Consider the following 391,791-nt stretch of genomic DNA (forward strand, 5'->3'; position numbering starts at 1 on the left):
CGCCGGATTCGGGCGGCCACCTCGCGGGGCAAACCACGAGGCGTCGTTCGCATTCACACAAAATCGGGAGATACACTTAAGGCCGTCGAATGAAAGGCTCATCGGCATATATTGACTAGCATTACTAGAGAGTCGGGAGGACAAAACGGGGAAGCACACGAGGGAATTCCTCGTGAAACTCGTGCCACTGGGAGCAAACGAATCGGACGTGTTTGAGAACAGTAGACAGCGGTCGCCGAGAATCCACGAGTCCGCATGAATATCGACTAACTCACGGGGGACGTCCCTCACAGCGGTAGCTCACGAACAGGTCGGTGTTGTCGACAGTGAGTAAATCTATTGCGCGAGCGGAGGCCAAACCGTCATCCCACGCGTCGTGCGTGTAGTCCGGTCGGATGTGCCTCGCGCACCTTGCTGTTTCGCCGAGACACGCAAAAACCTTTCTGCAGTACGCGCATGCGAAGTACAATATATTACGTACGAATCGGATAAAACGCTCGTTGTTGAATACGTACGACTCACTCGTCCAGGTGCTCGATGCCCTGTTTGGAGACGTTTGCCTCAGTTATTTCGTTGGGCATCCAGTCGGGTTTGTCGTCGGGGGCCTCCTCGTGCCACGCCCAACCCTCGTAGATGTGTACCTTGTCGGTACCCTTTTCCCGAAGCCGAAGTTCGATTCTGTCCGCAGCATCTTCGGAACTACCCGGGTCGAGTCGACGCGCCGCTTTGAGCGCGGCCTGTCGTGGGGTGTTGCCCGAAAAGACACTCGATTCATCTCCGTCCGATTGGCGCAGTGCAAAGTTTCGCTTACCATCGTCTCGTACCATGGTTTTCTCCTCCATGCCAACCCAGCACAGGGGCCATTATAAATATATCGCCGATATGAGCGGTTTTCGCCGATAGACATAAATACGAGAGTTACGCCGTGTCGTGGTTTTGTCGTCGAAAACAGGCCGAGCAAGGTAAGTGGTCTCGGCTCATAGGGCATTTCTAAGGAAAGCGGAGCGGAACAGTACGGTAGAAAACACTTAAGTACATCCTACGGTGAAGGACTGCATAAGATACCGCGATGGTACGGAAAAAGAAGCTCAGCCCGAGTGGCGCGAAAGACGAAGACGGGGAGTACCACAACGTCCACGTCAACCTACACGAAGACGAACTCGCCGTCGCCGGCATGGAAATCGGTGACGAAGTCTTCGTACGAGTTCGGGAAGACAAAATTATCATCCAGAAGGCGGACAAAGACGAGGTCGAGCACGAATTTTAGTCGCTGCGGCCAAACCGCAGACGATTCTCAGAACGATGAAGGGATACGACGTCGTTAGACCGCTTTTATTTCAATTGCCGACGGAACGTGCCCACGGGACGGGACACACGCTGTTGAAAACGGTACAGGGAACGCCTGTCGAGCGATTGCTGGAACTGTATTATCGGGTCGATGACCCGCGACTGACGGTCGAAGCGTTCGGCCAATCGTTCCCGAATCCGGTCGGCGTCGCCGCTGGGTTCGATAAGAACGCAGAGATACCACACGTACTGGCGAGCCTCGGCTTCGGGCACGTCGAGATCGGGGGCGTAACTGCCGAAGCACAACCGGGGAACCCCAAACCGAGGATGTTCCGCCTTCGTGAGGACGAAGGAATCATCAACCGGATGGGATTCAACAACCACGGGGCGGACAGAATCGGGGCACGCATGGCAACGCAGTCGCTCCCCGACGTCCCCGTCGGCGCGAACATCGGAAAGTCGAAATCGACACCGTTGGAGACGGCGGAGGAAGACTACTTGTACAGTTACGAGCGCGTCTCGTCGCACGCGGACTATTTCGTCGTAAACGTCTCCAGTCCGAACACGCCGGGACTCCGCGAACTCCAAAACCGCGAGAACCTCGAACGGATTTTGACGACGTTACAGGACGCGGGTGCGAGTCCGCTGCTCGTGAAACTCTCGCCGGACCTGCCAGAACCGGCGGTCACGGACGCACTGGACCTCGTGACCGAACTCGGATTGGACGGCGTCATCGCCACGAACACGTCCACCGAGCGTCCGGACTCGCTTCGAAGCGAGAACCGTCGCGAGGAGGGCGGTCTGTCGGGGATACCCATCCAAGAGCGCGCGACCGAGATGATCCGCTTCGCCGCCGAACGGGTGGACGTACCGATAGTCGGTGTCGGGGGAATCTTCACCGCCGAAGACGCCTACCGAAAGATTCGCGCGGGAGCGCACGTCGTCCAGTTGTACACCGGGTTTATCTACCGTGGGCCGTCTATCGCCCGCGACATCAATGAAGGACTCCTCGAACTCCTCGACCGGGACGGCTACGACAGTATCGAGGAAGCCATCGGGGCGGACCTCCAGTAGCCATCGAACCGGAGGAGTAAGCGTTCGTTTGAAAGTCGAAAGGGGAACGGTGGAATCGACGTTCGAAAACAACGTCCGGCTTCCGGGATGGAACGGAACACGTACTGAAGGGACGTCCCGTTGTTGTCGGGCTATGACTTCGGTTCCCAGTACGTGGTTTTCGACGTGGGCAGAGATTCATTCGTTCGAGCTCGGACTGCTGTTGAGCACGTTGGTCGTCCTCCTTCGGCGGGAGTACCGACCCGTATCACACGCCCTGCTCTGTGTCACGCTCGCAATTTGGGTCGTACCGCCGAGCCACGCGCTCCGTACGACCGTCGCACGGAAGCCGTGGTACTACCTCTTGGCGGTCACTATGACGGAGACGATGGCGCACAGCCGATACGTTCGGTCTCCATCGACGAGCGACGAGCAATCGGGATACGCACACGACGCGGACTGAGGCTGAACTGCGACGGACGGTTACTCGACGACGTATCGCATTCTCACGAACGGATACTCGCCGCCGTTGGTCGCTTGGAGGAACGTCTCGACACGCTCGAAACCGACTGCCTCGTAGACCGAAATCGCCCGCTCGTTGAACGCCGCAACCGACAAGGAGAACGCCGCTGGGTCGTACTCCTCGCGGGCGAACATCAACCCCGCCTCGACGAACGACTGCCCGTGTCCGTCCCCGGTCAGGTCGGGACGCATGCCGAGTCCGATTTCGAGCGTGTCGGCGTCCACTTCGAAGGAGAAGAATCCCACTCGCTCACCATCCCCGTCGAAAACCGCGTAGTAGCCGTCCCAGTTGGTGGGGTTCGTGAACAGCGCGAGGTCTTCCGGGTCGCTATCCATGTCGTAGAAATCATATGGCGGGTCGTACCGCCACGAGACGATAGCGTCCACGTCGTCAGCGGAAATGGGGGAAAATTCATACATCATATAAAAACGGTCGAAGAGAACGAATTTAGGCGTTGTTCGACTGTGGGACGTGCCCGCGAACGACGAACGTTCGCGGTTACTCCAGCGCGTCCAACCGGAATTCGAATCCCGTTACGGGGACTTCCAAGTCGTGTTCCACGAGCACTTCGGGGTGAATTTCACCGATGACGCCGACAGTCTCGCCGTCGATGACCACGGACGCCGCACGCCCGGTGATGAACGTCGGGTGCTCCGTCGGCGGCGTTTCGAGGCCGACGTCGAAGTTCCGCGCGACGGCTTGCAGACGGGCCTTCGCGTCCTCGTAGGAGGCGTCGTGACGGGCGAGGACGCCAGCGACCGTTCGGTGTTCTGCGACACCGGTGTTCTCGCTCTCGTCCACTCGCGCGGCCAGACCGATTTCCGTGAGGTCCTGCGGATAGGTGCGGTGGGTGTTGTTCTCCAGCACCATCATGAGCGAGGGGAGCGCCCACGTTCGGAGCATGGTGTAATCCTCGCTGTACGGATTCTTGATGGCCGCCGGGGTGCCGCCGCCAACCACGTCGGTCTCGGGTTCCACGCGCATCCGCTCGTAGTTCTCCTCCTCGCTGATCATGTGGAAGTTGAGCAGGTCCTCGAAGCCGAGGCCGACGAGGACTTCGCGGGCGGCGTCTTCGAGTTGCGAGCGCTCGTGTCTCCCGCCGACCGTCCCCACGTCGGGATAGCGCGGCGAGAGGTCGTTGAAGCCGTAGGCGCGACCGATGTCGTCCACGATGTCCACGGGATGAAGCACGTCCACGCGGTAGGGCGGAATTTCGACCTCGTATGTGACGGTTCCGTCCTCCGTTTCCTCGGCATCGCCGGACAGGCCGGAGCGCGCCAGCAGTTCCACCACTTCGTCCGGGGTGAACTCGATGCCGAGCAGCGTCTCGATTCGGTCGTGCGTGACGGTCTTCGTCGTCACCTCGAAGTCCGGTCGCACCAGCGTCCGGTCGTCGTACTCGACCGCGACTTCCTCGATGGTTCCGCCGCGGGCGTCGAGCGCGTAGCAGATGATGGCACACATCTTGTCGATGGTCCACTGGTCCGTGCCGGTGAGTTCGATGAACAGGTCGCGCGACTCCGTTTCGACCTCGGTCCGGCGGCCGTTGATGACCGGCGGGAACGAGAACAGACCGATGTCGTCGTAGATGGCCGGATACCGGTCGTACTCGGACACGAGGTCGGCGTACTTCTCGCCGGTCGGGTGTGCGCGAAGGACTTCCTCGGGCGTCATCTCGGCATCCGAATCGAGCGGGACGAACCGGTCGCCATCGGGGTCAACGCCGACGTACCGGATGGAGTTACTCCCGTCTTCGGAGGCAGGCTGGCTCGCGGCTTCGCCGGAAGCACGTCGCGCTTCCGAGCCTCCGGTCGCTTCGCTCCCGGAGACGCCGCTCGCCCGTTCCGATGCGCTCCGCGCATCGCGTCCTTTCAGCATCGTCAAATCGTGAATCCCGATGGCACCTTTCGCGCGCTTGCGGCCCATCGTCGCGTGGAGCTTCTCCTGCAGTTGGATGAGCGAGTCGAGCGCCTCCTCGTTCAGGTTCACGCCGCGGACGATGGCACCAGTAACGTAGGGTCGCTCGTCGGGAACGCTTTCGTCCACCTCGATGGTCCAATCGGGGTCGTTCGTCTTCGGCACGTAGACGCCGGTGTCGTCGCCGTACTGGTAGCGAAGCGACCGAGCCACGCCTTCGATGGAGAGGCGGTCCAGACGGTCCGGAGCGAACTCCAACTGCATGTCGCCGTCCTCGGTTTCGCCTTCGAACTCCAACCCGAGGCCGAACATATCTTCCTTCAGTTCGTCGTCGCTCTTCTCGTCGTGGCCGGTCAGTTGGCGCAGTTCGTCGGGGTTGACATCGACAGTTGGCATCAGTGAATCACCTCCACGTCGCGGAGCAGTTCGAGGTCACACAGCGTTCCGTGCACGTCGCGGATGTCCTCGAAGCCGTACATCAACATTAGCAGGCGTTCGAGGGCGAGGCCCCACGCCATCACGTCGCACTCGACGCCGAGGGGTTCGAGCACCTCGGGACGGAACATCCCGCTGTTGCCGATTTCGATGAGTTCGCCCGTCTCCGGGTGATTGCCGAACAGCTCGAAACTCGGCTCCGTGTACGGGTTGTAGTGCGGCTTGAACTGGATGTCCGTGATGCCGAACTGGGCGTAGAACTCCTCGAACGTGCCCATCAGGTCGCGGACCGAGAGGTCCTCGGCCATCACCCAGCCCTCGATTTGGAAGAACTCCAGCAGATGGGTCGGGTCGAGGGTGTCGTTACGGTACACCTTCTCGACGCTGAAGAAGCGCTGTGGCGGTTCCAACTCGCCCTGCGCGTAGCCCGAGAGGTAGCGCATCGAGAGCGACGTGGTGTGGCCGCGGAGCGCGATGGCCCGCGCGAAGTCCTCGTCCCACGGCGAGTGATAGCCCTCGCCGTGGTCGCCCACGCCTTCGAGGTGCGCGCTGTGAACGCGGTCCACCAGGTCCTCCGGCAGGTCCCCGATTTCGGTCGGGTTCGACAGCGCGAAGCGGTCCCAGTGGGTCCGCGCCGGGTGGTCTTGGGGCATGAACAGACAGTCGTTTATCCAAAAGTCCGCGTCCGCGTGCGGGCCGTCCATCTCCTCGAAGCCCATCCCGACGAGCACGTCCTTCACGCGGTTCGCCGTCTGGCGGAGGATGTGAACCTTCCCGCCGTCCATCCGCTCCGCGTCGGCCGCGACGTTGTACTCCGCGAACTCGACGTCGCGCCACTCGCCGCTGGTGAGCATCTCCGGCGTCAACTGACCGACCGTCTCGGCCGCCTCGATACCCTCCATCATCGCCGCCACGCCGTCGTCGGTCAGCGTCGCCGAGCGAACCGTCGATTCGGAGCGCTCGACGAGGCCGCGACTCTCCAGCTGGTCGAGAACGTCGGCGTCGGCCACCGATTCACCGGCCGCGAGCGCGGCGAGCGCACTCGCTTCCGCATCATCGTCGGAGTCGGCGTCCGGGTCGGCCGTGATTTCGCCGCTGTCGATGGTCCCGTAGCCCTTTCGGGCGTAGTTCGAGAGGGCGATGTTGACCTGCGGTCCGCCGAGGCCGGACGCGCCGATGGCTTGCCCCATCTGAATCGGCGCGTCGCCCGCACCGGCTTCGACGGCCGCCTCGTACAGTTCGATTTCGGGAAGGCCGCCTTCGGCGTACTCCTCTCCCTCCTCGGTCAGCGAGACGGACTCCTCTGTTCGTTCGGTCACCGACAGCAGGTCCTCGTCTTCGAGTTCGAAGACCGCACCCGTCACCGTCTCCGGTTTCAGGCCGGTCGCTTCGGCGAGGTCCGCTATCGTTCGTTCGTCGGTCGCGCTCGCGGCTTCCAACACCGCGACCTGTGATTCTGGTAGTTTCATGTACACTCGGTAGTCGTTGGTCGTATCTCCCGTTGCGTCGGTTTAGCCCTTCTGAAGCCAGTCGGGCCGCCGCGGCCGGTTTCGCCCCCTCACCGCGAGAGGAGTCCACCGGTCGCTCAGGCCGCGACGAAAAAGTCGAATCCCGTCGGTGGTCGGTGGTCAACGGCGACACAGCCACGATGGGATTCGGATGGCATGGGTAAAGGGTCGCACAGAATCGACAAAAACGTTGCGAACGGACGGATACCCGACTCGGAGAGGTCGATGCGCAACACGGGGCGCGACACGTGACTCGAGAACGGTGTGGACGATTCGGAGGAGTTTATTCCGTGCCCCGCCATGGGAACTCCATGATGGACTGGGAGCGGTTCTACGACAGGGCGAACTACGACCGCTGTGCCTACATCGGCGGCGAGCGGATGGCCGACCTCGTGGAGCGGTTTTTCGAGCGTGAGGGAACGCCCGAGGAGTTCGCATCCGTCGGCTGTGGCCCTGGGGTCGTCCCGTTCCTCCTCGCCGAGCGCCACCCCGACATCGAGGTGTTCGGCTTCGACATCTCCGAGACGGTGGTTCGGGACAATGCGGAGAAAGCGACCGAGGAGAAACTCGACAACCTCCACTTCGCCGTCGATTCACTGCCCGACCTCGACACCGACCGACGGTTCGACGCAGTGTACAGCGTCGCCACGCTCTACTTCGTCGAGGAACCGCGACGGGCTATCGAGAGCCTCTACTCGCACGTCCGCGAGGGGGGCCATCTCATCCTGAACTACCCGAACGAGGAGAGCAGGAAGACGTTCGACAGGGAGTTCGAGGGCAGAAAGCGCGAGTCGTTCGAACTCGTGTTGAACGGCGCGAACATCATCAGTGAAGAGGTCGTTCGGGAAGTGACGGGGGCGGACACTCGGAACTACTGGAAACTAGTCGATGCCGAGGACGAGGCGTTCGTGGACGCCGCCACGCCGTGTGTCGTCGTCGAGAAGTGACCGGGCCGAGGAGGTACTGACGCGTTCCGGTTTCACCCATCGATAGGAGGAGACCGGGAGGACGAACCGCGCTGATAGGCCATCAGAAGGAGTCCGATTCCGACCAGTGCGAGGAGGATGCCGGGAATCAGAAAGATGATGTTCGGGCCGCACTGGCTTTGGACGCCGGTACCGACGGTACACATCTCGTTTCGGAATCCGTACCAAATCGAGAGGCCACCACCGACGACGCCGAACGCGCCGAGTCCTAACAGCAAACGGAGGCGATTCATCTAGATACTACGTTTAAAACCGTCAGCAAAGCGCTTTTCGAAGTGCGAACCGGTTCGAGCTATCGGCGCGAGGACTCCAACTCGATGTCGAGTCCGTCCAGCAGTTCTTCCGCCTCCTCGCGCTTCTCCTGGTGGTCTTCCAAGAACTCGCGCATCAACTGCGCGGCCTGTTCCTTGCAGTCCCCACAGAGACGTTCGCCGCCGACGCACTCGTCGTACACCCGCTTCGTGAACTCGTCGTCGTCCCCCGCGAGCAGGTAGGCGTACAGTTCGTACACCGGACACTCGTCGGCCTTCCCGCCCAACTCGCGCTGTTTTTCCGCGGTCTCGCGCCCGCCCGTCGTCGCGGACTTCACCTTGTCGTAGCCGTCCTCGGGGTCGTCCATCAGACTGATGTGGCTCGCCGGAATCGACGAGGACATCTTGCCGCCCGTCAGGCCGGTCATGAACCGGTGGTAGATGGACGAGGGCATGATGAACCCGTAGCCGCCGTTGTCCATCTCCACCTCGCGGGCCAACGCTTTCGCGTCCTCGCGCGAGTAGTCGAACACGTCGATGTGCTCGTCGAAGACCCGCTTTTCGCCTTCGATGGCGTCGATGAGGGCGTCGTAGGCTTCCTCGGTCGCGTTGCGGTCGAGGAACCGGACGCGGGGACGAAGCGGTTCCATCCCGGCGTTTTCGAGCTTCGAAATCGTCGTCTCGACAGCCGGAACGTCGGGGTCGCCGTTTTCGGCGAGCCACGCCGCCGCGTCCTCACAGCGGGGCATCTCGGGGTCGTCCGCGTACTCATTGCGCGCTTCGTACGCCGCCGCGACGTGCGAGAGTTCCTCCTCGTCCGCCTCGAAGCTCGCGTAGGCCTTCGTCACGCCGAAGTATCGCATCCGAACCGCCAAGTCGCGCGCCAGCCTGACGTGCGGGTCTTGGTCGGGGCCGACGGGGATGACGGTCGGTTTCGGCTCGGAGAGTTGCGGGTAGAGGATGTCGGCCATCTGGGTGACGACGCTCTGGACGTGCGAGACGTTGGTTTCGCCGTCGAAGCCGTAGATGGACTGGAACTCCGAGAAGTTCGCCTTCGACCCGAGTTCGAACGCCAAATCCTGCAGTTCGCGGTTCTCTGACTGGCGATACAGCGTCCCCTCCTCGGGGTCGAATCCGAGCGCGATGAGCGACAGGAGATAGTCGCGCGCGTGCTCGTCGATTTCCTCCCACGACAGGCCGCGAGCGCTGTGGGCTTCGAGGTCGGCGATGAGACCGTAGGTGTCCCCGCCCTGCTGTTGGTGCCAGATGAGTTCGTCGAACACCAGTTTGTGCCCGATGTGCGGGTCTCCGGTCGGCATGAACCCGGACAGCGCGGCGAACGGTTCGTCGTTCCGCATGGCTTCGGTGACGCGGCGGTAACCACGGTCGCCGAAGATGACGCTCCGGCGCATCAGGTAGTGCGGGTCCGGAACGTCGGGGAGCACGTCGTCGAACTCCTCGATGCCGAACTCTTCGAACAGTTTGCGGTAATCGGAGACCGTCGCCGACCCCCACGGGTCGAGGACAACATCGTCCTCTCCCGTCGCGGTGCCGCCGTCAGGGACGGGTTCCCTCCCCGTCTCGGATGAATCGTCTCGTGTCATGGTGTAAGTCGTGTCACCGACAGCCAAGTGTCTATTCGTTCGTTGTCGGTGACGAGTGCAAAAACCATCCGTTTTCGAACCCCGTGAGCCAATCGAACGTCCAGCGCGAGGTCGCGGGGAGAAAACTCGTGGCCGTCCCGGAGCACCCGAATCAGGAACTCGGAGTGGCCGAGGTTCTCCACGGTCTCCACGTCGGCGTAGGTTCGGAAGTCGGCACCGAACTTGAAGCCGGTTTTCGGAACCACGCCCCGCTCTCGGAGGGTTCGGTACACCAGCAACCGCCGGTCGAACCGGTCACCCTCGACCTCCTCGCCGCGCTCGACGATTTTCTCGTAGCCACCGTCGACCGACAGGTTCCCCTCCGCGACGAGGTGTGCAGCCTCGACGAGCGACAACTGCAGGATACCGGTCGCGTCGCGGCCACCCATCTGCTGGCCGTAAAACGACTTCCCGTGGAGTTCGTCCGGGGGATTCCACAGCAACACGCGGTCGGCGATGAGCGACCCCGACAGGTCGGTCGGGACCTCGTGGTCAGTCGTTCCCCGAACGTCCACGCGGTCGGTCTCGAAGTAGGTTATCTCGCTCTCTTCGTCCACGATTGCGAGGACGGTATCGCCCAACTCCGAGACGGGGACCGTCTCGCGCTCGCTTGCGACGCGAATCCGATACAGCACCTCGTCGTCCCACGGGCCGCTTCCGCGGGGATAGACGACGAAATCCGAATCGGTCCGAGCGTCCGACACCCAGCCCTCCCGGTCGGGCGAGAGGTAAAACCCGCGTTCCCGGAGGTCGGCGTAGACGAGAAATCGAGACGCGAACCCGTTGCCCGTCGATTCCTGTAGAAATGCTCGAAAGTCGTTGCCGTCCACCGAATCGAGGTCGCCACGGAGCAACAGGTGGGCGGCCTCGACGCGCGAGAAGGCCACCTCGTTGCCACCGAGCGGGCGACCGTAGCCACGCGAATCGTAGTACCGCTGGCGGGCGTCGCCGCCGACGTGTACCTCGTCGTCGCGTAGGGTTCCATCCATACCTCTTCTGTAGCGTGGGGCATCAAAGGCACTGCGACTTTTCCACGGCCGAGGACTCGCCACTCCCGGGAAACACCGGTGCCGGTCGTGATTTCGCTCGGTCACGCTCGACCGGGGACTCACTTCCCGGACCGCGATTTTTGGAACTCCTCGCAGTTCGTGTTCAGACATCGGCGTCCGGTCCGGGTTCGAAAGACGGGAAGGCCACAGTCGCACGAATCCACGATTCGGCCGTTCGGAACGCCGAAACCGGTGTCACAGTCGGGATAGCGGTCGCATCCGGCGATGATACCGCCGCGGCGTAAAATCCGCATGTCCGCTCCGCATTCGGGACAGTCCCATTCCCTGTCGAACCGCTCCCGAACGGCCTCCAACACCGTCCCGCAGTCGCGGTCGATGCAGAGTTCGAATTCCGCACCTTGTTCGACGCGCATGGTCGGCAGACCACAATCGCACGTGTCGTCGTCCACGCTGGCGTGGCGCGGAATCGGGTACACCCGGCGACAACCGAGACAGGAGACCGTCCCGTTCGCCCGCGTGAGCGTACCGTCGCAGTGCGGGCACGTCCCGACCGGAATCCCGGCCACGGACCCCGGGTAGCGGGAAATGCCGTGACAGGCGTGACAATCGACGCGGACGCGGCGGTCGTCAGTCGCCGCGACGAGGGTGAACGAATCGCCGTCGAGCGAGGCGTGGGCCGTTTCGGCACGGGTGAGCCACTCGACCGGTTGGTAGCCGTCCACGTCGTGGACGAGCAGGGTGTCGTCGGGTTTCAACAGGGCGACCATCTCGCCGCGCCGCCGTTCTTTGGTGTCGCCGTCCGTGGTGATGGTGCAGTCCCCGGCGAACACGCGAATCGTGTCGGTCATGGCCCGGGTTGGTCTCGGGTTCGGATTTAAAGGTTCGGGCGAAGGGTTTTGAGGGAAACGGGAGAACAGAGGAAGATAGAAATGCAGGGATCCAACGCTGTGTTGTTCGACATGGACGGCGTTATCGTGAACTCCGAGGACTTCTGGGTGGAACTCGAAGAGGAGACCATCTTCCCGGAGGTCGGCGTGGAGGACATCGGAGACAACGAGATAACGGGGATGAACTACCGCGAAATCTACGACTATCTGGACGCGGAGTACGGAACGGACGTGACGAAAGAGGAGTTCGTCGCCCTTTACAACGAAATCGCGGAGGATCTCTACGGCGAGCACGTCTCGCTGATGGACGGGTTCCACGACCTGCTCGACGGCCTGCGTGAGGACGGCGTGGAGGTTGCGCTCGTGTCGTCGTCGCCGCACGACTGGATAGAAATCGTCACCGAGCGCTTCGACTTGGAGTTCGAGGAAGTCGTCAGCGCGGACGACATCGACGCGCCGGGAAAGCCGGAACCCGCCATCTACGAGTACGCGGCCGGACTGCTCGACTACCGAGCGGACGAGTGTGCGGCGGTCGAGGACTCGGAACACGGCGTCGAATCGGCGGCTCGGGCGGGGACGTACTGCGTCGGCTACCCGAACGGCGCGAAGGACCTCGACCTCTCGATGGCGGACGTGGTGGTCTCCTCGCCCGCGGAGTTGCGTGAGGAACTGCTCACTCGACCCGCACGGACCGAGCGTCGGTAATCGGTAGAAGGGGGACGTCGGGGAACGCGACGCGGACGGTGAACTCCATCTCGTCGTCGGTGCCGCCGAAGACGCCGACGGGGACGGTCGTTTCCCCGTCGAGGTAGGTCGATTTCGTCGTCATCTCGACCCCGTTGACGGTCACGTCCATCGCGGCCTGCTCGCCGTCGCCGTGATTTCGCACGGTGACTTCGCGCATGTCGTTTTCACCGCGACCGATTCGGGTCGGGAACGACCCCCACTCGACTTCCACGTCGGGGAGTTTCCGCGCGCTCGCTTCGACCTGTTCCGCGACGCCTTCCGAGAGGCCCGCAGCGACCAGTCCATCGACGCCCGCCTCGCACACGTCGGCGGGGGTTTCGAGGCCCTCCGTCGCCAGTTTGCTGGCTCGCCCCGCACCAACGCCGTCGATTGCGGTGAGGCCGACCGAACGCTCGCCGACGCCGTTCTCCACGCGGGCCTCGATTCTGGTGACGAGGTTCGCGGCGAACGGCCTGTCGAGGCGCTTCAGGAACGCCCGGAGCGCCGCGAACAACCGGACCGCGTTCTGCTGGATGACCCACGCGTCGCTCCGGAGGTCGCCCGGCGTCGAACCCGTCATGCTGGAGCGGAGGATGGCGAGTACCTTCCGCCCGCCCGCTTCGAGGTCGCCCGAATCCTGCCCGACGAGGACGGAGTTGATGGCGTCGCGCTCTGACTGGCGGGAACTCACGCTGTCGAACTCCGCCGCACCGGCGACCGTCTCGAGGATTTTCGACGCGTCTATCTCCTCGGTTTCCGCGAGACGGCGGAACCGTTCCGCCGTATCGAGGTCGAGGTAGAACTTCGAGGCGAGCACGGCGAGCGCCGTCCCCTCGATTTTGAGGTCGTCACCTCGCTCGACGAAGCCGCGCGAGACGAGGCGCTGAAGGGTGTTTCTGACGCGTTCGCGGTGGTTCTCGAAATCGTACTCGTCGGGTTTGCTCTGGGCGCGGACGTAGTAGAACGTCGTCCTGAGCCACGACATCACGTCGTCCAAGTCCGATATGGTCCCCATGGCGATTTCGGCGTTGAGGTGCGAGTCCAAGTCCTCCGCCAGTCTGGATTCTATCTCCTTCCCGTCGCGCAGGAGCTTCCGGTATTTGTCCGCATCTTTGAAGTCACAGACGACCCACCCGTAGCCCACGTCGTCGTAGCCGGGACGGCCCGCCCGCCCGAGCATCTGAAGCACGTCGAGCGGACTCATGTCCACCTCGCCTTCGAGCGGGTCGTGCAGTTTGGTGTCGCGCAAGACGACGCACCGGGCGGGGAGGTTGACGCCCCACGCGAGCGTCGAGGTGGAAAAGAGGAGCTGAATCTTCCCCTGCTTGAACCACTCTTCTACCCTGTCGCGGTCGTTTTTCGACAGTCCGGCGTGGTGGAACGCCACCCCGTCGAGGACGGAGTTCCGGAGGGTTTCGTTGCGCAGTTCCTGCGTTTCGGTGTGGAAATCGTAGTCGCCGCGAGCGCCGATGGGGATGTCGCGCTCGGCGATTTCGTCGCGGGCCTTCTTCGCGGCCTGTACGGTGTCCTGTCGGGAGGCGACGAAGACGAGCGCCTGCCCGTCCTCGCGGATGTGCGGCTCCGCGAGGTCGAGGGCACGGTAGAGTCGCCGGTACTTGTCCGCGAAGGAATTGTCCCCGTGGGTGTACGTCTTCACGTCCGCGTGCAAATCGACGGGGCGGTAGTCGTCCCCGAACTCGAAGGTGGTCTCCGGCGGCGCGTCGAGCCAATCGGCCACGTCGCTCACGTTCGGCATCGTCGCGGACAGCGCGACGACGCGGGGGTCACAGAGACGGCGAAGGCGCGAGATGGTGACTTCGAGGACGGCACCGCGCTTTTCCGAATCGAGCAAGTGCACCTCGTCGATGACACAGCAGTCGATGTCGGTGATGAACGAATAGCGGGCCGAATCGTGTTTTCTGGTCGCCGAGTCGGTCTTCTCGGGCGTCATCACGAGGATGTCGGCGCGCTCGGCGCGCCGGGGATTCAAATCGCGCTCACCCGTGACGACGTAGACGGAGTAGCCGAGGTCCTCGAACCGCTCCCAGTCGCTTTCCTTCTCGTTCGTCAGCGCCCGGAGCGGGGCGATGAACAGCGCGGTTCCGCCGTCGCGCAGCGCCTTGCAGATGGCGAGTTCCGCGAGCGCCGTCTTCCCGCTCGCCGTCGGCGCGCTGGCGACGACGTTCTCGTCGCTTTCGAGCAGCGCGGGAAGCATCTCGCGTTGCATCCGGTTGAACTCCTCGAAGGCGAACGCCTCCGCGAACTGTGGAACCGCCTCGGAGACCTGCATCGTTTCGTAGGGGGAGTGGGGAACAGAAAGGCGTTTCTGTACCGGAGCGGTGGGAGGGTCGCAAGCGGAGAGGTGAAAAAACGAAGAGAAGTATTGGACCATCGTTGACGGACTTCGTTTCCGACAACTCTCACTCGAAATTGGGTTAGCGGCGCTGAAGCGGACACAAATCCGCGGATTCGGTTCCCAAACGATAAAGCGTCGCAAAAACTACCGACAACCATGCTAGAGCTCGAAGACGTGCTGGCGGCGCGGGACCGGGTAGCCGAGACGTCCCGCCACACACCGCTCGACTATTCTCACACGTTTACTCGAATGACCGGGGCGGAGGTCCACATGAAACTGGAGACCTTCCAGCGAACGGGGTCGTTCAAGATTCGCGGCGCGACCAACCGCATCATGACGCTCTCGGAGGCAGAAAAGGACGCGGGCGTCGTCACGGCCAGCGCGGGCAACCACGCACAGGGCGTCGCGCTGGCGGCCACTCGGAGCGGGGTCGATTCCAAAATCGTCATGCCGAAACACGCGCCGATTTCGAAGGTCCGCGCGACGGAGAACTACGGCGCGGAGGCGGTGCTCCACGGCGAGGACTACGACGAGGCCGCCGAGCACGCCCACGAAATCGAGGAGATTGAGGGTCGAACCTACGTCCACGCCTTCGACGACGAGAAGGTGATGGCGGGGCAGGGGACCATCGGACTGGAGATAATGGACGACCTTCCCGAGGTGGAAACCGTCGTCGTTCCCATCGGCGGCGGCGGCCTCATCAGCGGCATCGCAACCGCCGTCAAGGGTCGAAACCCGGACGTTCGCGTCGTCGGCGTGCAGGCGGAAGGCGCGTCCAGCGTCGCCGACTCGCTCCAGAAGGGGTCGGTCCAGACCCTCGACAGCGTGGACACCATCGCGGACGGCATCGCCACCCGGAGCGTCGGCCAGCAGACCTTCGACGTCATCGACGCACGCGTGGACGAGGTGGTCACCGTCTCGGATTCGCAAATCGCGGTGGCGCTCGCCTACCTGCTCGAACGGGGCAAGACGCTCGTGGAAGGGGCGGGTGCGACGTCGCTCGCCGCAATCCTCGAAGGCGCGTTCGACTACGAGGACGGGGAGGTCGTCGTTCCCGTCCTCAGCGGCGGCAACATCGACATGAACCTCCTCACGACGGTCATCATGCGCGGACTGGTCGAAACCGGCCGCTACGTGAAACTCAAAACCGTCCTCAAGGACCGACCGGGGTCGCTCCGAACGCTCCTCGACGTCATCGCCGACGCGCAGGCCAACATCTACGCCATCCAGCACGACCGCACCTCGCGCGACATCGGCATGAACGCGACGGAGGTCGAACTCGACCTCGAAACCCGCGGGACGGAGCACGTCGAGGCGCTCCTCGACTCGCTCCGCGAAAACGGATTCGACGTGGAAGTCCTCGTCTGACTTGCAGGTCGTTCGATTTTTCGCACCCTTTTGACGTAGGTTTAAGTTCTAGCGACCGAAGACACCGACATGAAGCGAACTATCAGCACGCAGGACGCCCCGGAAGCAGTGGGAGCGTACAGTCAAGCGACGACGAACGGTGACATCCTCTTTACTGCGGGACAGATTCCGATGACACCCGACGGCGAACTCCTCGACGACGAGGAAATCGCGGTCCAGACGCGCCAGAGTCTGGAGAACGTCAAGGGCATCCTCGAAGAGGAGGGCCTGACCATGCAGGACGTGCTGAAGGTGACGGTGTTCATGGACGACATCGAGGACTTCGACGAGATGAACGAGTCGTATCAGGAGTACTTCCAGGACAACCCACCGGCGCGGAGCGCGGTGGAGGTCGCCAACCTGCCCAAGGGCGTGGGCGTCGAAATCGAGGCTATCGCCAGCACCGAGTAACCGTGAATCCCCGCGTCAAGACGAGTCTGCTGTGGGGCGCAATCGGCGTCCTCTCGTTTCTCGTCCTCCTGCAAGGCTATGAGTTGCTCACCGGCTATCGATATTCGATAGCGGTCAAGGCAGGGGCGACGCTCGTCGTCGCGGTCGGCGCGCCGGTCCTCAGTTACGTCGGCGAAGGGGTACTCAACTAGAACAGAAGGGTTTAAAAGCAACACCGGGTAACGAATTGGTAGGCCGGGATGGCCGAATGGCAAAGCGCACGCCTGGAAAGCGTGTTCCCTTATGGGATTCTGGGTTCAAATCCCAGTCCCGGCGTATTTCTCCGCGAAGCAAGTCCGTAAGCACCGCGTAGCGTGTGCTTACGGCGACTGGAGCGAGAAATCGCCGAGGGATTTGAGCAGACGAGTCGCATGCCCGGAAAGCGAACGAAGTGAGTGACCCGGAACGTCTCGGCGAGTTCAAATCCCAGTCCCGGCGTTTTCGAGTGAACTAACCGATGAGCACCCGCTCTGCGGTGCTCATCGAAGCGGCGAACAAGAAAACGTTATACTGGATTCGAGCAGCCCGGACACGGCCCGCGCAGCCGAACGAATGTGAGGCGAGCAGGAATGTCCGGGCGAGTTCAAATCCCAGTCCCGGGGTTCGGTATCAGTCCACCGACGCCCACTCCCACTCCTCGTCCGGTTCCGTTACCGAATCGTGGAGGTGGCACGCCGCCGGATGTCCGGCACCGGTCGCCCGTTCCTCGGGAGCCCTCCGTTCGCAAATCGTCGAGAACTCCACCCGAAGTCGTTCGTCCGCATCTTCGATGGTCCCCGAAACGACGTCCGAGAGGGCGGCCGACAGCGCCGATTCGGCGTCAGCGTCGGTCAACTCGTCGGGAATGTCGTACTCCTCGCGGAGCGCGGAGCGGAGGTGGGTATCGGTTACTGCCCCTTCGTTCTCGGCGGCACCACGTGCGACTGCAAGTTTTCGAAGCGCGTCGAGGTTCACGTCGTCGTCCGCGACCGCGACGCGGAGGTCCATGACGGACCGCCACTCGTCCTGCTCGAAGTCGTACCGCTCGGGGGGGATGACCGACGGACATCGGGAGTGGAACCGACACCCGGACGGCGGCGAGGCGGCGTCGGGAACGTCGCCGCGGAGGGTAACTCGGTGGGTTGCCGCATCCGGGTCCGGCGTCGGAATCGCCGAGACGAGGGCTCGCGTGTAGGGGTGTTGCGGGTCGCGGAACAGGTCTTCGGTCGAACCGCGTTCGACGATTTCGCCGAGATACATCACCGCCACGCGGTCACAGATTTCCCGGACGACACCCATGTCGTGGCTGATGAGAAGTAACGAGAGGTCGAACTTCGACTGCAAATCCGAAAGCAGGGACAGAATCTCAGCCTGCACCGACACGTCCAGCGCCGAGACGGGTTCGTCCAAGACGAGCAAGTCGGGGTTCAGAATCAACGCCCGTGCCAACGCCGCACGCTGTTTCTGCCCACCGGAGAGTTCGTGCGGGTAGCGGTCGAACTCCTCCGCCGACAGGCCGACGCGACCGAGTAAGTCCTCGGTTATCGTCCGGCGCTGGTCGGCGTCGGTCATGCCGTGAATCGAGAGGGGTTCTGCGACCGACTCGCCGATTTTCATCCGCGGGTCGAACGTCGTCGTCGGGTCCTGAAACACCATCTGGGCGCGACGACGGAACGCCTTGGTTTCGGCGCGGTCGAACGTACCGATGTCGTCACCGTCGAACACGACTGTTCCGTCGGTCGGCGCTTCGAGCGACAACAACGTCGTCGCGGCAGTCGATTTCCCGCTCCCCGACTCGCCGATAAGTCCGACCGTCTCGCTGGGGAACACGTCGAAGGAGATGCCGTCCACCGCGCGGATGCGACCCGTCTCCTTTCGGGTGATTCCCTCCGTGACCGGATACTGCTTTTTCAGGTCGCGGACCGAGAGAAGCGCGGAATCGTGCTCCTCGGTCGGGTCGTCCGTTGCGGCCGTTTCAGTCTGTTCGGCCGTCGTGTCCGTTCCAGTCGGGTCGTTCGCTTCATTCGATTTCATCGCTGTTCCTCCTGTATCGGTTCGGGGTCATCGCCGAGGACGACCGACGAATCGCGGCCCTCGCGGTAGAAGATACACGACGCGTGTTGTGAATCCGTCACGCCCTGCAACGGCGGTTGTCCGCTCCGCTCGCAATCGTCGGTCGCGTGCGGACACCGCGGATGGAACCGGCACCCCGACGGCGGCGATACCGGGTCCGCCATCGACCCGCCGATGGGTTGTAAACTCCCGCCGCGACCGGGGAGACACGCGAGCAACGCTTGCGTGTACGGATGGGCGGGATGGTCGAAGATGTCGTGAACGCTCCCTCGTTCCATCACCTTCCCGGCGTACAGCACGACCACGCGGTCGGCGATTTGGGCGACGACGCCGAGGTCGTGGGTGACGAACAGAATCGCCATGTCGCGTTCGGCCTGCAAGTCCGCGAGCAACTCCAGAATCTGGGCTTCGATGGTCACGTCGAGCGCCGTCGTCGGCTCGTCCGCGATGAGCAGGTCGGGTTCGCCCGCCAGCGCCATGGCGATGACGACCCGTTGGCGCATTCCGCCCGAGAATTCGTGGGGATAGTCGTCCGCTCGAACCTCGGCCTTCGGAATGCCGACGCGGTCGAGGAGTTCGACTGCGCGGCGACGGGCCGCGCTCTTGCTCACGTCCCGATGATAGCGAACCGACTCGGCGACTTGACGTCCGACGCTGTACACCGGGTCGAGCGCGTTCTGTGGGTTTTGAAAGACGTACGCGATGCGGTTGCCTCGAATCCCGCGGAGTTCGCTCGACGAGCAGTCGAGGACGTCCTCGCCGTCGAAGACAATTCGACCGTCCGTGATTTCGCCGGGCGGCGTCGGAATCAGCCGCGTTATCGACTCGCAGGCGACGGTCTTCCCGGAGCCACTTTCACCGACAAGACAGACCGTCTCCCCGCGGTTCACGTCGAACGAAACGCCATCGACCGCCTTGACGGTCCCGCGGCCGGTTTCGAACGTCGTCCGGAGTCCCGACACGGAAAGCAACGGGTCGGTCACAGTCCCTCCCTCGTTCTGGGGTCGAGAATCTCGCGGAGCGCGTCGCCCAAAAAGCTGAACGAGGCGACGGTGAGGACGATGAAGACCACCGGAATCACTTCCGCCCACCAGAGGAACGTCGGGTGGAAGTCGTTGTGGAACGCGGCGTAGATGAGATACCCCCACGAGTTCTGCCCGTCGCCGTGGAGTTTGAAGTAGCCGAGCATTGCCTCGATGAGGACGAGGGTCGGAATCTGGAGCGTCACGGAGACGAGAACGGTGCTCGACACGTTTGGAAGGAGGTGGTCGCGGATGATCCGGAGATGGCCGCTTCCCGCACCTTTCGCGGCGCGGACGAATCCGAGTTCGGTCTTCTGGAGCGCCTCGCTCCGAACGAGTCGAGCGGTGCTTCCCCAACTGAGCAACCCGAACACGGCGATCATGAGCAGGATGCTCCCGCCGTAGAGGGCTTGGAGGAGGAGAAAGACGAACAGCGGCGGAATGGCCTGTTGAAGGTCCACGTAGCGCATCAGCACTTCGTCCACCCTGCCGCCGAAGTAGGCCGCGACGGTTCCGACGGCGGTCGCAAGCGGCGCGATGAGCGTCGCGCTGATGAGGGTCACTTCGAGCGCGACGCGCATGCCTTGGAGGATTTCTATCAGCAGGTCTTCCCCGCTGCCGGTCGTTCCGAGGGGGTGAATGAGATTTCCGTGACACGCGTTGTTCGCTAACTGGCCGACACAGCGCGTGATACCGATGCCGTAGAACGGGACGGTGAACCCGAACGGGGGCTGGTACGGCGTGATATCGTATCGGAACCCGTCCGCGGCCACGATGGCGTCCCGAAGGGGAGAGAGGAACATCGGCGCGACGAGTCCGGTAACGAAGAAGAAGACGAGATAGCCGAGACTGGCGACGGCAACCGGATTCGTTTTGAGTTGCTCCCAGCGACGGCGAGTGAGTTCTCGATTTTGGGCGAGCGGAACGAGGACGTAACAGAAGAAGATGGCGAGCGAAAGAGTAAATATCCAATCCAGCGGGGTCGGGTTCCACTCGAAAACGAGGGAGTCGGTGTCGGGAAGGAAAAAGAGGTCGTAGAAAAACCCGAGAGCTACCGCGAGCGCGACGAGCGAAAACGCCACCGTTCGTCGTGCTATCGACCGCGAATCGGTCGTGTACTCGCTCCATTCTATCGTATCGAACGTGTCGTTTCGTGTAGCCATGGGCGGTCGAATCCTTCTCTCGTGTCTCGTGACGGCGGGAGTCTCACCCGCAGACGAGACAATTCAATGACAGACTAACGCTAACAATGCAACAGGGGTATAAAAAATATAGTCATCGGTAGGCGGGCCGTCCGGTGACGACGCCGACGTGGGGTTTGTAACACAGGAAACATTTATTCGGAAGGGACGAATTGTGGGCATCAATAGCATGGGGACGAGTTCATCGCCGACTCGACGCGGAACGGCACCGATAGCGCCGAGCGAGGACGAAGAATTGCGAGTGGGCGGAGAGCCGTAGCGTGCGTCGATACATCGCCAAACGGGCGCTCTGGACGATATTCGCGGCGTATCTCCTCCTCTCGTCCATCTTTCTCGTATACGCGTACGCGCCCGACCCCAACCAGAGAACCGCGGGACTCTTAGCGGGGATGGGTGGTGGGTCGGTGGAGAAGGCCGAACACGCCTACGGTGCGGCGCGGAACTACGACCAACCGATACTCGACCGATACGTGAATTGGATCGTCGCGTACACGACGTTCGACTGGGGGACGAACATCGGGGGCACGCCGGTAACGAAGCTGTTAGCCGACGCGGTTCCGCTCACGCTCGTCTATCTGATTCCGGCCGTCGTGTTGTCCACCATCCTCGGAACGTACATCGGGCTGTACTCGGCGGTGCATCAGCACGGCTACGTGGACCGCCTCGTCACCGCAGTCACGTACCCCGGATTGGGGATGCCGGGCTTTTGGCTGGCGAGTTGGTCGTCGCTTATCGTCCTCGAACGGGTGAGCATTCAGGCGTCGTACTTCGACGGTCGATACGGACTCTGGACGCCCCAGAACTTCCCGTTCATGCTGCTCCCGATATTCGTCGTCACGATAAACCTGCTTACCGTGCAGATTCGGTACGCGCGGTCCACGTCGCTCGAATACGTTCCCGCCGAGTTCGTGAAGACGCTCCGGGCGAACGGCGCAACCGCGCGGGACGTGGCGCGGCACGTGCTCCGGAACGCCGCGCTACCGCTCGTCTCGCTGTTTTTCACCGAGACGCTCACCATGCTGTTCATCACGCTCCTCGTCGTGGAGATGGTGTTCGGCATCCCCGGATTCGGGTCGCTCGCGTTCCAAGCCATCAAGAGCCGCGATGCGGGTCTGATTCTGGCGACGACGATGATACCCATCCTCATCGGACTGGTCGGGAACTTCGTACAGGACGTGGCCTACGTGCTCGTGGACCCGCGGGTCAGCTACGACTAATTCAAGGGTCACTGCCATCCGCGCGTTCGACTCGAGCCCCCCGGACATTCATCTTCGCCGGGGTCGAAAGGCAGACGAATGCGCTCGCTCGTTCCCGTCGCCCTCGTCCTCCTGACAGTGCTGTTTTTCGGGTCGTACTTCGCGGGCTATCACGTTCCCGGCGAGCGGACGCTGGATTCCGCACAAGGCGCACGAGTCATCGACGTGCCACACGACCGACCGGAACGGCTCACGAACCCGAACACGACGCGGTTCCGTCGCTGGGTCGAGTTCTACGTTCACGTCGCGGTGAACGAGGAGCGGACGAAACACGGACTCGACCCGCTCGAATTCGACGCCGCGTTGCGCGACATCGCGCGAAATCACAGCGCCGATATGGGACGGAAAGGGTATTTCGAACACGTCTCACCGACGGGTGTCGACCCCGGCGACCGCTATCGTCGAGAGGATTACCACTGTCTTCGCGGTGCGGGGGAAAACATCGCGTACACGTACTTCGATTTACGAGTACGAACCGATACCGGAGACGTCGTTCGGTATCGAACCGCGAGAGCGTTGGCTCGCGGACTCGTGACGCAGTGGATGCATTCGCCCGAACACCGAAAAAACATCCTTTCGAAACACTGGGATCGAGAGGGAATCGGCATCACCTACACCGAGAGTGGACGTGTATACGCAACGGAGAACTTCTGCTGAATCCGGGCAAAATATTAAATAGCTTGAGACACCTCTCGAAAACAAACATTCGCGGTCGACGGGTCGACATCTAATGAGTAAACGAGCCGACGGGATGGAGAAGACGCCGCTGTCCAGAGACATTATATTTCAGATACTTAGTAATCGACGCCGACGATACGCGATTCACTACTTACGACGGAACGAAGGACCGGTCGAAATCGGCGAGCTCGCGACGCAAATCGCGGCGTGGGAAAACGACGTCACCGTCGAGGAAGTGACCTCACAACAACGCAAACGGGTGTACAACACGCTGCAACAAGCCCATCTTCCGAAACTCGACGAAACGGGGTTCATCGATTACGATGCGGCACACGGCGACGTCACGCTGACGGAACAGGCGGAACCGCTGAACACGTATCTCGAAATAATCCCCGACAACAACCTCCCGTGGTCCGAGTACTATTTCGTGTTGGGCTGTATCAGTCTCACACTGCTGACCGGAGCGTGGTTCGACGCCGGACCGCTCGGCCTGGTCCCGGACATCGGGTGGGCGGTCGGACTCGCTGCACTGGTGACCGTCTCCGGGGCGACACACATGTACTACTATCGAAACCTCAGGCTCGGCCACACGGAAGTGCCGGAAGACGAGTAATCCGCGACGAGCCACGACGAGGAAAACGAGAGTGGATGAGAAACGGAACGAAGCACTCGCCAGCGAATGCGTCGAGCGAGGAAAGGAGGAAGAAAAGTGGCAATGTTCGAGCGAGGAGCCACCGAGCATCAGAGCATATAAATAGAAGTTTGAGACGAATGTCGAAGAAAAAGAGACGTGTTAACCACCGACACGGATTTCCGCATTTCCGGCCGCCTTACAGTGGTTTCCAACGCTGACAGGATATCGAATACCGTATCCTAACGAACGGCTGGATAAAGATTTATATAGAAGCACAAACATAGTCGCTCTTGTACTATGAGTCAGCGCATGCAAGGTCAGCCGATGATCGTAATGTCCGAAGATTCCCAGCGAGTCAAGGACAAGGACGCGCAGGAACACAACATCACCGCGGCGCGAGCGGTTGCGGACGCGGTACGCTCCACACTCGGCCCGAAAGGGATGGACAAGATGCTCGTCGATTCGATGGGCGACGTCACCATCACGAACGACGGCGTGACCATCCTCAAGGAGATGGACATCGACAACCCGACGGCCGAGATGATCATCGAAGTCGCCGAAACCCAAGAGGACGAAGCGGGTGACGGCACGACGACGGCCGTCGCGGTCACGGGTGAACTCCTCAAGAACGCACAGGACCTCCTCGAACAGGACATCCACCCGACGGCGGTCATCAAAGGGTTCCACCTGGCGAGCGAGAAGGCCCGCGAGGAAGTCGACAACATCGCCGACGAAGTGGATACCGACGACGAGGAACTCCTCCGCAAAGTCGCCGAAACCAGCATGACCGGCAAAGGGGCCGAACTCAACAAGGAAGTCCTGAGCCAGATTATCGTGGACGCCGTGCAGGCGGTCACCGTCGAGGGCACCGTCGACCTCGAATACGTCAACATCGAGACGCAGACCGGCCGCTCCGCGGGCGAGTCCGAACTGCTCGAAGGCGGCGTCATCGACAAGGACCCCGTTCACGACAACATGCCGACCTCGGTCGAGGACGCGAAGGTTCTCCTCCTCAACGAAGCCGTCGAAGTCGAGGAGACCGACGTCGACACCGAAATCTCCATCAACGACCCCGACCAGCTCAAGAACTTCCTCGACCGCGAGGAAGCCCAGCTGAAGGAGAAGGTCGAGCAGATCAAGGACACCGGCGCGAACGTCGTCTTCTGCCAGAAGGGCATCGACGACCTCGCACAGCACTACCTCGCCAAGGAAGGCATCCTCGCCGTCCGCCGCACGAAGAAGAGCGACATCAAGTTCCTCCGCGAGATTCTCAACACGACCATCGTCTCGGACCTCGACAGCGCGAGTGAGGACGACGTGGCGGAAGGAAGCGTCACCCGCGACGAGAGCGACGAGCTGTTCTACGTCAGCGGCGGCGACGACGCACACGGCGTCACGCTCCTCCTCCGCGGCTCCACGGACCACGTGGTTGACGAACTCGAACGCGGCATCACGGACGCGCTCGACGTCGTGGCCCAGACCGTCAGCGACGGCCGAATCGTCTCCGGCGGCGGTGCCATCGAGGTCGAACTCGCCTCCCGACTCCGCGACTACTCCGACAGCGTCGAAGGCCGCGAACAGCTGGCCGTCGAGGCGTTCGCCGACTCGCTCGAACTCGTCCCGCGCGTGCTCGCCGAAAACGCCGGACTGGACTCCATCGACACGCTTGTCGACCTCCGCGCGGCCCACGAGGACGGCGACAAGCGCGCTGGCCTGAACGTCTTCAGCAGCGACGTCGAAGACACGTTCGAGGCGGGCATCGTCGAACCCGCACACGCCAAGGAACAGGCACTCTCCAGTGCCACCGAGGCCGCGAACCTCGTCCTCAAAATCGACGACATCATCTCGGCCGGCGACCTCTCCACCGACAAGGGTGGCGACGAGGGCGCTGGCGGCCCACCGGCAGGCGGCATGGGCGGCATGGGCGGTATGGGCGGCGCAATGTAAATTTCGACGAAAGGAGAAATTTCATTGCACGGCCGAGGTTCCCTCGGCCAAGGCTATGTAAGCGAGGTTTCGAAGAAACCTCGAATGTCGAACGGGCGAAGCCCGTGAGACGGAAATCGGTCAACGGCCGATTTCAGCCCGACCGCACCCGAAGTATCGTCGATTGAACTCGACCCGATTTTTTGGACTCACAACGATTAGCGGCGCGTAGCGGATAGTGTGGACGATGGTCGTTGACGACTGTCGGTTAAGTTAACAGTCATGTTCCGATTTGAGAACGGAAATCATGCACCGCCGCTCGTTTCTCTCCACATCGGCTCCGGTCGCCGTCGCCACCCTCGCGGACTGTTCGAATCCGTGCTCCACCAACGACCCGACGGCGAACGACCTGTCGATAGCCGTCGATGGGATGCCCAACCGGAGTCGAATCTGGCACGCGACGGACTGCCATCACCTCACGATAACGATACGAGAAGACAGCGTGAAATTCGCCGAGAAGACGTGCTGATTCGGGTCGGAATCCGGTTTCGTCGTCGCGGGGCGGTGAACCGTAATCAGGCAGATAGAAAATCGGCCACCGTTCGATTTTCACCCCGATCGAACCGAGGATTCGTCTACTGAACTCGAACTGATTTTTGAACCCACGTCGAATCACGACGTGTTTGCCGGATGTTACTGCAATCAGACCGTCGAATGTGAATCTCCTTCGAGTATTTTCGAGATTAAGAATTCACACGATTCCCGCCGATATGGACCCCAAATCGCCATAGGAGACGGCGATAGTGAGCAAAAATCGGTAAAAGATGGAACTAAGTGGGAACCGCGTATCCCTCCGACTATGGAAACACTCCTGCTCAACCAGGATGCGGTCGACGAGAACACACAGATGCCCGAACTCATCCGGGCCATCGAGGACGCCTTCGCGGCGTACGCGCTCGGCGATGCGCAGATGCCAGCGAAATCGTACATCGACCTGCCCCAGTACAACGGTGACTTCCGGTCGATGCCCGCCTACCTCGACGCGGACGGGTGGGACGCGGCCGGAATCAAGTGGGTCAACGTCCATCCCGACAACCCCGAGGAGTTCGACCTGCCGACGGTCATGGGCACGATGATTTACAGCGACCCCGAGACAGCGTTCCCGCTCGCCATCATGGACGGGACGGAACTCACGATGAAGCGGACGGGCGCGGCCGCCGCCGTGGCGACCGACCACCTCGCCGTCGAAGACGCGACGAGCATGGGACTGGTCGGCGCTGGCGTCCAGTCCTACACCCAGTTGGAAGCCATCTCGAAGATTCGCCCCATCGAGGAAGTCGTCATCAGCGACCTGGACGAGGAAGCGGTCGCGGACTTCATCGACTACTTCGACGACGAGTTCGACGTTCGTGCCGGATCGATTTCGGAAGCCGCGTCCTGTGACATCCTCTCGACCGTGACGCCCGTCGAGACGCCCATCGTCTCCGCCGATGCCGTCGGCGAGCACACCCACATCAACGCGATGGGTGCCGACGCGGAAGGCAAACACGAACTCGCGGACGAACTCCTGTTGGACGCGAAACTCGTCATCGACGACCACGCCCAGACCACCCACTCGGGCGAAATCAACGTCCCGTACAACGAGGGCACCCTCACGGACGACGACATCCACGGCGACATCGGCGACATCGTTATCGGCGACCTCGACGGCCGCACCGAGGATGACGGCGTGACCGTCTTCGACAGCACCGGACTGGCGATTCAGGACGTCGCGGCCGCCCACGTCGTCTACGAGCACGCGAACGAGAACGACAACGGCTACCCGTTCGACCTCCTCGGGCTGTAACGACGCGACCCGAGCCGCGAACACTCGTTTTTAAGTGTTGACGCTCGCGCCGAGCGCGTTGTCCACGACAGAATTTGCGCTCGCGGTGAGCGTCGAATCCTGCGTGACTTCGTAGCCGTATCCGGCGGAGTTACGAACCGTGGAGTGTCGTATCGAGAGCCGCGAGCCGTTCGTGACGGCCACGTTCGCGTGTTCCTTCGCGTTCCAGAACTCGTTTCCGCCGCCCCCGTACTCGACCACGCAGTAGCGGAGTTCGTTTTCGGTGCGGTTCGTATCGTCGAAGTAGATGCCGCGCCAGTAACCCCGCGTCTTCTGCTCGCCCGTGAACGTGATGGGTTCGTCTCCCGTCCCGACCGCGGACAGGATACCACCGTCGTACATCCGAAGGCCGGAGTCCTGCCCGAATTCGAGGGTCGCGCCCGGTTCGATGGTGAGCGCGCCGTACACCGACACCGGGCCGGTGTCGATGAAGTAGGGAACGTCGATGGCGTCCCACGTCACGGCCATCGATTCGCGGATGTCGTCGCGCTGCCAGACGTACACCCGGTCTTCGTCGTTGCCGGTGTAGGTCCCGGTGTCGGAGAGGAAGTGAGCGGTGTCGTCGCGGACGTGGCCCGCACCCTCGGCGTTCGCAGTGACGGTGTTGCGGGTGAACGAATCGACGGACACGTCGTCCGAGAAGTCGAAGCCCCACGCGCCGCTTTCTCGGATGGTACACCCGTCGATTCGCGCCCGGGAGCCGTTCGAAACGGCGACGTTGGCCTTGGTGTCCGCGCTCCAGTACTCGTCGCCACCGCCGCCGTACTCGACCACGCAGTTCCGCAGTTGGTTCTCGGTTCGGTCGGTCTGCTGGAAGTAGATGCCGCGCCAGTAGCCCCGCGTCTTCTGGCCGCCCGTGAACGTTATCGGTTTGGACTCCTCGGTGTCGGGCACGATGCCGACGGCCGTGAGGGTGCCGCCGTCCAGCAGTTTCAGTCCGGCGTCCTGCCCGAATTCGACCGTCGTACCGGGGTCGATGGTGAGGTTGCCGTACGTCTCTATCGCGCCGGTATCGACGAAGTAAGGGACGTCGATGGCGTCCCACGTCACGTCAAGGTCCGTTCCGATGTCGTCGCGCTGCCAGACGTACACCCTGTCCACGTCGTTGCCGGTGTACGTTCCGGTGTCGGAGAGGAACTGCGCGCGGTCGTCGCGGACGTGGCCCGCCCCGGTCGCGTTGCGGGTCACGGTGTTGTTCACGAACGAGTCTATCGTCACTTCCTCGGCGAAGTTGAAACCGTATCCCCCGCTCTCACGGAGCGTCGAGTGAGTGACGCGAGCGCGAGCGCCGCCTCCCACGGCGACGTTCGCGTGCGCGTCGGCGGTCCAGTACTCGTCGCCACCGCCGCCGTACTCGACCACGCAGTTTTCCAGCACGCTCGGAACGCGGTCCGACGTCTCGAAGTAGAGACCGCGCCAGAATCCGCGGGTCTTCTGCTCGCCCGTGAACGTGATCGGTTTGGATTCCTCGGTGTTTGGGTCGATACCCGCGGCCGTCAACTGGGACGACTCCGAGACTTTGAGACCCGCTTCCTGTTCGAACGAGAGCGTCGCTCCGGGCGCGATGGTGAGGTGGGCGTCCTTGCGCAGTTCGACGAGTTTAGCCACGCGATAGCGGGCGTCGAGCGCGTCCCACGTCGCGTCGAAACCGGCCCCGAGTCCGTCGCGGCCCCACACGTGAACGATGTCGTCGTCGTTCCCGGCGTACGTTCCGGAGCCATCGACGTGATGGGCGGAGGCGTCGCGGACGAAGCCCGCACCCGCGGCGTTCGCGGTGACGATGTTCTTCGAGAAGTCGTCCACGTTCACCTCGGGACCGAAGGTGAATCCCCACGCCGCGCTCTCGCGGACGGCGCAGTTCGAGGCCGCGAGTCGGGAACTCCCGCCGACCGCGAGGTTCGCGTTGTCGTCGGCCTGCCAGAACTCGTCCCCGCCGCCAGCGTATTCGACGACGCAATAGGCCATCGCGTTGGGGTTGTCGGAGTCCTCGAAGTAAATGCCGCGCCAGAAACCGCGGGTCCGTTGCCGACCGGTGAACACGACGGGACGCTGGCACGTTCCCTCGGCGACGAGCGTCCCGTCCGCGGCGATTTTGAGTCCGGCGTTCTGCTCGAAGACGAGTTCGGTTCCCGCCGTCACCGTGAGCGTCGCGTCGGTGACGCCGACGGTTCCCTCGACGACGTATCGATTGCAGTCGCCCCCGAGCGTCGTGTCTTCGGTGATGTCGTCGGTGAGCGTCTGCGGTGAACACTCTCCGGGGAGAACGCCGGTACAGTCGCCGAACGCGACCCGTTTTCCGTCCGACGGCGGCGCGTCGGTTCCCGCCGTCGTCCCGTCGGCGGTCGTTTTCGAAGAGGTGGGGGAAGCGGTCGCTTTCGACGTCTCGTTTCCGTCTTCGTTCCCCGTGGAAACCGAACTACACCCCGCGAGACCGCTCGCGAGCGCTCCCGCACCGATGGTCTTCAGCAACCGTCGCCGTTTCATCTCCGCGTCCGTTGGTTCGCATGTCATGAGATATCGTTCCGACCGTCAGTGACGCGATTCGGTGACAGACGTTCGATAGTTCCGCGTCGAATGCGCGTCCTGACGCATACCGGGTGATATCAGTACGGAGTGATATACGCATTGAGTGAAATAATTCCGCGATGTGGAAAAATACGGGTCCGAGGACACCGTTCGGGTCCGTATAGGACTCGTTCGTCCCCGGTCGCTACTCCTCCCCGATAGGTGCCCGTCCGGCGAGTTCGTCGGTCAGTTTCGAGATGACCCACGCGATGATCAAAAACGGCAGGAGCGGAACCAGCAGGACGAGCAGGCCCAGAAACACCGCGACGCCGATGGTGTTCATTTCGCTGTCCGAGTGGCCGCGGGAAGGCGGCGTGACGGTTCGCAGAACTTTCGTGACGGGGTGGTCCCCCGAATCCCCCTGACTCATGTGGAAACCGGCAACGGCCTGAATGATAAGCGTTCGCACAACACAACCGATTTGCTCGTTCGGTGCCGGATGCGATACGATGGGCCGACGGGATGGGTGACGCGGACGATAGAGACGTGACAGGAGAATCGGACGGGGGTAGTTGGGTCGTGAGCTATTCGTCGGCGAGTTGGTTGGCCCGGACGATGATATACAGCAGGATGATACCGGACCCGACGGCGAGGACGAGCTGTGTCAGGAACGTGAACAGGAGTTCGAAGAGGGAAGCCAACCCGAGGATTTCGAACAGGGTGGTTCGCAGGAGTATCGGGATGAACGCGACCACACCGACGGCCACGACGAGTTTGGCGAGGGGGAGCGCTTCGTACAGTATTTGATTCGTATCGAGTTCCTCCTCGGGAGCGGTGAAAAACGGTCTGTCGGACGACATACCCTCACGATGAAAATCGCTACGCAATGAATCTTGTGTAGCCCTCCGACTGGTGGGACGGAGACGGACGAACGCCGTCAGCCTTCCAGATGGATAGCCGGGCGGAGCGGGGCGGCGTGTCGCGCCTTGTCCTCGGGGTCCGGCACGTCCGCACCTTCGCGGTACACCTCGACGTCGGCCTCGAACTCGCGTTCGAAGAAGTCCCGCGCGTCCTCGTACACTTCGACCTCGTTCAGGTCGGCCAGCACCGCGACCTGTTCGTCGGGACGTTCGCGCACGTCCTCGACGAGTTTCTGGACGAGTTGGTTCACCTCGTTCCCCTTCTCGCGCAACTCCTCGTCCTGCATGACCTCGCCCATCACCGCGCCGACGTTCGGACCGTTCTCGACGACGGCCGCGAGGACCTTCCGCTTCCAGTCGGCGGCGACGTACACCCGAATCGTCTCGGGGTCGGTGTCGGTCACGTTCACGATGTCGCGCACGTCGTCGGTCAATCCTTCGACCAGCGACTCCTCGATTTCGGTGACGGTGCTCTCGAAGTCCGAATCCACGTCGGGCCATTCGGCCTCCGCGATGGAGTTCCCCGTCAGGCGCTCGTGCAGTTCCGTCGCCATGAACGGGATGAACGGAGCCAGCAGGCGCAGGCGGGCGTTCAGCACGGTCCGGAGCGTCCAGCGCGCGCCCGGCCGGTCGGTGTCGGTGCGCTTTCGGTACCACTTCAGGTGCTCCTCGAAGCCGTAGAAGGCGTCCTGACTGGCAGTTCGCGTCTCGAACCGGTCCATCGCGTCGGTGACCTCGCGGACGGTTCCCTGCAGTTTCGACAGCAACCAGCGGTCGATGCGTTGCAGGTCGCGTTCGCCCTCGGGGGCCGAGATAATCTCGTTCGCGCGGTTCCAGAACCGCCGCAGTTGGTTCCCCGTGCTCTCGACCTGCTCGCTCCGCCAGTCGTAATCCTGCCACGGTTCCGCGCTGTTCATCAGGAAGAATCGCACGGTGTCGGCACCGTACTTCTCGATGGCGTTCTCGGGCAAAACGACGTGGCCCTTCGAGGAGGACATCTTCTCGCCCTCCAGCAGACCCATGCCCATCACCGTGATTCCCTGCGGCCAGTTCGCCGGGTCGAACAGCTCGGCGTGGTGGAACAGGAAGAAGGTCAGGTGGTTGCTGACCAAATCGTTCGCGGAACAGCGGTAATCGACGGGGTACCAGTAATCCCACTCCTCGCGCAGGGCGAGGGCGGTTTCGTTGGGGTCGTCCACTGCTTCACTCGCTCGCGGTTCATCACCGCGAGCGCTTTCCGAGGCGCGTTGCGCCTCGCTTCCATAAAACAACGTGTCGAAGAACTCCTTGTCCAGTTCCTCCACCGGAACGTCCGAAATCCGGTGGGCGATGGTGTAGTAGGACATGTAGATGGTCGAGTCCGACAGGGGTTCGATGACGAACTCGTCGTCCCACGGCAGGCGCGTGCCCAGTCCGTAGTTGCGGATGCAGGGCCACTCGTTCAACCAGTCGATGGTGTGGTCGTACTGCTCGCGGGTGTTCTCGGGAATCGCGTCCAGTTCGGCGACGACCTCGTGGGCCTTCGCCTTCCACGCCTCGTCGTTGTACCGCAGAAACCACGTGTCCTGTTCGGCGACTTCGACGGCCCCGCCGCAGCGACAGACGACCTCCTCGCTGAACTCGTGCATCGTGTCGAACGACCCCTGTTCCTGAAACTCGGCCTTCAGGTCGTCGCGGACGTCCTCCACGATTTCGCCCGCGTAGTCGTCGTACATCCCGCGCAGTTTCCCGCTGTGGAACTCGCGGTTGTACACCTCTTGGGTGGCGTCCTCCAGCGCGGGGTCCGAGGAGTCCTCGATGCCGTGTTCCACTACGGCGTCCTCCGCCGGAAACCCGCCGTAGCCTTCCACGTCGATGATGGCCTTCGGTTCGATTGCCGCGACTTCCTCGGGGTCGATTCCGTACGCTTCCATTCGGGCGGCGGCGGCGTCTCGCGGGCTCTGCCCGCTCGACTGTTCCGCGGCCCGTCGCGCCGCGCTCTTGGCCTCCTGCAAAGCCACCCAGTCGTCGGGGCTGTGCGCCGGGACGGACATGACGACGCCCGTCGCGTTGTCCGCGTCCACGAAGCTCGCGGGCAGGACCAGCACGTCGTCGCCCGTGACGGGGTTCGTGACGTGCTCGCCGACGAGTCGCTCGCCGCTAAAGTGGTCCCGGATTTCGACGTCGTGTGCCTGCAGTTCCAGTTTCTCCGCCGCGGATTCCGAGACGAGCCACGTCTCGCCATCGACAGCAGCCTCGACGTACTCCGCGTCCGGGTCGATGTAGGCGTTCGTCACGCCGTGGACCGTCTCCGGGCGCAGGGTCGCCATCGGAACGGTGATTTCCGAATCACCTGTTCTCCATCCGAATTTCACGAGGGTGTACTCTTGGAATTCGGCTTCCTCGCCCTCCAGCAGGTCGTGGGTCGTGACGGGGTTTTGCTCGTTCGTGCAGTATTTGACGGGGTGCAGGCCCTTCTCCAACAGACCGCGCTCCTTCAACGTCTCGTACTGCCACGTGATGAACTTCGAGTAGCGCTCGTCGTTCGTCGTGAACTCGCGCCGCCAGTCGATGGAGAGCCCCAACGACTGCATGTTCTTCTTGTAACTATCCTCGATGAAGTGGCGGGCGAACCCCATCGGCGTCTCCATCTCGGACAGGTCCTCGTCCGAGACGTTGTAGGTGTCCTGTAAAACGGACATCTGTTCGGGTTCCCGCTTTTTCAAGCGCTCCACCGCGCCGACGATGGGGGTTCCCGTGACGTGCCACGCGATGGGGAACAGTACGTTGTCGCCCTGCAAACGACGGTATCGCGCCCACACGTCCGGGACGGTGTAGGTTCGCGCGTGGCCGATGTGCATTCCCCCGCTCGGATACGGATACGGTACCGTGACGAAGGTGGCCTCAGACTGGGATGGATCAACCTCATACCGACCATCTTCCGCCCATCGAGACTGCCACTTCGACTCGATTTCCCGTGGCTCGTAGTCGCTCATGTCCTAGCGAAGACGTGCGACGGTAAAAGAAGTGTCTACCTGACAGATAATTGTGAACGGACGGAGCGGGGGTCGAACGGCGCTCACAGATGACAACGTATAGAAGCCGAACGGAACAAATAGTGAACAACCCGGATTCTCGCATGCAAACACGACGACAGTTCGACCACACGGAAATCGAGCATCGCTGGCAGGAGGCGTGGGACGACGCCGACATCTTCCACATCCCGGACGAGGCGACCGACCCGACGTACGTCCTCGGGATGTTCCCCTACACCTCCGGCCAACTCCACATGGGCCACGTCCGTAACTACACGATAACGGACGCCTACGCCCGATACAAGCGCATGGACGGCGAGAACGTCCTCCATCCGATGGGCTGGGACTCGTTCGGTCTCCCCGCCGAGAACGCGGCCATCGAACGCGACACGAACCCGCGCGACTGGACGCTCTCGTGTATCGACACGATGCGCGAGCAGATGGAAGGGATGGGCTTCGGATACGACTGGGAGCGCGAAATCACGACCTGCAAACCCGACTACTACCGCTGGAACCAGTGGCTGTTCACCCAATTCCGCGAGGAAGGACTCGTGGAGCGCGAGGGCGCCGAAATCAACTGGTGTCCGTCGTGCGAGACGGTGCTCGCCGACGAGCAGGTCGAGGGCGACGCGGAACTCTGCTGGCGCTGTGACACCCCGGTCGAACAGCGCGAACTCGACCAGTGGTTCCTGAAGATCACCGAGTACGCCGACGAACTCCTCGACGACTTGGACGACCTCGACGGCTGGCCGTCCAACGTCCGCCAGATGCAGCGAAACTGGATCGGTCGTCAGCACGGTTCCACGGTCGAATTCAGCGTCGAAGGATACGGCCCCGTCGAGGTGTTCACCACCCGACTCGACACGATTTTCGGCGTCACGTTCTTCGCGCTCGCCCCCGGCCATCCCATCGCCGAGGAACTGGCCGCGGAAGACGACGATATCGCACACTTCGTGGAGGAGGTCGCCGACCCGGAGGGAGACGAACCGCAAGGTATCGCCACCGACCTGACCGCGACGAACCCCGCGACGGGGGAGGAGATTCCGGTGTTCGTCGCCGACTTCGTGCTCTCCGACGTGGGAACGGGCGCGCTGATGGGCGTCCCGGGTCACGACTCCCGCGACCACGCCTTCGCGTCGTCGATGGACGTGGACATCGTTCCCGTCGTCGCGCCGAGCGAGGACGACGTGCCGGACGTGAGCGAGGCGGCCTACACGGAGGACGGCGTGCTCGTCAACAGCGGCGACTACGACGGCCTCGACAGCGACGAGGCCCGCGAGCGGTTGGAGGGCGACATCGAGAGCGCCGCCCACGACGTGCAGTATCGCCTCCGCGACTGGGGAATCTCGCGCCAGCGTTACTGGGGAACGCCGATACCCATCATCCACTGCGAGGAGTGTGGCCCCGTCAGCGTCCCGGACGAGGACCTGCCGGTCGAACTGCCGGAGTTCGTGCAGACGACCGGGAATCCGCTGGACGCGGCCGAGGAGTGGAAGCACGTCGAGTGTCCCGAGTGTGGTGCCGATGCGCGGCGCGAAACGGACACGATGGACACGTTCATGGACTCGTCGTGGTACTTCCTGCGGTACGTCTCGCCGCACCTCGACGACGCCCCGTTCGACACCGAACAGGCGGACGACTGGATGCCCGTGGACCGGTACGTCGGCGGCATCGAACACGCCGTCATGCACCTGCTGTACTCGCGGTTCGTGACGAAGGTCATCTCGGACATGGACATGCTCGACCACCGCGAACCGTTCACGAACCTCGTCACGCAGGGGATGGTCCTGCTCGACGGCGACAAGATGTCGAAGAGTAAGGGCAACGTCGTCTCGCCGCAGCGCATCGTCGAGGAGTACGGTGCGGACACGGCGCGCCTGTTCACGATGCAGGCCGCACAACCGGAGAAGGACTTCGACTGGACCGAAGAGGGCGTCAAGTCGAGCTACGAGTTCCTCCAGCGTCTCGCCGGGGCGGTCGAATCGTTCGCCGACTCGACGTTCGACGGCGACCGCGACGAAATCGCCGAATACGTCGAGCGCGAAATCGACGCCACCGTCGCCATCGCAAACGACGAGTTCGAATCGCTGACGTTCAACGGCGCGCTCCGCGAGACGCAGGAACTGACTTCGCTGCTCGCACGCTACCGCGAGGAGACGTCGCCGCACGGCCCGACGCTCGAACGCGGCCTGCGAACCGTCGTCAAACTGCTGGCACCCGTCACCCCGCACATCTGCGAGGAACTGTGGAGCGAACTCGGCGGCGAGGGCTTCGTCGTCGAGGCCGAGTGGCCCGAACCGGAGTCGGACCCAGCCGAACTCGAACTCGCCCGACAGTTGGTCGAGAACACGCAAGAGGACGTCCGGCACATCATCAGCGTCGCGGACATCGACGACCCCGAGCGCATCGATATCGTCGTCGCCGCGCCGTGGCAGTTCCGGGCGCTCGATTTGGCCCGCGAGTCCGACGCCGACAACATCATCGGCGAACTCATGCAGGAAGACGAGATACGAAAGCAGGGCGACGACGCCGCGAAGTACGGACAGGAACTCCAGCAGGAGCGACAGTCGCTCCCGGAAACGCTCTCGCCGGAGCGAGAGCAGGTCGCGCTTCGACGGGCGACGTGGCTGTTCCAGCGCGAGTTCGACGCCGACGTTCGTCTGCTGACGGCCGACGAGGCCGACGGCGACGTGGCGTCGAAGGCCCGCCCGGGTCGCCCCGCGATACACATCGACTGAGAGACCCGTCTATCGACTGCAACGTTTTTAGGGACCCGCTCCGTCGGCCAGCTCGTGGGCGAGTTCGCCGAGACCGTACGCGATTACGTCCGCGATACCCTCGCCGAGCGACTGCCGCGGTTCGACTGGGAGACCGAACATCGCATCCGGCGAACACCCGTCGATGTCGTCGGGCGAACCGACGACCGCTTCGTCGCCGTCGAACTGGAGTGGCGCAGGGCCGACCCCGTGAACAACACGGCGAAACTGTTCTACTACGTCGATTCGGGCGAATTGGACGGATACGACCGAATTTCGGTCGTACAGGTGTTTACGGGGTACTACGACCTGTCGTCGGGCGGCGTCTCCTCGAAGCGCGAAATCGCGGAGTTCGTCGGGACCGTCACGGCCGATTCGTTCGAGCACGTCTCGTTTTCTCCCGTGACGTTCGGACTCGAACCGCCGAAGCGAGGTGGCGAGTGGCCCGACGGGTGGCGGGCCGTCGCGGACGAGACGGTTCGAGAAATCGTTCGAGATATCTGAGTCGGTCGGGGAAAAATCAGCGGCGCTTATTCCAAGGCGACGAGTTCCTCGTCGAGCATCTCCTGCAGGACGTCCCGAGCGTGCCCGTCGGGGTCCACGCCGGGGTAGAACGCCTGCACTTCGCCGTCCGCGACGACGAACGTCGTTCGCGGGGTGAATCCGTTCTCGACTTCGACGCCGAACGCGTCCGCGATATCGCCGCCGGGGTCGGCCAATAGGTCGAAATCGAGGTCGAATTTCTCGGCGAACGCCTCGTGGCTCTCCACGTCGTCAGTGGAGACGCCGTACACGGTCACGCCCGCGTCGTGGTAGGTCTCGAGTTCCGTGTTGAACTGCTTCGCCTCGACGGTGCATCCCGGCGTGTCGTCGCGCGGATAGAAGTACACGACCGTCGGTTCCTCGAAGGACGGGGAAACCGTCTCGCCGTGCTGGTTCTTCGCGGTTACCTCGGGTGCGTCGTCGCCTGCATCGAGCGTCATATACGGCGATTGCGGCCGAATTGACAAGCCGTTTGTGGTCCCGGAATCAGTTGACTTCGATGTCGTGGGACTCGTCGCCGCCGCTCGCCTTCGGAAGCGTCACGGTCAGCACGCCGTTTCGGTACTCCGCCGAGACGCTCGATTCGTCCACCGCTTCGGGGAGCGTCAGCGTTCGACTCACCGACTGCTGGCGTCGCTCGCGTCGGAGGTAATCCTCGTCGCCTTCCTCGGTTTCGGCCCCGCTCTCGGCCGCGATTCGGAGGCGGTCGCCCCGAAGCGAGATGTCGATGTCGTCCTTCTCGAAGCCCGGCAGGTCGGCGGTCACGACGAACTTCTCGTCGTGGTCCGCCACGTCGAGGGACATGCCGCCGGGTTGCCAGCCCATCCCCTTGGAACCGAACTGGTCACCCATGGTCTCGAACTGGCGGCCCATTCGTTCGAACAACTCTTCGATTTCGTCGAAAGGATTTCTGCGTCCGGCCATTGTATCGCCTCGTCGGACGTTCGACGCGCGACGGCTTAAAAATTCACGCCGACCGACATCAGCGACCACAGCGAGCACCACCACAATGTCACAGCGACCGTCACCAGCGACACACAGCGACCGACAGACGGCCGTTAGCCGTCGAGAACGTGTTGGGTATCGTACGAGCCGAGGCGACGCACCCACCCGTTTTCGGCGAGGGATTCGACCTCCGCGAGGGCTTCCTCCGCGCGCTCCTCGTACAGCCCCGCCTCGAAATCGAGGTGGAACACGTAGTCGCCCAGTCGTTCGCCGCTCGGGCGCGACTCGACGCGAGTGAGGTTGATTGCGCGCTCTGCGAACGGTTCGAGGAGCGAGAGCAACAGACCCGGATAGTTCGCGCCGGGATAGACGACCAGCGAGGATTTTCCTCCCGCGCGTGAGCGCTCGTCCGCGGGCGCGACGACGAAGAAACGGGTCGCGTTCGACGTTCGTTCCTGGATGTCTTCCGCCAGAACCTCCAACTCCTCGGCGTTGTCGGGGTGAGCGATGGCGGCGACGGACGAGTCGGCGCGGGCGTGTTCGACGCCGCGGGCGGTGCTCGTCACCGCCTCCCGCTTCGCGTCGGGGTACTCGGTTTCGAGGTAGGACCGACACTGGGCGAGCGCCTGCGCGTGGCTGGCGACCGTATCGAACTCCGCGCTCTGTGCCATCAGGGCGTGGCGGATCGGCGTCACGAGTTCGCGGACGACCGCGACGTCGTTGTCGGCGAGGGCGTCTAGCGTTCCCGTAACGCTCCCTTCGATGCTGTTCTCGATGGGGACGACGCCGCGGGGATAGTCGCCGTCGGCGACCGCCTCGACGATGCCGGTGACGGACTCCAGAAACTCGACGTCCTCCGCGACCGCGCTCGCGGCCCGGTGTGAGTACGTGCCCGCCGGTCCGAGGGTAACTGCTTGCATGCCGGGGAATTTCGGTCGGGTGGTCAAAAGCCCGTCGGGGACGGTAGATTATGCGTGTTCCGCCGCGGTCGTCCGGTCCACCAGCTCGTAGAAGCCGCTCGCCCCGTCTCGGTCCTCCCGGTCTCGATACACGAAGGCGAGTTCTTCGGCCTCGAACTCCCGCAACCATTCGCGCCAACTGATGGTCGATAGCTCGTCGCCGTCCGTGTCCGGGAATTTGATTCGAAGATACCCGACGCTGTGGTCGCACATCTCGGCCGTTGCCGGACTGCCGTCGTGTTTCTCCACCCACTTCGTTATCGTCTCGTGGTTCGTCGTCACCTGCCCGTAAATCGTATCGGTCACATCGCGCGACATGAGTATTCTCGGTTCGACCGTTGATTCGACCGATTTCGGCGTGAGTTCCGTGGTTGCACATTCAGGGACGGTTTATTATCGCTTCCCGACCCCGATATCGAGGGGAACGAGACGCCGACGAAACCCGAGACGGCGGTCGGATTTAAGGCGAAGAACGGAGAAGAGTCAACCATGGTGAGTGATTCAGGAGAGACGCCGGACGAGGATATCGACGTGGAAGAAGTCGAACTCGGACAGCCGGTTCACGACGAGGACGGAAACAAACTCGGTACCATCCGTGGGTTCGACGAGGACGGGTTCTACGTCACGATACGAGAGGGCTACGAAGCACTCTCCATCGGTCACGCACGCGCTGGCCACGATTTCGGTGAAGCGGAACTGATGTGGCGCTGTTCGGACTGCGGCGAGATGGGCGACTTGGACGACAACCTGCCGAACACCTGTCCCAACTGCGGCGCGCCGAAAGAGGACCTCTACTACTGGACGGAAGACTGAGACGACACCGGCAGACGCCCTACTTTTTCACCCACCGCTTCCTCGGTCGAGTATGAACTTCGTCGTGTTCGGTGCGGGAAGCCTCGGAACGCTGGTCGGCGGCCTGCTCGCCCGCGAACACGCGGTGACGCTCGTCGCCCGCGACCCGCACGCGACCGCCGTCCGCGAATCCGGGCTCTCCGTCGCGGGCGAATTCGACTTCCTCGTGGGGGCGGACGCGACCACCGACGGAACCGACCGCCGCGCCGATTGCGCCATCGTGACCGTCAAAGCGTTTCACACCGAAACCGCCGCGCGCGAGTTGGCGACGGGCGAGTTCGACGCCGTGCTGTCGCTCCAGAACGGGATGGGAAACGAGGACCTGCTTGCGGCGCACCTCGACTGCCCCGTTCTCGCCGGAACCGCGACTTACGGTGCGGTCCTGACCGAACCGGGCCGCGTCGAATGTACCGGAATCGGCGAGGTCGTCCTCGGGGCACGCGACGGCGGGCAGTCCGACCCGGCCGACCGCATCGGGACCGCGTTCTCCGCGGCGGGAATCGAGACGACCGTCGCGGACGACATGCCCCGACGGCTGTGGGAAAAGCTCGCCGTGAACGCGGGCATCAACCCGACGACGGCCCTCGCACGGGTGGAAAACGGTACGCTTCGCTCCGGCGACGCAGAGGAAATCGCCGCGACGGCGGCCCGTGAAACGGCCGCTGTCGCCCGATCGGAGGGCGTCGAACTACCCGACGAGGACGCGGTGGCGGCGGTGCGGACGGTCGCCGAGGCGACCGCCGCGAACACCTCCTCGATGCGCCAAGACGTCGAGGCGGGCCGCCGAACCGAAATCGACGCGATAAACGGCTACGTCGTCGCACGCGGGGAAAAGCGGGATATCGACACGCCCGTCAACCGAACGCTCGCCGGACTCGTAAAAGCGTGGGAGCGGGAGAACGGACCGTAGAGAGGACAGAACGTGGGAGTGCAGAACGCGAGAGGTGCGGAACGTAGGGAGTGCGGTGGGTCTTATGAGCGCATGATGACGAACAGCGACGCGATGCCGCCGATGAGGAGGACGAACCAGTAACTCGCCACGCGATAGACGATGGCGGCGGCCACGCCCGAACTCCACGGAATCGCCGGAACGAGCGCGACGATGAGGACGGTCAGCGCCGCCTCGACGCCCGCAAGTCCGCCCGGCGTCGGCGTCAGTCCGGCCAACGTGCTCGCCGGAACGATGAAGAGCACGAGCACCAGCGGGAGCGGCAGGCCGAGCGCCCGCCCCGCGAAGTACAGCGGCAGGGCGAAGAAAATCCAGCCGGTGTACGAGAAGACGAGCGCGAACAGCAGTTCGCGCGGCTCGTTCGCGATTCGTTCGAGGGAATTGTAGAAGCGGTCGATGCGTTTTCGAATCCCCTCGACGGTGATGCGAGACGTGCGAGTCGCAATCGGTGCCGCGAGTCGAATCACGAGGTCCTCGACGCGCTGTCGATACCGCCATCCGACGTACGCAATCGCCGGGACGCCGAACGCCAGCACCACGAGTCCCTGCGCGAGCGTCTTCGCGTTGTCGGGGAGCGACGCGCGGATGAGCAGGTAGCTCAGGCCGAGCGCCGCGAAGTTGAAGAACGGCAGGAGGTTGAGCAGGTCCGCCGTCACGACGCTGGCGAGGCTATCCTCGTAACTCGCCTCCGTGTCCCGCGAGAGGATGTAGGCGATGAACGGTTCGCCGCCAGCCTGCCCTAACGGGGTGACGTAGTTGGCGAACGTCGCCGCGAGGTAGGTGACGACGAGGCGTCGAAACTCGACTTGGATGTCGAGCACCGCGAGGACGATCTGCCACGCCTTTCCCCACGCGGCGAGGCCGAGAAACGTCGAAAGGCACGCCACCCAGACCCACGTGTAGTCCGCGCCCTCCAAGGTGTCGAGTACCCGCCGCCACCCGGAGGCGACGACGAGCAGGTAGATGAGGACGACCGCGACGACGAACCCCAGCAGTAGCTTGCCGGTCCCCAATCGCTCCGACAGTCCTGCGGACAGCGCCTTCCCGCCGTCCGGAGCCGACTCGTCCGTCACGTTAGTCGATGTAACCGAGGTCTTGGAGTCGGTCCTTGGCGTCGTCGCTCATGTCGCCGAGCACGTCGTCGTCGGAGACCTCCTTCCACTCGCCGCCGACCGTCTCCTCGAACGCGGAGAGGGCGGCTTCGAGTTCGACCTCTTCCTCGGTTCCCTCGCCCGTTACGTCGTTCAACTCGCCGGGGTCGTCGTCCAGTTTGTAGAACTCGTCCTCGATGCGCTCGTTGCGGATGTATTTGGCGTCCGGCCGCCGCGCGGCCCGCATCCGCGAGTAGAAGCGCGAGTTTTCGTCCAGCGTGATGTTCGCGCGCTTCGCCTTCTCCTCCAGCTGTTTCAGTTCGACCACCGGACGGTAGTACTCCACGAACGCACACTCGCCGTCGCCCGGCACGTCCTCGGCGAACGAGCGGTAGTCCGCGTTGAGAAGCGACCGCGCCTCGTCGAGCGGTCGGGTCGAGTTCGACCCGGAGACGCCCGTGTGGTCGAGGACGGTGTGGTACAGGTCGATGAGTTCGACCTGTTCGTCGCTCACGCCGGGGTCCATCTCGGGATGCTTGACCATCAGCGGGACGTTGACGAGCGGGTCGTAGATGCAGAATTCGTGGCCGTACAGGTCGTGTTCGCCGTGCAGTTCGCCGTGGTCCGCACAGACGACGACCATCGTGTCGTCCCACTCGTCGTTCTCCTTGAGCCACGAGAAGAGACGCTGGAGTTGGTCGTCGATGTGGCGGATTTCGGCGTCGTAGAGGCCCTGAATCGCACCCCATTCCTTGTCGCTGATGTCGCGCGCGCCGCAGTTGTACTCCTTCGAGTTCTGGCACACCTTCGTCGAATCGACGTTGGGCGCGAACTCCTCACGGTACTCCTTGGGCGGATGGTACGGCAGGTGGGCGTCCATCAGGTTGATGAACGAAAAGTACGGGCCGTCCGAGTCGTCGATGAACTCGATGGTCTGGTCGATGACCTGCGGCGTCTTCGAGTCCGCACCGTCGCCGCTGGCGAGATACTCGTGAGCCACGTTGCCGAGGCTGACGAGTTTGTCGGCGACCTTCCGAAGCGACTCGTTGTCGTTCATCGTCTTCCACGCCTTCGCCATCGGGCCCGAGAGGAAGTCCCCCGGCATCACTTCGAAGAAGTTGTCTTGATCGTCGAAGCCGTCCGTCAGGTGCGTGTACGGCGTAATCCACGCGTTAGAGGAGTAACACGCCGTGTCGTATCCGGCGGCGGAGAGGGTCTGTGCGAGCGTCGTCGCCCCCTCAAGATAGGGATTTTCTTGGCTCGCGCCGTGTTCGCTGGGATACATTCCAGTGAACAGGGAGGCATGCACCGGTAAGGTCCAAGGAGCGGGAGAAACCGCTTGCTCGAAGACGGTCGCTTCCTCCGCGAACCGTTCGAGGCCCGGCGTCGTCGGGCGGTCGTATCCGTAGACGGAGAGGTGGTCCTTACGCACCGTGTCCATCACAACGAATACGACGTTTTGCGCCGCGGCGTCGTCGTTCGTCATACTGTCGCCTGCTACACCGTCCGGTGGGATAAATATCGTGATTCAGCGCCTGGAATCGGCCGAAAGGTAAAAATATCGGGACTAGAAGGGAGCCTGCGGACCTTCGTCGTCCTCGTCGTCCCCGCTCGACTCGCCGGGGAAGGACGGACTCATACCGCCGCCCATTCCGCCATCGCCGCCCATACCGGTTTCCGCGATGACTTTGTTGATTTCGGGAATCTCTTTCACCATGCGGCTCTTGATGGCCTGAATCGTCATCGGGGAGATGCCACAACCACTGCACGCACCGCCCAGCATGATGGTGACTTCACCGGTTTCGCGGTCGATCTGCTGGATTGCAGCACTCCCGCCGTGCATCTGAATCTGCGGGAAGTTACGGCGCAGGAAGTTGCTGACCCGTTCTTCGAGGTCGTCTCCGTCTTCCTGAGTCTCGGTACTCATGTGTCGGAGTATGGTGCCAGCATCCTTAGGCCTTTCCACTGTCTCACGGTCGAAATCCGGCACGAATCGCCGATGAGTCGTGACTTTTCGGCGATTTCAACGAGGTAGAAAACCGCAAGCGTCGTCAGTTTTCGTTCGGGTCGGTCGGGTCGAATCCGAACACACGTGCCAGTTCGTACTCCAACCGCTCGACGTACACCGAAAGCGTCTCTTCGAGTTTCTCGTCCTCCACGACGACGCTCCGCACGCGGTCGGTCGGGTTCTCGGGGAGTTCGATGCGGAACTCGCCGTCCCCCTCGTAGAACGGCTCGCTCTCGTTCAGCACCTCCTGGTCGATGGCGTGGATGAGTTTGGAATCGTACCGCTCGTTCATGTAGTTGAAGGCGTTCTTGTACCCGCGCTGAAGTTCGTTGAAGTAATGGACGTACTTGTCCTCGAACTTCTCGGCATCGAATTCGGCCATGACTGGAACGTGGGGAGGAGGAAGTAAAAATGCGGGCGATTCGAGTGTCACAGTCTCCAAACCGAGAGGGATTATGTCATACGGAACAACGGTCATGGTATGCCGGAAGTCACGCTCATCGACCGCGGCCGCGTTCGCGCCGACACCGCCTACGTCATCGACGGCTATTCGATGGCGAGCGCAGAGAACCCGAACCCCGACCACGAACGCATCGACTTCGTGGTCTGGAACGCCGTCGTCGAGACGGATGCCGGAACGTTCCTCTGGGACACCGGGTGCCCGACGGACGCGGCGGAGTACTGGCCCGACCCGCTGTACGGCGCGTTCGAAGCCTACGACGCCGAGGAGCACCCGCTCGAAGGGGACCTCGCGGACGCTGGCTACGACATAGCGGACATCGATGCCGTCGTGATGAGTCACCTCCACCTCGACCACGCCGGGCAACTCGGGGCGTTCGAGGGCCGCGACGTCCCCGTCTACGTCCACGAGGAGGAACTGAAGTTCGCCTACTACTCCGCGAAGACGGACGACGGGTCGATAGCCTACCTCGCCTTGGATTTCGACCGCGACCTGAACTGGGAAATCGTCCACCGTGATACGCACACCGTGGCCGACGGGTTCGAACTCCTCCACTTACCGGGACACACTCCCGGCGTGCTCGGCGCGCGAATCGAGACGGACGAGGGGACGCTGCTCATCGCGGGTGACGAAGCCTACGTCGATGCGAACTACGCCGACGAAGTTCCGCTCGGTCCCGGCCTCCTCTGGAGCGAACGCGCGTGGCGCGACAGCCTGTACACGCTGAAGGAACTCGAACGTGTCCACGACGCGGACGTGCTTCACGGCCACGACCTCGAACGGTTCGAGGAACTGGCGGCGAAATACTGAACACCGATATCGCGTTCGAAAACCTACCCGAGTTGCTCGCCGACCAGTTCGTCGGCGTGTTCGATGAATTCTTTTTCTTTCCCTTTCGGAACCGTCGCACCCGCCGCGACGTTGTGGCCGCCGCCGTCACCGCCGACGGCTTGAGAGGCCGTTTTCATCACGACCGAGAGGTCCAAACCCTTCCGGGTGAGGGCGGGCGTCCCGCGCGCGGAGACTTTGACCTCCTCGTCGTTCTTCTCGGCAAAGGCGAGAATCGGGACGTTCCGGTCGATGCCGTTCGCGCCGACGGCCATGCCCGCCACGATGCCGACGATGGTTTCGCGCACCCGGTCTTCCGCGTGGAACCACTGGACGTGTTCCTCCTTCGTGACGCCCTCCGATTGGACCCAACTGATGGCCTCCGAGAGGTTTCGTCGGTGGTTTTTCAGCAGCGTCCGCGCCCGCTCCAAGGCGGCCTCGCGGTCGCCGAGACAGACCGCGAGGCCGACGTCCGCCCGGTCGTAGCGCGCCGTCGCGTTGAGCAAAGTGGAAAACTCACTCACGTCGCGGAGTTCGGTCCCCTCCGGTTCCGCGGCGAGCGTGTAGGTGGTGCCGACCAGTCCCTCGATTTTGCTCGCCGAGACGCCCTTCCGCATCGCGCGCTGGACGAGCGCGCTGGCGACGGTCTGGCGTTCGTCGGCCGTCAAATCGACCCAGCGCCGCCAGTCGCCGTCCTCCTTGAGGTCGATGCCGACGCCATCGAGGAACCTGAGGACGCCGTTCTGGTCGTTCGAGATGCCGGGGATGTACACGTCCGTCGCGTACTCCAGCAGTTTCGGTAGCGGACGCGTCTGCTTGCCGTACAGCGCGAGGTCGGTGCCGGTTTCGACGACGCCCGCGTCGATTCCCTCCTCCACGATACCCGTGTTCGCGCCGACGAGTTCGCCGTCCGAAATCTGCATGTCGCCGACAGCGCCGACGACGGCGAGCGCCGCGAGGTCACGGTTGTCTCCCGCTTCGGGTTCGAGCGCTCGGGCGAGAACGTAGCTTGCGCCAGCACCCGAAAGTTCGGACGAGCCGTCGAGACCGAACAGGAGCGGATTGAGATGGAACTCCGTGTCCGCGTCCGCCGGTTGGTGGTGGTCCGCGATGACGGGTTCGAAGTCGCCCGCCGACTCGTGTTCCGCGATGATGTCGAGTTGCCCGCTGCCGAAGTCGGTGAAGAGGACGGTCTCGTGGTCGGTCGCCGCGATTGCCGCGAGCGCCTCGGCGTCGAGCTGTTTGCAGAACACCGTTTCGAACGGAAGTCCCGCGCGTTCGAGGGCGGATGATGCGATGGCCGCGCTCGTCAACCCGTCGGCGTCGATGTGCGAGGCGAGCAGTACGTCGTCCGCGTCGCGTAATCGGTCCGCACAGGCCGCCGCACGCGCGCTCAATTCCGGAACTGGGCCGCTCATAGATAGGTCCTTGTCACGGCTTCCGGTTTAAACTTCAGCCTCGTCGCCACCGTCGGTAATGCGTTCGACCGCTTCGCGCGCCAACCGGTCGAAGGAGGCCGTTTCCGGGACGACATCGACGCGGATGTCCAGTTCGCTGGCGGTATCGTGCGTCGGGTCGCCGATGGCACCGACGGTCGCGTCTTCGAGACCGTCCACGGCCTCCGCTCGGATTCCGCGTTGCTCGGCGGCGTCAAGGAAGTGGTGCACGGTGAGCGAGGACGTGAACAGCGCGCCGTCGAGGTCGCCGTCCGCGGCGATTTCCGCCGAGCGACCCGACCCCTCGGGGCGGACGAGTTCGTACAGCACCGTTTCGTGAACGTCCGCACCGGCGTCCGCGAGACCGTCGGTCAGCACCTCGCTCCCGTGGTCGCTCCGTGCGACCTCGACCGATTTGCCGTCCACGCGGTCGGCGAGGGTTGTAACGAGACCTCGTGAGGAGAACTCATCGGGGACGATATCCACGTCGTAGCCGTACTCGCGGAGCGTCGCGGCGGTGCGCTCGCCGATGGCACAGACGGTCGCATCGCCCGGACTCCATCCGGCCTCGTGTGCGAGTTCGACGCCGGTCTTGCTCGTCAGAACGACGTACTCCGCGTGTTGTGGGGCGTCGTCGGTCGGGCGGACCGCGAGCATCGGGTCGGGAACGGGGTCGGCACCGAGCGATTCGAGTAGGTCCACCGCCTCGTCGAGGCGTTCGTCGTCCGGGCGGAAGACGGCGACCTTCATTCGCTCCCCTCGCGCGCCGCCGCGATGAGGTCGCGGGCACCGCGGTCCGCGAGCTCTTCTGCCACCTTCTTCGCGCCGGTGACGTGCGTTTCGACCGGCACGTCGCGCTTTATCGAGATGACCTCGGAGCCGTCCTGACTGAACACCTGCGCCTCGACGTGGACGTTTTCGCCCTGAATGATGCTGTGAACGCCGATGGGGGCGATACAGCCGCCGTTCAGTTCGCGGAGAATCGTCCGCTCGACGGTCGTTTCGACCCGCGTTCGCGGGTGGTCGAGAACCGTGTGCAGGTCCTGTGCGAGTTCGCCGTCCAACGTCATGACCGCCAGCGCGCCCTGTCCCGGCGCGGGGACGAACTGCTTGGGCGGCAGTCGGTCGTACTCGACGTGATGGGCGAGGCCGCTCCGTTGGAGGCCCGCTTCGGCGAGGACGATGCCGTCGTATTCGGTTTCGATGTCGCGTTCGAGCGCGCGACGCTCGACCTCCGAGAGGTCGTTGAACCACTCGTCGATGGTCTTGTCGTACGGGAACTCGTAGCTGTCTTTCTTCCCGACGTGGCCCTTTCGCTCCTTTTCCTCCTCGGTTCGCTCCTCGTGTTCGGCCTGAAGGACCGGGGCAAGCAGTTTCTCGATTCGCGTATCGACGTTGCCGCGGAGCGGTTTGACGGTGAGGTCGGGGCGGAAGTTCAGCAGTTGGGCCTTCCGTCGAAGGCTGGACGTGCCGACGACGGCACCATCCGGGAGCGCGTCGATGGGCTTTCCGTCCGGCGTCACGAGCACGTCGTTCGCGCTCGCACGCTCGGGGACGGCCGCGACGACCAGTTCGTCCGGGTGGTCGGTCGGCATGTCCTTCATGGAGTGAATCGCGCCGTCCACCTCCTCGTCCAGCACCTCTTGGTCAAGATTACGGACGAATGCGCCCGTTTTCCCGAGTTCCGTGATGAGTGCGTCGTCCAGTTGATCACCCGTCGTCTCCACTTCGACCAGTTCGACCGAGAACCGGCGGTCTTCCAGTGCCGCCTTTACCTCCCCAGACTGTCGGATTGCGAGGTCGGACCCTCGCGTGGCGAGACGAAGTTCCGTTCCGCGATTGCTCATATCCGACACTGAGAACCCGACATTGAAACCACCTTCGCAACCCGTTCAGGCGGATTAGAGAGTGGTCGCGCTCGGAAACGAAGCATCGTTTACTCACATCATCACACTATGTTTATAACAAGGAACCGTGTAGTGGCACATAGTAATGAGTGGAGAGGAATCATCGGCCGATACCGATGATACCGAAGAAATCGTCGAGGTGAGACGGTACGATTGGACCTCCGTGGCACCGAGCATCGCCGTCGCCGAGGTAATCGGCGACGTAAAGAACAGCGATGCAAACGAACTCCCCCCGCTGTACGAGCACATAGACCCGGAAGCACTAGACCGAATCATCGACCCGGAGATAGCGAGCCGGTTCGACACCCTCAATAGGGTTTCGTTCACGTACGACGACTGTCGGGTCACTGTCCGGAGTAACGGGGAAGTGACCGCCCGATGGGACGGGTCGCCGGGGGACGAATGAAATATCGAAGAATATCGACGGCGGTAGCGGAACTATCCCCCCGAGCGCCGTCACCGTTCGTCGGCCATCGGTAGACTACCGGCTGTCCCTAATCCCGTCGCCATCAATCGGCGGGCGATGATCACGATACCGTTGTCGAACCCGCGCCCGAAGACCGCTTTTTCGCTATCGGTTTCGTCGATCGTGATTCCCCGTTCGGAACTGATCAGAATCGTGCGTCCGTCGACGAGCAGGAGCCGACTGATTACCGCATCGTCGTCGGGGTCGACCGGCGACGTGTCCAGCCACTCCAATCCGGAGACGAAGACGGTTGCGTCGGGGAGTTGCTCCTGGATGAACTCGCGTAACGTCTCGTTCGATGTGCCGATGAGAACGTCGATTCCGGACGTGTGAGCCACCCGTAATCGTTCGATGAGGTCGTCGGTGATGGACTTTTCGTGACCGACGATGAGGAGAATCTCGTCCGTGGCCTCCTCGATGAGTTCCTGCGTCCGCGTTCGAATCGGCTCGGTCCCGGCCAGAGCCCAGACTTCGTGCGTCGCGTCCTCCTCGGCGCCCGGTTCCACTGGCTCGATATCGCTCATCGTCTCGACGAGGGTTTCGGTCCGCGATTCGTACTCTTGGCGAAGCGTCTCGGCCGCCTCCTCTACCGAAACCGCTCGAAACTGCTGTGGATTCGAGTGTTGAACCTCGACGAGTCCTTGGGTTTCGAGCGCACGAATCGCGTCGTAGACGCGCGTCCGAGGAACCTCCGAAATTTCGCTTATCTCCTTCGCCGTTCCCTGCGGAATGCGTGTCAACGCGACCAAACATTTCGCCTCGTACTCTTTCAATCCGAGTTGCTGGAGCAATTCGACTGCCTGCTGGTGATTAGATACGTCCTTCATGGGTCCCAACCATGCTACCGGTCGCCGCCGGTGCCGTCTGCGATGTTTTGACGCCGCTCATAAGTCAGTTCCTTTCCTGTCCATTTGACTCGTTTGACAGGTTCGTTTCACCTATTCGTTTAGACCCTTCGTGCGTATGAACGTCACGAATAAAATAACAGATAGTTCGATCCTTACCGTATGGAGGTTCCTCACTTCGAGAAAGAAGCGACAAGTCGGAGTTGCGAGGCAAAAAACCGACACACTGGAAGGACCCCATTCGACGAAAACGGGATTTTCGAAATGGTAAATCATCCCATCATTCACCCGAATAATCACAGTAAGGTTATACCGAGGTAGTTCGAAACGATACTCGGTACGGAGTTCGACAGGGTCCCAACTAACTGTCTCCGTACCACCCTCTTTCCCGTTTCGCTGGCGATAACCGCGGTTGAGGCAACGATTCGTCGAACAGCAGAGTGATAATTGTTTGTGACTGACGTATCGTATGGCGAACGAACGCGAACAGTACGTCGGTCAAATCACGCAGAAAGCCGTCCTCTTCGGCCCGAACGGGAACGTGCTGGTGACGAAAGTAGCGGACCACTGGGAACCCCCGGGAGGCCGATTCGAGTACGGCGAAACGCTCGTCGGCGGACTTCGGCGCGAACTACGGGAGGAACTCGACGTGGACGCCAGAATCGGACCACCGGTCGATGCGACGTACGGCGGATGGGTGGACGCCGAAACCGGAAATCCGATCGTGACGCTCGTCTACCGATGCGAAACGGACGAGACGGAGATAATCCTGAACGATGAGCACGACGGCTACGAGTGGGTTTCGCCCGAAACGGCGGCGGAGCGGCTGAAAGCCATCTTCGGCGGACGAATGGCGCGCGCCGTCGAGCGCGCCGCAACTCTCGACGACGCGGAGCCGTTCGCGGCAGTGACCGACCCTTACGCGGACACGGAGATGACGACGGAAGAAGTGTTGGCGGAGCTCGCCGCCGCGCGTGCCGCGGACCCGCCCGAGACGGGCGATATCTGAGCGCCGCTCCCGGTCACGGAACGCCGAGGTTGTCGTGGCGTTCGCGGAGGTAGTACAGCGCGAAGGGGACGCTCAGGACGAATCCGGCGATGACCGCGGACGAGATATCGCTCGTCAACAGCCAGACGACGACCGCGGCGGCCAGTCCGAGGAGGCCGGTGAGCGCGTAGTTTCCGCTCGGCGGTTCCCAGCCCTGTTCGGCGCGGTGTATCGCCTGCGTGTCCTGAAACACCGCGAACGGAAACACGGCGATGAGGACGGCGAAGGGGATGCCGACCGCGACCAGCGAGACGAGAGCGGCGTGGACGATGGGCGAGTCGTACGTCGAGGGGAGGATGTTCGGTTCCAGCGAGATGGCGAACGCGACCCACGCGACCGTCACGACCCAGAAAACGAACACCACCGGCACCGCCGCAATCCAGTACCACCAGCGCGACTGTACCCGGTCGCCGGAGAGTTTTGGGCGTTGCATCTGTTCGTCACTTGGGACGGAGGGATAAAACGAATGTCGTCTCTCAAACGTCCCCGTCCGGAGAAAGAATCGTCGGAGTCGTCGAGGGTTGTCTGTTAGGTCGGGAGTCTCGTCAGGCAGCGAGTCCGTCGAGTAGAGGGGGTCTCGTCCGGTTCGGCGGCCGTTACAGCGCGTCCTTGTACGCCTCCAGCGTCTGCTCGATGTCCTCCTCGGTGTGAGCGTAGCTGATGAACTGCGATTCGAACTGATTGGCCGTGAGGAAGACCCCTTGGTCGAGCATCGCGGGCCAGAACAGTCGCTCCCAGCGTTCGATTTCGGCGCGGTTCACGTCGCCCTTGTCCTTCGGACAGTACTCGAAGCGAGGACAGTCGGGGTCCTGACTGCATCCGGCCGCACACTGGCCCTCCAAGTCGCGGGGGCCGTCGCGCGTGAAGATGACTTTGAACATGCTGTCCGTGCCGACGACGGTGTACTCCGGCGCGCGGTCTTCGAGGATGTCGGTCAGCCCCGCGCGGAGTTGGTCGCCGAGCGACCGAACGTGGTCGTACACGTCGTTTTTCGCGGCGTAGCGGAGCGTTTCCAGTCCGGCGGTCAGCGAGAGCGGATGGCCGGAGTAGGTGCCCGCCTGAAACACGTCGCCGGTCGGCGCGAACTGCTCGATGATGTCCGCGCGGCCGCCGATGGCACCGACCGGGAACCCGCCGCCGATGACCTTGGCGAGCGTCGTCAGGTCGGGCGTGATGCCGAACTTGCCCTGTGCACACTGCAACCCGCCGATGCGGAACCCGGTCATCACCTCGTCGAAGATGAGCAGGGAGCCGTGGTCCTCCGTCAGCTCGCGGAGGGTCTCCAGATACCCATCGACCGGCGGCACGCTGGCGCAGTTGCCCAGAATCGGCTCGGTGAGGACGCAGGCGATTTCGTCGCCGCGCTCCTCGAAGAGTTCGCGGGCCGCGTCGGCGTCGTTGAACGGGAGCGTGATGGTCTCTTCGGCGAACGCGGGCGGAATCCCGTTCGAACTCGGCTCCGAAGCCATCCCGGCGGTGCCCTGCACGAGCGTCGATTCCTGCGCGCCGTGATAGCCGCCCTGCATGACGACGATTTTGTCGCGTCCGGTGTAGCCGCGGGCGAGGCGCACGGCGGAAGAGGTCGCCTCCGTCCCGCTGTTGACGAACCGAATCATCTCGACGCTCGGGACGTGGCGGGTGACGAATTCGGCGAGTTCCACCTCGACTTCCGTCGGCGCGCCGTACATCGGTCCGTCGGCGAGTTGGGATTGGACGGCCGACTGCACCGGTTGTGGCAGGTCGTGGCCCAACAGAAGCGGCCCGTAGCCCATCACGTAGTCGATGTACTTGTTCCCGTCCGCGTCGATGACGTGTGCGCCGTCGCCGCGTTCGACGAAGAAGGGATACGGTCGGACGGCCCGAACGGGCGAGTTGACGCCGCCCGGCGTCACGGACAGCGCGCGGTCGTACAGGTTTCGAGAGCGCTCGCGGTTCATGTTCGGCCGGTTCGGACTCCCGCGTAAAGTTTGTGTCGAGAAGTGCGCGGGAACGGGGTAGGGGCCGGGTGGAAGCGAGTGGGGTAGAAGCAAGTCGGTCCGGTCCGGACCCATGCTGTACGTTTCCATGCCACCATGTAAGTATCGAATCGGGAGAAAAACGACGCGAGCGGTGAACGAACGTCACGGACGGGAACACAACACCGACCGTCCGATGGCGACCGTCGCTACTGCTGGAAGTGGTTCTGAAGGATTTCGAGGGTCTGTTCCCTGTCGTCCCAGTCCACGAACAGGGCGACGCTGGTCGCGCTGGTGATGAGGTCGTGGATGTTGATGTGCGCTTCCGCGATGGGGTCCACGAGTTCGTGGATGATTCCCGGTTCGTTCGGGAGTTCGCCGCCCGTCACCCGAATCACGGCGATGGGGTCGTCCACCGTCACGCTGGAGAGCGATTCCTCGTCGATGACTTCCTGATGAAGGATGTTCTCGGCGCGTTCGGCCTCCTCCATGTCCACGTAGAACGTGATGCTGTCCATGCCGCTCGCCACCGCGTCGATGTTGATGTTGCCCGTTCCGAGCGCGGTGGAGAGGTCGGCGAGGATGCCGGGGCGGTTTCGAATCGCACGTCCCGCCAAGGTCATGCAGGAAAGCGGCGACTCGCGCATGTCGATGAGGTTCTCGAACTGTCCCGTGACGTTCGTCCCGCCGGCCAGCAGGTCGCCGTGCTGGTAGTGGACGACGCGAACGTGTAGGTTGTCGTCCTTGTACGAGAGCGCCGACGGCGCGACGACCTCCGCTCCGCGGAACGAGAGGTTTCGGAGTTCGTCCACCGTGATTTCGCCGACGTTCCGCGCGCCTTCCACGACGCTCGGGTCGCCGGTCATGACGCCCTCCACGTCGGTGACGATGACCACTTCGTCGGCGTCCATGTAGGTGCCGAGCATCACGGCCGTCGTGTCGCTGCCGCCGCGGCCGAGCGTCGTCACGCCGCCCTCCTCGTTCTCGGCGAGGAATCCGGTGATGACGGGAACGATGCCGTCCAACTCCGACGCGAGTTCGGCGGCGCGTTCCTTCGTCGCCTCGACGTTGACTTCCCCGCGCTTGTCGGTGATGACGGGCCACTGCTCGCTGCCGGGTTCGAGAAACATCGCGTCCACGCCGCGCGCGGACAGGGCGGCCTTGAGCATGCGGACGCTCGTGCGCTCGCCCATGCTGACGATTTCGGCGCGGTCGGGTTCGTCCGCGTCGAAGTGGATTTCGTCGAGGAGTTCGTCGGTCGTGTTGCCCATCGCGCTGGCGACGACGGCGATTTCGTGTCCTGCTTCGACGGCTGCTGCTACTGAATCTGCGGCACGGTTGATGCGGTCACCGCTCCCGAGGCTGGTGCCTCCGAACTTGGCGACTACGCGCACCGAACCACCGTCCGTGGTCGGTAATTCATGGGGTGGCATTGCAACGGCGGCCAGATAACTGCTTGCATGTCAAGAATTTCTGCCAGTTATTCCGCTGACAGTATCGGGGCGGTTCGGAGACCCCGACGCCGACCTCGGCAGGTCGAACGGTCGGTGACGAAGACTCAGTTCGTAGAGAGTCGAACGCTCGCCGTGTCGGTGGCACCGTTCGCATCCGTGACTTTCAGTTCCACCGTCAGCGACCCGCACGTCGGGATGGTAGCCGAGACTACCGAACCGGACTCCTCGTACTGACCGTCACCGTCGATGTCCCACGCGAACTCCAGTTCTCGCCCGGTCGAACAGGAAGCGGCGAGTCGAACGATATCCCCGACATCCAAGGAATCTAAATCGAGATTCGATACGACATCGATACACACGTCGAGCGGCGGGAAGTCGTCCCCTCCGTCGGGGTCATCGGACGGAAGTCGCTCGTCGCCGTCCGGTCGCCGGTCGCACGGCCCGAGGACGAAGAAGTTCGAGTAGTAGGTGTACTTGTAATCGAGCGTCGCGTTGGCTGGATACGTCACGGCGTACAGTTTGCCATCGGTAACGACGGGTTCCCCTGCGGCCGGAGCGTCTTCCGGCGACGTTTCCAAGCCGTCGTTGTCGAGCAGACACGACCACCGCAGGTCGCCGGTCGCGCTATCGACGGCGTGAACGAGTCCGCTACCGACCGCCGGGTTCGACTTCGGCGCGTACCGGGAGCCCAAATATACCGTCTCGTCACCCACGACAGGACTGCTGAGGAACCGTCCCTGTAGTTCCGTCTCCCATTCCGTTTCGCCGGAATCCGCATCGAGCGCTCGAAGAGTCGATTCGGCGTCCAAATCGACGAAAAAGACGTGACTGTCGGTGATGGCAGGACGCCCGTCCCACCTGTTGTCACCTTCGGATTCGTACGTCCACTCGACCTCCCCGGTGTCGGACGACCGAGCTTCTATCTTGACGGTCGTGTCATCGGCGGCGATGTAATCGGTTTGAGTGTAGTACACCATCTCGCCGTTCGTCGCGGGCGTGCCGAGGGTCGCGTCGTCCTGGGACGTACGCCACTTCACCGACCCGTCCGTCGCGTCGAGCGCGTTTCCGTCGCTCACGAAGACCGTTTCGTCAGCGTAACTCAGGGCATCGCCGACGTCCTTCGCGAGTCCGCTGACACCATTGGTCTTCCACACGATTTCGCCGTTTTCGCGGTCAAAGGCGTACGTACCATCGCGGTTCGACGTGAATAGCCGGTCGCCCGCGACGACGGGCGGGGACCACACGTCGTGGTCCGTCCGCTTCCACGTCGTCGCCCCCGACTCGGCGTCCAGCGCATATAACCCGTCCCCGTCGGCTTCCTCCGAGGTGTGTGTGGAAAAATAGAGCCGTTCGCCGTCGGTCGCGGGGGTCTTCGGACTGAAGACATCGGTGCGCTTCCACCGTCTGTCGCCGGTTTCGATATCGTACGCGCCGAGATAGCCGGACCGTTCCCCGGGGGTGTTGTTCGTCGTCGCGGCGAGGTACACGACATCATCGGCGACGACGGGTTCAACGTGGTACATACCGCCGTCCAAGTCCATCTTCCAGTCGAGTGTGGGAAACGGGGCGGGACCGCTATCGCCGGTCGCTCCCGCCCTACCCGGGCCGGACCGAGGTCCGTTCCAGCCGTTTTCCCGTCCACCCGTGCCATCGCCAGCGACGGAGACGGTACTCCCGTAGCTTGCGACACCTATCGTAATACCGACGGTTTTCAGGAACGTTCGTCGGTCAGTGCCCGTTCGCGGTGGTGATTCTCCAGACATTATTCGAGTATAAAAACAACCGTTTTTAGTATTGTTATGACGTCCCTGAATCCAATATTCAATCTTCAGGCAATCCATAACAATAGTGAATCCAGTTTTTGTACGAAGCATGCGCCACGGAGAAATCAGTAACGGAAGCACACAAGCATCCGATATCGTGGACCGAACCCTCGTTGCAACGCGAGAACATTTCATCGGGCGGCGGTCGAAGGAGGGGCGCTGAATGCCGACCTACGATATCGTGGAGGAGGGTGCCGATAATACCGGGGACACGGCGATCGATTCGGTTCTCGACGACCTCGTGGGTAGCGATACGACCATCATCTTCCCGTCGGGAACCTACCGCCTCAACGAACTCGTCGTCCCCTCCGGCATGGACGATCTCGAACTCGTCGCGCCGAACGGCGCGCGACTCGTTCCCGGACGGTCCGGCGACGACGTGCGGTGGTTGGAGGTGTCTTCGAGGGGGTTCGTCTTGGACGGATTCGAACTCGACATGCGGAACACGGAGGTCCCACCGTTCGTTCGGATGAACTCCAACTCGGGGAACTGGGAACTCAAACGGCTCGTGACCCGCGGAAAGGTTCGCGCCGCCACCGACACGAACGTCGGGTCGAACGATTCGAGCGATGCGCGCACGTACTTCCGGTTGTCGGCGGACGCCGGAACCCGCGGACTCGTACAGGATTGTTACTTCCACGAAGGGGCGTGTGAACCCGACGAAGCGAGCAACCGACGGGCGGTGCTGATCGAGTCCGGGAGCGGGAAACTGCTGTTCAACCGCTGTTGGTTCGAGCAGTGGGCCGAGAACACGATATACGCGAAGAAACCCGCGGGAGCGGTGAAGGTGTACAACTGCTTTTTCCGCAACACGCAAAACGGCATGCGTCTCGGCGGAAACTCCGAGGTGAACAACACCGTCTCGATAAAGGACGCACAGCACGCGCGACAAGCGTGGTCGAACGGGTCGCTACAGCGCGGCGTGAACAGCGAGGCGACCGTTCCGACCGACCTCTCGGAGGGAATCGACAGCTACAACGGGACGCTCGTCGTCGTCAACAGCGACTTCTATCACCGATACCCCTCGTCGAGTTGCGGCGGAGCGATCACGGCACCGCACCCGTGTCAGAATATCATCGTATCGAGAGTCCGCATCAGCTACGATTCGACCAAGAACCACGACGCCATCTACACCTACGAGGGGCAGATGAACGACGGGAGTCCGGTGAACCTCGAGTCCCTCCGACTCCAGAACGTCCACGTGCGCAACGACCACGATTCGGAGTACGCGGTGTTCATCGGCGAAGAGCCGGACACGTGGGGAACGGTTTCCGGTGTCCTCGGCGGCACCGGAGCGGCGACCAACTCGTCGTACGTGCAAAACCGGATGACCATCGATGGGGACCCCGACCCACCGGTTACGGAACCCGCACTGCCGAGTCCGCCGCCGCTCGGGGAGGTCCCGATGCAGTCGGCGAAAGTCGTTCGCATCGATAACACGGGTAACAGTTCGGAATCGACCTTCGAAATCGAGGGAGGCGATCTCGTTCTCCCGAGCGGGGATGACGGCGCGACGGTGAACATGGGATGGGCACGGCCGCTGTCGGCGCGACGGGTCCCGAACTCGACGCAGGCCAAGGGAACGATACCGCCCGGTGAAGTGTACGCGTTTTACGTGACGGGCGGTATCGAGTCGACGCAAGGGAGCGGTCCGGCGACGTGGACGGTGGACGGTGAACCGTTCACACCGGGAACGACCCTCGCAACGAAGTCGTTCACCACGAACCAACCGGAGGAGGACACGTGGTGGAATGCCGAGACGGGCGTTCCGGAGACGCGGGTCGTGGTCATGAAACCGCTCTCGTACAACGGGGGTGAACCGTGTCACACCCGTCTGCGGAACGTCGGGGACGGAAGCTTCCAGTACAAACTCGAAGAGTGGGAGTACTTGGGCGGAACACACACGACCGAAACGGCCCACATGCTCGCGGTGCAACCGACCGAACGAGAGGTACCGTTGGGCGACGGGAGCACGTATTCGGTGACAGCCGGAACCGTGACAGTGAACGATAGCTTCAGTACCGTTTCGCTGGGCGATTTCTTCGACGCGCAACCGGTCGTGCTCACGAAATCACAGACGTTCAACGGGTCCAACCCGATAGTCACGCGAGTGAGGGAGGTATCACAGGGGTCGTTCGACGTGCGAGTACAGGAGGAGAGCGGCCTCAACGGACACGTGACCGAAACGGTCGGATACATCGCACTGGAACAAGCGACGGGGCGGCTCGACGGTGAGCCGTTCGAAGTGGGGCGGACCGGGATGTCCGTGACGGACGAGTGGTATCGTATCGACTTCCAGCAACAGTACGACTCGCCGCAGTTCATCGCGGACATGCAGACGTTCCACGGGTTGGATACGGCGGAACTTCGCTACCGGAACCTGACGGGGACCGGCGTCGAAGTCAAAGTCGAAGAAGAACAGAGTGGTGACGAGGAGACGAGTCACGCCACGGAAGCAGTCGGGTACGCAGTCTTCGAAGGAGCCAATTGATGCTCTCCCCGCGCTGAAGGGAGAGGATTCCCGACCGGGGTCACTCGTCCAGATTTGATTCGCCGGACTCCCCGGGGACGTCGGTTTCGTCGGCCGACCCTCCGCCGGAATCGGCGGAGGACCGATTTTCCGACGCTATCTCCGGGGATTCGCCCACGAAGTTACCCGCCTTTTCGAGTTCCTCCATCGGGTCGAACGCGACGAGTCCGTCACCCCCGGTGTACTCGTAGGCGACCCACTCGGGAATCGTGAGGACGCCGTTCATCTTCCGGATGCGAACCCGTTTGATGAGCACGTCCTCGATTATCGATCCGTCCAACTGCAAGTCGATGATTCCGTCGATGACGTAGGCCATGTCGTGGGGAAAGGCGTCCTCTTCCCCGGTGAACGTCGCGCCCGCGAAGACGATGACGAACCGGCCTTTGCAGATGTCCGCTCGGATGTCCTTGACGAAATCGTACGCTCGAACGGGTTGGACGAGGGATCCGAATTCGGTCAGCGAGTCGATGGCGACGACGCCGGTGTCGCTCATAGACAGCGATTCGAGGCAGTTGTCGAGTTTGTTCTGGAGTTCGCTCGTGTCGCTCGGGTCGCGGACCGTCGTCGTCGCGTCCGCGACGATGCGGTGGAGGAACTGGTTCCACTCGTCCATCCGAGTGAACATCCGGTCGCGGTCGCTGACGCGATACGTGAAACAATCGAGGATGTGTAGGAGACCGGATTCGAGGTACGGGAGGACGTTCCACTCCAACGAGAGGAACTGCTCGATGACGGAAATCGGAGGTTCGGTGAAGCTGACGACGATGGCGGGTTCGCCGCGCCGAAGCGTCCGCCAGACGAGTTCCGACTGGATGGCGTTGTCGCGGGTTCCACCCTCACCGGAAAGGAGGACGAACGAGTTCCGCGGCAATCCCTCCGGCAGGTGGTCGTCGAGCGCCGAGACACCCGTGTTTATCTGTCGAAAGCCGTGGTAGGTCGTGAACACGCGGTCGCTTCGGCGCATCTCGTCCCGGCAGGTCCGCGAGCAGAAATCGTAGGTGGTATCGCCGTACTCCAGCGATACCGGAATCTCGGGACACGGCAGACGACAGAAATCACACCGTGCTCGGTCGGCGTTCAGGGAGTCGTCGCTCATAGTCACACGTTAGCATCCGAAGGGAATGAAGCTACTCCCGGCCGCAAACCATCGGTAATCGGTATGTCGGGAACGATTGGGCTGGGCTGAAGAGTTAATGCGAGGGAGCGAGAATAGCCACTCATGCGCGTCCGAGACGCGGTAGAGGCAGACGGGGGACGCCTCGCGGCACTCGCCGACGTACCGACCGAGGTGATGGCCGACGTGGTTCACGACCGGACGGTTCGCGTGGCGGAATCGGATGGAGAAATCGACGCCTTCGTCGGGTTCGAAGCCGACGAGGAGACGGTGCACGTCACGCACCTCTTCGGCGCGGAGGCGGCCTGCGAACACCTCCTCGACGAGCCGATTCGATTCGCGGAGCGGGAGGCGATGCCCGTCGAGATACTGCTGCCCGAACCAGAGACCGATATCGTCGCTGTCGCCGAGAACGTCGGATTCGAAGAGTCCGACCCCGGTCCGTGGTTCGACGGCCACCGAACCCGTCGATTTCGACTGGAGAATCCGACGGCCGAGACGGAATGAGTGCGAGTAACACGGCAGAAACCACCATACGCGACGTTCCTTTCCGAAACGTATTTTAATCTCTCCCGATTACCACGACATGCGTGTCCGGGTTGGGGTAGTGGACTATCCTCCAGCCTTGTGGAGGCTGGGACGCGGGTTCGATTCTCGCACCTGGACCTTTTGCGAACATTTCTTCGTGAGCGGGTAGTTCTCGGAACCATCCGCGAGCGACTCACGCGACGTTCCGAAACGGACTACTTCGGTTTCCAGTCGAGTTTTATCGAGACCGTCTCCCGGTCCCCGCGGAGCACGGAGGACGACTCGCGGATGCCGATTTCGTAGCCGATCTTCTTCCGCGGCGAGAGCGTGACCGTCTTGTTACCGACGTCGATATCGGCGGAACCTTTCCCGCGGAGTTGGGCCGCGATATCTTCGAGGAGGTCCGCCGCTTCGTCGCGCGTTACTTGTGCTTCGTGAAGCGTCTTTTCGGACATGGACGAAGGCGTACTTCACACTGGAAAATAGCTGTTGTGGGCGCGAAGTGGTACCTGTCCGCCGGTGTCCTCGTCGGATTCGTGGCGTTCGTCCCGCTGGTGTTCGTCCTCTAATCGACCAACTCGCCGAGCGTGTCGAGCCACCGCGTCACCTGCTCGAAGACCAGGTAGGTGTCCGTGACGTGGCGCTGGGCGCTGTAGGACCAGTCGTCCCACCGCTCGGGCGACCCGAGCACGTCGTCCAGCGTGCGGGCGACCGATGCCGGGTCGCCCGAATCCGGGACCAACCGTCCGTCCTCGCCGTCGCGGATTTGGGCGCTGATGCCGCCGGTGTCCGCGCCCATCAGGACGGCCCGTTTCCACATCGCCTCCGTCACCGTGAGACCGAATCCCTCCTGAAGCGAGTTCTGGGCGACGACCGAGGAACACCGCTGGAGGGCGTTGATGACGAGCGCGCTGTCGTGCTGGTCCGGCGGCATGACGACGACGGCGACGTCGGACCGTACCTCGGGGTCGAGCGCCAGCCATTCCTCCTCCAGATTTTCGAGCGCCTGGCGTCCCTCCGGGTCGTCCGCCACCGAGGAAGGGTCGGGACCGACGAGGAGGAGACGGGCGTCCTCGATTCGCTGACGGTGAGCGGCGGAGCGCTCCGAATCGGTCGAATCGTCGCCGCCGTTCGCGGCCGTCTTCACGGAGGCGTCCACGTCTTCACGAACGTCGCGTTTGAGTTCGGCGAACCCGCGCAACAGGGGAACGAATCCCTTGAGACCGTCCCAGCGGGAGATCTGACAAATCGTCGGACGGAAGAGCAGGCCGATGTCGTCCGGGTCCGTCGCGGGCGCGAACGTGCCGTCGGCCTGTAATCGCCGCGCCGGTTGGTCGAACCGCTCGACCGGGTGGTCGGTGTCGATGAGGTCCGCCCGCGCCAGAACGGTGGCGGCCTCCTGCGGCTTGAGACGGCGGTTCTTCGCGCTGAACGGGTCGATTGCGGGCGGGATGATGTCGGCCTCGGTTTCCAGAAACGCGGGAACGTACGCGGGGAGCGTGAACACCGTCCGGTCGTAGTCGGCTATCCACGGGCGGAGGAACTCCCACGCGGTTCGGGATTTTTCCGAGTGCTCCTCGGAACCGATGTGACACCGCCAGACGGCGGGAACGTTCAGCGCGTCGGCGACCATCGAACCCGCCGCGAGCGGTTGCGGGTCGTGGACGACGAGCACGTCTTCGGGTGCGATGTGGTCTTCGAGTTCGTCGGCGACCGAGCGACTCGTCGCTTCGTAGATCGACCGCTCGTGGTCCACGAGGTCGGGGTCGCCCGCACCGTGCAGGAGGTTGTGAATCCCCTTCGTGAACTCGAAGAACACCGGTTCGTCCACGTCGATGACCGCCCATTCCGCATCGACACCGAGCGCGCGGAAGAGGCCGACGAGTTTCGGCATCATCTCGGCGACGCCGCCGCCGCTCGCCGTCGAGTTCACCATCCAGACGGTGCGCCCGTCCAGCGCTGCCACGTCGTCGGTGACGGTGTTTTGCATCGTTCGGACCGAATCCCGAAGGACGGTATCGGTCGCGTACTCCTCGATAGTGTGTTCGACCTCGATGTCGATGAGTCGTATCATTGGTACCGCCGCGATGCTATGTGGGATGACAGCACACCGTAAACAGATTGTGTTCGAAAACTGGCAAACGAACGGAGAGCGGCGGACGAATTCGAGTCAGTCGTAGGTACTAAAATATACTGGAAAATACTATTTTATACTGAAAAATACTAAATGGCATCGGATACTACTGAACTCGTTTCTCGACTACTGAACGCTACTCGACCAGTCGGGAACGGGCGATAGACGAACCGTCATCGTTCGCTAACGGTCGTCGAAACGACGGTCCCTTCGTTATCGACGGTCAATCGAAGCGCCTCGGAATCGAGGGGGATGCGGAGACGGAGGCGGGGTGGGTCGTCGTCGAGGACGGTCAGATAGTCACGGTGGAGCGCCCAGTCGAGGTCCCAAAGATACCGCTCGTCGAGTGAGACGCCGCGTTCGGCGTGAAAACCAACGACTCGGGGGTCGTCGCGGACGAGACACCCGACGGGGAGGTTCGCCATCGCCCAGCACGCGGAACAGGAGACGCGGAGTCGGTACGGCACGTTTCCGGTGCCGAGTTCGGGTCGGTAGTCGGTGAGGGTGCCGGACATCCGGGAACCGCATTCGGGACAGGTACCGGCGGCCGCGAGGGCGTTCCAGCGGCGGGTCCACACCTCGAAAGCGTCGAGGAGGTCGTCGCGGCGGGTCGTCGGCGCTGGCGGAAAGGGGTTGTGCAGGAGTTCCTCGCCGCAGGATTCACAAGCGATGTGGACGCGTTCCTCCTCGTAACGGGCGAACAGCGCCGCGTCCCCGCACTCGTAACACGTTCCGGGTGCGTCGAGCGTCGTCCCGTCGGCCTGCTCGGTGAACACGCCCGCCGTCAGCGCGCTCGCCACCTTGCGGCCCGCGTAGGTGAGCGCGTAGCCGTCGGACGATTTTCTGACGAACTGCCCGACGAGGCGCTGGAGGTGATAGTTGAAGTTACCGCTGTCGCGGAGGCCGACCCGTCGTTTGAGGTCGGCGTAGGGGAGCGAGGAGTGACCCTCGCGGAACGCCTGCTGGAGTTCGTAGAGAATCGAGACGCGGCGTTCGTTGCCGATAGCGGCGAGCGCGTCGGCCGGGTCGGGTCGCTCGTCCTCCATGTTCGGTCGTTCGGCGAGGGCGAATAAAACCCCCGTGAAAAATGTCAGCGTTCTATGTGCAATCGAGTGCGCAGAAGGAACTCGGTGCTGTCGCACGGTCGAGTAGGTATGTGGCAGTCGAATCGGAACATCGGCCTCTACTACGCCTACAAGTCCACGAAGGCGGTGGAGTTCTACCGGCCGATAATGTATCTCTACTTCCTCTCGCTCGGGTTGGATTACACCGGAATCGCCATCCTCGAAGGGATTTACAACGTCACGACCCTCGTCTCGGAGATTCCGACGGGATACGTCGGCGACCGGGTCGGCCGACGGAACAGTCTCCTCATCGGGACGACCATCATCACGCTGACGCTCGTGGGCATCGGTTTCGCGGGGAACTTCGCACAACTCGCGGTGCTGTACGCCTGCTGGTCGTTCGGCTACACCTTCCGGTCGGGGAGCAGCGACGCGTGGCTCTACGATACGCTCACCGACGACTTGTCGGAGGACAGGTTCGCCCACGTGCGCGGACGCGGGCAGGCGGTCGCCCTGCTGGTCGGCGTCGTCGGGTCCGTACTCGGCGGCTATCTCGGGAACATCGACCTCGCCTACCCGTTTCTGGTCGCCGCCGGGGTGACTGGAATCGGCGTCCCCGTCCTGCTCGCAATGGACGAACCCACGAGTTACGAGGAGAGCGAATCCGACGAACTCGGCGTCCGGGAGGCCGTCGGCGTGATTCGGGAAACGCTTTCGAATCCGCGGCTTCGGGCCTTCGTCGTCTACTACTTCGTCCTCTTCTCGGCGGTGTCCTACCTCGTGTTCATGTACGTCCAACCGGTGTTGGAGACCGTCCTGCCGCAGGTCGGCGTTCCGAAGGGAAGCGTCGAACCCATTCTCGGTTGGTTCTACGCCGCAATCAGTCTCCTCTCGGCGGGACTGAGCTACTACACCGGCGCGATTCGGGAGCGAATCGGCATTCGAACGTGGTTCCTCGTGATTCCGTTCGTCGTCGGCCTCGGCCTCGTCACGCTTCGGTTCGTCCCGGTACTGGCGATTCCGGCGTTCCTGTTCGCACGCGGTATCGCGGAGACTACCCGCTCGCTGGCGTCCCAATACGTCAACGACCGCATCGAGACGCTCGGACGGGCGACGGTGCTGTCCGCGCTGGCGATGGTGAGTTCGCTGACCGTCATCCCCTTCCAACTCGGGAGCGGACTGCTTTCGGACGCCGCCTCCCCGCTCACGGCGCTGGCGGTCGCGGGCGGCGTTCTCGTCGTCGGGTCGCTCGCCGTCCTCGGCTGGGAGTCGCCGGTGAAATCAGCCACCGGACAGCGCGCTGAGGCGGAGTAGCACCCGTATTCGGAATCTCTTTGAAGGCAGAAACCCCACGCCCCCACATGAAGGTGTTCGGGTCGAGCGGGACGAGAGGGGTCGCCAACGACGAACTAACCCCCGAGTTCGTGCTCAAAATCGCGAAGGCGGCGGGGACGGTCTGGCGCACCGACCGAGTTGCGCTGGCACGGGATACACGGGCTACGGGAGACATGCTCGCGGACGCCGCCGCGAGCGGGTTGGCGAGCGTTGGGTCGGACGTGGACCGACTCGGCGTCGTTCCGACGCCCGGCGCACAGGCGTACGCCGAAAGCGAGGGCGTTCCCGCGTTGATGATAACCGCCTCGCACAACCCGCCGGAGTACAACGGCGTGAAACTCATCGGCGACGACGGTATCGAACTCGCCGTCGGCAGCCTCGAACGAGTCGAAGAGAAGTTCCTCACCGAGAAATTCGAGGAGGTTCGCTGGAGCGAGACGGGTCACAGCCACCTCATCGAGGACGCCCGCGAGCGGTACGTCTCCCAACTGCTCGAATCCATCGACAGGGACCGAATCGCCGACGCGAACCTCACCGTCGCACTCGACCCCGGACACGGTGCAGGGTCGCTCACCTCACCCGAATTCTTCCGCAAACTCGGCTGTACCGTCGTCACGACGAACAGCCAACCCGACGGCCACTTCCCCGGTCGTGACCCCGAACCCGTCCCCGGAAATCTCGCCGACCTCGGCCGGTTGGTCGAAGCAAGCGGCGCGGACGTCGGCATCGCACACGACGGCGACGCCGACCGCGCCATCTTCTACGACGAGAACGGCCAGTACATCGAGGGAGACGCCACGCTCGCCGCGCTCGCCGCCGCACAACTCGAACCCGACGATGCCGTCGTCTCCGCCGTCAACGTCTCACAGCGCCTCGTCGATGTCGCACACGAGACGGGCGCGAGGCTCGAACTGACGCCCATCGGAAGCACCAACATCATCACGCGAATCAGAGAACTGGAGGACCAAGGCGTGTCCGTCCCCGTCGCGGGGGAGGGCAACGGCGGCGTTTTCTTCCCGAACTACCGGTTGAGCCGCGACGGCGCGTACACCGCCGCGAAGTTCCTCGAACTGCTGGCCGACGAGCGCGCGAGCGCCATCGTCGAACCGTACAACGGCTATCACAACGTTCGGACGAACATCTCCTACACGACGGACGCGGAACAGGACGCGCTCCTCGCCGCCGCCGAGCGGGAGGCCGAGGAGTCGAACGCGAAACTCAACACCCGCGACGGGTACCGACTGGACTTCGGCGACGCGTGGGTCCTCGCCCGCCCGAGCGGGACGGAGCCGATGGTTCGAATCTACGCCGAAGCGCGCGAACGCCACCGCGCCGAAGAACTCGCAGAAGAGATGGAAACAGCGCTCCGCGCGGCCAAAGCGAACGTCTGAGCGCGGTTCGTTTTTTCGACCCGAACGACCCTACCGCGAGGGATACTCGTCGAGCGCGTCGGAGAGCGTGTCTTTTCGCTCCCGCGCCCGTTCGAGTTCGTCTGTCACGTCGCCGCGGGCGAGTCGGTCGCGTTCCTCGTCGGAGAGTTCCGAGCGCGCTCGTGCGGCGGTGCGGAGGCGTTCGAAGTCGTCGTCGCGGGTGAGTCGTTCCACCTCGCGGAGCCGCGTGATGGCCTCCGGCGGTGCGAAGCGGTCCGCGACGCGAATCGCCTCGTCGCACCACCAGCGGAGTTCGTTCGCGGCGGCGGGCGGCCAGTCGATGGTGAGCGGTTCGGGACCGAGACGGTCGAGGTACGTCTCGTTCGTGGCGACGGCACGCTTCAGCGCCGCGGGGTCGGCGACGTAGTGTTCGAGTTTCGACCGGGAGTAGTGCGCGTATTCGAGCAGTTCGGGGAGGGTGAGGTCCCCGGCGTCGCTGTCGAGGAGGTACGCACGGAGTTCGTCCGGCGGCGGTTGGAACTCGATGAGAGGGTAGTGTTCGGTCGCGGCAAGGAATTCTATCAGTTCGCGGACGTTCTCGTCGTGAGTGAACGATTCGAACGCCTCGGTGATGGCGTCGTTGGCGGCGTCGATGGGTTCCCGAAGCAGTTCCGTCGGGGCGTCCAAGTCGGCGTCACCGAGTTCTCGGAGTCGTTCGAGGTCCGCGATTCGCTCCTCAAGTTCCGTTACCCGTTGTGAGACGGTGTGCCGGGCGTCCCGGTAGCGCTTGCGGGCCTCGTTTCGCTCGTCCGAGAGGGCGACGATATCTTCGGCGGGCGAAAGGGCGCTCCGTCCGTTTTCGAAATCGCGCTCGCTCAGCCGACGTTTGTCGATGGCGTTTTCAGCCCGTTCGAACGCCTCGCGCGCGGGCAAGTCGTCGGGAAGGTTCTCCACGAAGTCGGCGAACTGCCCTTGGAACTGGACGAACGCCTGGAAGTCGCCGGTTCCGGTCGCCTTCCCCTCGTAGCGGTCGAGGAGGTGCGTGGCGCGGTCGTAGGCGTCGGCGACGGCGCGGATGGACTCCTCGCCGTACTCCGCGACGGCGGCGTTGGCTTCTCGGCACGCCTCGTCCGCGTCGCGGAGTCGGGTCAACGGGTCACTCATAGGCCTCGTCGGGATCGAACACCCGTTCACCGACGACCGTCGTTTCGGCGGTTACGGCGGACGCGTCGGTGGGGTCGGTCGATTCTTTCTCGTCCCGATCCACGGAGTCGAGGGTTTGGTAGAAACAGGACTCGTAGCCCGTGTGGCAGGCACCGCCCTCTTGCTCGACGCGGTAGAGGAACGTGTCGCCGTCGCAATCGACGCGAACGTCCGCGACGCGTTGGACGTGACCGCTTGTGCCGCCCTTCTTCCAGAGTTCGTCCCGACTCCGGGAGTAGTAGTGAGCGAACCCGGTTTCGAGGGTCTTCTCGATTGCTTCGGGGGTGACGTACGCCAGCATCAGCACGTCGCCGGTGTCGGTATCCTGTGCGATTGCGGGGAGTAATTCGGTGTCATCGAACGCGAGGGCGACTTCGGACGACTCGTTCATGAATGAACGAACGAATCGGTGAAGAATATGCTTTTCCGCTCGGGGAAGAAATGATTTTTATCCATCATTTTCGGAGGAGAGGTCAGTCCTCGACCAGTCCCGCGAAATCGGCCATCGGGATGATTTCCATCGTCTGCATGTCCATCCCGTGGCGTTCGACCGCGATACCGGCCTTGAACGCGGTGTCGCGGTCCGGCGCTTCGAAGATGAGCAGGAAATCGTACTCGCCGAGCACGGCAAAGCTTCCATCCAGTTCGACGCCGAACTCCTCGAATTCGAGGCGGATGTCGCCCCACGTCGAAACGAGGTCTTGGGCGTTCTGAACGCTCGTTCGAATGTCTACGAGTGCAACGTACTTCGCCATGAATAACGAATCGAGACGCAACGGGAAAACGGTTGTAGCCACCTTCTTAAAACAGTCGTCCGCGACGGCGGACGGGTCAGTCGCCGAGCATCGCCATCGGCTCACGGTCGCCGCTCCGGACCTCCGCCGCGACCGTGCTCACGTCCGCGAACTCGACGCCCGGTTTCGCCCGCATGTGCCCTATCAACTCCTCCAACCGGGTCGTTCGCGGCGGTTGCCCGATGACTTGCGGGTGCATCGCCAGCGTGAAAATTCCGTTTTCCACGTGTTCGTACATCCAATCGAACTGCGCCCGCCAGAGGTCGAACACCGACCGCTCGTCGGCGAAACCCCACAGAATCGACTGCTCCCAGACGAACATCAGCGCCGGGAAGTCCGCCCGTTTCCACGATATCGGCACCTCCACGATGTCGCTCTTCTCACCGATTTCGTAGGGCTTGTCCTGCGGTGCGCTCCAGTTCTTCCGGAGATAGTACGGCCGGAAGTCGTTGCCCATCTGGCTCGAATCCCACTCGAAGCCCAGTTCGTCGAGGATGTCGAGCGTGTGCGTCGAGAACTCCCACGCGGGGGACCGAAAGCCGACCGGGGGACTACCGGTGATGTCCTCGATGTTCGTCATCGCGCGTTCGTACTCGGCCTTTTCGTCCTCTTTGCTGTCGAACGTGCTCGGGTTGACGTGCCGCCAGCCGTGACACTGGATGTCGTAGCCGCGGTCGTGGACCTCGCCGACGCGCTCGGGGAAGCTCTCGATGGTGTGGCCGGGGACGAACCACGTCGCCGGAATCCCGTGTCTGTCGTGCAGGTCGAGGAGTCGGGGTGCGCCGACCCACGCGCCGTACACTCCCCGTGACAGTTGCGTCGGCGCGTTCCCGACCTCGAAGGTGTGAATCCACACCGACACCGCGTCGAAGTCGTAGGTCAAACAGACGGTCGCGTCACTCATCGAGAACCGTGACGACGGGGAGCGGCTTACCTGTAGCTCATTGGTACAGTTCCGAGAGGTGTTGGATTACGGGTACCCGGCGGGAACCCGTCGAAGCGACGTCCCGCACCCGCATACCATACGTGAACACCACGTCCGTACACCACACCCGCATACCACGTCCGTACACCACACCCGCACACCACGTCCGTACACCACACCCGCACACCACGTCCACACACCACACCCGCACACCACGTCCACACACCACACCCGCACACCACGCCCACGTACCACACCCGCACAAGAGATATATATCGTCCCGCGAGTACGGTTGGATGAGCAACACGATGCTAGGTGACTGCTTTACACGCCGGGTTCTCGCCCGCTAATCTAGTCACCACCATCGTCGTTTTCCCGCCCGCTTCCGACACGGAGAGCCACGCGTATCGAAGGGATAGCAGCGGCGCGAACGGGCGTTCGCGCCGCGCGCGACGGCATCCGGTCGAAGCGGGAGAGCGCTCCATCGAAATCAGAAATCACCAGTCACAACCATGAGCCAGCAATCACAGAACGGAGTAATCGTATCGCTTCCCGACGGGTCGAAACGCAAGTTCGACGGCCCCGTTTCGGTCTCGGACGTCGCCTACGACATCGGGCCGGGACTCGGCGAGGATTGTCTCGCCGGAATCGTGGACGGCAACCTCGTCGCCCCGGAGTATCGAATCGGGTCGAACGCCGACCTCCGAATCGTCACGCCGGGCAGCGAGGACGCCGTGCGCGTCCTCCGCCATTCCGCCGCGCACGTCCTCGCACAGGCCGTCTCGCGGCTGTTCCCGGACGCGAAACTCGCCATCGGCCCGCCGACGGACGAGGGGTTCTACTACGACTTCGACGGCCTCGACATCGACGAAGACGACCTCGCGGACATCGAAGCAGAGATGCGGGACATCGTGTCGGCGGACTACGACATCGTGCGCGAGGAGGTATCCCCCGAGGAGGCGCGCGAGCGCCTCGCCGACCAACCGTACAAACTCGAACTGCTCGACGACATCGCGGCGGACGAACCGGTCACGTTCTACCGACAAGGGGAGTTCGAAGACCTCTGTGCCGGGCCGCACGTCGCATCGACGGGCGAGGTCGGTGCCCTCTCGCTCCTCGAAATAGCGGGGGCCTACTGGCGCGGCGACGAGGACGAGGCGATGCTCACGCGGATGTACGGCACGGCGTTCGAGCGCGAATCCGAACTGGAATCGTTCCTCGAACGGCGGGAAGAGGCCGCGAAGCGCGACCACCGAAAAATCGGGCGCGAGATGAACCTGTTCTCGGTGCCCGACCACTCGCCGGGATGCGTCAACTTCCACCCGAACGGGATGGCGATTCGGCGCGAACTGGAGGAGTACGTCCGCGAGAAGAACGCCGAGCTGGGATACGAGGAGGTAAAGACGCCCGAACTCAACCACACGGAACTCTGGAAGAAGTCGGGCCACTACGACCACTTCAAGGAGGAAGGCGAGATGTTCGCGTGGGAGCAAAACGGACACGAGTACGGCCTAAAACCCATGAACTGTGCGAACCACGCTCACATCTACGACGACCAGCGTCGGTCCTATCGTGACCTGCCGCTTCGGTTCTCGGAGTTCGGCATGTGCTATCGAAACGAGCAGTCCGGCGAACTCTCGGGGATGTTGCGGGTGCGCGGATTCACGCAGGACGACGGCCACGCCTTCGTCCGTCCCGAAGGGATTCGGGAGGAAATCGCCCGCACGCTGTCGGTCATCGACGGCATGTACGAGGCCTTCGGCTTGGACGCCCACCTGGTACTGGAGACGAAACCCGACGACGCCATCGGCGACGACGAACTCTGGGAAAGAGCACACGAGGCGCTCCGGAACGCGCTGGAGGACGAGGGGTTGGAGTACGACGTGGCCGAGGGCGAAGGCGCGTTTTACGGGCCGAAAATCGCCATCAACGTCGAGGACGCCATCGGGCGCGAGTGGACCATCGGAACGGTGCAGTTGGACTTCGTGCAACCCGAGCGCCTCGACATCAGCTACGTCGGCGAGGACAACGAGGAACACCGGCCTGTGATGATTCATCGCGCCCTGCTCGGGTCGATGGAGCGCTTCATGGGCGTGTTCATCGAGCACGTCGCGGGGAAGTTCCCGTTCTGGCTGGCACCGGAGCAGGTCCGAATCCTCCCCATCACGGACGACGAATCGGGCTACGCCGAGGAAATCGCGGACGAACTCGGGTCGTTCCGCGTCGAGGTGGACGACCGGGACTGGACGCTCGGGAAGAAAATCCGCGCGGGCCACGACGACCGCGTACCGTACATGATAATCGTCGGTAGCGACGAAGCCGAATCGGGAACGATTTCGGTGCGCGACCGTGAGGAGAGACAGGAGGGCGGCGTCGAACGCGACGACTTCCGACGCCATCTGGAGGCCGAGTACGGCGAAAAGCGCCTCCACCCGGACTTCCTCGACTGACCCGCGTCACGAACCGAATCCACATAGTTGTGACTAGACGAACCGAATCCAGCATCGAAGTGTTCAAGGTTGCACGATGATGAGTAGCGGGGTATGAACCGAGCAGAGAAGGCCAATCTCCAACTACAGGCCGTCTCCGTCCTTCGAATGCTCAAGGAGACTCGAACCTACGACGAACTCGCCGAGGTGACCGACCTCCCGGCGGGCGACCTGAATCGCTACGTGAACGGACACGTCCTCCCCAGTCCCGACCGCGCGGAAGCGGTCGTGGAAGGGGTCGGACGCGAGCAACTCGCGGAAGAACTGCAGGCCCGGACCCGCCTCGACCCGGAAGGGTACGTGGACAACTCCGGGGTCGTCTTCGACCAGTCGTTCCTCGACCTCGTGGCCCCCGTCGCCGTCGAGACGTTCGACTTCGACCTCCCCGACGTCGTGTTGACCGCCGCGACGGACGGCATCACGCTCGCCGCCGCGATGGCGAGTTACTTCGGCGCGCGCTGTGCCTACGCCAAGAAGTCGAAGGAAACCGCCGTCGAGGAGTTCATCGAGGCCCGCCAGCGACTCGCCTCGGGTATCGAACTCACCTACTACCTGCCCGCCTCGGCCATCGCGCCCGGCGAAACCGTGCTGGTCGTGGACGACCTCATCCGTTCGGGCGAGACGCAGGAACTCCTCTTGGACATCGCCGAGGACGCGGACGCGAACGTCGGCGGCGTCTTCGCCCTCATCGCGGCCGGAACGGAGGGAATCGAACGAGCGAAAGGACGGACGGACGCCCCCGTCGGCGCGCTTGCGTCGTTCGAATAACGTCTCGGTAGCACGCGGTAGTGAGCATCGTCATGTAAATTTTGCTCGAATGTGGGCGAAGGATTCCCCGACATATACATAATTACGTATTGGTGCCTAGATTCGATGAGAACTGTTAAGTAGGTATTCGCGTTTATGCTCACTCGTGAATCATGGGGCTAAAAGACATCAACGGTAATCGGCAGGAATCGGGCGTATCCGGCATGCTAGCTGACTACTTCGGTTTCGAGGAGCACGACACGACCCTCGGGACGGAGATCATGGCAGGGATAACAACGTTCCTGACGATGAGTTACATCGTCGTCGTGAACCCGTCCATCCTCGCGGACAACCCGCAGATACCGATTCAGGACGGTATCAACCTCGCGGGCTACTCGTACAACCAGACGGTGGCGATGCTCGCGGTCGTGACCATCATCGCCGCCGCGGTTGCGACGTTGACGATGGCGTTCTACGCGAACAGACCGTTCGCACAGGCACCGGGTCTGGGCCTGAACGCCTTCTTCGCGTTCACCGTCGTCGGAACGCTCGGCGTCTCGTGGCAGACGGCGCTCGCCGCCGTCGTCGTGGAAGGTGTGCTGTTCATCCTCCTGACCGCTATCGGCGCACGAAAATACATCATTCGCCTGTTCCCCGAACCCGTGAAGTTCGCGGTCGGAACGGGTATCGGACTGTTCCTCGCCATCATCGGACTCGAAGCGATGAACGTCGTCGTCGCCGATTCGGCGACCCTCGTCACGCTCGGCCCGGTCGCCTCCGACCCCACAGCGATCCTCTCCGTTCTCGGTCTCTTCCTCACGTTCGCACTCTACTCCCGCGGAATTCCGGGTTCCATCATCATCGGTATCGCCGCGACCACCATCGCCGGTTACGCCGCCGAGTTCTTCGGTCTCGTCGGCGCGGGAACCCTCACTCCGGCGATGACGGGTGCGACCTACGACATCTCTCCCGTCGCCGGCGCGTTCGTGAGCGGCCTCGGAGCCCACGGACTGACCACGCTCGACGGACTGTTCTCGTTCGGCCTCATCGTGTTCACGTTCTTCTTCGTGGACTTCTTCGACACCGCCGGAACGCTCGTCGGCGTCGGCCAAGTCGGCGGCTTCCTCAACGACGAGGGGAACCTTCCCGAAGTCGAGAAACCGCTGATGGCGGACGCCATCGGTACCACGGTCGGCGGTATGCTCGGCACCTCGACGGTGACGACGTACATCGAATCCGCCTCGGGCGTCGAGGAGGGCGGCCGAACCGGAATGACGGCGCTCGTCATCGGCGTCCTGTTCCTGCTCTCGCTCGTGTTCGTCCCCTTGGCGGCCGCGGTGCCCCAGTACGCCTCGCACATCGCGCTGGTCGTCATCGGCGTCGTCATGCTGGGCAACGTCGTTGACATCGCGTGGGACGACATCACCAACACCGTCCCTGCCGGAATGACCATCCTCGTCATGCCCTTCACCTACTCCATCGCCTACGGCATCGCCGCGGGCATCGTCTCCTACCCCATCGTCAAACTCGCCGCCGGAAAGCGCGATGATATCCGCCTCGGTCACTGGGCGCTCGCCGCGGCGTTCGTCCTCTACTTCTTCGTCCGCACGAGCGGCGTCCTGCAAGGGAACGTCTGAACACCGCCCCACTCCGCTCCGCTGTTCGAAAACCAGCGGGGTTTCTCATCGCCGGACGGATTCCTTTCGTCACTCGAAATCCGGCGGAATTCCTCGCGAACAGCACACTCTTATTTCTCACTTCCCTATGCGCTCGTATGTCGAACATCGAACTGTACGAACTCAGAGGGTGCCCGTTCTGTTCGAAGGTGACGTCCAAGTTGGACGAACTCGGACTGGACTACGAGACGCACTCCGTTCCCCGAAGACGCTCGCAGCGAACCGAAGTGAAAGAAATCAGCGGGCAAACCGGCGTGCCGGTGCTGGTCGATACGGAACACGGCATCGAAGGGATGCCCGAGAGCGACGACATCAACGAGTATCTGGAGACAACGTACGGCGAGTAACGACGCCGAGTCGAAGCGTTCGGTGCGGAATTCCGACGTTCGGTTTCGTCCTCGTGGCGAAAATGAACGGAAAACCGGGCTGACGGGAAAATCGGGCTGACGGGAAAATCGGGGCGACGATTTCAGGCCTCGGCGCGTTCCCGAATCAGCTTTTGCAGTTCGTCCGCGTCGTCGATTCCTTCGATTTCTTCGCGTTCGACCAGCGCGGTTCCGTCGACCGTTTCGCGCCGCGCTTCGTCAACGAAGTACACGGAGCGGGTGCGGGCGACGCGGCTGATGGAACTCATGATTCGAGCGCGCTTCTCGGCGGTTCGGGTGAACGCCGAATGGCTCGTCAGGACGCGATCCTCGCGATCGTCCTCGCTGACCGTCCTGAACGGGGCGCGGTTCGTCGGATGGACGGTGAACCCGACGCGGGTGAGCGCGGAGAACATGTCCTTGTCGTCGGGTTCGGCTTCCGGTTCGTCCGGTTCGTCGGCGTCCGTCAACTCCTCGGCACCGTCGAACACCTCGACCGGACTCGTCAACTCGCGGTCGAAGAGCGCTTCGAGTTCGACCGCAACCTCGACGCTGGCGTTCATGCCGCCCTCGTACTTCGAGACGGTGCGGCGGGAGACGCCGAGTTCGGACGCCAACTGCCCGAGACTCCAGCCTCGGTCTTGGCGCTCATCGCGGAGGATGTCGCCGTCGATGTTGACGTACAGGCCGCCGGGCGCGGCGTACACGAGCGGCGGGACGCCCTCCACGAACAGATCGACCGCCGTATCCGGGCTGAACACCGGGACGCCGTGGCGGAAGTACACCACGCCGGTTTCGAGGTCCTGATTTCGGGTCCGGAGGCCGAGCACCAACGGCGTCGCGTCGAGATACGTGCCGAGACGCCGCATCTCGACGCCCGTCTGGGCGTCGAACGCGTCGATATTGCCGAGGATCTTCAACAGCAGGAGGTCTGGTCCTCGTCGCGCTGCCACGTCGAAACTCTTTGGTCGGATAGCACACCGGTCGCTGACTACGAATCCAGCGTCCTCTAACATCGCAGTCACGTTTCCGACCAGTGCAGACCGGGACATGGTGGCAGGTAAGTGATTCCAGTATAAAGGCGTTTTGGCGCGCCACATCGGCGCTGTCTTGCGATTGTCAAAATTGCCGGCGATAGATTCATATACGTTAGATTTCTTCGAAAGCGGTTAGTTCGCCACGCCGTAACCACCGGACGTGACGGTTATCGGTCTCGACGACACCGACTCCCGGAACAGGGGCATGTGCACGACCTACCTCGCGGCGCGACTCGCCGAACGGATTCGAGACGCCGGGGGGACCGTGGAGCGACTGCTCCTCGTCCGACTCAACCCCGCCGTGAAACACAAGACGCGGGGCAACGCCGCGCTGGCGATTCACACCGATTTCGACGCCGACCGGGCGTTCGAACTCGCCCGCGAAGAGTTGTCCGCCGCCGCCGAGACCGACGACCCGAGGACGAACCCCGGCCTCGTCGTCGCTCCCCACGGCCCCGACGAGGCACCCGACGAAATCGCCGACTTCGCGCGGCGCGCCGTTCGGGAACTGCTCTCCCGCGAGGAGGCCGAACGGCGAATCGAGGCCGCGGGCTATCGCCACGCGGGATGGAAGAACGGCCGCGGGAAAATCGGCGCGGTGGCGGCCGTCGGCGCGCACGCCGCCTTCTCCGAGTGGACCTACGAACACATCTCCTACCGCGAACCCGAGCGGTGGGGCACCCCCCGCGAGGTGAACTTCGACTCGGCCTTCGCCGCCGCCGATTCGGGCTACCCGGACGTGTGGGACACCGTTGATCGCGGCACCAGCGAGGCGGTCTGCGTCCCCCACACGCCCTGCCCTATCCTCCACGGGATTCGCGGCGACGACCCGGAGGCCGTCCGCCGCGTCTCGAAGGGCATCGACGGCGAACCCGTCGCCCGAACCGCGCTGTTCGTGACGAATCAGGGAACCGACGCCCACCTGCAGAACGCCGCCCTGCACGAGGTCGAAGACGACAGCGCCTACCGGGTGACGGGGACCGTCGCCTCGGAACCGGAGACGCGGCGCGGCGGCCACGTCTTCTTCGCCGTGACAGACGGCGAGACCGAACTCCCGTGTGCCGCCTTCGAACCCACGAAGCGCTTCCGCGACCACGTTCGAAACCTCCGCCCCGGCGACCGAATCACGGTCTGCGGCGAGGTGACGAAGAGAACCCTGAAACTGGAGAAGTTCGCGGTGCGGTCGCTCGACGCGACGGAACTCGTGACGCCGAACTGCCCCGACTGCGGCCGCTCGATGAAGAGCGCGGGGGCCGGACAGGGCTACCGCTGTCGGCGGTGCGGAACCGACGCGGCGGGCAAAGTCGAGCGCGAACTCGACCGCGAACTCGAAGTCGGGTGGTACGAAGTCCCGCCGGAAGCGCGACGCCACATCGCAAAACCCCTCGTCCGCGGCGATTTCGACGCCCCGACGCATCCGGAGTGGTGACCGGTTCGAGGCGGGGGATTTCCGCGACTTTTTCTGGTGGGTCGTTCGACCGCCGCAACCTCTCAAACCAATAGAATTAACTCACCAGCGTTTGATATGTCGAGCGAAGCAACAGGGTTTCGCCGAAAGGCAGGTGATAGGCCACCTACCCTGCTTGCTTCGAGGCTATCGAAGCATGTCGAACAACGAACCTTCTTCGGAAAAGCGTATCGCCACCGAACAGACGCTCCTCCGCCTCGGCGGGGTGTCCCCCGAGGACGTGAATCAGGAGCTATTGGTCGATATTCACGACCTGTTCGAGGACCACGGCATTCCCATGCACAGCATTTCGGTCGAACGCTGGCGCACCGGCTACGTCTGTTAGCTGGATAGGGATACCGGGAATTTTTGAGCGGATTCGCTACGACGTGGTGTCGTTGTGAACGACTGAATCGCAACTGCTGAGACGTGGACCTCGAACGCCCCCCGCCTGTTCGCTACGAGTTGGTGGTTTTTCTGTGACTGCAACATGAGTTGGTGGTGCTTCTGTGACTGCAACATGAGTTGGTGGTGCTTCTGTGACTACAACTACAGACGTCACTGAAACCGCACCCGCACAGCACCGCACCACTCCCTCCCCAACCGATTCCGTTCCTCACTTCGTTGCGGTACTCATCCCTCGCGTGATAACCAATCAACCCCTCGGACGGGGCGTCCTCGGGGTTGTTGGTGCACACGCCGGGAGAGTCGATTCAGCTTCACGCTACTGGATTTCCATCGTGGCGCGCGCTGGCGAGGCGACGAGGACAACACGTCCGAGTCGCCTCGGAAAAACGTGCGAGGGATGAGGCTTGCGAGACGCGTCACGTCTCGCTGACCTGCGGCCACGGCCCGCAGGTATCGGAGGTCGATGGCCGAGAAACGCAATCGGTTGGGGAGGGTGTGGCTGATACGGTGCGGGTGCGGTTTCAGTGACGTCTGTAATAGCAATCACAGAAAAACCAACAACTCGTGTTGCAGTCACAGCAAAACCAGCATCACCTCGTAGCGAGCGTGGCGGGGGCTTTCGGGGACTGCCTCGTAGCGAGTGCAATCACACCAAAACCAGAACCCGCTCGTAACAGGAGAATTCGAAAACAGTACGCCAGCGGTTACGACGTCACCGAAGTCACATTTCGACGTCACCAAATCGACAGTACGACATCACGAAAACCGCTATCCGGTCGCCAGTTACGCTTTCAGTCCGCTGCCCGTGAGCGGGACCACCACGTCGGCGTCGTCCGCCAAACTCCCCCGGTCGCGGTACGCCGTCAGACCGGCCGCGGCGACGGCGCTGGTCGGTTCGACGTAGAAGCCGGTTCGATGGAGTTTCTCCAGGGCCGCTTCCGTGGAACCCGCGTCCAGCGCGATGGCGTCGCCGTCCGTCGCGTCGATGGCCTCCACGATCTGGTCGCGGCGGGCGGGATGCGTTATCTGAATCCCGTCCGCGACGTCGTTGCGCGCGTCGACGTGGCCGTCGGCGTGGATGCCGTCCGCGATGGGGGAGACGCCCGCGGCCTGCACGCCGAGGAGTCGCGGCATCGAGTCGGTCCACCCCGCGTCGAGCAGGGCGCGGAAGCCGCGGTACGCGCCGAGGAAGAGCGTTCCGTGCCCGAGCGGCGTCACGACGGCATCCGGGACGTTCCAGTCGCGTTGGGCGGCGAGTTCCAGCGCGAACGTCATCGTCCCCGCGAAGAAGGCCGGGTTCCAGGCGTGGCTGGCGTACCACCCGTCGCCGTTCTCGACGGCTTCGATGCACGCGTCGGTCACGTCCTGCCTGCTCCCCTCGATTCGGACCGGGGTCGCACCGGCACACTCGATGGCTTTTAGTTTCGAAGCCTTCGCGTCCGCCGGGACGTAGATTTCGGCGTCGATACCCGCCCGAGCGGCGTACTGGGCGATGGCCGCGCCCGCGTTGCCCGAGGAGTCTTCGAGCACCGTCTCGACGCCGAGTTCGGCGGCGCGCGAGAGGGTCGTCGTCGCGCCGCGGTCCTTGAAACTGCCCGATGGGAAGACGCAATCCAGCTTGAACTGGGCGTTCCAGTCGTCGGCATCGACGAGCGGCGTGAACCCCTCGCCGAGGGTCGCCACGCGCCGGACGGGGAGAAACTCCTCGAAGGCCCACAGGCCGTCCCGCGTGTCGATGTCGGTGAACTCGGGCGCGGGACCGTCGGGAAGCGGTTGCTCGGAGAAATCCAACGGATGGCCGCACTCACAGCGCCACGGCTCGTCCGCCCCGGCGGCGTATTCGTTCCCGCAAGCCGAACAGGAGAGGGTAGTAACCATGTGTTGGTCAGTAGCGGCTGACGTCGATGCCCACCGAACAGACGTATTCGCCAGTAGCGACTTGCGGCAGGCGACGCGAGCGCCAGAAGATGCCGTTGCGGTCGGCGGTGACTTCGGCTTTCAGTCTGCCGAACACGTCGGTGATGGTGAACAGCGTCTCGCCCGGCGACACGTCGTCGCCGAGGTCCTTCTGGAAGGTGACGAGACCGCCGCTCGGCGCACCGTAACGGTCGAACCCGGTCGCTCGCGTCTGGGTGTTCACCGTCACGTCCTCGTCGAGGAAGCCGTAGTAGCGCAGGACGTTGAACACGCCGTCGACGCCGTACTGGATGCTCTCTTCGTCCCAGCCGACACAGCCGCCGAGTTCCGGGTCGATGGTCGGGACCCCCTCGTCCGGCGCGGCGCGGGCGAGTTGTCCGTCCGGTCCCTTCTGGTCGAGGACGTAGCCGCAGTCGAACACCTTGGCGAGTTCGAGACACTCGTCGTGCAGTCGGTGGCGCGGGCCACAGCGGACGCGAGCCTCGTTTATCATCCGGCTGGTCGAACCCTGGTGCAGGTCGAGCACGAGGTCGGCGCGCATCGCGGCCTCGAAGGTCGCCGCCGCGATTCGCTCGCTCGACGTTCCCGACTCGTTGCCGGGGTACGTCCGGTTCATCTTCGTGTCGTCGATGGGATTCCTGTGTTCCGCCACCTGAAAACCGTGGTAGTTGACGAGACCGGTGATGAGAATCGTTCCCGAGAGTTCCTCGGGGTCGAGTTGCGGGACGACTCGGTTGACGACACCGAGTCCGTTGAGTTCGTCGCCGTCGCTGACGGCCTGGATATAGAGCGTCTTTCCGTCGTCCGCGCCGTTGATAACGGCAACCGGGAGGCCGAACTGGCTCCCGTCGCGAGTTTCACCGACCGGGAGGCGGCCCGTGTCCATCTCCCCAGGGGCCGCGCTCGCCGTTCCGAGCGTTGTCATTACCGAAACACCGTCGCCGAAAACCCTTAGCAGTTCGGTATTCCCGTTGCCAGGTTCGGCACAGCACGTCGTTTCCGGGTGAAAATCGGTCGGCGATGCGAACGGACGATTTTTGATTGGAGGACGGCTGTCCTCTCCATGAACCGAGAAAAGATATCGAGCGGAACCGAGTGGGAAGGACGCGTCGGCTACTCGCGTGCGGTTCGCGTTGGAAACGAAGTCCGGGTCTCCGGGACCACCGCCACCGACGACGATGGGACCATCGTCGGCGAGGGAGACGCGTATCGCCAGACGAAACGGACGCTCGAAAACGTCGAATCCGCGCTCGACGAAGCGGGGGCGAGCCTCGACGACGTGGTTCGAACGCGCATGTACGTCACCGACATCGAGAACTGGGAACCGGTCGGCGAGGCGCACGCCGAATTCTTCGGCGACGTGCGACCCGCCACCAGCATGGTGGAGGTCAGCAGGCTCATCGACTCCGAGATGCTGGTCGAAATCGAAGCCGACGCCATCGTCACGGCGTGACCGACGCACCTTTTATTCGGCCGTTCCAACCACCGAGCGTGCAAGAAGAGATTCCCGAACGCCCGCCGACATCGAACCTCATCGAGGCGCTGAACGTCCGCCGAAACGCCGCGTTCGGCTTCACGATGAGCATCGTGTTCACCGCGCTCGTCTACGTCTATCGAGTCGTCCTCGTCGGGCACGTCAGGGGACAGGCGGGAACGCCGACCGCGTATCTCGCTCTCGGATTCGTGCTGGCGTTCACGCTCGGCGCGCTGTTGACGGCGGCGTTGACGCTCGTTTCGGCGCGGCGGCTCGCGCGCGACCTCGACTGACCGACTTCGGCCCGCTGACCCACCTCACACGCCGCGCGCCACACCACCCACGTCACGCTATCCGCGCCGCGCCATCCGCGCCGCGCCATCCGCACCACACCACCCGCCTCACTCTATCCGTTCCCCACCGGACAGTTGGGTGAGCCGTTCTGCACCCAATCGCGTTCCCTTCGCCAACAGCACGTCGCCCGCGTGAACCTCGGTTTCCGGACCGGGCGAAATCACCCAGTCGTCCGGCGGCCGCCGAACCGCGATGACGCGCATTCCCGTCTCGGTTTCGACCTGTTCCTCGCCGAGCGTCGTGTCGTCGAACGCGCTCCCGTGCGCGACGGTGACGCGAACGATGACCTCGTCGCTCTCCTGTACCGCGTGTTCGACCACCGGATGGGTTCCGAGTCCGCGGAGAACGCCCTCACTGATTTCGACGGCGGCGTCGCTGATGACCTCCGTGCTGTTGGCGAGGTGGACGAGTCCGCGCAAGGAAACGGGGTCGTCCGCGTGCGCCGCCGCCTGCAACGTCCACGCCTCGAAGCGCGACTGAAGCGCGTCCACTTCGGCTTCGAGTTCCACCACCTCTTCGGCCACGTCCGTGCTGTCGAACAGGACGCTCCCGTAGGCCAAATCGACCGCGAGTTCGCTCATGTTCTTCATCAGGACGATGGAATCGACCGCGCGTTCGAGGTCGGTGTCGTCCGCCTCCGGGGGTTCGGGTGGTCGGTACTCCCGACCGGTCGCCTCCTCGTACACGTCGGCGATGCCCTCCTCCGGCCCGCGCAACAGGAGTCGGTCGTCCACCCGGAGGTCGGTGTCGCGGTGGGGGTTCAGAATCCAGTCGCCGCCGCGATGGATGGCGATGACGCGAACTCCGGTCTCGGTTTCGAGATTCAACGCGCCGAGCGTCCCCCCGGCGAGCGGCGACGACTCCGCTATCGTGGCGTGGACGAGCGTCTCTATCGCCTCGGGAAGCGTCGCGCGCATCGCCTGCGGAAGGCCGATGTCCTCCAAGACGACCTTGGCGATGTCGCCCGCCGCGTCGGCGATTTTCTCGGCCGCGCCGACGACGCCGAGGACGGGCGCGAGTTCTTCCGCATCCTCCGGGCTTCTGGCGGCCATGAGCAGGCTCATTCTGGCCTGCATCTGGAGCACGTCCATCTTCCCTTCGAGGGCGATTACCTCCTCGGCGATGTCGTCGCTGCCGTGGAGGACGGCCGAGTACGAGAGGTCGATGAGCAGTTCCGCGGTGTCTTTCATCTCCGCCAAGACCTCCTTCACGCTCCGAGGTTCGTACTCGACGTCGCCGCTCGCGGGTTCCATACGCCGACGTTGGTCACTCTCGCGTAAAAACGTTCGCGGGTCGTTGGGGAACGACCACGAAAGATAATCCTTTTGCGGCTACCCCGTGAATCGTCCGAACATGGCAGACGAGGTTAAAAAAGGCTTAGAGGGCGTTGTAGTCGCGGAGTCGGCACTGAGCCACATCGATGGCGACGAGGGAAAACTCATCTATCGCGGATACACGATAGAAGACCTCGCTCGTGGCGCGAGTTACGAGGAAGTGCTGTACCTCCTCTGGCACGGTGAGCTGCCGAATCGTGACGAACTCGAGGCCTTCAGCGACTCCATGACGGAGGAGCGCGAGGTGGACGATGGCGTCATGGACACCGTGCGCGAACTCGCCGAATCCGATTCCGAACCGATGGCGGCGCTCCGCACCGCCGTCTCCATGCTGGCGACGTACGACCCCGACGACTCCGACACCGACCCCTCGGACCGCGAGGCGAACCTCCGAAAGGGTCGCCGCATCACCGCGAAGATTCCGACCATCCTCGCGGCGTTCACACGCATTCGGAACGGCGACGAACCCGTCGAACCGCGAGCTGACCTCGGTCACGCCGCCAACTTCCTCTACATGCTCAACGACGAGGAACCGGACGACGTGCTCGCGGACGTGTTCGACCAAGCGCTCGTGCTCCACGCGGACCACGGCCTGAACGCCTCGACGTTCTCGGCGATGGTCACGTCGAGCACCCTCGCCGACCTGCACGGCGCAGTGACGAGTGCTATCGGCACGCTCTCCGGGTCGCTGCACGGCGGCGCGAACGCCAACGTCATGCGGATGCTGAAAGAAGTGGACGACAGCGACCAGGACCCCGTGGAGTGGGTGCAGAACGCGCTCGACGAGGGGCGACGCGTCGCTGGCTTCGGCCACCGCGTCTACAACGTGAAGGACCCGCGGGCGAAAATCCTCAGCGAACAGAGCGAGGAACTCGGCGAGGCCGCGGGCGACACGAAGTGGTACGAGATGTCCGTCTCCATCGAGAACTACATGAAAGAGGAGAAGGGTCTCGCGCCCAACGTGGACTTCTACTCCGCCTCGACCTACTACCAGATGGGAATCCCCATCGACATCTACACGCCCATCTTCGCGCTCTCGCGCGTCGGCGGTTGGATAGCGCACGTGCTCGAACAGTACGACGACAACCGCCTCATCCGCCCGCGCGCCAAGTACATCGGCGACGAGGACGTCGAGTTCGTCCCCATCGACGAGCGATAAGAGGATTCGCGTTCGATTTTCGATTCCAATCTTCGATTTTCGTTTTCAAGCGATTACTCCGACAGGAGGTCGTCCACCATTCCATCGACGTGTGCGATTTCTTCCTGCACGACCCCGTGGGCCATCCCCTCGAATATCCGTTCGGTGACCGAGCCGTCCAGTTCCGTCAGGACCGCCTCCGTCTCGTGGACGCGTTCGACGGGGATGTGCGGGTCGCGGTTGCCACACCCGAGGTACACCGGCGTTCCGTCGAGCGACCCCTCGTACTCGCGCGGCGTTCCCTCGGAACCGATGAGACCGCCGCTGAACGCCGCGACGCCGCCGTATTTTCGGGGGTTCCGCGCGACGAATTCGGTCGTCAGACACGCACCCTGTGAGAAGCCGAGCAGGAAAACGCGTTCCGGCGGGATACCGACCGATTCGAGGTCGGAGACGAGCGTTTCGAGGAGCGAGAGCGCGGACGAGAGGTACGGTTGGTTCGCATCGAGCGGCGCGAGAAATGACTGCGGGTACCACGTGTTTCGCACCGCCTGTGGCGCGAGGAAGGCGATTTCCTCGCGTCGAAACTCGTCGGCGAGGTCGAGGATGCTCTGTGCGGTCGCACCGCGGCCGTGCACCAACACCATGGCCGCCGACGCCTCGTCCGGCGACGCGCCGGACGTAACGACGGATTGTCCCGCATGCGGGCCATCGATATCGCTTATCTCGAAGTTCGAGTCGGTCATAACCGAGGAATGGGTCCCGTGTTGCCTACCACTTTCTCTCGCGGGGGAACTCTCCGGCTTTCGGCGCGGGAGGAAATCCCGAAATAGTTAGGTGCCGTCCGAACTCCCGCGCTCTTCCATCATCGCCGCGGCGCGAGTCGCCCAGTTGCCGTGATAGAATCCCGTGCCGACGACGCCCAGCGCCCACACGTAGTAGAGAATGATTCCGGCGTACACGCCCACGATTCCGTACTGGAAGTGAACGCCGACGACCCACGAAAAGCCGACCATGAACACGAACATCCCCGACGTTCGGGCGATAAAGGGCGTCTTGGTGTCGCTTCCGCCCTGCAGCGCTCCGGCGAGAACGACGAAGGAGACGAGGAACGGCGCGGCGAGCCCGTACACGCGGGCGAAGTCCGCGGCGTAACGGAGCGTCGCCGGGTCCGAGGTGAAGATGCGCGCCAAGGGTTCGGCGGCGAGAAAGAGGACGACGCCGATGCCGCCGACAGTCACGAGTCCGAGCGCCGTCGTTGCCCAGCCTTCGAACCGAGCGCGGTCCGGGTCGCCGTCACCGAGCGCCTGCCCGACGACGACGCTGGAGGCGACGCTGTACCCGCGCGAGAGCGGACCCGTCACCTGTTGGTACACCCGTCGGCCGATCTGGAACGCCGCGTTCACGTCGGTGCCGAAGGAGAGCAAAATCGCGTTGAACGGGAACTCCGCGACGGTCGCCGCGAATCCCTCGCCGATTCGCGGGGCGCTGACGGCGAGCAACTGCTTCGTGATGGTTCGATTCCGGGGCCGCGTGAACGACGTTCGCGTCACGCCGAACGCGATAGCCAGCACGAGCACGACCGCGGTGAACAGGTTTCCGACCGCGGTGGCCACGCCGACGCCGACGATTCGCAACTCCGGGAACGGGCCGAGACCGAGCCCCAATCCGACCGTCCCGCCAATGTTGAGCACGTTGGAGACCACGTTGACGTACATCGGCGTTCGCGTGTCCCCCGTCCCCTGCAGGGAGCGAGCGGCCACCAGCGAGACGTGGCGAGCGGGCGCGGTGAGAAAGATGACGGTGAGATACGAGCCGCCCATCCGCGCGACGTTTTCGGGTGCGCCGAGCAGCGCGATTGCGGGTTCGGCGAGCAGCAGACCGAAGAGGACGAACGGAACGCCGGAAACCGCACCGACGAGGATGGCTTGCGTCACCGCCTCGTCGCGGTTGGCCGTCGCACCGCCGCCCGTGTCCTGACTGGAGAGGGCAATCGCGCCGCCGCCGAGTCCGAGTCCAATTCGGAGCGGCAACCGCGCGTAGAGGTCCGCAAGACCGATCGCCGCGACGGCGGCGGGCGAAAACAGCCCGGTGACGATGATGTCGGTCGTCCGCATCATCGTTCGGAGCACCTGTTCGGCCATGACGGGCCACGAAAGCCCGAGGACCCGCCGCCAAACGGCGACGAACCGCGAACGTCCTGTCACGCGACGGAATCGTTTCCGACGGGGTTTGGCTGTATCGGAACGGGCAACCGACGCGCCGGACGTCCCCACCCGGTAGGGCTAACTGGCCGTCGTTCGTGTAGCAGGTCACATGCTGGTGTTCGTCTACGGTACCCTGACCGACCCTGAGCGCGTCGCGTCCGTCGTCGAGACGTTCGAATTCGTCGGCGACGCGACGCTCGTCGGATTGCATCGCGTCGATGGTCGCTATCCGACGCTCGCACCGGGCGGCCACACCGAAGGCAGGTTGCTCGAAACACCCGATATGGGGGCACTCGACTCGTACGAAGGCGTCGAACGGGGGCTCTACAGCAGAGTCCCGATTCCCGGCGACGGCACCTCCGAGGACGAAATCGCGGTGTACGTCGGCGACCCGACCAAACTCGACGCGACGGAATCGATTTCGTGGCCCGGAGACGGACCGCTCGAAAGTCGAATATACCAATATATTGAAAATGGCATGGTTCGGGTTAGAACGAACGATTAATTTATGTATGACATCCGTCTGACCTCGAACGTCTGCCTTCCGTCTGACACCGGTTCTACCCTCCCGCTTGCTATCGATTTTACTTTCACTCCGCCCCCCGTGCGCTTAAGTAGTACGGCGCGCTGGTTCAAAACGCGGTCACACGCTCCGCGCTCCCATTCTTTCCCCCTTTTGCAATATGAGTGATAACAATAGAGGGTAGTCGAACGAGTATCGAAACGAGTACCGGAACGGGTCAGTCGTCAACGGAACTGTTGGCGCTCCGCGACGCGCGCCGGGTCATTCCGTCGCTCACTTGGAAGTAGTAGTAGATACCGAAACCGACGGCAGCCACGCAGTTCGAAAGGGTAACAGACCAGAAGACGGCGTGAACGTCGTATCCGAGCCACAACACACCGACAGCGGCGATTGGGAGTCGAATTCCCCAATATTTCACCATATCCGCGACCATCGTCGTCTTGGTCCGGCTTGCACCGTTGAACCCGGCACCGAGGAGGTACATCACGCCGATTCCCCAGTAACCGTAGGCGAGGATGCGGAGATAATCGACCGTGAGGTCGTACGTAGCCTGCGAAACATTGGGAACGAATAGGTTCGTCAACATGCCGGGAATAAACCACTGAATGACGCCGATGACCGAGAGACCGACTGCCGCGATGGCGACGCCGACCCACGTCGTCCTACTCGCTCGCATCGGATTTTCGGCACCGATGTTCTGCCCGATGACGCTCTGTGCGGCGCTTTGAAGGCCGCTCGCGGGAATGAAAGCGATGCTGGCGACGCTCGCACCGATGGTGTACGCGGAGACGGCAGCAGGGCCGCCAGCGGCCGTCACGACGGCGATAATGAGGACGCGGACGGATTGTGCAGCAGCGCGCTGGCCGAACATCGGCAAGCCGATGTCGAACAGTTCACGGAAATCGCTCAGCCGGAACGTCATCGCCTCCCGCGTGAGGGTAAAGCCGTCCCGACCGCGAATCATCATTCCGAGGCCGAACAGGGACGAACAACCGTACCCGAGTATCGTAGCGAGGGCGGCACCCGCTATGCCGAACCCTTCGAATCCGGGGACACCAAGCCCGAAGATGAGAATCGGGTCGAGAACGATGTTGATACCGACCGCCACGACGTTGATGTAGAGGGCGGCACGCGAGTCACCCCAACCAACGAATCCCATCTCGATTGCATCGCCCATTCCCAAGATGGGAAAGCCGAGTGAGTAGGTAACCAGATAGGTGACGGCGGCAGACGCGACGGCGGATTCGGCACCGAACAGCGCGATGATATCCCGCCCGAAAACAAAGACGAGAACGGTCATCGTTATCCCGAGCGCGAACGCGAGCGACATCCCATGAAACACCGCTCGTCGAGCACGAGATAACTCGTCCGCGCCGACGCGCTGAGAGACGAGAACCTGTGTTCCGGTCACGGTAATCATGAAAACCGAGAAGATGAGCGACGTTAGGGGGATATTGACACCGACTGCGGCAACCGCGGTTTCACCGAGTCGACCGAGCCAGAAGATATCGACGATTTGTTGGGCGACTTGTACGAGATTTTGGGCGACGAGCGGTACAGCGAGAAGGACGAGAGCACGCACTAACGACCCGTTAGTGATTTCGTCCCGTGAGACATCGAGCATGGTTTTTGCCGTTACATGCGTTATAAAATCGTGATAGTATTTATAGATATGGCAATGAAGATGTGAGAAACAAGAACACGGAGATGAGAAGGAATCACTCGGTCCGTCGCGGTTCCGTCTGTTGTGCCGCCTGCTGTCGTGTCTGTCGGCTCGCACGACCGATTTTGTAACTGGTGTAGATGAAGTACAGTCCCGCCAGACCGACGAGAACGTAGATGAGGTCCGTGACTACTTGTGCGACGTTGGGGAGGAACAGGAGTCCCGCCACCTGCCGGACGACGTTGACTCGCCCGCCGGTCAGGTCGGTGATGCCGAGAATCCCCCAGTTGAGCGCACCGATGATGATGAGAAGCATGCTGAACCAGTCCAGTCCGTTCGTCCGAATGCCGTCGGACGACTCCGTGTTACGATTCGTAGCCATGGGACGGAACTAGGGAAACCACCCGTATTGTTATTTGCCAGTTGTACACGGACCGGCGCGAGTATTCGACCGTTTCCATCCCGAAACGGAAATTATGGACGAACGTGGAGCGGAACCGGACGAAGCACTTCGGACAATACCCTATCCTTTTGTCGTGGCGGGCCGAAAGCGTCGGTAATGAGTGGGCGGCGCAAACCCGACTGGTTGAAGATGCGACCCCCGTCGGGACAGGAGTTTACGGGTATCAAGCAGACGCTCCGAGAGCACGACCTCAATACGGTTTGTGAGGAGGCCAACTGTCCGAACCTCGGAGAGTGCTGGAGCGGGAGAGGTGCCGACGGCGGCGGGACGGCCACCTTCATGCTGATGGGACACAAGTGTACGCGAAGCTGTGGCTTTTGCGACGTCGATACCGGCGGCGGCGAACCGCTCGACCCCGACGAACCGGTGAACGTGGCCAGCGCCATCGCCGAAATCGGCCTTGACTACGTGGTGCTCACGTCGGTTGACCGCGACGACCTCGAAGGACAGGGTGCCGAACACTTCGCGCAGACGATTCGGGAGATAAAGAAGCGCCACCCCGGAATTCTCGTGGAAGTATTGATTCCCGACTTCCAAGGCGACGAAACGCTCGTTCGGAAAATAATCGACGCGGACCCGGACGTCATCGCGCACAACGTCGAGACGGTCGAACGCCTCCAAGGGCACGTCCGCGACCCGCGAGCGGGCTACGAACAGAGCCTCGGCGTTCTCGAGCAGGTCACGCGCGAATCGGACATCTACACGAAGACGAGCCTGATGTTGGGCCTCGGCGAGTACGACCACGAGGTGTATCAGGCGCTTTCGGACCTCCGGGAGACGGACGTGGACATCGTGACGCTCGGCCAGTATCTCCAGCCGTCGCGGATGCACCTCGACGTCGAGGAGTACGTCCACCCGGCGAAATACCGAACGTGGCAGGAAGTCGCCGAAGAGGAACTGGGATTCCTCTACTGTGCGAGCGGGCCGATGGTTCGGTCGTCGTACAAGGCGGGCGAGCTGTTCGTCGATGCCATCCTCCGGGATGGGAAGACGGTCGAGCAAGCGAGACGCGAGGCGCGACGCGCCTCGGTCTGAGCGAACGGCGAAGCCGTGAGCCACGAGGCCCGGAGGGTCTCCGTATAGTGATCAGGGAGGAACGACCCGCGAGCCGCGAGCCGCGAGCCGTGAGGCGTCGCGCGCGACACGCTTCGTCATAGCAAACAGGGGGTACGAGCCGCGAGGAGGGAAGTTCGGCAGATTTCTGTTTGAACGAACGGTGAAATGAGCTGAATGATGTACAACTCTGTCCGAACATATATACAATAGAATTACCGGTAAATTTCGACAGTAACCGATACGTCCATCATTCAACTGCTATTCGGCGAATAACTTTACATTGGAAAATTATATCTGATTTTGGATGACGATTCTGTGAAAATCGTGTGAGAGACAATTCCTATGGGAAGTTAATTACGAAAACCCTATAATGCGCGCGAGAGTTTTTTCGTGTATGTCAGGATGGGTTCGATCGTGAGCATCGTACACCAAGACCCCCAGGACCGAGTACAGATACTGGATGAAGACGGGACGGTGCTGGACGGAATGGAAGTGCCGGACCTCTCCGACGAGGAACTGGTGGACATGTACCGCCAGATGCGTCTCGCCCGCCACTTCGACGAGCGAGCGGTGAGCCTCAACCGGCAGGGACGGATGGGGACCTACCCGCCGCTCTCCGGGCAGGAAGGCGCACAAATCGGAAGCGTCTACGCGCTCTCCGACGACGATTGGATGTTCCCGAGCTACCGCGAACACGGTGCGGCACTCGTCCGCGGTCTCTCGCTCAAACGGACCATGCTCTACTGGATGGGCCACGAGGCAGGGAACGACATCCCGGACGACTCGAACATCTTCACCGTCGCGGTCCCGATTGCAACCCAGATTCCGCACGCGACCGGCGCGGCGTGGGCGTCGAAGCTCAAGGGCGAGGACAAGGCGTTCCTCTGCTACTTCGGCGACGGTGCGACGAGCGAGGGCGACTTCCACGAAGGGCTGAACTTCGCGGGCGTCTTCGACACGCCGTCCGTCTTCTTCTGTAACAACAACCAGTGGGCTATTTCGGTGCCGCGCGAGCGCCAGACGGCCAGCGCCACCATCGCCCAGAAGGCACAGGCCTACGGCTTCGAAGGCGTGCAGGTCGATGGGATGGACCCCCTCGCCGTGTATCAGGTGACGAAGGAAGCCGTCGAGAAGGCGAAAGACCCCGCGGAGGACGAGCAGCGTCCGACGCTCATCGAGGCGGTCCAGTACCGCTTCGGTGCACACACCACCGCCGACGACCCGACCGTCTACCGCGACGACGACAAGGTCGCGGAGTGGAAACAGAAGGACCCCATCCCGCGGATGGAGAAGTTCCTCCTGAATACGGGCCGACTGGACGAAGAGGACGTGGAGGAAATCGGCGAAGAGGTCAAAGAGGCCGTCGCCGACGCGATCGATGCCGCCGAGGCCGTCGAACGACCAGACGCCAAGGAAATATTCAACAACGTGTACGCGGAAATGCCGTCACGGCTCCGCGAACAGATGGAATCGTTCGAGCACCTCCGCGAGCAGTACGGTGACGAAACGCTTCTAGAGGAGTAACTATGAGTCAGGCAACTACCGAATCGGAAAATCTCACGCTCGTGCAGGCAGTCCGTGACGGACTGTACACTGAAATGAAACAGGACGAGGACGTCGTCGTGATGGGCGAGGACGTCGGCAAGAACGGTGGCGTGTTCCGCGCCACGGAAGGACTCTACGAGGAGTTCGGCGACGACCGCGTCATCGACACGCCACTCGCGGAGTCGGGCATCATCGGAACGGCCATCGGGATGGCCGCCTACGGACTGAAGCCGGTCCCCGAGATGCAGTTCTCCGGGTTCATGTACCCGGCGTTCGACCAAATCGTCTCGCACGCCGCGCGTCTCCGAACCCGCTCGCGCGGCCGTTTCACCTGCCCGATGGTCGTCCGTGCGCCGTACGGCGGCGGCATCCGGGCGCCGGAACACCACTCCGAGTCGATGGAGGCGTTCTACTCCCACCAGCCCGGTCTGAAGGTCGTCATGCCGAGCACGCCCTACGACACGAAGGGCCTGCTCACCTCGGCTATCCGCGACCCGGACCCGGTCATCTTCCTCGAACCGAAACTCATCTACCGCGCGTTCCGTGACGAAGTTCCGACGGAATCCTACGAGGTTCCGTTGGGCGAGGCCGCGGTGCGCCGCGAGGGGACGGACATCTCCGTGTTCACGTGGGGTGCGATGACGCGACCGACGATGGAAGCCGCCGAGGAACTGGCGGACGAAATCGACGTGGAAGTCGTGGACCTCCGCACCGTCTCGCCGCTCGACACGGACACCATCATCGAGTCGTTCAAGAAGACCGGCCGCGCGGCGGTCGTCCACGAGGCGCCCAAGACGGGCGGCCTCGCCGGAGAAATCGCGGCGACGATTCAGGAGGAGGCGCTCCTCTACCAGGAGGCACCCGTCGAGCGAATCACCGGATTCGACACGCCGTTCCCGCTGTACAGCCTCGAAGACTACTACCTGCCCGAGCCGACCCGCATCAAAGAGGGCATCCGCGACGCGGTGAACTTCTAACATGGTACGCGAATTCAAGCTACCCGACGTCGGCGAAGGCGTCGCCGAGGGTGAACTCGTCAGCTGGCAGGTCGAGGAAGGCGACACCGTCACCGAAGACCAGGCGGTCGCGGAGGTCGAGACGGACAAGGCAATCGTCGAGATTCCCTCGCCGGTCAACGGAACCGTCCGCGAACTGCTCGCCGAGGAGGGCGAAGTCGTCCCGGTCGGCAACGTGCTCCTCACGTTCAACGTGGAAGGTGAGGAAGCGGAACCCGAGGAGGAGACGACCGAGAGCGCCGAAGCCTCGACGGATTCGCAAGAAGCGGCCGCCGAGGAATCGAGCACGTCCGCGGACGCGGAGGAAACCGAGACGCCCGAGGGTCGCGTCTTCGCGGCACCGAGCGCTCGCCGACTCGCGCGCGAACTCGGCGTGGACATCGCGTCCGTCGAGGGCACCGGCCCGAGCGGTCGCGTGAGCGAACACGACGTTCGCGCGGCGGCCGAGAGCGCGACGGAATCGGAAGCCGAGGAAGAATCCGAAGCCGTCGAAAGCGAACCCGCGGACTCCGGACCGGCGACCGAAACCGGAACGGCGGGCGGGACTGGCGCAACCACCGCGGCCGCCCCAGCACAGGTCGAATCGGCCGACCGCGAGCGGACGCTGGCCGCGCCCGCGACGCGCCGTCTCGCCGACGAGCAGGGCATCGACATCAACGCCGTGCCGTCCACCGAAGAGCGCGACGGACAGGCGTTCGTCACGCCCGAAGCGGTTCGTGAGTACGCCGAGGCACAGCAGCAGGCGCAGGCCGCCGACGCCGCCGCGGTTGCGACCGGCGAAACCGGCCCGCGCGAGGAGCGCATTCCGTATCGCGGCATTCGACGCACCATCGGCAAGCAGATGCAGAAGTCGAAGTTCACCGCGCCCCACGTCACTCACCACGATTCCATCGACGTGACGGAACTGGTCGAGACGCGCGCCGAACTCAAGGAAATCGCCGAGGAGCGCGGCATCAAGCTGACCTACATGCCGTTCGTGCTGAAGGCCATCGTGGCCGCGCTGAAGGACTACCCGTACCTCAACAGCGCGCTGGACGAGGAGAACGACGAAATCGTCGTCAAGAACTACTACAACATCGGCATCGCGGTGGCGACCGACGACGGCCTGATGGTTCCCGTCCTGAAGGACGTGGACAAGAAGGACATGCTCCAGATATCCTCGGAGATGAACGAACTGGTCGAGAAGGCCCGCGACCGCACCATCTCGCGCGAGGAGATGCAGGGCGGCACGTTCACCATCACGAACTTCGGTGCCATCGGCGGCGAGTACGCGACGCCGATCATCAACCACCCCGAGGTCGGTATCCTCGGTCTCGGTGAACTCAAGAAGCGGCCGGTCGTCGTGGACGACGAAGTGGAAGCGCGCTACACGCTCCCGATTTCGATGTCCATCGACCACCGCATCATCGACGGTGCGGTCGTGGCATCGTTCGCCAACCAACTGCTCGAATACCTGCACAACCCGCGACTGCTCCTGCTGGAGTAGTCCGACGCGTCGCAGGGTGACTTTTTTCGCGTCGAAACTATCGAATTCGAACAGGAGTCTCTCCCCACAACCAGTCGGTAAGCCACGTCGCGGCACCGATGAGGGCTAGTAGAAACCGGATGAACCCGATGATGTTCACATCGGAGACGGGCTACAACGAGGGGTCCCTGCCGTGTTCGAACGCGATTCCGGAGACGAAGCCGAACCCTGCCAGTCCGTACCCGAGCACCGCCACGCCGAAGTTCGGCGACGGAGCGACGCCGTTCAACAGACTCAGACACCCGAACGTCATAACCCCGGCGAACGCGCCGGTGACCCATTTCGGACCGTCTTTGCTCCGGAGAATCGGCCAATATCGAAGTGCGACCGCCGTCCCGACGCCGTACACGAGTGCGATTCCGAGAAGGAGCTGAAGGGATTCGCCGGTCGGGGATTCGAAGAACGCGATGCCAGCAGTGACGACGCTCGCGACGAGGAGGCCGGTGGCGTACCGCGAAAGACGGTTCATGGTTCTAACAGATGTGGTCGAAGGATAATGGTTTCCACGCACTGTCAGACTGAGTTTGAAATCGTGGCAGTTGTTGACAATCGTCTACTTGTCAGGGCGTAATCCACCTGATTTTTTACCCGGTAGCTACTCTAGTCGCCCAATGGTCGTCGGAGATATCTCGACTGGAACTGAGGTGCTGGTTATCGGCGCGGGACCGGGCGGTTACGTCGCCGCCATCCGCGCGGGGCAACTTGGACTCGACGTAACGCTCGTGGAAAAGGACGCCTACGGCGGCACCTGCCTGAACTACGGCTGCATCCCGTCGAAGGCGATGATTACGGCATCGGATTTGGCCTACGACGCCAGTCACGCCGAGGACATGGGCATCTACACGAAACTCGACGTGAACTACGGCGAGATGGTCGAGTGGAAGGACGGCGTGGTGTCGCAACTGACCGGCGGCGTCGAAAAGCTCTGTAAGGCCAACGGCGTCACGCTGATGGAAGGCCGCGCGGAGTTCGCGGACGAGAACTCGGTTCGCGTCGTCCACGAGGGCGAGGGACAGGGTTCGGAGACGGTCGAATTCGAACAGGCCATCATCTCGACCGGAAGCCGACCCATCGAAATTCCCGGCTTCGAGTTCGACGGCGAACACGTCCTCGACTCGCGGCAGGCACTCGCCATGGAGGACGTCCCGGAGAGCATCGTCATCGTCGGCGCGGGCTACATCGGCATGGAGTTGGCGGGCGTCCTCGCCAAACTCGGCTCCGACGTGACCGTCGTCGAGATGCTCGATTCGGTGCTCCCGGCCTACGAGGACGACCTCGCGCGACCGGTCAAGAAGAAGGCCGACGAACTCGGCATCGACTTCCACTTCGGACAGGCCGCGAAGGAGTGGGAGGAATCCGGCGACGGCATCACCGTCATGACCGAGGACGAGGACGGCGAGGTCTCGGAGTTCGGTGCCGAGAAAGTCCTCGTCGCGGTCGGCCGCCAACCCGTCACGGACACGCTCAACCTCGAAGACGCGGGCATCGAAACCGACGAGATGGGCTTCATCGAGACGGACGACCGTGCGCGGACCGAGAAGGACCACATCTACGCCATCGGTGACGTCGCGGGCGAACCGATGCTGGCCCACAAGGCGAGCAAGGAAGGACAAGTCGCCGCCGAGGTCATCGCCGGGGAACCCTCGGCGCTCGACTATCAGGCCATGCCCGCCGCGGTCTTCACCGACCCCGAAATCGGCACCGTGGGTCTGACCGAGGACGAAGCTGAAGAACAGGGCTTCGAACCCGTCGTGGGTCGATTCCCGTTCCAAGCGAGCGGCCGTGCGCTCACGACGGGCCACGCCGAGGGCTTCGTCCGCATCGTCGCCGACGAACCGAGCGGGTTCGTCCTCGGCGCACAGATCGTCGGCCCCGAGGCCTCGGAACTCGTCGCCGAACTCGGTCTGGCCATCGAGATGGGCGCGACGCTGGAAGACGTGGCCGCCACGGTTCACACCCATCCGACGCTCTCGGAGGCCGTGATGGAGTGTGCTGAAAACGCGCTCGGCCACGCGATTCACACGCTGAACCGGTAACGTAAGCGAGGTCCTACTTTTTCGTCGATATCGGCACGTAAGCGCTCGGAAACGAGGATAGGTTCCGGGGGAAGGTTGCGATGGGGAATTCGTGAGCCGACGTTAGCAGCCGTCCGAGAGCGTGATTTCCGCGTCGTCCACGACGGCCTTTCCGTCCATCGTGTACGGGCCGTCCGTCTCCCCCTCGGACGTGAGGAAGTCGTAGGACCCGTTGTCGTCGCTGTCGAAGTGCGGCATGGCGATGAGCGTGGCGTCTCCCTCCAGCATCGACATCTCGTAGTCGCCGCCAGGGACGCCCTCGTACAGCGAAATCTCGATGTCCTCGTGGGTTCCCGCGTCGAGCGCGCCGGAGACGCCGATAACGCTGTCGAACACTTTGCCGTTGAGGAGGCTCGCGTCGTGGATGGTGACGAAGCCGCCGTCCGAGAGGGTCGCCCTGTTGACCCAGACGCTCTCGCCGTCGGACTTCTGGTCGCGGAAGCAGACGTCCGCGGTCGGTTTCGAGTCCACCTCGATGGAGACCATCGCGTCGTCCACGACGGCTTCCCCGTCCGCCGTGTACGGGCCGTCCGTTTGTCCGTCGGAAGAGACGAATTCGTACTCCTCGTTGCCGTTCGAGTCCACGTGTGGCATGGCGATGAGCGTGGCATCCTCCTCGAGCATCTTCGAGTCGAACTCCGTTCCCTTCACGTCGAACAGTTCGACATCGACGGTTTCGTGTGTGCCCGCATCGAGCGCGTCGGAGACGCCGATGACGCTCTCCAGCGCCTTCCCGTCGAGGAGGCGGTCGTCGTGGATGGCGATGAAACCGCCTTTCGGGAGCGTCGCCGACGCGACGCTGACCGACGTGCCGCCCGTGGTCTGGTCGTCGAACGTGACCGACGCCGACGACTGCATCGCAATCGCGGTGCTACTGAGCGCGAGGGCCGATCCCGTTACAGCGGCACCCGCGAGAAACCGCCGACGGGAAGTCGAGTTCGAATCGCCCGGTTGGGTCGTATCGTCCGAGAGGTCTGGTACAGTCATGATAACCGACGATAGCTATTTCCGAATGTGAACGGAAGTACATTTTCGCAAATCTCACCCAAATTCATCTATATTCTACCAATCCACCGATGGCAGTTTGAGAACGCATCTGTAAGTGCGGAATCGGATTTCGGTGTTTGAAATTCGAGGCACGGCAATTTCAACCGACGAGCCACGTTCGGTTCGAAGTTTTTGGCGAGGTACTCTGGAAATCAACCCCTCCATTTCGACTGGAAAACGGATAGCAGGAGCCGACTTCGACTCAGGCGAACTTTCGAACCGTCACGTCGAGCGTGTCCAAATCGACGATGGGGGCGAATCCGGAGTCGGGGTCGATATTTACGCTCTTCTGGAAATCGGTCTGGGCCTGCCAACAGCCGGAGTTCATGGCGAGGACGTTGTGGTACTTGCCGAAACCGAGTTTGTGAACGTGGCCGGTGTGGAAGATGTCGGGCACCTCGTCGATGACGAGGTAGTCTTTCTCCTCCGGCGCGACGCGGGTGTGGCCCCCGTACTGCGGCGCGACGTGGCGTTTTTTGAGGAGTTGATACATCGCCTTGTGCGGTTCCTCGTAACTCGCCTTCTCCGCGGGCAGTTCGGCGATAACTTCGTCCAGCGAAACGCCGTGGTACATCAGCACCGAGACCCCCTCAATCGTCACCGTGGAGGGGTTGCTCGTGATCTTCGCGTCGTGAACGTCCATGATGGAGCGGAGTTCGTCGTCGAATCCCGGTTGCGGTTCGGCGAGTCGAACCGCGTCGTGGTTGCCGGGAATCATGACGATCTCCAAGTCGCCCGGCACCTCCTTCAGGTACTCCGAGAACTCCTCGTACTGCTCGAAGATGTCGATGATGTCGAGTTCCTCGTCCTGATTCGGGTAAATACCGACGCCCTCGACCATATCGCCGCAGATGAGGAGGTATTCGACGTGTTCGGCCTCCTCCGTGTGAAGCCAGTTGGCGAACCGATGCCACGCGTCGGCCATGAACTCCTGACTGCCGACGTGCACGTCGCTGATGAGCGCGGCCTGCACGTGGCGGTCGGCGGTCGACGGTCGGTAGGTCCGCGGCACGTCGGGGAAGTGAAGCGAGTCCACGAACAGGATGCCTGCGTCGTCGGAGAGCGTTCCCTCGACGGCGATGGTTTCGTCCAACAGGAGCTCGTCAACGATGCTGGCGAACTCTCGGTCCTTCATAATGAGACACGGGAAGGTCCCGTTCGTGTCTTCGAGTTCGACGAGCCAGTGCCCGCTCGCCGTGGAGCGAATGTCGCTTATCATGCCGACGATGGCGGCGTCGCTTCCGCCGGGCATGCTGGCGACGGCGTTCGTCGGACGGGTGTTCACCCGGCCACGAAGTTTGCCCGAAAGGCGCTGGAACCGATCGCGGAACACCGTGACGAAATCGTCGTATTCGCCGGTCCCAGTGCTCGCGCCGGTCATGTCGTTGAGGATGTCCACCGATTGTTCGGTGGGACTTCGTGACACAGACCCCTTCGTTTCAACTGGAGATGAAGTCGCGTCTGCTGTCGATTTCGCGGCAGAAACTCCACCTGAAGCGGAGGGGTCACGCGCCCCGTTCGAGGAATCATTGAGAACCGTTCGCACGTGTTCGACGGAGAGTTTCAGGGCGTCCTCGGGGGCGGATTCGACTGCACGTTCGAGCGCCGTTCCGGGGTCAGGGGCGGACGCGAGGAGCGTCACGGCCTCGCGGTCGGCGTTGTACCCGCGACTCGTGAGTTCTCTGACGATTCGAGCCGGGGTTTCGAGTGGCACATCTCTTCAGAGACGCGGATAGGCAAAAAGGCTAGCGAACCAACCCAGAAGGTTGACAACGCGGGGAAGATTACGTAACCGTAATGAGTCCCCCAGACGAGTCGTCGTCGGACGGTATACGGGACACCGGACCCGATGGCTCCGGTCCGGTCGCGTGGATTCGTTGGTTCCGACACACCGACAACGGGACAGTCGTGTTCGTCCGTGAGATGCTGGAGAGCGCCGCCGTCGTCGTCGCAATCGGTCTCATCCTCTTCGCCGTCAGCGGCGTGTGGCCACCGATGGTGGCCGTCGAGAGCGGGAGCATGCAACCCCAGATGTATCGAGGCGACCTCATCTTCATCATGGACCAGCACCGCTTCCCGCCGGACGCCGCCCACGGCGACACCGGCGTCGTCACCTATCAGGAGGGAAAGGACACCGGCTACAAGAAGTTCAACGATTACGGTGACGTGGTAATCTACCTGCGCTACGGGAGGAGCGACGAAACGCCCGTCATCCACCGTGCTCGCTTCTGGGTAGACGAGGGAGAGAACTGGTACGACAAAGCGAACAAGGATTACATCCTCGGTGCGGAAAACTGCCAGGAGCTACCCAACTGCCCCGCACCGCACGCCGGATTCATCACCAAGGGCGACAACAACGGCGAGTACGACCAAGTGGTCCGTATCAGCGACCCCGTGAAACCGGAGTGGATTCGCGGCACCGCCGAGTTGAAGATACCGTGGCTTGGCCACGTCCGCCTGTTCTTCTCCAAGGCGGCCGTCATCGGTCCGACCGTCACGCAACAGGACGGAACCAGCTATTCGGCCGTCCCGCCGGTACAACAGACACACCCGACAGCGGACACGTCCCGATCCGCGGCCACCGTCTGATTTCCGCGTCGTTTTATGTATTTTGCGTCACATTGAGCCTTCATGAGTGACGAGAGCGACCCCGACCCTTGTGATGACTGTCAGGAACCGGTACAGAACGCGCTGGCCCGGACGATTCGATTGACCGTGGACCGCTCACAGATAGACAGCCAGCGACTCTGCCCGGAGTGTTTCGCCGATTGGATAGACCGATACGACAGCGAGATGAAACCGACCGCCGACGCCGAGAGCACGAGTTCCGAAATCATCGTCGATTGAACCCCCTTCTTTCGAGTAGAAAACGGGACACGGAAGCGGAAGACCCGCCGCTCGACCCGCTACCGAAACCGCCCCCTGAAACGGTATGGAGCCGTCAGTAGCCGAACCGAGACGGCAGACAAAACTCGGTCGCGTTCGATGGCCGAAGGTGACATAGTTCGGATACGAAACCGCTCACCAACCCCTTCGTTTCCAGTGAAAAATCGGCCACAGGCGGCGGAATTTCGGACGAACCGACCCCGGACGAAACGTACCTCCCCACGACAATAGTTGTCGTTGTCCGGCCGTGGCATTCTGGTCCACCGCGTCGTTCGTGGTCCGCGACGATCTCTCGCGTCCTACTCCTCGGTTTCGTCGTCCTCGTCGTCCTCGTTCGCGGACAATCCGTCGTCGCCGCGGTCCAGTGCCTTCGGCACGTCGCGGTGATCGGAGTAGCCGTCGAACCAGCGGACGATACGCTCCAGTCGGTCCACGACGTGTCCCGGTTCGCCGCTCCGGGAGAGTTCGTGGCCTTCGCGGGGATAGCGCACGAGGCGCGTCTCCACGTCGTTTTTCTTGAGGAGAAGGTACAACATCTCGGCGTTGTTCACCGGGACGCGGAAGTCGTTGTCGCTGTGGATGAGCAGCGTCGGCGTCGTCACGTCCTCGACGTACGCGGTCGGCGAGCGCTCCCAGAGGAACTCCGGTTCCTCCCACGGCGTCGTATCGAAGTCCCACTCGATGAGTTTGAACGCGTCCGTCGAGCCGTAAAAGCTGCTGAGTTCGTACACGCCGCGCTGGCTCACCGCGCCCTTGAACCGATCTGTGTGGCCGACGATCCACGCGGTCATGTAGCCGCCGAAGCTCCCACCGGTGACGAACATGTCGTCTTCGTCGATGTAATCGCGCTCCGCAACGAGGTCCACACCCGCCATCACGTCGGTCATGGTCGTATCGCCCCAATCGCGTCCGATGGCGGCCATGTGTTCCTCGCCGTAGCCGGTCGAACCGCGCGGGTTGGACCAGAAGACGACGTAGCCTTCCGCGGCGAGCGTCTGGAACTCGTGCCACATCGTGCCGCTCGTGGACCACATCGCGTGCGGTCCGCCGTGGATTTCGACGACGAGCGGATACTGCTCGTCCGCATCGAAGTCCGGCGGCGTGAGGAGCCACCCCTGAATTTCGACTCCCTCGTCGGATTCGAAGCGGAGTTCTTCCGGTTGTCCCACCGCGCGGTCGTTCAGGTACTCCGCGTTGGCGCGGGTGAGCCGATGCGTTTCGGCTCCCCCGGGCGTCGAAACGAACAGATCGCCCGGATGGTCCCATTCGGATTTCGCGTAGGCGACGGCATCGGCACCGACCGAGAAGTCGGTGATGTGCCCGTCGCCGACGACCCGCTGTAGCTCCTCGCTCCCGTCGCCCCGAGCGCGCCAAATCACTTGGTCGCCTTCGTCGGGTGTGCCGAAGTACACCCGCTCCTCCTCGGGGTCCCACTCCGGAGCGATTGCGACCGTTCTGTCGAGCGTTTCGGTGAGCGTCACCGTCTCGCCCGTGCCCCGGTCGAAGACCTTGAGGTCGGCCTGTCGGAGCGTGGCGTTCTCCTCGGGTGAGTAGATGTAGGCGATTCGGCCGTCCTCCGTCGCCGCTAACGACGCCCCCCACGCACTCGTCTGGAAGAGGGTTTCCTCCTCGTCGGCGTCGATATCGTAGGCGACGACATCGATGGTGATGTTGTCGTCCGGGTCATCCTCGCGTTCGGCACCGAAGTAGAGCGTCGTCTCGTCACCCCAGTCGGGTGCCGCGAAGTCGAAATCGCCATCCGTCAGTCGTTCGACGGAATCGTCGTCCAAATCGACGAGGTAGACGTGGCTCCGTTTCCCGTCGAAATAGCTCGTGCCCGCCCGGTAGATTTTACGGTCGATAACGCGCGGGTCCGGCGTTTCCGGTTCGTACTCCTCCCCGTCGAGCGAGATGTCGCGCTCCTCGTCGCGGTCGTCCTCGGTGCTCGACTGGACGAACGCGATTTTCGTCCCATCGGGAGACCACGCCAACTGTGAGACGCCGCCGGCCACGTCCGTCACCTGTCGTGCCTCGCCGCCCGCCGTGGGCATGACCCACAGTTGCGGTCGGTCGTCGTCCGCTCCTCGAGTGCTCACGAACGCGAGTCGGTCCCCGCTCGGACTCCACCGCGGGCTGCTGTCCACGCCCTCGCTGATGGTGAACTGCTTCGGTTCGTCGCCACCCAGCGGAACGACGTACACCGTCGCCTCGTACTTCTCGTCGTCCTTCGGAACCGAGCGGACGAACGCCACTCGCTCGCCGTCCGGCGAGACTTGCGGATCGGTCACGCTAACGAGGTCGTGATACTCGTTGGCACGTATCGTCTCCATATCCCTTCACTCGAAACGCGAGCCAAATATACTTTCGATTCGAAATATTCCATCGAACCAATTTATCGACAGTTACTGATGAGACATCACTCTCCTGTCACTGTGTTAGAATGAAAGTGCGCCCACGTGGCGCTCGTAGCATGGCACGCGACAAACGGTACGCGGGCGCGAGTAGAACTACGCTTTCAGCACTGTTAGGTCTATCGCCATGGTAGGATGACGATGATTTCAACCGGGTCCCCGCCTCACTCGGAGAGTTTCAAATTGGTCGACAGTTGTCGGGTTTGTGGTCAGAATCGAACAGTGGGGAGAAAGTGGCAATAAAATATAAATTTCGGAGGTCGATTCTGGGACCCGCCTACGTTCAGAAGAACTTCGAAATCGCATCCAAGAGTATCGCGAACGCTCTCGGGCCGAAAATTGCGAGGAGCGTTTCGAACGAGAGCGAACCGAGCGCGGAGAGGATGATGAAGTTTCTGTCCTTCATCTCACCGAAACCGGCCGGGACGGTCAACATCCCGCGAGTGAACGGGAGCGTGTTGCTAAGCGGAATGGCGAGCGGACCCCACCGTTCGAGCCAGTGGTCGAACCGGTCCAGCGACGAGTCGTCGATTCGGAACCACGGTTTTTCGAGGAGGTACTCACGCCCGCCGCGCTTCGCCAGCAGGAACAGCGCGTACTGTCCGGCCGTCGAAGCGATGACGGCGACGACGACGATGACTGCTATCGTCCGATAATCGCTGGGCGACTTCGCTAAGACGGTGACGCCGACCGGGACGACGGTCTCGCTCGGCGCGAAGTACAGCATCATCGCGCCTTCGAGGATGAAGATGAAAAACAGGGCGAACAAGCCGTACTGGTCGAGCCACTGTTTTGCGAGCGTTTCGTCGCCGAACAGGAAGAGGAGAATACCGGCGACGGCCACGAGCGCGACGCTGCCCGCGAGCACGAAAACGCCGTAGTTCGCGACGAACGTTCGAATCGAGCGAGAGTTCGGGGCAAACGACAGAATCGCCAACCCGAAAACTGAGAAGGTGAGGAGGGTCGGTATGGTCGTCTCGACCGCAACGAGCGAGGCGATGTGCATCAGATACGGATATTGACGGGACGGGCTAAATGCGTTGTGACCCATCCCCGGAGCGACGCGGTTTTGGGGATTCCGCGGGTAGCAGTGATATGAACTTCACCGAGCGTCCACGTCGGCTTCGTCGTGACGGAATCAGAGAGTTAGTCAGCGAGACGACCCTCGATGCGACCGACCTCATCGCACCCGTGTTCGTCGATGCCACGACGGACGAACGGGTCGAGATCGAATCGATGCCCGGACACGAGCGCGTTCCGATAGACGAGAGCGTCGCACGTGTGCGGGAAGTGCTGGAAACGGGCGTCGGGGCCGTGATGCTGTTCGGCATCCCCGAATCGAAGGACGAACGAGGCAGTCGGGCGTGGGCCGAAGACGGCGTAGTACAGGAAGCGACGCGTCGAATCACGGCCGAGACGGACGCCACGGTCATCACCGACGTCTGTCTCTGTGAGTACACCGAGCACGGCCACTGCGGAATCGTCGAGGACGAGGCCGCGGACGACCCGCGACTCACGGTGAAAAACGACGAAACGCTCGACCTGCTGCAGAAAATCGCCGTCTCGCACGCCGAGGCAGGTGCGGAGATGGTCGCGCCGAGCAGCATGACGGACGGCATGGTAGAAGCGATTCGCACCGGACTGGACGAAGCGGGCTATTCCGACGTGCCCATCATGAGCTACGCCGCGAAGTACGAATCGGCGTTCTACGGCCCGTTCCGGGACGCGGCGGACGGCGCACCCGCCTTCGGCGACCGACGACACTACCAGATGGACCCGGCCAACGCGCGCGAAGCGATGCACGAAGTCGAACTCGACGTTGAGCAGGGTGCAGACATACTGATGGTCAAACCGGCACTGCCGTACCTCGACATCGTGCGGGACATCCGGGAGGAGTACGACCACCCGATTGCCGCCTACAACGTCTCCGGCGAATACGCGATGTTGCACGCCGCGAGCGAAAAGGGATGGCTCGACCTGCGGGAGACGGCGCTCGAATCCCTGCTGTCCATCAAGCGGGCGGGTGCGGACCTGATCTTGACCTACTTCGCCGAAGACATCGCCGAGGACCTCGCGTAAACCGACGACTCCGTGAGACGGCGACTTCGTGAGATAGAAATTCGTGAGACGGCAAAAGAAAGGCTCTATCGACAACTCGTGCCGTTCTCACGCGCGCCGAATCAGCAGGGAACGTCGCGGACGCCGAGGCGTCACGAAACGTTCGTCCAGAAATGAGTCACTGAAGAGCGGTTTTCCGCCCACATTACAACCTTAAACGGATTGTATCTGATAATAAATCGGATGTTCATACAGTTGTGAGTCGAATAAATGAAAAACATTGACAGGTAGGGTTATATGCGACAGCACTGTTCTGGTTTACCATGGCACAAGATACGGGCACGGACAACTATTCGATATACCTCGACAGCCAACCCGACGACCTCGTGATCGTCCCGACAGAAGGAGACGGCGAGTGAGAAGATAGAGCGGAGCGAGGATAGAACGGAGCGTGGATAGAACGGAGCGTGGATAGAACGGAGCGTGTGTAGTGAGTGGGGATAGAACGGGGCCGGACGGTGTTATTCCGAATTCGAATCAGAACTGGTAGCCGAATCAGAATCCGAGTTCGAATTCGAATCCGAACCCACATCGAGCGAACCGAGCGTCTTTTCGGCCCATTTGATGGCGTAGCCGACGCCGTGGTCGCGGTAGGCCTGCGTGTCGAGTGCAGAAAACGGCGCTGGCGGTTCGATACCGTGTTTGATGGCGCTACAGGCGAACTCGGTGGCGTCGGGGAAGTCGGAAGTTCCGGTCACGACTTCCCGGGTGATGCCGTCCACCCGCGGTTCGATTCGTTGACCCGCATCCCGCCACGCCTCGAACAGCCGAGGATGCGTTCCCTGCCAGTCGGCGAACACCTCGCGTGTGTACAGCCCTTTGTACGCGTCACACAGGGCGACGGCGAGTTGGTACGTGGCCGCGGGTCCGAGCGGAATGACCTCGGCGAACTCCCGGTATCGACCCTCGAAGAATTCGAGGAAGTGTTCGGGAAGGTCGAGTCCGACCTCGACGAGCGCTTCCGCGACCAGAAAGTCGATGAACGACTCGGGCGACCCCTGGACGCGCGCTTTCACGAAGAGGACGGGTGGGTCGGTTTGGTGAGTCCACGCCACGCTACCGTCTCCCGGCATCCCGACAACGAGGTCGGTCCCGGCGAAGCGTCGGAGGAGTTCCGGAGCGTCGCTAGGTAGCCACTCGTCGGGTGCCGAAAACGGGCGGAGTTCGTCCGTCAGGAGTGCGAGGTCGTCGCGCGCCGGAATCGGGAGCGTCTCGAAATCGCGTTCGCAATCCAAGACGAGCGCGTCCGGCGCGTGGTCGTCTCGGACCGCTGCCACGTCGTCCGGCACAGACCGTTGGCGAAACATCAGGCGATGAGCCAAGCGTTCATGATGACTGCAAGTACGGCCACCATCGTCAGTACGACCGTCCCGATGACGATTTTCGTCGGAGTGTTCATACCCATTCGTTCCCACTCGATTGCTTAAAATCTGCCTACTCGGGTCGAAACCCCTTCGTTTCCACTCCAGATTGACCGTTTTTCACCAGTCGGCACGTTTGGCCACCCGGTAGGTACCGACACCGGCGGCATCGAACGTCGAGATGACGAGACGGGCGAAGTCAGAACAGAGGTAGCGAAACCGAAACAAAAGCGGCAAGAACCGAAACGGAATCAGCTATCGGCCGCACCAGTCCACGAATCGGGGACCTGAATGACGTATCGACCGTTCTCACGCATGGCGATGATGTACTCGTCGCGTTCGTACAACTCCATCAGGTTGAGTTCGTACTGCCCAGGTTCGACCACCTTGATGCTCTCGAACTGGCTGTTGAGCTCCTCGCGGAGTTCGTCGAGACTCGGCTGGTCGTCTTCGGGCGGTTTGATAACCGTACCCGTTCCCTCGTTGTCCGGCCGTTCCGGAAGTTCGTCGTTCGGGACGATTTCCGAGCGAGCACTCGCCTGTGCGCGGTCCTCAGTCGATTCGGCGCTGGGTTCCACCGTCGGTTTTCGAGTCGGCTTCGACTGAGCCGACTCGTTCGCCTCTGCCCGCTCGCTCGCTTGTGGTGGTTGTTCGCGGCGGTTTGTCGGTTGGGTAGGCTTCTGCGCGGGTTCGTTACGGTCCGAGTTCGTGGATTCCGATTCCGAACGACCACGCGACCCGACCCATCCTTTGACCGTATTCGCCGCTCGACCTACCGTCCCGGACCCGCCTGCACTGTCAGCGGTCGGTGCAGCGTTCGCGCTCGCACCCGCGGATTCGGTGGCCTTCGTTTCGTCTTGAGATGAACCGGACGGTCGGAATTGAAACTTGTTACCGCCACAGTCGGGACATCCCGAAAGCATCTCCTTCGACCCGTCCGCGAACGTCCGTCCACAGTTCGTACACTCGTGGGGCATTATTTGTGGGAAATGAGGGCGCTGATGAGGTTCTCGTCCTTGTGGAGCGTCTCGATTTGGTTCGCCGGACCGATGACGGTGAGTTTCGAACCGGTGGACTCACGACCCATCAATCGACCGAGGAGACTGCTGTCGGACGTCTTCGAACGGGGATATGTTTCGATTTCGATACCACTGAACTCGTCGGGGCTGATTTCGGTCATCGTCACCTCGATGAGCTTGCTCTCCTCGTCGGGGGACAACCCTTCTTCGAGAATGACGATGTTGCCGTCACGGACACCATCGAGTATCATCCGAATTTTTTCCATGCTGGTCTTCCCAGCCATCCGTTCACCACCGATGAGGTCAACTTGAACGCCGTCGTCTGAATTTTTCACTTCCGGCATTGGAATCACCCGAAGTACTCCGCGATTTTCGTGTACACTTCATCCATGTTGTCACCCTCCAGCGCAGAGAGTGGAATCGTCTCGTGTTGCGGATACGCGTTACGAATCCGCTGGACGCTCGAATCGTCGAGATCGGTTTTGTTCGCGAGGATAAGTACCGGTAGGTCCTGACTCTCGATGATGCCGATGAGCATGGTGTTCACTTGCGTGAACGGGTCGGTCGAGCTATCGAGAACGTAGATGACGCCATCGACGTCTTCACGGAGCCAGTGCATCGCTTCCGCGACACCCTCCGTGGCCTCGCGGGAGCGGCGAACGGCGTCCTCCTTGTCCATATCGTGGTCGAGGAACTCCTCGTAATCGACTTTCGTCGTGACACCCGGCGTGTCAACGATATCGATGGTGACTTTCCGTCCGTCGCGTTCGATTTCGACGTTTTCCTTCCTACGCGCGCGGCGTGTTTCGTGTGGAACGTGGCTCTCTGGACCAACGGCGTCACCCGTCCAATCACGAGCGATGCGATTGGCGAGCGTCGTCTTCCCAGCGTTCGGGGGCCCATAGATGCCGATTCGTTTCGGCTCTTCCGACGAGAAGAGCTTGTCGGTCACACGTGCAATACTTTGCCTGAGACCAGTAAACAATCCCATCCTTTTTCCTCCCAGACCCCAGTGTCGGATAATCACTCTAGACAACCGGTTGTCGAGATGAGCCGGACGTGCGGGGCTGTTGCGCGTACAAATTTACGCCATTCACTTAAACCTATGTCAGACAACTCTTGACGCAATTCCCATGCGGCAGTGGGAAAGAAATAGCGTAAGACTAACTCGAAGAAAACGAGGAACGAACTCGAAGAAAACACGAGCCGGACTCAAAGTGAACACGAGACAGGCTCCAAGAAAACACGAGACGGACCTCAAGAAAGGAACACGAAAAGGACCGGTTCGGACCCCGGTCGATGGTCGAACTGGGAGGTACTTTCGTTGCTCCTGGTCCGTCTTTTTCTCGCCGCATCGAATTTTTGTTCAACGGCCGTGCTCGGGGAACGACTTCCACTGGAAACGAAGGGGTTGTCGGGTTACGTGGGCGAAAACGACCGGACGATTCTCACGCAACGGATGGAAAATAGAGACGTAAATGAAAGGAAAGTGAACGGTAGAGAACTACCGACACCTCGTGTTCTACGGTGTCAGTGAGCACGTGAAGAGATAACACGAGAAGGTGTTGCTCCAACGTTGGACTTGAGATGACTCGTTGGTGGAGACGGGTGGATGTGTTGTTGTTTTTACTCGTTGTGACACACCCCCACCCCTTCGTTTCGGGTGGAAACGGTGAAAGGTGGGGTGTGGGGTGTCGGTTGGAGGTAACTTACAGGACACACCCCACTCTAGAAAAGAAATGACTCTAGTTTGCGGATATTGTTGGCTAGATTGTGTAATAAAGGTTCCTGTCCTAAACTAGCCCCCCCCCCCACCACACTGTTCCCGCGTTCCACCCGAAACGAAGGGGTGGGGGGGTTCAGAGATACGTGGTAACATTCAACATGGCGTCCCTCGCCACCGACTCACCCACCGATTCACCCATCGACTTGCTCATCAGCTTGTCAATTCCGAACGGCGTCATCTCGGATAGACAACATTCCGGCGTATGGTTCCAAATGAACCTCCCTTTCTCCCCTCTGATAATTCCAACTATGGCGATAGTTTGTACGTGTTCCACCCGAAATTGGGGGGTTCGGATCATATCGTCTCGACCCGCGAATCGTCTCGGCCCCTCTTTTTCAATTCCACCCGAAATGCACGGGTTAGATCGGCTTAAACTCGAACGAAACGGACGGTTGAACCAGTCGGCCTCCGTTCCCGGTACCACCGTCTTGAATTCCCTCGCGTGCTTTCAAAATCATCTTTCGACAATTTTGACGACGGCTCTCCAACGGCTCTCGACGGAACCCCTCGAAAATCTCTCGAAAATCGATCCCTCCCAAAATCCGTGTCCAAAATTCGCGTTCAAAATTCGCGTTCAAAACCGCCACTGAATCATCAATTTTTCACAACTTCTCTTCTTTCGTTCGACCCGAAACGGTGCTCTTTCAGCGTGAAACCGGGAAAAAACCGTTTTTCGTCCATCATTCGACCGATGAGAAAGATTTTAGTACTGTGCTGTACCTCTTTTTCATCTGCATCAACTGGACGCGCTGTCGCTTCTTTGGGACGAAAATCGTGACGTTATTCCCGGTTTTCTCCCGTCTCTCTCCGCACGGCGTGCCAACTCCAGTCGAAACGAAGGGGTACCAAGCCGACGTATGTCAGACGAAAATACCGACCCGCCGAACGAACGAACCGGCCACATGAACCGTGGCTTCGAGGGCATCGATTTGGACGATGTCGTCTTGGACGACTCGGACGAGGAGGGCAATCACGGGTTGTTCGACGATCTGCTCAGCGGCGAGCCGATCTTCGAGAACAAGGAAGTGCTTCGTCCCTCGTACACGCCACACGAACTCCCCCACAGGAAGGAGCAGATCAACCGGATGGCGACCATCCTCGTCGCCGCACTGCGCGGCGAAACGCCGTCGAACATCCTCATTTACGGGAAGACGGGGACCGGGAAGACGGCGAGCGCCAAGTTCGTGAGTCAGGAACTCGAACGAACCTCGCTGAAGTACGAAGTCCCGTGCGAGGTCGAGTACATCAACTGCGAGATAACGGACACGCAGTACCGCGTGCTCGCGCAACTCGCCAACAAGTTCATCGAGAACAATTTGTCCGACATCGAAAGTCGAATCGAGGAACTGAAAGACATCCGCGAGGGCGTGACTGCCGAATCCGAACAGTTGGCGAACGTCGATTTTGCCTCCGTTCAGGAGATCGACGAGCGAATCGAGGAACTCGAAGCCGATTCGGAAGAGATAGAACCGGTTCCGATGACCGGGTGGCCGACCGACCGCGTGTACAATACCTTTTTCGAGGCCGTCGATTATCAGGAACGCGTCGTCGTCATCATGCTGGACGAAATCGACAAACTGGTCGAGAAATCCGGCGACGACACGCTCTATAACCTCTCGCGGATGAACTCCGAACTCGACAACTCGCGCGTGTCTATCATGGGCATCAGCAACGACCTGAAGTTCACCGATTTCCTCGACCCCCGCGTCAAGTCCAGTTTGGGAGAAGAGGAAATCGTCTTCCCGCCCTACGACGCGAACCAACTCCGGGACATTCTTCAGCACCGCGCCGAGGTGGCGTTCAAGGAGGACGCCCTTTCCGACGACGTGATTCCGCTGTGTGCCGCCTTCGCTGCACAGGAACACGGTGACGCTCGACGGGCGCTCGACTTGCTTCGGACGGCGGGCGAACTCGCCGAACGCGACCAAGCCGAACGCGTCGAGGAGGGCCACGTCCGAAAGGCACAGGACAAAATCGAACTCGACCGCGTGGTCGAAGTCGTCCGCACGCTCCCCACGCAATCCAAACTCGTCCTGTTTTCGACCATCTCGCTGGAGAAAAACGGCGTCCACAACATCAACACGGGCGAGGTGTACAACGTCTACAAACACCTCTGTGAGGAGATCGACGCGGATATCCTTACCCAACGCCGCGTCACCGACCTCATCAGCGAACTCGACATGCTCGGCATCGTCAACGCCGTCGTCGTCTCGAAGGGCCGCTACGGGCGCACGAAAGAGATCAGCCTCTCGGTACCCATCGAGGAGACCGAGGCAGTCCTCCAATCCGACTCACGGCTCGGCGACATCGACGATATTCAACCGTTCATGCAACAGGCGCGGTTCGACAGTTGAACAACGGATACGATTCGGTAGTTGACCATCGGACACGATTCGGTAGTTGAACAATAGCTACGGTTCGACGTCGGAATCCTTCGACTGCCCATCTGTCCCGTATCCGCCGTACGGTTTCCACTCGAAATATTCCCCCTCGTCGATTCGTCTTCCGAACAATCCGTAGTATTCTGTAATTTTTAGTGCAATACAGTGTAATTCAGTATTCTACAGTATACACTCCAGTACAATACAGTGAGTTCAGCGTAATTCCGATTTATTTCCCGTTAGACTATCTGTTCGCCGTCGTCGTCGTACACTTTAATCGCGTCCACGGGACAGACGCGGGCGGCCATCTCGGCGTCGAACTCTTCCCCTTCGGGAACTTCGCGGACGAAGATTCCCTCCTCGACCTCCTCGCCCTCCAGCAGGTCGGCCTTGCCTTCCTCGCGGTTTTCGACGAATTTCTCCCACTCCGCGGTGCACTGGAACATCCCCGTGCAGGTGTTCCGGTCGTATTCTATCTTCATAGCTACCACTCTGCCGTGTGCCCTCAAATGGATGACGGAGCGAAGTGGCCGATAACCGAACGATGAACCTCACGAAACGTACGTTCGAAGCGCCGCGACCGTCGGGCCCAGCATCGACGGGAGCGAGGACCGTTCGTCCGAATTCGGCACCCAGTCGTCCGCCGTGAGATAGTCGCCGATTTGGTGGACGACACCCGCATCTACGCCGCGATACTCGGCGACAGCCAGCAGAGCAGCTTCCGCCATGCCGAGCGAGAGGACGCCTTCGTTCGCGTAGTGTTCGATTTCGGGTTCCGTCTCGCGGTACATCGCTCCCATCGACCACGTCGGACCGCGGTGCGTGCCGATTCCGGCATCCGAAAGCGCCGATTCAAGATGGTCCGTTACCGCTGGCGTCGATGTCACCGCCTCCTCCGGTGGGAGATAGTGCTGTGAAATTCCGTCGTCGCGGACCGCTCGCGTCGGGAGAATCGCATCCGAGAGCGGGACGTCCGTCTGCAATCCGGCACAGCCACAGAGAACACAAACCACCTCCGCGCCCGCCGCAATCGCGTTCTCCGCGACGATTGCGGTGACGGTCGGTCCGATGCCGAAGTCGCCGATGAAGCCGACCTCCTCGGAGAGCAACCGGACCGTCTGATTTCGAACGTAGTTCACGCTCTCCGTCGCTCGCTCGTCCACCGCTTCGAACAGTTCGTCCTCGAAGCCGAGGATGACCGCTTTCGGCATCTCGGGAAGCGCGCCGCCGTGAGCGCCCACGGCTTCCTCCGGCGAGAACAACGCTGGAGCGTCGTATTTGTCGCCGTACTTTGGAATCGGCATACTCGAACATCACAATCGTCTGAAAAATAGCTTTCCTCGGCGGCCACCCGACAGTTTAAACGGGAAGACGCGCCAAACGAGGGTAATGACCGGAATCGCACCGCGCACGCAAGGTGAGCGTGCGTGAACGTCGCCGACTTGACGGGCTTGCCGGACGGCGTTCCCGAACACTTCCACGCGCAGGGAATCGAGGAACTCTACCCGCCTCAAGCGGAAGCGGTCGAAGCGGGAATCACCGAGGGTGAGAGCGTCGTCGCCAGCATTCCGACGGCGAGCGGAAAGACGTTCATCGCGGAACTCGCAATGCTGTCCAGCGTCGCCCGTGGTGGCAAAGCCCTCTACATCGTCCCCCTCCGGGCGCTCGCCAGCGAGAAGAAAGAGGAGTTCGAGGAGTTCGAACAGTACGGCGTCTCCATCGGCGTCTCGACCGGAAACTACGAGAGCGATGGGGATTGGCTCGCTTCGAGAGACATCATCGTCGCCACGAGCGAGAAGGTGGACTCGCTCGTCCGAAACGGCGCGAAGTGGATCGACGACCTCTCCTGTGTCGTCGCCGACGAAGTTCACCTCGTCAACGACGCGCACCGTGGTCCGACGCTCGAAGTGACGCTCGCCAAACTACGTCGCGTCAACCCGGACCTCCAGACCGTCGCGCTGTCGGCAACTGTCGGAAACGCGGGCGAGATGGCCGACTGGCTCGACGCCACGCTGGTCGATTCGACGTGGCGACCCATCGACCTCAGAAAGGGCGTTCTCTACGGACAGGCACTCCACTTCGACGACGGGACACAGCAGGAACTTGCCCGCGGAAACGAGAAGGAAACCGCGGCGCTCGTCCGCGATACGCTCGAAGACGGCGGGTCGTCGCTCGTGTTTGTCAACTCCCGCCGCAACGCGGAGGCCGCGGCGAAGCGACTCGCGGACGTGACGAAGACACACCTCACGGACGACGAACGCCGGGAACTGCTCGACATCGCCGACCAAATTCGGGACGTGAGTGACACCGAAACGAGCGACGACCTCGCGACGGCCATCGAAAAGGGAGCCGCGTTTCACCACGCGGGTCTCGCCAGTGACCATCGGTCGCTGGTGGAGGACGCCTTCCGCGACAAACTCATCAAAGTCATCAGTGCGACGCCGACGCTCGCAGCGGGCGTGAACACGCCGAGTCGGCGGGTCATCGTCCGCGACTGGCGGCGCTACGACGGCGATATCGGCGGTATGCAACCGCTCGACGTGCTCGAAGTGCACCAGATGTTCGGGCGGGCCGGACGTCCCGGTCTCGACCCGCACGGCGAGGCCGTGCTCATCGCCAAGAGCCACGACGAACTGCAGGAACTGTTCGACCAATACGTCTGGGCCGACCCGGAACCGGTCCACTCGAAACTCGCCGCCGAACCCGCGCTCCGAACGCACATCCTCGCCACCGTCGCGTCCGGGTTCGCGGGGACCGAGGAGGAACTCCTCGACTTCCTCGAACGGACGCTGTACGCGACCCAGACCGACGAAACGGGGCGACTCGAAACCGTCACCCAACACGTCCTCGATTACCTCGACCGGAACGGGTTCCTCGAACGGGACGACCGATTGCGCGCCACCGGTCTCGGCCACCGCGTCTCGCAACTCTACCTCGACCCGATGAGCGCCGCCGAAATCATCGACGGACTGCGCGATGCGGACGGGAAACCGACCGCGCTCGGACTGTACCACCTCGTCTCGCGCACGCCGGACATGTATCAACTCTACCTCCGGTCGGGCGACCGCGAACGATACACGGAGATTGCCTACGAGCGCGAACCCGAGTTCCTCGGTCACATGCCCTCGGAGTTCGAGGACAACGCGTTCGAAGACTGGCTCTCCGCGTTGAAGACCGCCCGCCTGCTCGAAGACTGGGCGAGCGAACTCGACGAAGATCGCATCACCGAACGGTACGCCATCGGCCCCGGCGACATCCGCGGGAAGGTCGAAACGGCACAGTGGTTGCTCAACGCGGCCGAACGGCTCGCAGCCGAACTCCAGCGTGACGACGCCGAGGGAATTCCGTCGGCGACCACCACGGCCGTCCGGGAAGCACGGAAACGGGTCGAGTACGGCGTCGAGGAGGAACTGCTCGACCTCGCGGGCGTTCGGAACGTCGGTCGAAAACGCGCCCGTCGGTTGTACGAAGCCGGTATCGAATCCCGGGCCGACCTCCGCGAAGCCGACAAATCCGTCGTTCTCGGTGCGCTCCGCGGCCGGAAAAAGACGGCCGAAAACATCCTCGAAAACGTCGGGCGGCAGGACCCGTCGCTCGATGACGTCGAGGCGGACGCCGAGACGGCGGCGACGAGCGCCCGAGCGACGAACGACGGGGGACAACAGAGCCTCGGTGATTTCGAATGAAACTGGTCGAAGGAACCGCAACTGTCGCCGACGTGAACGAGTTCGTGGGTCGCCTCGGCAATATCGGCGACGAGTTCGACTGTGCGATACAGGCGTTCGACGCCGACTACGTGGCCGGACGGGAGCATCTCGAATCGGCGGTGGAGCACGCGAACCGGGCGTTCGAGCGCGGCGAAAACGTCGCCCGCGACCGCGCCGTCGAAATCCTCCTGTACGCGGCGGGTCGCCGTCAGATCAATCAGGCGTTGGAGATGGGCGTCTCGGAGGGAGAACGGGATGTCGTCGTCGTCGTGGACGGCGAACGGGAGACCCCCGCGAGCGAAGCCGTCGCCGATGTTCTGACGCCCGGCGGTACGCTCGACACTCCGGACCGCGAATCGGTCTTCGAGTTCTTCTCCGTCTCGGAACGCGAACTGGCGGCGACGACCGCCGACCTCACCGATATCGTCTGTGAACGCGTCGCCTTGCTCGAAGTCGAGAAGTGAGGGATGGTGGTGCGAACCGGCGAGAGTGAGAGAGCGAGATGTGAAGAAATGGTGGTGCGCGGAGAAGACAACGGTGAGACGGCGACCGCTGCCGCTCCGTTCGATGGCCAGTATGAATTTCAGACGGCATCGTGTAACTTGGGACAGAACCATGTCCGACGAGCATCACGACGCCGAACGCGTGCAGGAAAACGCACGGAAACGACAACGTGATCGGGCGGAACGAGTCGAAGACGCGCTCGGCGATGCGGGTCGGATGCTGGGCGAGCACAAGTATCCGACGACGAGCGAGGAGTTGGCGACGGAGTACGGCGACCAGCCACTCGACTTGCCGAACGAAACCGAGACACTGGGAAGCGTCTTCGACCGTCTCGTGGACGAACGCTACGAATCTCCCGAGGAGGCTCGGGAAGCGGTGTACAACGAGATTTCCGGCAAAGCTGGCGGCACGGCCGAGTACAACGACGAGCGGGAAGTGCGCGAGTTAGACGAGGAAGAAACCGACGCCGAGTCGGAGACGAACTGGCAGTAGGCGGTCGAATCTTCCAGTTGAAATGCAGGGGGTCCGAGGGACTGGTGTCTGTAATTCGTCCGTCACGGAACGTTCGCCGTCTTTCGGTCGAAGAGAGCCGTTCGTTTTGCTACCGCGTTTATTAGGACACCGATGCCTCCGTAGCGCCATCTATTTATTGTTATTCTGCCATATGGTCGTATTCGATAACTCGGCCGTACCGAACGCTCCAGCGGTAATTATCTGGAGACGGTAAACTGGGTTGTCGAATGACAACTTCGCGCATGAACCTATAAATCGTGTATCACCACGGTCTTCAGCAATCATTTGCTATAATATTGTATTCTATATGGTAATATTAAGATTCACTCCTACGAATGGTCTCTTCTTCGGAAGAAATATTGTTTGTACACGAATGTTTATATGACATTGTGGTATTCCATAATCTGCATTGAAGAAAAGGAATTCTGCGAAGAATGTCTGCCGATCTGTCTCCTCTCATAGGGGTCGGATAGCGGAGGAGAAGCTCCTCGCAGAACTTCAACTAATCGCGAATCGGCTTGACGGAACTCCGAGTATGCGGGAAATGGAAATTCACGGAGCGTACTCGCCCAGCACGTACCAGTCCCGATTCGGTTCCTGGAACGACGCAATCTGTCAGGCCGGTCTCACCCCTAACTCCCGTACTCGACCCAAGTATTCGGACGCGGAACTCCTCTCGGATATTCAAACGCTTGCAAATTCGCTAGGTCGGACGCCGACGCGAGAGGATATGCGGGAACGTGGTACGCATTCTCCGTCAACGTATCTCGAACGGTTTGGCTCGTGGCAGACGGCGGTGAAAGAGGCCGGATTGACGCCGCGAACACGGGGTGTGAAAGTCTCCGAAGACGAATTGCTTCGAGCCCTCTCGGAGTTGGCGGAATCACTCGACCGAATCCCGACATCGACCGAAATGGCCGAACAAGGTCGGTTTTCTCCATCGACGTACCGACGTCGATTCGGTTCGTGGAACGAAGCGATAGAGAGAGCAGAGCTTTCGGAGACGTTCGACAAGTCCACCCCCCGACGGTTTTCGAATCAGGAAATGCGTGCCGAACTCCGGCGGATGGCCGGGGTTCTCGGCCGCTCACCGACATCGACCGAAATGGACGAGCTCGGTGAATATAGCGCTGCTACCTACCGGCGCCGATTTGGTTCCTGGGTAAACGCTCTCGCCGATGCCGGATTGTGTCAGGACCGTCTCAAACGGAGTGACAGCGCTAGAATCGACGAACGGACGCTTCTGGACGAATTACGCCATCTCGCTACGGAACTGGAACACTCTCCCACCGCCGAAGAAATGTGGAAACGAGGGTCTCACAGCCCGAAGACGTATCTCGATAGATACGGCACTTGGAACGCTGCGCTGGAGGCGGCGGGATTGGAAACCCGTCACTCCCGACGAGATGGAATCGAGAATCGGGAGCTGGTACTCGGATTACGACGGCTCGCGAAGATTCTCAGTCACGTTCCTCAACGAAAGGAAATGGAAGAACAGGGCCCGTTCTCCGGGATGACGTACTACAACCATTTCGGTTCGTGGCAAAACGCCGTCGACGTCGCCGGACTCGACGCCGGTACTGGACGGAACGAGCCGACGATTCGTGCCTACTGTAACGTCTGTTGTCGTGCCCTCTCCCAACCGCTCGCCCGAATCGAGGCGAACGGAAAAATCACCTGCAGTAGCGATTGTGGTGCTATCTGTGGCGAATCGACGATTCGGTTCGACACCGACGTTCTCGGTCGAACGGAATCCCGTGACGACACGTTCAGTCGATTGGCTGCACTGATAGACTCCGACACGATTTCCGTCCCGGACGTGCTATTGTACCTCCGACATTCGATAGATATCGTCCGCTCCGGATTCAATTCGGCTGTGCACGGGAATCACTACGTGACTGTAAACGGCGATTTGATCGAAATCAAATCACAAAACTCATCGAGACGATTCTTGGTGAAAACTGATACCGTCGATGAACTCGTAGACCAAATCGAAACAGTGCAGCGACGGTCGATTGCGGGCTTCGACGGGACGAATCCGACGGAAGACGACCACGCGAACGCGACAAACGGATGATATACGCTGTCCGTTCCGCGACCTGGGCGATTTCTACGAGAGTCAGAAAATTTCTGATAGTCCCACACGGATTACCGAACATACCTTTGTAATCCCCGACCGCGAGACTGTCAGATAGATGGTTGATTTCGACGAAGTACAGGGCTACGGCAGGAAGTTCGAGAACCAATTGGCGAAGCTCCGCGAGGCCTCCATTTCCGATGCAGATCGGGCCGCCATCATCGCCTTCATCCAGCACGAGGAGGCGCAGGGAAAGGTCAACACCGGCACAATGGTCAACCACATCAATCGGCTCCGCCTCGCCGCAGAACGGGCGGACACCCCGCTCACCGAGATGCAGGACAAGAGCGCCGTCGATGGATTGCTGTTTTCGCTGAAGCACGACCACGGCCTCGCGGAAGGGACGCTTCGAAACTACCGGAAAGCCCTCCGGAAGTTCTTCCGCTACCGTGATCGGGACTGGTCTGACGACATCAAAATCGGCGTCAGTCCGGAGCGAACCGTCGATCCAAACGACTTGCTCACCGACGAGGAAATCGAGGACCTGCTCGACGCCGCGAGTCACCCGCGAGACAAGGCGCTCGTCTCGCTCATCGCGGACACCGGCCTCCGAATCGGAGCTATCGCAAGCCTTCGAATCCACGACGTCGACCTGACCAACCGCGCCGGAACGGTCAGCATCAACGAAGAGGCGAACGTGAAGGGCGCAACCGGCACCGTCCCGCTCACTTGGTCGCGGGGCTACGTCGCTAACTGGCTCGACGTCCACCCCCGAAACGACGAGGAGGAAGCCGCGCTGTTCCACAAGGTTCGGTTCGTCGAGGACGGAGAGGATGGCGCGATGTCCTACCAGTACCTCGGTCGACGCATCAAATGGATCGCCGATGAAGCTGGAATCGACCGGGACCGAGTGAACACCCACAATTTCCGAAAAACGGCCATCAGCCGATGGATTCGACGTATCTTGCAGGCGCTCGAACAGCCAGTTTCGACCGCGGTATCGACCTTGACGAACGACACCTATCAGTTCGTGGCACCGGTGGTCGAGTTGTTCGCACCGTACTGGCCGATTGGGAACCGCGTGTACTCCCTGACGACGCCGGACAGTACGACGATGACCGCGACGGACGTTGGGAAGACGATGACGGAAGCAATAGCACAGGCGGCCGTCGACGGCCGTCCGACGAAGCGGGCGACAGTCCAGCGGTTGCGAGAGGCTGGCGTGTCCCCGCTGGTCCTCGTGCTCGACGCGCGGACGCCATACCCGATGGTGCTGGTCGCGGCCGACATCTTCGGCGAGGATAGCGGTGGGACGACGCTTCGGCCACACGATGCAGAACTGGGCGGTTTGGATACGACTGAGGACGTAATCTTCGGCAGTAGAACAAACGGTTTCTCGATGCAATGACTTCTGACTCTCTCAACTCGGAACGGAGCGGTACGGAATCGACGATGATCAACCCCGGAATCCCCTCGAACACGCAACTCGCCGAACGGATGGCGCGGGTCGAGGAGAAGTTAGACCACACGACGGACGTCCTCGAACGGATCGATACGTCGTTGAACGAGGAGATGGACGATATCGAGTCGCGGGTCGAGGAGATCGAGCCGTGGTCGATGCGTTTTCGTTTCCTCTATCGTGGCGGGAAATGGGTGGTGGGGCTACTCGCGGGGAGTAGTGCTGTTGGGAAAGTCTTAGGTTTGTTCTAGCCCCTATTAATTCTGTTACAGAAACTAGTTGGCATGAATTCATCATTCTGTCCTTTTATCCAAAATTGTAGGAGGATGTTGTTCAATATTCCATAACCATAATTTATTTAATATAAATATTATATAAACATAATTATTTAGTAAATTGGAACTTATAGATTAGAGTGTATTTTTAGAGTACATGGTCGAGATTAGCGATGTAGATGCGTTTATGTTCATTGAGTAGCTATTGGCATGGTAATGCCCTTCCAGCGCCGAAATTTCATGAAAACTCTTCTGCCTTTTGGAGCTACTTTTATACTTACTGGATGCTCTCAGACTACACCTAACAACGGGGTCCGTCTAACTCGTATAAGACTAGTAAGCCTAAAAGAATTTGATAACACAGATGTTAGATTGACACTGAAATATGATGGGAATGAGATCATAAATAAAGTATATACCGTAAAGCATGAAGACGGCGTAAAAGCTCAACCAACGGTAATTACAGACCTACCTAAGAAACCAGGTGATTATGAACTCACTATAGAAAATGTAGAGAACGGCAATAAATCTGCAGTAAATGTTGGAAAACTATCTCCTACGAAGTGCTCCTATGTTGATGTTCTCATTCATGACTCCAATGAAACCAGTATTTATGTTGAGAAATGTGGTGAGTGAACTATAGTTCTTCTATCTTTACAGTTGGATTTCTTGCAATGTATACTGGTTCGTCAGGGTCAAGTTCCTGATCAGATAGCATAGCTGCCCTTGATTTTGCTGCAGGAACTTTTTCGACCCCGTATTTTTTCTGCTCAGATGTAGACATATTATTTGGACTTGAATTGATATACATTGACAATCCGAAAGTTTTCACATAATTATCTATCTGATTCATATTGTTATTTTGGGAATTCCTTATTGTTGAATCAAAGTAATCCTTCCCATACTCTTCTCTTGGAGGGACTTTGTGCGTATATTCGACGTAGTGTCCAAGTGAATCGGTCTTGGCACCGCTGGGATCCCAGAAGTTCCAGTAGTTTCCGACGACATCTGCATGTGATCCAGTAGGCTTTGCAGCTTCCTTCCAATAATTGACAATCTGAGCAGCAGTAGCTATTGCTCCTACAGCTGGGCTAAAGTAGGAAATTAGTGCTGTTATGGTATTTTTGGCGGCATTACTCCAATTATTATTGTAGTTATTTGGGGATTTCACACCGAGTCCCCAATCTGCATTTCCAGAAATGGAAGTACTAACCTGTCGAGGATTATCTAATTCTTTTATTGTGAATCCTTCACCACCGGTTATAACTCCCGCTTTTTTAGACTCATCAGTGCTTGGTTTATGATCAATGGAGTATGTAGCGGCACTTGTCCTATAGACAAAATTCCACTTTCCAGCTAAGAAAGTAGAATCAACGAATTCAACGCGTGATCCTGTATCGACAATGCGCTCATCATAATAATAATGGCTTCCTAGGTCACGTGTCTGGTGTGTTGAGTGTGCTTTTGGGTCATCTGGTCCAATTGGTCTAGCTATAGAAATTCCACTTAGCCCTACCACTCCTGTTGAAATCGTTGCTCCCAATGTTCCTGTCTTCTTAAGAAATTGCCTCCTTCCTTCTGCTCTACTGGATGTATTACCTTCCGATTCTGTTTTTTTCTAGGCATACACTCTTCACTCAGGTATAGACATCTTAAATCTTACCCATTGAAAATTTGTCAGAGACGATATTTATAGTACTAATTATTTTATATGTAAACATTATAAATAAATAGATACAGCTACTTCAAGTACCAGTTATGAAAATTAGATCCTATATTTTGAAAGACAACTACTACAAAACTCGCAGGAATTATTGGACGATTATCATTTATTGGTTGCTTTCAAAACTAATAGTGGGTAAAATGTAAGAATGATGAACTTTAATCTTCTTTATTACCTATGTGGTTGTTTTTATATATGACTTAGGTTTCATCTCCAAGAGGACAATTTACGCGAGACTACTCCCTGTTTCACGTCGACGAAAATCGATTCCTCGAATTGCACATCAGAGAGCGAAGGCGATGTGCAAAATTCGTCGGTAGAGAACAGAGTGAGTCGCTGATTACATCCGTGAGAATTCCCGAATCTACTCACCCGTATATACTGACACGGTTTCAGTACCCCCAGCAGAACGTCTTTGTCACCCCGATGTGCAATATCACCTATGCGAATCAAGTCGGATGGAAAGTACGAGTACCGAAAGGATCTCTACGACCAAGCGGGAGAATTGCTCGGTGAATCGACGAGGAGCAAAGGCCTTGACGCGAGTGCGGAGTTTACCCGGCGGATGATGAAGAATCTTGAACGAGCAGCCAACCATCCCGATATGACGGCAGAACTAGCGGAGATTCTGAGTACACCACGGGTAACGCTCGAATACCGGGTCGAATCGAGGGTGCAAGTCAACGAGTGAGTCTATGGTCTGCAATAGACTTTTTGACTACGAAAGATAATCTTCTGTTATGGCAAGCAACCAAGTCACCGACGAGACCACGGTTAATGACGGTCATTCGGTGACCGTGCCGTCCCAGATTCGGGACGCACTGGACATCGAACCCGGCGATAAGCTTCGATGGCGACTCGACGATGAGGAAAACCTGACTGTCGAAGTGGTAAAGCAGCGATTTGGAGCATTCGATGACCTCGAACCGGTAGACATCGGCGAAGAGACGAATGCAGTCGAATTGGAGAAGGAGTTCGGGGCGTTCTAATGCCGGTTGTCGTCGATTCGAATATTCTCATCGGACAGCGATTAGCCCGCGACCAATACCACGAACGAGCAAACGAAATTGTCCGGGCCATCGACCACGGCGACCTTCCGGTGGCTCACGTCACGGACTACGTTCTCGGTGAAGTCTTGAACATTCTCGGACGGCGTGCAGGGCACGATGCCGCTATTGCTACGCTCGACACTCTCATCGAGAGTGCGGGGTTCGAAATCGTTCGCTCGCCAAAAGCGGATTTCACGAGCGGTCAAGCGCTCTACCGACAGTATCCGTCACTCACGTTTGTCGATGCTCTGACGACGGCCTATATGCAACGCGAGGGTATCGAGTACGTCTACAGTTTCGACGACGACTTCGATGTGGTCGAAGACATTCGACGACTCAATACCGCGAGCGACCCGTTTTGAAAATACTACTCGGGAACTGTTGAAATTCGTCGAGCGATTATAACGTTGTAAGAACGCGAGGAACGTCCAGTTATCTCTCGTTCACACCGCAGAAACACCGCAGAAACAACCGCACTCAGCAGTAATCGAGGGATGCTTATAGAGGGTGGCTAGTGGGAATATTGTGACCTGTGGTTGGTGTAGTGCGGCTCACGGGGGGTCCGCCGGGACCCCCCGTATTATGATATCCTAGTCTATCCCTCCCGGTGAGCGCGGACCCAACCACGGAGGTCGGGATGGTTCCACTCGACGCGGATGCTCTTCTCCTCGACCTTCGTCGTCGGGTCGATCTCTGGGTTAGCGAGGTGGCCGTCGACGTAGTGAACGCCCGGCACTCGTTCGTCCATCTCCTCCATCACGCGGTACCCGTCCGTGTTGTACGCACACCCGTAGTGTGTGGCTACCTCGCGGTAATTCAGATACACGACATCCTCACCCGACTCCTGTGCCTTCTCCTCCGCTCGACCGAGGACGTTCAGATACTTCTCCTGAACCGTGGCCGACTCGGGACGCTTCGTCTTGAAGTTCAGCAGTCCGGCGTTCTCCTTCGACCGCTCGATGCAGTCGTACAGCTCTCCGCCGACGTTTGCCGCCTCCGCGACAAGGTTCGGTGAAGTTGCGTCGACGCTGCTTCCGTCCTCTGATGAATATTCGCGGACGTCATTGATGATACGCGAAACAGATGCACGCACGCGTTGGTTCTGCTCTTCCTGTTCGCCGAGTTTCGCACGGAGCTGTTCGTTCTCGTCTTCGAGTTCCTCGACGCGCACTTCGAGGTGGTCGCCTCGTTCTTCCTGCGCTTCGACCTTCGCTTCAAGGTCGGCCACACGTTCCGCGAGCCGTTCGAGCAATTCCTCACCGCCCATTGCCGTCACCTCCTTTCCCAGCGAGATCTGCACCGCACTCCGAACAGCGATAGCAGCACGAGGATAGCTCTCCGCAGGTAGAACAGAGTGTTCCGGACATCACTCCTCACCTCCCTGTAATTGGTCAGGAGCAACGGTACAGCCGCACGGATGGACGCTAGCGGTACTCGGACCGCTCACTATTGTCCATCCTATCTTCTCGCCGCACCGCGGACAGGTGCGACTCATGCAGCACCACCTCCGCGAGAGAAGCCACTATGTTTCGGGAGGATTATTGTAAAATTTCTGATAGTCCCACACGGATTCGAACCGCGGTCGTTGCCCCCAGAAGGCAACAGGATTGGCCACTACCCCATGGGACTGTTATGCTTCAGCGATTCGATTCGCTGAATCTGCATTCAACGGTAGCACAGTTCCGTATTTCAGTGTTTCGAACCCGACCGACCCTTGCATCCCGGTATCACGGTCACGTATTCGGCTGTGAATCTATCCGTTCGGGGTCGAAAGCGCCGATATTAGCTCGATTTCGATGCGTTGTAACTGTTTGCTGACGGTTCCGGGGGCGACCGACAGTTCGTCGGCGATTTCCCGATGCGTCGTCTCGCGGGGAATCTCGTAGTACCCCTTCCGAACTGCCACCGCCAACACCTCCCGTTGGCGGTCGGTGAGCGTCGCAACCGGGTCGGAAATCCGCGACGAATAGTCGCCCATCCGTTCGAGTTCGATTCCGAAGTCGTCCGGAACGTCGCCGAGCGCTTCGCTCAAGGCCCGCTCCGTTCCGAGAAACGTCACTCGAACCCCGCGGCCGGTCGCGGTATCGACGAACTCGACCGGCCATTCGAGAACGATTTCGTGGTCGAAAAGCACCCCGAGCATCTCGTCCATGAGCGGGGCGGATTCGTAGTGGGTGTACGTGATCCCCTCGCTTCCGGACGGAACGTCGTAGTCTAACACCTCCGGTGTCGCCTGTAACACCGCTCGTATCCGAGCTGGCTCCCCACGAATTCGACTCAGTTCGGCGTACGTCCCGTCACGAACCGGATTGATGTAGTACGTCAACTCGATGGAAACGTCCGGTGCGCGCGCCACTGCATCGTCGAGCGGGTGAAGCTCCCCCTCGTCCCAGCGGACTGTGACCGTTGCGTACCTCATGTTTTCGTGACCTCCGTGGCGGACCGACGCCGGAGTGATAATCGATTATCGCAGGCAATCTCTAATAAATACCTGTGGCATGCTAGAGGATAGAGCAACGAATCTCCCTTTTGTACACGCAGCTACGATGACGACTACTATTCGATACGGGAACGATATGCGGATTCTCGTGGTCGGCGGCGGCATCGCCGGGTTGACGCTTGCGGGCCTGCTGGAACAGCGCGGACTCTCACCCGACGTGGTGGAGAAATCGAGCAACTACGGCGGCCTCGGCTACACCCTTAGCCTGTGGCCCGCGGGGTCGAACATCCTGAAGGGACTCGGCAAGTACGACGAACTCCTCGATAACGCGGACCAGTTCGAGGAGTACCACGTTCTCGACCACGACGGAACACACCTACACGGCTACGACATGGGCAGCCTCGCCGACGAGTACGGCGAGACGTATCTCATCTGGCGACCGAATCTCGTCGACGTGTTGCAGGAAACCATCTCCGAGGAGAATCTCCGGATGGGAACGACCGTCACCGAAATCGACCAACACTCGGACGAAGTTGACGTCACCTTCACCGACGGCACGACGGCCACCTACGACCTCGTTGTCGGCGCGGACGGCATCCACTCGAAGGTTCGGGACCTCGTGTTTGGCGAGGTGGAGTTGACGTATCACGACATGACCGGGTGGGCGTTCTGGGTGGACCCTTCGTTGGCGACGTCGGGCGAAGTGCAGGAGCACTGGGGCGCGGGACGGTTCGTCGGTCTGTACCCGACGGAGGACAAGTTGGCGTGTTTCCTCGCCGCGACCGCGCCCGAAGGAACCCCCGACCCCGTGGACGAGCGCCTCGACCGCGTTCGTGAGACGTTCGACGACATGGGTGGGTTGGTCCCGGACATCCTCGACGAGATGGACGACCCGGCGGGGATGTGGCACGACGACTTCTACGACCTGCACATGGACGAGTGGACGAAGGGCCGCGTCGTTCTCATCGGAGACGCCGGACACGCGATACTGCCGACCGGCGGTGTCGGTGCGTCGATGGCGATGGAATCGGCGGCCGTCCTCGCGGACGAACTGACCCGAACCGATTCGAAGTACCTCGAACAGGGGCTCGAACACTACGTGTCCCGTCGACGTGACCGGGTTGATATGGTGCAAAAGAAATCGCGTCGGCTCGGTTCGTTCGTCATGGTCCAAAACCACCTGCTCGCGGAACTCCGCGACAAGAGCGTCAAGTTCTACTCCCAAGAACGGATGGAGGAGTACTTCCGGGACTTCCTTTCGAGCGAAATCTGAGATGACACCGTAACCGTGCACAAACCAGCACGTATTTCAGTCCCAATTACGCATGTTTGTGTATGTACATCGGACGCTTCATCGTCGTCGGTCCAGACGTCGGCGCCTACCGAGTTTCCTCGCGGTCGTTCCCCAACCGAAAAGCGGTCGCTCACGGTGAGACCGTCACCGTCGGCCCGACCGACGACGCACCGGAGACGGACAACCCCTACATCGCGTACAACTGCGCCCGCGTCGTCGGCGACACGGCGGTCATCGGCAACGGCTCGCAAGTGGACCCCATCGCCGAGAAGATAGAACTCGGATACCCCGCGCGTGACGCCCTCGCGGAGAGTCTTCTCGCGCTCGATTACGAAAAGGACGACTACGACACGCCGCGAATCGCGGGAACCGTCGGCGAGGAATCCTACATCGGTATCGTCCGCCGCGACGCCCTGCTCGTGAAGGAGGTCACGGAACCGACGCTCGTGGCGACCTACGAGAAGGACACGCCCGAGGCCTTCGACTTCGATGCCGCGGACGCCGAAACCGCGGCGAGTGCGGCCTACGACCTTGATTTCGAACACCCCGTCTGCGGCGTCGGCGTCGCTCGAAACGACGAGAACGACTTTTCGCTCGCGGTCGAGAACGGGAATTAAGGCTTTCCCGAACGTATCGACCGACATGAAGGTCGGTATCATCTCGGACGTTCACTCGAACCGCGTCGCGCTCGATGCCGTTCTCGACGACATGCCGCCCGTCGAGGAACTCCTCTGTGCGGGCGATGTGGTCGGCTACAACCCGTGGCCGAGCGAGTGCGTCGACAGCCTCCGCGACCGCGTTTCGGCGAGCGTGATGGGAAATCACGACCGGGCGGTCGTCACCGGCACCGCCTTCCGATTCAACAGCATGGCGGCCGCGGGCGTCGAGCACGCCCGCGATGAACTCAACGACCTACAGATCGACTGGCTCTCTCACCGCCCGGATTCGCGTCTCGCGTGCGACGGTCGAGTCAGAATCGTCCACGGCCACCCCGACGACCCCGACCACTACACCTATCCCGAGGAATTTGACCCCGACCTACTGGGTGACGAGGACGTCCTCGTCATGGGTCACACACACGTCCAACACAACGAAACGTACGACGAGGGCGTCGTGATGAATCCCGGAAGCGTCGGTCAACCGCGGGATGGCGACCCTCGCGCCGCCTACGCGATTCTCGACTTCGACGATATGAGCGTCGAGGAGCGACGCGTGGAGTACGACATCGAAGCGGTACAGGAGGCGGTGCGGGAGGCGGGACTGCCGGACAAAATCGGCGCGCGATTGACGAAAGGGCGGTAACGACATCTCTTCTCATTTCGATCGTTACGGTCATCCGCACCGGTAGGATGGTGATTTATATTCTTGGAGGACATACGTTTTCATGTCTGTCGAAGGGGGACCGGTAACGCTGCTACCACATCGATTTTCCGTTGGTAGTTCCGGTTCGTCTTCGCATCTCTAACTCGGACAACTTTCATATTATAGCCGCATCTCATCGATGGCCTTCGAACCATTTGTACACTCCCCGGCAGTGAGGCGCAAACGCCGTGCATGTGCGGCGAGATCGGCAAGTTGTATTCCCGGTGTATTCTTACTGTCGCGATACGAGAACGAAATTTCGGGAGACCACGCTAGCGAATCATAGAGTCCTTCGAGAACGGTACCCGCTCGTCGCCATGTCTCCCCATCCATAACAATGTGATGAGCGGTAATATCGACAGTAGCATGCTGATTGAGACGGAGCATCGGACTTGTTACCGAAGCCAGCGCCATCAGCTGAGCGGTAGAAGACTTGTTCGCACTTTCGCCAGGATACCGTTCGGCGATTTTTCTTCCAGTATCTCCATCAGCGTCGTGGACAGTGAATGCAGCGACACTGTTGGTCTCCTACACATTCGTCGGGACAAGGGAGTCGTCCTGTTCGAATATCTTTTTCATATAAAAGAGACACGAGTCGAGATTGTTCTCTGGCAACTGTTCTCCTTTGAGCTCCCCATCCGTTCGTGCAACGTTGTTTGCGATTCTATCGCGCGTCGGTTTGAACACCTCCGTTGGTCTGTCATACTCCGTTAAGCACCAGATTCCAGCGACAGTGTAGCAGTCTCTAATCGAATGGTTTCCACTCTCATCCAGAAACACGTACGCTCTCGTCACTCATCTGTGACGATTCACTCTACTGTAATAAATGTGGAGAATTATCGGTAGTGGTAACGGAGAATAGCGGCTTTAGCGGTCCGTTACTCTATCTTCTCGTACTGCTCTGCGAGCTTGTCCGCCGCTTCGCCGAGCTGTTCGCGCTCGAACTCGGTGAGGTCCCACTCGACGACTTCTTCGACGCCGTTCGCGCCGAGTTTGACGGGGACGCCGAGCGCGACGCCTTCGTGGCCGTACTCGCCTTCGAGTTTGATGGAACCGGGGAGCACTTCGCCCGTGTCGCGGATGACGGCCTCGACCATGTGGCCGACGCCCGTCGCCGGACCCCACTGGGTCGCGCCCTTCTTCTCGATGACGTTCATCGCGCTCTCTTTGAGCTCGCCGAGGATTTCGTCCTTCTCGTCGTCCGAGAACTCGGGGTCCGCGCCGTCGATGCGGACCTTGGAGAAGACGGGGACCTGCGCGTCGCCGTGCTCGCCCATGATGGTCGCTTCGACGTTCTGGACCGGCGCGTCGAAGCGCTGGCTCAGCACGTAGCGGAACCGGGCGCTGTCGAGGCGGCCACCGAAGCCGATAACTTTCTCCCGTGCGCGGTCACCCGTCTCGTACAGGTGGCGGTTCAGGAGGTCGACTGGGTTGGACGTCGTGATCGTCACGAAGTCACCGTCGTTGTGCTCGGCGATCGAGTCCCCGATGTCCTCCATGATGGGCGCGTTGTCGCCCGCGAGGTCGATACGCGTCTGTCCCGGCTGACGCGGAATCCCGGCCGTGATGACGACGACGTCGGACCCGGCGGTGTCCTCGTAGGTCCCCTGTCGGACGACCGTGTTCGAGTCGTAGGCGGCCCCGTGGTTCACGTCCGCGGCCTGCCCGACCGTCTTGTCTTCCATGTCCGGAATGTCAACGAGAACGAGTTCGTCCGCGACATCACGCAGTGCGATGTTGTAGCCTGCGGCGGCCCCGACAGTGCCTGCCGCGCCAACTACGCTTACTTTCACCATGTCACCTAAAAGACGCCCTGCTGTTTGGTTAAATCCTCCGGTAGCGTGTGCTATTGCCCCGAATCGTCGCTTCGACTGAATCCCCCAGAATCGACAGTTTGTCGGGTCGTTCCACCCGAAACGAAGGGGTTACGGCGCGACGCCGACGGTCAGCAGGGTGCCGAACTCGCGGTAGCGTTCGACCATCGCCTCGCGCGTCTCCCAGTTATCCGTCGGAAACGCGTCTTCCGCGGGTATCTCCGTCTCGCGGTCCGGTACGTTGTCCTGTTCGGCGACGTACAACCCCGCCTCACGGAACGCGTCGCGGTACTCCTCGCGGCTCCAGCGCGTCATCTCGACCGAAATCGAGTCCTGCCACGCGTGGGAGTGGACGTTCTCCTCGTAGTAGTTCACGGCGCAGAAGAACGTGCCGCCGGGACGAAGTATCCGCCGCACCTCCCGAAGCGTCTCGTGGGGGTCGTTCGCGTAGTAGAACGCTTCCATGGTGAACACGTGGTCGATGCTGTCGTCGGCGAACGGTAGGTGGTCGAAGTCGCCGACGAGGTACGAGACGTTCGAGTCGTCGGTGTACCCCCGCGCGTTGCGCGCCATCTCGGGCGAACCGTCGAGTCCGTACACCCGTCCCGCTCCCTTCGTATCGCGCACGGCACGTCCGGCGTATCCGCTTCCGCATCCCAAATCGAGGACCGTGTCGCCGTCTTCGACCGGCATCCGGGCGAGAACGTGTTTCGCCGTGTGCCAGTGTCGCTCTTCCATTCCCTTGTCGCGGCCATCCGCCGCCCAGTCGTCGAACTCCTCGCGGACGCTCATGCACGATGGAACGGCCGTCCCCGACAAAACCCGTTCGGAACGCACAGGGCTTTATTTCTCGGCCCCTTCTCGGGGATATGGTCGGTTCGAGAAAACGATTCGCCCTCGCCGATACGGCCCAGCAGGTGCTCGGCGGCTTCCTCCTCGCTGGTCCGTTCGTCGTCACGCAGGAGGTCTGGGACATCGCGGGAAACATGTCCACCATCCACGCGCTTGCGACCGTCTGTATCGTCTTCGGAATCGGATACGGCGCGCTCTACAAGGCGGACCACGAGCGCGACCCCGACCGCGAGGCGGACGTGGCCGGTGTCCCGACCCGCTTCATCTCGTTGATGGTGGTCTCCTTCGGGTCCGTCGCCATCCTCGCTGTGGTGTTCGCCGCGCCGGAGACGTTCCTTCACGACGGTTTGTTCGACGGCCACACGTCCGGGCAGGCGCTCTTCACGACGGTCAAGGCCGTCAGCGTGGGGTCCGTGTTCAGCGTCGTCGGCGCGGCCACCGCCGACAGCGTGTTCTGACGGAATCCGTCGTTCGGAAGTAAACTCCCGCCCGAATGTGTTAGAATATTATATAAGTAACAAAAATGTTAATAATGGAGAATAGTAACGTCTCCTCGATGGCAAACTCACGACTATCGTTCGGAGCACGGCTGCGCCTCGTTATCGGCGGATTGTTGTTGTTGTTGGTTTTCGGCGCCTTCATGTCGTTCGGTCCGCTGGACTCCCTTCTGTTCGGCGGGTTGACCGCCTTCGCTGGCGTTGCGTTCGTGGTGGTTTCGTACAAGGGCCGAACTATCCAGTCGCACCTTTGAGATAGTCTTCAAACTGACTATTGACCGAACGTATCGTGGCACCAACCGGTGTTTTTGGTGACGAAACGGTCTGGTTCACCGGTTGAACAGCCACGTCTCCCTCGGACGTGTTCGGTGCTAACGCGGTGTTCCGACCCGCATTCCCGTATATTTTAAGTCGCTTCCGCTAGTTACCGGATGATATGGATTACCAACTCGATATAGAGAACACGCCAAATTCGATACCGGGCGGCACTGGCGTCCTCCTTTTACATCCGAGCACGGGAGAAACCGACCGAATCGACACCGACTTTTTGAAAACGGATACCGACCGCTTCCTCGTCATTTCGACACGGACGACGGCCCGCGAGGTAAAACAGAAACTCGACCACTACGACGTAGACGAGAACAAGGCCGACATTCTCGACACGTTGAGCATCGAACGCGGCTACTCCCGCCGAAGCACGAACGACGTTCACTACGTCTCCGCCCCTGACGACCTCGAAGGAATCCTCTCGGTCACCGAACAGTTCCTGACGAAGACCGACGGCAAACGCCGCATCAGCTTCGACTCCATCACCGAGATGGCTTACTACGCGGACGAACAGCGGGTGTACAACACCGTCGAGCAGGTGCTCGAACTGCTCGAAGAACACGATGCCGTCGGACTGTTCCACCTCTCGAAGGGGGTTCACGACGAAGTGCAGATAGAGCGATTCCTCGGTCTGTTCGACGCCGTGGTCGACTTGGACCGGGACGGCAACGTCGATACCGATTTCTCGAAACTGGACTGAAACGTCAGTTGACTTCAGCGACGCCTGTCGAAGGCGTACCGTTTCCACCCGAAACGGTGCCCTTCTCGATAGCGGCAGCGATGCCGACCGTCATCCCGGCGTATCCGATGCCGCTGAGCAACGCGCCGACCACTGACCCGACGAGTTCACCGACTACCCATCGTGTGATGGTGTCCAAACTTTCCGAACCGACCCGCGCGACGAAAACACTACGGGGAGCCAACGCTTTTGCTGACCGACGCCGTACTTACCGAAAATGGGGGGAACGAGTGACTATCGTATCGCTGTGGCGGTGGCCGACCCCGAAAACGCCGCCCAGTTGACCCGAACCGCGGTCGATATCGCACGCGAACGGGACGGTGACGTCCTCGTCTTGCGCGTTCTCGTGACCGAGCGCCAGTCGCCGTTCGCACTCTACACCGACGAGGTGATAATCCGCGAGTTCGGCGGCGAAGAACAGGAAATCCTCGACCGAGTTGTCGAAACCGCACAGGGAGCGGTTCCGGTGAGCGGGCAGTTGCTCGTCTCGTACGACGTCGCCCGCGCGCTCACGAACGCCGTCGTCGAGTTCGACTGTGACGCCCTCGTCGTCGGGTGGCAGGCGCGCGAACACCCGAGCGAAATCGTCCTCGGAAGTAACATCGACCGCATCGTGGCGCGCGCACCGTGTGACGTTCTCGTGGAGAAAATCGGCCCGGCGGAGACGGCGGACACCATTCTCGTCCCCGTCGCCGAGGGTCCCCACGCGGAACTCGCGGCGGACGTCGCGCGCGCGATTGCACTGGCGAACGATTCCGAAATCAACTTGCTCCGGGTGGGGGAGGACGACGCCACCACCGAACGGCTGCTCGCCAGCATCGCGGCTCGCGTTGCTCCCGCGACCGTCGAGCAGGAGGTCAGAAGCGGCTCCGTCACCGAAACCGTCGTCGAGCGAGCGTCGGACCACGACATCACGGTCCTCGGTTCGACCCGACAGGGGATGCTCCGACGACAACTCGTCGGGTCGGTCCCACAGGCGGTCGGACGGCGCGCGGATACGACCGTCATCATCACTCGTCGGGAGGTCGGAATTCGGCCGCGGCTCACCCGATTCGTTCGGGAAACGCTGTGAGCGTGACAATCAGATGGTCGCCAGGCCGAGGACCGACAGCGCCCCCGACAGCAGGTCGCCGTACCCGACCGCGATGACCATCCCGAGGAACATCGGAACGATAAACGGGATTCCCGGCGACACCCACACTTCGTCTTTCGTCACCAGCACGTCCAGTCCCTCGCGGAGCTGTGTCGGCGTCGTCCCGTAGGCACCGTGGTCGATGCTGTCGAGGAACTGTGCGGCCCCCCACGGGTCCTCGTATCCCGTCGATTCCGTCGCCGACCGTTGTGCGACGACCGCTCCGCCGTCCGTCACCATCCCGTCCGTCGGCGAATTCGGCGTTTCGGGCAGGCTCTCCGGGTCGCGCAGGTCGGTTGCCCGCGCTCGAAGTTCGGCCAGTGTCGTCCCTCGCCACCGGAGATACATCCGAAGCGCGTCCAAATCCACGCCGTTGCGGGCCACCCCGTCGGGAGTTTCGAGCAGTCGCCCGTGGGCCGTCGGAACGGCGTCCCAGTCGATGACCCGACCGACGAACATCACCGACGAAATCCGCCCGGTGAGGAGATTCCTCACCAACAGCGCGGCGGGATAGAGCGCGCCGAGCAGGACCGTGTTGGTCAGAATCGTCAGCGAGAACACGCCCAAAACGGTTCCCTGCATCGGCAACGCCCATTCTCCGAGGTGATAGGTCGGATAGGACGGGAACAGGAGAGCGATGACGAGAAACGCCTTCGCGTCCGCGCCGCCGAACGCCCGGAACCACCAGAAGGCGATGACGAGCGGCGCGACGAACCCGAGACTCACCGCGACGTGAAAGAGGAACAACTTGCGTTGCAGCGGCGGTGCCCCCATCGCGGTCACGCCGTCCCAAACGAGCAGAACGACGGCGAGCGCCGCCAGTGGATACCACGTCTTGTTAGGTACTCGCCGAGTCTTCACGTCACGCCACGCGGCCCATCCGAAGACGGGCAGGGCAAGCAGTCGGAGGAGGTCGGGAATCGAAGTATGCACCAAACGGTAGCCCTCGGTGAGATGTTTTAGCTGTTGCGATATATGTGATGGAAATTGGAAGTTTTACATAAATTTTATTTTGACCCTATGTGTTCACAGAAGATATGAGTACGCAGGACGTCGCCCTCGTGAAGATACGAGGCGCTACCTTCATCCCGTCGGCGTGGATTTCGCGTCCCAGCGACGGCGACGGAACGCTCGAATACAAGGGCGATGCCCGCGAGTTTACGCCCCACGCCGTCAACACTGGTCGCTGTCGCGTCGAACAGGAAGCGGTCGTCGATTTCACGGACGACAGTCTCGTCTCCTACGCCGACACGGGTACGTCGGTCGAACGAACCACGCACCCCGACGGAACCGTGAACCTTCGTCGTGGCAAGGCATCGTGTGACGGCATCGTCTGTACCGACCCGCTCTGGCACGACGAATACGTCGAATTCGACATGCACGCGAGCGCGAGCAATCCGCTGTCGTCGCACGCGGACCCGGTTGACTACCACCTCGAAGCCACCGTGTGGCGCGACGGAGCGGTGGATATCCGTGGCCGCCACGATGGGTTCCCGTGTTTCGAGTTCTACGTCCAGACGGATTTCGGTGACTTCCGGCCGCTGTACCGTCACGACTTCCGCGAAACCGGCGACGAACCGCTCGCGTTGGCCGGGCCGATGGACTACGAGTTCGAGCGACGCCTCTGAGCGACTGGCAATTCCACGAGGATTAGTCGGCGAACGCGCCGCTTTTCGGCGTGTGGAAAACCCCTAAAACCCCAGAATCGCTTATATAACGCGGTTCTGCAGGTAGTCGAGGTGCTTGGCGTTGTAGACGATTTTAACTTCGTCCGTCGCCGCGCTACCGATGCAGGTGAGGCGGACGTTCTTGTCTTCCACTTCCTCGTCGCTGAGGATCTGCTGCATGTCCATGTCGATTTCGCCTTCCTTGACGATGGCGGCGCAGTTCGCACAGGCACCCGCGCGGCACGAGAAGGGCCAGTCGTAGCCCTGTGCCTCGGCGGACTCGAGGATGTATTCGCCTTCGTTGACGTCGAGCGAGCCGTAGTCTTCGCTGTCGAGACCGGCGTCTTCGGCCTTCTCGAACAGGTCGTCGTCGTCCATATCCCAGCCCTGGTCGTCCAGCACTTCGTAGTTGAGGTATTCTACGGTAGGCATCACTCGGGGTTTCGTCCGGGGGATGGTTAGTAGTTGTTGTTTCGTCCGCCTATAGTGATAAATCGGGAACGATTTGGCCTGCTGACCGAGATTAACGCCGTCAGGCGGGTGAAAGCGGGACGAAGGCGAACAGGAGATACGACGCGACGGCGGAGATAGAGGGCGTCAGAATCCAGAGAACGATGACCCGGCCGGTCGTGGACGGATCGAACAGGTCCCTCGCTTTCAAGGTCTGTGGCTCTTCCTCACCGATTTTCGCCACTTCCTCTTGCTCCTCCGGAAGGACGTTAACCGCCATTTCCGAATGCTTTTCTCCGTCGTCGCCGCGGACCGCGGCGGCGGCCGCATCGGAGATTCGAACGGTTCGCGTCGCCCGTCCCCAGCCGAGTCCGACGATGCACATCGTCGCACTCACCGCGAGACTGGCGGGGATGCCGATCGCGGAGAGGAACGTGATGAGACTCGCGCTGACGACTTCGACGATGAGCGCCGCCAACAGGGGCAGGTCCGTCAGGTCGTTCCCGACGGTATCGAGCGTTCGGCGGGCGATGGTGAACGCTCCGAGTGCGATAGCGACGCCCGCGAGCAGGACGCCTTCGCTCCCCGTAATCACGTCGCTTCCGACGAGCGGCGCGACCGCGTTGGCGACGTTCGACGCACCCGCCGAGAAGGCCATGTAACAGCCGATGCCGACGACGAGAATGGTGACCAAGACTTCCTTCGCCGACGCGTTCGCGGAGACGGTCGGGTACGGCACCGAACCGACGCGATTGAATTCGAACAGCGGCCCTTCCGACTGTTCGAGATGGAACCACACGTCGAGATACGGGTAGAGATACCGTCCGACGACGGCACAAATCCAGAAGGCGGTGATGGGGGCGAGGAGCCACGCCGAGACGATTCGAAACATGACCGCCTCATCGAGGGTTCCCGTTGCCACTCCGAGTCCCGCGATTGCGCCGACGGCCGTCATCGAGGTGGAGGCGGGCACGCCGAACAGGTTCGAGATGAGCAGCGCTAACCCGACGAAAAAGAGGACGCCGACGCTGGCGGCGAGCGTGAACTGCGAACTCGGGACGATCTCCCCACCCATCGTTTTGATGACGTTCCGACCGACCGTCCACCCGCCGAGGAGCGCAAAGGCCGTCATCAACCCGGCCGCACCGAGTTTGGAGACGGTGTTACTCCCGACCGCGGGACCGAACGCGACGCCGGTCGAAGAACCGCCGATATTGAAACCGACAAACATCGCCACGGCCAGACCGACGAGGAGTAAAATCGCGACCATACACGTACATTCGTCTGAACGTCTTAAACGGTACCGACTCGTTGGGTTTAGACACCACCCCGCCTAAAGCAGAGTATGTTCCCGACGTTCGAAGTCGTCCCGGCGGTGGATATGCAGGATGGCGAAGTCGTTCAACTCGTTCAGGGCGAGAAAGGCACGGAAACGACCTACGGCGACCCCGTGGACGCCGCGGAAAAATGGGTCGAGGGCGGCGCGGAAACCCTCCATCTCGTCGATTTGGACGGCGCGTTCGACGGCGAGCGAAAGAACGCGGCCGCCGTCGATTCGATTTTGGGTGCGGTCGACGTCGAGGTGCAACTCGGCGGCGGCATTCGCACCGCCACCGATGCCACCGACCTCCTGTCGCGCGGCGTCGACCGCGTTATCCTCGGTACCGCCGCGATAGAAAATCCGGATATCGTCGCTGAAATCAGCGAGGAATACCCCGGCTCGGTTATGGTGAGTCTCGACGCCAAAGACGGGGAAGTTCTCGTCTCGGGGTGGACGGAATCGACCGGACTCGACCCGGCCGAGGCCGCGACCAGATACGAGGAACTCGGCGCTGGCGCTATCCTGTTCACCGACGTCGACGTGGAGGGTCGGATGGAGGGGGTTCAGACTGGTCCTGTTCGGCGAGTCGCCGAGGCAGTCGAAATACCGGTCGTGGCGAGCGGTGGTGTCGCGTCCGTGGACGACATTCGGACGCTCCGCGATGCGGGTGCGAGCGCCGTGGTCGTCGGGAGTGCGCTCTATCAGGGCGCGTTCTCGCTGTCGGAGGCAGTGGACGCGCTCGATTAGCGGGTCTGTCCGGCGAGGTGACCAAGCACGTCCGGCGTATCGCCGAGTCGGGGGTCTACGATGGCGTAGGCCCCGAGAGCGGCCATGGGGGCGCCGATGACGAGACCGGGCACCGTCCCGGAGAGGAGGACCCCGATGGCGACCAACAGGACGCTGAGCATATCTCGTTTTAACACATGTTCTCTTTGGAGCTCGAGGTAAATATAACTGCGTCAGACACCTGTCTAGATTCCCGAACGGAACCACCTTGTAGCTCCGGCCGAATTACCCCGGTATGAGCGACCGCACCGCCGCCGTAACCCGCGAGACGGCGGAGACGACCATCGAGGTAACGCTCGACGTGGACGGCGACGGCGAGTCCACCGTCGAGACGGGTATCGGCTTCTTCGACCACATGCTGGACAGCTTCGCCCGCCACGGCCTGTTCGACCTGACCGTCAGGGCCGACGGCGACCTGCACATCGACGACCACCACACCGTCGAGGACGTGGCCATCACCCTCGGCGAGGCGTTCGACGAGGCCCTCGGCGACCGCCGGGCCATCCACCGATTCGCCGACCGAAAGGTCCCGCTGGACGAGGCCGTCGGCGACATCGTGGTGGACGTGAGCGGCCGTCCCCTCTTCCGATTCGACGGCGAGTTCTCACAGGAGCGCGTCGGCGACATGACCAGCCACATGGCGAAACACTTCCTCCGCTCGCTGGCGATGAACGCCGGACTGACGCTTCACGCGGGCGTGGTCGGCGAGAACGCCCACCACGAAATCGAGGCGCTGTTCAAGGCCACCGCGCGGGCGCTGGACGACGCGACGCGAATCGACGACCGGAGGAGCGACGTGGCGAGCACGAAAGAGAGTCTGTAGTTACGGATACGCCCGCCGAAACACGCTCGGATAGTTCAGTACCACGCCGTCGGAATCGACGGGGAGGTCCGCGGTAAATCCGCTTTCCAAACTCTCGTATCGGAACACTCCACCGTCGGAGTCCAGTGGCTCGAGGCAGGTGTATCGCTGTTCGACCGCCGTCGTCGTCATCGCGGGGACGTCGAGGTACACGACGGAAATCCTCGCCGTCTCCCCGGACGCCAAATCGTGTCGGCGAATCGGAACCGTGTTCGTGAACGGCGTGACCGAGATATCCACGTCTCGACATCCCGCGAGGTTTGCCGCGGGAACCCCGTTTTCCGTCCAGTTGCCGTCCCCGTCGTGTTCGAGTTTTATCCCGCCACCGACGCCGAGTGGGTCGATTTCGACCCGCCGAACCGTCCTCGTTTCGTCACACGCCACGCGATAGCGAACCCGGAACGGCGCTGCCGTCCCTTCGTTTTCCGCGGTTCCGACCACCGTTCCGTCGGCGCTGAGTTCCTCTTCGAACTCGACCGTGAGGTGCTCGGTCCCGACTGCCCCCACTGGTTCCCAAACGACGTGTCGTTCCATGGCTTTGGGTCGGCGTGCGGCGTGATGAACCCTCCTGCCTCGACCGAACCCCAACAGGACTAAACCGTCGGGCACGTCTATCCGACAAGGATGTTCGACAGAATCATGCAGAAGTTCGAGGGCAGTCCGAGCCAACAACAGGTCATCAGACTCCTCCTCGAACGCGGGTTCTCGGTGAGTGACGAGGGACGCGTCGTCTCCGGGAGCATCGAGATTCCCAACACGCAGATCGCCCGCGAAATCGGCGTGGACCGGCGGGTGGTCGATTCGACCACGGACGCGATTCTGAAGGACGAGGAACTGCGTCGCATCTTCCAGAACATCTCCTCGATTCCGAGCCTGATGGATTTGGCCCCTGTCCTCGACCTGTCCGTTCTGACCGTCGAAGTGCGCGACGCGGACGTTCCGGGCATCGTGGCGACCGTCACGACACTGTTGGCGGACAACGACATCTCCATCCGTCAAACCATCAGCGAGGACCCGGAGTTCACCGACGACCCGCGGCTCTACCTCGTCACGGACGAGGACGTACCGGGCGACGTGCTCAACGAACTGAAGAACTTGGAGTTCGTTCACCGCATCCAACTCAGCTGAATCTCTTCCCGTTCTCCCGCCGCGGCGAATCCACGCCTTTTCGGTGCTGCCCGTCGAACTCCCGAGCGATGGGTGGCACGACGTATCGAACCGTGGCTGGTCGGGGCGAGTCGGCGTTCGAAGTTCGCGGTTCGGAGTTCATCGGGTACGTCGCGCCTGCAGAGAGCGTCGAAGCGGCCGAGTCGTTCATCGCCGAAATCGAAGACCTACACGCGGATGCGACCCACAACGTGCCCGCCTACCGCGTGCAGGATGGTCGAACTGCCACTTCTGAGGGGAGCGCTGACGTCGGCGGGTTCGTCCGAGAATGGTCGAGCGACGACGGCGAACCGACGAGCAGCGCGGGGAAACCCGCCCTGAACGTCCTCCAACAGCGCGACATCGAGAACGTGGTCGCCGTCGTCACGCGGTACTACGGCGGAACGAACCTCGGCGTCGGCGGCCTCGTCCGGGCGTACTCCCGCGCGGTCAAGGAAGCGGTGGACGAGGCGGGCGTCGTCGAGGAACGGCCGCACCGCCGTCTCGCCATCGCCGTCGAATACGACGACTCGGGGACTGTCAGGGGGATTTTGGAGAGCGAAGGTGTCGAGTTCGACGCCGACTACGGCGAAACCGTCGGCTTTTCGGTTCGCGTACCGGTCGAGGAAACCGACGCGCTGTGCGACCGACTTCGGAGCGCGACGAGCGGTCGGGCCGACATCGAAGACGGGTAAGTCGCGTATTCAGAGCACGGCGTCGACGGCGGTGAAGACGCCGTATCCGACGCCGAGCGCGAGCGCCAACGAGAGCACCCACGCGAGGATGGTGTAAATCATCTTTTTGCCGCTGACGCCGCCACCGCTCGCGGCGTAGCCGCTCCCGATGATGGTGCTCACGATGATTTCGTTGAACGAGACGGGGATACCGAAGAAGACGGCGCTCTGTGCGATGGCGAACGCCGGGATGAGCGCGGCGATGGACCGGCGCGGTCCGAGCGCCGAGTAGTCCTGTGCGAGCGCCTTTATCATCCGCGGCGCACCCGTCCACGACCCGGCGAGCAGGCCGAGGCCGCCGCCGATGAGCACCGGAACCACGGGTATCGAATAGGGGTCCAACAGCGGGAGCAGCGGCCCGATTGCGAGACCGACCTGACTCCCACCGGCCGAGAACGCCACGAGACCGCCGAGCGCGAGCAGAAACCGACGCTGGCCGCGGCTCACGTCGGCGTCGAGTTCCCGCTTGAGTGCGACGGCGACCAGACCGGCCAGAACGAGCGAGGTAACGACGACGCCGAGGTCGAGACCGGCGACGGCGGGAAGCGACAGGTGCTCGCCGACGCTCTGTGCGATGGAGGCGCTCTGATGGGGCGGTCCGAGGAAGACGAACCCGACGTTGGCGATGATGAGGCCGACGAGTCCGGCGAGAAGCGGAATCGAGGTTTCCTCCGCCACGTCGTCGCGCCGGAGCACGCGAGCGGTCGCGTAGGCGATGCCGCCGCCGATGAACGGTGTGAGTATCCAGAGGGAGACTATCTGCTGGTATTTCGGCCACGCGGGGGTTCCACCGAGCGCCAACCCGACGCCGACGATGGCCCCCGTTACGGTGAACGCCGTGGCGATGGGATACCCCGTGAACACGCCGATTGCCACCAGTATCGCCGCCGTGAGGAGTCCCGTGGTCGCGGCGAGGGGCGACAGTTGGACGCCGTGAATCAGTTCCCGTCCCACCGCTTGCGAGACGTTCGCGCCTTGGAGCGCCGCCCCTAAAAATCCGAGAATGCCCACGAGAAACCCCGCACGCATCACCGAGAGGGCGTTCGCACCCACGGCTGGGGCGAACGGAGTTGACCCACTCGACCCCGCGCCGATGGCCCACGCCATGAACAGACTCGCGACCCCGGCGATAATCACCGTCAGCAACCCTCCAGCCATATCTATCCGGTATACCGTCTCACGCCAATAGTGTACCGACTCGAAAGCAAACGACTGGTCACGTCCTGTCGGCTCGCGGACCGCCGCTCCGTTTCGGCGGTTCCACGCCTTCTGCCGCTTCGACCGTCTCGGTTTCCTTCTCCGTCTCGACGTGCCAGCGGTCGATTTCGTCCTCGTAGGACGTGAGCGACTCCGACACTTCTCCTTTCAACTCGTCGTCGTTGACGTTCACCTCGAAAATGAATCCCTCCTCGCCGTCCTCCATCCGACTCGTCTGCTGGATGTTGGCACTAACGAGTTCGTTGTCGAAGTAGTACGGTGCGAGTTGCGTCATCACCTTCTGATACACCGTGTCCTCGACCTTCCTGATGGCCTTCCGCCCCGCCGAGTCGGCGGCCCGAGCGACGTAGTTCACCGAGTCCTGCCACCTGTCTACGGCACCTTCCGTGTCGTCCTCTTCCAGTTTCTCGTACGATTCGGTCAGTTTTTCGCCCGCTGTTCGGAGGTCGTCGTCGGGGGACTCGCCCGCTTGCTCGCCTTTCCCTTCGCTGACGTGGGCCTGTTCCGCGGTCTTCTCAGCCACGTCTTCGCCGAGCCGTTCGTGCGATTTCGGCCGCCACTCGTCCCATTCCTCGAACGCGCTACCCGACACGTTCGCCTCACGGAGCGCTTGCGTGATGCGCTCTCCGTGCTCGACGATATCTCCCCAGCTACCTCGAAGTTTGAAGCCAGAGATGCTCTCTTCCATTCGATTACTCGCTCGTAAGTTCCACAGGGTTTTATCTTTTACCGCTAATGTCCGTGACAGCGGCTCCCATGCGCCTTTTCTCGGGGGTTACCGTTTCGAGCGTAGAATTATTCGTCTCCAATGTTTCCGTACGTTACCCGCTTCGCGAACGCGTTCAGTCGGTCTTTCGCGCGTCCGAGCAGTTCGACGTGTCCGCTCACCGACCGCATCTCGTCCTCGGACACCTCGATTCGGTCGTCGCCGTAGATGTCACGCGTCTCACCGTCACTGGTCGCGTCGACGACGGTCGAAAGACCGCACCGACCACACGCTTCCGTCCGTTTGCCACCCATGTTACGGCGTACGGACGCATCCATGTTATGTGTTACCCCGAAATACTAGCCTTCCACTCTCACCGTGTTTCCTTTCGAAGGACGGCTTTGTAGAATCCCTCTCTCGGCTGAACCTCGGCGACGTGCCACGGCGTTCCGACGGTTACGTCCCGCAGTCGCTCGGGCGAAAAGAGGACGAAGTGGAGGGTTCGTCCGACCTCCCGTTCGCCGTCCCGGTCGTACTCGAAGTGAAACGTTCGGTGGGCGATTCCGCGGCGCGGGTCGGACCTGTAGCCGAGCAAGTCGTCCGGAGCGAGGTCCGTCGGGTCGTAGTTGTCCACGACGGCGACGCCCTCCTCGTCCGTGATTCGAGCGAGTTCCGAGAGGAATCGACGCACCCCGGCGAGGGAGTGTGCGAGTCCGAGTTGGGTCCCGCTCAGGAGGGCGGAACGGAACCTGTCCGGTCGGAAGTCTATCTCGAACATGTCCATCACGCGAACATCCTCGACGCCGCGGTTACGGGTGGCTTCGACTGCGCCCGGACTCACGTCGATGGCGACGACTTCGCCTCGCTCTTGGAGAAATTCGGCGTGCTGTCCCGAGCCACAGCCGATATCGACGACGGGTGGTTCGAGCGACGCGAGGAGGGTTCGCCACTCGTCACGCCAGTCCTCCCGTGAGGCGAAGTAGTGCCCTTCGATATTTCCGTCCCGCGTCTCCGCGCCGTCCCGGCACACACAGTCACCGCGCAGTCCGCCGCGCTGGTAATCGAGTATCGCTCGACCGAGTGGGTCTGGCTCCATTACACTCTGTCACAGTCTATCAAATGTAATAAAATAATAACGAGGCTTGGTACCGACTCCCGTGCCAACAACGGATATTTATCGCTCGCTCACAACCGAATCAGTATGGATAGCGGTATCGAGTCTCACGACTCGGAACGACAATCGAATCCCGTCCCGGACTGGGACGACGAGTACGTAGACCGGGTGAGCGACCGCCTCTTCGTCAACTACGACCTCGAAAAGGAGTACGCCACTCGCGGCGAATCGTTCACGCTCTACGGACGGCTGTTGATAGAGACACAGAAGCAGTTCCTCCACCGCTCCATCAACTACGCCAACCACAGCGCCGAAGAGCACCTGTTCGTCCGGCGCGCGAATTCGGTCCGCGTCAGCGACCTCGAAGCGCTCGTCGACCTCGGCCACGAACTCGCCGACGACTGGATAGAGGCCGACGAGGAACACTTCGGAACGACGTTCACCTTCGTCGTCATCGCCCCCGACGTCCCGACCGAAGTGGACGAGTTCGTCTCCGATTTCAGCGACCGAACGCTCCTCAAATACGGACTGCACGGTCAGTACGAAATCAACCTCGCCGTCGTCGCCCCGGAGAACGAAACGCTCGCAGCCAGCGAGAACGCCGACGTCGGAAAGGCGTTCGCTCTCTGGCGACCGTTGGTGTCCGAAAAATCGGGATTGCTACACCGCGTCGTGCGGCGACTCAAACCTTAGTCGTCCGATTCACCGCCGTCCGTCACCGGTGTGCCACCCGGTTCGCTCCGCGCCGACGTGATATTTTCGTATCCGATACGAACCAGCGAGAGCGCGAGGGCGATGAGTACCAAGGCGATTACCGTCTGTACCCCCGCGGACAGCGCGCTGCCGAGCGCCATATCCCCACCCTTGACGAACTTCTGCCAGACGTTCTGGTAGAGCGCGAGGTACAGCAGGCCGAGGATGGTGACGAACGTCATCAGCGCCATCGGGACGCCCGTGCTGATGAGCTGTTTGCTCTTGTTCCAGTTCGCCAGCCAGACCGTCGCGGTCAGTAGCGCCAGCGCCGCGAGCAGTTGGTTCGCGCCGCCGAACAGCGGCCAGAGGTCCGACCACGTGCCGGACGCGACGAGCGCGTACGCGATTCCGCACTGGACGAACGCGTTGAAATACCGGTTCGACGCGACGCTCTGCACTTGCGTTTCGGGCGTCCCGACGATTTCTTCGAACATGTAGCGACCGAGGCGAAGCGCCGTGTCGGTCGAGGTGAGCAGGAAACTCACCATGACGAGCGCCATGAACGGACCGCCAAAGCCGGGGTCGATACCGAAGCTCGTGAGCATGATGCCGCCACCCTCCGCGAAGTTGGGAAGCGCTTGGCCGACACCGCCGCCAGCCTTGGTGAATCCGACCAGTGCGACGGTCGAGAGTGCGAGCGTTGCGAGAAGGCCCTCACCGAGCATGCCACCGTAGCCGATGACTCGTGCGTCCGATTCCCGGTTGAGCTGTTTCGAAGTCGTCCCGGACGAGACGAGCGAGTGGAAGCCGCTGATGGTACCACACGCGATGGTGATGAACAGCAGCGGGAAGAGGGGTTGGTCGGTGACGCCCATGAATCCGTTGTAGCCGGAAATGTTCACGGTGAGCGGTTCCGCCGGCGTGATCGCGCCGATACCGAGCCAGCCACCGACGGTTCCGACGATGACCGCCAACAGCGCGCCGCCGACGCCCGCGTACAGCAGGAACGACGACAGGTAGTCACGCGGTTGCAGGAGCGTCCACACCGGCAGGACGCTGGCGATGAACGCGTAGACCAAAATGATGGGGACCCACGTTTCCGCCGTAAGCTCGAGCGGATACGCCTGCCCGACGAAGACGCTGGCGAACACGCCGATGACGAAGACGACGGTTCCCGGCCCGAAGGGTAGGTTGAGTTGGTACAGGTACACCCCGAACACGACGGCCAGCGCGATGTACAGGATGCTCGCCGTCGCGGCGCTCGGGTACGCCTCGAACACGACGCCGACGACGAACGCGAATACGCCGACGACGAGGATGATGGTCAGGAACGCGAACCACAGCAACATGTTCTTGCCGCGCTCGCCGACGTACTCCCCGATGATGTACCCGATGGACTTCCCCTCGTGGCGGAGACTGCTCGACAACGCGATGAAGTCGTGCGTCGCGCCGAGCAGCGGATTCCCGATGGCGATCCACAACAACGCCGGAATCCAACCCCAAATCACGCCCGCCGTTATCGGCCCGACGATTGGTGCGCCTCCTGCAATACTGGAATAGTGATGCCCTAACAACACGGGCTTCTTCGCGGGCACGTATTCCTGCCCGTCTTCGTATTTGTGCGCCGGTGTCTCCCGGCTGTCATCCAATTCTACGAACTGTGCGAGATATCGTGAATAGGTTAGATACCCTATGCTGAAAAGTACCAGTACGCCGAGTACTAGCCATATGATTGCAGTCGCCATGGTATTGTGCCTCATAACAAATGGATTGATGATGCACAATAAGTGTTCCTTTACTCTCGGCGGTGTGGTACGCCTCTAATCGTCGTTTTCGGAACGATGTATCGTTGTTTTTGACAGGTGAAATTTCGATTATTCGGCCGCCGCCGCTTCGACCTCGACGTTCAATTCGTCCGCGACCTCTTCCAACAGCGTTCCTTTCACTTCCGACACCCGCGATTCGATAATCGCGACCACCGGTTCGTCGAACGACTCGCGGATGTGTTCGATTCGTTCACGTTCGGTCCGACAGCGGTCGCGGAGATACGTCCCGCCCCGTCCCGTCTCGTCCTCGTCCGGTTCCGGCGTCACCTTGTTGATGACGAGTCCCGACACGGGCAACCCGGATTCCGTCAGTTCCTCGACCGCCCTGCCGGTCTCTCGAATCGACAACTCGTCGGGATTGAGGACGAGGAAGAACGCCGCGTCGTTTCGCAACACCTCGCCCGCGAACTCGAAGTTCTCCTTTCGCTCCTGCAGGCGGGCGATAATGGGGTCGCCCTCCGCCACTCGGCGGGGTTCCCGGTCGCCGATGGCGGCCTTCTCGAACAGGTCGATGCTCCGCCGTCGTTTGTGAAGCAGACGGTCTATCCACCCTTCGAGGAATTCGGGAAGCGAGAGGAGGCGGAGTGTTCCGCCGGTCGGCGAGGTGTCGAAGACCACGCGGTCGTAGTCGTCCGAGTTCCGCATCACGTCGATGAACCGGTCGAATAGCGCCGACTCGTGGGCACCCGGTGTCTGGTGGGCCATCTCGACCTGCCGGTCGATGGCGTTCACCAACCCCGCGCTCACGTGGTCGCCCAGCGAGCGTTTTATCTCCATCAGGTGGTTTTCGACCTCCGTCTCGGGGTCGATTTCCATCGCCCAGAGGTTCTCGATGCCGTCCACGGACCGCGGGTCGTCGTCGAACTGCTGGTCGAACACGTCCGACGTGCTGTGTGCCGGGTCGGTCGAAACGACGAGCGTCCTCAGCCCCGAACGGGCGCATTTCAGGCTGTACGCGCTGGAAACCGTGGTTTTTCCCACGCCGCCTTTGCCGCCGAAAAACACGAACTTTCGCATGTTAGAAGTGGTACTGTTGGCCCTTGCGTTCGACGAGCGATTCGCGGTCCCACATCCGACGCTCCCACGCCTCGAACTCGTCGGTCAAGTAGGGGAGCAGTTCGGCGGTGTAGTACGAAACGGGACTCGGCACCCCGAAGACGTCGGGGAAGCACGCGAGCATGAATTCGTCCTCCAAATCCTCGGCCTCCTTCTCTATCAGTTCGTACGCGGGATGCGAAATCATCCCGTGATAGAGCCCCCGAAGCCACTCCTCGACGGAGCGACGGAACGTCTCGATTTGGTCCGCGAGAGACATACCCACACAGTGACGTCCTCGCTATTTAAGCGGGGCGGTCAGCCCGCGGTTCGATTGTGGCCACTTAACACGCTGGAATGTCTGTGCCACGATAACGAATGAATCAGGGGTCCATTCCGGTCACGATTCTGAGCGGCAACCTCGGTGCGGGCAAGACGACGACGCTCAACCACCTCCTCCGCGAGAGCGACGACATGGACATCGCAGTGCTCGTCAACGACATGGGTGAGATAAACATCGACGCCGAACTCCTCCAGGGCGGGACGGAACTCGTCGCCGACGAGGGCGTCGCGGAGCTCTCGAACGGGTGCATCTGCTGTGAACTACAGGACGACCTCCGAACCGAAGTCACCCGCCTCGCGCGCGAATGGGAGTTCGACACGCTCGTCGTGGAGTCCTCGGGCATCAGCGAACCCGCTCCCATCGCCCGACTGTTTACGACCGAATCCCGCGTCGCGGCGCGCTACGACGTCGATACGACCGTCACCGTCGTCAGCGCGCGGCAGTTCGACGAGTTCTTCGCCGACGGCGCGCCGGTCGAGCGCACGGAAACCGAGGACGGCGATACGCGCCCCCTCTCGGACCTCGTTATCGAACAGATAGAGTTCTGTGACGTGCTGTTGCTCAACAAATGCGACCTCGTGGACGCGGACCGTCTGGACGAAATCGAGGCCACCTTACGCGCACTGCAACCGCGCGCGGAACTGATTCGAACCGAACACGGCCGGGTGTCCCCCGACCGCATCCTCGACCGCGGACTGTTCGACCTCGGCGACGTGACCGACTCCGCCGGATGGAAACGGGCGATGGACCACGAGGAGAAACACGACCACGACGAATCGCATCATCACAACCACCACCACTCTGACCACCACCAATCCGACCACCGTCACCCGCAGGAGGCCTACGGAATTTCTTCCGTCTCGTATCGCGCCACGCGACCCCTTCATCCCGGCCGACTCCACGACTTCTTCGAGTCGCTCCCGAGCGGCATCGTCCGCGCCAAGGGAACGTTCTGGGTCGCCGGACGGGACGACGTGAAACTGGAGTACGGACAGGCCGGGGCCGCCGCCCGCGTGGAAGTCGCGGGGCCGTGGATCGCCAGCCTTCCCGAAATCGACCAGGACCTCTACCGGAGCAACCGCTCTGCGACCTACTGGGACGAGGAGTGGGGCGACCGCCGGACCCAACTCGTTTTCATCGGAAGCGACGTGGACGAGGCGGCCATCACCGCGGCACTCGACGACTGCGTGCTGACCGACGCGGAGATGGACGAGGACTGGGACACGTTCGACAATCCGTTTCCCGAGGACGAGGGCGGACTGTTGATAGTCGGCGAATAGTCGCGTTTCGATGCCCCAGCGAGGCCTGTCACCGCGTCCCGCGGCTTCGCTCGTATCGTTAGCTTATAGCCCCTTCCCGCGCACGAATCGCATATGACTATCGAAAAACGAGGTGACGCCCACCTCATCACGCACGCGATGGCGAAGGACACCCTCTCGAAGATTCGGGACGAGGAGACCGAACAAGTCGGTTTCCGCAAGGGACTCGTAAAACTCGGCCGCATCTGTGGTTACGAAATCATCGACGGCGCGATGGACACCGAGTACGTCTCCATCGATACGCCGCTGACCGAGACGACGGGCGAGCGCGTCAAAGGGTTGGACGACGTGGTTATCATCAACGTGCTCCGCGCCGCGACGCCGTTCGTGGAGGGTCTGCTGAAGGCGTTCCCCCGCGCCAAACAGGGCGTCATCAGCGCCGGACGCGACGAGGAAGCCGGAATGAACGACGACGGCGAGTTTCCCATCACTATCGATTACGTCAAACTCCCCGAAATCACAGAGGAGGATACCGTCATCGTCGCCGACCCGATGCTCGCGACGGGTAGCACCATGTGCGCCGTCCTCGACGAGGTGCTCAACGAGCAACCGAACCCGGAGAACTTCTTCGTCCTCTCGGCCGTCAGCGCACCCGACGGCCTGCTTCACGTCCACGACCAGTTCCCCGAGGCCGACCTCCTGACGGTCAGCATCGACGACCACCTGAACGACGACGGCTTCATCGTCCCCGGTCTGGGCGACGCTGGCGACCGCGCCTTCCGAACGACGTAACGTCCCGGTCGCGTCCTTTTACAGCAGAATTCGAAGCAGCCCGATGGCTAACCCCGCGCCCACGAGGCCCGCCCCCCAGAGCGTCGAACTCCCGGGGGCGACGCCGATGAGAAACGAAACGATACCAGAGACGATGAGCGAGATGCTTGCGTGGCTTCGAAGCGACATGGTATTTCATCGGCGATAGCCGTAAAAAATCGGCTGGCACAACACGAAAGCAATTCAAGTGGCACCCCGAACGCGGCGGACCGTCCGCCCCGAGCCATCACTCGTCGGCGTCGTTCTCGGCGAGGAGGTCGGAGGCCGAAAGCAGCGCCTCCATCTCGACGTCGGCGTCGGCCAGATTCTCGCGGCCGCCCTCCTCTCGGTCCACGACGACGAGGATTTTGTTCACGTCCGCACCCGCGTCGCGGAGGGCCTCCACCGCGTCCACCGCACTCTGTCCGGTCGTCACGATGTCTTCGAGGACGATGACCTCCTCGCCGTCGTCGAGTCGTCCTTCGATGAGGTTCGCCGTCCCGTACTCCTTCTGTTGCTTCCGCGCGATGACGTAGGGCGTCTCGGTCTCGACGCTCGTCACCGCGACGAGGGGAACCGCACCGAGGGCCACGCCCGCTAGCTTCGTCCCGTCCAGTCGCTCCGCGAACGCTTCCGCGATGAGCGACAGACAGTGCGGGTCCGTCTCGAAGAGGTATTTGTCCACGTAGTAGTCGCTCGTCCCGCCGTGGGAGAGTTCGAATTCGCCGTACTGGACGGCATCCGCCGCGCGCAAGGCCTCGATGAGTTCCTGATTCGCCATGTGCGAGTCGCGGTGGCGAGGCGGGTTAAAAGTAGTTCTTTGCCGCCGGTACCGCGGCGTTCTACCACGGTTCGTTCTTGAGTCCGAGGACGTACGCGATGACGTTCGTCACGATGTGCAGGAGGGGCGTCACCACGAGCACGACGACGACGACCGGCAGCTCGAACGTCTCGAGCGTCCACCCCGGCGCGGCGAGCAGGGTGAGCAGGAGCGACATCACGACGAAATCGAGTTGGTCGATGCCGGGAAACGCCGCGCCACGCTCCCGGCCGGTGCGCCGCTTCAGGAACGAGGCGGTCATGTCGCCGAGCATCGCGCCCGCCGGCAGGGTGAAAACCACGATGGCGGGAAACGGGTCGGGAAGCGTGACGCCCAGCGCGCCCGCCGCCGTCGGACGAATCGCGTTCAGTAGCAGGGCCAGTATCGCTCCGGCCAGAATTCCGGCCGCCGTCCCGCGCCACGTCTTCCCGTCACCGAGAATGCGCTTGCCGTTCCACGTCCGTCCGCCGTCTATCGGCGTGCCGCCCCCCGCGAGCACCGCGAAATTGTTCGGGACGTACGCGGGCAACATCGCCCACACCGCGACGGCCACGGTTTCGAACACGTCCGCACCGAGAAGATTCATATGGGGATAGATACCCTCCGGGTCTTAAGACCCAGCGGTCTCGCCCGGAATATATGCCGATGACTGTCACGGGTGCAATATACAATGATAAGACGCGGGAGTGTGAAAGAAGATGCATGATACCACCGATTGCCAGTCGGTTCGTCGCGGGTGAAACCCCGGCGGAAGCGCTCGAGTACACGCGAGATTTGAACCAACGCAACGTCAACGTCATTCTCAACCTTCTCGGCGAGCATTACCACGAGCGAGAACCGGCGGACGAGGACGCCGAGGTGTACCTTCGGTTGCTCGAAGACATCGAGCGCTCCGACCTCTCGGCGTGCGTCTCGATCAAACCCTCGCAGGTCGGCTTGGATGTCGGTACGCACGTCTACCGCGATAACATGGAGCGAATCGCGGACGCGGCCGACGACACTTTCGTCTGGATCGACATGGAGGACCACACGACGACCGACGCGACCCTCGACCTGTTCGAACAACTCGCCCTCGAACACGATGGCGGCGTCGGCGTCTGCGTTCAAGCGAATCTCAAGCGCACGAAGGACGACCTCGAACGACTCGCCGACCTCCCTGGCAAGGTCAGACTGGTCAAAGGTGCCTACGACGAACCCCCGGAACTCGCGTACAAGGAAAAAGAGCGCGTCAACGCGGCCTACCGGGAGTATCTCGAATTTATGTTTCAGGAGTTCGACGACGGTATCGCGGTCGGCAGCCACGACCCGGCGATGATAGAGTACGCGACGGAACTCCACGACGAGTACGGAACCGACTTCGAAATCCAGATGCTGATGGGCGTCCGCGAGGACGCACAGGAGGAACTGGCGGAGGAGTACGAAGTCTGGCAGTACGTCCCCTACGGCGACAAGTGGATGTCGTACTTCTATCGTCGCGTGATGGAGCGCAAGGAGAATCTCCTCTTCGCGGCCCGCGCCGTCCTCGGTAGGTAGCAAAAATATTGCAACTAGTTTATATTCCTGCAACCAGACGCTACACCTAAATGTCTTCGTGGAAACGCGATGCTGGAAGCGGTCTCATCGTTTTGGCCCCTCTACTGGTTACTGCGTACATCATCGCGTGGTTGTTCCTCAAAATCGCCGGGCTGCCGTTCTTGGAGGACCTGCCGAAATACGTCCTCTTCGGCGGACTGATCAAAATCCCCGCCGCCCTCATCCGCGTCGGTATCGTCCTCGCGGTGTTCACCGCGCTCGTCTTCAGCATCGGGTATCTCATGCGGACGACGCTCGGCAGCGTCGTCGAGAACGCTATCGACGGAAGCATGAATCGAGTGCCCGGCCTCCGAATCGTGTACAACGCGTCGAAGATGGCCGCGGAAACCGCCCTCTCCGACACCAACCAACTCCAGAAACCCGTCAAAATCGAGACGTGGAACGGGCTTCGGATGACCGCGTTCAAAACCGGCAAGCAGGCCGAGGACGGCCGCGAACTTCTCTTTTTGCCGACCGCGCCGAACATCACCACCGGATTCGTCATCGAAGTCGAATCGGACGACATAACCGAAACCGACGAGAGCGTCGAAGACGCCTTGACCCGTATCCTCAGCGCCGGGTTCGGTGAGAGCGACCAGGAAGGGATTCCCATCAACGTCACCGACGAGGCGGACGACCGCACGGAAACGCCGCCATCGACCTGAGTTCCCGCCCGCTGCTGACGAAACTATACCATCTTTTTGAGGCTTGCGCCGCTCTACTTTCGTATGGAATGTCCCGAATGCGGCGGCGAACGACTGACGTTCACCGTTCCGTCCGAACTCCGTGCGGACGTCCCGGACCGACCGTCGTCGATTCTCCTCTGCACGCGGTGTCTCGCCTTCGAACCGGTGGAGAACCCGGACGTCGAACCGTCGAACTTCGCCACGATAAGCGACGCGCTCCCGGACGAACCGGACGCCGCCGCCGGGATGGTTCTCGCCACCGCCCTCCTCTCGTCGCTCGCGCTCTATCGGCAACACGTCGATGCGCTGTTCGATCGCGTCGAAGCGGCCGGAGTCGACCCCCTGCTCGTTCTCGATCGATTGGCCGCCGACCCGAACCTCGACCCGAATTTCGACATCGAATCGCGGCGACGGCAACTGCTCCAACTGCGCGATTGATTTCGAAAGTCCCCTCCCCGAACTACCGCGGGACCCTCAACTTTCATCTGGGAGTCGCACGATTACACTGACATGCCGAACGACTGCATCTTCTGTCAAATCGTCGCCGGAGACATCCCGAGCAAAACGGTCTACGAGGACGAAAGCGTCCTCGCCTTCCTCGACGTGAACCCGCTCGCGCCGGGTCACACGCTCGTCATCTCGAAGGACCACCACGAAACGCTGGACGACCTCCCGGACGACGCCGCGGCGGACCTGTTCTCGGTCCTGCACGGCCTCACGCCCGCCGTCGAAACCGCGGTGGATGCCGACGCGAGCAACGTCGCGTTCAACAACGGCGAGGCTGCCGGACAGGAAGTCCCGCACGTTCACGGCCACATCATCCCCCGTTTCGACGGCGACGGCGGCCATCCGATTCACGCCATCGCGGGGGACCGTCCCGACCTCTCGGACGAGGAACTGGACGCGATTGCGGACGACATCCGCGACGGTCGATAACTGTATGTTTTTATACCAGAACGAATCTATTTAGATTCGAACACGTGAAACGAACTGCCGCACTCGTCGGTGCGACCGGCGGGGCCGGAACGACGCGCCTCTGTCTCGAAACCGCCGCCGTGCTCTCTCACGTCGGGCGTGACGTGGCGATTTTGGACGCCGCTTTCGCTACACAGGGGTTGGCGCGCCACGTTCCGGGCCGCATCGACACCGACATCACCGCACTGCTCACCGACGAGGACAGCCTCGCCGACGCTCTCCTCGAACATCCGGTCCCAACCTCCGGACGGCTTTCGCTTTGTCCCGCGTACGCTCCCTTCGAGCGCCTCGCACGGGCGAAAACCGCAACTGCCGCAGAAGCCTTCGAGCGGCTCGTGGAACGAACCGCGGACGAGTTCGACCACGTTCTCATCGACGCGCCGCCCGTCGCCGCGAATCAGGCCGTCGCTGCCGTCCACGCCGCGGACACGGTGACGTTGGTCGCACCGGCCTCCCGTCTCGGTGCCGACGCCGTACAGGGAATGCGCGGCCGCCTCGCCGACCTCGGAACGGACGCGGACACCGTTCTCGCCAATCGCGCGAACGGTGAGCATCCGCTGGAGGACGCGGTACCGATTCCGACGAGCGACGAGACTGCCGTCGAGGACGTCCCGGCGAGCGCACCCGAACTCGACGCGTCGTTTTCTCCCGCCATCGTCGCCGCCGTCGAAACTGTGTTCGACGTTTCGCTCGACGTCGAGTTTCCGGAGGAGCGGTTCTTGGATATCGACCCGGAGGAGTACCTTCCCGACGACTATCTGCCGGAGTCGCTTCGAAGCTGATTTTCCCTGCGTTTCGAAATTCGCTACAATAGGTCGCCCACGTCGCTCATCGTCTCCGCCAGCGCGTCTCGCTTTTCGACGGCAGCGTCCCCGTTCATCGCCAACGCGCTTTCGAGCACTTCGGCCGCACCGTCCAGCGGCTCGTGCGTTTCGATGAACGTCGCCAGCGCGAACTCGATTTCGTTCGCGCCGGACAGCGCGAGCGCTTCGGACCGCGAGCAGTTCGCGGAGAGCCAGTCCTCGATAAGTTCGTGACCGATGGACGAAAGCGGCGAGATACCGCGCACACCCAGCAGGTGGAGCGTCTTCGCGGCCGTCATCGGTGCGACGCCTGCACGGCGGGCGCTTTCGCCGACCGAAGTCCCGGACGCGTGCGTCTCGACTATCGTTACCGCGGCGTCCGTTTCGCAGGGTAACGCGTCGCCGAACGGTGCGAGCCGTTCGCGGAGGTCCCGTCCGGTGTCGTCCACGGTTGCGACACCGTACTCTTGCTGTTCGGCCGTCACCTCCAATCCGGCCGCGATATCCGACAGCGCCATGTGTTCTACTTGTCTTCCCACTGACTTTAATCTTCTAGACAGGTATCATAGTTGGTAATTAGACGACGGCTAGAACGTGCCGGTTACCGGTACGCTCGTCACTCGTAACACCGGCTCGTTTTCCGATTTCGGCGCTCGTTTAAATACCATCTCGGACGAAGTTTCAATTGTAATGAGTGCGATACAAAACTCAACCGAAACGTGTCCCGAATGCCGCGGTCGTGTCCGCACACGCGGCACCGAAGCAGTCTGTACCGAGTGCGGGTTGGTCGTCGCGGAAGACGGCTTGGACCGCGGCCCGGAGTGGCGGTCGTTCAGCGACGACGACACCGACCGTAAGCGAACTGGTGCACCACTGACGCGTTCGCGCCACGACCGCGGGTTGACGACCGAAATCGGCTACAAGAACAGCACCGTTCGACTCACGGGCCGGAAACGACGCCGCGTGATGCGGATGCGCCGCCAACACAACCGCGCTAGACTCTCGTCCAAGGCGGAACGAAATCGCGTGTACGGCTTCACCGAGATTCGCCGTCTCGTCGGCGCGCTTCAACTGCCCGAAAACGTCCGCGACCGGGCGTGCGTGCTGTTCGAATCCGCACAGTCGGAGGACCTCCTTCGCGGACGGTCGATAGAAGGATTCGCCGCGGCGGCGGTGTACGCCACTTGCCGGGCGTCGGCCGTCTCCCGAACGCTCGACGAAATCGTCGAACGCGCTCGCGCCGAGCGCGCCGAACTGACGGCCGCCTACGACGCAGTGAACCGCGAACTCGGCCTTCCCATCGGTCCCATCGACCCGCGGGAGTACCTTCCTCGGTTCGCCAGCCGACTCGACCTCTCGATGGCGACCGAACGACGTGCCAAACGGTTCGTCGAACGGGCGGAGGAGAAAAACCTCGTCAGCGGCCGAAACCCCAGCGGCGTCGCCGCCGCGTGTCTCTACGCGGCGGCCCGCGACTGCGACGAACGCGTCACCCAACGCGCCGCCGCCGAAGTCGCTGACGTCACCCCCGTGACGCTCCGCTCGACGTATCACGACCTGCAGGAGTAAACCGCCCGCCCGAGTTCCGAAAACTGTTCTCTCGCCTCGCTCTCCGGTGCCAGCGTCGCGACTGGACACCCGTTCCGCTGTGCGTCGGCAATCGTCGTCGATTCCGGTAGCGTCGTCACCGGTGCCCCGAGCGTCCGCTCCACGGTTTCGACCGGCGGGTCCTCGCGGACCCGGTTCAGTACCACTCGACACAATCCCGCATCGAGTCGCCGTGCGAGCGCCTTCGTCCGCACCGCGTCCGCAAGCGCGAACGGCCGCGGAATCGTCACGAGGACGTAGCTGTCTGCCGCAACCAGCGGGAGTCCCGCATCGGCCGCCATCCCCGCCGGGCAGTCGATGACCACGTGGTCGTACTCCGACGCAACCCGCGCTATCGCATCGGCGAACTCGGTCACGTCACACGCCCGCGCACCGGCTAACGTGCGGCCGCACGGCAGCATCAGCACGTCTCCGACGCTCGAAACGGCTTCGAGCGCATCCGCTCGTCCGGCGAGTACGTCGTGTAAATCGGGTCCGTGCGACCTCGGCAGGTCCGCCATTGCGAGGTCCGCATCCACGACGACGCCGCCGAGTTCCGCCCCGAGATTGAGCGCAACGGTCGATTTTCCGACGCCACCTTTCCCACCCGTAACGGCCACGATCATTTCGTTCTCCCGACCGCGTTCGATTTCTCCGTCGATTCGACCCGCTCTCGTACTCGTTGCACCCGGTTTGCAACCGCTTCGAGCGTCCGTTCGTCCGCCGCGATTCTCCGTCGCAACTCCTGTTCTTCCGCTTGCTCGGCGACCGTCCGTTTTTCCGGCCTACCGCTTCCCATCTCTTCGCACTTCCTTTCTCCCATCTTTTCTCCTCCCATCTCTCCCCCTCTCGTCTCTTTGTCCCCCGTCTCGTACCGCTCGATTCGCGTCTCGACGGCCGATAGCCACGACTTTACCGCATCGGGTATCTCCACCCGGTCGGGTGTCGGAACCGCGTCCACCGGTGGCCGGGCGTCTCCCAACGCTCGAACGACACCCGCGGTCGTCGGTTCGATGTCGAGTCCGGCGGGAGAATCGTGCCGAGTCGCACCGCCGACCGACGATTCTTCCGTCTCCGGTGCTCGTTCGGTCCAGACGATTTCGGCGGGCGGCGATTCGGTCTCGTCGGCCGCAACCGCATAGCCGAGCGAGCGTCGTTCACCCGCGCCGACGACGCCCTCGAATCCCCCTTCGTCCCATCCCGCTTCCGTGAGTCCGTGCCGCCGCGGTACCCGGAGTTCGCCGTCGAGTCGGTTTCCGACCCGAATCCTGACGGGCATCGCCGCAGAATTTTCGACCACCAGCGCGACCAACGTGACGGTCTCGACCGCCCCCGTCCGTTCGTCCGTCGTCCAGTGCAGTGTCACCATGCCCCGGGTTGGGCTCGTCTTCCGTCTTAAACCTGTAGCACGGGTGCGTTCAAGCAATCGACGGCGGCACCCGGCGTCTCGAATCGCTCACACGCCAGCACGACCGGCGCTCGAACCCGCGCCAAACGAGTGATTGCGAGCGCCGCGCTCGTCGAATCGCCTTCGAACGTCCCCGGTTCCGGGACTCGTCCGCGACCCGGCACCGCCTCGACCGCCGCGACGAACCTCGCGTGCACCTGTCGAGCTAAATAGTCGCGCGCGGTTCGTTCGAGGTTCTCCTTCCGGTCACGCAGTCGTAACCGTCGCTCTCGGTCATTCCTCGCCGACCGTTGGCGTTTTCGCGCCGCTTCCAACGCTTGCTCCGCGGCGATTCGTTCCGTCTCCCTCTCGGCCAACTCCCGCGTTGCGCTCCGTAGTTTCGACTCGGCATCTTCTACGTACCCTCCCGAGTCCCGGATTGCCTGTACCCTGCCACGTAGTGCCGCGACTTCCTCCCGAAGTTCCGTTTCCGACCCGCTCACCTCGGCCACGCGCCGCCGCTCCGAACGAATCGAAACCGCTTCCACGTCGAGCGACCGCAACGATACCTCTAGGTTCGCTATTTCCTCGTCCTGCGGTGCGTCCATCCCGAGCGACCGCGCGGCGGCGGCCACTGCCGCGCGGACACGAACGGACGTCCCCGACTCGATGTATCCCACGTAGTCGTGAACCGGGTGCGGGTCGGCACACTCGATATCGAGCGCGCTCGATTCGGCGTCCGACCGAATCGCTGCGACAACATCTGCCGCCGCAACTGACTCCTCACGCAGGTCGATTGCGCGCCCCCGGAACGTCTTTTCTCGCGTTTTTACCTTCATAAATCCGCGTTTCGCATCGAATCCGGTGCCGGGTGGTTCGTCCCCACGGCGAACTTGTCGTAGGGCGTGCTCGGCCGTTCACGGTTCTCGTACGCTTTTGCGGCCTCCCGAACCGCATCCGGTACGTCACGGAACTCGTTCAGCGGTTCGGTGCGTTCGAGTTGCACGTCTGCTCCGTGTTTCTCGTAGAGACGAAGCGCGAGAAACGCACCCAGTTCCGTCTGCTGCAGCAAGGCGGCCCGTCCGAACCGTCGAACGACACACTCCTCGTGTGTCGTGCAGATGTTCCGAAGCGTCTGTCGGGCACCGCTGGAGTAGGTGATTATCAACAGCACAGACGTTCGTTTGAAACGATGTATTTTAAAATTAATTACCGCGTTTTCACGTTCCACTCGTTCCCGTCGAACTCGGCAACAGCGTCGAACAGCGTTTTGAGGGTGTTGATAGTTTGTGAGTCGTGTGCTTCGGGGTCGAGATGGAAGTGTGCGGTCACGTCGGCGGTAGTAAAGCGTCCGGTGAGGACGTGCAGGAACTTATAGACGGTCTGGACGTCCGAGTATTGGAGTAGCGCGGTCAACGAGTGGAAACACGCGACGGTTCGGTTGCCGTTTCCGTGCCACTTTTGTAACACTTCGCTGATTTTGATTCCGAGCCCCGTCAAATCGCCGGGATTCGAGAGCGTATCGACGACGGCATCCGTCGATGTCTCCTGCATCGGTGCCGATGTCGCCACCGACCGAACCGTCTCACCGACACTGATGAATCGCAAGTTCGCTGGCCGACCGTTCGCATGCGCGAGCCAATCTTGAATACACGCGTCCGGCGACCGCGTAAACGTCACCCATAGTACGTTTTCCTCCGCTGGTGGTGAATCCGTCAACATACCGACGCACGCCTCGTCGGTTTCCGAACTCATAGAAGGCGAGAGAACGAGAACGCTAGATTCGCCGTCGAGAGCCGCCGAAAGACCGCTCATCTCGGTCGTCCCTCGGCGACGTCGCACGTGCTCGCTGTGTCGTCCATCCCGTACCATCCCTCGTGTATCATTTAGCCACCTGCATTATTATGGGCCTGATAAGTCCCGGAGGTTTTGTCGGCTTTGTCGCATTTGATACACCTACGCACGCTGTCGTTATACTTCTACTCTATTCCGGGCATGTTTATCTAGTTTTCCATCTCCAGAATGCTGTCATTTACTGATGTTCTCGACGTGAAATTCTACCGCTTCATCGCCGAGCAATTCGATGACCCGTCCACGCGCGTCCTCCGCCGACTCCGCGACGACGACGATACCTTCCGCCCGCTCATCTCCATATGATCGGTAGGCGAACAAGTCACGCTCGGTTTCGAACTCGGTGGCGTACGTCTGTAGCACCGTCAACACTCGACGTTGTGTCTCTCGTAGCTCGTCCGCTCCCGACTCGAAGTCCGAGAGGGCGTCCTCGATGTTTCTGAGTGCGGAAATTCGGTCCATCTCAGGTGGTTCGAAGATGGTTTGTCGACGGCTCGTACACCTCGCCTTTCTGTTTCAGCTTGTCGATTTCGTGTTCGGCTTTCGAGGGGTCCGTGCCGATCTCGTCCGCTCGGTCGAGGACGACTTCCACGGGCGCACCGTCGTCGTACTCCTCCTCGATGTCCGCGATGAGTTGTTTGATGTTCTTGATGCGGTCTCGTTGGGACTTCGAGGTCCCCGTTTCCACCACGTCGGCGTCGAACTGTCCGGTCTCCGGGTCCACGCCGATGTCCTGTAGACACGACCGAACGATTTCGATAACGCGGTCCGCATCCTTCCGTTCGACCGTATCCGACAGTCGAACGCGAGCGCTCGCTTCGGCGAGACGAACGAGCGCCTCCAGCTTCCGGGCCGTGACCGGAATCGGGGCGTCCTCGTCCGTCCCCTTCGAGCGCAAATCGACGTAGAAATCACGAATCGCCTCGCGGGCTTCCTCGGTCATCGTCGGATAGACGTTCGATTTCGCGTAGGCGATGTACTTCCGGAGGAGTTCGGCGTCTATCGCCGGTGCCACCTCCTCCGTCTGGCTGTTGACCTGTTCTTCCGTGATGTTCGGCGCGTTGATTTCCGTCCGCTGCGTGTTCAACTCGCCCGCGAAGTTGGTCTGGAGGATGTGTTCTGCCAGTTGCGAGTCGTGATCCGGGTCCGGTTTGTCCGTCACGGTGAAAATGAGGTCGAATCGGGAGATCAGCGCGGGTTCGAGGTTGATCTGCTCGCCGATGGACTCGTACTGGTCGAATCGCCCGTACTTCGGGTTCGCCGCGCCGAGGAGCGAACAGCGGGACTTTAGCGTCGCGTTGATTCCCGCTTTGCTCACGCTGATCTTCTGCTGTTCCAGCCCCTCGTGCATGGCGGACCGGTCCTCCGGACTCATCTTGTCCAGTTCGTCCACCGCCGCGATACCCTTGTCCGCGAGCACCAACGCACCCGCTTCGAGCGTCCACTGCTGCCCGTCGCCGAAGTCGTCGCGTACCGCCGCAGCCGTCAGCCCTGCGGAGGAGGACCCTTTCCCGGAGGTGTAGACGGACCGCGGCGCAATATGTTGTATATATGATAGCATCTGGGACTTACCCGTACCCGGATCCCCGATCAGGAGCATGTGCAGGTCGCCGCGAATCCGCGACCCGTCCGGGAGATGTTTCGTCACGCCGGAGAACAACTGCAGAATCATCGCCAGTTTCTCCTGGTCGTAGCCGTAGATGGCCGGGGCGATGGAATCGACCATCTGTTCGTAGATGTTCCCCTCGTTCGAGAGTTCGATAATTTGCTCTTTGTCCTCGTCCGTGATGTCCATGTCCTCGAACTCCTCGTCTTCGATTTCCACGGACACGCCCTCCATGTACACGTCGAAGACGGCGGATTTCTCCTGGCCGCTCCCTTGCTGTTCGAGGTGGAGGACGCCCGTCACGGTCACGTGGTCGCCGGGCGAGACGTGGCCGGTGATGTCGTCCTCGATGTGCACGTCGATACTCTGTGGCGTCTCGCCGCCGCGGAGTCCCTCGGGACTCTCCTGGACGCGGAGCTTCTGTGAGTCGATGAACTCCGACTGGTCGAAGTTGATGCGGAACGGTCCCTGTCGCTCACAGCCCTGACACTCGTGGGGTTCCTGAAAATCCCCGCCCGACTGCGGAATGTAAGTCAAGGTTCCACAGCGCTGGCATTCGAACGCCGCCTCCTGAATCTTCGGTCGCACGCCGGTCGCCTTGCGGATGATCCCCTGCACGCTCACCATCGTGTTGACGTGCCGGGCACGGATCGCGCGGATATCCGTGTGCTCCGGCAGGTTCTGTAGACGGACGTGAGCCTGCCCAAGGCTCACGTCCACGGGGAGGTCGTACAGGCGGAGCGCCTCCTCGGCGTACTCCTGTAACTGCTGTGGTTGCGCGAGATAATCGTCCGCGATGTCCGCGTCGTACTGATACAGGTCGTTCCAGTTGATGTACAGCGACCGCTTTTCGTTCGGGTAGCTTTGGGCGAGCTCCCCGATTTCGTTTCGGTAATAGTTCCGATAGAACTGCTCGAACCTGTCTATCAGTTCCGTGTTTTCCGCGCGAGCCATTCATGGGTCATTGGTTCCCGATCAGGTAAGAACTTTCGCAAAGCGTCCAGACCCTCGCGCCACCGAACGCGATTCCCCGCTGCTTTCGATTTCCACCCACACGGTAGAATAAACGACTTGCACCTGCAACCACATCCCGGACATCCCCGTGAACGCAATACCCACAGGCATGTTCGGACCACTCGGACCACTCACGGTCGGCAAAAAGGCCGCGAAGGTCGGCTACCGGCGCTTCGGCAAAGCCGGGGCCGTCGCGTTCGGCATCGGTGCCGTCGGCGGCTACGTCGTGCTGAGAAAGAAAGTGAAGTCGATGATGGCGGGCGATACCGACGACAGTTCGTCGGATGACGGGACCGCGGAAGGCGACGAAGCGGCGTAAGTCCTCTCCTTCGATTTTTGTTTGCACGCGCTGTGTGCCGCTGACGCGTCGCTCGCGGTGTAGTCGTCCAAGAATGAAATCGCCCGGATTGTGAACCCCGCCGAGACGGTCGCCTCGCGGTTCTCACGGCTTCGCCGTTCGCATCGAGGCGCTTACGTCTCGTCTGATTCAAATTCGAGCTCAGAATAGATTTGCGACTCACGAGGATGTTCGTCGCAAAATCTATGGGATCGCTCGGATTTGAACCGAGGTTATCGGCACCCAAGGCCGAAAGGATACCAAGCTACCCCACGATCCCGTACACTTCAGTAGCGCACTCCCCGTGTAAAACGTTTCGTTTGCTCGGTACCCGTGTCACTCGTCCTCGCCGAACAGTTCGAGGTCCGCGACGATTTCGAACGGGTCCTTGTCCTTCCGGATGCCGTCCAAAATCCGGAACGCCTCGTCCGGCGCGAGGAAGTGACTCGTGACGACGCGCCCGAGGTGCGTCGGCGAGAAGCCGTGGATGAACTCGTATTCGAGCAGTTTGCCGAGCGCGTGTTTCGTCGGCACGTCGCCTATCATCCGGTCGTTCAGGCGCTTCGCGGCTTTCCCACCGACGGTGATGTTCGCCAGCGTCTCCTCGATGGCGGCGCTCTCGTCGTAGAGGGTTCGAACGTCCTCCATCTCGCCTTTGAGGAGTTTGAACGCCACCTCGTCCTCCGACATCTCCATGCTGTTGTGATAGCTGCCGTCGGGTTCGACGAGGACGTACACCTTCCCGCGGTCGTGGTAGTCGGGCCGACCCGCGCGGCCGAGCATCTGGTGGAACTCCTGTACGGTCAGCCACTCGATGCCCATCGCCAGCGAGTCGAAGATGACCTGCGAGGCCGGGAAGTCAACCCCGGCGGCGAGTGCGGCGGTCGTGACGACCGCCGCGAGGTCCTGCTCGGCGAACATGCGTTCGACCTTCTTTCGCCGTCCGTAGTCCAACCCGGCGTGGTACGGCGCGGAGTTGTACTCCAGTTTTCTGGAAATCTCGTGACAGCGCCGCCGCGAGTTGGTGAAGATGATGGTCTGGCCGCGATACCCCTTCGAGGATTCGCGGTCGAACTCGCGTTTGACGAGTTTGTTCTCCGTCACGGGCTTTTCGTGCCCCTCGGCGAAGGTGACGTGGCGCTCCAGTGCGACGGGTCGCTCCTCGAACTCCACGAGATTCGCCTCCAGCGACTGCGCCAAATCCTTCGGATTCCCGACGGTCGCGGAGAGGTACACCCACTGTGCGCCGCCGTACTCGTTCCGCTCTTTGGCGCGCTCCTCGCAGTAGTATTTTAGCCGCGAGATGAGGCCGTCGAGGCGGTGGCCACGCTCCTGTTCTTGCAGGGTGTGAACCTCGTCGATGACGACCGTTCCGATATCGCCCAAATCGCGCCCCGTCCTGAGCGCGTGGTCGATACCCTCGTAGGTCCCGACGATGATGTCCGCGTTCGGGTCGAAGTGATTGCCGTCGTCGCGGACCCGACTCGCACCGACGCGAATGGTGACGTTTGCGAGGTCACCGTACTCTTCCTCGAAGTCCTCGTGTTTCTGGTTCGCCAGCGCCACGAGGGGGACGAGAAAGAGCATCTTCCCCTTCCCGTTCAGCATTCGGTCCAGCCCCGTCATCTCGCCGACGAGCGTCTTCCCGGTCGCCGTCGCGCTGACGACGAGTTGGTCGTCGCCGTCGAGGAGACCGTTTTGTACCGCGAGGCTCTGTACGGGGAGCAGGGTATCGAACCGCGATTCCAGCAGGTTCTGGATTCCGGGGTGGAGGTTCAGCGAATCCACCCGCTCCATCTCGATGTCCTCGACGTTCGCGCTGATTTCGTCGAACTTCGTCAGGTCGGGGTCGAGTCGCCCCTTGAGCAGGTTCGTGATTCGCTTCAAATCCTGTACTTCCAGCAGGAGGTCTTCGAGTCGGTCCTGGGCGGCGCTCGTCAGGTTACCCCTGAACGAGAGTTCCCGCTCCAGTTCCCGCGTCGCACAGTCGGGACAGATGTACTCGTCGCCCGTATCGATGGCCGTGTCGCCGTTGATGGGCGAATACCGTCCCTTGTTAGCGCACAACCGACACGTCCGAACCGTTTTCGCGTCGAGTTGGTAGCCGTCGAGCATCTCCTTCAGCTCTTCGCGCGCCTCGGGCGAGGTCTGCTGCGAGATTCGAATCCGCTTCGCGTTCCGTGCGAGTTCGACGAACTCGTCGGGACTGCGCGGTTTCTCGCTCGACCCGTCCTTCAACAGAAACCGTCCCGGTCGCGGTCCGGCGTCCGTCTCCTTTAATTCGAGGATGGCACGGAACTGCCGCTCACCGCCCCGCTGGGCGGCGACCTGATAGCCCCTGTCCGTTTCGTGGCAGAAGAGCGTCTCCACCTGCTGGGCCTGCTTCGACACGAGACGTGCTACACACCGGAGCTATTTCAGCGATTCGAACGAGACGGTGGTGAATCGCCACTTTTCGACCGTGGTAGGTGATGTCACCGTTCGTGGAAAGCCGACGTTGAAAAACGGAAATCTCGGCCTAACACCTTCGAGCGGTCGTTATTCCGCCACTACCGCTCCGCAACCGGCACATAACAAAGCCGGTTCGACCGCTAGCGGTGGACAGCGCACGGTAGCGCTGCATGGTGGCATAATGAAAGGCACGCAAGAAGAAGACCTTCCACGGCGCTTCGACGACAACGTTATCCTCGAAATCGAGGACGGGTCCGACCGAGACCGACCGCTCGTTCGAATCACCGATACCCGCGAAGACGCGGCGTGGGTTTCCTCGTCCATCGACTCCGTTGTCTCGCTCTCCGAGTGTCGTTAGACGAGCTGAATCTCGTCGTCCCCGTTCGGCACCGCACAGATGAACGCTCCCGGTTCGTCGCTCTCGTTTCGATACCAGTGAACCGTTCCCGCCGGAATCAACAGTGAATCGCCAGCGCTGACTTCGTACTCCTCGTCGCCGATGCCGACGACGTACTCGCCTTCGAGCACGAACTGCTCGTGTTCGACTTCGTTCGTGTGTTCGGGCACCGTCGCGCCGGGGTCGAGCGTGAATCGACGGATGGCGAAGTTCGGCGCGTCCTGTTCGTCGCCGATGAGAACCCCTTTCGCCATGCCGTCAGCCGCTCCGACGGCCTCGTATTCGATGTCGTCCGCGTTTCGTACGATTGGTTCGGACATACGTTTCCATTCGAAGCCGACGTGCTAAGGTTTTCCCACCGCTTCGAGTTCTTCGTTCGGGACGAACTCCCCGTCCGGCGTCACCCGCCCGGAACCGAGCGCGCAGTATTTCGCACCGACGCCCCGCGACGACAGCGGCCCGCGCCGGATACAGCGGAACCCGACGTTCTTCGCCGCGTTGTAATCGTCGTTGGCCTCGCTGCCGCATTTCAGACATTCGAACCGGTTGTTCTCCACGTCCCGATTCTGCGGATGCGTGAACCCACACGACGTACAGCGCTGGCTCGTGTACTCTGGGTTCACCTGTACCACCGTGATATCCCGCTCGGCCGCCCGATACGCGACGAACTCGAACAATCGCTTGAACGCTTGCCCGTGGAACGGGATCGCTTCCGTGAGCATCTCCTGTACGCCTTCGAGTTCGCCGAACGCGATGACGGAACAGCCGTGTCGCTCCGCTTCCGAGACGATTCCACCGGCAACTTCGTGGAGGGTATTGCGGGTGAAATTCTCGATTCGTTCTCCGGCTTGCCGCAGCGTTCGTCGTGCGCTCCGGGTGTTCGTCTCGCGGAGGTCCTCGCGGAGGTCGGCGAACTCGGCGTGTCGGTGGGTGAGCTCCGCGCCGGAGAAAAAGCGGGCCGTGCTCGTCACGGCGAGGTTTTCGACGCCGAGTGAGACGCCGAGGACGGTGGCGTCTTCGGTCGGAAGGTCCACGTCCGGGCGGGGGCGTCGGAATCCGAGATGGAAGTGAAACTCGCCGTCACGGTAGTGCAGCGTGCTCTTCGCTGGCTCCCAGCGGTCGTCGTCCAGATACCGCGATTGGTAGCCGTGGTCGGGAAACACGAGACGACAGCGAACCCGGTCGCCGGTCGTCGTCAGGCTGATGTTCCGATGGTCAAACATCGTTAGCGTGCGACTGTCGTAGACCACGGTCGGACTGGTGAACTCTGGTTTTGCCGCATCGTCGTCCCGTTCCAGGGCACGTTTTATCGCTTCGGCGGCGCGGTGCGTGGCGAGAACGGCGTGCTGGCTTCCGAGGCTGGTACGCTCGCGCAACTTCTCGTACGCCAGTTTTTGCACCTCGTTTCGGGTGTGACAGACACCCCACGCGGCGTTGACCGCGATTTGGCACCCGCGTTTCCACTCGCGTACCATGGACAGCAGCCGCTCGTGGTCCTCGGCCTCCACCGCCAGGCGCGTCACCGCCGTCCGTCTGAAATATTCGGGACCGCTCACGCTATTTTCTCCCCAGAGCGCCCCCTTGAATACTTCGGGACGCCGCTCACCGCGACGGGGTTTAAGGCGGCTCCGATGCTACAGATAACCATGCGAAGCTTCAAAATCGGGAGCGTGCTTGGCATCCCGATAAAACTCGACCTCACTTTCCTGTTCATTCTGCCCGTGTTTGCGTGGCTCATCGGAACGCAGGTCGAACAATGGGTCCAGATAATGAACGATCTCTGGGGTCTCGGGTTAGATGCCGGTCCCCTCTCGTCGGGGATGATGCCGCTCTATCTCGGTGCCGCCGCTGCCATCGGATTGTTCGTCGGTGTCGTCCTCCACGAACTCGGCCACTCCGTCGTTTCGATGCACTTCGGCTTCCCCATCGACTCCATCACGCTGTGGATATTCGGCGGCATCGCTCGCCTCACCGACCAGCCGGAGGAGTGGTCCGAGGAACTCCTCATCGCCGTCGCGGGTCCCGTCGTCAGTATCGTCCTCGGCGTTCTCTCGTTCGCCGTGCTCTTCGTCGTCCCGACGAACCTGCAGGCCGTTCGGTTCGTCTTCGGCTACCTCGCCCTGATGAACCTCGTCCTCGCCGCGTTCAACCTCCTCCCCGGCTTCCCGATGGACGGGGGGCGCGTCCTCCGCGCGCTCCTCGCCCGGACGCGCCCGTTCGCGCAAGCCACCCAGACCGCCGCCGAGGTGGGTAAAGTGTTCGCCATCCTCCTGGGGCTGTTCGGCCTCCTCGGCGGCAACTTGTTGCTCATCGGTATCGCCTTCTTCATCTACATCGGCGCGACCAGCGAGGCCCAACAGTCGGTCCTCTCGGCGACCTTCCGAAACGTCCGCGTCCGGGACGTGATGACCGGTGCCGAGGACTTACACACCGTCTCGTCGGACACGTCCATCGCCGACCTCCTCGAAACCATGTTCCGACAGCGCCACACCGGCTATCCCGTGATCGACGACGGCGAACTCGTCGGCATGATAACGCTGGACGACGCTCGGAGCGTCAGGCAGGTCGAACGCGACGCCTACACCGTCCGGGAAGTGATGTCCACCGACGTCAAGACGATTCCCGCCGACGGCGACGCGATGGACGCGCTCGAAACGATTCAACAACACAACATCGGCCGTCTCCCGGTCATCGATGCCGACGGGAACGTCACGGGCATCATCTCCCGCACCGACCTGATGACGGCGTTCAACATCATCAACAGCAGCGGGCGCACGGAAGACGAACTCGCCCCGCACGAACAGCCGTCGTAAACAGGTCGCAATCCGAAGGTACCTCCGATTTGCTCTGTCGGTACCACCGACTTCCCGGTCGAGACCTCCGATTCCGACCCGTCGAACCCGTTTGCCCTCGCGTTTATTTCTCTTCGTCGCGGAGTATCGAGTATGTGTGGCCGCCTTTCGCTCTTCGCACCGCAGGACGAACTCACCGACCGGTTCGACGCCGAACCGGTCCGTCCGCTTCGTCCGCGGTACAACGTCGCGCCCGGTCAGGAACACCCGGTCGTTCGCAACGACGCGCCCGAGGAGATTCGCTTCCCGACGTGGGGACTCGTCCCCCACTGGGCCGACGAGTTCGGCGGCGGGCACATCAACGCCCGCGCTGAGACGCTGGCCGACAAGCCGAGCTTTCGGGACGCCTACCGCGACCGCCGGTGTCTCGTCCTCGCGGACGGCTTTTACGACTGGAAGAAGACCCCGACGGGCAAACAGCCCTACCGGATGACCAGAACGGACGGCGAGCCGTTCGCCATGGCTGGCCTGTGGGAACCGTGGCAAAACGGGGAGCGGAAAACCTCGTTCACCGTGGTCACCACCGAACCCAACGACGTCGTCGGCGAGATTCACCACCGGATGCCCGTCATCCTCGACCCCGACGAGGAGACGACGTGGCTCACGGGCGACGCGGACGAACGACGGGCCGTGCTCGACCCGTTCCCCGCGAGCGAAATGCGAGCCTATCCGGTTTCGACGAAAGTGAACAGCCCGGACAACGATTCCCCCGAAATCGTCGCGGAAGTCGCCGCCGAAGAGGATACACAAACGGGACTCGGCGACTTCTCGTGAACGACGGCGGTTTTCGACCGGACTTCGGTAGGCGGGAATCCGAACGTTTTCCCCGAGTTGCGTCCTTCACTCGTGTATGACCACCATCGACGAGAAGCGAGTCTACAGCGACCGGGAGGGAACGACGACGGTCTTCGTCGCCACCGAACTGGGCGTCGCTCGCGTCGAAGTCTCCGGTGACATCATCGGCGAGTTCTCGCTGGCCCACCGCTGTGCCGCCCGCGACATCGCCGCGATCGACGGAACCCTCGCCGTTGCGACCGACGAGGACGTGCTCGACGCGGCGTTTTCGCCGCTCGAATTCGGCCCCGCCGTCGCCGTCGGATTCGACGGCGACGACCTCCTCGCGGCGGGGGAGGACGGCCGACTCGCGCGTTACGACGGTGAGTGGCACGAATTGGCGACGCTCGACGCCGTGCGAGCCATCGACGGCAATCTGGTCGCCACCGCCGAGGGCGTCTACCGCGTTTCGTCTGAAGGTGTGCAACACGCCGGGTTGACGGACGTTCGGGACGTCTCCGCATCGGGTGTTCCGCTCGCCGCGACCGCCGACGGTCTCTATCGACTCGGCAACGGCTGGATGGACGTTTTGGCGGGCGATTTCCGCGTCGTGAGCGCGACGGACGGGGATGCGTACGCCGCAACCGCCGACCAAGTGGTTTCCCGAGCGGGCGACGAGTGGACGGACGTTTCGCTTCCGGTCGATGACTCTATCGCGGACATCGCGTTCGGCGACGGCGTGTACGCCGCGACCGAATCCGGGACCGTTCTGGCGACCGTCGGAGACGGCTGGCGGAGTCGCCATCTCGGGTTGACGGGCGTGACGGGGCTTTCCGTCCGCTAGTCCACGTCGAGTTCGTACAGCCCCCGATACCGCCGTCGAACGAGGCCGAGACGGGTGAGTTCGTGGAGCCGATTTTTCACCCATTCTTGCGTCACGTCGAGTTCTTGCGCGAGGTATGCGGGTATCGCTCTGCCTTCGGCGAGCAGATTCAAAATACCCCGCTCGGTCGGCCTGAACTGGTCGTCGTCGAACGGGACGTCGAAGAGAACCACCTCCGTATTTCGATACTTTTCGTGGTCCGTTTCTTCCCCGACCTGTAACTCGTAGAGACCACGGTACGGTTTCCCGACGATATCGACATCGCGGAACCCGTCGAGAACCGACCGCGCCGTGTCCGCTCCGATAGCCAGTTCGCTACCGACGTACGCTGGCGTGCACCGACCTTCCGCGAGGAGATTCAGGACCCCCTTTTCCGCGGGGGTCAACTCGTTTTCGTCTACCGGAAGCGATGTCTCGATGCTCAACCGGGTTACCGAAACCATTGTGTGACACTACCATTTCCTTGTATAAATAAAATAGTATATTGGAATATGGTGAATTCATACGTATATTTAGAATCGTGAACCGTTCTCGACGACTCCCGACCGATGCTTCCGTTTCCTTCCCGCCGCGCCCCAATCATCGGCGAGCGACGTTCGAAATCGGCGTGGTTGACGGGTGACTGTGAGGGCTTGACTGGGCACACGTGCCGACGAGTGAAAACCGGTTTAACCCGGCATATCCAGTGTCCGCGTATGATACTCAGTGGGTCCGCCTCGCAATCTCTGGCGGCCACTCTCGCCGACGAATCGAACGAACCTCTCGGGTTCGTGGAGTACGAATCGTTCCCGGACGGCGAACTGCTCGCAACCGCTCCCGAATTCGAGGGTGGTCGTGCCGTCGTCGTCGCCTCGACCGTCTCCAGCGACGCCCACCTCGAACTGCTCCAACTGCAGGACGCCGCCCGCGAGTGGGGTGCCGAGGAGGTCGTCACCGTCCTCCCCTACATGGGCTACGCACGGCAGGACAGGGCGTTCGACCGCGGCCACCCCATCTCCGCCCGAGCGGTCGCTCGCGCCATCAGCACCGGAACCGACCGCGTGCTCACGGTCAACCCGCACGAGGAGGCCATCTGTGACTTCTTCGACGTTCCCGCCGAATCTATCGACGCCGCGGGTCGTCTCGCGGAACCTCTCCCGGACGACTTGACCGACCCCGTTTTCCTCTCCCCGGACGACGGCGCGCTCGACATCGCCGAAACGGTTCGTGACACGTACGGCGACGGCGTTATCGACTACTTCGAGAAGAAACGCATCTCCGGCTCCGAGGTCGAAATCACGCCCAGCGATACCGACGTCACCGGCCGCGACGTGGTCGTCACAGACGACATCATCGCCACCGGTTCGACCATGAGCGAGGCCGTTTCCCTCCTCCAGGAGCGCGACGTGGGCCGCGTCTTCGTCACCTGTGTCCACCCGATGCTCGCGCGGAACGCACGAACGAAACTCGCACAGGCGGGCGTCGAAGCGGTGTTCGGCACCGACACCATCGAGCGGGCGGTCAGTCAGGTGTCCGTCGCGCCGACGATTGCCGACGCGCTGTAAATCCGCTCGCTCCGAACACACTCTCTAATTACGTCCTCCAATCACGTCCCCTCTTTTATTACGTGTCCGCCGAAGGGACGCGTATGTCAATCGTGAACCGTTCGATGCGAAAACTCGACTGCGGTGATGCGGTCGCCGGTGCGTGGCTTCTGTCGGGGAGCACGCGAGCGGCGGAGGTACTCTCCCGAACGTCGGTCGATTGGGTCGCTATCGACACCGAACACGCACCCCACTCGCCCGAACGCGTGGAAGCGCTCGTTCGAGCGGTCGAACCACACGCCACGCCGCTCGTTCGACTTCCGTCCGTCGAAACAGCCGTTTCGGGCGGCGCGAAACACGCCCTCGACTCCGGCGCGAAAGGCGTCATCGTCCCCGGCGTGGAGACGCCCGAAGACGCGGATTCCGTCGTCCGAGCGACCCACTTCCCACCGGTCGGGGATCGCGGCGTCGCTGGCACTACGCGGGCCAACACGTACGGCGAGGAGTTCGACGACTACGTGACCACGGCGAACGAGGAAACGCTCCTCACCGTCCAAATCGAATCGCCGTCGGCCGTCGAGCGAGTCGAGGAGATACTCGCAGTCGATGGCATCGACGTCGCGTTCATCGGCGAGAACGACTTGTCCGCGGCGTACGGCCATCCGGGCGAGAAGGACCATCCCGACGTGACGACGGCAGTCGAGCGAGTGTTCGAGGCGGCGAAAGCCAACGACGTGTATCCGGGAATTGCGGGACGGACATCGGAAATCAAATCCGAGCGAACCGAGCGCGGATTTCGGTTCTTCCTCCTCGGTGCCGATTTGAGTTTCATGCGCACCGGCGTCGAGGATTTCCTGAACGATTCGTCGGTGTAACTACGTTCGACCTTTTAGGGCACCTCTATCTTTCCGGTCACCTTCGACTTCCGCGGTCGGTTTCCTCTCTTTCGCCGCCGGTAATCGCAGTCCAGCTTTCGCCACCGACGGAGCCGACGTGCCGCGACGATGTGACTACAGTAACTCCGTAACTTCTTCCGCCGACAGTTCGTCGCTCCAGTACAGTTCGCCGTCGATTTCGACCGGTGATCGCTCCATTGCGAAATATTCTTCCAACCGGTCCGGAGTGAACTCGAATGTCCCCACTTTGCCGGCTAAAAGATGATACCGGGATGCATTTTCTGCCGCGGTCTCCAAAATCGCACCTCGATGGGTGTTCCTTGTCGGATGTATATCCACTTCAATTTTAAATATCCCCGAATCGATGTCTTTGACCCGGATAACGGGAGTTACAATACTCTCACTTTGACACAGCGTTTTACTGCTGTCCCCGAGAGCTATATATCTGTACCCTGTCAACTTCACCCGATTTAGCACCGTTAGCGCGGTCTGGAGCTGAAACCCGATGCTCAGCAACTGAACGAGTGACCGACCGATGTCCGTCGCGGTCGTGTTGCTGACCTTGGTGAGGGTGGCGATACCCGCCGTCGAGCCACGCTCGATGAGTGCAGTTCCCTGTCTGTAAGAATTGCACGCGTTGAGCAGAAACGTCGTCGCGTTTACCTCGGAGAGACCCCTTGCATCGAGATAGCCGTCCTCACACTGTATTCCGTCATCCGAAATATGGCCGATGTAGTGGAAAAAGTCGGATTGCTCGGTGAGGTGTTTTTCCAGCTCGGCTTTCGTCGTTCGGTGATGAACGGAGATGTCGAACCGTGGCAGTTCGCGGAGGTCGTAGTAGCGAACGACATCGCTTTCATCCTGCATCGCGGTGTCGTTGCAGACGATAGTGACATCGATAGTTGGGGTAGATGCGTTCTCAGTCGTCTTATTTCGGGTCGCTTCCGCGTGCAGCCCATCGTACGTCAACTTGCTCCACCGAAGCGGGTACCCCGGGCCGACCCATGCACGCTCTATCGTGTCCGGTTCGCCCTTCAACTCGAATATCTCCGGTCGCGTCTTCGATTCTATGTCCGCACTGATGGGTGAGTCCGTGACCCCGGCCCGATAAAATTCGTGCATTAGCTCCGGCGATTTCTCCGTCGCTTCGGATGGCAACCGTGCCGTCCGAACGAATGCGAGCTTGTTGGCCAGAAACGGGAGATACTCGACGTTGTGCTCGGACGGCACCATATCGACGGCGAGATGCCACGGCGAAATCGCGGGTTCGAGCGTCTCGAACGGCACACCGAGATACGCCGGGAGGCGCTCTGCCACCGGTGCGTCGAAGAGCGCATCCAAATCGATGTCGAGTCGCGGTTCGACCACCTCCCGCTCGTGGAGCTGAACCGAATAAAACCCGTTCGTCCGCGTGAGACAATCGAGAAAGAACACCTGCCGAAGGACGCGTTCGACCGTGGCCTCGTAGCCATCGTCACCGTCCAACTCGCACTCGAAGCCATCGGCAACGAGGCGCGGCTGTTTTCCGGGGACGACCGACGAATTGAGATAGTAGGCGAGCGAGGTCGCCGGATAGAGATACTCCCGCTCCGGCGGAAGCACGAGCGTCGTCTCCGTCGCCGATGACGGTATCGAGGACGACACGTGGAACTCCTCGCCGCGTTCGATGAGCGGCGGATGTCCGCGGAGCGTCGGATACGACCGTTCCGGACTCGTGGTTTTCAACGCCGACCCGAACACCGACATCGCTCGCATGATGTCGTCGGCATCGTCGGTCACCGTGATGGTTCCTGGCGGCTTCTGAAACTGTGAGCGAGCGCCGATAACGATACGACGCTCACGCTCGAACGAGAACGTCGACTCCGAATGGTTTCGCTCGAACGATACCGACCCGGAAACTGAAAAGTACACTTTCATCGGCGCGTTGCTGATCTCGACTACGTAGTCGTCGCTCGGCAACTTTGCTCCATCGCTATTTTCGCCGCTCTCGAAACGAAGCCGTCCGTCGAAATCCCGAACGAAGATTCCGCGACTCAACGGTATTTCGATGGCCGATGTCCGAATTTCGACCGCCGTTTCGACGGGGAAGTCGAGGTCGTCGACCGCCACGTCCGCAGGTGACACCCGCGTCGGCGTACGGATCGGGAATCGTGTCTTTTCGACCGGATCCGTGATTTCGATTCCCTTCGAATCCGAAAACGCTTCCAGTATCATGATTGTGAGAACTGTGTTCCGTTCTATAGCTCCGTCTGACGAACGTTGCTACTCACTTCTCGGTAATAGCTTTGGTCACTTCTCACCGTGAAATATCTCGAACGAGAGGTGCATCGAACCGGGGGGCCGTCTGTGCGAATCCCACCGTTCCGCTCCCTCGCCCCGCTCACTCACCGAGGCGGTTCGCGCCTCGCACCGTTCGCGGTTCGGTGTTCTACGCTTCCGCTTCCGCCAACGGAGAGATGGCGATTTCCATCTCCACGCCTTCCACGTCCCACGTCTTGCGGTAGCCGTCCTCGACCTCGCCGACGCTCTCCGCGCGGACCTCCTCTTTCACGAGGTCCATGTGGCGCTCGACCAACTCGGCGACGCGTTCGTCACGCACGTCGAGTTCGAGGTCGATGGTCTCCTCGATGTCGAGGTCCTCTTCCTTTCGCATCTCCTGTACGCGGCGGATGACTTCGCGGGCGTAGCCCTCGCTCTCGATGTCCTCGGTGAGGGCGGTATCGACGTAGACGACGCCGAGGTCCGTCCCTTCGACGTCGAACGTCGCGCCGGACACGTCGTCGGGCGTCTTCGTGACGAACTCGACCATCTCGTCGTCGAGTTCCACGTCCTCGCCGAGCGCATCCGAAACCGCGTCTTCGAGCGCGGACAGGTTCTGTTCCGTGACGCGCGCCTCGTTGAGCGCGTTCATGACCCGCCCCGCGTCGCCGCCGAATGCGGGTCCGAGGACGCTCATGTCCGCCTCGGCGCTGTAGGCGAGTTCGCCCCATCCCTCGTCGGGCGAGACCAACTCGACCTCCCGGGCGTTCAGGCGGTCGGCCAGCAGGTCGCCGTGGTTCTCGACGGCGTGGACGACCGAATCGTCGCGCGCGTCCACGACGATTCGTGAGACGGGCCAGCGGAGCTTTCGCTCGGCCTGCTGGCGGGCGTTCGCACCCGCTTCCTCGACGGCGCGGAGAACGGCAACGTCTTCTTCCAACTGCTCGTCCTGCCAGAACTCGTCGGCTTCGGGCCAGTCGAGCATGTGGACACTCTCCTCGCCCTCGTCGCCCGTGAGGTTCTGGTAGATATCCTCGCTCACGAACGGCGCAAACGGCGCGAGCAGGGCGACCAGTTCCTTCAGGACGTGGTAAAACGTCGCGTAGGCGGCCTGTTTGCTCGCGCTGTCGGCCTCGTCCCACATGCGCTCGCGGACGACCTGGATGTAGAACCGGGAGACGTCCTCGACCACGAAGTCGAGCAGCGTGCGGAGCGCCTTGTCCTGCCGGAAGTCGTCCCAGTCCTCGGTCATCTCGGTCGTCACGGTCTGCAACCGCGACAGCAACCACTCGTCCACGAGTTCTGTCTCGGCATCCTGCACGTCCACCTCATCCGGGTCGAATCCATCGAGGCGCATGTACGGCAGCGGGAACCGGAACACGTTCCAGAGGATGTTCAGGCTCCGTTGCATGTTCTGCATCTCGTCCCACGAGAAGCGCATGTCTTCGCCCTGCGGGTTTTGCGAGAGCAGGAACAGGCGCATCGGGTCCGCGCCGTGGCGCTCGATGGCCTCTTCGGGCGAGACGATGTTCCCGATGGATTTCGACATCTTGCGGCCGTCCTCGGCGAGCGCCCACCCGTGCATCAGCACCTCGTCGTACGGCACTTCGTCCAGTGCGGCGGTTCCCATGCCGAGTTGCGACCAGAACCACCCGCGCGTCTGGTCGTGGGCCTCCATGATGAGGTCGGCGGGCCACAGTTCCTCGAAGTCGTCCGGGTTGCTCGGGTAGTCGAGCGTGCCCCACGACGCCACGGAGGAGTCGAGCCACACGTCGAACACGTCCGGAACGCGGGTGTACGTCGTCCCGTCCTTCGTGATGGTCAGGTCGTCCACCGTCGGACGGTGCAGGTCCACGTCTTCGGGGTCAACGTCCTGATCGACCGCCTCGGCGAGTTCCTCGCGCGTGCCGACGACGACCACGTCGTCCATGCTCCCATCCCAATTTTCGGGTGTCCAGATGGGTATCGGAACTCCCCAGTAGCGCTGACGCGAGACGTTCCAGTCCGGCGAGTTCTCCACGAAGTTGCGGAAGCGCTCGTCGCGGGCCTCCTGCGGATGCCACTCGCTGTCGTCGATGTTGTCGAGCAGTTCCTCCTTGATGTCCGTGACCGTGATGAACCACTGGTCGGTGACGATTTGCAGGATGCCGGTGTCACACCGCCAACAGTGGCCGTAGCTGTGGTGGACGGTGCCGGACGCGAGCAGGTGGCCGCTCGCTTCGAGGTCGGCCATGATATCATCGTCCGCGTCCTTGACGAACTGCCCCTCGTATTTGCCCGCTTCCGGGCCGTACGTGCCGTCGCCGCCGACGGGGCAGAAGATGTCGAGACCGAGTTCTCGACCCCGGTTGAAGTCCTCCTCACCGTGTCCGGGCGCGGAGTGGACGAGTCCGGTACCGTCTCCCTCGACGTCCACGTAATCGGCCTCGTAGACCTGCAGCGTCCCGTCGCCGCTCGGATGGTTCGGCACCTCGTCGTCGAGCGGGTGGTCGTACTCCCACCCGAGCATCTCCTCGCCGGTCAGTCCCGCGACGACCTCGTAGTCGTCGTAGCGACCTTCCTTCAGGACTTCCTCGACTTTCGGCGCGCCGACGTAGAGCGTCTCGGTCTCGCCGTCTTTGGTCGCTCGAACTTCGGCGTACTCCCCGTCGGCATCGACGGCGACGAACGTGTTCGCCGGGACGGTCCACGGCGTCGTCGTCCATGCAACTAAGCTTCCCTCTCGGTCGCGCAAGGGGAATTTCACGTAGATGGACGGGTCGTCCACGTCCTCGTACTCGACTTCGTTGTTGGCGATGGCCGTCTCACAGCGTGGACACTGGCTGATGGAGCGCATGCCCTGTTCCACGAGTCCGCGTTCGTGAGCGCGCTGGAAGCCCCACCACGCCGCCTCCATGTACTCGGGGCTGAGCGTCTTGTACGGGTTGTCCCAGTTCATCCAGACGCCGAAGGACTTGAAGTCCTCGTCCATCGCATCGAGTTGGTCGTTGGCGAACTCCTTGCACTCCTCGATGAAGTTCTCCATTCCGAACTCCTCGATGTCCTTCTTGTTCTCGAAGCCCAGTCGCTCCTCGACCTTGGTCTCGATGGGCAGGCCGTGCATGTCGTATCCCGGTCGGTCGGTCACGTCGTAGCCCCGCATCCGTTTGTAGCGGATGTAGGTGTCCTTCAGCGACTTGTTCCACGTCGTGCCCATGTGCGCCGCCCCGGAGGTGTACGGCGGCCCGTCCACGAAGAAGAACCGCTCTGCGCCCTCTCGCGCCTGCTTCGTCTTCTCGTAGGCGTTCACGTCGTCCCAGTACTCGAACACCCGGTCTTCCACCGAGTGCGGTTCGTACTGGTCGTCTACTTCGGCGAACCTGCTCATGTGCGATGTGAGTCCTTCCGGCAATAAAGTGGGTTCGGTTGTGCAGTCCGACCTGTACGTCCCGTCCGGCGGGGATTGCTCCACGAGCGTCGTCCTTGACTTGCTAGTCATCGTGAACAACGGCAGAAAATATTTGTATTTCAATGTGAATCCATAGTTATGTCTCTTCCCATTGTTACCTATCTCACCTCCATCCCCATTCTGCTGGTAATCCTCTTCGGAATCGTGTCGTTTTCGTACTGGATGCGAAGTGATGCGACCGCCCGCGGCAGTTCGTCTCCTCTCTACTGGGCGATTCTTGGACCGTTATTCTGGCCTGCCGCCCTCTACTACCTCCTCGTCGTTCGACGGGCGAACAAGCGACGATATCCGCCGACGCGGTGGCAGGGTCTCGCCGGAATTGTCACCATTAGCTATGTCGGCGCGATGGTTCTCGGGTTTGTACTCGGCCCGCCCGACGTGTTCACACAAATCCTCTACACACCCGTCTACTTCGTGATTCTACTTTTCATCACGTATCTCCTCGTTTACCGACGCCGATACGGACGACTTCCGGAGATTGCATGAAGCGACAACCGCACTGGTTGGTTTCGACCTTCCTGCTCTCCATCGCGTTCTGTGTCGCGTTCTACGGAATCGCTCTTCCACCCGTCACGAAAAACGGCGTTCTCGCACTGTGTGTCCTCGCCGCCGGAACCGCCGCGTACTTCGTCACGTTCCGCTGGCGTCTCTCCCTCCGTCGCGTTGCCACGTTCGTCGTGATGGTGGTACTCCTCCCGCTTCCGGTGAAGTTGCTCGTGATAGCAATCGGTGTCCAGTCCGCGGTCGGTCTACTGTCCAGCGGTGCCGTTTTTCACGCCGTTACCGGCGTTCTCGTCCTCACTATCGCGTCAACCGTCTCGTATCTCGAACTTCGGGCACGGAAGCGGGAACGCCGCACGACCGTCGGTTAATCCGTTTTCGGAAAATTCCGTACCGATGTCGGACGACACACCGGATATCGACGACAGACCCGATACCGCCGCCACGTCCCACTACGTGACGATGCCGAAACGGCATGAAGAGTAGCGAAGAGTAACGAAAAGACAGCAGAAACGGTCCCGACGGTTTACACGCCGGTCGAGTAGCGGAGGATGCCAGCGACGCCGCCGAACGCGTTCATCAGTTGTTCACCCTTCTCGAAGTCGGTGCTGATGAACTTGGTCTCGGTGCCACGCTGTTCGGCGATGTTCATGAGGAACTCGATGGCGTCTTCGCGCTCGGTCATCTCGGCCTCGGAACCGTTCTCGCAGGTGTGTTCCGGGTCGCCCTTTCGGCGGTCGATGAACTCGTACTCCTCCTTGTCGCCGCACTCGAAGACGGCGACGTCCTTGCGGAGGTCCTCGGAGAGGAGCAGGCGGTCCACGGACCCCATGACGAGGTTCCGGCGCGTGGGTTCGAACCCGTAGGTCGCGAGGTCGCCCTCGTGGAGTTCGCGGAAGAACTCGTTCATCTCCCGCTTGTCCTTCATGACCTCCGCGTCGGCGAGCGTGTCCTCCGCCGCGTTCACGAGGTCGTACAGGCCGGACTCGTCGGTGTAAGCGATGTCGAACTTCCCGAGTACCTTCCCGTCGAGTTCGTGGTGGAGGTAGTCTCCGTCGAGGAACTCGTCCTTCGTCGGCGACGGACCGCCGACGAGGACGCCGTCTATCTCGTGACGTTTAGGGACGAACAGGTCGTCGGCCATCCCCGCGACCTCCTGATAGAAGTTGTCGATGGCTTCGAGGCGCAGTCGGTGGAAACGCTGGGCGGACTGACCACCTTTGCGCTGTTTGCCGGGGACGAGCGACGAGGCGGATTTGACCGGCTCGATTCGCTTGCCCTTCAACCACCCGACGGTCGCCTCGCGTCGGTCGAGGACGATGAGACCGTACAGCCCCTTGTCGCCGAGCATCTCCTCCAGCGGTTCCGTGAGGAACTGGGAGTCACAGTGGTAGCGGAACGACTCCACCGGGTCCGGCGGACTTTCGAGCACCTTCGTCACCATGTCGGTCTGGCCGCCGCCGGTGTCGATGGCTCCGCTGAAGATGACGATTCCCCGCTCCGGCGGGAAGGTGTCGTAGTAGCGCAGTCGGTCCTTGATGGACGTGAGCGCGTCTTGGACGTTGGTTCGCGTCTGCTTCGACTTGATGTTGCTCGCTTCGCTGTGCTCTTGGGTGACGTGCGCAACCACGTCGCTTATCTGCTTGTCCTCCGGGATGTAGATGGTGACGAGTTGGGTCCCCGAGCCTTCGTACTGCTTTAAGTCCTCGATGACCTTCTGGAACTCGTACTTTTTCCTGTCGGACTGTTCTCCGTCCTGCTGGCTCATTACTCCCTTCTAGCCGCTCCAACTGGTAAGTAACCTTTGACCTCGCTTGCGCCGCGTTAGCGCGATATTTCGCCGTTCCGAAGCCTCACGCCATCGCCGAAAGCAGGTCGTCGGTCCCGACGACCGCCGCGAACTCGCCGTCGAGTTGCGCGAGCGCGACGCGGTGGTTCGTCTCGGCCGATATTGCCGTTCCGTCGGGTGCCACTCGATCGAACGTCGCCGTCGCGTCCGAGACGAGGACGGGACGGAAGCCGAGGTTCTCGGCCATCCGCGTCGTGGTCGAAACGCAGTGGTCCGTGGTCAATCCGACGACGACGACCGTTTCGTACCCGCCGTCGCGGAGCCACGTCTCCAGTTCCGTCCCGATGAAGCCGCTGTTGACGCGCTTTTCGAAGACTGTTTCGTCGTCGGTCGGTTCCAGCTCCGGGATGAACGCGAAGCCGTCCGAATCGCCGCGGAGTGGCGAGTTCTCCTCCGTCGAATTATGTCGAACGTGAACGACGGGGCGGTCCGCCTCGCGCCACGCGCGGAGGAGTTCTTCCGCCCGTTCCTCGGCGTCGGGGTTGTTGCGCTCGCCCCACGCGGGGTCGGAAAAACCTTGCTGGAAGTCGATTGCCAGCAGTACGGCGTCGGTCGGGAGGTCGAAGTCGGACGTCATGCGTCGATGAGAATCGTGCTCTTCGGGTGTTCGCGGGTGGTTCGAATCGGGCACTCGTTCGGTGCCTGCTCCTCGTCCTCGGAAAACAGGTACTGGGGCCACTCGCGGTCCCCTTCGACGCCCCAGTCGCCGAGCTGTGCGTGCGGGCACACGCCGTCGTACTCCTCCAGTCGCCCCTGAATGATTTCGCGGGCCCGCTGTCCGCGCTCCGTGTCCGCCGTCACGCCCTCGAACAGGGCACGCGGTTGGAACGTGATTTCGAGGCCGACGGGGCAGTAGCGGCTCTTCCTGTCCTCGTAAAACGGCGCGCGACAGGTCGGAAACATCGGCTCGCCGTTGAAACAGAACTCCCACTCGTTGTCGTCCGGGTCGGTCGGGATGTCCTCCGGCCACGGTTCCGGGTCGTGGACGTGGAGGAACTGCAGGATGTGCCACATCGCCTCGTGATACTCGACTTCCGTGACCGTCTCCGCCGACGGCTTGAAGAACACGGTCAGCGGCGCGCGTTCGCTGTGGTCCTCGTAGACTTCGTGGTACTCCAGGAGGGTTTCACCGAGCGAGAGCAGCGCGTCCTTGTCCGTCATCGACGGACAGAAGGTGTACAACGAGTCACCTCGCTGTTCTGTTTCGATGCCGAAGTAACACGGGAACGCGGTGTCGTTTCGCTCTCCGAGCAGGCCGTTCCGAAAGCTCTCGTAGTGTTCGACGCCCCAGTCCGGCACTACACCGGAGTCAACGCGACGCCTGATGGTGGTTTGGTCCATCAGCACGTCGATACCCGGTTCGTTCATGATGCGCCCTTAGGACCGATTCGTACTATCAGTTGTGACCCGCGATTTCCCTGCTGGACGGACTAACTTTATATACGTGCTGTTGTTCGGTTTGACACAACAACCATGACTGGGACAGTATTCGCGGTTGCAAGCGGGAAGGGAGGTGTGGGGAAGACGACGACCGCAATCAACCTCGGGGCGATGCTTGCGGCGGCGGACCACGAGGTAATCGTTGTGGACACGGACCTCGGGATGGCGAACGTCGGCGGCTACCTCGACTTCGAGGTGGACGGTGCGACGCTCCACGAAGTTCTCTCCGGCGACGCGGACGTCGAGGACGCGGTGTACCACGCGCCGGGTGACATCGACGTCCTTCCGAGCAGCACCGACATCTACACGTTCGCACAATCACAGACGGCACAGTTGCAGCGGGTCGTCGCCGACCTCACGGAAGACTACGAGTACGTCTTGCTCGACACCGGCGCGGGTATCAGCTACGACACCATCCTCCCGCTCTCGCTCGCGGACGAGGTGCTGCTCGTCACCACGCCCGACGTGGCCGCGGTGCGCGACACCGCCAAAACCGCGGAACTAACCGACCGCGTCGAGGGAACGGTCGGCGGTGCCGTGCTCACCCAGCGCGGAAACGACATCCTGAACGCGGACAACGTGGAGGGAACGCTCGACGCCGAGGTCCTCACCGTCGTCCCGGACGACGAAACCGTTCCGATGGGAATCGACGCCGGTCGGCCGCTGGCCGCCTTCTCGCCGAACAGTCCCGCCGCGACGGCCTACCGCGAACTCGCGAATATCCTCACCGGAGAGACCGAAACCCCGGAACTGTCCGGCGAACCCAGCACCGCCGAGGCCGCCGTCCCATCGCTCGCCGACGCCGAATTCGAACTCGGAACCGCCCTCGATGAAGAGCCGTCGGCCGCGGCGTCGAATCCCGGCCCGGAAACGTCGTCGGAGGAGGCCGACGAAGCGACCCCGTGGAACGCGGACTCGTCGAAATCGGACCCGGCCAAACCGGACCCGCCGAGCGCGGAATCCGACCCTACTGCCGAATCCGACTCGGACGCGACGCCTGCTTCGCACGCTACATCCTCCTCCCCCGTCGCTCCCGTCTCGAACGACGACCCCGACACCGACTTCGAGCCACCGGTCGAACCCGACCTGAAGGCTGCCGAGTTGGGGATGGACGTTTCGACCGACGAACGCGAATCGTCATCCTCGGATTCCGGACCCGCCGCCGACTCCGACTCCCGTTCCGATTCCCGACCGGAACCCGCGGCGTCCGAGTCCGCCTCCGAATCCACGGCGTCCGATTCAACCCTCGAACCCGAACCCGAATCTACACCGTCCGATTCCGGACCCGAACCCACGGAATCGAGTTCCGAAACGTCCGCTCCCGAAACCGACCCTGTTCACGACCTCATCGACCGACGGGTCATCAAAACCGGCGACGACGCGGACGACTCCGAACCGTCCTCGGAACCGGCACCGCTCGAACCCGAGGCGGAGACGACCCCGGATGACGACCCGCTCGAACCCGCGAACGGGGAAAACGGTCCCGCAGCGGACGACGCGACCCCGGCGGACCCCGGTGCCGCGGACACTACTACGGAAGATTCCACCACGGCGGATTCCACCGCAACGGACCGTGACGGTTCGAACGAGTTCGATACCGTCCTTTCCGACCACGATGAGACGCGAGCCGAAACGACGAGCGAGGACGCCGCGCAATCATCGCCCGACCTACCGGACGAAATCGTCGAAGCCGAACCGAACGACGATGACGAGGTGGAGGCCGTCCCGTTTCAGGACGGGCCTGTTCGCCCGGACTTGAACGACGACGTCGACGAGGACGAGGGTAACGAGGACGAGGACGCCGATAAGGAAACGAACGGCCTGTTCGGTCGAATCGGTTCCCTGTTCCGGTAGTCACCTTTCGAATCCCGATTTCCCCCTTGTCCCGCGCGTGCTGTCCCTATCGTCTCGAATTCCTTCATAACGCGGCCAATAACCAAGTAGCCAGCGGTGGTCCCTAGTACGAAATGGCGGATGGTAATTCGGTTCCGTTCTGGTGGATCGTCCTGTTCCTGCTCGTCGCGCTCGGGTTGGCGTACGCCGGGATACTGTACGTCGGCGGAAGCCTCTCCGGAGCGGCGGGGGCCGCCTACATCGACTCCGGCGCTTCGATGCCGATGACGCCCAACGCGTTCGCGATGGTGTGCTTCGCGGCGGCGACCAACGCGAGCCGGGCGTCGCGGACCTCCTCGTCCTCGGCGGTCAGGACGGGACACTCGCGGTAGAACGTGTTGAACGTCTCCGCGAACTCGCGGGTGTAGGTGGCGACCGCGTGCGGTTCGAGGTCGTCCGCGGCCTCCTCGATGACGTTCGGGAAGCGAGCGATGACCTCGATGAGGTCGCGCTCGGATTCGGAATCGAGGAGGGACGGGTCGATATCGGTCGGAATCTCCCCATCCCCTTCCGCGAGAATTCCACAACAGCGCGCGTGGACGTACTGGACGTAGGGAGCGCTCTGGGCCTCGAAATCCAGCGCGCGTTCCCACTCGAACGTGATGGTCTTCGTCGGCTGTTTCGAGATGATGTCGTAGCGGACCGCGCCGATGCCGACCTGTCGGGCGATGCGGTCTACGTCCGCCTCGGTGAGGTCGTCGTCGCGGATGCGGTCGTCCATGCGACTCTCGACTTCCTCGCGGGCGCGCTTTTCGGCTTCGTCGAGCAGGTCGTCCATGTCGATGCCCGTCCCTTCACGCGTGCTCATGCCACCTTCGGGGAGGTTGACCCACGAGTAGTGGAACGAGGTCAGTTTGTCCGTGTCGTTCCCGAGGATTTCGAGGGCTTGAGCGAGTTGGTCGGCCTGTAGCTTGTGGTCCTCGCCGATGACCGTCACGGCGCGGTCGTAGTTGTCGAGTTTCCACTCGTGGTGGGCCAAGTCGCGGGTCGTATAGAGGCTCGTCCCGTCCGAACGGAGGAAGACGAGGTTCTTTTCGAAGCCGAACTCCGAGAGGTCGAGTTGCCACGCGTCCTCCTCGTAGACGGCGTGTTCGTCCTCCTTGAGGCGCGACACCACGTCGTCGGTGCTGCCGTCGAACATGAACTGCGTCTCTTTGACGAATTCGTCGAACTCGGCCGGAAGGCGGTCCAGCGTGACGCGCATGCCGGAGAGGACGGTATCGACGACTTCGCTGACGCGCTCGTAGGTCTCCTCGTCGTTCTCTTCGAGGCCTTGCAGGATTGCCGCGATTTTCGTCTCGGCCTCGTCCGCGTCCTCCGGGTCGGCCTCTTCGAGGTAGGCGTTCCCCTTGCGGTAGTAGCGCACGAGGTCGTAGTCGGCGCGTTCGCGCTCTGGTTCCGGTAGGTCCTCCTCGTCGAACGTCTCGTAGGCCCAGGTGAACACCGCGATTTGGCGACCCGCGTCGTTGACGTAGTAGTGACGGTCCACGTCGTTGCCAGCGAAGTCCAGAATGCGCGCGATGGCGTCCCCCGTAATCGGGTTTCGTGCACGCCCGACGTGCACCGGGCCGGTCGGATTCGCGCTCGTGTGCTCGACCACGACGTTCTCGCCGGTGGGTTCGAGGCGGCCGTACTCCTCGTCCTGTGCCGTCTCGACAGTCTCGTCGTAGTAGGTGTCGCTGGGGAGGAAGTTGACGTACGGCCCCTGTCCCACCGCGGCCGCGAGGTGGTCGTAGCCGTCGGCGTCGATTTCGTCCGCGATGTCGGCCGCGATTTTCGGTGGCGGTGCGCCGACTTCCCCGGCGAGTCGGAACGCCGCGCTGGAAGCGAGTACGGCGTCCACGCCCTCCGGGGGCGTCTCGATTCCGAGGTCGTCGGTCGGAAGGTCGAGGGCGGAAAGCGCCGCGAGAAGGGCGTCCTCGACTTCTTCCCTGAACGTCAGGAACATACCCGTTCGTTCCGGGGCGGTCGGTAAAGGGGTTTCTGAACGATTCCGGTCGCGGTCCGGACGCCCTACGTCGCCACGCGACGCAACCGCTCGCCGAGCGAATCGACCCAGAGCACGGCCAACCCGAACCAGTAGGCGACCATCACCGCGGTTCCGACGAACAGCATCAACAACAGCCCACCGGGGAGCACCGCCGCGACGACCAGCACGCCGATGGAAACCTCACGCCAGCGCCGCCGCATCGTCCGGTAGGAAACGACGTCGCCGTGATGGAACAACAGCATCGTCACCGGGATTTCGGCCAGCAGTCCGACCCCGACGGTCAGCGCGAACACCAACCAGAAGAACGCCCCCGTGCGGTAGGCGATTATCATGTCCGCGGCGCGGGCGTCGGCCACGAGATAGGACATCACTTCCGGCGCGACGTAGCGGTAGCCGACGAAACTCCCGCCGAACAGCCCCACCGCCAGCGCGCCGCCCCAAACGAGGAACACGTTTCGGTCGGCATGCGCGTCCAGTCGAGTTTCGACGGCGGGCCACGCGTAGTACAGCACCAGCGGCATCACCGCCACCGCACCCGCGATGAGGCTCACCTTCATCTCGAACGCGAGGGCTTCGACCGGATGCAGGAGGACGATGTTCAACGCCTCGGGATTCACGCCTTCGGGAAGCTTCGTCAGGAAATCTCGCTTTATCGCGCCGATGCCGCCCCCGTAGAGGAACGTGAACGTCAGCGCGACGACGGACATGAACACCCCCGCGAGGCGGAACGATTTGCTCCGAAGGCTTCCGAGGACGAACCGCAGGTCGTAGTAGTAGCCGCCGATGTCGTCCTCGGTTTTCTCCTCTTCCGTGAACACCGACGCCATCCGGGCCGCGGTTCCCTCCACCGCAGTCGTCAGGCCGTTCCCGTCGTCGGCTTCGCTTTCGGAGGTTCGTTCCTCCGCTTCGTCGTCCCCGTTGTCGTTCGCGGCGTCGAAGCGGTCGAGGATGGCCGTCGCTCGCTCGTGGTCGCCCGAATCGAGCGCCGTATCCGCCAGTTCGAGCGCCTCGTGTTCCGCGAGCGAATCGAACGTTTCGGGCGGCGCGGAGCGAATCCCGGACGCGTCGAGGGACGAAAGGTCGATTTCACCCGGACGGTCTACCCCGATGCCGGTTCGACTCCCGCCGCTCCCGCGGTCCACGAGTCGCGCACAGCCGAGTCCCACGAAATAGAGCGTCGTCATCGGTATCGCCACGAGCGACATGGAAAACGGGTCCGGCGAACCGTTCACCATCGAACTGATAACGACGATGCCGAAGACGGCGTAGCGCCATCGGTCACGGAACAGGTCGTAGGGAACGATGTCGGCGTACACCAATCCGCCCATGAGCAACGGCAGTTCGGCGGTGAACCCCAACACGATGGTCAGCAGGAGCACGAACTGCGTCCACTCCACGATGGAGTAGGTCGGCTGAAATCCGGACCGAATCGCGTTGTCGACGAGGAAATCGAACAGCAACGGGAGGAAGACGAGGTACGCGTAGGCCACGCCGCCGCCGAACAGGACGACCACCAGGCCCGTGACCAGCAGTCGCGTCCGTCTCGTTCCCGGCATCGAGAGGTCCCCACCTCGCTCCGTCCGCCGTGTTCGATAGAGGAGAAAGACCGCGGCCATCAGCAGGCCAGCGATGAGTCCTATCTTCGCCTGTAGCAGGACGACATCGAACGGCGTCACCGCGACGACGATAGCCTTCGACTCCAGCAGCCGCCGCGCCAACGCGGGCCATATCCAGTAGCGAAGCGCGTAGAACGTCGCCAGAAATCCCCCCACGAAGACGACGAACGCCAGCCGTAGCTCGGAGCGTACCCTCCGAAGCGCGATACCCGCCACTCCTCCCAATCTGTCGTATCCAAGTGCCCCCACGCGAACTCCCCCAATCGCATCCCTAGTAACGCCTCGCTCGGCTATCAACGTTGCTCGCCGGAATTCGTGGTTCGGCGCTAGCGGTTGCGGGCCGCCCAGCGGAGCATGTCGGCGAGGACAACATTGCCGGTTACGCCGGGAAATTTCCGATGTTCCCCTCGCCGCCAGCGTTCATCTTTCTCCGAAAATGGAGAACGACTAATATGATTCGGAAGCTACGTGTTTCGCATGCAGCTCCGCCCTCCCCGGTTTCGCCCGTTTAGCGTCGCGCTCGGCCTCTTCGTCGGGACCGCCGTCGCGGCCGCCCTCCCGTGGCTGTGGCCCGATGCACCGGCAAACGAAATCGAAATCGGTCTCCTCGTCACCCTCCTCGGATGGGCCGCCGCCGAGCAGTTCCGCGACGAACTCGACCGCGCGGTCTGTTCTCGCCTCCATCGGTCGCTCGCCGTCGCGGGCGTCCTCCCCTTCGCGGGCATCTTCCTCGCCGAGGTGTTCACGGACTACGACCCCACGGCCGGAATCATCCTCCGCTTATCCGTGTTTACAGTCGTCGCGCTCGTCGCAACCTCCCTCGGTTCGGGTCGCCACGCGGAGATACTGTACCAAACCCGGTCGGTCCGGGCGAACGTCATCGGTACCAAATCGCGGCGCTACGAACTGCCGCTCACCCTGGTTTCCAGCGCAATCGGAATCGCCGTGGTCAAACTGATACTCGGCGAGTTCGTCACAGTCCAATTCCTCTCCACGACACTCATTGGGACGCTCATCGGGACAACCATCGGGACGCTGTTGACCGGCAAACAGGAGGTCGGACTCGTCGCACTGGACGACGGGTTGCTCGTCCGACCGAACAAAGAAAGCGGCGGGTCCCTCGTTCCGTGGCGGCGCATCCGCGACGTTCGAATCGACGGCGACACGTTGCGAGTTACCCGCGGTTTCCCGTGGCCGATGGTGTACGAAGCGGACCTCTCGTCGGCCATCCACCCCGAGGCGGCCCCGGAGGCGTTTCGGTCCAAGGTGCGCTCGCCGTGACGAATCGGGCCTTCGCTACGACTCGTCTATCGTCTCGATGACTCGCTGGGAGAAATCGACCTCCGATAGCTCCTCGTCCTCCAACGCTCGAAGCCACTCGGCTTCGGCACGCCACCGACCGACCGCTTCGTCGTCGAGGTCGGTCACGGACCCGTGAACGTCCCGCGGCGTCTCGGCGAGGTCCCGGACGACGTTGATAACGCGGCCGACCTCCCGGTGCGGAACCGCGTTCGTTTTCCCGGCGGCGATGGATTCGTACTCGATGTCGATTCTCCCCTCGTCCACGTCGAGTTCGGTAACGTAGACGCCGTGCGTCATCAGTCGCGCTTCGAGTTGGTCCGGGTCGAGTTTCATAGCAAAAGGGCCGTCGGCGACGCCTAAAGGGATTGTGTCGAGTCGAGCGGTAACGCCCCGCCAAAGAGCGAACCGTATCGAATCGAAATTCGAATGAGTATGCCGTCGGCTCGCAAACCGACCGAGAGGAAAGAACGTTTTACCTATGGACGACATTCATCCGCCAATGAGCGAATCGGATACCGTCGAGGAGACTTCGGCGAGCAATCGGGACGCGTCGGATTCCGATGACGGACCGAAACAGGTCTCCTCCCCGAACTACCACAGCGAGAACCACACCGCCGCCCAGACCTGCGGCTGGACGGCGAACGCGCTTCGCGGGGAAGGAAAATGCTACAAGAACATCTTCTACGGCATCGAATCCCACCGCTGTATCCAGATGACGCCGGTCGTGAAGTGTAACGAACGCTGTGTCTTCTGCTGGCGCGACCACCGCGGGCACTCCTACGAACTCGGTGACGTGGAGTGGGACGACCCCGAAGCGGTCGTGGACGCGAGCATCCGCCTCCAGCGTAAACTCCTGTCTGGATTCGGCGGTAACGACGAGGTGCCCCGAGAAATTTTCGAAGAGTCGATGGAACCGCGCCACGTCGCCATTTCGCTCGATGGCGAACCGACGCTGTATCCCTACCTTCCGGAACTCATCGAGGCGTTCCACGACCGGGACATCACCACGTTCCTCGTGAGCAACGGGACGAACCCGGAGATGCTCGAAAAATGCGACCCGACGCAGTTGTACGTCAGCGTTGACGCCGCGGACCGCGCCACCTTCGACCACGTGGTCCGGGCCGTGGACGACGACGCGTGGGAGAAACTCATCGACACGATGGACGTGCTGGCCGAGAAGGACGACACGCGAACCGTCATCCGAACCACGCTCGTCGGCGGGGAGAACGTCGCCAACCCCGACTGGTACGCCGCCTTCTACGAGCGCGCCGACCCGGATTTCGTCGAACTGAAGGCGTACATGCACGTCGGCCACTCGCGCGGCCGCCTCGACCGTTCGTCCATGCTCGACCACGAGGAGGTCGTCGAGTTCACCGAGCAGGTGGGCGAGCACATGCCCGACCACGACGTGCTGAAGCAGGTTCCCGCCTCGCGGGTCGCACTGCTCTCGAAAACCGAGGACACGTGGGTGCCGAAACTCAAAAAGGACAGCGAGTTTTGGGAACGCGATTCGACGACGTGGACGCGTCTGGGTGAGTAGACGGTCTACCCGCGGTCGGTCCGCCTACACCTCTTCGAGGTCCGTCTTCGTCAACTCGCTCTCGACGTTGCCGGTGTTCGTCGTTCCCGCCGGTTCGAACAGGAGCACTTCGGCCTCCTCCTCGGCGACCGGCCGGTGTTCGACGCCGCGCGGAACGACGAGCAGTTCGCCTTCCTCCAGCACCACGTCCTCTTCCTCCCGAAACTCGATGCGGAGTTGACCCCTCGTCACGAGGAACATCTCGTCAGCGTCGTCGTGGCGGTGCCAGACGAACTCGCCCTCCAGTTTGGCGAGTTTGACGGCTTGCCCGTTCAGTTCCGCGGCGACCCGGGGGGACCAGTGTTCGTCGAAGGTGTCGAACGCGGTATCGAGGTTCACTTTCTCCATGTCTATCCGGTCGCGGTCCCGCGAAAAAATTCTGTTCGTCGGAGCAATTCCCGTCCGGATTTTCAATTGGGCGCGTAGAACACCCAGCCTTCCGACGGGACCGTGATATCGACCCACCCGCTCCCGTCCGTGGTCACGTCTCCGGCAGTGCCGCTGTAGTCGTGGAGGGTCGTGTTCGTCCACGAGGTGTACACCGACTGGGTGCGACTGCTTCCACCGTTGTTGATACCGACGAGGAGGTTGTTGTATCGCTCGTAGACCCCGAGGTCGCTGTCCGCGTGTCGCCAGTACGTCTCCCCCCCGGCGAGGTTCTTTTTCACCCAGACCATGTTGTTGACGTCGCTGTCGTCGAGGATGGCGTTCGGATAGAGATTGTAAATCATCGGGACGCCCTCGCTGGTGAGGACGAACGCGTGTGCGAGGTGGTACTGCGATGGCGCATCCGCGTCGTGGTTCTGGACGAACGGATGGGCGTGGAACGGGTCCTGCCCGATGAGACCCGCGCCTTGCAGTTGGCTCATGTCGCCGCCGGAGAACACGTCGCTGAGGGTGTAGTACAGCGGGTAGTCGAAGGCGTCCATTCCGGTATCGACGTAGCCTTGCACGTAGTCGATGCTGCCGCTGTACACCTCGCCGATTCTACTCATGCCGAGGTCGTCCGCTTTCGGGTTCGCGTAATCGCTCCAGTATTTCTCCTCGACGTGTTTGACCGCATCGTAGCGGTAGCCGTCCGCACCCATGGACGCTATCTTCTCCATGTAGTTCATCAACTCGCCGCGGACGTACTCCGAGGTGGACGATTCGTACTGCGCGAGGTCGGGGAGTCCGAGGAGTTCGCCGTGTTCGACCTGATGGTCGTCGCTCCAGTCGTCGATGGACCCGACGTCGTGGTGGAAGTCGTTGTACGAAAAGCGCGGGAAGTCGTAGTCGTATCCCGTCGCCATGTGGTTCATCACGCAATCGACGAACACCTCCAGCCCTTGCGTGTGCGCCTCGTCGATGAGGGCTTGGAGTTCCGCCTCCGTCCCGAACTCGCTGTCGAACACGGTGTAGTCCACCGGTTGATAGCCGAGCGGCGGGTCGTTGCGTCCGCTCTGGTCGCTCCACGTCAGGTCGCTCTTCTGGGGTGCCTGTATCCACACCGCGTCGTACCCCCTGTCGGCGACCGTCGAGAGGTTGTCCGTGATGGTCGGCCACGTCTCGTGGAAGTACTGGAAGTGCACCGGTTCACCCGCCGCCGCCGCACGGTCCGAGAGTGCGGGCAGTCCCGCCCCCAAACCGACGACGGACAGGCCGCCGACGAACGCCCGGCGCGTCAGGTCCGCTCGTCTGGCCCTCCCTTCGTCCGCTGCTTCCGCTCTCTCGTTTCTCCCCTCGTCCGCCGCTGATTGCCCTTCTCGACCGTTTTCTGTGTGAGTTACGTTATCTTCTGCCACCATGCATCTGTTACGTATTATCACAACACACTTTAATCTAGCCACTAATCAACTAAATTTCAACTACAATTCAGACTCCAAATCTGGGAGAATAGCGGAGAACGCCTTCAACTTCGATTCGAGGGTTGGCGTGGCTTCGAGTCTCGTGATACATCGGTGCGTTCCCCGCCGAAAATCAGCACACTTAGATGTTGTCGCACTCTATCTCCTGCCCCAGCGGTTCATCCGCACCCACGCCATAACATTTCTGTTACGCATCCCATTTCCGGTATGCTTAAAGGACCGAAGCACGGAGTATCACGTATGTCAGCGACATCGCTCGTGGTCGGGTACGACGAACTCGCCGCGTTGAAACTGCTCGCCCTCGACGGGGCGCTCGAAAGCGAGGTCAAAGTCTCGTGTGCCGACCTCGCCGACCGCCTCGACGCGTCCAATCAGACGGCATCGCGCCGTCTCCAGCGCTTGGACGATGCGGGTCTCATCACGCGCGAAATCGTCAGCAACGGGCAGTGGGTCGCCATCACCGACGACGGCGAGTGGGAACTGAAACGCGAGTACGAGGATTATCGCAGAATCTTCGAGGACCTCTCCGGCGTCGACCTCTCGGGAACCGTCACCGGCGGGATGGGCGAAGGGAAACACTACATCTCGCTGTCGGGCTACATGGAACAGTTCATCGACCGGCTGGGCTACGAACCGTATCCGGGAACGCTGAACGTCGAACTCTCCGCCGAAAGCGTCCGCGCTCGCTCGGCGATGGACGCGCTCGACCCCGTCTCCATCGACGCGTGGGAGGACGGCGACCGAACCTACGGTCCCGCCGTCTGCTATCCCGCCGCCATCGAAACGACGGACGGCGAGTCGTACGAACCCGTTCACGTCATCGCTCCCGAACGAACCCATCACGACGAGGACCAGTTGGAACTCATCGCGGCGACGAAACTCCGCGACGAACTCGGTCTGGAAGACGGTGACCACGTTACGGTCCACATCGAGGAGAGACAATGAGCCAAACAACCGCCGCGGCGGTCGAAGCGGCAATCTCCGCGTTCCGTGAGGGTTCGCCCGTCCTCGTCCACGACGCGGCCGACCGCGAAGGCGAGACCGACCTCATCTATCCCGCCGGTGCGGTTACCCCGGATGCCGTTTCACGACTTCGAAACGACGCCGGTGGGCTGGTCTGTGTCGCCCTCTCACACGACGTCGCCGAAACCTTCGACCTCGATTACATGGACGACATCATCGACCACCCCGCGAGCGAGGGCCACGAACTCGGCTACGATTCGCGCTCGTCGTTCTCGTTGACCGTGAACCACCGCGATACCTACACCGGTATCACGGACGACGACCGTTCATTGACGATTCGGGAACTCGCAAACGTGGCCGCGACCCCCGCCGAAATCGACTTCGCCTCCGAGTTCCGTGCACCGGGACACGTCCACTTGCTCAAGGCCGCCCCCGAACTACTCGCCGAGCGACAGGGCCACACCGAACTCGGTATCGCCCTCGCGGGCGCGGCCGACCGCGCCCCCGCCGTCGTCGTCTGTGAGATGTTGGACGACGAAACCGGCGGTGCACTGTCCCCCGCGGACGCACGCGCATACGCCGAGCGCCACGAGTTCCCCTACCTCGAAGGGTCGGAGATAATCGAATCGCTCGACTGACGCTTTTCACCCGTCTTCCCGGCGAGACGGTAAGACTCCCTTTTACTAACGAAATTTCCGCCCCGAATTGCGATAATATCGGAATAGGTATCTATATTATAAAAAATGTTCATATTTCTGGGGGTCAATATGCTACGTATGGACTTCAAAGCAAAAGCTATCGCATACGGAATCGTCGCAACCATCATCGTCGGCCTCCTCAGTGGTGCTGGCATCCCGTTCACGGACATGACGCTACCGGTCGTCGGTGCTGGCCTGACTGGCATCATCGGTGGACTGGTGGCAGGGTACGTCTCCGGAACGAAACTCGACGACGGCGCGCTCAACGGCGGCGTCGCAACTGCCGCGGGGGCCATCGTCGCGCTCGTCATTCTGACTATCGGCGGACTGCTCGCCGGTCCGGTCCCGGCGATGGGCCTGTTCGCCTTCGGCGTGCTGTTCGTCGTCGTCGCGGCAATCCCCGGCATCGTCGGCGGCGCGCTCGGCTCGTGGCTCAACGGTCGCTCGGAACGGCGCGCCGCGGCGCGGCCCGCCTGATACCACCGACCCATTTTCACACCCGACTCATTTTTGCCGGCGTAAACGGTTCGAGAACGCTTTTCTGATGCCTCGCTCCGGCGAGCACCATCGATTCACGGTTCCCATGGATTACTCTTAGATGAGTAATCCTACACAATCGTCCAAAGACAATCGCCAAAACTCATTACCGTGGCCTTCGTTGGAGCGGACGTATGAGCTTTGACGAAATGGACGTGGACACTATCTGGATGGACGGCGAATTCGTCGATTGGGACGATGCGAAAATCCACGTTCTCACGCACGGACTGCACTACGGAACGGGTGTTTTCGAAGGAGTCCGATGTTACGATACTGAAAAGGGACCTGCGATTTTCCGCTGGGAGGACCACCTCCAGCGTTTCTACGACTCGTGTAAACCCTACGACATGGAGATCGAGTACAGCCCGGAGGAGCTCACGGAGGCGACCCTCGAACTCATCGACCGCCAAGACCTCCGCTCCTGTTACGTCCGGCCCATCGCCTACTACGGCTACGACAGCCTCGGCGTCAGCCCCGGCGACTGCCCGACCGACGTCACCATCGCCGCGTGGCCGTGGGGCGCGTACCTCGGCGAGGACGCCCTCGAAAACGGCGTCGAAGTGATGGTTTCCTCGTGGCGCAAGCACGCCTCCAGCCAGATTCCGACGAACGCCAAGACGACCGGCCTGTACGTCAACAGCCTCCTCGCCGGTGAGGAAGCCCGACGCAACGGCTACGTCGAAGCCATCGTCCTGAACAAGGAAGGCAACGTCGCGGAAGGTCCCGGCGAGAACATCTTCATGGTCCGCGACGGTGAAATCTTCACCCCCGGTCTCTCCCAGAGCATCCTCGACGGCATCACCCGCAACAGCGTCATCACGATGGCCGAGGAGATGGGCTACACGGTCCACGACGACGCGACCATCAGTCGCGGCGAACTCAACACCGCCGACGAACTGTTCTTCACCGGCAGCGCGGCGGAAGTCACGCCCATCCGGCAGGTCGATAACGTCGAAATCGGCAACGGCAGTCGCGGTCCCGTGACCGAAGAACTCCAATCCGCCTTCTTCGACCTCGTGAACCGTCGCACCGACGACCACGACGAGTGGTTCACGTACGTCGGGGAGTAATCCGTTCCGCGAGCGTTCGATTCAGAGACTCGCAACCGTTCGAGAACAGGACATCGGTCGCGTTTTCGCTTCGGCTATTTCTCTCGACGACACGACAGCTTCCAACGCTTCGCGTGACCTTCGTATCGGTACGTCACTTTTTGAAGCTGAAATTCGAATCGCGTTCGGTTTCCCTCAGACTTCCGTCTCTCCAAGGGCGTCGTTTCGGATGGAGAGTCGGGGATGCCGTGACCTTCGGCGTCCACTTCATCGACTCGAAACGCACCGCTTTCTACTTCCCCAAACCGCAGAAAGAAAATATCGGTGTTAGCTCGTGACGACGACTTCGCCTTCCGCCATCTCCGGTTCGCGGGCTTCCTTCTCGGCCCGCTCTTCTTCTTCCTTCTTGGCCTTGATCTTCTTCATTCGGAAGATCTCTTCTCGCTCCTGTTCTTCGAGTTTCTGCTCGATGTAGTCCTGGGCTTCGTGGAGTTCCGGGAGCAGTTTGAATTCGAGCGCGTTGACACGCCGCTTCGTCGTCTCGATTTCGGTCAGCATCTTCTTCATCGCCGTCTCGACTTCCGCGGCGAGGATGATGCTTTCGAGCAGTTCCTCGTAGGCGTCCGCGGTCTCGTCGATGCGCGCGCTCGTTCCGAGGACACCGTAGCCCCGCTCGTCGAGCGACTTCTTGACCTTCGAGGACTCGATTTGCGGGACGACGACGCCCATGATGTTCTTCGACTCGGTCGTGATTTCGGGGTGTTCCTGCAGCGCGGCGGCGGCACCGCGAACTGCGACGTCGCCCTCCATCGCGCGGGCCATGTTGATGGTCTGTTGTGCGCGCTGGTAATCCTCTTCCAGCCCGGAGCGTACGTCCTGTGCCTGGTCGAGGATGTCCATGAACTCCATGATGAGGCCGTCACGCTTCTTCTCCAGCGTGTCGTGGCCCCGTTCGGAGAGGTCGATGCGGTCCTCTATCGCCATGAGGTTCTTCCGAGTGGGTTTGACGTCCTTGGCCATGTTGGTTGATGCTAGAAACTCGAAGGGGATAATTCTTTACAGTCGAACGCTGCTCTGCGGGGACGGCTCGGGTACTGAGAACCGGAATACTCGCGTCGCTCGCTGTCGATTACGCGCGTGAGAAACAAAAATCGAAGCGGAAACCGCGTTAGTCAGCCGTGACTTCTTCCGCCTGCTCTTCGGGGTAGTACTCCTCGATGAACTCCTCGTCGATACGGTTGAGTTCCTCTTTCGGCAGCATCGAGAGGAGGTCCCAGCCGATGGTGAGCGTCTCTTCGATGCTGCGGTTCGTGTCGAATCCCTGGTCGAGGAACTCGGTCTCGAACTGATCTGCGAAGTCGAGGTACTGGTTGTCCCGCTCGCTCAGCGCTTCACGACCGACGATGTTCACGAGGTCGCGCAGGTCCTCACCTTGCGCGTACGCCGCGTACATCTGGTCGGAGACGCCGGAGTGGTCGGCACGGGTGAGTCCCTCGCCGATACCGTCGTCCATCAGCCGCGAGAGGCTCGGAAGCGGGTTGATCGGCGGTTGGATACCCTGCGAGTTCAGGTCGCGGTCGATGTAGATCTGTCCCTCGGTGATGTACCCGGTCAGGTCGGGAATCGGGTGCGTGTCGTCGTCACCCGGCATCGTGAGGATGGGAATCTGCGTGACGGACCCGTCACGACCCTCGATACGACCCGCGCGCTCGTACAGTTGCGCAAGGTCAGTGTACATGTATCCGGGGTAGCCACGGCGACCCGGCACCTCTTCACGCGCGGCACCGATTTCGCGCAGCGCCTCGCAGTAGTTCGTCATGTCCGTCAGGATGACCAGCACGTGGTAATCCTTCTCGAACGCGAGGTACTCCGCCGTCGTCAGCGCGAGACGCGGGGTGACCGTCCGCTCGACCGCGGGGTCGTCCGCGAGGTTCATGAAGACCACGGAGCGCTCCAGTGCACCGGTGCGCTCGAAGTCCTCCATGAACTCGTTCGCCTCTTCTGCCGTGATGCCCATCGCGCCGAACACCACTGCGAACTCGCTCTCTTCGCCTTCTTCCTCGTCTTCGAGCACGCTCGCCTGTCGCGCAATCTGGAGCGCGAGGTCGTTGTGCGGAAGCCCGGACGCGGAGAAGATGGGCAGTTTCTGTCCACGAACCAGCGTGTTCATGCCGTCGATGGCGGACACACCGGTCTGGATGAACTCTTCGGGGTACTCGCGTGCGTAGGGGTTGATAGCCGCGCCGATGATGTCGTCACGTCGGTCCGGAACGATTTCCGGTCCGCCGTCGATGGGCTGTCCCGACCCGTCGAGCACGCGCCCGAGCAGGTCTTCGGTGACGGGCATCTTCATCGTCTCGCCGAGGAATCGAACCGAGGACTCTCGGTTGATTCCTTCCGTTCCCTCGAACACCTGAATCGAGACGAGGCCGTCGCTCGATTCGAGTACCTGTCCGCGCAGCGTCTCGCCGTCCGGCGTCTCGATTTCGACGATTTCGTCGTATCCGATCGGCTCGTCGACTTCGGCGAACACCAGCGGACCGCTGATTTCCGTAATGGTCTGGTATTCTTTCATTAGTACTTCTCCCTGAGCTCGTCTTTGATCTCTTCTTCGATTTCGCCGATGAAGTCGTCCCAGTCCTCGGCCGTTCCCATGCGGTTCAGGCGCGGGGCGGCGTCGATGGCCGTGATTTCGTCCACCGGAACGCCAGCTTCGAGTGCGTTGAACGCCTCGTCGTTGAACGTCTGGATGGCTTCGAGCATCCGGTAGGTCTTCTTCGGCTCACAGAACATGTCCACGTCGTGGAACGCGTTCTGCTGGAGCCACCCTTCGCGGAGGTAGCGCGCGACTTCGAGCGTCAGCTGCTGGTCTTCCGGCAGCGCGTCCTTACCGACGAGCTGAACGATTTCCTGCAGTTCGCCCTCCTCGTCGAGCACGTCAGTCGCCCACTGGCGCTTCTCCGGGAAGTCGGGTTCGACGTTCTGTTCGTACCACGGGTCGAGCTGGTCCTTGTACAGCGAGTAGGACTCGTCCCAGTTGATGGCCGGGAAGTGCCGCCGTTCCGCGAGGTCGGCGTCCAGCGCCCAGAACGTCTTCACGATACGCAGGGTGTTCTGCGTGACCGGCTCGGAGAAGTCGCCGCCCGGGGGCGACACTGCACCGATGACCGACACCGAACCCTCCGTGCCGTTGATGTTCTCGAACTTACCTGCCCGCTCGTAGAACTCTGCGAGACGGGCGGCGAGGTACGCCGGGTATCCCTCCTCGCCGGGCATCTCCTCGAGACGCGAGGAAATCTCACGCATCGCCTCCGCCCACCGCGAGGTGGAGTCGGCCATGAGCGCGACGTCGTATCCCATGTCGCGGTAGTACTCCGCGATGGTGATTCCCGTGTAAATGCACGACTCACGTGCTGCCACGGGCATATTCGACGTGTTCGCGATGAGGCACGTCCGCGACATGAGCGGTTTGCCCGTTCGCGGGTCCTCGAGTTCCGGGAAGTCCTCGATAACTTCCGTCATCTCGTTGCCACGCTCACCACAGCCGACGTAGACGACGATGTCCGCGTCGGCCCACTTGGCGAGCGAGTGCTGGGTCACGGTCTTTCCGGAGCCGAACGGTCCCGGAATCGCGGCCGTCCCACCCTTTGCGATGGGGAACAGGCCGTCGAGGATACGCTGGCCGGACACGAGCGGCGTCCGGGGCGTCTGTTTGTCGACGGAGGGCCGTGCTTCACGAACCGGCCACTCCTGTTGCATTGCGACCTCTTCGCCGTTGTCGAGTTCGACGACGGTTTCGGTCACGTCGTAGTTGCCCTCCTTCGTGGCAACCACTTCGCCGCCCTCGTAGTCCGGCGGCACCATCACTTTGTGTTCGATGCTCTCGGTTTCGGGAACGGTCCCGACGACGTCGCCGGGTTCCACCACGTCGCCTTCGCTGACGGTCGGGGTGAACTCCCACGTCTTCCCCTGGTCGATACCGGGAGCGTCGACACCACGGTCGAGGAACGCGCCCATCTTGTCTTCGAGCACGTCGAGCGGGCGCTGTACACCGTCGTAGATGGAGTACAGCATTCCCGGTCCGAGGTCGACCGACAGCGGTTCGCCCGTGTTCTCGACGGGTTCACCGGGGGCGACGTTCGAGGTTTCCTCGTACACCTGAATGGTGGTTTGGTTTCCTTCGATTTCGATGACCTCTCCCATCAGCCCTTCTTCACCGACGTACACAACGTCGTTCATCCGGGCGCCGAGGTCCGTGGCGGTAACGACAGGTCCGCTCACGCTCTGAATGACGCCGTCCTCACGAACGACGTCGCTGTCTGTTGCCTGGCTCATTCGTTATCACCTTGTTCGTCTTCGTCCATAAGGTCGATACCGATTGCGCGCTTGATTTTGTCGCGGAGTCCGCCGCTTCCCGCGCCACCACCCAGCGTCACAAGGGTGGGTTCCACACTCGTCTCGACGTCGTTTCGGACGTTCCGCGAGAGGTGCGTGAGGTCGTCGTCGTGCATCACGATGATGCCCACATCGTCGTCTTCCAGCGTCCGAGAAACAGCGTCGTCCAAGTTCGCATCCTTTTCGTCGTCCGGAACGTTCGCAAACTTCCGGACGCCTGCGAGTCTGAATCCGGTCGTAAAGTCCGGACTTCCGATGACGGCGATTTCTTGGCTCATAGTACCACCAGTTCCTCTTCGATTCGGTCTTCGGACAGTCCCGCTTCGCGTCCACGCGCGATGGCACGGATGTTATCGACTTCGCGCTGTTTGGCGAGAACGTAAGCGAGCACCGGACACACGGATAACGGGTACACGTGTGAAAGGTGGTCGGAGTATTCGAGTAGCGCGATATCCAATGCGTGCTCGAATCCGATGAGGCTGTCGGCTCGCTCAAGCTCGTCCAGCGCTTCGTCAAGTTCGTCACCGTAGGTGCTGTCCCGGACCTTCGCGATCAGGTCGTCGGCATTGCCGACGAGTTGGCTCAACTCGTTCGCGCTGAATATGCGACCCCCTGAGATGTAGTACTCCGAAGGGTCGATGTCCGCACCGCTTCGACTGATTCGAAGCACGTTGCGGATGTTTCGGAAGTCAATCTCCGCCTGTAGGAACTCGATGTACAATCGGTTCGCACGGTTTGCCGTCTCCGACAGTCCGTCCATCAGCCTGTCGTAATAGGCTAGATCGACCGCGTTTTCCAACGGAATCAACAGTCCAGTCGATTCGTAATCCTCGTACGCGGCTTCGAGATGCTCACCGAAAATCGTCCCGTCCAGCATCTCGACGACATCCTCGATGGTGTTCGCTTCGGCCAACCGGTTGAGGAACGCCTCCTCGAACTCTCCGGCGTGAATCAAGTCGTCGCGCACGGACTGCCTGTCGGTATCCGCGTAAATTCCCCGAAGCACCGTCTTGATGTTCCACGAATCGAACTTCCGAAGGTATCGGGCGATGAGGCCGTACAGCTTTCCGTCGGCCCAATCCAACAGGTCGTTGAAGTGCTTCGCGAGGTTGCGGTTCAGCGCGTACTCTACGAGATCGACCCCGTCGTAGCGCGCACCGAGTGCGTTCACCTCGGACTCGTATTCGGTCTCCTCCATGTAGCGGGCGATTTCGCCCGGACCCATTCGCAGGAGCTTCCGATAGTCCTCCTCGTCGAACAGGGCGGCTTTGCGCGCCCTGACTCGCGCGGTGACGTACTCGTAATTCGATGTTCCTTCGGTCGTGTTCATTGCTCGAACAACCGCGAACTGATCTGTTGGAGGTTGTCCTCCCACACGTCTTCCAGAATCGAGTCGAACGTGTTGTTCACGCGAACGCGGGAAGCTTCGCTCTCGGCGACGATGCCGCCGAGACAGTCGTACTCACCCGCGTACTCGAAGTCGTCGTAATCCGCGACGATATCGGTGAGGAGATCCTCGTCGTCGGGTCGTCCGTAGATTCGAACGGTGTTCCCCGATTCGTACTCCTCCGCGGCCGCGTCGAGCAGGGAGCGCGTCAGTTCTTCGCGCTCGTCGCCACCGAGGGTGGCGATGCTCTCTTCAGCGTCGGCGCGCACTTCCTGTAGCACGTCGCGGCGGGCTTCGAGCCGTTTCTGCTTGGCTTCGAGTTTCGCGCTGGAGAGTTTCTGCTCTCGTTCTCGCTCGATTCGGTTTGCAACCTCCTGTTCTTTCTCCGCGAGTATCTCCTCGGCTTCCGACTCCGCCTCGTCGACAATCTCGTTCGCGCGGGTTTCGCCTTCCGTGCGAATCTCTTCCGCGCGCTCGCGGGCCTCGTTTCTAATATCCTCAACTACCGTTTCCAAGCTCATTGATGAAGAGGGTTAGGGACGGTTTAGACAACGAACACGACGACCAGTGCCAGAATCACGAGCGTTTCCGGCAGAACCGTCAGGATGAGACCCGTACCGAACAGATCCTGGTCTTCCGTGACGGCACCGACTGCGGCGGCACCGATACCCCGCTCCGCGTATCCCGCACCGAGTGCGGCGAGACCGACCGCGAGGGCTGCTGCGGCTTCTTTCGGGATTGCGGGTGAAGAGGCCGCCTGAGCGGCATTTTCCTGCAGGAGCGGTGCAACTGTGCTGACGAATGCGAATATAGCTTCGAACATTGATTTGATCCTCTTGTAGGCTCTCTATAGCCGAACAAGTCGTAGTTCGAGTCACTGGATTCTTAAAACTTCCCAAAGCGTTTTGCCCGATTCGCTTGTATCGAGGGCTGTACCCGCTAAATCATGGTACCATATGCCAGTGTCCAGGGCGAAAAGAGGCCAGTCTGGTCGTGAAAGAAGAAAAACGACGGACGGAAACCGCTTAGTCTTCCGTCGTGTACGCTCGGTCGTAGCCGAACGGTTTGTACGCTTCGCCGCCGCCCTCGTAGAACTTGCCGAAGAACTCCACGTACTCGAGACGCACTGCCTGCAGTCCGGCGCTGGTGATACCCAGCGTGAGGACGAGCGCGTGCCCGAGGACGAGGATGAGCAGTCCGCCGAGGATGCCCCCGATGCCGGAGTGAATGAGTCCGGGGAACATGATGCTCGCCCCCTCGTGGTGATGGAGCACGTAATCGGGGCCGTGCGAGAGCATGAAGTGCCATTCCTCACCACCGTGACTTTCGACGGTATACGCGCCGAAGAATAGGAGATTGACCACGAAGGCCATCCCTGCCTTCGCCAACAACACCGCGGCGAGACGGGTGTACGAGAGGACGTTCACGAGCACGTTTAGGAACTCGACTGCTTCGATGGGTTCGCCCACGACGAGCAGGACGAGTCCGAGGAAGAACACGACGAGCCAAATCGAGAACGGGAAGTTAATTCCCGGTATCGTGAACAAGTTGAATGCCGGGAAACCGGTGAACCCGAACGGGAACGGGTTCCCGTTGAAGACGCTCTCCGGCCCGAAGAGGAGACCGGGCGCGCTTCCGCCCGCACCCGAGAAAATCCACACCCAGAGGCCGAACATCATTATTATCCACGACCCGCTCTCGGTCACGGCGTCCGTGAAGCTGTGTTCCAAGTTCTCGACGAAGTCGATTCCCCATCCGATGGTGAGGTGGGTGATACCGGCCAGCAGGCTCAGCACGAGCCAACCAACGGCGAACTCGCCTTCGACGGGCTGGAGCCCCTTGTGGAGCGGCGGCCCGTTGCTGTAGATGGTCTCTCCGAGGATGTGCAACCCGAAGACTTCACCGTACAGAACACCAAACAGCATCGTGAACGCGCCCGCCCAGATGGCGATTCCGCCGAGGCTCTTGATGGCCTCGTTGTCGAACTTCGTGTAGATGAAGTATCCGATGAGGGTGTACAGCGCCCCGTATCCGAGGTCACCGATCATGAACCCGAAGAACAGCGGGAACGTGAGGAACAGGATGACCGTCGGGTCGAACTCGAAGTACTTCGGCCGGTTGATGGTCTGGACCAGCACTTCGAACGGTTTGACCGCGCCGGGGTTCTTCTGGACGACCGGCGGGTTTTCTCCCTCCGTGACGTGGCCGCCGTCCGTGGCGATGCCCGTCTCTTCAGCCTTTTCGAGCGGCGCGTGGTGGCCGCCCTTTTCCTCGTAGGACGCCCGTTCGAGCTCGTCCACTTCGACGTGCTCGCCGACGGCGCTGTCGAGGTTGCTCTTCAGTTCCGCGTACTTCTCCGTCGGAATCCAGCCTTCCGCGACGAAGGCGTTCTCCGTCGTCGCAAACTGGAGCGGCGCTTCCGCCTTCTGGACCTCGATGGCGAGTTTCTCCTCGGCCGCGAGGAGGAATCCCGCGGCGTCGAGCTTCACGTCGTTCAGCTCGTTTTCGACGCCGTTGAGCTTCGATTCGAGCTTCTGCTTGTCGTGTTTGAGCTCCGCGACGTACTCCTCGGGGCTGCCGGACGCGTCGGGGATTTCGAGCGACGCGAAATCGGCGCCGACGAGCGCATCGTCGAGCGCGTCGTCGTCCGCTTCACCCGTCGGATACACGAAGACGGCGACCGTTTGCCCTTGCGTGAACAGTTCGTACTCCTGAACGTCCTCGGAATCCGCGAGCGCGCGCTCGATTTCGTCCGCGTTTCCTTCGCCGACCGCGACCTGTAGATGGTCGTAGCCGGATAGCAGGTCGAGGTCGATACCGAGCGTGGCGAACGGCTCCATCGAGTCGATTCGGTCCTCGACGCTTCGAAGCTTCTCGCCGAGTTCGTTTCGGCGGTCGTCGAGTTCGTTTACCTGCGCTCGGATGTCCTCCAGTTCGTCTTCCAGCGCTTCGCCGGTGACGATTCGCTGCGGTCCGGCGTCCTCCGCGTCCACACCGAGAATGCTCTCGATGGAACGGACGGTGACGAGTTTATCGGATGCTTCGTCCGCACCGCTGACCGGGTTCCCGGGGTCGAACCCGTCCCACGACCCGTCGTAGTTCGACAGGTGGACGAGGTTCAACTCGTGGATGGTCTCGATGACGTCGGACATGACGGTGCGCGAACCGGTCACCGAGATTTTGCTCATCTGTTCAGGTCTGAGCATGCACCGCCTCCCTGAACCTGTCGAGGACGAACTCTATCGCGTCATCGACGTTTTCCTCGGCGCGCGTTTCGAGTGTTTCGCGCTCCTCCTCGCCCTCCGCGAGGAGCTTTTTGCGCTTGGATTCGATGTCGTCCCGTGCGTTTTCGAGTTTTCTCTGCTCCAGTTCTTCGGCCTCTTCGTGGGCTTCCGAGCGGATTTCCTCCGCTTTCGTGCGCGCCTCGGAAATCCGCTCTTCGCGGGCTTCCTTAGCGTCCGCAACGATGTCGTCAGCCTCCGTTTCGGCCTCCTTTATTCGTTCGAGAACCTCTGGCCTCGGCATATACTGTAATCACGCGGAAGGTTGCGCGAGTGGCTATAAACTACTTGCGGAACCATCTCGACCCCTCCACGGGCGAAAATGGTGGGGATTCATCATCGCTCGGTCCCAACCGCCGGATAATGGGTATCCTCGAAGACAAACGTCGAGCACGAATCTTCTACAAGTACCTCTCGAAGGTGTACGACCAAGTGAATCCGTTCATCTGGGACGAGGAGATGCGTGACGAGGCCCTGTCGATGCTCGACATCGACGAGGATGATACGGTACTCGATGTCGGCTGTGGCACCGGGTTCGGAACCGAAGGACTGCTCCAACACACCGAGAACGTGCACGGTCTCGACCAGAGCGTCCATCAACTCGAAAAGGCGTGGGCAAAACTCGGCAAATACGACCCCGTGAGCTTCTATCGCGGCGACGCCGAACGGTTGCCGTTCACAGACGACTCCTTCGATATCGTCTGGTCGTCCGGGTCCATCGAGTACTGGCCCGAACCCGTCGAAACTCTCCGAGACATCCGTCGCGTCACGAAACCCGGTGGGGAGGTCTTGGTCGTCGGTCCGAACTACCCCGGAACGAGCATCATGCAGAAAGTCGCGGACACCATCATGCTCTTTTACGACCGCGAGGAGGCGGACCGGATGTTCCGAGAGGCGGGATACGAGGACATCCGCCACCGGGAGATGGGACCGACGTACGACCCCGATATCGCCATCACGACCGTCGCGCGCGTGCCAGAGAAATAAAACCCCGAGAACGGCGCGGAAATAATAGGCACGACGGTACGAAAACGGGGAACCCCGATGTCACCGCACGGTCGTTTCGATTTCGGCGATCAGCGTCTCGTTCTCCACGATTCGAACGTCTATCTCGTCTCCCGATTCGAGCAGCGGCGCGTTCGTTCCAGCCAGTTCGAGACTTGCGACCTCCCCGGCGCTCCACGTCGAATCCGCCGCGCTGTTGAACGGTCCCGTCGGCCCCGCCCGAAATCCGTCCGCCGAAAAAAACGGGACCGGTGGCTGCTCCTTCAATGGCTCGCCGTTCACGCTAATCTCGATATCGAGTTCATCGACGTCGAGTGATTCTCCCGCGCGATGCGTGAACGTCACTCGATTCGTCGTCGCACTGGCGGACACTCCGATGGCGGCGTGCTTCGGTGCCTCCAGCGACAGTGAATGTACCGCAACAGCTCCGATTGTTCCTGCTACAACGAGCGTAACGACGAGAAGGAGGACGGTTGCGACGACGGGTGAGAGCGCGCGATTCGACACGCCGAGGAGTGGTTCGGTGTTGGTATTTCAACCTTGGCCCTACCCGGCGATGTCTTGCGGCGGCCCGTTCGTCGCGTTCGTTCGGGTAACACCGTACGGGGTTACTGTTACGTTTACCCTCTCGGAGCCGTGTCTCGCCGAGACGGTGAACGTCCGCCGCGGGGAAACCGTTAACAGAATTCCGTCTGAATCGGTCTCTCCGACCTCGTTTTCCCCGATTTCGATAGTGGCTCGAACCGGGTCACCGTTCGCGTCGGTCAGGTTTATCCGCAGTGGTCCGCCCGGATACGTTCGATTGACGGCGAGGTGGAGATCGGTGCTGTTGTTCCGTATGGCCGTGCCGTAGGGTGTGTGGTTGTCTCCGGTGAGGAGCTTGTACTGTATCTCTCGATAGATTTTCTCCGTCCCGCTGTCGAGATACGCCGTGATGACGCCCTGTGGATATACCATCTTGGTTTCCGACACGCCTTTCTTGTACTGTATGTTCGAAGACGTTCCGGGATTCTTCTCTTTTACCCACGGATAGCTGTTCACTGTGATATTGGTCTTCTCCCGCCCCGTGAGGTAACTATCCAAACTGCTGTTTCGGTAATCGGATCGATACGCTTCTCGAACGTATTTGTTTCCGAGTACGGTCGACAACACGGTTCCATCGCTCGTCGTCGCTACGTAGACGTACTTCGAACCGGTTCCACTGCGAACGCTTTCGACCACGTTGTTGCGAACCTCTCCACGGAGGGGTATCAAATCCGCTCGAAGTTCGTACTCGTGTGGCGCGAATTGGATGACGCTTTTCCCCTTCGTTTTCATGTGATCGATCGCGCGGTTTACATCGTCCGCCCTGCTATCGAGCATGGCAAGCCGTTCAACATATTCGCGTACTCCAATCTCCTGATTGTTGAACTGCTTGCTCGCGCTCCGTTCTTTGTTTTTTAGCGACGATAGTTCCAATTCGAGATCGGTTCTAAACCGAGTAAGGAGCTGGTATCTCTCCTCATCGTCGTCCGCATTCGATAGTTTCTCGTCGAGCGTGTACATCTTCTGCTGCGACTGAACCTTGTTCCTGTCCATTTCGAGCGTGGTGCTGAGGCTCAGTGATGAGGTGTACGTCTCGCTCCGTTCCGGCGTTCCGAGGCTCAGGTGGGAGGATGTCTCGTTGAACCCCGGCGGTTTCGCGGGATTGTTCGCACTCGGCTGCGTCGAAGATGCGGGTTGCGAGCCGACTCCGAACGCAGCGGCAGGCGAACAGAAGAGGAGGAGGGCTACTAGTAGGATAGAGGACACCCGGCTCATATCGTTGATTACGTAACTACTCATTAAAATACGTACGGGATTCCGCGTTATTCGATGACCGGACGAAATCGCGCGAGACCTTTTAAATCGTCCCCTGACCTTTTATCGCATAGATGGAAAGTATTTTCTTGTCTGCTTAACCACAGTGGGATATGCGGTCACATTTCGCCCTCCTCGTGGTCCTCCTTTCCCTTTTAGCCTCGGGAACCGCCCTTGCGGCGGGTGATGTGCAGACTCATCCGGCTGCTACCGATTTCGTAGTGGGAGACCGCAGTGCGGTCAACGAAACGCCGACGAACGGGACGACGATACAGATTACGCCACGGGCCAATGGCGACGCTCACTGGAACGTTTCGATGGATTTCTCGCTCCACGACGAAAACGAAACGGAGGCGTTCAAGCGCTTGGGGCGTGATTTCAAGCAAGGCGACAGCAGTGTCGGCTTTTCGGCGGAAACGTTCCGAGAAATCGCAAAACGCGAACAGGCCGAAACCGGTCGCGAGATGAAAATACGGAGCGTCAACCGCGATTACACCGTGAGCAACGAAACCGGTATGCTGACTCTCTCGTTCATCTGGACGAATTTCACCCGTGTGAACGGCGATAAAATCTATCTCGGGGACGCGTTCTTGCTCGACGACGGGGAGTCCACGTGGTTCCGTTCGCTGTCCGCGAACCAAAATCTCTTCATTCACTCCCCCGACGAGTACGAGATTCAAAACTCGAATTTCGGTCACAACAACGGGACGATTACCCTCAGTGGCCCGATGACGATTCGTTCCCCGACCGGCGGTGGTCGCTTTATTCGAGTGACGTACGCCGAAGATTCCCGCCCGGTCGAGCAATCGACTCCACTATTGGCGTATATCGCCGGATTCGTGATCCTCGTGGGAATCGTCGGTGCTGGCGTCTACGCGTTCACCCAACGAGATGGGGACGGACCGGGAACCGATTCCGAACACACGGACGAGGAACCCATCCCATCGACGACACCTGACCCCGACCCCGAACCGGAAGACGACGAACCGAACCTCGAACTCCTCTCCGACGAGGAGCGCGTCGAGCATCTACTGAAACGGAACGGCGGTCGGATGAAACAGGCGACCATCGTCAAGGAGACGAACTGGTCGAACGCGAAGGTGTCCCAACTCCTCTCGGCGATGAGTGATTCCGACCGAATCGACAAACTCCGTATCGGTCGGGAGAACCTCATCACGCTTCCCGGCGAGGACGTGACCGACTTCGACGACGAGTAAGCGCTCGAACGCCGGAATTGGTAAGATTCCCGATTAGTACGGCACGTGCATTGTCGAGCGTTTCGAAAACGTTTACCCACTACCCGGAAAGGAATTGATTATGAAGGTCCTTGTAACGGTAAAAGAAGTCGCCGAACTCGCGGATGACTTCGAAGTGGACGGGACCGAGGTAGACGACCGCTACCTCGAATATGACCTGAACGAGTGGGACGACTACGCCGTCGAGGAAGGCGTCCAGTTGAACGAAGCGGGAGTCGCCGACGAAGTGGTGACCGTCACCATCGGCCCGGAACGCGCCGAGGAGACGATTCGGATGGCGCTCGCCAAAGGCGCTGACCGCTCGATTCGCGTGTGGGACGAGGCGCTCGAAGACCCCGACCTGCTCGACGTGGAGACGAAAACCAAAATCCTCTCCGCCGTCGTCGCGGAGGAGGACCCGGACCTCGTGCTGACCGGTGTGCAAGCCGGAGATGACGCGTTCGGTGCGACCGGCGTTGCACTCGCGGACGAGATCGACTTCGAGTGGGGTGCGGTCGTCAACGCGCTCGACCTGGACGCCGACGAAGGCGTCGCACACGTCCACCGCGAACTCGAGGGCGGCGTCGAGGAGTTGACGGACATCGAACTCCCCGCCGTGCTGACCATCCAGACGGGTATCAACGAACCGCGATACGCCAGTCTGCGCGGCATCCGACAGGCACAGTCGAAGGAAATCGCGCCCAAGACGCTCGACGACCTCGGCCTCGACGCCGACGCCGTTGAGAGCGACCTGAAACTGACGGACATGTACGAACCCGAGAGCGAGAGCGACGCGGAAATATTCGAAGGTGACGCCGGGGAGACGGCCGGGAAACTTGCTGACGTTCTCCGCGAGAAGGGGGTCGTCCAATGAGCGACGTCCTCGCGGTCACGGAACACCGCCGCGGCGAACTCCGCGACGAGAGCTTCGAAGTCATCTCCGCCGGGCGCGAACTCGCCGACGACGCGGGCGGCGACCTGCACCTCGCCGTCATCAGCGGCGACGTCGATTCTTACGCCGACACGCTGAACCGCGACGGTGTGGACACGATTCACACCGTCGAATACGGCGAGGAGTTCAACCACGACGTGTACGCGCAGGCCATCGAGGCGCTGTTCGCCGACCTCGAACCGACGTTCGTCCTCATGCCCAACAGCGTGAACGGACTCGACTACGCGCCCGCGGTCGCCAACAGCCTCGACCTGCCGCTCGTAACCGACGTCATCGGCTTCGAGTACGATGGCGTGCTCACGGCGACGCGCGAGATGTACGGGTCGAAAGTCGAGACCACGGTCGAAGTCGAAGGGGACCAGTTCGCCCTCACGACCCGTGGCGCGGAGTGGCCGGAAGCGGAGGGCGTCGGTGAAGCCGACGTGTCCGCGTTCGACTTCGACCCCGACGAGGATGCCATTCGCTCGACGGTCACCGGTTTCGAGGAAGTCGGCGCTGGCGACGTGGACATCAGCGAGGCTGAGTTCCTCGTCAGCATCGGTCGCGGTATCGAGGAGGAGGACAACCTCCCGCTCATCGAGGACCTCGTGGAAGCGACCGGCGCGACGCTCTCGTCGTCGCGTCCCATCGTGGACAACGGCTGGCTCCCGAAGAACCGACAGGTCGGCCAGTCCGGTTCGCAGGTGACGCCGACGGTGTACCTCGCTATCGGTATCTCCGGTGCGGTTCAGCACGTCGCCGGGATGAAGGGGTCGGACACCATCATCGCCATCAACAACGACCCGAACGCGCCCATCTTCGACATCGCCGACTACGGTATCGTCGGCGACCTGTTCGACGTGGTGCCGGAACTCATCGAGCAGTTCGAATAACGACCGTTTTCTTTTCCGCTTCGGAGTCCGGTGTATGACCGACGAGCGAGAGCGTTCGAACGCGTCTCACGCGAACCGACGTTTCTGTCGGTTCGGGCGGTGATGACAGCGGACTGAACCCGTCACGTATTTGCGTCCGCCGTCCTGAAGCACAGACGAATGGAGTACCTGATGGCCCGCAGGACGCTCGTCGAAGACCGGTTGGAGGAGGTCGTCGAGCGGGTCGAACCACGCGAACTGTCGGAGCAGTTGGCCCACACGGCACTCTCGGGTGGCAAACGGGTTCGGCCGACCGTCGCCATGCTGGCCTGTGAGGCCGCGGGTGGCGATGCCGAGAACGCAGTCGATTTCGGCGTCGGTATCGAACTGGTTCACGACGCGTCGCTCGTCGTGGACGACATCATCGACCGGTCGGACGTGCGGCGCGGGACGGAGAGCGCGTGGGCTGAGTACGGTTACGGCCGGGCCATCATCGCCAGCGACGGGATGCTCGGCGAGGCGTTCGAACTGTTTTCCTCGGACCCCCGCGCGATGGAAGTCGTCGCGGAGTCGATGATTGAACTCGGGATGGGCGAGGCGTCTGAACTCGTCGCCACGCCGTCGAACCAGTCCGAGTACATGGAACTCGCCCGCCGGAAGACGGGCGCGCTGTTTCGTGCCGCCGCCGAACTCGGTGCCATCGCGGCCGACGCCGACCCGGAAACTATCGACGCCTTCGGCGAGTACGCCGAGCGCGTCGGCATCGCCTTCCAGATCCGGGACGACGTGCTCGACGCCACGGCGGACCCCGACGACCTCGGCAAGCCCACTGGCCAAGACGAGGAAATCGGCCGCCCCTCCATCGTCCAAGTGACCGACCTCAGCGCGGCGGAGGCCAACGAACTCGCGCACAAACAGTCCGACGCGGCGCTGGCCGCCCTCGATAGAGTTGACGCACCCGATTCCGCCGCACTGGACTACTTGCGCGACTTCGCCGAGTTCGTCGTCACGCGCGAACACTGAACCGAAGCAGCCGAAGCTGATTTTCTCCCGTTTCTCGCATTTTCTCACCCGCTTTCAGGACGCGCGATTCGGACAGGTCGCGCCATCCGCGCGACCTGTCCGTATGCCCGGGGAGGAATGGGGACCCCGAGGACGGTTCGCGCAACCCGCGCGAACCGCCCGAATGCGGTGCGGTCATTTTCCCTAGCAACTGTCGTCGTGTCCATCGCTGTTGTCACCGCGGTCGTCGCTGTTGTCGTCGTATTCGCCGCTGTTATCGCCGTTTTCACTGTTTCCACACGTACTGCCGATACGGTATCGTCCGCGTTTCCCCTTCGTTGACGACACCCTTATCCGAACTCACCGAATAGAAATCCAACAAGCGTGGCTATCACGGACAAAATCTACGTCAAAAACCATCGGCAGATCTCCTCGCAACTGGAGACGAACATCCCGAAAGGGGCGTTCAAGGGCGCGACCCTCGACATCCTGTTTCAGGGCGACGGTCTCCAGAAACTCGACGAGGCGACGCGGGACCGCGTGCTCGACTTCGCCGAGGACTTTCTGGATTGTGACTGCCAGAGCAACCCCTACTGTGGCTGCCCGGAGCGGAAGTTCATGCGTTACCTCCTCGAACTCCGGGAGGGCGGCCTCGGCCCCGACGCCATCGTGGACGTGATGACCGACGACTATCTGGTGTACGCCTATCCGGGCGACATCCTCTCCTTTTTGGACGACTCGGTTCGGACGCTCGAAGCCGTCGAGGAACTCGCCCGCGTCGAGGGCGACGACTCGATGGAATCACGGTCGCGGCAGAAGAAACACTCGCTGTCGGGCTGAGTTCGGAACCCAACTATCCCAATCGGAACGGTTCGTCGCTCTCCAGTTCGTCGTCCAACTCCTCCAGTTGGATGACTTCCTCGTCTTCCTCGTCGCCGACCTTCGTCTGGAGGTGGCGGACGTACTCCTTGTGTTCCTGTAGCTGTTCGCGGAGGTGTTCGGCTTCCAGTTCGAGGCGCTCGTGTTCGCGGACGAAGCTCTTCGGGACCTCGACTTTCGGCGGGAACGAACTCTCGTCGCTTTCCTCCCCGATCTGATTTTCCGGAACGACTTTGACTTTCCCGTCATGGGCGACCAGCAGATCCACGTAGTCGCGGAACACTGCCGACAGCGAGATGTCGCGCTTTTCGGCGATCTCCCGCAGGGTTTCGAACGCGTCCTCGTTCACCCGGAAGGAAATCGTCTTGTTTTTGTTGCCCATCCTAGCGTATATTAGCACCGTGGCGCTACTTAAGGTTTCGTCAGACGTTGCCACGGCCGCCGTAGAACGACACCATTCCGCCGACTATCTTGTTCTCCGCCCGTCGCAGGTGCTCCTCCAGCGTCCGCCGCTCGACGCCCATCTCCGCCGCGATTTCGCTCGTCGTGGTCTCGCGCGGAATCCGATAGTACCCCATCTCGACCGCCAACACCAACGCCTCCTGCTGACGCGACGAAAGGTCGGGTAACGCGGTTTCCGGCGTGAGAAGCGGTCTGTCACCCGAAACAGCCCTGATTTCGCGCTTCGATTCTATCGTCACCGGAAACGTCGTTACGAGGTCGCGGTACAGCGCTGTCAGGTTCGCCGAATCGAGCGCCAGTATCCGACACCACTTCTCACCGGCGACGTACCGCAACGGCGGGACGAGCAGGCAGTTGTGGCGGGCGAGAAACGACTCCACGGTGTCGGATTCGTGCTCTTTCAGACACGCTTCGGTCATCGCCACCCGTTCGTCGCCCTCGACCAGTAGTTCCTGCACGCCGACGAGCCGTTCGATGCGTTCGAGGACGGCTTCCCCGTCCGGGCCGCTGAGGTGCAACAGGTCGCAGTGGTCGTTACACCACAACTCGACCGCCGTCTCGGTTCCCGCCGTCGCTTCCGCCGGAACGCTCGGCTGTTCGATTCGCATTACGACCTCGTGCATCACCGGGAATTCTCGCCGGAAATATTTAAAGAACCCTCCGAGAGGAGGGTCGTGGGTATTTGCGCCTCGCGTGCATACTACAAGCTAGAAACCGCATGAACGACTCATCGGACCCCGATCACGACATCGGCGACCCGAGCGCCCAGTGGCGCGACTATCAGGGTGCGCCCACCGGGACGGACATCGAGTGCAAGGGCTGGCGGCAGGAGGCGGCCCTCCGCATGCTGAACAACAACCTCGACCCGGACGTCGGCGAGAACCCCAAGGAACTCGTCGTCTACGGCGGGACGGGGCGGGCGGCCCGCTCGTGGGACGCCTACGACGCCATCATGGCCGAACTGCGCGAATTGGACGACGACGAGACGCTGCTCGTCCAGTCCGGCAAACCCGTCGGGCGATTCACGACGCACGAACGCGCCCCCCGCGTCCTCATCGCTAACTCCAACCTCGTCGGCAAGTGGGACGACTGGGAGCACTTCCACGAACTCGAAGCGAAGGGCCTCATCATGTACGGTCAGATGACGGCGGGGTCGTGGGCCTACATCGGTACGCAGGGAATCATTCAGGGGACCTACGAGACGCTGGCGGCCCTCGCGGACGAGCACTACGACGGCGACCTCTCCGGCAAAATCGTCGTCACGGGCGGTCTCGGCGGGATGGGCGGTGCCCAACCCCTCGCCGTCACGATGAACCACGGCGTCTGTATCGCGGCCGAGGTGGACGAGGACCGAATCGACCGCCGCATCGAAACCGGCTACTGCATGGAAAAGACCGACGACTTGGACGACGCCATCGAGAAGGCGACGGAAGCCGCCGAGAACGGCGAACCGTACTCCGTCGGCGTCCACATCAACGCCGCCGACATGCTGGAGGGGATGCTCGACAGGGGATTCGTCCCGGACGTCATCACCGACCAGACGAGCGCCCACGACGAACTGGAGGGCTACTATCCGTCGGGCTATTCCGTCGAAGAAGCCGACCACCTCCGCGAGGAAGACCCCGAAACGTACGTCGAGGAGAGTCTGGACACGATGGCTCGCCACGTCCGAGGCATCCTCGACATTCAGGACGCGGGTGCTATCGCCTTCGAGTACGGTAACAACATCCGCGGACAGGTGAAAGAACACCGCGACATGCAACACGCGTTCGACTTCCCCGGATTCGTCCCCGCCTACATCCGCCCGCTGTTCTGTCAGGGCAAGGGTCCTTTCCGCTGGGCCGCGCTCTCCGGCAACCCCGAGGACATCCACCGCACCGACGAGGCCGTCGTGGACCTATTCCCCGAGAAGGAGCAACTGCACCGCTGGATAGACCTCGCACAGGAGCAGGTCGAGTTTCAGGGACTTCCCTCGCGGGTCTGTTGGCTCGGCTACGCTACGGGCGATGCTCCGGAGGAGCATCGAAACGGAGGCGGCCCTGCCGCCGGAGGCGAAGACGTCCTCACCGAACGCGCTCGCTTCGCCCTCCGAATCAACGAACTCGTCGCGGACGGTGAAATCGAGGCCCCCATCGTCGTCACCCGCGATCACCTCGACGCCGGGTCCGTCGCCAGCCCCAACCGCGAGACGGAAGCCATGCGCGACGACTCGGACGCCATCGCCGACTGGCCGATTCTCAACGCCCTGCTCAACTGCGCGGCGGGCGCGGACATCGTGTCCGTCCACGACGGCGGCGGCGTCGGCATCGGCAACGCGCTTCACGCGAACAACCACGTCGTCCTCGACGGCTCCGAGTTGGCCGCCGAGAAGGCCCGCCGCGTGTTCACCACCGACCCGGGAATGGGCGTGATTCGCCACGCCGACGCGGGCTACGACGAGGCGATAGAACAGGCCGAGAAATCGAACGTCGCGGTTCCAATGCGTGATCGACCATGACCGGACTGAACCCACCGTCCGAATGGCGCGGCACGTCGTCCGATCCGAACGACGAACAGTTCGGCGACGTCGTAGAACCCATCTCGGAACTGGACGACGACCGCCTTTCCGAGTTCGACGCGGTACTCCTCGGCGAACCGTTCGACCACGCCGTCATCGGCCGAAAAGGCGCGGCGGACGGCCCGGCGGCGCTCCGCGAGAGCCTCGCCGGTGTGAAAACCCACCACTTCGACGCCGGACCGGTCGGCAACGTCGGCGACGCTGGCGACCTGATGCTCATGCTCGACTCGGACGAACCGAACGAGGTCACGACTCGACTGCTCCAGCAGGAGGCCCGCATCCTCACGAACCGACTCCACGACGCCGACGCGCTCCCCGTCTTCCTCGGCGGCGACAACTCCTTCACCTATCCGAACGCCGCACCGCTCCTCGAAGATGGTTCGCTCGGCGTCGTCAACTTCGACGCGCATCTCGACGTGCGCGAAGTGCGCGACGACCCGACCAGCGGCACGCCGTACCGTCAGCTGTTCGACGCGGGCCTCGACGCCTACGCCTGCGTCGGCGCGCGCCACTTCGAGACGAGTTCGAGGTACGCCGATACCGTCCGGGAATCGGGCGGCGAAGTCGTCACGGCCGAAGAGGTCGGCGACGATGCCGTCTCCGCCATCGACACCGCGCTGGAGTCGCTGGACGACGTTGACGCGATATACGTGAGCGTCGATTTGGACGTGCTCGACGCCGCGTTCGCACCCGGCGTCAGCGCGCCGACGCCGGGCGGCATCTCCCCCCGCGAACTGTTCCGCATGCTCAGGCTCGCCGCCAGCGACGACCGCGTTGCTGGTTTCGAAGTCGTGGAATGCGCCCCGTCGCTCGACCGCGACGACCGAACGGTGAACGCCGGTGCGCGGGCGATTGCCCACTTCCTCTCCGCCGTCGGAGGTGGCCAATGACCGACTCGGAACCGAACGAAAACGACCTCACCGCCGTCGTCCACGACGCGAAACAGGTCGTCACGGTCGAAGACGACGGGTCCCTCGGAATCTACGAGGACGCCGCAATCGCGGTGGTTGACGGCGATGTCGCGCGTATCGGCGCGACGGGTCCCGTCACCCGCGAGTTCCCGCCGGAGAACGCGACCCACGTCGTCGATGCGAGCGGCAAAGCGGTGATTCCGGGGTTCGTTGACCCGCACACCCACGCGCTGTTCGCCGGGGACCGCTCGGACGAGTTCGAGGCGAAACTGCAGGGGAAGACGTATGGGGAAATCCTCGCGGACGGCGGCGGTATCCTCCGAACCGTCCGCGCGGTGCGGAAGGCGAGCGACGAGGAACTCCTCTCGAACCTGCTCTCGCACCTCGATACGATGCTCGCCCACGGGACGACGACGGTCGAGGTGAAATCCGGCTACGGGCTGGACACCGAAACCGAACTCAGAATGCTCGACGTCATCGCTCGGGCCGACGACCACCACGCGGTCGATGTCGTCCCGACCTTCATGGGGGCCCACGCGATTCCGGAAGGCCGGGACGCGGACGACTACGTGGATGAAGTCGTCGAGAAACAGATTCCGGCCGTCGTGGAACAGGGTATCGCGGAGTTCTGCGACGTGTTTTGCGAGGAAGGCGTCTTCACAGTCCCGCAGTCCCGCCGCGTCCTGAAAACCGGCGAGGAGCAGGGATTGACCCCGAAGGTCCACGCCGAGGAACTCGCGCACATCGGCGGTTCGCAACTCGCCGCGAATCTCGGGGCGACGAGCGCGGACCACCTTCTCTACGCGACGGACGACGACATCGCCGCCCTGACCGACGCCGGTGTCGTCCCCGTCCTCCTGCCGGGAACCGCCTTCGGCCTCGGCGCGGAGTTCGCCGACGCCCGCGCGTTCCTCGATGCGGGCGCACCGGTGGCGATAGCGACGGACTTCAACCCGAACTGCCACTCCCAGAGCATGGGCTTCGCCTCGTCGCTCGCCTGCGTGGAGATGGGCATGACGCCCGCCGAGGCGCTGGTCGCCGGGACGAAACACGCCGCGATGGCGCTCGATATCGGAGACGGAACCGGGACGCTTCAACCGGGTACCCCGGCCGACATCGCGGTCATCGACGCACCGAGCTACGTTCACGTCCCGTACAACTTCGGCGTGAACACGGTCGAGACGGTGCTGAAGAACGGCGAGGTGGTCCATCATGAGTGAAATCGAAATCGACGGCGAATCGCTAACGCCCGAGGACGTCGAACGCGTCGCGCGCGACGACGCGACCGTCTTCGTCCCCGAGGACGTCCGCGAACGGGTCAGAACCGCACGGAAACGCGTCGAACAGGTCGTCGAGAGCGGCGAGGCCGTCTACGGCGTCAACACCGGCTTCGGCGAACTCGTGGACGAACGAATCCCGCGCGAGGACATCGAGACGCTCCAGACCAACCTCATCAGGAGCCACGCCGCGGGTGCGGGCAGGGAACTGCGCCGCGAGGAGGTCCGGGCCATGATGCTCGGCCGGGTCAACGCGCTCGTCAAGGGCTACTCCGGCATCCGCGAACTCGTCGTGGACCAACTCGTCACGATGCTGAACGAGGGCGTCCATCCGGTCGTCAAATCGCGCGGCAGCCTCGGCGCGAGCGGCGACCTCGCGCCGCTCGCGCACCTCGCGCTGGTCATCATGGGCGAGGGAACCGCAACGGTGGACGGCGAACGACTCGACGGTGCCGACGCGCTCGAAACCGCCGGACTCGAACCGGTGACGCTCGCGGCCAAGGAGGGGTTGGCGCTCATCAACGGCACGCAGCTCTCTGTCGGTCTCGCCGCCCTCGCCGTGCGCGACGCCGAACGAGCGATTCGAGCGGCCGACGTCGCCGGGGCGCTAACGACCGAGGTGACGATGGGAACCACCGCCTCCGCCGACCCCGTAATCGCCGACGTCCGTCCTCACGACGGCCACGCGAAGAGCGCGCGGAACGTAAAGCGCCTCACCGCCGACTCCGAAATCGTCGAGTCCCATCGCAACTGCGACCGCGTGCAGGACGCCTACTCGCTTCGTTGCCTGCCGCAAGTCCACGGTGCGGTCCGGGACGCCGTTGCCCACCTCCGCGGCGTCGTCGAAATCGAACTCAACAGCGCGACCGACAATCCGCTCATCTTCCCCGCAGATACGGTAAACAGTCGGGCCAGCGGTGCGGGCGACGCGGCTGTCCTCTCCGGCGGCAACTTCCACGGCGACCCGCTCGCGCTCCCGCTCGACTACCTGACGAACGCCGTCACGGAACTCGCGGCCATCTCGGAACGCCGGGTGGACCGCATGCTCAACCCGAACACGCAGGAACCACACCTGCCGCCGTTCCTCACCGAACACAGCGGGCTGCGCTCGGGCTACATGATCGCCCAGTACACCGCTGCCGCGCTGTTGAACGAAAACCGCTCCATCGGTCGCGCCTCGATGGACAACACACCCGTCAGCGGGAATCAGGAGGACCACGTGAGCATGAGCGCCCAGAGCGCGTACAACGCTCGCCGTGCAGTGGCGAACGCGCTTTCCATCGTCGGTATCGAACTCCTCTGCGGCGCGCAAGCCGCGGAGTTCGTCTCCGACGACCTCGCCCACGGTGTCGGTACCGCGGCCGCCTACGAGGCTGTCCGCGAAGTCGTCCCGCCGCTCGTCGAGGACCGCCCCATCCACGAGGACATTTCAGCGGCCGAGACGCTGGTGTGGTCCGGCTTGCTCGAAGAGCGCGTCTCGAACGCGCTCTCCGAACCCCTCGACTAATCGGCCATCGTCCGATTCGAGTCCGTCGCCGTCCCGATTCGCGGCTTCCCAGTTCTGTCGAGCGCCCACACGCCGTGTTCCTCGCACTCGAACACGCGATGAAAGACGCACGCGGACTCCGCACCGCATTTCGGGCACGGGTGAACCGGTCCTTCCGCCGACGTGTCCGCCCCCATCTCCGCGTACACGTCCCGCCAATCACCGCTCGGTGAGGTTCGTTCGTCGGGCATGGGTCGGTGTGGTGTCGGTTTTATCTCCGCTCGTTTCGTCCGTAATCGAGAGCCGTCGCTCTTCGCGTCGTCTACCCGGCCCCTTCGAAATCGTATCCGCGGTCGAAAGGGTGCTCGTGGAGTTCGCTACTGTGGCGTCGTTTCGCCCTCGGTAGCCGCTCCCTCGTCCGCTTCGTCGCCGCCGTCGTCACCCGCTCCATCGACGGTGGCGAGGCTTTCGAGCGCCCGAATCGCGTTGTCGCGGTAGGTGTCGATGGGTCGCTCGTACTCCTCTTTTGCCATCGCGGCGTAGCGGTTCGTCTCGTCGTCGAACGCCTCGATGCGTTCGAGGGTTCGCTCGGCGGTTTCGACCACCCAGCGGTCCCGCGTCGATTCGTCCACCACGGTGATGGACTCCGGTCGAAGCGAGACGTTCACCGTCCCGTCGTCCATCTCGAACGTCCGGGGTTTCCCGGCGATGGCGACGTAGGCCGGTGCTTCGAGTTCTCGAAGCATGGCCGCGGCGTCCGGCTGGTACTGCCCGGCGTAGACGAAGAACGTGTCCCCGTTCGGGTCCACGACCCGTCCGCGCCAGTATTCGCTGTCCTCACCGACGTCTTCCTTCTCGGTCAGCGTTCCGACAACGAAGACTCGGTTCGCTCGCTCGCCCGTGGGGAGGAGCAAGTAGACCGGTGCGCGCTCGTCGTCCGACTCTTTGAACGTGTAACTCGCGTCGTTGAACTCCGCCGCGAAGGTGCGGCGTGCGACCTCTCGTGTTGGTGCGTTGCTCATGTTACATCGACCTCGCTTTGATAAGCGCCGCTTCGGCATCCACCGGCCCGGAGAGCAGCTCGACGTCGTTCGCGAGCAGGTACCGACCCATCGTCGGTCCCGTCACGCGGTAGTAGTGACCGAGCGTCTTCTCGCGCATCTCGTCGGCCACGACCGTCGTGTCGAGCGCGTCCATCGCCATCTGCTTCGCTTCCTCCAGTTCGATGCCGGTCAGGTTCTCGGTCGATTCCTGATTGAAGATGACCTCGTGTACGTCGAGACCGTCGTCCAAGACGCCCTTGATTCGGAGGTCGAATTCGCCTTCCTGCTCGCCGTGCTCCGAACAGCGGCCGTTTTGCAGGACGCGCGTGCAGTCTTCCTTCGGACACCGCTTGATGAGCCCGCTGCCGGACTGGATGTCCACCAGCGCGCCCTCCATCTCGGTGCTGTTGTCGCCGACCTCGATGTCGGCGTCGAGTTCCTCGATGGTGGTCGTGCGGTTGAGTTTCACCGAATAGCGGCCCTGATACTCGTCCGTAACGACGTTACCGAGCGAGTAGACCGTCCCTTCCTCCAGTTCGGGGAGGTCGGATTTGGCCCATTTGGTGAACTTGATGGTGCCCGTCTCGTCGCCGAGGAGGCCGACCTGGCCCACGGCGTCGCTTCGCGGTTCCCAAAGGTCGACGACCTTCGCGGTGAGGTTCACCCACTCTTCGTCGGTTTCGATGTCCTCGACGTTCACGTCGCTGGTCCCGCCGGTTCGAATGTCGTCGCGTTCCAATCCGGCTTCGTCGAGATAATGGCTGGTGACGCTTCGTCGCGCCTCCTCCATCGGCACTTTGTACTCGTTGACGAGGCTGTCGAGACGCGAGGCTACGTCGTCTACGGTCACGTCGAGATGGTCGGAGAACTGTTCGTGTATTTCCTCTGCGTGCTGTCGCACATCGGTCATGGTTGCTCCGTCTCCACTTCGTTTTCTATGGGAGACATGCCGTGGTTGGTTCGCAATAGTATAAAAGGTTACGTGGGAGCAGAGCGGAAGTGAAAACGGCTCGTTCGGGCCGCTAGACGCGCTATTGGTGGGATTTCAACCGTCACGAACTCACCGTCTTCCTCTCGGCGGTTGTTTTGCTCCACCGAATCGGGTTAACCTTTCATTCCCCCACCACCAAGAGGGAGGTATGGACGACCGCCTCGACCGTTTCCTCCGCGTCAAACTCCGGAAGGTGGGAAAGAAGTACGCCGAAACCCGTCAATCGGCGAACCGCCAGATAGAGGAGGCGAAGGATGCGTACCGGAACGCTCACGATACCGTCCTCGCCGATTTGCCGCGGGACGAACACGGCCGGGCCAAAATCGTCTGCCGAAGGCACGTCGACCGTCGGGCAGCGCCGATAGACCAGGAGGGACGGCCGAAGTGTTTCGACCCGGACCATCCCGCGTGCGAGGGATGTGTCGAAGACATCCGCGAAGGGACCATCGAGACGTGGTGAGACGACCGATGATGCGACGGCCGTTGAACGGACGGTTCGATTTCGGAATCAAAGGCTACGTTGAAACGGTCAGATAGCAGGGGAAAAGTCGAAATCGGGACCCGAAAAGATGTGGTGTTTACCAGATAATTAAAAGTTCTGCCATATTCTATGGGTTCGGATTCGGCGGACAAAACGCTTCTAACTCTTTCAATCAGGCGAAATAGGTCTGGCGCTTGGAACTTCCTTCAAATAGCCAACACAATTTATATGGTTAGCTATCGAATATGTATTCGGTGAAGTTCAAATGAGCACTGAAGTACAAAGCGGTGCGGAAATGGTATCGGAGACCACCGAACAATCGTGGCGTGCTTCGATGGGGGCCGGGGCTATTATCGCCGTAATCGGCGTACTCGCCATCTTAGCGCCGTTCGCGGCCGGTGTTTCGCTATCGATTCTACTCGGAGCGTTGCTGGTCGTCGGGGCGCTGGTTCACATCGCACGCGCCTTCTCGGGTGGCTGGAAGCGGTTCTTCGTGCAGGGACTGCTCGCGGTCATCTACGCCATCGCCGGAATTTCGCTCCTGGCGAACCCGGTCATCGGACTGACGACGCTGACCATCCTGCTGGTCGCGTTCCTCGTCGTCGATGGCGTCCTCGAAATCGTCATGGGGTTCCAGGCCCGCGGCAACCGGGGCTGGGGCGCACTCGTCGTGAGCGGCGTTCTCGCGCTGGTGATTGCGGGGCTGATCTGGGCCGGATGGCCCGCAACCGCCGTCTGGGCGGTCGGCCTCCTCTTCGGCGTGAACCTCCTCGTCAGCGGCGTGTCGATGATGTTCATGGCGCAGGGCACCCGAACCGAAGCCCGCGAGGGGACGACCCCGGAAACGGAACCCCGCGGCGCGGCCTAAACACGCTTTTTTTTACGAACGAGAACTCGACCCCGACGTTCCGATGAGAGGAATTTAAACGCCGGAGGGTCCTGCGCAGGATATGGACCGCCCGCTCGTCGCACTGATTATGGCTGGGGGTACCGGTACCCGACTCTATCCCGCGAGTCGAAGCGACCGACCGAAACAGTTCTTGTCCCTCCTCGGAGACGATTCGTTGCTCTCCCAAACCGTGAACCGCGCCGGTTTCGCCGACGAAATCTTCGTCTGCACCGCGGAGACGCACGCCGACCTCGTTCGCGAACACGCACCCGAAGCAGGCGTGCTCGTCGAGCCCGAGCCGAAGGATACCGGTCCGGCGCTCGTCTACGCCACGCACCGAATCCGCGAGCAAGTCGGCGACTGCATGCTCCTCTGCTTGCCGAGCGACCACTACATTACGGGCGACTTCGAGACGACCGCTCGCCGGGCCGCGTCAACTGCAGTCGAAACGGAGGGGGTCGTAACGGTCGGAATCGAACCAACTCGTCCCGCGACAGGATACGGATATATCGAACCGGGACACGATTACGGAAGCTATTTTGACGTTTCCCAGTTTAGAGAGAAACCCGACAAATCGACCGCCGAACGCTTCGTCGATGAGGGTTTCTACTGGAATGCCGGTCTGTTCGCGTGGACGCCGGACGCGTTCCTCCGGGCCGCCCGCGACTCCCCCCTCGAACCCCTCGTCTCCGCGCTCGAAGACGGCGACCCCGCCGCCGGATTCGACGCCGTATCCCCCACGAGCGTGGATTACGCCGTGATGGAGCGCACCGACGACGCCTTCGTCGTTCCCGCCGCGTTCGAGTGGGACGACCTCGGTTCGTGGGACGCGTTCGACCGGTTCGATTCGTCCACGAACGTCGTCCTCGGCGACGCGTTGACCATCGACGCCACGGGGAATATCGTGGCCGGAGACAAACACGTGAGCCTCGTCGGCGTTGACGACCTCGTGGTCGCGGCCTACGACGACCGCGTGCTAGTCGTGCCGAAATCGGAGGCCCAGCGCGTGCGCGAAGTCGTCACGAAACTGCGCGACGACGACCGTTTTTGATCGGCCGTCAGATTTCTGCATTCGCGTCCCGAATCCGGCACGCTATGGCCGACACGCTACGCGTCAAGTCCGTCGAAACGACGGACGAGTACATCCACGTTCGATTCCGCGACCCGGACGTCTTCGACACGATTCGAACCCCCGATTGGGCCGCCGACATCGCACGGGACATTTCGAACGGGGCAGAGGTTCGAACCGGCAAACGAATCGGCAGTGACGAGTGGGAAGTCCAGAGCGTCCTCATCGAAAAGCAAGCGGGCACCGAGAAAGCCCGTGACGAAGCGAAGGAAATCGCGCAGGAAATCGAGTCTTAGTACAAATCGCAGTAGTGGAACTCGCCGTCACCCACCGCTCGGGTAACCGTCTCGCCGACGTCGACCGAGAGCGGCGAGTCGAACGTCGGCCCGTCCCAAACGAACGTGTGAAACTCGCCGTTTTCGCCGCAGGGGTCGACTTCTTCGGGAAGGTCGGCGAGGAACGCCTCGTCCAACTCCCGTCCCGCAAACGATGCGTCGAGCGTGCCGCCATCGACCGTAACGACCGTCGCGCGGAACCCGGCGTCGAGGAACGACCGAATCTGCTCGTCGGTATCGGGATTCCAAACCGGCCAACAGCCCTCGATGGCCGTTTCCGCCAGTCGCTCTTTTCGATACGCGCGGATATCTTCGAGATAGAGGTCCGCGAAGGCGATGCGCTCGATTCCGCGCGCTTCGTACTCGTCTACCACGCTCGCCATCCGTGCGGCGTACTCCTCGTTCGAACACTCCATCGGGAGTTCGACGTATCGAATCGGAATCCCGAGCGCCTCGGCTTGCGCGTCGTACAACTCCCGGCGCACGCCGTGCATGCTGCTCCTGCCGTTCTCCGAAACCGTCGTGAGCAGTTCGGTGACGTGCGGCAGTTCCAACAGGGCGTAGGCGGCGTCCTTGCCGCCGCTCCACGAGAGCACCGTGTTCTGTTGCGCCGTCATTAGCTTCGGAGTCGTCCGCCGTCGATGGGAAGCGCGACGCCGTTCACGAAACTCGCCCGCTCGCTGGAGAGGAACGCCACGGTGTCTCCGAGTTCCATCGGGTCGCCCACGCGACCCATCGGGATGTCGCTCGCCCAGTCCGCCAACCCTTCCTCGTAGCTGTCGTACTCGCCGCGTTCGAGGGCGGCCTCCACGAGGTCCTGAATCCGCGGCGTTTCGTGCGCGCCCGGAAGCACGGCATTGACGCGGACGTCGGGCGCGAACTCCTGGGCTTGCGTCTGCATCAACCCGATGACGCCCCGCCGAACCGCGTTCGAGAGGACGAGTCCGTCGATGGCCTCCCGAACGCTCGTCGAGGTGATGTTCACGACCGTTCCCGCGTCGCTTTCTACGAGGTGCGGATGTGCCCGTTTCGTCAGCCACACCACGCTCATCACCAGCAGGTCGTAGGCGGCGTACCAATCGCGCTCTAAGGTGTCGAGAAACGGCCCGCTCGGCGGTCCACCCGCCGAGGTGACGAGGTGGTCGAGTCCGCCGAACTCCTCGACGGTCGCCTCGACCAGCGCCTCGATTTCGTCCGGGTCGGTGATGTCCGTCGGCACCGCGAGCACGTCGCCGCCGCCGAGGTCGGCGATTTCTTCTTCCGCGCTCGCCAGTCCGTCCTCGCTCCGCGCGCAGATGACGACGTTGGCTCCTTCCCGCGCCAACGCCTTCGCGCTCGCCAAGCCGAGGCCGCTCGAACTCGCCGTTACCAGTGCCGTATTACCCTCCAGTCCGAGGTCCATACGTTCGCATCCGTGGGAACCGCTAAAACTCCTCGGGACCCGGCCGTCTGACCGTTACCTCGCCGTCGTGCGTCACGCCGATGAGCAGGGCCGTTCGAATCGTCCGCCCCTTCACCGCATCGCCCGCCTCGTCGCTGATTCGCTTCATGAGTTCGGGAGCCGCGTGGTTCACCTTCACTCCCGCCTCGTCGCACGCTTCGTACACCCGCGACGGAACGTCGTAGAGGTCGCTGTCGGATTCGACTTCGATTCGAACCGGCGCGCGGAGCGCCTCCGCGAACGCCACCGTTTCGCGCGCCTTGCTGATGTTCTCCCGAGCGCTGGCTTCGATGCTCGACACGTTCGCCCGCGAGGTACCCAGCCGGTCCGCGATGGCCGCCTGTGCGGTGTCGCGCTCGCGGAGCGCGAGCACTTCCGCTTGTCGTCGGGTCAGAACACTCGTCTCCGCGTCGAATCCCGCCCGTCGGAGAATCTCATTCACGTCCAGTTGCTCACTCATTTCGTACCTCCGACATATATCGGCTTACGCCCCCTACCCGCAAATGACTGTCCACTCGTTGGTTTATCCGCCCCAGAAGTTGTCTCGACTTCCAAGGTGTTGTCGCCGTTCCGCTTTCCTGTCGTCTTTCGTCTCGGCATCGCCGTCCGCGGCTTCCTCGCCGCCTTCGTCCGTTTCCTCCGACTCCATCGGCAGCCGTTCGATAGGATCTGCGAGCGCGTGATTTCCCTTCACGTTCGTGATCTTCACCTTGGCGCGGGCGTCGGGAAGAATTCCGTCGACGAGAACGATGAACCCGTCTTCGGTTCGACCGACGCCGGAGCCGCTTTCGTGAATGTCGTCGATATCCACGACGACTTCCTCGCCCGGCTGGACCGGGGCGGTCTTCAACTCGCGGATCGGTTGGTTGTAGTGATTGCACCATTCCGCGCCGCCGCGGTCGCCGTAGTGATGACATCCCATCCCGTTGATTCGTTCTTCGAAACTGGGGCAGTCATCGGCGAGTGGACAGTCCGGCATGCTACAGGCTATAGCGGCGCGTGCCTAAACACTTCCGCAACCTTTTCTTGCGGTCGGGAACCGAATCCGGTGCAAACCGCGCCGGATTCGGTCTACCTCCCTGAGAAAAGGTTGATCAAAAGCACCGGAAGACGTTCCGGCTCACTTCGTTCGCGCGCTGCGACTTCCGAGCTGGTTACGAACGCTTTGCGTTCGTCACATCCCGAAAATCTCCGATTTTCGAGGACTTCGTTCGCGCTGCTCACGAAGACCCTCCTCACCCCTTCCCGTCGCGTCCGAAGACTCGCGTTCGCTCGTCTTCGACGCGCCTTCGAGGGGTTCGTCGGCCCGGAAAATCTCCGATTTTCCGGAAAAGTCGCTAGTGACTAGCGGCTGTGTCACCGGTCGATTCCGGTGGTTGCGTTACCCACCGTTGCTCTCGTGTTCTTCGTGTCCGTCGCGTATCTCGAAAATAGCTACAAAAATCGCTCGCGGAACTTAGGCCAACGGCGTCCGCTCGACCACTTGCCCGTCGTAGGTCGGATACTGCTCGACGATTTCGCCTTTCTCCACGTCGCCCTCCTCTATCATCTCCTCCAGCAGCCACCACGCGACTTCGATGTGGTTCGATTTGACGGTGTAGAACTCCTCGGGGACGCCGAGTTCGGCGAACCGCTTCTCGTCGGCCCACGTCTTCCCGTAAATCAGGGTACCGTCGTCCGTCACGTCGTCGAACTCGCGGCGAATCTGTCGGGCCATCCGCTTCAGGCGGTTGCGGTGCTGGGCGGCGTCCTTGAACACCGAGGTACAGAAGTACGTTCGCGGGTGGTCACCCATCACGTCGAGGATGTCCTCCTTGGACCCATCGACGGCGGACATGTGACCCTCTTGGAGTTCGAATCCCTCGGCCTGCATCCGGCGGTAGTTGCCCTGGGACATCTCGAACTCGTTGATGTTACAGAACTCCGCCGCGCCCTCGTCGAGGAAGTCGAGGAACTCCTCTTCGGCGCGGATACCCGGAATCTCGAACGCGGGGGTGAGTCCTTCCTCGCGGGCGATGTAGAGGATGTCCTCCCACTCGGTCCCGTGAAGTTCTCCCCACTGTTCGTACGGCGGATGGAAGCGAATCTCGTCCAACCCGGCCTCCGACAGTCGTCGCATGTTCTCCCGCCCGCCCGTGATACCGGTGTAGAGGTGCGTGTGGTGGTCCTCGCCGAACTCGTCTTTGAGAAGCGAGAGGTACCGACAGGTCTTGTTCATCGCCTCCTGCGGTTCGCCACCAGTGATGGACGTGCCCAGCGCGTTCATGCGCTTTGCCTCCGTAATCACGTCCTCGTCGTCCTCGACGAGGCGCTCGTTGGCGTACACGTCGGTGACGTTCTTCCGGTTCTCACCGAGGGGGCAGTAAAAACAGTCGCGCTGGTCGCAGTAGCCGTAGACGAAGAGAACCATCTTCCCTCCTTCAGCACACTGTTCACAGCCCTTGGAAATCATTCGTTGTACCGTTTTACCCGTCGAGCCTCAAAAAGCGTGCGAATCTCGCTTTCCTCACCCGCAGACCGTCCGCAGCAGGCCGTTCATCATCGACCACATCGCGTCGGAGCTCGATTCGAACACGCGTTGGCCGTGCGCGCTTCCATCGACGGTTTCCAATCGCTTGGGGTTCGAAGCGGCGTCGCGCATCCGCTTCGTCGTTTGCACGGACTTTTCGTCGCCGCGACTCACGACGAACAGCTTCCAGCCCTGCATCTCGGCGGCGGAATCCACGCCCGCTTCCGGTGAGACGACGAGCGTCCCGTCCACCGTCCCCGACTTCGCCTGTGCGTTCGCGCGAACGACGGCGCTCGCGCCCGCACCGGCACCGACGAGGAGGACGCTTTCCACGCCGACCCGACGTCGAAGGTAGCGCACCGCCGCGAGAACGTACTCCGGTGCTGCGTCCCCGTCCAGATTCAGGTCGATGGGGAGGCAAGTGTGACCGTCCTCGGCGAGTCGCTTCGCTTGGGGAAGCCAACTCTTCCTGTCGAATCCCTTTCCGTGTGCGAAGACGACGCCGCACTCGCCGTCGCCGAGCAGCGTCCCGCGAACAGACGCTCCGCCTTCGGTCACGAACTGAACGTCGCCACCGTCCGCTGGCGGCGCGGTTCCGGTCGTGGTTTCGTTGGTCGTCGTCTCGTCTCCAGTTGTCGTTTCTGTCGTCGTCTCCCCCGCGTCGGTCGTCCCATCGGCGGTCGTCGTTCCGGTCGTCGTTCCACCCCCCGTCGTCGTCCCGCTTCCCGTCGTCGTTTCTGTCCCTGTCGGTTCGTCGTCACCGGTGGACGAACAACCTGCGAGCGTTGCCGTCGCTGCGACCCCGACCGCGTGGAGGAGGCGGCGGCGTGTCGGCGTTCGAGTCATCGGTCGAAAACTCCCGTATGAGGCCATTATTATACGCGGGCTAATGTCGGTCGAACGACGGCAAACGCACCGTTTAGACCGTTTATTCCTCCACCAATCCTATTTTATTACTTAACACTGGTGTCTATTTTACATCGTGCGCTCTTCGTCTGTTCCACTGGACCACCTCTGCACCTCGGGCCCTCACTCCCGAAAACAGTTAACCATCCGCCGCGTACGCACCGCCAATGCTGCTGGTGTTGTGCGTGGACCTCGACGACGACCTCGGCCGGAAGACCCACTTCGACACGCCGGTCGTCGGTCGGGATAACGTCGAGGCCGCCGCCGTCGCGCTCGCCACCGCGGACCCGGAGGACAGCGACGTCAACGTCATGTTCGAGGGAGTCCACCTCTACGACCGAATCCGGTCCGACGAGAGCGTCGAAGTCGCCATCGTCACCGGAAACGACGGAAGCGACATCGGCGCCAACCGGGAGGTCGGCGAGGAGGTGGACACGGTGCTCGCCAGCCTCAGCACCAGCGAGGAGATAACGACCGTCATCGTTACCGACGGCGCACAGGACGAGAGCGTCATCCCCGTCATCCGCTCGCGCATCCCCGTCGATGGCGTCCGCCGGGTCGTCGTCCGGCAGGCACAGGACTTGGAGTCGATGTACTACACCATCAAGCAGGTTCTCGACGACCCCGAAACCCGCGGCACGATTCTCGTCCCGCTCGGCATCCTGATACTCATCTATCCGCTCGCGCTCGCCGCCGACCGGCTCGGCATGCCCGGTGGTGCCGTCTTCGGTGGCCTCTCCGGCCTCCTCGGCTTGTACGTCCTCTTTCGCGGCCTCGGCCTCGAACGCGTCGTGGACCGCCTCGCCGAGAAGACCCGTCGGAGCCTCTACTCCGGTCGCGTGACGCTCATCACCTACGTCGTCGCCGCCGCCCTCCTCGTCATCGGCGGCGTCAGCGGCGTCGATACCCTCGAAGCCATCCGCCAGCAGAACGACGGCCGGAGTCTCGGCGCGCTTCGCGTCCTCGCGGCACTCATCTACGGTGCCGTCGTGTGGTTTTCCGCGGCGGGCATCACCTCCAGCCTCGGTCAAATCACCGACGAGTACCTCGCCGACGAGTTCCGGTGGCGCTACCTGAACGCGCCGTTCTACGTCCTCGCCATCGGCGGCGTCCTCTACGCCGTCAGCGCCTACTTCCTGAGCCGCGCGTCGCTCGAATTCCTCGCCGGAATGCTCACGGCCGGAACCCTGCTCGGCTTGACGAGCACGCTCGTGTTCGCCATCGCCGAATCCCGCTATTCGAGGTCAGGACAGGCGCGAGCGAGCTAGAAATATTGTTTCCGCGTCCCAACTTTCCGGGCGGCGCGCGCTGACGAGGCGACGTGGCCTCTCTCAGCCACGTCGCCTCGGTGAAGTCGTGCGAGGGATGACGGAGGGAGCGTTAGCGACCGGAGAAATCGGTTGGGGAGGGTGTGGCGTGCGAGGGTTCGGAGAACCCTCGAAAACGAACGGCAACGCCGTGAGCACGCGGTGCGGTTGCGGTTTCAGTGACGTCTGTACTTGCGGTCCCATGCAAATCAAATACGATTCGCCGGTTCCGGTGAGTTACATGAAGTCCGCGATTCCGGACTGCTTGTTCTTATCATTTTCAAACACGCTCTCCAACGAGCGCTCCAGAATCTGAAGCCGCTGTTTCGTGTACTCGCGGCAGTCGTACTCGTCGGCAACCTGAATCGCGGTGTCCATGTACTTGTTCACCGAGCCTTGATGAACCGTCAGGTTCACCCGGCCGCCACACTCCCGGCAATCGCCCGAGAGCGGCATCCGGCGGTACTTCACGCCGCAGTCCAGACAGCGGGTTTCCTGGCGCGAGAACGCGCGCAGGTTCCCGATGAGGTCGGGCAGGAAGTGCCCCTCGATGACGCGCTCGGCCACGTCGGTCTGGTCCACCGCGCGGGTCTTCCGGGCCAGTTCCAACTGGGCGTTCATCTTGTCCATCATCGACCCGAGGGTCTTGTACGCCGAGAGGTCCGGCCCGAGCGCGATGTTCGAGGTGTCGTGGGTGTGCCGGAACCCGGTGTACTCGCGGTCGGTGCCCAGATACTCCTCCGCGATGGTGATGTCCACGTCCTCCGGGTCCACCATCTCCAGCGTCGCCTCGTAAAACTCGCGGGGATACCGGTCCACGATGTCCATGTTGTGCGCCTCGTCGTCGATTTCCGAGGGGTCGATGCGCGAGGACATTACCAGCGGCGCGTCCATCTGCCCGCCGCGCTTGTCCGGCAGGAACTCCTTCGAGAAGTTGAGCAGGCCGTCCATAAGGAGCATCACGCAATCTTCGTCGCCGTCGCACTGCTTCGTCGCTATTCCGTTTGCGACGAGGTTGTGCGTGTCTCGAACGGTGACACAGTACGTGTTCGAAATCTCGGACTGAACGATTTCGACTCGCGTTACTTCGTCGCGCTCGAAGGAACCACCGTCCGCAACTGCTCCTGAACTCGTGTCTCCCTCCGAGAATCTGGAACCTGCTTCTCCGAGGAAACCGGGAACCGAAGCGCCGGCTTTCAGTTCTCGCGCTTCGATTTCTTCGGGGCCGTTTCCGCTCCACCGAAGCATCGAATGGTCCGGCGTCACCGTAATTTCCCGCCCGCTTCGCGTTTCGATTTCGACCAAGTGATTCGGAGCCGGATGTTTCGAAACCGCTTCGATGGGTTTTCGAACGACGTTCCCATCCTCGTCTATCGACGGCACCAAAACCTCGCAATCGAGTTCTTGGACGAGTGCACCCAAATCATCCTCTCTCGGGTTTTCCAACCGCTCTTCGACCAACTGTCGAATTTCGTCATACCGCCACTCGTCGTCCTGGTCCCGATACCACACCTTCGTCTCCGGATGGAAGCAATTCCGCCGTTTCGCCGCGTGGAAGTACGGATGTGCGTATCCCACCGCCGCGCTCGTGAAGCCGATGACGCGGCCGACGACGGCGGCGGAGGTGTGGGGTGCCATCCCGAAGACGAGTTCCCCGACCAAATCGTCGCGCTCGTCCATGTCGTAGAACGGTTCGAGGCCGTAGTAATCCTCCAGCAACTGGTCCACGAAGTCGGCGGTTTTGAGCAGGTGGGTGGCCGCGCCGTCCGAGAGCACGATGTCCTGTACCCGGAGTTCTACGAGTTGGTCGTCGTGCTGGAGTGGTTCGCCGTGGATGTCCTCCTCGTAGCCGAGTGCGCGGAGTTGCCCCGGTTCCACGTCCAGTTCGGACGCCCTGACCGAGGTGACGGGAAGGTCGGTCATGTCGTAGCGAATCGTCCCGTCCTTGAACGCGCTGACGCCGTGTTTGGCGCGGAGAACGCCCTTCTCGATGGGTTCGGGCGTCTTGTGCGCCGAGGTGAGTCCCTTGACGCCTTTGAGCGTGTCGAAGACGTTCGGGCGCTCGCCGACCGATTCGAGCGCGCCCCGGAACTCGTCGTTCATCTCTATCGTCTGCCACTCGACGCTCGTGGCGGGGACCTCACAACGGGGGCACTCCGCCCGTCCCGCTTGGTCCGGTTCGACGCGGGTTTCACAGTCGGGACAGCGGTACACGGGATAGGTGTTGCCGCCGCACTCCGGGCACAGGCATTTGAACGTCTCGTGCCCGCACTCTTCGCACTCCCGACGTCCGATTTGGACCTCGATTTGCCCGCGCTTCCCGGACATGCCTTCGGTGTGGGCGGCGGCTTTCGCCACGTCGCGCTGATCGCCGCCCGCTTCGCCGAGCGGGAAGAGGGTGTGTACCGCGGGACTCATCTCGCGCTTTTCCGACTTCTCCGGCCGTCCCATCCGGTTCCCGATTCGCGTCGGTGCGCGCTCCCGGACGGAAAACGGTGCGACTTCGTTGACCGCTTTCACGGCGTTGTCCCCGGGTTCGTTCTCTCCCCACTCGCGCGCCTCGTCTGATAGTGATTCCCACGCGCGCGTGAGGTCCGCGTCGAACCCGACCGACCGAACGAGGGGTTCCCAGTCCGGTATCTCCAGGACCTCGCCCTGTCTGTGTTCGACGAGAAGGTGTTCGAGCGCCGTTCGAACCGTCTCGGTGTTCGAAAGGACGAGTCGCCCGTCGCGGACCTCTCCCGACTCGACGGCTTCGGCCAGCGCTTCGAAGTCCGTCACCGAAATATCGTGCCAGAGGTAGGTGTACTTCGGATGCAGCGGCGCGTCGTACTCCGTCGCCCACGCTAACGCCTCCGCCGCCGAGGGGTCTTCGAGGTCGATGTGGGGGTCGTCGCGCATGGCCTGTACGTCCGCACCGGCGTGTTCGAAGTCCTGAACCCACCACTCGAACACGTAGGATGCGGGCGGGAGCGGGTGGTTGTTCTCCACGAACTCGCCGTAGTTGACGAGGTATTCGCCGAGGTCGAGAATCTCCTCGACGCCGTTCCTGATTTCGAGCGCCTCGTCGGTGTCGTCGATGCGGCGCACGTCCCCGTTCGCCAACCTGACGGTCGGCCCCTCGATGGTATCGACGGGGATGACGCCGCCCGCTTTCCCGGGCCGCTCGGTCTTGATTTGCGTTCCGGTCGCGAGGAAGTCGTCCACGAGGTGCATCGTCGCGGGTTGAACCCCCGCGGTCGCAAAGCCGTGGTTTCGCGCCCGTCCGTAGCGAAGGCGGAACCCGCCGGGCCTAGACGGGTGGGTGAAAACCGGACGTCCGGCGATGAGGTCGCGGAGGAACTTCGTCGCCTCCTCGACGCGGGGTGGACCGTGTAACTCGTGGTCGCCCTCGGCCTCGCTTTCCGCTCCCTCTTCCTCCTCATCGTCGTCGGCGTCGTCGTCCGCGTTCGCGTCGTCTTCTTTCGATTTGCCGTCGTCCTTTCCGATGGTGCCGTCGATGAGGTCCTGCAACCACGGCCAGTCGATTTCGTCCAGATTCCGCGTGTATCGCTGAATTTTCGGCGCTTTAAGCGCGATACCCTCCGCGAGAACGAGACACATTCCGCCCCGGGCGCTGTTGGTATCCACGCGGTCCAGGTCGCGGAACCCCGAAACCTCCTCGTCGCCCGTCGCTTCCCCGTCCAGCATGACGGGCATGTTCTTGGCGATGAACTTCGACTCTTTGTCCTTCGGGGAGTACTGCAATCCGGTCTCGGAATCGTAGAGGTTTATCTCCTCGGCGTACCGCTCTATCTCGTCGTCACGCGCCTTGTACTCGCCCAGTCCGATGAGCGCCCGCGTGTAGTCCGCGACGAGGACCGAAAGCGCTTGTGCGGTCCCCCCCGCGGAGCGAATCGGACCGGCGTAGTAGACGTTGACGAACTCCGTTCCGTCGTCGTTTTCGAGGAGTTCCACCCGGTCGATTCCCTCGATAGGTGCGGCGACGACACCCTCGGTCAACAGCGCGACTGCCGTTCGAACCGCGCCCTCGATTTTCCCGGCGCGCGTCTCGTAATCACCGACGTTGCCGTCCGCGAAGTCCTTCGCCAGTTCGAGGGCGGCCTCTTCGCGTGACATCTCGCCTTCGAGTTCGCGGACGCGTTCCGCGACGTTCTCGATTCCGAGGATGTTCTCCACGCGGTCGGCCATGTCCTGTGCGACCGGTATCTCGACTTCCGGTTGCGGGTCGCCGCTGCGCTCTTTAGCCGCCTCCGCGACGTCGAACGCCTCGTCGAGCCGCGACTCCAGTCGCTCGAAATACTGCCGGTCTTCGTCCCGCATGTTAGAGCCAGAGGTCGAGGTCGGTCGGCTCGTCGTGTTCCCGGACGAGCGGTTCCTCGAACGTCCGCATGTACAGCTCCCCGGCGAACACCGTCGCCGAGTCGAGGTGCCCGGCGACCGCTTGTCCCGACCGGCGGGAGAGGACCGCGTGCGTATGCGCGAACGGCTCGCCGTCGAGCAGGGAGACGTTGCCCACGCACGAGGCGACTTCCAGCGGTTCGTCGAACCGGACCTCGCGGTACTCCGTTTCGTCTTGGTCGTAGAACCACACCTCGGCGTCCTGTACCGCGCCCATTGCGATGAACCACGCCGCGTCTACGTCCTCGTCGTCGGCCAGTGATTCGATCTCTTCGCGCCAATCCGCTCCGTGTCCGAGTCGGGCAACGAACTCCTGTTCCCCGGCGACCTCCCGATAGTCCATGTCTGCATGGAACTTCGTCCGGGGACAAAAAAGGTTAGTATCGCCCCGTCAGTTCTCCGTTCCAACGAACGTATGCATCGCTTTCCCGAGTACGGTGCTCCTTTCTTGTCAGTCTTATAATTGGTTCTGACGATGGCTCACCGAGGAGTGAAAAACGTGGAGTCGTGGTGAGAGGGCTGTTCGCGGACCGCGGCGGTATGGGGGACTATCGCCAGTTCGGGAGTGCGGCAGTGTCCGATACTCGCATGCAAATCCACGCGTCGTCGCGTGACACATCCGCGATGACGAATCGTTCCGTCTCTCCGTCATCGTCCACCGAGGCCATGACCTCGGAGTCGTTTGCAAGCGACACCGACACTGCTGCCGTATCCGGCGTCATACTTTGAGAATGAGTACCAAGGGATATAAGGCCACCGAAACGATGATACCTACTCTCGTGATGCTGTGATTTTCCTGAAAAATCGGGTAAAATCGGCGACAATGATGTATTTCACGAAAATAGCACCACGTTACCCGGTCGATTTTGCCAACGTATCACTTTCTCCGGACTTTATTCTATTCTAATTCTCTGTAAAATAACTTGGTGATATAAAAGGAGAATCGACCTTGGACTGCAATAAACCACCTGTTTAAGACCGTAACGATGCCATTCTCAAGCGGTAAGTTTATCCGCTGTGATACACAAGCCGAGTGTGGATGACAGATACTGACAACCTGACCCGTCGGCGGTTCCTACAGGCAACTGGGGGTGCGGCATCCGCTGTCGCACTTGCTGGCTGTACTGGTGGCGGTGACGATGACAACGGTAACGGCGACGGTAACGGCGACGGTAACAACAGTAGCGGCAACAAGCTGCAACTCATCAACTCGACGATGACCACGCTGGACCCGGTCAAGGCGGCCGACACGGCGTCCGGAACGGTTATTCAGCAGGTCTTCGACTCCTTGATGAACTACCCGAACTCGGAGATTGCCGTCGAGAAACAACTCGCTAAAGGTCACGAGGTTTCCGACGACCAGAAGACCTACACCTTCCACCTCAAAGAGGGCGTCAAATTCCACAACGACAAGGAAGTCACGGCGAAAGACATCGTTTACTCGTGGCGCCGTCTCGCCGAATCGAAGAACTCCCGTCGGCAGTACTTTATTCTGAGTTCCATCGGCGTCAAACACGAGACGACGACGAAGACGTACAAGGACGACGAGGGCGAACACGAACTGACCGTCGCAAAAGCGAACTCGCTGGCGCTCAATGCGAAGGACGACTACACGCTCGAGATGACGCTCGAAAAGCCGTTCCACGCCACGCTCGAGATGCTCGCCTACACGTCCTTCGCGGCAATCCCCGAAGGCATCGTCGGCGACATCGATGGCTACGACGGCGAGATGAAACATAGCAAGTTCGCCACGAAGAACCCGATCGGTGCCGGTCCGTTCAAGTTCGACCACTGGAAATCCGACGTTTCCGCGGAAGTCACCAAGTTCGAGGACTACCACGGTGACGTGCCCAAGGTCGATGGCGTTCACTGGAAGATCTCTTCGAACTCCGAGGAGATGTACACCTACGGTGTCATGAACCAGAACGCGGACATGGGGTACGGGAGCAACTTCATCCCCACCTCGAAATACGACCCCGGCAAAGTCAGTGACACCAGCACCGACGACCTCGGTCGAACCGTCGGTAAGTACGGTCCCATCCAAGGGAACACGTTCGATTACCTCGGTGTCTCGACCATCAACACGTACTACATGGGCTTCAACACGGAAGCGGTTCCGAAGCCCGTCCGACAGGCTATCGCCTACGCTGCCAACCAGGAAACCATCGTCGAAGAAGTGTTCAAGGGCCGTGGTGCACCGGCGTACCACCTCACGCCTCCGATGATCTACCCCGGCGGCGCGAAGAAGTACGAGAGCCACGCCAAGAACAAGTATCCGTACAGCTACGACGAGTCCGACCGTGACAAAGCGAAGCAGATCATGGAGGATGCTGGCTACAACGAGAACAACAAGTTCAAGTTCACCTTCACGGTCTACAAGTCCTCCTCGACGTGGCCCAAGCTGGGCAAGCGCCTCCGCGCCCAGCTGCAGGCGGCACACATCGAGATGGAGATCCAGAAGACGGCGTTCTCGACGCTGCTCCAGCAGGGTCGTCAGGGTAAGCTCGAGGCCTACTCGCTCGGTTGGGTCATGGACTGGCCCAAGCCGGACAACTTCCTCGGTCTGCTCTACCCGCCGCTGACCGACACGTCAAAGGACTCGCCGCAGTCGTACACCAACTGGTCCGGAACGCCCGCAGCGAAGAAGGCGACGAACGCGTGGGATACGATCCAGAACAACACCGGTCCGACGGACAAAGAACAGACGGCTCGAGAGAAGGCTTACATCAAGATGGAAGAGGCCAACTGGGAGGACGTCACCTTCCTCAACATGTACCACGGTCTCTCCGAGCGCTTCTCCTACGAATGGGTCGACGCACCCAAGTACGGTGGCGCCGACTACAGCCGTCAGATGTACAACAACGTCAAACTTAGCGAACGGAAATAATCAGGACAGTTCGGCGTTCATTTTTCTTTAAACGTCCCGTTAGTGGCGTCTATGTCCAAAAATTCGGGGTAATGGTATCGCAAGACATAATGAGAGGAACGCGAAATACGTACCCGTATCAGCCATGAACGCGGTTACCATTGGGTGCAACCTACCGCACGACACGACCACGCTTGAACAGGAGGTGAACTGACAGTATGAGCCGATGGCGCTACCTCGGTCGCCGTCTGTTACTGTCCATTCCGATCCTGATATTCGGGATGACGATTACGTTCGTCGCCCTCCGTATGGGTCCGATCGACCCCGTTGGGGCCATTCTCGGTCCGACAGGCGACCCACAGGCATATCAGCAGATCAGGAATCAACTCGGCCTTAACAAGCCGTTATGGGCACAGTACATCGACTACATGATCAACATGGCCACCTTTAACCTGGGCAAATCGTGGGTGCTTCAACCCGACGTGAGTGCGTACTCGATCATTCTGGACTACGCACCGCGAACCATCTGGTTGGGTTTCTGGTCGGTGCTCATCGCCGTCTTCGTGGGTATTCCCCTCGGATTCTACGCCGGACTGAACCCGAACTCGTGGAGCGACTACGTCGCTTCGTTCGGCGGTATCGTCTGGCGTGCGATGCCGAACTTCTGGTTGGCGGTCATCTTCATGTCGGTCCTATCACTCTCCGAACAGGTTCTGTTCGGCTTCGACTGGCAGAATTGGCTCGTCCATACGACCGTCACCGGCGTTCCGTTTCAGGATCCCAGTAACTTGACCAACCCGCACGACCTGCTCGCGGCCATCAAGAAGATCGCACCGGCGGCCATCGTCCTCGGTTCCGCGTCGATGGGGAACGAGATGCGTATCGGTCGGACCGCCGTGTTGGAGACGGTGAACTCCAACTTCATCGAGACGGCACGCGCGAAGGGCGTCCCTCCGCGCTCGCTCGTCTGGAAACACATCTTCAGGAACGCGCTCATCCCGCTCGTTCCCATCATCACAAGCGAGGCGTTCCTGCTCATCGGTGGTTCGGTTCTCGTCGAGTCGGTGTTCGGCATCAGCGGTATCGGGCAACTGTTCTTCGATGCGATTACCCACGGTGACCTACCGCTCGTGGGAGCGCTGATGTTCATCTTCATCCTGCTCGTCGTGATAATCAACATCGTACAGGACATCCTGTACACCCTCATCGACCCCCGCGTCGGCTACGATGGAGGCGCGTAATATGAGTTCAAATTCGACCATTCGAGAAGAACGTCCCCTCCGTGAACGAATCGCAGACAACCCACAACCGGCCACGCTGTGGCTCGCCGGATTCCTACTGCTAATCGCGGTCGAATTCGGTGCGCTCTCGGGCATGATAATGTCGTTCCCGTGGGCGGCGCTGATGGACAAACTGCCCTTCCTCAAACCGGTCGCCGCGCCGTTTGCGACCCTCGGCGACGCGCTGGCGAACCTGCCGACGCTCCTTTCGAGGGAGATATTCGACAACACCGGATGGCAATCGCCACAGGGCGGTTGGAAGGGAACGTTCCTCGGACTCTCCCCGGCCATCGTTTGGACGATTCGGGTTACGCTCATCTACGCCTATTCGCTCGTCTTCCTGTACTGGATTTGGCGTGGCTACCTCACGTTCCGGAAGCACTATCGATACGCCGACTGGACTCCCCGTGACGACATGATAAACCGATTCCGCGGTCACACGTGGGGTCTGTTCGGGTTCGTCATCGTCTTCATGTTCGTCGTGATGGCGATTTTCGCACCTGCACTCGGAACGACGACGGTCGAGCGCAACATCAAAAACCCGTACTCCTACGAGGTTAACTATCTCAACAAGGACACCGGGCAGGTCGAGAAAGTCAATATCGGTGACGCTAATGCGGGTTCGACATCGGAAGGTCCGAGCGGAAACGTCGCTCCGATGACCTACGACGATTACGGCCGATGGCACCCGTTCGGGACGTTACCGTTGGGGTCGGACATGTTCACCTTCATGGTACACGGTGCTCGCGTGTCGATGTTCATCGGTGTCACTGCTATCTTGGTGAGCGGACTCATCGCGACGGCGTTCGCGCTCCTGACGGCGTACTACAAGGGTCTCGTCGACCTCGGTGCCGTCATCATCGGTGACTCCATCATGTCGATTCCCCGTCTCCTGTTCCTCATCTTGCTCTCGTACGTGTTAGCGGACACCTGGATTGCGGACGTCTACAACGGCGGTTTCCTGCTCGCCTTACTGTTCGCCGGGACGGGATGGCCGTATCTCTGGCGTGCGGTGCGCGGTCCCGCGTTCCAAGTGGCCGAACAGGAGTGGATCGACGCGGCGAGGAGCTTCGGACAGAGCCCCGTTACGACCATGAAAAAGCACATGGCACCGTACATCCTCGGCTACCTGCTCGTCTACTCCTCGATGACCCTCGGCGGCATCATCATCGGGGTTGCGGGACTGTCGTTCCTCGGCCTCGGTATCAACGCCCCGACGCCCGAGTGGGGTCGTGCGGTAAGTATGGGACAGGGCTACGTGGCGGGTCCATCGTGGCACATCTCGTTCATTCCGGGTGTGCTCATCGTGCTCGTCGTCACCGCCTTCAACGCGCTCGGCGACGGCATCCGCGACGCGGTTGACCCGCAGAGCGAAACCGGCGAAGACGCCGGTGCCGAAGTTGCGGCGACGGGAGGTGGCGCATAATGGCATCGAGTCAACACCCCTCGTCGATCGCCGACAGGGAACCGATGCTTCGCGTCGAGAACCTTCAGACGGCCTTCTTCACCGACAAGGAAGTCATCCGCGCCTGTGACGGCGTTTCGTTCGACATCAAACCAGGTGAGACGGTCGGCGTCGTCGGCGAATCCGGGTCCGGAAAGAGCGTCACCGCACGCTCCATCATGGGACTCATCAAGTCGCCGGGTCGCATCCTCGATGGAAGTATCCAATTCAAGGGCGAGGAACTGACGACGAAGAGCGAAAAAGAGTACCGACAGATTCGCGGCGGCGACATCGCGATGGTGTTCCAGGACCCCCTGACGAGTCTGAATCCCGTGTACTCCGTCGGAAATCAGATCAAGGAGGCGCTTCGCCTCCACCAAGGGATGACGGGAACGGAAGCGACCAAGGAGGCCATCAACCTCCTCGAAGCGGTCGGAATCCCGGACGCCGGACGACGGGTCCGCGAGTACCCACACGAGTTCTCGGGTGGGATGCGCCAGCGGGCGGTTATCGCCATGGCGCTCGCGTGCGACCCCGAACTGCTCATCTGTGACGAGCCGACGACGGCGCTCGACGTGACGATTCAGGCCCAAATCCTCGAACTTCTCGACGAGCTTCAGGAGGAGCGCGACCTCGCCATCATGTTCATCACCCACGACATGGGTGTCATCGCGGAAATCGCTGACCGCGTGAACGTGATGTACGCGGGCGAAATCGTCGAGAGCGCCCCCGTCGTGGAACTGTTCGAAAATCCACGACACCCCTACACTCGGGGGCTTCTTCGAAGCATTCCGGGGAACAACCCGGACGCGGACCGCCTCGTCACCATCGAGGGCGACGTTCCGACGCCGAACGAACCGGCGACGTACTGCCGGTTCGCCCCCCGGTGTCCCGAAGCGTTCGATTCGTGCGACAAAGTGCATCCGGTACCCGTCGCGGTCAACGACGATTCGGAGGACCACGCCGCGGCGTGCTTGCTGTATCCGGAAGACGTATCCCAATCAGAGGCCATCGACGTGCACCGAAATGCGGCAACCGAAAGTGAGGATGAACTATGAGCGAAGTACAGCAGAGTAAATCCACCTCTGTCTCGGAAGGCGAGACGCTCGTCGAAATCAACGACCTGAAGACCTACTACGGCGACGGCGGTCTCATCGATTCGACCCCCGTGAAGGCGGTCGACGGCGTTTCGCTCGAAATCAAACGCGGCGAAACGCTCGGGCTGGTCGGCGAATCCGGCTGTGGCAAATCGACGCTCGGACGGACGCTCATCCAGTTGGAGGAAGCGACGTCCGGTGAGGTGCTGTTCGACGGCACCGACATTACCGAACTGTCGGGACAGGAACTCAAAAACTGGCGACGGAACAGCCAGATGGTCTTCCAGGACCCCGAATCCAGCCTCAACGACCGGATGACGGTCGGGGAGATCATCCGCGAACCGCTCGACGTTCACGATTGGAAGACGCCGCGCGAGCGCCGGGAACACGTTCGAGAACTGCTCGACGTGGTTGGGTTGCAACCCGAGCACTACTACCGCTATCCGCACCAGTTCTCGGGTGGGCAGCGCCAGCGCATCGGCATCGCCCGCGCGCTCGCGCTCGAACCCGAGTTCATCGTGCTGGACGAACCCGTCTCGGCGCTGGACGTGTCCGTGCAGGCCCAGATTCTCAACCTGCTCGAAGACCTGCAGGAGGAGTTCGGCCTGACGTACCTGTTCATCGCCCACGACCTCTCGGTCGTTCGGCACATCTGTGACCGCGTGGCGGTGATGTATCTCGGTCACATCATGGAACTCGGTCCGTCGGACGAACTGTTCGAAGAACCGAAAAATCCCTACACGATTTCGCTCCTGTCGGCGATCCCCGACCCCGACCCGACGAGCAGTCGGGAACGCATCACGCTTCGAGGAACGCCACCGAGTCCCCGCGACCCGCCGAAGGGATGTCCGTTCAGCACGCGCTGTCCGATGAAGATTCGGCCGGAGGAGTTCCGGGACGCGGACGACGACCTCTGGCTCAACATCGAGATCTTCCGCGAAGTCGTGCGCGCACGAACCCGCGCGGACCGGTCGGTGACCGACCAGGTGAAGGAACTGCTCGGCATGGAGACGCGCTTTTCGGACATCGGCGAGATTCAACAGGAGTTGTTCGCCGATATCGACATCCCGCGCGACATCGAACAGCACATCGACGAGGCGACGGGCTACATCGAGAACAACGACGACCAGCAGGCCCGCGAGTATCTCCGCGACGTGTTCGGAAGCGTCTGTGACTCCGACTCGCCCGGCGACAACGTGGTGAGCAATTCCGGTCGCTTTAGCCACTGTCACCGCCACCTCGACGAGTACGACGAACCAGACGAGTTCACGCCCTACGCGAATCGGTAATGGCTGCACCGGACCGGTCTCCACGGCGGGCACGACAGGCGCTCGACGCACTCGTCTACGCCATCGCAGTGACCGGTGTGGCGTTCGTCGGCGGCGGCCTGGTAAGCTTCCCGCTCGGCGGCGGGCTGGTCGGCGTGAAGTACTTCCTGTTTCTGATCGGCTTCCTGCTGTTCGGATACGGTGCGTGGCAGTTACGACCCGACCGTCCGTGGGACGTGGATAAATCCGACGGCGAGATAGAGATCGTGCGAAACGATACCCGGGGCGAGGTCATCGGTTCGCGCGAGGAGACGCGGTTTCAAGCTACCGTGCAGCGACTGCCGCCGCTGTCGTGGTATTCGATTCCGCCCGAGGAGCGGTTTTCTCCCGGTGCGAAGCTGTTTCTGGCGAGCATCGCGATTCTCCTCGCTTCGTTCCTCATGGAAGCCGTGTTCGGCGTTGGCGCGTAGCAACAGTTTTTACCGCTTCCGCGCCTGAAGTCGCTGTATGCCAGAAACCGGCGACGAGGAAGGCAACTACGCCGAGCGAATCGCGGCGAACGCCGATGCCGAGAAGGATGCGTGGGGGATGACGCTCGAAGACATGAACGCGATGGCGGACGACCTCGAATCGGAGGGGTGGGACGTCGTTACCGTCCCCGCCAGCCACACCGCACCGGAAAACCCGGATGCGGGCGACACCGACCGGTTCGGTTTCGTTTACGTCATCCCGGACAACTACGCCGAGGACTTCAGTGAAGCGGTCGAAGCGGGGACGTTCCCGAAATATCAAGTTTTCCGCAAGGAAGTCGGCTCCCGCGTGTTCCAGCTCACGCAGTTCCTCGACCCCGACACCGAAACCGCGATTCTCATCGCGGGCTCCTACGAGATGATGCACGCGCCGCCGCTCGTCAAAACGGCGATGGAAGAAGACGAGATGTTCAGTCACGTCCAGACGCTGGACGGGACGGTTCACGGGTCGTTCCGGCACGACGACTACACGAAATTCTTCCCGGAGCCGGAAAAGTACGAAGACTACGTTGTGGAAGCGAACGTCGGAACCGACGACGAATAGTCACCGTTCGTCGGTGTCCCTCTGTCTCACCTCGATTTTGCATCCGCGCATCCGCTTCTCGTCCCCCCGCGCTTCGTAGGGTACAAGAAGGGTGAAGCCGTATCCGGCGGATATGAACGTTGCCGAAGCGATGACACCCCGGTCAGACGTGGTTACTGTCGAGCTTCCGGGCACGCGCGACGATGTGCTCGAATACTTGCAGGAACGCTCGTTTTCCTCCGTTCCGGTCGTCAAGCAGACTGACGACGGCGAGCAGTACCGCGGTCTCATCTCGCGCGATGACCTCATCGAGAACCCCGACGAAGACCAACTTGCGATGCTCATGCGCGACGTCGCGACGACGACGCAGGACGCGTCCGTCGAAGACGTCGCCAAATTGATGTTGGACGAACGAACCCGCCGCGTCCCCGTCGTCGACGGCGAACTCGAAGGAATCGTCACCGTCACGGACGTCGTTCGAGCGATAGCCGAAGGCGAAGCCGATGGCGACACGGACGTCGGCGAACTGGCGAGTCCGGACGTCAACACCTGCTACGTCGACACGCCGCTGAGCGTCGCCGAACGCGAAATCTACTACGCGAACGTCCCGTACGCTGTCACACTCGGCGAGGACGGCGAGATGAGCGGCATCCTCACCGAAGTCGATATCATCGACGTCGCCCACGTGGTCGAGGGCGAGGACGACACCGGCGGCAGTATCGCAAACGAGGACGACGCGTGGATGTGGGAGGGAATCAAATCGGTCGGCAACAGTTACATCCCGACGCGAAACGTCCAGATTCCGTCCGCCCCGGTCAGCGAGTACATGACCGACGACGTGGTGACGGTTTCGAAACACAAGACCGCGCGCGAGGTCGCACAGATGATGCTGACGAACGACATCGAACAGGTTCCCCTCGTCAGCGGCGACCTCCTCGTCGGCATCGTGCGCGACGTGAACCTGTTGGAGGCGCTTAAATGACCGGCGAGTTGGTCGAACTCGCCAAGCGTCGTGGTTTCTTCTTCCAATCGTCGGAAGCATACGGCGGTGTGTCCGGCTTCTACGTCTACGGCCCGCAAGGTGCGGCGCTGAAGCGAAACATCGAGGACTCGTGGCGCGACCGCTTTCAGGTACGGGAGGGCCACCGGGAGATAGAAGCACCGACGGTGATGCCGGAACCCGTCTTCGAGGCGTCGGGCCACCTCGACACTTTCGACGACATGCTGGTCGAATGCCCCGAATGCGGCGAGAGCCACCGCGCAGACCATCTCATCGAGGACAACACGGACATCGAGGATGCGGAAGCCATGCCGCTTTCGGAAGTCGGCGACCTCATCGCCGAGTACGACCTCCACTGTCCGAGCTGTGAGACGCCGCTGGCGGGCGAGCCGGTCGAGGATTTCAACCTCATGTTCGAGACGGACATCGGTCCCGGCTCCGGCCACCCTGGCTATCTCCGCCCCGAGACGGCACAGGGCATCTTCGTCGAGTTCCCGCGACTCAAGGAGTACGCCCGCAATCAACTCCCGTTCGGTATCACCCAAATCGGCACGGCCTACCGGAACGAGATCAGCCCGCGGAAATCCATCATCCGCGTCCGCGAGTTCACGCAGGCGGAACTCGAACACTTCATCGACCCCGAAACCGACGAGCCGCCGCTTCACCGCGTCGAGGACGTCGAAGTGACGCTGTACTCCGCCGTCGAACAGAACGACGATGACGGCGACTACCTCCGAACGACCATCGGTGAGGCGGTCGAGGAGGGCATCATCGCCAGCGACTGGGTTGCCTACTACCTCGGCGTCGGTCAGGAGTGGTACGAACGAATCGGCGTGGACATGGACCGTTTCCGCTTCCGACAGCACCTCGCGGGCGAGCGCGCCCACTACGCGAGCGACTGTTGGGACGCCGAAGCCGAAATCGACGGCGACTGGATAGAGATTACCGGCTACGCCTACCGGAGCGACTACGACCTCTCGAAGCACGACAAGTACTCCGACGAGGATTTCACCATCTTCCGGCAGTACGACGAACCGAAGGTGGTCGAACGGGCGACGGTCGACCCCGACATGAGCTATCTCGGTCCGGAGTTCGGCGGCGCGGCCGCCGACATCGCCGAGGCGCTCCAGACGCTCGCGGAGCGCGACCGCACCGCCTTCGACGGCGACGAGGTGACCGTGGAAGCCGACGGCGACACCTACGCGATTCCGGTCGAGAAGACCGGTTTCAGCGTCGAGGAAGTCAAGGAGTCGGGCGAACACATCGTTCCGCACGTCGTCGAACCGTCCATCGGTATCGGCCGCGTTCTTTATACCGTCCTCGACCACGCCTACGACACGGACGAAATCGAGGGCGAAACGCGAACCCGGCTGTCGCTCGACCCCGAAATCGCGCCGACGACGGTCGGCGTCTTCCCGCTCATGGACAAGGACGGCATGGGCGAGACGGCCAGAGACATCGCGGCCGAACTCCGAAGCCACGGCCTCGATGTGGTCTACGACGACTCCGGGAACATCGGCCGTCGATACCGGCGACAGGATGAAGTCGGCACGCCGTTCTGCGTCACCGTCGATTACGAGGGTCTCGAAGACGACACGGTGACGCTCCGCGAGCGAGACTCAACCGAACAAGTTCGCGTCGCCGTCGACGACCTCCCGAACCTCATCGCCGACCTTCGGAGCGGCGAGCGCGCCTTCTCCGAACTCTAACCGTGGCGGGTGAAGTCAAGCGCAGGCTGGTACACGTCAGCGGAACCGGATTTCCGGCGCTGTACCTACTGGGCTTGCTGACGTGGGAGCAGTTGCGCTGGCTTCTTCTCCTCGGTTCCGCGGTCGCGCTCGCACTCGAAATCATCCGTCTGTTCGTCGGCCTCGACTGGAAGATATACGACGAACTCACGCGGAGTTACGAACAGGACAACCTCGCGGGTTACGCCCTCTACTTCTTCGGCATGACCGCGACGGCGTGGGTGTTCGAACCGCGAATCGCCGTTCCCGCGATGCTCATGCTGACCATCGCCGACCCCATCAGCGGCCTCATCGGGTCGGGCGAACTCGGCATCAAGGCGGCCCACACTTTGCTGGTGACTTTCGCGGTCTGTCTTCTCATCGCATCCGCCTTCGGCCTCCCGCTTCCCGCCGCCGTGTTCGGTGCCGTCGCTGCGACGCTCGCCGACGGCGTGAAACCCGTCATCGCGGGCTACGTCATCGACGACAATCTCACGATTCCCATCGGTGCCGCCGTGGCTATCTTCGTCGGGTTGCGGTATCTGCCGATGCTCGTTTGATCATCCGTAGCCGTACTTCGGGAGGTCGTCATCGCGCTGCACCTGACCATTCTCTCCCTTGGCGAGTTCGATACTCTGACCGGTTTGGAGACGACGAACTGTCGAACACTTCCGTCGAACGACTGCTCTCAGACAGAGGAACAGCATCCGAACGACGTAGCGGAGGTGCTTTACCATTCGATTGGCGGGTTTGGTCCCGTTTTGTCTTATAAATCTTCGCCGACCACTTTCACTCCGCCACACGAATCCTTTAACCGAATGACGACCAAACTCACGACGAATGGCGACCACGGACGCTGCAACGAACTACGTGGAACACCCCTATCTCTCGCCCTCGTTCATCGAGCGGCGACTCTATCAGATTCAACTGGCCGGGACCGCGCGGAACGACCACACGCTCGTCTGCCTCCCGACCGGACTGGGGAAGACGACGGTCAGCCTGCTCGTGACGGCCGAACGATTCGACGACGTGGGCGGGAAATCGCTCCTCCTCGCGCCGACGAAACCGCTGGTGAACCAGCACGCCGACTTCTATCGGGAAGCCCTCTCGATTCCGGACGAGGACATCGTGGTCTTCACCGGCGAGGTCCGCCCCGACGAACGCTCGGAGCTTTGGAAATCGTCGAAAGTCATCATCGCCACGCCGCAAGTCGTGGAAAACGACATCGTGGGCGGGCGCATCGACCTCGGACCGGTGACGCACGTCACCTTCGACGAGTGTCACCGCGCGACCGGCGACTACGCGTACAACTACATCGCGGAGCGCTACCACGCGGACGCGAACGACCCGCTCGTTACTGGAATGAGCGCATCGCCGGGCGGGGACAAGGAGTCGATTCTGGAGGTCTGTGAGAACCTCGGACTGCACGAAGTCGAAGTGATGACGGAGGAAGACAGCGACGTCTCGACGTACACCCACGACACCGAAGTCGAGTGGGTTCGCGTGCAACTCCCCGACGAAATCATCGAGATTCGGGACGCTCTGAATGAGGTCATCTCCGACAGATTGGAGCGCCTGAAGGACCTCGGCGTCATCAACACGACGCGCCCCGACGTCTCCCAGAAGGACCTGAACAAGGTCCGGGGTCAGTTGCAGAAACTCATCGACAACGACCAGTCGGAGGGGTACCAGGGCATGTCCGCGCACGCGGAGGTGATGAAACTCCGCCGGGCGGTCGAACTCGCGGAAACCCAGAGCGTCGAATCTCTCCGTCGGTATTTCGAACGCCAGCGCAACTCCGCCCGCTCGTCGGGCGCGTCGAAGGCGAGCCAGCGCATGGTTTCCGAGCCGAAAGTGCAGGAAGCGATGCGCAAGGCGGTCCAGTACGAGGGTCGGCATCCGAAGTTTCAGAAGGTCAGGACCTACGTCGCCGAAACGCTGGGACTGAACGACGGGGAGCGTATCATCGTCTTCACCGAATCACGCGACACAGCGGAGACGCTGACGGACTTCTTCAACGACGAACTCGGAAACCAGTTGACCGCCCGGCGGTTCGTCGGGCAGGGCGACAAGGACGGCAGCGACGGGATGACCCAGAAGGAACAGCAGGACGCCCTCGACAAGTTCCGGGCTGGCGAGTTCGAGGTGCTCGTCTCCACCTCCGTTGCCGAGGAGGGTCTGGACGTACCGGAAGTCGATTTGGTACTCTTCTACGAACCCGTACCGACCGCGGTGCGGTCGATTCAGCGCAAAGGACGGACCGGCCGACAGGCACAGGGACAAGTCGTCGTCCTTCTCGCCGAGGATACCCGCGACGAGGCGTACTTCTGGATTTCGAAGCGTCGGGAGGACGAGATGGAAGAAGAGCTACGAAAGCTCAAAGGCGTCGCCAAGGAAGTCGAGGAGGAACTGGACGATTCACAACAGACGCTCGGGTCGTTCGGCGGCGACGGTGACGGCGGCGGAAAGACGAGCGAGGTGGGCCACGGCTTACAGGAGTTCGAGACGGGGGCGGCGGGCGACACGGACGATGCCGAGGACGGTGCGGGCGACGGGGGGTCGGAACCGGATGGCGTCGTTGCGACGGCGCGCAAACGCGATAACTCCGATGCCGTCGAAATCGTCGCCGACCAGCGCGAACTCGACGCGAACATCGCCCGCGACCTCTCCGCGCGCGAAGGCGTCGATGTCCGCCTCGAAACGCTCGCGGTCGGCGACTACGTTCTGAGCGACCGAGTTGCCGTCGAGCGAAAGTCGGTGAGCGACTTCCTCGATACGCTCGTCGGGAGCGACCGCTCGATGTTCGAGCAGGTGGGGGACATGAACCGCCACTACGCCCGCCCGGTCGTCATCATCGAGGGCGACGGACTCTACGAGGAGCGAAACGTCCACCCGAACGCGATTCGGGGTGCGGTTTCGTCCCTCGCCGTCGATTTCGGTGCGAGCGTCCTCCGAACCGAGGACGAGGCGGACACGACGGACCTGCTCGAAGTCATCGCCACCCGCGAACAGGAGGTCGCACAGCGCGAGGTCTCCGTGCACGGTGACAAGCACGCGAAGACGCTCGCGGAGCAACAGGAGTACGTCGTGGCCTCTATCGCGGACATCGGGCCGGTGACCGCTCGGGCGTTGCTCTCCGAGTTCGAGACGGTTCAAGCCGTCATGACCGCCTCGAAAGACGACCTTATGGAGACCGAGGGGGTCGGCGAGATAACCGCCGACAGAATCCGCGAGGTCGTTTCGAACGAGTACGATCCGTAAGGCTGGCTTACCGCAGGACAGGAGTGGTGTTTGATACCTAATGGCACACTGTCGGTCATCACGGCCTAAATCCGCTCTTTCGACGCTCATACGGTGACGATGACGGCGGATAAACGGGGTGAACGGTCGGGACACGTTAAACCCTCCCTGCCGTTTACCCGGATGAGAGTAAACTATGTTACCTCGCCTCATGGGGCAGGATGACGATGAGGAGCGGACAGTCGAACAGTGGTACGGAAAGCCACAGCACGAGATGGCCCCTTCGACCAGCGAACAGGAACTGTACGGTGACCCGCAGCACGACGTAGCAGACGGAGGCTCCCCGCCGGATTTCGACTTGGACCTCGGGTACACGTTAAACTGGTTCGACCTCTCCGAGGAGTTGGACGCCGACGTCGAACGCCAGTTGCTTACGGAACGATAGTCACCGGCACCGCCTCGGAGCGAACTATCTTTTCGGCGGCGCTGCCGAGAATTGCCCGGTCGACGGTTCCCGACCCGTGATGGCTCATGATGACGTGCTCGTAACCGTTCTCCGTCACCAGTTCGAGGACGTTCTCGCCGACTCGCTCTGCCGGTCGGAACTCCAGTCGCATATCGGTCGAGAGTTTCGGCTCCGACTCGATGTCCGCCGACTCGAGGACGTCACGAGCACGTGAGAGTATCTCGTCGGTCGCGGATGTCGCCTCGTCGGAGAAGTGCACGACGTGGAGCGTGGCGTCGAACTTCCGAGCGAACTCCGCGGCGAACGCGAGCGCGCGAAAACTCCCGTCGGAGCCGTCGATAGGAACCAGTACGTCCATGGGGAGACTGTCGGCCGGTTTCGGCTTAACGATTCGCCCGGTCGAGCGCGGCGAGCGCCTCCGCCGCCTCACGCGTCGCGGCCAGCAGTTCCCGCGAATAGCCGACATCGTTCGTGCCTTCCGCCTCCTGTGCAAGGGCCGTCAGCTTCCGCACCAACGCCTCCCGCGCCGCCGAAAGGTCACCCGTTCCCGAATCCTCGTCCGTTCGCGTTCCCGCCGCTCGCGTTCCCGCCGCCCGCGTCTCGGGTTGTCGTGCCCGTTCGCTTCGATTCTCCCCTCCCGTCTGGCTCGGGGGTGCACGCTGAGACTGACGCGGAACGCTTTGCGGTGGCGTCGGCGACTGTGCGCGGTTCGGTTCCCGCGACTGACCCGTTCCCGGCGATTCCGTCTGTGCGTCTTCCCCGCCCTGTCCGGGCGATTCGACCGCAATCTCGCTCGCTTCTTCGGCGGTTTCTGTTCCGGCGGTCGCATCCGTTCCGTCCCTCTCCGCCGTTTTCGCCTCCGTGGCTTCTGCCTTCGACGCTTCGTTCCCGGCATCTTGGCAGGTCGGGCAGAACTCCGTCCCGTTCATTCGGAAAATCGGGTCGCCGCAGGTGTCGCAGTGTTTCCCCGTCATCGTCGCGCCCTGCAACAGCAGTTCGCTCATCCGTTGGGTCGATTTTCGCTCCTCCTTTTCGTTCTCGTACTGCTGGCGGAGCTTTTCCCGCTCCGCTTCCTTATCGAAATCGCTCATGAACGGACAGAGACTGTCCAGACTCTTGCCCCTTTCCCTCGTCTTTCGCCCCGAGATTTATATACCAAATCGCGGCCAGAATCACCGTGTCGAAGATACCGTTCACCGAACTCGAAACCGTGGCGTACTGCCCACGGAAGGGCTACTATCGGCGACAGGACGACATCGAAATTCCGGATCTCGTTACCGAACGGCGACGACTCGCGTTCGAATACGACCGCCTCCTCGATGCCCCCGATTCGGAACTCGCCGACCGTCCACTGGAAGTCCCACCCGCCCGATTTCGCGCGAATCTCGAACGCGCTACCGAGTTCGATGCGTGGGACCACCTCCGCTCGCCCGCGACACGCGACAGACTGGTCGAAGGGAAGGACTGTCGCGGCATCGTCCACAAAGTCCTCGTCCGTGACCCGCCGATTCCGTCGATGGTGTTCACCGGAACTCCACCAGAGACCGGCGTCTGGGAACCGCAAAGCGTCCGTGCGGTCGCCGCTGCGAAGGCGCTCTCGTGGGAACACGAGCGACCTATCGAACACGCCTTCGTGGAGTATCCGGCGTGCGGCGTCGTTCGGAAACTTCGCCTCTCGACGCGACGGAAGGCGACGTATCGACGCGCCCTCCGAACCGCTCGCGCGCTCGACGGGCCGCCGCCGCGGTTGACCAACCGGTCGAAGTGCGATGCCTGCGAGTACCGCGCCGAGTGCGGCGTGAAAACCCGAACGCTTCGCTCGCTACTCGGCGGCTAGCCACGCTTCGATTTCGTCCGCGTTCTCCCCGCGCCGGAGGATTTCACCCTGCTCTACGTTCACCACGGTGCTTCCGGTTCCGCCGGTTTCGCCGCCGTCGATGACGCATTCGGCGGCGTCCCGTATCTCGTCGTCGAGGTCGTCGATGCGCGTCACGCTCCCTCGGCCGCTCACGTTGGCGCTCGTGCTGGTTATGGGCGCAACGTACCGGAGAAGGGACAGCGCGACCGGTTGGTCGGGAATTCGAACGCCGACGCGCGACCGTCCTCCGGTGAGTACGTCGGGAACGACATCGCGTTTCTCACAGAGTACGGTGACCGGCCCGGGGAGAAACGCCTCCATGAACCCCAGTTCCCGCTCGGTCGGCCGAACGTAGTTCCGCGCGGTTTCGACGTCGGGAACCGCGAGCGATATCGGCTTATCGCGCGCTCTTCCCTTCGCGTCGAACACCCGCTCTATCGCCGTCGCGTCGAGCGCGTCGGCACCGAGGCCGTACACCGTCTCGGTCGGATAGACGACGAGGTGACCGTCCCGCATCGCGGTTGCCGCGCGTTCGAGTTCGTCTTCGCTCACGCCGTTTCCATCGCTCGCGTCTTCCATACCCGGGTGTTGTCGCTCCACGCGAAAAAAGCGTCGCGTCGTCCTCAACTGCTCGCTTCAGTCCTCTAGCGCCTGCTCCACTTCGTCGTAGTCCGGGAAGTCGGGCCACTCGGTGGCGACCCACGCGTACTCGACCGTCCGGTCTTCGTCCAGCAGGAATATCGCCGGTCGCGGTTCGCTGATGCCTTCCATTCCGTCCAACTCGTGCTCGATGCCGTACGATTTCCCGACGTCGTTCGCCGGGTCGCTGAACAGTCGGTACTCCATCCCGCGCTCCTCGATGAACGTCTTGTGCTCGTACGGGGTCGAAATCGACACGCCGACGATTCGAACGTCGTGCTCGTCGTCCCACGCGCGGTCGCGCAGTTCGTTCCACACGTAGGTCGCCGGGAACGCGCCGTCCATGCCGTGAAAGACGAGCAGCGTCCGTCCGTCGTCAGTGATGTCGGACAGAGAGACGTCCTCCCAGAGTTCGGCATCCACGAGCGGACGCGTGAAGTCCGGTGCCGTTTCGCCCACCTCGGGATGGTCCGACGGTGGCAGTTCCACGACCTCGAAATCGACCATTATTCGTCCCCTCCGTAGGTGTTCTCGATGTACTGGACGATGTTCGCGCTCTCGCTCATCGTGACGCCCGTGTTTTCGTCGACGATGGCCGGGACGGTCCGCTTGCCGCTGATGCGCTTGACGACGTTGCGGTCCGAGTGCATCGGTTCGACGAATCGCGACTGGTAGGTGATGTCGTGGTCCTGCAGTTTGCGGACGACGCGCTCACAGAACGGACACGCCTGCAATCGGTACAGCGTGATGTCCGGTTCTGTCGTCTCGGTGCTCATAGTCACCGATTGGGACGAAACGTCCGTAAGGTCTTCGTTCTCGGCAGTTTCGCTCAAAATTTGGAACAGCACAAGAATAAAGAGTTAATCCCGCTGACGCTCAAGGTGGGTTATTGAATGACACTCTCCCCGACACTCATCGCACTTTCACAGACTGCGCCGCTGAATAGTCTGTTCAGCATCAATCCCTCCGAACAGTTGACTCTCTGGGGTGGGATCGCCTCCGTTCTCCTCCTTCTCGTACTCTCTGCGTTCTTCTCCTCCTCCGAAATCGCGATGTTCTCGCTCGCCAAACACCGCGTGGAAGCGCTCGTGGACGAGGGCGTCGACGGCGCGAAGACAGTGGATTCGCTCAAGAGCGACCCGCACCGCCTGCTCGTGACGATTCTCGTCGGTAACAACATCGTCAACATCGCGATGTCCTCGCTCACGACGGCGCTCGTTGGCATCTACTTCGACAACCCCGGCGCGACCGTCCTCATCTCGACGTTCGGCATCACCTCGCTCGTCTTGCTGTTCGGCGAGAGCGCGCCGAAATCCTACGCCGTCGAGAACACGGAGTCGTGGGCACTCAAAATCGCAAAGCCGCTCAAATACTCCGAGTATCTTCTCCTGCCGCTGGTCGTCACCTTCGACTACCTGACGCGGGCGGTCAACCGCGTCACGGGCGGTCGCTCCGCCATCGAAACCTCGTACGTCACGCGCGACGAGATTCAGGACATGATCCAGACCGGCGAGCGCGAGGGCGTCATCGAGGAGGACGAACGCGAGATGCTCCAGCGCATCTTCCGGTTCAACAATACCATCGCCAAGGAGGTCATGACGCCGCGCCTCGACATGACCGCCGTTCCGCAGGACGCGAGCATCGACGAGGCCATCGAGACGCTCGTTCAGTCGGGTCACGAGCGCGTCCCCGTCTACGAGGGAAGTCTGGACAACGTCATCGGTATCGTCACGGTGCGCGACCTCGTGCGCGAGAAGAACTACGGCGAGACGAAGACAGACGGACTGAAACTGAGCAACCTGATTCAGCCGACGCTCCACGTCCCCGAGAGCAAGAACGTGGACGAACTGCTGACCGAGATGCGCGAAAACCGGATGCAGATGGTCATCGTCATCGACGAGTTCGGAACGACGGAAGGGTTGGTGACGATGGAGGATATGGTCGAGGAAATCGTCGGTGAAATCCTCGACGGCGAGGAAGAGGAACCGATAGAGCGCGTCGACGAGGACACCGTTATCGTTCGCGGCGAAGTCAACATCGACGAAGTGAACGAAGCCATGGAGATCGAACTCCCCGAGGGAGAGGAGTTCGAAACCATCGCCGGGTTCATCTTCAACCGTGCGGGCAGGCTCGTGGAGGAGGGCGAGGACATCGACTACGAGGGCGTCCGCCTCCACGTCGAACAGGTCGAAAATACCCGCATCATGAAGGCTCGAATCACGCGGTTGGACGAGGAAGTCGAGCCGAACACGATAGAGGAAGGCGTCGAATCCGGCGCGGAATAGAGGTCGCTGTTCTGTTTTCGGTCGGTACGAAAAATCGGCGCGCGGACTCTCGAACGACAGTCAACAGTCTAACAGGATAGTCAAAACGAGACGTTCGTTTCCATCCCGTCCGTCGCGTCGTCCAACCCGTCCTGTTGGATGTCACTTGTCATTCTATCGGATATCTCTCTGTCTTGTAGAATGTTCTCGAACTCGTTGATATACTGTTGGTTCACTGTTCGCGCCTCGTCTTTCGCCTCGATAACGCGACGGTAGCGCCGAACGGTCGATTCGTCGGTATCGAGTTCCGCCGCGCAGTCGGCGGTCGTCGCGCCGTCCCGGACGAGCGTCCGAAGCGTCTCGATTTCGAACGGTGCGTCGGTGTCCGATGGTCGAAAAAGATGGAGGTCGATTCGGGCGCTGGCGACGTCTTCTTTGAGCGATTCGTCCCCGAGTTCGTCGGCGATTCCGTCGTCGCCGTCCCCGGCGTAAAATCGCCGAACGACCGTCCGTAGCTCCTCGTCGGTGAGCGGGGTATCGAAGTCGTATCGCTCGCGCATCTCCGTCACGACGGCGAGCAACTGCTCCTCGACTCTTTCTTCCGTTCCGAGCGAGCCGTGCGTCTCTTCCTGTCTTTCCGTGACTGTCTCCTCGTCGGTCATATCGAGGAACATGTCACGGAGTTCTTCGGTCTTCTTATTCATAGCGCGTACCTCATGCCGGGAGTCTATAAAAACCTGTTGGGCGGTGGGTGAAATTTCGTTCCGACGGTTGAAACAAGCCCGGCCGTCAACCGAAGTCATCATGGTGGTTGACGAGCGACCCTGTTCCATGTCCACTGAAACCGGCTCCGTCGAACTGGTTGGCGAGCAAACCGTCGGAAACATCGCACGAACCGCGCTGTTCGCCGCCATCGTCGGCGCGTTCGCGCAAGTCTCGTTTCCGAATCCGCTCGCTCCCGCCATCCCCGTCACGCTCCAAGTGCTCGGCGTCTTTCTCGCCGGAATCTTCCTCGGACCGCTCTGGGGGTCCGCGTCGCTCGTTCTCTACCTCGTCGCCGGTGCGGTCGGCGCGCCCGTCTTCGCCGGTGGATCCGCCGGACTGGTCGATATTTTCGGCCGATTGACGAGCGGCTACCTGCTCTCGTATCCCTTCGCCGCGTTCGCCATCGGCGCAATCGTCCACGACGGACTGACGCTCCGTGACCCGAAGCGCGCGGGTCTCGTTCGTCTCGTCGGCGGAATGGTCGTCGGTACCGTCATCATCTACGCCTTCGGGACCGTCGGATTCTCCTACTTCGGCAACTACGGACTCACCGAGGCGTTCATGCTCTCGGCGGTCGCTTTCATCCCATTCGAGGCGTTCAAAATCGCCGCCGCGGTCGGCATCGTTCGGAGCGACCGCGTTACGGCCGAATGAAACTCGAACACTGACCGAATGATAACGACGCAAAATATCGTCCACCGCTTCGGCGACGCGGTGGCGCTCTCCGGCGTTTCGCTCACGATTCCCGACGGGGAGTTCGTCGTGATTTCCGGCCCGAACGGGAGCGGCAAGACGACGCTCGTCCGGCATTTCAACGGCCTCCTCTCGGCCGACGAGGGGACCGTTTTAGTGGACGAGACGCCGGTCGAGGAGAACCTCGTGGCCGCCCGAACTCGCGTCGGCATGGTGTTCCAACACCCGCGAGACACCTTCGTCTCCGCGACCGTCGGTGCTGACGTGGCGTTCGGCCCGGAGAACCTCGGCCTCCCGCGCGAGGAAATCGACCGTCGCGTCGAAACGTCCCTGTCCGCGGTCGGAATGGCAGACCGCAGGGACGCGCGCATCGACACGCTCTCGGGCGGCGAGTGCCAGCGCGTCGCCATCGCGGGCGCGCTGGCGATGGAACCCGCCCATCTCGTGCTGGACGAACCGTTCACCGGACTGGACGGCCCGGCCCGCGAATCCGTGGTGTCCCACCTCGAAACGCTCTCGACGTCGGGGACGGGCATCATCGTCGTCACTCACGACTTGCGGGACGTCTGGTCGCTCGCGGACCGCGCGGTCGCGCTTCGTGACGGGAAAATAGCGGTCGATGGGTCGCCCGAGGAGACGGCATCCGAACTCGCACGCATCGGCATCCGGACGCCATGACGCTCGCCTACCGTTCGACGGGGGCGTTCGCGGAACGACTCGACCCCCGCGTGAAACTCCTGTTTCAAGCGGTCTTCGCGGCCGTCGCGCTCGCGCACACGACCCCCGTCGGACTCGCAACTCTGACGCTGGTGGTCGCAGCGGTGTTCCTCGGGGCGGCCACGTCTCCCGTGTGGGTGCTCCGCGAGTTCCGCTACCTGTTCCCGTTCCTCGTCGGTGGCCCCGCGTTCGCCGCGCTCACGCTCGGCCCGCCGTGGGTGGTGCCGGGGGATGCCGTCGCGCCCGCGCTTGCGAGCTATCGCGTGCTCCTCGTCCTCTGTGTCAGCGCGGCCTACGTTCGGACGACGCCTGTCCGCGAGTCGCGCGCGGCGATTCAGTGGCTCGTTCCCGGTCGCGTCGGCCAGTTTCTCGGGATGGGCGTCGCCTTCGTCTTTCGCTTTTTTCCGGTTCTACAGGCGGATTTGCGGTCGATTCGGGACGCGATGGCCGCCCGACTCGGCGACGAGCGTTCGCTGACCGACCGGATGGAACTCGTCGGCGCGGCGGGGCTGTCGCGGGCGTTCTCCCGCGCCGATACGTTCTCGCTCGCCCTCCGCGCTCGCTGTTTCGCGTGGAACCCGACGCTTCCCCGTCTTGCGGTTTCGTCCGCGGACGTGCCCGCCGTGTTTCTGACCGCGGCGCTCCTCGTCTGGGGGGTCATTTAAACTACAAACAGATTTTTTATTCTCGCACGACGGCGGCGGGACGGGTGGGTGGCAAGATTTAAGCAATTCGTCTCCTCCTGATAAAACATGGCAATCTTCGCGCTCGCGGAGGCGGCGGGTACGACGCGCCCGACGTTCTGGAGAATCGGTCTGACGGGCGAGGCGATATTCTATTACCTCGCCGCCGTGACCGTCCTCTTTTTCGTCTACGGCGTCTACAACCGCTTCGCGCGGTACACCGACGGCGAGGAGGACTGGTTCGACCGGTTGGACGACCTACCGGGACGGATGACTCGTGCGGCGAAAACCGTCATCACGAACGAGAAGCAGTTCAACCGCGACCTGTACGGCGGGTTGATGCACTCGTTCATCCTGTGGGGCTTTTTGACCCTGCTCATCGGGACGACCATCCTCGCCATCGACATGGACGGCTATCGAAAGTTCACCCACTACTTCCTCGGCGGCGAGAAATCCTTCTTCGTCGGGAGTTTCTACCTCGCGTACTCACTCGTGATGGACGCGATGGGACTGCTGTTCGTCGTCGGCATCTCGATGGCGCTCTACCGGCGCTACTGGGTCCGTAACGAACGGCTCTGGGGCAAACACACCGGCCGCGAGGACGACCTGTTCATCTGGACGCTGTTCCTGCTCGGCGTCGGCGGCTACCTCACCGAAGGCGTTCGGATCCTCGGCACCAGCGCGGTCCGAAACGTCGATTTCGAGACGGTCAGCTTCGTCGGCTGGTTCGTCAAGGACCTGCTCTCGGCGGCGGGCGTCACCCCCGAGATGGCGATGACGTGGTACCCCGTCACGTGGTGGGCGCACGCGCTCATCGCGCTCGTCTTCGTCGCGGCGATTCCGTACGCCAAACCGTTCCACATGCTGTCGTCGTACGCCAACGTCGTCACCCGCGACGAGAAGGCGGGCAAGCGACTGCCCGGCGTCCCCTCGGACGCCAGCCCCGACGAAATCGGCGCGAGCTCCATCGACGACTTCTCGTGGAAACAGCTGCTCGACCAGGACGCCTGTACGAAGTGCGGCCGCTGTTCGTCGGTCTGTCCCGCAAAGGCGTCCGGTCGCCCGCTCGACCCGCGCGACGTGATTCTCGACCTGAAACAGTACCGCGAGAACCTCGACATGGGCGGCGACGAAAAGCCCATCATCACCGACGGCGGTTCCAGCGTCATCGACAGCAGCACGATGGAGTCCTGCATGGCCTGTATGGCCTGCATGGACGCCTGCCCGGTCGAAATCGAACACCTCTCCTCGTTCACGGAGATGAACCGTCGGCTGACCGAATCCGGCCAGATGGACGTCAACGTGCAGGACGCGATGATGAACGTCTTCCAGAACGGCAACGCGTTCGGCGACCCCGAACGACGCCGTCCCGAGTGGACCGAGGAACTCGACTTCGAGATTCCCGACGCCCGCGACGAGGACGTGGAGTTCCTCTGGTACGTCGGCGACTACCCGTCCTACGACGAGCGCAACCGCCGCGTCGCCCGCTCCTTGGCGACCATCTTCCACGAGACGGGCGTCTCGTACGGCATCCTCTACGAGGACGAACAGAACGACGGCAACGACGTGCGTCGCGTCGGCGAGGAAGGGCTGTACGAGATGCTGGTCGAGGACAACGTGGCCGCCTTCGAGGAGTGCGACTACGACAAAATCGTCTGCACCGACCCGCACAGCTACAACACGTTCAAAAACGAGTACCCGGAGATGGACGAGGACTTCGACTCCCCGGTGTACCACTACACGCAGGTCGTCGAGGAACTGTTCCAGTCCGGTCGTATGGGCCTCTCGGGTACCGAACTCGACTACACGGTCACCTACCACGACCCGTGCCACCTCGGGCGCTACAACGACGAGTACGAGGCACCCCGCGAAATCGTGAAAGGAACCGGCTGTACGCTGGACGAGATGCCGCGCAACCGCGCCAACTCCTTCTGCTGTGGCGGCGGCGGCGGCGGCCTCTGGATGGACTTCGAGGAGGACTCGAAACCCAGCGAGGAGCGCATCCGCGAGGCGCTCGAAGACACCGACGCCGGGTCCGGCGTCGAGAAGTTCGTCGTCGCCTGCCCGATGTGCATGACGATGTACGAGGACGGCCGGAAAACCGGCGGCTACGAGGACGACATCGAAATCGTGGACGTGGCCGAACTCGTCGTCGAAGCCCTCGGTGCTGAAGAGAAGATCAAAGTCTCGAACTGAGCTTTCCGTTCTCGATTTCTGTTTCGCTCGTCGATTTTCCCGACAGTCAGCAGGCCGACCAACCGGCAGGACGCGCGGCGCGGTCGATTCGCACCACTCGTGCGAATCGACCGAGCGACCGGGGAGGTATGGGGACTCCGAGGGCGGGCGAGGTTGCGGAGCAACCTCGAAAGCGAACGGTGAAATTGCCGAGCATTGCTCGGCAGTCAGCCGGACAAGTCCGGCGAAATCGTGAGCAGTGGCGGCCGTGCGGTTCCGGCCGCCCGTCCGCACCCGGTGCGGTTATGTTCCCTAGCAACTGTCGTCCCGATATCCGTTCCAACAATCCTCGAATCTCTCCCCGAAGAACGCTGAATCCTGACGACAACCGACTTTCGTTCTTCTTCAAACGATTGGAACCATAACAACTATCCGAAGCGAATCCGATTGTGCGAGCGATGAACTCCCTCCTCGTCGGCGTGGCGGTGTTCAGTTTCGTCTCGCACGTAGTCACGCTCTACGTTTGGTATCTCCGAGACAAACCGCCAATCGCCCTCATCACGTGGGCCGCATACGCGCTGTTCTGGGCATACCTCGCCGTCACGGCGTTCTTCGAACTGGAGTTCGCCACAGTCGGATTGGCGGTCCTCCTCGTGGTCGTTCTCTCGCTTACGGCCGTTCTCCTCCATCATCAGTGGACAAATGACCGAACGCAGTCCGCCTGACGCGACGACCTCGACCGGGTACTGTTTCCTATCGACTGTTCCTATATCCTCCTTCGAAGTACTATTTTCGATGAAATTCTACTGAATATTACTGTTATCTACTAAATCATACTGATTCGCACCATTACGCGATAGCGACCAGCGTTTCCTCCTCCCTGTCAGTGCTCTCCGTCCTCGTGCTCCCGCGCCGCGCCGACGGCACGCGCGATGAGACCGGCCTGTCCGCCCGCCACGAAGCCCGCGTCGATGTTCACGGTGGAGAGCACCGTACACGACTGCAACATCCCCGAGAGCGCCGCCTCGCCGTCGCTCGCGTGGCCGTAGCCGTTCGACACCGGTAGGCCGATAACGGGGGTGTCCACGAGTCCGGCGATGACCGTGGGGAGCGCGCCTTCGCGCCCCGCGGCGACGACGAGGGCGTCCGCCGCGCGGAGGGCGTCCACCTCGTCCAGCACGCGGACCAGGGACGCGACGCCCACGTCGTGTATCTCCTCGACGGTCGCGCCCATCTCCGACGCGATGACCGCGGCTTCCCCGGCGGGAATCGCGTCGCTCGTGCCCGCGCTGACGATGCCGACCGTCGCGTTCACCTCGGGCGGTTCGAAGGTCGGCGCGTGGGCGACGAGGACGTTCGCTCGCGTTCGAACCCGCACGTCCGCGTCCGGGTGGTCGGCGTCGAGCCTCCGCTGGACCGCCCCCGCGTGGTCGTCGTCCACCCGCGTGACTATCGCTCTGCCCGCGGTTTCGACGGCCGTGGTTGCGAGTTCCGCGATTTCGCTCGGCGTCTTTCCGTCGGCGAGTATCGCCTCCGGGACGCCGCGACGCCGCTCGCGGGCCGCATCGAACCGTCCGGCCCCGTTCGTCGCGTATCCAGATAACATTGCCTCCGCTTCGGCGACGCTGGTTTCCCCATTCGCCACCGATTCGAGTAGTTCGCGCATATTCGCCACTCTGTGGCCCTCCTACTCCTGTCTGTCGTCCGCGGTCAATCTACTTTACTTCACTTAAAGCTTTTGGCGGCATCGACAGAGTAGGTCACATTCTTCGACTCGTGGCTGTTCACCGCATAATTTGGGAAGCTTTATTAAGCGCGCTACGGAACGTCAATCCTGTATGGCAGACCTTATTGTCAAAGCGGCTGTGAAAGAAGCGCTCGACGACAAAAACGTTGCCTCGGACTTCTACGACGCACTCGACGTTGAAGTCGAGGAACTCCTCGAGGACGCTGCACGACGCGCAGAAGAGAACGACCGAAAGACGGTCCAGCCGCGCGACCTGTAAAAACGGAACTCCCTTCATTTATTTTTTCGCCGTCCAGCGACAGCGTTCGACGCACCAGCGGTCGTCTCGGCGGGTCTGACGACCCCCCAACGGCGTTTTCCAGCTCTCTCGGGCGCGTTCCGACGCTCTTCGTTACACTCGTCTCACGTCTACACCGTCGTCGTTCCCGGCGTGTATCTCGTCGGCCATCCCGACGAACAGTCCGTGTTCCACCACGCCCGGAATCGCCGAGAGGTCGGCCGCGAGGTCCCCGGGCGAGTCGATTTCTCCGAACTCACAGTCGAGGACGAGATTTCCGTTGTCGGTCACGACCGGCCCGTCCTTTCGCTCCGCGTCGCGCAACGTCGGGTTCCCGCCGAGACGGCGAACGTCGTCGGCCACCGTCGTCCGCGCGGCGGGTAGCACCTCGACCGGAACCGGATGGTGCAGCCGTTCTGCCGCTTTGCTCGGGTCCACGACGACGAGAAACCGGTCCGCCGCTCCGTCCACGATTTTCTCCCGAGCGTGCGCCGCTCCACCGCCCTTGATGAGGTCGCCCCCGGCGAACTGGTCCGCGCCGTCGATGGCCACGTCGATTCCCGACACGGTATCGAGGTCGGTGAGTGGAATCCCCTCCTGCTGTGCCAGTTGCCGCGATTGGAACGACGTCGGCACCCCGCGTACGTCGAGGCCCGAATCGACCATCCGACCGAGTGCTCGAATCGCGTGAGCCGTCGTACTCCCCGTTCCAAGTCCGACTACCATGCCGTCTTCGACCGCCTCCGCCGCGCTTTCGCCCGCGTTTCGCTTCGCCTCGTCGCTTCCACCCGTCGTTTTCATGTTCGTGGAAATCGGTGCGGCCCGGAAAAAGGTTGCTAGCGCGTCCGCGAGACTTCCCCTGATAAATAAACTGGACGTTCGAACCGACAGCTACAGGCCCGCTTCCCCGTTACGTCCATTCGGATGTGGTTCCCCACATTCGGGAGGATGGGGTTCGGTTCCTCTTGTAGCCTTTCGCCCGATTCAATCCTCGAACGGGAGGGTTCCGGGCTCCTCGACGACTACCCACCAGTGGTAGTCGGCTTTGGGATGTCGCCGCTCCACGTGTTCTCGCAACTCCTCGCCCTGTTCGAAGTCGCGCCCACAGAGGTTGCACCGGTGATGTCGTTTTCGAGCCATGGGGCTAGAACGCCGTTGAACCGCTAAAACTCGTCGTCCGTTCGCGCGTCGGTAACCGTCGTTTTCTGCACCGCCCATAGCACTATTTCGCTCGCTGTCGTAGCCCCGGCCATGACACGCGAACAACTGGTACACGCGGCGGAGGAACTGAAACAGGCCAGCGCCGATACCACCGGCGAGGTCAAAGAACGTCTCGAATCGCAGGCTGACTCCCTCCACTCGCTCGCCGAGACCGACCACGGCCCGGACCACGGCCGACTCGACCGCATCATGCACGCCCTCTCGGAACTCGAAAGCGACGTTGACGAAGAAACCGCGAAACGGATCGACAGCGCCTACGACCACGTGAAGGCCCACCGCGAAACCGTCAGCGGCGTTTAAAACTCCCTCGCTCAGCAGACCGGTTTCGGATTGACGCCCATCGACTCCAGCGAGTCGGTGTACTCCTCGTAGGCGGCGGTAATCGCGCCCTCGGCGGCCTTTTTTGCTGTCTCCCAGTCCTCGTCCGAGTGACAACGCTCGCCGAGGAGCGCGAGCGTGTCGTCCAACTGGTCGCCGAGGTCGCCTTTCAGGTCGCGGAACAACTGAGCCGTCATCGGGTCGGCCTGTCCCGTGAAAAAGCCCGTCATCTGCTTTTTCGATTTCTCGCTCGCCAGCGTCCGCCCGACGAATCCCCCGAGGCGCGCGGTGGTGTCGTCCAGTCCGCGGAGGTACTCGTGGAGCGCGGGCACGTCTCCGACGTCGTGGTCGTCCACCTTCCCGGACACACGCTCGTAGTGGTCGTTCTCTACGTCCGCGATACCCGCGAACAGTTCGCTCGCGTCGGTGTCGTCCTCGTCGTCTGCCCACCCTTCGAACGTTCGGGCGGCCGCGTGTTCGGAGTCGGCGGCGGCGCGGAACACTTCGTCGGCGTCCATCTCTCCGTTCGTCGCGGCGTACAGCGACTTCGAGGAGCCGAGGCGCGAGAGGGCGGTTTCGTTTTCCTTGCGGACGACTTCGAGAAATTCCTCCGAGTTCATGCGCCACGGTACGAAGCCGTTCGGCTTGTAATCACCGACGTCGGAAACGCTCGGTCTACCGCATGTCGTCCAACTCGACGAAAACATCCGCGTCCGCGGTTATCCAGCTCGCCATGCGTTCGAGGCGGGTGGCTTCCGTCGGGTAAATCGTACACCGATTCGGTTTGCCGTCGTACTCGACCACGACGGAGGACAACTCGAAGGACTGCGGGGCGGCGACGTTCTGTTCCGGTTCGGACGGCTTGTCGACGGTATGGAAATGTCCGGTCATGGTGTCCTCGTGGGGCGTCCCGACGACGCCGTACTATTGAGATTCGGCCCGCTCTCAATAATCCCTGCTAGTTGTTCTCCATAGCCCTCGATAGCGGTCGGTATCTGTCGGCCGTCTGGGCTATCGGTGTTTAGGTCATCGACCGCTTGGGATGTTACTGCCATGGGGTGTATCGGCTCGAAGAAAAACGGGTCGGTCGTTTCGGTCGTTGTGGTCAGTTTCCGGTTTCGATGGGCGCGTCCACGAGGTTGCCCCACTCGGTCCACGACCCGTCGTAGTTGGCGACGTTGTCGTAACCGAGCAGTTCCGAGAGTGCGAACCACGCGATGGACGAGCGCTCACCGATACGGCAGTAGGCAACGACCTGCTGGTCGTTGGTGACGCCTTCACTCTCGTACAGGTCGCGGAGTTCTTCGGCGGACTTGAACGTCCCGTCGTCGTTCACGGTGGCCGCCCACGAGATGTTCGATGCACCGGGGACGTGGCCACCGCGCTGGGCCGTCTCCTGCAGTCCCGGGGGGGCGAGGATTTCGCCGCTGAACTCCTCGGGCGACCGAACGTCCACGAGGGGGACGCCGCGGTCGATGGCTTTCTCCACGTCGTCGCGGTACGCGCGGATTCCCTCGAAGGGACCGCGGGCGTCGTAGTCGACTTCGGGGTACGACGGTACCTCGTCCGTCGTCGGGAAGCCGTTTTCGAGCCAGTAGTCGCGCCCGCCGTCGAGGAGGCGCACGTCGCGGTGGCCGTAGTACGTGAACTGCCAGTAGGCGTAGGCGGCGAACCAGTTGGAGTTGTCGCCGTACAGGACGACCGTGGTGTCCTCGGCGATTCCGTGTCCGCCGAGCAGGTCCTCGAAGTCGTCCTTTTCGAGGATGTCGCGCGTGGTCTGGTCCTGCAGTTGCGTTTCCCAGTTGATTCCGATTGCACCCGGCGCGTGGGCGGCGTCGTAGGCTTCGGTGTCGACGTCGACCTCTACGAGTCGATAGTTCGGTTCGTCACTTTGGAACTCGTCGAGGTGGTCTTCCACCCACTCGGCGCTGACGAGAACGTCCTTGGCGTAGTCGCTGTCGCTCATGCGTCCCCTTCTTCCCGTGCTCCGGTTATATTCTTGTTACTGCCGGAAGGTTCCGCCTTCTGTCGAGCTTCCCGGCAAAAATCTCCGCAAGTTCGGAGCGGATTCCCGACTACCCGGTCCCCGGTGGGTGGTGAACCGGACGCGACGACCAACTATCGGCAATATCGGCCGGTATCTGCAGTCAGAAGCCGGATTCGACGGTACCCGGAGGGCTAAGACGCTGGACTCGGTACCGGGGACCGATGCACGAGAACGTCGTCGTCTCGGCGGAATGGCTCGCCGACCGACTTGACGAGGTACGAGTCGTTGACGTCCGCGACGCGTGGGAGTACGACGGAATCGGCCACCTCCCCGGCGCGGTCAACATCCCGTTCGACGCCTTCCGCTCGTCCGACGCGGACGACGCCGGAATGCTCCCCGGTGTCGAGGCGTGGGAGGACCTCCTCGGAAGCGCCGGTATCGACGAAGACGACACCATCGTCGCCTACGACGACATGCACGGCGTGTTCGCGGCGCGGTTCCTCATCACCGCCGAACTGTACGGTCACGACCGACTCCACCTGCTCGACGGCGACTTCAGTTCGTGGCAACGCGACCACGAGACGACGACCAACGCGCCGTCGCCCGACCCCGTTTCCTACTCGGCCCGTGACTCCGAGGGCACCACGCTCGTCGGACGCGAGGCGGTCGAAGCCGCCATCGACGACCCTGACGCCGTGCTGGTGGACACCCGCGACCCGGCGGAATTCGCCGACGGTCACCTCCCGGGTGCCGTCAACGTGGACTGGCTCGACCTCGTTGACGACGAGAGCCGCGGTCTGAAATCCCCCGACGAACTTCGTGAAATCCTCGAATCCAACGGTGCCATCCCCGAAAAACGCGTCATCCTCTACTGCAACACCGCCCGGCGGATTAGCCACACCTACGTCGTCCTCTCTTCGCTCGGCTACGACGACCTCGGATTTTACGAGGGGAGTCTCACCGACTGGACCGCGGCCGACGGCGAACTCGAACGCGAGTGAGAGCGGTCCAAGTGGGAACGCGATGGCGCTTCCCCGTTCTCTTTTTCGCTCGTTTTGTCTATTTGCCAGTCAGAAAACGGCCCGCGACGAACGAAGCCCGGTTCAGTTTCCACCGCGGTAACGGGCATGGAATCCCCCGTAACCGCCAATACCGAACGGTATCGTGTACGCCCTCGTGGTGAGCCGTGATTGCCCGTCTGACCCTAACGACGATAGTTTTCCATTGGTCACTGAAACAGTCGCGGCCATTTATCTTCGGTTCCGGCCTATAGCCTGTCGCCCCGGGAGGGGGGAAAAGGGATGACTGTGAGAGAACAACAAGACGCAGAAAACGTCGAATCAGAAGAACGTCGCTCGTTTATGAAGAAAGGTGCGCTCGCAACGGGCGCACTCGCGTTGGGCTTAGGTAGCGCCGGGAGCGCCTCGGCGCAGGGCCGAAACGTGTTGGTGTACACCTACGACTACCACCCGCAAGTGGAGTTCCGGGTCGTCAACTCGTTGGAGCAAGCCACTACGGTTCGCCTGCTCCAGCGCCCTGGCGGCGGCAACGTGCCGGAGATCAGCCAGCCGGACGACTACGACGGCTACATCATCCGCTACCTGCTCGGTGGCGGTGGCGGTGACGGTCGAGGTCAGATCACCACGTTCGTCTTCGGCCGCAACCTCTCGCTGAGTCAGGGTGACACGCGTCAGTTCAGCGGTGACGCGTCGATCTTCAGCAGCACGCTCAACCTGCTCAGCACCAGCCTCCGAAGCAGCTAATCGATTCGACGTCGCATTGGGGGGTAACAACGACGCGGTTCCGTACCCATTTTTTGGCCGTCCGTCGGAGCCGACGGTACTGTTACGGACAACACGACAGATTTCGATACCTCGGAGCACACATGAGAGACGAATTCGATACCGAGCCGCCGTCGACGGACCGCTCAGCCGATTTCAGTGCCCTCGTTCGACCGTCCGCCCAGCCATCCGGGAGCGTGCTGGTGTTCACCCGCGATTTCTATCCGAACGTCCCGTTCCGAATCGTCTCCCAACTGCCCGCGTTCATCACGGTGTCCATCCTCGACGAACCGCCCGACGATGTGCAGGTAATTTCGCAACCGGACGAGTACAACGGCTACGTCATCACCTACGAGTTCTACGAGACGCCCGTCTTCGTCTTTCTGTTCTCCCGTCGCTACCTTCCGACGGGAGGCCGATTTCGATTCGCGGACGACGCCACGTACTTCAGCGCCAATTTGGACCTCCTCGAAGTGTCCGTGACGAGGGTGGAGTGAGAGGACACTTCTTGGCGTACTTCGGAACGCGATGGTTGAGGGGCCGTATCGGATTTCATATAGCACCATTTGATTCATCCGCGGGTTTCACCCGCGTTCCCTATCCGGATGGATGATGCGCTCTTCCCGACATCACGTCCGTTAAGTACCACCGACTACAACCACCGAGTAATGAAACGACGAACCTTCCTTACGGCGAGCGCGACGGGACTCGCCGGACTCGCTGGCTGCCTCGGGAACTCCGACGATGCTGGCTCCGGCGGTGCGGGTTCGACCGGCGACCCGACCGCGACGACCACGGCACAGACCGAACTGAGCGGCACGCTGAACGTCGCAACGTACAGCGCGCTCGTGGACGCACCCAGTTCGTCGCCCGGCGCGTGGTTGAAAAAGGAGTTCGAGAAGGAGTACCCGAAAGCCACCCTCCAGTGGCAGACCCCGGAAAACGAGGTCAACTACTTCATCCAGCGGAAGGCACAGGGCGTCGGCATCGACGCGGACGTGTACGTCGGCCTAAACGTGGACCAACTCATCACCATCGACGACAAACTCGGCGGGAAACAGCTGTTCACCCCCATCGCCGACTCCCTCTCTAACTACGGCCACGTCAAAGAGGGATTGACGTTCGACCCGAAAAACCGGGCCGTCCCGTACGACACGGGCTACGTCAGCCTCGTCTACGACGAGACGAAGGTCGACGGCCCCGGAACGTTCGACGCGCTCACGAAACCGAAGTTCGAGGGGACGCTGTTGACCGAGAACGCCCAGCAGGCCGCGACCGGGCGGGCCTTCCTCCTCTGGACGATTCACCAGATGGGCGAGGATAACTACCTCGACTACTGGAAGCGACTCTCGAACAACGACGTGCAGATTCTCGGCTCGTGGGACGCGGCCTACACCGCCTTCTCGAACGGCGAACGACCCATCGTGGTCTCTTACTCCACCGACCAGGTGTACGCCCACCGCGACGGTGCGAACCTGAAGAAACACCAAATCGGCTTCCTGAACGGACAGGGCTACGCCAACCCCGAGGGGATGGCGAAGTTCGCTGACACGGACAACTCGAAACTCGCCGACGCCTTCCTCGACTTCATGCTCTCGAAGAAAGCCCAGTCGAAGATTCCGACGCTCAACGTCTCGTTCCCGGCGACCGACTGGGCCGAACCGGGCGCGGAGTTCGAGAAGTACGCCAAAGCCCCGGAAAAACCCGTCACCTACTCCTACGACCAACTAAAGGGCAACGTGGAAGGATGGGTTGATGAGTGGGCGCGCCAGATTGCGAGCAAGTAGATGAACCCCGGGCGCTGGCTCGAACGACACACGCTCTCCCTCCTCGGCATCGTCACCAGCGCCGTGCTCGTCGTCTTGTTCTACTACCCCGTCGCCATCGTCTTCGCTGACGCGGGGGGACTCGACGCCTTTCTCGACGTGCTGACCGACCGCTTCTACCTCTTCGACATCTTCGGCTTCACGGCGTATCAGGCCCTCCTCTCCACGCTCGCCAGCGTCGCCCTCGGTCTCCCAGGCGCGTACATCCTCGCGCGCTACGAGTTTCCGGGCCGTCGCACCATTCGTTCGCTGACCATCCTCCCGTTCGTCATGCCGTCCATCCTCGTCGCCATCGGATTCGTGGCGATGTTCGGGCAGAACGGCCTGTTCAACGACGTGGTTGGCGTTATCGGCCTCGGCCCGTACTCGCTGCTGTACAATCTCCCCGCCATCGTCGCGGCCCACGCCTTCTACAACGCGCCGCTCGTCGCTCGCGTGACGAACGCGGCGTGGGAGAGCGTGGACGCCCGCGAGGTCGAAACCGCGCGAAGCCTCGGTGCCGGACGGTTTCGCGCCTTCCGAGACGTGCTCGTCCCCCAACTGCTCCCCGCGATTCTCACCGGCGCGCTCCTCACGTTCATCTTCACGTTCATGTCGTTCCCCATCGTTCTCGCGCTGGGCGGATTCCAGTACCAGACCGTCGAGGTCTGGGTGTACGCGCTCGTCCAGCGCCTCGATTACTCCGAGGCGGCGGTCCTCGCCGTCCTCGAAACCACTCTCTCGCTCGCGCTGACCTACGGCTACCTCCGGTACGAGGCCCGCCAGAGCGCCGTCTCTCGGGCCAGTAGACCCCTCCCGCGGAAACGCCTCTTTTCGGGCGACGGCGGTCTCGCCGAGACCCTCGAACGGGCGGGCGTCGCGGTGTACCTGTTCGTCGTCCTCGTCCTCTTTCTCGGCCCGCTCGTGAGCACCGTCCTCGAAAGTTTCACCGGGCCGTCCGGGTTCACCCTGCGATACTACGAGTTCCTCGTGACGCGGCAGGTGTCCGGCGCGTCGTTCCAGACGAAACCCGGCGTCGCGGTCCAGAACTCCTTGCTTTTCGGCGTCGGAACGCTCCTCGTCGCGCTCCCGATGGGCGTCGTCATCGCCGTCCTGACGCGGGCACGGAAGAGCCGCATCGTGGAAGCCGTGGCGATGGCCCCCCTCGCCGTGAGCGGCGTCATGGTTGGATTGGGCATGCTCCGCGGCCTCGTCTTCGGGATTCCCATCGCCGGAACGCGGATACGGGTCGGCGGCGCGGTGGCGATCGTCGCGGCCCACGCCGTCGCGGCCTATCCCTTCGTCACGCGCAACGTCTCGCCCATGCTCGCCGGAATCGACCGGCGAACCGTCGAATCGGCGCGGGCGCTCGGCGCGACCCGCGTCCGCACGCTGGTCGATATCGAACTGCCGCTCGTGGCGGTCGGTCTCGCCGCCGGAGCAGCCTTCGCGTTCGCCATCAGCATCGGCGAGTTCGACTCGACAGTTATTCTTGCTACGGGGAGTAGCAGTTACACGATGCCGGTCGCAGTCGAACGCTTCCTCGGCAAGCAGACCCTCGGGCCAGCCACGGCCATGGGCACCGTCCTGCTCGTCGTCACCGCCGTCAGTTTCGTCATCATCGACCGCCTCGGCGGGAGGTGGGAAGGTGGTTGAACTCCGCCTCTCCGGCGTCCGCAAGGAGTACGACGGCGTGACCGCCCTGAACGACGTGTCGCTTCGCGTCGCCGACGGCGAGTTCTTCACCCTCGTCGGCCCGTCCGGATGCGGCAAGACGACGACGCTTCGTGCCATCGCTGGCTTCGAGGACCTCACCGCCGGAACGGTTCGGTTCGGCGACCGCGAGATGGCTGGCGTGCCGCCCGAAGAGCGCGGCGTCGGTTTGGTGTTCCAGAACTACGCCCTGTTTCCGCACATGACCGTCGCGGAAAACGTCGGCTACGGCCTCCGCTTCCGCGACCCGCCGGGTGCGATGACGGACGAGGAGCGCGTCCTCGACCTGCTCGAACTGGTCGACTTGGACGGGTTCGAGGGCCGCGACCCGGACGAGCTATCCGGCGGCCAGCAACAGCGCGTCGCCCTCGCCCGCGCACTCGCTCCCGGTCCCGACCTGCTCCTGCTGGACGAACCGATGAGCGCGCTGGACGCCCGCCTCCGCGACGACCTCCGCACGCAAGTCTCTCGCATCCAATCCGACCTCGGAATCACGACGGTGTACGTCACGCACGACCAAGAGGAGGCGCTCGCCATCAGCGACCGCGTGGCCGTGATGAACGACGGGCGAATCGAGCAGGTCGGCCGCCCCGAGGACGTGTACCGCCGTCCGGAATCCCGCTTCGTCGCGGAGTTCGTCGGCGAGAACAACCTCTTCTCGGGCGAGACCCGCGCACACGAAACGAGGGGGTCGCTGGTCGCCGTCCGCGGCCACGAGTTCCTCGTCCCCGGTTCGACCGCCGACTCGGTGACGTTCTGCGTTCGCCCCGAGGCGCTCCGTCTGGGCGGCGGCGAGAACGCCTTTTCGGCGACCGTCGAAACCGTCGAGTTCCTCGGCGAGGCGTTCCGCGTCCACCTCGATTGGGACGGGAAACCGATCACGCTTCGCGTGCCCGAGGCTCCGGACGACGAGCGCGTTCGCGTCGGCTTCGACCCCGACGACGTGCACGTCATCGACGGCGGGACGGCGGACATCGTAGAGCAGCGATAGCCACACGACGGTCGTCCCGTACGAGGATTGTCCCCGGTTTTCGAGCGTCCCGTCGCCGTCGAGGTCCCATTCGTAGGACACGACCTGGCCGTCCGGGTCGGTCGAGTTCGCGGCGTTATCGACTCGTCGTTTCGGTGGTATCGGTGGTGAACGTGCCGTCGGTGGTGTCGCTCGTAAACGTCCCATCGGTCGTATCGGTCGTGAATCTGCCATCCGTCGTAAACGTCCCGTCGGTCGTCTCCGTGGTGAACGTCCCACCGGTTGTTTCCGTGTCGAAGGTCCCTTCTGTCGTCTCCGTCCCGGTCGTTCCAGTGGTGAACGTCCCGCCGCCACCGCCGAACCGCCCCGACCTATCGATGTCCCCGCGCATGCTGTCGGGATGGTACCGGCAGCGGTACCGCCGAATCCGATCTGTCGGCTCGAACGTCAACGTCCGTGTTTCCCCTCGTTTCGACGACGAGTCCGTTCGGTAGATTACTTGGCCGAAATCGCCGTTTTTCTGGCCGAGTATCTGGAACTCGTGTCGCTTTCCGTCGAGGTTGATCCAGATGACTTTGTATCGCTCGGTCGGAATGAACCCCAGCGTCGGGTTGCGCCGTCCTTCGATGACCTTCGGTGCCAATCCGAGCCAGTGACCGACCCGTGCCCCGAGGATGATGGTTCGACGGGACTCCTGTCCCCCGTTGCCATCCGACTGGTTCGTCGTGCTCGTCGTATTCGACGTCCCGTTCGTGGTCGTCGTTCCCGAATCGGTGGTGTCCTGTGCGGTCGTCAGTCGTCCGAGAACGCCGAGTCCCGTCAGCGCACCCGCCGTTTTCAGGAGCGTCCGGCGTTGTGATTTGGGTGTCCCTGTCATATGTCTCTCCGAACGAGGGACACCGCCTCGACGCAAAAAGCGCGCACACCGTTCGAACCTACAACTCGAACTTATCTCCTCGAAACGGTCGTTATTCTCCTCAATTCCTGTCCCAGAACCGCTCCAAGCCGAACGAGAGCATGTCCGGACTGACCGGCTGGAACTCCTCGCGCTCCGTTTCCGGGAAGAACTCCCGAACGCTGTCCCACGACTCGCGGGCGTAGCGGCTGTCCACCAGCACGCGAATCCCCCGTTCGTCCGAGCCGCGGATGACTCTGCCGAGCGCCTGCCGCGCCTTCCTGACCGCCGGGACGGTCAGCGCGTAGGTGAAGCCGTCGCCGAACTTCCGCTCGTAGGCGGTTCGCACCGCACGCGTCCGCGGACTGGCGGTGTTGATGATGGGAACCCCGCAGACGACTGCCGCGCGGAGTCGGTCCCCGCGATAATCGACCCCCTCCGTCAGCGTTCCGCGAAGGCTCGTCACGAGCACCTTCGACTCGCCGCCGAAGAACTCGTCCTTCAAATCCTCCGTCGCCTCGTCCGCGCTGCTCTCGTCCAACAGCACCGGTTTGTCCACGACGCCCCGAAGGTGCTCTGCGGCCCACGTCGCCTCCGCGTAGTTCGGCATGCCGACGAGGACGTTGCCCGGCGAGCGCGCCACGTCCCGAATCGCGTCCGCGTACACCTGCCGTTCCGGGGTTTCCTCGCCCGGTGCGCCCCGGTTGTCGTAGGTGAACTTCGGGGCGTCCACCGCGAAGCTCTCGCGGTTCGACTCGGGGAAGTTCAGGCCGAAGGTCCGCTCCACGACGGGCCTACCGTCGGCTTCGAGATGGCCGAGTCCGGACACCTCCTCGAAGATTTCGAGCGGTTCGAGCGTCGCGCTCATCAAAATCCCGCCGCCGAACTCCCCGAGTTGTTCGCCGATGGCACCGCTCGGCACGCAGTTCTGCATGGCGAGTTGCGCGTTGTACGCTCGTCGCCACGAATCGTCGGGTTCGCGGTCGTTCCACGTTCGTTCGAGGACGATTTCGCGGAAGTACTCCTCGTGGTCGTTGCGGTACCACTCGCCGAGCACGCGCCCGGCGGGGAGCGCGGCGCGCTCTCTGTCCTCGTCCTCCGCTTCGTTGAGGATTCGCGCCACAATCGCGCCGACCGCCTCCGCGCGAGCCCACGTCCCGCCGTCGTAGCCTGCGTCCGCCGCCCATTCGGAAATCTCGTCGGGTTGTGGGACGGTCGGGTCGCGGAGCGGTATCTCCTCGTCCGGCAGGTCGGTGAGATTCGTCTTCCACCCGCGGTGTTCGCGCTCCAGATGGGCCGTCACGCGCCGGTCGAGTTCGTCGCGTAAATCGCGGATAAAATCGCGGGTGTCCTCCAGTTCGCGGAGCGTGACGTTCGCGTCCTCCAGTTCCGTCCGAACCAACTCCGCGTCGGCGGTGGTGTGTTTCGCGTCTCGGTCGTCGAATTTGACGGGTTGGATGACGCGCGTGAGTTCCGATTCGGCGTCGCGGAGCGTCGAATCGCCGACCGACTGGCTCACGAGGTCGCGGACGCGCGGTTCCAGCATGTGGGCTTCGTCACAGACGAGGAAGGTGGAGTCGTCCACCAGCGCGCCCGTGAACGTCGCCGTCGTCACCGGGTCGAAGGCGTGGTAGTAATTACCGACGACGACCTCCACATGGCCGAGGAGCGCCCCCATCATCGAGTGCGGGCAGGTGCCCCATTGGACCGAATTGGCGACGAGATCGGCGGGTTCGATGAGTCCCATGTCGTCGAAATCGAACGGAACGGCCTCTATCGGGTCGCCGTCCTCCGGCATGTCGTCCAAAAACTGCGCGTAGAACGGGCAGTACTCCACGTCGTTGTACTCGGGCATCTCGGGTGGGTACGGCGTCGGCTCGCCCGCCGTTTCGAGGAACGACGCGCCGCTTCTCCGTTTTCCTGAATCTGCCAACCCCGTCTGCTGGCTTCGGGCTTGGGACGCGAGGTTCTGGGCCGTCACCGCGCCGCCCTCGCCGGTCAGGTCCCGGGTGCGCTCCCGAAGTCCCTCACAGCGGTCGTACACCGTCTCATCGTCGATGTTCCCCGCGTTCTCGCGGCTGTAGGGGCAGACGTCCGCCTTCCCGACGAGCGTCATCGCGGAGATGGGTTTCCAATCGTCGGGGAGGTTCGCGTTGATGGTCTTCAGGTCGGTTTCGAACTGGCGGAGTTGCTGTTTGACGCTCGTGAGGACGAACACGCGTTCGTACTGACTGTCCGGGTCACGTACGAGGTCGAGACCGGCCGTCAGCGCCAGCATAGTCTTGCCAGTCCCGCAGGCACCTTCGATGACGGTGAAGCCGTCGTCGCGGGCGGTTTCGATGGCCGTCTCGATACCGTCCCGCTGCTCGTCGTAGGGCGCGTCGTGTCCGAATATCGTCCGCCAGTCCGGCATCATTCTGTTTCTGTTTCCCCCCTGCTTAGGGCTGTTGACCTGAGGTGGTCCCGTCTCGGTATTTAAACCTAAGCACGCGGCGGAAGTGATAGGGGAAAAAGGGACGAATTGGTGTGCATAGGTAGTGACGCGACGACCTTAGCCGAGAAGTAGGCCGAGACCGATGACGGTGAGGATGACGCCCATCACCCGCGTCCACAGTACTTTCCATTCCGCCGGTTCGACTTCCGATGAGCGTCGTTTGCTTCCGATGGCGTCCATCTGTTCCTGAAATCGCGCAAATCCGTACGGTTTTGCGGCCTGTGCGATACCGAGGAGGGCGATAAAGAGTCCAAGTGGATTTCCCATACGTCCTCTCGGTTCGCGTTCTCGGGTAAATTCTTTGTGGAGAATTGACGTTTTTTCCCTCGATCTCCTGCTCCCGGCGCGACTGGCGAAGGACGGAGCGTTTACCCGCCGCGAACGAGTACGCCACGGTATGACCGAGTTCGAGACCACGGAGACCGACTGGCGCGAGGAACTGCTCTCCACCCGGGCAGAGAAAGACGACTTCTTCGGGAGTCACCCGCAGTCACCGATTCCGCCGGGGGAACGAGACGATTTCGACGGCCTGTCGTACTTCGACCCGGATGCCGACTATCGCGTGACGGCGACGGTCGAGCGACACGACGACCCCGAACCCCTCGACCTCGAAACGACCGCCGGGCCGTCACAGCGCTACCTGCGGACCATGACGCTCCACCTCGACGTGGACGGCGAGGAGGCCTCGCTCGCGGTGTACCAGCAGGAGGGGCAGGACTCGCTGTTCGTTCCGTTTCGAGACAAGACGACGGGGCAACAGAGCTACGAGAACGGGCGCTATCTCGAACTGTACCCCGACCGCGAACCGGCCGACGGAGACGAAATCGTCGTGGACTTCAACCTCGCGTACTCCCCCTTCTGTGCCTACAGCGAGACGTTCTCGTGTCCGCTCCCGCCCGAGGAGAACTGGTTGGACCTGCTGATTCCCGCGGGCGAAAAGACGTGGGACGACCACTGAGCGTAGCACGACGACCTGAGAACCGACGTTCTCCACCGGAAATGAGGGGGGTCGCCGAACCGTGTTTTCCGATTCATAAAACGAATCTGTTCACACGCAATCGAACAGTGTTGTTTGAGCATATTGTTGTGGAATCGGTGAACAAATCTTTGCCATCGACGAATTTGGGTCTGATTTTGGAAAGCATATTTATGCGCTCACCGAGAAGGTTCAGTTGCCGACGAGGTAATCGTCGGCTGACAGCATGCCAAACTGTGACCACTGTGGCGCGCACGTCTCGGAACGATTTGCGCGCGTCTTCGCTGACGAATCCGGTTACATCCGCGCTTGCCCTGCTTGCTCGGCGAACGCAGGTATCGCCGAGGTGGCACGAGAGCGTGCGCAAAAAGTATAGCCCGCTGTGGCTGAACGGGGGCGGAACCGACAGGACAAAGACGAACCACGCGAAGCCTGTCAGGTGTGACCGACCACTGGGTTTACGTCGTCGAATGCAGTGACGGCACTTTTTACACCGGCTACACGACCGATGTCGACCGCCGGGTGGCGGAACACGACGCCGGAAACGGGGCGAAATACACCCGCGGCAGGACGCCCGTTACGTTGCGCCACACCGAGCGATTCGAGTCGAAATCCGCCGCGATGTCCCGCGAATACGAGATAAAACAGCTGCGCCGCGCGGAAAAGGAACGTCTTATCGACTGAGAGTTTTTCGAAACCGGTTTCAGTCGTCCGCCGCCGCTTCCCCCGCCTCCGTCTCGTCGGCTTCCGCCGAGGTGACGTCGGGCGTGATGAAAGCGTATTTCGCGGCCTGTTCGCCGAGTTTTCGCGTTCGCTCTTCCAAATCCTCGTCCTTGAACTCGCCGTTCTCGAACTGGTCGTAGGCCTTCCGAATCCCGACTTGGTGTGGGAGCACCCACCCGTGGACGCCGCGAACGGTGATTCGCATGTGGTCCAGCGTGCTGCCGTAGGAGCCACCACCTGCGACCGCGAGCAGGCCGACGGTGGTATCCTCGAACTCGTCGAAGCTACAGTAGTCGTGGACGTTGCGGAAGGCGGCGGTGTACGACCCGTGGTACACCGGACTGCCGAGCACGACGGAATCCGCTTCTCGAATCTTCCGCGTTATCTCCTCTGCATCCTCCGACATCTCCTCGTCGGGGTCGAATATCGGGAGGTCGTACTCCCGAACGTCGATGAGTTCCGTCTCGGCCCCTGCTTCCGCGGCGGCGTCGAGGACATGTTTCAGGGCTGTCCGCGTGTGACTTCCGTCGCGCATGCTGCCGCATACCGCGACGACTGTCGGTTTGGGTTGCATTATTCACTTCGTTGGGGCCGCGAACGTTTAACGGGCTTGTTCCGTCCCGGCCGTCGTTGGTGCCGCTTGACCTGTCCCGGTTCCCAGTGGCACGTCGATGCGGATACCGCTCGTCTTCGTCTCATGAACGGGAATTCACGTCGAGTTCACAAAACGGTTCCCGAAAGCGCGCTTTGGTTGGGTGTTCTACACTTCTCTGGGACCACGCCACACGGTGGTTTTTTCGACCCCGGCGGTGACGAACGATGTATGGATACGCCGATTTCGTTCGGAACCGACGGCTGGCGGGCGACGCTCGACGAGTTCACGTCGCCACGAGTGCAAATCGTAGGCCAAGCGGTCGCCGATTACCTCCGCGAAGTCGAGGACCGTGCGGGCGAGACGGTCGCCGTGAGCTACGACGCACGCGAAACGTCGCGCGGATTCGCGGAGGACCTCTGTCGCGTCCTCGCCGCGAACGGGTTCGACGTGCTCATCCCCGAGCGGGACACCCCGACGCCGATTCTCGCGTGGACGCTCGTGGACCGCGACCTCGCGGGCGGACTGATGATAACCGCCTCGCACAACCCGCCGGAGTACAACGGCGTGAAGTTCATCCCGTCCGACGGCGCGCCCGCCCTCCCCGAAGTGACCGACGAGATAATGGCCCGACTCGCCGAACCCGACCCGCTGCCGGAGTCCGAACACGGCCGGGTCAGCGAGGAGGACCTCGTTGCCCCGTACGCCGACCACGCCTTCGACCTCGTGGACGCCGACTTCGAGGATCTCTCGGTCGTCTACGACGCCATGCACGGGAGCGGCCGCGGCGTCACCGACGAACTCCTCGAAGAAGCGGGTGCGAGCGTCGAATGCCTCCGCTGTGAACGGGACCCGGAATTCGGCGGGTCGTCGCCGGAACCGAGCGAGGAGAATCTTCAGGGACTCGTCGCGGCGGTCGAGGACGGCGACGCCGACCTCGGAATAGCGAACGACGGCGACGCCGACCGCATCGCCGTCGTCACGCCCGAACGCGGCTTCTTGGACGAGAATCTCTTTTTCGCCGCGCTGTACGAGTACCTCCTCGAAGCCGACTCGGGGTCGGCGATTCGCACCGTCTCGACCACGTTCCTCATCGACCGTATCGCCGAGAAACACGGCGAGGAGGTCCACGAGACGCCGGTCGGGTTCAAGTGGGTCGCACAGGCCATCGCGGACCACGACGCGCTCGTCGGCGGCGAGGAGAGCGGCGGGTTCACGATTCGCGGCCACATCCGCGAGAAGGACGGCGTGCTCATGGCGCTCCTCGCCGCGGCAATCGCGGCCGAACGCCCCTTCGACGACCGCGTGGACGACCTGCTCGCCGAGTTCGGCGAGATACACCAGAACAAAATCAGCCTCGACTGTCCGGACGACGAAAAGGAGCGCGTCCTCGCCGACCTCGAAGCCGAACTCCCCGACGAGGTTGCGGGTCTCGACGTGGCCGACGTGGTGACGAAGGACGGCTTCAAAATCCTCCTCGACGACGGGTCGTGGCTCCTCGTCCGCCCGAGTGGAACGGAACCCGCGATGCGAATTTACGCCGAGGGAGAGAGCGACGACCGCGTTCGTGACCTCCTCGACGCCGGGACGGAACTGGTCGAACCGCTGATTTAGGCCTTCATCGACTTACTTTCGGACGACGCGAAGCGCCGACTCGATGGCGTCGGCGAACGTCGTCACCGCCCCCTCGCGCGTATCGAGGCTCAGATACGGCTCGATTAGTTCGAGTTCCATCAGGTGGAACTCGCCGGTCTGCTCGTCGTCACCGCCGTCCCTGTTGTCACCTCCGACCCTGTTGTCACCGCCCTCCCCGTCGTCACCGCCCCGTTCGAGACCGTCCACGCGAGCGTACGGGAGGGAAACGGGGTCGATGTCCAGAATTTCGCACGCCGTTTCGAGCACGTCTCGCGCCTGCTCGACGAGTTTCCGCGGCGGATCGTAGGCCTCCCCCGTCCCGCCGTACCTGTTGTGGGCGCGGAAGTCCCCGTCGGCGGGATAGCGCCGCCGCGCGTGGCTGAACTCGCCGCCGAAGAAGACGAACGACCGCTCCCCGTCAGCGATTCCCGGCGCGAACTGCTGGACGAGCACGCCTCGGTCGGCCACGAGCGTCTCGAACTCCTCTTGCCGGTCTGCCGCCTCGTCAACCGACGTGCGCCACGCGTTCGCCGAACTCGTCCCGATGGCCGGTTTCACCACGGCTTCCTGCCAGCCGTTTTCCCGAAGCACCGTCCGAAGGTTTCCGTCGCTCCCCCGCTCTACCCATGCCGTCGGAAGGATACCGACGCCCTCCGCGGCGAGTTCGCGGAGGTAGAACTTGTGCATGTTCCAGCGAACGACCGCGGCCGGATTGAGTAGCGTCACCCCCGCCTCCTCGACTATTTCCGTCCACTCGCGGAAGGCGTCCGGTCGGATGTGATAGTTCCAGCACGAGCGGACGAGCGCGACGTCGAAGCGCGACCAATCGATATCCTCGTCCGTCCAGATGACGGGTTCCGCCGCCCAGCCACGGTCGCGTAACTCGGCCTGCACGGAACGTCCGTTTTCCGACAGTTCCGGTGCCCGCTCTCCCGTGACGATGCCGAGGGAGCGTGACTCCTGTCTGACCATTACGTCGAACTACCGAACGAACACAGTAAAGCGCTCCCGAAACTGCATTTTTGTAACAAATACATCAATTGGGCGTCGGGAGGACGCCGACCTCGCAACCTCCCACCGACCTCCGCCGCTCCCGTTCAGTTGAACGACAGCACGTCGCCGGGATTGAAGTAGTAGAGCGCGGCCAGTCCGACGCCGAACAGGGCGACGAGAAGGCTCAATAACTCGCCGGTCGCGGCGTCGAACCCGTCAGCGAGCGCGTAGTACCCCATCGCCAGCGCGAACGCCATCCAGATGAGCGAGAGACGGCGGCGTTTCGTCTCGTCCATGGTCGTCGTTGGCGAACTCGCGGTATCAGTCTTCGCTTTCGAACCGTCCCCACAACCGTCCGTCCCCTTCGGTTTCCCCGTCTGGATCGCCCTCGTCCCGCTCCGCCATCTCCTCGATTTCGAACCCCAACGACTCGTAGAACGGCCGCACCTTCGGCGCGAAATCGGCCGTCAGCGCTCCCTCGCGTTCGACGGCCGCCGCTACCAGTTCGCCGCCGATTCCCTGCCCCCGCCGCGCTCGCCGCACCGCGATTGCCTCGATGTGGGTCGGTCGGCCCGCCGCGGCGTCGAGCACCGCCGCGCCGAGGAGTCGCCCTTCGTCTTCCGCTACCAGCACGTCCCCGGACTCGATTTTCTGCTCGACTGCCGCGGCGTCGATTTCGAGCATCGCGCCGTTCACGATTCGCAACACGTCGAGGTGGTCGTCCCCGGTCGCGGCCCGGACGGTCATCCGCCCTTGATGAGCCGGAGGATTTTCACGTGTTCCGCTTCGACCGGTTGGTCCTCCGGAACCGGCCGCCCGTCCACCATCACGGACACCTCGTGTGGGCTCAGGTCCACTTTCGACACCAAGTCGGCGTAGGTTTCGTCGTCCACGTCGAACTCGTGGCTCCCCTCGCCGACCACCTCGACGGTCACGTTCATTGCCGTGTCTTACCGTTCTCGGCCCTTGAGCGTGTCGAAGACGACGACTTCGAGTTGGTTTCGCCGAAACTGCGACGACCTCGATGAGGGCTTCGAAAGCCCCCGCCCGCTCGCGGTGGGGTGTCGTTAGTTTTTCTATGACTGCAACGACAGACGTCACTGAAACCGCCACCGCACAGCACCGCACCGCGTGCTCACGGCGTTGCCGTCGTCCTGCTGTAGCGTGCGCCGGTGTCGTTCGTTTCGATTTCGATGAGTAGCACCGCGTCGGCTCTCGAACAATAGATTGGTCAGTCGGCTGGCGTCTCCTCGTCGGTTCCCCTGCGCGTCGTTTCGACGTACTCCGGCGTGCTCCGCCGTCCGCGGTAGTGCGCCCGGAGCGCCATCGCAAGCGCGCCGAGTCCCAGCAGGAGGACGACGAACTGGACGATGCCGCCGACGATGGGTATCCGGTCGAGGACGGCGATGACGAACAGGCCGAGCACCAAGCCGATCCACCGACTTCCCTCGTCCGCCAGCGAGAGCAGCCAGACGCCGACGGTGAACGACCCGTACACCGTGGCGATCCAGAGGAAGATGGCGAAGATGATTGCGCCGAGAATCGAGATGGGGATGCCAATGAGGGTCACGGCGAAGACGAGGAGCACGATGGGGATGAGGACGAGCAGGAGGAGGCCGACCCCGACCGAAAGCACCGGGTCGGCTCGCCCCCGGTCGGCGACGCCCTCAGAGAAGCCGGGGAACGCCGCCAACAGCACGATACCCAAGAGGAGATTGACGAAGAAGCCGTACACTGCGCCGACCCAGTTGGGCACTTGCGGCACGGGTGCGGGACCCGCGTCACCCAGCGATTCGTCCTGTCGGACCGTCCCGCTGACGGTCGCCCCCTGTTGGCGGTTGAACGTTTCCGTGTCGTAGACGAGGTTGCCGCCGACGTTCGCCGTGTTGGCGAGCGTGAGCGTCTCGCTCGCAACCCGCGCGTTCCCTTCGACGGTGCCCGCGATCAGGGTGTAGCCCGCCGCGCCTTCGAGGGACCCGACGGTGGCCGACTGGGCGATGGCGAGGTTGCCGGTCTGTGCGTCGACGGTTCCGGTGACCGTCCCCTCGATTCGGACGTTCCCGGCGACCGCCGACACGTCGCCGTTGACCCGGCCGCTTTGGGCGACGAGGACGTTTCCGGAGAAGGCGCTCAGGTCGCCATCGACCGTCCCGCGAATCACGACGGTTCCGCCGGTGGCGGTGAGACCGTCGCGGACGGTTTCGCCCTGTTCGACGACGACCGTTCCGCCGGTTCGTGTCTGTTCTGCCGCCGCCGTCGCGGGCATGATGGCGAGCAGTAGCACCACGACGAGGATACTCACGTGTGCACGCATGGGCCGGTTGTCGGCGTCCGACAGGATAGTAATTGAGTCGTTGTCGCGGAGAATCGTGCGTTGTTCGCCGGAATCGCTGGCCTAACCGGCCGTTCTCCCGACGGGAAATCGTGAAGCGCGGGCGTGGAGTCTCGGGGACTTTAAGAACGATAGGTGCCTCTGCTGGACCATGAGCGAGGCCGACGCGGAAACCGTCCCCGGACGTGGAACCATCTGGGTCGAGAAGTACCGGCCCCAAACCCTCGACGACGTGGCGGGCCACGACGACATCACGGCTCGACTGAAGAGCTATATCGAGCGGAACGACCTGCCTAACCTGCTGTTCTCCGGGCAGGCGGGCATCGGGAAAACGACCTGTGCGGTCGCCATCGCCAAGGAACTGTACGGCGATAGCTGGCAGAGCCACTTCCTCGAACTGAACGCCTCCGACGAGCGCGGTATCGACGTGGTGCGCGACCAGATCAAGAACTTCGCCCGCCACGACCCCGGTGCGGTCGATTTCCAGATCATCTTCCTGGACGAGGCGGACTCCCTGACGAGCGACGCGCAGGCCGCCCTCCGCCGCACGATGGAGCAGTTCTCGGACAAGACGCGCTTTATCATGTCGTGTAACTACTCCTCGAAAATCATCGACCCCATCCAGTCCCGGTGTGCGGTGTTCCGCTTCGGCCCGATTCCCGACGATGCGGTCGCCGGGTACGTCCAGTACGTCGCCGACGAGGAGGGTATCGAAACCACCGACGACGGTATCGAGGCGCTCGTCTACGCCGCCGACGGCGACATGCGCAAAGCCATCAACGCCCTGCAAGCCGCCGCCGTCATGGGCGAGCAGGTGGACGAGGAGAGCGTCTTCGTCATCACCAGCACCGCCCGACCCGAGGACATCAAGGAGATGGTTCGACACGCCATCGACGGCGATTTCACCCGTTCCCGTTCCATCCTCGACGAACTGCTCACCGAGCGCGGCATGGCCGGTGGCGACATCATCGACCAACTCCACCGCTCGATTTGGGAGTTCGACTTGGACGACGACGACGCGGTGCGCGTCCTCGAACGCGTCGGCGAAGCCGACTTCCGCATCACGGAAGGTGCGAACGAGCGCGTGCAACTCGAAGCGATGCTGGCGTCGCTGGCGCTCGATAACTGATTCCTCGTCGCTATCTTGTCACCTTTCTATTACAAAACTAGCTGACCCTTTCAGTCGGATTTTTTACGTCTCGGTACACTCCACGGAGTATGGTTCGCACAGTCCCCACGAGCGTTGCTCTCCAATTCGAACTCGAACGGCCGGAGGGCAGTCGATGAGGCCCGCCATCGAGACGGACGGACTGACGAAGCGATTCGACGATACGACGGTCGTTTCGAACCTCGAACTGACCGTTCCGTCCGAATCCGTCTACGGCTTCCTCGGCCCGAACGGTGCGGGGAAGACGACGACGATGCGGATGCTGACGACGCTGACGCCGCCGACGAGCGGCACCGCACGCGTCGCGGGCCACTCCATCGCCGACCGGGACGCCGTCGTTCCGCACATCGGTTACATGCCCGAGGAGCCGCCGCTGTACGACGAACTCACGGCCCGAGAGCAGTTGCAGTACATCGCCGGGCTTCGTAACGTTGAGGCCGACGACCGAATCGAGACACTCCTCCGTCGCTTCGACCTCCTCGACGACGCGGACGAGCGCGTCGGCACCTACTCGAAGGGGATGAAACAGAAGACGGCGCTGATTCAGACCGTCCTTCACGAACCCGACGTCGTGTTCCTCGACGAACCCACGTCCGGTCTCGACCCGCGTGCCGCCCGAACCGTGCGCGAACTCATCTCCGAACTCACCGCCGACGGCATGACCGTCTTCCTCTCGACGCACATCCTCCCCGTGGTCGAAGAGCTCGCCGATACCGTCGGCGTGCTGTACGACGGGTCGCTCGTCGCCGAGGACTCGCCGGAGCGACTCACCCACCGCGCCGAGAAAGAACAGACGCTCGAAGACGTGTTCCTCGACGTGACGAGCGAGGAACCCGCTGCGGCACCGGTGGAACGATGAACTGGAGCCCCGGGCGGAGCGTTCGAATCGCCCGCATGGAGTACCGCCGGAGTGTCCGTGCCATCGGAAAGAAGCCGATTCAGATGCTCGCCTTCGGGCTGTTCGCCCTCATCTTCATCGGCGTTCCGACCGTCGCCGGTTCGTACCTCGCGTACAAATTCGGCGGCGAACTCGCCACGACGGACCTCCCGCTGTTGGAGGGTGCGCGCGGCGGTATCGCCGTCTGGTGGCTCATGGTCACCGTGATGATAGCCTCGCGCGTCATCGGCAAAACCGGCCGTATCGACCAGGAAGCGGGCATGTTGACGACCGTTCCCGCCCGCGACGTGGTTGGCGGACTGCTCGGCGCGGAACTCGCCCGCGTGGTCTCCATCGCGGCGATACCGCTGCTGTCGATAACCGCGGCGTTGAGTCTCTCCCTCGGCACGCCGCTCCCGTTCGTTACCATCGTCCTCGCCCTGCTCGGACTCGTCACGACGGCCCTTCTCGCTGGTCACATTCTCGGCCTGCTTATCAAACTCGCGCTCGAACGGTCGGAACTCCTCGCCCAGTACAAATCCGTCCTCGCGGTGCTCGCGTTCGGCATCTACATGGCCGCGGTCATGAGCAATGCGCTCGGCACGGTCATGGCCTCGCTCGCCGAGGTGTTGCAGAACGCCCCGACCGCGTGGCTCGGCGACGTGCTCGTTCTCGGAATACCCGGCACGTCGCCGTCGCTCGCGCGGCTCGGCGGCGCGGTCGCCCTCGTCGTCGTCGGCCTGCCGGTCCTGTTCGCGCTCGACGTTCGGTTGGCGACGCGACTCTGGTACGGCGACCGGGTGCAACCCGAAAACAAACAGTACGACTCCAGCGAGTCGAACGCCGACTTCCTCGCGGCCATCGCGTCCAAACCGACGCGCTCCGTGGTCGCCAACGTCTGGCGGCGAACGAAACGCTCGCCGATTCGACTCCTCTACGTCGTGTACCCGGTGTTTCTCGTCTCCGGTCCGATTCAGGAGGCGGTCCAGGCGGGTCACGTCACCGAATCGTTACCGGTCGTCGTCTCGCTGTACGGCGCGTGGGCCATGGGCGGCGCGACGCTGAACCCCCTCGGCGACGAAGGTTCGATGCTGCCGGTAACGCTCATCTCGTCCATCCGCGGCAGGGAGTTCATCAAGGGACACGTCCTCGCCGTGACCGTCGTCGGTCTTCCCATCGTCGTCCTCGCCACCGCGATTACCGGATTTTTGAGCCCCCTCGAACTGACGAGGTGGCTTTCCTTGACCGGTCTGAGCGCCCTCCTCGGACTCGCGGGGGCGGTCGTCGCCATCGGAATCGGGACCATGTTTCCGCGGTTCGGCGAAGTCAACGTCACCAAGAGTCGGACGGCCGTCGTCCCGAGCAAGACGGCGTTCGCGACGTACTCGCTCGTGGTGCTCCTCGGCTACGGCGGTGCCGTCACCGCCATCACACCCGGCACGGCGGCGGGCGTTTCGAGCATGTTCGAGTTCATCACGGGATTCCTCGGGTACGCCGTGGCGATTTCGCCGCCCACGGTCCGCCTCATCGGCGGCCTCATCGCGGTGCTCCTCGGCGTCGTCGCGCCTCCGGCCGCCTACCGCTACTCGGTTCGACGGTTCGAATCGTACGCGCTCGACGCCGACGATTCGGGCTTCGCCGTCTTCGAGTCCGTCGGCGAACTGTTCTGACCCGTTCGACTCTTTCGCCCGTTCCCCGGCATCGCTTCCCTCGCGGGTTCGGAGCGGCGACGGACGCGTTCCCCGCTTCTGGCGGATGTCTCGCCCGGCCTGAACGTGCTTGCGGAACTGTTTTACGCACCGATGGGTGACAAACTACCAAGAATGAGCGAACTCGAGGAGGAGTATCGCCTCGATTATTTCGAGGAAAACGACTTCGTGCGAAAAGAGTGCTCCGAGTGTGGAGCGCACTTCTGGACGCGCGACCACGACCGACAGACGTGCGGGGAACCGCCGTGTGCGGAGTACGGGTTCATCGACGACCCCGGCTTCGAGGAGGAGTATTCCCTATCGGAGATGCGGGAGGTGTTCCTCTCGTTCTTCGAGGAACACGACCACGAACGAATCGACCCCTACCCGGTCGCGGCGAATCGCTGGCGTGACGACGTGCTACTGACACAGGCATCCATCTACGACTTCCAGCCCCTCGTCACCAGCGGGAAGACGCCGCCACCGGCCAACCCGCTGACCATCAGCCAACCCTGCATCCGCATGCAGGACATCGACAACGTTGGCAAGACGGGACGGCACACGATGGCCTTCGAGATGATGGCCCATCACGCCTTCAACGTCCGCGAGGACGCCGAGGAGGAGTACGCCTACGACGGCGAAGTCTACTGGAAGGACGAAACCGTGGCTTACTGCGACCAACTGTTCGAGTCCGTCGGCGCGGACTTGGACGAAATCACCTACATCGAGGACCCGTGGGTCGGCGGCGGCAACGCCGGACCCGCTATCGAGGTCATCTACAAGGGTGCGGAACTCGCCACCCTCGTCTTCATGTCGATGGAGCAGGACCCCGACGGCGAGTACGAGATGAAGGACGGCAACCGATACAGCCCGATGGACACGTACATCGTGGACACCGGGTACGGCCTGGAACGCTGGACGTGGATGAGTCAGGGAACCCCGACCGTCTACGAGGCCGTCTATCCCGACATGATCGCCTTCCTCAAGGAGAACGCCGACATAAATCTCTCCGAGGAAGAAGAGGAACTCGTCCACCGCGCCGCGAAGCTCGCGGGTCACATGGACATCGACGAAGCCGAGGACATGGACGCCGCCCGCGACAACATCGCGGAGAAGGTCGGCGTCTCGACGACGGAACTCGTCGAACTGATGGAGCCGCTCGAAACCATCTACGCCATCGCCGACCACAGCAGGGCCCTCGCCTACATGTTCGGCGACGGCATCGTCCCGAGCAACGTCGCCACCGGCTATCTCGCCCGCATGGTGCTCCGCCGGACGAAGCGCCTCTGTGATACCGTCGGCGTCGATGCGCCGTTGGACGAACTCGTGGACATGCAGGCCGAACGCCTCGGCTACGAGAACCGCGACACCATCCGCGACATCGTTCGGACGGAGGTCGAAAAGTACCGCGAGACGCTCGAACAGGGCGGCCGCCGGGTTCGTCGCCTCGCCAAGCGACACGCCGAGGAAGGCAAACCCATCCCGACCGAGACGCTCGTCGAGTTGTACGACTCGCACGGCCTACAGCCCGATATGGTCGAGGAAATCGCCGACGAGTTCGGTGCCTCGGTGTCGGTCCCGGACGACTTCTACAGCCTCGTCGCCGAGCGCCACGACGGCGGACAGGCGTTCGAGGAGGAGGAATCCGAGGACGACCGTTTCACCGACCTCCCCAAGACCGAACGCCTCTACTACGAGGACCAGTACCGGACCGATTTCGAAGCCGTCGTCCTCGACGTGTTCGACCGCGAGGAGGGCTACGACGTCGTGCTCGACCAGACGATGTTCTACCCGGAGGGCGGTGGCCAACCCGGCGACCACGGAACGCTCTCGACCGACGAGAAGACGGTGAAGGTCACGGACACCCAAATCGACGACGGCGTGGTGCTCCACCACACCGACGACCCCGTCGATAAGGGCTCCATCGTCCGCGGACAGATAGACGCCCAGCGTCGCCGTCGCCTGATGCGCCACCACACGGCGACCCACATCGTCGTCCACGCGGCGCGCCAGATTCTCGGCGACCACATTCGGCAGGCCGGTGCTCAGAAGGGAACCGACAGTTCGCGCATCGACGTGCGCCACTACGAGCGCATCGACCGCGAGACGGCGAAGCAAATCGAACTGCTGGCCAACGAAATCGTCATGGAGAACACGACGGTCCAGCAGGAGTGGCCCAACCGCCACGAGGCCGAGGAGGAGTTCGGCTTCGACCTCTATCAGGGTGGGATTCCCGCCGGGACGAACATCCGACTCATCCACGTCGCCGAGGACGTGCAGGCCTGCGGTGGCACTCACGTCCGCCGAACCGGGGACGTCGGCTGTATCAAACTCCTCAACACCGAGCGCGTGCAGGACGGCGTGGAACGTCTCACCTTCGCCGCCGGTGACGCCGCCATCGAGGCGACACAGGAGACCGAGGATTATCTCGGTGCCGCCGCCGACACCCTCGACGTTTCGCCGTCGGAGGTTCCGGAAACGGCCGACCGCTTCTTCGAGGAGTGGAAGGCCCGCGGCAAGCAGATAGAGGACCTCAAAGAGCAACTCGCCGAGGCCCGCGCCAGCGGTGCGGGCGGCGGCGAGGAAATCGAAGTCGGCGACACGACCGCCGTCATCCAGCGAATCGACACCGACATGGAGGAACTCCGCGCCACGGCCAACGCCATGGCCGAGGACGGTAAAATCGCCGTCATCGGCAGCGGTGCCGACGGCGCGCAGTTCGTCGTCGCCATCCCGGACGGCTCGTCGGTGAACGCCGGTTCGGTCGTCGGCGAACTCGCCTCCTTCGTCGGCGGTGGCGGCGGCGGCCCCGCCGACTTCGCCCAGGGCGGCGGTCCCGACGCCGACAAACTGGACGAGGCGTTGGAGAGCGCGCCCGACGTGCTCAAGCAAGTCGAGAACGCCTGAATTTCGACTTCTGAACTCTCCTCGTTTTTGCATTTTCCGAACTCCGGAGCGACATCTCCGATATTCGTCTGCTCGCATCAACAGCACGGAGTACCGGTAGCGCGAACGGATTAGTAAAATTAGGGCATAGAATAACAATACCTATTAACTAGTTGTTCTAGATTGTTAAACCGGCATGGACACGATATCACGACGCGGACTGTTGGCAGCGACGGGAGCGGGAATGGCGGGGCTCGCGGGTTGTACCCTCGGAGGGAGCGGTAAGACGGAATCCCTCCACGTCGGATGGGTTCCGATTTATTCGAACATCCAACACTTCGTGATGAGCGAACGCGGGTATTACGACGAACTCGACGTGAAGCTCTCGACGACGAAGTTTTCGTCCGGCCCCGCCGCCGTCAAGGCGTTCGCCGCTGGCGACATCGACGTCGGTCTCTTCGGCATCACGCCCGCGATGGTCCTGACCGACAAGGGTGTGGACGCGGACGTCCTCGTGGCGAACTCACGGAACGGGTTCAAAATGGTCGCGACCGACGACTTCGCCGACCGCTACGACGAGGAAGGGAAAGGTGCCTTCCAGTCGTACAGGGGCGACCACGGTTCGAAACCGGTCTGGGGAACCGCACCCGACGGTTCCGTTCCCGACATCCTCACCCGATACTGGCTCGAAGAGCACCTCGAAGCCGGTGAGACGACGACCGTCGTTCGCAAACCCAAGGTTCCCCCCGCGAAGGCTCCACAGGCGGCTCAATCGGGTGACATCGTTGGCACGACCGTTCAAGAGCCGTACGCGACTCTCGTCGAGCAACTCGACGGGTATCGGGAGATAGAGTGGTCCGGGACCGTTCTTCCGGGCCATCCCGTCACCGTCGCGTTCGTTTCGAACACGATTTCGGACTCGTTGAAGCGGCAGTTCGTGGACGGACACGTTCGGGCAACGAACGCGGTTCACGACGACCCGATGGGGGCGGCGGCGGACGCCGCGACCGTTCTCGACCTCGATGAAGACCTCGCCGAGCGTGCGATGGGTTCGAAGGCGTCGGATTTCCTCTCGAATCCGAACGATATCGCGTCACAGTCCGAAACGATGTCGAAATTTGTCGCCGAAGTCGGCAACATCGGCGGGGAGATGAGTGCGGATGAACTGTTCGACGTTTCGGTGTACGAGGATGTGGCATGAGCCTCGAAACGAAACTGTCCCGTACTCCGGGTCGAACCGCCGACTCGACGGATATCGATCGAACCGTGGCGGGTACGCTGGGCATCGCCTGTTTCCTCGGCGTTTGGTCCGCGCTGGCGACGCTCGTTCATCCGGAGTATCTCCTCCCGGGGCCGCTTCCGGTCCTGTCCGCACTCGGAGCCGAGTTCACCACTAGCACGCCGTTCGTCCTCCCGGTCGTTGGCGTCCCCATCGAGCTTCCGCGCGCACTGACGCGGCTCGCTCAGACGTCGCTCCATCTCGTCCCCGGCTTGGTTATCGGTGCGTTCGTCGGAAACGCGGTCGGCCTGTTAGTCGGCTACTCCCATCGCATCGACGCGACCGTGACTCCCGCCATTCGCGTGCTTCGGCCGATTCCCGAACTCGCGTGGATCGCCTTCGCTATCGTCTGGTTCGGTATCGGCCACGTCGGTGCGGCGTTCATCGTCGCAATCGGCGCGCTGTGGATCAACTATTACGGCGCGTACTCGGGCGTTCACGGCGTCCGCGACGGCTACAAGGAAGTCGCAACCAGCCTCGGCGTTCGAACGCACTTGGGGATGCTCCGTCACGTGGTCCTCCCCGCCGCGTCGCCGTCGATGGTCAACGGCTTTCGAACGAGTATCGGTCGCTGTCTCATGATCGTCGTCGGCGCGGAGCTGTTCGGCGCGCCCGGCGTCGGCTACGAGATTATCAACGCGTCCAACAACCTCGACATGGCGCGAAGCATGGCCTACATGCTCCTGATCAGCGCCGTCTACATTTGCGTTGACTCGGCGTACGCGATGGTCGAAACGAGGTGGTTCGCGTGGCGTCCTTGAACGAGGGCTACGAGTCGAAGACGAACGCACCCGTCATCGAGGTCGATGGTGTTTCGAAACGGTACGATGCTCGTACGACCGTTCAAGCGCTTCGAGACGTATCACTGACGGTCGCGGACGGGGAGTTCGTTTGCCTCGTCGGACCCTCTGGGTGCGGAAAGACGACGCTTTTCCGCCTCGTCGCCGGACTCGAATCCCCGACCGACGGCGAAATTTTCGTGTCCGGCGCTCGGGTCACCGGTCCGGGAATCGACCGGGGAATGGTCTTTCAGGAGTACAATCTCTTCCCGTGGAAGACGGTCGAGGGGAACGTTCGATTCGGTCTGGACCGCCCCGCCTGTGAGTGCTCGGACTGTACGTCGCGGGTCGAGGAACTCGTCGATTTGGTCGGACTGACCGGCTTCGAAGACGCCCACCCGAAGGACTTGTCCGGGGGCATGAAACAGCGCGTCGCCGTCGCCCGCGCGCTCGCCGTGGATCCGGAAATTCTCCTCATGGACGAGCCGTTCGGAAGCATCGACGCACAGACGCGGGACCGGCTACAGCGCGAATTGCTCGACATCTGGCAACGAACCGGAAAGACAGTGCTGTTCGTTACGCACGAAATCGAAGAGGCCGTCACCCTCGCCGACCGAATCGTCGTGTTCGGTCGCAATCCCGGACACGTCGTCACGACTATCGACGTGGACATGGAACGGCCGCGTGAGCGAACGGATCGGGAATTCGTGGCCGCTGTCGAGCGGATTCGAAAACGAATCGAATAACGGGGCGCTCCGGAACCGTTCGGTAGCCGAAACCGACGGCCCACGTAATTCCGGTAGTCACGGTAGAACGGTCACCGTAGCAAAAATAAATCGCATATTGCGATATGAAATCGGTCGAGTTCGGAAACAACGATTTCGATACTGATGCGAGCGCTGACTTCCCACCGCAAAATCCGTGGTAGCTCTCACGACCATCTCGGTTCGGTCAGAACGCGTCGAGAACGACGAACGAGAGATACAACTGCCCGATACCGGCCAGTATCATTAGCCCGCCCGCGACGCGTTCCAAGGCGTACGAATACCTGCCCAGTTCGCGCCACCAATCGACGCCCGCCGCCATCAGTAGCGTCACGCCGCTCAAGGGAATCACGACGCCCAGCGCGTAACTCCCGAAGGAGAGGACGCGTCCGAAAAGCGGGAGTGTGAGGGTTTGGGCGACGACGCCGAGGAAGACCGGTGCCACGCACCCCGCCGCCGCGAGGGCGTACCCGCCGCCGAAGAGGACGAACCCGGTGGTCGATGCGGGGCGCTCCGGGAGCGGAACGCGAATCGTCGGTTGTCTGCCCGCGACGACGAGCAGTCCGACGACGAGCAGGACGACGCCCGCCAGCGGTTCGAACCACTGGAGGTACCGAACGAGTTCTTGCCCGGCCACGAAGACGGCGACGCCGACCGCACCGAGCGTGGCGAGCGCCCCGACCGCGGCACCGGCGGCGGGTAAGAGTGCAGACGAAACCGTTTCGTCGTCCTGATGTTGCAGGTAGTAGCCGATGTACCCGGGAAGCAACGGAAACGCACACGGCGCGAAGAACGTCGCGATTCCCGCGCTCGTGGCGAAGGCAATCGTCGGAAGGAGCGTGGAGGAACTCATCTCTTTTCTGCCGCGTCGATCTGCTCGCGGAGCGTGTCGATGCCCGCCACGCCGTGGTGCGTCCACGTGACCGTTCCGTCCGGTGCCGCGACGCCGACGAACGGGAGGCCGCCCGCGTTCAGCGCGGCCATCACCGACGAATCCGGGTCGAGACCGAGCGTCCACTTCCCGTCGTTTTCGTTCCACCACGAGCGGATGTCGTCTTTCGTCAGCGTGCCGCCGATGCGCTCGTTCGTGATGGAGACGAATCGAACCTCGTCGCCGTATTCGTCGTGCAGTTTCGTCAGCGCCTCCATCTGCTCTTGACACGGCATACACCACGTGGCGAAGAGGTCGATGACGGTGACGGTTTCGGGAACCGGGACCTGCACCGTCCCGACGGTCGAGCCTTCCGCACGCATCGTCTCGACGCGTTTCGGCAGTCCGCCGTCGTCCGACAGGCCGTTCAGCGCGACCCACGCGCTACCGCCGGTGATGCCGAGTCCCGCGAGTCCGGTGAGGAGGCGACGTCGATTCATCCGCGGACGGTTTCGAGGTCGTCGATTATCTGCTGTTGCTTCGGCGACGTGCCGTGGTACGCCCGTTCGACGTATCCCTTTTCGTTGACGAGCAGGATGAGTGCCGAGTGGGAGAACATGTAGTCGTCCTTCGATTTCTGCTTCGTCTTCTCGAACTGGACGCCGAACGTGTCGGTGATGACGTGTTTCGCCCGCTCTTCCGATTTCGGCCGGAGGAAGCTCCAGTCGTCGATGGACTGGTCCACGTTCATCTTGTCCGTGTACGCCCGCAACTGCTCTGCGTCGTCCCGCTGGGGATCGAACGTCGTCGGCAGAAATGTCACGTCCTTCGCGTACCCGTTCTTGGTCGCGTGCGTCTGGACGTTGCGAAGCGTCGAGATGAGCACCGGACAGATCGTCATACAGTGGGTATAGAAGAACGTGACGATACTCGGCGTCTCGACGTCCCGAAACGAGACGGTCCGGTCCTCGAGCGGTGCGGGAATCGTCACGTCGGGGATCTTCTCGCCCCACGCCGGGTACGGGAGATCCGAACTTTCGACGTTCCTGTCGGGTTCGCTTAGCGCCACGTTCGGGTTCGAGTCGCCGAGCGACCCCAGACAGCCCGCCGCCGAGACCGCCGCTCCCGTCGCCGCAACGGAGCGGAGGTACGTCCGTCGATGCATGTCCGTGATTTTCGACGGAAGAGCCAAATGCAATCTGGTTCATTCCTCGAAGGCGAGAATGGGGTCGTTCGAACGGCTATCCGTTCCTCACGCGCTGGCGCTGGTCGCCCGTCTGAGGACGACCAACGCGATGCCGGTCAGCACGAGGTCGAGCGCGACGAGGATGGCGATGGACGGCAGAATCGTGTTCCACTCCCAGCCGGTGATGACGAGCGCCCGTGCAGCATCGACCCCGTAGGTGATGGGGTTGACGGCGCTGATGTACTGAATCCACTGCGGCAGTCGGTCCACCGGGAGGAACGCGCTGGAGACGAACAACAGCGGGAGTTGCAGGAAGTTCACCGCGATGATGGTCGATTCCGTGTCGCCGGTCTGGATGCCGACGACGTTCGAGAGCGCCGTGAACCAGATGGAAAACAGGATGCCGATGAGCATCAGCGCGAGCACGCCGAGGAAGCCGGTGGCGATGTTCGCACCGAGGAGGACGCCAACCACGACGACGATTATTATCTGGACGCAGATGCGTGCGACCTCGGCGAGTGTCTTTCCGAGGAACACCGCGCCGCGGTTCATCGGCGAGACGAGCGCCTTGGCGAACATCCCCGTCTCGATGTCGTTGACCAATCCGATGCCGGAACTCGCCGCCGCGACGAGCGACACCTGAATGATGATGGCGGGAAGGAGGAAACTGATGTACTCGATGTTTTGCCCGGGACCGCCGATAGCGCCGCCGGTGACCTGCCCGAACACCTGCGAGAACAGGACGAGGAAGATGAGCGGCTGGACGATGGAGGAGGTGACGATGAACGGGTTTCGAACCGACTTGAGCAACCAGCGGCGCATGTTTACCCACGTGTCGCCGAGGAAGCCGTTGCCCGGCGCGAGCGTTCGGTCCTCGCTCGCTCCCGAATCGGTGCTCACGCGACCACCTCCGTATCAGACGCCGCTTCCTCGTCGTCTTCGACGCCCTCGCCTGTCACCGCGAGGAACACGTCGTCGAGCGTCGGCGACCGCACGTCGAAGCCGTCCACCTCGACGCCCGCATCACGGAGTTCGGCGAAGTAGTCCGCTCCGTGCGTTCGAATCGTCGTCGCCCCGACCGAGATGCCGCTCCGCGTCTCGGTCACGACGGCATCGTCGAACACGTCGCCGGATTCCGCGAGGCGCGTCGCCACGTCGACGTCCGACGGCGCGATTTCGAGTTCGAGGATGTCGCCGCCGACCTCGTTTTTGAGTTCGTCAGGGGAGCCGGTCAGCGCGATTTCGCCGTCCTTGATGAGCGAGATGCGGTCGCAGAGCTGGTCGGCCTCCTCCAGATACTGGGTCGTCAGGAACACGGTGGTTCCCTCGCGGTTTATTTCGCGAAAGTAGTCCCAGAGGCGGTTTCGCGCCTTCGGGTCGAGTCCCGTCGTCGGTTCGTCGAGGAAGACCACCGGCGGATGGTGGACCAGCGCGGTGACGGCATCGAGCCGTTTTTTCATCCCTCCGGAGAACGTCTTCGCCGACTTGTCGGCCACGTCGAGCAGGTCCGCGAGGTCGAGGAGTTCGTCGGCGCGCTCGGCGCGCTCGGACTTCGGAATCCCGTACGCCGCCGCCATGTACTCGACGTTCTCGCGCGCGGTCAACTCCTCGTCGATGCTCGTCTCCTGTGCCATGTAACCGACGGAGCGGCGCACGCTCTTTGGGTCGTCGCCGACGTCGTAGCCGTTCACCGTGACGGACCCGTCGGTCGGCCGCAACAGCGTGACGAGCGTTCGGATGGTCGTGGTCTTTCCGGCACCGTTCGGGCCGAGGAAGCCGAAGAACTCCCCCTCCGGCACGCTGAGGTCGACCCCATTGACGGCGCGGGTGCCGTCCGGATAGACCACGCGCACGTCGTCGGCGCGTATCGCGTCGGTCATTGTTGTCCCTCCGTCAGCTCTCGGAACTTGAATATGAGGGTGTCAGTCACACCCTTACTTTCGCTTCTGTAGCTAAATACTATCAAGTCAGTAGTCGTGTATCGACTACAGAAATTGTAGTACTGGCGTCGTCCGGGGTTTAATCGTTTTCTCTCGGTACATCGACCTCGCCATAGAGGTCGTACACTGACGCCCACTCGTACAGGTGGATGAACACGGGTGCGAGACCGTTGGCCGCGTCGGTCGGTTCGTACTCGACTCGCGGGGGAATCTCGTCGTACGACCGTCGCGTCAGCAACCCCGCCTCGGTGAGTTCGGAGAGGCGTTTCGAGAGCGTCGTCGGCGATACGTCGAGTCGCTCTTCGATGTCCGAGAACCGGAGCGGTCCCTCGTTCATCGAAAAGAGATGGAGAACGGGGAGGGCGTAGGCCCGGCCGAGCAGCGTGAACAGTTCCGTAACTGTCTCTTTTTGCTGGTTTTCCCCATACTCATCGAGTCGGTCCCGATACCGCCGCCCGCGTTCGATGATCGCCTCCGGGTCGGGAAAATCGTCGCCGCTCATGGTTTCACTTCGTATTCCGTAGTAATAGCGTTCCCGCCCCGTTGCGAGCGAAATCCGGGGTCGAGCGCCGTGCTCTCCCGTTAAAATTCTCGGAAAGTCGAGACGTAACGGAAACGGGCGTCTTCCGCTCTCCGTCTCGTTCCTTTGCTCCGATCGTAGAACTCCATCAATGATTTGATATAGCAAAATTTGATTTATGAGGTCTTCGCGCGAAACTACCACTTGTTTCGTAGAATCGAACGAAACGGTCGATAACCCACCGTAGAAGTGATATTGTTCGTGATCGCCGTTCAGTGAACCAGTCCGAGTACCGACGTCGCCGCTTTCTCCACCGCATCCGTGACCTCTTCGGGTGCGTAGACGCCCAACCGCCATTGGGTTCGTTGGGAGGCTTGCAGTCCCTGCACCAGCGGTGATTGGTCCGCCAACCGCCTGATTTCTCCGTTGACGACGACGCGACTGGACGATTCGGGGATGCTCGGTTCGCCGGGTGTGTCGAGCAGGACGTGTTCCGGTTCTACTCCCGCCTTCGCCGCGATGTCCCGCTCGAACTCGCGGACGTCGGCGTGGTCTGCCGCGACCACTTCGCCGGGCACCGACTCCCACTCCGCCCACACCGCGCGCTTGAAGAGGTTCCGCTCGGCGATTCGGTTCGCCATCGGTCGGGTCTCCTCGTGGTTGCGAAGCGCGGCGAGCAGTTCGGCGTCGGTGAATCGCTGGAACTCCGCGGCGCTCACGTCGCTGGAATCGAGGAGGCGCTCGCTCGTCCGCTCCAACATCGCGCCAGCGATTCGGGAGACGTGATGGCGATACACCGTCGCGTTCATCAGCGCGCGGGCGACGAGCAGGCTTTCCGCCGTCTGGACGTTCCCCTCGGCTAGTACGAGTGTTCCGTCCGTGAACCGGAGCGCCGCGAGCAGGCGGCCGTAATCGACCGTTCCGTACGGAACGCCGGTGTGGTGGGCGTCCCGGACGAGGTAGTCCATCCGGTCCACGTCGAGTTCTCCGGCGACGATTTGCCCGAGTTCGCCCTCTCCCGCGACCAACGCGGCGATTTCGTCGGGTGCGAGGTCGTGGCGTTCGAGCGTGGCCGCGAGTTCGCCGCGGTCGAGCAGGTCCCCAACCTCGTCGTGGTGTCGGCCCAGTCGCCGCTCGATGATACCCTCGGTCTGGTGGCCGTAGGGACCGTGGCCCACGTCGTGGAGGAGCGCGGCGGCCTGCACTCCCTTCGCCCGCCGGTCGTCGATGCCGAGACGGTCGAGCGCCCGTCCCGCGAGGTGGGCGACGCCGATGCTGTGTTCGAAGCGGGTGTGGTTCGCCGACGGGTAGACGAGTCGAACCGTGCTCAACTGCTTGATGTGTCGGAGCCGCTGAACCGGTGCCGTGTCCAGCAGTTCGGCGGCGACCGGCGGGAGTTCCACGTAGTCGTGGACGCTATCCTTGATAGCCTGCATGAGGTGTGGGTCTTTCGGCGGCGAGGGGTAAAGTGACTAGATTTCCGACTGGAATCTCGAATCACCTCGCTCGATTTCGCCCATTCGAATCTCTGTTGTGGCGCGCGCTGGCGAGGGGGAGCACGAAAGAGCTCTGCTCTTTTGGAGGCCGAGAAACGCAATCGGTTGGGAGGGCGTGGCTGATGCAGTTGTTGTGTTTGGGTGGACTGAAAGGGGCCGTCCGGTCGCGCTTGTGTGGTTGCTGTGCAGGCAACCATTCTGGCCGACGTTGCGGAGAGGCCAGAATATCTTGCACAGCGACCGCGAGCGGACGGGGGCTTTCTGGGATTTCGTCACGGCTGTTGCACTTTGAGAACACCTGCAACCAAACTCATCTCGGTGCGGGCGGGGGCTTTCGAGGTAATCTTCTCGGTCGTTGCAGTCGAAGTAGCTACAATGTTTTCTCGTAGCGAGCGTGATGGTGGCTTTCTGGGACTTCACCACACGGTCGTTCCGCGCAGAGAACTCCTACAACCGAACTCATCTCTGCGTGGTCGGAAAATCTCGGAAACGACTCGTGAGTTGCTCCAACGGCACCACTTTCAACGTCGTTCCATCCCGCTCCTCGTCGAGTTCGAAACGGACGATTTGAAACGCTCCCGTCCCCTATCCGTCGCCAAGGATGCCTTTCGCTGACAACGACGGACTCTCGCTCTACTACGAAACGGACGGCTCGGCGAACCACGACACGGTGGCGTTCATCGGGGACGCGGCCTTCGGCGCGTGGCAGTGGGGCTGGCAGCACGCGGCGGTGGCCGGTCCGTTCGAGTCGCTGGTGTGGGACAACCGGGGGACCGGGCGCTCGGACGCGCCGGAAGGCCCGTATTCGGTCGCGGCGATGGCGGGCGATTTGGACGCCGTGCTGGCCGACCACGGGGTCAGGAAGGCCCATCTCGTCGGCGCCGGACTGGGCGGGATGGTCGCGCTCCACTACGCGAAGCAGTTCTCGCGGGCGAAGACGCTGACGCTCATCGGGACGGCGGCGAGCGGGTCCCGCATCGCTCCGGAGGTTCGGGAGGAACTGCTCGCCGAGAAGACCCCCGATGCGCTCCACGAGTCGCTCCGCCCGGTCGTGAGCGAGGCGGCGTTCGCGGCCGGATTGGAGGACGTGGTGGAGTGGCGACTCGACGACGACGCCGAACTCCCGGCTCAACGCGCCCAGTTCGCGGCGCTGGACGGCTTCGACGTGAGCGACAGCCTGTACGAAATCACGACCCCGGCGCTGGTGATACACGGCACGGACGACCGCGTGGTTCCCGTCGATGCCGGAACGGAACTCGCTAACGGACTGCCGCGCGGCGAGTTACGGACGTTCGAGGACGCACCCCACCTCGTGCACGTCGAGCGGTCGAAGGAAGTGAACGACGAACTGCTCGACTTCATCGCCGCGAACGCGGAGAACACGTTCGACTGACGTCCGAACGCCCGGTTGAGTCCTCAAAATCGGAATCGGTAACGCGTTTTCCACACGGCAACTCGGACACGAAACGACTGCCGTGCAAGCGACGCGTGAACTATCCGTCCCGACACTTCACGCACACACCGTTTTCGAGGTACACGCTCAGCGTCGTTCGTCCACACTGGTTACACTCGTCGAGTACTTCGTCCGGCTCTGGTTCGTTCTCGGTCACTGTGCGTCACCCTGTTGTGACGTTGTGGTGCTTGCACATCAAACTATTTTATATATCGATATAGGATGACGGACGGAGGACAATTGGCGCACGGCGTTCCCCCTACCGCGTCCCCGAACTGCTAACCGCTCTCGCGTCGCAGACGGTGTATGTCACTCTTCTCGGAGCGACACGCCGACCGCTGGGGGGACCGGACGGCAATCGTGGACGGAGGCGAGCGCCTCTCCTACGCCGACCTCGACGACCGAATCACGACCGCGGCGGGGCGACTCGCAACGCTCGGTATCGACGAGGGGGATTCGGTCGCTCTCGTCTCGCGGAATCGCATCGAGGTGCTGGTCTCCATGCTCGCCGTCTGGCGCGTCGGCGGCGTGTTCGCACCCGTTTCGCATCGACTGACGCCCGCCACCGTCTCGCGGCCGATGGAGCAAATCGACCCCGACCTCGTGCTATTCGAGTCGGCACAGCGGGACCTCGTTCGGCAGTTCGACGCCCGCTCGTTCGAGGAGTTCGAACACGTCACGCCCGCCGATTTCTCAGCCGTCGAGCGCGCCGACGCGGACACGCAGCTGCTCGTCCACACCGAGGACGGCGAACGGGTCGTGGAACTGTCGAAGCGGGCCGTCGAGTGGAACTGCCGAACCGCAACCGCCGGGTGGGGTCTCGGGAGGAACGATTGCACCATCGCCCTGTTGCCGCTGTCGCGCCCGGACTGCTTGCTCGGGTTCGCGCTTCCGCTTCTCGCCGTCGGCGGTCGAGTCGTACTGCGGCGCGCGTTCGACCCGGACGACGCCGTGACCGCAATCGAAGAACGCGGCGTGACCTGTCTCGTCGCCGCTCCGACCGAGTTCCGCGAACTGGCCGACGCCGGGTTCGAAGGGTCCGCTCCGGCGCTCGATTGGCTCGCCGCTCGCGGCCGCGTTCCGCCGGAGGTGCGCGAGGGGCTTCCGATTCCGCCCGTTCACGTCTACGGCCGCGCGGAAACCGGCGTCAATGTGCTCCGCGAAACGCCGGGGTCGGGCGCGGTCGCGTACCCGTTTCCGAACTGTGGGGTACGAATCGAGGGCGAGGGGTCGGGCGACTTGCTCGTTCGCGGTCCGACGACCGCGACGGGCTATCTCGACGGAGAGGCGTTCGAAGAGTGGGTGTCGATGGGGGACGTGTTCCGGCACGAATCGTCCGCTAGACCCGACGCGACCGATTCGCGTGGGTTCGTTCCCGTCGGTGACGGCGACGACGATGCGTCCGAAACCGGCGGTCAGCGGGTCCATCCGCGAGCGGTCGAAACCGTGCTCGAATCGCATCCGGACGTACGGGAGGTCGGCATCGTCGAAGCCGTCGCGGAGACGGGCGGAACGGCACCGAAGGCGGTGGTCGTCGGCGACGTGCCGCCGGGCGCACTCCGCGAGTTCGCGGAGGAACGACTCGAACCGCACGAGGTGCCGCGGGCTATCGAACCGGCCGCGTCGCTTCCGCGACGCCCCTCCGGCGAACTCGACCGGGCGGCACTGCGCGAGCGGTTCATGACATGGGAGTGAGCGATGAATACGACGGATGGAACTCACGTGACGTCGCGGAATCGGCGGCTAAATCCCCTGTAGCGAAACTCATTTGATGACTCGCGTCGCTAGTGTCACCCGAATGAGTCGGCTCAGAATCGCATTTTTGAACGCCGCACACGGCGACGAAAACACGCGGCGAAATTTCCGGCGCGAACTCGACGCGGACCTCGTGGAGTTCGACGCGACCGAACGCCACCTCCCCGAACACTTCGACTTCGACGCGGCCGTCATCACCGGCTCGCGGGCGTCCGTCTACTGGGACGAAAGTTGGATTCCACCCCTCAAATCGTGGGTCGGGGACGCCATCGAAACCGGGATGCCCATGCTCGGTATCTGCTACGGCCATCAACTGCTGGCGGACGTTCTCGGCGGCGACGTTCGTGACATGGGCGAGTACGAAATCGGTTACCGGACGGTCGAACACTCCGGCGATTCCGTGCTGTTCGAAGGGGTTGACCGACGGTTTACCGCGTTCACGACCCACTCGGATGAAGTCGCGGAGCTCCCGCCCGGCGCGGAACCCATCGCGGAAAACGACTATTCGAACCACGGCTTCCGCAAGGGGGACGTGTTCGGCGTCCAGTTCCATCCCGAGTACGATACGAGGACGGCGGAGGCCGTCACCCGCGGCAAGGACCTCGGGGAAGCGCGTCTCACGGAGGTCTTGGACGGCATCAACGAGGAGAACTACGCGGCGGCGTGCGAGGCGAAAGCCGTGTTCGAGAACTTCACCGAATACGTCCGAACGGTGCGGAATCCAGCTGCCGACTGACACGAAATTCCGATAGTGTGATAAATAACCTGAATACTGAACCACCAGAGTCACCCCCGTAGGACGAGTGGTTTCACTCCATGGCAGACCAGACGACAAACGACGACGGTGGTTCGTCACGCGCCACCGCTTCGCCGACCGGGCCGAGTGCCGACGTCCCCCCGCTTTCACAGGACGCGCTCTTCGACGCCCTCTCGTCCCGCCGAAGCCGATACATCCTCCACGAGTTGCGGACCGAAGACACGCCGGTCACGCTCGAAACCCTCGTTGACACCGTTGCCGCGTGGGAGACGGACAAATCCATCGACCTCGTGTCCGACGAACACCGCCGCAACGTCCTCATGTCGCTCCAGCACACGCAACTCCCGAAACTGGCGATGGCCGGACTCGTCCAGTACGACGACGATAGACGGCTCGTCGATACGGGCATCCACTCCGACCAAGCCGACGCCTATCTCGACATCGCAATCGCGCGCGACGATGCGGTTCCGACCTCCGAGTAACGCTATTTTGCGGTCGAGTCCGAAGAGTCGGTAGCGATGCGTACGGTGCTACATCCTCGTCTCGGTTTCCTCGCTCGTAGCGTCGCTTTCGTCGCTCCCGTTCTCCGCAGTAGGAGGGCTTTTTAACATCCCCTCCGGAGAGTTTTGCATGCTCGATTACGTGGATTTGGAGGCAGACCTCGGACAGGAAGAGCGGATGGTTCGGGACACCGCCCGCGAGTTCGTCGAAGAGCACGTCAAACCCGACATCGGGGACCACTACGAAGCGGGGACGTTCCCGGAGGAAATCATCCCCGAGATGGGGGAACTCGGGTTCTACGCGCCGAACCTCGACGGCTACGGCCTGCCGAACCTGAGCGAGACGGCCTACGGCCTGCTGATGCAGGAACTCGAAGCCTGCGACTCCGGCCTGCGCTCGATGGCGAGCGTGCAGGGCGCGCTCGTGATGTATCCCATCCACGCCTACGGGTCCGAGGAGCAGAAAGAACGCTGGCTTCCCGACCTCGGCGAAGGCAAGGCGGTCGGTTGTTTCGGCCTGACGGAACCCGAACACGGGTCGAACCCGTCGGGGATGGAAACCTACGCGGAAAAGGAGGGCGACGAGTACGTCCTCAACGGCTCGAAGACGTGGATTACGAATTCCCCGATTTCGGACGTGGCGGTCGTCTGGGCGCGCGACCGCTCGGCCGAGGACTCGCCGGTTCGCGGCTTCCTCGTGGAGACCGACCGCGACGGCGTGACGACGAACCAGATACACGACAAACTCTCGCTTCGCGCGTCCATCACGGGCGAAATCAGTCTCCAGAACGTCACCGTTCCGGAGGACGCCGTTCTGCCCGGCGTCGAGGGGATGAAGGGACCGCTCTCCTGTCTCACGCAGGCCCGCTACGGCATCGCGTGGGGTGCGGTCGGCGCGGCCCGCGACTGCTTCGAGACGGCCCGCGACTACGCCACCGAACGCGACCAGTTCGGCGGCCCCATCGCGCGGTTCCAACTCCAGCAGGACAAACTGGCCGAGATGGCGACCCAGATTACGACCTCGCAACTGCTCGTCCACCGTCTCGCCGACTTGAAAGAACGCGGCGACCTCCGCCCGCAGCACGTCTCGATGGCGAAGCGGAACAACGTTCGGATGGCCCGCGACCAAGCCCGCGTCGCCCGCGAGATGCTCGGCGGCAACGGCATCACGACGGACTACCCGCCGATGCGCCACATGGCGAACATGGAAACGGTGTACACCTACGAGGGAACCCACGACATCCACACGTTGGTTCTGGGGCAGGATCTCACTGGCATCGCCGCCTTCGAGTGAGTGACGAAGGAGCGAAGTCGAGCCTGCGGGAACTCTGTTCCCGCAACGTTCGAGTAGTACCTTTTTCCTTCGGGTCCTCCTCGATGCGCTTCGCGCATCTCGTCGAACCGCTCGCAAAAATCTACGCTAAAAAGGCCGTCAGCGAAGCAGCACTTCGCTGACGGTGAACCGCGCTCGCTGCGTTCGCGCGGATGCTAGTTCCGATGTTTCATTTGTCCCCGGAGTGGGTGGCCAATTCATCAGTCGAAATCTCACACCTCTCACCATGCACTCTGTCGTTGCAGGTAGAGAAACAGCAGACCGACGAGGAAGAGTGCGACGAGAAATGCGATAATCCCGCCCATCGTAGTGATGAGGCTCTGAGGACCTTCACCAGTGGTCATGAGTATCCCGAAAACGGTCAGGCCGAGGGCCGTCCCGAAGATGATTCGCAAGTCCGTCAGCGTGATTTCGGTCACGGTTCGGACAACGGTTGGAAAAGTATTAAGTCAACCCGTGTCCCTCTTGAGGTCGTCCACTCTTTTCGGTCGGAGCGACAGCGCCCGCGCTCGAAGCGGTCCTTCGCCCCGACCGGTCGTCGCACGTGACGCGACGCAACTATGAAAGAAGACGAACGAGCGGTACGCGAGCGACTCGAATCGCATACGAACGACTACGAAGTGGGACGAAAACTGCACGACGTGCCGCCGCACGTCACGCACGAAGTTCGGATGGACGGGAGGCGAGCGGTCTGCAAACGTGCGACGAGCGACGAGGGTGACCCGGCGATGGAAGCCCGAGTCATGCAGCACCTCGAAACGAACACCTCGGTTCCGGTGCCGCACGTCCTCGCGGTCGAGGACGACTACTTCGTCGCCGAGTGGTGCGACGAGATTCCCGCGGACGGGAGCGTGGACGAGGCGAGCGCGCGAACGATGGGTGCCGGACTGGCGACCTTGCACGCCGAGACGACGTTCGAGTCGTACGGCTTCTTGGGAGCGCGGGACGGCGAACTGGTCCTCGACGCGCGGGAATCGTGGCACGGGACCGTCCGCGACTTCCTCGCCGACCGACGCGATTTCTTGCGAGACGGCGGGTTCGTCGCGGACGCCGAGGCGGCGGCCGACGCGCTGACGCTCGTCCGCGAGCGCCCGGACCTGTTCCGCGACGTCGGCGAACCGGTCCTCTGTCACGGTAACTACCTCCCCGACCACGTTGGACGCGATGGGGGTGATGTGACGACCGTCATCGACTTCGAACACGCGCTCGTCGGACCGGGAGAGTACGACTACTGGCGCACGGCGATTCCGCTTTGCGCCGGGCCGGGCGGCGTGGACGAGACGGTGGCCGAGGCGTTCCGAGCGGGCTACGAATCGGTTCGGGAACTCCCGCCGGGATTCGACCGCCGGGGCGACGTGTATCGATTGATAGTCGTCGTCTCCTTCTTCCGGTCGCTTCGCCTCCAACGTCAGCAAACCGGTGCGGAAGCAACTCGAACCGCGCGCCGTTTCCGGGAACTCGTTTCCGGGACCATCGAGTCGATACGGGAGGACTGTGACGTCTGGTAACGACGCACACTGTCTACCAGATTTTATGCCACCCGAACGCAATCGACGTGCATGAACGGAACGGGAGAAATCGAGGCGATTCACGTCGCCGACGAGTCGGCGGCCGAAACGAAAGGCGTCGAGGCGGTCGAAGCGGTCGCGGGGTCGGGCCTGCTCGGCGACCGCCACTTCGACCCCGACACGTCGGGCGACGACATCACGCTCATCGAAGCGGAGGCGCTCGACGCCATCGAGGAGGAGGCGGAAATCGCGCTCGAACCGGGTGCCCACCGCCGAAACGTGACGACGCGAAACGCGGCGCTGAACCACCTCGTCGGCGAGCGGTTCCGCGTCGGCGAAGCGGTTTGTGAGGGGGTCGAACTCTGTGAACCGTGCTCGCATCTGGAGTCGCTGACCGAGAAGGGAACGCTTTCCGCGCTGGTTCACCGGGGCGGCCTTCGCGCCAGCATCGTCGAATCCGGCGAGATTCACGTCGGCGACGGCATCGAACAACTGTAGAGGATGGCGATTGAGACTGCTCGGCGAACACGCCGGTAGGCGGTTCCTACACCGTAACCTGCCGTCGATTACGTCGAAACGTTTTCCGTGAACCGTTCGAAGGTCTCGCGTACTCGAACGTAAAAACGAGTCAACGACAGAGTGTTTATTTCCACTCTCGTACGTAAATTACCCATGCGCCGTAGAAGATTTCTGCTGACGTCCGGAGCGACACTCGCCGGGGGGGCCCTGGCGGGGTGTACCGGTTCCGAACCGAAGAACGGCGGGAATGGGGACGATTCGACTACGAACGAAACGGGCGGGTCGGGGATGTCGAACGAGACGACCACGAGCGGAGGTGGTGGCGGTGGCAAAACGACCGTCGATGGCTTCCAACTCGTTTCGACCGACGTGCCGAAGCAGGTCACGATGGGACAGCAGTTCTCGCTCTCGCTCACGCTCAAAAACGTCGGCGACGAGCCGAAGGCGTTCCAGTCCTCGGTTCAGGTGGACGGCAACTCGCCGGGGGCACAGCAGACGGGGCAGATGCAGACCGACAAAATCGACCCCGGAAAGACGACGAAGTGGTCCACCACGCTCACGTACCCGTACGTGGCGAAGGTCAACTATCGAATCGAGAAGTTGGACGAGACGTTCACCATCGATATCGTCGGCGAGAAACTCTCGTTCGGCGAGACGTTCCGTAGTCCGACCGAAGTCGCCATGACGATACAGGACATCACGCTCACCGACCATTACCGATACGAACCGAGCGGTGGGGGGTCCGAGAACGTGGAAGCGAGCGACGGCCGACAGTGGGCCTTCGTCACCGTCAAAGCCGAGAACAAGTTCCGTATGAAACAGACCCTTCCGAAGGGCGAGCAGATTCACCTGATAGTCGGCGGCGACAAGGTTTCGATGGCGGACATCGCCAAGGAAGACGGGAAGTACAAGGTCAACCGGTTCGGCGACCGAACCGTCGCGTCCGGTGAAAGCCTGACCGGCTGGCTCGCCTACGAAATCTCCGCCGATACGTCGGTGGACGACTTAACTGTCGAGTGGAAAGGCAGCGACGGTAACGGGTCGTGGTGGGCGCGCTGGAGTCAGTAGTTCAGTTCCACGCGGCCCCGTCCGGGTCGATGAGTCGCTCTTCGTTGTCGATGGCGGCGATTGCCTCCATGTCCTCGTCGGCCAGTTCGGGGGCAGAGAGGTTTTCTCGGAGATGACTCTCTCCCGTGGCTTTTGGGATGGGGACGACGTTCTCTAGCCCCTGCAACCACGCGATGCTGATTTGGGTCGGCGTCGCGTCGTACTTCGCCGCGACGTCGCGGAGTTCGGGCACGTCGTCGGCGTCGCCCCGCAGTATCGGTGCGTAGGCGACGAGCGTGATGTCGTGTTCCGTGGCGTACTCGTGGAGTTCGTCCTGCTGGAGCAGCGGGTGCATCTCGACTTGGTTGGCGACGACGGGGGCATCGAGCAGGTCGCGCGCCTCGTCCAGCAGTTCGGGCGTGAAGTTGCTCACCGCCACGTTCCGTGCCGTTCCGTCGTCGTACAACGTGTCGAAGGCCGGAAGGGTGTCTTCCGCGTCGTAGGCCTTCATGGGCCAGTGGACGTAGAGCAGGTCGATGTAGTCGGTACCGAGTCTGTCGAGGCTTTCCGCCGTGCTCTCCAGCACGTCGTCGTGTGCGAGGTTGTCCGGGAGGACCTTCGTGGCGAGGAACACCTCCTCGCGGGGAACGTCCGCGGCGGCGATTCCGTCGCCGACCCCCGATTCGTTGTCGTACATCTGCGCGGTGTCGATGTGTCGATAGCCGAGCGAGAGCGCGGTCCGAACCGTCTCGGCACACTGTTCGGGGTCTTTGTTGCCGGACGTTCCCAAGCCGGGCGATGGAATCTCCGTCATGGCGTCGAGGACGGACGCGATGGCGAAAAAGGTCCGTATCGCGGAAGCGGTGGCCCGTTCGAGCGGCGGCGATGGGTTGTTACCGTCACACCCGCCGCTTTCGCGGCCGGTCATATCGACTTTCTTCGCGCCGACTTTCGTCCCGAACTCGCCACGCTTCCACTGGAAACGGTGGGGTCCTCGATGTGCCACCAACCCGCACGTCTGACGTGTGTCTGCCGTTCGGCACCCTATCCCGAACGTTCCCCTTTCGATGGTCGGCGTTCGACCACCTGGATGCGGTTTGTGAATCCTTCTCTAACCCCTCCGTTTCCGGTGGAAAAGTTATGCCGGGGTTTCGAGGGGGTTGTGTCTCGCGCGGAAACGCGCGTCAGCGGCCGGTGGCCATCGTTTCCTGTGGAACTTCGAGACGGTAGGTGCGGTCGTTCGGGCGGTCCGTTCCCGGGCGTGGTGGTCCGTGGTCGCTCAGTAGTCCCCGGCGATGACGTACGGGTTGCTCCACAGCGTCACCTGCAGGACGACCGCCTTGAACCACGCGTCGTGCATCTTTTCGACGGTTCCCTCGTCGTGGTCGCCGTTTTCGAGGAACGGCCGCATCGTCGCGGTGATGGGGTAGATGAACGCCGACATGTAGCGGAAGGGAATGTGGTTGACCGAATTCACGTCGTCGGTTTGGTTCTTCTTTCGGCGGGTGTGACGCAGGCCTATCTCCTGTTGGTACCGGAGCCAATCGTCGTCGTAGGGCGGGTTGCAGGTGTCCCGTATCCACTGGCCGAACCGGGCCCGCACCCGCTCCAGATACTCCTCGATGGGTTCGCCGCCGGGGGTGCTGAAATACTGCATCAGATGGGGGTGGTCGGCGACGAACCCGTACCACGTGTCGAGCACGTCGTCGATTTGTCCGTCGAGGACCTCGCCCGCCAGTCGAAGGTGCTCTTCGTCCTCCTCGGTGAACATCACGGTCTCCTTGAGCAGGTCGAAATCCTCGCGGTCGATGGGTGAGTCGGGAACGGACTCCTCACCGTAGGTGTAACCGGGGATGTCTTCGTGACTCATGGGGATTCGGACCGAGTAACGACCCCCGAGTCGATAATCGTGACGGCCGTCACGATGGTCACGCAACCGCCCTCAGTCCATCGTTCCGGTGACTGTATCGCAGGTGAGACAGTACACTTCCACTTCGTCCCCACCGTCCGTCATCCGCATCCAGTGTTGGGTCTGCGCGCCGCATTCGGGACAGTTCCTGAGGAGTTCGCCGTCCTCGCTCTCGCCCGGTGCACCGAGTGCGAGGGCGACGACACGCTCGTCGCCGTCGTTTTTGCCCATCTGGTAGTCGCCCGGCGCGAACCGGACGATTTCGCCCGCCTCGACCACCACGCTGCCGTCTTTCGTCTCGAACGTCGCGGTGCCGGATTGGACGTAAAAGACCTCCTCTTGGTCAAAGTGGGTGTGGAGGCCGGGGGAGAAGGTGTCGCCGGGCGCGAGTTCGTAGTAGTTGATGGCCATGTCTTCGGTGCCGAGGGCGTCGCCGACCGGTCGGGTCAGGTCCGCCGAACTGATGCGTCCGTCAACGTCGTCGATGGTGACTTTCTCCATACTTTCCGTCCGATGGCCGGTCGGAAAACGGTGTTCCCAACGGGAACCCACTCGGTCGAAGCGGCTCAGTCGAAGCGGCCGGTTTCCGCGCCGCAGTCCAGACAGGAGGTGACGAGTTCGTCTCGGCTGTCGGCCATCTCGATTTTGTTCCGGGTTCGCTCCCCGCACTCCTCGCAGTGGCGGTACATCTCTATGTCCTCGGTGTCGCGGGGCGCGCCGAGTGCGAGGGCGACGACGCGTTCTTCGCCCTCGTTGACGCCGCGCTGAAACTCGTCTGGCGCGAACCGAATCAGTTCGCCCGCCGAGACGACGATATCCTCGTCGTCCGTCTCGAACGTCACGGTTCCGGATTGGACGTAAAAGACCTCTTCTTGGTCTCCGTGTGCGTGGTAGCCGAACGCGAAACTGTCTCCGGGCGCGAGTTCGTAGTAGTTGATGGCCACGTCCTCGGTGCCGAGCGCCTTCGAAACCGGGCGTCGAACGTCGGCCGCGCTCATCTGTCCGTCAACGTCGTCGATGGTGACTTTCTCCATGAGGGTTCCTTCGGAGGAGGCGCCCTAAAACCTCCCACCGATTCGCGTCGATATTTAAAGCTACCGTCGGGCGAAAAACCCACTCCCGGTTTTCCGGGCTTCTTCCGCTTGTTTTTAGCCCAGCCTAAAAAATTCCGTCCGCACGAAGTTTTAAGTGATGTACTGGGATTTAAGTACTACTTTCGCGTCTACCCGATAGGTGAGAGACCGATGGCTATTGACCCACAATTTCACGAAAACCGCGAGAAAGTAGACGACCACGAGGGCCACGACGTGTGGGGTCCGGTGGACGAACCCGACAAACTCGGCATCCACGGCACCCACGTCGCGGTCGACTTCGACCTCTGTATCGCCGACGGGGCGTGCCTCGAAGACTGCCCGGTCGACGTGTTCGAATGGGTGGACACCCCGGGCCACCCCGAGAGCGAGGAGAAGGCAGACCCGGCCAACGAAGCCCAGTGCATCGACTGCATGCTCTGCGTGGACGTGTGCCCGGTCGATGCCATCGACGTGGACGCTGGCCGCGCCTGAGCGGAAGCGAAAATCCTCTTTTGTGTTATCCGCGGTTATTTATATATCGGCTCACAACTAGCTGTATGAATCTTCGAAGCCCTCCAACCTCCGTGGGGCGGTGGTAGCCGTGGGTCCGACTATCGGAAGAGAGGAAGACGACGTTCTCGACCTCGACCTCGACGACGTTGAGGTTCCGTTCGAACCCGTTGACGTCCTCGGCACGGAACACGAGGACGACACGCTCACCGTCTACACCGTCACCGGCGGCGGCGCATCGCTCGTTCTGTCCGTCGAAGAACCCTCCCGAACGCGTTCGACGCCGGTGGCCGATACGGACCTGACGGCACCGCTCAGAACGGGACTTTCCTATCTCTTTCGGGACGGTATTCGAACGGTTCGCGTCCGAATCCCCCCTGAATCGGCTACCGACGCGCTCTCGTCGCTCGGCACCGCTTCCTCGTATCGATACGACGAACTCTCGTTTACCGCGAGCGTCGAAAACTAACGTTCGTCCGCGCCGTCCGACCCGTCTACTCCGTCAATTCCGTCTACTCCGTCTACGCCGAGTTCTCGCTGCAAGTTTTCCATCACGTCCGACTCCGAGAGCGATTCGAACTGCTCTCGAAAGTGGTCGTCGCAGAGGCCGACCACCACTCCGTCCATCTCGGGCTCGAACGTCGCTTCCCGATCACAGTAGTGACACCGCATGGGACTGGCTATGGGTTCCACGAAATTGAACCCACCGCTCCGGGACGCCGAACCGACGTCAGAGCGTCACTGCGCTTCTGAAATGACGATACTCTTCCTTCGAAAGTCCCGCTTTCCCGAGCACGTCCTCGTGAGCGTCGCTTCCGCCAGTCGGTACGAGGTTGTTGTCGGCGATGGCGCGTTCTATCGGTCGCGTGTCTACCTCGCGTCCGTAGGGATAGTATCGCTCCACGGCGTCCAACTCGCTCGTCAGGTCGAGCGCCGACCGCGGGTCGTCGTACCGGTACGGGTGGGCCAGTCCGACGAGGCCGCTCGCTTCCGAGAGGAGTTCGACGCCGCGCTCGAAACTCGACACGTCTCGGGCGACGTAACACGGCCTATCGGTTCCGATTAGTTCCTCGAATGCGTCGGAGAAACCGTACTTCGTCTCCGGATGCGCGGCGATGGCTCGGGCGATGTGCGGCCGTCCCAACCCCTCGCGCGATTCGAGGTCGAGGGAAATCCCGAGACGGTCCTCGACGCAATCGATGATGGCTTGGCCGCGCTGTTTTCGGTCGGTCTGCAGACGCTCCAACTCGTCGGCGAGTTCCGGCGTCGGATAGACGCCGTAGCCGAGCAGGTCGAGGTGCTGTCCGTCCGGTGCTTCGACCCGGAGTTCGATGCCGTGGACGACCGTGATGCCGTCCACGACGGAGACCGGCGTCGGCAGGTCGGGGTGAAGTCTATCGTGGTCGGTGATTGCGACGACCGAGACGCCCGCCGACCGGGCGGCCGACGGAACCTCGGATAATTCCATCGCGCCGTCGGAGTTGGTCGTGTGGACGTGAAGGTCCGCGAAAACGCTCATACTCCCTGTCGGGCGGCTCCGACGAAGGTGTTTGTGGTTCGGTCACCGTCTTTAACCCACCGTCTTCCATGATAAAAACCCGAGACGGCCCCGAGTTTATACTGATTGTACATCCTTATATTCTCCTATGACCCTTGCCGACAAAGTTTATAATGAACTTTACTGTATGACCTCTCGTAATGACGCTGAAACAGGCAAGCCAACTGCTCGACTCACACCAGTATCCGACCGACACGGAGCGGTTGATCGCGTCCCACGGCGACTACACTATCGACCTCCCCAACGGCACCGAAACGCTCGAAGAGGTGTTCAACCGCGTCGGGAACGAGACGTACGAATCGTCACAGCAGGCACAAGAAGCGATGTACAACGGTCTGAGTAGCAAAGCGATTGGCCGCCGCCACTACAGCGACCGCGACCCCACGACGATGGGGACGTTCGGCCCCGACCAGATCTCCTTCTAACCTGTCAGACCCATTCGAGGGCCCGATTCAGCGAGAGCGGAACCGACCCTTTTTCGTAGGCCTCGATGTGCCCGGACGGTCGAGCGCGGAAGACGACTGCCGGTCGGTGGCGAACGCCGGGTTGTTCGCCGACGACGGCGGCCCACTCGTCGTCCCGGAAACCTGTGCAATCGACGAACAACACGGCACCGCCGCCGTGTTCGCTCAACTGCCCGTTCGTCTTCGTTTCGGCCGTCTCGCGCACCGCCGCGACGGGTGTATCGGCGGCCCGCCGCGTGGGTGGACGCGGACGGGTCACTTCGACCAACGAGGACTGGTCGCCGTCCCGCGGGTCGGCGCGAAAGTCGAGCGAGTGGCCGGTCGTCACTTCGATTTCGGGCTCCACGTCGTATCCGGCGTCGGTCAACACCTTCGCCACGGTGAACTCGCTCATCGTGGAACTCATTCGGTTCTCGTCGAAGTACTCGCTCGTCCCGAGTTTCGAGGCCATCGTGTACCGATAGTCGTCCAACGCGCCGGTGCTGAGGAACCGTTCGTAAAACGAGAGCGCCTCGTCGCGCGTCGCGTCGGGGAATCCCGCCGCGTACTTGCGGAAGAACGCCCGCGAGGTTTCCCGCCCGTCCTTCGAGAAGAAGACGGGAAGGAAGAACCACGAGAGGTAATCGTACTCGGCCAGCCACGGCGATTCGACGGCCAAATCTGCGAGGAGTTCGCGTTGGCTCCACCGCGCGATGGGGTACGGAACCTCGTCGAAGGTGTGCTTGTTCGTTCGCCACAGCGCGGGCGGCGTCTCGGTGTTCCCGAGCCAATAGGCGAGGTCGTCGTTCCAGACGAACAGCGCCACGTCGCCGTTGTCCATCTCGAAGCGTCGCGCCTCGAAGCCGTTCGGTTCGACGTAGTGGGGCGTCGTCGAACGCGCCCCGAGGTTCGAGTCGAGGTGCGAATACAACTCCGTCGTTATGCGGTCGTCGTCCCACCGCTCCGTAGAGCGGCGAAAGCGGAGCGGGCTTGCCACGTTGACACCTAGTAACCGAGAATGTTTACGTGTTGTGCACCTCGTGGGATTCTTCCGCCTCCCTTTTCCGTCGTTTTCGCCGTCGTCCCGTTCGGTCCATTTTTCCTGATTCCCCCTTCCGTCTGACGATGTTCCATCGTGAAGGTATAATGTGATTATCCGTTACATTAATAACTGCCCCTCGCCAAGTATGAGTGTGGTTGTCATGTCAATGGGTGCCTATGACGAAGAAGAACACGAACGTCGTGAGCGGAAGAACAGTACCGTCGATGCGGCTTTCGACGACGAACGGTCGCAGTATCACGGGACTGTCGAGTACGACTCCGGCGATTCGGCCGAAGACCTTCTCAAGCAGTTCGAGAAGATGAAGTCCGAGTAGCACGTTCCTTCTTCGCGCTTCGTTCACCAACCGGGAGGCGATGGTGCACCGGCTCCCGTTTCGATTCGCTCCGCGACCGACGGGTCCGGGACTCCGGTTTTTGTTTGCGACATCGCTTCCCACGCACGAATCGACCGACCGACCCACGAGTCGGTCTCGCGTACCGTCGCTAACACCGTTTCGTACGTTTCACGGTTGATGCTCGTCGTCCCAGGTCGATTAGCCGCGGCAGTGGCGACGAACCGTGCGCGGTCCTCGTCGGTTAGCTCACCCGCACGCATGCGCTCGACGACTCCCGCCAGTTCGTCGGGTTCGGGATGGACGAAAACTTTTTCGCCGACGGCTTGCGGTCCGAGCAGGAGTCCCGAGAGAGCGTCCGGCGGTTCGTCGTCCACCAGTCGGTCTCCGTCGAACGCCGCCTCGACTCGTTCACACTCCGTCTCCTGTCCCAACTTCAGGTTGTGACCGGGGTACTCCGAACACTCCAGCGGATACAGGTCGTCGTCGTGAATCCGGCACTGGAGCGTTTTCGGGTCGAGAAACGCACAGGTCGGGAGCCATCTCGGTTCCTCGCTGTCGAACGGCTCGACTGGCTTGAGCGGTTTGCGAAGGCCGAGAAAGAACGCGGGTTTTCCCTCGATGGCGGCCAGTTTCACGCCGCCGACGTCCGTCCCCGAATCGTCCTGCCAGAGCCGCGGCGTCAATGCGTCGGCGAGTCCCGCTTCGACGAACGCCACCACTTCCTCGCGCATGAGCGGGACGAAATTGTGGGCGTCGTCCAACGGCTTTCGTGCGCCGCGTCGTTCGTGGTCCGGGATTTCGGGTGCGATGTCGCGCCAATCGATACAACAACCCGCACATCCCTCACAGTTCACCTCCATACCGACCGAAGTACGGTAGTCGTTCGCATAAACGGTCGGGTGGAACTATCCCGTTGTGGAACCAATCGTGCGTATGGACGACGATACCGACGTGCGCGTCTGGTTGGTCGAACGGACGTATTCGGACGACGAACAGAACCTCATCATCCTCGTCTACGCGACCCCCGACGGGTCGCGCTACTTCCGGAAGGAGCGTGCACTCACGAGTTTTACCGGTGCCGCGCGGGAAACGACCGCCGCACTCGACGTGTCGCCGAACCAACTCGGGGCGGTCGATGACCCGGAGACGCGCGAGCGATACGCGACTGAAGCCGAACGTATGGCGGACGAATACGACCCCGCGGAGTCCGTGTGAACTATTGTGCTACGGACGGATATTTTCTACAAATATCTAAATATATGAGGGCGTAGAAGATTAAATACTAAGATAAAAGAGAATAATTTATATCTTACTAGCTGTATTTTCGAAGCGATGCGAAGACGAACGTTCATGTCAGCGCTCGCGGCGGCAACCGCAACGGGACCGATTACCACAATCCTCAGCTCCGAAGTACGCGCCGCTTCGGGCGATATTCCACCCCTCGTCTGTCACTCGACGTCGAGTTTCCTCGACGCCAGCGGCGGCGAGTTGACCGACAGTTCCATTATTGCGGTGTGGGCGGAGGACACCGCCACGAATCACGACGCCGACTCGAACGGCGACGCGACCCTTTACAGCAGCGGAACGTCCATTCCGCTGGTCGTCTCCGATTCGAACGTCGTCGCGTTCGGGTCGATGCTGGTCGAGGACGGCACGAACTGGCAACAGGGCAACGAGGAGTTCGTTCTCAACGCGTGGGACGCTGAACTCGGCGGGTCAGGTACCGTCCTCTTCGACGAGGGTCACGGCCAGTACTACGACCTCGCATCGTTCTCCAAGTTCGAGAGCTACGCCGAGAACAACGGCTACACGGTCACGGCCACCTCGAACCTCTCGGCCGACCTCGGGAGCGCCGACGCGGCGGTCATCACGTCGCCGAGCACCGCGTTCTCCAGTTCGGAACTCGACGACCTCGCCACCTTCGTCGCGGGCGGCGGCACGCTGTTCGTCCACGACCAATCCGACTACAACGACAACGATACCACGGCCAACCTGAACGACTTCGCCAGCTACCTTGGCCTTTCCTTCCGATTCAACGACGACGAGGTGCTCGACACCTCGAACAACGGCGGCGCGGATTACAAACCGCTCACCAGCCAGTTCAACACCGCGTTCGACTACTTCACCGACCGCGACGGGTTGGGACTGGACAAGAGCAAGACCTACACCGTCGACGTCACCAAAGTCTCGGACGGCGACACGGTGACGGTGCAGTTCGCGGACGGTTCGACCGAGAGCATCCGAATCCTCGGCATCGACACGCCCGAGAAGGCGTCGAACAGCTCCGCCGAACGGATTCAGGAGTGGGAAGGCATCGAATCGATGACCTACCTCCAGACGTGGGGGTCGAACGCCACCGACTTCGGCAAGAGCGAACTGGGCGGCGCGACCGTCGAACTCTCGTTCGACCAGAACGAACCGCTCCGCGACACCTACGGCCGCGTGCTCGGTTACATCCACTACGACGCCACGGGCGACGGCACCCGCGACGACTTCTACAACCTCCGCGCCGTCGAAACCGGTAACGCCCGCGTGTACGGTTCCGGTTCCTCGTACCACGACGACATTTGGCGCGCGGAAGACACCGCACGGTCGAACGGCACGGGCGTCTGGGGACAGAGCGACCCCGACGCCTCCTCGGAAATCCGAAACCGGGCGGTAGACGACCTCTTCCTCCCGCAAGCCGCCAGCGTCAAGACCGCCTCCGGCGGCGTGAGCGACTCCCGCGTCCCGATTTACGCGGAGAGCACCGCTACCCAGTCCGGCGGCTACACCTATAGCGGCGACATCCCGCTCGCGGCGGTGGACGACGCCGCCAACGTGGCCGTGGTCGGTAGTCCGCTCATCGACGAGAGCTACGAGAGCTCCGAAGGTTTCGCCGTCGATACGTCGGATTACGAGAACTTCGTCTTCCTCACGAACCTCATCGACTACGTGAGCGACCGAAGCGGGGACATCCTCATCGACGGCGGCCACGGCCAGTTCGACGCGAGCTACGCCGTCTCGAACGACGACGCGGCGTACTACCAGCGCTACCTCGAAGGCGTGGACCTCTCGTTCGACCAGGCGAACGACCTCGACACGTTCGACCTCTCGCGCTGGCAGGCCATCATCGTCACCACGCCAGCCAACGCGTTCACGCAAGCAGAAATCGACGCGCTCACCTCGTTCGTCGCGGACGGCGGCGCGGTCGTCCTCGTCGGCGCTGGCACGGCACCGTCAGGTGCGCGAACCAACCTGAACGACCTCGCGTCCGCGCTCGGAACCGACCTCCGAATCAACGGCGACCACGTGACCGACGGCACGAACAACGTCAACGGCGATTCGGGCATCCCGACGACGACGGTTTTCGACACCACCTTCCCGCTGTTCGACGCCTACGACGGCTCGACCGGCGGCGGCAGCGGTGGCAGCGGTAACGGCGACCTCTCCATCGCTCAAATCCACGAGGACGCGGCGGGCAACGACAACAACAACCTCAACGACGAGTACGTCGTCTTCGAGAATCCCGGAACTGGTTCCATCGACCTCTCGGGGTGGACCGTCGAGGACGAAGCCGCCCACACCTACGCCTTCCCGAGCGGCTTCACGCTCGACGCGGGCGCGCAGGTGACGCTTCACACCGGAACCGGTTCGGACACGAGTTCCGACCTCTACTGGGGCAACACCGGTACCGCGATCTGGAATAACGGCGGCGACACGGTGTCCGTCTACGACGACAGCGGCGCGCTCTACACGAGCGAGTCGTACTGAAACGGACGACGCGAACGACTTTTGCGGCTTTTTTGACTTGCACCGTTCCCGAGCGATTGCACCGATTTCGGATGGAACGGCCGTCTACGGACGGATATCTGTGTGCGGTCCGAATCCAGGAATGTATCGGATAGTGCTATACGAAATGGTCCATCTCGTCCGATTGTCGATACCGCTTCGAAACGGCGTCCGGGTCGAGACCCGTGTCACTCCTGACGGTCAGACGCGACCGTCACGTCGAACGCCGCCGGGTCGGCGTCCGCGACGGCGGGGAGATTTCGGAGCCGCGGTCGTAGAAGTACGTACAGTCCCGTGAACCCGAAGCCGAACGCGGCGAGTCCCATCGTCGTCGTCGTTCCCAGCACCTCGGCGACGACGCCGCCGACGAGCGAACCGAGCGGCAGCGTAGCTCCCGAGGCGGTTCCCTTGATGGACGACACGCGGGCGAGGCGGTCGGCCGGAAACACGGTTTGGTTCAGCGTCGCCGTGAGCACGCCGCTGATGCCCGCTGGCACCCACGCGAGTCCGAAGAGAACGACGGTGAGCGTCGTCTTCGGCGCGTACACCGCTGCGAGCCAGCAGCACGCGGCCACCGAGTGGCCGACCATGAGCAGCCGTCCGTACGAAACGCGTTCGAGATAAGGCGCGAGGAGCGAGCCGACCAGTCGGCCGATGCCGAGCGCACCGAGCAGCAGGCCGTAGACGGCGGGGCCGCCGAGCGCGTCGCCGAAGGCCGGGAGAATCGCGAGCGTCACCCCGGTCGCCAAGTTGGCCACCGCCGTGGTGAGTACCAGTTCGACGAAGACGCTTCCGCGGAGCACGTCCGCTCCGTCCCGTAGGTTGCCGACGTACGAGTCGAGTATCGACTCGTCGGTTCGCTCCGCTTTGTCGCCTCTCTCGCCGACCTTCGGGACGGCGATACCGGCGAACAACAGTCCCGCGACGGCGAACGTGGCCGAGTCGAACAGGAACAGCGTCGTCGCGCCGAAGACGGCGATGAACGCGCCGCCGAGCGCGTCGAACACCATGTCGAGTCCGAGCGTGACGGTTGCGAGCGCGGAATTCGCCCGCGAAAGCCGCGAATCGGACACGATGCGAGGGACGAGCGTCGTCTGCATCGGTGCCATCAGCAGCGTCGCCAGCGTCAGTATCGGGACCACCGCGAGCAGGACGCCGACGCTCATCCACCCCGTCGCCGCGGCGAGCGGGAGTGCGAGAACGACGACGCCTTGGAGGACTTGTGCCCCCACGAGCACCGGTTTGATCGGGAGTCTGTCCACGACCGGTCCGGCGAGTATCTGTAAGAGCCACGGGAGCAACAACAGCGAGTTGGCGATCCCCGTGAGGACCGTCGAGCCGCTGAGGTCGAAGACGAGCCACAGGACGGCGACGGTGTAGAGGCTGTCCCCGGCGTTCGTCACGAACTCCCCGGCGAAGAACCGCCGGAAGTCGCGGTTTCGCCACAGCGATGGCGCGTCCCCGTTCGCGTCGGCCGTGGTCATTCACGACCACCTCCGGCGGTTTCGGTGGTCGTCGGCCGTGGTTCGAGCGGTCGCCACGGCCGCGAGCGATGCGTCTGTCGTTCGAAAAGCGATGCGTTCACTGGTGAGTCGCGGCTGTGTGCCCGCGACTCGGCGGATATCGGCATATGCGTGTGTGTTCGGTCGAGAAAGTGCGGCTACGGAACGTAGCGGAACGAAACCCGAGTGCTGCGGCTATCGGGCCCCGCTCCTGGGCGTGAGCGCGAGGGGTTCGAACACCGGACGATACGCGTGCCGGGGGGTCATAGAACGGTTCGTACGGAACGTGTGGCGTATGATATTTATATTTGATGGTACTATGACACGCGGTCGCAAATCGCTAGTCGCCCGTTCGGTGGGACTTCTCCTCGACCGTCCGCTCCCGCGAACGCGTCGAACGTTCTTTGTCCGTGACCCACCAACTCCCACCGATGAGCACCGAGAAGTGCGACGGTTGTGGGGCGGACGTACCCATCGCGGGCGGTATCGCCAACCTCTGGAGTTCGAACCCGCAAACGACGGGTGGAATAACGCTAGAGTTCGAGGACGGGAGCGAGCATTTCCTCTGCTACGCCTGCATCGAGCAGTTACCGGACCATCCGTCGGCCGCGGACGTGGCGGCGCTCGAACGGAGCGAATAGTCGAGTCGCTCGTTCCCGCCGGTTCGGACGTTTCGACGTTAATCGTACCGCCGTCGTTCGCTGTACCATCCGCCGAAGAACCCACAGGTTTTACGCGTTCGCCGTCGTTATCACGGATAGTGAATCCCGAGCGGATTTTCGACGAGTTCCCCGCACCTTCCTTCCGTGGCAACCAGCGGGAGGCGCTATCGGACATTCGGGAAGCGTTCGAGGGGGACAACGACGTGGTGTTGGTTCGCGCACCGACGGGGAGCGGTAAGTCCCTGCTCGCTCGGGCGATTGCGGGGTGTGCCCGTCGGGTGGACGAGGCCGCCCCGACCGATTCGACGGGGGCGTACTACACCACGCCGCAGGTATCCCAGTTGGACGACGTGGCCGAGGACGCCCTGCTGGACGACCTCAAGATAATCCGAGGGAAGCGAAACTACTCCTGCATCCTGCCGGGCGAGCACGACACCCCCGTGAACCGAGCACCTTGTGCCCGCGAGAAGGGCTACGACTGCTCGGTCAGACACCGGTGTCCGTACTTCTCCGACCGCGCCATCGCCAGCAACCGCGAAATCGCGGCGATGACCTTGGCGTACTTCATGCGAACTGCCGGGTCGGAGGTGTTCCGCAAGCGGGACGCGGTGGTCATCGACGAGGCCCACGGACTCGCCGAGTGGGCGGAGATGTACGCGGCCATCGACCTGAATCCGCGCACGGTGCCCATCTGGGACGATCTGAAGATCCCCGAGATAACCGGACTCGACAGGGCGGTCGACTACGCGGACCGACTCGTCGGCACCTGCAAGCGGCGGAAGGACGACCTCATCGCGCAGCCCGAACTCACGGCCGCCGAGGTCGCCCGACGGGACCGGTTTCAGGAACTCATCTCCGAGTTGGACTGGTTCGTGGACGACTACCGCGACCCGGACAGCGCGACGGAGTGGGTGGTGGACCAACCGGACGGCGCGGGCGGGCCGATAACCATCAAGCCGATGAACCCCGAGCGCTACCTCGCCCACACCGTCTGGGAACGCGGGAACAAATTCGCGCTCCTCTCGGCGACGATTTTGAACAAGGAGGCGTTCTGTCGGCAGGTCGGCCTCGACCCGGAACGCGTCGCCCTCGTGGACGTGGGACACACCTTCCCGGTCGAAAACCGACCGCTGTACGACGTGACGCAGGGGAAGATGACCTACGAACACCGCGAGGAGACGATTCCCAAAATCGCGCGCACAGTCGTCAGAATCATGCAGGAACACCCCGACGAGAAGGGAATCGTCCACGCCCACTCTTATCACATTCAGAAAAAACTCGCGGAGCAGTTGGAGGCGTTCGGCGTCGGCGGGCGGGTGCGCGCCCACGGTCGGGACTCCCGCGACGCCGACCTCGATTCCTGGAAGGCCACCGACGACCCCGACGTGTTCCTCTCGGTGAAGATGGAGGAGGCGCTGGATTTGAAGGGCGACCTCGCCCGCTGGCAGGTGCTCTGTAAGGCTCCCTTCTTGAACACGAGCGACTCGCGGGTCGCCCACCGACTCGAACACGGGCAGTGGGCGTGGTACTACCGCGCCGCGCTCCGAACCGTCATTCAGGCCTGCGGGCGGGTGATTCGCGCGCCGGACGACTACGGCGCGACGTATCTCGCGGATTCCAGCCTCCTGCAACTGTTCGACCGCGCTCGCACCGACATGCCCGACTGGTTCGCAGAGCAGGTGGACCGCATGGCGCACCCCGACCTGCCAGAGTTCGACCCGCGTTCGGCGGGCGGTTCTGGCGGCAGCATCGGCTACGGCGATACTCGGCAGTTCGATGGTAACACCGGTGGCAACAGCGGACGCGACGATTCGTCCGACGGAAACGAGTCGGGCGGCACCGATTCCGGTTCGAACTCGCGCCGGAATTCACGTTCGCGGCGCTCCCGGAAGAAGAGTCCCATGGCGGACGTGTGGGACACGGAGTAGCCGCGATTCTCGTCGAATCCGTCAGATGAACGTGACGGTGTAGGCCACCGCCGAACTCAACATCAGGAGCACGAAAAACAGCGAGATGAGCTTCTGTCTATCCATACGCGACGTGAACAGTTCGAGAGTTATAAGTATTTTCCACGACCTGTGTTCCGTCAGTCTACCCGAGCGTCAACCACGACGTGCCACACGCCCTCGCTGTGGCTCTTGACGCGGCGCGTATCCAGAATCTCCACGTCCCGTCTGTGCTCGTGGGCCGCCGATTCAAGCCGCGAAACCGGGCGCTCCCACAGCCGATTTTCGGGCGTCGTCTCGTGCATGTGGACGACGCCGCCGGGTTCGAGGGCGGCCAGTGCCGTGTCGAGATACTCGTGTGCGTCGTAGTAGCCCATGACGACGCGTTCGGCGCGCACGTCCGCCATCTCCCGGCAGTCGGCGCGGTAGGCGTCGATGCGGTCGGGGACGTCGTTCAGCATCGCGTTCTCCACGAGGAACTTGAACGACGCCGGGTTGCGTTCGACCGCGGTCACGTTCGCCCCGGCGCGGGCCATCGGGAGCGTGAAGTAGCCGATTCCGGCGAACATGTCGAAGACGCGTTCGTCCGGCGAAACGACGTCGCCCATCCGGGAGCGCTCGCGTTGGTTTCCGGGGGCGAACATCACCTCTCGGAGGTCGAGGGCGTACTTCGTCCCGTGCTCCGTGTGGACGGTCTCGGTATCGCCGGACCCCGCGACGACGCTCACGTCGGGTTCCCGGTGCTCGCCGGAGATTCCGCCGCGGGAAAGGACGGTTTCGGCTTCGCCGTGGAGGGCGAGCAGTTCCTCGCCGACCTCCTCGGGTCGCGGACAATCGCCGAACTGGACGAGAATCACGCTTCCGACGACGGCCCACGACTTCGGTGCGCGGTCGATGTCGTCGTCCGACCACCCGCGCTCCCGAAGCAGGGAGTCGAGGTCCGTGTGTCGAATCTCCGGGTCGGACTGTTCGACGACTTCCTCGAACCGCGTTTCGGTCGGTCGCGCGGTCACGGGCAGTTCGACCAGTTCGTCGTCGTGTTCGCTGACTTTTCTGGAGTCGTCGTAGACGCCTTCCGCCTCCAGTTCCGCGATGGTCGCTTCGGCCCGCGGTTTCGCCACGAGGACGGCGAGGTTACGCATCCGGGACCACGTACAGCCCGTTTCGACTCTTGAACACGGGGACCGTCTCCGCGTCCTCGTCCATGTACGACGGCTTGGAAATCGTCTTCGTCTGGTAGGTTTCCGGGTCGAGCACCTGCACCGCGCGCTCGTCGGTCACCGCGACGAGCGTCGTCTCCTCGGCGTCGTCGATGGTGCCCAACTTGCGCGCGTCCGAGGCGTCCTCGTCTCCGAACTGCGCCTCGTACTCGTCGCCGGTCGTGATTCGCTTGCCTTTCAGGTTTCCGCGCACGCTCCGGACGAGCACCGGCCCGTCGTCGTCCGGGCTGATGATGTCACCGGGCGTGAACGGCGGCAGGCGGACGGAGTAGGTGACGCGATACACCTCGTTGCCGTCCTCGTCCTCCGTGACGAGGGTTTCCGAGTCGGTGAAGCTCCCGCCGAACTCCTCGACCAGTTTGTTCGAAATCTTCTTGCCGATGTTGTTGGTCGAGACCTTGATATTCAGGCCGTCGGGCGTCGCGTCCATGTCGGTGACGAAGGCGTTTCTGTCGCCCGTCGCCTCCATGTCCGCGACGATTTCGTTGGCGATTTCGCGGGCGCGCTTCTCCTCTTCCGGCGTCGGCGTCCGGTCCACGCCGCGTACTTGCACGATGCTCGCGTAGTAGTCGCCCGCGATTCGCCCACAGCGGGTACACGTCTGGCGGGCGATCATCACGGGGACCATGATCTCCTCCTCGACCAGCGTGTCGCGGACGACGCCGGAGAAGTAACAGTGCATCCGAATCGTGTTCGGGTCTATCTGTTCGGGTTCCACCTGCCACGACACGTCGCGGGCATCGACGTGGACCGCGAGCGCTTCGCTCACTTCCTCGATGGCGATGTCGGTGTAGTCCCGCGCGCCCACGTCCACCCAGCGTCGGCCGCGGTAAACGGCACCGCACTGTGCACACACTCGCACTTCGATTCGCTCCGGGGCGTCCACGAGGTCGAATCGGTCGAAATAACACGCGTCACAGAGCTTTCGCTCGCGTGGAGAGGCGGAGGTCGGATAGTCCCGTTCCGTGATATCGACCTCGATGGGGTCGCCACAGTTCGGGCAGAATTCGCCAGAATCGGTCATTGACGGTTCTATGTCGTTCGCGCTTTTAAGCCTGTAGAAGGCTCACGGCAGGACGAACTCGTCATCGTCCACGGCATCGCGCCACGAGTGGGTCGGTTCCCAGCCGAGCATCGACTCGGCTTTCGCGGTCGAGAAGGCCGAGTCGGTCCCGGCGATATCACACCGCTCCGGGACTCCACCGAAGAACTCGACGAGGGCGTCTTCGATGGGTTCGTCGAGGTAGTTGTCGGCCGCCGAGACGATGAAGGGTTCGTGACCATCGAAGTCCGCCGTGATGGCGCGTTCGATGGCCGTCACGACGTCCCGAACGTCCACGTAGGACCAGAAGTTCCCCGCGCCCGTTGCGAGGTTGGTCCGCGCGTCGAGACAGTCGTACTCGTCGGGAAACTGCACCCACGACCCGCGCATCGACGCGACCGGAACGTCGTATCGACGGGCGACCATGCCCCCGATTTGTTCGCCGACGACTTTCGAGGTCCCGTACGGGTCTTCGGGTCGAAGCGGGTGTTCTTCGTCCAGCGGCAAGTACTCGGGGAGGGTCGGTTCGCCCGCGAGTTGGAAGCCGTAGGCGCTCTCGTTCGACGCCCACGCGATTCGGGCGTTCGTTCGCCCCGCCGCGGTGAACACGTTGTAGGCCCCGACGACGTTGTTTTCGAAGATGCGCATCCCCGCGTGGCGCTCCGGCGACGGCAGCGTCGCCCAGTGAACGACCGCATCGGGATTCTCCGTCGAAATCGCCTCCGCGGTTTCGACCTGATCAGTCAAATCCGCCGCACGAAACGAGAGCCCCCGATATCCCCCGAGTTCCCAGTTCGACCGAGAAAGACCGAGACAAGTGACGTCCCACCCTCGTTCGGCGAGGTGTTTGGCGAGCCATCGGCCAGAACGGTTGAGACTACCGGCTAAGACGACCGTACCGGTCATCGAGATACCCTCGCCGGTTCAAACGAGAACATACGCCCCTTATTCCGCCTCCGGGGGTAAGCGTTCCGGCCTCAGCGAAACTGAAATTTCAATTTTCGTTATGTTTCTCATCGGTCGGAGAAAACTCCCCCTTCCCGCTTGCTACTTATCCGCATACGACGACGAATCTTTAAACGGTCGGAATCCCTAGACTGAACCATGAAATGGAAGGCAGATTGGGGACTTCGAGCCAGGATGGGCTTTACGATGTTCCTCCTGTTCGCCCTGTATATCGTGTTCGTCGGTGGGTTAGTAGTGATATTTCCGAACCGTATCCTCCCCATCGCACTAGTGTTCGGCATTTTCTCGCTTGGCCAGTTCTTCTACAGCGACAAACTCGCGCTGTGGAGCATGGGCGCACACGAGGTCAGCGAGGACGAGTATCCCGACCTCCACGCGAGCATCAGCCGACTCTCCCAGCAGGCCGACCTGCCGAAGCCGAAAGTCGCCGTCGCGGATACTCGCGTCCCGAACGCGTTTGCGACCGGGCGTTCCCAGAAGAATTCCGCCGTCTGCGTGACGTCGGGACTGCTCCAGACGCTGAATCAGGAAGAACTTGAGGGCGTGCTCGCTCACGAACTCGCCCACGTCAAGAACCGCGACGTGATGGTGATGACCATCGCGTCGTTCCTCTCGACCATCGCGTTCATGGTCGTCCGCTGGGGCTGGCTGTTCAGCGGCGGGCGCGACAGCCGGGACGGGAATCAGGTTCCCGTCTTCGTCGCCATCCTCGCGTCGCTCGTGGTGTGGATTATCAGTTACTTCCTCATCCGCGCGCTCTCGCGCTACCGCGAGTTCGCCGCGGACCGCGGCGGGGCGACGATTACGGGCAAGCCGTCCGCGCTCGCGTCCGCCCTGCTGACCATCGACGGCGGGATGGACCGGGTGCCACAGGAGGACCTGCGCGAGACGTCGGAGATGAACGCGTTCTTCATCATCCCCGCAAAAGCAGGCTTCATCAGCAAGCTGTTCAGCACGCACCCCAGCACCGAGGCGCGGGTCGAGCGACTCCGCGATATGGAACGCGAGATGGAGTCCTACTGACGCTACGGCGTCTTGATGTAGGCGTATCCCTCTTTGGCCTGTAGTTTCGTGAGTTCACCGACGCCCGCGGGGACGACTTCGACTCCTTCGAGGAGGTCATCTTTCGTGTAGTTGAGCTTGTTCATGCTGTTGTGACACGCCTTGAACTTCACGCCCTTCTTTGCGAGCGATTTCACTGTCTCGGCTTGGGTGGAGTCGGTCGAGAGGAGTTTGACGCCCACGCCGTTGGCGACGAGCGCGATGGTCTCCGTGTCGGTCGAGTCGTCGTTCAACAGGTTGGCGACGTTCGCCACCGCGTGTTTCTGGTGGTCGTCCCCCTCGCTGAAGTGGAATACTGAACTCATTGTGATGTCGTTGGAAGCGTCTTCCGTGGTTTCCTCGTCAGTCTCGGTCGTCTCCGTCGTCTCGGTTTCCGTCGTGGAGGTGTCGGCACCTTCGGCGTCGCTCGGGCCGCTCGAACACCCCGCGAGCGCGACGGCGGTGCCAGTACCTGCCAGTTCGAGAAACCGGCGTCGGGAATGCGTTCCCATCGGTTTTACGGACGGGCTCGATACCCTTTATTAACTGCCACATAAGTATCGCCTCCCTTTTTCCGCACCGACTTCGTACACCTCGGTATGGGATTATTCGACGGCATCCGTGAGGTGCTCGGCATCCGCGCCGAGACGGACGCGGGACGCGAGGCCGACCCCGAAGACCTCTTCGGGATGAGCACGGCCTACGTCACGATGGAAGCCGACCTCGGCTACGAATCGGTCGGGCAGGCGGCGCTCTGTTTCTCGGAGGTCGATAGCACCGACTTTCAGGACGCGGTGGACGAAGTGCACGCCATCCTCGAAGCCGGAAAGGAGGAGACCGGCACCGAAGCGACCGCGCACGTGGACAATCACGGCTACTCGTGGTTCGTCCTCGAAGACGACGACCCCGAAGACCTCGTGACGAGCCTCCACTTCGCGGCGGACACGTTCGTCGAGGAGGGCTACGGGTCGCGTCTCCTCGCCGCTATTTTCGGCTTCCAGCGGGACGGCAACTACGTCTACTGGGTGTACTCCTTCCGCCGCGGGGCCTACTATCCCTTCGCGCCGAAGCGCGGCCACGAGCGCGACTCGGCGGCCGAGTTCAAACTCCGGAGCAACATGGACGGCGAACTCGAAATCGAGTCCGACGAACAGTACTGGTATCCGCTCTGGCCGGACCACACGAGCAAACATCCGTGGGAATAACTTCCACGCGATTTCCTTTTCGTATCTAAAGGCTTCCCTTCCTATTCTGATATCCCGACACCGCCCGCCAGTTTCACTTTCACTCCGCTGTTAACGGAGGTTTATATGATGACGGGAACAAGGCAGGAGTACAATGGCAGACGTAGACCTCGAAGCACTCCCCGGCGTTGGTCCAGCGACAGCAGAAAAACTCCGTGACGCGGGATTCGATTCCTATCAGAGCCTCGCGGTTGCGAGTCCCGGCGAACTCAGCAACACCGCCGACGTCGGCGAGAGCACGTCCGCCGACATCATTCAGGCCGCCCGAAAGGAGGCCGACATCGGCGGGTTCGAGACCGGTTCGCAGGTTCTCGAACGACGCGAGCGAATCGGCAAGCTCAGCTGGCAGATAGACGAAGTGGACGAGTTGCTCGGCGGCGGCGTCGAGACCCAATCCATTACCGAAGTGTACGGCGAGTTCGGTGCGGGGAAATCCCAGATCACCCACCAGCTTTCGGTGAACGTCCAACTGCCGCCCGAACAGGGCGGTCTCCACGGCAGCGTCATCTTCATCGACTCCGAAGACACGTTCCGTCCCGAACGTATCGACGACATGGTTCGCGGCCTGCCGGACGAGGCCATTCAGGCCACGATGGACGACCGCGAAATCGACGGTTCCCCGGACGACGAGGAAGCGATGGAGGAACTCGTTGCCGACATCCTCGACAAGATTCACGTCGCAAAGGCGTTCAACTCCAACCACCAGATGCTCCTCGCGGAGAAGGCACAGGAACTCGCGGGCGAACACGAGGACAGCGACTGGCCCGTCCGACTGGTCTGTATCGACAGCCTCACCGCCCACTTCCGCGCCGAATACGTCGGTCGTGGACAGCTCGCCACCCGTCAGCAGAAACTCAACAAACACCTCCACGACATCGACAAGGTGGGTAACCTGTACAACACGGCCGTCGTCGTGACGAATCAGGTTTCGTCCAACCCCGACTCGTTCTTCGGCGACCCGACCCAGCCCATCGGTGGCAACATCCTCGGCCACAAATCGACGTTCCGGATGTACCTCCGAAAATCGAAGGGCGACAAGCGTATCGTCCGACTCGTGGACGCGCCGAACCTCGCCGACGGTGAGGCCGTCATGCGCGTGCAGGACGGCGGTCTGAAGCCGGAATAATCGCCGACTATTTTGAGTTTTTCTCGCAATATCGAATATCGAGTGAGCGGCTGAAATCATCCGAGCGCAGTTCGATGATATCGACTGCCCCGAGTTCACCCGTCTTCACCGTTTCTCTCTGGTTTATTCCATTCCATCCTCATATTGTTCGTGAACATGTCTTCGAATCTAGTTCTCATGCTCTTGGAATAGCATCACAATATTATGCCTGTGCGTCGCGTCTCTTCAGGTGTGATGAGCACATGAACGGCTATGCAATCGTCCTCGCGTCCGAGGACATCGAAAAAATTCAGGCGGCGAGCATGATCGGGTCCATCGCCGCGGCGTCCGACATTCCGGTCGAGGTTTTCGTAACGATGAACGCGCTCAACGCGTTCGAAACGGAGACCGTCGAACGGAACGACTTCAAAGGCGGCCGCGTCGCCGAGGCGATGATGAGCGCTTCGGACGTTCAGGTTCCCCTGTTCACCGACCAACTCGAACAGGCGAAGGACCTCGGCCCGATGACGGTGTACGCCTGCACGATGGCGATGGACCTGCTCGGAAACACGCTCGACGACTACGTGGACGTCTTCGACGACGAACTCGGCGTCGCCGGATTCCTCGAACGAGCACAGGACAAGAACGTCATATTCGTCTAAACTGGTGATTACAATGAGCGAAACAGAAATCGAACCCGACGTAACGATCGACGCGCGCGGTGCGACCTGCCCCGGCCCCCTGATGGACCTCATCGGGAAGATAAAGAGCGTGGACTCGGGCACCGTCGTCGAACTGCAAACGGAAGACAGCGGCTCGAAAAAGGACGTCCCGGAGTGGGTGGACAAGGCCGGACACGAACACCTCGATACCGTCGACCACGACGACTACTGGAGCCTCTACGTGAAGAAAGCATGAAACGAATCGCAATCGTCGGTGGCGGGACCGGCGGGACGGTCCTCGCCAATCGACTCGCCGACGAACTCGCGCCGGAGATAGACGCGGGCGACGTCGAGGTCACGCTCGTCACCGACGACCCGGACCACGTGTACAAGCCGCTCTACCTCTACGTGGCCTTCGGTGAACGAGAGGCTCAGGAAGCCCGGCGACCGATTTCGGAACTCCTCGACAGCCGCGTCGAACTCCGAATCAATCGGGTCGTCTCCATAGACACCGACGAGAAACGGCTCTCGTGTCAGGACGGGGGGACGACGCTCGACTACGACTACCTCGTCCTTTCGACCGGCGCGAAACTCACGCCGGAGGACGTCCCCGGCCTGAAGGAGGGCGGACACCACTTCTACGGTCCCGACGGGGCCGAGGCGTTGCGCGATGACTTGGCCGAGTTCACCGGCGGGCACCTCGTGCTCTCGGTCATCGGCGTCCCGCACATGTGCCCGGCCGCGCCGCTGGAGTTCGTCTTCATGGCCGACGACTGGCTCCGCGAACGGGGACGGCGCGATGACGTCGAAATCACGTACACGTACCCCATCGGACGCGCCCACGGACTCGAATCCATCGCCGAGTGGGCGACGCCGGAACTCGAAAAGCGGGACATCAACGTCGAGACGTTCTTCAACGCGGATGAGGTCGACCCGGAGGAGAAGGTCATCCGGACGATGGAGGGCACGGAGATGGATTACGACCTCTTGGTCGCCATTCCGCCCCACAGCGGCGACGACCTTATCAAGGAGTCCGGCCTCGGCGACGACGGCTGGGTGCCGGTCGATAAGGAGACGCTCGAAGCGGACGCCGCGGCGGACGTCTACGCCATCGGCGACACCGCCGACGTGCCGACGAGCAAGGCGGGTAGCGTCGCCCACTACGAGGCGGGCGTCGTCGCCGACCGCCTCGCCAGTCGGGTCCGCGGCCACACCCCGACGGCCATATTCGACGGCAAGACGGTCTGTTTCATCGAATCGGGCATGGACGAGGCGACGTTCGTGGAGTTCGAGTACGGCCGACAGCCGACGGTCCGCGACCCGTCGAAGTTCGTCCACTGGGCGAAGCTCTCGTACAACGAGTCCTACTGGCTGACCGCACGGGGACTCCTGTGAGGTGACCGAGATGGTAGAACAGACAACGCAGGACGATGCCCGGGACGCCCTCGAAACGGCGATAGATGAGAACCCGGAGGAAGTCGCCCGCCTGATGGAACGACTCGGGCTGGTAAACGGCGTCCTCGATGCGGTCGAGGTCGGGACGTCCGCCCTCGACGACCGGATGGTCGCGGAACTGGCCGGGACGGGTGAAACCCTCGCCGAGGCCGCGGACGGTCTCGCAACGAAGGAAACCGTGGAGCTGTCCGAATCGGTCGGCGCGAACGGGGCGGAACTCACAGAGGCGCTGGAGACGCTGGTACGACTACAAAAGAGCGGTACGTTGGACGAACTCGCCGCGCTCGCCGACCTCCTTCCGTTGGCGTCGGGCGCTCTGGACGACGAGATGATATCCACGCTCGTCGATGCCGGGAGTTCGCTGGGCGAGGTCGCGGATACGGCGTCCGACCCCGACACGGTTCGGGGCATGGAGACGGTGTTGCAGGCGGTCGGCGACGCCAGCGACGCCGAATCGCCGCCGGAGCGCGTCGGCGTTGTCGGCCTGCTCCGTGCGACCCGCGACCCGGAGGTGCAGGCGGGCTTAGGCTTCGTGCTCGCCATCGCAAAAGCTCTCGGTCGGGAGACGCGCCGGGAACCGGCGAGAAAGTAGTCGATGGGTCACACCATCGACCCGATTCTGGGTAGAAAACCAGTTAGTCTTCGGTCGTCGTGCGCTCTTCGTCCTTTTCGCCTTCGTAAATCTCCGCTCCGTCTTGGACGACTTTCTCGGCCAAAACGGCGCATTTCACGCGCATCGGGCTGATTTCGACGCCCAGCATGTCGATAACGTCGTCACGGTCCATCGCCGCCACTTCGTCCAGGCTCATTCCGGGGAGCTTCTGGGAGAGCATGCTGGCGCTGGCTTGGCTGATGGCACACCCGTCGCCGCGGAACGCGACGCGCTCGATGGTTTCGCCGTCGTCTTCGAGGGAGACGTCGAACTCCAGTTCGTCGCCACAGGAGGGGTTTACTCCCTCGTGGCTGAACTGGGCGTCGGCCAACTCCCCGTAGTTTCGCGGGTTCCGATAATGGTCGAGAATCTGCTGCCGGTACATGTCCGAACCCATGCTCATAGTTGAATCTGGGTAAGAGAGAGTCACCTAAAAGGATTCCGACGATTCGGCCCCTGTCGCGGTCGTGAGGCCGTACTTCTCGGCGTCCAACTCGTCGGCCTTTGCGATGTCTCGGAGCAGCGGGTGTGCCACCCAACAGAACGCGATGCACAGGAACCCGAACCCGGCAGTCGTCATGACCGGTGCGGTCCCGAGAACGTCACCGCCGACGCCGCCGAGGAGGGACCCGAGCGGCATCGCGCCGACGGATGCGCTCGACAGGACCGACGACACGCGGCCCATGAGTTCCTCGGGGACGACGGACTGTATCATCGCCGCGAAGATGACGTTCGTCGCGCCGACCGGAATCCATGCGAGGAAGAACAGGACCATCGTCGCCGGAAACCAGCCGATGAGAACCGCGGCGAGCCACGTGATTCCGCTGAACACGAACCCGCCGATGCTCAGCTTGGCGAGCGAAAACCGCTTGAGCGGCGTCGCGGCGAGCGACCCGACGAGCATCCCGCCGACCACCGTGGCGAGGAGGAAGCCGTACGCGTCCGACCCGCCGTTGGCCTGCGCGTAGGCGGGCAGCACTGCGAGGGTGCTGCCGATGGTCGCGTTGACGACGAGGCTCCCGGCGAGTATCCAGACGAGCACCGACCCGCGAACGTACCGGATGCCGTCGAGGAGTTGGGTGCGGTACGCCGCGACGGCGGCGGTGATACCCTCGGATTGAGTGGGATTCGTCTCCTCATCCGAATCCGCGTCCGTCTCCGACTCGGAATCGATTTCCGCGGGCGGGATTCGAACGCCGAGGAAGACGAGCGTCGCGGCGAGGAAGGTCACGGAGTCGAGGACGTAGAGCGCGATTGCGCCGACCAGCGCGACGACGATGCCGCCGAGCGCGGTGAAGGCGAAATCGACGCCCTGGTAGGCGAACGAGAACGCCGAATTGGCTTCCACGAGGTCCTCCTTCTCGACGACGCGCGGGAGGGCGGCCTGCTGTGCCGGGTAGACGAACTGGTTGATGAGCGAGACGACGGGCATCACGACGAGGACGACCCAGACCGAGAGCCACCCCATCACGTACGCGACGGGGACACAGAGGACGAGGATGCCCTCCGCGACTTGCGTGGCGACCAGAATCCGGCGGATTCGCCACCGGTCGACCAGCGGTCCGGCGAGGAACTGGAGCGTCTGTGGCAGCATGGTGAGAAACCCGGCCAGTCCGGTGTAAAACGACGACCCGCCGAGTTGGAAGGCGAGCCACATCGCCGCGACGGCGTACGCGCTGTCCCCCGCGTTCGTTATCAACCGACCGACGAACAGCCGCGTGAAGGTCCGATTTCTGAATAGGGAACGCATGAACCGAGACAGGAGCGGCGGACGGATATGTGATTTCAGAATTACATTTCTGTTGCCGAAACGACCGAAAGCAGGTTCTGTTGGGAATCTGGTTTATTCGACGCTGACGGCCAATTCCTCATCGACGCTCAGCCTGAGTTCGTCGCCGTCGAGTTCGATGACGCATTCGACCAGCAACGGGTCCTCGGAGACGATTCGGGCGTTCTCGGGACGTGGCCATTCGAGTTCCCACACGGGGTAGTCCGTGAGGTCGATACCGTGGTCGTAGTGGAATGCGACGACCGCCGGATGCTCCAAGAGGTACGTTCCGAGATTGCCGACGGCGTAGTCCCCACAGCGCTCACAGCGGAATTCGATGCCCGCTTCCTGCTCGTCGGCGAAGTACTCGGACTCGGTGACGAGCGACCCGACCGTCTTCCCGGAGCAGTTCAGACACACGCCGTCGGCCATGAGCGAGAACACGTTGAGGAGCCAGCGCTCGAACGTCTGCCGCAACTCCGTCTCGTTTCTCCCCTCGAACGCCCCCGGCGGCAACCCGAACGTCGAGCGGTTCGAATCACACGTCTCACAGCGAACCGTGACCATCTCCTCTTCGTACTCCGCGATGAGTTCCGTTCCGCAGTCGGGACAGTAGGTATCGAGCGCGAACGTCTCGGCTTCGGCGCGCTGGGTGTAGGTTCCCGAGAGAATCGCACCCATGATTCGAAACCCAGCGTAGGTGAGTTCGTACTTCTCGTCCGTCTGCCGGACGAACAGGCCGACGAGTTTGTTCAGATGGTAGTTGAACTGTCCGCTGTCTCGAATTCCCACTCGGTCGTGCAGTTCCGAGAACGACAGCGGGTCGTCAGCGTCCCAGAGGGCTTGAATGATCTCGATTCGTGTGTCGTTCCCGAGCAGAGAGAAGGCTTTCTCGGGGGACACGTCCCGTTCATCCGCGTCCATGCCCGGTGATGGGAGGGACGTGTGAAATAGCTTTCAGCACGTGTTCGATTTTCGTTCGGTTTTCATCCCCTTTCTCCGCTTCTGTTTCCGTCCGCTTCCGTTCGCCTCTGTCCGCTTCCGTTCGCCTCTGTCCGCTTCCGTTCTCCTGTATCCGCTCCTGTCTCTATCCGCTTCCGTCCGCTTTCGGTCCCGAAGACTGACGTCTCAGCGCTCGCCCGCGGCTTCCGCTTCGAACCGCTCGACGAACGCCTCCACGAACGTCCAGCGCTCTTCGGCCATGCGTTTGCCTGCGTCGGTGTACATCCGCTCCGGGAGTCGGAGGATTTTCTTGTGGAAGTGGTTCACCGACGTCGCACCCGAACGCGTCTCGTCGGCCTCGACGGGCACGTCGGGGTCGTGCATGGGTTGGTCGTGTTCCGCGCCGTAGCAGAAGACGCGCCCGATTCCGACGGCACCGAGAGCGTCGAGGTTGTCGGCATCGGACAGCAGTTTCGCCTCCAACGTCTCGGCGTCCACGTCGTTCGAGAAGCGGTGTGCCCGAATGCAGTGCTGGACGGCCTCGATTTCCGAATCCGTCACGTCGAATCCGCCGAGGAGTTCGCCCGCCTCTTCGGCACCCCACTCGGCGTGGTCGTCGATTTCTCCGCGGTCCTCGCGCTCCCGGCCGATGTCGTGCAACCACACCGCCGAAAAGAGGATTCGCTCGTCGGGGTCGTACTCGGCGGCGAGCGTTTCGGCGAGGGCGGCGACCCGCTGGACGTGGTGCCAGTCGTGTGCGGGTGCGACGTTTTCGAAGTACTCCTCGGCGTGCGGTCGAATCTCGTCCGGGAGGGTTCGCGGTGACATGTCGTTTCCGAGGTGTTTCGATGGCGTCGATAAAAACGATGTGAAGGACGACTTCGAGGGTGAAACGGCCGGATTCGTTTCCTTCGTTTCGGTGCGTCATTCCTCGCGGAGTTCGTGATTTCGACTGCTAGGGTCCATACCGCATGCGGACGGTTCGCGCGAGTTGCGCGAACCGCCCTCGGCGTCCCCTGACCTCCCTGGGCACGCGGACACCTGCGCCAGCGGTCGGCGCAGGTGTCCGCGTCGCGCGTCCAGAAAGCGGATGCATCGCTGTCGCTCTCCGGGATGTGCGTTGAATATCTCGAAAGACGAAATGACGCCGCTTACGGGGCGAACAGCTGTCGGGCGTCGTCAACGGCCTCGACGAGTTTGTCGATTTCCTCGCGGGTGTTGTAGATGTAGAAGGAGGCCCGTGCGGAGGCCGCGATGCCGAGTTTGTCGTGGAGCGGTTGCGTGCAGTGGTCGCCCGCCCGGATTGCGACGGCGTGATCGTTGAGGATGCTGGAGAGGTCGTGTGCGTGGACGCCATCGACGTTGAACGAGACGAGGCCGCCGCGGTCGTCGGCCGGGGGTCCGTAAATCTCCACGTCGCCTTCCTCGGTCAGACGGTCGTAGGCGTACTCGGCGAGTTGCTCTTCGTGGCGCTGGACGCGCTCCATGCCGATGTCCTCCAGATAGTCCACGGCGGCCGCGAGCGCGATGCCCTGTGCGATGTTCGGCGTTCCGGCCTCGAACTTCCACGGCAGGTCCTCCCACGTCGAGTCGTCGTAGGTCACTTTGCGAATCATGTCGCCGCCGTAGAGGTACGGCTCCATCTCCTCCAGAACGTGTTCCTTGCCGTACAGACCGCCGATGCCGGTCGGCCCGACCATCTTGTGGCCCGAGAAGGCGTAGAAGTCGGCGTCGATGGCCTGCACGTCCACGGGACGGTTCGGCACCGCCTGTGCGCCGTCCACGAAGATGTAGGAATCGTGGTCGTGCGCGATGTCCGCGAGTTCGCCCACCGGGTTCGTCGTCCCGAGCGTGTTCGAGACGTGGACGACGCTGACCATCTTGGTATCGTCCGTGATGAGCTCCTCCGCGGCCTCCATGTCGAGGTAGCCCTCGTCGGTCACGGGGATGTACTTCACGTCCGCCCCGGTCTTCTTGCCGAGCTGTTGCCACGTCACGAGCGACGCGTGGTGTTCCATCTCGCTCAGGACGACCTCATCGCCCGGACCGAGTTCGTTGAGTCCCCACGCGTAGGCGACGAGGTTTTCGGATTCGGTCGTGTTCTTCGTGAACACCATCTCCTCGCGGCCGTTCGCGCCGATGAACTCGGCGAGTTTGTCGTGGGCCTCCTCGTAGGCGATGGAGGCCTCCTGGCTCAACTGGTGGATGCCGCGGTGGACGTTCGCGTTGTAGTTCCGGTAGTAGTCGCTGATGCTCTCGATGACGGGTTCGGGCGTCTGGGTGGTCGCCGCGTTGTCGAGGTACACCACCTGATTGCCGTTGAACTCCCGCTGAAGAATCGGGAAATCCTCACGGATGCGTTCCACATCCAGCGCGTCGGATTGCTGTGATTCCATTGCGTAGGAATTGGGTTTCGAGTGGGAACACTTCTTCGGTCTTCACAGGCCGTCGAAACCGTATTTGGTTACGAGAACGATGGTGTGGATTAAGTCGCTTCGACCCCACCGTTTCGGCATGGTTTCGAAACGACGGCTCGGCGCGAGCATGATATTTCTCGGCCTCACGTTCGTCGGCGTGTTCCACGCGTTCGCCGCCATCGCGTTTCATACCGGACTGCTGTCGGTCGCGGTCGGAACGGTCGTCGGGTCCCTGCTCTGTCTGGTCGCGGTGAACGTCCCGGCGTACCTCGATTGACTACATCCGCAAGAACTGCGCGTGCCGGGTCGAATCCAGTTCGAGGACGTTCGCCTCGTTCACGAACCCGGCTTCGACCGCGAGCGCCACGGCGTCGGTGCCGACGATGTTCGCCACGTCGGCGCGGTTGAGGCTGTGGACAACTTCGTCCTCGTCGGCCTCGTCGCCGCCGTAGAACTCCTCCGTCACGGTAAACGACATCTCGCCCGTCTCGAACGTCTCGCCGAGCACGTCGTCGTCGCAGACCGCGACCAACAGTCCCTCTCCGGTCTCGCGCTCCTTGAGTATCATTCCTGGACCAGCTCTTCCTCCGCCTCCTTGCGCATTTCTTCCGCCTCCTCGGCGAGTCGCTCTGCTTCCTCGTCCTCGCCTAGTTCCTCCAGCGCGCGCGCCTTCTCCTCGATGACGTGCGCGTTCCGGAAGCCGAGTCGAATCGCGTTGTCGAAGCAGTTCACCGCGTCCTCCACGAGGCCGCGTTCGAGCAGGAAGAACCCGCGGTTGAACCACGCCTGCGGGAAGCGCTGGTCGATTTCGACCGCGCGCTCCGAGTGTTCGAGCGCCTGCTCGGTTCGTCCCGACTCCCAAAGTGCGTACGCGAGGTTGGTCTCCGCCGTCGCGGCGTGTTCGCTGTCGTCGTCGATGTGGATGGATTCGCGGTACGCGCTGATGGCCTCGTCCCACTCTTCGAGTTCGGCGTGCGCGACGCCCTTGTTCGTCCACGCCTCCTGTTCCTCGCGCGACCCATCGTCGGCGAAACGCGCCGCGCGCTCGAACGTTTCCGTCGCCTCTTCGAAGCGATTTATCCGCGTGTAGCTCAGGCCGACCTCGATGAGGTCGACCACTGACACCTTGTCGCGCGGAATCGACTGCTGGTCGAGGAGGTCGGTGACGACGCGGGAGTCAACCGGGTCCACCTCTTCCGGGTTCACTTCGAGTTCCGGCGGGTCCAAATCGAACCCTTCGTACGGGTCGTCAAAGCCTGTCCCCTCCGAGAATTTATGACTTCGCTCGTCGCTCATTACCCGCCGATTGGGGCGGCGCACTGTTAAGGTCTGCGCCATGGAATATCGACGGGATTCGATTCGAAATACGGAAAACCCGACTAATAAACCTCCTACATCAGGATTTCGTTCGTCGGTCGCTCATAAAGGCCGATTTCGTCGTGTCAGTCTGGACTACCAACCTTTATAAACCTTAAATACGTCATTTAAGTCGCGCTATGACCGACCCCAAGGAAACCATCAACATTGAAAACGTGGTCGCCTCGACGGGCATCGGGCAGGAACTCGACCTCCAAAGCGTCGCTATGGACTTGGAGGGCGCGGATTACGACCCCGAGCAGTTCCCCGGTCTCGTCTACCGTACCCAGAACCCCAAATCGGCCGCACTCATCTTCCGCTCCGGCAAAATCGTCTGTACCGGCGCGAAGAGCACGGCCGACGTCCACGAGAGTCTCGAAATCGTCTTCGACAAGCTTCGTGAACTCAACATTCAGGTCAACGACGACCCCGAAATCGTCGTCCAGAACATCGTCACGAGCGCGGACCTCGGACGCAACCTGAACCTCAACGCCATCGCCATCGGTCTCGGCCTGGAGAACATCGAGTACGAACCCGAGCAGTTCCCCGGCCTCGTCTACCGTCTCGACGAACCCGAAGTCGTCGCTCTGCTGTTCGGCTCCGGCAAACTCGTCATCACCGGCGGCAAGAAGCCCGAGGACGCCGAACAGGCAGTCGATAAAATCGTCTCCCGTCTCGAAGAACTCGGTCTGCTGGAATAACGTCTCATCTCCTTTCCTTTCGCGGTCCATCGCTCCGGAGTGACATCGCCATACACAAGCCGATTCGGTCCGGAACCACGGGTATGGCACTGCTGGGTGACTTGACGCCGCTCGTCGGAACGTACCTCCTGTTGGCGGGGTTCCTCTCGTTGACGGGGTTCATCGCCGCGCGAAACGTCCTCGGGAGCATCCCGTTCAGGCGCGCGCTCGTCGTCGGCCCGCCGATAGCCGCCCTGCCGTTTCTCCTCCAACAGTACTTCCCGCCGCTCGTGGTCCTCATCGCGCTCGCGCTGGACGTCTCTCTGTTCCACATCGTCTTCCGCCTGAAGTGGCGCACGGCCGGGTTCGTCACCTTCATTCACGTCGTCGTCACCATGCTCGGCGGCATCGTCATCGGCGGACTCGCCTACCTCATCTCCATCGGGCCACCGTCGCCCCAGTGAGCAGGAAAGAAAGCATTTATCCTCAAACGCCCTCCCAAACGGTATGTCCCTCCCTCGCCGCCTCGAACAGGTCGGCATCGTCGGCGGCAGCGTGCTGATGCTCACGCTTCCGTTTTCCTTTCTCTGGGCAGTCTTCTTCAATGGCCCCGGTTTGGTGGACAACCTTCTCGTGTACGTTCCGGGCCTCATCGTCGGCGTGCTCGTCGCCCTCCGGATGCTCCCGGTTTCGTACGGACAGGTGTGGCTGTTCGGAATCGCCAGTTGGTTGGCAACCTTCTCCCTCTGGTGGGTTCTCGGGGCCGCAGACGTTACGAAAAATCAACCGACGCTACTCGTCACGTGGGTCCTCGCCCTTCTCGTTGGCGCGCTCGTCGCGTGGGCGAAACCGAAACTCCGGTGGCGCGGAAACGAGGCGTAGATGGGCACGCTCACCGACCCTTTTTGGTACTACAGCGGAACCGGGTGGGCTCTCACGGTTCCGACCTTCGGTGTCGTCGGAATCGATAGTCCGTACTACGATACGCTGTTCTTTCTCGGGTTCGGCGCGACACTTTTGATGACCTGCCTCTGTCTGTACTATCGCCCGGAAAAACCGAAACGCGTCGCGCTGTTCGGCTTGCTGACCATCCTCGGAACCACGGTTCTCGGCGTCCTCACCGGCACCGAGGGCGTTCGAGCGTTGGTCCCGACGCTCGCAAAGTGGGTCGTCGCCATGCTGTTCGCGGCCGCCGTCGTGCGGTTTCGAATCGACAAAAAACTCCGTGCGGCGATTCCTCACCGCTCGTAGCGAACGAAATCCAATTCCTCGCGCTCGTCGCGCTCGACTTCCGTCCACTCTTTCGGGTCCCACTCCGGGAAGTGGGTATCCCCCTCGTACTCGTCGTGAATCTCGGTCAGAATCAGTTCGTCCGCGTGCGGGAGGAACTGCTCGTACACCGTCGCACCGCCGATGACGAAGGCTGTGTCGTCCAGTTCTTCGACCGTCTCTATCGCCTCCTCGACGCTGTTGACGAGGACGACTTCCTCGGGCAGGTCGGGATTCGACCGACTCAGGACGACGTTCGTCCGGCCCGGAAGCGGGCCGTCGAGTTGCCCCGCGATGCTCTCGTAGGTCGTCCGCCCCATGATGACCGGATGGCCCATCGTGGTCTCCTTGAAGTGGCGCAAGTCGGCCGAGTAGTGCCACGGCATGTCGCCGTCGTGTCCGATGACGCTGTTTTCGGCGACCGCGGCGATGCAGACGAGACGGGTCATTCGGCCACGCTGAATTTGATGCCGGGGTGGGCGTCGTACTCCCGGAGCGCGATGTCGTCGTAGGTCAACTCGTCGATGGAATCCGCCGTCACCTCGATTTCGGGCCGAGATTTCGGGGTGCGCGAGAGTTGGGTCAGCAGCCCCGGCACGTGGTCCATCGCCTCCGTCTCCTCCTCGGGGGCTTCGGATTCGAGCCACTCGCGGACCTCCTCGTACTCGGATTTTTGGGTGACGTCGGCGAGACGCGTCTGGAGGTCTTCGAGGTTGTCGCGGTACCACTCCCCGCGGTCGCCTTCGCCGCAGTAGACGTGCGCGTCCACGATGGTGTGGGCGAACTTCCCGACCTCGAAGCCGGTCTGGCGGGCGAGCACCGTCGCCAGCAGGGCGTAGGCCGCGACGTTGAACGGGATGCCGAGCGCCACGTCGCCCGAGCGCTGGGTGAGGTGGAGGTTCAGCGTGTCGCCCTGCACGTTGACGACGAAGGTGTAGTGACACGGCGGGAGCGTCGAGACGGCCGCGTTCGCGGGGTGCCACGCCGAGACGACGAAGCGACGGGAGTTCGGATTCTCGTCGAGGCCGTCGATGAGGTACTGAATCTGGTCGAACGTTCCGTCCTCGTTCATCCAGCGGTGGTCCGCCTCGGGCCACGATTCGCCCGGCAGTCCCTCCTCGGGGACCGGGAACCGTCGCCAAAATCGGCCGTAGGCCGTGTCGAGGGTGCCGTCCTCGTCGGCCCACTCGTTCCAGATGCCGGTCTTCTCGCGGAGGTTCCGGATGTGCTCCTCGCCGGAGAGATACCAGAGGAGTTCGTGGAGCATCGAGTCCCAGCGGAACCCGTCCATCTTCTTCGTGGTCAGCAAGGGGTACCCCTCGCGCAGGTCCACCTCGTAGTGCTGGCTGAAGGTCGAAATCGTGTCCACGCCGGTTCGATTGGGCTTGTACGTCCCGTCCCGGAGGACGTCCTCGACGAGTCCGAGGTACTGCTTCATGGGTGGGTGTCCCCCCTACGAGTTTGAAAAGATATTGATGCCCGACCCGTCTCACCGCTACTTCTCTGACTCCCCTATCACCTTACTCGCCGACCGTGACCCGATACTCCGAACCGACGAACCGCGGGTTCTCCTCCGACATCGGGGACAGCTCGAAGTTGTCGAGGTCCTTTTTCACCCCGAAGGCGTTCTTCGGCTGGTATATCGGCAGGTGCACGCGGTCCTCCAGCAGGGTCGTGATGGTCTCTTCGTAGAGTTTCCTCCGCTTCGCGTGCACGTCCGATTTCCGCGCGTTCAGTATCTTCTCCATCACGTCGTCGTTCTTGTAGAACACGCCGTTCGTCTCGCCCTCCGCCCGCTGGTGGAACAGGGGATAGACGTAGGCGTCCGGGTCGGGAAACGCCGACCACTCCGTGACGAACATGTGGTAGTCGCTCGGCGACCCCGAGACGATTTTGTCGTGGAACACCGACCACGAGTACTTCTCGACGCTGGCCTGCTGGAACCCGGCGAGCGTCAGCCCCTGCTTTACGGCGTTCGCCATCATCATCAACAGCTCGTCGCCGGAACTCTTCGACGCCGGAACGGCTATCTTCGGTGCCCACGCCTCGACGCCCGCGTCGCGGAACAGCGTTCGCGCTTTCTCGATGTTCCGCTCGTTGGGTATCCGCTTCCACTCGTTGACGGGCATGTCCCACTCCTCGGCCAACTGGTGGGGCAGCGGGCTGTACGTGCGTTCGCCCGCCGGACGGAGGATGTTCTCCACCATCTCGTCGAAGTTGACGCAGTAATCGACCGCCTTCCGGACTTTCTCCTCCGAGGTCGGCCCGCCGTTGCAGTTGAAGCCGAGGAAGGTGTAATCGTAGCTCTCGCTGGATTTCACGGTGGCGTTCGGTTGGTCGTTCGTCGCCTTCCAGAGGTGGGGCTCTACCTCCTCGACTAGCTGGTTTTGCCCCGTCTTCAGGCTCATCGTCCGCGACAGCCCTGAGTACTCCGAGACGAACTTCAACCGGTCGATTGCGGCCTTCGGCGAGTCCCAGTAGTCGTCCCAGCGCGTCAGAATCGCGTACTTCTGGGGCACGAACCGGTCCACCTGAAACGGCCCGGAGCCGACCGGGTTTTTGGCGAACGTCTCGGGGTCGGGGTCGCGGGCCGATTTGGGGACGACGGCCCGGGTGAGCACCTCGTGGAAGGCGTCGTACGGGTACGACAGTTCGAACCGCACCGTGTGGTCGTCGGGCGTCTCGATGGTGTCTATCATGTCCACCTCCCACTTGTTCGGCGTTCCGCGCCGCCACGACGTGTTCTCGTCCCGGTGACTCGGCGCTTCGAACGAGTATTTCACGTCCTCCGCCGTGACCGGGTTTCCGTTTTGGAACCGCGGTTCCGACTTCAGCGACACCTCGTACCGCGTCCCGCCGTGGCTCACCTTCGGTTCGCCGTCGGCGAGTTCGGGTTCCAACGTCGTCCCCTCGCCGTAGGTGTACAGGCCTTCGAACACCTGCGTGGCTACCTGCGCCGACGGCACGCTTTCGATGACCACGGGGTCGAGTACCGTGGCCGTGAGCGGTTGGGCGATTCGGAGTTGCGAGCCGTTTCCGCCGGACACCCGTTCGATGGCCGAACAGCCCGACAGGGCGCCCGCGCCCGCAATTCCGAGCGATGCAAGCAGTTTCCGTCGCGTCAGTCCGTTTTCCTCGTGTTTCGTCATGATTGCGCACCTCCGGTCTGCGCACCGGCGAATTTGAAGTACACCAGTTCGGAGCCGACCACGAGCAGGCCGATGACGACGACCAGCCAGAACGTGGACGAACTGTGCACGTACAGGTCGTACAGCAACACCGGGAAGAAGAGCGCACAACCGACGGTGCCCACGACGGGTATCGTTGGGTGGATGTCGAGGTTGTCACGTTCCCGGTATGCGACGTAGCTCACGCCGCCGAAGACGGCGATGAACGCGAGCGACGCGAACGTCGTGATGCTCATCAGGCTCCCGTACACCGCGAACGCCATCGACAGCACGCCGAGACCGATGACGATTCCCGAGGGAATCTGATTCCCGTCGCTGTCGCTGCTTTCGTCGCTGTTTCCGTCGTCGCTGTTACTGTTGCTGTTGCTGCCGTCGCTGTCACTGCTATCGCTCCCGTCGCTGCCGTCACTTCCGCTCTCGCTACTGCTCCCGTCTCCGCCGTCGCTTTCCACGCCGGTCAGGTCCGGGAGGACGCCGATTTCGATGAGTTCCCGGGAGAACTGCGCGCTGCTGAATAGCGTCGCGTTGACCGCGCTCGCGGTCGAAAACAGCGCGGAGAACCCGATGAGGAGCGCTCCGAGCTGTCCCGCGAACGGCAGCGCGGCGTACAGCAGCGACGTTTCCGGGCTGACCATGATGACGGGCAGTTCGAGGATGCTCGTCGTCGTGAACGCGACGAGGACGTACAGCAGGGTCGCCACCGGGATGGCGATGTAGATGGCTTTCCGAATCGTCTCTTCCGGGTTGCTGAACTTATCTTGGTCGTACAGCAACAACTGCCAGCCCTGAAACGCCACGAACGACATCGCCGCGCCGAGGAACGGGTCCGCGATGCCGATGGTCGGGTTGAGCATGAACTCGTAGAATCCCGGCTGGAAGATGTTGCCCGTGACGGCGAAGTAGACGCCCCAGATTCCGAAGCCGCCGATGACGACGACTTTGAAGAACGTGAGGAAGTCCTCGGCTTTGCCGGTCGAACCGGCTCCCATCAGGTTGAGTCCGACGAACGCCCCGATGACGAGGATGGAAATCAGATTTGCGATGGGTATCTGATTGAACGCGAGCCGACCGAACAGCTTCGTGAAGAACGACGAGAACGCGTAGGCGTACAGCGCCATCGAGACGATGTACCCGAACAGGAGCGTCCACCCCACCATCCCCGTCAGCATCGTGTCGCCGAACAGGTCGTGAAAGTAGGTCGGCGCGCCGCCGCGGTCGCCGACGTATTGGTTCATCTTGATGTAACTGTACCCCGCGCTGAGTGCCACGATTCCGGCGAGCAGGAACGCGATCCACGATAAGCGTCCCGAGATGGAGACGACGAGGCCGAAGGCGGAGTAGATACCACCTCCGATCATCCCGCCGACAGCCATCGCTACTGCCTCTTTGAGACCGAGCTTTCCCATGCTGTTTCCCCGTAAGCCGACTTTCAGCAAACATCCATTGCTTGCTACAGCAACCATCAAATCCCCGCCACGACGCGCTCGATATCACCGCCGTTCCCCCGGAACGAAAGCATGCCATGGCAAGCAGGGAGACTAACACGTCCTTCGGCGAAGCTATCGTGTCCATGTCAACGCAAACGTCACTTCGCGTCGAGGGACGAACCGACACCGGCATCGGGATACTGCTCAGCGGGGGCATCGCCGGACTCGTCGCCGCCGCCGTGATGGCCCCCGTTTGGATATACTTCCGCCCGTTCATCGTCACGAACGCGGCCGCGGCGCTCTACAACCTTCAGGGGTCGCTCATGGGGTGGGTCGTCCACCTCGTCCACGGAACCGTTTTCGGCGTGCTGTTCGCGTTCCTCGTCACGAAATCCCCGCTCGGGACGAAAGTCGGCGGTGTTTCCCGGAGCGTCGCCTCCGGCATGGCATACAGCCTCGTGCTCTGGGTCGTCGGCGCGGGAATCGTCCTCCCGCTCGGATTGATGATTTCCGACGTTCCGGCGGCACCGCTCGTGCCGAATCTCCATCCGTCGGGATTGTTGGCCCACCTCGTCTACGGTGCCCTCCTCGGTCTCCTCGTCCCGCCGCTGCTGTCGGCGACGGGCAAAATGAGCTGAACTCGACACCTTCTCAGCGCGAGAGCACCACGACGTACCGCGTCAGCGACCGATGCACTCGCCGCTCGAACTGGTTTTCGACGTTCCACCCCGCGTCGGTCGCTTCGTTCGCCCACGAGCGGTCGCCGACGACGACGGCGCGGGAGGCGACTCGTCGCGCCTCCGCGAGCGCACCGGCAACGAGGTCGTCGAGGTCGAGGTTCGCTATCTTCGACTGCCTGCCGTAGGGCGCGTCGAACACCACGCCGTCGATGGCGTCGTCGGGGAACGGCAGGTGCGTCGCGTCGCCGCGAACCGTGGCCGCGGCGGCGTCCGGTGCGTAGTGGTCGAGGTTTTCGGCTGCCCCGCGGACCATCTTCTCCTGTGCGTCGGCACCGAGCGGCCGCGCACCGACCAGCGCGGCCTCGATGAGCACGCCGCCCGTCCCGCACATCGGGTCGAGGAGCGTCGTTCCCGCTCTTGCTCCGGCGATGTTCACCAACGCGCGTGCGAGCAGCGGGTCCATACTTCCGGGCTGGAAGAACGGCCGGTCTGTCGGTTTGCGCGTGCCGTAGTCGCGCACGCTCTCGGTTTCCAGCCACCCCAGCGCACACAGGTCCCCGGAGAACGTCGCTCGGAGTTCGTGGTCGGGGTCGTCCAAGTCCACGGCGAAGCCGCGGTCCACGAGCACCTGCCCCAACTCGCGTTCGGCCTGCTGGGTGCTGACGTCGGCCGTCTCGCGGACCGCGCGCGCACGCACCGCGACCGTCCCCTCGCGCTCTATCGGCGCGGCGGAGAGCAACGTTCGGGCGCTCGCCACGTCGGCGTCTGTCGTTCCGACCAACTCGCTCGCGCGGTGGGTGTACGCGAGGCTGGAAACGCGCTCCGTAATCGTCGCCGCGCGCGCGAGGCCGGGCGCGACGAGTTCCACCCCGCTCGCTGCGCTCGCCGCTTCGCACGCCGCGAATTCGTCGTCTTGTCCGCCGAGTTCCAGTACGTACACGATATTTCTCCGTCGTCCGGTTTCGTTCGAGGGGAGTGGGGCTGTCGTCTTGGGGATTGCGAATCACGACGGGGACGAGGAAGTGCTCGTTCGGGGTTTGGTGGTGGTTCCGTCACTACTCCAGCGCCGTTCGATTTGGCGACCTCGACCGCAGCGACTAGGCACAATGAACGACCGCAACCGCATGCGGACGGGTGGCCGGAACCGCACGGCCACCCGCCCTCGGCGTCCCCATGCCACCCCGGTCACGGGAACGATTCGCGCGATTGGCGCGAATCGTTCGCCATCGCGCGTCCCGAAAGCGGTTGTGTCGCCACTCCCGAACGGCGGCTTCGAAAAAATCCGAAGTCGATTACTCCTCTTCTTCCTCGTCGCCGAGCAGTCGTTCGACCATCCGTTCGGGGTCGAACTGCTCGATGTCGTCGTAGCCCTGTCCGGTTCCGAGGAACAGGATGGGCTTGCCCGTGACGTGCGAGATGGAGATGGCGGCACCGCCCTTCGAGTCGGCGTCGGCCTTCGTCAGAATCGAGCCGTCGATTTCGGCGGCCTCGTCGAACTCCTTCGCGCGCTGCACGGCGTCCTGCCCGGCCACGGCCTCGTCCACGAAGATGGTCATGTCGGGGTCCACGACGCGGCCGATTTTCTCCAACTGGTCCATCAGGCCTTCGCTGGTGTGCAGGCGACCTGCAGTGTCGCCCAGCACGATGTCGATGTCGTGGGCGTCGGCGTACTCCACCGCGTCGTAGATGACGGCGGCGGGGTCGCCTCCCTGCTCGTGGGCGATGAGTTTCGTGTCGAGCGCGTCCGCGTGCTCCCGAATCTGCTGGTTCGCACCGGCGCGGTAGGTGTCGCCGTTCGCCATCACCGAGGAGTAGCCGCGCTCCTCGAAGTACCGCGATAGCTTGGCGATGCTCGTCGTCTTCCCGACGCCGTTGACGCCGGTGAAGATGATGACGAGCGGTTTGTCCGCCTCGGCGACGCGCTGGTCGAAGTCGAACTGCCCGACGCTGATGACCGACAGCAGAGAGTCGTGCAGGGCGTCCTCGACGACATCACCCGTTTCGGCGCTGAACTTGCGGGTCGCGCCGACCAGGTCGTTGCGGATGCCGTCGAGCATCTCCTGTGCGACGCTCATCTCGACGTCGCTTTCGAGCAGCGCCATTTCGAGTTCCCAGAGCGGGTCCTCGACGTCCTGCTCCTCGATGACGATTTCACCGCGAGCGAACGATTTGGCCTTCTGGGCGAAACCGCCGCGCCCGTTGCCGGACTCTTCGTCCTCCGAGTCGGAGTCGTCCGTCGATTCCGGCTCGGGTGTCGTCTCCGTCTCCGCGGGTTCCGTTTCGACCGTTTCCTCGACCGCTTCAGCGTCCGCGTCGGCGTCCGCTTCGTCGGCCTCCTCGGCCTTCTCCTCGGTCGTCTCCTCGACGTCCTTACGGAACCCGCTCAGCTTATCCTTCAGACTGTCGAACATCGCCGGTTATTCGTCCTCGTCTTCCTGCTGCTGTTGCATCTGCTGCATCTGCTGTTGCATCTGCTGCTGTTGCATCTGCTGTGCTTTCTGCTCGAGCTGGTCGCTCTCGGCTTCGACCTCGCCGATTTCTTCCTGCAGGTCGGCGATCTGGTCGTCGAGAAGGTCCTTGCGGCTCTTCAGCGACGCGATTGCGCCCTCTTGGTCGCGCTCCGCGGCGTAGCCGCCGCCGAGTTCGACGACGATTTCGTCGATGTCCTCGACGTTCGTGCGGATGTACGCGCCGCCGCCGAGCGGAACCTGGACGACAGAGCCGGTGTCGAGCGATTCGATTGCCTCGATGGCCTCGTCGACTTCACCTTTCTCGTTGCGCAGGTCTTCGACTTCGCCGTTCAGTTCTTCCTTCTCAGCTTCCAACTGCTGGAGCTGCTGTTGCATCTGCTGCATCTGTTGATTGCCGCCGCCCATCATCGTGCTTCACACTCCGTTCCGCGAGTAATCGTGCTCATGTCCACACGTGCGTGAGCAAGCGGGAAGAATGTTGCTAACTCGGACCGAAAACGTAACGAGCCGAAAATCAGTCGATATAGCCCAGCGCGTCCTCGATACGGCCGAGTTCGGGACCGGTCGTCTCCTCTCCGACCACGTAGCCGTGGGCGTTGGCGAGGAGTCCGGACCCGACCAGCGGCCCACCGTAGTTGATGGTGCCGATGTCGGCCGGGACGCCGAGGATTTCCTCGATAGCGTCGAGTTCCGAGTCGGTGGCTTTCGGGTGGCAGAGAACACCTCTGTTCGTCGCCACTCCGGCCGTTCCGACCGTTTGAACGCCAGCGATGGTGCCGCGTTCGACCGGAACGTCGAGCCCGTCCGAAACCGCTTGCACGGCCTCCCGAGGGAGGTCCGGGTGGACGTAGGCCCCGGTGTCGTTCGCGAGCACGACGTTTCCGGCGGCGTTGATGCGCCCCGGGAACTTCGTGAGCGGAACGTCCACGACGGCCTCGATTCGCTCGCGCTCGTGGTCGGTGATGCGACCGCTGACGAGCAAACCGTTCTCGTTGCCCGCCACCAGCGCGCCGACGGTGGACGAGCCACCAAGCGTGGTTCCGACGACATCGACTTCCAGCTCCTTGCGGAGGGAGTCGAGGAGTTCGTCGTCCAAATCCGGGCGGACGAGCAGATACTCGTCAGTCACACGTGCGAAGACGCCGATGTACGCCGAGCCGTTGAACGCGGTACGAAGCACCGCTCTACTCTTCGTACTCCGCCTCGACGACGGACTCGCCCTCTTCTTCGAAGCGGGCGGCGTGAACGCGGAGCTTTCGCGGCGGGTTCTTTCGACCGCGCGACCAGATTGCCTCGTTGATGGAGGGGTCGAGACGCACGTCGTCCTCGTCCACCTTGAAGTGCTGGGCGAGGTGCCCGCGCACCAGTTTCATCGCCTTGTTCGCTCGCTTGTGCTTTGCCTCTGCTTTCACGTCTCGGAGCGGAACCGTCACGACTCGCTCCTCGAAATCACTTGCGCTCATTATTCGTCAGTGTCGCTACGCCGCCAGCTGCGGCGCTTCGGGTTTCGCATTACGTCGCGGTCCGTCTTCATGATGACCCACGCCGGGATGCGGCTGTTCTGCCGTTCCAGCTTGGCCAGTCGCTTCTTCTTGGCCTTCGACTTCTTGCCCATAGTGGTTGCCACTTTTCCGCCGTCGCATAAAATCTTGTTCCTTTCAAGCGGCCTCACAGGGGGAACGCCGCGACGGTCGAATAGCTCGGCCCGTTCGCGCCCAGTTCGCTCTTCGTCAGCCTGACCTCCGAAACGTCCATCCGACCGACCGTCGGGTCGAGTTCGCGGACGTTCCGCTGAACGAGTTCCTTTCCCCCCGCGTGCTTCATTCTGGCGATGGTGATGTGCGGGACGAACTCGTCGTCGTCCGGCGCGAAGCCGAGGTCGTACAACCGCGACTCGACGGCATCGTTGAGCAGGACCATCTCCTCCGCGCCGTCCCCGACGCCGACCCACACGACCCTGATGTACTCCAAACTCGGAAAGACGCCCAAGCCGCAGACCTCGGCCTCGAACGGTCCGAAGTCGATGTCGTCATCGACGGCCGATTCGAGCGCGTCTTCGACGACGGGTACGCGGTCGTCGTCCACCTCGCCGAGGAACGAGAGCGTGACGTGGGCCTGTCTCGGATCCGTAAACGAGAGCCCGTCGGCGTCGCGGAACCTGTCTTGAACGCCGTCCACGCTTTCCGCGAGGTCGTCGGGCAGGTCGATGCTCACGAACAGTCGCATACGCGACCCTTCGTCGCCAGCGGGCTTGAACGTTGACGCCGGTGACCGGTTCGACCCGACCGCAGGGGAAGAGGATTTATGCGCTCCATTTCCTACCACTCACATGTGGACTCCCCGTTCAGCGTTCTCGGACTCGATTCGGATGCGGATGACGAGGAAGTCGTCGAGGCGTATCGACGACGGATAAAGGAGGCACACCCGGACCACGGTGGGTCCCACCGCGAATTCCAGCGGGTCCGAGCGGCGTATCAGGCGATTCAATCGGGAGACATCGGCGGCGAGAAAGACGAGAAAGCCGCCGACGAAGAACGCGTCGAGGAGCGGGACCGAACGCCGAAGCATCCGATGGTCGAATTTCTCAACTACGAGGTCATCGACGACTACGACTGGAACGTGGACGACGACGGACTGTTCGACAAGGCCGCCGCCATGGGGCTGGACGCCGAGGATTACGGGCAGTTCTACGTTCTCAACAACGAAACGCTTCTCGAAGCGGCGGAAAACAGGGGGTACGAGTGGCCGTTCGCCTGTCGCGGCGGGGCGTGTGCGAACTGCGCGGTTGCGGTCGTGGACGGGGAGATGGACATGCCATCGAATCACGTCCTCTCGTCCGAGATGCTGGACCGCGGGTTCCGACTCTCCTGTATCAGCGCGCCCATTACGGACCACATGCAGGTCATCTACAACATCAAGCATCTGCCGGGTCTCGACGAACTCCGACTGCCGCCCCAGCAGTTCGGGCAGGCACGCTCCGGTAACTGACGCCGACGGACTAGAAAAAGCCTTTAAACGACTACGAACCCAAGGAAGCACAACGATGGTGCTCGACAATCTCGGCAGTTCTCTTCGCGGCTCACTCGACAAGCTGAGTGGGAAATCGCGCGTCAGCGAAGACGACGTCGAGGAAATTGTAAAGGAAATCCAGCGTTCCCTTCTGCAGGCCGACGTGGACGTGAGTCTCGTGATGGACCTCTCCTCGTCCATCAAGGAGCGCGCGCTGGAGGAGGAACCGCCGGGCGGGACGACGGCCCGCGACCACGTGCTGAGTATCGTTTACGAGGAACTCGTCGGCCTCGTCGGCGAGAGCACGGAAATCCCGCTCGAAAACCAGACCATTCTCCTCGCCGGATTGCAGGGGTCGGGGAAGACGACCACCTCCGCCAAGATGGCGTGGTGGTTCTCGAAGAAGGGGCTTCGCCCCGCCGTCATCCAGACGGACACCTTCCGGCCCGGCGCGTACGACCAGGCGAAGGAGATGTGCTCCCGCGCGGAAGTCGATTTCTACGGTGACCCGGACAACGAGGACCCCGTGGACATCGCGCGGAAAGGACTCGAAGAGACGGCCGACGCCGATATCCACATCGTGGACACGGCGGGCCGCCACGCGCTCGAAGACGACCTCATCGACGAAATCGAGGAAATCGAGTCCGTCGTTGACCCCGACCGGAACCTGCTCGTCCTCGACGCGGCTATCGGACAGGGTGCGAAAGACCAAGCCCAGCAGTTCGACGAGTCCATCGGCATCGACGGCGTCGTCATCACGAAACTCGACGGGACCGCGAAGGGTGGCGGTGCCTTGACGGCGGTCAACGAGACGGACTCGTCCATCGCCTTCCTCGGGTCCGGTGAGACGGTCCAAGACGTGGAGCGCTTCGAGCCGAACGGCTTCATCTCGCGCCTGCTCGGCATGGGCGACCTGAAACAGCTCACCGAGCGCGTCGAGCGCGCCATGTCCGAGACGGAGGAGGAAGAGGACTGGGACCCCGAGGACATGATGAAGGGGTCGTTCACCCTGAACGACATGCGCCATCAGATGAACGCGATGAACAAGATGGGGCCGCTCGAACAGGTCATGGACATGATTCCCGGCTTCGGCGGCGGAATCATGGACGAACTCCCGGACGACGCGATGGACGTGACGAAAGACCGGATGCGGAGTTTCGAGATCATCATGGACTCGATGACGGACAAGGAACTCGAAAACCCGCGGTCCATCGGCGCGAGCCAGATTCGCCGCATCGCTCGCGGGAGCGGGCAGGACGAGGAACGCATCCGCGAACTCCTCCAGCAGCACAAGATGATGTCCCAGACGCTCAAACAGTTCCAAGGGATGGGACAGGGCGGCGACATGGAGCGCATGATGAAGAAGATGCAGGGCGGCGGCGGTGGCGGCGGTGGCGGTATGGGCGGCATGGGGCCGTTCGGATAGTCGTCTCTCTCTTCGATTTCGTCCGACCAGAACTATCGGCGCAAGCGGAACCGCGACACACCGCTTTTTTGTCCCGTGCCCGTGTCCACAGCAGTAGATGACCGTCCGGGAAGTCGCCGCCGAGGCGTACCGCGAAGCGCTCCCCGCCCTCGCCGCGAGCATGGTCGGTGGGCTGTTCGCGGGCGTCGTCCTCAGCGGAATGCGCGCCGAACTCCGTCAGGTGGCGGGGTTGCTCGTCCTCGTCCCCGCCCTCCTCGCTACCCGCGGGAACGTCTACGGGTCGCTCGGCGCGCGCCTCGCATCCGGACTGCACCAAGGACTGGTCGAACCGTCGTTCGTCCCGGACGACGACCGGGTGTGGGCGGCCATCGTCGCCTCGCTGGCGAACGGCATCCTCGCCAGCCTGTTCGCGTCGGTGGTCGCGTTCGTCGTTCTGAAGGCGCTCTCGGATTCGGTCGCGCCGCTTCCGACTCTGCTCGCAATCGCGCTCATCGCGGGATTGCTCTCGGGTGTCGCCTTGACAGTGGCCGTCGTCCTTGTCGTCTTCGCGGGGTATCGCCGCGGGAAAAACCCGGACACGCTGGTCGGTCCGCTCGTGACGACGACGGGCGACGTGTTCGGCATCTCGTTCCTCCTGCTCGCCGTCCGAATCGTCATCGCGCTCGGGGGTGGCTAGATGCCGACGCGCTGGACGGTTCGCGCCATCATGCGGGCGATGCTCCCGGTGTTGCTCGTCCTCACGATGGTCGAAATCGGAAGCGGCCTCGTCCTCGGGTCGTTCGAGAGCACCCTGCTACAGTATCCGACGCTCCTCGCATTGGTACCGGTAACTATCGGCACGGCGGGTAACCTCGGAAGCATCCTCGCCGCCAGACTCTCGACCGCGTTTCACCTCGGGACGCTCTCGTTCGGTCGGGGGGACGAGGTGCTCGCGGGGAACGCCGTCGCCACGGTCCTCCTCGCGGTCACGATTTTCCCGGTGGTCGGGTTCGGCGCGTGGACGCTGACGTGGCTCATCGGCGAGACGCAACTCGGCCTCTTCATCGTCGTCCTCGTCTCGCTGGTCAGCGGCATCGTGTTAGCGTTCGTCGCCATTCTCGTGACCCTCGTCGCCACGTACGTCGCCTATCGGTTCGAACTCGACCCCGACGACGTGGTGATTCCGGTCGTGACGAACGCCTGCGACGTGCTGGGCGTCATCGTGCTGTTCGTCGTGGTGCAACTGTTGGTGTAAAAACGAGCGCCGCTACTGCCCTTCGTCGGTGTCAATGGGTTTTCCGTCCTCGGTCGGCGGTGCGACGTAATCGACGAACTCCTCGACGGTCGGGTCGGTGACCCGCATGCGAACGTGGAGTTCGCCGAGTTCGTCTGGGTTGCCGACGGCGAAGTTGACCACGCCCTGAAACGCGGCCTGTTTTTTCAGGTCGAACGAGAGCGTGTCGCCGTCCCGTCCCGAGAAGAACTCGCCGCGCGCCGTGTCGAGGATTTCCTGTCGGTGGAGCAGTTCGGAGAAGTGCTCGACGCTGTGCGCTTCGGCGACGACTTCGCCCGCCTTCGATTCTGTCTCCGCGCCGGGAAAGACGTTCTCGATGGCGTCCGTGACCCGCGCTTCGATTTCGGTGTCGTTTACGGGTGCTGTGATTCGGATATCGACGCTGTATATCATCGGTTTTCACCCGCCTCTACGCTCTCCAACCCCGAAAGTCCGTCTTCGAGGAGCGCGCGAATCCGGCGGCGGAAGCCGTCGAGCGTTCCGGTGTTGTCGATGACGGCATCGGCCCGTGCCATCGCTCGGTCGAGGCCGAACCCGAGTTCACGTTCGTCGCGCTTTCGAAGGCGCGCTTCGTCGGCGTCCGAGTGGTCGCGTCCCCGCTCGCTCAACCGGTCGGCGCGGACCTCGAACGGGGCTTCGATGCTCACCAGTACGAAATCGTCATCGAAGGCGTCCTCGAACCGTTCGACCTCGACGCCCGAGCGAATCCCGTCGACGAGGACGGTTTCCGAGGTGGTCAGCGCCGCGTCGATTTGTGGGAGTGACGCCTGTGCGATGGCGTCCGGGCCGTTCTCCTCGCGGAGTGCTTTGGCGATTTCGCCGTGGTGCTCCGCCGGGTCGAGGCCCCGTTCGCGGCACGCCGCGCGGATGACGTCGCCCATCGTGACGACGGGGATTCCCATCTCCTCGGCGACGGTGGCGGCCTCGCCTTTGCCGCTCCCCGGGAGGCCGACGGTTCCGATTACTCGCATCGTCTTCGTTTTCTCGTGAACCGTGCTTAAGGGCTGTGTTTGCGGGGGAGAATCCCAACCCCTTATGAAGGCGCACCGATAATGCGGTACCGAGGGCACGTAGCTCAGTCTGGATAGAGCGTCGGACTTCTAATCCGACGGCCGTGGGTTCGAATCCCATCGTGCTCGTTCGTTAGGAACGGACGTGACGAGCGACGAGCACAGGATTCGAAGCCTGCAAGTCGCACGCCCGCGCAACGAACGGAGTGAGTGAGCAGGACCGTCTTGCTTCGGTTCGAATCCCATCGTGCTCGTCAACCTTTTGCTGCGCTCGCTACGCTCGCTGGCAAAACGTTGATGAAAAGCACCGAAAGTCGTTCCTGCTCACTCACTTCGTTCGTTGTGCGGGCATGCGACCTCCGAGCCACTCGTTCGTTCCACTCACGAGGACACGGCGTCACCTTCTGGGGGTTCCTTGGTCTGCTCGCTCCGCAAGAGCGTCGCTCTTGCTTGCTCTCGTTCGCTCCATTCAGTCGCTCACGAGAACTCCGCTCGCGGTTCTACTTCTGGACGGCATACCGCACCGCAACCGCCAACGAACCGTTTGTGAATTCCGCTCCGGCATTCAACCGGGAGCCCATCACCGAAAAAGCAGGTCACGAACTGGGGAGGAGGCCGGGAGGGCTATCCGTCGCGGCGTCGTGGGCTAGTCGAGCATGGAGTACGAAATCACGAACCAGCCAGCGTTCGCCGAACTCCTCCTCACGCTGGACGCGGACGAGGAGATTCGGGCCGAGGCGGGGTCGCTGGTCAGCCATTCGGCGGGAGTCGAAGTGCCACCGGATTCGGAAGCACTACTCGAACGCTCCGTTCTCGGTGAGGAGACGCCGTTTTCGACGACGTTCGCCGCGGACCACCCCGGAACCATTCGGCTCGCGCCGCCGTTTCCGGGCGATATCTTTCACTACGAACTCCGGGACGAAACGCTGTACGTCCAGTCCTGTGCGTTCCTCGCGGCGGAGTCGGGTATCGATTTCGAGGAAAAAGGAAGCTTCGTGGAGTGTGCGGGGGACTTCCTTCTCGAACTCTCCGGGTCGGGTCTCGCGTTTCTTTCGAGTTACGGGGCCGTCTCGATAGTGAGCCTCGACCCCGGCGAGCGATACATTCTGGACACCGGCCACGTCGTCGCGTTCGAAGGGTCCGTGGACTTCGAGGTGACGCGCGTCGATACCGTTCACTCACACGCTGGCGGGCGGGGCGGCCTCGTCTGCGAACTCGAAGGCCCGGGGACGATTTGGACACAATCCCGAAGCCCGGTCGCGCTTCTCTCGTGGATTGCGCCGAATCTGCCGGACGGCGAGTAGGCTCGTCATCGTTCGGCGTGGGGGAGACACCTCACGCGGATTACTTAGGTATCGAATGATGCCTTCGGACAAGAGGCGGAATTTGCGCCCCGCACGACGCTTATTTAGGGGGAGGTAGAACGGGTGTGTATGCGAGAGGATTTTCTCCTACTCAATCCGGGTCCGGTACCCCTCGCGCGCGACGTTCGACAGGCGATGAGCGAGCCGATGGTATCGCACCGCTCCGCGGAGTTCGAGTCGGTGTACGAAAACGCACAGGACGGTCTCGATTACATCTTCGAGCGCTCCTCGCTCGACGGAACGCCGACGACGAGCGGCGGTACCAGCCTCATCTTCAACGGGACGGCGACGATGGCGATGGAGGCCGCCGTCGCCAACCTCGCCGGTGAGGACGACGAAGTGGTCGCCGTCGTGAACGGCAAGTTCGGGCGGCGGTTCAAGCGCATCGCCGACCGCTACGCGAACGTGACGCCGGTCGCGTCCGACTGGGGCCAGTCCATCGACCCCGAGGCGGTCGCGGAGGCCGTGACGGACGAGACGAAAGTCGTGACGATGGTCCACAACGAGACGAGTACGGGACTCCTCAATCCCGTCGCCGAAGTCGGCGAAATTGCGGCGGACCACGACGCCTACTTCGTCGTGGACGGCGTGACCTCCCTCGGCGGCGACGAGTTCCTCGTTGACGAGTGGAACGTCGACGTCGCGGTGACGGACGCCCAGAAGGCCCTCGCGGCCCCGCCGGGGACGAGTGCCATGTACGCCACGCCCCGCGCACAGGAGGCTTTCGACGGCGAGAGCGCACCGTTCTACGAGGATTTGGACTGGCACCTTCGCAAGGCCGACTCCCACCAGACGCCGTTCACGAGCGCCGTGCCGCTCTTCCGCGGCCTCGCGCTCGCCGTCGGCCACATCGAAGAGGAGGGCATGCCCGAGCGCATCGCCCGCCATCGCCGTCAGTCCGCCGCGTTCCGGTCGGCGTTCACCGCGATGGGGCTGTCGCTGTTCCCCGAGCGAAACGACGCCTCGGAGTACTCGAACACCCTGACGGCGGTTTCGCTCCCCGCCAGCGTCCGCGAGACCCCGACCGAGTTCTTCGACGCCGTGACCGAGCGCGGCGCGAGCATCAGCGGCGGGCAGGCCCACCTCGGCGGCGAAATCTTCCGCGTGAGCAACATGGGCAACCTCTCGTCCGAGCAGATTCTGCGCGGCGTTCGCACCATCGGCGAGGCGTTCCTCGACGTCGGCGAGGACGTGGACTTGGAGGCCGGAATGGCCGCCGCACGCGAACAGTTGCGATAACGCTAAAAAAGCGAGATTCGGGTTTCTTTTTTCGAAGTAGTGAGGTGCTGGTGTTCAACCTGAGTAGTGGTATTTAGTATCTTTTAGTAAAATCCAGTAGAAGATAGTATTTCATCGTGGGGATTCGTTTTCGACCGTGAAATCCGCTCGGTGGCGGGATATTGACGGACGGTAGCACCGTCAGAGCGTTGCTCTGATGAGCTGCTTGCGAACGCTTCGCGTTTGCACATCGAGAAAATCTTCGATTTTCGGGACTTCGTTCACTCCGGAAGACGCGGAGCGTCTTTCGTGTCCTCGTTCGTTGCACTCACGAGGACACCGTTCGCAAGACCTCGAACGCTATCAGCACACCCCTTCGGACGACGGCTCGCGGCGGCGCCGCTCGCTGTCCTCAGGGCTGTGCCAGCGCGCGCCGGGGACGTTTGTGTGGCTTCACGCGACCCTCGTGCGAAATCGTCCACCGATGAGAGCTCCAAAACGGCGTCCGCTGGCCTCGCGTCCGTTCGAATGGTCCTACTCGTCCGGGAAGGGAACGTCGATGAGGTCGCCGTCGTCGGGGGCGAAGACCTCGCCGTCGAACTCCTCGCGGGCCTCTTTCAGGTGCTCGGAGACGTTTCCGGCGTAGCGCGAGGAGACGTGCGTGATGGCGAGGCGAGCCGCATCGGCGCGCCGGGCGACGTTCCCGGCCTGTCTCGCGGTCGAGTGGGCGGTCTTCCTCGCGCGGTCCTTCCGGTCGTCGGCGAACGTCGCGTCGTGGACGAGCAAGTCGGCGTTTTCCGCCTCGGAGACGACTTGCTCGGTGGGACGGGTGTCGCCGGTGTAGACGAACCGGCGACCGGGTCGCGGTTCGCCGACGACTTGCTCGGGGCGGACGACGGTGCCGTCGTCGAGTTCGACGGGGTTTCCGGCGTGGAGTTGCTGGAACTTCGGACCGACGGGGACGCCGAGTTCCTCCGCCCGCTCGCGGTCGAAGCGGCCCTTCCGTTCGTCCTCGACCAACGCGTAGCCGAGCGAGTTCGCGTCGTGGTCGGTGCGGAAGGTGCGGACCTCGTACTCGTCGCGTCGGACGGCGACCTCGCCGGGCGCGACTTCGGTGATGTGGATGGGAAACGACGGTTGGTGACCCGCCGTGCGAACGAGCGCGTCGATGTCGTCGCCGGTTCCGCGCGGCGTGTATATCATGAGCGGGTCGTCGCGGTCGTTGAAATCCCACGTTTGCACCAGTCCGGGGATTCCGAGGATGTGGTCGCCGTGGAGGTGCGTGATGAAGAGGTCGGAGACGGTAAAGCCGGTGCCAAAGCGCATCATCTGGCGCTGGGTTCCCTCACCGGCGTCGAAGAGCAGGCGGTCGCCTTCCCGGTTGACGAGGATAGAACTCGGGTTTCGGTCCGTCGTCGGCACTGCCCCGCTGGTTCCGAGGAAGGTAACGCGCATCGACATTGACCCCAAATCGATGGCCGACGATTAAACAGCCTTCGAAAGCGTCGCTGTGGCGGTCGGAAATCGTCGGTTGTTCGTCCCGCCGCGTGTCCGCGCCGTCCGGGGAAGGAGCGACCTAACCCGACGAATCGGCGTCTTAACCTGTGAACGGTGGACGGCGTTTATCGGTCGCCTCGTCGTCGCATCGTTCGCGGAATGGGAGAGATATGACACGAATCCCGAGAACAGTAAGTGCTGTACTCGTGTCCCTTCTCGTCGTCTTCGCCGGCGGTGTTGCGACATCGCTAGCGACTTCGGGAGGGTCAAGTACGGCACCGGAAACGCAAGTTACGAACCTGAACGATGTGACACAGATGAACACATCGCAGGCAAACGTAACGATAAACGACCAACAAAGTGACGGCGAGACCATCGTCATCTCGTCCGTGACCATGCAAGAGGGTGGCTTCGTCGCCATCCACGACCAGAGCCTGCTCGACGGGAACGTCGTCGGCAGCGTGTTGGGCAACTCCGTGTATCTCGAACCGGGAACGCACGAGAACGTCACCGTGACGCTCGCGCGACCCATCAACGAGACGGAGACGCTCATCGCGATGCCGCACATGGACACGAACTCGAACCAAGTGTACGACTTCGTTATCGGTAACGGCACCGTCGACGGACCGTACACGGCGAACGGCGAGGCCGTCGTCGACGACGCTCAAATTTCGGTGGGCCAGCAAGGCCCCACGATGGGGAACGAGACGAATCAGACGGGACAGCAGTTCGTGTTCCGCATCGAATCGCTCTCCATCGCCGAGTGGTCGTTCGTGGTGGGTGACAGCACCCAGCCCGACCGCACCGAAGTCATCAGCGGCGTCGACCTGAAGGACGAGACGGTTCGCATCAACACGACGGCGCTGCTCCAGAACGGCTCGGCGGAGGAGGTCGTCCAGCGCGGACCGAGCGTCTCGCAGACCGACGTGGACAAGGTCTCGGAGCAAGCCAACGCGGCGGCGACGACGGGCGACCTCGATACCGTCCGCGTGGTGCTCCGCGACATCACGATACAGAACACGACGCTCATCGTGGATGCGCCGCAGAACGTGACCCTTCCGCAGATGCCGGGCCAGCCCGGCGTCCCGGAACAGCCGACCCAGCAACCGCTGGACGCGAACGTCACGTTCGACAACCAGACCAGTGACGGGCAGACCGTCACGGTCGATTCCGTCACCATGTCGGAGGGTGGCTTCGTCGCCATTCACGACACGAGCCTGCTCGACGGGAACGTCGTCGGCAGCGTCGTCGGCGCTTCGGAGTACCTCGAGCCGGGAACGCACGAGAACGTCACCGTGACGCTCGATAAGCCGTTGACGGAGAGCCAGACGCTCATCGCGATGGCGCATCTCGACACCAACGACAATCAGGTGTACGACTTCGTGACGTCGGGTGGCAGCGCGGACCTGCCGTACGTGGTCGATAACAACATCGTCGTCGACCCGGCCTACGTGACCGTCGAGAACGGCGGCGGTGCGACGACTACGACGACCACGACGCCGGAAACGACGACCGCGACCGCCACCGAAACGCCGACCACCACGTCCGCGACGACGGGTGCGGCGACCACGACGGCGGCAGCGACCACGACCGCACAACCGACGACTACGACGACTACGACGCAGGCCGGTGGAACGACCACCACCTCGACCGGAACGAGCGAATGTGGGTGTGTGAAGACGACGACGGAACAGCCGACCACGACGGCGGCAGAGACGACGACCACGACGCCCGAAACGACGGCGGAAATGACGACCACGACGGCAGAGACGACCACCACGACCCAAGCGGAAAGCGGTTCCGTGGAGAACGTCTCTGACCTCGGTCCGTCGTTCGAGGTGAGCAACCTCGAAGCGCCGTCGAACGCGACCATCGGGGAGACGATCTCCGTGAGCGCGACCATCAGCAACCCGACCGACCAGCAACTCACGCAACCCGTGGACTTCCGGTTGGAGGGTAACGTGGTTCAGCGCAAGAACGTCACCTTGGACTCCGGTCAGAGCACGGACGTGAACTTCGAGATAGACACCAGCGGTGCAAACCCTGGAACGTTCACTCACGGCGTGTACACCCGTAACTTCGGTGAAATCGCGTCGATAACGCTCGAAGCGGCTGGCAACGAGACGACCACGACGGCGGCAACGACGACGGAACAGCCGACGACGACAGAGACGACGACGGCGGAAACGACGACGCAGACTGGTACGGCGACCGCACAGCCGACCACGACGGCCGCTCCGGCGACGACCGCACAGGAGACCACGACGACGCAAGCCGCGACGACGACCAGCGCAGGAAACGAAACGATGGCCGGGACTGAAACGACCAGTGCCGGAACCACGACGACGCAGGCAGGGACGACGACTAGCGCGGGAACCGACACGACGAACGCGAGCGTCGTCGCGTCGGTCTTCGACGCGTTCGGGGACCTCTTGTAACGTCCTCGGTTGTTTCTTTCGTCGAGCGTGTTCATCGGCTGCTATTTTTTGCCGCGCGACGCAACCGACCGATTCTTGTCCGGCGACTCCCTACCGATTCCCAATGGAGTCGCCGCTGTGGACCCAAACGCACGCGCCCGACCTCGCCGACCTGCCCCAACCGGAGGTACGCGACTATCTGGAGCGGGCGGTGAACGAGCCGATAAACCTCGTTCTTCACGGCCCGGAAGGGAGCGGGAAGACCGCCGCCGTGCGCGCATTGGCACGCGAGGCACACGACGACCCGGACAACGACCTCGTGGAGATCAACGTCGCGGACTTCTTCGACCGGACGAAAAAGGAGATTCGGGAGGACCCCCGATTTTCCAACTTCCTGCAGGGCCAAACCGAGTTCTCGAAACAGTACCGGCAGGGCTCGGGCAAGAAGAAGTACAAGCGCAACTGGTCGAAGCGCGAGATGATAAACCACGTCCTCAAGGAGTACGCGGGCTACGCGCCATCGACGGGTTCGTACAAGACCATCGTCCTCGACAACGCCGAATCCATCCGCGAGGACTTCCAACAGGCGCTCCGCCGCGTGATGGAGCAGTACCACGAGACGACCCAGTTCGTCATCACCACGCGCCAACCGACGAAACTCATTCCGCCCATCAAATCTCGCTGCTTCCCCGTCTCGATGCGCAAACCGACCGGTGGCGAAATCGAAACCGTCCTCCGGTCGATTCTGGACGACGAAGGGGTCGAGTACGACGAAGACGGGATTCAGTTCATCTCCGCCTACGTGAAAGGCGACGTGCGGAAGGCCATCCTGTACGCGCAATTGCTGTACGAACAGGAGGGTCGGGTTCACAGCGACGACTACGAAGTCATCCGCGAGTTCGGTATCAGCGGGCGAATCGGCGACATGCTCGACAAGGCCGAGCGCGGCGATTTCAACGACGCCCGCAAGGACTTGGACGACCTGCTCGTGGACGACGGCTACAGCGGCGAGGAAGTGCTCGAAGCCATCATGGACGCGTTCCGGCAAAACCGCTATTCGGGCGACGAACTCGCCGAACTGGTCGTCCTCGCGGCGGAAATCGACATGGACTTGGCGCGAGGAACGAGCGACCGGTTACAGCTTTCCCATCTACTGGCCGAGTTGGGCGCGTAGAAATCGGTCCTGTCCGCTTCTCCTCTGTTCGTTCTCTCCACTTTCCTCCGGTCGTTCTCTCTGCTTCTTCCCAGTCGTTCTCCTCACTACGTGTTTCGCGGACGCGCGAAAGATGGCAAAATAGCCGCCGAACTGAAACGGTCGTCAGTCCACGAGCCGTTCGATTTCCGTCACGAGGATGCCGCTGGCACCGAGTTGCTTGACCTCGTTGATGGTCTCGAACACGTCCTGCTCGTCGACGACGGTATGGACGGCGACCTTGCCGTTCCCGGCGATGTCCATGACCGTCGGCCCGCCGAGACCGGGAATCACGTCCCGAATCTCGTCGAGTTTGTCCTCGGGTGCGTTCATCATGAGGTAGCGTTTGCCCTCCGCGGAGATGACCGACTGGAGCGCCATCATCACCTGTTCGACCTTATCGTCGCCCACCACGTCCTCGCGGGCGAACAGCCGAACCGAACTCGACAGCACCTCGTCGATGATGCCGAGGCGGTTTACCTTGAGCGTCGTTCCGGTGCTCGTGATGTCGATGATGGCGTCGGCCATATCGACGTGCGGGGTGAGCTCCGTCGCACCCGAGACCTCCACGATTTCGGGCGATATTTCGGTTTCGGCGAAGTACTGCTCCGCGACGTTTGGAAACTCGGTGGCGACGGTTTTACCCGCGAGGTCGGCGACTTCGTTAATGTCTCCCTCCTCGGGTGCTGCCAACACGAGCCGACACTGGCCGTAGCCCAAATCGAGGAGGTCCGAAACGTTGCCGGGGTTCGCCTCCCGCATCTGGTCGAGACCGGTGATGCCGATGTCGGCGGCGCCGTCGCTCACGTACTCCGGGATGTCGGCGGCTCGGGCGAACAACAGCGTCACGTCCGGGTCGACGGTGTTCGCGTACAGCTTGCGGTCCGCACCGTCCACGACATGCAGCCCGGCGTGTTCGAGCAATTCCATCGACGGGTCGTGCAACCTGCCCTTGTTAGGGACCGCGATTCGCATTATCTCGGGTTCGGTCGGCCAGACGGATTACTCTTGCTTTCCCGGTTCAAACTGCAAACCGTGATAAAACGTACCGTATCGCGGACTCCAATCCACCAGAGTCATGCGAGAGCGACGACAACCCCGAGCCATGACGACGCTCCGAATCGCCGGGGGGCAGGTACTGCGACCGGACATGACCGTCGAACGAGCCGACGTACTGATAGACCAGGACGACGGGACGATTCTCGCCGTCGGCGACGTCGCGGACGCCGACGAGACGCTCGACGCCAACGACGGCCTCGTGATTCCGGGCCTCGTGAACGCCCACTGTCACGCCGCGATGACGCTCCTTCGCGGGTATGCGGACGATAAACCGCTCGATTCGTGGCTCCGCGAGGACGTGTGGCCGGTCGAGGCCGCCCTGACGCCGGAGGACGTGCGTGCCGGAACCGAACTCGGCATGCTGGAGATGATAAAATCCGGGACGACCGGCTTCGCGGACATGTACTTCGAGGTCGACGAGGTTGCCGAAGCCGTCGAGGAGGCGGGGCTTCGCGCCCGAATCGGCCACGGCGTGGTGACCATCGGCAAGGACGAGGAAGTCGCCCGCGAGGACTTCGAGACGAGCCTCGCCATCGCCGAGGAGTTCGACGGCGCGGCGGACGGCCGCATCAAAACGGCCGTGATGCCACACAGTCTCACGACGGTCGGCGAGGAGTATCTGGACGACTACATCTCCCGCACGCGTGACCTCGGCGTCCCGCTCCACTACCACGCCAACGAAACCCGCGACGAGGTTGCCCCCATCGTCGAGGAGCGCGGGAAACGACCGCTCGAATACGCCCGCGAGAAGGGTATGACCGGCGAGTCCGATTTCGTCGCCCACGGCGTCCACGTCAACACGACGGAAATCGACCTGCTGGCGGAGACGGGCACGGGCGTCATCCACTGTCCGGCCTCGAACATGAAACTCGCCAGCGGGATGGCCCCCGTGCAGGCGATGTTGGACGCGGGCGTCACGGTCGGACTCGGGACGGACGGCGCGGCGTCGAACAACGACCTCGACATGTTCGGCGAGATGCGAGACGCGGCCATGCTCGGGAAACTCGCCGCGAACGACGCCAGCGCGGTCGCCGCCGAGTCGGTCGTGGAGATGGCGACACGCGGAAGCGCGACCGCCCTCGGGTTCGACAGCGGCCGCATCGAGGAGGGTGCGAACGCCGACCTCGCCGTAATCGACCTGTCGTCGGCCCACCTCGTTCCCCATCACGACCTCGTGAGCCACCTCGCCTACGCCGCGCGCGGCAGCGACGTGAGGCATACGATTTGTGACGGGACTGTTCTCATGGCAGATAGAAAACCACTCACGTTGGACGAAGATTCGGTGATGGAGAACGCAGAAAAGCGGGCGAAGGAACTCGTCAAACGCGCTATCGAGTAGATAGCTACGGCTCACTTACGAGGGGTATTTCACGCCTGAGAATACATACTCTGTAGCTGTCATCAACGGTAAATTGAACGATCATATCGGTTTTTAAACTCTCTAGCGTTCTCTGAACTATTTATGTACAAATATAACGATGCCAAACGGGAATCGGGGTTTATGGGGGCATCCCCGGTGGAAGAAATCGCATGACAGCAAAACGATTTGCGATACTGCTCGCGGCGGCGGTGCTGCTCTCCGTCGCCGCGCCCGTCTTTGCAACGACTGGCACTGACGGACTGACGGTCGGTGTCTCCCAAAACGAGAGCGTCGTCGTGACTGTGACCACGAACGGAACGGCGGCCGAGAACGCCTCGGTCTCCGTCGAGGCGCTCAACAACTCCACCTACGCGGGTGCCGGGAGTTACACCACCGACGAAAACGGAACCATTGCACTACCGACTCCTGCGAACAACACCACCATCCACGTCGTGGCGACGAAAGGGAACCTGACCGATTCGACGACCGTCGCGCTGGTCGCGCCCGCGAACGAGGACGTCGAATCCGACGACTCCTTCGGTCACGGTGTCTCCTCGTTCGTCCACAAACTGCTCTCGGGCGAGGACGTGAAACACCCGGGGAGAGTCATCTCGACGTGGGTGACGTCCCACAACCCCGGTGCACAGAAGAAAGCCGACCACGCGAAGTCGAGCCACGACGCCGACGACCACCCCGGAAACGGTCACGGTGCGGAACACGAACAGGGACACGGAGCAGACGGTGACCATCCCGGTAACGGCCACGACGACCACCCCGGAAACGGCCGTGACAACGGCCACAAACAGGGACACGACAAGGGGAAGAAGGGCCACGACGACCGCGGTGACGACTCCGACGACGAATAGGCGTTGACCGCCTTCGGTACCGTTTTGAACGCGCTCGCCCATCTCGAACGTATGGGAACCTATCCGCCGATAAGCGAGCAGTTGGACGACGTTGAGTCCGCTCGCGCCGAGGGGCACCGCAAGATGGACTGGGCGCGCCAGCACATGCCGATAATGACGACGATTCAGGAGGAGTTCGTCGCCGACAAACCGCTGGAGGGCCAGCGAATCGGCATGGCGATGCACGTCGAGGCGAAGACCGCAGTTCTCGTCGAGACGCTCGCGGAGGGTGGCGCGGAAGTCGCCGTCACCGGGTGCAACCCGCTCTCGACGCACGACGACGTGAGCGCCGCGCTGGACGAACACCCGAACATCACCAGCTACGCGAAGCGTGGTGTGGACGACGAGGGCTACTACGAGGCCATCGAGTCCGTCATCGACCTCGAACCCACCATCACGGTGGACGACGGCATGGACATGGTGGCGGCCATCCACGAGGACCATCCCGAACTCATCGAAACCGTCGTCGGCGGCTGTGAGGAGACGACGACCGGCGTGCACCGACTCCGCGCGATGGACGAGGACGGCGCGCTCGACTACCCCGTCTTCGCCGTCAACGACACGCCGATGAAGCGCCTGTTCGACAACGTACACGGCACCGGCGAGTCGTCGCTGGCGACCATCGCCATGACGACCAACCTCTCGTGGGCCGGGAAGAACGTCGTCGTCGGCGGCTACGGCTACTGTGGCAAGGGCGTCGCGAAGAAGGCGGCGGGCCAGAACGCGAACGTCATCGTCACGGAAGTCGAACCCCGCCGCGCGCTCGAAGCCCACATGGAGGGCTACGACGTGATGCCGATGGCCGAGGCCGCCGAAGTCGGCGACGTGTTCATCACGACGACGGGTAACCGCGACGTCATCACGAAAGAACACTTCGAAGTCATGAAGGACGGCGTTCTCCTCGCCAACGCGGGGCACTTCGACGTGGAGGTCAATCTGAACGACCTCGCAGACCTCGCGGTCGCCGAGCGAGACGCCCGCGACGGCGTTCACGAGTACGAGATGGAGGACGGCCGCCGACTCAACGTCATCGCCGAGGGTCGCCTCGTCAACCTCGCCGCGCCCATCGCGCTGGGCCACCCGGTCGAAGTCATGGACCAGAGCTTCGGCGTGCAGTCCGTCTGCGTCCGCGAGATGGTCGAGAACGGCGAGAAATACGACGCCGGGGTCCACGAGGTGCCCGACGAACTCGACAAGGAGATTGCGGAAATCAAACTCGACGCGGACGGCGTGGAGTTCGACTCCCTCTCGGACGACCAGAAAGAGTACATGGGTAGCTGGCAGCACGGGACGTAGGGGACGTATCGCAGTTACACCGTTCTCACACGGTGGGGAACTGACCTTACAGAAAATAATTCTTATCAAATCGACACTTCTGTGCGGCTGGCAACGGAAACGACCACCCACATTTATCCTTCACCGTGCTATCGGCCGTTTTATTGCCCGCCACCGCCGACAATCGACCGAATGTGTGCGAATCGGAAAGGTGACAGGCGGGAGCGCGAACTCGTCAACAGGCTCGACGACACGGGATTCGCGGTCATGCGCGCTCCCGCGAGCGGGGGGGCAACGCAGCGCGAACTGCCGGACGTGCTGGCCGGAAACGGGAACGCGTTCTACGCCATCGAGGCGAAATCGAGCGCGGGCGACCCCATCTATCTGACGGGCGAGGAGGTCGAAGCGCTGGTGTACTTCTCACAGAACTTCGGTGCAAAGCCGAAAATCGGCGTCCGCTTCGACCGGGAGGACTGGTACTTCTTCCACCCGGCGGACGTCCACCAGACGAAGGGCGGGAACTACCGGGTCAAGAAGGAGACCGCGCTGGACGAGGGTGAAACGATGGACGAGTTGTGGAAAGACGACGAGGACGAGGCGTCGAAACACAGCGTCTCGGACGTTCTCCACGCGGTCGAACAGGGGGTCCTCTCGGTGGACGAGGCGACGGAGATTTTGGAGTAGCCGTCGCTCCGCGGTCGGGGGTGAAAAACCGAAAAACCGGTTCGACTACTTCGGTTCCGGGAAGTCGGACAGTTCCGACTGGTTTCCCGGACGCTCGGGACGCTGGAGCCGCGAACGCGGGAACGAGTAGCGCCGCACGTGACGCGGCTCGACCTGTTCGGGGCGAAGCCCCGACGGAATCGGGTAGAGCACTTCGACCACCGGGTCGTCCGCCGGGTAGCCCTCGTTCGTCGGGTACTCCGCGACGGTGCAGTCGCGGCCCGGAACCTCGACTTGGTTGGCCCGGTAGTCGGTCATGGCGACGACGACCAACAGGTCGCCGGTCGCGCGGTCGACTACGGGTTCGCCGGGTTCCAGTCGGCAGCGGTCACAGAAGTGCGGCCCGGCGGCCGCCGTTTTCTCGTCCACGAAGACGACCGACTCGCATCTCGCGCACTCGACTGCCTCTTTTCCCGGCGGCGGGACGCGACCTTCGTTGATCTCGATTGCGACCCGGCGGATGTGTTTGCACCGGACGCCCCGCATCATGTGGTCGGGGCAGGTGCAGCGACTCCCGAGCAGGTCCACGAAGTACGTGTTGTCGCTCTGGCTTTCGACTTCGTACAGTCCGCCACCGAGCGGCGTGACGGACATGCGCTCCGCTCTGGCGCGTTGGGACCGCGGATCGGTCTCCTCGGTCTCGGCCAGCGGCGTCAGCGATACTTTTCCGGAAGCGGCTGTGTCTATCATGGGTGCTTCCTCCGACGTGAAACCTGACGACGAAAATCGGCGCGTTCCGACCACACAGCGGTGGTTTCGACGTATTATCGTACGTGCCGAACGACCCTAAGGCTTTCACCTGTCAGCGCAAGTATCGAACGCGTTCTCCCGTTCGCACCGCGTGGTGTCACGAAATAACGACGATTCCCGACACCGACTTCGAAACGGAGAACTTTTGATGTAACCCCCGGAAATCCAGAACATGGATATCGAGGGCGATACGCTCCGCGACATCGTCGTCTCCGTCGTGTCAGTTGGCTTCTTTATCGTAGCGATGTTTATCGTCGGCTCGCAGTTCGAGGCCGGCGGCATCACGGGAGCGGGTGCGCTCGAAATGGTCGGCGTCATCACGCTCTTCGTTCTCGTCATGACGGGCGTCGGTTTCTGGCTGGCCAACCAACACTAACGGTCGCGCCAATCGGTCACGGTACCGCTTTCGTCCAGCGCATCCTCGTAGTACACGAGCGGATGCGTCACCGTCTCACATCGTTCGTCCTTGTTCACACAGTCCCCGTACGCTTGGAGCGTCGCGCAACTCGGCGGCGCGAACTGCGTCGTCCGTTCGTCCCGAAGCCGTTCGATTCGGGCGCGTAACCGGTCTGCGCGTCCCGACGACCGAACTTCACAGAGCGAGAGGATTTCGTCCGCGTCGAGTCCGATGCTCGTGAGAAACGAGACGAGCGTGAACTCGGAGTGTGCGGGAAGCGACTCCGCGTCACGAGCGCGTGCGAGCAGTGCCGACATACACGGCGGGAACAGTTCCGGGGCGAGCGTGTCGATGTCGTGGGAGAAATCGGCGTCGGTGAACGACGACTCCAGTTCCGACAGTTCGTCGGCGAGCGCCCCGCCGATTTCGTCGGGGACGGGAAGGGGAAGGTCGTCGGCGATGCGTATTTCGACCGCCGTCCGAAGCAGTTCGTGTAGCTCCGCCTGCGAGACGACCACGACGCCATCGTCGAGTTGGCGCGTAACGAGTCGCCACTCGTCGCCGAACTCCCGGGCGAGCGAGATGTAGGTCGAGACGGCCACGCCGAACCCGTCACGACGGGTCACTACGTCGTCGTCGAGGTCGAAATCGGCGAGAAACGTTTCGAGCGTGAGCGACGCGCCCCGCGTGCTTTTCAGTCCGTCATCCGGCGTCTCGAAGTCGGCGGTGAACCGCTCGTAGGCCGTCGTCGCCTCGGCGTTGGCGTACTTCTCGACCGCTCCCGGCGCGTCGAGGAGCGACACCAACATCCGGGCGATGGGGTACGAAAGCACCTCCGCCGACGTCGACCAGCGTCGCCCGTCGTCCGGCGCGCGCACGGTCCCGTCGAGGAGCGCCCGTCGCACGCGCTCCACGCCGCGCTCGACTGCCGGGTGGCGGTCGCCCTCCCCCGCGATGACTGCCGCGAGGTCGAGGTTCGCGTCCCGAACCGCCTCGCGAGCGGACGCGAGAAACGGGTATCGGGCATGGAGCGAATTCATTAATCGCCTTTTCGAGCGGTGCCCGATAAACGCGACGGTCGCGCGGTAACGCGAGATTTCCCCGACTCGACCCCCGCGGAAATCCCGCGTTTCCCCGGTTCGGTCGAATCCAATCACCTATTACCGGGGCGTGAGAAGCGGGGTTCGTGCCACGCTTCGCCTATCCGTGCCCCGACTGTCGAACGACGACGAACCTCCACGGCCCGGACTGCCGGTTCGACGGGGAGCCGTGGACGGACATCGAGAAAGCGTATACCGACATCATCGCGGTGCTCTCGGCCGATTCGGTGACGGAGGAGGAACTCCGCGACGCGGTTCACGGCCGTTGGAACGCCACGCACGTGGCGGCGCTCGACCGCCTTCGTCACGAAAAGCGGGTCGTGGAGAGCGACGGAACCTTACGCCTCCTCACCGCCGACGAGTTCCGGGAGACCGTCTCGGAGCCGAGCTTCGAGCCGATGCGGACGATTTACGAGAAGGGAAGCGTTCCGGGCTGTCACGACAACGCCGTCTTCGCCATGATCGCGTGGTACGAGATGGTCGGCCTGTCGTGGCCCGAGACGCGCGAGAACGTCGTCGAGTGGCTCCACAAGAGCGGAACGTGGGGACGCGGCGGGTTCGAGGAGTCCACGCCGGAGGAACTGGTCGAAACCAAGCGTCACGTCTACGAGGCCGGGTACGGGTGGAAAGAGAAGGCCCAGTCGGCGAAGGCGGTCATCGACCGGAACCTGTAGAAGCGAAAATCGAATCGAGTCGTTTTTCCTCAGTCGCTCTGGATACGCGGCGCGAGCATGTAGGTCACGTCACCCATGCCTTCCGCGATTTCGAAGTGAAGCTTGACGGGGAACTCCTCGCCGAGGTCGATGGACACTTCGCCGTCGTTCGGGATCGCCTTGTTCATGTCTTTGAGATAGTCGAGGCTGAACAGGGAGTGGGCGGGACCGGTCGTGAGGTCGATGAGGTCGTCGCGGTCGAGTTTCAGGTCGACGTTGTCGGTGTCGCCTTCGGCTTCGACGTAGAATATCTCGTCGTCCTCGTTCACGCCGAGGGCGATGTGGTCGGAAACCATGTCGGCGGCTTTGACCGCGCGGTCGATGTCGGACCCTTCGACGACGATGGTCGCCGAGAGGTCGAGGTCCGGGATGTCGGGTTCTTGGCGGATGGAATCGGGGTCGATGAGCGCGAGGGTGTATTCGAGTCCGTCGATCTTGATGTGGAGTTTGCGCGTCTCTTCGTCCAACTCCATCTCGATGAGTTGGTCGGAGCTGGCCATGCCAGCGATGCTTTCGAGACGGTCGAGGTTGACGCCGAGGACGCCCCCGTCAGCCTCGTAGGATTCGAATGCTTCGGAATCGAGTTGGAGGTCCACCATTCCGACGTTGGCCGGGTCCACTGCCTTGATGGTGAGGCCATCCTCCTCGAGGTGGATCTTGCATTCATCCACCAGAACGCCCACGGAATCGATCGTCGTCCGGAGCGTATCCGCGCTCACGATAGCCTTGAACATGTTGGTGATTCCTATGAAAGGGTGGCATAAAAAGTCACCCGTTCGCGCGCGCGAGGTGCCGTGCAGAAACAACGGACATCGGATAGGAACCGGGAGCGGCCAGAGTTTAACTCACCGCAGTCTCCCGATTATTACAGTAGATAATATAAAGATTTTTGATAAACGTTTTACGCTAGAAGGTATTCTGAACGTATATGTCGCAGGAGTGGCGGCCGGAAGAATACACGCTCGACGAAGACGACCCTCGATGGGGAGTCTGTAATTACTGTAAGAAGAAGGTCTTCGTCGGTGGCAAGAACAAATCGGATCTCATTCGGCATCAGGCCGAATGTGAGTATCGAGACGGGTAGTTTCCCGTCGGCGAATCATTCATTTTGGTCGTAACGGCCAGCGGCGGGGCGACGAACGAAGGGCGTAAACATCCGCGTAGACAACCGTCTCACAACGAATGGCCCGTAAAGACCACTACTACAACAAATCCAAGCAGCAAGGCTACCGCTCGCGGGCGGCCTACAAACTCAAGCAGTTGGACGAATCCGCACACCTCCTCCACGAGGGCGAGACGGTCGTGGACCTCGGGGCGGCCCCCGGCGGTTGGCTCCAAGTCGCCGCCGAGGAAGTCGGCGACACCGGCACCGTCATCGGGGTCGACCTGCAGCGAATCAAGGACATCGACGGCGTGGAAACCATCCGCGGCGACATGACCGAGGAGGAAACCCAAGAGGAGGTCATCGACGTCGCCGGGTCCGCCGACGTCGTTCTCTCGGACATGGCACCGAACATGACCGGCGAGTACAGCCTCGACCACGCTCGCTCGGTGTACCTCGCCCGACAGGCGTTCGAGACGGCGCTCGAACTCCTCGATTCCGGCGGCGACTTCGTGGTCAAGGTGTTCCAAGGCCCGGACTTGGACGACCTGCGCGAGGACATGGAACCCGAGTTCGAGTACGTTCGAACCATGAGTCCCGACGCCTCGCGCGACGAGTCCTCCGAGGTCTACCTCGTCGCCCGGAAACGCCTCACCGCGCCCGTCAGACCCGGCGACACCCTCGAAGTGACCATCGAAGGCGTGGGGAGCGAAGGCGACGGCGTGGCGAAAGTCGAGGAGTACACGTTGTTCGTTCCGAACACCGAGGAGGGAGAGACGGTCGAAATCCGCGTCGATGACGTAAAACCGAAGTTCGGCTTCGCACAGCGATTGGACCGAGACTGAAGTCCGCGTTCAGTCGGCCGAACTCGGCACCCTACTTGCGGACGTTTGCGACCGGAGAAACCCGACGACGGCGTAGACGAACGGCGTGTCGAGCAGCGCGACGAACAGTTTGAAGACGTACTGGCCGACGATGAGCGAGAGGATGACGTTCTCCGGGAGTATCGGCCCGATACCGGCGAAGCGCGGGAGCGCGTAGAACGCGACGCCGACGAAGATGACGGTATCGATTGCCTGACTGCTCGCCGTGGACCCGATGTTGCGAGCCCAGAGGTGGTCGCCGTCGGTGAGGTCGCGGATTCGGTGGAAGACGATGACGTCCCAGTTCTGACTGACGACGTAGGCACAGAGGCTTCCGACGACGATGTTCGTGCTCGCGCTGAGGACGGTGCGGAACTTGGCGGGGTCCACGCTGTTCTGCGCGGCGGGCGCTTCGATGGTGGACCAGACGAGCACCAGCATGACGAATATCATGACGAAGGCGACGTTGACCAGTCGCTGGGCCGCCTTTCGTCCGTACACCTCGGCGTAGCAGTCGGAGGCGAAGAAGGTCAGCGCGTAGGCCAGCGCCGCCCCCGGAAGGACGAGCGCGTCGCCCGTAATCGGCAGGGTGAGCGGAATAGTGAACTGGAGCACCTTCGCCGCCGTGAGCTGTGCCGTCACGAGCGCCGTCACGAACAGCGCGGTGAGGCCGAGTTGCCCGGTGGCCAGTACCGAGTGAGCGTCACGCCGCTCAGTCATCTTCAAGTCTCCCGTGGCGTTCGTCGATCTCGTCCAGAATGTCCAGCATCTTTCGAATCGAAGCGCGAATCGCCTCGCTCCTGTTGACGAACTTCCCGTCGTCGCCCACGTGGTCGTCCAAATCCGAGAGGAGTTCGTCGGGCACTTCGACGCTTATCTTGGTCATACCGGGATATTCCGGGAGGAATACTTAAGCCCAGCGTCAGGCGCGTCGTCCGCCGAGCGTCCCTATCCAGAGGACGCTCAGTCCGAAGATGTACGCGACGGAGACGGGGATGGCGACGAGGAACATCGTGTAGAGGCTGTCGGGGGTCACCAGCGCGGCGACGGCGAAGACGCCGATGACGACGCCGCGCCAGTATTCGAACATCGACTCGAACGGGACGATTCCGGCCCAGTGGAACAGGAACATCGTCACCGGTACGTCGGCGAGCAACCCGATGCCGACCGTGGTGAGGAACACGAGCCAGAAGAACGCCTTCACTCGGTAGTAGATGAGCATGTCGGCGTTGTGGGCGTCGGTGACGAGCCACGAGATGATGTTCGGGGCGACGATGGTGTAGCCGACGTAGCTCCCGACGATGAGTCCGACGAACAGCGTGCCACCCCACAGGAAGAACACGTTGCGGTTGCCCCTGACGAGTTTGCGCTCCTTCATCGCGGGCCAACTGTAGTAGAGCACCATCGGGAGCACCGACACGGCGGCGAGCAGGGTGCTTATCTTCACCTCGAAGATGAGCGCCTCGACCGGGTGCAGGGTGACGACGTTGAGCTGTTGACCGTTCGCCAGTATCGACTGTGGCACACGGCTCGTGAAGTCGCTGTTGATGTCGCCGATGCCGCCCTGGTACAGGTAGACGAACACGCTGGCGAGCACGAGCATGAACACGCCGACGATGCGGAAGAACTTCGACGTGAGACTCTGGAGGATGAACGCGAAGTCGTAGTAGTAGCCGCCGATGTCGTCCTCGGTCGTCTCGTCTTCCGTGAACGCGTTCGTCATGCCCGCGGCGGTGCGCTGGAGGACGTTGCCCTCTTCTTGGGCCTCTTGGCTCGGTTGCTGGGCGACGTCCTCGGCGAGCGGTGCGCCCTCGGCCTCGCGGACCTCCGGGTTCGATTCCGCGGCTTCCGCTTCTTCTTCCTCTTCGGCGTTCGCTTCGTCGAAACGGTCGAAGATGGCCTGCGCCTTCTCGGGTTGGTCGGCCTCCATCGCGGCGCGGGCGTAGTCGAGCGATTCGCCCTCGTCCATATCGGTGAACACTTCGGGCGGAGCGGCCCGAACCCCGGCGGCGTCGAGCTGTTCGATGTCGATCGCGGCCGGTGCGCCACCGCGCTGCTGGCCGACTGCGGCGTTCGCTTCGAGCGAGACGAACAGGTAGTAGAGAGCGGCGACGACGAGGGCGACCAGCCCGACCGCTCCGGCGACGAGGAGGATGGCCGTTCCGCGCGGCATGCCCAGCGCCTCCTCGATGGGGGAGAACGCCGCGGGTCGGAACCCGGCCGGAAGTGCCGGGAGCAGTTGGCTGTTCACGTAGCTGACCCCGGCTCGGCTGAAGAAGAGGTACGTCGCGCCACCGGCGATGAGTGCGATACCGAGGAGGTAGTTCCACCGCTCCGCCACCGATTTTCTGATGCTCACCTTGCTGCTCCCGCGCTTGATGGTGACGAGGATTTTCGACAGATAGAGACTGAATCCGTAGAGGATGACGAGCGGAATCGCCCACATGACCTGCGTGAACGGGTCCGGCGGGGACGCGACCGCGCCGAAGACGAAGATGGTGAGGATTGCGTAGCGCCACTTGTCGCGGAACGTCTCGTATTTGACGATGCCCGAGTAGCTGAGGCCGCTCATGATGAGCGGCAGTTCCGCGGCCAGACCGAACGAAAGCGAGATAATGAGGACGAACTCGGTCCACTGCACGATACCGTACTTCGGGCTCAGGTTCGCCTGCACCGCGTTCTTGGCGAGGAACTGGAACATCAGCGGGAGATAGACGGAGTATCCGTAGGCCAGTCCGCCGATGAACAGGGCCGCCGCGAGGCCGACCAGCGGGATTATCTTCCAATAGGTGATGGAGAACTCGGGATACCATTCGCGTTGCCGAATCGAATCACGGCCGAGATAGAGCAAAACGGGGATAGCGAGAATAATACCGGAGAACATCGCTATTTTCGCTTGGAGGAGAATGACGTCGAACGGCGTCACCGCGACGATTTCGACGTGTTTCATCACTGTCTGTGACATCTCGGAGGTCGTCACGTCGCGCAGGAACGGCCACACCACCATCGACATGGCGTAGAACATGCCGATGAAGCCGAGAACGAATACGATGAAGACTTTCTGAAGGTGTGTCTGTGCCGTCGAAAGCATCGCTCCGATGGTTTCACGTCCGGAAGCGACGGTGTTGGCGGTATCCTCGTCGATGAGACTGTTCCCCGAGGTAGACATTGCTTGGGAATGGTAACCCCCTGCCAGTTATCAATCTTCCCGTCTCGCAAGATGAAGAAAGCCTATAATAACTCGGCTGCTTATCCCCGGGTGAATGGGCGAAGAATCGGAGGCGACGGCAGGCAGTAATATATCGAAGGTCCCGGCGTCGGAAGAAGCGCCGGAGCCGCCGGACGAGAACCTGTACGCGCCCGAGGACCCGGAGCCAGCAGTCGAGCGGCCGAGCCAGCCGATGGACGACGAGGAGATGCCGCTCGCCGACCACGTAGAGGAGATGATAAAACGGCTCGCCATCGTCCTCGTCATCGCTGGCGTCGTGAGTCTCATCACCCTCCCGTTCGCGGATCACGTCATCAACTTCCTCTGGAATCAGATTCTGCCGGTCGGTCCCGAAACCCGACCACGGCTCTACGCGCCGCTGGCACTCGTGATGACGAAACTCAAGGTCGCCAGCCTCGCGGGTCTCATTATCGCCCTCCCCGTCATGGTGTACGAGACGTACCTCTTCATGCGCCCCGGTCTCTACCCGCACGAGCGTCGATACTACCTCGCGGCGGTGCCGACGAGCCTCGTCCTCGCGTTCGTGGGCGTCAGCTTCGCGTACTTCCTCATCCTCCCCGCCATCTTCACTTACTTCCTGTCGTACACACAGAGCGCGAACGTCGCCGTCGCGTTCGGTCTGACGAAGACGTTCAACCTCATTCTGATGATGATGGGCGTGTTGGCCGTCGTCTTCCAGATTCCGCTTCTCATCATGCTCGCCATCATGATGGGCCTGACGACGCGCCAGTGGATGGCCAACCGACGGCTGTACTTCTGGGGTGGGTTCGCCGGGTTCGCGTTCCTGTTCAGCCCCGACCCGACCGGGATGGCTCCGTTCCTCGTCGCCATCACGATGGTCGGCCTGTTCGAAGGCACCTTGCTCCTCCTGAAGTGGACGGGCAAGTGACGGTTTTGAACCGTTCTCCCGTCCTCCTCGGATATTCGGAATCACGCAATGGCACCTTTCGACGTTCGTAACCGGGTTATAACTAAGGGAGTTTATCTCCAACGGAGCGGTAGCGTTCGTGCCTACCCTTAGCTCGCGTGCCAGCAGCTACAGACCGCAGTTCGCGTGCCAGCAGACTGCCACCCTTCGGGTGCGAACGCCCGACGCTGCTTTCTACTGACCACCGGTCGGATACTCCGTGCTGAACACGTCTTCGACCAGCGGTTCGCCTTGGGGTCCCGACTCGCTCGCATCGCCGCCGGCTTGCTCGCGGGTCGTTCCTCCCCGTTCGCCGTTCGATGCCTCATCGGCATCGCCCTCCGGACTAACACTTCCCGTCCGATAGCCGTGCAGGTCGAGCGTGACGTGTTCGAATCCGAGGTCCGTCAGGTGGTCCCGTGCGGCGCGAACGAACTCCTCGTCCAACGCTCGGGGCAGTTCCTCCTCGCCGATTTCGATGCGCGCCAGTCCGTCGTGGTCGCGGACGCGGAACTGGGTGAACCCCCACTGGCGGAGCACCGTTTCGGCGCGTTCGATTCGGGAGAGGCGTTCCTCGGTCACTTCCAAACCGGTCGGGATGCGCGAGGAGAGACATGCCATCGCGGGTTTGTCGGCGACGGAGAGGTCGTACGCTTCCGCGATTTCCCTGACCTCGGCCTTCGAGATGTCGTGTTGGAGGAGCGGCGAGTAGGCGTCCAACTCCTCGACGGCGCGGAGGCCGGGGCGGTGCCCTGCGGATACGTCGTCGGCGTTCGTCCCGTCGCAGACGATATCGATGTCGAGTTCGGCCGCCTTGTCGAACATCGCACCGAGGCGCATCGTCCGGCAGTGATAACAGCGGTCGTCGCCGTTCTCGACGAAGTTCGGGTCGTCCAACTCGCTGAACTCGGCGACGACGTGGCGGATTCCGATTTCGTCGGCGACACGATTCGCGTCCCCGAGTTCGGCCTCGGGTAGGGTTTCGCTCTTCGCGGTGCATGCGACGGCATCGTCCCCCAGCGCATCGTGGGCGATAGCGGCGACGACGCTCGAATCGACCCCACCGCTGAACGCGACGAGCACGCCGTCGCGCTCCGCGAGGTCTGCCTTCGCGGCGGCCAGTTTCTCCTCGACGGTTGGCATACCTCGTGATTGTTGCGAACGGGCAAAAGCGCCTCGTCACGCGTCCGTGTCGTCGCAGTTCGATTCGATTTCGACGCTCCACTTCGGGTGCGGAACCGTCTTTTCACCGATGCACGTCGGGAACGTTTTTTATGTATGACGCAATATCACGGAGCGAATGGACCTTGAGGCGGTACCCGGCGTCGGTGCGAAGACCGCGGACGCGCTCGCGGAACTCGACGACGCCGAGCGAGCGTTGGAAACCGGCGATGTCGCCACGTTGGCGCGAGCGCCGGGAATCACGGAAGGGCGGGCCGCTGCCATCGCGCGCGGTGCCATCAGGATTCGACACGACGACGACGGCGGCTTTCTCGCCACCGACAGGGCGCGGGAGTTGTACCGAGACGCCCTCTCGCTCGTGAAAGCGCGGGCCGTCACGACGTACGCGAAAAAGCGTCTCGAAACGCTGTATCCCAGTTCCGCCGCATCCAGAATCGAAGAGGTACAGGCGTTCACGCGCGCGGCGATGGAACGAACGCCGACGGCGGACGTTCGGGCGGCGTTGGCCGACGTCGAACCGCTCTCGGCCCCGCAAGGCGTTCGGGTCACCGACCGCTGTCTGGCGACGACCGACGCCGAGCGGTACGCGAAAGCGCGCGAGGTGATTCCCGAACTGCCGGTCGAAGTCGTGGAGGACACGCGGGAACTGGCGGAACTCGCGCGCGGGTACTCCACCGTCGTCGCGCTGGACGAGGCGTTCGCGGGCGTCACCATCGACGGTGACGTACGCGTCGAACCGGGTGCGCTGGAAACCCCGGCGGAACTCGTCCCCGAGCGTCCGCTCGCCTTCTTCGCCGCGAATCGGGACACCCTGCTCGCCGCCGCCGAAGTCCACCGCGTCGCGGGGATGGACGCGCCGCTCGACATCGACGGATTGGAGTCCGCACTCGCCCGCGTCACCGCGGATGGCGGGGTGACGGGCGACGACGAACTCGCTCGGTTGACGGACGCCATCGCCGACTTGGACGCCGCCGTCTCGATGGCCGAAAACGTCGCCAACGACCGACTTCGGGAGGCGATTCGGGAGCGGGACGTGACCATCGAAGGCTCCGACCTGCTCTCGCTGGTCGAGCGCGGTGCGGGCGTCGATTCGCTCCTCTCGCGCGAGTTGGGCGACGAGTACGACGCCGCCGTCGAGGCCGCCCGCGAGCATTTGGTCGAGACGCTGGCGCTGGACGCCGGTGAAACCGAACTCGCGCGGCAGGCGTTCCCGGAGGACCCGACTTTTCCCGTGGAGCACGACGAGAGCGTGATTTCGCGGCTCCGAGAACAACTGGAAGCCGAAAAGTCGCGGCGGGCGGCGCGACACAAGCGCGAACTCGCCCGCGAACTCGCGGACGAGCGCGAGGCGGCGGAAGAACTCGTTCGCGCCGCGCTCGAACTGGACGTGGAACTCGCTGTCGCCCGGTTCGCAAGCGACTTCGAGTGCGTCATGCCCGACTTCGACGGCGACGGCTTCGACATCGCGGCCGGGCGCTCCCCGTTGCTCGACGTGGAGTTCGCCGCCGTCGAACCGGTCGATTACGGCGTCTCGGGCGTGGCCCTCCTCTCGGGAGTCAACAGCGGCGGGAAGACATCGACGCTCGACCTCGTGGCGCTCGTCGTCATCCTCGCCCACATGGGCCTGCCTGTTCCGGCGGACTCGGTTCGCTTGCGACGATTCGAGGAACTGCACTACCACGGCAAGACGCAGGGGACCCTCGACGCGGGGGCGTTCGAGAGCACGCTCCGGGAGTTCGCGGCCCTCGCCGACGGGCAGGCGGGCCGCCTCGTGCTCGTGGACGAACTCGAAAGCATCACCGAACCCGGCGCGAGCGCGAAGATCATCGCCGGAATTCTGGAGGAACTCGGCGAGCGCGACGTGACCGGCGTGTTCGTCTCCCACCTCGCCGACGAGATTCGGGCCGTGGCGGGCTACGACGTCGCCGTCGACGGAATCGAAGCCAAAGGACTGGTCGACGGCGAACTCGTGGTCGAACGCTCCCCGGTGAAAGACCACCTCGCTCGTTCGACGCCCGAACTCATCGTGGAGAAACTGGCCGACGGGGGAGAAAACGGGTTTTACGACCGACTGCTGGCGAAGTTCGAATAGCCCGACAGCCAGAACTGTTACCTACGAGGCTGTCGTTCCCGTTTGTGCCCCGTCGGGGGGAGGAGAGATATAATATGGCACACCAGTTCGAATGTACGCAACAGGATTGTGACTTTATGGTACGAGCCGACGACGAGCAAGAAATCGTCGATATGGTGCAGGAACACGCCCGAGAAAAGCACGGTATGTCGATGGACCGAAACGACGTCCAAGGCGCGATAGAGCAAAGCTAGTCGCTCAAACGACCGTTCATCGGCTCTTTTGTCTCTGGCGAAGGATTAAGTAGCTACGCGAGCGTGGTGAAAGTGATGGCAGACGACCCCGAGGAGGGGATGTTGTCGTGGGACGAGTCGGTGTTCCGCGAGGAGCACGTCTTCGAAATCGACTACGTTCCGGAGACGTTCAAACACCGCGAATCCCAGACACAGAGCCTTCAATACGCGCTTCGGCCAGCAGTTCGCGGGTCGCGCCCACTCAACGTCATGGCGCGCGGACCGCCGGGGACTGGCAAGACGACTTCCGTACAGAAACTGTTCGACGAACTGTCGGCCCAAACCGACGTTCGGACGGTTCGCGTCAACTGTCAGGTGGATTCGACGCGGTACGCCATTTTCTCGCGCATCTTCGAGGGGATATTCGATTACGAACCGCCGTCCAGCGGTATCTCGTTCAAGAAGCTGTTCCGCCAAATCACGGACAAACTGGTCGAGGAGGACGAGGTGCTCGTCGTCGCGCTGGACGACGTGAACTACCTGTTCTACGAGGGCGAAGCCTCCGATACGCTCTACTCGCTCCTCCGCGCTCACGAGGCCCACAGCGGGGCGAAAATCGGCGTCATCGTCGTCTCCTCCGACCTCAACCTCGACGTCATCGAGGAACTCGATACCCGCGTCCAGAGCGTCTTTCGACCCGAGGACGTGTACTTCCCGGTCTACGACCGACAGGAGATCGTCGATATCCTCGGCGAGCGCGTCAAGCGCGGCTTCCACGAGGGCGTCATCGGCCCGGACGTGCTGGAGCGCGTCGCCGAACTCACCGCCGAGAGCGGCGACCTTCGCGTCGGCATCGACCTCCTCCGGCGCGCGGGCCTGAACGCCGAGATGCGCGCCAGCCGAACCGTGAGCCTGCAGGACGTGGAGGACGCCTACGAGAAATCCAAGTTCGTCCACCTCTCCCATAGCCTGCACGCCTTGAGCGAAAACGAGGTCGCGCTCGTCCGCGTCATCGCCGAACACGACGGCGAGCAGGCGGGCGAGGTGTACGACGTCTTCCACGAGGAGACCGACTTGGGTTACACCCGATATTCCGAAATCATCAACAAGGTGGACCAACTCGGCATCATCGACGCCACCTACACCAACGTTGATGGTCGCGGACGGTCGCGGTCGCTGTCGCTGCGATACGACCCCGAAGCCGTGTTGGCGCGGTTGGACGACTGAGGCGTTTTCATCATATCGTATCTTATCCGAATATTTATGGTAGTCGCGTCTCCAACGAATAGGTAAATACGACTATTTTATGAGTGATGGAGAACTGGCTTCTGCAGGAAACGACAACCGAACCGAAAAACGACCAGTGGCTCGGAAAAAGTGGGCAACGGAGTTCCTGAAACGTATCTCTCATTCCGAGCAGGAACTACCGAAATATCCTCAGTCGTGGTACCGAAACCGGACGATGCACCGAGAAGCACGAAAAACGGTCGAAGGGCAAGTGAAGTGGATTCGAGAGATCGACAACAAGGCGATGAAAACGGTTCGATTCAACACCGTCCTTCTCGGACTTGTTCTTCCTGCCTTTTCGTTTGCAGTTAAGTATGATGTCGTCGAACGGATAAACGCGTTCTACACGGTAAATACCGGTATTGGTATCGGTTGTCTCATAGCATCGACGGCGCTGGCAGGAGTGACGTACACGTCGTCGAGTCTCGAAGCGGGTGTTTCAGCGGGTGATATACGAACTGCTGACGAGCGTGATCTTACGGATAGACAGGTCCACGACACTCTGGTCAACAGTTATGCCGGGTGGATTCAGTCCAACAAGAGAACGATTTTTTGGAATACGGTCGCGGTGACACTGACGATTCTGACCATGATATATGCACTCGTGTTCTTTTCGCTCGGCGTCACCTCCGCACTTCTGGACGGAGTGCCGACAACAGTGGAGTACGTCGCATATCTCGGCCTCTTCACCGTCACTGTTCTCTCTTTGATTATATAGTCAACATATCTGGCGAAACCCTGTCATTTATATATCATACACGTATATGACTACGTATGGAACAAAATCCAGCGGATAACGTAGATTCGTGGCGCTCTACAAACGCTGGAGCGAACGACGAGCCACTCGAATTTGAAGGTGAAACCCTTTCACATCGTCCTCAGCTCGGTCGCCGTATCGTGGGATGGATTTCCCGCCTGTTTGAGTAACCTCCCTCTTTTGATTACCGCTTAGCGACCATCTCAAGTAGCTCCAGTTCGTATGCCGTTTCACCATGAGCGACACCCAGTCCGGCCCGCTTCGACCGGACAACCCGGACGCCGAAACCGACTTTCGAGTTGACGCGCCGTTCGACCCGGCGGGGGACCAACCCGAGGCCATCGAGCAGTTGGCCGAGGGGTTCGACGAAGGGATGGAGAAACAGACCCTGCTCGGCGTCACGGGGTCGGGGAAGACGAACACGGTTTCGTGGACCATCGAGGAGGTCCAGAAACCGACGCTCGTCATCGCGCACAACAAGACGCTGGCGGCGCAGTTGTACGAGGAGTTCCGGAACCTCTTTCCGGACAACGCGGTGGAGTACTTCGTCTCCTACTACGACTACTACCAACCGGAGGCCTACGTCGAGCAGACGGACACCTACATCGACAAGGACGCGTCCATCAACGAGGAGATAGACCGCCTTCGACACTCCGCGACGCGCTCCCTGCTCACTCGGGACGACGTTATCGTGGTGGCGTCCGTGTCGGCGATTTACGGCTTGGGTGACCCGCAAAACTACGAGGACATGCGCCTGCGACTGGAAGTCGGCGAGGAAATCGGACGCGACGAACTCCTCGCCCGTCTCGTGGACTTGAACTACGACCGGAACGACATGGACTTCACCCAAGGTACCTTCCGCGTCCGGGGCGATACCGTCGAAATCTTCCCGATGTACGGGCGCTACGCGGTTCGCGTCGAACTCTGGGGCGACGAAATCGACCGAATAGTGAAGATAGACCCGCTCGAAGGAGAAGTCAAATCACAGGAACCCGCCGTACTCGTTCACCCGGCGGAACACTACTCGATTCCCGAGGAGACGATGGCGGAGGCAATCGCCGAAATCGAGGAGGATTTGGAGCGCCGAATCCGCTACTTCGAGCGAAACGGGGACTTGGTGGCCGCCCAACGAATCGAGGAGCGGACCACGTTCGACCTCGAAATGATGAAGGAGGCGGGCTACTGTTCCGGCATCGAGAACTACTCGGTGTACTTCACCGAGCGCGAGGTCGGCGACGCGCCGTACACGCTTCTCGATTACTTCCCCGACGACTTCCTCTGCGTCATCGACGAATCCCACCAGACGGTGCCCCAGATTCGCGGGCAGTTCGCGGGCGACAAGTCGCGCAAGGATTCGCTCGTGGAGAACGGCTTCCGACTCCCGACGGCCTACGACAACCGTCCGCTCACATTCGAGGAGTTCGAGGAGAAGAGCGCGAAGACGCTCTACATCTCGGCGACGCCCGCGGACTACGAACGCGAGCAGAGTGAGCAAATCGTCGAACAGATCGTTCGCCCGACGCACCTCGTGGACCCGATGGTCGAAGTCGCCGACGCCTCCGGTCAAATCGACGACCTGATGGCGCGCATCGACGACCGAATCGAGCGCGACGAGCGCGTCCTCGTCACGACGCTGACGAAGCGGATGGCCGAGGACTTGACCGAGTATCTGGAGGAGGCGGGCGTCGCGGTCGAGTACATGCACGACGAGACGGACACGCTCGAACGCCACGAACTCGTTCGCGGACTCCGGTTGGGCGAGTTCGACGTGCTCGTCGGCATCAACCTGCTCCGCGAGGGGTTGGACATCCCGGAGGTGTCGATGGTCGCCATCCTCGACGCCGATCAGCAAGGGTTCCTCCGCTCGGAAACCGCGCTCGTCCAGACGATGGGCCGCGCGGCCCGGAACGTCAACGGCGAGGTGGTCCTCTACGCCGACGAGGTGACGGACGCGATGGAGAGCGCGATGGACGAAACCGGACGGCGGCGTCGGATTCAACGGGAGTTCAACGAGGAACACGGCTTCGAGCCACAGACCATCGAAAAAGCGGTTTCGGAGGCGAACCTGCCGGGAAGCAAGACCGACACCGGCGGCGTCACCCGCAACGCGCCGGAGACGGACGAGGAGGCGCTCGAACAGATTGCCCAACTCGAAGACCGGATGGAGGAGGCCGCCAACAATCTGGAGTTCGAACTCGCGGCCGATATCCGCGACCGGATTCGAGAGTTGCGCGAGGAGTTCGACGTGGAGACGGAGATCGGCGGCGTCGAACCGGAGCGTGGGGAGTTCTAATCCGGAATTCTGCCTCATCGTTTCTCGATATTTTCCCGAACATCAACCTTTTTCAGTGTAACTGTGCGTGTAGCAGTCACGATGTCACGATTACATGGAGCGACCGCACCGTGTCGGTTTTCGGATATTTCCGGCGAGACCAATCGCGTTCGATACGCGCCGTTCCCGAACGAGGGTGTTAGCTGAGGATGTCGCTTCCGCTAGGATTCTCGCCGACCGGGTTGGCTTTCTTCGTCCTGCTGACCTTCCTCATCGCGACGACGGTCAACACGTTCGCCATGGAAGCGGCGGTACTGTTCACGCCCGCGTTCCTGTTCGTCTATCCGGAACTGGTTCCGGCGTTCCCCGACCTCGCGTTGCAGGGAGCTATCGGACTCGCGCTGTTCGTCGAACTGTTCGGGTACACGAGTAGCGTCTCGGCCTACTGGTTCCGCGGACAGGTGGATTGGACCGTCGCCAAAGCCGTCCTCGCGGTCAGCGTGCCGGTCGCAATCGTCGCCAGAGCGGTGTCCTACTTCGTCCCGTCCGCCGCGCTCAAAGTGCTGTTCGGCGGGATGTTGCTCGTGCTCTCTTTCGTCCTGTATCTCTCACATCGGGACGGAAAATCGCTCGGCGACTTGGTTGACGCGAGCCGACTCTTTGGAGATTCGTCCCGAATACGGACGGACGGTGGAACACCCGGCCCCACCCAGTTCGACCGGTTCGACCGCACAATCGCGGGCGTCGGCGGGGCGATGGCTGGCCTGGTCGGTATCGCCATCGGCGAACTCGCACAGACCCTGTTGACGGTCCGAAAGAACGTGTCCATCCGCATCTCCACGGGGACGAGCGCGCTCATCCTGCACGGAACCATCGTGTCCGCGCTCGTTGCGAACCTCCTTCTCCTGCGCTACGCGCCCGAATCGTTCAGCGGCCACAACTTCACCGTCCCGTTCGAGTTCGGCCTCGTCGCCGGGGTGACCTGCGCTGTCGGCGGTCAGACGGGTGCGTTCCTCAACAGCCGCGTTCCGGAACACCGGACCGTGCAGACGATGACGGTCGTCTACTCCCTCGTCGGCGTGTTCACCCTCGTCCGCGTGTTCGCCCTCGGCTGACGCCCTTCGAAGGGAATTTCGGTCGAATCAGTTCGATTCCGGTTCGACCTTTTCACCGATACTCGCGGTTTCGACCGCCTCGGTGTCGATTTCGGAAAGCGTCTCCTCGATGTCGTCCAACCCGAGTAGTTCGCGCGTCTCGGGGTCGAATTCGTTCGATTCGAGGAACTCCGCGCCGTCGCGCACGTCGCTGCCGGTGAGGTGCTTGCCGTAGCGGCCGACGAGCGAGGAGAGTTCTTGCGGCAGGACGAACGTCGTGGATTCTCCCTCGCCGATGGTTTGGAGCGTCTCCATCCCCTTCTCGACGATGGCGCGTTCGCCCATCGATTCGGCGGACTTCGCGCGGAGAACTATCGACACCGCATCCCCTTGCGCTTCCAGAATCTGGCTCTGTTTCTCACCTTGCGCGCGGATAACGTTCGACGCCTTCTCCCCTTCCGCCCGCTCGACGGCACCGCGGCGTTCACCTTGCGCTTCGAGAATCATGGCGCGGCGTTTCCGCTCGGCGCTGGTCTGCTGTTCCATCGCGTTGACGACGGCGCGGCTCGGCATCACTTCCTGCACTTCGACGCTCTCGACGCGAATGCCCCACTCGTCCGTCGGCGGGTCTATCTCCTCGCGGATTCGCCGGTTGATGACGTCACGGCGCGAGAGCGTCTCGTCGAGTTTCATGTCGCCGATGACGGCCCGGAGCGTCGTCTGTCCGAGGTTGGCGACGGCGCGTTCGTAGTTGTCAACGCCGAGAAACGCCCGCTCGGGGTCCATCACGCGAACGTAGAGGACGGCATCCGCGATGACGGGCGAGTTGTCTTGCGTGATCGCTTCCTGTTTCGGCACGTCGAACACCCGGGTTCGCATGTCGAATCGCCGCGTGGCGCTCACGAACGGTGGGATGAAATGGATACCGGGGTCGAGCAGTTTGCGGTACTCCCCGAAAACGGTCAACGCGCGCTTTTCGTACGGACCGACGATTTCCACGGCGCTGTTCACCGTGGCAATCGCAAGGGCGAGCAGGAGGAGCCCCGCTATCGCCATCGTGTCGAGAAACGGGAGGGCGAGAAAGAAGAAGACGGCGAAACCGATGGCGAAGAGGGCTTTCCCTGCATTCATCCTCGACGTCGCCTTGCCGAGGGTGTAGAAGGGATTGTCCATACTACCCGATAGTTGTTCAGTTCGCATAACAGTTCCCACCGCGTCCGTCCCGAATCGAAGTGTATAATCGGATTTGAATTATACCAAATCGATTTCGAGAGATAGAGTTAAACCCGGAACCGGCGCAGTATCCGGTGCATGATAGTCGTCGAAAACAGATTGTTCGTCGCCGAAGAGTACGCGGACCAGTTCGTCGAGCGGTTCCGAAACAGCATGGGTGAAGTGGAGTCCCAGCCCGGTTTCGTCAAGTTCGAGTTGCTGACTCCCGCTCGCCCCGACACGGATTCCTACGTCGCACAGACGTACTGGGAGTCGATGGCTGACTTCGAGGCGTGGACCGACACCGACGCGTTCCGCGAGGCGCACGCCGACCGACCGCCGAGGGAGATGTTCACCGACAAGAACCAACTGGAAGTGCACGAAGTCGCGTTCGAGCGGACGGGCGAGTAGTCGAGGCTCGTCTCTTCTGACGCTCTTTTCCGCCCGACGCACGTCTCACGGCCAGCGCTCGACCCCTCTCGACGTTCGACTCACAAGCGGCGTCGTAACGCCGTCACCGTTTTTTCACCGATACCGTCCACGTCCCGGAGTTCGGCGTCGGAGGCCGCGCGAATCCCGTCCAGACTCCCGAACCGTCGGAACAGTTTTCGACGCGTCTGGGGTCCGACGCCGGACACGTCGTCCAAGGCCGTCGAAACGTCGTCGCGGAGCGTCTGGTGGTACTGCACCGCGAATCGGTGCGCCTCGTCGCGCACCCGCTGGAGGACGTGGAGGTGTGGCGCGTCGTTCGGCCAGTTGTAGGTACCGTTCGGCGTGACGACGATTTCCTCGGCTTTGGCGAGTCCGACGGCGGGCACGTCCCAGCCGACGTCCGCCAGCGCTTCGCGCGCGGCGTCGAGTTGACCCTCCCCGCCGTCGATGAGGAGCAGGTCGGGGTCCGGTCGTTCATCGCGGCCTTCGACGGCCCGTTTCGCCCGCCAGCGAACGAGGTCGTGCATGTTCGCGTAGTCGTCGTTCTTCTCGGTCAGCTTCTTCCGGCGGTAGTCGCGCTTCTCGGGCGACCCGCCGACGAGGACGACGTTGCTCCCGACCACCGACGATCCCTGCGCGTGGCTCACGTCGAAGCCCTCGATTCGCTCGGCGGACGGGAGGGAGAGCGCGTCCGCCAGCGCCCGGAGTTCGTCCGGGTTGCCCGCTCCCCTGCGGGCGTTTTTCAGCGCCAAATCCACGAGCGTCGCCTCCCGACCGGCACCCGGAACGCGAGTTCCGACGCCCTCCGCGTCCAACCAGTCGAGCACGTCCGCGTCGTCCGGTCGCTCGGAGAGCAACAGCGCGTCGGGCAACTCGCGTTCGGCGTAGAACTGCGGGATGAACCCGCCCAGTACCGCCGCCGCGTCGTCGCCGTCCGGCACCGACAGCGAGTGGTGGTCGCGGTCCACGAGTTGGCCGCGTTCGCTGTGCAACCGGGCGACGGTCGCCCGTTCTCCCTCGACTGCGGCACCGAGCACGTCCACGGTTCGCTCGTCCGTCCGTGACGAAATCGCGCCCGCATCTCCACCGTGGAACGATTCGACGGCTTCGAGTCGGTCCCGGAGGTTGGCCGCCCGTTCGAACTCGCGGTTCTGGGCGGCGGCCTCCATCTCGCGGCGGAGCGGGCGCGCCAACACGTCCACCTCGCCGCCCAGGAACCGCTCGACGCTCTCCACGTCGCCGAGGTACGCTTCCCGGCCGATTTCGTTCGTGCACGGCGCGGTACAGAGGCCGATGTCGTGGTCGAGGCACGGTCGGTCGCGGCTGGCGAACTTGTGGTCCGAACAGCCGCGGATGCCGTACGTCTCCCGGAGCGCCTTGACGACCGTTTCGACCGTCGATTTGTTCGTGAACGGGCCGAACACCGTCGCCCCCGTGCGGTCGGGGTCACGGGTGATCTCTATTTGCGGAAATTCGTGGCCCGTCACCTGCACCAGCGGGTAGGATTTGTCGTCCTTCAGGCGGACGTTGTACCGCGGCTGGTAGCGTTTGATGAGGTTCGCTTCCAACAGGAGCGCCTGCGTCTCCGTGTCCGTGACGGCGAAATCGAGCGCGTCGGCGCGTTTGACCATCCGTCCGATGCGGTCGCTCCGCGGGTCCGCGTACGACCGAACCCGTGCTCGGAGGTCGACGGCCTTCCCGACGTACCGAACCGTTTCGCCTTCCAAAAACTGATACACGCCGGGTTCGCGCGGTAGTTCGCCCGCACGCTCCCGAACGGTGGCCGCGTCCATCGATTTCGACTAATCGGCGCTCGGCTTTGAACTTGTCCCTACCGCCGCTCGAATCCGACGGGCGGCGTCTTTCGCCTCGTCGCCATTTACGGGTACGCGAATCGGGTCCCGACCCGCACGTTCGATTATCAGTTCCTCCGACCGAGTAGTGACGTAGAGGGCGCCGAAGACGGCGGCGGCGAGCAACAACACCCCGCCGACCGGTAGTAACACGCTCGTGAGTAGGGTGAACGCGCTCACCATCATGCCGACCATCTGCTGGAGACCGAGAATAACGCCTCCCTCGGTCGGTGTCGTTCCGTCGAGGTTCGTGAGCAGACCGCTGCTGTTGAGCAGGTAGCCGCAGCCAACGAGAAGTAGGCCGTAAACGAAACTCCTGACGCTCCACGAGAGGTAGTCGGGCTTTCCGGCGGCTTGGACGCGAGCGTCGAGAACGTTCGGTCGGTCTTCGTGGTCGAACCGTCTCTCACCCCCTTCGGGCATGAACGCGAGTAAACGATGGCTCGTCACCGCGATTCGTGCACCTTCCAACTCTATTTCCTCCTCTATTTCTTCACCCGCAAAGAGCATGTCGAGCAGGCGGTCGTCGGACGCCTGTGACAGCGGGGACTGTTCCATCGTTTACCGGGACAATCACTGCGATAAATAAGGTTGTGGCTGGGAACTCGCTCGCCAGATACAAATTCGAGACTCGCAAACGTCCCGCCATGGACGACGTTCGAGTGTGGTTGGTCGAGCGAACGTACAGCGACCGCGACCTACTGACGCTGGTGTACGCGACACCCGACGGCGAGCGATACCTCAGGAAGGAACGGGCGGGACGACTCGGCGGCGAGACGACCGCCGCAATCGACGTCGATGGTGAGCGGCTCTCCCCCGTTTCCGACGAGGACGACCAGGAGCGATACGCCGCCGAAGCGACTCGAATGAAGCGAAAACGCGACCCGAACGACACTGTGTGACACAGAACAACAATGTTATATGTTCGTTACCGAAAGCTGAAACTATGACCGCCATTCGACTCGACGGCGTGACGAAACGGTACGGTGACGTCACGGCCGTTAACGACCTCTCCCTCGATGTGAAAGAGGGGGAGGTGTTCGGCTTTCTCGGGCCGAACGGTGCGGGGAAATCGACGACCATCGACCTCGTTCTCGATTTCATTCGTCCGACGAGCGGCACCGTCACCGTCCTCGGGCACGACGCACAGGCAGAAAGCATCGAAATCCGGAACCGGACCGGCGTGTTGCCCGAGGGCTTCTCGGTCTACGACCGCTTGACCGGCATGCAGCACCTCGAATTCGCTATCGAAGCGAAGGACGCCGACGACGACCCGGCGGAACTTCTCGACAGGGTAGGCATCCTCGACGCCGCGGACCGCAAGGCGGGCGGCTATTCGAAGGGGATGGCCCAACGCCTCGGGCTTGCCATGGCGCTCGTGGGCACGCCGGACCTGCTCATCCTCGACGAACCCTCGTCCGGGTTGGACCCCACGGGTGCCCGCGAGATGCGAGAAATCATCCGCGAGGAACAAGAGCGCGGGGCGACCGTGTTCTTCTCCAGTCACATTCTCGGCCAAGTCGAAGCCGTTTGTGACCGCGTGGGTATTCTCCGCGATGGCGAACTCGTCGCAGAGGACTCCATCGAAGGGCTTCGAGCAAACGTCGGCGACGGCACGACCCTTCGGGTCGAAACCACCTCGCTTCCGTCGGCGGCAGTCCAGCAGGTACGAGACATCGACGGCGTGGGGGGCGTCGAACGCGACGGCGAAACGCTCACCGTCGATTGTGATCGGAACGTCAAGACGACGGTCATCACCACCCTCGAAAACGCGGGTACAACCGTCGCGGACTTCGACACGGAGGAAGCCTCTCTCGAAGACCTCTTCGTGGCCTACACCAGAGGCGGGGTGACAGCATGACGTGGCAATCAGTCGCACGAAAGGATTTCCGCGACTCCCTTCGGTCACGGTGGCTGTGGGTGTTGACGGCGCTGTTCGTCGTCCTCTTCGCCGTCCCACCGATTCTGGCCTTTTTGATAGAGAACGGGTCGATACAGGGTTCCGCCGGACAGAGTACGGACCAGTATCTCTACCTGATGAAACAGGAGACCGCCGTCCTCATTCCCCTCATCTCCATCGTCATCGGCTACGCCGCCATCACCGGCGAACGCGAGTCGGGAACGCTCAAGCTCATGCTTTCCCTGCCCCACTCGCGGACCGACGTGGTGCTCGGCAAGGTCCTCGGTCGAAGTAGCGTCGTCGGAATCTCCACCGTTCTCGGGTTCGTCGTCGCCGCTATCATCCTCCTGATAACCTCTCTCACGTTCAAATTCGTCAACTACGTCCTCTTTGCCTCCCTCACGCTCCTACTCGGACTCGTGTTCGTCGGCTTGGCGGTCGGCATCTCGGCGGCCGTGAAAACCGGCCGTCGAGCGATGGTCACGACGATATCGTTCTACATCGTCTTCCTCGTGCTCTGGAGCGGGCTGGCCAAACGGGTGGCTAGCCTCCTCGGACGGTACGCCGGTGTGGGAACTGCCGGACAGGTTTCGACGATTCTGTTCATCCGACTCCTGAACCCGATGACGGCCTACAAGACGTTGGTCGATACGATACTCCTGTCCAGCCAGCTCGATGCACGGGTCTTGCTGTTCAACCGCTACCTCCAGAGCACCGTCGCCACCATCCTCGGCAAACCCATTCCGATATACTTCAGCGACGCCTTCGTCATCGTCTACCTGCTGTTCTGGCTGTTCGTCCCCGTCGCGGTCGGCTACTACGTCTTCGACCGGGCGGATCTCTAACGGTCGATACCCGCCCCTTCCAACAGGTTCCAGAACTCGTCTTCGGACAGTATCGGTACGTCGTTTTCGTCCGCGTCGTTCGGCTTCGACTCCCCCGGATTCTCGCCGACGACGAGGTAATCCGTGTTGCCGGAGACGCTCCCCGTCGCGTTCGCGCCGTGATTTTCGACGAGTTCGGAGATGTCCGACCGCGGTTCCGAGAGCGACCCCGTGAACACGAACGTCAGGTCGGCGAGCTCGTCGCCGCCTGCCACCTCCTCCCGTTCGGGTTCGACGTGTTTCAACAGTTGCTCGACGACGGACCGGTTCCGGTCCGAGTCGAAGAACTCCCGAATCCCCGCGGCGACCTTCGGCCCGATGTCCGGAACGGCTTCCAGTTCGTCGCTATCGGCGTTCATCACGTCGTCCATCGATTCGAACGTCCGCGCCAACTCACGGGCCGTCTCGGTGCCGACGCGGGGAATTCCGATAGCCGAGAGGAAATCCGCGAGCGAGGGGCGTTTCGACTTCTCTATTTCGGCGAGTAGATTCTCGGCGCTCTTCTCGCCCCACCCTTCCAGTTCGAGCAGTTCCTTCTCGTCGAGTTCGTAAAGGTCGGGCAGGGATTCGAGCAGTCCCGCGTCGATGAGTTGGTTCACCCGCTCCTCGCCCAACCCGTCGATATCGAGCCCGTCGTCGCTTCCGTAGTACGCCACGGCCTGCCGAAGCTGTGCGGTACAGGCGAGTCCGCCGGTACAGTAGGCAATTGGTCCGTCGCGCTCGACCGGACTCCCACAGACGGGGCACCGGTCCGGCAGTTCGTAGTGTCCCTCGCTGTGCTTCTCGACGACTTCGGAGACGTAGGGAATCACGTCCCCCGCGCGTTTCACCTGCACCTCGTCGCCGACGTTGATGTCCTTCTCGGCGATTTCGTCTGGGTTGTGGAGACTGGCGCGCGAGACGGTGACGCCGCCGACATCGACGGGTTCGAGCAGTGCGACGGGGGTCAGCCGTCCCGTTCGTCCGACCTGCACCGTCACGTCCATGATGTTCGTTCGCTCCGAGCGAGCCGGGAACTTGTAGGCGTACGCCCAGCGGTACGAGCGCGCGGTCGTGCCGAGTTCCGCGCATTTCTCCCGGTCGTTCACCTTGATGACCGTCCCGTCGATTTCGTAGTTCAGGTCCGCGCGGTCGGCCATCAACTCGTCACGATATTCGATGCAGTCCTCGATGTCGTCCACCCGTTCGGTTCGGTCGTTCACCTTCAGACCGAACTCGGGTAACGCTTCGTACTCCGACCAGTGAGTCGGAAACTCCTCGCTCGCGGCGAGCACGTCGTAGAAGAAACAGTCGAGCGGACGTTCGGCCGTCACCGACGGGTCGAGTTGTCGAAGCGACCCCGCGGCCGCGTTTCGCGGATTGGCGAACGGGTCTTCTCCCTGTTCGACTCGCTCGCGGTTGAATTCGGTGAACGCGTCCAGCGGAAGGTACACCTCTCCGCGAACCGCGAGATAGTCCGGGTAGTCGCCGCGGAGGTGGTGGGGAATGCTGGCGATGGTACGCACGTTCTCGGTGACGTCTTCGCCCGTCTCGCCGTCGCCGCGCGTGGCGGCGCGAACGAACTCCCCGTCCTCGTAGACGACTTCCAGTGATAGTCCATCGAACTTCGGATCACAGACGTACTCGACGTCCCCGACTTCCCGGTGAATTCGGTCGTCGAAGCCACGGACGTCCTCGGCTTCGCCGCTCGAATCGATGGAGAGCATGGGTGCGACGTGCTCGACGCTTTCGAGTTCGTCCAGCGGTTCGCCGCCCACCCGCCGAGTGGGACTGTCCGGCGTTTGGACGTCGAATGCCTCCTCTAACTCCTGTAGCCGCGTGAAGAGTGCGTCGTACGTCCGGTCGCCGATTCGCGGGTCGTTTTCGACGTAGTAACGGTAATCGTGATGGCGAATCGCCTCCCGGAGCAGTTCGGCCTGCTCGCTCGCTCCGGCTTCGTCCATCTCGGCTACGGGTTCGAAATCGGTGTCCGGCTCTTCGACGTACGGGTTCTCGTCCGCGCTCACCTCTGCCATCGTTCGGGCATTGTTCGTCGTCGGGTAAATATCTCGGTACCGCTGGTGCGCGGGAAACAAACCCCTGCAGTAGCAACCCCAGCGTTCACACCGCTTCCTGTTGGAATACCGCTTGATGACGGAGTACAGCGTTCACGAGCCGACGTTCAACGGAACGACCGACGACGATTGGAGTGCGCCCGAGGAGAAGGACTTCGATACGAACGACCTCTCGGACATCGCGAGCCACTTCGTCCTCTCCTCGTCCGGGTTCGATGACCCGGACCGGTACAGCGACCTGACGCTCCCCGTCGTCGGCCCGGACGGACAGTTGAACAAGCACGCGGTCAAAACCGCCTACAGTGGCGGCCACAGCGTCGAACGGGTGGATGATATCGACGATGATACGAAATCGAACGCGAAGGACGTTCTCTCCGACCTCGCCGATAACTTCGACGACCTCGATGTGAACGACTGACGCGTTCGTGAGTGTCGTTGGGATTCGGTGACTGTTCCTGCGACTGGTCGCTATCGAACTGACGACGAGTAACGATGTGCGATATCGACCGTCCACTGTCGCTTCACTGCTGCTCGATAGAACGTCTCAAAGAACAGTTACAGCAGCTCAGCGACGTTCTCGATGGCGTTCCGGCAGAACGGACAGCGGTAGTTCGTCGAGAAGCCACTGGACTGAGCAATGGTTCTGGTTTCCAGTTCGTGGAACGCGATGTTCCGTCGACAGTCTGGACAGGCTACTTTTGACACGATTGTTGGTTTTCGACTGGACCCACTTAACTTCCGGGGGCCACAACAAATATATACTAACTCGTCGTTGGGCGTTGTCCTACGTGGCACTAGGATCGTCCGCAGGTACTCGAATCCGCGGCGAACGTCGAGACGACGACCCGTTCTCCCCGAATCTGTCTCTATGATTTGTCGAACTGAATGCGAACAGGCGGCACAACCGGTTTCGCGCGAGGGACGGCCACGCACCCGCCTCGACCGCTCGCGCGCCGATGATCAGGTCATGCCGGGGTTGGTCCCGGCACGGTATATAAACCCTCGCTGTGCTCCCTCGCGGACCTATCCCTCGAAGCCGTCTTCGAATTTGAAGGTCCCGTT

General features: G+C 62.3%; 403 protein-coding genes and 5 tRNA genes. 203 read left to right on the top strand and 205 right to left on the bottom strand.

Annotation, left to right across the window (positions count from 1 at the left end):
* Window positions 1-518 precede the first annotated feature (518 nt).
* A complete protein-coding gene (locus OPC11_RS13810) occupies window positions 519-827 on the bottom strand; it encodes a non-histone chromosomal MC1 family protein (protein ID WP_007982309.1) in 309 nt (102 codons plus the stop codon).
* Between the two features lie 242 nt (window positions 828-1,069).
* Between OPC11_RS13810 and OPC11_RS13815 the strand changes: the two genes are divergently transcribed.
* The 3 genes from OPC11_RS13815 to OPC11_RS13825 all read left to right on the top strand — a co-directional run bounded on the left by OPC11_RS13815 (window position 1,070) and on the right by OPC11_RS13825 (window position 2,803).
* Complete coding sequence (locus OPC11_RS13815) at window positions 1,070-1,267, top strand: hypothetical protein (protein ID WP_007982308.1); 198 nt, start codon at window positions 1,070-1,072, stop codon at window positions 1,265-1,267.
* Window positions 1,268-1,302: 35 nt separating this feature from the next.
* Entirely contained in the window at window positions 1,303-2,361 is a 1,059-nt protein-coding gene (locus OPC11_RS13820; protein WP_264782284.1) for a quinone-dependent dihydroorotate dehydrogenase, read from the top strand.
* A 133-nt stretch (window positions 2,362-2,494) separates the two neighbouring features.
* The gene (locus OPC11_RS13825) at window positions 2,495-2,803 is read left to right on the top strand and encodes a hypothetical protein (protein WP_007982306.1); all 309 of its coding nucleotides are present in this window, start codon (window positions 2,495-2,497) and stop codon (window positions 2,801-2,803) included.
* 20 nt (window positions 2,804-2,823) lie between these two features.
* Here OPC11_RS13825 and OPC11_RS13830 read toward each other — a convergent pair whose 3' ends face one another.
* The 3 genes from OPC11_RS13830 to OPC11_RS13840 all read right to left on the bottom strand — a co-directional run bounded on the left by OPC11_RS13830 (window position 2,824) and on the right by OPC11_RS13840 (window position 6,684).
* The gene (locus OPC11_RS13830) at window positions 2,824-3,285 is read right to left on the bottom strand and encodes a GNAT family protein (RefSeq protein WP_264782285.1); all 462 of its coding nucleotides are present in this window, start codon (window positions 3,283-3,285) and stop codon (window positions 2,824-2,826) included.
* Between the two features lie 76 nt (window positions 3,286-3,361).
* Window positions 3,362-5,176, bottom strand: a complete 1,815-nt coding sequence (pheT, locus tag OPC11_RS13835) for a phenylalanine--tRNA ligase subunit beta (protein ID WP_264782286.1) — start codon at window positions 5,174-5,176, stop codon at window positions 3,362-3,364.
* Window positions 5,176-6,684 carry a phenylalanine--tRNA ligase subunit alpha gene (locus tag OPC11_RS13840; protein WP_264782287.1) on the bottom strand — a complete coding sequence of 503 codons (1,509 nt, stop codon included), beginning with the start codon at window positions 6,682-6,684 and terminating at the stop codon, window positions 5,176-5,178. The genes pheT and OPC11_RS13840 overlap by 1 nt, the downstream gene beginning before the upstream one ends.
* Window positions 6,685-7,034: 350 nt before the next feature.
* Here OPC11_RS13840 and OPC11_RS13845 point away from each other — a divergent pair, with 350 nt between their 5' ends.
* Complete coding sequence (locus OPC11_RS13845) at window positions 7,035-7,670, top strand: class I SAM-dependent methyltransferase (protein ID WP_264782288.1); 636 nt, start codon at window positions 7,035-7,037, stop codon at window positions 7,668-7,670.
* A 32-nt stretch (window positions 7,671-7,702) separates the two neighbouring features.
* Here OPC11_RS13845 and OPC11_RS13850 read toward each other — a convergent pair whose 3' ends face one another.
* From OPC11_RS13850 to OPC11_RS13865, 4 genes are all read right to left on the bottom strand, one after another.
* Window positions 7,703-7,942: a hypothetical protein gene (locus OPC11_RS13850; protein ID WP_069452515.1), complete on the bottom strand. Its 240-nt coding sequence runs from the start codon at window positions 7,940-7,942 to the stop codon at window positions 7,703-7,705.
* Window positions 7,943-8,001: 59 nt separating this feature from the next.
* Window positions 8,002-9,564, bottom strand: a complete 1,563-nt coding sequence (locus tag OPC11_RS13855; protein ID WP_264782289.1) for a tryptophan--tRNA ligase — start codon at window positions 9,562-9,564, stop codon at window positions 8,002-8,004.
* Window positions 9,561-10,592, bottom strand: a complete 1,032-nt coding sequence (gene endA / locus OPC11_RS13860; protein WP_264782290.1) for a tRNA-intron lyase — start codon at window positions 10,590-10,592, stop codon at window positions 9,561-9,563. The genes OPC11_RS13855 and endA overlap by 4 nt, the downstream gene beginning before the upstream one ends.
* A 119-nt stretch (window positions 10,593-10,711) precedes the next feature.
* Window positions 10,712-11,461 (bottom strand): topoisomerase DNA-binding C4 zinc finger domain-containing protein, encoded by a 750-nt coding sequence (locus OPC11_RS13865; RefSeq protein WP_264782291.1) that lies wholly within the window; start codon window positions 11,459-11,461, stop codon window positions 10,712-10,714.
* 81 nt (window positions 11,462-11,542) lie between these two features.
* On the opposite strand from OPC11_RS13865, the gene OPC11_RS13870 reads away from it, so the two are divergent.
* Window positions 11,543-12,205 carry an HAD family phosphatase gene (locus OPC11_RS13870; RefSeq protein ID WP_264782292.1) on the top strand — a complete coding sequence of 221 codons (663 nt, stop codon included), beginning with the start codon at window positions 11,543-11,545 and terminating at the stop codon, window positions 12,203-12,205.
* On the opposite strand, the gene OPC11_RS13875 is transcribed toward OPC11_RS13870, so the two are convergent.
* A complete protein-coding gene (locus OPC11_RS13875) occupies window positions 12,174-14,516 on the bottom strand; it encodes a DEAD/DEAH box helicase (RefSeq protein ID WP_264782293.1) in 2,343 nt (780 codons plus the stop codon). The two genes, OPC11_RS13870 and OPC11_RS13875, sit on opposite strands and share 32 nt — an antisense overlap.
* A 222-nt stretch (window positions 14,517-14,738) precedes the next feature.
* Between OPC11_RS13875 and ilvA the strand changes: the two genes are divergently transcribed.
* The 4 genes from ilvA (at window position 14,739) to OPC11_RS13895 (ending at window position 16,715) form a co-directional block, all read left to right on the top strand.
* The gene (ilvA, locus tag OPC11_RS13880; RefSeq protein WP_264782294.1) at window positions 14,739-15,950 is read left to right on the top strand and encodes a threonine ammonia-lyase; all 1,212 of its coding nucleotides are present in this window, start codon (window positions 14,739-14,741) and stop codon (window positions 15,948-15,950) included.
* Window positions 15,951-16,019: 69 nt separating this feature from the next.
* Window positions 16,020-16,400, top strand: a complete 381-nt coding sequence (locus OPC11_RS13885; protein ID WP_007982282.1) for a Rid family detoxifying hydrolase — start codon at window positions 16,020-16,022, stop codon at window positions 16,398-16,400.
* A 2-nt stretch (window positions 16,401-16,402) separates the two neighbouring features.
* On the top strand, window positions 16,403-16,591 hold the full coding sequence (locus OPC11_RS13890; protein WP_264782295.1) for a hypothetical protein: 189 nt from the start codon (window positions 16,403-16,405) through the stop codon (window positions 16,589-16,591).
* 42 nt (window positions 16,592-16,633) lie between these two features.
* Window positions 16,634-16,715 (top strand) — tRNA-Ser (locus OPC11_RS13895).
* A gap of 333 nt (window positions 16,716-17,048) precedes the next feature.
* On the opposite strand, the gene OPC11_RS13900 is transcribed toward OPC11_RS13895, so the two are convergent.
* The 3 genes from OPC11_RS13900 to OPC11_RS13910 are packed head-to-tail and all read right to left on the bottom strand — an operon-like array spanning window position 17,049 to window position 20,676.
* Window positions 17,049-18,452: an ABC transporter ATP-binding protein gene (locus OPC11_RS13900; protein WP_264782296.1), complete on the bottom strand. Its 1,404-nt coding sequence runs from the start codon at window positions 18,450-18,452 to the stop codon at window positions 17,049-17,051.
* Window positions 18,449-19,474: an ABC transporter ATP-binding protein gene (locus tag OPC11_RS13905; RefSeq protein WP_264782297.1), complete on the bottom strand. Its 1,026-nt coding sequence runs from the start codon at window positions 19,472-19,474 to the stop codon at window positions 18,449-18,451. The genes OPC11_RS13900 and OPC11_RS13905 overlap by 4 nt, the downstream gene beginning before the upstream one ends.
* Window positions 19,471-20,676, bottom strand: a complete 1,206-nt coding sequence (locus tag OPC11_RS13910; protein WP_264782298.1) for an ABC transporter permease — start codon at window positions 20,674-20,676, stop codon at window positions 19,471-19,473. Before OPC11_RS13910 ends, OPC11_RS13905 begins: the two co-directional genes overlap by 4 nt.
* 299 nt (window positions 20,677-20,975) lie before the next feature.
* On the opposite strand from OPC11_RS13910, the gene OPC11_RS13915 reads away from it, so the two are divergent.
* The 6 genes from OPC11_RS13915 (at window position 20,976) to OPC11_RS13940 (ending at window position 27,055) form a co-directional block, all read left to right on the top strand.
* Window positions 20,976-21,932 carry an ABC transporter permease gene (locus tag OPC11_RS13915; RefSeq protein WP_264782299.1) on the top strand — a complete coding sequence of 319 codons (957 nt, stop codon included), beginning with the start codon at window positions 20,976-20,978 and terminating at the stop codon, window positions 21,930-21,932.
* A gap of 78 nt (window positions 21,933-22,010) precedes the next feature.
* On the top strand, window positions 22,011-22,628 hold the full coding sequence (locus OPC11_RS13920) for a CAP domain-containing protein (protein ID WP_264782300.1): 618 nt from the start codon (window positions 22,011-22,013) through the stop codon (window positions 22,626-22,628).
* A gap of 73 nt (window positions 22,629-22,701) precedes the next feature.
* Complete coding sequence (locus OPC11_RS13925; protein WP_018128888.1) at window positions 22,702-23,262, top strand: hypothetical protein; 561 nt, start codon at window positions 22,702-22,704, stop codon at window positions 23,260-23,262.
* A gap of 330 nt (window positions 23,263-23,592) precedes the next feature.
* Entirely contained in the window at window positions 23,593-25,230 is a 1,638-nt protein-coding gene (thsB, locus tag OPC11_RS13930) for a thermosome subunit beta (protein WP_264782529.1), read from the top strand.
* Window positions 25,231-25,516: 286 nt separating this feature from the next.
* Window positions 25,517-25,738 (top strand): hypothetical protein, encoded by a 222-nt coding sequence (locus OPC11_RS13935; protein WP_264782301.1) that lies wholly within the window; start codon window positions 25,517-25,519, stop codon window positions 25,736-25,738.
* Window positions 25,739-26,068: 330 nt separating this feature from the next.
* Window positions 26,069-27,055, top strand: a complete 987-nt coding sequence (locus tag OPC11_RS13940; RefSeq protein WP_264782302.1) for an ornithine cyclodeaminase family protein — start codon at window positions 26,069-26,071, stop codon at window positions 27,053-27,055.
* 30 nt (window positions 27,056-27,085) lie between these two features.
* Here the strand turns inward: OPC11_RS13940 and OPC11_RS13945 are convergent, their stop codons facing one another.
* From OPC11_RS13945 to leuS (OPC11_RS13960), 4 genes are all read right to left on the bottom strand, one after another.
* A complete protein-coding gene (locus tag OPC11_RS13945; protein ID WP_264782303.1) occupies window positions 27,086-29,605 on the bottom strand; it encodes a hypothetical protein in 2,520 nt (839 codons plus the stop codon).
* 199 nt (window positions 29,606-29,804) lie between these two features.
* A complete protein-coding gene (locus OPC11_RS13950) occupies window positions 29,805-30,029 on the bottom strand; it encodes a hypothetical protein (protein WP_264782304.1) in 225 nt (74 codons plus the stop codon).
* Between the two features lie 154 nt (window positions 30,030-30,183).
* A complete protein-coding gene (locus tag OPC11_RS13955; protein ID WP_007982264.1) occupies window positions 30,184-30,459 on the bottom strand; it encodes a hypothetical protein in 276 nt (91 codons plus the stop codon).
* Between the two features lie 77 nt (window positions 30,460-30,536).
* Window positions 30,537-33,494: a leucine--tRNA ligase gene (gene leuS / locus OPC11_RS13960; protein ID WP_264782305.1), complete on the bottom strand. Its 2,958-nt coding sequence runs from the start codon at window positions 33,492-33,494 to the stop codon at window positions 30,537-30,539.
* Window positions 33,495-33,637: 143 nt separating this feature from the next.
* Here leuS (OPC11_RS13960) and leuS (OPC11_RS13965) point away from each other — a divergent pair, with 143 nt between their 5' ends.
* Complete coding sequence (leuS, locus tag OPC11_RS13965) at window positions 33,638-36,271, top strand: leucine--tRNA ligase (RefSeq protein ID WP_264782306.1); 2,634 nt, start codon at window positions 33,638-33,640, stop codon at window positions 36,269-36,271.
* Between the two features lie 54 nt (window positions 36,272-36,325).
* The gene (locus OPC11_RS13970) at window positions 36,326-36,793 is read left to right on the top strand and encodes a hypothetical protein (protein WP_264782307.1); all 468 of its coding nucleotides are present in this window, start codon (window positions 36,326-36,328) and stop codon (window positions 36,791-36,793) included.
* 26 nt (window positions 36,794-36,819) lie between these two features.
* Here the strand turns inward: OPC11_RS13970 and OPC11_RS13975 are convergent, their stop codons facing one another.
* From OPC11_RS13975 to OPC11_RS13990, 4 genes are all read right to left on the bottom strand, one after another.
* A complete protein-coding gene (locus OPC11_RS13975) occupies window positions 36,820-37,272 on the bottom strand; it encodes a peroxiredoxin (protein WP_264782308.1) in 453 nt (150 codons plus the stop codon).
* Between the two features lie 46 nt (window positions 37,273-37,318).
* Window positions 37,319-37,756: an Hsp20/alpha crystallin family protein gene (locus OPC11_RS13980; RefSeq protein ID WP_264782309.1), complete on the bottom strand. Its 438-nt coding sequence runs from the start codon at window positions 37,754-37,756 to the stop codon at window positions 37,319-37,321.
* Window positions 37,757-37,890: 134 nt separating this feature from the next.
* Window positions 37,891-38,697, bottom strand: a complete 807-nt coding sequence (gene pheA / locus OPC11_RS13985) for a prephenate dehydratase (RefSeq protein WP_264782310.1) — start codon at window positions 38,695-38,697, stop codon at window positions 37,891-37,893.
* 48 nt (window positions 38,698-38,745) lie between these two features.
* Entirely contained in the window at window positions 38,746-39,042 is a 297-nt protein-coding gene (locus OPC11_RS13990) for a hypothetical protein (RefSeq protein WP_264782311.1), read from the bottom strand.
* A 183-nt stretch (window positions 39,043-39,225) separates the two neighbouring features.
* Between OPC11_RS13990 and OPC11_RS13995 the strand changes: the two genes are divergently transcribed.
* Together OPC11_RS13995 and OPC11_RS14000 are read left to right on the top strand one after the other, a co-directional pair.
* Entirely contained in the window at window positions 39,226-39,549 is a 324-nt protein-coding gene (locus OPC11_RS13995) for a rubredoxin-like domain-containing protein (RefSeq protein WP_007982253.1), read from the top strand.
* A 52-nt stretch (window positions 39,550-39,601) separates the two neighbouring features.
* Window positions 39,602-40,498, top strand: a complete 897-nt coding sequence (locus OPC11_RS14000) for a ketopantoate reductase family protein (protein ID WP_264782312.1) — start codon at window positions 39,602-39,604, stop codon at window positions 40,496-40,498.
* A gap of 62 nt (window positions 40,499-40,560) precedes the next feature.
* Here OPC11_RS14000 and OPC11_RS14005 read toward each other — a convergent pair whose 3' ends face one another.
* The 4 genes from OPC11_RS14005 to OPC11_RS14020 form a co-directional block, all read right to left on the bottom strand.
* On the bottom strand, window positions 40,561-41,610 hold the full coding sequence (locus tag OPC11_RS14005) for a flippase-like domain-containing protein (RefSeq protein ID WP_007982249.1): 1,050 nt from the start codon (window positions 41,608-41,610) through the stop codon (window positions 40,561-40,563).
* Between the two features lies 1 nt (window position 41,611).
* Window positions 41,612-43,114 (bottom strand): sulfatase, encoded by a 1,503-nt coding sequence (locus OPC11_RS14010; protein ID WP_007982248.1) that lies wholly within the window; start codon window positions 43,112-43,114, stop codon window positions 41,612-41,614.
* An 81-nt stretch (window positions 43,115-43,195) separates the two neighbouring features.
* Window positions 43,196-43,555 (bottom strand): NifU family protein, encoded by a 360-nt coding sequence (locus tag OPC11_RS14015; RefSeq protein ID WP_007982247.1) that lies wholly within the window; start codon window positions 43,553-43,555, stop codon window positions 43,196-43,198.
* A gap of 124 nt (window positions 43,556-43,679) precedes the next feature.
* Window positions 43,680-44,018, bottom strand: coding sequence for a DUF5783 family protein (locus OPC11_RS14020; protein WP_264782313.1), 339 nt, complete (start codon window positions 44,016-44,018; stop codon window positions 43,680-43,682).
* A 99-nt stretch (window positions 44,019-44,117) separates the two neighbouring features.
* On the opposite strand from OPC11_RS14020, the gene OPC11_RS14025 reads away from it, so the two are divergent.
* Window positions 44,118-44,906 carry an N-acyl homoserine lactonase family protein gene (locus OPC11_RS14025; RefSeq protein ID WP_264782314.1) on the top strand — a complete coding sequence of 263 codons (789 nt, stop codon included), beginning with the start codon at window positions 44,118-44,120 and terminating at the stop codon, window positions 44,904-44,906.
* A 23-nt stretch (window positions 44,907-44,929) separates the two neighbouring features.
* Here OPC11_RS14025 and OPC11_RS14030 read toward each other — a convergent pair whose 3' ends face one another.
* Genes OPC11_RS14030 through hemC form a run of 3 tightly spaced genes read right to left on the bottom strand, consistent with a single transcriptional unit; the run spans window position 44,930 to window position 48,207 of the window.
* Window positions 44,930-46,342 carry a DHH family phosphoesterase gene (locus OPC11_RS14030; RefSeq protein WP_264782315.1) on the bottom strand — a complete coding sequence of 471 codons (1,413 nt, stop codon included), beginning with the start codon at window positions 46,340-46,342 and terminating at the stop codon, window positions 44,930-44,932.
* A 27-nt stretch (window positions 46,343-46,369) separates the two neighbouring features.
* Window positions 46,370-47,110, bottom strand: coding sequence for a uroporphyrinogen-III synthase (locus OPC11_RS14035; protein WP_264782316.1), 741 nt, complete (start codon window positions 47,108-47,110; stop codon window positions 46,370-46,372).
* Window positions 47,107-48,207 (bottom strand): hydroxymethylbilane synthase, encoded by a 1,101-nt coding sequence (gene hemC / locus OPC11_RS14040; protein ID WP_007982240.1) that lies wholly within the window; start codon window positions 48,205-48,207, stop codon window positions 47,107-47,109. Before hemC ends, OPC11_RS14035 begins: the two co-directional genes overlap by 4 nt.
* Before the next feature lie 145 nt (window positions 48,208-48,352).
* Here hemC and OPC11_RS14045 point away from each other — a divergent pair, with 145 nt between their 5' ends.
* Window positions 48,353-48,673 (top strand): HalOD1 output domain-containing protein, encoded by a 321-nt coding sequence (locus tag OPC11_RS14045; RefSeq protein WP_264782317.1) that lies wholly within the window; start codon window positions 48,353-48,355, stop codon window positions 48,671-48,673.
* Between the two features lie 50 nt (window positions 48,674-48,723).
* Here OPC11_RS14045 and OPC11_RS14050 read toward each other — a convergent pair whose 3' ends face one another.
* Window positions 48,724-49,560, bottom strand: a complete 837-nt coding sequence (locus tag OPC11_RS14050) for a helix-turn-helix domain-containing protein (RefSeq protein WP_264782318.1) — start codon at window positions 49,558-49,560, stop codon at window positions 48,724-48,726.
* A 487-nt stretch (window positions 49,561-50,047) separates the two neighbouring features.
* Between OPC11_RS14050 and OPC11_RS14055 the strand changes: the two genes are divergently transcribed.
* Window positions 50,048-50,587 (top strand): NUDIX domain-containing protein, encoded by a 540-nt coding sequence (locus tag OPC11_RS14055; protein ID WP_264782319.1) that lies wholly within the window; start codon window positions 50,048-50,050, stop codon window positions 50,585-50,587.
* A 13-nt stretch (window positions 50,588-50,600) separates the two neighbouring features.
* On the opposite strand, the gene OPC11_RS14060 is transcribed toward OPC11_RS14055, so the two are convergent.
* The 4 genes from OPC11_RS14060 to OPC11_RS14075 form a co-directional block, all read right to left on the bottom strand.
* Complete coding sequence (locus OPC11_RS14060; RefSeq protein ID WP_069450929.1) at window positions 50,601-51,059, bottom strand: hypothetical protein; 459 nt, start codon at window positions 51,057-51,059, stop codon at window positions 50,601-50,603.
* A 163-nt stretch (window positions 51,060-51,222) separates the two neighbouring features.
* Window positions 51,223-52,563 carry a glutamate-1-semialdehyde 2,1-aminomutase gene (locus OPC11_RS14065; RefSeq protein WP_264782530.1) on the bottom strand — a complete coding sequence of 447 codons (1,341 nt, stop codon included), beginning with the start codon at window positions 52,561-52,563 and terminating at the stop codon, window positions 51,223-51,225.
* A gap of 227 nt (window positions 52,564-52,790) precedes the next feature.
* Window positions 52,791-53,975 (bottom strand): aspartate kinase, encoded by a 1,185-nt coding sequence (locus OPC11_RS14070; RefSeq protein ID WP_264782320.1) that lies wholly within the window; start codon window positions 53,973-53,975, stop codon window positions 52,791-52,793.
* A 164-nt stretch (window positions 53,976-54,139) separates the two neighbouring features.
* Window positions 54,140-55,798 (bottom strand): PQQ-binding-like beta-propeller repeat protein, encoded by a 1,659-nt coding sequence (locus OPC11_RS14075; RefSeq protein WP_264782321.1) that lies wholly within the window; start codon window positions 55,796-55,798, stop codon window positions 54,140-54,142.
* Window positions 55,799-56,021: 223 nt separating this feature from the next.
* On the opposite strand from OPC11_RS14075, the gene OPC11_RS14080 reads away from it, so the two are divergent.
* The gene (locus tag OPC11_RS14080) at window positions 56,022-58,349 is read left to right on the top strand and encodes a hypothetical protein (protein WP_007982230.1); all 2,328 of its coding nucleotides are present in this window, start codon (window positions 56,022-56,024) and stop codon (window positions 58,347-58,349) included.
* A 40-nt stretch (window positions 58,350-58,389) separates the two neighbouring features.
* Here the strand turns inward: OPC11_RS14080 and OPC11_RS14085 are convergent, their stop codons facing one another.
* On the bottom strand, window positions 58,390-59,484 hold the full coding sequence (locus OPC11_RS14085; protein WP_264782322.1) for an ATPase domain-containing protein: 1,095 nt from the start codon (window positions 59,482-59,484) through the stop codon (window positions 58,390-58,392).
* 123 nt (window positions 59,485-59,607) lie between these two features.
* On the opposite strand from OPC11_RS14085, the gene OPC11_RS14090 reads away from it, so the two are divergent.
* Together OPC11_RS14090 and OPC11_RS14095 are read left to right on the top strand one after the other, a co-directional pair.
* Complete coding sequence (locus OPC11_RS14090; RefSeq protein ID WP_264782323.1) at window positions 59,608-60,009, top strand: hypothetical protein; 402 nt, start codon at window positions 59,608-59,610, stop codon at window positions 60,007-60,009.
* 86 nt (window positions 60,010-60,095) lie between these two features.
* Window positions 60,096-60,168, top strand: a tRNA-His gene (locus OPC11_RS14095).
* Between the two features lie 77 nt (window positions 60,169-60,245).
* Here OPC11_RS14095 and OPC11_RS14100 read toward each other — a convergent pair.
* From OPC11_RS14100 to OPC11_RS14110, 3 genes are all read right to left on the bottom strand, one after another.
* Window positions 60,246-60,485: an amphi-Trp domain-containing protein gene (locus OPC11_RS14100; protein WP_007982226.1), complete on the bottom strand. Its 240-nt coding sequence runs from the start codon at window positions 60,483-60,485 to the stop codon at window positions 60,246-60,248.
* Between the two features lie 110 nt (window positions 60,486-60,595).
* Complete coding sequence (locus OPC11_RS14105) at window positions 60,596-62,104, bottom strand: glycosyltransferase (protein ID WP_264782324.1); 1,509 nt, start codon at window positions 62,102-62,104, stop codon at window positions 60,596-60,598.
* Window positions 62,105-62,337: 233 nt separating this feature from the next.
* The gene (locus OPC11_RS14110) at window positions 62,338-63,210 is read right to left on the bottom strand and encodes a hypothetical protein (RefSeq protein WP_007982219.1); all 873 of its coding nucleotides are present in this window, start codon (window positions 63,208-63,210) and stop codon (window positions 62,338-62,340) included.
* 108 nt (window positions 63,211-63,318) lie between these two features.
* Between OPC11_RS14110 and OPC11_RS14115 the strand changes: the two genes are divergently transcribed.
* Both OPC11_RS14115 and glmM read left to right on the top strand, forming a co-directional pair.
* Window positions 63,319-64,542, top strand: coding sequence for an MFS transporter (locus tag OPC11_RS14115; protein WP_007982217.1), 1,224 nt, complete (start codon window positions 63,319-63,321; stop codon window positions 64,540-64,542).
* Between the two features lie 47 nt (window positions 64,543-64,589).
* Window positions 64,590-65,954 (top strand): phosphoglucosamine mutase, encoded by a 1,365-nt coding sequence (gene glmM, locus OPC11_RS14120; RefSeq protein ID WP_264782325.1) that lies wholly within the window; start codon window positions 64,590-64,592, stop codon window positions 65,952-65,954.
* A gap of 30 nt (window positions 65,955-65,984) precedes the next feature.
* Here glmM and OPC11_RS14125 read toward each other — a convergent pair whose 3' ends face one another.
* From OPC11_RS14125 to OPC11_RS14140, 4 genes are all read right to left on the bottom strand, one after another.
* Window positions 65,985-67,097, bottom strand: coding sequence for a hypothetical protein (locus tag OPC11_RS14125; protein ID WP_264782326.1), 1,113 nt, complete (start codon window positions 67,095-67,097; stop codon window positions 65,985-65,987).
* Complete coding sequence (hisI, locus tag OPC11_RS14130; protein ID WP_264782327.1) at window positions 67,090-67,527, bottom strand: phosphoribosyl-AMP cyclohydrolase; 438 nt, start codon at window positions 67,525-67,527, stop codon at window positions 67,090-67,092. Before hisI ends, OPC11_RS14125 begins: the two co-directional genes overlap by 8 nt.
* An 82-nt stretch (window positions 67,528-67,609) precedes the next feature.
* The gene (locus OPC11_RS14135; RefSeq protein WP_007982209.1) at window positions 67,610-67,891 is read right to left on the bottom strand and encodes a GYD domain-containing protein; all 282 of its coding nucleotides are present in this window, start codon (window positions 67,889-67,891) and stop codon (window positions 67,610-67,612) included.
* Between the two features lie 76 nt (window positions 67,892-67,967).
* Complete coding sequence (locus OPC11_RS14140) at window positions 67,968-68,834, bottom strand: polysaccharide deacetylase (protein ID WP_007982207.1); 867 nt, start codon at window positions 68,832-68,834, stop codon at window positions 67,968-67,970.
* 533 nt (window positions 68,835-69,367) lie between these two features.
* On the opposite strand from OPC11_RS14140, the gene thrS reads away from it, so the two are divergent.
* The 4 genes from thrS to OPC11_RS14160 all read left to right on the top strand — a co-directional run bounded on the left by thrS (window position 69,368) and on the right by OPC11_RS14160 (window position 74,114).
* Window positions 69,368-71,305 (top strand): threonine--tRNA ligase, encoded by a 1,938-nt coding sequence (thrS, locus tag OPC11_RS14145; RefSeq protein ID WP_264782328.1) that lies wholly within the window; start codon window positions 69,368-69,370, stop codon window positions 71,303-71,305.
* Window positions 71,306-71,398: 93 nt separating this feature from the next.
* A complete protein-coding gene (locus tag OPC11_RS14150) occupies window positions 71,399-72,112 on the top strand; it encodes a phosphoribosyltransferase family protein (RefSeq protein WP_007982204.1) in 714 nt (237 codons plus the stop codon).
* Between the two features lie 203 nt (window positions 72,113-72,315).
* Window positions 72,316-73,728 (top strand): NCS2 family permease, encoded by a 1,413-nt coding sequence (locus OPC11_RS14155; RefSeq protein WP_007982203.1) that lies wholly within the window; start codon window positions 72,316-72,318, stop codon window positions 73,726-73,728.
* 137 nt (window positions 73,729-73,865) lie between these two features.
* Window positions 73,866-74,114, top strand: a complete 249-nt coding sequence (locus OPC11_RS14160; RefSeq protein ID WP_264782329.1) for a glutathione S-transferase N-terminal domain-containing protein — start codon at window positions 73,866-73,868, stop codon at window positions 74,112-74,114.
* A gap of 122 nt (window positions 74,115-74,236) precedes the next feature.
* Here the strand turns inward: OPC11_RS14160 and OPC11_RS14165 are convergent, their stop codons facing one another.
* Window positions 74,237-75,184, bottom strand: coding sequence for a transcriptional regulator (locus tag OPC11_RS14165; RefSeq protein ID WP_026177817.1), 948 nt, complete (start codon window positions 75,182-75,184; stop codon window positions 74,237-74,239).
* Window positions 75,185-75,329: 145 nt separating this feature from the next.
* On the opposite strand from OPC11_RS14165, the gene OPC11_RS14170 reads away from it, so the two are divergent.
* A complete protein-coding gene (locus OPC11_RS14170; RefSeq protein ID WP_264782330.1) occupies window positions 75,330-76,598 on the top strand; it encodes a tRNA(Ile)(2)-agmatinylcytidine synthase in 1,269 nt (422 codons plus the stop codon).
* A gap of 175 nt (window positions 76,599-76,773) precedes the next feature.
* Window positions 76,774-76,962 carry a hypothetical protein gene (locus OPC11_RS14175; RefSeq protein WP_264782331.1) on the top strand — a complete coding sequence of 63 codons (189 nt, stop codon included), beginning with the start codon at window positions 76,774-76,776 and terminating at the stop codon, window positions 76,960-76,962.
* Window positions 76,963-77,807: 845 nt separating this feature from the next.
* Here the strand turns inward: OPC11_RS14175 and OPC11_RS14180 are convergent.
* On the bottom strand, window positions 77,808-78,902 hold the full coding sequence (locus tag OPC11_RS14180) for a pyridoxal-phosphate dependent enzyme (RefSeq protein WP_264782332.1): 1,095 nt from the start codon (window positions 78,900-78,902) through the stop codon (window positions 77,808-77,810).
* 7 nt (window positions 78,903-78,909) lie between these two features.
* On the bottom strand, window positions 78,910-79,866 hold the full coding sequence (locus tag OPC11_RS14185) for a succinylglutamate desuccinylase/aspartoacylase family protein (protein WP_007982196.1): 957 nt from the start codon (window positions 79,864-79,866) through the stop codon (window positions 78,910-78,912).
* 138 nt (window positions 79,867-80,004) lie between these two features.
* Between OPC11_RS14185 and OPC11_RS14190 the strand changes: the two genes are divergently transcribed.
* Both OPC11_RS14190 and OPC11_RS14195 read left to right on the top strand, forming a co-directional pair.
* Window positions 80,005-80,394 (top strand): RidA family protein, encoded by a 390-nt coding sequence (locus OPC11_RS14190; protein ID WP_264782333.1) that lies wholly within the window; start codon window positions 80,005-80,007, stop codon window positions 80,392-80,394.
* A gap of 38 nt (window positions 80,395-80,432) precedes the next feature.
* On the top strand, window positions 80,433-80,708 hold the full coding sequence (locus OPC11_RS14195) for a hypothetical protein (protein ID WP_018128881.1): 276 nt from the start codon (window positions 80,433-80,435) through the stop codon (window positions 80,706-80,708).
* Between the two features lie 108 nt (window positions 80,709-80,816).
* Here the strand turns inward: OPC11_RS14195 and OPC11_RS14200 are convergent, their stop codons facing one another.
* Window positions 80,817-82,022, bottom strand: coding sequence for a potassium channel family protein (locus OPC11_RS14200; RefSeq protein WP_264782334.1), 1,206 nt, complete (start codon window positions 82,020-82,022; stop codon window positions 80,817-80,819).
* Between the two features lie 100 nt (window positions 82,023-82,122).
* On the opposite strand from OPC11_RS14200, the gene citZ reads away from it, so the two are divergent.
* Window positions 82,123-83,262: a citrate synthase gene (citZ, locus tag OPC11_RS14205; protein WP_007982192.1), complete on the top strand. Its 1,140-nt coding sequence runs from the start codon at window positions 82,123-82,125 to the stop codon at window positions 83,260-83,262.
* A gap of 53 nt (window positions 83,263-83,315) precedes the next feature.
* On the opposite strand, the gene OPC11_RS14210 is transcribed toward citZ, so the two are convergent.
* Both OPC11_RS14210 and OPC11_RS14215 read right to left on the bottom strand, forming a co-directional pair.
* Window positions 83,316-83,987: an alpha/beta hydrolase gene (locus OPC11_RS14210; RefSeq protein ID WP_264782335.1), complete on the bottom strand. Its 672-nt coding sequence runs from the start codon at window positions 83,985-83,987 to the stop codon at window positions 83,316-83,318.
* An 87-nt stretch (window positions 83,988-84,074) separates the two neighbouring features.
* A complete protein-coding gene (locus OPC11_RS14215) occupies window positions 84,075-85,448 on the bottom strand; it encodes an MATE family efflux transporter (protein ID WP_306421023.1) in 1,374 nt (457 codons plus the stop codon).
* 109 nt (window positions 85,449-85,557) lie between these two features.
* On the opposite strand from OPC11_RS14215, the gene OPC11_RS14220 reads away from it, so the two are divergent.
* On the top strand, window positions 85,558-85,953 hold the full coding sequence (locus tag OPC11_RS14220; RefSeq protein WP_007982189.1) for a gamma-glutamylcyclotransferase family protein: 396 nt from the start codon (window positions 85,558-85,560) through the stop codon (window positions 85,951-85,953).
* 235 nt (window positions 85,954-86,188) lie between these two features.
* On the opposite strand, the gene OPC11_RS14225 is transcribed toward OPC11_RS14220, so the two are convergent.
* Both OPC11_RS14225 and OPC11_RS14230 read right to left on the bottom strand, forming a co-directional pair.
* Window positions 86,189-87,595, bottom strand: a complete 1,407-nt coding sequence (locus OPC11_RS14225) for an MATE family efflux transporter (RefSeq protein ID WP_264782336.1) — start codon at window positions 87,593-87,595, stop codon at window positions 86,189-86,191.
* Between the two features lie 94 nt (window positions 87,596-87,689).
* On the bottom strand, window positions 87,690-88,016 hold the full coding sequence (locus OPC11_RS14230) for a DUF378 domain-containing protein (RefSeq protein ID WP_007982185.1): 327 nt from the start codon (window positions 88,014-88,016) through the stop codon (window positions 87,690-87,692).
* A gap of 177 nt (window positions 88,017-88,193) precedes the next feature.
* On the opposite strand from OPC11_RS14230, the gene lipA reads away from it, so the two are divergent.
* The 4 genes from lipA to OPC11_RS14250 all read left to right on the top strand — a co-directional run bounded on the left by lipA (window position 88,194) and on the right by OPC11_RS14250 (window position 93,200).
* Entirely contained in the window at window positions 88,194-89,132 is a 939-nt protein-coding gene (lipA, locus tag OPC11_RS14235; RefSeq protein ID WP_264782337.1) for a lipoyl synthase, read from the top strand.
* 435 nt (window positions 89,133-89,567) lie between these two features.
* Complete coding sequence (gene pdhA / locus OPC11_RS14240) at window positions 89,568-90,677, top strand: pyruvate dehydrogenase (acetyl-transferring) E1 component subunit alpha (protein ID WP_007982181.1); 1,110 nt, start codon at window positions 89,568-89,570, stop codon at window positions 90,675-90,677.
* A gap of 2 nt (window positions 90,678-90,679) precedes the next feature.
* Window positions 90,680-91,675, top strand: coding sequence for an alpha-ketoacid dehydrogenase subunit beta (locus OPC11_RS14245; protein ID WP_007982179.1), 996 nt, complete (start codon window positions 90,680-90,682; stop codon window positions 91,673-91,675).
* 1 nt (window position 91,676) lies between these two features.
* Window positions 91,677-93,200, top strand: coding sequence for a 2-oxo acid dehydrogenase subunit E2 (locus OPC11_RS14250; protein WP_264782338.1), 1,524 nt, complete (start codon window positions 91,677-91,679; stop codon window positions 93,198-93,200).
* A 151-nt stretch (window positions 93,201-93,351) separates the two neighbouring features.
* Here OPC11_RS14250 and OPC11_RS14255 read toward each other — a convergent pair whose 3' ends face one another.
* Window positions 93,352-93,708 carry a hypothetical protein gene (locus tag OPC11_RS14255; RefSeq protein ID WP_007982175.1) on the bottom strand — a complete coding sequence of 119 codons (357 nt, stop codon included), beginning with the start codon at window positions 93,706-93,708 and terminating at the stop codon, window positions 93,352-93,354.
* A gap of 142 nt (window positions 93,709-93,850) precedes the next feature.
* On the opposite strand from OPC11_RS14255, the gene lpdA reads away from it, so the two are divergent.
* Window positions 93,851-95,275, top strand: coding sequence for a dihydrolipoyl dehydrogenase (lpdA, locus tag OPC11_RS14260; protein ID WP_264782339.1), 1,425 nt, complete (start codon window positions 93,851-93,853; stop codon window positions 95,273-95,275).
* A gap of 102 nt (window positions 95,276-95,377) precedes the next feature.
* Here lpdA and OPC11_RS14265 read toward each other — a convergent pair whose 3' ends face one another.
* Window positions 95,378-96,301 (bottom strand): twin-arginine translocation signal domain-containing protein, encoded by a 924-nt coding sequence (locus OPC11_RS14265; RefSeq protein WP_264782340.1) that lies wholly within the window; start codon window positions 96,299-96,301, stop codon window positions 95,378-95,380.
* A 262-nt stretch (window positions 96,302-96,563) separates the two neighbouring features.
* Window positions 96,564-98,075 (bottom strand): DNA-directed DNA polymerase II small subunit, encoded by a 1,512-nt coding sequence (locus OPC11_RS14270; RefSeq protein WP_264782341.1) that lies wholly within the window; start codon window positions 98,073-98,075, stop codon window positions 96,564-96,566.
* Window positions 98,076-98,158: 83 nt separating this feature from the next.
* Between OPC11_RS14270 and OPC11_RS14275 the strand changes: the two genes are divergently transcribed.
* Both OPC11_RS14275 and OPC11_RS14280 read left to right on the top strand, forming a co-directional pair.
* On the top strand, window positions 98,159-98,950 hold the full coding sequence (locus tag OPC11_RS14275; protein ID WP_007982166.1) for a S26 family signal peptidase: 792 nt from the start codon (window positions 98,159-98,161) through the stop codon (window positions 98,948-98,950).
* Window positions 98,951-98,992: 42 nt separating this feature from the next.
* Window positions 98,993-99,208: a hypothetical protein gene (locus OPC11_RS14280; protein WP_007982165.1), complete on the top strand. Its 216-nt coding sequence runs from the start codon at window positions 98,993-98,995 to the stop codon at window positions 99,206-99,208.
* Between the two features lie 338 nt (window positions 99,209-99,546).
* On the opposite strand, the gene OPC11_RS14285 is transcribed toward OPC11_RS14280, so the two are convergent.
* Together OPC11_RS14285 and OPC11_RS14290 are read right to left on the bottom strand one after the other, a co-directional pair.
* Entirely contained in the window at window positions 99,547-101,577 is a 2,031-nt protein-coding gene (locus tag OPC11_RS14285; protein ID WP_264782342.1) for a S9 family peptidase, read from the bottom strand.
* A gap of 364 nt (window positions 101,578-101,941) precedes the next feature.
* On the bottom strand, window positions 101,942-102,664 hold the full coding sequence (locus OPC11_RS14290; RefSeq protein WP_007982163.1) for a VTT domain-containing protein: 723 nt from the start codon (window positions 102,662-102,664) through the stop codon (window positions 101,942-101,944).
* An 89-nt stretch (window positions 102,665-102,753) separates the two neighbouring features.
* Between OPC11_RS14290 and hemB the strand changes: the two genes are divergently transcribed.
* A complete protein-coding gene (hemB, locus tag OPC11_RS14295; protein ID WP_264782343.1) occupies window positions 102,754-103,737 on the top strand; it encodes a porphobilinogen synthase in 984 nt (327 codons plus the stop codon).
* A 500-nt stretch (window positions 103,738-104,237) separates the two neighbouring features.
* On the opposite strand, the gene OPC11_RS14300 is transcribed toward hemB, so the two are convergent.
* The 4 genes from OPC11_RS14300 to OPC11_RS14315 form a co-directional block, all read right to left on the bottom strand.
* On the bottom strand, window positions 104,238-105,083 hold the full coding sequence (locus OPC11_RS14300) for a hypothetical protein (protein ID WP_264782344.1): 846 nt from the start codon (window positions 105,081-105,083) through the stop codon (window positions 104,238-104,240).
* Between the two features lie 305 nt (window positions 105,084-105,388).
* Window positions 105,389-106,114: a Zn-ribbon containing protein gene (locus OPC11_RS14305; RefSeq protein WP_264782345.1), complete on the bottom strand. Its 726-nt coding sequence runs from the start codon at window positions 106,112-106,114 to the stop codon at window positions 105,389-105,391.
* Entirely contained in the window at window positions 106,114-106,500 is a 387-nt protein-coding gene (locus OPC11_RS14310) for a DUF2073 domain-containing protein (RefSeq protein ID WP_007982153.1), read from the bottom strand. Before OPC11_RS14310 ends, OPC11_RS14305 begins: the two co-directional genes overlap by 1 nt.
* A 5-nt stretch (window positions 106,501-106,505) precedes the next feature.
* On the bottom strand, window positions 106,506-107,147 hold the full coding sequence (locus OPC11_RS14315; protein WP_007982151.1) for an Era-like GTP-binding protein: 642 nt from the start codon (window positions 107,145-107,147) through the stop codon (window positions 106,506-106,508).
* Between the two features lie 1,697 nt (window positions 107,148-108,844).
* Between OPC11_RS14315 and OPC11_RS14320 the strand changes: the two genes are divergently transcribed.
* Window positions 108,845-110,296, top strand: a complete 1,452-nt coding sequence (locus OPC11_RS14320) for an orc1/cdc6 family replication initiation protein (RefSeq protein ID WP_264782532.1) — start codon at window positions 108,845-108,847, stop codon at window positions 110,294-110,296.
* Window positions 110,297-110,562: 266 nt separating this feature from the next.
* Here OPC11_RS14320 and OPC11_RS14325 read toward each other — a convergent pair whose 3' ends face one another.
* Window positions 110,563-110,805 (bottom strand): ferredoxin, encoded by a 243-nt coding sequence (locus OPC11_RS14325; RefSeq protein WP_007982143.1) that lies wholly within the window; start codon window positions 110,803-110,805, stop codon window positions 110,563-110,565.
* Window positions 110,806-110,874: 69 nt separating this feature from the next.
* Window positions 110,875-111,627: a hypothetical protein gene (locus OPC11_RS14330; protein ID WP_264782346.1), complete on the bottom strand. Its 753-nt coding sequence runs from the start codon at window positions 111,625-111,627 to the stop codon at window positions 110,875-110,877.
* A 123-nt stretch (window positions 111,628-111,750) separates the two neighbouring features.
* Between OPC11_RS14330 and OPC11_RS14335 the strand changes: the two genes are divergently transcribed.
* From OPC11_RS14335 to OPC11_RS14365, 7 genes are all read left to right on the top strand, one after another.
* Window positions 111,751-114,009 carry an ATP-dependent DNA helicase gene (locus OPC11_RS14335; protein ID WP_264782347.1) on the top strand — a complete coding sequence of 753 codons (2,259 nt, stop codon included), beginning with the start codon at window positions 111,751-111,753 and terminating at the stop codon, window positions 114,007-114,009.
* On the top strand, window positions 114,006-114,494 hold the full coding sequence (cgi121, locus tag OPC11_RS14340) for a KEOPS complex subunit Cgi121 (RefSeq protein ID WP_007982137.1): 489 nt from the start codon (window positions 114,006-114,008) through the stop codon (window positions 114,492-114,494). Before OPC11_RS14335 ends, cgi121 begins: the two co-directional genes overlap by 4 nt.
* Window positions 114,495-114,645: 151 nt before the next feature.
* Window positions 114,646-115,026, top strand: a complete 381-nt coding sequence (locus tag OPC11_RS14345) for a hypothetical protein (RefSeq protein WP_007982136.1) — start codon at window positions 114,646-114,648, stop codon at window positions 115,024-115,026.
* Between the two features lie 430 nt (window positions 115,027-115,456).
* Window positions 115,457-117,124, top strand: a complete 1,668-nt coding sequence (locus tag OPC11_RS14350) for a hypothetical protein (RefSeq protein WP_264782348.1) — start codon at window positions 115,457-115,459, stop codon at window positions 117,122-117,124.
* A 118-nt stretch (window positions 117,125-117,242) separates the two neighbouring features.
* Window positions 117,243-118,532, top strand: coding sequence for a site-specific integrase (locus OPC11_RS14355; protein ID WP_264782349.1), 1,290 nt, complete (start codon window positions 117,243-117,245; stop codon window positions 118,530-118,532).
* Window positions 118,529-118,834, top strand: a complete 306-nt coding sequence (locus OPC11_RS14360) for a hypothetical protein (RefSeq protein WP_264782350.1) — start codon at window positions 118,529-118,531, stop codon at window positions 118,832-118,834. Before OPC11_RS14355 ends, OPC11_RS14360 begins: the two co-directional genes overlap by 4 nt.
* 240 nt (window positions 118,835-119,074) lie before the next feature.
* Window positions 119,075-119,494 (top strand): hypothetical protein, encoded by a 420-nt coding sequence (locus tag OPC11_RS14365; protein WP_264782351.1) that lies wholly within the window; start codon window positions 119,075-119,077, stop codon window positions 119,492-119,494.
* 1 nt (window position 119,495) lies between these two features.
* On the opposite strand, the gene OPC11_RS14370 is transcribed toward OPC11_RS14365, so the two are convergent.
* Window positions 119,496-120,401, bottom strand: a complete 906-nt coding sequence (locus OPC11_RS14370; RefSeq protein WP_264782352.1) for a hypothetical protein — start codon at window positions 120,399-120,401, stop codon at window positions 119,496-119,498.
* 622 nt (window positions 120,402-121,023) lie between these two features.
* Between OPC11_RS14370 and OPC11_RS14375 the strand changes: the two genes are divergently transcribed.
* The 3 genes from OPC11_RS14375 to OPC11_RS14385 are packed head-to-tail and all read left to right on the top strand — an operon-like array spanning window position 121,024 to window position 121,992.
* A complete protein-coding gene (locus tag OPC11_RS14375; RefSeq protein WP_264782353.1) occupies window positions 121,024-121,272 on the top strand; it encodes a hypothetical protein in 249 nt (82 codons plus the stop codon).
* Window positions 121,273-121,321: 49 nt separating this feature from the next.
* On the top strand, window positions 121,322-121,570 hold the full coding sequence (locus OPC11_RS14380; protein WP_007982571.1) for an AbrB/MazE/SpoVT family DNA-binding domain-containing protein: 249 nt from the start codon (window positions 121,322-121,324) through the stop codon (window positions 121,568-121,570).
* Entirely contained in the window at window positions 121,570-121,992 is a 423-nt protein-coding gene (locus tag OPC11_RS14385) for a PIN domain-containing protein (RefSeq protein WP_264782354.1), read from the top strand. The genes OPC11_RS14380 and OPC11_RS14385 overlap by 1 nt, the downstream gene beginning before the upstream one ends.
* Before the next feature lie 233 nt (window positions 121,993-122,225).
* Here OPC11_RS14385 and OPC11_RS14390 read toward each other — a convergent pair whose 3' ends face one another.
* The 3 genes from OPC11_RS14390 to OPC11_RS14400 form a co-directional block, all read right to left on the bottom strand.
* A complete protein-coding gene (locus OPC11_RS14390; protein ID WP_264782355.1) occupies window positions 122,226-122,897 on the bottom strand; it encodes a hypothetical protein in 672 nt (223 codons plus the stop codon).
* A gap of 289 nt (window positions 122,898-123,186) precedes the next feature.
* A tRNA-Gln gene (locus tag OPC11_RS14395) sits at window positions 123,187-123,259 on the bottom strand.
* A 124-nt stretch (window positions 123,260-123,383) separates the two neighbouring features.
* Complete coding sequence (locus tag OPC11_RS14400; RefSeq protein WP_264782356.1) at window positions 123,384-124,049, bottom strand: helix-turn-helix domain-containing protein; 666 nt, start codon at window positions 124,047-124,049, stop codon at window positions 123,384-123,386.
* Window positions 124,050-124,176: 127 nt separating this feature from the next.
* On the opposite strand from OPC11_RS14400, the gene OPC11_RS14405 reads away from it, so the two are divergent.
* The 3 genes from OPC11_RS14405 to OPC11_RS14415 all read left to right on the top strand — a co-directional run bounded on the left by OPC11_RS14405 (window position 124,177) and on the right by OPC11_RS14415 (window position 126,666).
* Window positions 124,177-125,343, top strand: coding sequence for an FAD-dependent monooxygenase (locus tag OPC11_RS14405; RefSeq protein WP_264782357.1), 1,167 nt, complete (start codon window positions 124,177-124,179; stop codon window positions 125,341-125,343).
* A gap of 62 nt (window positions 125,344-125,405) precedes the next feature.
* Complete coding sequence (locus OPC11_RS14410) at window positions 125,406-125,981, top strand: IMP cyclohydrolase (protein ID WP_007975960.1); 576 nt, start codon at window positions 125,406-125,408, stop codon at window positions 125,979-125,981.
* A gap of 25 nt (window positions 125,982-126,006) precedes the next feature.
* Entirely contained in the window at window positions 126,007-126,666 is a 660-nt protein-coding gene (locus OPC11_RS14415) for a metallophosphoesterase family protein (protein ID WP_264782358.1), read from the top strand.
* A gap of 938 nt (window positions 126,667-127,604) precedes the next feature.
* Here OPC11_RS14415 and mdh read toward each other — a convergent pair.
* Both mdh and OPC11_RS14425 read right to left on the bottom strand, forming a co-directional pair.
* Window positions 127,605-128,522: a malate dehydrogenase gene (mdh, locus tag OPC11_RS14420; RefSeq protein WP_264782359.1), complete on the bottom strand. Its 918-nt coding sequence runs from the start codon at window positions 128,520-128,522 to the stop codon at window positions 127,605-127,607.
* A gap of 129 nt (window positions 128,523-128,651) precedes the next feature.
* On the bottom strand, window positions 128,652-129,332 hold the full coding sequence (locus OPC11_RS14425) for a class I SAM-dependent methyltransferase (protein ID WP_264782360.1): 681 nt from the start codon (window positions 129,330-129,332) through the stop codon (window positions 128,652-128,654).
* 77 nt (window positions 129,333-129,409) lie between these two features.
* Here OPC11_RS14425 and OPC11_RS14430 point away from each other — a divergent pair, with 77 nt between their 5' ends.
* The 3 genes from OPC11_RS14430 to OPC11_RS14440 all read left to right on the top strand — a co-directional run bounded on the left by OPC11_RS14430 (window position 129,410) and on the right by OPC11_RS14440 (window position 130,916).
* A complete protein-coding gene (locus tag OPC11_RS14430) occupies window positions 129,410-129,850 on the top strand; it encodes a DUF2391 family protein (RefSeq protein WP_007975968.1) in 441 nt (146 codons plus the stop codon).
* A 98-nt stretch (window positions 129,851-129,948) separates the two neighbouring features.
* Complete coding sequence (locus OPC11_RS14435; protein ID WP_264782361.1) at window positions 129,949-130,143, top strand: hypothetical protein; 195 nt, start codon at window positions 129,949-129,951, stop codon at window positions 130,141-130,143.
* Between the two features lie 182 nt (window positions 130,144-130,325).
* A complete protein-coding gene (locus tag OPC11_RS14440) occupies window positions 130,326-130,916 on the top strand; it encodes an ATPase involved in flagella biogenesis (RefSeq protein WP_069453153.1) in 591 nt (196 codons plus the stop codon).
* A 4-nt stretch (window positions 130,917-130,920) separates the two neighbouring features.
* On the opposite strand, the gene OPC11_RS14445 is transcribed toward OPC11_RS14440, so the two are convergent.
* Window positions 130,921-131,094 (bottom strand): hypothetical protein, encoded by a 174-nt coding sequence (locus OPC11_RS14445; RefSeq protein ID WP_264782362.1) that lies wholly within the window; start codon window positions 131,092-131,094, stop codon window positions 130,921-130,923.
* Window positions 131,095-131,172: 78 nt separating this feature from the next.
* Between OPC11_RS14445 and OPC11_RS14450 the strand changes: the two genes are divergently transcribed.
* Window positions 131,173-132,027 carry a universal stress protein gene (locus OPC11_RS14450; RefSeq protein ID WP_007975975.1) on the top strand — a complete coding sequence of 285 codons (855 nt, stop codon included), beginning with the start codon at window positions 131,173-131,175 and terminating at the stop codon, window positions 132,025-132,027.
* 9 nt (window positions 132,028-132,036) lie between these two features.
* On the opposite strand, the gene OPC11_RS14455 is transcribed toward OPC11_RS14450, so the two are convergent.
* A complete protein-coding gene (locus tag OPC11_RS14455) occupies window positions 132,037-133,020 on the bottom strand; it encodes an A24 family peptidase C-terminal domain-containing protein (protein WP_264782363.1) in 984 nt (327 codons plus the stop codon).
* A gap of 104 nt (window positions 133,021-133,124) precedes the next feature.
* On the opposite strand from OPC11_RS14455, the gene OPC11_RS14460 reads away from it, so the two are divergent.
* A complete protein-coding gene (locus OPC11_RS14460) occupies window positions 133,125-133,715 on the top strand; it encodes a DUF3238 domain-containing protein (protein ID WP_264782364.1) in 591 nt (196 codons plus the stop codon).
* Window positions 133,716-133,796: 81 nt separating this feature from the next.
* Here OPC11_RS14460 and fer (OPC11_RS14465) read toward each other — a convergent pair whose 3' ends face one another.
* Window positions 133,797-134,186: a ferredoxin Fer gene (fer, locus tag OPC11_RS14465; protein WP_007975980.1), complete on the bottom strand. Its 390-nt coding sequence runs from the start codon at window positions 134,184-134,186 to the stop codon at window positions 133,797-133,799.
* A gap of 100 nt (window positions 134,187-134,286) precedes the next feature.
* The gene (locus OPC11_RS14470; protein WP_007975982.1) at window positions 134,287-135,474 is read right to left on the bottom strand and encodes an inorganic phosphate transporter; all 1,188 of its coding nucleotides are present in this window, start codon (window positions 135,472-135,474) and stop codon (window positions 134,287-134,289) included.
* A 75-nt stretch (window positions 135,475-135,549) separates the two neighbouring features.
* Between OPC11_RS14470 and hisA the strand changes: the two genes are divergently transcribed.
* The gene (gene hisA / locus OPC11_RS14475; protein ID WP_264782365.1) at window positions 135,550-136,272 is read left to right on the top strand and encodes a 1-(5-phosphoribosyl)-5-[(5-phosphoribosylamino)methylideneamino]imidazole-4-carboxamide isomerase; all 723 of its coding nucleotides are present in this window, start codon (window positions 135,550-135,552) and stop codon (window positions 136,270-136,272) included.
* On the opposite strand, the gene OPC11_RS14480 is transcribed toward hisA, so the two are convergent.
* Complete coding sequence (locus OPC11_RS14480; RefSeq protein ID WP_139025478.1) at window positions 136,269-136,448, bottom strand: hypothetical protein; 180 nt, start codon at window positions 136,446-136,448, stop codon at window positions 136,269-136,271. The genes hisA and OPC11_RS14480 overlap by 4 nt on opposite strands.
* 98 nt (window positions 136,449-136,546) lie before the next feature.
* On the opposite strand from OPC11_RS14480, the gene hisB reads away from it, so the two are divergent.
* A complete protein-coding gene (hisB, locus tag OPC11_RS14485) occupies window positions 136,547-137,134 on the top strand; it encodes an imidazoleglycerol-phosphate dehydratase HisB (RefSeq protein ID WP_264782366.1) in 588 nt (195 codons plus the stop codon).
* Here the strand turns inward: hisB and OPC11_RS14490 are convergent, their stop codons facing one another.
* On the bottom strand, window positions 137,135-137,707 hold the full coding sequence (locus tag OPC11_RS14490) for a putative glycolipid-binding domain-containing protein (protein WP_264782367.1): 573 nt from the start codon (window positions 137,705-137,707) through the stop codon (window positions 137,135-137,137).
* 90 nt (window positions 137,708-137,797) lie between these two features.
* Here OPC11_RS14490 and OPC11_RS14495 point away from each other — a divergent pair, with 90 nt between their 5' ends.
* Both OPC11_RS14495 and OPC11_RS14500 read left to right on the top strand, forming a co-directional pair.
* Complete coding sequence (locus OPC11_RS14495) at window positions 137,798-138,301, top strand: ACT domain-containing protein (RefSeq protein WP_264782368.1); 504 nt, start codon at window positions 137,798-137,800, stop codon at window positions 138,299-138,301.
* A gap of 68 nt (window positions 138,302-138,369) precedes the next feature.
* Window positions 138,370-139,014 (top strand): YigZ family protein, encoded by a 645-nt coding sequence (locus OPC11_RS14500; protein ID WP_007975991.1) that lies wholly within the window; start codon window positions 138,370-138,372, stop codon window positions 139,012-139,014.
* A gap of 9 nt (window positions 139,015-139,023) precedes the next feature.
* Here the strand turns inward: OPC11_RS14500 and OPC11_RS14505 are convergent, their stop codons facing one another.
* From OPC11_RS14505 to OPC11_RS14520, 4 genes are all read right to left on the bottom strand, one after another.
* Window positions 139,024-140,211: an inorganic phosphate transporter gene (locus OPC11_RS14505; protein WP_007975992.1), complete on the bottom strand. Its 1,188-nt coding sequence runs from the start codon at window positions 140,209-140,211 to the stop codon at window positions 139,024-139,026.
* A gap of 58 nt (window positions 140,212-140,269) precedes the next feature.
* The gene (locus OPC11_RS14510; protein ID WP_007975993.1) at window positions 140,270-140,959 is read right to left on the bottom strand and encodes a DUF5828 family protein; all 690 of its coding nucleotides are present in this window, start codon (window positions 140,957-140,959) and stop codon (window positions 140,270-140,272) included.
* 107 nt (window positions 140,960-141,066) lie between these two features.
* Window positions 141,067-141,291 carry a hypothetical protein gene (locus OPC11_RS14515; RefSeq protein WP_264782369.1) on the bottom strand — a complete coding sequence of 75 codons (225 nt, stop codon included), beginning with the start codon at window positions 141,289-141,291 and terminating at the stop codon, window positions 141,067-141,069.
* Window positions 141,292-141,350: 59 nt separating this feature from the next.
* Entirely contained in the window at window positions 141,351-142,073 is a 723-nt protein-coding gene (locus tag OPC11_RS14520) for a class I SAM-dependent methyltransferase (protein ID WP_264782370.1), read from the bottom strand.
* Between the two features lie 105 nt (window positions 142,074-142,178).
* Between OPC11_RS14520 and OPC11_RS14525 the strand changes: the two genes are divergently transcribed.
* On the top strand, window positions 142,179-142,784 hold the full coding sequence (locus OPC11_RS14525) for a hypothetical protein (RefSeq protein WP_264782371.1): 606 nt from the start codon (window positions 142,179-142,181) through the stop codon (window positions 142,782-142,784).
* On the opposite strand, the gene OPC11_RS14530 is transcribed toward OPC11_RS14525, so the two are convergent.
* From OPC11_RS14530 to OPC11_RS14540, 3 genes are all read right to left on the bottom strand, one after another.
* Complete coding sequence (locus OPC11_RS14530; protein ID WP_264782372.1) at window positions 142,781-144,529, bottom strand: carbon starvation protein A; 1,749 nt, start codon at window positions 144,527-144,529, stop codon at window positions 142,781-142,783. The two genes, OPC11_RS14525 and OPC11_RS14530, sit on opposite strands and share 4 nt — an antisense overlap.
* A gap of 129 nt (window positions 144,530-144,658) precedes the next feature.
* The gene (locus OPC11_RS14535) at window positions 144,659-145,627 is read right to left on the bottom strand and encodes a TRC40/GET3/ArsA family transport-energizing ATPase (protein ID WP_264782373.1); all 969 of its coding nucleotides are present in this window, start codon (window positions 145,625-145,627) and stop codon (window positions 144,659-144,661) included.
* A 1-nt stretch (window position 145,628) separates the two neighbouring features.
* Window positions 145,629-145,925 (bottom strand): hypothetical protein, encoded by a 297-nt coding sequence (locus OPC11_RS14540; protein ID WP_007975999.1) that lies wholly within the window; start codon window positions 145,923-145,925, stop codon window positions 145,629-145,631.
* Between the two features lie 98 nt (window positions 145,926-146,023).
* Between OPC11_RS14540 and OPC11_RS14545 the strand changes: the two genes are divergently transcribed.
* Together OPC11_RS14545 and upp are read left to right on the top strand one after the other, a co-directional pair.
* Entirely contained in the window at window positions 146,024-147,268 is a 1,245-nt protein-coding gene (locus OPC11_RS14545) for a GTP-binding protein (RefSeq protein ID WP_264782374.1), read from the top strand.
* A 93-nt stretch (window positions 147,269-147,361) separates the two neighbouring features.
* Window positions 147,362-148,039, top strand: a complete 678-nt coding sequence (gene upp / locus OPC11_RS14550; RefSeq protein WP_007976002.1) for a uracil phosphoribosyltransferase — start codon at window positions 147,362-147,364, stop codon at window positions 148,037-148,039.
* An 18-nt stretch (window positions 148,040-148,057) separates the two neighbouring features.
* Here the strand turns inward: upp and OPC11_RS14555 are convergent, their stop codons facing one another.
* The 3 genes from OPC11_RS14555 to OPC11_RS14565 form a co-directional block, all read right to left on the bottom strand.
* Entirely contained in the window at window positions 148,058-148,207 is a 150-nt protein-coding gene (locus OPC11_RS14555) for a hypothetical protein (protein WP_264782375.1), read from the bottom strand.
* A 97-nt stretch (window positions 148,208-148,304) separates the two neighbouring features.
* A complete protein-coding gene (gene pyrE / locus OPC11_RS14560; RefSeq protein ID WP_069452831.1) occupies window positions 148,305-148,838 on the bottom strand; it encodes an orotate phosphoribosyltransferase in 534 nt (177 codons plus the stop codon).
* A gap of 61 nt (window positions 148,839-148,899) precedes the next feature.
* Entirely contained in the window at window positions 148,900-149,463 is a 564-nt protein-coding gene (locus OPC11_RS14565) for a CDP-2,3-bis-(O-geranylgeranyl)-sn-glycerol synthase (protein ID WP_007976007.1), read from the bottom strand.
* A 116-nt stretch (window positions 149,464-149,579) separates the two neighbouring features.
* Between OPC11_RS14565 and OPC11_RS14570 the strand changes: the two genes are divergently transcribed.
* The 5 genes from OPC11_RS14570 to OPC11_RS14590 all read left to right on the top strand — a co-directional run bounded on the left by OPC11_RS14570 (window position 149,580) and on the right by OPC11_RS14590 (window position 152,892).
* Complete coding sequence (locus tag OPC11_RS14570) at window positions 149,580-150,410, top strand: proline dehydrogenase family protein (RefSeq protein WP_264782376.1); 831 nt, start codon at window positions 149,580-149,582, stop codon at window positions 150,408-150,410.
* Between the two features lie 50 nt (window positions 150,411-150,460).
* On the top strand, window positions 150,461-151,114 hold the full coding sequence (locus OPC11_RS14575; RefSeq protein WP_264782377.1) for a DUF502 domain-containing protein: 654 nt from the start codon (window positions 150,461-150,463) through the stop codon (window positions 151,112-151,114).
* Window positions 151,115-151,177: 63 nt separating this feature from the next.
* Window positions 151,178-151,573: a DUF6276 family protein gene (locus OPC11_RS14580; protein ID WP_264782378.1), complete on the top strand. Its 396-nt coding sequence runs from the start codon at window positions 151,178-151,180 to the stop codon at window positions 151,571-151,573.
* Between the two features lie 72 nt (window positions 151,574-151,645).
* Entirely contained in the window at window positions 151,646-152,071 is a 426-nt protein-coding gene (locus tag OPC11_RS14585; RefSeq protein WP_264782379.1) for an HIT family protein, read from the top strand.
* Between the two features lie 44 nt (window positions 152,072-152,115).
* Window positions 152,116-152,892 (top strand): ParA family protein, encoded by a 777-nt coding sequence (locus tag OPC11_RS14590; RefSeq protein ID WP_264782380.1) that lies wholly within the window; start codon window positions 152,116-152,118, stop codon window positions 152,890-152,892.
* 23 nt (window positions 152,893-152,915) lie between these two features.
* On the opposite strand, the gene OPC11_RS14595 is transcribed toward OPC11_RS14590, so the two are convergent.
* Window positions 152,916-153,431 carry a hypothetical protein gene (locus OPC11_RS14595; RefSeq protein WP_007976017.1) on the bottom strand — a complete coding sequence of 172 codons (516 nt, stop codon included), beginning with the start codon at window positions 153,429-153,431 and terminating at the stop codon, window positions 152,916-152,918.
* Window positions 153,432-153,603: 172 nt separating this feature from the next.
* Between OPC11_RS14595 and OPC11_RS14600 the strand changes: the two genes are divergently transcribed.
* Complete coding sequence (locus OPC11_RS14600) at window positions 153,604-154,482, top strand: transcription initiation factor IIB family protein (RefSeq protein ID WP_026177809.1); 879 nt, start codon at window positions 153,604-153,606, stop codon at window positions 154,480-154,482.
* Here the strand turns inward: OPC11_RS14600 and OPC11_RS14605 are convergent.
* From OPC11_RS14605 to OPC11_RS14635, 7 genes are all read right to left on the bottom strand, one after another.
* The gene (locus OPC11_RS14605) at window positions 154,464-155,126 is read right to left on the bottom strand and encodes a P-loop NTPase (RefSeq protein WP_264782381.1); all 663 of its coding nucleotides are present in this window, start codon (window positions 155,124-155,126) and stop codon (window positions 154,464-154,466) included. The two genes, OPC11_RS14600 and OPC11_RS14605, sit on opposite strands and share 19 nt — an antisense overlap.
* On the bottom strand, window positions 155,123-155,869 hold the full coding sequence (locus tag OPC11_RS14610; protein ID WP_264782382.1) for a hypothetical protein: 747 nt from the start codon (window positions 155,867-155,869) through the stop codon (window positions 155,123-155,125). The genes OPC11_RS14605 and OPC11_RS14610 overlap by 4 nt, the downstream gene beginning before the upstream one ends.
* A gap of 26 nt (window positions 155,870-155,895) precedes the next feature.
* A complete protein-coding gene (locus OPC11_RS14615; RefSeq protein ID WP_264782383.1) occupies window positions 155,896-156,726 on the bottom strand; it encodes a hypothetical protein in 831 nt (276 codons plus the stop codon).
* Window positions 156,723-157,061 (bottom strand): hypothetical protein, encoded by a 339-nt coding sequence (locus OPC11_RS14620; protein WP_007976025.1) that lies wholly within the window; start codon window positions 157,059-157,061, stop codon window positions 156,723-156,725. The genes OPC11_RS14615 and OPC11_RS14620 overlap by 4 nt, the downstream gene beginning before the upstream one ends.
* A 35-nt stretch (window positions 157,062-157,096) precedes the next feature.
* Window positions 157,097-157,702, bottom strand: a complete 606-nt coding sequence (locus tag OPC11_RS14625; protein WP_264782384.1) for a hypothetical protein — start codon at window positions 157,700-157,702, stop codon at window positions 157,097-157,099.
* 213 nt (window positions 157,703-157,915) lie between these two features.
* Window positions 157,916-158,200, bottom strand: coding sequence for a hypothetical protein (locus OPC11_RS14630; RefSeq protein WP_264782385.1), 285 nt, complete (start codon window positions 158,198-158,200; stop codon window positions 157,916-157,918).
* 1 nt (window position 158,201) lies between these two features.
* Window positions 158,202-160,298: a minichromosome maintenance protein MCM gene (locus OPC11_RS14635; protein ID WP_007976031.1), complete on the bottom strand. Its 2,097-nt coding sequence runs from the start codon at window positions 160,296-160,298 to the stop codon at window positions 158,202-158,204.
* A gap of 169 nt (window positions 160,299-160,467) precedes the next feature.
* On the opposite strand from OPC11_RS14635, the gene OPC11_RS14640 reads away from it, so the two are divergent.
* The gene (locus OPC11_RS14640) at window positions 160,468-160,677 is read left to right on the top strand and encodes a hypothetical protein (protein WP_007976033.1); all 210 of its coding nucleotides are present in this window, start codon (window positions 160,468-160,470) and stop codon (window positions 160,675-160,677) included.
* A 225-nt stretch (window positions 160,678-160,902) separates the two neighbouring features.
* Here OPC11_RS14640 and OPC11_RS14645 read toward each other — a convergent pair.
* Window positions 160,903-160,975, bottom strand: a tRNA-Pro gene (locus tag OPC11_RS14645).
* Window positions 160,976-161,031: 56 nt separating this feature from the next.
* Window positions 161,032-163,086, bottom strand: coding sequence for a DEAD/DEAH box helicase (locus OPC11_RS14650; protein ID WP_007976035.1), 2,055 nt, complete (start codon window positions 163,084-163,086; stop codon window positions 161,032-161,034).
* Between the two features lie 241 nt (window positions 163,087-163,327).
* Between OPC11_RS14650 and OPC11_RS14655 the strand changes: the two genes are divergently transcribed.
* On the top strand, window positions 163,328-163,504 hold the full coding sequence (locus OPC11_RS14655) for a hypothetical protein (protein ID WP_007976037.1): 177 nt from the start codon (window positions 163,328-163,330) through the stop codon (window positions 163,502-163,504).
* Here the strand turns inward: OPC11_RS14655 and OPC11_RS14660 are convergent.
* Together OPC11_RS14660 and OPC11_RS14665 are read right to left on the bottom strand one after the other, a co-directional pair.
* The gene (locus OPC11_RS14660; RefSeq protein WP_264782386.1) at window positions 163,501-163,863 is read right to left on the bottom strand and encodes a cupin domain-containing protein; all 363 of its coding nucleotides are present in this window, start codon (window positions 163,861-163,863) and stop codon (window positions 163,501-163,503) included. The genes OPC11_RS14655 and OPC11_RS14660 overlap by 4 nt on opposite strands.
* Window positions 163,864-163,887: 24 nt before the next feature.
* The gene (locus tag OPC11_RS14665; RefSeq protein ID WP_264782387.1) at window positions 163,888-165,099 is read right to left on the bottom strand and encodes a transposase; all 1,212 of its coding nucleotides are present in this window, start codon (window positions 165,097-165,099) and stop codon (window positions 163,888-163,890) included.
* A 90-nt stretch (window positions 165,100-165,189) separates the two neighbouring features.
* Here OPC11_RS14665 and OPC11_RS14670 point away from each other — a divergent pair, with 90 nt between their 5' ends.
* The 3 genes from OPC11_RS14670 (at window position 165,190) to OPC11_RS14680 (ending at window position 168,013) form a co-directional block, all read left to right on the top strand.
* Window positions 165,190-166,356 carry a CBS domain-containing protein gene (locus tag OPC11_RS14670; protein WP_264782388.1) on the top strand — a complete coding sequence of 389 codons (1,167 nt, stop codon included), beginning with the start codon at window positions 165,190-165,192 and terminating at the stop codon, window positions 166,354-166,356.
* A 132-nt stretch (window positions 166,357-166,488) separates the two neighbouring features.
* Entirely contained in the window at window positions 166,489-167,169 is a 681-nt protein-coding gene (locus tag OPC11_RS14675; RefSeq protein ID WP_264782389.1) for an SOS response-associated peptidase, read from the top strand.
* A 76-nt stretch (window positions 167,170-167,245) separates the two neighbouring features.
* Window positions 167,246-168,013: a hypothetical protein gene (locus OPC11_RS14680; protein WP_264782390.1), complete on the top strand. Its 768-nt coding sequence runs from the start codon at window positions 167,246-167,248 to the stop codon at window positions 168,011-168,013.
* Here the strand turns inward: OPC11_RS14680 and OPC11_RS14685 are convergent.
* Window positions 168,010-168,495 (bottom strand): hypothetical protein, encoded by a 486-nt coding sequence (locus tag OPC11_RS14685; protein WP_264782391.1) that lies wholly within the window; start codon window positions 168,493-168,495, stop codon window positions 168,010-168,012. The two genes, OPC11_RS14680 and OPC11_RS14685, sit on opposite strands and share 4 nt — an antisense overlap.
* Window positions 168,496-168,747: 252 nt before the next feature.
* On the opposite strand from OPC11_RS14685, the gene OPC11_RS14690 reads away from it, so the two are divergent.
* Window positions 168,748-169,596: a ribose-phosphate diphosphokinase gene (locus tag OPC11_RS14690; RefSeq protein WP_007976051.1), complete on the top strand. Its 849-nt coding sequence runs from the start codon at window positions 168,748-168,750 to the stop codon at window positions 169,594-169,596.
* Between the two features lie 83 nt (window positions 169,597-169,679).
* Window positions 169,680-170,450 (top strand): aldolase/citrate lyase family protein, encoded by a 771-nt coding sequence (locus tag OPC11_RS14695; protein WP_264782392.1) that lies wholly within the window; start codon window positions 169,680-169,682, stop codon window positions 170,448-170,450.
* A gap of 135 nt (window positions 170,451-170,585) precedes the next feature.
* On the opposite strand, the gene OPC11_RS14700 is transcribed toward OPC11_RS14695, so the two are convergent.
* Window positions 170,586-172,685 carry a hypothetical protein gene (locus tag OPC11_RS14700; protein ID WP_264782393.1) on the bottom strand — a complete coding sequence of 700 codons (2,100 nt, stop codon included), beginning with the start codon at window positions 172,683-172,685 and terminating at the stop codon, window positions 170,586-170,588.
* Between the two features lie 214 nt (window positions 172,686-172,899).
* Window positions 172,900-176,097 (bottom strand): isoleucine--tRNA ligase, encoded by a 3,198-nt coding sequence (gene ileS, locus OPC11_RS14705; RefSeq protein WP_264782394.1) that lies wholly within the window; start codon window positions 176,095-176,097, stop codon window positions 172,900-172,902.
* A gap of 159 nt (window positions 176,098-176,256) precedes the next feature.
* On the opposite strand from ileS, the gene OPC11_RS14710 reads away from it, so the two are divergent.
* Together OPC11_RS14710 and OPC11_RS14715 are read left to right on the top strand one after the other, a co-directional pair.
* Window positions 176,257-176,664 (top strand): hypothetical protein, encoded by a 408-nt coding sequence (locus OPC11_RS14710; RefSeq protein WP_264782395.1) that lies wholly within the window; start codon window positions 176,257-176,259, stop codon window positions 176,662-176,664.
* Window positions 176,661-177,050 carry a hypothetical protein gene (locus OPC11_RS14715; protein ID WP_264782396.1) on the top strand — a complete coding sequence of 130 codons (390 nt, stop codon included), beginning with the start codon at window positions 176,661-176,663 and terminating at the stop codon, window positions 177,048-177,050. Before OPC11_RS14710 ends, OPC11_RS14715 begins: the two co-directional genes overlap by 4 nt.
* A gap of 155 nt (window positions 177,051-177,205) precedes the next feature.
* Here the strand turns inward: OPC11_RS14715 and prf1 are convergent, their stop codons facing one another.
* The 3 genes from prf1 to OPC11_RS14730 form a co-directional block, all read right to left on the bottom strand.
* On the bottom strand, window positions 177,206-178,447 hold the full coding sequence (gene prf1 / locus OPC11_RS14720) for a peptide chain release factor aRF-1 (RefSeq protein WP_264782397.1): 1,242 nt from the start codon (window positions 178,445-178,447) through the stop codon (window positions 177,206-177,208).
* 85 nt (window positions 178,448-178,532) lie between these two features.
* Window positions 178,533-179,105, bottom strand: a complete 573-nt coding sequence (locus OPC11_RS14725; RefSeq protein ID WP_264782398.1) for a cysteine hydrolase family protein — start codon at window positions 179,103-179,105, stop codon at window positions 178,533-178,535.
* Window positions 179,102-179,896 (bottom strand): YqcI/YcgG family protein, encoded by a 795-nt coding sequence (locus tag OPC11_RS14730; protein ID WP_264782399.1) that lies wholly within the window; start codon window positions 179,894-179,896, stop codon window positions 179,102-179,104. The genes OPC11_RS14725 and OPC11_RS14730 overlap by 4 nt, the downstream gene beginning before the upstream one ends.
* A 105-nt stretch (window positions 179,897-180,001) precedes the next feature.
* Between OPC11_RS14730 and minD the strand changes: the two genes are divergently transcribed.
* Window positions 180,002-181,822 (top strand): cell division ATPase MinD, encoded by a 1,821-nt coding sequence (minD, locus tag OPC11_RS14735; protein WP_264782400.1) that lies wholly within the window; start codon window positions 180,002-180,004, stop codon window positions 181,820-181,822.
* Window positions 181,823-182,057: 235 nt separating this feature from the next.
* Here the strand turns inward: minD and argS are convergent, their stop codons facing one another.
* Window positions 182,058-183,809 (bottom strand): arginine--tRNA ligase, encoded by a 1,752-nt coding sequence (gene argS / locus OPC11_RS14740; RefSeq protein WP_264782401.1) that lies wholly within the window; start codon window positions 183,807-183,809, stop codon window positions 182,058-182,060.
* 65 nt (window positions 183,810-183,874) lie between these two features.
* Window positions 183,875-185,716, bottom strand: a complete 1,842-nt coding sequence (locus OPC11_RS14745; protein ID WP_264782402.1) for a twin-arginine translocase subunit TatC — start codon at window positions 185,714-185,716, stop codon at window positions 183,875-183,877.
* A 228-nt stretch (window positions 185,717-185,944) separates the two neighbouring features.
* On the opposite strand from OPC11_RS14745, the gene OPC11_RS14750 reads away from it, so the two are divergent.
* Window positions 185,945-186,748 carry a hypothetical protein gene (locus tag OPC11_RS14750; RefSeq protein WP_264782403.1) on the top strand — a complete coding sequence of 268 codons (804 nt, stop codon included), beginning with the start codon at window positions 185,945-185,947 and terminating at the stop codon, window positions 186,746-186,748.
* A 15-nt stretch (window positions 186,749-186,763) separates the two neighbouring features.
* On the opposite strand, the gene OPC11_RS14755 is transcribed toward OPC11_RS14750, so the two are convergent.
* The gene (locus OPC11_RS14755; RefSeq protein WP_007976072.1) at window positions 186,764-187,102 is read right to left on the bottom strand and encodes a hypothetical protein; all 339 of its coding nucleotides are present in this window, start codon (window positions 187,100-187,102) and stop codon (window positions 186,764-186,766) included.
* 166 nt (window positions 187,103-187,268) lie between these two features.
* On the opposite strand from OPC11_RS14755, the gene twy1 reads away from it, so the two are divergent.
* Entirely contained in the window at window positions 187,269-188,309 is a 1,041-nt protein-coding gene (twy1, locus tag OPC11_RS14760) for a 4-demethylwyosine synthase TYW1 (RefSeq protein WP_264782404.1), read from the top strand.
* A gap of 24 nt (window positions 188,310-188,333) precedes the next feature.
* Here twy1 and OPC11_RS14765 read toward each other — a convergent pair whose 3' ends face one another.
* Both OPC11_RS14765 and OPC11_RS14770 read right to left on the bottom strand, forming a co-directional pair.
* A complete protein-coding gene (locus OPC11_RS14765) occupies window positions 188,334-188,696 on the bottom strand; it encodes a cupin domain-containing protein (RefSeq protein WP_264782405.1) in 363 nt (120 codons plus the stop codon).
* Between the two features lie 62 nt (window positions 188,697-188,758).
* A complete protein-coding gene (locus OPC11_RS14770) occupies window positions 188,759-190,135 on the bottom strand; it encodes an alpha-amylase domain-containing protein (protein ID WP_264782406.1) in 1,377 nt (458 codons plus the stop codon).
* Between the two features lie 300 nt (window positions 190,136-190,435).
* Here OPC11_RS14770 and OPC11_RS14775 point away from each other — a divergent pair, with 300 nt between their 5' ends.
* The 4 genes from OPC11_RS14775 (at window position 190,436) to OPC11_RS14790 (ending at window position 193,463) form a co-directional block, all read left to right on the top strand.
* Window positions 190,436-191,140, top strand: a complete 705-nt coding sequence (locus tag OPC11_RS14775; RefSeq protein WP_264782407.1) for a CTP-dependent riboflavin kinase — start codon at window positions 190,436-190,438, stop codon at window positions 191,138-191,140.
* On the top strand, window positions 191,137-191,796 hold the full coding sequence (gene ribB / locus OPC11_RS14780) for a 3,4-dihydroxy-2-butanone-4-phosphate synthase (protein WP_007976077.1): 660 nt from the start codon (window positions 191,137-191,139) through the stop codon (window positions 191,794-191,796). Before OPC11_RS14775 ends, ribB begins: the two co-directional genes overlap by 4 nt.
* 138 nt (window positions 191,797-191,934) lie before the next feature.
* Window positions 191,935-192,333, top strand: coding sequence for a DUF5518 domain-containing protein (locus OPC11_RS14785; RefSeq protein ID WP_007976079.1), 399 nt, complete (start codon window positions 191,935-191,937; stop codon window positions 192,331-192,333).
* Window positions 192,334-192,527: 194 nt separating this feature from the next.
* Window positions 192,528-193,463 carry a branched-chain amino acid transaminase gene (locus OPC11_RS14790; protein WP_007976081.1) on the top strand — a complete coding sequence of 312 codons (936 nt, stop codon included), beginning with the start codon at window positions 192,528-192,530 and terminating at the stop codon, window positions 193,461-193,463.
* A 306-nt stretch (window positions 193,464-193,769) separates the two neighbouring features.
* On the opposite strand, the gene OPC11_RS14795 is transcribed toward OPC11_RS14790, so the two are convergent.
* From OPC11_RS14795 to ahaH, 9 genes are all read right to left on the bottom strand, one after another.
* Window positions 193,770-194,462 carry a V-type ATP synthase subunit D gene (locus tag OPC11_RS14795; RefSeq protein WP_007976084.1) on the bottom strand — a complete coding sequence of 231 codons (693 nt, stop codon included), beginning with the start codon at window positions 194,460-194,462 and terminating at the stop codon, window positions 193,770-193,772.
* A gap of 148 nt (window positions 194,463-194,610) precedes the next feature.
* Complete coding sequence (locus OPC11_RS14800) at window positions 194,611-196,017, bottom strand: ATP synthase subunit B (protein ID WP_007976085.1); 1,407 nt, start codon at window positions 196,015-196,017, stop codon at window positions 194,611-194,613.
* The gene (locus OPC11_RS14805; protein ID WP_007976086.1) at window positions 196,017-197,777 is read right to left on the bottom strand and encodes an ATP synthase subunit A; all 1,761 of its coding nucleotides are present in this window, start codon (window positions 197,775-197,777) and stop codon (window positions 196,017-196,019) included. The genes OPC11_RS14800 and OPC11_RS14805 overlap by 1 nt, the downstream gene beginning before the upstream one ends.
* Complete coding sequence (locus OPC11_RS14810; protein ID WP_007976087.1) at window positions 197,774-198,115, bottom strand: V-type ATP synthase subunit F; 342 nt, start codon at window positions 198,113-198,115, stop codon at window positions 197,774-197,776. Before OPC11_RS14810 ends, OPC11_RS14805 begins: the two co-directional genes overlap by 4 nt.
* The gene (locus OPC11_RS14815; protein ID WP_264782408.1) at window positions 198,112-199,167 is read right to left on the bottom strand and encodes a V-type ATP synthase subunit C; all 1,056 of its coding nucleotides are present in this window, start codon (window positions 199,165-199,167) and stop codon (window positions 198,112-198,114) included. The genes OPC11_RS14810 and OPC11_RS14815 overlap by 4 nt, the downstream gene beginning before the upstream one ends.
* Entirely contained in the window at window positions 199,164-199,745 is a 582-nt protein-coding gene (locus OPC11_RS14820; RefSeq protein WP_007976089.1) for a V-type ATP synthase subunit E, read from the bottom strand. Before OPC11_RS14820 ends, OPC11_RS14815 begins: the two co-directional genes overlap by 4 nt.
* A gap of 23 nt (window positions 199,746-199,768) precedes the next feature.
* Window positions 199,769-200,047: a F0F1 ATP synthase subunit C gene (locus tag OPC11_RS14825; protein WP_264782409.1), complete on the bottom strand. Its 279-nt coding sequence runs from the start codon at window positions 200,045-200,047 to the stop codon at window positions 199,769-199,771.
* 202 nt (window positions 200,048-200,249) lie between these two features.
* On the bottom strand, window positions 200,250-202,430 hold the full coding sequence (locus OPC11_RS14830) for a V-type ATP synthase subunit I (RefSeq protein WP_264782410.1): 2,181 nt from the start codon (window positions 202,428-202,430) through the stop codon (window positions 200,250-200,252).
* Window positions 202,417-202,749 carry an ATP synthase archaeal subunit H gene (gene ahaH, locus OPC11_RS14835; RefSeq protein WP_007976093.1) on the bottom strand — a complete coding sequence of 111 codons (333 nt, stop codon included), beginning with the start codon at window positions 202,747-202,749 and terminating at the stop codon, window positions 202,417-202,419. Before ahaH ends, OPC11_RS14830 begins: the two co-directional genes overlap by 14 nt.
* 119 nt (window positions 202,750-202,868) lie before the next feature.
* Between ahaH and OPC11_RS14840 the strand changes: the two genes are divergently transcribed.
* Complete coding sequence (locus OPC11_RS14840) at window positions 202,869-203,492, top strand: methyltransferase domain-containing protein (RefSeq protein WP_264782411.1); 624 nt, start codon at window positions 202,869-202,871, stop codon at window positions 203,490-203,492.
* A 60-nt stretch (window positions 203,493-203,552) separates the two neighbouring features.
* Here OPC11_RS14840 and OPC11_RS14845 read toward each other — a convergent pair whose 3' ends face one another.
* Window positions 203,553-204,017: a type IV pilin gene (locus OPC11_RS14845; RefSeq protein WP_264782412.1), complete on the bottom strand. Its 465-nt coding sequence runs from the start codon at window positions 204,015-204,017 to the stop codon at window positions 203,553-203,555.
* A 39-nt stretch (window positions 204,018-204,056) separates the two neighbouring features.
* Window positions 204,057-205,310: a hypothetical protein gene (locus tag OPC11_RS14850; RefSeq protein ID WP_264782413.1), complete on the bottom strand. Its 1,254-nt coding sequence runs from the start codon at window positions 205,308-205,310 to the stop codon at window positions 204,057-204,059.
* 152 nt (window positions 205,311-205,462) lie between these two features.
* Between OPC11_RS14850 and OPC11_RS14855 the strand changes: the two genes are divergently transcribed.
* The 5 genes from OPC11_RS14855 (at window position 205,463) to OPC11_RS14875 (ending at window position 210,229) form a co-directional block, all read left to right on the top strand.
* Window positions 205,463-206,566 (top strand): hypothetical protein, encoded by a 1,104-nt coding sequence (locus OPC11_RS14855; protein ID WP_264782414.1) that lies wholly within the window; start codon window positions 205,463-205,465, stop codon window positions 206,564-206,566.
* Window positions 206,567-206,666: 100 nt separating this feature from the next.
* Complete coding sequence (locus OPC11_RS14860) at window positions 206,667-207,458, top strand: electron transfer flavoprotein subunit beta/FixA family protein (protein WP_264782415.1); 792 nt, start codon at window positions 206,667-206,669, stop codon at window positions 207,456-207,458.
* Window positions 207,455-208,408 carry an electron transfer flavoprotein subunit alpha/FixB family protein gene (locus tag OPC11_RS14865; RefSeq protein ID WP_264782416.1) on the top strand — a complete coding sequence of 318 codons (954 nt, stop codon included), beginning with the start codon at window positions 207,455-207,457 and terminating at the stop codon, window positions 208,406-208,408. Before OPC11_RS14860 ends, OPC11_RS14865 begins: the two co-directional genes overlap by 4 nt.
* A 159-nt stretch (window positions 208,409-208,567) precedes the next feature.
* On the top strand, window positions 208,568-209,410 hold the full coding sequence (locus tag OPC11_RS14870; RefSeq protein ID WP_264782417.1) for a polyprenyl synthetase family protein: 843 nt from the start codon (window positions 208,568-208,570) through the stop codon (window positions 209,408-209,410).
* A 363-nt stretch (window positions 209,411-209,773) separates the two neighbouring features.
* Complete coding sequence (locus OPC11_RS14875) at window positions 209,774-210,229, top strand: DUF5814 domain-containing protein (RefSeq protein ID WP_007976114.1); 456 nt, start codon at window positions 209,774-209,776, stop codon at window positions 210,227-210,229.
* A 13-nt stretch (window positions 210,230-210,242) separates the two neighbouring features.
* Here the strand turns inward: OPC11_RS14875 and OPC11_RS14880 are convergent, their stop codons facing one another.
* Both OPC11_RS14880 and OPC11_RS14885 read right to left on the bottom strand, forming a co-directional pair.
* Entirely contained in the window at window positions 210,243-210,650 is a 408-nt protein-coding gene (locus OPC11_RS14880; protein WP_007976117.1) for a ribbon-helix-helix protein, CopG family, read from the bottom strand.
* A gap of 40 nt (window positions 210,651-210,690) precedes the next feature.
* Window positions 210,691-211,353: a helix-turn-helix domain-containing protein gene (locus OPC11_RS14885; protein ID WP_007976119.1), complete on the bottom strand. Its 663-nt coding sequence runs from the start codon at window positions 211,351-211,353 to the stop codon at window positions 210,691-210,693.
* A gap of 95 nt (window positions 211,354-211,448) precedes the next feature.
* On the opposite strand from OPC11_RS14885, the gene hutU reads away from it, so the two are divergent.
* From hutU to hutH, 4 genes are read left to right on the top strand one after another with little or no spacing between them, the layout of a single operon-like run.
* Window positions 211,449-213,227, top strand: coding sequence for a urocanate hydratase (gene hutU, locus OPC11_RS14890; protein ID WP_264782418.1), 1,779 nt, complete (start codon window positions 211,449-211,451; stop codon window positions 213,225-213,227).
* Complete coding sequence (gene hutG / locus OPC11_RS14895) at window positions 213,224-214,177, top strand: formimidoylglutamase (RefSeq protein WP_007976123.1); 954 nt, start codon at window positions 213,224-213,226, stop codon at window positions 214,175-214,177. Before hutU ends, hutG begins: the two co-directional genes overlap by 4 nt.
* Complete coding sequence (gene hutI / locus OPC11_RS14900; RefSeq protein ID WP_264782419.1) at window positions 214,174-215,418, top strand: imidazolonepropionase; 1,245 nt, start codon at window positions 214,174-214,176, stop codon at window positions 215,416-215,418. Before hutG ends, hutI begins: the two co-directional genes overlap by 4 nt.
* Window positions 215,411-216,982, top strand: a complete 1,572-nt coding sequence (hutH, locus tag OPC11_RS14905) for a histidine ammonia-lyase (protein ID WP_264782420.1) — start codon at window positions 215,411-215,413, stop codon at window positions 216,980-216,982. Before hutI ends, hutH begins: the two co-directional genes overlap by 8 nt.
* Here the strand turns inward: hutH and OPC11_RS14910 are convergent.
* The 3 genes from OPC11_RS14910 to OPC11_RS14920 form a co-directional block, all read right to left on the bottom strand.
* A complete protein-coding gene (locus tag OPC11_RS14910; RefSeq protein ID WP_007976129.1) occupies window positions 216,979-217,212 on the bottom strand; it encodes a hypothetical protein in 234 nt (77 codons plus the stop codon). The genes hutH and OPC11_RS14910 overlap by 4 nt on opposite strands.
* A gap of 126 nt (window positions 217,213-217,338) precedes the next feature.
* Window positions 217,339-217,983: an RPA family protein gene (locus OPC11_RS14915; protein ID WP_007976131.1), complete on the bottom strand. Its 645-nt coding sequence runs from the start codon at window positions 217,981-217,983 to the stop codon at window positions 217,339-217,341.
* A gap of 1 nt (window position 217,984) precedes the next feature.
* Entirely contained in the window at window positions 217,985-218,914 is a 930-nt protein-coding gene (locus OPC11_RS14920) for a hypothetical protein (protein ID WP_007976133.1), read from the bottom strand.
* A 229-nt stretch (window positions 218,915-219,143) separates the two neighbouring features.
* Here OPC11_RS14920 and OPC11_RS14925 point away from each other — a divergent pair, with 229 nt between their 5' ends.
* From OPC11_RS14925 to OPC11_RS14940, 4 genes are all read left to right on the top strand, one after another.
* Window positions 219,144-219,455 (top strand): hypothetical protein, encoded by a 312-nt coding sequence (locus tag OPC11_RS14925; protein WP_007976136.1) that lies wholly within the window; start codon window positions 219,144-219,146, stop codon window positions 219,453-219,455.
* Window positions 219,456-219,741: 286 nt separating this feature from the next.
* Complete coding sequence (locus OPC11_RS14930) at window positions 219,742-220,344, top strand: DUF308 domain-containing protein (RefSeq protein WP_073096761.1); 603 nt, start codon at window positions 219,742-219,744, stop codon at window positions 220,342-220,344.
* Window positions 220,345-220,426: 82 nt separating this feature from the next.
* Entirely contained in the window at window positions 220,427-221,416 is a 990-nt protein-coding gene (locus OPC11_RS14935; RefSeq protein WP_264782421.1) for a sugar phosphate nucleotidyltransferase, read from the top strand.
* A gap of 44 nt (window positions 221,417-221,460) precedes the next feature.
* Window positions 221,461-221,730 carry a hypothetical protein gene (locus OPC11_RS14940; RefSeq protein ID WP_007976144.1) on the top strand — a complete coding sequence of 90 codons (270 nt, stop codon included), beginning with the start codon at window positions 221,461-221,463 and terminating at the stop codon, window positions 221,728-221,730.
* Here the strand turns inward: OPC11_RS14940 and OPC11_RS14945 are convergent.
* From OPC11_RS14945 to OPC11_RS14970, 6 genes are all read right to left on the bottom strand, one after another.
* Entirely contained in the window at window positions 221,727-222,386 is a 660-nt protein-coding gene (locus OPC11_RS14945) for an adenine nucleotide alpha hydrolase (RefSeq protein WP_264782422.1), read from the bottom strand. The two genes, OPC11_RS14940 and OPC11_RS14945, sit on opposite strands and share 4 nt — an antisense overlap.
* A complete protein-coding gene (locus OPC11_RS14950) occupies window positions 222,386-223,171 on the bottom strand; it encodes an SDR family oxidoreductase (protein ID WP_264782423.1) in 786 nt (261 codons plus the stop codon). The genes OPC11_RS14945 and OPC11_RS14950 overlap by 1 nt, the downstream gene beginning before the upstream one ends.
* Window positions 223,172-223,193: 22 nt before the next feature.
* On the bottom strand, window positions 223,194-223,670 hold the full coding sequence (locus OPC11_RS14955; protein ID WP_264782424.1) for a Tfx family DNA-binding protein: 477 nt from the start codon (window positions 223,668-223,670) through the stop codon (window positions 223,194-223,196).
* Between the two features lie 63 nt (window positions 223,671-223,733).
* Window positions 223,734-224,189 (bottom strand): TRAM domain-containing protein, encoded by a 456-nt coding sequence (locus OPC11_RS14960; protein ID WP_264782425.1) that lies wholly within the window; start codon window positions 224,187-224,189, stop codon window positions 223,734-223,736.
* 477 nt (window positions 224,190-224,666) lie between these two features.
* Window positions 224,667-225,662: a radical SAM protein gene (locus OPC11_RS14965; RefSeq protein WP_007976153.1), complete on the bottom strand. Its 996-nt coding sequence runs from the start codon at window positions 225,660-225,662 to the stop codon at window positions 224,667-224,669.
* A 54-nt stretch (window positions 225,663-225,716) separates the two neighbouring features.
* Entirely contained in the window at window positions 225,717-226,565 is an 849-nt protein-coding gene (locus tag OPC11_RS14970) for an alpha/beta hydrolase (protein WP_264782426.1), read from the bottom strand.
* A gap of 227 nt (window positions 226,566-226,792) precedes the next feature.
* Here OPC11_RS14970 and OPC11_RS14975 point away from each other — a divergent pair, with 227 nt between their 5' ends.
* Complete coding sequence (locus tag OPC11_RS14975; RefSeq protein WP_069450657.1) at window positions 226,793-227,893, top strand: DUF373 family protein; 1,101 nt, start codon at window positions 226,793-226,795, stop codon at window positions 227,891-227,893.
* 276 nt (window positions 227,894-228,169) lie between these two features.
* Here the strand turns inward: OPC11_RS14975 and OPC11_RS14980 are convergent, their stop codons facing one another.
* The 3 genes from OPC11_RS14980 to OPC11_RS14990 all read right to left on the bottom strand — a co-directional run bounded on the left by OPC11_RS14980 (window position 228,170) and on the right by OPC11_RS14990 (window position 233,055).
* Window positions 228,170-232,255, bottom strand: a complete 4,086-nt coding sequence (locus OPC11_RS14980) for a DNA-directed DNA polymerase II large subunit (RefSeq protein ID WP_264782427.1) — start codon at window positions 232,253-232,255, stop codon at window positions 228,170-228,172.
* Window position 232,256: 1 nt separating this feature from the next.
* Window positions 232,257-232,676, bottom strand: coding sequence for a PPC domain-containing DNA-binding protein (locus OPC11_RS14985; RefSeq protein ID WP_264782428.1), 420 nt, complete (start codon window positions 232,674-232,676; stop codon window positions 232,257-232,259).
* A 205-nt stretch (window positions 232,677-232,881) separates the two neighbouring features.
* Window positions 232,882-233,055, bottom strand: a complete 174-nt coding sequence (locus OPC11_RS14990; RefSeq protein ID WP_264782429.1) for a hypothetical protein — start codon at window positions 233,053-233,055, stop codon at window positions 232,882-232,884.
* 317 nt (window positions 233,056-233,372) lie between these two features.
* Here OPC11_RS14990 and OPC11_RS14995 point away from each other — a divergent pair, with 317 nt between their 5' ends.
* The 10 genes from OPC11_RS14995 (at window position 233,373) to OPC11_RS15040 (ending at window position 244,628) form a co-directional block, all read left to right on the top strand.
* Window positions 233,373-235,220, top strand: coding sequence for an ABC transporter substrate-binding protein (locus OPC11_RS14995; protein WP_264782430.1), 1,848 nt, complete (start codon window positions 233,373-233,375; stop codon window positions 235,218-235,220).
* A gap of 197 nt (window positions 235,221-235,417) precedes the next feature.
* Window positions 235,418-236,440: an ABC transporter permease gene (locus OPC11_RS15000; protein WP_264782431.1), complete on the top strand. Its 1,023-nt coding sequence runs from the start codon at window positions 235,418-235,420 to the stop codon at window positions 236,438-236,440.
* Window positions 236,427-237,905 carry an ABC transporter permease gene (locus OPC11_RS15005; RefSeq protein ID WP_264782432.1) on the top strand — a complete coding sequence of 493 codons (1,479 nt, stop codon included), beginning with the start codon at window positions 236,427-236,429 and terminating at the stop codon, window positions 237,903-237,905. Before OPC11_RS15000 ends, OPC11_RS15005 begins: the two co-directional genes overlap by 14 nt.
* Window positions 237,905-238,981, top strand: a complete 1,077-nt coding sequence (locus tag OPC11_RS15010; RefSeq protein ID WP_264782433.1) for an ABC transporter ATP-binding protein — start codon at window positions 237,905-237,907, stop codon at window positions 238,979-238,981. The genes OPC11_RS15005 and OPC11_RS15010 overlap by 1 nt, the downstream gene beginning before the upstream one ends.
* Window positions 238,978-240,309: an oligopeptide/dipeptide ABC transporter ATP-binding protein gene (locus tag OPC11_RS15015; protein WP_007976166.1), complete on the top strand. Its 1,332-nt coding sequence runs from the start codon at window positions 238,978-238,980 to the stop codon at window positions 240,307-240,309. Before OPC11_RS15010 ends, OPC11_RS15015 begins: the two co-directional genes overlap by 4 nt.
* On the top strand, window positions 240,309-240,758 hold the full coding sequence (locus tag OPC11_RS15020) for a hypothetical protein (protein ID WP_007976168.1): 450 nt from the start codon (window positions 240,309-240,311) through the stop codon (window positions 240,756-240,758). The genes OPC11_RS15015 and OPC11_RS15020 overlap by 1 nt, the downstream gene beginning before the upstream one ends.
* Before the next feature lie 37 nt (window positions 240,759-240,795).
* Complete coding sequence (locus OPC11_RS15025; RefSeq protein ID WP_007976170.1) at window positions 240,796-241,362, top strand: hypothetical protein; 567 nt, start codon at window positions 240,796-240,798, stop codon at window positions 241,360-241,362.
* A gap of 112 nt (window positions 241,363-241,474) precedes the next feature.
* Entirely contained in the window at window positions 241,475-242,323 is an 849-nt protein-coding gene (locus tag OPC11_RS15030; RefSeq protein ID WP_264782434.1) for a CBS domain-containing protein, read from the top strand.
* Window positions 242,320-244,050: a glycine--tRNA ligase gene (glyS, locus tag OPC11_RS15035; RefSeq protein ID WP_264782435.1), complete on the top strand. Its 1,731-nt coding sequence runs from the start codon at window positions 242,320-242,322 to the stop codon at window positions 244,048-244,050. The genes OPC11_RS15030 and glyS overlap by 4 nt, the downstream gene beginning before the upstream one ends.
* Before the next feature lie 2 nt (window positions 244,051-244,052).
* Window positions 244,053-244,628, top strand: a complete 576-nt coding sequence (locus tag OPC11_RS15040) for a dolichol kinase (protein ID WP_264782436.1) — start codon at window positions 244,053-244,055, stop codon at window positions 244,626-244,628.
* Here the strand turns inward: OPC11_RS15040 and OPC11_RS15045 are convergent, their stop codons facing one another.
* Window positions 244,629-244,805 carry a hypothetical protein gene (locus OPC11_RS15045; RefSeq protein ID WP_264782437.1) on the bottom strand — a complete coding sequence of 59 codons (177 nt, stop codon included), beginning with the start codon at window positions 244,803-244,805 and terminating at the stop codon, window positions 244,629-244,631.
* A 103-nt stretch (window positions 244,806-244,908) separates the two neighbouring features.
* Between OPC11_RS15045 and OPC11_RS15050 the strand changes: the two genes are divergently transcribed.
* Window positions 244,909-247,329, top strand: a complete 2,421-nt coding sequence (locus OPC11_RS15050; RefSeq protein ID WP_264782438.1) for a DEAD/DEAH box helicase — start codon at window positions 244,909-244,911, stop codon at window positions 247,327-247,329.
* A gap of 190 nt (window positions 247,330-247,519) precedes the next feature.
* The gene (locus OPC11_RS15055) at window positions 247,520-247,753 is read left to right on the top strand and encodes a hypothetical protein (RefSeq protein WP_264782439.1); all 234 of its coding nucleotides are present in this window, start codon (window positions 247,520-247,522) and stop codon (window positions 247,751-247,753) included.
* Here the strand turns inward: OPC11_RS15055 and OPC11_RS15060 are convergent.
* Window positions 247,740-248,132: a universal stress protein gene (locus tag OPC11_RS15060; protein WP_069449994.1), complete on the bottom strand. Its 393-nt coding sequence runs from the start codon at window positions 248,130-248,132 to the stop codon at window positions 247,740-247,742. The two genes, OPC11_RS15055 and OPC11_RS15060, sit on opposite strands and share 14 nt — an antisense overlap.
* A gap of 25 nt (window positions 248,133-248,157) precedes the next feature.
* On the bottom strand, window positions 248,158-248,865 hold the full coding sequence (locus tag OPC11_RS15065) for an Sjogren's syndrome/scleroderma autoantigen 1 family protein (RefSeq protein WP_264782440.1): 708 nt from the start codon (window positions 248,863-248,865) through the stop codon (window positions 248,158-248,160).
* A gap of 86 nt (window positions 248,866-248,951) precedes the next feature.
* Between OPC11_RS15065 and OPC11_RS15070 the strand changes: the two genes are divergently transcribed.
* Complete coding sequence (locus tag OPC11_RS15070) at window positions 248,952-249,611, top strand: hypothetical protein (RefSeq protein WP_264782441.1); 660 nt, start codon at window positions 248,952-248,954, stop codon at window positions 249,609-249,611.
* Here OPC11_RS15070 and OPC11_RS15075 read toward each other — a convergent pair.
* Genes OPC11_RS15075 through OPC11_RS15085 form a run of 3 tightly spaced genes read right to left on the bottom strand, consistent with a single transcriptional unit; the run spans window position 249,597 to window position 251,047 of the window.
* Entirely contained in the window at window positions 249,597-250,211 is a 615-nt protein-coding gene (locus OPC11_RS15075) for an L-threonylcarbamoyladenylate synthase (protein WP_264782442.1), read from the bottom strand. The genes OPC11_RS15070 and OPC11_RS15075 overlap by 15 nt on opposite strands.
* Window positions 250,212-250,268: 57 nt before the next feature.
* Complete coding sequence (locus OPC11_RS15080; RefSeq protein WP_264782443.1) at window positions 250,269-250,778, bottom strand: redoxin domain-containing protein; 510 nt, start codon at window positions 250,776-250,778, stop codon at window positions 250,269-250,271.
* Window positions 250,778-251,047 carry a glutathione S-transferase N-terminal domain-containing protein gene (locus tag OPC11_RS15085; RefSeq protein WP_069449998.1) on the bottom strand — a complete coding sequence of 90 codons (270 nt, stop codon included), beginning with the start codon at window positions 251,045-251,047 and terminating at the stop codon, window positions 250,778-250,780. The genes OPC11_RS15080 and OPC11_RS15085 overlap by 1 nt, the downstream gene beginning before the upstream one ends.
* Before the next feature lie 117 nt (window positions 251,048-251,164).
* Between OPC11_RS15085 and OPC11_RS15090 the strand changes: the two genes are divergently transcribed.
* The gene (locus tag OPC11_RS15090; RefSeq protein ID WP_264782444.1) at window positions 251,165-252,556 is read left to right on the top strand and encodes a hemolysin family protein; all 1,392 of its coding nucleotides are present in this window, start codon (window positions 251,165-251,167) and stop codon (window positions 252,554-252,556) included.
* 80 nt (window positions 252,557-252,636) lie between these two features.
* Here the strand turns inward: OPC11_RS15090 and OPC11_RS15095 are convergent, their stop codons facing one another.
* Window positions 252,637-253,239, bottom strand: coding sequence for a conditioned medium-induced protein 4 (locus OPC11_RS15095; RefSeq protein WP_264782445.1), 603 nt, complete (start codon window positions 253,237-253,239; stop codon window positions 252,637-252,639).
* Between the two features lie 127 nt (window positions 253,240-253,366).
* On the opposite strand from OPC11_RS15095, the gene OPC11_RS15100 reads away from it, so the two are divergent.
* The 5 genes from OPC11_RS15100 to OPC11_RS15120 all read left to right on the top strand — a co-directional run bounded on the left by OPC11_RS15100 (window position 253,367) and on the right by OPC11_RS15120 (window position 258,293).
* The gene (locus OPC11_RS15100; RefSeq protein ID WP_018128852.1) at window positions 253,367-253,954 is read left to right on the top strand and encodes a biotin transporter BioY; all 588 of its coding nucleotides are present in this window, start codon (window positions 253,367-253,369) and stop codon (window positions 253,952-253,954) included.
* An 18-nt stretch (window positions 253,955-253,972) separates the two neighbouring features.
* On the top strand, window positions 253,973-254,671 hold the full coding sequence (locus OPC11_RS15105) for an ABC transporter ATP-binding protein (RefSeq protein ID WP_007976203.1): 699 nt from the start codon (window positions 253,973-253,975) through the stop codon (window positions 254,669-254,671).
* On the top strand, window positions 254,668-255,375 hold the full coding sequence (locus OPC11_RS15110; protein ID WP_264782446.1) for an energy-coupling factor transporter transmembrane component T: 708 nt from the start codon (window positions 254,668-254,670) through the stop codon (window positions 255,373-255,375). The genes OPC11_RS15105 and OPC11_RS15110 overlap by 4 nt, the downstream gene beginning before the upstream one ends.
* An 87-nt stretch (window positions 255,376-255,462) precedes the next feature.
* The gene (locus tag OPC11_RS15115) at window positions 255,463-257,589 is read left to right on the top strand and encodes a (Fe-S)-binding protein (RefSeq protein ID WP_264782447.1); all 2,127 of its coding nucleotides are present in this window, start codon (window positions 255,463-255,465) and stop codon (window positions 257,587-257,589) included.
* 437 nt (window positions 257,590-258,026) lie between these two features.
* On the top strand, window positions 258,027-258,293 hold the full coding sequence (locus OPC11_RS15120; protein ID WP_264782448.1) for a hypothetical protein: 267 nt from the start codon (window positions 258,027-258,029) through the stop codon (window positions 258,291-258,293).
* A gap of 158 nt (window positions 258,294-258,451) precedes the next feature.
* Here OPC11_RS15120 and larB read toward each other — a convergent pair whose 3' ends face one another.
* Entirely contained in the window at window positions 258,452-259,234 is a 783-nt protein-coding gene (gene larB / locus OPC11_RS15125; RefSeq protein WP_264782533.1) for a nickel pincer cofactor biosynthesis protein LarB, read from the bottom strand.
* A 172-nt stretch (window positions 259,235-259,406) separates the two neighbouring features.
* Between larB and OPC11_RS15130 the strand changes: the two genes are divergently transcribed.
* Window positions 259,407-259,574, top strand: a complete 168-nt coding sequence (locus OPC11_RS15130; protein ID WP_018128851.1) for a DUF1931 family protein — start codon at window positions 259,407-259,409, stop codon at window positions 259,572-259,574.
* A gap of 132 nt (window positions 259,575-259,706) precedes the next feature.
* Here the strand turns inward: OPC11_RS15130 and rpiA are convergent, their stop codons facing one another.
* Together rpiA and OPC11_RS15140 are read right to left on the bottom strand one after the other, a co-directional pair.
* Window positions 259,707-260,393, bottom strand: a complete 687-nt coding sequence (gene rpiA / locus OPC11_RS15135) for a ribose-5-phosphate isomerase RpiA (RefSeq protein ID WP_264782449.1) — start codon at window positions 260,391-260,393, stop codon at window positions 259,707-259,709.
* Between the two features lie 183 nt (window positions 260,394-260,576).
* Entirely contained in the window at window positions 260,577-260,732 is a 156-nt protein-coding gene (locus OPC11_RS15140; RefSeq protein WP_007976219.1) for a hypothetical protein, read from the bottom strand.
* 111 nt (window positions 260,733-260,843) lie between these two features.
* On the opposite strand from OPC11_RS15140, the gene OPC11_RS15145 reads away from it, so the two are divergent.
* Window positions 260,844-261,113, top strand: coding sequence for a hypothetical protein (locus tag OPC11_RS15145; protein WP_264782450.1), 270 nt, complete (start codon window positions 260,844-260,846; stop codon window positions 261,111-261,113).
* An 11-nt stretch (window positions 261,114-261,124) separates the two neighbouring features.
* Here OPC11_RS15145 and OPC11_RS15150 read toward each other — a convergent pair whose 3' ends face one another.
* From OPC11_RS15150 to OPC11_RS15160, 3 genes are all read right to left on the bottom strand, one after another.
* A complete protein-coding gene (locus OPC11_RS15150; protein ID WP_264782451.1) occupies window positions 261,125-261,751 on the bottom strand; it encodes a rubrerythrin family protein in 627 nt (208 codons plus the stop codon).
* 55 nt (window positions 261,752-261,806) lie between these two features.
* Window positions 261,807-262,022: a hypothetical protein gene (locus tag OPC11_RS15155; protein ID WP_007976225.1), complete on the bottom strand. Its 216-nt coding sequence runs from the start codon at window positions 262,020-262,022 to the stop codon at window positions 261,807-261,809.
* 214 nt (window positions 262,023-262,236) lie between these two features.
* Complete coding sequence (locus OPC11_RS15160; protein ID WP_007976226.1) at window positions 262,237-263,097, bottom strand: sulfurtransferase; 861 nt, start codon at window positions 263,095-263,097, stop codon at window positions 262,237-262,239.
* A gap of 242 nt (window positions 263,098-263,339) precedes the next feature.
* On the opposite strand from OPC11_RS15160, the gene OPC11_RS15165 reads away from it, so the two are divergent.
* The 6 genes from OPC11_RS15165 to OPC11_RS15190 all read left to right on the top strand — a co-directional run bounded on the left by OPC11_RS15165 (window position 263,340) and on the right by OPC11_RS15190 (window position 269,408).
* Window positions 263,340-264,119, top strand: coding sequence for a sulfurtransferase (locus OPC11_RS15165; protein ID WP_264782452.1), 780 nt, complete (start codon window positions 263,340-263,342; stop codon window positions 264,117-264,119).
* A gap of 300 nt (window positions 264,120-264,419) precedes the next feature.
* Complete coding sequence (locus OPC11_RS15170; protein ID WP_232423770.1) at window positions 264,420-264,881, top strand: twin-arginine translocation signal domain-containing protein; 462 nt, start codon at window positions 264,420-264,422, stop codon at window positions 264,879-264,881.
* 122 nt (window positions 264,882-265,003) lie between these two features.
* Entirely contained in the window at window positions 265,004-265,396 is a 393-nt protein-coding gene (locus tag OPC11_RS15175) for a hypothetical protein (protein ID WP_007976231.1), read from the top strand.
* Between the two features lie 171 nt (window positions 265,397-265,567).
* Window positions 265,568-266,686 (top strand): thiamine ABC transporter substrate-binding protein, encoded by a 1,119-nt coding sequence (locus OPC11_RS15180; protein ID WP_007976233.1) that lies wholly within the window; start codon window positions 265,568-265,570, stop codon window positions 266,684-266,686.
* Window positions 266,687-268,360, top strand: a complete 1,674-nt coding sequence (locus OPC11_RS15185) for an iron ABC transporter permease (protein WP_007976235.1) — start codon at window positions 266,687-266,689, stop codon at window positions 268,358-268,360.
* The gene (locus OPC11_RS15190; protein WP_264782453.1) at window positions 268,353-269,408 is read left to right on the top strand and encodes an ABC transporter ATP-binding protein; all 1,056 of its coding nucleotides are present in this window, start codon (window positions 268,353-268,355) and stop codon (window positions 269,406-269,408) included. Before OPC11_RS15185 ends, OPC11_RS15190 begins: the two co-directional genes overlap by 8 nt.
* Window positions 269,409-269,523: 115 nt before the next feature.
* Here OPC11_RS15190 and OPC11_RS15195 read toward each other — a convergent pair whose 3' ends face one another.
* The 3 genes from OPC11_RS15195 to OPC11_RS15205 form a co-directional block, all read right to left on the bottom strand.
* Complete coding sequence (locus OPC11_RS15195) at window positions 269,524-270,264, bottom strand: hypothetical protein (RefSeq protein WP_007976238.1); 741 nt, start codon at window positions 270,262-270,264, stop codon at window positions 269,524-269,526.
* 100 nt (window positions 270,265-270,364) lie between these two features.
* Window positions 270,365-272,698: an ATP-dependent DNA helicase gene (locus tag OPC11_RS15200; RefSeq protein ID WP_264782454.1), complete on the bottom strand. Its 2,334-nt coding sequence runs from the start codon at window positions 272,696-272,698 to the stop codon at window positions 270,365-270,367.
* A gap of 135 nt (window positions 272,699-272,833) precedes the next feature.
* On the bottom strand, window positions 272,834-273,043 hold the full coding sequence (locus tag OPC11_RS15205) for a hypothetical protein (RefSeq protein WP_007976240.1): 210 nt from the start codon (window positions 273,041-273,043) through the stop codon (window positions 272,834-272,836).
* A gap of 130 nt (window positions 273,044-273,173) precedes the next feature.
* On the opposite strand from OPC11_RS15205, the gene OPC11_RS15210 reads away from it, so the two are divergent.
* Window positions 273,174-273,734 carry a DUF1684 domain-containing protein gene (locus tag OPC11_RS15210; RefSeq protein WP_007976241.1) on the top strand — a complete coding sequence of 187 codons (561 nt, stop codon included), beginning with the start codon at window positions 273,174-273,176 and terminating at the stop codon, window positions 273,732-273,734.
* A 459-nt stretch (window positions 273,735-274,193) separates the two neighbouring features.
* Entirely contained in the window at window positions 274,194-274,436 is a 243-nt protein-coding gene (locus OPC11_RS15215) for a GIY-YIG nuclease family protein (protein ID WP_007976242.1), read from the top strand.
* Window positions 274,437-274,455: 19 nt separating this feature from the next.
* Here the strand turns inward: OPC11_RS15215 and OPC11_RS15220 are convergent, their stop codons facing one another.
* Window positions 274,456-275,049, bottom strand: a complete 594-nt coding sequence (locus OPC11_RS15220; protein ID WP_264782455.1) for an NAD(P)H-dependent oxidoreductase — start codon at window positions 275,047-275,049, stop codon at window positions 274,456-274,458.
* 249 nt (window positions 275,050-275,298) lie between these two features.
* Between OPC11_RS15220 and OPC11_RS15225 the strand changes: the two genes are divergently transcribed.
* Window positions 275,299-276,681 carry a phosphoglucomutase/phosphomannomutase family protein gene (locus OPC11_RS15225; RefSeq protein WP_264782456.1) on the top strand — a complete coding sequence of 461 codons (1,383 nt, stop codon included), beginning with the start codon at window positions 275,299-275,301 and terminating at the stop codon, window positions 276,679-276,681.
* Window positions 276,682-276,693: 12 nt separating this feature from the next.
* Here the strand turns inward: OPC11_RS15225 and OPC11_RS15230 are convergent, their stop codons facing one another.
* From OPC11_RS15230 to OPC11_RS15250, 5 genes are all read right to left on the bottom strand, one after another.
* Window positions 276,694-277,674, bottom strand: coding sequence for a hypothetical protein (locus OPC11_RS15230; RefSeq protein ID WP_264782457.1), 981 nt, complete (start codon window positions 277,672-277,674; stop codon window positions 276,694-276,696).
* Between the two features lie 125 nt (window positions 277,675-277,799).
* Window positions 277,800-277,991 (bottom strand): hypothetical protein, encoded by a 192-nt coding sequence (locus tag OPC11_RS15235; protein WP_007976246.1) that lies wholly within the window; start codon window positions 277,989-277,991, stop codon window positions 277,800-277,802.
* Window positions 277,992-278,016: 25 nt separating this feature from the next.
* Window positions 278,017-278,442, bottom strand: a complete 426-nt coding sequence (locus OPC11_RS15240) for a GNAT family N-acetyltransferase (RefSeq protein WP_264782458.1) — start codon at window positions 278,440-278,442, stop codon at window positions 278,017-278,019.
* Window positions 278,439-278,636 carry a ubiquitin-like small modifier protein 2 gene (locus OPC11_RS15245; protein WP_007976249.1) on the bottom strand — a complete coding sequence of 66 codons (198 nt, stop codon included), beginning with the start codon at window positions 278,634-278,636 and terminating at the stop codon, window positions 278,439-278,441. The genes OPC11_RS15240 and OPC11_RS15245 overlap by 4 nt, the downstream gene beginning before the upstream one ends.
* Window positions 278,637-278,926: 290 nt before the next feature.
* Window positions 278,927-280,009: a polymer-forming cytoskeletal protein gene (locus OPC11_RS15250; RefSeq protein ID WP_007976251.1), complete on the bottom strand. Its 1,083-nt coding sequence runs from the start codon at window positions 280,007-280,009 to the stop codon at window positions 278,927-278,929.
* A 169-nt stretch (window positions 280,010-280,178) separates the two neighbouring features.
* On the opposite strand from OPC11_RS15250, the gene OPC11_RS15255 reads away from it, so the two are divergent.
* The 7 genes from OPC11_RS15255 (at window position 280,179) to OPC11_RS15285 (ending at window position 289,450) form a co-directional block, all read left to right on the top strand.
* On the top strand, window positions 280,179-281,156 hold the full coding sequence (locus tag OPC11_RS15255) for a replication factor C small subunit (RefSeq protein WP_007976252.1): 978 nt from the start codon (window positions 280,179-280,181) through the stop codon (window positions 281,154-281,156).
* Window positions 281,157-281,310: 154 nt separating this feature from the next.
* The gene (locus OPC11_RS15260) at window positions 281,311-282,054 is read left to right on the top strand and encodes an ABC transporter ATP-binding protein (RefSeq protein ID WP_069451008.1); all 744 of its coding nucleotides are present in this window, start codon (window positions 281,311-281,313) and stop codon (window positions 282,052-282,054) included.
* Window positions 282,051-283,742 (top strand): hypothetical protein, encoded by a 1,692-nt coding sequence (locus tag OPC11_RS15265; protein ID WP_264782459.1) that lies wholly within the window; start codon window positions 282,051-282,053, stop codon window positions 283,740-283,742. Before OPC11_RS15260 ends, OPC11_RS15265 begins: the two co-directional genes overlap by 4 nt.
* Window positions 283,743-283,895: 153 nt before the next feature.
* On the top strand, window positions 283,896-286,667 hold the full coding sequence (alaS, locus tag OPC11_RS15270) for an alanine--tRNA ligase (protein WP_007976258.1): 2,772 nt from the start codon (window positions 283,896-283,898) through the stop codon (window positions 286,665-286,667).
* 175 nt (window positions 286,668-286,842) lie between these two features.
* Complete coding sequence (locus OPC11_RS15275; RefSeq protein ID WP_264782460.1) at window positions 286,843-287,847, top strand: CmpA/NrtA family ABC transporter substrate-binding protein; 1,005 nt, start codon at window positions 286,843-286,845, stop codon at window positions 287,845-287,847.
* Window positions 287,844-288,686, top strand: a complete 843-nt coding sequence (locus tag OPC11_RS15280; RefSeq protein ID WP_264782461.1) for an ABC transporter permease — start codon at window positions 287,844-287,846, stop codon at window positions 288,684-288,686. Before OPC11_RS15275 ends, OPC11_RS15280 begins: the two co-directional genes overlap by 4 nt.
* On the top strand, window positions 288,665-289,450 hold the full coding sequence (locus OPC11_RS15285) for an ABC transporter ATP-binding protein (RefSeq protein WP_264782462.1): 786 nt from the start codon (window positions 288,665-288,667) through the stop codon (window positions 289,448-289,450). The genes OPC11_RS15280 and OPC11_RS15285 overlap by 22 nt, the downstream gene beginning before the upstream one ends.
* Before the next feature lie 205 nt (window positions 289,451-289,655).
* Here OPC11_RS15285 and OPC11_RS15290 read toward each other — a convergent pair whose 3' ends face one another.
* The 7 genes from OPC11_RS15290 to OPC11_RS15320 all read right to left on the bottom strand — a co-directional run bounded on the left by OPC11_RS15290 (window position 289,656) and on the right by OPC11_RS15320 (window position 295,421).
* Entirely contained in the window at window positions 289,656-290,321 is a 666-nt protein-coding gene (locus tag OPC11_RS15290) for a cytochrome c biogenesis protein CcdA (protein WP_264782463.1), read from the bottom strand.
* Entirely contained in the window at window positions 290,318-290,839 is a 522-nt protein-coding gene (locus tag OPC11_RS15295; RefSeq protein ID WP_264782464.1) for a TlpA disulfide reductase family protein, read from the bottom strand. Before OPC11_RS15295 ends, OPC11_RS15290 begins: the two co-directional genes overlap by 4 nt.
* Window positions 290,836-291,504, bottom strand: a complete 669-nt coding sequence (locus OPC11_RS15300; protein WP_018128849.1) for an SCO family protein — start codon at window positions 291,502-291,504, stop codon at window positions 290,836-290,838. Before OPC11_RS15300 ends, OPC11_RS15295 begins: the two co-directional genes overlap by 4 nt.
* Window positions 291,505-291,591: 87 nt before the next feature.
* Window positions 291,592-292,425 carry an ABC transporter permease gene (locus tag OPC11_RS15305; RefSeq protein WP_264782465.1) on the bottom strand — a complete coding sequence of 278 codons (834 nt, stop codon included), beginning with the start codon at window positions 292,423-292,425 and terminating at the stop codon, window positions 291,592-291,594.
* Window positions 292,422-293,405 (bottom strand): ATP-binding cassette domain-containing protein, encoded by a 984-nt coding sequence (locus tag OPC11_RS15310; protein ID WP_264782466.1) that lies wholly within the window; start codon window positions 293,403-293,405, stop codon window positions 292,422-292,424. The genes OPC11_RS15305 and OPC11_RS15310 overlap by 4 nt, the downstream gene beginning before the upstream one ends.
* Before the next feature lie 139 nt (window positions 293,406-293,544).
* Entirely contained in the window at window positions 293,545-293,967 is a 423-nt protein-coding gene (locus OPC11_RS15315) for a helix-turn-helix domain-containing protein (protein WP_264782467.1), read from the bottom strand.
* A 290-nt stretch (window positions 293,968-294,257) separates the two neighbouring features.
* Window positions 294,258-295,421 carry an HD domain-containing protein gene (locus OPC11_RS15320; RefSeq protein WP_264782468.1) on the bottom strand — a complete coding sequence of 388 codons (1,164 nt, stop codon included), beginning with the start codon at window positions 295,419-295,421 and terminating at the stop codon, window positions 294,258-294,260.
* 661 nt (window positions 295,422-296,082) lie between these two features.
* Between OPC11_RS15320 and OPC11_RS15325 the strand changes: the two genes are divergently transcribed.
* The 5 genes from OPC11_RS15325 (at window position 296,083) to OPC11_RS15345 (ending at window position 301,240) form a co-directional block, all read left to right on the top strand.
* Window positions 296,083-296,874 (top strand): alpha/beta hydrolase, encoded by a 792-nt coding sequence (locus OPC11_RS15325; protein WP_264782469.1) that lies wholly within the window; start codon window positions 296,083-296,085, stop codon window positions 296,872-296,874.
* A gap of 366 nt (window positions 296,875-297,240) precedes the next feature.
* Complete coding sequence (locus tag OPC11_RS15330) at window positions 297,241-298,629, top strand: AMP-binding protein (RefSeq protein ID WP_264782470.1); 1,389 nt, start codon at window positions 297,241-297,243, stop codon at window positions 298,627-298,629.
* Window positions 298,630-298,732: 103 nt separating this feature from the next.
* Window positions 298,733-299,425 carry a type 1 glutamine amidotransferase gene (locus OPC11_RS15335; protein ID WP_264782471.1) on the top strand — a complete coding sequence of 231 codons (693 nt, stop codon included), beginning with the start codon at window positions 298,733-298,735 and terminating at the stop codon, window positions 299,423-299,425.
* Window positions 299,426-299,505: 80 nt separating this feature from the next.
* Window positions 299,506-299,928: a hypothetical protein gene (locus tag OPC11_RS15340; protein WP_007976288.1), complete on the top strand. Its 423-nt coding sequence runs from the start codon at window positions 299,506-299,508 to the stop codon at window positions 299,926-299,928.
* 148 nt (window positions 299,929-300,076) lie between these two features.
* Window positions 300,077-301,240 carry an acyl-CoA dehydrogenase family protein gene (locus tag OPC11_RS15345; RefSeq protein WP_007976292.1) on the top strand — a complete coding sequence of 388 codons (1,164 nt, stop codon included), beginning with the start codon at window positions 300,077-300,079 and terminating at the stop codon, window positions 301,238-301,240.
* 260 nt (window positions 301,241-301,500) lie between these two features.
* On the opposite strand, the gene OPC11_RS15350 is transcribed toward OPC11_RS15345, so the two are convergent.
* Complete coding sequence (locus OPC11_RS15350; RefSeq protein ID WP_264782472.1) at window positions 301,501-301,698, bottom strand: hypothetical protein; 198 nt, start codon at window positions 301,696-301,698, stop codon at window positions 301,501-301,503.
* Between the two features lie 141 nt (window positions 301,699-301,839).
* Here OPC11_RS15350 and OPC11_RS15355 point away from each other — a divergent pair, with 141 nt between their 5' ends.
* The 3 genes from OPC11_RS15355 (at window position 301,840) to OPC11_RS15365 (ending at window position 304,374) form a co-directional block, all read left to right on the top strand.
* Entirely contained in the window at window positions 301,840-302,787 is a 948-nt protein-coding gene (locus tag OPC11_RS15355; protein ID WP_264782473.1) for a phosphotransferase, read from the top strand.
* A 51-nt stretch (window positions 302,788-302,838) separates the two neighbouring features.
* On the top strand, window positions 302,839-303,285 hold the full coding sequence (locus OPC11_RS15360) for an MOSC domain-containing protein (RefSeq protein ID WP_264782474.1): 447 nt from the start codon (window positions 302,839-302,841) through the stop codon (window positions 303,283-303,285).
* A gap of 174 nt (window positions 303,286-303,459) precedes the next feature.
* On the top strand, window positions 303,460-304,374 hold the full coding sequence (locus tag OPC11_RS15365; RefSeq protein WP_264782475.1) for a DUF4352 domain-containing protein: 915 nt from the start codon (window positions 303,460-303,462) through the stop codon (window positions 304,372-304,374).
* Between the two features lies 1 nt (window position 304,375).
* Here the strand turns inward: OPC11_RS15365 and OPC11_RS15370 are convergent, their stop codons facing one another.
* The 4 genes from OPC11_RS15370 to OPC11_RS15385 all read right to left on the bottom strand — a co-directional run bounded on the left by OPC11_RS15370 (window position 304,376) and on the right by OPC11_RS15385 (window position 307,296).
* Window positions 304,376-305,167, bottom strand: coding sequence for an aldo/keto reductase (locus OPC11_RS15370; RefSeq protein WP_264782534.1), 792 nt, complete (start codon window positions 305,165-305,167; stop codon window positions 304,376-304,378).
* 465 nt (window positions 305,168-305,632) lie between these two features.
* Window positions 305,633-306,223, bottom strand: coding sequence for a protoglobin domain-containing protein (locus OPC11_RS15375; protein ID WP_264782476.1), 591 nt, complete (start codon window positions 306,221-306,223; stop codon window positions 305,633-305,635).
* Window positions 306,224-306,295: 72 nt separating this feature from the next.
* Complete coding sequence (locus tag OPC11_RS15380) at window positions 306,296-306,763, bottom strand: cupin domain-containing protein (protein WP_264782477.1); 468 nt, start codon at window positions 306,761-306,763, stop codon at window positions 306,296-306,298.
* 65 nt (window positions 306,764-306,828) lie between these two features.
* On the bottom strand, window positions 306,829-307,296 hold the full coding sequence (locus tag OPC11_RS15385; RefSeq protein WP_264782478.1) for a cupin domain-containing protein: 468 nt from the start codon (window positions 307,294-307,296) through the stop codon (window positions 306,829-306,831).
* A 210-nt stretch (window positions 307,297-307,506) separates the two neighbouring features.
* On the opposite strand from OPC11_RS15385, the gene OPC11_RS15390 reads away from it, so the two are divergent.
* A complete protein-coding gene (locus OPC11_RS15390; RefSeq protein WP_007976309.1) occupies window positions 307,507-307,827 on the top strand; it encodes a ferredoxin family protein in 321 nt (106 codons plus the stop codon).
* Window positions 307,828-307,936: 109 nt separating this feature from the next.
* Window positions 307,937-308,314: a hypothetical protein gene (locus OPC11_RS15395; RefSeq protein WP_007976312.1), complete on the top strand. Its 378-nt coding sequence runs from the start codon at window positions 307,937-307,939 to the stop codon at window positions 308,312-308,314.
* Here the strand turns inward: OPC11_RS15395 and OPC11_RS15400 are convergent.
* Together OPC11_RS15400 and OPC11_RS15405 are read right to left on the bottom strand one after the other, a co-directional pair.
* The gene (locus OPC11_RS15400; RefSeq protein ID WP_232423768.1) at window positions 308,311-308,538 is read right to left on the bottom strand and encodes a DUF6757 family protein; all 228 of its coding nucleotides are present in this window, start codon (window positions 308,536-308,538) and stop codon (window positions 308,311-308,313) included. The genes OPC11_RS15395 and OPC11_RS15400 overlap by 4 nt on opposite strands.
* Window positions 308,539-308,575: 37 nt before the next feature.
* Window positions 308,576-309,364: a PHP domain-containing protein gene (locus OPC11_RS15405; RefSeq protein WP_007976315.1), complete on the bottom strand. Its 789-nt coding sequence runs from the start codon at window positions 309,362-309,364 to the stop codon at window positions 308,576-308,578.
* 179 nt (window positions 309,365-309,543) lie between these two features.
* On the opposite strand from OPC11_RS15405, the gene OPC11_RS15410 reads away from it, so the two are divergent.
* Window positions 309,544-309,828: a hypothetical protein gene (locus OPC11_RS15410; protein WP_007976317.1), complete on the top strand. Its 285-nt coding sequence runs from the start codon at window positions 309,544-309,546 to the stop codon at window positions 309,826-309,828.
* A gap of 4 nt (window positions 309,829-309,832) precedes the next feature.
* Here OPC11_RS15410 and OPC11_RS15415 read toward each other — a convergent pair whose 3' ends face one another.
* Window positions 309,833-310,843 (bottom strand): DUF5784 family protein, encoded by a 1,011-nt coding sequence (locus OPC11_RS15415; protein WP_007976319.1) that lies wholly within the window; start codon window positions 310,841-310,843, stop codon window positions 309,833-309,835.
* A gap of 205 nt (window positions 310,844-311,048) precedes the next feature.
* Between OPC11_RS15415 and OPC11_RS15420 the strand changes: the two genes are divergently transcribed.
* Window positions 311,049-311,222: a DUF5786 family protein gene (locus OPC11_RS15420; protein WP_007976321.1), complete on the top strand. Its 174-nt coding sequence runs from the start codon at window positions 311,049-311,051 to the stop codon at window positions 311,220-311,222.
* A gap of 23 nt (window positions 311,223-311,245) precedes the next feature.
* On the opposite strand, the gene OPC11_RS15425 is transcribed toward OPC11_RS15420, so the two are convergent.
* Entirely contained in the window at window positions 311,246-312,103 is an 858-nt protein-coding gene (locus OPC11_RS15425) for a YkgJ family cysteine cluster protein (protein WP_264782479.1), read from the bottom strand.
* 73 nt (window positions 312,104-312,176) lie between these two features.
* Between OPC11_RS15425 and OPC11_RS15430 the strand changes: the two genes are divergently transcribed.
* Both OPC11_RS15430 and OPC11_RS15435 read left to right on the top strand, forming a co-directional pair.
* A complete protein-coding gene (locus OPC11_RS15430) occupies window positions 312,177-312,458 on the top strand; it encodes a hypothetical protein (RefSeq protein WP_007976324.1) in 282 nt (93 codons plus the stop codon).
* A 117-nt stretch (window positions 312,459-312,575) separates the two neighbouring features.
* Window positions 312,576-314,996: a DUF4350 domain-containing protein gene (locus tag OPC11_RS15435; RefSeq protein WP_264782480.1), complete on the top strand. Its 2,421-nt coding sequence runs from the start codon at window positions 312,576-312,578 to the stop codon at window positions 314,994-314,996.
* A gap of 206 nt (window positions 314,997-315,202) precedes the next feature.
* Here OPC11_RS15435 and OPC11_RS15440 read toward each other — a convergent pair whose 3' ends face one another.
* Window positions 315,203-316,498 carry an MFS transporter gene (locus tag OPC11_RS15440; RefSeq protein WP_264782481.1) on the bottom strand — a complete coding sequence of 432 codons (1,296 nt, stop codon included), beginning with the start codon at window positions 316,496-316,498 and terminating at the stop codon, window positions 315,203-315,205.
* Window positions 316,499-316,947: 449 nt separating this feature from the next.
* Between OPC11_RS15440 and OPC11_RS15445 the strand changes: the two genes are divergently transcribed.
* Window positions 316,948-317,157: a hypothetical protein gene (locus OPC11_RS15445; RefSeq protein WP_264782482.1), complete on the top strand. Its 210-nt coding sequence runs from the start codon at window positions 316,948-316,950 to the stop codon at window positions 317,155-317,157.
* Between the two features lie 119 nt (window positions 317,158-317,276).
* Window positions 317,277-319,106 carry an ATP-dependent DNA helicase gene (locus tag OPC11_RS15450; protein WP_264782483.1) on the top strand — a complete coding sequence of 610 codons (1,830 nt, stop codon included), beginning with the start codon at window positions 317,277-317,279 and terminating at the stop codon, window positions 319,104-319,106.
* 158 nt (window positions 319,107-319,264) lie between these two features.
* Here OPC11_RS15450 and OPC11_RS15455 read toward each other — a convergent pair whose 3' ends face one another.
* The 3 genes from OPC11_RS15455 to OPC11_RS15465 are packed head-to-tail and all read right to left on the bottom strand — an operon-like array spanning window position 319,265 to window position 322,292.
* The gene (locus OPC11_RS15455) at window positions 319,265-320,266 is read right to left on the bottom strand and encodes a class I SAM-dependent methyltransferase family protein (protein ID WP_264782484.1); all 1,002 of its coding nucleotides are present in this window, start codon (window positions 320,264-320,266) and stop codon (window positions 319,265-319,267) included.
* Window positions 320,259-321,368: a 60S ribosomal export protein NMD3 gene (locus OPC11_RS15460; RefSeq protein WP_007976332.1), complete on the bottom strand. Its 1,110-nt coding sequence runs from the start codon at window positions 321,366-321,368 to the stop codon at window positions 320,259-320,261. The genes OPC11_RS15455 and OPC11_RS15460 overlap by 8 nt, the downstream gene beginning before the upstream one ends.
* Before the next feature lie 42 nt (window positions 321,369-321,410).
* On the bottom strand, window positions 321,411-322,292 hold the full coding sequence (locus OPC11_RS15465) for an NAD(P)-dependent oxidoreductase (RefSeq protein WP_007976334.1): 882 nt from the start codon (window positions 322,290-322,292) through the stop codon (window positions 321,411-321,413).
* Between the two features lie 198 nt (window positions 322,293-322,490).
* Here OPC11_RS15465 and htpX point away from each other — a divergent pair, with 198 nt between their 5' ends.
* Window positions 322,491-323,375 (top strand): zinc metalloprotease HtpX, encoded by an 885-nt coding sequence (gene htpX, locus OPC11_RS15470; protein WP_264782485.1) that lies wholly within the window; start codon window positions 322,491-322,493, stop codon window positions 323,373-323,375.
* A 2-nt stretch (window positions 323,376-323,377) separates the two neighbouring features.
* Here htpX and OPC11_RS15475 read toward each other — a convergent pair whose 3' ends face one another.
* A complete protein-coding gene (locus tag OPC11_RS15475; protein WP_264782486.1) occupies window positions 323,378-323,905 on the bottom strand; it encodes a DsrE family protein in 528 nt (175 codons plus the stop codon).
* An 87-nt stretch (window positions 323,906-323,992) separates the two neighbouring features.
* Between OPC11_RS15475 and OPC11_RS15480 the strand changes: the two genes are divergently transcribed.
* The 6 genes from OPC11_RS15480 to OPC11_RS15505 all read left to right on the top strand — a co-directional run bounded on the left by OPC11_RS15480 (window position 323,993) and on the right by OPC11_RS15505 (window position 328,451).
* Complete coding sequence (locus OPC11_RS15480; RefSeq protein WP_007976340.1) at window positions 323,993-324,598, top strand: hypothetical protein; 606 nt, start codon at window positions 323,993-323,995, stop codon at window positions 324,596-324,598.
* A 133-nt stretch (window positions 324,599-324,731) separates the two neighbouring features.
* A complete protein-coding gene (gene radA, locus OPC11_RS15485) occupies window positions 324,732-325,763 on the top strand; it encodes a DNA repair and recombination protein RadA (RefSeq protein WP_007976343.1) in 1,032 nt (343 codons plus the stop codon).
* A gap of 242 nt (window positions 325,764-326,005) precedes the next feature.
* Window positions 326,006-326,404, top strand: coding sequence for a DsrE/DsrF/DrsH-like family protein (locus OPC11_RS15490; RefSeq protein ID WP_007976346.1), 399 nt, complete (start codon window positions 326,006-326,008; stop codon window positions 326,402-326,404).
* 13 nt (window positions 326,405-326,417) lie between these two features.
* Window positions 326,418-326,660, top strand: coding sequence for a sulfurtransferase TusA family protein (locus tag OPC11_RS15495; RefSeq protein ID WP_007976347.1), 243 nt, complete (start codon window positions 326,418-326,420; stop codon window positions 326,658-326,660).
* Entirely contained in the window at window positions 326,657-327,799 is a 1,143-nt protein-coding gene (locus OPC11_RS15500) for an FAD/NAD(P)-binding oxidoreductase (protein WP_007976349.1), read from the top strand. The genes OPC11_RS15495 and OPC11_RS15500 overlap by 4 nt, the downstream gene beginning before the upstream one ends.
* Window positions 327,800-327,809: 10 nt before the next feature.
* Window positions 327,810-328,451 carry a DUF1641 domain-containing protein gene (locus OPC11_RS15505; protein WP_007976351.1) on the top strand — a complete coding sequence of 214 codons (642 nt, stop codon included), beginning with the start codon at window positions 327,810-327,812 and terminating at the stop codon, window positions 328,449-328,451.
* Window positions 328,452-328,494: 43 nt separating this feature from the next.
* Here OPC11_RS15505 and sufU read toward each other — a convergent pair whose 3' ends face one another.
* The 5 genes from sufU to OPC11_RS15530 all read right to left on the bottom strand — a co-directional run bounded on the left by sufU (window position 328,495) and on the right by OPC11_RS15530 (window position 333,617).
* A complete protein-coding gene (gene sufU, locus OPC11_RS15510; protein WP_007976353.1) occupies window positions 328,495-328,914 on the bottom strand; it encodes a Fe-S cluster assembly sulfur transfer protein SufU in 420 nt (139 codons plus the stop codon).
* 27 nt (window positions 328,915-328,941) lie between these two features.
* Complete coding sequence (locus tag OPC11_RS15515; protein ID WP_264782487.1) at window positions 328,942-330,261, bottom strand: MFS transporter; 1,320 nt, start codon at window positions 330,259-330,261, stop codon at window positions 328,942-328,944.
* Window positions 330,262-330,354: 93 nt separating this feature from the next.
* Window positions 330,355-331,203: a helix-turn-helix domain-containing protein gene (locus OPC11_RS15520; protein WP_264782488.1), complete on the bottom strand. Its 849-nt coding sequence runs from the start codon at window positions 331,201-331,203 to the stop codon at window positions 330,355-330,357.
* Window positions 331,204-331,407: 204 nt separating this feature from the next.
* Window positions 331,408-332,049, bottom strand: coding sequence for an HD domain-containing protein (locus OPC11_RS15525; protein WP_264782489.1), 642 nt, complete (start codon window positions 332,047-332,049; stop codon window positions 331,408-331,410).
* Between the two features lie 323 nt (window positions 332,050-332,372).
* Entirely contained in the window at window positions 332,373-333,617 is a 1,245-nt protein-coding gene (locus OPC11_RS15530) for a cysteine desulfurase (RefSeq protein WP_264782490.1), read from the bottom strand.
* Between the two features lie 118 nt (window positions 333,618-333,735).
* Between OPC11_RS15530 and OPC11_RS15535 the strand changes: the two genes are divergently transcribed.
* On the top strand, window positions 333,736-333,915 hold the full coding sequence (locus OPC11_RS15535; protein WP_007976364.1) for a hypothetical protein: 180 nt from the start codon (window positions 333,736-333,738) through the stop codon (window positions 333,913-333,915).
* On the opposite strand, the gene OPC11_RS15540 is transcribed toward OPC11_RS15535, so the two are convergent.
* Both OPC11_RS15540 and OPC11_RS15545 read right to left on the bottom strand, forming a co-directional pair.
* Complete coding sequence (locus OPC11_RS15540; protein WP_007976365.1) at window positions 333,916-334,206, bottom strand: DUF424 family protein; 291 nt, start codon at window positions 334,204-334,206, stop codon at window positions 333,916-333,918.
* A complete protein-coding gene (locus tag OPC11_RS15545) occupies window positions 334,203-334,934 on the bottom strand; it encodes a tetratricopeptide repeat protein (protein ID WP_264782491.1) in 732 nt (243 codons plus the stop codon). The genes OPC11_RS15540 and OPC11_RS15545 overlap by 4 nt, the downstream gene beginning before the upstream one ends.
* Window positions 334,935-335,134: 200 nt before the next feature.
* Between OPC11_RS15545 and OPC11_RS15550 the strand changes: the two genes are divergently transcribed.
* From OPC11_RS15550 to OPC11_RS15565, 4 genes are all read left to right on the top strand, one after another.
* Window positions 335,135-335,695: a TATA-box-binding protein gene (locus OPC11_RS15550; protein ID WP_007976369.1), complete on the top strand. Its 561-nt coding sequence runs from the start codon at window positions 335,135-335,137 to the stop codon at window positions 335,693-335,695.
* Window positions 335,696-335,778: 83 nt separating this feature from the next.
* Window positions 335,779-336,138, top strand: a complete 360-nt coding sequence (locus tag OPC11_RS15555; RefSeq protein WP_007976371.1) for a hypothetical protein — start codon at window positions 335,779-335,781, stop codon at window positions 336,136-336,138.
* A gap of 43 nt (window positions 336,139-336,181) precedes the next feature.
* Window positions 336,182-336,556, top strand: coding sequence for a hypothetical protein (locus OPC11_RS15560; protein ID WP_264782492.1), 375 nt, complete (start codon window positions 336,182-336,184; stop codon window positions 336,554-336,556).
* Window positions 336,557-336,925: a hypothetical protein gene (locus OPC11_RS15565; protein ID WP_264782493.1), complete on the top strand. Its 369-nt coding sequence runs from the start codon at window positions 336,557-336,559 to the stop codon at window positions 336,923-336,925.
* Here OPC11_RS15565 and OPC11_RS15570 read toward each other — a convergent pair.
* The 4 genes from OPC11_RS15570 to OPC11_RS15585 all read right to left on the bottom strand — a co-directional run bounded on the left by OPC11_RS15570 (window position 336,913) and on the right by OPC11_RS15585 (window position 341,537).
* Window positions 336,913-337,392: a dihydrofolate reductase gene (locus tag OPC11_RS15570; RefSeq protein WP_264782494.1), complete on the bottom strand. Its 480-nt coding sequence runs from the start codon at window positions 337,390-337,392 to the stop codon at window positions 336,913-336,915. The two genes, OPC11_RS15565 and OPC11_RS15570, sit on opposite strands and share 13 nt — an antisense overlap.
* On the bottom strand, window positions 337,389-338,381 hold the full coding sequence (thyA, locus tag OPC11_RS15575; RefSeq protein ID WP_264782495.1) for a thymidylate synthase: 993 nt from the start codon (window positions 338,379-338,381) through the stop codon (window positions 337,389-337,391). Before thyA ends, OPC11_RS15570 begins: the two co-directional genes overlap by 4 nt.
* Before the next feature lie 82 nt (window positions 338,382-338,463).
* Complete coding sequence (locus OPC11_RS15580; protein WP_264782496.1) at window positions 338,464-340,092, bottom strand: ABC transporter substrate-binding protein; 1,629 nt, start codon at window positions 340,090-340,092, stop codon at window positions 338,464-338,466.
* Window positions 340,089-341,537, bottom strand: a complete 1,449-nt coding sequence (locus tag OPC11_RS15585; protein ID WP_264782497.1) for an APC family permease — start codon at window positions 341,535-341,537, stop codon at window positions 340,089-340,091. Before OPC11_RS15585 ends, OPC11_RS15580 begins: the two co-directional genes overlap by 4 nt.
* Window positions 341,538-341,701: 164 nt before the next feature.
* Between OPC11_RS15585 and OPC11_RS15590 the strand changes: the two genes are divergently transcribed.
* On the top strand, window positions 341,702-342,196 hold the full coding sequence (locus OPC11_RS15590; protein WP_264782498.1) for a DUF1440 domain-containing protein: 495 nt from the start codon (window positions 341,702-341,704) through the stop codon (window positions 342,194-342,196).
* 13 nt (window positions 342,197-342,209) lie between these two features.
* On the opposite strand, the gene OPC11_RS15595 is transcribed toward OPC11_RS15590, so the two are convergent.
* The 7 genes from OPC11_RS15595 to thpR all read right to left on the bottom strand — a co-directional run bounded on the left by OPC11_RS15595 (window position 342,210) and on the right by thpR (window position 346,935).
* Window positions 342,210-343,178 (bottom strand): methyltransferase domain-containing protein, encoded by a 969-nt coding sequence (locus tag OPC11_RS15595; RefSeq protein WP_007976385.1) that lies wholly within the window; start codon window positions 343,176-343,178, stop codon window positions 342,210-342,212.
* Window positions 343,179-343,530: 352 nt separating this feature from the next.
* A complete protein-coding gene (ftsY, locus tag OPC11_RS15600) occupies window positions 343,531-344,649 on the bottom strand; it encodes a signal recognition particle-docking protein FtsY (protein WP_264782499.1) in 1,119 nt (372 codons plus the stop codon).
* A gap of 6 nt (window positions 344,650-344,655) precedes the next feature.
* Entirely contained in the window at window positions 344,656-345,117 is a 462-nt protein-coding gene (gene pfdA, locus OPC11_RS15605) for a prefoldin subunit alpha (RefSeq protein ID WP_007976390.1), read from the bottom strand.
* Window positions 345,118-345,223: 106 nt separating this feature from the next.
* Window positions 345,224-345,889 (bottom strand): translation initiation factor IF-6, encoded by a 666-nt coding sequence (locus tag OPC11_RS15610; protein ID WP_264782500.1) that lies wholly within the window; start codon window positions 345,887-345,889, stop codon window positions 345,224-345,226.
* A 4-nt stretch (window positions 345,890-345,893) separates the two neighbouring features.
* A complete protein-coding gene (locus OPC11_RS15615) occupies window positions 345,894-346,172 on the bottom strand; it encodes a 50S ribosomal protein L31e (RefSeq protein ID WP_007976394.1) in 279 nt (92 codons plus the stop codon).
* The gene (locus OPC11_RS15620; protein ID WP_026177798.1) at window positions 346,172-346,324 is read right to left on the bottom strand and encodes a 50S ribosomal protein L39e; all 153 of its coding nucleotides are present in this window, start codon (window positions 346,322-346,324) and stop codon (window positions 346,172-346,174) included. The genes OPC11_RS15615 and OPC11_RS15620 overlap by 1 nt, the downstream gene beginning before the upstream one ends.
* A gap of 53 nt (window positions 346,325-346,377) precedes the next feature.
* Complete coding sequence (gene thpR / locus OPC11_RS15625) at window positions 346,378-346,935, bottom strand: RNA 2',3'-cyclic phosphodiesterase (protein WP_264782501.1); 558 nt, start codon at window positions 346,933-346,935, stop codon at window positions 346,378-346,380.
* Window positions 346,936-347,040: 105 nt separating this feature from the next.
* Between thpR and fer (OPC11_RS15630) the strand changes: the two genes are divergently transcribed.
* The 4 genes from fer (OPC11_RS15630) (at window position 347,041) to OPC11_RS15645 (ending at window position 350,378) form a co-directional block, all read left to right on the top strand.
* The gene (gene fer, locus OPC11_RS15630) at window positions 347,041-347,697 is read left to right on the top strand and encodes a ferredoxin Fer (RefSeq protein ID WP_264782502.1); all 657 of its coding nucleotides are present in this window, start codon (window positions 347,041-347,043) and stop codon (window positions 347,695-347,697) included.
* 55 nt (window positions 347,698-347,752) lie between these two features.
* Window positions 347,753-349,144, top strand: coding sequence for a signal recognition particle protein Srp54 (locus OPC11_RS15635; protein ID WP_264782503.1), 1,392 nt, complete (start codon window positions 347,753-347,755; stop codon window positions 349,142-349,144).
* 97 nt (window positions 349,145-349,241) lie between these two features.
* Complete coding sequence (locus OPC11_RS15640) at window positions 349,242-349,820, top strand: magnesium transporter (RefSeq protein ID WP_007976405.1); 579 nt, start codon at window positions 349,242-349,244, stop codon at window positions 349,818-349,820.
* Window positions 349,821-350,378: a magnesium transporter gene (locus OPC11_RS15645; protein ID WP_069450429.1), complete on the top strand. Its 558-nt coding sequence runs from the start codon at window positions 349,821-349,823 to the stop codon at window positions 350,376-350,378. It begins immediately after the preceding gene.
* Window positions 350,379-350,390: 12 nt separating this feature from the next.
* Here OPC11_RS15645 and OPC11_RS15650 read toward each other — a convergent pair whose 3' ends face one another.
* Together OPC11_RS15650 and OPC11_RS15655 are read right to left on the bottom strand one after the other, a co-directional pair.
* Window positions 350,391-350,810: an RNA-binding domain-containing protein gene (locus OPC11_RS15650; RefSeq protein ID WP_264782504.1), complete on the bottom strand. Its 420-nt coding sequence runs from the start codon at window positions 350,808-350,810 to the stop codon at window positions 350,391-350,393.
* On the bottom strand, window positions 350,807-351,388 hold the full coding sequence (locus OPC11_RS15655) for an AAA family ATPase (protein WP_264782505.1): 582 nt from the start codon (window positions 351,386-351,388) through the stop codon (window positions 350,807-350,809). Before OPC11_RS15655 ends, OPC11_RS15650 begins: the two co-directional genes overlap by 4 nt.
* Window positions 351,389-351,481: 93 nt before the next feature.
* Between OPC11_RS15655 and OPC11_RS15660 the strand changes: the two genes are divergently transcribed.
* The 3 genes from OPC11_RS15660 (at window position 351,482) to OPC11_RS15670 (ending at window position 354,030) form a co-directional block, all read left to right on the top strand.
* Window positions 351,482-351,556: transfer RNA gene (locus OPC11_RS15660), tRNA-Arg, on the top strand.
* 527 nt (window positions 351,557-352,083) lie between these two features.
* The gene (locus OPC11_RS15665; RefSeq protein WP_264782506.1) at window positions 352,084-352,731 is read left to right on the top strand and encodes a TIGR00266 family protein; all 648 of its coding nucleotides are present in this window, start codon (window positions 352,084-352,086) and stop codon (window positions 352,729-352,731) included.
* 129 nt (window positions 352,732-352,860) lie between these two features.
* Window positions 352,861-354,030 carry an alanine--glyoxylate aminotransferase family protein gene (locus OPC11_RS15670; protein WP_264782507.1) on the top strand — a complete coding sequence of 390 codons (1,170 nt, stop codon included), beginning with the start codon at window positions 352,861-352,863 and terminating at the stop codon, window positions 354,028-354,030.
* Between the two features lie 513 nt (window positions 354,031-354,543).
* Here OPC11_RS15670 and rnz read toward each other — a convergent pair.
* Window positions 354,544-355,470, bottom strand: a complete 927-nt coding sequence (gene rnz / locus OPC11_RS15675; RefSeq protein ID WP_264782508.1) for a ribonuclease Z — start codon at window positions 355,468-355,470, stop codon at window positions 354,544-354,546.
* A 353-nt stretch (window positions 355,471-355,823) separates the two neighbouring features.
* Between rnz and OPC11_RS15680 the strand changes: the two genes are divergently transcribed.
* Complete coding sequence (locus OPC11_RS15680) at window positions 355,824-357,944, top strand: hypothetical protein (RefSeq protein ID WP_264782509.1); 2,121 nt, start codon at window positions 355,824-355,826, stop codon at window positions 357,942-357,944.
* A gap of 103 nt (window positions 357,945-358,047) precedes the next feature.
* Window positions 358,048-359,097 carry an AAA family ATPase gene (locus OPC11_RS15685; RefSeq protein WP_264782510.1) on the top strand — a complete coding sequence of 350 codons (1,050 nt, stop codon included), beginning with the start codon at window positions 358,048-358,050 and terminating at the stop codon, window positions 359,095-359,097.
* Window positions 359,098-359,241: 144 nt separating this feature from the next.
* On the opposite strand, the gene hisG is transcribed toward OPC11_RS15685, so the two are convergent.
* Window positions 359,242-360,090, bottom strand: a complete 849-nt coding sequence (hisG, locus tag OPC11_RS15690; RefSeq protein WP_264782511.1) for an ATP phosphoribosyltransferase — start codon at window positions 360,088-360,090, stop codon at window positions 359,242-359,244.
* Between the two features lie 130 nt (window positions 360,091-360,220).
* On the opposite strand from hisG, the gene OPC11_RS15695 reads away from it, so the two are divergent.
* The 4 genes from OPC11_RS15695 (at window position 360,221) to hjc (ending at window position 364,398) form a co-directional block, all read left to right on the top strand.
* The gene (locus tag OPC11_RS15695; protein WP_264782512.1) at window positions 360,221-361,513 is read left to right on the top strand and encodes an amidohydrolase; all 1,293 of its coding nucleotides are present in this window, start codon (window positions 360,221-360,223) and stop codon (window positions 361,511-361,513) included.
* A 191-nt stretch (window positions 361,514-361,704) separates the two neighbouring features.
* Window positions 361,705-362,400 (top strand): hypothetical protein, encoded by a 696-nt coding sequence (locus OPC11_RS15700; protein ID WP_264782513.1) that lies wholly within the window; start codon window positions 361,705-361,707, stop codon window positions 362,398-362,400.
* Between the two features lie 51 nt (window positions 362,401-362,451).
* The gene (locus tag OPC11_RS15705; protein WP_026177797.1) at window positions 362,452-363,735 is read left to right on the top strand and encodes an adenosylhomocysteinase; all 1,284 of its coding nucleotides are present in this window, start codon (window positions 362,452-362,454) and stop codon (window positions 363,733-363,735) included.
* A 171-nt stretch (window positions 363,736-363,906) separates the two neighbouring features.
* Complete coding sequence (gene hjc, locus OPC11_RS15710) at window positions 363,907-364,398, top strand: Holliday junction resolvase Hjc (protein ID WP_007976433.1); 492 nt, start codon at window positions 363,907-363,909, stop codon at window positions 364,396-364,398.
* A 45-nt stretch (window positions 364,399-364,443) separates the two neighbouring features.
* On the opposite strand, the gene OPC11_RS15715 is transcribed toward hjc, so the two are convergent.
* Window positions 364,444-365,127: an SWIM zinc finger family protein gene (locus OPC11_RS15715; protein WP_264782514.1), complete on the bottom strand. Its 684-nt coding sequence runs from the start codon at window positions 365,125-365,127 to the stop codon at window positions 364,444-364,446.
* 232 nt (window positions 365,128-365,359) lie between these two features.
* Between OPC11_RS15715 and OPC11_RS15720 the strand changes: the two genes are divergently transcribed.
* Window positions 365,360-365,563: a hypothetical protein gene (locus OPC11_RS15720; RefSeq protein WP_007976439.1), complete on the top strand. Its 204-nt coding sequence runs from the start codon at window positions 365,360-365,362 to the stop codon at window positions 365,561-365,563.
* Here the strand turns inward: OPC11_RS15720 and OPC11_RS15725 are convergent.
* Window positions 365,560-366,624 (bottom strand): DNA primase large subunit PriL, encoded by a 1,065-nt coding sequence (locus OPC11_RS15725; RefSeq protein WP_264782515.1) that lies wholly within the window; start codon window positions 366,622-366,624, stop codon window positions 365,560-365,562. The genes OPC11_RS15720 and OPC11_RS15725 overlap by 4 nt on opposite strands.
* Before the next feature lie 146 nt (window positions 366,625-366,770).
* Here OPC11_RS15725 and OPC11_RS15730 point away from each other — a divergent pair, with 146 nt between their 5' ends.
* A complete protein-coding gene (locus OPC11_RS15730; protein ID WP_007976442.1) occupies window positions 366,771-367,358 on the top strand; it encodes a hypothetical protein in 588 nt (195 codons plus the stop codon).
* A gap of 29 nt (window positions 367,359-367,387) precedes the next feature.
* On the opposite strand, the gene OPC11_RS15735 is transcribed toward OPC11_RS15730, so the two are convergent.
* Window positions 367,388-368,131: a DNA polymerase sliding clamp gene (locus OPC11_RS15735; protein WP_007976444.1), complete on the bottom strand. Its 744-nt coding sequence runs from the start codon at window positions 368,129-368,131 to the stop codon at window positions 367,388-367,390.
* A 194-nt stretch (window positions 368,132-368,325) separates the two neighbouring features.
* Here OPC11_RS15735 and OPC11_RS15740 point away from each other — a divergent pair, with 194 nt between their 5' ends.
* Together OPC11_RS15740 and OPC11_RS15745 are read left to right on the top strand one after the other, a co-directional pair.
* On the top strand, window positions 368,326-368,481 hold the full coding sequence (locus OPC11_RS15740) for a hypothetical protein (RefSeq protein WP_007976446.1): 156 nt from the start codon (window positions 368,326-368,328) through the stop codon (window positions 368,479-368,481).
* 98 nt (window positions 368,482-368,579) lie between these two features.
* Window positions 368,580-369,344 (top strand): 23S rRNA (uridine(2552)-2'-O)-methyltransferase, encoded by a 765-nt coding sequence (locus tag OPC11_RS15745; protein ID WP_007976447.1) that lies wholly within the window; start codon window positions 368,580-368,582, stop codon window positions 369,342-369,344.
* A gap of 9 nt (window positions 369,345-369,353) precedes the next feature.
* Here the strand turns inward: OPC11_RS15745 and OPC11_RS15750 are convergent, their stop codons facing one another.
* The 3 genes from OPC11_RS15750 to OPC11_RS15760 are packed head-to-tail and all read right to left on the bottom strand — an operon-like array spanning window position 369,354 to window position 372,531.
* Window positions 369,354-370,082: a queuosine precursor transporter gene (locus tag OPC11_RS15750; RefSeq protein WP_007976449.1), complete on the bottom strand. Its 729-nt coding sequence runs from the start codon at window positions 370,080-370,082 to the stop codon at window positions 369,354-369,356.
* On the bottom strand, window positions 370,075-370,248 hold the full coding sequence (locus OPC11_RS15755; RefSeq protein ID WP_007976451.1) for a ribbon-helix-helix domain-containing protein: 174 nt from the start codon (window positions 370,246-370,248) through the stop codon (window positions 370,075-370,077). The genes OPC11_RS15750 and OPC11_RS15755 overlap by 8 nt, the downstream gene beginning before the upstream one ends.
* Window positions 370,249-370,284: 36 nt before the next feature.
* Window positions 370,285-372,531 (bottom strand): twin-arginine translocase subunit TatC, encoded by a 2,247-nt coding sequence (locus OPC11_RS15760; RefSeq protein WP_264782516.1) that lies wholly within the window; start codon window positions 372,529-372,531, stop codon window positions 370,285-370,287.
* 94 nt (window positions 372,532-372,625) lie between these two features.
* Here OPC11_RS15760 and OPC11_RS15765 point away from each other — a divergent pair, with 94 nt between their 5' ends.
* Window positions 372,626-373,480, top strand: coding sequence for a twin-arginine translocase subunit TatC (locus tag OPC11_RS15765; protein WP_264782517.1), 855 nt, complete (start codon window positions 372,626-372,628; stop codon window positions 373,478-373,480).
* A gap of 213 nt (window positions 373,481-373,693) precedes the next feature.
* Here OPC11_RS15765 and larE read toward each other — a convergent pair whose 3' ends face one another.
* Complete coding sequence (gene larE / locus OPC11_RS15770; RefSeq protein WP_264782518.1) at window positions 373,694-374,641, bottom strand: ATP-dependent sacrificial sulfur transferase LarE; 948 nt, start codon at window positions 374,639-374,641, stop codon at window positions 373,694-373,696.
* 157 nt (window positions 374,642-374,798) lie between these two features.
* Between larE and OPC11_RS15775 the strand changes: the two genes are divergently transcribed.
* From OPC11_RS15775 to OPC11_RS15800, 6 genes are all read left to right on the top strand, one after another.
* On the top strand, window positions 374,799-376,772 hold the full coding sequence (locus tag OPC11_RS15775) for an endonuclease MutS2 (RefSeq protein WP_264782519.1): 1,974 nt from the start codon (window positions 374,799-374,801) through the stop codon (window positions 376,770-376,772).
* Window positions 376,773-376,846: 74 nt separating this feature from the next.
* Entirely contained in the window at window positions 376,847-377,005 is a 159-nt protein-coding gene (locus tag OPC11_RS15780; protein WP_007976456.1) for a DUF1059 domain-containing protein, read from the top strand.
* Window positions 377,006-377,080: 75 nt separating this feature from the next.
* The gene (locus OPC11_RS15785) at window positions 377,081-378,211 is read left to right on the top strand and encodes an ORC1-type DNA replication protein (protein ID WP_007976457.1); all 1,131 of its coding nucleotides are present in this window, start codon (window positions 377,081-377,083) and stop codon (window positions 378,209-378,211) included.
* 79 nt (window positions 378,212-378,290) lie between these two features.
* On the top strand, window positions 378,291-378,989 hold the full coding sequence (locus OPC11_RS15790) for a hypothetical protein (RefSeq protein ID WP_264782520.1): 699 nt from the start codon (window positions 378,291-378,293) through the stop codon (window positions 378,987-378,989).
* A 274-nt stretch (window positions 378,990-379,263) separates the two neighbouring features.
* Window positions 379,264-381,321 (top strand): excinuclease ABC subunit UvrB, encoded by a 2,058-nt coding sequence (uvrB, locus tag OPC11_RS15795; protein WP_264782521.1) that lies wholly within the window; start codon window positions 379,264-379,266, stop codon window positions 381,319-381,321.
* 188 nt (window positions 381,322-381,509) lie between these two features.
* Window positions 381,510-382,415 (top strand): sulfite exporter TauE/SafE family protein, encoded by a 906-nt coding sequence (locus OPC11_RS15800; protein WP_264782522.1) that lies wholly within the window; start codon window positions 381,510-381,512, stop codon window positions 382,413-382,415.
* 27 nt (window positions 382,416-382,442) lie between these two features.
* Here OPC11_RS15800 and OPC11_RS15805 read toward each other — a convergent pair whose 3' ends face one another.
* Window positions 382,443-383,450 (bottom strand): SPFH domain-containing protein, encoded by a 1,008-nt coding sequence (locus tag OPC11_RS15805; protein WP_264782535.1) that lies wholly within the window; start codon window positions 383,448-383,450, stop codon window positions 382,443-382,445.
* A gap of 255 nt (window positions 383,451-383,705) precedes the next feature.
* Between OPC11_RS15805 and OPC11_RS15810 the strand changes: the two genes are divergently transcribed.
* Complete coding sequence (locus tag OPC11_RS15810; protein WP_007976461.1) at window positions 383,706-384,017, top strand: antibiotic biosynthesis monooxygenase; 312 nt, start codon at window positions 383,706-383,708, stop codon at window positions 384,015-384,017.
* An 80-nt stretch (window positions 384,018-384,097) separates the two neighbouring features.
* Here OPC11_RS15810 and OPC11_RS15815 read toward each other — a convergent pair whose 3' ends face one another.
* Window positions 384,098-385,831, bottom strand: a complete 1,734-nt coding sequence (locus OPC11_RS15815; protein WP_264782523.1) for an excinuclease ABC subunit C — start codon at window positions 385,829-385,831, stop codon at window positions 384,098-384,100.
* Between the two features lie 9 nt (window positions 385,832-385,840).
* Window positions 385,841-386,449, bottom strand: a complete 609-nt coding sequence (locus OPC11_RS15820; RefSeq protein WP_264782524.1) for a hypothetical protein — start codon at window positions 386,447-386,449, stop codon at window positions 385,841-385,843.
* A gap of 89 nt (window positions 386,450-386,538) precedes the next feature.
* On the opposite strand from OPC11_RS15820, the gene OPC11_RS15825 reads away from it, so the two are divergent.
* Genes OPC11_RS15825 through OPC11_RS15835 form a run of 3 tightly spaced genes read left to right on the top strand, consistent with a single transcriptional unit; the run spans window position 386,539 to window position 388,636 of the window.
* Window positions 386,539-386,793: a hypothetical protein gene (locus OPC11_RS15825; protein WP_007976466.1), complete on the top strand. Its 255-nt coding sequence runs from the start codon at window positions 386,539-386,541 to the stop codon at window positions 386,791-386,793.
* Window positions 386,794-386,837: 44 nt separating this feature from the next.
* Entirely contained in the window at window positions 386,838-387,752 is a 915-nt protein-coding gene (locus tag OPC11_RS15830; RefSeq protein WP_264782525.1) for an ABC transporter ATP-binding protein, read from the top strand.
* Entirely contained in the window at window positions 387,749-388,636 is an 888-nt protein-coding gene (locus OPC11_RS15835) for an ABC transporter permease (RefSeq protein WP_264782526.1), read from the top strand. Before OPC11_RS15830 ends, OPC11_RS15835 begins: the two co-directional genes overlap by 4 nt.
* Here OPC11_RS15835 and ligA read toward each other — a convergent pair.
* Window positions 388,633-390,690 (bottom strand): NAD-dependent DNA ligase LigA, encoded by a 2,058-nt coding sequence (ligA, locus tag OPC11_RS15840; RefSeq protein ID WP_264782527.1) that lies wholly within the window; start codon window positions 390,688-390,690, stop codon window positions 388,633-388,635. The genes OPC11_RS15835 and ligA overlap by 4 nt on opposite strands.
* A gap of 115 nt (window positions 390,691-390,805) precedes the next feature.
* Here ligA and OPC11_RS15845 point away from each other — a divergent pair, with 115 nt between their 5' ends.
* A complete protein-coding gene (locus OPC11_RS15845) occupies window positions 390,806-391,147 on the top strand; it encodes a hypothetical protein (protein ID WP_264782528.1) in 342 nt (113 codons plus the stop codon).
* The last annotated feature ends 644 nt before the right edge of the window (window positions 391,148-391,791 follow it).

It is taken from the genome of Haladaptatus sp. T7 (assembly GCF_026008575.1).
Classification (GTDB): Archaea; Halobacteriota; Halobacteria; order Halobacteriales; family Haladaptataceae; genus Haladaptatus; species Haladaptatus paucihalophilus.

What these genes read in the sequence shown, in the direction of transcription:
- OPC11_RS13810 (WP_007982309.1), bottom strand. Translation starts at nt 827, where the DNA reads ATGGTACGAGACGATGGTAAGCGAAACTTTGCACTGCGCCAATCGGAC.
- OPC11_RS13815 (WP_007982308.1), top strand. Translation starts at nt 1,070, where the DNA reads ATGGTACGGAAAAAGAAGCTCAGCCCGAGTGGCGCGAAAGACGAAGAC.
- OPC11_RS13820 (WP_264782284.1), top strand. Translation starts at nt 1,303, where the DNA reads ATGAAGGGATACGACGTCGTTAGACCGCTTTTATTTCAATTGCCGACG.
- OPC11_RS13825 (WP_007982306.1), top strand. Translation starts at nt 2,495, where the DNA reads ATGACTTCGGTTCCCAGTACGTGGTTTTCGACGTGGGCAGAGATTCAT.
- OPC11_RS13830 (WP_264782285.1), bottom strand. Translation starts at nt 3,285, where the DNA reads ATGATGTATGAATTTTCCCCCATTTCCGCTGACGACGTGGACGCTATC.
- pheT (WP_264782286.1), bottom strand. Translation starts at nt 5,176, where the DNA reads ATGCCAACTGTCGATGTCAACCCCGACGAACTGCGCCAACTGACCGGC.
- OPC11_RS13840 (WP_264782287.1), bottom strand. Translation starts at nt 6,684, where the DNA reads ATGAAACTACCAGAATCACAGGTCGCGGTGTTGGAAGCCGCGAGCGCG.
- OPC11_RS13845 (WP_264782288.1), top strand. Translation starts at nt 7,035, where the DNA reads ATGATGGACTGGGAGCGGTTCTACGACAGGGCGAACTACGACCGCTGT.
- OPC11_RS13850 (WP_069452515.1), bottom strand. Translation starts at nt 7,942, where the DNA reads ATGAATCGCCTCCGTTTGCTGTTAGGACTCGGCGCGTTCGGCGTCGTC.
- OPC11_RS13855 (WP_264782289.1), bottom strand. Translation starts at nt 9,564, where the DNA reads ATGACACGAGACGATTCATCCGAGACGGGGAGGGAACCCGTCCCTGAC.
- endA (WP_264782290.1), bottom strand. Translation starts at nt 10,592, where the DNA reads ATGGATGGAACCCTACGCGACGACGAGGTACACGTCGGCGGCGACGCC.
- OPC11_RS13865 (WP_264782291.1), bottom strand. Translation starts at nt 11,461, where the DNA reads ATGACCGACACGATTCGCGTGTTCGCCGGGGACTGCACCATCACCACG.
- OPC11_RS13870 (WP_264782292.1), top strand. Translation starts at nt 11,543, where the DNA reads ATGCAGGGATCCAACGCTGTGTTGTTCGACATGGACGGCGTTATCGTG.
- OPC11_RS13875 (WP_264782293.1), bottom strand. Translation starts at nt 14,516, where the DNA reads ATGCAGGTCTCCGAGGCGGTTCCACAGTTCGCGGAGGCGTTCGCCTTC.
- ilvA (WP_264782294.1), top strand. Translation starts at nt 14,739, where the DNA reads ATGCTAGAGCTCGAAGACGTGCTGGCGGCGCGGGACCGGGTAGCCGAG.
- OPC11_RS13885 (WP_007982282.1), top strand. Translation starts at nt 16,020, where the DNA reads ATGAAGCGAACTATCAGCACGCAGGACGCCCCGGAAGCAGTGGGAGCG.
- OPC11_RS13900 (WP_264782296.1), bottom strand. Translation starts at nt 18,452, where the DNA reads ATGAAATCGAATGAAGCGAACGACCCGACTGGAACGGACACGACGGCC.
- OPC11_RS13910 (WP_264782298.1), bottom strand. Translation starts at nt 20,676, where the DNA reads ATGGCTACACGAAACGACACGTTCGATACGATAGAATGGAGCGAGTAC.
- OPC11_RS13920 (WP_264782300.1), top strand. Translation starts at nt 22,011, where the DNA reads ATGCGCTCGCTCGTTCCCGTCGCCCTCGTCCTCCTGACAGTGCTGTTT.
- OPC11_RS13925 (WP_018128888.1), top strand. Translation starts at nt 22,702, where the DNA reads ATGAGTAAACGAGCCGACGGGATGGAGAAGACGCCGCTGTCCAGAGAC.
- thsB (WP_264782529.1), top strand. Translation starts at nt 23,593, where the DNA reads ATGCAAGGTCAGCCGATGATCGTAATGTCCGAAGATTCCCAGCGAGTC.
- OPC11_RS13935 (WP_264782301.1), top strand. Translation starts at nt 25,517, where the DNA reads ATGCACCGCCGCTCGTTTCTCTCCACATCGGCTCCGGTCGCCGTCGCC.
- OPC11_RS13940 (WP_264782302.1), top strand. Translation starts at nt 26,069, where the DNA reads ATGGAAACACTCCTGCTCAACCAGGATGCGGTCGACGAGAACACACAG.
- OPC11_RS13945 (WP_264782303.1), bottom strand. Translation starts at nt 29,605, where the DNA reads ATGACATGCGAACCAACGGACGCGGAGATGAAACGGCGACGGTTGCTG.
- OPC11_RS13950 (WP_264782304.1), bottom strand. Translation starts at nt 30,029, where the DNA reads ATGAGTCAGGGGGATTCGGGGGACCACCCCGTCACGAAAGTTCTGCGA.
- OPC11_RS13955 (WP_007982264.1), bottom strand. Translation starts at nt 30,459, where the DNA reads ATGTCGTCCGACAGACCGTTTTTCACCGCTCCCGAGGAGGAACTCGAT.
- leuS (WP_264782305.1), bottom strand. Translation starts at nt 33,494, where the DNA reads ATGAGCGACTACGAGCCACGGGAAATCGAGTCGAAGTGGCAGTCTCGA.
- leuS (WP_264782306.1), top strand. Translation starts at nt 33,638, where the DNA reads ATGCAAACACGACGACAGTTCGACCACACGGAAATCGAGCATCGCTGG.
- OPC11_RS13975 (WP_264782308.1), bottom strand. Translation starts at nt 37,272, where the DNA reads ATGACGCTCGATGCAGGCGACGACGCACCCGAGGTAACCGCGAAGAAC.
- OPC11_RS13980 (WP_264782309.1), bottom strand. Translation starts at nt 37,756, where the DNA reads ATGGCCGGACGCAGAAATCCTTTCGACGAAATCGAAGAGTTGTTCGAA.
- pheA (WP_264782310.1), bottom strand. Translation starts at nt 38,697, where the DNA reads ATGCAAGCAGTTACCCTCGGACCGGCGGGCACGTACTCACACCGGGCC.
- OPC11_RS13995 (WP_007982253.1), top strand. Translation starts at nt 39,226, where the DNA reads ATGGTGAGTGATTCAGGAGAGACGCCGGACGAGGATATCGACGTGGAA.
- OPC11_RS14000 (WP_264782312.1), top strand. Translation starts at nt 39,602, where the DNA reads ATGAACTTCGTCGTGTTCGGTGCGGGAAGCCTCGGAACGCTGGTCGGC.
- OPC11_RS14010 (WP_007982248.1), bottom strand. Translation starts at nt 43,114, where the DNA reads ATGACGAACGACGACGCCGCGGCGCAAAACGTCGTATTCGTTGTGATG.
- OPC11_RS14015 (WP_007982247.1), bottom strand. Translation starts at nt 43,555, where the DNA reads ATGAGTACCGAGACTCAGGAAGACGGAGACGACCTCGAAGAACGGGTC.
- OPC11_RS14020 (WP_264782313.1), bottom strand. Translation starts at nt 44,018, where the DNA reads ATGGCCGAATTCGATGCCGAGAAGTTCGAGGACAAGTACGTCCATTAC.
- OPC11_RS14025 (WP_264782314.1), top strand. Translation starts at nt 44,118, where the DNA reads ATGCCGGAAGTCACGCTCATCGACCGCGGCCGCGTTCGCGCCGACACC.
- OPC11_RS14030 (WP_264782315.1), bottom strand. Translation starts at nt 46,342, where the DNA reads ATGAGCGGCCCAGTTCCGGAATTGAGCGCGCGTGCGGCGGCCTGTGCG.
- OPC11_RS14035 (WP_264782316.1), bottom strand. Translation starts at nt 47,110, where the DNA reads ATGAAGGTCGCCGTCTTCCGCCCGGACGACGAACGCCTCGACGAGGCG.
- hemC (WP_007982240.1), bottom strand. Translation starts at nt 48,207, where the DNA reads ATGAGCAATCGCGGAACGGAACTTCGTCTCGCCACGCGAGGGTCCGAC.
- OPC11_RS14045 (WP_264782317.1), top strand. Translation starts at nt 48,353, where the DNA reads ATGAGTGGAGAGGAATCATCGGCCGATACCGATGATACCGAAGAAATC.
- OPC11_RS14050 (WP_264782318.1), bottom strand. Translation starts at nt 49,560, where the DNA reads ATGAAGGACGTATCTAATCACCAGCAGGCAGTCGAATTGCTCCAGCAA.
- OPC11_RS14055 (WP_264782319.1), top strand. Translation starts at nt 50,048, where the DNA reads ATGGCGAACGAACGCGAACAGTACGTCGGTCAAATCACGCAGAAAGCC.
- OPC11_RS14060 (WP_069450929.1), bottom strand. Translation starts at nt 51,059, where the DNA reads ATGCAACGCCCAAAACTCTCCGGCGACCGGGTACAGTCGCGCTGGTGG.
- OPC11_RS14065 (WP_264782530.1), bottom strand. Translation starts at nt 52,563, where the DNA reads ATGAACCGCGAGCGCTCTCGAAACCTGTACGACCGCGCGCTGTCCGTG.
- OPC11_RS14075 (WP_264782321.1), bottom strand. Translation starts at nt 55,798, where the DNA reads ATGTCTGGAGAATCACCACCGCGAACGGGCACTGACCGACGAACGTTC.
- OPC11_RS14080 (WP_007982230.1), top strand. Translation starts at nt 56,022, where the DNA reads ATGCCGACCTACGATATCGTGGAGGAGGGTGCCGATAATACCGGGGAC.
- OPC11_RS14085 (WP_264782322.1), bottom strand. Translation starts at nt 59,484, where the DNA reads ATGAGCGACGACTCCCTGAACGCCGACCGAGCACGGTGTGATTTCTGT.
- OPC11_RS14090 (WP_264782323.1), top strand. Translation starts at nt 59,608, where the DNA reads ATGCGCGTCCGAGACGCGGTAGAGGCAGACGGGGGACGCCTCGCGGCA.
- OPC11_RS14100 (WP_007982226.1), bottom strand. Translation starts at nt 60,485, where the DNA reads ATGTCCGAAAAGACGCTTCACGAAGCACAAGTAACGCGCGACGAAGCG.
- OPC11_RS14105 (WP_264782324.1), bottom strand. Translation starts at nt 62,104, where the DNA reads ATGATACGACTCATCGACATCGAGGTCGAACACACTATCGAGGAGTAC.
- OPC11_RS14110 (WP_007982219.1), bottom strand. Translation starts at nt 63,210, where the DNA reads ATGGAGGACGAGCGACCCGACCCGGCCGACGCGCTCGCCGCTATCGGC.
- OPC11_RS14115 (WP_007982217.1), top strand. Translation starts at nt 63,319, where the DNA reads ATGTGGCAGTCGAATCGGAACATCGGCCTCTACTACGCCTACAAGTCC.
- glmM (WP_264782325.1), top strand. Translation starts at nt 64,590, where the DNA reads ATGAAGGTGTTCGGGTCGAGCGGGACGAGAGGGGTCGCCAACGACGAA.
- OPC11_RS14125 (WP_264782326.1), bottom strand. Translation starts at nt 67,097, where the DNA reads ATGAGTGACCCGTTGACCCGACTCCGCGACGCGGACGAGGCGTGCCGA.
- hisI (WP_264782327.1), bottom strand. Translation starts at nt 67,527, where the DNA reads ATGAACGAGTCGTCCGAAGTCGCCCTCGCGTTCGATGACACCGAATTA.
- OPC11_RS14135 (WP_007982209.1), bottom strand. Translation starts at nt 67,891, where the DNA reads ATGGCGAAGTACGTTGCACTCGTAGACATTCGAACGAGCGTTCAGAAC.
- OPC11_RS14140 (WP_007982207.1), bottom strand. Translation starts at nt 68,834, where the DNA reads ATGAGTGACGCGACCGTCTGTTTGACCTACGACTTCGACGCGGTGTCG.
- thrS (WP_264782328.1), top strand. Translation starts at nt 69,368, where the DNA reads ATGAGCCAGCAATCACAGAACGGAGTAATCGTATCGCTTCCCGACGGG.
- OPC11_RS14150 (WP_007982204.1), top strand. Translation starts at nt 71,399, where the DNA reads ATGAACCGAGCAGAGAAGGCCAATCTCCAACTACAGGCCGTCTCCGTC.
- OPC11_RS14155 (WP_007982203.1), top strand. Translation starts at nt 72,316, where the DNA reads ATGCTAGCTGACTACTTCGGTTTCGAGGAGCACGACACGACCCTCGGG.
- OPC11_RS14160 (WP_264782329.1), top strand. Translation starts at nt 73,866, where the DNA reads ATGTCGAACATCGAACTGTACGAACTCAGAGGGTGCCCGTTCTGTTCG.
- OPC11_RS14165 (WP_026177817.1), bottom strand. Translation starts at nt 75,184, where the DNA reads ATGTCCCGGTCTGCACTGGTCGGAAACGTGACTGCGATGTTAGAGGAC.
- OPC11_RS14175 (WP_264782331.1), top strand. Translation starts at nt 76,774, where the DNA reads ATGTCGAACAACGAACCTTCTTCGGAAAAGCGTATCGCCACCGAACAG.
- OPC11_RS14180 (WP_264782332.1), bottom strand. Translation starts at nt 78,902, where the DNA reads ATGGTTACTACCCTCTCCTGTTCGGCTTGCGGGAACGAATACGCCGCC.
- OPC11_RS14185 (WP_007982196.1), bottom strand. Translation starts at nt 79,866, where the DNA reads ATGACAACGCTCGGAACGGCGAGCGCGGCCCCTGGGGAGATGGACACG.
- OPC11_RS14190 (WP_264782333.1), top strand. Translation starts at nt 80,005, where the DNA reads ATGAACCGAGAAAAGATATCGAGCGGAACCGAGTGGGAAGGACGCGTC.
- OPC11_RS14200 (WP_264782334.1), bottom strand. Translation starts at nt 82,022, where the DNA reads ATGGAACCCGCGAGCGGCGACGTCGAGTACGAACCTCGGAGCGTGAAG.
- citZ (WP_007982192.1), top strand. Translation starts at nt 82,123, where the DNA reads ATGGCAGACGAGGTTAAAAAAGGCTTAGAGGGCGTTGTAGTCGCGGAG.
- OPC11_RS14210 (WP_264782335.1), bottom strand. Translation starts at nt 83,987, where the DNA reads ATGACCGACTCGAACTTCGAGATAAGCGATATCGATGGCCCGCATGCG.
- OPC11_RS14220 (WP_007982189.1), top strand. Translation starts at nt 85,558, where the DNA reads ATGCTGGTGTTCGTCTACGGTACCCTGACCGACCCTGAGCGCGTCGCG.
- OPC11_RS14225 (WP_264782336.1), bottom strand. Translation starts at nt 87,595, where the DNA reads ATGCTCGATGTCTCACGGGACGAAATCACTAACGGGTCGTTAGTGCGT.
- OPC11_RS14230 (WP_007982185.1), bottom strand. Translation starts at nt 88,016, where the DNA reads ATGGCTACGAATCGTAACACGGAGTCGTCCGACGGCATTCGGACGAAC.
- lipA (WP_264782337.1), top strand. Translation starts at nt 88,194, where the DNA reads ATGAGTGGGCGGCGCAAACCCGACTGGTTGAAGATGCGACCCCCGTCG.
- OPC11_RS14245 (WP_007982179.1), top strand. Translation starts at nt 90,680, where the DNA reads ATGAGTCAGGCAACTACCGAATCGGAAAATCTCACGCTCGTGCAGGCA.
- OPC11_RS14250 (WP_264782338.1), top strand. Translation starts at nt 91,677, where the DNA reads ATGGTACGCGAATTCAAGCTACCCGACGTCGGCGAAGGCGTCGCCGAG.
- OPC11_RS14255 (WP_007982175.1), bottom strand. Translation starts at nt 93,708, where the DNA reads ATGAACCGTCTTTCGCGGTACGCCACCGGCCTCCTCGTCGCGAGCGTC.
- lpdA (WP_264782339.1), top strand. Translation starts at nt 93,851, where the DNA reads ATGGTCGTCGGAGATATCTCGACTGGAACTGAGGTGCTGGTTATCGGC.
- OPC11_RS14265 (WP_264782340.1), bottom strand. Translation starts at nt 96,301, where the DNA reads ATGACTGTACCAGACCTCTCGGACGATACGACCCAACCGGGCGATTCG.
- OPC11_RS14275 (WP_007982166.1), top strand. Translation starts at nt 98,159, where the DNA reads ATGAGTCCCCCAGACGAGTCGTCGTCGGACGGTATACGGGACACCGGA.
- OPC11_RS14280 (WP_007982165.1), top strand. Translation starts at nt 98,993, where the DNA reads ATGAGTGACGAGAGCGACCCCGACCCTTGTGATGACTGTCAGGAACCG.
- OPC11_RS14285 (WP_264782342.1), bottom strand. Translation starts at nt 101,577, where the DNA reads ATGGAGACGATACGTGCCAACGAGTATCACGACCTCGTTAGCGTGACC.
- OPC11_RS14290 (WP_007982163.1), bottom strand. Translation starts at nt 102,664, where the DNA reads ATGCACATCGCCTCGCTCGTTGCGGTCGAGACGACCATACCGACCCTC.
- hemB (WP_264782343.1), top strand. Translation starts at nt 102,754, where the DNA reads ATGAACTTCACCGAGCGTCCACGTCGGCTTCGTCGTGACGGAATCAGA.
- OPC11_RS14300 (WP_264782344.1), bottom strand. Translation starts at nt 105,083, where the DNA reads ATGTTTCGCCAACGGTCTGTGCCGGACGACGTGGCAGCGGTCCGAGAC.
- OPC11_RS14305 (WP_264782345.1), bottom strand. Translation starts at nt 106,114, where the DNA reads ATGCCCCACGAGTGTACGAACTGTGGACGGACGTTCGCGGACGGGTCG.
- OPC11_RS14310 (WP_007982153.1), bottom strand. Translation starts at nt 106,500, where the DNA reads ATGCCGGAAGTGAAAAATTCAGACGACGGCGTTCAAGTTGACCTCATC.
- OPC11_RS14315 (WP_007982151.1), bottom strand. Translation starts at nt 107,147, where the DNA reads ATGGGATTGTTTACTGGTCTCAGGCAAAGTATTGCACGTGTGACCGAC.
- OPC11_RS14320 (WP_264782532.1), top strand. Translation starts at nt 108,845, where the DNA reads ATGAACCGTGGCTTCGAGGGCATCGATTTGGACGATGTCGTCTTGGAC.
- OPC11_RS14325 (WP_007982143.1), bottom strand. Translation starts at nt 110,805, where the DNA reads ATGAAGATAGAATACGACCGGAACACCTGCACGGGGATGTTCCAGTGC.
- OPC11_RS14330 (WP_264782346.1), bottom strand. Translation starts at nt 111,627, where the DNA reads ATGCCGATTCCAAAGTACGGCGACAAATACGACGCTCCAGCGTTGTTC.
- cgi121 (WP_007982137.1), top strand. Translation starts at nt 114,006, where the DNA reads ATGAAACTGGTCGAAGGAACCGCAACTGTCGCCGACGTGAACGAGTTC.
- OPC11_RS14345 (WP_007982136.1), top strand. Translation starts at nt 114,646, where the DNA reads ATGTCCGACGAGCATCACGACGCCGAACGCGTGCAGGAAAACGCACGG.
- OPC11_RS14355 (WP_264782349.1), top strand. Translation starts at nt 117,243, where the DNA reads ATGGTTGATTTCGACGAAGTACAGGGCTACGGCAGGAAGTTCGAGAAC.
- OPC11_RS14360 (WP_264782350.1), top strand. Translation starts at nt 118,529, where the DNA reads ATGACTTCTGACTCTCTCAACTCGGAACGGAGCGGTACGGAATCGACG.
- OPC11_RS14365 (WP_264782351.1), top strand. Translation starts at nt 119,075, where the DNA reads ATGCCCTTCCAGCGCCGAAATTTCATGAAAACTCTTCTGCCTTTTGGA.
- OPC11_RS14375 (WP_264782353.1), top strand. Translation starts at nt 121,024, where the DNA reads ATGCGAATCAAGTCGGATGGAAAGTACGAGTACCGAAAGGATCTCTAC.
- OPC11_RS14380 (WP_007982571.1), top strand. Translation starts at nt 121,322, where the DNA reads ATGGCAAGCAACCAAGTCACCGACGAGACCACGGTTAATGACGGTCAT.
- OPC11_RS14385 (WP_264782354.1), top strand. Translation starts at nt 121,570, where the DNA reads ATGCCGGTTGTCGTCGATTCGAATATTCTCATCGGACAGCGATTAGCC.
- OPC11_RS14390 (WP_264782355.1), bottom strand. Translation starts at nt 122,897, where the DNA reads ATGGGCGGTGAGGAATTGCTCGAACGGCTCGCGGAACGTGTGGCCGAC.
- OPC11_RS14400 (WP_264782356.1), bottom strand. Translation starts at nt 124,049, where the DNA reads ATGAGGTACGCAACGGTCACAGTCCGCTGGGACGAGGGGGAGCTTCAC.
- OPC11_RS14405 (WP_264782357.1), top strand. Translation starts at nt 124,177, where the DNA reads ATGACGACTACTATTCGATACGGGAACGATATGCGGATTCTCGTGGTC.
- OPC11_RS14410 (WP_007975960.1), top strand. Translation starts at nt 125,406, where the DNA reads ATGTACATCGGACGCTTCATCGTCGTCGGTCCAGACGTCGGCGCCTAC.
- OPC11_RS14415 (WP_264782358.1), top strand. Translation starts at nt 126,007, where the DNA reads ATGAAGGTCGGTATCATCTCGGACGTTCACTCGAACCGCGTCGCGCTC.
- mdh (WP_264782359.1), bottom strand. Translation starts at nt 128,522, where the DNA reads ATGGTGAAAGTAAGCGTAGTTGGCGCGGCAGGCACTGTCGGGGCCGCC.
- OPC11_RS14425 (WP_264782360.1), bottom strand. Translation starts at nt 129,332, where the DNA reads ATGAGCGTCCGCGAGGAGTTCGACGACTGGGCGGCGGATGGCCGCGAC.
- OPC11_RS14430 (WP_007975968.1), top strand. Translation starts at nt 129,410, where the DNA reads ATGGTCGGTTCGAGAAAACGATTCGCCCTCGCCGATACGGCCCAGCAG.
- OPC11_RS14435 (WP_264782361.1), top strand. Translation starts at nt 129,949, where the DNA reads ATGGCAAACTCACGACTATCGTTCGGAGCACGGCTGCGCCTCGTTATC.
- OPC11_RS14440 (WP_069453153.1), top strand. Translation starts at nt 130,326, where the DNA reads ATGGATTACCAACTCGATATAGAGAACACGCCAAATTCGATACCGGGC.
- OPC11_RS14450 (WP_007975975.1), top strand. Translation starts at nt 131,173, where the DNA reads ATGGGGGGAACGAGTGACTATCGTATCGCTGTGGCGGTGGCCGACCCC.
- OPC11_RS14460 (WP_264782364.1), top strand. Translation starts at nt 133,125, where the DNA reads ATGAGTACGCAGGACGTCGCCCTCGTGAAGATACGAGGCGCTACCTTC.
- fer (WP_007975980.1), bottom strand. Translation starts at nt 134,186, where the DNA reads ATGCCTACCGTAGAATACCTCAACTACGAAGTGCTGGACGACCAGGGC.
- OPC11_RS14470 (WP_007975982.1), bottom strand. Translation starts at nt 135,474, where the DNA reads ATGGTCGCGATTTTACTCCTCGTCGGTCTGGCCGTGGCGATGTTTGTC.
- hisA (WP_264782365.1), top strand. Translation starts at nt 135,550, where the DNA reads ATGTTCCCGACGTTCGAAGTCGTCCCGGCGGTGGATATGCAGGATGGC.
- hisB (WP_264782366.1), top strand. Translation starts at nt 136,547, where the DNA reads ATGAGCGACCGCACCGCCGCCGTAACCCGCGAGACGGCGGAGACGACC.
- OPC11_RS14490 (WP_264782367.1), bottom strand. Translation starts at nt 137,707, where the DNA reads ATGGAACGACACGTCGTTTGGGAACCAGTGGGGGCAGTCGGGACCGAG.
- OPC11_RS14495 (WP_264782368.1), top strand. Translation starts at nt 137,798, where the DNA reads ATGTTCGACAGAATCATGCAGAAGTTCGAGGGCAGTCCGAGCCAACAA.
- OPC11_RS14500 (WP_007975991.1), top strand. Translation starts at nt 138,370, where the DNA reads ATGGGTGGCACGACGTATCGAACCGTGGCTGGTCGGGGCGAGTCGGCG.
- OPC11_RS14505 (WP_007975992.1), bottom strand. Translation starts at nt 140,211, where the DNA reads ATGGCTGGAGGGTTGCTGACGGTGATTATCGCCGGGGTCGCGAGTCTG.
- OPC11_RS14510 (WP_007975993.1), bottom strand. Translation starts at nt 140,959, where the DNA reads ATGGAAGAGAGCATCTCTGGCTTCAAACTTCGAGGTAGCTGGGGAGAT.
- OPC11_RS14515 (WP_264782369.1), bottom strand. Translation starts at nt 141,291, where the DNA reads ATGGGTGGCAAACGGACGGAAGCGTGTGGTCGGTGCGGTCTTTCGACC.
- OPC11_RS14520 (WP_264782370.1), bottom strand. Translation starts at nt 142,073, where the DNA reads ATGGAGCCAGACCCACTCGGTCGAGCGATACTCGATTACCAGCGCGGC.
- OPC11_RS14525 (WP_264782371.1), top strand. Translation starts at nt 142,179, where the DNA reads ATGGATAGCGGTATCGAGTCTCACGACTCGGAACGACAATCGAATCCC.
- OPC11_RS14530 (WP_264782372.1), bottom strand. Translation starts at nt 144,529, where the DNA reads ATGGCGACTGCAATCATATGGCTAGTACTCGGCGTACTGGTACTTTTC.
- OPC11_RS14535 (WP_264782373.1), bottom strand. Translation starts at nt 145,627, where the DNA reads ATGCGAAAGTTCGTGTTTTTCGGCGGCAAAGGCGGCGTGGGAAAAACC.
- OPC11_RS14540 (WP_007975999.1), bottom strand. Translation starts at nt 145,925, where the DNA reads ATGTCTCTCGCGGACCAAATCGAGACGTTCCGTCGCTCCGTCGAGGAG.
- OPC11_RS14545 (WP_264782374.1), top strand. Translation starts at nt 146,024, where the DNA reads ATGAATCAGGGGTCCATTCCGGTCACGATTCTGAGCGGCAACCTCGGT.
- upp (WP_007976002.1), top strand. Translation starts at nt 147,362, where the DNA reads ATGACTATCGAAAAACGAGGTGACGCCCACCTCATCACGCACGCGATG.
- OPC11_RS14555 (WP_264782375.1), bottom strand. Translation starts at nt 148,207, where the DNA reads ATGTCGCTTCGAAGCCACGCAAGCATCTCGCTCATCGTCTCTGGTATC.
- pyrE (WP_069452831.1), bottom strand. Translation starts at nt 148,838, where the DNA reads ATGGCGAATCAGGAACTCATCGAGGCCTTGCGCGCGGCGGATGCCGTC.
- OPC11_RS14565 (WP_007976007.1), bottom strand. Translation starts at nt 149,463, where the DNA reads ATGAATCTTCTCGGTGCGGACGTGTTCGAAACCGTGGCCGTCGCGGTG.
- OPC11_RS14570 (WP_264782376.1), top strand. Translation starts at nt 149,580, where the DNA reads ATGATACCACCGATTGCCAGTCGGTTCGTCGCGGGTGAAACCCCGGCG.
- OPC11_RS14575 (WP_264782377.1), top strand. Translation starts at nt 150,461, where the DNA reads ATGTCTTCGTGGAAACGCGATGCTGGAAGCGGTCTCATCGTTTTGGCC.
- OPC11_RS14580 (WP_264782378.1), top strand. Translation starts at nt 151,178, where the DNA reads ATGGAATGTCCCGAATGCGGCGGCGAACGACTGACGTTCACCGTTCCG.
- OPC11_RS14585 (WP_264782379.1), top strand. Translation starts at nt 151,646, where the DNA reads ATGCCGAACGACTGCATCTTCTGTCAAATCGTCGCCGGAGACATCCCG.
- OPC11_RS14595 (WP_007976017.1), bottom strand. Translation starts at nt 153,431, where the DNA reads ATGGCGCTGTCGGATATCGCGGCCGGATTGGAGGTGACGGCCGAACAG.
- OPC11_RS14600 (WP_026177809.1), top strand. Translation starts at nt 153,604, where the DNA reads ATGAGTGCGATACAAAACTCAACCGAAACGTGTCCCGAATGCCGCGGT.
- OPC11_RS14605 (WP_264782381.1), bottom strand. Translation starts at nt 155,126, where the DNA reads ATGATCGTGGCCGTTACGGGTGGGAAAGGTGGCGTCGGAAAATCGACC.
- OPC11_RS14610 (WP_264782382.1), bottom strand. Translation starts at nt 155,869, where the DNA reads ATGGTGACACTGCACTGGACGACGGACGAACGGACGGGGGCGGTCGAG.
- OPC11_RS14615 (WP_264782383.1), bottom strand. Translation starts at nt 156,726, where the DNA reads ATGAAGGTAAAAACGCGAGAAAAGACGTTCCGGGGGCGCGCAATCGAC.
- OPC11_RS14625 (WP_264782384.1), bottom strand. Translation starts at nt 157,702, where the DNA reads ATGAGCGGTCTTTCGGCGGCTCTCGACGGCGAATCTAGCGTTCTCGTT.
- OPC11_RS14630 (WP_264782385.1), bottom strand. Translation starts at nt 158,200, where the DNA reads ATGGACCGAATTTCCGCACTCAGAAACATCGAGGACGCCCTCTCGGAC.
- OPC11_RS14635 (WP_007976031.1), bottom strand. Translation starts at nt 160,298, where the DNA reads ATGGCTCGCGCGGAAAACACGGAACTGATAGACAGGTTCGAGCAGTTC.
- OPC11_RS14640 (WP_007976033.1), top strand. Translation starts at nt 160,468, where the DNA reads ATGTTCGGACCACTCGGACCACTCACGGTCGGCAAAAAGGCCGCGAAG.
- OPC11_RS14655 (WP_007976037.1), top strand. Translation starts at nt 163,328, where the DNA reads ATGAAAGGCACGCAAGAAGAAGACCTTCCACGGCGCTTCGACGACAAC.
- OPC11_RS14660 (WP_264782386.1), bottom strand. Translation starts at nt 163,863, where the DNA reads ATGTCCGAACCAATCGTACGAAACGCGGACGACATCGAATACGAGGCC.
- OPC11_RS14670 (WP_264782388.1), top strand. Translation starts at nt 165,190, where the DNA reads ATGCGAAGCTTCAAAATCGGGAGCGTGCTTGGCATCCCGATAAAACTC.
- OPC11_RS14675 (WP_264782389.1), top strand. Translation starts at nt 166,489, where the DNA reads ATGTGTGGCCGCCTTTCGCTCTTCGCACCGCAGGACGAACTCACCGAC.
- OPC11_RS14680 (WP_264782390.1), top strand. Translation starts at nt 167,246, where the DNA reads ATGACCACCATCGACGAGAAGCGAGTCTACAGCGACCGGGAGGGAACG.
- OPC11_RS14685 (WP_264782391.1), bottom strand. Translation starts at nt 168,495, where the DNA reads ATGGTTTCGGTAACCCGGTTGAGCATCGAGACATCGCTTCCGGTAGAC.
- OPC11_RS14690 (WP_007976051.1), top strand. Translation starts at nt 168,748, where the DNA reads ATGATACTCAGTGGGTCCGCCTCGCAATCTCTGGCGGCCACTCTCGCC.
- OPC11_RS14695 (WP_264782392.1), top strand. Translation starts at nt 169,680, where the DNA reads ATGTCAATCGTGAACCGTTCGATGCGAAAACTCGACTGCGGTGATGCG.
- OPC11_RS14700 (WP_264782393.1), bottom strand. Translation starts at nt 172,685, where the DNA reads ATGATACTGGAAGCGTTTTCGGATTCGAAGGGAATCGAAATCACGGAT.
- ileS (WP_264782394.1), bottom strand. Translation starts at nt 176,097, where the DNA reads ATGAGCAGGTTCGCCGAAGTAGACGACCAGTACGAACCGCACTCGGTG.
- OPC11_RS14710 (WP_264782395.1), top strand. Translation starts at nt 176,257, where the DNA reads ATGTCTCTTCCCATTGTTACCTATCTCACCTCCATCCCCATTCTGCTG.
- OPC11_RS14715 (WP_264782396.1), top strand. Translation starts at nt 176,661, where the DNA reads ATGAAGCGACAACCGCACTGGTTGGTTTCGACCTTCCTGCTCTCCATC.
- prf1 (WP_264782397.1), bottom strand. Translation starts at nt 178,447, where the DNA reads ATGAGCCAGCAGGACGGAGAACAGTCCGACAGGAAAAAGTACGAGTTC.
- OPC11_RS14725 (WP_264782398.1), bottom strand. Translation starts at nt 179,105, where the DNA reads ATGACGTCCGACTTCGACCTCCCGACCGACGCCGTACTGCTGGCAATC.
- OPC11_RS14730 (WP_264782399.1), bottom strand. Translation starts at nt 179,896, where the DNA reads ATGAACGAACCGGGTATCGACGTGCTGATGGACCAAACCACCATCAGG.
- minD (WP_264782400.1), top strand. Translation starts at nt 180,002, where the DNA reads ATGACTGGGACAGTATTCGCGGTTGCAAGCGGGAAGGGAGGTGTGGGG.
- argS (WP_264782401.1), bottom strand. Translation starts at nt 183,809, where the DNA reads ATGTTCCTGACGTTCAGGGAAGAAGTCGAGGACGCCCTTCTCGCGGCG.
- OPC11_RS14750 (WP_264782403.1), top strand. Translation starts at nt 185,945, where the DNA reads ATGCAGCTCCGCCCTCCCCGGTTTCGCCCGTTTAGCGTCGCGCTCGGC.
- OPC11_RS14755 (WP_007976072.1), bottom strand. Translation starts at nt 187,102, where the DNA reads ATGAAACTCGACCCGGACCAACTCGAAGCGCGACTGATGACGCACGGC.
- twy1 (WP_264782404.1), top strand. Translation starts at nt 187,269, where the DNA reads ATGAGCGAATCGGATACCGTCGAGGAGACTTCGGCGAGCAATCGGGAC.
- OPC11_RS14765 (WP_264782405.1), bottom strand. Translation starts at nt 188,696, where the DNA reads ATGGAGAAAGTGAACCTCGATACCGCGTTCGACACCTTCGACGAACAC.
- OPC11_RS14770 (WP_264782406.1), bottom strand. Translation starts at nt 190,135, where the DNA reads ATGGTGGCAGAAGATAACGTAACTCACACAGAAAACGGTCGAGAAGGG.
- OPC11_RS14775 (WP_264782407.1), top strand. Translation starts at nt 190,436, where the DNA reads ATGTCAGCGACATCGCTCGTGGTCGGGTACGACGAACTCGCCGCGTTG.
- ribB (WP_007976077.1), top strand. Translation starts at nt 191,137, where the DNA reads ATGAGCCAAACAACCGCCGCGGCGGTCGAAGCGGCAATCTCCGCGTTC.
- OPC11_RS14785 (WP_007976079.1), top strand. Translation starts at nt 191,935, where the DNA reads ATGGACTTCAAAGCAAAAGCTATCGCATACGGAATCGTCGCAACCATC.
- OPC11_RS14790 (WP_007976081.1), top strand. Translation starts at nt 192,528, where the DNA reads ATGAGCTTTGACGAAATGGACGTGGACACTATCTGGATGGACGGCGAA.
- OPC11_RS14795 (WP_007976084.1), bottom strand. Translation starts at nt 194,462, where the DNA reads ATGGCCAAGGACGTCAAACCCACTCGGAAGAACCTCATGGCGATAGAG.
- OPC11_RS14800 (WP_007976085.1), bottom strand. Translation starts at nt 196,017, where the DNA reads ATGAAAGAATACCAGACCATTACGGAAATCAGCGGTCCGCTGGTGTTC.
- OPC11_RS14805 (WP_007976086.1), bottom strand. Translation starts at nt 197,777, where the DNA reads ATGAGCCAGGCAACAGACAGCGACGTCGTTCGTGAGGACGGCGTCATT.
- OPC11_RS14810 (WP_007976087.1), bottom strand. Translation starts at nt 198,115, where the DNA reads ATGAGCCAAGAAATCGCCGTCATCGGAAGTCCGGACTTTACGACCGGA.
- OPC11_RS14815 (WP_264782408.1), bottom strand. Translation starts at nt 199,167, where the DNA reads ATGAACACGACCGAAGGAACATCGAATTACGAGTACGTCACCGCGCGA.
- OPC11_RS14820 (WP_007976089.1), bottom strand. Translation starts at nt 199,745, where the DNA reads ATGAGCTTGGAAACGGTAGTTGAGGATATTAGAAACGAGGCCCGCGAG.
- OPC11_RS14825 (WP_264782409.1), bottom strand. Translation starts at nt 200,047, where the DNA reads ATGTTCGAAGCTATATTCGCATTCGTCAGCACAGTTGCACCGCTCCTG.
- OPC11_RS14830 (WP_264782410.1), bottom strand. Translation starts at nt 202,430, where the DNA reads ATGCTCAGACCTGAACAGATGAGCAAAATCTCGGTGACCGGTTCGCGC.
- ahaH (WP_007976093.1), bottom strand. Translation starts at nt 202,749, where the DNA reads ATGCCGAGGCCAGAGGTTCTCGAACGAATAAAGGAGGCCGAAACGGAG.
- OPC11_RS14840 (WP_264782411.1), top strand. Translation starts at nt 202,869, where the DNA reads ATGGGTATCCTCGAAGACAAACGTCGAGCACGAATCTTCTACAAGTAC.
- OPC11_RS14850 (WP_264782413.1), bottom strand. Translation starts at nt 205,310, where the DNA reads ATGAGCCGGGTGTCCTCTATCCTACTAGTAGCCCTCCTCCTCTTCTGT.
- OPC11_RS14855 (WP_264782414.1), top strand. Translation starts at nt 205,463, where the DNA reads ATGCGGTCACATTTCGCCCTCCTCGTGGTCCTCCTTTCCCTTTTAGCC.
- OPC11_RS14860 (WP_264782415.1), top strand. Translation starts at nt 206,667, where the DNA reads ATGAAGGTCCTTGTAACGGTAAAAGAAGTCGCCGAACTCGCGGATGAC.
- OPC11_RS14865 (WP_264782416.1), top strand. Translation starts at nt 207,455, where the DNA reads ATGAGCGACGTCCTCGCGGTCACGGAACACCGCCGCGGCGAACTCCGC.
- OPC11_RS14870 (WP_264782417.1), top strand. Translation starts at nt 208,568, where the DNA reads ATGGAGTACCTGATGGCCCGCAGGACGCTCGTCGAAGACCGGTTGGAG.
- OPC11_RS14880 (WP_007976117.1), bottom strand. Translation starts at nt 210,650, where the DNA reads ATGGGCAACAAAAACAAGACGATTTCCTTCCGGGTGAACGAGGACGCG.
- OPC11_RS14885 (WP_007976119.1), bottom strand. Translation starts at nt 211,353, where the DNA reads ATGCACGAGGTCGTAATGCGAATCGAACAGCCGAGCGTTCCGGCGGAA.
- hutU (WP_264782418.1), top strand. Translation starts at nt 211,449, where the DNA reads ATGAACGACTCATCGGACCCCGATCACGACATCGGCGACCCGAGCGCC.
- hutG (WP_007976123.1), top strand. Translation starts at nt 213,224, where the DNA reads ATGACCGGACTGAACCCACCGTCCGAATGGCGCGGCACGTCGTCCGAT.
- hutI (WP_264782419.1), top strand. Translation starts at nt 214,174, where the DNA reads ATGACCGACTCGGAACCGAACGAAAACGACCTCACCGCCGTCGTCCAC.
- hutH (WP_264782420.1), top strand. Translation starts at nt 215,411, where the DNA reads ATGAGTGAAATCGAAATCGACGGCGAATCGCTAACGCCCGAGGACGTC.
- OPC11_RS14910 (WP_007976129.1), bottom strand. Translation starts at nt 217,212, where the DNA reads ATGCCCGACGAACGAACCTCACCGAGCGGTGATTGGCGGGACGTGTAC.
- OPC11_RS14915 (WP_007976131.1), bottom strand. Translation starts at nt 217,983, where the DNA reads ATGAGCAACGCACCAACACGAGAGGTCGCACGCCGCACCTTCGCGGCG.
- OPC11_RS14920 (WP_007976133.1), bottom strand. Translation starts at nt 218,914, where the DNA reads ATGACCGATGTGCGACAGCACGCAGAGGAAATACACGAACAGTTCTCC.
- OPC11_RS14925 (WP_007976136.1), top strand. Translation starts at nt 219,144, where the DNA reads ATGGACGACCGCCTCGACCGTTTCCTCCGCGTCAAACTCCGGAAGGTG.
- OPC11_RS14930 (WP_073096761.1), top strand. Translation starts at nt 219,742, where the DNA reads ATGAGCACTGAAGTACAAAGCGGTGCGGAAATGGTATCGGAGACCACC.
- OPC11_RS14935 (WP_264782421.1), top strand. Translation starts at nt 220,427, where the DNA reads ATGGACCGCCCGCTCGTCGCACTGATTATGGCTGGGGGTACCGGTACC.
- OPC11_RS14940 (WP_007976144.1), top strand. Translation starts at nt 221,461, where the DNA reads ATGGCCGACACGCTACGCGTCAAGTCCGTCGAAACGACGGACGAGTAC.
- OPC11_RS14945 (WP_264782422.1), bottom strand. Translation starts at nt 222,386, where the DNA reads ATGACGGCGCAACAGAACACGGTGCTCTCGTGGAGCGGCGGCAAGGAC.
- OPC11_RS14950 (WP_264782423.1), bottom strand. Translation starts at nt 223,171, where the DNA reads ATGGACCTCGGACTGGAGGGTAATACGGCACTGGTAACGGCGAGTTCG.
- OPC11_RS14955 (WP_264782424.1), bottom strand. Translation starts at nt 223,670, where the DNA reads ATGAGTGAGCAACTGGACGTGAATGAGATTCTCCGACGGGCGGGATTC.
- OPC11_RS14960 (WP_264782425.1), bottom strand. Translation starts at nt 224,189, where the DNA reads ATGCCGGACTGTCCACTCGCCGATGACTGCCCCAGTTTCGAAGAACGA.
- OPC11_RS14965 (WP_007976153.1), bottom strand. Translation starts at nt 225,662, where the DNA reads ATGATTTCCAAGGGCTGTGAACAGTGTGCTGAAGGAGGGAAGATGGTT.
- OPC11_RS14970 (WP_264782426.1), bottom strand. Translation starts at nt 226,565, where the DNA reads ATGACTCGAACGCCGACACGCCGCCGCCTCCTCCACGCGGTCGGGGTC.
- OPC11_RS14975 (WP_069450657.1), top strand. Translation starts at nt 226,793, where the DNA reads ATGCTGCTGGTGTTGTGCGTGGACCTCGACGACGACCTCGGCCGGAAG.
- OPC11_RS14980 (WP_264782427.1), bottom strand. Translation starts at nt 232,255, where the DNA reads ATGCGGGACGAAGACCGGCAGTATTTCGAGCGACTGGAGTCGCGGCTC.
- OPC11_RS14985 (WP_264782428.1), bottom strand. Translation starts at nt 232,676, where the DNA reads ATGGACTATCGGGAGGTCGCCGGGGAACAGGAGTTCGTTGCCCGACTC.
- OPC11_RS14990 (WP_264782429.1), bottom strand. Translation starts at nt 233,055, where the DNA reads ATGACGCCGGATACGGCAGCAGTGTCGGTGTCGCTTGCAAACGACTCC.
- OPC11_RS14995 (WP_264782430.1), top strand. Translation starts at nt 233,373, where the DNA reads ATGACAGATACTGACAACCTGACCCGTCGGCGGTTCCTACAGGCAACT.
- OPC11_RS15000 (WP_264782431.1), top strand. Translation starts at nt 235,418, where the DNA reads ATGAGCCGATGGCGCTACCTCGGTCGCCGTCTGTTACTGTCCATTCCG.
- OPC11_RS15005 (WP_264782432.1), top strand. Translation starts at nt 236,427, where the DNA reads ATGGAGGCGCGTAATATGAGTTCAAATTCGACCATTCGAGAAGAACGT.
- OPC11_RS15010 (WP_264782433.1), top strand. Translation starts at nt 237,905, where the DNA reads ATGGCATCGAGTCAACACCCCTCGTCGATCGCCGACAGGGAACCGATG.
- OPC11_RS15015 (WP_007976166.1), top strand. Translation starts at nt 238,978, where the DNA reads ATGAGCGAAGTACAGCAGAGTAAATCCACCTCTGTCTCGGAAGGCGAG.
- OPC11_RS15020 (WP_007976168.1), top strand. Translation starts at nt 240,309, where the DNA reads ATGGCTGCACCGGACCGGTCTCCACGGCGGGCACGACAGGCGCTCGAC.
- OPC11_RS15025 (WP_007976170.1), top strand. Translation starts at nt 240,796, where the DNA reads ATGCCAGAAACCGGCGACGAGGAAGGCAACTACGCCGAGCGAATCGCG.
- OPC11_RS15030 (WP_264782434.1), top strand. Translation starts at nt 241,475, where the DNA reads ATGAACGTTGCCGAAGCGATGACACCCCGGTCAGACGTGGTTACTGTC.
- glyS (WP_264782435.1), top strand. Translation starts at nt 242,320, where the DNA reads ATGACCGGCGAGTTGGTCGAACTCGCCAAGCGTCGTGGTTTCTTCTTC.
- OPC11_RS15045 (WP_264782437.1), bottom strand. Translation starts at nt 244,805, where the DNA reads ATGGTAAAGCACCTCCGCTACGTCGTTCGGATGCTGTTCCTCTGTCTG.
- OPC11_RS15050 (WP_264782438.1), top strand. Translation starts at nt 244,909, where the DNA reads ATGGCGACCACGGACGCTGCAACGAACTACGTGGAACACCCCTATCTC.
- OPC11_RS15055 (WP_264782439.1), top strand. Translation starts at nt 247,520, where the DNA reads ATGGGGCAGGATGACGATGAGGAGCGGACAGTCGAACAGTGGTACGGA.
- OPC11_RS15060 (WP_069449994.1), bottom strand. Translation starts at nt 248,132, where the DNA reads ATGGACGTACTGGTTCCTATCGACGGCTCCGACGGGAGTTTTCGCGCG.
- OPC11_RS15065 (WP_264782440.1), bottom strand. Translation starts at nt 248,865, where the DNA reads ATGAGCGATTTCGATAAGGAAGCGGAGCGGGAAAAGCTCCGCCAGCAG.
- OPC11_RS15075 (WP_264782442.1), bottom strand. Translation starts at nt 250,211, where the DNA reads ATGGAAGACGCGAGCGATGGAAACGGCGTGAGCGAAGACGAACTCGAA.
- OPC11_RS15080 (WP_264782443.1), bottom strand. Translation starts at nt 250,778, where the DNA reads ATGGTCGATTTCGAGGTCGTGGAACTGCCACCGTCGGACCATCCCGAG.
- OPC11_RS15085 (WP_069449998.1), bottom strand. Translation starts at nt 251,047, where the DNA reads ATGAGCACCGAGACGACAGAACCGGACATCACGCTGTACCGATTGCAG.
- OPC11_RS15090 (WP_264782444.1), top strand. Translation starts at nt 251,165, where the DNA reads ATGACACTCTCCCCGACACTCATCGCACTTTCACAGACTGCGCCGCTG.
- OPC11_RS15095 (WP_264782445.1), bottom strand. Translation starts at nt 253,239, where the DNA reads ATGAATAAGAAGACCGAAGAACTCCGTGACATGTTCCTCGATATGACC.
- OPC11_RS15100 (WP_018128852.1), top strand. Translation starts at nt 253,367, where the DNA reads ATGTCCACTGAAACCGGCTCCGTCGAACTGGTTGGCGAGCAAACCGTC.
- OPC11_RS15105 (WP_007976203.1), top strand. Translation starts at nt 253,973, where the DNA reads ATGATAACGACGCAAAATATCGTCCACCGCTTCGGCGACGCGGTGGCG.
- OPC11_RS15110 (WP_264782446.1), top strand. Translation starts at nt 254,668, where the DNA reads ATGACGCTCGCCTACCGTTCGACGGGGGCGTTCGCGGAACGACTCGAC.
- OPC11_RS15115 (WP_264782447.1), top strand. Translation starts at nt 255,463, where the DNA reads ATGGCAATCTTCGCGCTCGCGGAGGCGGCGGGTACGACGCGCCCGACG.
- OPC11_RS15120 (WP_264782448.1), top strand. Translation starts at nt 258,027, where the DNA reads ATGAACTCCCTCCTCGTCGGCGTGGCGGTGTTCAGTTTCGTCTCGCAC.
- larB (WP_264782533.1), bottom strand. Translation starts at nt 259,234, where the DNA reads ATGCGCGAACTACTCGAATCGGTGGCGAATGGGGAAACCAGCGTCGCC.
- OPC11_RS15130 (WP_018128851.1), top strand. Translation starts at nt 259,407, where the DNA reads ATGGCAGACCTTATTGTCAAAGCGGCTGTGAAAGAAGCGCTCGACGAC.
- rpiA (WP_264782449.1), bottom strand. Translation starts at nt 260,393, where the DNA reads ATGAAAACGACGGGTGGAAGCGACGAGGCGAAGCGAAACGCGGGCGAA.
- OPC11_RS15140 (WP_007976219.1), bottom strand. Translation starts at nt 260,732, where the DNA reads ATGGCTCGAAAACGACATCACCGGTGCAACCTCTGTGGGCGCGACTTC.
- OPC11_RS15145 (WP_264782450.1), top strand. Translation starts at nt 260,844, where the DNA reads ATGACACGCGAACAACTGGTACACGCGGCGGAGGAACTGAAACAGGCC.
- OPC11_RS15150 (WP_264782451.1), bottom strand. Translation starts at nt 261,751, where the DNA reads ATGAACTCGGAGGAATTTCTCGAAGTCGTCCGCAAGGAAAACGAAACC.
- OPC11_RS15155 (WP_007976225.1), bottom strand. Translation starts at nt 262,022, where the DNA reads ATGACCGGACATTTCCATACCGTCGACAAGCCGTCCGAACCGGAACAG.
- OPC11_RS15160 (WP_007976226.1), bottom strand. Translation starts at nt 263,097, where the DNA reads ATGAGCGACAGCGACTACGCCAAGGACGTTCTCGTCAGCGCCGAGTGG.
- OPC11_RS15165 (WP_264782452.1), top strand. Translation starts at nt 263,340, where the DNA reads ATGCACGAGAACGTCGTCGTCTCGGCGGAATGGCTCGCCGACCGACTT.
- OPC11_RS15170 (WP_232423770.1), top strand. Translation starts at nt 264,420, where the DNA reads ATGACTGTGAGAGAACAACAAGACGCAGAAAACGTCGAATCAGAAGAA.
- OPC11_RS15175 (WP_007976231.1), top strand. Translation starts at nt 265,004, where the DNA reads ATGAGAGACGAATTCGATACCGAGCCGCCGTCGACGGACCGCTCAGCC.
- OPC11_RS15180 (WP_007976233.1), top strand. Translation starts at nt 265,568, where the DNA reads ATGAAACGACGAACCTTCCTTACGGCGAGCGCGACGGGACTCGCCGGA.
- OPC11_RS15185 (WP_007976235.1), top strand. Translation starts at nt 266,687, where the DNA reads ATGAACCCCGGGCGCTGGCTCGAACGACACACGCTCTCCCTCCTCGGC.
- OPC11_RS15195 (WP_007976238.1), bottom strand. Translation starts at nt 270,264, where the DNA reads ATGACAGGGACACCCAAATCACAACGCCGGACGCTCCTGAAAACGGCG.
- OPC11_RS15200 (WP_264782454.1), bottom strand. Translation starts at nt 272,698, where the DNA reads ATGATGCCGGACTGGCGGACGATATTCGGACACGACGCGCCCTACGAC.
- OPC11_RS15205 (WP_007976240.1), bottom strand. Translation starts at nt 273,043, where the DNA reads ATGGGAAATCCACTTGGACTCTTTATCGCCCTCCTCGGTATCGCACAG.
- OPC11_RS15210 (WP_007976241.1), top strand. Translation starts at nt 273,174, where the DNA reads ATGACCGAGTTCGAGACCACGGAGACCGACTGGCGCGAGGAACTGCTC.
- OPC11_RS15220 (WP_264782455.1), bottom strand. Translation starts at nt 275,049, where the DNA reads ATGCAACCCAAACCGACAGTCGTCGCGGTATGCGGCAGCATGCGCGAC.
- OPC11_RS15225 (WP_264782456.1), top strand. Translation starts at nt 275,299, where the DNA reads ATGGATACGCCGATTTCGTTCGGAACCGACGGCTGGCGGGCGACGCTC.
- OPC11_RS15230 (WP_264782457.1), bottom strand. Translation starts at nt 277,674, where the DNA reads ATGGTCAGACAGGAGTCACGCTCCCTCGGCATCGTCACGGGAGAGCGG.
- OPC11_RS15235 (WP_007976246.1), bottom strand. Translation starts at nt 277,991, where the DNA reads ATGGACGAGACGAAACGCCGCCGTCTCTCGCTCATCTGGATGGCGTTC.
- OPC11_RS15240 (WP_264782458.1), bottom strand. Translation starts at nt 278,442, where the DNA reads ATGACCGTCCGGGCCGCGACCGGGGACGACCACCTCGACGTGTTGCGA.
- OPC11_RS15245 (WP_007976249.1), bottom strand. Translation starts at nt 278,636, where the DNA reads ATGAACGTGACCGTCGAGGTGGTCGGCGAGGGGAGCCACGAGTTCGAC.
- OPC11_RS15250 (WP_007976251.1), bottom strand. Translation starts at nt 280,009, where the DNA reads ATGCGTGCACACGTGAGTATCCTCGTCGTGGTGCTACTGCTCGCCATC.
- OPC11_RS15255 (WP_007976252.1), top strand. Translation starts at nt 280,179, where the DNA reads ATGAGCGAGGCCGACGCGGAAACCGTCCCCGGACGTGGAACCATCTGG.
- OPC11_RS15260 (WP_069451008.1), top strand. Translation starts at nt 281,311, where the DNA reads ATGAGGCCCGCCATCGAGACGGACGGACTGACGAAGCGATTCGACGAT.
- OPC11_RS15265 (WP_264782459.1), top strand. Translation starts at nt 282,051, where the DNA reads ATGAACTGGAGCCCCGGGCGGAGCGTTCGAATCGCCCGCATGGAGTAC.
- alaS (WP_007976258.1), top strand. Translation starts at nt 283,896, where the DNA reads ATGAGCGAACTCGAGGAGGAGTATCGCCTCGATTATTTCGAGGAAAAC.
- OPC11_RS15275 (WP_264782460.1), top strand. Translation starts at nt 286,843, where the DNA reads ATGGACACGATATCACGACGCGGACTGTTGGCAGCGACGGGAGCGGGA.
- OPC11_RS15280 (WP_264782461.1), top strand. Translation starts at nt 287,844, where the DNA reads ATGAGCCTCGAAACGAAACTGTCCCGTACTCCGGGTCGAACCGCCGAC.
- OPC11_RS15290 (WP_264782463.1), bottom strand. Translation starts at nt 290,321, where the DNA reads ATGAGTTCCTCCACGCTCCTTCCGACGATTGCCTTCGCCACGAGCGCG.
- OPC11_RS15295 (WP_264782464.1), bottom strand. Translation starts at nt 290,839, where the DNA reads ATGAATCGACGTCGCCTCCTCACCGGACTCGCGGGACTCGGCATCACC.
- OPC11_RS15300 (WP_018128849.1), bottom strand. Translation starts at nt 291,504, where the DNA reads ATGCATCGACGGACGTACCTCCGCTCCGTTGCGGCGACGGGAGCGGCG.
- OPC11_RS15310 (WP_264782466.1), bottom strand. Translation starts at nt 293,405, where the DNA reads ATGACCGACGCGATACGCGCCGACGACGTGCGCGTGGTCTATCCGGAC.
- OPC11_RS15315 (WP_264782467.1), bottom strand. Translation starts at nt 293,967, where the DNA reads ATGAGCGGCGACGATTTTCCCGACCCGGAGGCGATCATCGAACGCGGG.
- OPC11_RS15320 (WP_264782468.1), bottom strand. Translation starts at nt 295,421, where the DNA reads ATGCAGGCTATCAAGGATAGCGTCCACGACTACGTGGAACTCCCGCCG.
- OPC11_RS15325 (WP_264782469.1), top strand. Translation starts at nt 296,083, where the DNA reads ATGCCTTTCGCTGACAACGACGGACTCTCGCTCTACTACGAAACGGAC.
- OPC11_RS15330 (WP_264782470.1), top strand. Translation starts at nt 297,241, where the DNA reads ATGTCACTCTTCTCGGAGCGACACGCCGACCGCTGGGGGGACCGGACG.
- OPC11_RS15335 (WP_264782471.1), top strand. Translation starts at nt 298,733, where the DNA reads ATGAGTCGGCTCAGAATCGCATTTTTGAACGCCGCACACGGCGACGAA.
- OPC11_RS15340 (WP_007976288.1), top strand. Translation starts at nt 299,506, where the DNA reads ATGGCAGACCAGACGACAAACGACGACGGTGGTTCGTCACGCGCCACC.
- OPC11_RS15345 (WP_007976292.1), top strand. Translation starts at nt 300,077, where the DNA reads ATGCTCGATTACGTGGATTTGGAGGCAGACCTCGGACAGGAAGAGCGG.
- OPC11_RS15355 (WP_264782473.1), top strand. Translation starts at nt 301,840, where the DNA reads ATGAAAGAAGACGAACGAGCGGTACGCGAGCGACTCGAATCGCATACG.
- OPC11_RS15360 (WP_264782474.1), top strand. Translation starts at nt 302,839, where the DNA reads ATGAACGGAACGGGAGAAATCGAGGCGATTCACGTCGCCGACGAGTCG.
- OPC11_RS15365 (WP_264782475.1), top strand. Translation starts at nt 303,460, where the DNA reads ATGCGCCGTAGAAGATTTCTGCTGACGTCCGGAGCGACACTCGCCGGG.
- OPC11_RS15370 (WP_264782534.1), bottom strand. Translation starts at nt 305,167, where the DNA reads ATGACGGAGATTCCATCGCCCGGCTTGGGAACGTCCGGCAACAAAGAC.
- OPC11_RS15375 (WP_264782476.1), bottom strand. Translation starts at nt 306,223, where the DNA reads ATGAGTCACGAAGACATCCCCGGTTACACCTACGGTGAGGAGTCCGTT.
- OPC11_RS15380 (WP_264782477.1), bottom strand. Translation starts at nt 306,763, where the DNA reads ATGGAGAAAGTCACCATCGACGACGTTGACGGACGCATCAGTTCGGCG.
- OPC11_RS15385 (WP_264782478.1), bottom strand. Translation starts at nt 307,296, where the DNA reads ATGGAGAAAGTCACCATCGACGACGTTGACGGACAGATGAGCGCGGCC.
- OPC11_RS15390 (WP_007976309.1), top strand. Translation starts at nt 307,507, where the DNA reads ATGGCTATTGACCCACAATTTCACGAAAACCGCGAGAAAGTAGACGAC.
- OPC11_RS15405 (WP_007976315.1), bottom strand. Translation starts at nt 309,364, where the DNA reads ATGAGCGTTTTCGCGGACCTTCACGTCCACACGACCAACTCCGACGGC.
- OPC11_RS15410 (WP_007976317.1), top strand. Translation starts at nt 309,544, where the DNA reads ATGACGCTGAAACAGGCAAGCCAACTGCTCGACTCACACCAGTATCCG.
- OPC11_RS15420 (WP_007976321.1), top strand. Translation starts at nt 311,049, where the DNA reads ATGTCAATGGGTGCCTATGACGAAGAAGAACACGAACGTCGTGAGCGG.
- OPC11_RS15425 (WP_264782479.1), bottom strand. Translation starts at nt 312,103, where the DNA reads ATGGAGGTGAACTGTGAGGGATGTGCGGGTTGTTGTATCGATTGGCGC.
- OPC11_RS15430 (WP_007976324.1), top strand. Translation starts at nt 312,177, where the DNA reads ATGGACGACGATACCGACGTGCGCGTCTGGTTGGTCGAACGGACGTAT.
- OPC11_RS15435 (WP_264782480.1), top strand. Translation starts at nt 312,576, where the DNA reads ATGCGAAGACGAACGTTCATGTCAGCGCTCGCGGCGGCAACCGCAACG.
- OPC11_RS15440 (WP_264782481.1), bottom strand. Translation starts at nt 316,498, where the DNA reads ATGACCACGGCCGACGCGAACGGGGACGCGCCATCGCTGTGGCGAAAC.
- OPC11_RS15445 (WP_264782482.1), top strand. Translation starts at nt 316,948, where the DNA reads ATGAGCACCGAGAAGTGCGACGGTTGTGGGGCGGACGTACCCATCGCG.
- OPC11_RS15455 (WP_264782484.1), bottom strand. Translation starts at nt 320,266, where the DNA reads ATGCGTAACCTCGCCGTCCTCGTGGCGAAACCGCGGGCCGAAGCGACC.
- OPC11_RS15460 (WP_007976332.1), bottom strand. Translation starts at nt 321,368, where the DNA reads ATGACCGATTCTGGCGAATTCTGCCCGAACTGTGGCGACCCCATCGAG.
- OPC11_RS15465 (WP_007976334.1), bottom strand. Translation starts at nt 322,292, where the DNA reads ATGACCGGTACGGTCGTCTTAGCCGGTAGTCTCAACCGTTCTGGCCGA.
- htpX (WP_264782485.1), top strand. Translation starts at nt 322,491, where the DNA reads ATGAAATGGAAGGCAGATTGGGGACTTCGAGCCAGGATGGGCTTTACG.
- OPC11_RS15475 (WP_264782486.1), bottom strand. Translation starts at nt 323,905, where the DNA reads ATGGGAACGCATTCCCGACGCCGGTTTCTCGAACTGGCAGGTACTGGC.
- OPC11_RS15480 (WP_007976340.1), top strand. Translation starts at nt 323,993, where the DNA reads ATGGGATTATTCGACGGCATCCGTGAGGTGCTCGGCATCCGCGCCGAG.
- radA (WP_007976343.1), top strand. Translation starts at nt 324,732, where the DNA reads ATGGCAGACGTAGACCTCGAAGCACTCCCCGGCGTTGGTCCAGCGACA.
- OPC11_RS15490 (WP_007976346.1), top strand. Translation starts at nt 326,006, where the DNA reads ATGAACGGCTATGCAATCGTCCTCGCGTCCGAGGACATCGAAAAAATT.
- OPC11_RS15495 (WP_007976347.1), top strand. Translation starts at nt 326,418, where the DNA reads ATGAGCGAAACAGAAATCGAACCCGACGTAACGATCGACGCGCGCGGT.
- OPC11_RS15500 (WP_007976349.1), top strand. Translation starts at nt 326,657, where the DNA reads ATGAAACGAATCGCAATCGTCGGTGGCGGGACCGGCGGGACGGTCCTC.
- OPC11_RS15505 (WP_007976351.1), top strand. Translation starts at nt 327,810, where the DNA reads ATGGTAGAACAGACAACGCAGGACGATGCCCGGGACGCCCTCGAAACG.
- sufU (WP_007976353.1), bottom strand. Translation starts at nt 328,914, where the DNA reads ATGAGCATGGGTTCGGACATGTACCGGCAGCAGATTCTCGACCATTAT.
- OPC11_RS15515 (WP_264782487.1), bottom strand. Translation starts at nt 330,261, where the DNA reads ATGCGTTCCCTATTCAGAAATCGGACCTTCACGCGGCTGTTCGTCGGT.
- OPC11_RS15520 (WP_264782488.1), bottom strand. Translation starts at nt 331,203, where the DNA reads ATGGACGCGGATGAACGGGACGTGTCCCCCGAGAAAGCCTTCTCTCTG.
- OPC11_RS15525 (WP_264782489.1), bottom strand. Translation starts at nt 332,049, where the DNA reads ATGTCACCGCGAACCCTCCCGGACGAGATTCGACCGCACGCCGAGGAG.
- OPC11_RS15530 (WP_264782490.1), bottom strand. Translation starts at nt 333,617, where the DNA reads ATGGAATCACAGCAATCCGACGCGCTGGATGTGGAACGCATCCGTGAG.
- OPC11_RS15535 (WP_007976364.1), top strand. Translation starts at nt 333,736, where the DNA reads ATGGTTTCGAAACGACGGCTCGGCGCGAGCATGATATTTCTCGGCCTC.
- OPC11_RS15540 (WP_007976365.1), bottom strand. Translation starts at nt 334,206, where the DNA reads ATGATACTCAAGGAGCGCGAGACCGGAGAGGGACTGTTGGTCGCGGTC.
- OPC11_RS15545 (WP_264782491.1), bottom strand. Translation starts at nt 334,934, where the DNA reads ATGAGCGACGAGCGAAGTCATAAATTCTCGGAGGGGACAGGCTTTGAC.
- OPC11_RS15550 (WP_007976369.1), top strand. Translation starts at nt 335,135, where the DNA reads ATGACCGACCCCAAGGAAACCATCAACATTGAAAACGTGGTCGCCTCG.
- OPC11_RS15555 (WP_007976371.1), top strand. Translation starts at nt 335,779, where the DNA reads ATGGCACTGCTGGGTGACTTGACGCCGCTCGTCGGAACGTACCTCCTG.
- OPC11_RS15560 (WP_264782492.1), top strand. Translation starts at nt 336,182, where the DNA reads ATGTCCCTCCCTCGCCGCCTCGAACAGGTCGGCATCGTCGGCGGCAGC.
- OPC11_RS15565 (WP_264782493.1), top strand. Translation starts at nt 336,557, where the DNA reads ATGGGCACGCTCACCGACCCTTTTTGGTACTACAGCGGAACCGGGTGG.
- OPC11_RS15570 (WP_264782494.1), bottom strand. Translation starts at nt 337,392, where the DNA reads ATGACCCGTCTCGTCTGCATCGCCGCGGTCGCCGAAAACAGCGTCATC.
- thyA (WP_264782495.1), bottom strand. Translation starts at nt 338,381, where the DNA reads ATGAAGCAGTACCTCGGACTCGTCGAGGACGTCCTCCGGGACGGGACG.
- OPC11_RS15580 (WP_264782496.1), bottom strand. Translation starts at nt 340,092, where the DNA reads ATGACGAAACACGAGGAAAACGGACTGACGCGACGGAAACTGCTTGCA.
- OPC11_RS15585 (WP_264782497.1), bottom strand. Translation starts at nt 341,537, where the DNA reads ATGGGAAAGCTCGGTCTCAAAGAGGCAGTAGCGATGGCTGTCGGCGGG.
- OPC11_RS15590 (WP_264782498.1), top strand. Translation starts at nt 341,702, where the DNA reads ATGTCAACGCAAACGTCACTTCGCGTCGAGGGACGAACCGACACCGGC.
- ftsY (WP_264782499.1), bottom strand. Translation starts at nt 344,649, where the DNA reads ATGTTCGACAGTCTGAAGGATAAGCTGAGCGGGTTCCGTAAGGACGTC.
- pfdA (WP_007976390.1), bottom strand. Translation starts at nt 345,117, where the DNA reads ATGATGGGCGGCGGCAATCAACAGATGCAGCAGATGCAACAGCAGCTC.
- OPC11_RS15615 (WP_007976394.1), bottom strand. Translation starts at nt 346,172, where the DNA reads ATGAGCGCAAGTGATTTCGAGGAGCGAGTCGTGACGGTTCCGCTCCGA.
- OPC11_RS15620 (WP_026177798.1), bottom strand. Translation starts at nt 346,324, where the DNA reads ATGGGCAAGAAGTCGAAGGCCAAGAAGAAGCGACTGGCCAAGCTGGAA.
- thpR (WP_264782501.1), bottom strand. Translation starts at nt 346,935, where the DNA reads ATGCGACTGTTCGTGAGCATCGACCTGCCCGACGACCTCGCGGAAAGC.
- OPC11_RS15635 (WP_264782503.1), top strand. Translation starts at nt 347,753, where the DNA reads ATGGTGCTCGACAATCTCGGCAGTTCTCTTCGCGGCTCACTCGACAAG.
- OPC11_RS15640 (WP_007976405.1), top strand. Translation starts at nt 349,242, where the DNA reads ATGACCGTCCGGGAAGTCGCCGCCGAGGCGTACCGCGAAGCGCTCCCC.
- OPC11_RS15645 (WP_069450429.1), top strand. Translation starts at nt 349,821, where the DNA reads ATGCCGACGCGCTGGACGGTTCGCGCCATCATGCGGGCGATGCTCCCG.
- OPC11_RS15650 (WP_264782504.1), bottom strand. Translation starts at nt 350,810, where the DNA reads ATGATATACAGCGTCGATATCCGAATCACAGCACCCGTAAACGACACC.
- OPC11_RS15655 (WP_264782505.1), bottom strand. Translation starts at nt 351,388, where the DNA reads ATGCGAGTAATCGGAACCGTCGGCCTCCCGGGGAGCGGCAAAGGCGAG.
- OPC11_RS15665 (WP_264782506.1), top strand. Translation starts at nt 352,084, where the DNA reads ATGGAGTACGAAATCACGAACCAGCCAGCGTTCGCCGAACTCCTCCTC.
- OPC11_RS15670 (WP_264782507.1), top strand. Translation starts at nt 352,861, where the DNA reads ATGCGAGAGGATTTTCTCCTACTCAATCCGGGTCCGGTACCCCTCGCG.
- rnz (WP_264782508.1), bottom strand. Translation starts at nt 355,470, where the DNA reads ATGTCGATGCGCGTTACCTTCCTCGGAACCAGCGGGGCAGTGCCGACG.
- OPC11_RS15680 (WP_264782509.1), top strand. Translation starts at nt 355,824, where the DNA reads ATGAACACATCGCAGGCAAACGTAACGATAAACGACCAACAAAGTGAC.
- OPC11_RS15685 (WP_264782510.1), top strand. Translation starts at nt 358,048, where the DNA reads ATGGAGTCGCCGCTGTGGACCCAAACGCACGCGCCCGACCTCGCCGAC.
- hisG (WP_264782511.1), bottom strand. Translation starts at nt 360,090, where the DNA reads ATGCGAATCGCGGTCCCTAACAAGGGCAGGTTGCACGACCCGTCGATG.
- OPC11_RS15695 (WP_264782512.1), top strand. Translation starts at nt 360,221, where the DNA reads ATGACGACGCTCCGAATCGCCGGGGGGCAGGTACTGCGACCGGACATG.
- OPC11_RS15700 (WP_264782513.1), top strand. Translation starts at nt 361,705, where the DNA reads ATGACAGCAAAACGATTTGCGATACTGCTCGCGGCGGCGGTGCTGCTC.
- OPC11_RS15705 (WP_026177797.1), top strand. Translation starts at nt 362,452, where the DNA reads ATGGGAACCTATCCGCCGATAAGCGAGCAGTTGGACGACGTTGAGTCC.
- hjc (WP_007976433.1), top strand. Translation starts at nt 363,907, where the DNA reads ATGTGTGCGAATCGGAAAGGTGACAGGCGGGAGCGCGAACTCGTCAAC.
- OPC11_RS15715 (WP_264782514.1), bottom strand. Translation starts at nt 365,127, where the DNA reads ATGATAGACACAGCCGCTTCCGGAAAAGTATCGCTGACGCCGCTGGCC.
- OPC11_RS15720 (WP_007976439.1), top strand. Translation starts at nt 365,360, where the DNA reads ATGGATATCGAGGGCGATACGCTCCGCGACATCGTCGTCTCCGTCGTG.
- OPC11_RS15725 (WP_264782515.1), bottom strand. Translation starts at nt 366,624, where the DNA reads ATGAATTCGCTCCATGCCCGATACCCGTTTCTCGCGTCCGCTCGCGAG.
- OPC11_RS15735 (WP_007976444.1), bottom strand. Translation starts at nt 368,131, where the DNA reads ATGTTCAAGGCTATCGTGAGCGCGGATACGCTCCGGACGACGATCGAT.
- OPC11_RS15740 (WP_007976446.1), top strand. Translation starts at nt 368,326, where the DNA reads ATGTCGCAGGAGTGGCGGCCGGAAGAATACACGCTCGACGAAGACGAC.
- OPC11_RS15745 (WP_007976447.1), top strand. Translation starts at nt 368,580, where the DNA reads ATGGCCCGTAAAGACCACTACTACAACAAATCCAAGCAGCAAGGCTAC.
- OPC11_RS15750 (WP_007976449.1), bottom strand. Translation starts at nt 370,082, where the DNA reads ATGACTGAGCGGCGTGACGCTCACTCGGTACTGGCCACCGGGCAACTC.
- OPC11_RS15755 (WP_007976451.1), bottom strand. Translation starts at nt 370,248, where the DNA reads ATGACCAAGATAAGCGTCGAAGTGCCCGACGAACTCCTCTCGGATTTG.
- OPC11_RS15760 (WP_264782516.1), bottom strand. Translation starts at nt 372,531, where the DNA reads ATGTCTACCTCGGGGAACAGTCTCATCGACGAGGATACCGCCAACACC.
- OPC11_RS15765 (WP_264782517.1), top strand. Translation starts at nt 372,626, where the DNA reads ATGGGCGAAGAATCGGAGGCGACGGCAGGCAGTAATATATCGAAGGTC.
- larE (WP_264782518.1), bottom strand. Translation starts at nt 374,641, where the DNA reads ATGCCAACCGTCGAGGAGAAACTGGCCGCCGCGAAGGCAGACCTCGCG.
- OPC11_RS15775 (WP_264782519.1), top strand. Translation starts at nt 374,799, where the DNA reads ATGGACCTTGAGGCGGTACCCGGCGTCGGTGCGAAGACCGCGGACGCG.
- OPC11_RS15780 (WP_007976456.1), top strand. Translation starts at nt 376,847, where the DNA reads ATGGCACACCAGTTCGAATGTACGCAACAGGATTGTGACTTTATGGTA.
- OPC11_RS15785 (WP_007976457.1), top strand. Translation starts at nt 377,081, where the DNA reads ATGGCAGACGACCCCGAGGAGGGGATGTTGTCGTGGGACGAGTCGGTG.
- OPC11_RS15790 (WP_264782520.1), top strand. Translation starts at nt 378,291, where the DNA reads ATGAGTGATGGAGAACTGGCTTCTGCAGGAAACGACAACCGAACCGAA.
- uvrB (WP_264782521.1), top strand. Translation starts at nt 379,264, where the DNA reads ATGAGCGACACCCAGTCCGGCCCGCTTCGACCGGACAACCCGGACGCC.
- OPC11_RS15800 (WP_264782522.1), top strand. Translation starts at nt 381,510, where the DNA reads ATGTCGCTTCCGCTAGGATTCTCGCCGACCGGGTTGGCTTTCTTCGTC.
- OPC11_RS15805 (WP_264782535.1), bottom strand. Translation starts at nt 383,450, where the DNA reads ATGGCGATAGCGGGGCTCCTCCTGCTCGCCCTTGCGATTGCCACGGTG.
- OPC11_RS15810 (WP_007976461.1), top strand. Translation starts at nt 383,706, where the DNA reads ATGATAGTCGTCGAAAACAGATTGTTCGTCGCCGAAGAGTACGCGGAC.
- OPC11_RS15815 (WP_264782523.1), bottom strand. Translation starts at nt 385,831, where the DNA reads ATGGACGCGGCCACCGTTCGGGAGCGTGCGGGCGAACTACCGCGCGAA.
- OPC11_RS15820 (WP_264782524.1), bottom strand. Translation starts at nt 386,449, where the DNA reads ATGGAACAGTCCCCGCTGTCACAGGCGTCCGACGACCGCCTGCTCGAC.
- OPC11_RS15825 (WP_007976466.1), top strand. Translation starts at nt 386,539, where the DNA reads ATGGACGACGTTCGAGTGTGGTTGGTCGAGCGAACGTACAGCGACCGC.
- OPC11_RS15830 (WP_264782525.1), top strand. Translation starts at nt 386,838, where the DNA reads ATGACCGCCATTCGACTCGACGGCGTGACGAAACGGTACGGTGACGTC.
- OPC11_RS15835 (WP_264782526.1), top strand. Translation starts at nt 387,749, where the DNA reads ATGACGTGGCAATCAGTCGCACGAAAGGATTTCCGCGACTCCCTTCGG.
- ligA (WP_264782527.1), bottom strand. Translation starts at nt 390,690, where the DNA reads ATGGCAGAGGTGAGCGCGGACGAGAACCCGTACGTCGAAGAGCCGGAC.
- OPC11_RS15845 (WP_264782528.1), top strand. Translation starts at nt 390,806, where the DNA reads ATGACGGAGTACAGCGTTCACGAGCCGACGTTCAACGGAACGACCGAC.